This window comes from Psychromonas sp. CD1 (assembly GCF_002239585.1).
Lineage (GTDB): Bacteria > Pseudomonadota > Gammaproteobacteria > Enterobacterales > Psychromonadaceae > Psychromonas.
The window spans coordinates 1-461,373 of the sequence record NZ_NDFH01000003.1; the positions used below are offsets into that span (position 1 = coordinate 1).

Annotated in this window: 410 protein-coding genes, 7 tRNA genes, 1 other RNA gene and 9 pseudogenes (1 of these 427 only partly in view); 270 read left to right on the plus strand and 157 right to left on the minus strand. The window is 36.8% G+C overall.

What is annotated here, in order from left to right:
* Positions 1-316: 316 nt before the first annotated feature.
* The 4 genes from pyrI to arcA (B8W84_RS01445) all read right to left on the minus strand — a co-directional run bounded on the left by pyrI (position 317) and on the right by arcA (B8W84_RS01445) (position 4,134).
* Positions 317-781, minus strand: a complete 465-nt coding sequence (pyrI, locus tag B8W84_RS01430) for an aspartate carbamoyltransferase regulatory subunit (protein ID WP_094751562.1) — start codon at positions 779-781, stop codon at positions 317-319.
* Between the two features lie 10 nt (positions 782-791).
* Positions 792-1,724 (minus strand): aspartate carbamoyltransferase, encoded by a 933-nt coding sequence (gene pyrB, locus B8W84_RS01435; RefSeq protein WP_094751563.1) that lies wholly within the window; start codon positions 1,722-1,724, stop codon positions 792-794.
* A gap of 208 nt (positions 1,725-1,932) precedes the next feature.
* Entirely contained in the window at positions 1,933-2,844 is a 912-nt protein-coding gene (gene arcC / locus B8W84_RS01440) for a carbamate kinase (RefSeq protein WP_094751564.1), read from the minus strand.
* Positions 2,845-2,913: 69 nt separating this feature from the next.
* Positions 2,914-4,134 carry an arginine deiminase gene (gene arcA / locus B8W84_RS01445; protein WP_094751565.1) on the minus strand — a complete coding sequence of 407 codons (1,221 nt, stop codon included), beginning with the start codon at positions 4,132-4,134 and terminating at the stop codon, positions 2,914-2,916.
* A 186-nt stretch (positions 4,135-4,320) separates the two neighbouring features.
* On the opposite strand from arcA (B8W84_RS01445), the gene B8W84_RS01450 reads away from it, so the two are divergent.
* Positions 4,321-5,388: a 3-deoxy-7-phosphoheptulonate synthase gene (locus B8W84_RS01450; RefSeq protein WP_094751566.1), complete on the plus strand. Its 1,068-nt coding sequence runs from the start codon at positions 4,321-4,323 to the stop codon at positions 5,386-5,388.
* Positions 5,389-5,398: 10 nt separating this feature from the next.
* Positions 5,399-6,526 (plus strand): bifunctional chorismate mutase/prephenate dehydrogenase, encoded by a 1,128-nt coding sequence (gene tyrA, locus B8W84_RS01455; RefSeq protein WP_094751567.1) that lies wholly within the window; start codon positions 5,399-5,401, stop codon positions 6,524-6,526.
* 67 nt (positions 6,527-6,593) lie between these two features.
* Here the strand turns inward: tyrA and hpf are convergent, their stop codons facing one another.
* Positions 6,594-7,004 (minus strand): ribosome hibernation-promoting factor, HPF/YfiA family, encoded by a 411-nt coding sequence (gene hpf / locus B8W84_RS01460; RefSeq protein WP_094751568.1) that lies wholly within the window; start codon positions 7,002-7,004, stop codon positions 6,594-6,596.
* Between the two features lie 143 nt (positions 7,005-7,147).
* Between hpf and aspA the strand changes: the two genes are divergently transcribed.
* On the plus strand, positions 7,148-8,608 hold the full coding sequence (aspA, locus tag B8W84_RS01465; RefSeq protein WP_094751569.1) for an aspartate ammonia-lyase: 1,461 nt from the start codon (positions 7,148-7,150) through the stop codon (positions 8,606-8,608).
* 195 nt (positions 8,609-8,803) lie between these two features.
* Here the strand turns inward: aspA and rpoD are convergent, their stop codons facing one another.
* The 4 genes from rpoD to rpsU form a co-directional block, all read right to left on the minus strand.
* Entirely contained in the window at positions 8,804-10,630 is a 1,827-nt protein-coding gene (gene rpoD / locus B8W84_RS01470) for an RNA polymerase sigma factor RpoD (protein ID WP_094751570.1), read from the minus strand.
* Between the two features lie 95 nt (positions 10,631-10,725).
* Positions 10,726-12,471: a DNA primase gene (gene dnaG, locus B8W84_RS01475; protein WP_094751571.1), complete on the minus strand. Its 1,746-nt coding sequence runs from the start codon at positions 12,469-12,471 to the stop codon at positions 10,726-10,728.
* A gap of 80 nt (positions 12,472-12,551) precedes the next feature.
* Positions 12,552-12,995 (minus strand): GatB/YqeY domain-containing protein, encoded by a 444-nt coding sequence (locus tag B8W84_RS01480; RefSeq protein WP_094751572.1) that lies wholly within the window; start codon positions 12,993-12,995, stop codon positions 12,552-12,554.
* Positions 12,996-13,014: 19 nt separating this feature from the next.
* Entirely contained in the window at positions 13,015-13,230 is a 216-nt protein-coding gene (gene rpsU / locus B8W84_RS01485; RefSeq protein WP_015464331.1) for a 30S ribosomal protein S21, read from the minus strand.
* Between the two features lie 248 nt (positions 13,231-13,478).
* On the opposite strand from rpsU, the gene tsaD reads away from it, so the two are divergent.
* Positions 13,479-14,504 (plus strand): tRNA (adenosine(37)-N6)-threonylcarbamoyltransferase complex transferase subunit TsaD, encoded by a 1,026-nt coding sequence (gene tsaD, locus B8W84_RS01490; RefSeq protein WP_094751573.1) that lies wholly within the window; start codon positions 13,479-13,481, stop codon positions 14,502-14,504.
* Between the two features lie 319 nt (positions 14,505-14,823).
* Here the strand turns inward: tsaD and hemB are convergent, their stop codons facing one another.
* From hemB to ubiE, 6 genes are read right to left on the minus strand one after another with little or no spacing between them, the layout of a single operon-like run.
* On the minus strand, positions 14,824-15,834 hold the full coding sequence (gene hemB / locus B8W84_RS01495; protein WP_094751574.1) for a porphobilinogen synthase: 1,011 nt from the start codon (positions 15,832-15,834) through the stop codon (positions 14,824-14,826).
* On the minus strand, positions 15,831-16,637 hold the full coding sequence (locus B8W84_RS01500; RefSeq protein ID WP_094751575.1) for a TatD family hydrolase: 807 nt from the start codon (positions 16,635-16,637) through the stop codon (positions 15,831-15,833). The genes hemB and B8W84_RS01500 overlap by 4 nt, the downstream gene beginning before the upstream one ends.
* A 16-nt stretch (positions 16,638-16,653) precedes the next feature.
* Positions 16,654-17,421, minus strand: coding sequence for a twin-arginine translocase subunit TatC (gene tatC / locus B8W84_RS01505; protein ID WP_094751576.1), 768 nt, complete (start codon positions 17,419-17,421; stop codon positions 16,654-16,656).
* Between the two features lie 31 nt (positions 17,422-17,452).
* Positions 17,453-19,090, minus strand: coding sequence for a ubiquinone biosynthesis regulatory protein kinase UbiB (gene ubiB / locus B8W84_RS01510; RefSeq protein ID WP_094751577.1), 1,638 nt, complete (start codon positions 19,088-19,090; stop codon positions 17,453-17,455).
* Positions 19,091-19,130: 40 nt separating this feature from the next.
* On the minus strand, positions 19,131-19,733 hold the full coding sequence (locus B8W84_RS01515) for a ubiquinone biosynthesis accessory factor UbiJ (protein ID WP_094751578.1): 603 nt from the start codon (positions 19,731-19,733) through the stop codon (positions 19,131-19,133).
* An 11-nt stretch (positions 19,734-19,744) separates the two neighbouring features.
* Positions 19,745-20,500, minus strand: a complete 756-nt coding sequence (gene ubiE, locus B8W84_RS01520) for a bifunctional demethylmenaquinone methyltransferase/2-methoxy-6-polyprenyl-1,4-benzoquinol methylase UbiE (protein WP_094751579.1) — start codon at positions 20,498-20,500, stop codon at positions 19,745-19,747.
* 222 nt (positions 20,501-20,722) lie between these two features.
* Here ubiE and pgi point away from each other — a divergent pair, with 222 nt between their 5' ends.
* Positions 20,723-22,375, plus strand: a complete 1,653-nt coding sequence (gene pgi / locus B8W84_RS01525; protein WP_094751580.1) for a glucose-6-phosphate isomerase — start codon at positions 20,723-20,725, stop codon at positions 22,373-22,375.
* Between the two features lie 355 nt (positions 22,376-22,730).
* Here pgi and B8W84_RS01530 read toward each other — a convergent pair whose 3' ends face one another.
* The 8 genes from B8W84_RS01530 to rfaD all read right to left on the minus strand — a co-directional run bounded on the left by B8W84_RS01530 (position 22,731) and on the right by rfaD (position 30,433).
* A complete protein-coding gene (locus B8W84_RS01530; protein WP_094751581.1) occupies positions 22,731-23,444 on the minus strand; it encodes a 3-deoxy-D-manno-octulosonic acid kinase in 714 nt (237 codons plus the stop codon).
* A complete protein-coding gene (locus B8W84_RS01535) occupies positions 23,441-24,226 on the minus strand; it encodes a glycosyltransferase family 32 protein (protein ID WP_094751582.1) in 786 nt (261 codons plus the stop codon). Before B8W84_RS01535 ends, B8W84_RS01530 begins: the two co-directional genes overlap by 4 nt.
* A gap of 238 nt (positions 24,227-24,464) precedes the next feature.
* The gene (locus B8W84_RS01540) at positions 24,465-25,235 is read right to left on the minus strand and encodes a glycosyltransferase family 2 protein (RefSeq protein ID WP_094751583.1); all 771 of its coding nucleotides are present in this window, start codon (positions 25,233-25,235) and stop codon (positions 24,465-24,467) included.
* 35 nt (positions 25,236-25,270) lie between these two features.
* Positions 25,271-25,996, minus strand: a complete 726-nt coding sequence (locus tag B8W84_RS01545; protein ID WP_094751584.1) for a glycosyltransferase family 9 protein — start codon at positions 25,994-25,996, stop codon at positions 25,271-25,273.
* Positions 25,997-26,043: 47 nt separating this feature from the next.
* Entirely contained in the window at positions 26,044-27,093 is a 1,050-nt protein-coding gene (gene waaF, locus B8W84_RS01550) for a lipopolysaccharide heptosyltransferase II (protein WP_094751585.1), read from the minus strand.
* Entirely contained in the window at positions 27,090-27,647 is a 558-nt protein-coding gene (locus B8W84_RS01555) for an acyltransferase (protein WP_094751586.1), read from the minus strand. Before B8W84_RS01555 ends, waaF begins: the two co-directional genes overlap by 4 nt.
* Positions 27,648-29,420 (minus strand): polysaccharide deacetylase family protein, encoded by a 1,773-nt coding sequence (locus B8W84_RS01560; RefSeq protein ID WP_094751587.1) that lies wholly within the window; start codon positions 29,418-29,420, stop codon positions 27,648-27,650.
* Between the two features lie 62 nt (positions 29,421-29,482).
* On the minus strand, positions 29,483-30,433 hold the full coding sequence (gene rfaD / locus B8W84_RS01565) for an ADP-glyceromanno-heptose 6-epimerase (protein WP_094752712.1): 951 nt from the start codon (positions 30,431-30,433) through the stop codon (positions 29,483-29,485).
* A gap of 165 nt (positions 30,434-30,598) precedes the next feature.
* Between rfaD and tkt the strand changes: the two genes are divergently transcribed.
* From tkt to B8W84_RS01590, 5 genes are all read left to right on the plus strand, one after another.
* Positions 30,599-32,587: a transketolase gene (gene tkt / locus B8W84_RS01570; protein WP_094751588.1), complete on the plus strand. Its 1,989-nt coding sequence runs from the start codon at positions 30,599-30,601 to the stop codon at positions 32,585-32,587.
* A gap of 153 nt (positions 32,588-32,740) precedes the next feature.
* Positions 32,741-35,881 carry a glycoside hydrolase family 2 TIM barrel-domain containing protein gene (locus B8W84_RS01575; RefSeq protein ID WP_094751589.1) on the plus strand — a complete coding sequence of 1,047 codons (3,141 nt, stop codon included), beginning with the start codon at positions 32,741-32,743 and terminating at the stop codon, positions 35,879-35,881.
* Between the two features lie 64 nt (positions 35,882-35,945).
* Entirely contained in the window at positions 35,946-37,445 is a 1,500-nt protein-coding gene (locus tag B8W84_RS01580) for an APC family permease (protein WP_094751590.1), read from the plus strand.
* Between the two features lie 158 nt (positions 37,446-37,603).
* Positions 37,604-38,713: an NAD/NADP octopine/nopaline dehydrogenase family protein gene (locus B8W84_RS01585; protein ID WP_094751591.1), complete on the plus strand. Its 1,110-nt coding sequence runs from the start codon at positions 37,604-37,606 to the stop codon at positions 38,711-38,713.
* Positions 38,714-38,729: 16 nt separating this feature from the next.
* On the plus strand, positions 38,730-40,133 hold the full coding sequence (locus B8W84_RS01590) for a YfcC family protein (RefSeq protein WP_219349756.1): 1,404 nt from the start codon (positions 38,730-38,732) through the stop codon (positions 40,131-40,133).
* Between the two features lie 139 nt (positions 40,134-40,272).
* Here B8W84_RS01590 and B8W84_RS01595 read toward each other — a convergent pair whose 3' ends face one another.
* From B8W84_RS01595 to B8W84_RS01605, 3 genes are read right to left on the minus strand one after another with little or no spacing between them, the layout of a single operon-like run.
* Positions 40,273-43,137, minus strand: a complete 2,865-nt coding sequence (locus B8W84_RS01595; RefSeq protein WP_094751592.1) for a valine--tRNA ligase — start codon at positions 43,135-43,137, stop codon at positions 40,273-40,275.
* Positions 43,137-43,604: a DNA polymerase III subunit chi gene (locus B8W84_RS01600; protein WP_094751593.1), complete on the minus strand. Its 468-nt coding sequence runs from the start codon at positions 43,602-43,604 to the stop codon at positions 43,137-43,139. Before B8W84_RS01600 ends, B8W84_RS01595 begins: the two co-directional genes overlap by 1 nt.
* Complete coding sequence (locus B8W84_RS01605) at positions 43,601-45,103, minus strand: leucyl aminopeptidase (protein WP_094751594.1); 1,503 nt, start codon at positions 45,101-45,103, stop codon at positions 43,601-43,603. The genes B8W84_RS01600 and B8W84_RS01605 overlap by 4 nt, the downstream gene beginning before the upstream one ends.
* Before the next feature lie 176 nt (positions 45,104-45,279).
* On the opposite strand from B8W84_RS01605, the gene lptF reads away from it, so the two are divergent.
* Together lptF and lptG are read left to right on the plus strand one after the other, a co-directional pair.
* Positions 45,280-46,365, plus strand: a complete 1,086-nt coding sequence (gene lptF / locus B8W84_RS01610) for an LPS export ABC transporter permease LptF (RefSeq protein WP_094751595.1) — start codon at positions 45,280-45,282, stop codon at positions 46,363-46,365.
* A gap of 11 nt (positions 46,366-46,376) precedes the next feature.
* On the plus strand, positions 46,377-47,441 hold the full coding sequence (gene lptG, locus B8W84_RS01615; protein ID WP_094751596.1) for an LPS export ABC transporter permease LptG: 1,065 nt from the start codon (positions 46,377-46,379) through the stop codon (positions 47,439-47,441).
* Between the two features lie 139 nt (positions 47,442-47,580).
* On the opposite strand, the gene B8W84_RS01620 is transcribed toward lptG, so the two are convergent.
* The 4 genes from B8W84_RS01620 to B8W84_RS01635 form a co-directional block, all read right to left on the minus strand.
* Positions 47,581-48,630 carry a type II asparaginase gene (locus B8W84_RS01620; protein ID WP_094751597.1) on the minus strand — a complete coding sequence of 350 codons (1,050 nt, stop codon included), beginning with the start codon at positions 48,628-48,630 and terminating at the stop codon, positions 47,581-47,583.
* Between the two features lie 432 nt (positions 48,631-49,062).
* Complete coding sequence (locus B8W84_RS01625; protein WP_094751598.1) at positions 49,063-49,569, minus strand: RDD family protein; 507 nt, start codon at positions 49,567-49,569, stop codon at positions 49,063-49,065.
* A gap of 358 nt (positions 49,570-49,927) precedes the next feature.
* On the minus strand, positions 49,928-51,160 hold the full coding sequence (locus B8W84_RS01630) for a RidA family protein (protein WP_094751599.1): 1,233 nt from the start codon (positions 51,158-51,160) through the stop codon (positions 49,928-49,930).
* A 388-nt stretch (positions 51,161-51,548) separates the two neighbouring features.
* Positions 51,549-52,439, minus strand: a complete 891-nt coding sequence (locus tag B8W84_RS01635; protein WP_094751600.1) for a DMT family transporter — start codon at positions 52,437-52,439, stop codon at positions 51,549-51,551.
* A 320-nt stretch (positions 52,440-52,759) separates the two neighbouring features.
* Here B8W84_RS01635 and B8W84_RS01640 point away from each other — a divergent pair, with 320 nt between their 5' ends.
* Both B8W84_RS01640 and B8W84_RS01645 read left to right on the plus strand, forming a co-directional pair.
* Positions 52,760-53,764 carry an efflux RND transporter periplasmic adaptor subunit gene (locus B8W84_RS01640; RefSeq protein ID WP_094751601.1) on the plus strand — a complete coding sequence of 335 codons (1,005 nt, stop codon included), beginning with the start codon at positions 52,760-52,762 and terminating at the stop codon, positions 53,762-53,764.
* Positions 53,764-56,877 (plus strand): multidrug efflux RND transporter permease subunit, encoded by a 3,114-nt coding sequence (locus B8W84_RS01645; RefSeq protein ID WP_094751602.1) that lies wholly within the window; start codon positions 53,764-53,766, stop codon positions 56,875-56,877. Before B8W84_RS01640 ends, B8W84_RS01645 begins: the two co-directional genes overlap by 1 nt.
* Before the next feature lie 27 nt (positions 56,878-56,904).
* On the opposite strand, the gene rsmD is transcribed toward B8W84_RS01645, so the two are convergent.
* Positions 56,905-57,513, minus strand: coding sequence for a 16S rRNA (guanine(966)-N(2))-methyltransferase RsmD (gene rsmD / locus B8W84_RS01650; protein ID WP_094751603.1), 609 nt, complete (start codon positions 57,511-57,513; stop codon positions 56,905-56,907).
* Positions 57,514-57,605: 92 nt separating this feature from the next.
* On the opposite strand from rsmD, the gene B8W84_RS01655 reads away from it, so the two are divergent.
* From B8W84_RS01655 to B8W84_RS01665, 3 genes are all read left to right on the plus strand, one after another.
* On the plus strand, positions 57,606-57,992 hold the full coding sequence (locus B8W84_RS01655) for a hypothetical protein (protein ID WP_180706015.1): 387 nt from the start codon (positions 57,606-57,608) through the stop codon (positions 57,990-57,992).
* 166 nt (positions 57,993-58,158) lie between these two features.
* The gene (gene rpoH / locus B8W84_RS01660) at positions 58,159-59,007 is read left to right on the plus strand and encodes an RNA polymerase sigma factor RpoH (protein ID WP_094751604.1); all 849 of its coding nucleotides are present in this window, start codon (positions 58,159-58,161) and stop codon (positions 59,005-59,007) included.
* A 57-nt stretch (positions 59,008-59,064) separates the two neighbouring features.
* The gene (locus B8W84_RS01665) at positions 59,065-59,889 is read left to right on the plus strand and encodes a prephenate dehydratase (protein WP_094751605.1); all 825 of its coding nucleotides are present in this window, start codon (positions 59,065-59,067) and stop codon (positions 59,887-59,889) included.
* A 34-nt stretch (positions 59,890-59,923) separates the two neighbouring features.
* Here the strand turns inward: B8W84_RS01665 and B8W84_RS01670 are convergent, their stop codons facing one another.
* Positions 59,924-61,048, minus strand: coding sequence for a M14 family metallopeptidase (locus tag B8W84_RS01670; protein WP_094751606.1), 1,125 nt, complete (start codon positions 61,046-61,048; stop codon positions 59,924-59,926).
* Positions 61,049-61,151: 103 nt separating this feature from the next.
* On the opposite strand from B8W84_RS01670, the gene B8W84_RS08000 reads away from it, so the two are divergent.
* The 3 genes from B8W84_RS08000 to B8W84_RS01680 all read left to right on the plus strand — a co-directional run bounded on the left by B8W84_RS08000 (position 61,152) and on the right by B8W84_RS01680 (position 63,407).
* Entirely contained in the window at positions 61,152-61,310 is a 159-nt protein-coding gene (locus tag B8W84_RS08000; RefSeq protein ID WP_180706016.1) for a hypothetical protein, read from the plus strand.
* A gap of 265 nt (positions 61,311-61,575) precedes the next feature.
* Complete coding sequence (gene murI, locus B8W84_RS01675; protein ID WP_094751607.1) at positions 61,576-62,382, plus strand: glutamate racemase; 807 nt, start codon at positions 61,576-61,578, stop codon at positions 62,380-62,382.
* Between the two features lie 431 nt (positions 62,383-62,813).
* Positions 62,814-63,407, plus strand: a complete 594-nt coding sequence (locus B8W84_RS01680; protein WP_094751608.1) for an HD domain-containing protein — start codon at positions 62,814-62,816, stop codon at positions 63,405-63,407.
* A 174-nt stretch (positions 63,408-63,581) separates the two neighbouring features.
* Here B8W84_RS01680 and ald read toward each other — a convergent pair whose 3' ends face one another.
* Positions 63,582-64,694, minus strand: coding sequence for an alanine dehydrogenase (gene ald, locus B8W84_RS01685; protein WP_094751609.1), 1,113 nt, complete (start codon positions 64,692-64,694; stop codon positions 63,582-63,584).
* Between the two features lie 270 nt (positions 64,695-64,964).
* On the opposite strand from ald, the gene B8W84_RS01690 reads away from it, so the two are divergent.
* A complete protein-coding gene (locus B8W84_RS01690) occupies positions 64,965-67,016 on the plus strand; it encodes a S9 family peptidase (RefSeq protein WP_094751610.1) in 2,052 nt (683 codons plus the stop codon).
* A gap of 393 nt (positions 67,017-67,409) precedes the next feature.
* The gene (locus B8W84_RS01695; RefSeq protein ID WP_094751611.1) at positions 67,410-68,792 is read left to right on the plus strand and encodes an L-cystine transporter; all 1,383 of its coding nucleotides are present in this window, start codon (positions 67,410-67,412) and stop codon (positions 68,790-68,792) included.
* Positions 68,793-68,954: 162 nt separating this feature from the next.
* On the opposite strand, the gene B8W84_RS01700 is transcribed toward B8W84_RS01695, so the two are convergent.
* The gene (locus B8W84_RS01700; RefSeq protein WP_094751612.1) at positions 68,955-69,413 is read right to left on the minus strand and encodes an RNA recognition motif domain-containing protein; all 459 of its coding nucleotides are present in this window, start codon (positions 69,411-69,413) and stop codon (positions 68,955-68,957) included.
* Between the two features lie 399 nt (positions 69,414-69,812).
* Here B8W84_RS01700 and lepA point away from each other — a divergent pair, with 399 nt between their 5' ends.
* The 12 genes from lepA to B8W84_RS01760 all read left to right on the plus strand — a co-directional run bounded on the left by lepA (position 69,813) and on the right by B8W84_RS01760 (position 82,397).
* Positions 69,813-71,609 (plus strand): translation elongation factor 4, encoded by a 1,797-nt coding sequence (gene lepA, locus B8W84_RS01705; protein WP_094751613.1) that lies wholly within the window; start codon positions 69,813-69,815, stop codon positions 71,607-71,609.
* A 51-nt stretch (positions 71,610-71,660) separates the two neighbouring features.
* On the plus strand, positions 71,661-72,581 hold the full coding sequence (gene lepB / locus B8W84_RS01710; protein WP_094751614.1) for a signal peptidase I: 921 nt from the start codon (positions 71,661-71,663) through the stop codon (positions 72,579-72,581).
* Positions 72,582-73,277 carry a ribonuclease III gene (rnc, locus tag B8W84_RS01715; RefSeq protein ID WP_094751615.1) on the plus strand — a complete coding sequence of 232 codons (696 nt, stop codon included), beginning with the start codon at positions 72,582-72,584 and terminating at the stop codon, positions 73,275-73,277.
* Positions 73,274-74,176, plus strand: coding sequence for a GTPase Era (era, locus tag B8W84_RS01720; protein ID WP_094751616.1), 903 nt, complete (start codon positions 73,274-73,276; stop codon positions 74,174-74,176). Before rnc ends, era begins: the two co-directional genes overlap by 4 nt.
* A gap of 105 nt (positions 74,177-74,281) precedes the next feature.
* The gene (recO, locus tag B8W84_RS01725) at positions 74,282-75,004 is read left to right on the plus strand and encodes a DNA repair protein RecO (protein ID WP_094751617.1); all 723 of its coding nucleotides are present in this window, start codon (positions 74,282-74,284) and stop codon (positions 75,002-75,004) included.
* Positions 75,004-75,744 carry a pyridoxine 5'-phosphate synthase gene (pdxJ, locus tag B8W84_RS01730; RefSeq protein ID WP_094751618.1) on the plus strand — a complete coding sequence of 247 codons (741 nt, stop codon included), beginning with the start codon at positions 75,004-75,006 and terminating at the stop codon, positions 75,742-75,744. Before recO ends, pdxJ begins: the two co-directional genes overlap by 1 nt.
* A gap of 98 nt (positions 75,745-75,842) precedes the next feature.
* Positions 75,843-77,069: an aminotransferase class V-fold PLP-dependent enzyme gene (locus B8W84_RS01735; protein ID WP_094752714.1), complete on the plus strand. Its 1,227-nt coding sequence runs from the start codon at positions 75,843-75,845 to the stop codon at positions 77,067-77,069.
* 290 nt (positions 77,070-77,359) lie between these two features.
* Positions 77,360-78,262 (plus strand): TIGR01212 family radical SAM protein, encoded by a 903-nt coding sequence (locus B8W84_RS01740; protein ID WP_094751619.1) that lies wholly within the window; start codon positions 77,360-77,362, stop codon positions 78,260-78,262.
* A 142-nt stretch (positions 78,263-78,404) separates the two neighbouring features.
* Complete coding sequence (locus tag B8W84_RS01745) at positions 78,405-80,033, plus strand: sensor histidine kinase (protein WP_094751620.1); 1,629 nt, start codon at positions 78,405-78,407, stop codon at positions 80,031-80,033.
* A 19-nt stretch (positions 80,034-80,052) separates the two neighbouring features.
* Positions 80,053-81,585, plus strand: coding sequence for an HD domain-containing phosphohydrolase (locus tag B8W84_RS01750; protein ID WP_094751621.1), 1,533 nt, complete (start codon positions 80,053-80,055; stop codon positions 81,583-81,585).
* Positions 81,586-81,739: 154 nt separating this feature from the next.
* A complete protein-coding gene (gene ubiK, locus B8W84_RS01755; protein WP_094751622.1) occupies positions 81,740-82,003 on the plus strand; it encodes a ubiquinone biosynthesis accessory factor UbiK in 264 nt (87 codons plus the stop codon).
* Between the two features lies 1 nt (position 82,004).
* Positions 82,005-82,397 carry a DUF2750 domain-containing protein gene (locus B8W84_RS01760; protein WP_094751623.1) on the plus strand — a complete coding sequence of 131 codons (393 nt, stop codon included), beginning with the start codon at positions 82,005-82,007 and terminating at the stop codon, positions 82,395-82,397.
* A gap of 54 nt (positions 82,398-82,451) precedes the next feature.
* On the opposite strand, the gene rraB is transcribed toward B8W84_RS01760, so the two are convergent.
* The 4 genes from rraB to hemL form a co-directional block, all read right to left on the minus strand.
* Complete coding sequence (rraB, locus tag B8W84_RS01765) at positions 82,452-82,820, minus strand: ribonuclease E inhibitor RraB (RefSeq protein ID WP_094751624.1); 369 nt, start codon at positions 82,818-82,820, stop codon at positions 82,452-82,454.
* Positions 82,821-82,829: 9 nt separating this feature from the next.
* Positions 82,830-83,570: a 1-acylglycerol-3-phosphate O-acyltransferase gene (locus B8W84_RS01770; RefSeq protein ID WP_094751625.1), complete on the minus strand. Its 741-nt coding sequence runs from the start codon at positions 83,568-83,570 to the stop codon at positions 82,830-82,832.
* A gap of 1 nt (position 83,571) precedes the next feature.
* A complete protein-coding gene (gene parC, locus B8W84_RS01775) occupies positions 83,572-85,845 on the minus strand; it encodes a DNA topoisomerase IV subunit A (RefSeq protein ID WP_094751626.1) in 2,274 nt (757 codons plus the stop codon).
* Between the two features lie 146 nt (positions 85,846-85,991).
* On the minus strand, positions 85,992-87,269 hold the full coding sequence (hemL, locus tag B8W84_RS01780; protein ID WP_094751627.1) for a glutamate-1-semialdehyde 2,1-aminomutase: 1,278 nt from the start codon (positions 87,267-87,269) through the stop codon (positions 85,992-85,994).
* 180 nt (positions 87,270-87,449) lie between these two features.
* Here hemL and clcA point away from each other — a divergent pair, with 180 nt between their 5' ends.
* The 3 genes from clcA (at position 87,450) to B8W84_RS01795 (ending at position 90,671) form a co-directional block, all read left to right on the plus strand.
* Positions 87,450-88,862, plus strand: coding sequence for a H(+)/Cl(-) exchange transporter ClcA (clcA, locus tag B8W84_RS01785; RefSeq protein WP_094751628.1), 1,413 nt, complete (start codon positions 87,450-87,452; stop codon positions 88,860-88,862).
* A gap of 614 nt (positions 88,863-89,476) precedes the next feature.
* Positions 89,477-89,824 carry an iron-sulfur cluster insertion protein ErpA gene (gene erpA, locus B8W84_RS01790; protein ID WP_094751629.1) on the plus strand — a complete coding sequence of 116 codons (348 nt, stop codon included), beginning with the start codon at positions 89,477-89,479 and terminating at the stop codon, positions 89,822-89,824.
* Between the two features lie 229 nt (positions 89,825-90,053).
* Positions 90,054-90,671, plus strand: a complete 618-nt coding sequence (locus B8W84_RS01795) for a trimeric intracellular cation channel family protein (protein ID WP_094751630.1) — start codon at positions 90,054-90,056, stop codon at positions 90,669-90,671.
* A gap of 174 nt (positions 90,672-90,845) precedes the next feature.
* Here the strand turns inward: B8W84_RS01795 and fur are convergent, their stop codons facing one another.
* The 5 genes from fur to B8W84_RS01820 all read right to left on the minus strand — a co-directional run bounded on the left by fur (position 90,846) and on the right by B8W84_RS01820 (position 93,242).
* On the minus strand, positions 90,846-91,271 hold the full coding sequence (gene fur / locus B8W84_RS01800; protein WP_094751631.1) for a ferric iron uptake transcriptional regulator: 426 nt from the start codon (positions 91,269-91,271) through the stop codon (positions 90,846-90,848).
* 21 nt (positions 91,272-91,292) lie between these two features.
* Positions 91,293-91,820 (minus strand): flavodoxin FldA, encoded by a 528-nt coding sequence (gene fldA, locus B8W84_RS01805; protein WP_094751632.1) that lies wholly within the window; start codon positions 91,818-91,820, stop codon positions 91,293-91,295.
* A gap of 18 nt (positions 91,821-91,838) precedes the next feature.
* Positions 91,839-92,108, minus strand: coding sequence for a LexA regulated protein (gene ybfE, locus B8W84_RS01810; protein WP_094751633.1), 270 nt, complete (start codon positions 92,106-92,108; stop codon positions 91,839-91,841).
* Between the two features lie 79 nt (positions 92,109-92,187).
* Positions 92,188-92,400 carry a DUF2788 domain-containing protein gene (locus tag B8W84_RS01815; protein ID WP_094751634.1) on the minus strand — a complete coding sequence of 71 codons (213 nt, stop codon included), beginning with the start codon at positions 92,398-92,400 and terminating at the stop codon, positions 92,188-92,190.
* Between the two features lie 44 nt (positions 92,401-92,444).
* On the minus strand, positions 92,445-93,242 hold the full coding sequence (locus tag B8W84_RS01820; protein WP_094752715.1) for an alpha/beta fold hydrolase: 798 nt from the start codon (positions 93,240-93,242) through the stop codon (positions 92,445-92,447).
* Between the two features lie 133 nt (positions 93,243-93,375).
* Here B8W84_RS01820 and B8W84_RS01825 point away from each other — a divergent pair, with 133 nt between their 5' ends.
* From B8W84_RS01825 to B8W84_RS01840, 4 genes are all read left to right on the plus strand, one after another.
* Positions 93,376-94,005: a replication initiation regulator SeqA gene (locus tag B8W84_RS01825; RefSeq protein ID WP_094751635.1), complete on the plus strand. Its 630-nt coding sequence runs from the start codon at positions 93,376-93,378 to the stop codon at positions 94,003-94,005.
* A gap of 51 nt (positions 94,006-94,056) precedes the next feature.
* Positions 94,057-95,718, plus strand: coding sequence for a phosphoglucomutase (alpha-D-glucose-1,6-bisphosphate-dependent) (gene pgm, locus B8W84_RS01830; protein ID WP_094751636.1), 1,662 nt, complete (start codon positions 94,057-94,059; stop codon positions 95,716-95,718).
* 225 nt (positions 95,719-95,943) lie between these two features.
* Complete coding sequence (locus tag B8W84_RS01835) at positions 95,944-96,246, plus strand: DUF406 family protein (protein ID WP_094751637.1); 303 nt, start codon at positions 95,944-95,946, stop codon at positions 96,244-96,246.
* Positions 96,247-96,444: 198 nt separating this feature from the next.
* Complete coding sequence (locus B8W84_RS01840; protein WP_094751638.1) at positions 96,445-97,770, plus strand: DEAD/DEAH box helicase; 1,326 nt, start codon at positions 96,445-96,447, stop codon at positions 97,768-97,770.
* A 292-nt stretch (positions 97,771-98,062) separates the two neighbouring features.
* On the opposite strand, the gene B8W84_RS01845 is transcribed toward B8W84_RS01840, so the two are convergent.
* Positions 98,063-98,326 carry a hypothetical protein gene (locus tag B8W84_RS01845; protein WP_094751639.1) on the minus strand — a complete coding sequence of 88 codons (264 nt, stop codon included), beginning with the start codon at positions 98,324-98,326 and terminating at the stop codon, positions 98,063-98,065.
* Positions 98,327-98,525: 199 nt separating this feature from the next.
* Here B8W84_RS01845 and B8W84_RS01850 point away from each other — a divergent pair, with 199 nt between their 5' ends.
* Positions 98,526-99,011: an LPP20 family lipoprotein gene (locus B8W84_RS01850; RefSeq protein ID WP_094751640.1), complete on the plus strand. Its 486-nt coding sequence runs from the start codon at positions 98,526-98,528 to the stop codon at positions 99,009-99,011.
* Here B8W84_RS01850 and flgN read toward each other — a convergent pair whose 3' ends face one another.
* The 3 genes from flgN to flgA all read right to left on the minus strand — a co-directional run bounded on the left by flgN (position 99,012) and on the right by flgA (position 100,683).
* Positions 99,012-99,431, minus strand: coding sequence for a flagellar export chaperone FlgN (gene flgN, locus B8W84_RS01855; protein ID WP_094751641.1), 420 nt, complete (start codon positions 99,429-99,431; stop codon positions 99,012-99,014). It abuts the gene before it with no gap.
* Between the two features lie 24 nt (positions 99,432-99,455).
* Entirely contained in the window at positions 99,456-99,773 is a 318-nt protein-coding gene (gene flgM / locus B8W84_RS01860) for a flagellar biosynthesis anti-sigma factor FlgM (protein WP_094751642.1), read from the minus strand.
* Between the two features lie 217 nt (positions 99,774-99,990).
* Positions 99,991-100,683: a flagellar basal body P-ring formation chaperone FlgA gene (gene flgA, locus B8W84_RS01865; RefSeq protein WP_094751643.1), complete on the minus strand. Its 693-nt coding sequence runs from the start codon at positions 100,681-100,683 to the stop codon at positions 99,991-99,993.
* Between the two features lie 106 nt (positions 100,684-100,789).
* On the opposite strand from flgA, the gene B8W84_RS01870 reads away from it, so the two are divergent.
* From B8W84_RS01870 to B8W84_RS01910, 9 genes are all read left to right on the plus strand, one after another.
* Positions 100,790-101,713, plus strand: a complete 924-nt coding sequence (locus B8W84_RS01870) for a chemotaxis protein (RefSeq protein WP_094751644.1) — start codon at positions 100,790-100,792, stop codon at positions 101,711-101,713.
* Between the two features lie 35 nt (positions 101,714-101,748).
* Positions 101,749-102,576, plus strand: a complete 828-nt coding sequence (locus B8W84_RS01875) for a CheR family methyltransferase (RefSeq protein ID WP_219349775.1) — start codon at positions 101,749-101,751, stop codon at positions 102,574-102,576.
* A 191-nt stretch (positions 102,577-102,767) separates the two neighbouring features.
* Positions 102,768-103,169, plus strand: a complete 402-nt coding sequence (gene flgB / locus B8W84_RS01880) for a flagellar basal body rod protein FlgB (RefSeq protein WP_094751646.1) — start codon at positions 102,768-102,770, stop codon at positions 103,167-103,169.
* Positions 103,170-103,190: 21 nt separating this feature from the next.
* Positions 103,191-103,610: a flagellar basal body rod protein FlgC gene (gene flgC / locus B8W84_RS01885; RefSeq protein ID WP_094751647.1), complete on the plus strand. Its 420-nt coding sequence runs from the start codon at positions 103,191-103,193 to the stop codon at positions 103,608-103,610.
* A 10-nt stretch (positions 103,611-103,620) separates the two neighbouring features.
* A complete protein-coding gene (locus B8W84_RS01890; protein WP_094751648.1) occupies positions 103,621-104,319 on the plus strand; it encodes a flagellar hook assembly protein FlgD in 699 nt (232 codons plus the stop codon).
* 12 nt (positions 104,320-104,331) lie between these two features.
* The gene (flgE, locus tag B8W84_RS01895; protein WP_094751649.1) at positions 104,332-105,753 is read left to right on the plus strand and encodes a flagellar hook protein FlgE; all 1,422 of its coding nucleotides are present in this window, start codon (positions 104,332-104,334) and stop codon (positions 105,751-105,753) included.
* A gap of 136 nt (positions 105,754-105,889) precedes the next feature.
* A complete protein-coding gene (locus B8W84_RS01900; protein ID WP_094751650.1) occupies positions 105,890-106,636 on the plus strand; it encodes a flagellar basal body rod protein FlgF in 747 nt (248 codons plus the stop codon).
* Between the two features lie 33 nt (positions 106,637-106,669).
* A complete protein-coding gene (gene flgG / locus B8W84_RS01905) occupies positions 106,670-107,458 on the plus strand; it encodes a flagellar basal-body rod protein FlgG (RefSeq protein ID WP_094751651.1) in 789 nt (262 codons plus the stop codon).
* A gap of 341 nt (positions 107,459-107,799) precedes the next feature.
* Positions 107,800-108,900, plus strand: coding sequence for a flagellar basal body P-ring protein FlgI (locus B8W84_RS01910; RefSeq protein WP_094751652.1), 1,101 nt, complete (start codon positions 107,800-107,802; stop codon positions 108,898-108,900).
* Between the two features lie 59 nt (positions 108,901-108,959).
* Here B8W84_RS01910 and B8W84_RS01915 read toward each other — a convergent pair whose 3' ends face one another.
* On the minus strand, positions 108,960-110,294 hold the full coding sequence (locus B8W84_RS01915; protein ID WP_094751653.1) for a Na+/H+ antiporter family protein: 1,335 nt from the start codon (positions 110,292-110,294) through the stop codon (positions 108,960-108,962).
* Between the two features lie 145 nt (positions 110,295-110,439).
* Here B8W84_RS01915 and flgJ point away from each other — a divergent pair, with 145 nt between their 5' ends.
* The 9 genes from flgJ (at position 110,440) to B8W84_RS01960 (ending at position 127,732) form a co-directional block, all read left to right on the plus strand.
* A complete protein-coding gene (gene flgJ, locus B8W84_RS01920; protein ID WP_094751654.1) occupies positions 110,440-111,423 on the plus strand; it encodes a flagellar assembly peptidoglycan hydrolase FlgJ in 984 nt (327 codons plus the stop codon).
* Positions 111,423-113,504, plus strand: coding sequence for a flagellar hook-associated protein FlgK (flgK, locus tag B8W84_RS01925; protein WP_094751655.1), 2,082 nt, complete (start codon positions 111,423-111,425; stop codon positions 113,502-113,504). The genes flgJ and flgK overlap by 1 nt, the downstream gene beginning before the upstream one ends.
* A gap of 74 nt (positions 113,505-113,578) precedes the next feature.
* Positions 113,579-115,072 carry a flagellar hook-associated protein FlgL gene (gene flgL / locus B8W84_RS01930; protein ID WP_094751656.1) on the plus strand — a complete coding sequence of 498 codons (1,494 nt, stop codon included), beginning with the start codon at positions 113,579-113,581 and terminating at the stop codon, positions 115,070-115,072.
* A 1-nt stretch (position 115,073) separates the two neighbouring features.
* A complete protein-coding gene (locus B8W84_RS01935) occupies positions 115,074-116,069 on the plus strand; it encodes a flagellin (RefSeq protein WP_257797883.1) in 996 nt (331 codons plus the stop codon).
* Between the two features lie 136 nt (positions 116,070-116,205).
* Positions 116,206-116,958, plus strand: a complete 753-nt coding sequence (gene pdhR / locus B8W84_RS01940) for a pyruvate dehydrogenase complex transcriptional repressor PdhR (RefSeq protein ID WP_094751657.1) — start codon at positions 116,206-116,208, stop codon at positions 116,956-116,958.
* 113 nt (positions 116,959-117,071) lie between these two features.
* Positions 117,072-119,735, plus strand: a complete 2,664-nt coding sequence (aceE, locus tag B8W84_RS01945; RefSeq protein ID WP_094751658.1) for a pyruvate dehydrogenase (acetyl-transferring), homodimeric type — start codon at positions 117,072-117,074, stop codon at positions 119,733-119,735.
* A gap of 134 nt (positions 119,736-119,869) precedes the next feature.
* Positions 119,870-121,417 (plus strand): dihydrolipoyllysine-residue acetyltransferase, encoded by a 1,548-nt coding sequence (gene aceF / locus B8W84_RS01950; protein WP_094751659.1) that lies wholly within the window; start codon positions 119,870-119,872, stop codon positions 121,415-121,417.
* Positions 121,418-121,745: 328 nt separating this feature from the next.
* Complete coding sequence (gene gltB, locus B8W84_RS01955; RefSeq protein ID WP_094751660.1) at positions 121,746-126,263, plus strand: glutamate synthase large subunit; 4,518 nt, start codon at positions 121,746-121,748, stop codon at positions 126,261-126,263.
* Positions 126,263-127,732, plus strand: coding sequence for a glutamate synthase subunit beta (locus B8W84_RS01960; protein ID WP_094751661.1), 1,470 nt, complete (start codon positions 126,263-126,265; stop codon positions 127,730-127,732). The genes gltB and B8W84_RS01960 overlap by 1 nt, the downstream gene beginning before the upstream one ends.
* A gap of 177 nt (positions 127,733-127,909) precedes the next feature.
* On the opposite strand, the gene queC is transcribed toward B8W84_RS01960, so the two are convergent.
* Positions 127,910-128,572: a 7-cyano-7-deazaguanine synthase QueC gene (gene queC / locus B8W84_RS01965; protein ID WP_094751662.1), complete on the minus strand. Its 663-nt coding sequence runs from the start codon at positions 128,570-128,572 to the stop codon at positions 127,910-127,912.
* A 109-nt stretch (positions 128,573-128,681) separates the two neighbouring features.
* On the opposite strand from queC, the gene queE reads away from it, so the two are divergent.
* Positions 128,682-129,359, plus strand: a complete 678-nt coding sequence (gene queE, locus B8W84_RS01970; protein ID WP_094751663.1) for a 7-carboxy-7-deazaguanine synthase QueE — start codon at positions 128,682-128,684, stop codon at positions 129,357-129,359.
* A gap of 102 nt (positions 129,360-129,461) precedes the next feature.
* Entirely contained in the window at positions 129,462-133,334 is a 3,873-nt protein-coding gene (hrpA, locus tag B8W84_RS01975) for an ATP-dependent RNA helicase HrpA (protein ID WP_094751664.1), read from the plus strand.
* A gap of 3 nt (positions 133,335-133,337) precedes the next feature.
* On the opposite strand, the gene B8W84_RS01980 is transcribed toward hrpA, so the two are convergent.
* Positions 133,338-134,975 (minus strand): response regulator, encoded by a 1,638-nt coding sequence (locus B8W84_RS01980; protein ID WP_257797884.1) that lies wholly within the window; start codon positions 134,973-134,975, stop codon positions 133,338-133,340.
* A 123-nt stretch (positions 134,976-135,098) separates the two neighbouring features.
* Positions 135,099-135,182, minus strand: a tRNA-Tyr gene (locus B8W84_RS01985).
* A gap of 129 nt (positions 135,183-135,311) precedes the next feature.
* Here B8W84_RS01985 and B8W84_RS01990 point away from each other — a divergent pair.
* Entirely contained in the window at positions 135,312-135,854 is a 543-nt protein-coding gene (locus B8W84_RS01990) for a VC2046/SO_2500 family protein (protein ID WP_094751665.1), read from the plus strand.
* Positions 135,855-135,968: 114 nt separating this feature from the next.
* On the opposite strand, the pseudogene asnB reads toward B8W84_RS01990, so the two are convergent.
* From asnB to B8W84_RS02025, 7 genes and pseudogenes are all read right to left on the minus strand, one after another.
* Positions 135,969-137,639: pseudogene (asnB, locus tag B8W84_RS01995) on the minus strand (asparagine synthase B).
* A 109-nt stretch (positions 137,640-137,748) separates the two neighbouring features.
* Entirely contained in the window at positions 137,749-139,395 is a 1,647-nt protein-coding gene (locus B8W84_RS02000; RefSeq protein WP_094751666.1) for a cation:proton antiporter family protein, read from the minus strand.
* A gap of 448 nt (positions 139,396-139,843) precedes the next feature.
* The gene (gene yfaE, locus B8W84_RS02005; RefSeq protein WP_094751667.1) at positions 139,844-140,095 is read right to left on the minus strand and encodes a class I ribonucleotide reductase maintenance protein YfaE; all 252 of its coding nucleotides are present in this window, start codon (positions 140,093-140,095) and stop codon (positions 139,844-139,846) included.
* A gap of 3 nt (positions 140,096-140,098) precedes the next feature.
* Entirely contained in the window at positions 140,099-141,244 is a 1,146-nt protein-coding gene (gene nrdB / locus B8W84_RS02010; protein WP_094751668.1) for a class Ia ribonucleoside-diphosphate reductase subunit beta, read from the minus strand.
* 79 nt (positions 141,245-141,323) lie between these two features.
* A complete protein-coding gene (locus tag B8W84_RS02015) occupies positions 141,324-142,439 on the minus strand; it encodes a hypothetical protein (protein WP_374220143.1) in 1,116 nt (371 codons plus the stop codon).
* Between the two features lie 4 nt (positions 142,440-142,443).
* Positions 142,444-143,283, minus strand: coding sequence for an S-formylglutathione hydrolase (gene fghA / locus B8W84_RS02020; RefSeq protein WP_094751669.1), 840 nt, complete (start codon positions 143,281-143,283; stop codon positions 142,444-142,446).
* Between the two features lie 79 nt (positions 143,284-143,362).
* Positions 143,363-144,493, minus strand: a complete 1,131-nt coding sequence (locus B8W84_RS02025) for an S-(hydroxymethyl)glutathione dehydrogenase/class III alcohol dehydrogenase (protein ID WP_094751670.1) — start codon at positions 144,491-144,493, stop codon at positions 143,363-143,365.
* 126 nt (positions 144,494-144,619) lie between these two features.
* Here B8W84_RS02025 and B8W84_RS02030 point away from each other — a divergent pair, with 126 nt between their 5' ends.
* Both B8W84_RS02030 and B8W84_RS02035 read left to right on the plus strand, forming a co-directional pair.
* Complete coding sequence (locus B8W84_RS02030) at positions 144,620-145,351, plus strand: MFS transporter (protein ID WP_143522277.1); 732 nt, start codon at positions 144,620-144,622, stop codon at positions 145,349-145,351.
* Positions 145,341-147,086 (plus strand): amidohydrolase, encoded by a 1,746-nt coding sequence (locus B8W84_RS02035; protein ID WP_094751672.1) that lies wholly within the window; start codon positions 145,341-145,343, stop codon positions 147,084-147,086. The genes B8W84_RS02030 and B8W84_RS02035 overlap by 11 nt, the downstream gene beginning before the upstream one ends.
* 60 nt (positions 147,087-147,146) lie before the next feature.
* Here B8W84_RS02035 and ubiG read toward each other — a convergent pair whose 3' ends face one another.
* On the minus strand, positions 147,147-147,884 hold the full coding sequence (gene ubiG, locus B8W84_RS02040) for a bifunctional 2-polyprenyl-6-hydroxyphenol methylase/3-demethylubiquinol 3-O-methyltransferase UbiG (protein WP_094751673.1): 738 nt from the start codon (positions 147,882-147,884) through the stop codon (positions 147,147-147,149).
* A 250-nt stretch (positions 147,885-148,134) separates the two neighbouring features.
* Between ubiG and gyrA the strand changes: the two genes are divergently transcribed.
* The 12 genes from gyrA (at position 148,135) to B8W84_RS02100 (ending at position 165,349) form a co-directional block, all read left to right on the plus strand.
* Positions 148,135-150,858, plus strand: a complete 2,724-nt coding sequence (gene gyrA / locus B8W84_RS02045; protein ID WP_094751674.1) for a DNA gyrase subunit A — start codon at positions 148,135-148,137, stop codon at positions 150,856-150,858.
* Positions 150,859-150,971: 113 nt separating this feature from the next.
* Complete coding sequence (serC, locus tag B8W84_RS02050) at positions 150,972-152,060, plus strand: 3-phosphoserine/phosphohydroxythreonine transaminase (protein WP_094751675.1); 1,089 nt, start codon at positions 150,972-150,974, stop codon at positions 152,058-152,060.
* A 43-nt stretch (positions 152,061-152,103) separates the two neighbouring features.
* Positions 152,104-153,207 carry a histidinol-phosphate transaminase gene (gene hisC / locus B8W84_RS02055; protein ID WP_094751676.1) on the plus strand — a complete coding sequence of 368 codons (1,104 nt, stop codon included), beginning with the start codon at positions 152,104-152,106 and terminating at the stop codon, positions 153,205-153,207.
* Positions 153,208-153,211: 4 nt separating this feature from the next.
* Positions 153,212-154,501, plus strand: coding sequence for a 3-phosphoshikimate 1-carboxyvinyltransferase (gene aroA / locus B8W84_RS02060; RefSeq protein WP_094751677.1), 1,290 nt, complete (start codon positions 153,212-153,214; stop codon positions 154,499-154,501).
* Positions 154,502-154,685: 184 nt separating this feature from the next.
* Positions 154,686-155,348 carry a potassium channel family protein gene (locus B8W84_RS02065; protein WP_094751678.1) on the plus strand — a complete coding sequence of 221 codons (663 nt, stop codon included), beginning with the start codon at positions 154,686-154,688 and terminating at the stop codon, positions 155,346-155,348.
* The gene (locus B8W84_RS02070; RefSeq protein ID WP_094751679.1) at positions 155,345-156,694 is read left to right on the plus strand and encodes a TrkH family potassium uptake protein; all 1,350 of its coding nucleotides are present in this window, start codon (positions 155,345-155,347) and stop codon (positions 156,692-156,694) included. Before B8W84_RS02065 ends, B8W84_RS02070 begins: the two co-directional genes overlap by 4 nt.
* A gap of 266 nt (positions 156,695-156,960) precedes the next feature.
* Positions 156,961-158,004, plus strand: a complete 1,044-nt coding sequence (locus B8W84_RS02075; RefSeq protein WP_094751680.1) for a rod shape-determining protein — start codon at positions 156,961-156,963, stop codon at positions 158,002-158,004.
* Positions 158,005-158,083: 79 nt separating this feature from the next.
* Positions 158,084-158,959: a rod shape-determining protein MreC gene (gene mreC / locus B8W84_RS02080; protein WP_094751681.1), complete on the plus strand. Its 876-nt coding sequence runs from the start codon at positions 158,084-158,086 to the stop codon at positions 158,957-158,959.
* Positions 158,946-159,419 (plus strand): rod shape-determining protein MreD, encoded by a 474-nt coding sequence (gene mreD / locus B8W84_RS02085; RefSeq protein WP_094751682.1) that lies wholly within the window; start codon positions 158,946-158,948, stop codon positions 159,417-159,419. The genes mreC and mreD overlap by 14 nt, the downstream gene beginning before the upstream one ends.
* A gap of 2 nt (positions 159,420-159,421) precedes the next feature.
* Positions 159,422-159,997, plus strand: coding sequence for a Maf family protein (locus B8W84_RS02090; RefSeq protein WP_094751683.1), 576 nt, complete (start codon positions 159,422-159,424; stop codon positions 159,995-159,997).
* A complete protein-coding gene (gene rng / locus B8W84_RS02095) occupies positions 159,987-161,459 on the plus strand; it encodes a ribonuclease G (protein ID WP_094751684.1) in 1,473 nt (490 codons plus the stop codon). The genes B8W84_RS02090 and rng overlap by 11 nt, the downstream gene beginning before the upstream one ends.
* Positions 161,460-161,461: 2 nt before the next feature.
* A complete protein-coding gene (locus B8W84_RS02100) occupies positions 161,462-165,349 on the plus strand; it encodes a YhdP family protein (protein WP_094751685.1) in 3,888 nt (1,295 codons plus the stop codon).
* A 95-nt stretch (positions 165,350-165,444) separates the two neighbouring features.
* Here B8W84_RS02100 and punR read toward each other — a convergent pair whose 3' ends face one another.
* Positions 165,445-166,347, minus strand: coding sequence for a DNA-binding transcriptional activator PunR (gene punR / locus B8W84_RS02105; protein WP_094751686.1), 903 nt, complete (start codon positions 166,345-166,347; stop codon positions 165,445-165,447).
* A 106-nt stretch (positions 166,348-166,453) separates the two neighbouring features.
* Here punR and punC point away from each other — a divergent pair, with 106 nt between their 5' ends.
* Entirely contained in the window at positions 166,454-167,677 is a 1,224-nt protein-coding gene (gene punC, locus B8W84_RS02110) for a purine nucleoside transporter PunC (protein ID WP_094751687.1), read from the plus strand.
* 64 nt (positions 167,678-167,741) lie between these two features.
* Here the strand turns inward: punC and yjgA are convergent, their stop codons facing one another.
* Positions 167,742-168,248, minus strand: coding sequence for a ribosome biogenesis factor YjgA (yjgA, locus tag B8W84_RS02115; protein WP_094751688.1), 507 nt, complete (start codon positions 168,246-168,248; stop codon positions 167,742-167,744).
* Positions 168,249-168,345: 97 nt separating this feature from the next.
* On the opposite strand from yjgA, the gene pmbA reads away from it, so the two are divergent.
* Together pmbA and B8W84_RS02125 are read left to right on the plus strand one after the other, a co-directional pair.
* The gene (pmbA, locus tag B8W84_RS02120) at positions 168,346-169,674 is read left to right on the plus strand and encodes a metalloprotease PmbA (RefSeq protein WP_094751689.1); all 1,329 of its coding nucleotides are present in this window, start codon (positions 168,346-168,348) and stop codon (positions 169,672-169,674) included.
* A gap of 231 nt (positions 169,675-169,905) precedes the next feature.
* Positions 169,906-170,688 (plus strand): septal ring lytic transglycosylase RlpA family protein, encoded by a 783-nt coding sequence (locus tag B8W84_RS02125; protein ID WP_094751690.1) that lies wholly within the window; start codon positions 169,906-169,908, stop codon positions 170,686-170,688.
* Positions 170,689-170,787: 99 nt separating this feature from the next.
* Here B8W84_RS02125 and mrdA read toward each other — a convergent pair whose 3' ends face one another.
* Genes mrdA through rsfS form a run of 3 tightly spaced genes read right to left on the minus strand, consistent with a single transcriptional unit; the run spans position 170,788 to position 173,458 of the window.
* A complete protein-coding gene (gene mrdA, locus B8W84_RS02130) occupies positions 170,788-172,659 on the minus strand; it encodes a penicillin-binding protein 2 (RefSeq protein WP_374220139.1) in 1,872 nt (623 codons plus the stop codon).
* A gap of 2 nt (positions 172,660-172,661) precedes the next feature.
* Positions 172,662-173,132: a 23S rRNA (pseudouridine(1915)-N(3))-methyltransferase RlmH gene (gene rlmH / locus B8W84_RS02135; protein ID WP_094751691.1), complete on the minus strand. Its 471-nt coding sequence runs from the start codon at positions 173,130-173,132 to the stop codon at positions 172,662-172,664.
* On the minus strand, positions 173,132-173,458 hold the full coding sequence (gene rsfS, locus B8W84_RS02140; protein ID WP_094751692.1) for a ribosome silencing factor: 327 nt from the start codon (positions 173,456-173,458) through the stop codon (positions 173,132-173,134). Before rsfS ends, rlmH begins: the two co-directional genes overlap by 1 nt.
* A 311-nt stretch (positions 173,459-173,769) precedes the next feature.
* Between rsfS and mraZ the strand changes: the two genes are divergently transcribed.
* The 15 genes from mraZ to lpxC all read left to right on the plus strand — a co-directional run bounded on the left by mraZ (position 173,770) and on the right by lpxC (position 191,476).
* The gene (gene mraZ, locus B8W84_RS02145) at positions 173,770-174,228 is read left to right on the plus strand and encodes a division/cell wall cluster transcriptional repressor MraZ (RefSeq protein ID WP_094751693.1); all 459 of its coding nucleotides are present in this window, start codon (positions 173,770-173,772) and stop codon (positions 174,226-174,228) included.
* Positions 174,228-175,169: a 16S rRNA (cytosine(1402)-N(4))-methyltransferase RsmH gene (gene rsmH / locus B8W84_RS02150; protein WP_094751694.1), complete on the plus strand. Its 942-nt coding sequence runs from the start codon at positions 174,228-174,230 to the stop codon at positions 175,167-175,169. The genes mraZ and rsmH overlap by 1 nt, the downstream gene beginning before the upstream one ends.
* Positions 175,170-175,362: 193 nt before the next feature.
* Positions 175,363-177,072, plus strand: a complete 1,710-nt coding sequence (locus B8W84_RS02155) for a peptidoglycan D,D-transpeptidase FtsI family protein (protein WP_257797886.1) — start codon at positions 175,363-175,365, stop codon at positions 177,070-177,072.
* Positions 177,072-178,547 carry a UDP-N-acetylmuramoyl-L-alanyl-D-glutamate--2,6-diaminopimelate ligase gene (gene murE, locus B8W84_RS02160; protein ID WP_094751696.1) on the plus strand — a complete coding sequence of 492 codons (1,476 nt, stop codon included), beginning with the start codon at positions 177,072-177,074 and terminating at the stop codon, positions 178,545-178,547. The genes B8W84_RS02155 and murE overlap by 1 nt, the downstream gene beginning before the upstream one ends.
* Positions 178,544-179,968, plus strand: a complete 1,425-nt coding sequence (locus B8W84_RS02165) for a UDP-N-acetylmuramoyl-tripeptide--D-alanyl-D-alanine ligase (RefSeq protein ID WP_094751697.1) — start codon at positions 178,544-178,546, stop codon at positions 179,966-179,968. The genes murE and B8W84_RS02165 overlap by 4 nt, the downstream gene beginning before the upstream one ends.
* Positions 179,969-179,987: 19 nt before the next feature.
* Complete coding sequence (gene mraY, locus B8W84_RS02170; RefSeq protein ID WP_094751698.1) at positions 179,988-181,070, plus strand: phospho-N-acetylmuramoyl-pentapeptide-transferase; 1,083 nt, start codon at positions 179,988-179,990, stop codon at positions 181,068-181,070.
* A gap of 1 nt (position 181,071) precedes the next feature.
* Complete coding sequence (gene murD / locus B8W84_RS02175; RefSeq protein WP_094751699.1) at positions 181,072-182,415, plus strand: UDP-N-acetylmuramoyl-L-alanine--D-glutamate ligase; 1,344 nt, start codon at positions 181,072-181,074, stop codon at positions 182,413-182,415.
* A complete protein-coding gene (gene ftsW / locus B8W84_RS02180; protein WP_094751700.1) occupies positions 182,402-183,628 on the plus strand; it encodes a putative lipid II flippase FtsW in 1,227 nt (408 codons plus the stop codon). Before murD ends, ftsW begins: the two co-directional genes overlap by 14 nt.
* Complete coding sequence (gene murG, locus B8W84_RS02185; protein ID WP_094751701.1) at positions 183,621-184,712, plus strand: undecaprenyldiphospho-muramoylpentapeptide beta-N-acetylglucosaminyltransferase; 1,092 nt, start codon at positions 183,621-183,623, stop codon at positions 184,710-184,712. The genes ftsW and murG overlap by 8 nt, the downstream gene beginning before the upstream one ends.
* Complete coding sequence (murC, locus tag B8W84_RS02190) at positions 184,706-186,169, plus strand: UDP-N-acetylmuramate--L-alanine ligase (protein WP_374220144.1); 1,464 nt, start codon at positions 184,706-184,708, stop codon at positions 186,167-186,169. Before murG ends, murC begins: the two co-directional genes overlap by 7 nt.
* Entirely contained in the window at positions 186,169-187,092 is a 924-nt protein-coding gene (locus B8W84_RS02195; protein ID WP_094751703.1) for a D-alanine--D-alanine ligase, read from the plus strand. Before murC ends, B8W84_RS02195 begins: the two co-directional genes overlap by 1 nt.
* A 9-nt stretch (positions 187,093-187,101) precedes the next feature.
* Positions 187,102-187,857, plus strand: a complete 756-nt coding sequence (locus B8W84_RS02200) for a cell division protein FtsQ/DivIB (protein ID WP_257797944.1) — start codon at positions 187,102-187,104, stop codon at positions 187,855-187,857.
* Positions 187,858-187,866: 9 nt separating this feature from the next.
* Positions 187,867-189,111, plus strand: coding sequence for a cell division protein FtsA (ftsA, locus tag B8W84_RS02205; protein WP_094751704.1), 1,245 nt, complete (start codon positions 187,867-187,869; stop codon positions 189,109-189,111).
* Between the two features lie 69 nt (positions 189,112-189,180).
* On the plus strand, positions 189,181-190,383 hold the full coding sequence (gene ftsZ, locus B8W84_RS02210) for a cell division protein FtsZ (protein WP_094751705.1): 1,203 nt from the start codon (positions 189,181-189,183) through the stop codon (positions 190,381-190,383).
* Between the two features lie 166 nt (positions 190,384-190,549).
* Positions 190,550-191,476: a UDP-3-O-acyl-N-acetylglucosamine deacetylase gene (lpxC, locus tag B8W84_RS02215; protein WP_094751706.1), complete on the plus strand. Its 927-nt coding sequence runs from the start codon at positions 190,550-190,552 to the stop codon at positions 191,474-191,476.
* 38 nt (positions 191,477-191,514) lie between these two features.
* Here lpxC and B8W84_RS02220 read toward each other — a convergent pair whose 3' ends face one another.
* The gene (locus B8W84_RS02220; RefSeq protein ID WP_094751707.1) at positions 191,515-191,970 is read right to left on the minus strand and encodes a DciA family protein; all 456 of its coding nucleotides are present in this window, start codon (positions 191,968-191,970) and stop codon (positions 191,515-191,517) included.
* Positions 191,971-191,998: 28 nt separating this feature from the next.
* On the opposite strand from B8W84_RS02220, the gene B8W84_RS02225 reads away from it, so the two are divergent.
* The 3 genes from B8W84_RS02225 (at position 191,999) to mutT (ending at position 195,549) form a co-directional block, all read left to right on the plus strand.
* Positions 191,999-192,313, plus strand: coding sequence for a hypothetical protein (locus B8W84_RS02225; RefSeq protein ID WP_180706017.1), 315 nt, complete (start codon positions 191,999-192,001; stop codon positions 192,311-192,313).
* 63 nt (positions 192,314-192,376) lie between these two features.
* Positions 192,377-195,097: a preprotein translocase subunit SecA gene (gene secA / locus B8W84_RS02230; RefSeq protein ID WP_094751708.1), complete on the plus strand. Its 2,721-nt coding sequence runs from the start codon at positions 192,377-192,379 to the stop codon at positions 195,095-195,097.
* A 59-nt stretch (positions 195,098-195,156) separates the two neighbouring features.
* On the plus strand, positions 195,157-195,549 hold the full coding sequence (mutT, locus tag B8W84_RS02235) for an 8-oxo-dGTP diphosphatase MutT (RefSeq protein ID WP_094752719.1): 393 nt from the start codon (positions 195,157-195,159) through the stop codon (positions 195,547-195,549).
* A gap of 83 nt (positions 195,550-195,632) precedes the next feature.
* Here the strand turns inward: mutT and nadC are convergent, their stop codons facing one another.
* A complete protein-coding gene (nadC, locus tag B8W84_RS02240; protein ID WP_094751709.1) occupies positions 195,633-196,493 on the minus strand; it encodes a carboxylating nicotinate-nucleotide diphosphorylase in 861 nt (286 codons plus the stop codon).
* Positions 196,494-196,592: 99 nt separating this feature from the next.
* Here nadC and coaE point away from each other — a divergent pair, with 99 nt between their 5' ends.
* The 3 genes from coaE to yacG are packed head-to-tail and all read left to right on the plus strand — an operon-like array spanning position 196,593 to position 198,168.
* Entirely contained in the window at positions 196,593-197,189 is a 597-nt protein-coding gene (coaE, locus tag B8W84_RS02245; protein WP_094751710.1) for a dephospho-CoA kinase, read from the plus strand.
* Between the two features lie 58 nt (positions 197,190-197,247).
* Positions 197,248-197,979, plus strand: a complete 732-nt coding sequence (gene zapD, locus B8W84_RS02250; RefSeq protein WP_094751711.1) for a cell division protein ZapD — start codon at positions 197,248-197,250, stop codon at positions 197,977-197,979.
* A gap of 9 nt (positions 197,980-197,988) precedes the next feature.
* A complete protein-coding gene (gene yacG / locus B8W84_RS02255) occupies positions 197,989-198,168 on the plus strand; it encodes a DNA gyrase inhibitor YacG (RefSeq protein ID WP_094751712.1) in 180 nt (59 codons plus the stop codon).
* 58 nt (positions 198,169-198,226) lie between these two features.
* Here the strand turns inward: yacG and yciH are convergent, their stop codons facing one another.
* Complete coding sequence (yciH, locus tag B8W84_RS02260; protein ID WP_094751713.1) at positions 198,227-198,553, minus strand: stress response translation initiation inhibitor YciH; 327 nt, start codon at positions 198,551-198,553, stop codon at positions 198,227-198,229.
* A 252-nt stretch (positions 198,554-198,805) separates the two neighbouring features.
* Between yciH and B8W84_RS02265 the strand changes: the two genes are divergently transcribed.
* From B8W84_RS02265 to der, 11 genes are all read left to right on the plus strand, one after another.
* Positions 198,806-199,036, plus strand: coding sequence for a FeoA family protein (locus B8W84_RS02265; protein ID WP_094751714.1), 231 nt, complete (start codon positions 198,806-198,808; stop codon positions 199,034-199,036).
* Entirely contained in the window at positions 199,033-201,312 is a 2,280-nt protein-coding gene (gene feoB, locus B8W84_RS02270; RefSeq protein WP_094751715.1) for a Fe(2+) transporter permease subunit FeoB, read from the plus strand. The genes B8W84_RS02265 and feoB (B8W84_RS02270) overlap by 4 nt, the downstream gene beginning before the upstream one ends.
* Positions 201,309-201,539 carry a FeoC-like transcriptional regulator gene (locus tag B8W84_RS02275; protein WP_094751716.1) on the plus strand — a complete coding sequence of 77 codons (231 nt, stop codon included), beginning with the start codon at positions 201,309-201,311 and terminating at the stop codon, positions 201,537-201,539. The genes feoB (B8W84_RS02270) and B8W84_RS02275 overlap by 4 nt, the downstream gene beginning before the upstream one ends.
* A gap of 98 nt (positions 201,540-201,637) precedes the next feature.
* Entirely contained in the window at positions 201,638-202,756 is a 1,119-nt protein-coding gene (locus tag B8W84_RS02280) for a bifunctional tRNA (adenosine(37)-C2)-methyltransferase TrmG/ribosomal RNA large subunit methyltransferase RlmN (RefSeq protein WP_094751717.1), read from the plus strand.
* Positions 202,757-202,820: 64 nt separating this feature from the next.
* Positions 202,821-203,144 (plus strand): DUF4115 domain-containing protein, encoded by a 324-nt coding sequence (locus tag B8W84_RS02285; RefSeq protein WP_180706018.1) that lies wholly within the window; start codon positions 202,821-202,823, stop codon positions 203,142-203,144.
* A 45-nt stretch (positions 203,145-203,189) separates the two neighbouring features.
* The gene (gene ispG, locus B8W84_RS02290; RefSeq protein ID WP_094751719.1) at positions 203,190-204,299 is read left to right on the plus strand and encodes a flavodoxin-dependent (E)-4-hydroxy-3-methylbut-2-enyl-diphosphate synthase; all 1,110 of its coding nucleotides are present in this window, start codon (positions 203,190-203,192) and stop codon (positions 204,297-204,299) included.
* Positions 204,300-204,399: 100 nt separating this feature from the next.
* Complete coding sequence (gene hisS, locus B8W84_RS02295; RefSeq protein ID WP_094751720.1) at positions 204,400-205,671, plus strand: histidine--tRNA ligase; 1,272 nt, start codon at positions 204,400-204,402, stop codon at positions 205,669-205,671.
* A gap of 24 nt (positions 205,672-205,695) precedes the next feature.
* Positions 205,696-206,103, plus strand: a complete 408-nt coding sequence (locus B8W84_RS08090) for a YfgM family protein (protein WP_257797887.1) — start codon at positions 205,696-205,698, stop codon at positions 206,101-206,103.
* The gene (locus B8W84_RS08095; RefSeq protein ID WP_257797888.1) at positions 206,087-206,446 is read left to right on the plus strand and encodes a tetratricopeptide repeat protein; all 360 of its coding nucleotides are present in this window, start codon (positions 206,087-206,089) and stop codon (positions 206,444-206,446) included. The genes B8W84_RS08090 and B8W84_RS08095 overlap by 17 nt, the downstream gene beginning before the upstream one ends.
* Before the next feature lie 16 nt (positions 206,447-206,462).
* The gene (bamB, locus tag B8W84_RS02305; protein ID WP_094751721.1) at positions 206,463-207,662 is read left to right on the plus strand and encodes an outer membrane protein assembly factor BamB; all 1,200 of its coding nucleotides are present in this window, start codon (positions 206,463-206,465) and stop codon (positions 207,660-207,662) included.
* A 76-nt stretch (positions 207,663-207,738) separates the two neighbouring features.
* Positions 207,739-209,205, plus strand: a complete 1,467-nt coding sequence (gene der / locus B8W84_RS02310; RefSeq protein ID WP_094751722.1) for a ribosome biogenesis GTPase Der — start codon at positions 207,739-207,741, stop codon at positions 209,203-209,205.
* Between the two features lie 269 nt (positions 209,206-209,474).
* Here the strand turns inward: der and B8W84_RS02315 are convergent, their stop codons facing one another.
* The 4 genes from B8W84_RS02315 to B8W84_RS02330 are packed head-to-tail and all read right to left on the minus strand — an operon-like array spanning position 209,475 to position 212,922.
* Entirely contained in the window at positions 209,475-210,062 is a 588-nt protein-coding gene (locus B8W84_RS02315) for a BON domain-containing protein (RefSeq protein WP_094751723.1), read from the minus strand.
* Positions 210,063-210,066: 4 nt separating this feature from the next.
* Complete coding sequence (locus tag B8W84_RS02320; RefSeq protein WP_374220145.1) at positions 210,067-210,654, minus strand: D-sedoheptulose-7-phosphate isomerase; 588 nt, start codon at positions 210,652-210,654, stop codon at positions 210,067-210,069.
* A 17-nt stretch (positions 210,655-210,671) separates the two neighbouring features.
* Positions 210,672-211,040: a YraN family protein gene (locus B8W84_RS02325; RefSeq protein ID WP_257797889.1), complete on the minus strand. Its 369-nt coding sequence runs from the start codon at positions 211,038-211,040 to the stop codon at positions 210,672-210,674.
* Positions 211,009-212,922, minus strand: coding sequence for a penicillin-binding protein activator (locus B8W84_RS02330; RefSeq protein WP_094751726.1), 1,914 nt, complete (start codon positions 212,920-212,922; stop codon positions 211,009-211,011). Before B8W84_RS02330 ends, B8W84_RS02325 begins: the two co-directional genes overlap by 32 nt.
* Before the next feature lie 141 nt (positions 212,923-213,063).
* Here B8W84_RS02330 and rsmI point away from each other — a divergent pair, with 141 nt between their 5' ends.
* Together rsmI and rnpB are read left to right on the plus strand one after the other, a co-directional pair.
* Entirely contained in the window at positions 213,064-213,924 is an 861-nt protein-coding gene (gene rsmI, locus B8W84_RS02335) for a 16S rRNA (cytidine(1402)-2'-O)-methyltransferase (RefSeq protein ID WP_094751727.1), read from the plus strand.
* 37 nt (positions 213,925-213,961) lie between these two features.
* An RNA gene (gene rnpB, locus B8W84_RS02340) (RNase P RNA component class A) lies at positions 213,962-214,323 on the plus strand.
* A 187-nt stretch (positions 214,324-214,510) separates the two neighbouring features.
* On the opposite strand, the pseudogene B8W84_RS02345 reads toward rnpB, so the two are convergent.
* Positions 214,511-214,756, minus strand: a pseudogene (locus tag B8W84_RS02345) (Putrescine importer PuuP); the annotation flags it as partial.
* A 276-nt stretch (positions 214,757-215,032) separates the two neighbouring features.
* On the opposite strand from B8W84_RS02345, the gene rmuC reads away from it, so the two are divergent.
* Positions 215,033-215,575: a DNA recombination protein RmuC gene (rmuC, locus tag B8W84_RS02350; protein ID WP_257797890.1), complete on the plus strand. Its 543-nt coding sequence runs from the start codon at positions 215,033-215,035 to the stop codon at positions 215,573-215,575.
* Between the two features lie 444 nt (positions 215,576-216,019).
* Here rmuC and B8W84_RS02360 read toward each other — a convergent pair whose 3' ends face one another.
* Entirely contained in the window at positions 216,020-217,072 is a 1,053-nt protein-coding gene (locus B8W84_RS02360; protein ID WP_094751728.1) for a PDC sensor domain-containing protein, read from the minus strand.
* 84 nt (positions 217,073-217,156) lie between these two features.
* Between B8W84_RS02360 and B8W84_RS02365 the strand changes: the two genes are divergently transcribed.
* Complete coding sequence (locus tag B8W84_RS02365; protein ID WP_257797891.1) at positions 217,157-218,203, plus strand: cation:proton antiporter; 1,047 nt, start codon at positions 217,157-217,159, stop codon at positions 218,201-218,203.
* Between the two features lie 85 nt (positions 218,204-218,288).
* Here the strand turns inward: B8W84_RS02365 and B8W84_RS02370 are convergent, their stop codons facing one another.
* The 5 genes from B8W84_RS02370 to leuS form a co-directional block, all read right to left on the minus strand.
* Positions 218,289-219,233 (minus strand): YeiH family protein, encoded by a 945-nt coding sequence (locus B8W84_RS02370; protein WP_094751730.1) that lies wholly within the window; start codon positions 219,231-219,233, stop codon positions 218,289-218,291.
* Between the two features lie 106 nt (positions 219,234-219,339).
* Positions 219,340-220,020: a nicotinate-nucleotide adenylyltransferase gene (nadD, locus tag B8W84_RS02375; RefSeq protein WP_094751731.1), complete on the minus strand. Its 681-nt coding sequence runs from the start codon at positions 220,018-220,020 to the stop codon at positions 219,340-219,342.
* Entirely contained in the window at positions 220,007-221,002 is a 996-nt protein-coding gene (holA, locus tag B8W84_RS02380; protein ID WP_094751732.1) for a DNA polymerase III subunit delta, read from the minus strand. Before holA ends, nadD begins: the two co-directional genes overlap by 14 nt.
* 2 nt (positions 221,003-221,004) lie before the next feature.
* On the minus strand, positions 221,005-221,535 hold the full coding sequence (locus tag B8W84_RS02385) for an LPS-assembly lipoprotein LptE (protein ID WP_094751733.1): 531 nt from the start codon (positions 221,533-221,535) through the stop codon (positions 221,005-221,007).
* 70 nt (positions 221,536-221,605) lie between these two features.
* Complete coding sequence (gene leuS / locus B8W84_RS02390) at positions 221,606-224,185, minus strand: leucine--tRNA ligase (protein WP_094751734.1); 2,580 nt, start codon at positions 224,183-224,185, stop codon at positions 221,606-221,608.
* 205 nt (positions 224,186-224,390) lie between these two features.
* On the opposite strand from leuS, the gene uvrY reads away from it, so the two are divergent.
* From uvrY to ygjK, 4 genes are all read left to right on the plus strand, one after another.
* Positions 224,391-225,035 (plus strand): UvrY/SirA/GacA family response regulator transcription factor, encoded by a 645-nt coding sequence (uvrY, locus tag B8W84_RS02395; protein ID WP_094751735.1) that lies wholly within the window; start codon positions 224,391-224,393, stop codon positions 225,033-225,035.
* Between the two features lie 9 nt (positions 225,036-225,044).
* The gene (uvrC, locus tag B8W84_RS02400; RefSeq protein ID WP_094751736.1) at positions 225,045-226,883 is read left to right on the plus strand and encodes an excinuclease ABC subunit UvrC; all 1,839 of its coding nucleotides are present in this window, start codon (positions 225,045-225,047) and stop codon (positions 226,881-226,883) included.
* A 122-nt stretch (positions 226,884-227,005) separates the two neighbouring features.
* A complete protein-coding gene (gene pgsA, locus B8W84_RS02405; protein ID WP_094751737.1) occupies positions 227,006-227,554 on the plus strand; it encodes a CDP-diacylglycerol--glycerol-3-phosphate 3-phosphatidyltransferase in 549 nt (182 codons plus the stop codon).
* 300 nt (positions 227,555-227,854) lie between these two features.
* Positions 227,855-229,510 (plus strand): alpha-glucosidase, encoded by a 1,656-nt coding sequence (gene ygjK / locus B8W84_RS02410; protein WP_094751738.1) that lies wholly within the window; start codon positions 227,855-227,857, stop codon positions 229,508-229,510.
* 146 nt (positions 229,511-229,656) lie between these two features.
* On the opposite strand, the gene arcA (B8W84_RS02415) is transcribed toward ygjK, so the two are convergent.
* The gene (gene arcA, locus B8W84_RS02415; RefSeq protein ID WP_094751739.1) at positions 229,657-230,379 is read right to left on the minus strand and encodes a two-component system response regulator ArcA; all 723 of its coding nucleotides are present in this window, start codon (positions 230,377-230,379) and stop codon (positions 229,657-229,659) included.
* 943 nt (positions 230,380-231,322) lie between these two features.
* Here arcA (B8W84_RS02415) and thrC point away from each other — a divergent pair.
* Together thrC and ung are read left to right on the plus strand one after the other, a co-directional pair.
* A pseudogene (gene thrC / locus B8W84_RS02420) lies at positions 231,323-232,090 on the plus strand (threonine synthase); the annotation flags it as partial.
* A gap of 22 nt (positions 232,091-232,112) precedes the next feature.
* Positions 232,113-232,814 (plus strand): uracil-DNA glycosylase, encoded by a 702-nt coding sequence (gene ung, locus B8W84_RS02425; RefSeq protein ID WP_094751740.1) that lies wholly within the window; start codon positions 232,113-232,115, stop codon positions 232,812-232,814.
* Between the two features lie 35 nt (positions 232,815-232,849).
* Here the strand turns inward: ung and ruvX are convergent, their stop codons facing one another.
* From ruvX to rsmE, 4 genes are all read right to left on the minus strand, one after another.
* Positions 232,850-233,290 (minus strand): Holliday junction resolvase RuvX, encoded by a 441-nt coding sequence (gene ruvX / locus B8W84_RS02430; RefSeq protein ID WP_094751741.1) that lies wholly within the window; start codon positions 233,288-233,290, stop codon positions 232,850-232,852.
* Positions 233,287-233,910, minus strand: coding sequence for a YqgE/AlgH family protein (locus tag B8W84_RS02435; RefSeq protein WP_094751742.1), 624 nt, complete (start codon positions 233,908-233,910; stop codon positions 233,287-233,289). Before B8W84_RS02435 ends, ruvX begins: the two co-directional genes overlap by 4 nt.
* A gap of 75 nt (positions 233,911-233,985) precedes the next feature.
* Positions 233,986-234,933, minus strand: coding sequence for a glutathione synthase (gene gshB, locus B8W84_RS02440; RefSeq protein WP_094751743.1), 948 nt, complete (start codon positions 234,931-234,933; stop codon positions 233,986-233,988).
* Positions 234,934-234,955: 22 nt separating this feature from the next.
* The gene (gene rsmE / locus B8W84_RS02445; protein ID WP_094751744.1) at positions 234,956-235,684 is read right to left on the minus strand and encodes a 16S rRNA (uracil(1498)-N(3))-methyltransferase; all 729 of its coding nucleotides are present in this window, start codon (positions 235,682-235,684) and stop codon (positions 234,956-234,958) included.
* Between the two features lie 238 nt (positions 235,685-235,922).
* Here rsmE and B8W84_RS02450 point away from each other — a divergent pair, with 238 nt between their 5' ends.
* From B8W84_RS02450 to B8W84_RS02460, 3 genes are read left to right on the plus strand one after another with little or no spacing between them, the layout of a single operon-like run.
* Positions 235,923-236,702 carry a threonine/serine ThrE exporter family protein gene (locus tag B8W84_RS02450; protein ID WP_094751745.1) on the plus strand — a complete coding sequence of 260 codons (780 nt, stop codon included), beginning with the start codon at positions 235,923-235,925 and terminating at the stop codon, positions 236,700-236,702.
* Positions 236,702-237,166, plus strand: coding sequence for a threonine/serine exporter family protein (locus B8W84_RS02455; protein WP_094751746.1), 465 nt, complete (start codon positions 236,702-236,704; stop codon positions 237,164-237,166). The genes B8W84_RS02450 and B8W84_RS02455 overlap by 1 nt, the downstream gene beginning before the upstream one ends.
* Before the next feature lie 31 nt (positions 237,167-237,197).
* Positions 237,198-237,533: a PBPRA1643 family SWIM/SEC-C metal-binding motif protein gene (locus B8W84_RS02460; RefSeq protein ID WP_094751747.1), complete on the plus strand. Its 336-nt coding sequence runs from the start codon at positions 237,198-237,200 to the stop codon at positions 237,531-237,533.
* Positions 237,534-237,884: 351 nt separating this feature from the next.
* Here B8W84_RS02460 and B8W84_RS02465 read toward each other — a convergent pair whose 3' ends face one another.
* Complete coding sequence (locus B8W84_RS02465) at positions 237,885-238,868, minus strand: DUF2333 family protein (protein ID WP_094751748.1); 984 nt, start codon at positions 238,866-238,868, stop codon at positions 237,885-237,887.
* A 116-nt stretch (positions 238,869-238,984) separates the two neighbouring features.
* Between B8W84_RS02465 and folA the strand changes: the two genes are divergently transcribed.
* Positions 238,985-239,476: a type 3 dihydrofolate reductase gene (gene folA / locus B8W84_RS02470; RefSeq protein WP_094751749.1), complete on the plus strand. Its 492-nt coding sequence runs from the start codon at positions 238,985-238,987 to the stop codon at positions 239,474-239,476.
* 24 nt (positions 239,477-239,500) lie between these two features.
* Here the strand turns inward: folA and B8W84_RS02475 are convergent, their stop codons facing one another.
* The 5 genes from B8W84_RS02475 to lptD all read right to left on the minus strand — a co-directional run bounded on the left by B8W84_RS02475 (position 239,501) and on the right by lptD (position 245,891).
* Complete coding sequence (locus tag B8W84_RS02475; protein WP_094751750.1) at positions 239,501-240,319, minus strand: symmetrical bis(5'-nucleosyl)-tetraphosphatase; 819 nt, start codon at positions 240,317-240,319, stop codon at positions 239,501-239,503.
* Positions 240,319-241,137 carry a 16S rRNA (adenine(1518)-N(6)/adenine(1519)-N(6))-dimethyltransferase RsmA gene (rsmA, locus tag B8W84_RS02480; RefSeq protein WP_094751751.1) on the minus strand — a complete coding sequence of 273 codons (819 nt, stop codon included), beginning with the start codon at positions 241,135-241,137 and terminating at the stop codon, positions 240,319-240,321. The genes B8W84_RS02475 and rsmA overlap by 1 nt, the downstream gene beginning before the upstream one ends.
* Before the next feature lie 63 nt (positions 241,138-241,200).
* Positions 241,201-242,211: a 4-hydroxythreonine-4-phosphate dehydrogenase PdxA gene (pdxA, locus tag B8W84_RS02485; protein ID WP_094751752.1), complete on the minus strand. Its 1,011-nt coding sequence runs from the start codon at positions 242,209-242,211 to the stop codon at positions 241,201-241,203.
* Positions 242,189-243,529, minus strand: coding sequence for a peptidylprolyl isomerase (locus B8W84_RS02490; protein ID WP_180706019.1), 1,341 nt, complete (start codon positions 243,527-243,529; stop codon positions 242,189-242,191). Before B8W84_RS02490 ends, pdxA begins: the two co-directional genes overlap by 23 nt.
* A 10-nt stretch (positions 243,530-243,539) precedes the next feature.
* On the minus strand, positions 243,540-245,891 hold the full coding sequence (lptD, locus tag B8W84_RS02495) for an LPS assembly protein LptD (RefSeq protein ID WP_094751754.1): 2,352 nt from the start codon (positions 245,889-245,891) through the stop codon (positions 243,540-243,542).
* A gap of 210 nt (positions 245,892-246,101) precedes the next feature.
* Here lptD and djlA point away from each other — a divergent pair, with 210 nt between their 5' ends.
* Together djlA and dapD are read left to right on the plus strand one after the other, a co-directional pair.
* Positions 246,102-246,908, plus strand: a complete 807-nt coding sequence (gene djlA, locus B8W84_RS02500) for a co-chaperone DjlA (protein ID WP_094751755.1) — start codon at positions 246,102-246,104, stop codon at positions 246,906-246,908.
* A 281-nt stretch (positions 246,909-247,189) separates the two neighbouring features.
* Positions 247,190-248,218 (plus strand): 2,3,4,5-tetrahydropyridine-2,6-dicarboxylate N-succinyltransferase, encoded by a 1,029-nt coding sequence (dapD, locus tag B8W84_RS02505; protein WP_094751756.1) that lies wholly within the window; start codon positions 247,190-247,192, stop codon positions 248,216-248,218.
* A gap of 72 nt (positions 248,219-248,290) precedes the next feature.
* Here dapD and B8W84_RS02510 read toward each other — a convergent pair whose 3' ends face one another.
* The 8 genes from B8W84_RS02510 to B8W84_RS02545 all read right to left on the minus strand — a co-directional run bounded on the left by B8W84_RS02510 (position 248,291) and on the right by B8W84_RS02545 (position 256,054).
* Complete coding sequence (locus B8W84_RS02510; RefSeq protein ID WP_094751757.1) at positions 248,291-248,596, minus strand: YciI family protein; 306 nt, start codon at positions 248,594-248,596, stop codon at positions 248,291-248,293.
* A 2-nt stretch (positions 248,597-248,598) separates the two neighbouring features.
* On the minus strand, positions 248,599-249,171 hold the full coding sequence (locus B8W84_RS02515; protein WP_094751758.1) for a septation protein A: 573 nt from the start codon (positions 249,169-249,171) through the stop codon (positions 248,599-248,601).
* A 242-nt stretch (positions 249,172-249,413) separates the two neighbouring features.
* Positions 249,414-250,223: a tryptophan synthase subunit alpha gene (gene trpA, locus B8W84_RS02520; protein ID WP_094751759.1), complete on the minus strand. Its 810-nt coding sequence runs from the start codon at positions 250,221-250,223 to the stop codon at positions 249,414-249,416.
* Positions 250,223-251,410, minus strand: coding sequence for a tryptophan synthase subunit beta (gene trpB / locus B8W84_RS02525; RefSeq protein ID WP_094751760.1), 1,188 nt, complete (start codon positions 251,408-251,410; stop codon positions 250,223-250,225). Before trpB ends, trpA begins: the two co-directional genes overlap by 1 nt.
* Before the next feature lie 45 nt (positions 251,411-251,455).
* Positions 251,456-252,856: a bifunctional indole-3-glycerol-phosphate synthase TrpC/phosphoribosylanthranilate isomerase TrpF gene (gene trpCF, locus B8W84_RS02530; protein WP_094751761.1), complete on the minus strand. Its 1,401-nt coding sequence runs from the start codon at positions 252,854-252,856 to the stop codon at positions 251,456-251,458.
* Positions 252,850-253,854, minus strand: a complete 1,005-nt coding sequence (gene trpD / locus B8W84_RS02535) for an anthranilate phosphoribosyltransferase (protein WP_094751762.1) — start codon at positions 253,852-253,854, stop codon at positions 252,850-252,852. Before trpD ends, trpCF begins: the two co-directional genes overlap by 7 nt.
* Positions 253,855-254,463 (minus strand): aminodeoxychorismate/anthranilate synthase component II, encoded by a 609-nt coding sequence (locus B8W84_RS02540; RefSeq protein WP_094751763.1) that lies wholly within the window; start codon positions 254,461-254,463, stop codon positions 253,855-253,857.
* Between the two features lie 4 nt (positions 254,464-254,467).
* Positions 254,468-256,054, minus strand: a complete 1,587-nt coding sequence (locus tag B8W84_RS02545) for an anthranilate synthase component 1 (RefSeq protein WP_094751764.1) — start codon at positions 256,052-256,054, stop codon at positions 254,468-254,470.
* Between the two features lie 345 nt (positions 256,055-256,399).
* Between B8W84_RS02545 and rnm the strand changes: the two genes are divergently transcribed.
* From rnm to B8W84_RS02570, 5 genes are all read left to right on the plus strand, one after another.
* Positions 256,400-257,254, plus strand: a complete 855-nt coding sequence (gene rnm, locus B8W84_RS02550) for an RNase RNM (protein ID WP_094751765.1) — start codon at positions 256,400-256,402, stop codon at positions 257,252-257,254.
* 3 nt (positions 257,255-257,257) lie between these two features.
* Complete coding sequence (locus B8W84_RS02555; protein WP_094751766.1) at positions 257,258-257,878, plus strand: L-threonylcarbamoyladenylate synthase; 621 nt, start codon at positions 257,258-257,260, stop codon at positions 257,876-257,878.
* A gap of 136 nt (positions 257,879-258,014) precedes the next feature.
* Positions 258,015-258,902, plus strand: coding sequence for a 23S rRNA pseudouridine(2605) synthase RluB (gene rluB, locus B8W84_RS02560; protein WP_094751767.1), 888 nt, complete (start codon positions 258,015-258,017; stop codon positions 258,900-258,902).
* Positions 258,903-259,194: 292 nt separating this feature from the next.
* Positions 259,195-260,025: a UTP--glucose-1-phosphate uridylyltransferase GalU gene (gene galU, locus B8W84_RS02565; RefSeq protein ID WP_094751768.1), complete on the plus strand. Its 831-nt coding sequence runs from the start codon at positions 259,195-259,197 to the stop codon at positions 260,023-260,025.
* A 42-nt stretch (positions 260,026-260,067) separates the two neighbouring features.
* A complete protein-coding gene (locus B8W84_RS02570) occupies positions 260,068-260,505 on the plus strand; it encodes an LrgB family protein (protein ID WP_257797945.1) in 438 nt (145 codons plus the stop codon).
* 104 nt (positions 260,506-260,609) lie between these two features.
* Here the strand turns inward: B8W84_RS02570 and purN are convergent, their stop codons facing one another.
* Together purN and purM are read right to left on the minus strand one after the other, a co-directional pair.
* On the minus strand, positions 260,610-261,263 hold the full coding sequence (gene purN, locus B8W84_RS02575; protein WP_094751769.1) for a phosphoribosylglycinamide formyltransferase: 654 nt from the start codon (positions 261,261-261,263) through the stop codon (positions 260,610-260,612).
* A 3-nt stretch (positions 261,264-261,266) separates the two neighbouring features.
* Positions 261,267-262,307: a phosphoribosylformylglycinamidine cyclo-ligase gene (purM, locus tag B8W84_RS02580; protein WP_094751770.1), complete on the minus strand. Its 1,041-nt coding sequence runs from the start codon at positions 262,305-262,307 to the stop codon at positions 261,267-261,269.
* A 99-nt stretch (positions 262,308-262,406) separates the two neighbouring features.
* Here purM and B8W84_RS02585 point away from each other — a divergent pair, with 99 nt between their 5' ends.
* Positions 262,407-263,459, plus strand: coding sequence for a DUF2066 domain-containing protein (locus B8W84_RS02585; RefSeq protein WP_094751771.1), 1,053 nt, complete (start codon positions 262,407-262,409; stop codon positions 263,457-263,459).
* 8 nt (positions 263,460-263,467) lie between these two features.
* Entirely contained in the window at positions 263,468-264,196 is a 729-nt protein-coding gene (gene hda / locus B8W84_RS02590; RefSeq protein WP_094751772.1) for a DnaA inactivator Hda, read from the plus strand.
* A 210-nt stretch (positions 264,197-264,406) separates the two neighbouring features.
* On the opposite strand, the gene arsC is transcribed toward hda, so the two are convergent.
* The 4 genes from arsC to B8W84_RS02610 are packed head-to-tail and all read right to left on the minus strand — an operon-like array spanning position 264,407 to position 266,514.
* Positions 264,407-264,757 carry an arsenate reductase (glutaredoxin) gene (gene arsC, locus B8W84_RS02595; RefSeq protein ID WP_094751773.1) on the minus strand — a complete coding sequence of 117 codons (351 nt, stop codon included), beginning with the start codon at positions 264,755-264,757 and terminating at the stop codon, positions 264,407-264,409.
* Positions 264,758-264,768: 11 nt separating this feature from the next.
* Positions 264,769-265,209, minus strand: a complete 441-nt coding sequence (locus B8W84_RS02600) for a YcgN family cysteine cluster protein (protein ID WP_094751774.1) — start codon at positions 265,207-265,209, stop codon at positions 264,769-264,771.
* Between the two features lie 2 nt (positions 265,210-265,211).
* Entirely contained in the window at positions 265,212-266,231 is a 1,020-nt protein-coding gene (locus B8W84_RS02605; protein WP_094751775.1) for a lytic murein transglycosylase, read from the minus strand.
* Between the two features lies 1 nt (position 266,232).
* Complete coding sequence (locus B8W84_RS02610; RefSeq protein WP_094751776.1) at positions 266,233-266,514, minus strand: YcgL domain-containing protein; 282 nt, start codon at positions 266,512-266,514, stop codon at positions 266,233-266,235.
* A 125-nt stretch (positions 266,515-266,639) separates the two neighbouring features.
* Between B8W84_RS02610 and minC the strand changes: the two genes are divergently transcribed.
* The 4 genes from minC to uvrB all read left to right on the plus strand — a co-directional run bounded on the left by minC (position 266,640) and on the right by uvrB (position 271,206).
* Positions 266,640-267,365, plus strand: a complete 726-nt coding sequence (gene minC, locus B8W84_RS02615; RefSeq protein WP_094751777.1) for a septum site-determining protein MinC — start codon at positions 266,640-266,642, stop codon at positions 267,363-267,365.
* A 12-nt stretch (positions 267,366-267,377) separates the two neighbouring features.
* Complete coding sequence (gene minD, locus B8W84_RS02620; protein WP_094751778.1) at positions 267,378-268,190, plus strand: septum site-determining protein MinD; 813 nt, start codon at positions 267,378-267,380, stop codon at positions 268,188-268,190.
* 1 nt (position 268,191) lies between these two features.
* Positions 268,192-268,455: a cell division topological specificity factor MinE gene (gene minE / locus B8W84_RS02625; protein ID WP_094751779.1), complete on the plus strand. Its 264-nt coding sequence runs from the start codon at positions 268,192-268,194 to the stop codon at positions 268,453-268,455.
* A 741-nt stretch (positions 268,456-269,196) separates the two neighbouring features.
* Positions 269,197-271,206, plus strand: coding sequence for an excinuclease ABC subunit UvrB (gene uvrB, locus B8W84_RS02635; protein WP_094751781.1), 2,010 nt, complete (start codon positions 269,197-269,199; stop codon positions 271,204-271,206).
* 46 nt (positions 271,207-271,252) lie between these two features.
* On the opposite strand, the gene B8W84_RS02640 is transcribed toward uvrB, so the two are convergent.
* On the minus strand, positions 271,253-271,831 hold the full coding sequence (locus B8W84_RS02640) for a Maf family protein (RefSeq protein WP_180706020.1): 579 nt from the start codon (positions 271,829-271,831) through the stop codon (positions 271,253-271,255).
* A 125-nt stretch (positions 271,832-271,956) separates the two neighbouring features.
* On the opposite strand from B8W84_RS02640, the gene yceD reads away from it, so the two are divergent.
* From yceD to B8W84_RS02705, 13 genes are all read left to right on the plus strand, one after another.
* A complete protein-coding gene (gene yceD, locus B8W84_RS02645) occupies positions 271,957-272,481 on the plus strand; it encodes a 23S rRNA accumulation protein YceD (protein WP_094751783.1) in 525 nt (174 codons plus the stop codon).
* Positions 272,482-272,498: 17 nt separating this feature from the next.
* Positions 272,499-272,672, plus strand: coding sequence for a 50S ribosomal protein L32 (gene rpmF / locus B8W84_RS02650; protein WP_094751784.1), 174 nt, complete (start codon positions 272,499-272,501; stop codon positions 272,670-272,672).
* 7 nt (positions 272,673-272,679) lie between these two features.
* A complete protein-coding gene (gene plsX / locus B8W84_RS02655) occupies positions 272,680-273,723 on the plus strand; it encodes a phosphate acyltransferase PlsX (protein WP_094751785.1) in 1,044 nt (347 codons plus the stop codon).
* On the plus strand, positions 273,713-274,672 hold the full coding sequence (locus B8W84_RS02660; RefSeq protein WP_094751786.1) for a beta-ketoacyl-ACP synthase III: 960 nt from the start codon (positions 273,713-273,715) through the stop codon (positions 274,670-274,672). The genes plsX and B8W84_RS02660 overlap by 11 nt, the downstream gene beginning before the upstream one ends.
* Positions 274,673-274,735: 63 nt before the next feature.
* A complete protein-coding gene (gene fabD / locus B8W84_RS02665) occupies positions 274,736-275,680 on the plus strand; it encodes an ACP S-malonyltransferase (RefSeq protein WP_094751787.1) in 945 nt (314 codons plus the stop codon).
* Positions 275,680-276,414: a 3-oxoacyl-ACP reductase FabG gene (fabG, locus tag B8W84_RS02670; RefSeq protein ID WP_094751788.1), complete on the plus strand. Its 735-nt coding sequence runs from the start codon at positions 275,680-275,682 to the stop codon at positions 276,412-276,414. Before fabD ends, fabG begins: the two co-directional genes overlap by 1 nt.
* 270 nt (positions 276,415-276,684) lie before the next feature.
* Positions 276,685-276,918: an acyl carrier protein gene (gene acpP / locus B8W84_RS02675; RefSeq protein ID WP_094751789.1), complete on the plus strand. Its 234-nt coding sequence runs from the start codon at positions 276,685-276,687 to the stop codon at positions 276,916-276,918.
* A 123-nt stretch (positions 276,919-277,041) separates the two neighbouring features.
* Positions 277,042-278,283 carry a beta-ketoacyl-ACP synthase II gene (fabF, locus tag B8W84_RS02680; protein ID WP_094751790.1) on the plus strand — a complete coding sequence of 414 codons (1,242 nt, stop codon included), beginning with the start codon at positions 277,042-277,044 and terminating at the stop codon, positions 278,281-278,283.
* Between the two features lie 124 nt (positions 278,284-278,407).
* A complete protein-coding gene (gene pabC / locus B8W84_RS02685) occupies positions 278,408-279,223 on the plus strand; it encodes an aminodeoxychorismate lyase (RefSeq protein WP_094751791.1) in 816 nt (271 codons plus the stop codon).
* Positions 279,224-279,242: 19 nt separating this feature from the next.
* Entirely contained in the window at positions 279,243-280,241 is a 999-nt protein-coding gene (gene mltG / locus B8W84_RS02690) for an endolytic transglycosylase MltG (RefSeq protein WP_094751792.1), read from the plus strand.
* 1 nt (position 280,242) lies between these two features.
* Entirely contained in the window at positions 280,243-280,899 is a 657-nt protein-coding gene (gene tmk / locus B8W84_RS02695; RefSeq protein WP_094751793.1) for a dTMP kinase, read from the plus strand.
* Positions 280,900-281,925, plus strand: coding sequence for a DNA polymerase III subunit delta' (gene holB / locus B8W84_RS02700; protein WP_094751794.1), 1,026 nt, complete (start codon positions 280,900-280,902; stop codon positions 281,923-281,925).
* Complete coding sequence (locus B8W84_RS02705) at positions 281,919-282,695, plus strand: TatD family hydrolase (protein ID WP_094751795.1); 777 nt, start codon at positions 281,919-281,921, stop codon at positions 282,693-282,695. The genes holB and B8W84_RS02705 overlap by 7 nt, the downstream gene beginning before the upstream one ends.
* A gap of 128 nt (positions 282,696-282,823) precedes the next feature.
* Here B8W84_RS02705 and B8W84_RS02710 read toward each other — a convergent pair whose 3' ends face one another.
* Positions 282,824-284,278: an aminoacyl-histidine dipeptidase gene (locus tag B8W84_RS02710; protein ID WP_094751796.1), complete on the minus strand. Its 1,455-nt coding sequence runs from the start codon at positions 284,276-284,278 to the stop codon at positions 282,824-282,826.
* Between the two features lie 276 nt (positions 284,279-284,554).
* Complete coding sequence (locus B8W84_RS02715) at positions 284,555-286,009, minus strand: aminoacyl-histidine dipeptidase (protein ID WP_094751797.1); 1,455 nt, start codon at positions 286,007-286,009, stop codon at positions 284,555-284,557.
* Positions 286,010-286,372: 363 nt separating this feature from the next.
* Here B8W84_RS02715 and B8W84_RS02720 point away from each other — a divergent pair.
* The 15 genes and pseudogenes from B8W84_RS02720 to B8W84_RS02790 all read left to right on the plus strand — a co-directional run.
* Positions 286,373-286,576 (plus strand): annotated as a pseudogene (locus tag B8W84_RS02720) (carbamoyl-phosphate synthase domain-containing protein); the annotation flags it as partial.
* Between the two features lie 78 nt (positions 286,577-286,654).
* Positions 286,655-287,806, plus strand: coding sequence for a glutamine-hydrolyzing carbamoyl-phosphate synthase small subunit (gene carA, locus B8W84_RS02725; RefSeq protein WP_094751798.1), 1,152 nt, complete (start codon positions 286,655-286,657; stop codon positions 287,804-287,806).
* A 16-nt stretch (positions 287,807-287,822) separates the two neighbouring features.
* Complete coding sequence (carB, locus tag B8W84_RS02730; RefSeq protein ID WP_094751799.1) at positions 287,823-291,053, plus strand: carbamoyl-phosphate synthase large subunit; 3,231 nt, start codon at positions 287,823-287,825, stop codon at positions 291,051-291,053.
* Positions 291,054-291,177: 124 nt separating this feature from the next.
* Entirely contained in the window at positions 291,178-292,308 is a 1,131-nt protein-coding gene (locus tag B8W84_RS02735; protein ID WP_094751800.1) for a DNA internalization-related competence protein ComEC/Rec2, read from the plus strand.
* A 19-nt stretch (positions 292,309-292,327) separates the two neighbouring features.
* Complete coding sequence (gene msbA / locus B8W84_RS02740; RefSeq protein ID WP_094751801.1) at positions 292,328-294,079, plus strand: lipid A ABC transporter ATP-binding protein/permease MsbA; 1,752 nt, start codon at positions 292,328-292,330, stop codon at positions 294,077-294,079.
* A complete protein-coding gene (lpxK, locus tag B8W84_RS02745) occupies positions 294,079-295,041 on the plus strand; it encodes a tetraacyldisaccharide 4'-kinase (protein ID WP_094751802.1) in 963 nt (320 codons plus the stop codon). The genes msbA and lpxK overlap by 1 nt, the downstream gene beginning before the upstream one ends.
* Positions 295,038-295,220, plus strand: a complete 183-nt coding sequence (locus B8W84_RS02750; RefSeq protein WP_180706021.1) for a Trm112 family protein — start codon at positions 295,038-295,040, stop codon at positions 295,218-295,220. Before lpxK ends, B8W84_RS02750 begins: the two co-directional genes overlap by 4 nt.
* Positions 295,220-295,990, plus strand: a complete 771-nt coding sequence (gene kdsB, locus B8W84_RS02755; RefSeq protein WP_094751803.1) for a 3-deoxy-manno-octulosonate cytidylyltransferase — start codon at positions 295,220-295,222, stop codon at positions 295,988-295,990. The genes B8W84_RS02750 and kdsB overlap by 1 nt, the downstream gene beginning before the upstream one ends.
* Entirely contained in the window at positions 295,987-296,925 is a 939-nt protein-coding gene (locus tag B8W84_RS02760; RefSeq protein WP_094751804.1) for a hypothetical protein, read from the plus strand. The genes kdsB and B8W84_RS02760 overlap by 4 nt, the downstream gene beginning before the upstream one ends.
* A 9-nt stretch (positions 296,926-296,934) precedes the next feature.
* Positions 296,935-297,834 (plus strand): DUF350 domain-containing protein, encoded by a 900-nt coding sequence (locus tag B8W84_RS02765; RefSeq protein ID WP_094751805.1) that lies wholly within the window; start codon positions 296,935-296,937, stop codon positions 297,832-297,834.
* A gap of 65 nt (positions 297,835-297,899) precedes the next feature.
* Complete coding sequence (locus B8W84_RS02770) at positions 297,900-299,600, plus strand: polyamine aminopropyltransferase (RefSeq protein WP_094751806.1); 1,701 nt, start codon at positions 297,900-297,902, stop codon at positions 299,598-299,600.
* Positions 299,601-299,747: 147 nt separating this feature from the next.
* A complete protein-coding gene (locus B8W84_RS02775; RefSeq protein ID WP_094751807.1) occupies positions 299,748-301,310 on the plus strand; it encodes a SulP family inorganic anion transporter in 1,563 nt (520 codons plus the stop codon).
* 75 nt (positions 301,311-301,385) lie between these two features.
* Positions 301,386-302,348 carry a 6-phosphofructokinase gene (gene pfkA, locus B8W84_RS02780; RefSeq protein ID WP_094751808.1) on the plus strand — a complete coding sequence of 321 codons (963 nt, stop codon included), beginning with the start codon at positions 301,386-301,388 and terminating at the stop codon, positions 302,346-302,348.
* Between the two features lie 70 nt (positions 302,349-302,418).
* Positions 302,419-302,994, plus strand: coding sequence for a UPF0149 family protein (locus B8W84_RS02785; protein ID WP_094751809.1), 576 nt, complete (start codon positions 302,419-302,421; stop codon positions 302,992-302,994).
* The gene (locus B8W84_RS02790; RefSeq protein WP_094751810.1) at positions 302,984-303,682 is read left to right on the plus strand and encodes a TIGR01621 family pseudouridine synthase; all 699 of its coding nucleotides are present in this window, start codon (positions 302,984-302,986) and stop codon (positions 303,680-303,682) included. The genes B8W84_RS02785 and B8W84_RS02790 overlap by 11 nt, the downstream gene beginning before the upstream one ends.
* 44 nt (positions 303,683-303,726) lie before the next feature.
* Here the strand turns inward: B8W84_RS02790 and xthA are convergent, their stop codons facing one another.
* The 3 genes from xthA to suhB all read right to left on the minus strand — a co-directional run bounded on the left by xthA (position 303,727) and on the right by suhB (position 305,847).
* The gene (xthA, locus tag B8W84_RS02795; RefSeq protein ID WP_094751811.1) at positions 303,727-304,536 is read right to left on the minus strand and encodes an exodeoxyribonuclease III; all 810 of its coding nucleotides are present in this window, start codon (positions 304,534-304,536) and stop codon (positions 303,727-303,729) included.
* 66 nt (positions 304,537-304,602) lie between these two features.
* Positions 304,603-304,839 (minus strand): TIGR02647 family protein, encoded by a 237-nt coding sequence (locus B8W84_RS02800; RefSeq protein ID WP_094751812.1) that lies wholly within the window; start codon positions 304,837-304,839, stop codon positions 304,603-304,605.
* Positions 304,840-305,058: 219 nt separating this feature from the next.
* Complete coding sequence (gene suhB / locus B8W84_RS02805) at positions 305,059-305,847, minus strand: inositol-1-monophosphatase (protein ID WP_094751813.1); 789 nt, start codon at positions 305,845-305,847, stop codon at positions 305,059-305,061.
* A 177-nt stretch (positions 305,848-306,024) separates the two neighbouring features.
* Between suhB and trmJ the strand changes: the two genes are divergently transcribed.
* From trmJ to B8W84_RS02870, 13 genes are all read left to right on the plus strand, one after another.
* Positions 306,025-306,771, plus strand: coding sequence for a tRNA (cytosine(32)/uridine(32)-2'-O)-methyltransferase TrmJ (gene trmJ, locus B8W84_RS02810; protein WP_094751814.1), 747 nt, complete (start codon positions 306,025-306,027; stop codon positions 306,769-306,771).
* A gap of 119 nt (positions 306,772-306,890) precedes the next feature.
* Positions 306,891-307,367, plus strand: a complete 477-nt coding sequence (locus B8W84_RS02815) for a Fe-S cluster assembly transcription factor (protein ID WP_094751815.1) — start codon at positions 306,891-306,893, stop codon at positions 307,365-307,367.
* A gap of 27 nt (positions 307,368-307,394) precedes the next feature.
* Complete coding sequence (locus tag B8W84_RS02820) at positions 307,395-308,609, plus strand: IscS subfamily cysteine desulfurase (protein ID WP_094751816.1); 1,215 nt, start codon at positions 307,395-307,397, stop codon at positions 308,607-308,609.
* Positions 308,610-308,715: 106 nt separating this feature from the next.
* Positions 308,716-309,099, plus strand: a complete 384-nt coding sequence (iscU, locus tag B8W84_RS02825; protein ID WP_094751817.1) for a Fe-S cluster assembly scaffold IscU — start codon at positions 308,716-308,718, stop codon at positions 309,097-309,099.
* Between the two features lie 23 nt (positions 309,100-309,122).
* Positions 309,123-309,446: an iron-sulfur cluster assembly protein IscA gene (gene iscA / locus B8W84_RS02830; RefSeq protein WP_094751818.1), complete on the plus strand. Its 324-nt coding sequence runs from the start codon at positions 309,123-309,125 to the stop codon at positions 309,444-309,446.
* A gap of 70 nt (positions 309,447-309,516) precedes the next feature.
* The gene (gene hscB, locus B8W84_RS02835; RefSeq protein WP_094751819.1) at positions 309,517-310,026 is read left to right on the plus strand and encodes a Fe-S protein assembly co-chaperone HscB; all 510 of its coding nucleotides are present in this window, start codon (positions 309,517-309,519) and stop codon (positions 310,024-310,026) included.
* Positions 310,027-310,053: 27 nt separating this feature from the next.
* Positions 310,054-311,910 carry a Fe-S protein assembly chaperone HscA gene (gene hscA / locus B8W84_RS02840; RefSeq protein ID WP_094751820.1) on the plus strand — a complete coding sequence of 619 codons (1,857 nt, stop codon included), beginning with the start codon at positions 310,054-310,056 and terminating at the stop codon, positions 311,908-311,910.
* 14 nt (positions 311,911-311,924) lie between these two features.
* Positions 311,925-312,263, plus strand: coding sequence for an ISC system 2Fe-2S type ferredoxin (gene fdx / locus B8W84_RS02845; RefSeq protein WP_094751821.1), 339 nt, complete (start codon positions 311,925-311,927; stop codon positions 312,261-312,263).
* A gap of 66 nt (positions 312,264-312,329) precedes the next feature.
* The gene (gene iscX, locus B8W84_RS02850; RefSeq protein WP_094751822.1) at positions 312,330-312,527 is read left to right on the plus strand and encodes a Fe-S cluster assembly protein IscX; all 198 of its coding nucleotides are present in this window, start codon (positions 312,330-312,332) and stop codon (positions 312,525-312,527) included.
* A 443-nt stretch (positions 312,528-312,970) separates the two neighbouring features.
* Positions 312,971-313,546: a D-sedoheptulose 7-phosphate isomerase gene (gene lpcA, locus B8W84_RS02855; protein WP_094751823.1), complete on the plus strand. Its 576-nt coding sequence runs from the start codon at positions 312,971-312,973 to the stop codon at positions 313,544-313,546.
* 8 nt (positions 313,547-313,554) lie between these two features.
* Positions 313,555-314,322 carry a class II glutamine amidotransferase gene (locus B8W84_RS02860; protein ID WP_094751824.1) on the plus strand — a complete coding sequence of 256 codons (768 nt, stop codon included), beginning with the start codon at positions 313,555-313,557 and terminating at the stop codon, positions 314,320-314,322.
* A 369-nt stretch (positions 314,323-314,691) separates the two neighbouring features.
* Positions 314,692-315,780: a DNA polymerase IV gene (dinB, locus tag B8W84_RS02865; RefSeq protein ID WP_094751825.1), complete on the plus strand. Its 1,089-nt coding sequence runs from the start codon at positions 314,692-314,694 to the stop codon at positions 315,778-315,780.
* Positions 315,781-316,545 (plus strand): SDR family NAD(P)-dependent oxidoreductase, encoded by a 765-nt coding sequence (locus tag B8W84_RS02870; protein WP_094751826.1) that lies wholly within the window; start codon positions 315,781-315,783, stop codon positions 316,543-316,545.
* Between the two features lie 34 nt (positions 316,546-316,579).
* On the opposite strand, the gene B8W84_RS02875 is transcribed toward B8W84_RS02870, so the two are convergent.
* Positions 316,580-317,176 (minus strand): MarC family protein, encoded by a 597-nt coding sequence (locus tag B8W84_RS02875; protein ID WP_094751827.1) that lies wholly within the window; start codon positions 317,174-317,176, stop codon positions 316,580-316,582.
* 14 nt (positions 317,177-317,190) lie between these two features.
* Positions 317,191-318,540, minus strand: coding sequence for a YjiH family protein (locus B8W84_RS02880; RefSeq protein WP_374220140.1), 1,350 nt, complete (start codon positions 318,538-318,540; stop codon positions 317,191-317,193).
* Positions 318,541-318,694: 154 nt separating this feature from the next.
* Here B8W84_RS02880 and B8W84_RS02885 point away from each other — a divergent pair, with 154 nt between their 5' ends.
* The 9 genes from B8W84_RS02885 (at position 318,695) to ribD (ending at position 327,873) form a co-directional block, all read left to right on the plus strand.
* Entirely contained in the window at positions 318,695-319,327 is a 633-nt protein-coding gene (locus B8W84_RS02885) for a fumarylacetoacetate hydrolase family protein (protein WP_094751829.1), read from the plus strand.
* Between the two features lie 200 nt (positions 319,328-319,527).
* Positions 319,528-320,508, plus strand: coding sequence for a phenylalanine--tRNA ligase subunit alpha (gene pheS / locus B8W84_RS02890; RefSeq protein WP_094751830.1), 981 nt, complete (start codon positions 319,528-319,530; stop codon positions 320,506-320,508).
* A gap of 12 nt (positions 320,509-320,520) precedes the next feature.
* Positions 320,521-322,908: a phenylalanine--tRNA ligase subunit beta gene (pheT, locus tag B8W84_RS02895; protein ID WP_094751831.1), complete on the plus strand. Its 2,388-nt coding sequence runs from the start codon at positions 320,521-320,523 to the stop codon at positions 322,906-322,908.
* A gap of 5 nt (positions 322,909-322,913) precedes the next feature.
* Positions 322,914-323,222, plus strand: coding sequence for an integration host factor subunit alpha (locus tag B8W84_RS02900; protein WP_094751832.1), 309 nt, complete (start codon positions 322,914-322,916; stop codon positions 323,220-323,222).
* Positions 323,223-323,355: 133 nt separating this feature from the next.
* The gene (cobB, locus tag B8W84_RS02905; RefSeq protein WP_094751833.1) at positions 323,356-324,069 is read left to right on the plus strand and encodes a Sir2 family NAD+-dependent deacetylase; all 714 of its coding nucleotides are present in this window, start codon (positions 323,356-323,358) and stop codon (positions 324,067-324,069) included.
* A 69-nt stretch (positions 324,070-324,138) separates the two neighbouring features.
* Positions 324,139-325,029, plus strand: coding sequence for a hypothetical protein (locus B8W84_RS02910; protein ID WP_257797893.1), 891 nt, complete (start codon positions 324,139-324,141; stop codon positions 325,027-325,029).
* On the plus strand, positions 325,022-326,287 hold the full coding sequence (gene glyA, locus B8W84_RS02915; RefSeq protein WP_094751834.1) for a serine hydroxymethyltransferase: 1,266 nt from the start codon (positions 325,022-325,024) through the stop codon (positions 326,285-326,287). The genes B8W84_RS02910 and glyA overlap by 8 nt, the downstream gene beginning before the upstream one ends.
* Before the next feature lie 136 nt (positions 326,288-326,423).
* The gene (gene nrdR / locus B8W84_RS02920) at positions 326,424-326,873 is read left to right on the plus strand and encodes a transcriptional regulator NrdR (RefSeq protein WP_094751835.1); all 450 of its coding nucleotides are present in this window, start codon (positions 326,424-326,426) and stop codon (positions 326,871-326,873) included.
* A gap of 73 nt (positions 326,874-326,946) precedes the next feature.
* Complete coding sequence (gene ribD, locus B8W84_RS02925) at positions 326,947-327,873, plus strand: bifunctional diaminohydroxyphosphoribosylaminopyrimidine deaminase/5-amino-6-(5-phosphoribosylamino)uracil reductase RibD (RefSeq protein ID WP_094751836.1); 927 nt, start codon at positions 326,947-326,949, stop codon at positions 327,871-327,873.
* 47 nt (positions 327,874-327,920) lie between these two features.
* Here the strand turns inward: ribD and B8W84_RS02930 are convergent, their stop codons facing one another.
* The 4 genes from B8W84_RS02930 to gltX all read right to left on the minus strand — a co-directional run bounded on the left by B8W84_RS02930 (position 327,921) and on the right by gltX (position 332,210).
* Positions 327,921-328,616 (minus strand): hypothetical protein, encoded by a 696-nt coding sequence (locus B8W84_RS02930; RefSeq protein WP_094751837.1) that lies wholly within the window; start codon positions 328,614-328,616, stop codon positions 327,921-327,923.
* Between the two features lie 10 nt (positions 328,617-328,626).
* A complete protein-coding gene (locus tag B8W84_RS02935) occupies positions 328,627-329,808 on the minus strand; it encodes a flagellar assembly protein FlgT (protein ID WP_094751838.1) in 1,182 nt (393 codons plus the stop codon).
* A 9-nt stretch (positions 329,809-329,817) separates the two neighbouring features.
* Positions 329,818-330,576 (minus strand): flagellar basal body L-ring protein FlgH, encoded by a 759-nt coding sequence (locus B8W84_RS02940; protein WP_094751839.1) that lies wholly within the window; start codon positions 330,574-330,576, stop codon positions 329,818-329,820.
* A 221-nt stretch (positions 330,577-330,797) separates the two neighbouring features.
* Positions 330,798-332,210: a glutamate--tRNA ligase gene (gltX, locus tag B8W84_RS02945; RefSeq protein ID WP_094751840.1), complete on the minus strand. Its 1,413-nt coding sequence runs from the start codon at positions 332,208-332,210 to the stop codon at positions 330,798-330,800.
* A 90-nt stretch (positions 332,211-332,300) separates the two neighbouring features.
* Between gltX and B8W84_RS02950 the strand changes: the two genes are divergently transcribed.
* From B8W84_RS02950 to B8W84_RS02960, 3 genes are all read left to right on the plus strand, one after another.
* Positions 332,301-333,824 carry an endonuclease/exonuclease/phosphatase family protein gene (locus B8W84_RS02950; RefSeq protein WP_094751841.1) on the plus strand — a complete coding sequence of 508 codons (1,524 nt, stop codon included), beginning with the start codon at positions 332,301-332,303 and terminating at the stop codon, positions 333,822-333,824.
* A gap of 587 nt (positions 333,825-334,411) precedes the next feature.
* The gene (locus B8W84_RS02955) at positions 334,412-334,843 is read left to right on the plus strand and encodes a beta-galactosidase subunit beta (RefSeq protein ID WP_257797894.1); all 432 of its coding nucleotides are present in this window, start codon (positions 334,412-334,414) and stop codon (positions 334,841-334,843) included.
* An 82-nt stretch (positions 334,844-334,925) separates the two neighbouring features.
* Complete coding sequence (locus B8W84_RS02960) at positions 334,926-336,347, plus strand: amino acid permease (protein ID WP_094751843.1); 1,422 nt, start codon at positions 334,926-334,928, stop codon at positions 336,345-336,347.
* Between the two features lie 106 nt (positions 336,348-336,453).
* Here B8W84_RS02960 and B8W84_RS02965 read toward each other — a convergent pair whose 3' ends face one another.
* The 5 genes from B8W84_RS02965 to B8W84_RS02985 form a co-directional block, all read right to left on the minus strand.
* Positions 336,454-337,368: an OmpA family protein gene (locus B8W84_RS02965; RefSeq protein ID WP_094751844.1), complete on the minus strand. Its 915-nt coding sequence runs from the start codon at positions 337,366-337,368 to the stop codon at positions 336,454-336,456.
* Between the two features lie 10 nt (positions 337,369-337,378).
* Positions 337,379-340,912, minus strand: a complete 3,534-nt coding sequence (locus tag B8W84_RS02970) for a hypothetical protein (protein WP_094751845.1) — start codon at positions 340,910-340,912, stop codon at positions 337,379-337,381.
* Positions 340,912-342,531: a DUF11 domain-containing protein gene (locus B8W84_RS02975; RefSeq protein ID WP_257797895.1), complete on the minus strand. Its 1,620-nt coding sequence runs from the start codon at positions 342,529-342,531 to the stop codon at positions 340,912-340,914. Before B8W84_RS02975 ends, B8W84_RS02970 begins: the two co-directional genes overlap by 1 nt.
* Positions 342,532-342,639: 108 nt before the next feature.
* Positions 342,640-343,362 (minus strand): LytR/AlgR family response regulator transcription factor, encoded by a 723-nt coding sequence (locus B8W84_RS02980; protein WP_094751847.1) that lies wholly within the window; start codon positions 343,360-343,362, stop codon positions 342,640-342,642.
* On the minus strand, positions 343,356-344,696 hold the full coding sequence (locus B8W84_RS02985; protein WP_094751848.1) for a sensor histidine kinase: 1,341 nt from the start codon (positions 344,694-344,696) through the stop codon (positions 343,356-343,358). The genes B8W84_RS02980 and B8W84_RS02985 overlap by 7 nt, the downstream gene beginning before the upstream one ends.
* A 32-nt stretch (positions 344,697-344,728) precedes the next feature.
* On the opposite strand from B8W84_RS02985, the pseudogene B8W84_RS02990 reads away from it, so the two are divergent.
* Positions 344,729-345,721 (plus strand): annotated as a pseudogene (locus B8W84_RS02990) (2-hydroxyacid dehydrogenase).
* A 60-nt stretch (positions 345,722-345,781) separates the two neighbouring features.
* Here the strand turns inward: B8W84_RS02990 and B8W84_RS02995 are convergent.
* Together B8W84_RS02995 and metG are read right to left on the minus strand one after the other, a co-directional pair.
* On the minus strand, positions 345,782-346,633 hold the full coding sequence (locus B8W84_RS02995) for a PfkB family carbohydrate kinase (protein WP_094751849.1): 852 nt from the start codon (positions 346,631-346,633) through the stop codon (positions 345,782-345,784).
* Between the two features lie 127 nt (positions 346,634-346,760).
* Positions 346,761-348,803: a methionine--tRNA ligase gene (gene metG / locus B8W84_RS03000; RefSeq protein WP_094751850.1), complete on the minus strand. Its 2,043-nt coding sequence runs from the start codon at positions 348,801-348,803 to the stop codon at positions 346,761-346,763.
* Between the two features lie 203 nt (positions 348,804-349,006).
* Between metG and apbC the strand changes: the two genes are divergently transcribed.
* Positions 349,007-350,041: an iron-sulfur cluster carrier protein ApbC gene (gene apbC / locus B8W84_RS03005; RefSeq protein WP_257797896.1), complete on the plus strand. Its 1,035-nt coding sequence runs from the start codon at positions 349,007-349,009 to the stop codon at positions 350,039-350,041.
* Positions 350,042-350,230: 189 nt separating this feature from the next.
* Positions 350,231-351,277, plus strand: a complete 1,047-nt coding sequence (gene trpS / locus B8W84_RS03010; protein ID WP_094751852.1) for a tryptophan--tRNA ligase — start codon at positions 350,231-350,233, stop codon at positions 351,275-351,277.
* Positions 351,278-351,331: 54 nt separating this feature from the next.
* Here the strand turns inward: trpS and B8W84_RS03015 are convergent, their stop codons facing one another.
* The 4 genes and pseudogenes from B8W84_RS03015 to B8W84_RS03030 all read right to left on the minus strand — a co-directional run bounded on the left by B8W84_RS03015 (position 351,332) and on the right by B8W84_RS03030 (position 354,882).
* A complete protein-coding gene (locus B8W84_RS03015; RefSeq protein WP_094751853.1) occupies positions 351,332-352,480 on the minus strand; it encodes an iron-containing alcohol dehydrogenase in 1,149 nt (382 codons plus the stop codon).
* 34 nt (positions 352,481-352,514) lie between these two features.
* Positions 352,515-353,137, minus strand: a pseudogene (locus tag B8W84_RS03020) (glutathione S-transferase family protein).
* The gene (locus B8W84_RS03025; RefSeq protein ID WP_094751854.1) at positions 353,134-354,192 is read right to left on the minus strand and encodes an NADP-dependent oxidoreductase; all 1,059 of its coding nucleotides are present in this window, start codon (positions 354,190-354,192) and stop codon (positions 353,134-353,136) included. The pseudogene B8W84_RS03020 and the gene B8W84_RS03025 overlap by 4 nt, the downstream one beginning before the upstream one ends.
* Positions 354,193-354,285: 93 nt before the next feature.
* A complete protein-coding gene (locus tag B8W84_RS03030) occupies positions 354,286-354,882 on the minus strand; it encodes a TetR/AcrR family transcriptional regulator (protein WP_094751855.1) in 597 nt (198 codons plus the stop codon).
* 135 nt (positions 354,883-355,017) lie between these two features.
* On the opposite strand from B8W84_RS03030, the gene B8W84_RS03035 reads away from it, so the two are divergent.
* Genes B8W84_RS03035 through rlmM form a run of 4 tightly spaced genes read left to right on the plus strand, consistent with a single transcriptional unit; the run spans position 355,018 to position 358,171 of the window.
* Positions 355,018-355,821 carry a SirB1 family protein gene (locus B8W84_RS03035; RefSeq protein ID WP_094751856.1) on the plus strand — a complete coding sequence of 268 codons (804 nt, stop codon included), beginning with the start codon at positions 355,018-355,020 and terminating at the stop codon, positions 355,819-355,821.
* A 10-nt stretch (positions 355,822-355,831) separates the two neighbouring features.
* On the plus strand, positions 355,832-356,680 hold the full coding sequence (gene kdsA / locus B8W84_RS03040) for a 3-deoxy-8-phosphooctulonate synthase (protein ID WP_094751857.1): 849 nt from the start codon (positions 355,832-355,834) through the stop codon (positions 356,678-356,680).
* The gene (locus B8W84_RS03045) at positions 356,661-357,077 is read left to right on the plus strand and encodes a DUF423 domain-containing protein (RefSeq protein WP_257797897.1); all 417 of its coding nucleotides are present in this window, start codon (positions 356,661-356,663) and stop codon (positions 357,075-357,077) included. The genes kdsA and B8W84_RS03045 overlap by 20 nt, the downstream gene beginning before the upstream one ends.
* On the plus strand, positions 357,071-358,171 hold the full coding sequence (rlmM, locus tag B8W84_RS03050; protein WP_094751858.1) for a 23S rRNA (cytidine(2498)-2'-O)-methyltransferase RlmM: 1,101 nt from the start codon (positions 357,071-357,073) through the stop codon (positions 358,169-358,171). The genes B8W84_RS03045 and rlmM overlap by 7 nt, the downstream gene beginning before the upstream one ends.
* A 153-nt stretch (positions 358,172-358,324) precedes the next feature.
* On the opposite strand, the gene B8W84_RS03055 is transcribed toward rlmM, so the two are convergent.
* Together B8W84_RS03055 and feoB (B8W84_RS03060) are read right to left on the minus strand one after the other, a co-directional pair.
* Complete coding sequence (locus B8W84_RS03055; RefSeq protein WP_094751859.1) at positions 358,325-358,513, minus strand: FeoB-associated Cys-rich membrane protein; 189 nt, start codon at positions 358,511-358,513, stop codon at positions 358,325-358,327.
* Positions 358,514-358,521: 8 nt separating this feature from the next.
* A complete protein-coding gene (gene feoB, locus B8W84_RS03060) occupies positions 358,522-360,525 on the minus strand; it encodes a ferrous iron transport protein B (RefSeq protein ID WP_094751860.1) in 2,004 nt (667 codons plus the stop codon).
* Between the two features lie 145 nt (positions 360,526-360,670).
* Here feoB (B8W84_RS03060) and B8W84_RS03065 point away from each other — a divergent pair, with 145 nt between their 5' ends.
* The 5 genes from B8W84_RS03065 (at position 360,671) to B8W84_RS03085 (ending at position 366,135) form a co-directional block, all read left to right on the plus strand.
* Entirely contained in the window at positions 360,671-362,164 is a 1,494-nt protein-coding gene (locus B8W84_RS03065; RefSeq protein ID WP_257797946.1) for a sulfatase family protein, read from the plus strand.
* Between the two features lie 67 nt (positions 362,165-362,231).
* Positions 362,232-363,452, plus strand: a complete 1,221-nt coding sequence (locus B8W84_RS03070; protein ID WP_219349760.1) for an anaerobic sulfatase maturase — start codon at positions 362,232-362,234, stop codon at positions 363,450-363,452.
* Positions 363,453-363,578: 126 nt separating this feature from the next.
* Positions 363,579-364,121, plus strand: a complete 543-nt coding sequence (locus B8W84_RS03075) for a YaeQ family protein (protein ID WP_094751863.1) — start codon at positions 363,579-363,581, stop codon at positions 364,119-364,121.
* Between the two features lie 69 nt (positions 364,122-364,190).
* Positions 364,191-365,645, plus strand: coding sequence for a tRNA uracil 4-sulfurtransferase ThiI (thiI, locus tag B8W84_RS03080; RefSeq protein ID WP_094751864.1), 1,455 nt, complete (start codon positions 364,191-364,193; stop codon positions 365,643-365,645).
* A gap of 265 nt (positions 365,646-365,910) precedes the next feature.
* Positions 365,911-366,135, plus strand: a complete 225-nt coding sequence (locus B8W84_RS03085; protein ID WP_094751865.1) for a DUF2835 domain-containing protein — start codon at positions 365,911-365,913, stop codon at positions 366,133-366,135.
* A gap of 196 nt (positions 366,136-366,331) precedes the next feature.
* Here B8W84_RS03085 and rsmF read toward each other — a convergent pair whose 3' ends face one another.
* The 4 genes from rsmF to B8W84_RS03105 all read right to left on the minus strand — a co-directional run bounded on the left by rsmF (position 366,332) and on the right by B8W84_RS03105 (position 371,586).
* Positions 366,332-367,777 (minus strand): 16S rRNA (cytosine(1407)-C(5))-methyltransferase RsmF, encoded by a 1,446-nt coding sequence (gene rsmF / locus B8W84_RS03090; protein WP_094751866.1) that lies wholly within the window; start codon positions 367,775-367,777, stop codon positions 366,332-366,334.
* Between the two features lie 66 nt (positions 367,778-367,843).
* Positions 367,844-370,507 (minus strand): PqiB family protein, encoded by a 2,664-nt coding sequence (locus B8W84_RS03095; protein ID WP_094751867.1) that lies wholly within the window; start codon positions 370,505-370,507, stop codon positions 367,844-367,846.
* Positions 370,500-371,129 carry a paraquat-inducible protein A gene (locus B8W84_RS03100; protein WP_094751868.1) on the minus strand — a complete coding sequence of 210 codons (630 nt, stop codon included), beginning with the start codon at positions 371,127-371,129 and terminating at the stop codon, positions 370,500-370,502. The genes B8W84_RS03095 and B8W84_RS03100 overlap by 8 nt, the downstream gene beginning before the upstream one ends.
* A complete protein-coding gene (locus tag B8W84_RS03105) occupies positions 371,122-371,586 on the minus strand; it encodes a paraquat-inducible protein A (RefSeq protein WP_094751869.1) in 465 nt (154 codons plus the stop codon). Before B8W84_RS03105 ends, B8W84_RS03100 begins: the two co-directional genes overlap by 8 nt.
* Before the next feature lie 320 nt (positions 371,587-371,906).
* Between B8W84_RS03105 and B8W84_RS03110 the strand changes: the two genes are divergently transcribed.
* The gene (locus tag B8W84_RS03110; RefSeq protein ID WP_094751870.1) at positions 371,907-373,103 is read left to right on the plus strand and encodes an acetate kinase; all 1,197 of its coding nucleotides are present in this window, start codon (positions 371,907-371,909) and stop codon (positions 373,101-373,103) included.
* Positions 373,104-373,201: 98 nt separating this feature from the next.
* Here the strand turns inward: B8W84_RS03110 and B8W84_RS03115 are convergent, their stop codons facing one another.
* Positions 373,202-373,744, minus strand: coding sequence for a DUF2058 domain-containing protein (locus B8W84_RS03115; protein WP_094751871.1), 543 nt, complete (start codon positions 373,742-373,744; stop codon positions 373,202-373,204).
* 150 nt (positions 373,745-373,894) lie between these two features.
* Between B8W84_RS03115 and B8W84_RS03120 the strand changes: the two genes are divergently transcribed.
* The gene (locus B8W84_RS03120) at positions 373,895-374,299 is read left to right on the plus strand and encodes a CBS domain-containing protein (RefSeq protein WP_094751872.1); all 405 of its coding nucleotides are present in this window, start codon (positions 373,895-373,897) and stop codon (positions 374,297-374,299) included.
* Here the strand turns inward: B8W84_RS03120 and aat are convergent.
* Both aat and B8W84_RS03130 read right to left on the minus strand, forming a co-directional pair.
* The gene (gene aat, locus B8W84_RS03125) at positions 374,285-375,004 is read right to left on the minus strand and encodes a leucyl/phenylalanyl-tRNA--protein transferase (RefSeq protein ID WP_094751873.1); all 720 of its coding nucleotides are present in this window, start codon (positions 375,002-375,004) and stop codon (positions 374,285-374,287) included. The two genes, B8W84_RS03120 and aat, sit on opposite strands and share 15 nt — an antisense overlap.
* 129 nt (positions 375,005-375,133) lie before the next feature.
* Positions 375,134-376,426, minus strand: coding sequence for a citrate synthase (locus B8W84_RS03130; protein ID WP_094751874.1), 1,293 nt, complete (start codon positions 376,424-376,426; stop codon positions 375,134-375,136).
* Between the two features lie 421 nt (positions 376,427-376,847).
* Between B8W84_RS03130 and sdhC the strand changes: the two genes are divergently transcribed.
* The 8 genes from sdhC to sucD all read left to right on the plus strand — a co-directional run bounded on the left by sdhC (position 376,848) and on the right by sucD (position 386,397).
* Positions 376,848-377,222: a succinate dehydrogenase, cytochrome b556 subunit gene (gene sdhC / locus B8W84_RS03135; RefSeq protein WP_094751875.1), complete on the plus strand. Its 375-nt coding sequence runs from the start codon at positions 376,848-376,850 to the stop codon at positions 377,220-377,222.
* The gene (gene sdhD / locus B8W84_RS03140; RefSeq protein WP_094751876.1) at positions 377,216-377,560 is read left to right on the plus strand and encodes a succinate dehydrogenase, hydrophobic membrane anchor protein; all 345 of its coding nucleotides are present in this window, start codon (positions 377,216-377,218) and stop codon (positions 377,558-377,560) included. The genes sdhC and sdhD overlap by 7 nt, the downstream gene beginning before the upstream one ends.
* A gap of 1 nt (position 377,561) precedes the next feature.
* Complete coding sequence (sdhA, locus tag B8W84_RS03145; protein WP_094751877.1) at positions 377,562-379,328, plus strand: succinate dehydrogenase flavoprotein subunit; 1,767 nt, start codon at positions 377,562-377,564, stop codon at positions 379,326-379,328.
* 12 nt (positions 379,329-379,340) lie between these two features.
* Positions 379,341-380,054, plus strand: coding sequence for a succinate dehydrogenase iron-sulfur subunit (locus B8W84_RS03150; RefSeq protein ID WP_094751878.1), 714 nt, complete (start codon positions 379,341-379,343; stop codon positions 380,052-380,054).
* Positions 380,055-380,139: 85 nt separating this feature from the next.
* Positions 380,140-382,947, plus strand: coding sequence for a 2-oxoglutarate dehydrogenase E1 component (locus B8W84_RS03155; protein WP_094751879.1), 2,808 nt, complete (start codon positions 380,140-380,142; stop codon positions 382,945-382,947).
* A 42-nt stretch (positions 382,948-382,989) separates the two neighbouring features.
* Positions 382,990-384,198 carry a 2-oxoglutarate dehydrogenase complex dihydrolipoyllysine-residue succinyltransferase gene (gene odhB, locus B8W84_RS03160; RefSeq protein ID WP_094751880.1) on the plus strand — a complete coding sequence of 403 codons (1,209 nt, stop codon included), beginning with the start codon at positions 382,990-382,992 and terminating at the stop codon, positions 384,196-384,198.
* 127 nt (positions 384,199-384,325) lie between these two features.
* Entirely contained in the window at positions 384,326-385,495 is a 1,170-nt protein-coding gene (gene sucC, locus B8W84_RS03165) for an ADP-forming succinate--CoA ligase subunit beta (protein WP_094751881.1), read from the plus strand.
* Positions 385,492-386,397 carry a succinate--CoA ligase subunit alpha gene (gene sucD / locus B8W84_RS03170; protein ID WP_094751882.1) on the plus strand — a complete coding sequence of 302 codons (906 nt, stop codon included), beginning with the start codon at positions 385,492-385,494 and terminating at the stop codon, positions 386,395-386,397. The genes sucC and sucD overlap by 4 nt, the downstream gene beginning before the upstream one ends.
* Positions 386,398-386,491: 94 nt before the next feature.
* Here sucD and B8W84_RS03175 read toward each other — a convergent pair whose 3' ends face one another.
* The 5 genes from B8W84_RS03175 to B8W84_RS07960 all read right to left on the minus strand — a co-directional run bounded on the left by B8W84_RS03175 (position 386,492) and on the right by B8W84_RS07960 (position 389,410).
* Entirely contained in the window at positions 386,492-387,400 is a 909-nt protein-coding gene (locus tag B8W84_RS03175; RefSeq protein WP_094751883.1) for a hypothetical protein, read from the minus strand.
* 192 nt (positions 387,401-387,592) lie between these two features.
* Positions 387,593-387,943, minus strand: coding sequence for a DUF3622 domain-containing protein (locus tag B8W84_RS03180; RefSeq protein ID WP_094751884.1), 351 nt, complete (start codon positions 387,941-387,943; stop codon positions 387,593-387,595).
* Positions 387,944-387,998: 55 nt separating this feature from the next.
* The gene (locus B8W84_RS03185) at positions 387,999-388,322 is read right to left on the minus strand and encodes a VF530 family DNA-binding protein (RefSeq protein ID WP_094751885.1); all 324 of its coding nucleotides are present in this window, start codon (positions 388,320-388,322) and stop codon (positions 387,999-388,001) included.
* A 240-nt stretch (positions 388,323-388,562) separates the two neighbouring features.
* The gene (locus B8W84_RS03190; protein ID WP_094751886.1) at positions 388,563-389,183 is read right to left on the minus strand and encodes a DUF2057 domain-containing protein; all 621 of its coding nucleotides are present in this window, start codon (positions 389,181-389,183) and stop codon (positions 388,563-388,565) included.
* On the minus strand, positions 389,180-389,410 hold the full coding sequence (locus B8W84_RS07960) for a hypothetical protein (RefSeq protein ID WP_143522278.1): 231 nt from the start codon (positions 389,408-389,410) through the stop codon (positions 389,180-389,182). Before B8W84_RS07960 ends, B8W84_RS03190 begins: the two co-directional genes overlap by 4 nt.
* 115 nt (positions 389,411-389,525) lie before the next feature.
* Here B8W84_RS07960 and B8W84_RS03195 point away from each other — a divergent pair, with 115 nt between their 5' ends.
* The 15 genes and pseudogenes from B8W84_RS03195 to pseI all read left to right on the plus strand — a co-directional run bounded on the left by B8W84_RS03195 (position 389,526) and on the right by pseI (position 404,114).
* Positions 389,526-389,789, plus strand: a complete 264-nt coding sequence (locus tag B8W84_RS03195) for a YebG family protein (protein WP_094751887.1) — start codon at positions 389,526-389,528, stop codon at positions 389,787-389,789.
* A 185-nt stretch (positions 389,790-389,974) separates the two neighbouring features.
* Positions 389,975-391,882, plus strand: coding sequence for a threonine--tRNA ligase (thrS, locus tag B8W84_RS03200; protein WP_094751888.1), 1,908 nt, complete (start codon positions 389,975-389,977; stop codon positions 391,880-391,882).
* A gap of 7 nt (positions 391,883-391,889) precedes the next feature.
* On the plus strand, positions 391,890-392,447 hold the full coding sequence (gene infC / locus B8W84_RS03205) for a translation initiation factor IF-3 (protein ID WP_094752722.1): 558 nt from the start codon (positions 391,890-391,892) through the stop codon (positions 392,445-392,447).
* 68 nt (positions 392,448-392,515) lie between these two features.
* Positions 392,516-392,713 (plus strand): 50S ribosomal protein L35, encoded by a 198-nt coding sequence (gene rpmI / locus B8W84_RS03210; RefSeq protein ID WP_094751889.1) that lies wholly within the window; start codon positions 392,516-392,518, stop codon positions 392,711-392,713.
* Between the two features lie 18 nt (positions 392,714-392,731).
* The gene (gene rplT, locus B8W84_RS03215) at positions 392,732-393,088 is read left to right on the plus strand and encodes a 50S ribosomal protein L20 (protein WP_094751890.1); all 357 of its coding nucleotides are present in this window, start codon (positions 392,732-392,734) and stop codon (positions 393,086-393,088) included.
* A 403-nt stretch (positions 393,089-393,491) separates the two neighbouring features.
* Positions 393,492-394,322, plus strand: a pseudogene (gene tgt, locus B8W84_RS03220) (tRNA guanosine(34) transglycosylase Tgt); the annotation flags it as partial.
* A gap of 5 nt (positions 394,323-394,327) precedes the next feature.
* The gene (yajC, locus tag B8W84_RS03225) at positions 394,328-394,663 is read left to right on the plus strand and encodes a preprotein translocase subunit YajC (protein WP_094751891.1); all 336 of its coding nucleotides are present in this window, start codon (positions 394,328-394,330) and stop codon (positions 394,661-394,663) included.
* Between the two features lie 68 nt (positions 394,664-394,731).
* Positions 394,732-396,594, plus strand: coding sequence for a protein translocase subunit SecD (gene secD / locus B8W84_RS03230; protein ID WP_094751892.1), 1,863 nt, complete (start codon positions 394,732-394,734; stop codon positions 396,592-396,594).
* A gap of 15 nt (positions 396,595-396,609) precedes the next feature.
* Positions 396,610-397,557 carry a protein translocase subunit SecF gene (gene secF / locus B8W84_RS03235; protein ID WP_094751893.1) on the plus strand — a complete coding sequence of 316 codons (948 nt, stop codon included), beginning with the start codon at positions 396,610-396,612 and terminating at the stop codon, positions 397,555-397,557.
* 374 nt (positions 397,558-397,931) lie between these two features.
* On the plus strand, positions 397,932-398,849 hold the full coding sequence (nlpI, locus tag B8W84_RS03240) for a lipoprotein NlpI (RefSeq protein ID WP_094751894.1): 918 nt from the start codon (positions 397,932-397,934) through the stop codon (positions 398,847-398,849).
* 135 nt (positions 398,850-398,984) lie between these two features.
* Entirely contained in the window at positions 398,985-400,001 is a 1,017-nt protein-coding gene (gene pseB, locus B8W84_RS03245) for a UDP-N-acetylglucosamine 4,6-dehydratase (inverting) (RefSeq protein WP_094751895.1), read from the plus strand.
* A complete protein-coding gene (gene pseC / locus B8W84_RS03250) occupies positions 400,001-401,164 on the plus strand; it encodes a UDP-4-amino-4,6-dideoxy-N-acetyl-beta-L-altrosamine transaminase (RefSeq protein WP_094751896.1) in 1,164 nt (387 codons plus the stop codon). Before pseB ends, pseC begins: the two co-directional genes overlap by 1 nt.
* On the plus strand, positions 401,164-401,856 hold the full coding sequence (gene pseF, locus B8W84_RS03255) for a pseudaminic acid cytidylyltransferase (RefSeq protein ID WP_094752723.1): 693 nt from the start codon (positions 401,164-401,166) through the stop codon (positions 401,854-401,856). Before pseC ends, pseF begins: the two co-directional genes overlap by 1 nt.
* Positions 401,856-402,941: a UDP-2,4-diacetamido-2,4,6-trideoxy-beta-L-altropyranose hydrolase gene (gene pseG / locus B8W84_RS03260; protein ID WP_180706023.1), complete on the plus strand. Its 1,086-nt coding sequence runs from the start codon at positions 401,856-401,858 to the stop codon at positions 402,939-402,941. Before pseF ends, pseG begins: the two co-directional genes overlap by 1 nt.
* A gap of 123 nt (positions 402,942-403,064) precedes the next feature.
* Complete coding sequence (gene pseI / locus B8W84_RS03265; protein WP_094751898.1) at positions 403,065-404,114, plus strand: pseudaminic acid synthase; 1,050 nt, start codon at positions 403,065-403,067, stop codon at positions 404,112-404,114.
* A 60-nt stretch (positions 404,115-404,174) separates the two neighbouring features.
* Here pseI and trxB read toward each other — a convergent pair whose 3' ends face one another.
* Together trxB and rne are read right to left on the minus strand one after the other, a co-directional pair.
* A complete protein-coding gene (gene trxB / locus B8W84_RS03270; protein WP_094752724.1) occupies positions 404,175-405,122 on the minus strand; it encodes a thioredoxin-disulfide reductase in 948 nt (315 codons plus the stop codon).
* Positions 405,123-405,293: 171 nt separating this feature from the next.
* Positions 405,294-408,203 carry a ribonuclease E gene (gene rne, locus B8W84_RS03275; RefSeq protein ID WP_094751899.1) on the minus strand — a complete coding sequence of 970 codons (2,910 nt, stop codon included), beginning with the start codon at positions 408,201-408,203 and terminating at the stop codon, positions 405,294-405,296.
* 219 nt (positions 408,204-408,422) lie between these two features.
* Here rne and rluC point away from each other — a divergent pair, with 219 nt between their 5' ends.
* The 4 genes from rluC to B8W84_RS03295 are packed head-to-tail and all read left to right on the plus strand — an operon-like array spanning position 408,423 to position 411,583.
* The gene (rluC, locus tag B8W84_RS03280; RefSeq protein ID WP_094751900.1) at positions 408,423-409,361 is read left to right on the plus strand and encodes a 23S rRNA pseudouridine(955/2504/2580) synthase RluC; all 939 of its coding nucleotides are present in this window, start codon (positions 408,423-408,425) and stop codon (positions 409,359-409,361) included.
* Between the two features lie 54 nt (positions 409,362-409,415).
* On the plus strand, positions 409,416-410,060 hold the full coding sequence (locus B8W84_RS03285) for an HAD family hydrolase (RefSeq protein ID WP_094751901.1): 645 nt from the start codon (positions 409,416-409,418) through the stop codon (positions 410,058-410,060).
* Positions 410,061-411,032, plus strand: coding sequence for a glycosyl transferase family protein (locus tag B8W84_RS03290; RefSeq protein WP_094751902.1), 972 nt, complete (start codon positions 410,061-410,063; stop codon positions 411,030-411,032).
* Entirely contained in the window at positions 411,029-411,583 is a 555-nt protein-coding gene (locus tag B8W84_RS03295; protein WP_094751903.1) for a DUF1415 domain-containing protein, read from the plus strand. Before B8W84_RS03290 ends, B8W84_RS03295 begins: the two co-directional genes overlap by 4 nt.
* Before the next feature lie 60 nt (positions 411,584-411,643).
* Here the strand turns inward: B8W84_RS03295 and B8W84_RS03300 are convergent, their stop codons facing one another.
* The 3 genes from B8W84_RS03300 to B8W84_RS03310 all read right to left on the minus strand — a co-directional run bounded on the left by B8W84_RS03300 (position 411,644) and on the right by B8W84_RS03310 (position 414,586).
* Positions 411,644-412,399 carry an endonuclease gene (locus B8W84_RS03300; protein WP_094751904.1) on the minus strand — a complete coding sequence of 252 codons (756 nt, stop codon included), beginning with the start codon at positions 412,397-412,399 and terminating at the stop codon, positions 411,644-411,646.
* A gap of 141 nt (positions 412,400-412,540) precedes the next feature.
* The gene (gap, locus tag B8W84_RS03305; protein WP_094751905.1) at positions 412,541-413,533 is read right to left on the minus strand and encodes a type I glyceraldehyde-3-phosphate dehydrogenase; all 993 of its coding nucleotides are present in this window, start codon (positions 413,531-413,533) and stop codon (positions 412,541-412,543) included.
* Positions 413,534-413,734: 201 nt separating this feature from the next.
* A complete protein-coding gene (locus tag B8W84_RS03310) occupies positions 413,735-414,586 on the minus strand; it encodes a MurR/RpiR family transcriptional regulator (protein WP_094751906.1) in 852 nt (283 codons plus the stop codon).
* Between the two features lie 240 nt (positions 414,587-414,826).
* On the opposite strand from B8W84_RS03310, the gene B8W84_RS03315 reads away from it, so the two are divergent.
* Both B8W84_RS03315 and B8W84_RS03320 read left to right on the plus strand, forming a co-directional pair.
* Positions 414,827-415,780, plus strand: a complete 954-nt coding sequence (locus B8W84_RS03315) for a glucokinase (RefSeq protein WP_094751907.1) — start codon at positions 414,827-414,829, stop codon at positions 415,778-415,780.
* A gap of 93 nt (positions 415,781-415,873) precedes the next feature.
* A tRNA-Ser gene (locus B8W84_RS03320) sits at positions 415,874-415,961 on the plus strand.
* A gap of 100 nt (positions 415,962-416,061) precedes the next feature.
* Here B8W84_RS03320 and B8W84_RS03325 read toward each other — a convergent pair.
* Complete coding sequence (locus B8W84_RS03325; RefSeq protein WP_094752725.1) at positions 416,062-417,891, minus strand: ABC transporter ATP-binding protein; 1,830 nt, start codon at positions 417,889-417,891, stop codon at positions 416,062-416,064.
* Between the two features lie 653 nt (positions 417,892-418,544).
* On the opposite strand from B8W84_RS03325, the gene B8W84_RS03330 reads away from it, so the two are divergent.
* The 7 genes from B8W84_RS03330 to thiM all read left to right on the plus strand — a co-directional run bounded on the left by B8W84_RS03330 (position 418,545) and on the right by thiM (position 424,071).
* Positions 418,545-418,925 (plus strand): RidA family protein, encoded by a 381-nt coding sequence (locus B8W84_RS03330; protein ID WP_094751908.1) that lies wholly within the window; start codon positions 418,545-418,547, stop codon positions 418,923-418,925.
* A gap of 278 nt (positions 418,926-419,203) precedes the next feature.
* A complete protein-coding gene (thiD, locus tag B8W84_RS03335) occupies positions 419,204-420,052 on the plus strand; it encodes a bifunctional hydroxymethylpyrimidine kinase/phosphomethylpyrimidine kinase (protein ID WP_094751909.1) in 849 nt (282 codons plus the stop codon).
* The gene (locus B8W84_RS03340) at positions 420,052-420,819 is read left to right on the plus strand and encodes an ABC transporter ATP-binding protein (protein WP_094751910.1); all 768 of its coding nucleotides are present in this window, start codon (positions 420,052-420,054) and stop codon (positions 420,817-420,819) included. Before thiD ends, B8W84_RS03340 begins: the two co-directional genes overlap by 1 nt.
* Positions 420,812-421,600 (plus strand): ABC transporter permease, encoded by a 789-nt coding sequence (locus B8W84_RS03345; RefSeq protein WP_094751911.1) that lies wholly within the window; start codon positions 420,812-420,814, stop codon positions 421,598-421,600. The genes B8W84_RS03340 and B8W84_RS03345 overlap by 8 nt, the downstream gene beginning before the upstream one ends.
* Before the next feature lie 42 nt (positions 421,601-421,642).
* On the plus strand, positions 421,643-422,587 hold the full coding sequence (locus tag B8W84_RS03350) for an ABC transporter substrate-binding protein (protein WP_094751912.1): 945 nt from the start codon (positions 421,643-421,645) through the stop codon (positions 422,585-422,587).
* 12 nt (positions 422,588-422,599) lie between these two features.
* Entirely contained in the window at positions 422,600-423,274 is a 675-nt protein-coding gene (locus tag B8W84_RS03355; protein WP_094751913.1) for a TenA family protein, read from the plus strand.
* Positions 423,275-423,276: 2 nt separating this feature from the next.
* On the plus strand, positions 423,277-424,071 hold the full coding sequence (gene thiM, locus B8W84_RS03360) for a hydroxyethylthiazole kinase (protein WP_094751914.1): 795 nt from the start codon (positions 423,277-423,279) through the stop codon (positions 424,069-424,071).
* Between the two features lie 63 nt (positions 424,072-424,134).
* Here thiM and dsbB read toward each other — a convergent pair whose 3' ends face one another.
* Entirely contained in the window at positions 424,135-424,656 is a 522-nt protein-coding gene (gene dsbB, locus B8W84_RS03365; RefSeq protein ID WP_094751915.1) for a disulfide bond formation protein DsbB, read from the minus strand.
* Positions 424,657-424,854: 198 nt separating this feature from the next.
* On the opposite strand from dsbB, the gene fadR reads away from it, so the two are divergent.
* The 7 genes and pseudogenes from fadR to B8W84_RS03400 form a co-directional block, all read left to right on the plus strand.
* Entirely contained in the window at positions 424,855-425,565 is a 711-nt protein-coding gene (gene fadR, locus B8W84_RS03370; RefSeq protein WP_094751916.1) for a fatty acid metabolism transcriptional regulator FadR, read from the plus strand.
* 21 nt (positions 425,566-425,586) lie between these two features.
* Positions 425,587-428,055: a DNA translocase FtsK gene (locus B8W84_RS03375; protein WP_094751917.1), complete on the plus strand. Its 2,469-nt coding sequence runs from the start codon at positions 425,587-425,589 to the stop codon at positions 428,053-428,055.
* Between the two features lie 2 nt (positions 428,056-428,057).
* The gene (lolA, locus tag B8W84_RS03380) at positions 428,058-428,669 is read left to right on the plus strand and encodes an outer membrane lipoprotein chaperone LolA (RefSeq protein ID WP_094751918.1); all 612 of its coding nucleotides are present in this window, start codon (positions 428,058-428,060) and stop codon (positions 428,667-428,669) included.
* Entirely contained in the window at positions 428,669-429,988 is a 1,320-nt protein-coding gene (locus B8W84_RS03385) for a replication-associated recombination protein A (RefSeq protein ID WP_094751919.1), read from the plus strand. Before lolA ends, B8W84_RS03385 begins: the two co-directional genes overlap by 1 nt.
* Complete coding sequence (gene crcB / locus B8W84_RS03390; protein WP_094751920.1) at positions 429,981-430,370, plus strand: fluoride efflux transporter CrcB; 390 nt, start codon at positions 429,981-429,983, stop codon at positions 430,368-430,370. Before B8W84_RS03385 ends, crcB begins: the two co-directional genes overlap by 8 nt.
* Before the next feature lie 9 nt (positions 430,371-430,379).
* On the plus strand, positions 430,380-431,666 hold the full coding sequence (gene serS / locus B8W84_RS03395; protein WP_094751921.1) for a serine--tRNA ligase: 1,287 nt from the start codon (positions 430,380-430,382) through the stop codon (positions 431,664-431,666).
* 75 nt (positions 431,667-431,741) lie between these two features.
* Positions 431,742-432,101: pseudogene (locus B8W84_RS03400) on the plus strand (IS30 family transposase); the annotation flags it as partial.
* 31 nt (positions 432,102-432,132) lie between these two features.
* On the opposite strand, the gene purT reads toward B8W84_RS03400, so the two are convergent.
* Both purT and rdgC read right to left on the minus strand, forming a co-directional pair.
* The gene (gene purT, locus B8W84_RS03405; RefSeq protein ID WP_094752726.1) at positions 432,133-433,311 is read right to left on the minus strand and encodes a formate-dependent phosphoribosylglycinamide formyltransferase; all 1,179 of its coding nucleotides are present in this window, start codon (positions 433,309-433,311) and stop codon (positions 432,133-432,135) included.
* Positions 433,312-433,476: 165 nt separating this feature from the next.
* Positions 433,477-434,385 carry a recombination-associated protein RdgC gene (gene rdgC / locus B8W84_RS03410; RefSeq protein WP_094751923.1) on the minus strand — a complete coding sequence of 303 codons (909 nt, stop codon included), beginning with the start codon at positions 434,383-434,385 and terminating at the stop codon, positions 433,477-433,479.
* 256 nt (positions 434,386-434,641) lie between these two features.
* Here rdgC and B8W84_RS03415 point away from each other — a divergent pair, with 256 nt between their 5' ends.
* The 13 genes from B8W84_RS03415 (at position 434,642) to rbsC (ending at position 444,542) form a co-directional block, all read left to right on the plus strand.
* Positions 434,642-435,397 (plus strand): Nif3-like dinuclear metal center hexameric protein, encoded by a 756-nt coding sequence (locus B8W84_RS03415; protein ID WP_094751924.1) that lies wholly within the window; start codon positions 434,642-434,644, stop codon positions 435,395-435,397.
* Positions 435,398-435,552: 155 nt separating this feature from the next.
* Positions 435,553-436,857, plus strand: a complete 1,305-nt coding sequence (locus B8W84_RS03420) for an inosine/guanosine kinase (RefSeq protein WP_094751925.1) — start codon at positions 435,553-435,555, stop codon at positions 436,855-436,857.
* A gap of 339 nt (positions 436,858-437,196) precedes the next feature.
* Positions 437,197-437,273: transfer RNA gene (locus tag B8W84_RS03425), tRNA-Pro, on the plus strand.
* 44 nt (positions 437,274-437,317) lie between these two features.
* A tRNA-Arg gene (locus B8W84_RS03430) sits at positions 437,318-437,394 on the plus strand.
* Between the two features lie 17 nt (positions 437,395-437,411).
* A tRNA-His gene (locus B8W84_RS03435) sits at positions 437,412-437,487 on the plus strand.
* Positions 437,488-437,521: 34 nt separating this feature from the next.
* Positions 437,522-437,606: transfer RNA gene (locus B8W84_RS03440), tRNA-Leu, on the plus strand.
* A 16-nt stretch (positions 437,607-437,622) separates the two neighbouring features.
* Positions 437,623-437,699 (plus strand) — tRNA-Pro (locus B8W84_RS03445).
* 534 nt (positions 437,700-438,233) lie between these two features.
* Entirely contained in the window at positions 438,234-439,247 is a 1,014-nt protein-coding gene (gene galE / locus B8W84_RS03450) for a UDP-glucose 4-epimerase GalE (protein ID WP_094751926.1), read from the plus strand.
* 150 nt (positions 439,248-439,397) lie between these two features.
* Positions 439,398-440,459 carry a UDP-glucose--hexose-1-phosphate uridylyltransferase gene (locus B8W84_RS03455; RefSeq protein WP_094751927.1) on the plus strand — a complete coding sequence of 354 codons (1,062 nt, stop codon included), beginning with the start codon at positions 439,398-439,400 and terminating at the stop codon, positions 440,457-440,459.
* Between the two features lie 28 nt (positions 440,460-440,487).
* Complete coding sequence (gene galK, locus B8W84_RS03460; RefSeq protein ID WP_180706025.1) at positions 440,488-441,591, plus strand: galactokinase; 1,104 nt, start codon at positions 440,488-440,490, stop codon at positions 441,589-441,591.
* A 38-nt stretch (positions 441,592-441,629) separates the two neighbouring features.
* Positions 441,630-442,034, plus strand: coding sequence for a D-ribose pyranase (rbsD, locus tag B8W84_RS03465; protein ID WP_094751928.1), 405 nt, complete (start codon positions 441,630-441,632; stop codon positions 442,032-442,034).
* Positions 442,035-442,057: 23 nt separating this feature from the next.
* Positions 442,058-443,566, plus strand: a complete 1,509-nt coding sequence (rbsA, locus tag B8W84_RS03470; RefSeq protein ID WP_094751929.1) for a ribose ABC transporter ATP-binding protein RbsA — start codon at positions 442,058-442,060, stop codon at positions 443,564-443,566.
* The gene (gene rbsC, locus B8W84_RS03475) at positions 443,559-444,542 is read left to right on the plus strand and encodes a ribose ABC transporter permease (RefSeq protein WP_094751930.1); all 984 of its coding nucleotides are present in this window, start codon (positions 443,559-443,561) and stop codon (positions 444,540-444,542) included. The genes rbsA and rbsC overlap by 8 nt, the downstream gene beginning before the upstream one ends.
* A gap of 156 nt (positions 444,543-444,698) precedes the next feature.
* Here the strand turns inward: rbsC and B8W84_RS03480 are convergent.
* Positions 444,699-445,445 (minus strand): annotated as a pseudogene (locus B8W84_RS03480) (AAA family ATPase); the annotation flags it as partial.
* Positions 445,446-445,973: 528 nt separating this feature from the next.
* Here B8W84_RS03480 and B8W84_RS03485 point away from each other — a divergent pair.
* The gene (locus B8W84_RS03485; RefSeq protein WP_094751931.1) at positions 445,974-446,195 is read left to right on the plus strand and encodes a hypothetical protein; all 222 of its coding nucleotides are present in this window, start codon (positions 445,974-445,976) and stop codon (positions 446,193-446,195) included.
* Positions 446,196-446,434: 239 nt separating this feature from the next.
* Entirely contained in the window at positions 446,435-446,650 is a 216-nt protein-coding gene (locus B8W84_RS03490) for a hypothetical protein (protein WP_094751932.1), read from the plus strand.
* A 132-nt stretch (positions 446,651-446,782) separates the two neighbouring features.
* On the opposite strand, the gene B8W84_RS03495 is transcribed toward B8W84_RS03490, so the two are convergent.
* On the minus strand, positions 446,783-447,505 hold the full coding sequence (locus tag B8W84_RS03495; protein WP_094751933.1) for a YebC/PmpR family DNA-binding transcriptional regulator: 723 nt from the start codon (positions 447,503-447,505) through the stop codon (positions 446,783-446,785).
* Positions 447,506-447,646: 141 nt separating this feature from the next.
* Between B8W84_RS03495 and B8W84_RS03500 the strand changes: the two genes are divergently transcribed.
* Positions 447,647-448,165, plus strand: a complete 519-nt coding sequence (locus B8W84_RS03500) for a YgjP-like metallopeptidase domain-containing protein (RefSeq protein ID WP_094751934.1) — start codon at positions 447,647-447,649, stop codon at positions 448,163-448,165.
* Between the two features lie 10 nt (positions 448,166-448,175).
* On the opposite strand, the gene B8W84_RS03505 is transcribed toward B8W84_RS03500, so the two are convergent.
* The 5 genes from B8W84_RS03505 to mnmC form a co-directional block, all read right to left on the minus strand.
* Positions 448,176-449,249: an NAD-dependent epimerase/dehydratase family protein gene (locus B8W84_RS03505; protein ID WP_094751935.1), complete on the minus strand. Its 1,074-nt coding sequence runs from the start codon at positions 449,247-449,249 to the stop codon at positions 448,176-448,178.
* A 1-nt stretch (position 449,250) separates the two neighbouring features.
* Positions 449,251-450,930, minus strand: coding sequence for an olefin beta-lactone synthetase (oleC, locus tag B8W84_RS03510; RefSeq protein WP_094751936.1), 1,680 nt, complete (start codon positions 450,928-450,930; stop codon positions 449,251-449,253).
* A gap of 3 nt (positions 450,931-450,933) precedes the next feature.
* Complete coding sequence (locus tag B8W84_RS03515; protein ID WP_094752728.1) at positions 450,934-451,827, minus strand: alpha/beta fold hydrolase; 894 nt, start codon at positions 451,825-451,827, stop codon at positions 450,934-450,936.
* Positions 451,827-452,876, minus strand: coding sequence for a 3-oxoacyl-ACP synthase III (locus B8W84_RS03520; RefSeq protein ID WP_094751937.1), 1,050 nt, complete (start codon positions 452,874-452,876; stop codon positions 451,827-451,829). The genes B8W84_RS03515 and B8W84_RS03520 overlap by 1 nt, the downstream gene beginning before the upstream one ends.
* Before the next feature lie 169 nt (positions 452,877-453,045).
* Positions 453,046-455,055, minus strand: coding sequence for a bifunctional tRNA (5-methylaminomethyl-2-thiouridine)(34)-methyltransferase MnmD/FAD-dependent 5-carboxymethylaminomethyl-2-thiouridine(34) oxidoreductase MnmC (mnmC, locus tag B8W84_RS03525; protein WP_094751938.1), 2,010 nt, complete (start codon positions 455,053-455,055; stop codon positions 453,046-453,048).
* Positions 455,056-455,233: 178 nt separating this feature from the next.
* On the opposite strand from mnmC, the gene fabB reads away from it, so the two are divergent.
* The 5 genes from fabB (at position 455,234) to ycfP (ending at position 460,403) form a co-directional block, all read left to right on the plus strand.
* Positions 455,234-456,451: a beta-ketoacyl-ACP synthase I gene (fabB, locus tag B8W84_RS03530; RefSeq protein WP_094752729.1), complete on the plus strand. Its 1,218-nt coding sequence runs from the start codon at positions 455,234-455,236 to the stop codon at positions 456,449-456,451.
* A gap of 73 nt (positions 456,452-456,524) precedes the next feature.
* The gene (locus tag B8W84_RS03535) at positions 456,525-457,652 is read left to right on the plus strand and encodes a 4-phosphoerythronate dehydrogenase (protein ID WP_094751939.1); all 1,128 of its coding nucleotides are present in this window, start codon (positions 456,525-456,527) and stop codon (positions 457,650-457,652) included.
* Positions 457,653-457,661: 9 nt separating this feature from the next.
* A complete protein-coding gene (locus tag B8W84_RS03540) occupies positions 457,662-458,675 on the plus strand; it encodes an aspartate-semialdehyde dehydrogenase (protein ID WP_094751940.1) in 1,014 nt (337 codons plus the stop codon).
* 138 nt (positions 458,676-458,813) lie between these two features.
* The gene (nagZ, locus tag B8W84_RS03545) at positions 458,814-459,827 is read left to right on the plus strand and encodes a beta-N-acetylhexosaminidase (RefSeq protein WP_374220146.1); all 1,014 of its coding nucleotides are present in this window, start codon (positions 458,814-458,816) and stop codon (positions 459,825-459,827) included.
* A 33-nt stretch (positions 459,828-459,860) separates the two neighbouring features.
* On the plus strand, positions 459,861-460,403 hold the full coding sequence (gene ycfP / locus B8W84_RS03550) for an alpha/beta hydrolase YcfP (protein ID WP_094751942.1): 543 nt from the start codon (positions 459,861-459,863) through the stop codon (positions 460,401-460,403).
* Positions 460,404-460,528: 125 nt separating this feature from the next.
* Here ycfP and B8W84_RS03555 read toward each other — a convergent pair whose 3' ends face one another.
* Positions 460,529-461,373, minus strand: the 3' portion of a protein-coding gene (locus tag B8W84_RS03555) for an NAD(P)/FAD-dependent oxidoreductase (RefSeq protein WP_094751943.1). The gene runs 445 nt beyond the window's last position; only the last 845 of its 1,290 coding nucleotides appear in the window; its start codon lies off the right edge, out of view; the stop codon is at positions 460,529-460,531.

Here is a 461,373-nt window from a genome sequence, read left to right on the forward strand (position 1 = left end):
AAATAATAGACCGAGAAAGAAACTTTTTTTTAAAACGCCACTTCAAATTATGGCAGAACACATAACCGCACTTGCGGCTTAGCGGTTATGCACTTCAAGGTTGAATCTGCCGATATCTGTTTTATTAAATATAGATATTATATTTAATCGTATTTTAATATCGGCTGATAAGTTATAGCGACTATAGAATTAAAAATGTTTATGCTTAACTTAAGGTTGTGTTATATTTTTTTGTAAAAATAAAACTAGAAGATGGTGAACTTAAATCAATTTGGAATTTAAGTTCACCATCTTCTAGAAATTAAACCGATCTAGGTTAGTTACATTCAGCCATTATTTCGCGTGAGAATACTTTTTCACAGTATTTACAGCGCAAGAATAAAATATCATTTTTACAGATAACGTTAAAACTTGTTTCTACAGGCTCATTATGGGTAATGCAGTTGCTGTTGGGGCAACTAAAAACCGCATTAACTTTTTCCGGTAAGGTTAATTGAAATTTTTTCGACACTTCATAATCTTTAATTTGATTGATAGTCGCATTTTGCGTGTAAAGTGCCAATAAATTTGCTTGATCTTTAGTTATCAAAACATTTTCTATTTTTATGATATCTTTTTTACCAAGTGCTGATGATGGTAAATTAAGTCCAATAGTTACACTATGATGTGTTTTATCGATTTGAAATAATTTTAAGACTTTGATACCAAGTGTTGCTGGAATATGATCGATAACCGTGCCATTCTTAATCGCTTCAACTTGTAATTTTGTTTTCTTTATCATGATCTATATCCTAATTCAATTGTTTATTAAGAACGAGTGCAAGTAAGGCTTCGCGTGCATACACACCATTTTCAGCTTGCTGGAAATAGTAAGCATGTTTTGTTTTATCAACATCAATCGTTATTTCATCAACACGAGGTAGTGGATGTAACACTTTCATATTTTCACGAACATTTTCTAGCATCTCGGCTTTTAAAATGAAGGCTGATTTTATATGTGCGTATTCAGATTCATCAAAACGCTCTTTTTGTACGCGCGTCATATATAAAATATCGAGTTTATCAATCACAGTTTCCATCTCTGTATGGATACTATATTCAATATTAGCATCATCTAATTCTTGATAAATATGCTTTGGCATCGCTAATATTTCGGGTGCGATGAAAAAGAACTTTATATTATTAAATTTAGCTAATGCTTGAGTCAAAGAGTGTACTGTGCGGCCATATTTTAAGTCACCTACAAAAGCAATGTTTAAGTTATCAAGTCTACCTTGTGTTTCAAAAATGCTAAAAAGGTCAAGGATGGTTTGTGTTGGATGTTGGTTTGAACCATCACCGCCATTGATAACTGGAACGTTATTGGAGAACTCAGAGGCTAAACGAGCCGCGCCTTCTTGAGGATGGCGCATAACAAAAGCATCGACATAAGATGAAATAACCTGAACCGAATCTGCAAGTGTTTCGCCTTTTTTAGCCAAAGAAGTATTGCCTGCATTGTCAAAACCTATTACCGTGCCACCTAAACGTTGTATCGCAGTTTCAAAAGAGAGGCGAGTACGTGTAGAGGGTTCAAAGAAACAACTTGCAATGACTTTACCTTTCAGTAATGTTGGGTTTGGCGTATGTTTTAATTGCTTTGCAGTATCGACAATAAGCTCTAGCTCTTCTCGACTTAGCTCTGGAATTGAAATAATGTGTTTCTTATATAACGAATTTCTCATTTTTTATTTCCTTTTGCGTACTTTAAAAATACAAGTTGTGGTTGGATCAACAGGCAAAAAAAAAGCCTTCTGAAATAGAAGACTTTTAAAGATGAATAAAGTATGACTAGATATTTTAAATGCATGCTTTTGTTATCCTTTGTATATTCTGCCAGTCACGTTATTAATAAGTGCTGGGTAATGTTATGATTATTTTTTAAGTAAGTGCTTACTCTGCCACGATGTTTGTGCCAGCTTCACCTTTTAGAATGCGTAGGCCTGCATCTAATGTGCCGATGCCAACAAAAGTGCCTCCATTTTTAATAAATTCACACGAAGCTTGAATTTTAGGACCCATAGAGCCTGCATCAAAAGTATATTTATCTAATTCACTTGGTGTTGTTTTACGTAATGCTTTCTGTGTTGGTTTACCCCAATCGAGATAAACGGCATCTGTATCTGTTAAAATTAATAAAGCATCTGCATTAAGTTGTTTAGCTAAGAATGCTGCAGACATGTCTTTATCAATAACGGCTTCAATACCTACTAATTTACCATTAACTTTGGTTACAGGAATGCCACCGCCACCCGTACAAATAACTAAATGGTTTTGGTTTATTAATGTAGTGATTGCATCATTTTCAATAATGCCAATAGGTAAAGGGCTTGGTACAACACGGCGGAAGTATTTACCATCTGGTTTAATCGCCCAATTGTGTTTTTTAGCAAGTTTAGTTGCTTCTTCTTCTGAATAAATAGGGCCAATCGGTTTTGTTGGATCTGCAAAAGCTGGATCATTTTCATCGACGCGCATTTGTGTCAAAATACAAGAAACCTCTATTTCAGGGAGTAAGTTTTTAAGTTCTTGCATTAAGATGTAACCGATCATACCTTGTGTTTCTGAACCTAATACATCTAAAGGATAAGGTTTTACAGCTTTGTACTCTAAGCCTTGCAATGCTAATAAACCAACTTGAGGACCATTACCATGAACTAATACTACATTGTATTCATTGGCAATTTCTGCAATTGATTTAGCTGCGGTTGCGATGTTAGCGCGTTGAATATCCGCTTCTAAAGGTTCACCTCTACGCAGTAGAGCATTGCCACCTAATGCAACAACAACGGTTTTTTTTGTCATAATTTATTCTCTTGGTTGAAGATTGCATTTAACCAAGATTAAATGCAATAGATTATTATTACTTATTTATTAGATGCCATCACGTTCAATTGGGCAACTCATGCAACGCGCACCACCACGACCACGACCAAGTTCATCACCAGGAATAGATAATACAGTGATACCTGCTTTGTCGTATTTTTCATTGGTAAATACATTGCGTTCGTAACCAATAACAACACCAGGTTTAACGGTTAATACATTGTTTGCATCGTTCCATTGCTCACGCTCTGCTTCGTAACTATCACCACCTGTTGTGATAAGATTTAATTTGCCAACACCTAATGCTTTTTCAATAGTGTTAACAAAGTAACCTTCTTTCGTCATGTTGATAGCGCCAGATTCATCACCTGTTAGGCTCCAACATTGGATATCTTTACGAATAACTTCTGGGTATACAGAGAATGTATCTTCATCAAGATGCGTCATAACTGTATCAAGATGCATACATGAACGATGTTTAGGCAGTTGCATAGCAATGACTTGTTTTGCTTGACCTGTTTTAAACAGTTGTGAGGCTAAATGTTCAACACCTTGTGGTGTTGTACGTTCAGACATACCAATTAATACAGAGCCCTTACCAATAATAAGCACATCTCCACCTTCGATGGTTGATTTATCATATTGGCGTTCTTCTTCTCCGTAGAATTTAATAAAATCAGCCCCAGCAAAAGTAGGGTGCCAACGATAAATCGCACGTAAATGGTTAGTTTCTCTTTGACGAGCAACTTTTGCCATAGGGTTGATAGAAACGCCACCATAAATCCAGCATGAAGTATCACGAGTGAAAAGATGATTTGGTAATGGAGTGATAATAAAATCATTAAGTTGATGTAAAGGTTGCATCATAGAATTAGATTTTACTGGGCATTGGCCATAGCTTAAGCCACCAAGAAAAATAGAGGCAAGTTCCAAATTAGGTAAGCCACTTAAGAACCCACGTACGTCGCTAGCAAAAGCCATTCCTAAACGATATCCAGAAACTTGAGAGGTTAATAACCATTCTTTTGCTTCTGCTATCGCTAATGTTTCAGCTAATAGTTCATGTAAAAATAAAACTTCTACACCTTGATCTCGTAGTGTTTTGGTAAAAGCATCATGCTCTTCACCTGCGCGTTTTACAGATAACACATCATCAAATAATAAATCTTGGCAATTTGATGGTGTAAGGTGAGATAAACTACGCTCAGGACGATGTACCATAACACGATGTAATTGACCAATTTCTGAACCAACATATAACTTACTCATACTTCCATTCCTTTATCTAAAATGTTAATTGAATATTGTTAATAAAAAAGACTTACCGTTTGTTTTAAAATTTAATTTAATTTAATTTAATTTAATTTAATTTAACTCCTGTTCTTTTTATATTGGGTCGCGCTGTTTATTTCCTATGTTATGATGCATTTACGATCAACTTTCCTTAAGAATAATATGACAATTCTAGAAAATGAAAATATTTATATTGAATCAGAAACAGTATTAATGACACCTGCACAGCTTAAAAAACAACTCCCTGTCTCAGCTTATGTGAATAAATTCATTAATATCTCACGGAGAAATATTGCAAATATTATTCAGAAAAAAGATCATCGACTTTTGGTGATTTGTGGGCCGTGCTCTATTCATGATATTACGGCAGCAAAGGAGTATGCAACACGTCTTAAAAAGGTACATGAACAATATAAAGATACGTTGTATATTGTGATGCGCGTCTATTTTGAAAAACCCCGTACGACAGTAGGGTGGAAAGGATTAATTAATGATCCTTATATGGATGACTCTTTTGATATTGAAGCAGGCTTAAAAAAGGCAAGAGAGCTTTTATTGTGGATATCTGAATTAGGTTTACCCATCGCAACCGAAGCGTTAGATCCAATAAGCCCACAATATATTGGTGATTTATTTAGTTGGGCCGCTATTGGAGCGCGCACTACTGAATCACAAACACACAGAGAAATGGCGAGTGGTTTATCCATGCCTGTCGGCTTTAAGAATGGAACGGATGGAAGTTTATCTACGGCTGTTAATGCAATGCAATCTGCAGCATCAGGGCACCGCTTTATGGGGATTAATCAAAATGGCCAGAGTGCATTATTACAAACGACAGGTAACAAAAATGGGCATGTTATTTTACGAGGAGGAGGCGGTAAACCAAATTACGATTCATTAAATGTAGCCTTAGCAGAGCAAGCTCTCGATAAAGCTAAAATGGGAAATATTTTAATCGTGGATTGTAGTCATGAAAATTCAAATAAAAATTATCAACTTCAACCCTTAGTTGCTAAAGATGTTTTTCATCAGATATTAAAAGGCAATAAATCTATTATCGGTATTATGCTTGAAAGTAATCTTCATGCTGGCAGTCAAGTAGCCTCTCTTCCTGTCGATGAACTACAGTATGGTGTATCTGTTACCGATGCGTGTATTGATTGGGAAACTACGGAAACACTATTTAAGCAAGCAAGTTGCTTATTAAAAGAGACATTACAATCGAGATGAGATATCCATTATGCCATTAAGTAAATTACGCGACAAAATAGACGGCATTGACAAGCAACTCATTGATTTATTAGCAGAAAGGTTAAATTTAGTTGCTGAGGTTGGCGTGGTAAAAACAAAATATGGTTTACCTATATATGTGCCAGAACGAGAAGCCTCTATGCTTGAATCACGTAGAAAAGAGGCTAAGTTGAAAGGTGTGCCAGAAGATCTAATTGAAGATATATTACGTAGAACGATGCGTGAATCTTATGCAAATGAATATGAAATGGGCTTTAAAACGATTAATCCTCAAATGAAACGTATCGTCATCATTGGAGGGAATGGGTTATTAGGCAAACGTTTTGTTGAAATGTTTGAATTGTCGGGGTATCAAGTTGACATTTTAGGTCGTTCTAACTGGGATCAAGCTGAACAAATTTGTAGTGAAGCGGGATTAGTGATCGTTGGCTCTCCTATTGACGTCACCGTGGAGGTAATAAAAAAGCTTACATATTTACCTTCGGATTGTATATTAGCAGATATTACAAGTGTTAAATGCGCACCCTTACAGGCGATGTTAGATGTACATTCTGGGCCAGTTGTTGGATTGCATCCTATGTTTGGACCAGATATTGCAAGTTTTGCAAAGCAAGTGATTGTATATTGTGATGGTCGTGGAGCAGAAAAATATGCTTGGTTAATTGAACAAATGAAAATTTGGGGGGCTCAGTTATACTCTGTGAGTGCTAAAACACATGATGAATCGATGACACTTATTCAAGCCTTACGGCATTTTACGAGTTTTGTGTATGGTGTACATTTACAAGAAATGAATGCTGATTTAGCACAATTATTAGATCTTAGTTCGCCTATTTATCGTTTAGAACTTGCTATGGTAGGACGTTTATTTGCGCAAGAGCCTGCATTATATGCGGATATTATACTTTCACAAAAAAGTAATTTGGCAATGATAAAACGTTACCATCAACATTTTTCTGTTGCTATTGAACTTTTAGAAACGAAAAATAGAAATGCATTTATCAGTAGATTTGAATCAGTTACTAATTGGATGGGGGATTACTCTTCCTTATTTATGGACGAAAGTCGGGCTGTATTAGAACAAGCTTATGATAAACGTGTCTATGAAAATAAATGAGGATAAAAATAAAGAAGAAAGGAGTACATCATGCACCCCTTTCTTATTTTCTTTGTCTATTTTGATGTTATGAAAGGAATTCGTTATTCATTTTTATTTCCACATCAGATTCTACTTCGATATTTTCATCTTCACTGATTTGTCCTGAAATATCACCTGTACGACATAGGTTTTTACCATTATTTTTAGCGCGACTCGCCTCATCTTTATGTGAATATTTATTTAATTGTCGTTCTATTTTTTGAAATAGTTGACCAATAGCAATATAAAGATCATCGTGTTCGGCATGTGCGAATACCTTACCATTTGATACACCGATCTTTGCTTCTATTTTTACGCCTTGAGGCTCTTTAGTGATAATACAGTGTGGGTTAATTAATGGGACTTGTAACTTCTCTAGCTTTTGAAATCTTTCTTCTATTTTTCTACGCATTGTGTCAGTGATAGTCATTTGCTTGCTAGTAATTTCAATTCTCATATAAGACACCTTTTAGTTATACACATATTGTGCTCATTAATAGATTAGACGTTTTTACACTTTTTAAAAGTGATATAGCCTATGCTATTAATGACTTCATTAATAGCAGGCTCAATATATTTAATATTAATTAAGGCTTTGTTATGTCTAAAAAAAGTTCTCTTGAAAAGCAAGATACAACGTTAAATCTTAAAACACGCACAGAAGAAGATTTACTGGGTAAACGCCAAGTGCCAGTTGATGCTTATTGGGGGATTCATACTCTTCGCGCTATCGAAAATTTTAATATCTCTAACGCTACAATTTCAGATGTTCCTGAATTTATACGAGGAATGATTTTCACTAAAAAAGCGGCAGCTATGGCAAATACAGAATTAGGTGCTATTCCTGCAGAAGTTGGTGAATATATTATTAAAGCTTGTGATTTGATCCTTGATACGGGTAAATGTATGGACCAATTTCCATCTGATGTATACCAAGGTGGCGCAGGTACATCTGTTAATATGAACACAAATGAAGTTATTGCGAATCTAGCACTTGAATTAATGGGTAAAGAAAAAGGTGAATACGACATCATCAACCCTAACGATCATGTTAATAAAAGCCAATCTACCAACGATGCTTATCCAACTGGCTTTCGCATCGCGGTTTATAATAGCTTAATGAACATGATTAAATCTCTTGAGTACCTTAAAGCATCTTTTCATGCTAAAGGCATAGAATTTTCTGATATCTTAAAAATGAGTCGTACCCAACTTCAAGATGCTGTTCCGATGACTGTAGGTCAAGAATTTCATGCATTTGAAATCTCTATCAAAGAAGAAATTAAAAATATTCGTTATACCGCTAATTTATTACTTGAAATTAATTTAGGTGCGACGGCTATTGGGACTGCACTAAATGCTGTTAAAGGTTATCAACTCCTAGCGGTTAAACATCTTGCAGATATCACTGGACTCGCGTGTACACCAGCAGAAGATCTTATTGAAGCAACATCAGATTGTGGTGCGTATGTTATGGTTCATGGAGCACTTAAACGTACAGCGGTTAAACTCTCTAAAATATGTAATGATTTACGTTTACTTTCATCGGGTCCTCGTACTGGATTTAATGAACTTAATTTACCAGAATTGCAAGCCGGCTCATCTATTATGCCTGCTAAAGTAAATCCCGTAATTCCTGAAGTAGTGAACCAAGTTTGCTTTAAAGTCATTGGTAATGACATTACTATTACCTTTGCAGCAGAAGCAGGTCAATTACAACTTAATGTTATGGAGCCTGTTATTGGGCAAGCATTATTTGAATCGATTTCATTGCTTAATAATGCATGCATTAATCTACGAGATAAATGTATTACGGGTATTACGGTCAATAAAGAAGTTTGTGAACATTTCGTATTTAACTCTATCGGTATCGTCACTTATTTAAATCCGCTAATTGGTCATCATGAAGGTGATATCATTGGTAAAATCTGTGCTGAAACAGGTAAAACTGTTCGTGAAGTTGTTCTCGAGCGTAATCTATTAAGCAAAGAAGAATTGGATGAAATTTTCTCAATAGAGAATTTAATGCATCCTAAATATAAAGCAAGACAATATAAATAGATTCGTATATTAAGTGTTCTATCGCGTGGTTTTCGTAATGAAACCGCGCGTTATCCTTCCCGTGTTTTGATCTCATGATCAATTAAAAATTAAAAATAATCTCATAATCTCTATAGCTCAATTATTTTATATAGTTAATAATTCATGTGTTTAAAGTACTAAAAATCTGATTTATCAGGATTTTAGTACTTTAGTTTATTCGTCTAAGAAACTACGTAGTTGTTCACTACGACTTGGATGACGCAGTTTACGCAATGCTTTAGCTTCAATTTGACGAATACGTTCACGTGTGACATCAAATTGTTTACCTACTTCTTCAAGGGTATGGTCGGTATTCATGTCAATACCAAAACGCATACGTAAAACTTTTGCTTCACGAGCAGTAAGGCCTTCTAATACATCATTCGTAGCATTCTTAAGACTTTCACTGGTTGCACAATCAACGGGAAGTGCAATGGTGGTATCTTCAATGAAGTCGCCTAAATGTGAATCTTCATCATCACCAATTGGGGTTTCCATTGAAATTGGCTCTTTAGCAATTTTAAGTACCTTACGAATTTTATCTTCAGGCATCATCATGCGCTCAGCAAGCTCATCTGGTTGAGGTTCTCTTCCCATTTCCTGGAGCATTTGGCGTGAAATACGATTTAATTTATTTATGGTTTCAATCATATGTACAGGAATACGAATAGTTCTTGCTTGATCCGCAATAGAGCGAGTGATCGCTTGACGTATCCACCAAGTCGCATAAGTTGAGAATTTATAACCGCGACGATATTCAAATTTATCAACCGCTTTCATCAAACCAATATTACCTTCTTGGATAAGATCTAAGAATTGTAAGCCACGATTAGTATATTTTTTAGCGATGGAGATAACCAAACGTAAATTTGCTTCGACCATCTCTTTTTTAGCGCGACGAGCTTTGGCTTCTCCAATGCTCATGTTACGAGAAATTTCTTTTAAATTAGCGATAGTTAATGCAGTTTGTGTTTCAACTAACGCCATTTTACGTATACAACGTACTAAATCTTCATCGAATTCTTTAATGCGTTTAGCGTAATCTTTTTCTGTTGCATAAATAGCTTCTAACCAAGTTTTATTGGTTTCATGACCTTTAAATAAACTGATAAAGGATTTTTTCGGCATTTTATTTTGTTCTACACAGATTTTCAAGATTAAACGCTCTTGCGTACGTACCATATTCATGGAAGCACGAATGGATTTAACCATTTTATCAAATTGTTTTGGAATCAATTTAAATTGTTGAAAAAATTCAGCTTGTGCATTAATTGCATTGCGTGTTTTTTTGTTTGCACGACCGTGTTTCGCAATCATTTCTTCAACAATTGTGTTTAAGCGGCGTAGCTCTGTGAATTTTTCAGCTGATTCTTCAGGACAAGGGCCTTTTGGTCCTTCTTCTTCCTCTTCATCATCATCTTTTTGTTGTGCGTCAGTTAACTCGGAGCCTATGTTCGTTGCAGTTGGGGCCTGAGTCATATCATCATTAGGATCAATAAAGCCACTGATCATATCTGTCAGTTTCATTTCTTCGGCTTCGTAACTATCCCAATTATTGAGCAAACCTGTTATCGTTGCAGGATATTCAGATACTGATGTTTGTACCTCTTTTATACCTTCTTCGATACGCTTAGCAATAACAATTTCGCCTTCCCGTGTCAAAAGTTCAACTGTGCCCATCTCGCGCATATACATACGTACAGGATCAGTCGTTCTACCGATTTCAGATTCTACCGTTGCGAGAACTTGGGCTGCCGCTTCAACTGCATCATCATCTGCGGTATCATTACTTTCTTCTCCTAAGCTGATCTCATCTGCATCAGGTGCGGTTTCATAAACTTTTATTCCCATATCACCAATCATTTGGATGATATCTTCGATCTGTTCTGCTTCAAAAATGTCTTGCGGTAAATGATCGTTAACTTCTGCGTAAGTTAGAAATCCTTTTTCTTTACCTTTGATAATAAGCTCTTTGAGCTGTGATTGAGGTGATTGAGCCATAGATCCCGTCCAAAATAAAAAGATGTTATTTGAAAAAATTCAAGCGCTAAATTATACGCCAATTATCTTGTTTTTTCTAGTTCGATTTTAAAATGTTAGCGAGTCAGCAAACTGGTGAGTTGTAATATTTCTGCACTTGTTAACGTTTCACCCTTACGTGACTTCATTTTCAACTGTTCAATTTTTTGATTAATATGAAGAGTTAAAAATTTTTCTAAAATATCTAAAAAAACATCTTCATATTTTCTATCGTCAACATGGTTATTCCACACAGCAAGTTTTTTTAATTGCTGGCTCTCTGGTTTGTCACGCCAGTATTCGAGTAACTGTCCCGTATTAATATGGGGGTTGGTTCTACAAATATCAAGGAGTTGATTCAATAATGATAAACCAGGTAGGTTTATTTCCTTAAATTCAGGGAATAGTGGTAAGTCATAAGCTATCTTGGGGTGTTGTAGTAATAAAGAAATAGCCAAGCGCATAGGTGTCACTTTTTTACTTTGCTTGGAAGGAGACGATATTGACCTTTGTGACATTAATTTTATTAACGCACTTTTTTCTACGCCAAGTAAAGTAATTAGGCGTTCTTCCATCATCTCTTTAAAAACACTTGCTGACATTTGTGTTATAAGAGGGATTGCAAGTTGTGCTAATTTGGCTTTACTGTCTCGATTGCTCATGTCGACTTGCGTGAGCAGATGTTGAAAGAGAAAATCAGATAAAGGCAATGCATCTTTAACTAAAATTTCGAATTTTTGTTTACCATTTTTTTGGATAAAACTATCCGGATCTTCCCCCTCATCTAAAAACATAAAACGTAAAGTTCGCCCATCTTGTAAATAGGGGAGTGCATTTTCAAGTGCTCGCCAAGCAGCTGTTCGACCTGCTTTATCTCCATCAAAACAGCAGATTATTTCACTACTATGTCGGAAAAGAGTATGTATATGATCCGAGGTTGTAGCGGTGCCTAATGATGCAACGGCATAGTCTATGCCAAATTGAGCCAATGCTACGACGTCCATATAACCCTCTACAACTAAAATACGAGGAATATTTTTGTAGGCTTGTTTTACATGGTATAAACCATATAATTCTTTACCTTTATGAAAAATGGGCGTTTCTGGTGAGTTGAGATATTTAGGCTCACTGTTGTCGAGTACGCGCCCTCCAAAACCTACGACGCGACCTCTACGATCATAGATAGGGAACATAAGACGATCTCGAAAACGATCATAGCTCCCTTTTCCTTCCGTTGATTTTTCAATGAGCATTCCTATTTCAATAAGTTGTTTTTCTTGATCTATTGAAATCGCAAAACGTTTACGAATTTCATCCCAACCATCAGGTGCGTAGCCTATTTTAAAATGTTGAACTGTTTTTCCGGATAAACCTCGTCCTTTCAAATAATTGATTACTTTTTGACTGTGTCGGTGCTGACGGAGTTGTTGCTGATAAAAATGGGTAATATCAGCCATTAGTTGGTAAAGGTTTTTTCTGTCGATAGACTGATTCAGGGGATATGTGCCGTTTGTACTCTCTTCGCGTGGGACTTCAATCGACAGTTGGTCGGCTAAAATGTCGATTGCATCAATAAATTCAACACCATCATATTCCATAATGAAAGTGATTATATTGCCACTCGCACCGCAGTTAAAGCAATGATAGAATTGTTTCTCGCTACTAACAGAAAAGGAAGATTTATTGTTTCCATTATGGAAGGGACAGCTCGCTCGATGATCTTTACCTTGTTTTTTAAGTTTTACACGGCTATCTATCACGTCAACAATATCTGTTTGAGCGATAAGATCATCAATAAAATTTTGTGGAATACGTCCCGCCATGAGAGAACCTTTTAAAATAAAAAAGCCTCAAACTTATCTAAATAAGTATGAGGCTTTTAATATATAACAAGAAGAGATGTTTAAATTAAGTTTGCTTTAACAAGCTTACTTACTTCGCCCATATCTGCTCGTCCTTGAATATCTTTTGTCAGTATACCCATCACTTTACCCATATCTTGCATGCCATCAGCTTTAGTTGAAGCAATAGCTTGCTCGATTAAAGCATTTACTTCAGCAGAGCTGAGTGGTTGAGGCAAAAACTCTTGCAAGATAACAAGCTCTGTTTTTTCAATATCAACAAGATCAGTGCGGTTTGCTTTTTCAAATTGTTGGATAGAATCTTTACGTTGTTTAACTGATTTAATAATAACAGCCGTCACTGCATCATTGTCTAGCTCAATACGTTCATCTATTTCAATTTGTTTTATCGCAGCAAGTAACATACGGATAGTACCTAAGCGGACTTTATCCTTCGCTCGCATTGCGAGTATTTGTTGCTCTTTTAACTTTACTTTCAAAGACATATAAAACCTTCAGTTTTATTTAGTAAAGGCGAACGCGACGAGCATTTTCACGAGAAAGTTTTTTCAAGTGACGTTTAACTGCTGCAGCCTTCGCACGTTTACGAACTGTTGTTGGTTTTTCAAAGTATTCACGTTTGCGCGTTTCAGCTAAGATACCCGCTTTTTCACAAGAGCGTTTAAAACGACGTAGTGCTACGTCAAAGGGTTCGTTTTCACGAAGTTTAATTACTGGCATGTGCCTATTACCTTTATAGTTACGGTCGTAAAGCGACCAATGCATTCAAAATGGTGCGAGATTTTAATCTTATTTAGGGGCAAAAGTAAAGGATTACTGAACTTATATTTAATAAGAAAAAATGCTCAATATTCATTTTAGTTTAATTTCGTCAAATTATCGACTAATTTCGTTTTAAGTGGAAAAAAAACAATGCAAAAGGTAAACTATTTCCTTTTATTAAAGGTTCAATTAGGACATTTTCTTTTATGCGTATTTTGGGAATTGAAACATCTTGTGATGAAACGGGTATCGCTATCTATGATGATAAATTAGGCCTGTTGTCTCATCAATTATATAGTCAAGTTGCGTTACATGCGGATTATGGAGGCGTGGTCCCTGAGTTGGCGTCTAGGGATCATGTGCGTAAAACCATCCCGTTAATCAAACAAGCGTTACTTGATGCTAATAGTGGGAAAGATGATATCGATGCGATAGCTTTTACCGCTGGACCCGGTCTTGTCGGTGCATTGTTAGTCGGAGCTTGCATCGGTCGTAGCTTAGCATTTGCATGGGGAAAGCCTGCTATTGCAGTGCATCATATGGAAGGGCACTTGTTGGCTCCAATGTTAGAGAACAATAAGCCTGAGTTTCCATTTTTAGCCTTACTCGTATCGGGTGGACATACTTTAATGGTGCAGGTTGATAACATTGGTGAATATCGCGTGTTAGGTGAAAGTGTTGATGATGCGGCGGGTGAAGCATTTGATAAAACCGCAAAGTTATTAGGGTTAGATTACCCAGGGGGCCCTCGCCTCGCTAAAATGGCTGAAAAGGGTGTGCATGGACGTTTTGTTTTTCCTCGGCCAATGACCAATAAACCAGGGCTTGATTTTAGTTTTAGTGGGCTAAAAACCGCGGCTGCGATTACTATTGCTCGCGAAGGTAAAGATGCACAAACGCAAGCTGATATTGCGCTCGCTTTTCAAGATGCGGTTATCGATACGATTGCGATAAAATGTAAGCGTGCTTTAAAACAAACCGGATTGAAAAGATTAGTTGTCGCAGGGGGAGTTAGCGCTAACTTGGCGTTACGTGAGAAACTTTCCGTTTTAATGCTATCTTTAGGGGGGGAGGCTTTTTATCCGCGCAATGAGTTTTGTACTGATAATGGTGCGATGATAGCTTATGCTGGAATGCAACGTTTAAAAGCCGGACAATTTGTTGGTTTGGCCATTCAAGCTACGCCACGTTGGCCCCTAGAAAACTTAATAAGTGTGCTAAAAAAGAAGTAAATAAATAATATTGTTATATTAGCCATTTGCATCTTATCTACACAAGTTTGAGGAAGCGTATTATTCTGAATTAAAAACTGTCTAGTGAAATGTGGGAAGTCCAATATTTATAAATATGGATAAAGGACTAGTTTCAGTAGAAAGCATTTAAAATTTGTATTATGAGCGATATTATTAAATAGTTCAGAGGCGAGTTATAGGTGTTTTTTATCTTTGTACAGGGCTATTTAAAAAATGTATTTAAGTAGCCCTGTACACATTTGTAGCCGTATTATAACGATTCTTCAATGAGTACATATAGATGAATGGAGTATAGAACTTAAATGTTGTCTTCTTTTAACCAAATAGCTACTCGTTTTGCAAAATAGGTCAATACACCATTTGCACCTGCGCGTTTAAAGCATAATAAAGATTCCATAATACATTCTTTTTCTTTAAGCCATCCATTGTCAATGGCAGCTTGATGCATAGCATATTCGCCACTCACTTGATAAGCAAAGGTCGGCACTTGTAGTTCGTTCTTGATGCGATACACAACATCTAAGTAAGGCATGCCAGGTTTAACCATTACCATGTCAGCGCCTTCACTGATATCAAGAGCTGCTTCGTGTAGGGCTTCATCACTATTTGCAGGATCCATTTGATAAGTTGACTTATTATTATTTTTTAAGTTATTAGTGCTACCGATAGCATCTCTGAAGGGACCGTAATAGTTCGATGCGTATTTAGCGCTGTAAGCCATTATTTGTGTATTAATGAAGCCAGCATTCTCTAATGCTTGGCGAATAGCACCAATACGTCCATCCATCATATCCGAAGGGGCGATAATGTCTGCACCTGCCTGCGCATGTGAGAGTGCTTGCTTTACTAATATTTCCGTAGTGGTGTCATTTAATACGTAGCCATCATTATCAATGATACCATCTTGCCCATGTGTGGTATAAGGATCTAATGCCCCGTCGGTTATCACCCCTAAATTAGGACAAGCCTTTTTAATTTGGCGAACTGCACGTTGTATCAAACCATCAGAATTATATGCTTCTTCTGCCATAAGACTTTTTACGTCGGATGAAATTACGGGGAAAAGAGCAATGGCAGGGATGCCTAATGCTTCGACACTAATACACTCTTTTATGAGTAAATCTATTGATAACCTATCGATGCCAGGCATGGAAGAAATAGCTTCACGGCGGTTTTTCCCTTCTAAAATAAAGATAGGGTAAATTAAGTCATTAACGGATAATTGATTTTCAGCAACAAGACGACGAGAAAAATGATGCTTACGTAAGCGACGTAAGCGACGAGCTGGAAAGTGAGATGAAAGTGTCATTGCAGATCCTTTTTTTGTGCAGCATAAATATTAAAAAACTGTTGGCTATTACGCATCGTTTTTTGTATTAGTTCGATTGTCGACTCACCTCTTGCATCAGCTATCACTTCGGCTATATATGGGAGGTACTTTGGTTCGTTACGACTAGACTTTGGCTTTGGTCGCATTGAACGAGGTAATAAATAAGGGCCATCCGTTTCGATCATTAAACGCTCACTAGGGATCAATTTAAGTAAGTTTAAGAGTGCAACGCCTCGGCGTTCATCGCAAACCCAACCCGTGATACCAATATGTAGACCCAGTGCCAAACATTCCTCTAACTCAATTTCCGATCCAGTAAAACAATGCAAAACGGCTTTAGGTATTTTTTTTATATAGGGCTTTAATAAATCAATGAATCGACGATGTGCATCACGTTGGTGCATAAAAATAGGTAATTGTAGCTCTACTGCAAGAGCAAGCTGTGCTGTAAAGGCCTTTTCTTGTTCATCGGGTGTGGAATAATTACGGTTAAAGTCTAAACCACATTCACCAATGGCTTTGACTTGCGGGTGCTCGGCTAATTGACGTAAAATTACGATGCTGTTATCGTTTAATGTGTTGGCATCATGGGGGTGAATACCGACACTGCAATAAAGAAATTGAGGATCTGTAATACAAAGTGCAATGGCTTTTTTACTTTCTTGGATGTTGGTACCAATAACGATTAATGCTTGTATACCTGCTTTCTTTGCATCTTCTATAACGTTATTGATATCTTTATCAAAGCGTGAATGAGTTAGATTAATACCAATATCTATCATTTATTTCATTACGTCCTTAAGAATTTTCTGTCAGCGTTTCTTTTGGGACATAAAAACGTGTACATAGCAGACCCATTTCAAATAATAAAAGCATAGGAACGGCTAATAATGTTTGCGATATTATATCAGGAGGCGTTAATAGCATGCCAATCACAAAAGCGATCACAATTATATAAGGGCGTTGTTTTTTAAGTTTTTGCGGTGTTGTTGCGCCTGTCCAGCAAAGTAGTACCGTTGCAATCGGTATTTCAAATGCCAAACCAAAAGCAAAAAACAATTTAAGAACAAAGTCTAAATAGTTATTAATATCGGTAGCAATCATGACGCCTTCAGGTGCCGTGTTGGTGAAAAATGAAAATACGATTGGGAAAACAATGAAATAAGCAAAAGCCATACCGAGATAAAAAAGAAAAGCACTGCTTATGACTAAAGGGGCTATTAGTTTACGCTCATGTTTGTAAAGTCCAGGTGCAATAAACGCCCATACTTGGTATAAAATTGCTGGGATAGCAATGAAAATGGATAAAACAATGGTTAACTTAATAGGAGTAAGAAAAGGCGTAGCAACCCCAGTGGCTATCATGCTGGAGCCTTCTGGAAGTTGACTGGTTAAAGGTATTGCTAAATAATGATAAATATCATTTGAAAAAAAGACTAAACTACAGAAGATAACCACCACAATTACGATCACACGTAATAGTCGTTCGCGTAATTCTAGAAGATGTGAAATTAAGGGTAAACCATTTTCATTTTTCCGCCCATAAAACCCTCTCTTTAAATAAATTTAATTGTTTGTTATATATGATAAAAGTATACTAACGATTAATGTGACGCCAAGCAAGGATCCATGCGAAAAATGCGGGAATTGTCGCAAATATCGAAAATTGAATGTCGCCTTGTAAATATGCAAAGGTTGCAACAAGTGTACTCGTTGCACCTATCGCCGCATAAAAAAAACCTTTGCTATTTTTATTCTGTTGTTGATTAAGTGAGTTCATTAATAATAGTTGTTGTTTTTGAATTGATTTCCCATTGGCTAAATTATGGTAAATTAATTCAGGGAGTTCGGGTAGTTTTTCTAATAGAAAAGGAATTTTCTTTTTAAAGGTATTAAATAAATGTTGTGGGCTGATTTGCTCCTTGGCCCAATTCTCTAAAAATGGTTTTGCAGTATCCCATAAATCAAGTTGAGGATATAACTGCCGGCCTAAACCTTCAACATAAAGTAATGTTTTTTGTAATAAAACCAATTGAGGTTGTACTTTCATATTGTAACGGCGTGCGGTGTTAAATAAGTTGACTAATACTGCCGCAAAAGATATTTCTGATAATGGCTTCTCAAAAATAGGCTCACAGACAGTGCGAATGGCAAATTCAAACTCCTCAACGGGGGTATCTTCAGGGACCCAGCCAGAATCAATATGTAATTGTGCGACTTGTCGATAATCACGATGAAAAAATGCGAGAAAGTTTTCGGCTAGATAGCGTTTATCTTCATTGTTTAGCGTGCCTACAATACCGCAGTCAATACCAATCCAAAGGGGATCTTCAGGATGCTCGTAAGAAACAAAAACATTACCCGGATGCATGTCAGCATGAAAGAAGCTATCACGGAAAACTTGGCTAAAAAAGGCCTCTACACCACGCTCAGCAAGTAGTTTTAAATTTGTGCCTTGCGCTTTTAATGCTGCAATATCTGAGACAGGAATGCCGTAAATACGCTCCATGACTAAAACATTTTGAGTACAAAGATCAGAATATATCTCTGGAATATAAAGTAGCTTTGAATTTAAAAAATTACGTCGAAGTTGGATTGCATTGGCTCCTTCACGCATTAAATTTAGTTCATCTAGAATCGTTTTTTCATATTCATGAAGAACTTCCACGGGACGTAAACGATCGGCCTCTTTTAAAAAACGTTGCATTAATTGTGCGATCAATTTCATTAATTGTAGATCGGCTTGAATCGTTTTTTTTATATTGGGCCGAATAACCTTGATAACGACTTCTCTATTGTCTGCAATTAACGTGGCTGTATGTACTTGAGCTATTGAGGCGGAAGCAAGTGCTTTTTTATCAAAATTTAAAAAGAGTTCTTTAATGGGCTTACCTAAAGAGCGCTCTATTTCTTGTGTTGCTAATTCACCACAAAATGCAGGGATACTATCTTGTAAATAGGCTAGTTGATCCGCATAAACCGGGGGAAGTATGTCTCTGCGCGTCGATAACATTTGTCCCAACTTGATATATATTGGGCCGAGTGATTGTAGGCTAAAGCGTAAGCGTTCAGCTAAGCTTAAATGTTTATGTTTTTGACGGATCCAAAAAAAGCAGATACGTATAAAGGAATAGATAATTGGGCGGTGCTCTGTAGGGACAAGCTCAATTAAACCATATTCAATAAATGTTTTATTTAAGGTGTATAGGCGTGCTAGCTCTTTAAATTTTATCATGCATTATCCAGTATTTATACTATTTATCATATGCGTTAACTTAGTGTCGGTGTCTATTAATGCGTGCTTCTAGGTCAAGCAGTTGTTGCTCTATTTCTGTAACTTGATCACAAAAAAAAGCGACTTCTAAGGGAGCTGGGCTAATATTTTTTTCGGCGAGGAGAAGGGATAACTGGTTGTTTTTTTTGTTTTTAAATTTGTTTTTAATATTTTTATTCCCTTTATTGATTAGGTAAAAAAATTTATGTGCCAGTACATCACCTATTTTATCCGCGAGTAATGCTTCCCAGTCAATGTCAATAACCGTTAGTAATTGTGCGAATTGCTGTGCGAGTTGAATATCGCCCACAATATCTAATTGTTCATTTCGAATAAGCTCAGTTAATTTTTGATTGTTTTTTAAATCATTAAGTGCAAAAACACTTAATTGAATAAAGCAGTCTACATGTCCTTCATAAATATTGAGGACATCTATTTGCTGTTCACTGATCACAAAATAAAGTGTTTGATTAAATTCTTTAAATGTTATGCCAATAATGTTTTCTGCTAATTGCTTTCTCTGTACTTTGCTACTTTTATCAAATTGTTGTAGTTTATTTAAGCTTGTTTCTAGCATTGCACAAAATAAATCATTTAGGGACATAAGGATCTCTCTTAATATTTATAACCACGGTGTAAAGCTACAATTCCCGCGCTTAAATTAAAGAACTCTGTATTTTCAAAACCGACTTTATTCATCATCTCTTTTAATGTTTCTTGATCGGGGTGCATACGAATGCTTTCTGCTAGATATTGATAGCTTTTACTATCATTGGCAATTAATTTGCCTAATTTAGGTAAAATATTAAAAGAATAAAAATCGTAAAATTTACTTACAGGTTTATATAAAGGTTTGGAAAACTCTAATATAAGCAAGCGACCACCCGGTTTTAAAACGCGGTAAATAGATGCTAACGCTTTGTCTTTATCGGTCACATTTCGTAATCCAAATGCAATGCTAACCACATCAAAATAGTTGTCTGGAAAAGGCAGTTCTTCCGCGTTGGCTTGTACATATTCCACATTGCCTTCAATGCCTGCATTGCGTAGTTTAGCGCGTCCAACTTTTAACATTGAGTCATTAATATCCGCTAATACTACTTGCCCTGATGGTCCTACTATACGAGAAAATTTAGCGGTTAAATCACCAGTTCCACCTGCTAAATCAAGTGCTTTTTGTCCTTTTCTCAAGCCAGAGCAATTTATTGTGAAACGTTTCCAAAGGCGATGAATTCCCAGAGATAAAACATCGTTCATTAAATCATATCTCGCCGCAACCGAATGAAATACTTCAGCGACAAGCTCTACTTTTTTATCTTCATCAACTGTTTTAAAACCGAAATGTGTGGTGCTTTCAGGTACCTTATTCATTGTCTACTCTACCCGTGATAAATTAACTAATAAGAGTGTAGGATAATACCTGATTGATGCTTATTTGTCATATTGCAAAAGAGTGTTACTTTTTGTTACTGTTTTTGTTTTTTTTTTGATTTAAAATATAAAAAATGCGTTTTTTAGCAGAGCTTCTGTGCGCATAGTTAAAGATCTGTTAATTTTAAAGTGCCATTAGGGCCATTTCTCAGGAATCTATTTATGCTAAAAAATATTAACCCGACTAAAACCATTGCTTGGTCTCAATTACAATCGTTATTTGATAATCATTCAGATATGCAACTTAATGATCTGTTTGCTCAAGATAAAGATCGTTTTAAGAATTTTTCTATAACATTAAATAACGATCTACTGGTTGATTTCTCTAAAAACTTGATAACTAAAGAGATATTTAACACATTAATTCAGCTAGCGGATGAAGTAGATCTTAAAACTGCTATTCAAGCACAATTTTCTGGCGAAATTATTAATGAAACTGAAAATAGAGCTGTTTTACATAGTGCATTACGTAATCGTAGTAATACCCCGGTGTTCGTTGAAGGTGTTGATGTGATGCCTCAAGTGAATAAAGTATTGAAACATATGGAACTTTTCTGTGCTGAAATACATTCTGGAAAGTGGAAAGGTTATACTGGGAAAGTTATTACAGATATCGTCAATATAGGTATTGGAGGCTCTGATTTAGGTCCTTATATGGTGACAGAAGCACTTGCAAATTACCAAGTTAAGGGTATAAAAACTCACTTTGTTTCGAATGTAGATGCTACGCATATTGTGGAAACATTAGCAGAATTAAATGTGGATACGACGTTATTTTTAATTGCATCTAAAACATTTACAACGCAAGAAACCATGACTAATGCTCATAGTGCGCGAGATTGGTTCCTTAAGGTTGCAGGAGATGAGAAACATATTGCGAAGCATTTTGTTGCGTTATCAACTAATATTAGCGCCGTTGTTGAGTTTGGTATCGACGCTGATAATATGTTTGAATTTTGGGATTGGGTAGGAGGGCGTTATTCTATTTGGTCTGCGATAGGTTTGTCTATTGCATTAAGTATTGGTTTTAAAAACTTTGAAAGTTTATTAGAAGGCGCGCATGAAATGGATCAACATTTCGCGCAAGCTGAATTTAAAGAAAACATTCCCGTTATTTTAGCCTTAATAGGTGTTTGGTATAACAATTTTTATGGTGCCACCTCAGAAGCTATTTTACCTTATGATCAATATATGCATCGTTTCCCTGCTTATTTTCAGCAGGGTAATATGGAGTCAAATGGTAAAAATGTTGACCGCAATGGTAATGCTGTGGATTATCAAACGGGCCCTATTATTTGGGGCGAGCCGGGTACGAATGGTCAACATGCATTTTATCAATTGATTCATCAAGGAACAAAACTTATTCCTTGTGATTTTATTGCACCAGCACAAAGTCATAATCCAGTTGGCGATCATCACCAGAAATTATTATCTAATTTTTTTGCACAAACCCAAGCGCTTGCATTTGGCAAAACGGCAGAGCAAGTTGAGGCTGAGTTTGTTCGTGAAGGGAAGAGCACTAAGGAAATAAAACGTTTGTTACCTTTTAAAGTTTTCCCTGGAAATAAACCAACTAATTCTATTTTAGTTAATAAAATAACGCCAAAAACATTAGGTCAATTAGTGGCTATGTATGAACAAAAAATATTTACACAGGGTATTATTTGGAATATTTTTAGTTTTGATCAATGGGGCGTTGAGCTAGGTAAACAATTAGCGGGTAAAATATTGCCTGTTTTGGCTGATTCTGAAAATGTCACTGCTCACGATAGCTCAACAAATGGGCTTATTAACACGTGGAAGGCTTGGAAATAAGCATATTTCATTTAAACAATAAGTGCATAACTAGATTTTTCATTTTAAAATTTTGGTGAAAATAAAAGTGAGAGTGCCTATTATTAGGCCTCTCTTTTCCCTCTAGCTCAAGAGAGCTAAAATCAATAGAACTTAAAGCTTACTATCCTAAATAAGCTCTTATATTAAGATGGAAGATCGATCAAATAGTTGGATGCTTCGCGTTGATAGAAATATGGAAGCTTTCTTTTGAGTATAGTTCCGCTCTTATTTTTTAAACGTTCGAGTTATTAAAACACTTAAATTTTACTTGTCTTATGCTTCCATTTTGAATCAATAGACCGATGAATTAAAGATGAGTATATGGTATGTTATGTTATGTTATAGATGTACACAAGTAAGATTCTTTTAGTTGTCGCCAATCTATTTCTGACCATAAAATATTGCGTTTTTTTTGTTCTTTTAGAAATGAGCGTTTAAGGCGTTTTAAATTGTCGGACTTCCATGCATCACCTTGTTGTTTATGGCATTTGTCAAAATCAATTATCCATACTTTTTGGTTGTTATCGATTAAGATATTATGGATATTAAGGTCACTGTGATTTACTTGTGCTTGGTGCATTTTTGCGATTTCTTCACCTATTTTTTTATAAATATGTGCGTCTAAAGTTGTACCTTCTAAAATAGAAACAAGATCTTGTGCATTGTTTATTTTTTCAGTGATAAGATCTGCTTGATAAGACAATCGTTTTTTTATGGCAATGGCCGCAATTGGGCGAGGCACATTCACACCTTTTTGGAACAGAAAGTGTAATAACGAAAATTCTTGTAGGCTACGAGTTTTAGACCAACCCCAAAAAAAGTAATGATCCTTAATAAGACGGCCAAATAAACCACCGCGTTGATAATGGCGCAAGGCGCCTTGCAATCCATCTAATTGAACAAACCATGTTACACCTCTACCTTTTGCTGATCCGACAATTGCTCTTTTATCTTCCCAATATTTATGGGTAAAGTGCGCTAGAGAGACCTCTGTTATTAAAGTTGGATCATAGGTAATGTGTATGTTGGTGTTATTGGATTGCTTCATTTTTTCTCTTTAAGTAGTTCGGAGTTCTTTTTATGTGTCCATTTAGTGCCTGGTTTATCAAGATATTGAAAATATTCATTAGTAAAACTTCCTTGAATACATGTTTCTCGATGTATACGAGAGATAACATCTTTATTTTTTAAAATCGCATTTAATACACCCGGTCCTGTCATATTATAGACACCGCCATCAATTTTACGGTTCTTAATGTTGCTAATGATAAGGTGGATCATTAATTCAATATTTTTGTTATTCGGTGCGGTTGCGATAAAATAATTAGTAAATTCAGTATTGTTTTTTATTTTTAAATAAACAGCATCTGCATCAATGTTAAGCATCTTCGCGAGTGGCCATACAAAATTAGCATCAATATCTAAATAAACACCGCCTTTATAATATAGGACAATAAGACGCCATAAATCAGCTTGTGCAGCACCATCGATTAGGAGCTTAAAGTTTTGAAAAATTTCGTCTGAGCAATGTTTCTCAATGAAAATTAAGCGTTCTTCTGTGCTGACATAGTGATATTCATAATCAAGAGACATTAATCGATTAAAGAGATAATTAAGATATACAGGTAATGTTGAACGATTTGAATAATTTGTTTGCCATATTATTTTTGGAATTTTATGTTTGTTTTTTATCTTGATTTTTACGTTGGAAAATTCAGGAATAATAAAGCGTTTATTTGGAAATAAAAAATGAAAGGGATAAGCCAATATTTTACAAATATTACCGATGATTTTACTGAGTCTATTGCTAATAAATATAAATGTATTCATCAGGGGTCTCTATTTTAATTAATTATTTAATGCGTCTTAATTTCAAGCGGATACACATTAAATAGACCGAGAAAGAAACTTTTTTTTAAAACGCCACTTCAGATTATGGCAGAACACATAACCGCACTTGCGGCTTAGCGGTTATGCACTTCAAGGTTGAATCTGCCTTATTTAACATTGGGAAAACTCCACATTTAGGCGCTAATCAGTTTATCGAGAATTTTTTGTTGTTTCATTCTTATTTATTATGTCGAGTATCATTTTCTCGGATCCATAAATCGGCATATTTGATAAAGGTAGAATGGGCTGATAACGTTGCAATTATAAAACCTTGTTTGCCATCTAAAAAGCCAACATGTAGTACATACATTTTCAAGAAACAGCCTAATGCATGAACTAATGCTTGAAAAATACTACTTTTTTTACCGCGTTGTTGTTTTCCATCGGCCCATGCTTTGCCATAATTTGCGGACTTAATTAAGTAGTTGGTCATATTGCTATAGGAATAATGTAATAAATCTCCATTTAGTTCTTTTATGTCGACATTTGTAGTCATTACTACTTTTTCATGTATTAGGGCATCATTATAATGCGCTAATGCTTTGGGATAAACGCGAATAATTTTATCTACCCAACCTGAATGTTTTAAAAAACGGCCAAAAACCCACGTTTTACGGGTTATTTTAAATACGCTATTCAGATTAGATTTTGTTATTTTTTGTTGTATAGAAACTTTTAACTCTGTAGAAACGACTTCATCTGCATCAATAGCTAGTATCCATGTATGCGATGCGTAATGTTGTGCAATTTGTTTTTGTTCACCAAAGCCTTGCCAATCAGGATGAGAATAGAATTTAGCCCCATAGCGACACGCTATCTCTTGTGTATTATCTTTACTTCCCGAATCTACAATAATTATTTCATCAACCCAAGCTAATGAATCTAAACAGGTTGGTAAATTACTTTGTTCATTTTTAGTAATGATAATGGCACTGATTTTATTTGGCATATTAATTTCTCTGTGTAGTTCTTAACAGTAATTTTTTAGATTAATTTGAATGTGATTTTATTAAAGAGATCAATCACAGATTTTTCAGGTATTTTTTGCATTGCATGTTTGTTTTTTACACGCGCTCGCCAAGATAATTGCTTAATATTTTTATGTGTTTCTTTGCAAATAAAGTATTCATAAACGCTTACAACATTTTCTTGGGCGTGATAAGGACCTGTGCGCTGAGGGTTATGATGCGCATAAAGGCCAATAACGGGAGTTCCAACCATTGTGGTCATATGTATTGCTCCTGTGTCGGGTGCAAGTATCAAATTACTTTTTTGGATAAGGGCAAGTAATTCGATTAAACTTGTTTTAGCAATCAATGTAATGGCTTTTTTCTGAGTTTTTTGCACAATATAATTGGCAAAATCGTGCTCTATTTCTGTGTTTGCGCCACAAATTAGCACTTGAAACCCCTTTTTTAAAGCATGTTGCGCAAGTGTGCAGTAGCCTTCTCTTGTCCAGTTTTTATAAGTTTTGCTCGTGGCGGGGCAAATGATAAACGTTTTTTTGTTGTTGATTATATTTTGTGTTCTTTCTAGAACCTCGCTAGGAATATTAATTTTCCAACGAGGCTCTATATCTTTAATACCCAATTTTGTTATAAAACTCATAAACCCATCTAAGACATGAGGAGAGCTACTTTGTGCTATTTTTGTATTGGTAAACAACCATTGGCCATCGTTTGCTCGTTCTTTATCAAAGCCGATTTTAATAGGTGCTTATAAAAAGATATAGCATATATTCAACTGATAATTTTAATTTAAGAGCTACATTGCTTTAAAAAAGATTGAACAGCATTCAGTATGCGCTCTGGAGGCAGTTTATTTAAGCATTCTAAATGACTAAAGCGGCACTCTTTTTCAAAGCAAGGTTGGCAACTGATACCGGTTTGTAAAATAGCGACATTCTCTGTAAGTGGAGGTGTATAGCGCGGTGAGCTTGAACCATAAATAGCGACTAAGTTACAGCCGACAGCTGCCGCTATGTGCATGAGTCCCGAATCATTACTGACCACAGTATGGCAACAAGAAAGCAAATCAACAGCTTCATTTAAGCTTGTTTCACCCGCCAAATTTTTAATTAAATGCAGTTTGTTAGTGGGGATCATTTTTGTGATTGCATTGGTTACATTTTTGTCTTTTTCAGAACCAAATAACCAAACTTGTAAATTTTGTTTAACTAAGGCTTTTGCTACACTCGCATAATGCCGTTCGGGCCAACGTTTTGCTGGGCCAAATTCAGCGCCTGGACAGAGCCCAATAATAGTAGGGCTTAGGCTTAATTTAAATTTGTGTAAAATACTATCACATTGTTCTTTTTTAATTTGTAAATGAGGGCGGGGTAATGTATTAATTCTGCCCATACATCCGGTGCCCGTCATTTCATTTTTTGGATAAGCAAGAGCAACATAACGCTCTAACATATATTGAAATATCTTTTTGTTCGGTCGAAGGTCTGTTAATAATCCATAACGCATTTCACCTTTCCACCCTGTACGGATTGGTATTTTTGCAAAAAAAGGAATAAGTGCAGATTTTGCAGAATTAGGCAGAATATACGCAATGTCATAATGTGCTTTACGTAATGTTTTCCCTAATAAATAACGCGTTTTTAAGTCAAATTGTCCGTGGCCTAATGGCATTTTGATTGCATTATTAATTTCAGGCATTTTATCTAAAATAGCTTTACACCAAGCTGGTGCTACAACATCTATCTGTACGTTGGGGTGTAATTTTTTGAGGGTAATATAAAGCCCTTGTGACATGACCATGTCACCGACCCACGCTGGGGATATTATCAATATTTTCATTCTGTCAACTCTTCGCGCCATGTTATGTCTTGCCCGATCATTTTTGCTGGGTTTCCTGCAACAATTGAATTAGCCTTAACATTTTTGGTGACAACCGCGTTAATACCAATAATAGCATTATCTTGAATGTCATTGCCTTTTAATATAACGCAACTATCAGCAAGCCATACTCTGTGGCCAATTGTTATACTTGCATTGGGATTTATTATTTTATTGTTTTTAGTTATATCATGCCCGTCACTGGTCATTAGTTTTACATTTCTTGAAAACATACAATAATTACCAATGCTTAAATGTGTAGATGAGCCTCGGCTAGACAAATAGGTGTTTTCACCTATAATACAATGCTTGCCGATATAGATTAAGCAATTTGAACCCGTAATTTCAATGCAAACGCGTTTGAGATTGACGCCATCAGATAAGATAAGTTTGTTATTATTACCGCGTAAACTAATATCACAATAACGAACTCGAATATTTTCACCTAAAATTATAGTGTTTTTGCCTTTTAATTCGACTTTATTTCTTAATTTTAATTTTAAGAGTTTTAACATTTACTTAGCCTTTTTAAATAAGTAATTGCCACGAATTTTTCGCCACAAAGCGAAGGTGTCAGTACGTGGGAAAATAGCAATACGTCTTATTTGATACCTATCTTGATGCATAAATAAAGAACCTTTATTAGTCGACACTGCAAAAGCATAACCAAGTTTTTCTACTATGGATTTTGAATCTTGATTATATAAACCATAAGGATAGGCGAAAGAAATTAACTTTTTCTGTAAAAGTGTTTCTAGTTGTTTTTTGTTTTCGGCTATTTCATGATATTGCTCAGCATAGCTTAGTTTTTGTAACTTGGGGTGTGAAATAGTATGACCACCAATCTCAATGTAGGGAGATTGACTTAATGTTTTTAATTGTGTTGCAGTCATTAGTTCAACGTATTTTTCGGGATTATCATTACACTCCACATCCCAGCGGTTAAAGGATTCGCCACTGACTGCATAAATAATGGCTTTGAATTGATATTTTTCTAAGAGAGGTAACATTAGTTCAAGATTATCTTTATAGCCATCGTCCGCAGTGATCATAATAAAGCGCTTACCTACTTGTAAACGGTGAATGAACCCTTTTTCTTGTAAGTCTGCAAACGTTAGTGTTTCAAAATTGAGGCGTTTGAGTAATTTAAAATGTTTTTCTAACATTTTAATATCAAGATAGGTTCCATGTACGCCTTTTTCGCTCTCTTTTTGAATAAAGCGATGGTACATAATAATCGGGATCTCTTTTTGTTTTTTTTGAATATAAGAATCTTGATAATATTGTTCGAGTTGGGTCACGATTGTATCGAGATCATAGTTGTTTTTGACAATGTCGATGACATTTTTAGCGCAATAATCTTGTTGTAAGGCACTTTCTATTTCATTTTTTAAAAGGGTAAAATCAATATCTACGCCTTTTTCTTCTGCGTTTATATCGCCAAAATTCGAGGATATTGCTTGCTCTATATTATCAAGTGTTATCTCTCCAATACAATTGGCTTCCCCGATGGCAAAAGTTGGACGACCCGATAAAATAGATTCTATTGCAACTCGGCCCGCACCTATTACTAAATCTGACTCTGCAATTAGCTGTGGTACATTATTACTGTATCCGGTGAACTCTACGCGGTTTTTCAAGTTAATAAAACGTTCTGTTAAGGGTGTGCCACTAATGATACGCACATGGTATTTTTTAAGGTCGATACACTGCGTTAATAAGGCATAACAAACATCTCCTTTATGACTACTTAAACGACCGATAATTGAAATTATTTTTTTGTTGTTTTTAGGTGCGCTAGCAACATTGAAATCTTGAGTGGCAATGCCATTGCGTAATAGGCGTGTATTGTGTTTATGCACGGCTAAATCATTACAAATTTGAGTTTGGATAGCCTCACAAATGCAAATAGTTAAGTCGCCCATCGCATTAAATTTTTTACTTGAAAAATGTACGGGTTGGCGCCCATGCACGGTGACAATGAGTGGGATATTACATATTTTTGCTGCAAAATGACAACTCCAAGCAGATGCTCGAGAATGTGCTTGTATTAACTGAATTTTATGTTTTTTTATTATGCAAATAAGAAAAAAAACATGGAAAAAACGACGAAGGATACTGCGTTTATTAAAGCGTAACTTAAAGAAGTGGCCTTGGTGCTCTTTTGTTAACGTATCAGAAACATAAAATAAATTATGTCCTCGGGCACTTAAATTGTTACCGACGGCAGTGGCATAAACTTCTGCACCCGTCACTTCTAATTGTGATAGAGCCATTAAAATGTTCATAGAATTCTCGTAAAACGAATTAAAAGTAGTAGAGCTACTACTTTTAATATTGCAGGATAAATTTATTGATTTAGTTGCGCCATGTATTCAGCGGTACCTTGAGCGACTGTTTTGAATGAGGCATCATAGCCAGCAGCACGGAGACGTGTTAAATCGGCTTCAGTAAAGCTTTGGTAGCAACCTTTTAAGTGCTCTGGAAATGTAATACGTTCTATTTTCGCGGTGCTTTTCTTAGTTTCTTGATGATATTTTAATACCGCGTTGCCTACTTCTAAAAACGATTCAGCTTGACCTGTACCTAAATTGAAAATGCCTGAAACTTGATTGTCAAAAAACCATAAATTAACTTTACAAACATCTCCTACATATACGAAGTCGCGTTTATGCTCACCTTCAAATAATTTGGCATTTTCACCCGCATTGATTTGATTATTTAGATGAAATGCAACGCTAGACATACTGCCTTTATGCTGTTCACCAGGGCCGTAAACATTAAAATAACGGAAGCCAACAATTTGGGGTAAGACTTCATTATGTTCTTTGGCATCTTCCCAAATACGACGCACATATTGATCAAATTGAAACTTAGAATAACCATATACATTAAGAGGTTTTTCGTGTTGTAGTTCTTCTTTAAACGTATTAGTTCCACCGTATACTGCAGCAGAAGACGCATAAAGAAAAGCTATATCTCTTTCAATACAATAATGTAATAAATCTTTTGAATATTCATAGTTATTTTCCATCATAAATTTACCATTCCACTCTGTCGTCGCTGAACAGGCACCTTCATGGAAAATAGCATCAATATGTCCGAAATCTTGGCCAGAAAGAATTTGTGTAATAAACTCATCTTTATCCATGTAGTCCATGATTTGTAAATTGACTAAGTTAACAAATTTCTTGCCATCTGTGAGGTCATCAACTACGAGAATGTCAGTAATACCTCGTTCATTTAACGATTTAACAATATTACTGCCAATAAACCCTGCACCGCCGGTAACTATGAACATTTGCTCACCTCTGAAATATAATAGAGGAGTAAGTATACGTGGCATTATTAGATATTTATTCCTTTTTTTTAAATTTTCATTTTTATAAATAATTAATTTAATTTTTTTAAAATGTTGCATGGGTATATTTATAATGATCATACTAAACCAAATCAGGAGAGTTTTATGCCTTCTCGTCAAGAGTTAGCTAACGCAATTCGTGCATTAAGCATGGATGCCATTCAGAAATCTAATTCAGGTCACCCCGGGGCGCCTATGGGGATGGCAGATATCGCACAAGTATTATGGACCGACTTTTTAAAACATAATCCTAAAAATCCTCAATGGGTTGATAGGGATCGTTTTATATTGTCCAATGGTCATGGCTCAATGTTGCTTTACTCTCTACTTCATCTTACTGGTTATGATTTAAGTATTGATGATATTAAATCATTCCGTCAATTACACTCTAAAACACCAGGACACCCTGAATTGGGTTATACGCCGGGCGTTGAAACAACAACTGGCCCACTAGGTCAAGGTCTAACAAATGCAGTGGGTATGGCGATTGCAGAGAAGTCATTAGCCGCGCAATTTAACCAAGACGGACATAATATTGTTGATCATCATACATATACCTTTTTAGGTGATGGTTGCTTAATGGAAGGCATCTCGCATGAAGCATGTTCTTTAGCCGGAACCTTAGGTCTTGGTAAATTGATTGCTTTTTGGGATGATAATGGCATTTCAATAGATGGTAATGTAGAAGGTTGGTTTACCGATGATACACCGGCACGTTTTAGAGCATACGGTTGGCATGTTATTTCGCTAGATGGACATGATCCTAAAGCGCTAACAGATGCAATTGTTGCAGCAAAAGCGGAAACTAAAAAACCAACCATTATTTGTTGTAAAACAATTATCGGCTTTGGCTCACCGGCTAAACAAGGTACACATGCTTGCCATGGTGCACCTCTTGGTGCCGATGAGATTATTGCAACACGCAAAGCTTTAGGCTGGAAATATGGTGATTTTGAAATTCCAAAGGATATTTATAGCGCTTGGAATAATCAAGAACAAGGTCAACAAGCAGAGCAAGATTGGAATAAACGTTTCGATGCATATCGCGTTGCTTACCCTGAATTGGCTGCTGAATTTAAACGGCGTACAAATGAGGAACTTCCGGCTAATTGGGAAGAAAAATCAAGTTCATACATTAAACAGTTACAAGATGCTCCAACGCATATAGCGACACGTAAAGCATCACAAAACTGTATTGAAGAATTTGCTAAATTGTTACCTGAAATGCTTGGTGGATCTGCGGATTTAGCGCCGTCAAATTTAACCATGTGGTCGGGTACAAAAGCAATCACAGCTGAAGATGCCTCTGGTAACTATTTACATTATGGTGTGCGTGAATTTGCGATGTCAGCCATTATTAATGGTATTGCACTGCATAAAGGTTTCGTACCTTATGGCGCCACATTTTTAATGTTTATGGAATATGCACGTAATGGTTTACGTATGTCTGCACTTATGAAAAAACGTGCAATTCAAGTATTCACACATGACTCTATTGGACTTGGTGAAGATGGACCAACTCATCAGCCTGTTGAGCAAATGGCAAGTTTACGTTTAACACCAAATATGGATCTATGGCGTCCTTGTGATCCTGTTGAATCTGCGGTGGCATGGAAAAGTGCTATTGAACGAATTGATGGACCTACATCGCTTATTTTTAGTCGTCAAAATTTACAGCAACAACCTCGTAACTCGGTGCAATTAGCCAATGTTGCTAAAGGTGGATACATTTTACTAGATAGTGATAAACCTGCTGAGATAATTTTAATAGCGACAGGCTCTGAAGTGCAATTGGCGGTAGACGCCTATGTACAATTAACGGCGCAAGGTAAGGCTGTTCGTGTAGTATCTATGCCATCAACTGATGTTTTTGAAGTACAAAGTAATGAGTATAAAGAATCTGTTTTACCTTTGAATGTTACAAAACGTGTAGCAATTGAAGCGGGCATTGCAGATTATTGGTACAAATACGTTGGCTTAAACGGTAAAGTTATTGGCATGACAACTTTTGGTGAGTCTGCTCCTGCTGATCAATTATTTAAAATGTTTGGTTTCACAGTCGAAAATGTAGTGGATACTGCTAACGCATTATAATTTATTAAAATAATATAATTTTATTGATTATAGTAAGTGAAAAACCGCGTATATCGCGGTTTTTTTATTTTCAACCTGATGTCTGTAAGTTTATTTTATAAAACGGACTTATCTTGTGTTTGTGATATTTATAATAATTTATGGAGGCTGTTTATGACTGCTGTTGTTTTTGATGAAAAACAGATGAATGATTTATACAAAGAAAAAAATAATGTTCCTAAAGTTTTAGAGAATCATCAGATTAATGGAATTAATAAAGAAAAGCCTCGGCCTTTTGCCTTCCCTTTTTTAAATAGATATCAAGCGATTTCTAATCGCCCCGAAGAGGCTAAAAACTATCTGTCGCTCAATGGTGTTTGGCGATTTCATTGCTCGTTTAATCCAGTCTCCCGGCCTAAAAAATTCTACGAAGATGATTTTGATACTTCGAATTGGGATAGTATTAAAGTTCCTGGGAATTGGGAAGCACAAGGGTTTGATAATGCTATTTATGTAGATGAACGTTATCCGTTTACAACTAATTGGCCTGAAGTTCCTAGAGATTACAATCCTGTAGGCTCATATAAACGTGATTTTTTTCTCAATGATAATTGGCAAGGGCAAGAAATATTTTTGCATTTGGGTGGTGTACGTACCGCTTCGTTTATTTGGATTAATGGGCATCGTGTTGGCTATACTCAAAACGCAAAAAATCCAGCAGAATTTAATATTACACAGTATGTTAAACCCGGTAATAATATAATTTCAGTAGAAGTCTATCGATGGTCGAATGCGAGTTATATTGAAAAACAAGATATGCTCGACATGTCTGGATTTGAACGTGAGGTATTTATTTACGGCACGGGAAAAATAAGAATTTATAATTTTAATTTTAAATATGAACTTAATGCACCGTATTCTCAAGCGTCTTATAATTTATCTGTCGATTTGTCACATTATTCGAATCAGGTGGAAGAAATAAAATTAACCGTTGAATTACTTGATGATACAGATAACTTCAATGCAATCGTTGTTAAAGAAAAAATGATTGATAACGGTAACAATAAAAGTGTTTCTTTCTCTGGCGAAATAATAGCACCACGATTATGGACTGCAGAAACGCCAAATTTATATACGTTGTTATTAACACTCACTAATCAGAAGGGTGAGATAATAGAAGTAACTAGCCATAAAATTGGATTTCGTAACATTGCGATTATTAATGGACGATTAACGATTAATGGTAAAACGATTAAAATAAAAGGCGTTAATCGCCATGAATTACATCCTAAATTAGGACATGTTCCAACAGAAGAAAATATGCTTACGGATATTCGTCTTATGAAAGAGCACAATATCAATGCTGTGCGCACGAGTCATTTTCCGTGTCATTCCCGATGGTATCAGCTTTGTGATCAATATGGATTATATGTTATTGATGAAGCAAATATTGAATCACACCCACTTACATTGAAAGAAGATACTCAGCTTGGCGATACTGAATCTTGGATCCCTGCTCATTTAGACCGGGTACAGGCAATGGTAGAGCGTGATAAAAATCATCCTTGTATTATTATTTGGTCTATGGGTAATGAAGCGGGTACTGGTTGCGTATTTGAAACGCTTTATAAATGGATCAAATCAAAAGATGCAAGTCGACCTGTTCAATATGAGCCTGCTGGAGAGATGCCATATACCGATATTGTCTGTCCTATGTATCCTACATTAGAGCGCCTTGAAGAATTTGCTAAGCAAAAAAATACAAGACCAATGATTATGATTGAATATGCTCATGCGATGGGAAATTCACTTGGTATTCTTGCAGATTATTGGAAAATTATTGATAAAAATGAAAATTTACAAGGTGGATTTATCTGGGAATGGATGGATCACTCGCTTGAGTTAACCAATGATAAAGGTCAAAAATACTGGGGATATGGCAAAGACTATCATCCAACTATGCCTACCGATGGTAATTTCTTAAATGATGGTTTAGTAGATCCAAACCGTGTACCACATCCTCCGATGGCGGAAGTTAAAAAAGTATATGCCCCGGTTAAATTTTCAGTTGTTGATTTACATTCAGGGCGTTTTGCCGTGAAAAATAAATATGATTTTATCAGTTTAAATCATTTAGAAATTCACTATGAAATCACTAAAGCGGGTGTCAGTATCTCTTCGGGATCAATGGGTACATTACTTGTTGAACCGGGCGCAACGGCTGAGATAACTATTCCTTTAGAAGGTGCGTATTTTCATGATGAGGATGAATTTTTAATAACGATAAGTGCGGTGACTAAAAATGACGTAGCAATGGTTGGAAGTGGCTATGAATTGGCATGGGATCAGTTTAGCTTAACGGAGCGTAAGGTTTTCAGTCCTATCAATATTGAAACTTGTCAAAAGTTAAACATTAAAGATGAAGAATGCGAGATATTAATTAAAGGCAACGATTTTGAACTAATATTTTCTCGTAAAACAGGTGATATTATTAAATATTTGCACAAAGGGACAAATATATTTACATCTGCTTTGGTTCCCAATTTTTGGCGAGGATTAACCGATAATGATATTGGAGCTCACGCACATGAATGGGCTTCTTTATGGAAAGATGCGGGATCATTGCGAGAGTTGTCTTCCTTTGTGACAAAGACTATTTCAGAGCATGAATTTTTAGTGACCGTTACATTCAACCTTCCTAATGTTTCAAGTGACATTACCTATGAGTATTTAATCTATGCGACGGGTGATATCCATGTTCAAGTCGATTTTATACCTAGAGATCTAACTCTTCCAATGATGATGCGTTTTGGAACTCAAGTCACCTTAGCGCCTGAATTTAAGTATGTGCAATGGTTTGGTCGAGGCCCAATGGAAACTTATGCCGATAGAAAAGATGCTAAGGCAGGAATTTATGGAGGGACAACTTGGGAGCAATATCATGCCTATCCTCGCCCACAAGAGTCAGGAAATAAAACGGACGTTCGCTGGTTTAGATTAACAAATAAAGAGGGGAATGGATTAGAGATCCTTGCCGATAAGCAACTTTTGAATGCAAGTGCATGGCCTTTTTCGGCAAATGAGCTTGATTTTGTTGCCGATACCGAGTCGGAGAGTGCATCTGGATTAACCGCAATGTCACAAAAACATGGGGTGGATGTTCAGCCGGGGGATGTAACAACTTTAAATATTGATTTAGCACAGATGGGAACCGGTGGGCAAAACTCATGGGGCTCGTTACCTCCTTCTATTTATCAGTTGCCAGTTCAAAAATATCATTATGCATTTTATATGCATCCAATTAGTAAAAAATAATAAATTAACCGATATCTGTTAAGGGTATCGGTTAATTATTTTTAATTAAAAGAGGGTAAGAGACATGTCAGATCAATCTAATACTCGTTATAAAATGTCGTTAATGACGTTTTTGTTTTTCTCCATTGCAGGAGGGGGATTTGTTTTAAAGGGAGTTGTATCTCAATTTACAGAGTGGGGAAATAATTCTTGGTTATTGTATGCCGTTGCATCGCTGGTTTACGCTATTCCATATACATTCATGATTATTGAGCTATCTTCATTGAAAAAGCTCAGAGAATCAGAGAGTGGCTATCAAACGTGGCTTAATTTGATTTTAGGTCGAAAGTTTGGTTTTATTGCTGGTTTTTTCTATTTTTATGTCAACATTTTTTATTTTGTAGATCTTCTACCTAATATTATTACGTATATGTTGTACATGTTTTCAAGTGATATTCAATTTGTAACTAATTTAACAAATCTTGCTTGGTTTAAGCCAGTTGTTAGCATTGCATGTATTGCCTTGTTCTGGCTTGCAACATGGGTTTCAATGCAAGGTCCAAAATGGTTATCTCGATTATTATCATTTGCTGGCTATGCAGGCTTTGCTTTGACGATGGTTTTTATCATCGCCGCTGTTTATAAGATTTCAGCTGCGCCAATCACTTTTAATGGGGATGTTATTGTCCCTGAATATTTGTCTCGTATTGATTTGACCTGGGCGAAAGTTGCATCTATGTCATGGGCGTTACAATCAATGGGGGGTCTTGAAGCTCTCGCTGCATATAAACGTAATATTAAAGGTGGCGAGCGTTCTTTTAAAATAGGTTTGTTGTTAAATGTAACGATATTTTCAGCCATTATTGTAATTTGCTCTTTATTACTAAATATGATTTTACCAGTAGAAGAAGCATCAAAACTTGGGTTAATGTCCGCAATTTATGTTGCGTTCCAACAACTTGGATTCCCTAGTTGGTGGACCAATGTTATTGCTATGTTCCTATTGCTAACAACCTTGTGTGGCTCATTGATGTTATGGACTGCTGCTCCAGTAAAAATGCTATTTGTTGATGCACCAAAAGGCATATTTGGCAAAAGTTTATCTGAAGTTAATCATGAAGGGACACCTGTCAATGCTTTGAAAATGCAAGGAATATTAGTATCCATTATTCTTGTTCTGTTCATGTTAGGCCAATTCAATTCAGGTATGAATGCATTTTTGACCGCCGTTAAGAATTTAGATGGTGGAGCCGCAACCATACCCGTGTTATTCATGTTAGTTGGTTATGTGAAATTGCGTTTGCAACCCAACAATAAAGATTTTGCCCGAGATTTTTATTTTCTTGGTAAAGGAAGAATAATGGCATTAATTGCAGTTGTTCCAATGTTTATTATCTTCTGTGCTGCAACATTTGCAGCGTTGATTCCTGGGCCTGCTAGTTGGGCTGAAAACTTTACAGGCTCTTTGATTCAAGTAATTCTTGGGCCGGTAAGTATTATCGGAGTATTTTTATATTGTGGTTTCTTGTTTAACCGCTGGAAAATTAAAAATCCGAATGATAACTCTTTATTTAACAAAATATAAAAAGGTGGGTTAACTCTCTTTATTATTTGTTCTGTATATTGAGATATATTTAATGGATAGGAAGCGAAAGTTTCCTGTAAACTTTCTGACATTGTTAAAAATAAATCCCTTTTTTATGCTGAGCTTTCTAATCAAATTATCGTAAAAAAGGAATTATTATGTCTACTCGAGTTTCTGTTATTGGAACAGGTAACGCAGGGTTAACCGCCGCTTATCATTTTTCACTAGAAGGTGCACAAGTTTGTTTATACGGTGCCAGTGGTTTTGATCAAGCGCTTAGTGACATAGAAAGTCATGGTGGCATTACTGCATTATCTTCATATAATGGTGTTGATTTGACCTATTCGGGTTTTCAATCTATTCACACCGTCACGCGTAATTTAGCCGAAACCATTGCTTTTTCAAAGTTATTGATTCTACCCGTTCCCTCCTTTGCTCAAGAGCCTCTTTTTATTGAAATGCTACCGTATTTAAAAGATGGACAAATTATAATGTTAATGCCAGGAAATTATGGTTCATTGGTGTTAAATCGTTTGAAAATAGAGCATGGTTATCAACACCTTGATATTACTTTTGTTGATGCGATTTCAATACCGTGGGCAACTCGTATCGTTGCTCCTGCACAAATTGCTATTTTAGGAATGAAAGAATTTTTACCTGTCGCAGCTTTTCCTGCTCATAAAACACAACAAGCGATGGCTCAATTACAAAGCATAATGCCTCTACCCTTAAAACCGCTCGCTAATGTTATTAGTGTCGGGCTTGAAAATATTAATTTTGGAGGGCACCCACTACTAACAACTTTAAGCATGGGATTATTAGAAAATTTTAATGGCAAATTTAATTATTATAAAGATTGTTGTTCAACCTCAACAGCTAAAGCTGCTTCGGTGATGGAAAAAGAGCGTATTCAAATTGGGCAAGCATTAGGTTTATCTTTGGTCCCAGAGTTAGATGCGATGAATGCATTATATGCGATGCAATGTGAAAATGTTTATGAGGTTAATCGAACTTCTGAAACGCATGGAAAGTTAAATAGCGCTCCAGATTCTGCTTCAAATCGTTATATTACCGAAGATGCAGCTTATTTATTAGTTCCTTGTCATGAATTTGGCTTATTAACCAAGACCGCAACACCTATCGTTACGTCCTGCTTACATATTGATAATGCTTATAATAGTACCAATTATTTTGTTACTGGACGCACTTTAAAAAAAATGGGTTTAGCAAATATGTCAGTGACTGAGATCATGCAATTTATTGCTTAATATGAAGGATATAATAATGAAATTTAAATTCCCTTCTGCTTATAGCATCTTATTTTTACTTATCGTTTTAATGGCAAGTTTAACTTGGATGATCCCCGCGGGTAAATATCAAATGGTAATGAATCCCGATTTAGGTAAATCGGTTCCTCTTATCGGTTCATATCATACGGTTGAGCCCAACCATCAGGGGTTCACTGATATTTTAATGGCGCCTATACAAGGTTTTTATGATCCATCATCTTACATGGCTCGAGCGATTGATATTGCTCTGTTTGTATTAATTATTGGTGGCTTTATTGGTGTTGTTACACGTACTGGCGCAATTGATGCGGGTATTGCATCTACCCTGAAGTATCTTAACGGGCGAGAAAAGTGGATGATCCCAATATTAATGGGCTTATTTGCAATGGGAGGTACAATATACGGGATGGCTGAAGAAACATTACCATTTTATACTTTATTGCTTCCGGTGATGATTGCTGCAGGTTATGACAGTATTGTGGGGGTTGCGATTATTATGATTGGTGCTGGTATTGGCTGTTTAGGCTCAACGATTAATCCTTTTGCAACAGTTATTGCTTCAAATGCTGCAAGCATCAACTTTATGGAAGGTTTTTGGCTACGAGTCGTTATTTTATCGCTTGGGTGGCTACTTTGTGTTATTTATGTAATGCGTTATGCAGCTAAAGTTAAACAAGATCCTTCTAAATCACTCGTTGCACATCAAAAAGAAGAAAATGAGAAACATTTTCTACATACAAGAAAACGACAAAATTTAGTACTAACCACTAAACATAAACTGGTGCTAATTCTCTTTGCTTTAGCTTTTTTGATCATGGTTTGGGGCGTTTCTCAGGCTGGCTGGTGGATGGCTGAGCTATCTGCGTTGTTTATTGGTGCGAGTATTATTATTGGTGTCGTGTCTCGATTATCAGAAGAAGACTTAACCAATAGTTTTATTGAGGGTGCAAAAGATTTACTTGGTGTGGCATTGATAATAGCTATTGCCCGTGGGCTGGTTGTTATAATGGATAATGGTAATATTACGCATACCATTTTACATTTTGCAGAAGGGTTACTAAGTGGTTTAAATGATGTTATTTTTATCAATGCAATCTATTGGATTGAGGTGGTATTGTGCTTTATAGTACCTTCATCTTCTGGTTTGGCCGTCTTGAGTATGCCTATTATGGCTCCTCTCGCTGATTTTGCCGGCGTAGGTAGGGAGTTGGTTGTAACGGCTTTTCAATCCGCATCTGGCTTACCTAATATTATCACACCGACTTCAGGTGTTGTGATGGGTGCACTTGCAATAGGGCGAGTCAGTTATGCTTCTTGGCTGAAATTTTCTTTACCATTGGTCGGGATGCTTTCTATTATGATAATGTTATTACTCAGTATATCTGTGATGTTAACATGATAGGAAATAACGAGGATATATTTGCTATTTATATTGAGTCGAAGATTTAATATCTGATATAAATCGTCACATATAAAAGTAGATTAAGTCTAAAAAATAAAAGCCCATATTAGATGTAAAATAAAATGGGCTTTTATTATTATAGAGCTTTTATTGTATTTATTTGTTGTTCTAATTTTTCACAGGTACTTTGTAGCTCTGCTAGTTTTCCTCGTTCTTTGTCAATGACCGCTTGTGGTGCATTACTTACAAAACGTGCATTGTTTAGTTTACCTGATATTTTAGCGAGATCTTTACTCGTCTTTTCAAGTTTTTTATTTAAACGTGTCAGTTCAGCTTTACTATCAATTAAACCTGCCATAGGTATTAATAATTCTAGGTTGCCGACTAACGCTGTTGCGCAAATAGGATTTTTTTCATCATTTTTGAGCATTGTGACGCTTTCAAGTTTTGCAAGAGCACTCAGGAAGTCTGCATTTTCAGTGAAACGACGTGCGTCATCTTTATTTGCATTCTTAACCAATAAATTAAGTGGTATTTTCGGGCTGATATCCATTTCACCGCGAATATTACGAATGGCAACAATGACTTTTTTCAGCCATTCAAGATCTTCAACAGCTTGCTTATCAACGAGATTTGCATTCACTTCAGGGAATGCCTCAAGCATAATAGTATCGCCTCCTTGACCTGTTAGCTCTTTTAAACGTTGCCATATCTCTTCGGTCATAAATGGCATGATAGGATGTGCTAAACGTAGTAAAGTTTCAAGTACCGAAATCAAAGTATGGCGTGTGCCTCGTTGTTCTGCTTCATTGCCTTTAAATAATACCGGTTTAGTCAGCTCTAAATACCAACCACAGAATTGATGCCAGATAAATTCATATAAAATATTAGCCGCTATATCAAAGCGAAAAGTATCTAATGCATGGCGGTATTCTTTGATTGTTGTTTGTAATTGTCCTTGGATCCAACGATCTGCGAGACTCAGTTGTTGCTTATTATCTGCATCGTGATTAAAAGCGCAAGGCATATCAGTGCAACTCATAATAACGTAACGGCTAGCATTCCAAAATTTATTACAGAAGTTACGGTAACCTTCAAGGCGATTCATATCCCAGTTAATATCTCGGCCCGTTGATGCCATTGCCGCTAAAGTAAAACGTAATGCATCGGTGCCATGTGCTTCAATACCACCGGCAAAGGCTTTGCGGGTTTGTTTTTCTATTTTTTTAGCTAATTGTGGTTGCATCATGTTACCACAGCGTTTTGTGACTAAACTTTCTAAATCTATACCATCAATCATATCTAGCGGATCAAGTACATTACCTTTTGATTTAGACATCTTATCGCCATTTTCATCACGGATAAGTCCGGTCATATAAATGGTTTTAAAGGGGACTTGTGGCTTGCCATTTTCATCTTTCATAAAGTGCATCGTCATCATTATCATACGTGCGACCCAGAAAAAGATAATATCAAAACCTGTCACTAATACATCGGTGGAATGGAACGTTTTAAGATCTAGTGTTTTTTCAGGCCAGCCTAATGTTGAGAAAGTCCATAAACCCGAAGAAAACCACGTATCTAATACATCTTCATCTTGAGTTAATTTGACAGTGGTATCTAATTGGTTGTCTTTACGTATTTGTTCTTCATTATGGCCAACATATACTTTCCCATTTTCATCATACCAAGCGGGAATGCGATGCCCCCACCAAAGTTGACGTGAAATACACCAATCTTTAATATCGGTCATCCATGATTTATAAAGGTTTTCATATTGTTGAGGGACAAACTTTATGTCTCCATTTTCAACGGCTTGTGTGGCTGTTTCTGCTAAGGGTGCAACACGAACATACCATTGGTCGGTAAGCATTGGTTCAATAATCACGGCACTGCGATCGCCATAAGGAATAGTGAGAGCATGTGCTTTGATATCTTCAAGTAAACCTAAAGCATCTAACTCGCTAACGACTAATTTACGAGCATCTTCACGGGTTAAGCCTTGAAACTGAATCGGTAAAGCTGCGCTATAAACGTCACTTACTTCACCATTACTATCAAAAACGGTGGCTTCTTTAGCAATCCGGGCATCAAAGGTTAATATATTGAGCATCGGTAATTTATTGCGTTTACCAACTTCATAATCGTTAAAATCATGAGCAGGGGTGATTTTAACGCAACCAGTACCTTTTTCCATATCAGCATGTTCATCAGCGATGATTGGGATCAATCGTTGCGTGAAGGGTAAAACGATGTTTTTCCCAATAAGATGCTTGTAACGAGGATCCTCAGCATTAACCGCAACACCTGTATCTCCCAGCATTGTCTCTGGACGAGTTGTGGCCACAACAATATAGTTTTTCCCCTCTAATGTAGTTGCATTATCGGCGAGTGGATAACGAAAATACCACATAAAACCTTGTTCATCTTTACTTTCTACTTCAAGATCGGAAATGGCAGTATGTAGTTTTGGATCCCAGTTCACTAAGCGTTTACCGCGGTAAATAAGATCATCATTATATAAATCTACAAATACTTTTTTAACCGCTTTAGATAGGCCATCATCCATGGTGAAACGTTCTCTATCCCAATCAACTGACGTGCCTAAACGGCGCATCTGTTTGCAAATCGTGCCGCCAGATTCTTCTTTCCATTCCCAAATCTTATTAATAAAAGTTTCTCGGCCTAATTCTTGGCGTGTTTGTCCTGTTTCTGCAAATAATTTACGCTCCACAACCATTTGAGTTGCAATGCCTGCATGATCTGTTCCGTGTTGCCAGAGTGTATTTTTACCTTGCATACGTTGGTAACGGATAATAGTATCCATAATCGTATCTTGGAAAGCATGACCCATGTGTAAACTACCTGTTACATTAGGAGGGGGGATCATAATACAAAAACTTTCTTTGGAGGTATCTCCATGTGGCTTAAAGTATCCTTTTTTCTCCCAGTTTTGATAGTTTTTTTGCTCAATAGCACTTGGGTTATATGTTTTTTCCATCACTTATCTTCTATTTTATTGATTGAATTTAGACTTTCTACATGTATTGTTGAAAGAGTATGACCTAATTTTTTATAGGTGCTGTAACGTTTGCGAGCAGCCATCTTTAACGTTTCCTCAAAGGGAACAAAATCAATGATCTGTTGAAAATTATTTGCAAACTCAGGTGCTTGTAAACTTAAGTTTATTAATACAGGGCGAACTTGTGTTGTGGGCATCCAGCTAATTTCGACAGGGCTACCAAAACGAGGGCCTTCGCCCATTAAATTGTGTGCAACGAAACTATCTCCATCAAATTGCCATAAATATTCATCTACAAGAAAAGCATCTTCTTGATTTTCTGTATAAATAAATACTTTAGTTTGTTTTTGATAATAGAACGCGACCAAATTACAAGCTTGGATTATTTGCGCAGAGACATTATCTTGTTGATTTTCATTTAAAATATAAAAGGTCACTTGGCTCATGGCTGGTAATCACTACGGTTAATTAAAAATTGTGTTAGTAGGGCAACAGGGCGCCCAGTTGCCCCATTACTCGGGTCGTTTGGAGAGCAAGCTGTGCCGGCTATGTCTAAATGTGCCCATGTATATTTTGCGGTGAAACGAGATAAGAAGCAAGCAGCGGTGATAGTTCCCGCTGCATTACCACCTAAGTTAGTCATATCTGCGCAAGAGCTTTCTAGTAACTTTTGGTATTCATCATCCATGGGTAATTGCCATGCCTTATCTACCGCTTGTTTTGATGCTTTTAATAATTGATGCGCGAGTCCATCATGTGGCGTTAATAATGCGCTGATATTATGTCCTAATGCGCTAATGCAAGCCCCTGTGAGAGTGGCAATATCAATAACACAATCAGGTTTAAAACGCTCAGCATAAGTTAATACGTCACATAAAACTAAACGGCCTTCAGCATCAGTGTCTAAAACTTCAACTGTTTGGCCAGACATGGTTGTTAAAATATCACCAGGACGGTAAGCATTACTCGCTGGCATGTTTTCGGCGCAGGCTAATATTCCAATAACATTAATGGGTAAATTTAATGAAGCAATGGCTTGTAATGTCCCCAAAACTGCCGCTGCACCTGCCATATCATATTTCATCCCAAGCATTGCTGAGCTTCTTTTTAAGGACAGACCACCAGAATCAAAGGTGATACCTTTACCAATTAAAACAATTGGTTTTTGGGTTTTATTAGTACCTTCATAATGTATTAAAGCAAGATAAGCCGAATTGATTGACCCTTGTGCAACGGCTAAGTAGCTGTACATTTTTAGTTCTTTTAATGCTTGATTGTTTAAAATGGTTGTATTGATTTTAGGATATTGGTTTGCTAGTTGTTGTGCTTGCTCGGCTAAATAAAGCGGTGTACAAATATTTGCAGGTAGATTAGCAAGATCTTTACAGGTTTTAATGCCTAAAGATATAGCATTGCCATGCGCAACTGCTAAATTGGCCATTTTTAGTTGCGAGCGGTCGGTTATTATAAATGTCAGTTTACGTAATATTTGTTTTTTATGATTTTTTTTGTTTTTAAACTTATCAAAAACATACAATGTATCTTTTGTTTTTTCAATACCTTGCCGAATAGCCCAATAATTATTTCTTTCTTTAATAGGTAACTCAGATAAAAAGCAAATTGCTTCTAATGTTCCATTCTCATTAAGTGTTTGGATTGTTTTTTTTATGATCTCTTGGTAGGATGCTTCATTAAGCTCATGCTCTTTTCCGCACCCGATTAATAAGACTCGTTTACTCAGTACGCCTTTAATTTGTTGTAAAAAAAGAATTTGGCCTATTTTTCCCTCAATATTACCTTGGTGCAGTAAAGTGCTCAAATAACCATCGCTGACTTTATCAAGTTGCTTTGCGGCGCAGGATAAACGGCGCATTTCATAAACACCAACAACAACACAAGCACAGCGTTGTTTTTCTGGTGAGCCACTTTTGATGAAAAAATCCATGTTTATCCTTGAGTGAGCTGATTATATTGAGATTAACGATGCTATTCTAATTAAAATGTAGTTATTATAGCGTTCTGTGTAATTAAAAAATGAAAACAGTTATGTTACCGTAATTAGTTTCTTAATTCACTACTTTACCCTTTTTCATAAGATCTTATTTTATACTGGAGAGCTAGGTGATACTTCGTCGTTACTTAATGCTGGAAACATTTAAAAGCCAGTTTGGCATTCTTTTTGTTTTACTTCTTATTTTTGTCAGCCAAAAATTCATAAGAATTTTAGAGCAAGCTATCAATGGTGTGATTGCACCGGATTTAGTGATGACTTTGTTATACCTTAATTTGCCAACATTAGGGACGTTAATGTTGCCGATAAGTTTTTATTTGGCAATATTATTTGCTCATGGTCGATTGCACAGCGAAAGTGAAATGGTTGCCATGACGTCATGTGGTTATAGCCCTAACAGTGTTTTAAAGGCAACATTATTATTATCGTTTTTTACCTTTATATTCGCTTCTTTTAATAGTTTATATTTAGCGCCACATGCAGAAGATGAAATGGTTTCTGTTATTGAACAAGCAGAATCGGACGCAGGAGTGGCAACGTTAATAGAGGGGCGTTTTCATAAATCTTCTGAAAATGGAGGAGTTATTTATGTGGAAAAATATCATAAAGGACAAAAATTAGAGAAAATATTTGCCTCTTATTGGCCAAGCGGTAAGAATAAAGCCCCTTCTGTATTAACTGCTTTGCATGGAAGTGTGCAGGAGAAAGAGGATGGTACCTGGCTAACGCTAAATGATGGGCAAAGTTACTCTGGAAATGTTGGTGATTATGAGTTTGATCTTGGCCATTTCTCAAGTTATGAAGTGCATATTGCGAATCGAGAAATTCGGCAACGAACGCGTGGTGTGAGCGCGTTGCCAACGCTGAGTTTACTAAGCCAAACGGATGCAAAAGCACGAGCTGAATTACAGTGGCGAATTGCCATTCCATTATCTATTTTATTATTAACATTTATGGCGGTTCCGTTAGCTAAAGTAAATCCAAGGCAAGGACGTTATGCTAAACTTTTGCCGGCGTTAGCGCTTTATCTTACTTATTTTTTATGTCTTAGCACTTCAAAAAGTTTAATCGAAGAAGAAACATTACCGGTGTTGAGTATTTGGGTAGTACAAATAGTTTTCTTACTCGGGGGGATCTTTTTACATCTAAGAAGTTTAGGTAAATTTGTAAGAAAAACTAAATATATTAAAAAATAACGGAATTCATAATGGGTATTTTAGATCGTTACATTGGAAAAACAGTATTTGCAGCAACGCTTTTAACTTTATTTGTTTTATTAGGCTTAAGTGGCATCATTAAATTTGTTGAGCAGATGAGAAGCGTTGGTCAAGGCTCTTATGATGTGCTTTCTGCTGCGTATTTTGTTCTTTTAAAAATGCCGGTTGAAATGACAGAGTTTTTTCCTATGGCGGCTTTAATCGGCGCGTTAATTGGACTAGGAAGCTTAGCCGGGAGTAGTGAACTCATCGTAATGCAAGCCGCTGGGATATCGAAAGTTCGCATTGCTGGTGCCGTGTTAAAAACCGCTGTTCCTATGGTTATTGCCGTTATGCTCTTAGCTGAATTTGTTGCACCCGTAACAGATAAAGAAGCATATTCAATGCGAGATTTAGCACGTAGTGGCGCAAGTGGTGTCAGTAATAAATATGGTGTTTGGGTAAAAAATGGCGATGCATTTATTAGTATTGGACGCATGAATAGTCAGTCGGAGTTATTTAATGTTAGATTGTATTTTTTTGACTCCGAAATGCAACTTGATCATGCTGTATTAGCGAATAAAGTCTCGTATAAAAATAAAGAGTGGTTACTTGAAAATAGTACATGGACTTGGTTCTCTAAAGAAAAAATTAGAGTTGAGCATAAAGATCAGTCTATTTGGAATACGGATCTTACACCTAAGAAATTGAATGTTATATTAAGCGATCCAAGTAAAATGTCGATGCGTGATATTTATAATTACATTACTTATTTGGAGCATAATAAACAAGACGCAAACCGTTATCTACTTATCTTGTGGCGTAAAGCGGTGCTACCTTTTACTGTCGTGGTGATGATGTTACTTTCGGTCTCGTTTATTTTTGGAGGATTACGCACGGTTACCATGGGTACTCGCTTAATCTTGGGTATTGCAAGTGGCTTTGCTTTTCACGTCTCAGGTGAATTATTTGGTCCTGCAAGTTTAGTTTTTGGTATATCACCATTACTCGGAGCGCTATTACCTAGCATATTAGTTTTATGTCTTGCTATGTATCTTTTAAGACGGCAAAGTTAATATTTTAACGTTAGGTGTGATAATACAGAGTCTTATTTCTGCGACTATATTTGATTATTGTCGTGAAAAGTTAAGGTTGTCGAAATAAATATTATAACGACAACCTTAATAAACAGTATATATCGAGCATATCTTTTGTTTAATATTCAAAAAACATTTGTTGCAATTTTTCTTTATTGTTTGTTTTAGTCAAGCCTAACATTAGTAATATTCTTGCTTTTTGTGGGTTTAAGTTATCAGTTACAATAAATCCATATTTTGTATCATTGACTTCTTCATGTAGATTTGTACGACCAGAACCCACTCGAGATGTCCTGGCAATAATGACGCCATTTTTACTTGCTTTGGCTAATGCTTTTAAGGTTAGAGGATAAATATTTCCATTTCCCATACCCGCATGTATGATGCCTTTTGCACCTGCATTAACGGCAGCTTTCACAAATATGTCTGTGTCTTGTGCGTGAGCATAAATGATATCAACTCTAGGTAAGGAGGTGATATTTTCAATATTAAACTCAGAATTTATGGTATTTCTTTTTGTGGATTGCGTATAATAATTTACTTTCCCATAGTATACCGTTCCTATCCTCCCTGTATTTGGCGATGCAAAGGCATTGACCAACGAAGTATTCATTTTAGCGACTTCGCGTGCACTATGAATTTCATCGTTCATAACGACAAGGACGCCTTTATTGAAAGAATTCTTATTAATGGCAACACTCACTGCGTTATAAATATTTAAAGGACCATCGGCACTTAATGACGATCCAGATCGCATCGCTCCCACAACAACGATAGGTTTATTATTTCTAACGGTTAAATTTAAAAAATAAGCGGTTGATTCTAGTGTGTCAGTGCCATGTGTTATTACAACACCATCAACACTATCTTTTTTTAGCAGGGTATTAACTCGGTTTGCTAATTTGAGCCATATTTTGTCATTGATTGCTTGAGAGCCTATATTTGATATTTGTTCACCTTGTATATTCGCTATTTTATTAATAGCTGGCACTGCATTGATTAATTCATCAACGGTTGCAACACCCGAAGAGTAAGCGCTACTTGTTGAAGATTCTCCAGATGCTGCAATGGTTCCTCCCGTTGCAAGAATGACTATATTTGGCTTAGCCCATGACATAGAGCTACTTAATAGAGTTAAAATTATTAATGTTTTTAAAAAATTATTCATATTTCCCTTCTTTGATAAATTAATAGGCAAAAAGAAGTGCTTCTTATATAAAGAAGTACTTTAGGAATAAGATATTTCAATAATCATAATTAGCTCAAATAAATTCCCAAAACACTTTATTAAAATAAAAAGAATTTCTAGAATCATTAAAATGTGGTTGAATAATGAGTTAGTCGTTCTTGTCGATCGTATATCAGACGTTATAACTTCTGTTAACAGAGTTGGATATGTACTAATAATCACTTTAATCCTGAGTATTAGAGTATGAATAGGATAGACACTTAAAGAAAATGTTGTTGGAATTAAAGCTTTTATTTTGTATCTCGAGGGTAGGATAGCAAACACTGTAAACTTTTTAGATGCTAAGTCGGAAGTATTAATTCAGACCTAAAGTGTAATTTTGTATTGCTTTTATTTCTAATATGTATTTATTTAAATTTTTCTATTGTTAAGTTTCTTGCTTAATACCACTACTTTACATTCTGCCCAAAGATCTTGAAAGGCATTCTTATTAGGAAAAATAGCCATTAAATTACCTAATCCAAAAGCAGAAGTTGCCATGCGGATAAATGATTGCATTTGTGTAATATTCTGACCATTATTATTTTGTACGCGTAAGCGCCATGCTTTCATGCCCAGAGTTTGCCCTGCATGTGTCCAAAAATAACTATAAAAAGTAACGATAACTAAACCTAAATAGAAGGCAAAAAAACTATTGTGTGCTAAGTAGTCGGCAATATCTTGATAGGGGGTAATATCAATAATCCCTACTTTCGTTAAAATGATGATTAAGAGAATCGCAATACCTGTTGCCAGCATTAAAATGGCGCCAATGGCGAATAAATCATAAACAAAAGCAGCCATACGTCGCCATAGGTTGGCGTTAGGGCAACGTTGATATTCTTCGTGTAATGTAGTCGTCGGTGTTTTTTTAGGCATTATCATTCCTCAATAGTGAAGTGATAGTGTAACAAAGGATTTTTAGCTTGGCATCTATTTCGGTAACAGAGTAAAAAAGAGGCGTGCAATAACGCTAATTTCCTCTTTATATTTGTTTTGTTATTAATGAAATCATCTGTGTGGGAAATTGTGATGTGCTGTAGTTTACTGCCGATTAGAAATACCGCTTATTAGCGCAGTAAAATCCAGAAGTATTGATATATTACAAAGGTATTAAGCGTCTATTTTTATTAAAATAGGTAAGAATCTAGAGTTTTTGTAGATTCTTACCTTAATCTCGAGATTAAATAAATTTGATTTTGGTGTTTAAATTAAAATTATCATTATTTAATATCAATTATGCTGGAGTACCTTCACAGTTAGAAACGACTGCGTCAATTTGCACTAAAGCATTCATTGGCATACTAGCAACGCCAATGATTGTTATTGCTGGAAGATCGCCATTGAAGAATGTAGTGTAAACTTCGGTCATGGCATCCATGTCTGTGATATTTTTAAGTTGAACATTGATTTTAACGATATCATCCATAACGTGATCAACACTTTCAATAATCGCTTTGATATTTTTAAGACATTGCTCAGTTTGCTCTTTTGCACCACCCTCGATCATTTTATTCGTTTTTGGATTTAAAGGTAATTGGCCTGAAATATGATTGTAGTGAGAAAAAGCAATGGTATGTGAGAATGAAACTTTTGGTGCATTTTCAGTATTGCTTGCTTCAATTATCAGTAAGCGTGTATCTTCTGGAAGTTGAGGAGGTGTACCATCCCCATGGGCAATAACAGTATCAATTTGTACCAAAGCATCCATCGGTAAAGCGACAACGTTAATGGTTGTACGTGTAGGAGCATTACTTGGGAAGAAAGTCGCACAAACTTCGTTTACAGTTTCAACATCAGAGATGTTTGTAAGAAAAATAGTTGTTTTAACGACATGATCCATAACATGGTCGATACTTTCTAATATTGCTTTAATGTTATTTAAGCATTGTTTAGCCTGCTCTATAACACCACCCGTTACAAGTTTACCTGTTTTTGGATCGATAGGTAATTGAGATGAAAGATTATTGTAATGAGAAAATGCGACGGTCTGAGTCGAAATAGCGCATTTAAGTGCATTGTCAGTGTTTCTTGCATTTTTTATAAGAGCACAAGCTTCTTGTGGAGTCGTACCTTCGCCATTTGAAATAAGCGCTTCAATTTGTACTAAAGCACCTTTCATCGGTAAAGCCGCAACAGCAACAGTTGTTCGTGTAGGCAGGTAGTTTTGGAAGAATGTTTTATAGACTTCGTTTACCGCATCAATATCAGAGATATTGCTAAGGAATATAGTAATTTTAACTACATCGTCCATAACATGATCAATGCTCTCAATAATTGCCTTAATATTTGTTAAACATTGTTGTACTTGTCCTTTAATCCCACCTGTTACAATTTTACCCGTTTTTGGGTCGATAGGTAATTGCGCTGAAATATTATTGTAATGAGAAAAAGCGACAGTTTGTGTAGAGATAGAGCTTTTAGGTGCATTTTTCGTGTTTCTTGAAGCTTTTATAATATTGCCACTCATATGATGTTTTTCCTATTTTATATAGAGACGAATTCAATATTGAGAGCGGAGTATACGTAATAGGAATTAATAATCTTTGAAGCAACTCACAAAATAAATTATAAAAATCATTAAATGGAATTGATTTATAATGTGTTATGGTCGATAATTGCACATTTACTGTTGGTTTTTTAAGTGTGTAGTATGTTTTTTGAGTATAAAGAGATATAAATAAGCACATGTTTTTTGTTGCAATTCACTCATATAATTTTAGATGATATGTATCTGAATTGGGATGATAAATAGCAGTGTTTTCTTTGAGGTAAAAAAAGCAAGGATTAGAATGAGTCTAAGTTAATACTGAGCACTGTAGCAACAGGGTGGATGTGCCACAGTGCATTAAAGTATTTTATGTTTTTCTAAAGTTCAACCGACTAAATTTAGGCCAAGGAATTTGAGCGATAATAACCCCTGTAATGACAAGCATTCCCCCTATAATATGATAATCGTATAAGTTTTCAGACAGTAGTGTTACTGCGAGTGATATTGTTATTACAGGCAATAAATTCATGAACATCGCGCTATTATCTGCACCAATTAATTGAATAGACTTTACCCATAACCAAGGGGCAAGAATAGAAGCTAAGATAGATGCATAAGCAATCAAAGGTAGTGCACTGACAGGAGGGCTTAGGTGTGTACTTGAAAGCCAAAGAGGAGTTAAAAAAATCACTGCGAAAACGACTTGAGTGTAGATAAAAACCCAGTTTGATAACGCCATTTTCCAACGTTTTAGTAAAACACAATAAGCTGCATAAACAACAGATGCGATTAACATTAATGCATCACCTTGGTTAAGGGGGTTGTTGAAAAAATACAGAAGATTTCCTTCACCTAACATATAAGCAAGGCCAATAATCGAAATTAAAGCTGCGAGTATGGTGACTAGTGATAGTTTTTTTGCTAACAACGGGACACTTAAAAATATGGTAATTAAAGGTACGAGAGAAATAATCATCGACATGTTTGATGCGCTTGTCGTCAGACCAGCGTAATAGCCAAGAGATTGATTTAAGACCATGCCTAGCAATGCAAGAAAAGCAATTTTAGCTAAATTAGGTTTTATATTTGACCACTGGCGTATGCTTGCATGCAAACAAAAAGGGGTAAGTAGTAAAAAGGCAAAAAACCAGCGATAAAAACTCATCGCACTCGGCTCGATTACTGAGGCTGCCATTTTATTAATAATGGCATTGCCACCCCAGATCACAACAGTAAAAAAAGGTAATAGATAATTCATTTTCTTTCCAATAAGTAAATATTTTTTATGTGTTTAATTAAACGTGTTATTTGGTGTCGATACCAAAAATATTATAAACTGTTTTTATCTATTATCCTTTTAAAAAAGCATTATGTTAATGTTATTTAAAATCCAATCTGTATGGGATTGGCTGATAAGTCATATATTACAGAGGGTTGCTTTGGAATATATTCATCGTTGATTACAGCAACGTCAGGTTATTTTCGTATGTATTATTTGTCTGTGTTAGAGTTTCTACATAGAATGAACAGGGATGCATTATTGTATTATTAGCGACAGATAATAAAACGTGATTGTGTATGGCAAAGGTAATGCCTCCCACATCATCTAACCCTATTTCTGTTTACACTGAGCGTGTTAATATTCATGAAATATCGCCAACGCTGACATTAATTGGAAAACTTCAAGCCGAAAACTTTGTCAATATTGCTTCAGAAGTGATGGGAAAGGTAAGTAAAATATTAGTCTCTGCGGGTCAAGAAGTAAAAAAAGACGATCTATTATTGACTATCGATGATATGAAAGTACAAGCTGCGTTACTAGAAGCGCAAGCTTATTTTAAAGATGAAAATAGAAAATTAAAAGAATATGCTATTTTGGTTAAAAAATATGCGGTGACTCAAACGCAGATGGATGGACAGGCCGCGCAGGCCGATATTGCTTTTGCACGCTTAAAAAGTGCAAAAGCTGATGTTAGATTTTATTATATTCGTGCACCATTTTCAGGCACCATCGGTTTAATAGATTTTAGTCAAGGTAAAATTGTTTCAGCGGGTAGTGAATTACTCACTTTAGATGCACTTTCTATTATGCATTTAGATCTTAAAATACCAGAACGTTATTTAGCTCAATTAGTCACGGGATTAAACATATTAGCCACTTCGGAAGCTTGGCCTAATCAAGTTTTTTCAGGAAATATAATTGCCATTGATCCGCGTATCAATGCCGATAGCTTGAATCTACGTGTCCGCGTTGAATTTAATAATCCAGATAATAAATTAAAACCAGGTATGTTGATGTCCGCTGAAATTGTTTTCCCTGTTCTGCGGGAAATGATTATTCCGATGCAAGCATTAGAGTATCTGAGTACCAAAAGGTTTGTTTATGTGGTGGACAAAAAAAATAAAGTACATCGTCAAGAGGTGATCTTAGGCGCTCGAATAAAAGATAACGTCGTTATCAAAAGTGGCATTAATATCGGGGATAAAATTGTTGTTAAAGGTGTTGTTAATATGCGAGAGGGACTTGTCATCAAAGATTTAACGACAAACGTAGATGTAAAAAATAAAGCGGTTATTTTATAATGTGGCTTTCCGATACTTCGGTTAAACGACCTGTTGCAGCAATTGTACTGAGCTTACTTTTATGTATTTTTGGAAGCATTTCCTTTAATAAACTAAGCATTCGTGAAATGCCTGATATTGAAAGCCCTACCGTTACGATTATGACGCGTTATGAGGGTGCTTCTGCCTCTATTATGGAAAGTCAGGTAACCTCTATTATTGAAGATAATATTACCGGAATAAGCGGTATTGATGATCTTACTTCTGTCACACGTAACGGAATGTCTAGAATAACTATCACCTTTAAATTGGGCTGGGATGTTACCGAGGGCATTAGTGATATTCGTGATGTTGTTGCACAAGTACAAGATTCGCTACCAGATGAGGCCGATTCACCGATAGTATCTAAAGATAATGGCAGTGGTGAAGCGTCTTTATATCTTAATTTAACATCTAATAGTATGGACAGAACGCAATTAACTGATTATGCGCGGCGCGTTTTAGAAGATCGTTTTAGCTTAATATCTGGGGTGAGTGCCGTTGATATTTCTGGTGGTTTAGACAAAGTTATGTATGTCAAACTGTTCCCCGACTTGATGGCGGGGCGAGGGGTGACGACGGGGGATGTTCGCATTGCATTACAACAAGAAAATGTAGAAAACCCTGCTGGCGAAGTGCGAAATGATACGATGGTTATGTCAGTACGTACGGCGCGATTATATATGACAGTATCAGATTTTGAGTATTTAGTGATTCGTATTGCAAAAGATGGATCGCCGATTTATTTAAAAGATGTTGCTAAAGTATATATTGGCGCTAAAAATGAAAACTCATCTTACAAAAGTAATGGTGTCATTAATGTCAGTCTTGGTGTTATTGCACAATCAGACGCTAATCCATTAGATGTTGCCCAAGCAGTACATGCAGAAGTGCGTAAAATTCAAAAGTTTTTACCTAAGGGTACTGAACTTGTCGTTGATTATGATGCAACAGTATTTATTGATCAATCGATCCAAGAAGTATATAGCACACTGTGGATGACTGCGGGGCTTGTTATCCTTATTTTATATATTTTTATAGGACAAGTGAAAGCAACGATTATTCCTGCTATTACGGTTCCAGTCTCTTTGATTTCATCTTTTATTGTTGCAAATTATATGGGGTATTCAATTAACCTGATTACTTTGATGGCGCTAATTTTAGCCATTGGATTAGTGGTTGATGATGCAATTGTGGTCGTTGAAAATATATTTCATCACATTGAAAAAGGTGAAAAACCATTAGAGGCCGCTTATAAAGGCACGCGTGAAGTGGGTTTTGCGGTGATTGCGACAACACTTGTATTAGTGATGGTATTTTTACCTATTTCATTTATGGATGGAATGGTTGGGTTATTATTTACTGAATTTTCTGTATTATTAGCGACTTCGGTTCTCTTTTCTGCGCTTATAGCATTAACGTTAACGCCCGTATTATGTAGTAAAATATTACGCAGTAAAGAAAAGCCAAATCGTTTTAATGTGCTAAGTAATAAGTTATTCATAAAGTTAGAATCTTTTTACCGAAGAGTTTTAACGCGAGTTATGCGGTTAAAACCGTTTGCTCCCTTGGTTATTGTCGCTTGCTTACTCGGTTGTTATTTTTTGATATCCAAAGTACCTGCTGAGCTTGCTCCCCAAGAAGATCGCGGTGTATTATTTGCAATGATTAAAGGAGCAGAAGCAACGAGCTATAACCGTATGGTTGCTAATATGGACATTATAAGCGAGCGTTTAAGACCGTTATTAGGTAAAGGAACAATAAAATCATTTAGTACGCAAACACCTGCTTTTGGGGGCTCTTCGGGAGATCAAACTGGATTCGTTATCATTATTTTGAATGATTGGAGCACCAGAACGAACAGTGCACAACAAGCATTAAAAATCGTGTCAGATGCTCTGACGAATATTCCCGATGTTAAAATTTTCCCTATGATGCCTGGGTTTAGAGGGGGATCTAGCTCCCCTGTACAATATGTTCTATCCGGAACCGATTATACAGAGCTACAAAAATGGGCGGAAAAGTTACAATCTTTAGCGGATAAAAGTGGCTTAATTGAAGGTTTAGATCTCGATTACACTGAAAAAACACCAGAATTATTAGTTAATGTTGATAAAGATCGCGCTGCCGAACTAGGTATTAGTGTTAGTGAAATATCAAATACATTGGAGATAATGTTAGGGGGGACGAGCGAAACTAGTTATATTGAACGTGGTGAAGAGTACGATGTTTATTTACGTGGTGATGAAAATAGCTTTAATAATGAGGCCGATTTAAGTCAAATTTATTTACGCAGTGCATCGGGAGAGTTAATAACGCTTGATACTTTAGCTCGCGTAGAAGAAGTGGCCTCTGCAAATCGCCTTTCTCATTATAAGAAACAAAAATCGATAACGTTAAGTGGCAATCTTGTAGAAGGGGCAACGTTAGGAGAAGCTTTAGATTTTTTAGATAAACAAGCGATTACTTTATTACCTAAAGATATCACTATTGATTATAGTGGCGAATCAAAAGACTATAAAGATAACCAAAGTAGCATATTGATTATCTTTTCTTTGGCACTATTGGTTGCTTATTTAGTGCTTGCTGCGCAATTTGAAAGCTTTATTAATCCTTTAGTTGTGATGTTTACTGTTCCTATGGGTATTTTCGGTGGTATTTTGGGCTTAATTATAATGGGTCAGGGGTTTAATATATATAGTCAAATTGGCATGATCATGTTGATAGGTATGGTGACAAAAAATGGTATTTTAATCGTGGAGTTTGCCAATCAATTACGCGATAGGGGCCTTGCTCTAGAGCAGGCAATTATTGAAGCCTCAATTCGGCGCTTACGTCCTATTCTCATGACCGCATTTACAACGTTAGCGGGATCTATTCCGCTAATATTATCTACGGGAGCTGGGGCAGAAAGTCGCATCGCTGTCGGCTCGGTTGTTTTTTTTGGAATGGCTTTCTCAACATTAGTCACCTTATTAGTCATCCCTGCAATGTACCGTTTATTATCAGGAAAAACACATTCACCAGGTTATGTTGAAATGATATTAAATGAAGAGCTTCTAGCTTCAGAAAAAAAGGCTAAAAACGTTTCGTGATATGTTCATTTAAAATCTAGTCATGCTTTAATTTGTTTTTTTATAGAGTTGATATATGACCTGGCCTGTTGATTTTTCTTTGATTAATTCCCATGAGGAAGGCGGTGTAAACAGATCAATTTTTTTTTCCATTTCAACATAAATCAATGCATTCTTGGCTAAGTAAGCGTTGTTTTCCAGAGCATCACAACAAGGTTGTAATAAAGATTTGTTAAAAGGGGGATCAATAAAAACAATATTAAAGGGCTGTGTAGATCTTTGTTGTAAATAAGAAATACTATCTGTTTCAATAACGAGTGCATTTTCAATCTTTAAACTTTGTAAATTTAGTTTTAATTGTTGGCAAACTTGTTTATCGCGTTCGAGTAAAGTGACACTTTGCGCCGATCGTGATAGTGCTTCAAAGGCTAAACTTCCACTGCCACTGAAACAATCGAGACAGCGTGCATTGTGAATATCATACATCAGCCAGTTAAAAAGAGTTTCTTTTGTTCGATTTGTTGTAGGGCGCAAACCTTCGATATTAAGCACTGCAAGTTTTTTACCGCGCCACTTTCCTGAAATAAGGCGAATAAACCCGCTTTTTTTTGATTTAATGCTACGATCGTGAGATTTAACTTGATGATTTTTACCCATATAATTTTTAGTCCGCGCAGATAATGGTAATATAATAAAATAATAACTGCTATTTTAGCAGGTCAGATAGGTTGTGAGTAAGGTTTTAATTAATGTCAAAGAATAAAGGTCTATTTTCCTGGTTTGGGAAAAAATTAAAAAAAACGTCTACGCAAATAGCCGATGTAGATGAAAAAGCAAAATTATTTGAAACGCTTAAAAAAGAAGCGTTGCAAAATACGGATGAAAACATTGAAATTGTTTTATTTGATGATCCCGTTGACGTTGCGCGCATTGAAGTTGAGCGTATTGAAGCTGAACGTATTGAAGCTGAACGTATTGAAGCTGAACATATTGAAGCTGAACGTATTGAAGCTGAACGTATTGAAGCTGAACGTATTGAAGCTGAACGTATTGAAGCTGAACGTATTGCTTTAGGCACAGAAATGAATTTGATCCCAGAGGTTGAAGATGTTAAAAATCTTTTTTCATTATTATAAGATATGACTTGATTTTTTTAAATAAATGTTTTCCGGTAATCGTAGAGTGTTTTAGATTTAATTTTTGTTCTGGGCTACTTGTTGCATATTAAATGCGAACAGGTATATAATTATCAACTAATTTTATGGTGTTACTTGTTCGCAAAATTAAGATATAAGGGGTGATATGATTAAAAGCATCGATTCAATGAGTTTAGTTCCTCAAGGGAGCATAGAAGCTTATATTCAGTCGGTAAATAAATTTGCAATGCTTTCTGCCTCAGAAGAAAAAGAATTAGCAGAGCGATTATTTTATGATGGCGACTTAGATGCAGCTAAAAAATTAGTGATGTCACACTTGCGTTTTGTTGCTTATGTAGCCAAAAGTTATGCTGGGTATGGTTTAGCACAAGCTGATCTTATCCAAGAAGGTAATGTTGGTTTGATGAAAGCGGTAAAACGTTTCGACCCAACGGTCGGTGTTCGTTTGGTTTCTTTTGCTGTGCATTGGATCAAAGCTGAAATTCATGAGTATGTTATTCGAAATTGGCGTATGGTTAAAATTGCAACAACCAAAGCGCAACGTAAGCTTTTCTTTAATTTACGTAAAGCTAAAAAACGTTTAGGTTGGTTTAGTAAAGCTGAAGTTGAAAATGTAGCGAATAATTTGAATGTGAGTACTAAAGACGTACTTGAAATGGAATCTCGTTTAAATGGTCACGATTATTCTTTCGATTTAACTGGAGAGGATGATGATGAAAATTGTTATGCGCCAGTACAATATCTTGAAGATAAGAGTGCAGATGTCGCGTTGTTGGTTGAGGTTGAAAATTCTCAATCAAATTATAAGAGTAAATTATATTCTGCGTTATCCCTTTTAGATTTACGTAGTCAAGATATTATTAGTAGTCGTTGGTTAAATGAACCTAAAGCAACATTACATGATTTAGCCTCGCGTTATAGTATCTCTGCTGAGAGAGTTCGGCAACTAGAGGGCAATGCGATTAAAAAGTTACAGGCTAATATGCAACTTTAAATTTAAAAAGGTAAGCTAAGTGCTTACCTTTTTTGATCTTAGATCAGGTGTTATAACATGCCGAAAATAGCAACGTTAGGTCCTCCTAATACATTCTCAGATATTGCGACTCAGAAGTTTATTCGAACACAAGATATAGTGTATGAAATACAATATTTTAAGACTTTGTCCGAAACCTTTCAAGCAATAGGCACCGATTGTGAATTTGGTGTTTTACCCATAGAAAACTTATCTGAAGGTTATGTGCAAGTTGTTTTAGATAACCTACTTGATACCTCGTTAAGTTTGATTGCAGAATATTTATTGCCTATCCAGTTTTCCTGTGTGCGTTATGCAGCAAGTGATGTACAAATAACCGATATTTTTGTACAGTTTGTTGCGTATGGTCAGTGCTCGGAGTTTATTGAGCAGCAGGGTGATGTTTGTGTACATTATGTGCAGAGTAATATGAGCTCTTTAATTGAAGCGCAAAAAAAAGGTAAAGGTGCGGCGGCTATTGTACCTAAGCATGTGCTTAATACAGAGTCGTCGATGTGTTCATTTGTTGAAAATGTGACTAATTATGAAAACAATCAAACTCGATTTATAGTGCTGAGTACTGAGCCACTAGTGTATCAAGCTGGATATTGTTATAAAACGACTTTAGTGATTAAAAATGATAATGATTGCCCTGGTGTATTAGGTAATATTATTAATGCTTTTTCTGCACAAAAAGTGAATCTTACTTCTATCATGTCACGTCCGACCAAATCTCAATTTGGGCAATATCATTTTTTTATTGATATCGATGGACATCAAAAAGATGTGAATATCGCTATTGCGATTTTAAAAATAAAAAAGCAATATGCGATTCATGTTATAGGCTCTTATCGAAAAGCTTAACTTTTGTTAAGTTATATTAAAGTACTTCCGTTAACTAAAGTTTTTGAGTGCTTGTCCAAATGGCACTCAATACATCTTGACCCAAAGCAATACTCCTTTCTGCGGACCAGCCTTGTTTTTTATCTGGATGATTGCGATTATCCTTAAAAGGCATTTCTAAGGTAAAAGATAAGCATTTAAAATGCTCTGCTACCCAGTGTGAAGCAATAGTTAAATTAGCACAGCCGGGTTTGTTTTTAGTGTAACCGTATTTATCTTGAAATTCAGGAGTGATAGTTAGTAAAGCTTGCCGAAATAGATTTTCTGAGTTAGCCATCTTTTTATTATAAGATGGAATACCTTCGTTACCCGCTATAAAATTATAGGCAAGTGTTTCATCACCGTGAATATCTAAATACATATCTACACCGATTTCCATCATTTTCTTGCGTACAAAAAACACTTCGGGTGAAAGTTGCATCGAGGGTGAACCCCATTCACGGTTTAAATCAACGCCAATACTATTGCAACGTAAATGGCCTCTAATACCACCATCAGGGTTCATATTGGGCACAATATATAAAACTGCAACATCAAGTAAGGCATGTGCAACCGTGTCAGTTTGACTTAATAGGCGTAATAATAGCCCCTCGACAAACCATTCTGCCATCGTTTCTCCTGGGTGTTGACGGGCAGTTATCCAAATGTTTTTTTTTGTTTTACTTGGTCTTCCAATGCGTAATAGACTGATATTATTATCATCTAAGGTAAGACCTATAGTTTGTAACTGACAATTTGATTGTGTTTGTGCGTAGTGTAGTAAGTCTTGGTGGCGATCGTATGAATAGGGGGTAAAGTAGGCAAAGTATATAGAGTTATATTTAGGAGCAATGTGAAAACTTAAGGTATCACCATCAAATTTTGTTTTAATACGAAACCATTTTTTACGATCGTAAGAAGCAACAACATCATAATCTTGCCAGCCTTGAGAAAAAGCTGATTTTGCTAGGTCTAATATTTTAAATGAATGTTTTTTTTTAGGCTGACTTTCTAAACGGAAATAAAACCATTGCGATATATCGCTTTGGTTATCGGCAGGGATGCTCAGTTGGATATCATTGGCACATTCTGCGCTAATTATGTTTATATTTGCACTTTCGAAATTACTAAATATTTTCATTTTATACTCATTATTAAGGCATTTCGCCATTTAGTATATATTCAACGTTTTTTATACTTTACTCAAACGTGTTACATTTTCTATAAAATCACTTAGATTGTAATTGGTAAAATTTAAGCGTAAGGCGGAAGGTTTATTCTCTGGATCTGGATTAAATACAGGACAGGGAACAACTGCTATCCAGTGTTTAATTAGTATTTTAGCCAGTAAAAAAGTATTGCAAGGGAGCCGTGATAAACATATCGCCATTAACCGAGTTTAGTCTATAAATTTTTGACAGTTTCTTTTTTAATTCAGAAAATAAGACCTGACAACGTTTTTTATAAAGCGATTGTGTTTTTTTGATATAGTTATTAAAAATAAGGATGTTGCAGTAAGCTAAGCCGTAATATTAGTATACATAATATTGAACTTTATACTGCGAATATTAAAATAGTATTTCAAATGGTATAGAATTTACGTCGTGGAGTGCATCAATTTGCAGTATTATAGGCATATTATAAGTATGTCAGAAAAATAGGTAATGGATGTCAGTTAAACATATTTTAATTTTTGATTCGGGTGTCGGTGGCTTATCAATTTTTGAAGAAATAATAAAAAAAATGGACCAACTCAATTGTTATTATCTTTCTGATAATGCTTATTTTCCTTATGGAGAATTAAAAGAGGATGTCTTGATTCAACGGTTACTTTTATTATTAAGTGATTTTATAAAAAAATATCCAGTAGATTTGATAGTGATCGCATGTAATTCAGCGAGTACGGTGGCTCTACAAGCTTTACGTGAAAATTTTGATATACCTATCGTGGGAGTTGTTCCTGCTATTAAGCCTGCTTGTCAATTAACAAAAAATAATATAATTGGTCTGATAGCGACACCTGCAACGATTGCTCGAGAATATACGTCCTTGTTAATTCATAAATTTGCCTCACAAAAAAAGGTATTAAGCCTTGCATCAACTGCGTTAGTTAAGCTCTCTGAGCGCAAACTAAGTGTTCAATCGATAAATGAGTGCGTATTACAGCAGCAATTGAGGGCTATTTTTAAAGAATGGTTAATATTGCCTGTACGTCCAGATATTTTAGTGCTCGGTTGTACGCATTTTCCACTTTTAAAACAAGAAATTAAAACGTGTTTTGGCGGAAATATTAAATTAGTGGATTCAGGTGAGGCAATTGCAAAAAGGGTGCAGCAGTTGCTGCCGGTGAGTGGTTTAAAAAAAGAATCTCAACATCATGCTTTTTACACAAAAAAAAACAGGCAACAATGCGCGCTTGAGCATGCTTTTAAAATTAGGAAGTTTATTTCTTTTTCTTTATTTATTGCGTCATAGAAATTAATGTGTTTTTTTGTATCTTCTCTTTGAATATATTATTTTTTTATTAACAGAAATAGATGACAATTAAAACGATACCTAAGTAAAAGTTAGATACAGTTTAATTATTGGTGGTAGAAAAAGTAAATGCTGTATTTATTGGTAGTGTCATATAGGAAAATTTTATCGAGGCGTGAGCCTTTTCGACGCTAATAAAATACTTTTCTATCTTCCTGAATTTTTTAGCCTTGATAATCCTTTCGGATGTGTATTTGAGTCGCTGTGCTTAATCGGTTAAACTTAATTCACAAGGTCACATTAATATGTGACAGATGACTGGTGGCATGTAATCTATTGATTTGTAGGGTATTAATTAACGAATCTCATAAAGAAAAATGTAAAACTTATTTATATGTGGTTTATTACAAACTAAAATAAAGGATCCGTGTATGCAAGATCTCGCTCAGCAATTTGAATTTATTCTTGAAATCGATAAATTAAAGGCAATTTATCGTCAAACTTCCGTACAATGTGATAATTCTCGTGCTGAAAATAGTGCTGAGCATAGTTGGCATATTGCGCTCGCAGCACAAATATTAGAAGGGTATGCGGTTGAAAAAATCAATATAGATCGCGTGATCAAAATGTTATTGATCCATGACATTATTGAAATTGATGCCGGAGATCTTTTTGCATTTTCAGTAGCAAACGAGCATAAATTACAAGCTAAAAAAGAGTTGGCTGCTGCGCATCGATTATTTTCATTATTACCCAATGTACAGTATCAAGAGATGAAAAATTTATGGTTAGAATTTGAAGATGCAATCTCTGCGGATGCATGCTTTGCTAAATCAATCGATAGAATCTTACCTGTACTTTTAAACATTGCAGCACAAGGAGGAAGTTGGTTAAAGCATCAAGTTCGTGCAGAGCAAGTATTAGCGCGGAATATTTTATTACAGAAAAGCGCACCTAAATTATGGGCATACGTCAGTGATCAAGTTGCAATTGCAGTAAAAAATGGTTGGTTAATCAGATCTTAATATTTTTTTGTGCTGAGTAGTTATTTTTAGTGGTTATTTTGCATAAAAGTTAGTATTTAAATACATGAAATATTCACGTGTAAGATAGCGTTCTAAATAATATTTATATTAGTATTGGAATAAAAATGTTGCAATAATATTCATTGGTAAGAATTTATTGCAACACCTGTTTATTTAGATCACTAAAGCGGGTTCTTTATGCTCTAATTTATGCGCTTGTGCAACTTCTAAAAGAGTTATTTTACCTTGAAAAACATTAAGACCATTAAGTAAATGTTTATCTTGTCTAAAGGCTTCCCTATAACCGAGATCAGCAAGCTTTAAAACATAAGGTAAAGTTGCATTATTCAGTGCTTGTGTAGATGTACGAGCAACAGCTCCCGGCATATTTGCAACACAATAATGTACAATATCATCAACAATATAAATGGGATTTTCATGTGTGGTTGCATGCGAAGTTTCAAAACATCCGCCTTGATCGATTGCAACATCGACAAGGGCAGAGCCTTTTTTCATTTCTTTTATCATCGCTTTAGACACTAGTTTTGGTGCGGCTGCCCCATGGACTAATACTGCGCCAATAACAAGATCTGCGCTAGTGACATGTCTTTTTAGTGCATCTTTAGTTGAATAAATGGTACGAACTCGTCCATTAAAAAGTTCATCTATGTGTTGTAGTGCTGATATTTTTTTATCTAAGATAACAACATTAGCGCCCATTCCGATTGCCATTTGAGCCGCATTTTGACCAACAATTCCTGCGCCAATAATAACCACTTTAGCAGGTTCAACGCCAGGGACGCCTCCAAGTAATAAACCTGAACCACCATTTGATTTTTGTAGTGCAAAAGCTCCAGCTTGAATAGACATTCGACCTGCAACTTCTGACATTGGTACCAATAATGGTAATTGTCCTGCATCATTAGTGACCGTTTCATAAGCGATACAGATTGCACCACTATTCATTAATGCTTGTGTTTGTTTTAAGTCAGGAGCTAAATGTAGGTAAGTAAATAATATTTGCCCAGGACGCAACATCGCACATTCATTTTCTTGAGGTTCTTTTACCTTAATTATCATTTCGCTTTTCGCAAAAACTTCTGATGCGTTATTTAATATTTTAGCGCCGATATCAATATAATCTTGATCGCTAAAGTTGATACCCATCCCTGCATCTTTTTGTACAAAAACATGATGTCCGTGGCTAATAAGCTCAGCAACACTAGATGGAGTTAAACCCACACGATATTCATTGTTTTTTATTTCTGTAGGTACACCTATATACATATAAACTCCTATAAAATCGTAGACTTCTTTTTTGTTTAACAAGTTCGATTAGAATAAGTCCGCGTTTAAACACAGTCAAAAAGATAAAGATAAAAAGCTAATCAACCGCACACTTTTTGAGCTTTATTTTATTTAAAAGAGGGTTAAAGCAAAATAGACAATATGCATATTATTGACACCTGAAAAAAGGTGTGATCTATTCGTCTCTATTATTGGCAAGAGGAAAAAAATGCTACCATGTAATTATTGTTTTTTTAATGAGTTTTAAATATGGACCCTATTCAAGCACCGAGAGCAAAGAAAAAATCTTACCAGCATAAATGCCATGATCATATTCGCGAAGATGATTATTTTTGGTTACGGGATGATAAAAGAGAAAATTCTGAGGTTATTGCGCATCTCAATGCTGAGAATACTTATACGAACTCGGTAATGGAACCCCTACAAAAATTACAAAGTGAATTATATAATGAAATGGTAGCACGTGAAGAGCCGATGCTTGAATCTGTTCCATATTATAAAAAAGGATTTTGGTATATTTCACGTTTTGATGAAGGTAATGATCAACGCATCTATTGTCGTCGGAAAGAAACAATGGATGCACCCGAGGATGTGTATTTAGATTGTAATGAACGTGCGTTAGGGCATGAATTTTATGAACTAGGGGATTTAACCTTGTCACCTAACTCAATGATGATGGCCTATTCTGAAGATACGCTAAGTCGCCGTCAATATACTTTGCGCTTTAAAAATTTGCAAACCGGTGATGTATTATCGGATGTGATTGAAAATATATCTTCTGTTATTTGGGCAAACGATAACGAGACTGTTTTTTATGTGAAAAAACATGCGCAAACATTATTACCTTATCGTGTTTATCGGCACCGATTAGGTGATGAGGTTAAAAATGATGTACTTGTTTATGAAGAAAAAGATGATACTTTTTATCTCGATATTTATAAAACTCGTTCAGAGAAATATATCGTTATATGCATAGATAGCACGCAGACTTCAGAATGTTTACTATTAGATGCCAATAATAGTACGGGAGATTTTGAGTCTTTTTTACCAAGACAACGAGATCATGAGTATAGTATCGATCATTTTCAAAATAAGTTTTATATTCGCACTAATAGTAGCGGGAAAAATTTTGCATTAAAAACAACACAAACCATATGTAATATAAATACATCATCTTGGCAAACGATTATCGAATCACGTGTTGATATATTACTTGAGGGTTATGAATTAATGCATGAATGGTTAATAGTAGAAGAGCGTAAAGATGGATTACCATCGCTACGTCAAATTAATCATCAAAGCGGAGTCTCAATCACTTTGGAGTTTAAAGATCCGACATATACGGTGTTTAGTCATTATAATCCCGATGCAAATAGTACTAAGTTTCGTTATCAATATACATCGTTTACTACGCCTGCAAGTGTTTATGAATTAGATTTAAATAGCGGGGAAACGATATTATTAAAGCAAAGCAAAGTCATGGGAGATTATAATGCTGCTGATTTACATAGTGAGCGCGTATGGATAACGGTACGCGATGGGGTTAAAGTGCCTGTTTCTTTAGTGTATCGGAAGTCATTATTTGATAATAATAATCCTATTCTTATTTATGCATATGGTTCATACGGTTATAGCTTAGATATTGGCTTTAGTTCTGAAAATTTAAGTTTGTTAGATCGTGGTTTTGTTTATGCTATCGCGCATGTTAGGGGAGGGGAAGAGTTAGGTCGATATTGGTATGAAGAGGGTAAGTTGCTAAAAAAACAAAATACATTTAATGATTTTGTCGATGTATCAAAAGGTTTAGTTGAATTAGGTTACGCACATAAAGATCGCGTTTTTGCCATGGGGGGAAGTGCGGGTGGACTATTAATGGGGGCTGTAATAAATCAAGCGCCTCAACTTTATAAAGGTGTGGTGGCCGTCGTTCCTTTTGTAGATGTACTTTCAACAATGCTCGATGAATCAATACCTTTAACAACAGGAGAATATGATGAATGGGGTGATCCGAATGAGAAAAAATATTATGAATATATGTTGCAATATAGTCCTTATGATCAGGTGCAAGCACAAGATTACCCACATTTATTAGTGACGACAGGGTTACATGATTCTCAAGTTCAATATTGGGAACCTGCAAAGTGGGTTGCTAAATTGCGAGAATTAAAAACAGATAATCATCAATTATTGTTATATACCGATATGGAAGCTGGTCATGGAGGCAAGTCGGGAAGATTTAAACATTTAGAAGATACTGCACGAGAATTTTCTTTTTTAATTAATTTAGCAAATGATTTTTAAAGCGTTTCTTGTTATTTAAATAAGACTTAGATTCAAATAATAAGTGCATAACTTGAATAAGTAGAAAAAGTGGTCAGCTGAATATATGTTAATCACTTTTTCTCCGGCAAGAGATGCAACAATGAAAACATATAAACAACTGACCTATGAATATTTAAAAATCATTGAATATTTAATATTTAATATTTTGATAGAGGCTAAATATTTTTGTAAGGCAATGATTACGTGGTAGGTATTAGGCAATAATGTTCTATTTTACTCCTCATTATCGAGCCAGGTAACATCAATATTTGTTGCGGTTTTCTAAAACAAATTAAAATATAGATTTTGGTTTAAATACAAATTTGAAGCCAATTTAACTTAGGCACTTTAACCCTATAAATAGGACATTACATGGTATTAATGATTAACTTGGCGATATTTTCAGTGCTTCTTTTAATAACTTATTGGCAACAACGACAAAAAAAAACATTATCAAGATTAGTTTTAATTGCATTGATTCTAGGTACTTTATTTGGTCTTACTTTACAGTTCGTCTATGCAGATCAAAAAGAGATGATATTTTCAACATTGCTCTGGGTGAACGTTGTAGGTATTGGGTACGTTAGTTTTTTGAAAATGATAATCATGCCATTGGTCTTTGTTTCCATGCTTTCAGCGGTTGTTAAACTCGATAAATCGGGGGAATTAGGTAAAATTAGTTTTTTGACTATTGCCCTATTGCTATTTACTACGATGATTGCTGCTCTGATTGGGATAATGATAACACAAGGTTTTGGCTTGACCGCTGCGGGATTAACGGAAGGGTCAAGAGAGACCGCTAAAGCATTTGCTTTATCTGTGCGGATGGAGACGGTCAGCGCATTAACTATTCCGGATATGATACTGAGTTTCATACCCCAAAATCCATTTTTAGATTTAACCGGAGTACGCTCCACATCAATTATTGCGATTGTTATTTTTGCTGTATTATTAGGTATATCAGCGCGTAAGGTAAGTTTAGAAAATGAAAGATTAGCAACACCTATCATGCTTTTTGTTGATGCAATTCAAAGCGTCGTCATGCGCTTAGTTAAGATGATTATGACGTTAACACCTTATGGGATTTTAGCTTTGCTCACAAAAGTGGTCGCGAGCTCTAACGGGGCAGATATTTTAAATCTACTAGGTTTTATTATTGCGTCATACGTTGCCATCATATTGATGTTTGTGGTACATGGTGTATTGGTGTCAATATTTGGTATTAATCCCGTGCAATTTTTCAAGAAAATTTGGCCTGTATTAACGTTCGCTTTTAGTTCGCGAAGTAGTGTAGCTTCGATCCCGTTAAATGTAGAAACACAAATTAACCAATTAGGTGTCGCACCTATGATAGCTAATTTATCTGCAACATTTGGATCAACCATTGGGCAAAATGGTTGTGCGGGTATTTACCCTGCAATGCTTGCCGTTATGGTGGCACCAACGATGGGAATAGCGATTGATATCAACTTTATTTTGTCTCTGATTCTTATTGTGATGGTCAGTTCATTTGGCATTGCAGGTATCGGTGGTGGCGCCACGTTTGCAGCTCTAATTGTATTACCTGCAATGGGTTTACCAGTGGAAATCGTTGCATTACTTATTTCAATCGAACCCTTAATTGATATGGCCAGAACGGCGCTCAATGTAAGTGGATCAATGACGACAGGATTACTTGTTCAGCGGGTCATCGGTTGGGAAATTAAGAAACATCAAAGTATTAGCGAAAAGGCTAAGATTAAATGCCAAATGTAAGTCTTGATATATAAATTACTTCTTGAAAACATTAATGAAGGTTAATCAGTGTTTAAAAAACGCTTGTTGGCCTTTTTATTTAGTATTTGTGTGATGGGATAAAAGGCATTTAAAAAAGAATATAAACGTCAAAATAACGCTTATATTCTTGCATTTTTTTACTTAAACGTCAGATCTTGGCGTGCGTTCATTTGCTTCTCTAACTTTTAGTGAGCGCTCTTGAAATTCTTGCTCATTTAACGCGTCGATAGCACTCAGTGCATCTTTCTCTGGCATTTCAACAAAGCCAAAACCACGGCGTTTACCCGTGTGTTTATCTTTCATTAATCGAACTGAAAGTACTTTTCCGTGTTCAGAGAAAAGTGTTCTGATGGCGAGTTCATTCGCACGATAAGGAAGATTTCCTACATAAAGAGTAATCGTGTCAAAATTTACTTCTGCATTTTCATACTCTGTGTCATTTGTTTGAGTTGAACTCATAAGTTTAATAACTAAACCACTTAGTAGAGCGCCTATAGCAAACAATACCGCGCCATCAATAGGCGGAGAGAATTGAGAAATAACGATATAACCTAAAATCGCAACGGCGAGAGAGAGCAACACTGATGTGTTTGATTTCATAATAAAATAACCTCAAAGATAATATAAAATAATGGAAATTTTTTTTGATGCTTTTGACATGTGTCATCAATCATCCTTTAAAAAGTAAACGTATTGTAAGCTAAATTTTGAAAATTCGTTAACCTCTTTCATAAAAAAAGAATATACAGCATAAAGTATATTTTTATTTGTGAAATAGAGCATGCTCTATAAATACAATGATAGTCTTTTTTATCAACTTTGTTTTTTTTAGAAGGGATGAAATGGATACGACTTAGTGACTTTAATGATAGCGATCAAGTGTTAAATTGGGTAGAATGCATACTAAATAATATACCTAAGCTACTTGCTGGAACTGATCTTTTTAGGTGGTTTGGTTATAATATATCGTTTCCGTATTAATAAGGTATCAACCGCTTAATGAAAAATATTCGTAACTTCTCTATTATTGCTCATATCGACCATGGTAAATCAACTCTTTCAGATCGTTTAATTAGCTCTTGTGGTGGTTTAAGTGATCGTGAAATGGAATCACAAGTCCTAGATTCTATGGACATAGAACGTGAGCGAGGGATCACTATCAAAGCACAAAGTGTCACCTTAAATTATAAAGCAAAAGATGGTGAAACTTATCAACTTAATTTTATCGATACTCCTGGACATGTAGATTTTTCATATGAAGTTTCAAGATCATTAGCCGCTTGTGAGGGTGCATTGTTGGTTGTTGATGCGGGTCAAGGGGTTGAAGCGCAAACCTTAGCGAATTGCTATACAGCATTAGAAATGGATTTAGAAGTCGTACCTATTTTAAATAAAATAGATTTACCCGCGGCAGACCCTGAGCGTGTTGCAGAAGAGATCGAAGATATTATTGGCATTGATGCGACAGATGCCGTGCGTTGCTCTGCTAAGACAGGAGTGGGCATTGATTTGGTTTTAGAGGAAATTGTTCGTTGTATCCCCGCTCCAGAGGGCGATGTAAACGCACCACTACAAGCATTGATCATCGATTCTTGGTTTGATAGTTATCAAGGTGTAGTCTCCTTAGTGCGGATTAAAAATGGCCAAATAAAAGTTGGCGATAAAATGAAAGTGATGTCGACCTCAGGTGTACATCAAGTGCATAAAGTTGGCTGTTTTACGCCTAAGCAATTGGAAACGGGTATATTAAAAGCGGGCGAAGTAGGTTATGTGATTGCAGGAATTAAAGAAATACTTGGTGCGCCAGTGGGGGATACTTTAACGACCGTCAATAATCCTGCATTAAAAGCACTTGCTGGATTCAAACGTGTAAAACCGCAAGTGTATGCTGGGCTTTTTCCTGTAAGTTCAGATGATTATGAAAATTTTAGAGATGCATTAACGAAGTTAAGTATTAATGATGCTTCTCTTTTTTATGAGCCAGAAAATTCAACGGCTTTAGGTTTTGGTTTCCGTTGTGGTTTTTTAGGCATGTTACATATGGAGATCATTCAAGAGCGTTTAGAGCGTGAATATGATCTCAATTTAATTACGACTGCTCCGACGGTTGTTTATGAAGTTGAAACTGTCGACGGTAAAATTCACTATGTAGATAGTCCTGCAAAATTACCCGCGGTTAATGATATTCATGAAATTCGTGAGCCCATTGCAGAATGTAATATTTTAGTACCTCAAGAATACTTGGGTAACGTTATTACTTTGTGTATCGGTAAGCGTGGTGTGCAAACGAGTATGATTTACCACGGTAAACAAGTCGCGTTAACCTATCATATTCCGATGGGGGAAGTCGTAATGGACTTTTTTGACCGTTTAAAATCAACTAGTCGAGGTTATGCATCTTTAGAATATAATTTTGTAAAGTTTCAAATAGCCGATATGGTACGTGTTGATGTTTTAATCAATGGCGATCGTGTTGATGCATTGGCTTTGATAACGCATAGAGAAAATGCAGAAAATTATGGACGTCAATTAGTTGATAAAATGAAAGAGTTGATCCCAAGACAAATGTTTGACATTGCCATTCAAGCCGCTATCGGAGTAAAAGTTATTGCGCGAGCAACCGTGAGACAATTACGTAAAAATGTATTGGCAAAATGTTATGGTGGAGATATCTCACGTAAGAAAAAACTGCTTAAAAAGCAAAAAGAGGGTAAGAAACGCATGAAATCTATTGGTAATGTTGATGTACCACAAGAAGCATTTTTAGCTGTCTTACATATCGGTAAAGATAAATAATCATTGTTGTATAGGATGATTTTTAAACGTATAAATGCTTAAGGAATTAATATGGCTAATACATTTGCATTGCTATTAGTAGTTATCACTCTGCTTACTGGTATTGTTTGGGTGATAGATAAATTTAAATGGGGACCGGCTCGTAAAGAAGCCAGACACCTTGCACAACAGCAATCGAGTGTTGAACTGGATGAGAATACATTAGCAGGTATTCATCCAGAAAATATACTGATTGAGAATGCTCGTTCGCTTTTTCCAGTGATTGCAGTGGTATTTATATTGCGCTCATTTTTATATGAACCTTTTCAAATCCCATCGGGATCAATGATGCCAACGTTATTAGTCGGTGATTTTATTCTAGTTGAAAAATTTTCATATGGAGTAAAAGAACCGCTTTGGCAAAATACATTTATACCTGTTGCAGAGCCACAACGTGGTGATGTAGCTGTTTTTAAATATCCAGAAGATCCACGCGTTGATTTTATTAAACGAGTTGTAGGATTACCCGGAGATAAAATAGTTTATAAAGATAAGCAACTTTATATTGTTCCTGCTTGCACTAGTGCTGATTGTGGTTCTTATAAAGCACTGGATATGCAATATATCGGTGATAAAAAATATCATGATGAAGAAATGACGGTGCAAAGATATAATGAAATATTGGGTAGTGTCGCGCATGAGATTTTAATTAATCCATATCGTCGTGATCAAGTGGCATATTATTACAAACAAGATGATGTAAAAACATTTTCCTACGAATGGATAGTGCCTGAAGGGCATTATTTTATGATGGGGGATAATCGCGATAATAGTAAAGATAGCCGTTATTGGGGATTTGTACCAGAACAAAACTTAGTGGGTAAAGCGGTAGCCATTTGGATAAGTTTTGAATTTTATCGTGATCCTAATGACTTATTACCGACATGGATACCAAGTGGTGTTCGTTTTAATCGGATCGGCGGAATTAAATAGATGAGTAATAAAATGAAAGAGGCAGAACTGAGACGTTTAGAAAGACGTATCGGTTATAAATTTAATGATTTTTCGATATTAAAACAGGCGCTTACGCACAGGAGTGCGCTGGGGGCACATAACGAACGCTTAGAGTTTTTAGGCGATTCTATTTTAAGTTTTGTTATATCTACAGACTTATATTTACGCTTCCCTAAAGTCAATGAAGGTGATTTAAGTCGCATGCGTGCGACCTTGGTCTGTGGGAAAATGCTTGCTGAAATAGGACGTGAGTTTGAATTAGGTGATTCACTTATTTTAGGGCCTGGTGAATTAAAAAGTGGAGGTTTCCGTAGGGACTCTATTATTGCGGATGGTGTTGAATCTATTATTGGAGCCGTTTTTATTGATTCTGATATTGATAGTGTGAATCGTTTAGTTTTGGCTTGGTTTAATAGTCGTTTAACCACTATTGAGCCGGGAATTGGGCAAAAAGATCCTAAAACACGTTTACAAGAGCATTTACAATCACGTAAACAAGCTTTGCCTGTATATCAAGTTCTTGAAATTCGTGGTGAAGCGCATAATCAGAGTTTTACTATCAGTTGTATTATTGATGGAATCGAAGCCGTACAAGGGCAAGGCGCTAGTCGTCGGAAAGCAGAGCAAATTGCAGCACGAAAAATGTTAGTTGCATTATTAGGGGATAAAGCATGACTCAAAAATGTGGCTTAGTGGCGATTGTTGGTCGTCCAAATGTAGGTAAGTCTACTCTTATCAATGCATTATTAGGGCAAAAAGTTAGTATCACATCACGAAAAGCACAAACAACTCGGCATCGAATATTAGGTATTGATACGCGAGGCGAATATCAAACTATTTTTGTTGATACGCCGGGATTACATGTTGAGGAAAAACGTGCCATTAACCGCTTAATGAATCGGGCAGCATCAAGCTCGATTAATGATGTGGAAATGGTTATTTTTGTCGTAGAAGGCACTCATTGGAATGCTGATGATGAAATGGTATTAGGTAAATTTAAATATTTAACCTGTCCGGTTATTCTCGCTATTAATAAAATTGATAATGTAGAGGATAAAGAGTTGCTTTTGCCTCATTTAAAGGCACTTGGTGAGCGTTATAACTTTAAACATATATTGCCAATGTCTGCAAAAAAAGGCGATAACATCGAAAAGATTAGGGAGTGGGCACAACAAGCATTACCTGAATCTGAGTTTTATTTCCCTGAGGATTATATCACTGATCGTTCATCTAGATTTATGGCCTCTGAGATTGTTCGTGAAAAGTTAATGCGTTTTTTAGGCGATGAATTACCTTATTCTGTGACGGTTGAAATTGAGCAATTTAAGCAGAAATCGAATGGTATGTTGCATATTAATGCTTTGGTTTTGGTAGAGCGAGAAGGGCAAAAGCGTATGGTTATAGGTAATAAAGGTGAAAAAATAAAAGCCATCGCTACCCAATCACGACTTGATATGGAAGCATTATTTGATGCCAAGGTATATTTAGAAGTTTGGGTGAAAGTGAAATCAGGTTGGGCTGATGACTTACGCGCATTGCATAGCTTAGGCTACGGTGATGATTATAAACAGTAAGTTAAATATGCGATATTAATAGGCCCCTTTTATTTGAAGGGTGGTGCAATAAATTTATAAATGAAACTGATAAACGTTAGTTTGTAATAAGGGAGTAATTCAATTATGTCAATGGAGTGTCATAATGCCTTTATTTTGCACCGTAGAGCATATGGTGAAACTAGCCTTTTATTAGATCTTTTTTGTCAAGATATTGGTAAAGTGAGTTTGATTTATAAAGGTGGGCGCAGTATTTCTCGACTTCGACGAGGATGTGCGCAACCTTTTACGTTATTACAAGCGACCTATTTTGGTCGCTCTAGCCTTAAAACAGTAAAATCAATAGAAGCGCAAACACAAGTTGTCCCATTAGTTGGAGAACGTTTGTATATGGCGATGTATGTTAACGAATTGTTGTATCGTCTATTACAAGCTGAAACCGCTTGTGACGGGTTGTTTTCTTGTTATCAAAAAACATTATTATCGCTTGCAGGAGCTAAAAATAATCATAATGCACAAATAGCATTACGTAACTTTGAACTAACTCTTCTGGATAGTTTGGGTTATGGTGTTGATTTTACTAAAGACATTTACACTGGCAAGCAAGTAGAGTTAGGTTTTGACTATCAATATCAACAACAAATGGGTTTTTTTGCCAAACAAGCGATTTATCAAAAACAGCATGTTTACAGTGGAAAGCAAATTCAGGCTCTTGCCCAAAGAAATTTTACCACGACTGAATTATTGGTCTCCGCAAAACGATTTTGTCGGCAAGCACTCGCTCAATTGTTGGGCAATAAACCATTACATAGTCGGCGCTTATTTAAAGTGACAGAAGGAATGAAATAATGAGTAAATTATTACTTGGCGTCAATATCGATCATGTTGCAACATTACGTAATGTGCGCGGTACATGTTATCCAGAGCCTGCACATTTGGCTGCCATCGCTGAAACATCTGGTGCAGATGGTATTACGATTCATTTGCGTGAAGATAGACGGCATATTTTAGATCGAGATGTGGAAATTTTAATACAAACATTACAAACTCGTATGAATTTAGAAATGGCAATAACAGAAGAAATGATAGCGATTGCCATAAAAACAAAGCCTACATTTGTCTGTCTTGTTCCCGAAAAACGAGCAGAACTTACGACGGAGGGAGGGCTTGATGTTGCAGGAACGCTAGAAAGTACGCGCGTTGCAGTGCAACGTTTAACCAATGCAGGCATTCAAGTGTCTTTATTTATTGATGCTGATAAAAAGCAAATTGACGCAGCACTCGCTAGTGGTGCAACTTATATTGAATTGCATACTGGAAAATATGCAGATGCAGAAAATGATGCCATACAAGCAATAGAATTGCAGAGAATTGCCTCTATGGCGAGTTATGCGCACAAATTGGGACTTCTCGTGAATGCAGGTCATGGTTTAAATTATCATAACGTAAAAGCTATTGCTGCGCTTCCTGAGATAGTCGAACTCAATATTGGCCATGCGATTATTGCACGAGCACTTGCAGATGGACTTTCTCATGCAGTGCAAGAAATGAAACGATTGATGGTAGAAGGACGTACGGCGCATCGTTAACACTTATTTACAGTGTTTTTACGCGGGAAAATTTACATTTTAATTACTCATTTAGTGTGGCGAATAAGTAATAAGTTATGATTTATAATGAAGGATATATGCAAAAAAAACTATTTTTAGTTCATGAATTGCGAGAACACTTCCCGATTCTTGCACAACAAGTTAATGAGCATGAGTTAATTTATTTTGATAATGCAGCCAGCACACAAAAGCCGCGTTGTGTTATCGATGCTATCAGTTATTTTTATACTCATGATAATGCCAATGTGCATCGAGCCGGGCACCAGTTGGCAATGCGTGCGACTCGTTCTTTCGAAAATGCTCGTAGCATTGTACGTGATTTTATTAATGCAAAAAGTAATGCGGAAATCATTTGGACAAAAGGAACTACCGAAGGTTTTAATTTATTAAGCCACGTTATTGGCACTCAATTACAAGCCGGTGATGAAGTGTTGATCTCTGCACTCGAGCATCACGCAAACATAGTGCCGTGGCAAATGCTCGTGGCGGCGAAACAAATAGTATTAAAAATCATCCCATTACAAGATGATTACCAATTAGATCTCGAGGCTTATCGATTATTATTAAATAATAAAACTAAAATCGTATCAGTGACTCATATTTCAAATGCGTTAGGTATTATTAATCCTATTGTTGAGATGATAAAGCTTGCTCATGAAGTGGGAGCGCAAGTTATCGTTGATGGTGCGCAAGCGATTGCACATGTTCCCGTGGATGTACAAGCACTTGATTGTGATTATTATCTGTTTTCAGGGCATAAATTATTTGCTCCGACAGGAACGGGAGTTCTGTTTGGTAAAAAACATTTATTAGAAGCGCTTCCTCCGTGGCAAGGTGGAGGGGAAATGATAAAAAGCGTTTCTTTTTCCACAAGTACTTACAATGAGTTACCCTTTAAATTTGAAGCTGGTACACCTAATATTGCCGGTGTTATAGGGCTTGGATCCGCTATTGAATTTTTAAATAATTATGAGCGTAGCGCCTTGATAGCACATGAAGAAATATTATTGCTGGAAGCAGAAAAAGCCTTACTTGTACTACCAAACCTGCATGTATATTGTGCTGGCATTAAAAAGTCCGGACTGCTTAGTTTTACAGTACAAGGTGAACACCATAGTGATATAGCAATGTTATTGGATGCTCAAGGTATTGCGCTTCGTAGTGGAACTCATTGCGCGATGCCATTAATGTCTTTACTGAATAATAGTGGCACGGTGCGCCTGTCTTTCTCTATTTATAATACACTCGATGAAGTGAAAACGTTTATTAAAGCTCTTAAAAAAGTATTGTTATTATTAAATTGAGAATGTAAAAATTGATGCCTTAGAATAGAGACTATATAGTGAGTGCTTTTGTACCGTAGAGGCGTTTAATTCCGCCAAAACGTAGTTCGTATTGCTCTGTCATTACTGGCTCTTTAAAGAGGTAAAAACAAAGATTATACTGATAAATACGATTAATTATCTATGGAATATAAAGATATATTAAATTAAGTGGGTGTCATAGAGATTAATTACGCTCTTATTGATCAAGAGTAGATCTATTTTGTCATTTTAGGCGGTATAGTTGTTTTTTTATACTCTGAAGTGTGTTTATGCAATTAACGGATTTTGTTAATACAATTGGTCTTGATCTTAAAAAACGTTATGGTGAAAAAATCCATAAGTTAACTTTACATGGCAATTTTAGTTGTCCGAATCGAGATGGAACGATAGGTAAAGGAGGTTGTACATTTTGTAATGTGGCAGCATTCTCCGATGAAACACAAGCTCAGCATAGCATAAAAAAACAATTACAATTACGTAGTGCTGAAGTGCAACATAAAGCAAAAAAGTTTCTTGCTTATTTTCAAGCCTATACCAGTACCTATGCTGAAATAGAACAGTTAGCGAGTCTATATGAGCAAGCTATTGCAGATAGTCGTATTGTGGGGCTGTGTGTCGGTACGCGACCAGATTGTGTTTCGGATGCTGTTTTAAATCTATTAAGTAGCTATCGTATGCGTGGATATGAGGTTTGGTTAGAATTAGGCCTTCAAAGTGCCCATGATGAGACATTAAAACGTATCAATAGAGGTCATGATTTTGCCTCTTATGCAAAAGTTTGTAAAAAAGCACGGTTAAGAGGGATAAAAGTGTGTACGCACCTGATATTGGGATTACCTAAAGAAGGTTGCGCGGAAAACTTAGAGAGCTTGCAGCGCATTATAGGGATAGGTGTGGATGGTCTAAAATTACATCCATTACATATCGTACGCGGTGCAACCATGGCAAAAATATGGGAAAGAGGACGTTTAAAAACGTTATCTTTAGAAGAATATAGTCAAATAGCGGTCAAAATTATTCAACAAACCCCCGCGGAAATAGTTTTCCATCGAATTTCTGCAACCGCTAAAATAAGCGAGTTATTGGCCCCTTTATGGTGTGAGAAACGTTGGCCGGTACAAAATAGAATCTGTCAAATAATGCAACAATCGGGAGGGCAAAATACTGGATAAAATTCAATATTTTTTAATTCAGCCTAAAAATAAATTTATATCTAATTTTTTAAAATATTTATCCTCGCATATTCATACGATTTTTTTTACAAAAGTTTGTTTCTTCATTATATTTAAAGAAATAGTTAATGTTGGAGTTGCTATGAAAAATCTTTTTAATTTTAAAAAAATTGATCTCTCACCTTTGCATTGGGGAGCCATTTGCTGTGTTATCTTACTTGTTTTTTCTTTTTATGCTTCCATTTCAAGTTTAAGTAAACTGCGTTTCACGGAACAGAATCGTCATGTTGTCTATCTTTTTTCAGAACATTTACTTCTTTATAGTGATCAAATGACGATGTTAGCGCGTGCTTATGGAGTGAACGCTAAGCCTCGATATTTGTCTCTTTATAAAAAAACGCTATTTCATTTATGTAAAAATAATATTAAGCATAATGGATCTCAACAAAGTAAACAAAATAATTATACGGCTCGACTCAAGTGGAATAAAAAAACGTCTATGTCAGAAATGGGACAAAATTCATGTGAGTTTAATTATATTTTAAAAGAAGAGGTAAAAACAGAGCAAGAAAACGGGCTATTGATACAGATACAGCAGAGTTTTAAAATACTTGTTGATTTGGAATTAAGTACTTTTGAATCGGTATTGGAGAAAAAAACAAGCGGGACGTCATTTTCCCAAACGTTACTTTATGATGAAATATACCTTAAGAAAAAAGCAGAATTGTTTGGGCAGGTCAATAATCTATTACAATTATCTGAACAACGTAGTGTGGAGCGTCTAAATCTTTTATTAGTGTTGCATAAAAGCAGTAATTATTTAAGTTTGTTTTTATTTTTATTTTTGTTTTTATTCATACTCTATAACTTATATTTAAGCAAAAAAATGAGTGCATTATTTGTGGCATCATTACGAAAAGAAGTCGCGGATCGTACTTTTAATTTATTTGAAAATAGAGAAAATTTAAAATGTTTGATGCATGAAATGGAAGCAACGAAAGATCAACTTGTAGAATCTGAAAAAATGGCGTCGTTAGGTAGTTTAGTGAGTGGTGTCGCCCATGAAGTAAACACACCATTAGGTATAGGGGTTACTATTGCCTCTCATTTACAATGTGAAGCTCAAAAATTATTAGAAAAGGTAAAAGGTAATAAACTTAAGCGTTCTGAATTAGATAATTATTGTCTTGAAAATAATGAAAGTTGCCAGTTATTATTAGCAAATCTAGAGCGAGCAGCTAAACTGATTAGTAGCTTTAAATTGATTGCAGTGGATCAAAGTTGTGATGACGTACGCACATTTAAAATGAGTGAATATCTACAAGAAGTGTTTTTAAGTTTGCGCCACACACTTAAAAATAGTGCTGTCTCGATTGAGATTAAAATTGAAGATCCAGAAAATGAGCCGTTAATTGAAACCATTCCTGGGGCAATTTCACAAATTTCTAATAACTTAGTGATGAATGCTTTTATTCACGCGTTTGTTCAAGGTAAAAAAGAGGGGGAAATAACATTTAATTTGGTTTATGAAAAAAATGTTATTTTACTAACGGTTTCGGATAATGGCCTTGGCATGGAAGAAAAAGTTAGAGCCAAAATATTTGAACCTTTTTATACAACAAAAAGAGGTGAAGGTGGTAGTGGCTTAGGCTTGAGCATTGTATATAATTTAGTGGTCCATCAACTCAAAGGTAGTATTAAGTGTCAATCAACATTGGGAGAAGGCAGTTCATTTTTAGTTCGGCTTCCATTAAAAATAAAACTTAATTAAGGTCGTAAGTGGGAGGAATATGGATTGGTTAGCAGATGAAGACTCGGAAGAAAAAGTGTCGGATGACTATGAATATTATAATATATTAATTGTCGATGATGAGAAAGATATTCATTTAAGTACGATATTGACGATGAAACGCTTTATGTTTGAAGATAAAAAAATGCGTTTTTTCCATGCGTATTCAGCGCAACAAGCTCGTCAGTTGCTATTAAATGATGAATATTATGCGCTTGTTCTCTTAGATGTCGTGATGGAAAATGATCATGCTGGCTTAGAGCTTGCTCGTTTTATCCGTCAAGATCTAAATAATCGTTTTACGAGGATTATTTTACGTACAGGTCAACCTGGGCTTGCCCCAGAACAAAAAGTGATCCGTGATTTTGATATTGATGGTTATAAAAGTAAAACTGAATTACGTGTCGCAGATTTAGAGTCCTTTTTCTATACCTCTTTACGTGCTTATCGTGATATTTGCTTATTACAAAAACATAGGAAAATGTTAGAGCAAGTGATTAATTCTATTGCATATGTATCTGGATTTGATGATTTGTATGACTTTGTGCCGGCTGTTTTTTCACAAATAAAATTAGTATTAAAAGTCAGTTCCATGAAAGATATTATTGAAACTAAAGATATTTTTGCCATTTCAAAGGTTGAAGGTAAGCTGAATGTTTTTTCTGCCAATGCGCATGGGATTGAGCTATTTAGGCATGAAAACATGGATGCTTTAAAAGAAAAAGAGCAATTTTTGTTTGATAAAGCGTTGGCAGTAAAGAAGAGTTTTAATGATGATGATTATTACGTATATTTTCATAAATCGCATAAAAATACAGAAAGTATTTTTTCTTTTGAAGTGAATCATCCTTTAGAAATTACTGCCGTAAATATGATTGATCTTTTCTTGCGTAATGTATTGCTCTGTTATGAAAATCTATTATTACTGAATAAGTTAAAAGAGACCCAAGAGTTAGTCTTTACTATATTGGGTGGTACGATGGAGTCGCACTCAAAAGAGACAGGGAAACATGTAGTACGTGTTGGTTTATATTCAAATCTTTTAGCTAAATTAAATGGCGAAAAAGATAGTTATTGTGAAAACATTCGATTAGCGGCGCAATTACATGATGTCGGTAAAGTAGGTGTTCCGGATAATATATTACATAAAAAAGGGCCTCTCGATAAAGACGAGTGGGAAGAAATGAAATTACATGTGATCAAAGGTTGGGATATCTTGAATATTGGTGATGATACACTGATAACGATGGCTTCACATCTCGCAAGAGACCATCATGAAAAATGGGATGGTAGTGGTTATCCTAATGGTAAAAAATATAAAGAAATAAGCTTAGAAGGGCGTATAACTGCTATCGCAGATGTTTTTGATGCACTTTGTAGTGTTCGTTGCTATAAAAAAGCTTGGACATTATCGGATACAAAAATAGAAATAAAAAAATCTTCAGGTAGTCATTTTGATCCCAAACTATGTGAATTGTTTATTGAAAATTTCACTTTGTTTGCTGATATTTATCAACAAAACATAGATCCATAAAGTTGTTTGAATATTTTCAAATAAAAATAGTCTAGATGGCATATTAAGTCGATAAATTAATTGTTCAACTGCGTGTTTTGTTTTATTTGTAGCGAAAAGTAGTTACTTTTTGTGCGGAAAAAATTACAATAACTTTAAACTTAAGGAGTGATTTATGTTTAACCCGCAAAAGTTAGAAGATGTTGCCAAACAAATTGTAGATGCGATGCCAGCAGGCGTTAAAACGTTTGGTAATGACGTAGATCGTAAAATAAAACAAATTTTACAATCACAATTGGGTAAATTAGACATGGTAAGCCGTGAAGAATTTGATGTCCAAACTCAAGTGTTATTACGCACCCGTGAAAAATTTGCGGAGTTAGAAGCTAAAATGGACGATATAGAGAAAAAAGTTGAATTAGTAAAGGTTAATAAATAATATGAAAGAACAATATTTAAAAAATGCAGAAGCTTTCGTTGATGATGTTTGTGACTCATTGGTGCTATATGGCCTGTTTAATGAAGATAAAGGTTGGGCAAATTGTCACGCACATGATAACAGTGATGCACAAGCTGTGTATCTATTTTGGTCAAATGAAAAACTTGCTAAAAAGTTACTAAATTCAGAATGGGAAGATTATAAGATAACTTCGATTGAACTGAGTGTCTTTTTAGATTCGTGGCTAGATGGGATGCAAAATCAACAAGTATTTGCAGGTCTTAATTGGGATGAAGATTTATACGGTTTAGAAGTTGAAGCGCAAGTTATCAAAAATTCTTTACTAGAAAAAATACAAAATATAAGTAAGAACGAAACTGAAAATATACATTAAAAATAAAATAACGACATAGCTAGAAGGGTTATGTCGTTAGTTTAAAATTGTTAATTATTCTTCTGGGTAAGTGCCCCAACCATCATAATTAATGTTAAAAGATTGAGCTAGATTGAATAATTTTTCAACATCTTCAAAGATATCTTGTTCATCAAGGTGCATTTCAATTATCACATCAAAAGCGAGAATAATACTCCCATCTTCAAGTTCTAATTCGTCCGCATCTGTGACTTCATAGCCCTTTTTAAAGCAGGCTACGGCAGCCTTCTCTAAGTTGTCAAAATCAGCACACGAAAGATGATGCTCAATCATATAAATAGACTCTGGATTACTACCATCGTCGAGTATAGCCTCTACAATGTCTTCAGTTTCTTCTGCTAGTTTTTGTAATTGCTCTATTGAGCTTAAATTTTCTGTCGTCATCTTCAATCCTTAACCGCAACAGTTATTATTGTCTGGGCGTTTTACTTCTTTATTTAATTGCTCATATTTTTTTAACATAAGAGCATGCGAATCATTCATTAAACGACGAATTTCTCGTTTGTTATATTGTGTGATGTCAATTGGATCTAACATTTCAACAATCACTTCCCCATTATCCCAACGATTAAGCTTAACTTGTTGATGGGTACTGGATATTACAGTCGCAATAATATTTACTTTGGCTTGTAATGCAGTGTGAAACGCACCCATTTTAAAGGGTAATAGACCTTTGCCATTACTGCGAGTACCTTCGGGAAATATCCAAACTGAAATTTGTTCGTCATGCATTTTTTGAATGACGTCTTTAATGGTTTTTTTTGATTTTTTTTGATTATCTCTATCAATCAATATATTGCCGGTTAACCAATAAATAAGACCAAACAAAGGGATCCAAACCAGACTTTTTTTGCCAATTGTGACCGACTTAGGTTGTACCGCTCCCGTTGTAATGAGCATGTCATAACTATTTTGATGGTTCGCAATATAAACGGCAGGGCCATATTCCTTTGCTTTTTCAGGGACTCTATAAGTGACTTTTAAGCCTACCATCCAAGACATTTTGCTAAATAAACGTGCAAAATGATAGGTATTTTTAGGGTTTCTAGGGCTTAATGCACAGTAAAAAATAGAATAGATACTCAGCACAATCATAGCCAAAGTAAGCATAATAAAACGAATGATAAATAACATTTTAACTCTCTTCTTTTTCTGGGGTTTTGATAACTTCAATATTGTCTACACGTTGTAAACCTCGTGGCAATTTGTTACCTCGACGGCCTCGTTCACCTCGGTAAGCGATTAAATCACTTTCTTTTAGGGTTAGTTTCCGTTTTCCTGCGTGTAATGTTATTGATCCATGTTTTGGGATGATGCGTAACATAGTAACAAACTCTTCACGTTTAGTCGCTTTTGCACTCATAATGTTGATCATTTTATTACCTTTACCTCGGCTTAAGTTGGGTAAACTATTCACCGGGAATATCAGCATGCGACCCTCATTGCTAATGGTTAAGCATAAATCATCTTCATTATCACTGAGTTTTTGCACCGGAAGTAAATATGCATTTTTACTTAGATTAATAAGCGCTTTACCATTTTTGTTGCGACTATTTATATCACTAAATTGTGCGATAAAACCATAGCCATGGTCGCTACTAATAATATATTGATCGTTGTCATCACCGAGTAAAACGCTGACAAATGCACACTGTTCATTTTGATTAAAGCGACCAGTTAAGGGCTCGCCTTGAGAGCGTGCCGACAGCAAAGAATGTGCGTCAAGTGAATAAGCTCGTCCGCTTGCATCAATAAATATAGCACATTGATTACTGCGCCCTTGAGCACTGATTAGATACTCATCACCCGTTTTATAATTTAGTGCGTGAGCGTCTACATCATGACCTTTTGCCGAGCGGATCCAACCTTGACGCGATAAAATAACACTGATGGGCTCATTAGGCATGAGTTCTCTTTCTGTTAGAGCTTTAGCCTCTAAACGTTCGACTAAAGGCGACCTCCTTGCATCACCATAAGTAAGTGCATCTGCTTTGATTTCTTTTTTAATTAAGGTATTAAAGCGACGTTCTGAATTTAACAAAAGAAGAAGTTTATCTTTTTCTGTATTAAGATTTTGCATTTCTGCGCGTATTTGAATCTCTTCAAGTTTTGCTAGCTGACGTAATTTTATTTCTAAAATCGCATGAGCTTGACGTTCAGAAAGATTGAACCGTATGATTAGCTCCGCTTTTGCATCGTCAAAGTTACGAATTATTTCAATCACTTCATCAATATTTAAATAGGCAATCAATAAGCCTTCTAAAAGGTGCAAGCGTGTATCAATTTTATCTAATCTAAATTGTAAGCGGCGTCTAACCGTGTTTTTTCGATAGCGGAGCCATTCGTTTAAAATTTTAAGCAAGCCTTTAACTTGAGGCCGTTGATCTAAACCGATCATATTTAAATTAACTTTGTGATTGGTTTCTAAATCAGTAGATGCGAATAAATGATGCATTAATGCTTCGGTGTCGACGCGGTTAGAGCGTGGAATAATCACTAATCGTGTTGGGTTATTACGATCGGATTCATCACGTAAGTCTGTAACCATTGGTAATTTTTTATCCATCATTTGTTTGGCGATATCTTTTAATATCTTACCGCCAGAAACTCGATGTGGTAACGCACTGATCACGATGTCGCCATCTTCAATGTGATAAACAGCGCGACTTTTAAAGCTACCTCTTCCTGATGTGTAGATTTTTTTTATCTCATGCAGAGGGGTGATTATTTCTGCCTCTGTAGGGTAATCAGGTCCTTGTATAAATTTTAAAATGTCGTCAAGTGTCGCATTAGGGTTGTCGAGTAAATGTAAACATGCTTCGGCAACTTCACGTAAATTATGCGGTGGTACATCCGTTGCCATACCAACGGCAATACCTGTGATACCATTTAATAAAATATGTGGTAAACGGGCTGGTAATAATTTTGGCTCTTGTAATGTGCCATCAAAGTTAGGTTTCCAATCTGTTGTACCTTGTGCTATTTCAGACAGAAGTAACTCTGAGAATTTAGACAAACGAGATTCAGTGTAACGCATGGCTGCGAATGATTTAGGCTCGTCAGGAGCCCCCCAGTTACCTTGTCCATCAATCAAAGGATATCTGTATGAGAAAGGTTGCGCCATTAATACCATTGCTTCATAACAAGCGCTATCGCCATGAGGGTGATATTTACCTAAAACATCGCCAACAGTACGTGCCGATTTCTTGTGTTTTGACAGTGCGGATAAGCCTAATTCAGACATGGCGAAAATAATACGGCGCTGCACGGGTTTCAAGCCATCACCAATATGGGGTAATGCTCTGTCCATGATCACATACATCGAATAGTTTAGGTAAGCTTCCTCGGTAAATTTAGCTAAAGAAAGTTGTTCAATTCCTTGTAAGCTTAAACTTTGATTGTCACTCATGCTTAATGACCTTGTTTTACGGAGATAAGAGATGCAGTATACTTAATAAATATTTTATTTTGCGATGTTTTAATGAGATATATCCCTAAAGTAAGGTGAAAAAGGCAGTTGTTATTGAAACCACCTTTTTTTAATAAAGCTGTTAATTATAATTGTGCGAAGGCTTTTTTCGCGGCATGTAATGTATTTTCGATATCTTGTTCGGTATGCGCTAAGGATAAAAATCCAGCTTCAAATGCTGAGGGTGCTAAGTATATCCCTGCTTCGAGCATTAAGTGGAAGAATTTCTTGAAGCGCTCAACATCGCATCGACACACTTGCTCAAAGTTACTGACAGTTTCTTGCTCTGTGAAAAAGAAGCCAAACATCCCACCCACATAATTGACGCACAAAGCTATATTTTCTTCTTTTGCGACGCGTTGTAATCCGAGAGCTAGTTTTTTGGTTTTTTGTGCCAATTGTTTGTAATTGGGTGTGTCTAGCGCCGTTAATGCGGCTAAACCTGCGGCCATGGCAATTGGGTTGCCAGAAAGCGTTCCTGCTTGGTAGACTGGCCCAGTAGGAGCAATATGTTGCATGATCTCTTTTTTGCCCCCAAAAGCGCCTACAGGCATTCCTCCACCAATAACTTTACCTAGAGTAGTTATGTCAGGGATCACATCATAATAGGCTTGTGCTCCACCTAAAGAGACTCTAAAACCTGTCATCACTTCATCGAGAATTAATAGTGCACCATATTTATCGCAAATAAGGCGTAAACCTTGTAAAAAATCGGGGTGTGGTAAAATACAGTTCATATTTCCAGCTACAGGCTCAACAATAATGCACGCAATATCATTTGGATATTCATTAAAAAGAGCCTCGACAGATGCTAAATCATTGTAATTGGCAACTAATGTATGTTTGGCAAAATCTGCCGGTATGCCTGGGGAACTCGGTTGTCCTAATGTTAAGGCGCCAGATCCGGCTTTAACTAACAGAGAATCAGCATGTCCATGATAACACCCTTCGAATTTTAGAATTTTATCTCGTGTAGTATAGCCACGAGCTAAACGAATAGCACTCATGGTAGCTTCAGTACCAGAGCTTACCATGCGCAGCTGTTGCATTGATGGTACTAAGCTTCTGACTTTTTCCGCCATAATAATTTCAAGTTCAGTCGGAGCACCAAAGCTTAAACCATTTTCAACCGCATCTAATACGGCTTGCTTAATGGCGGGGTGATTATGTCCTAGGATCATAGGACCCCAAGATCCAACATAATCAATATATTGTTTTTGGTCGGCATCAAAGACATAAGCGCCATCTGCTCGCTTAATAAAAATAGGGTCTCCTCCGACACCATTAAATGCTCGGACAGGTGAATTAACGCCTCCAGGAATAATATCTTGGGCGCGTATAAAGAGTGTTTGGGAGTTACTCATGGAAGATCCTTGTTATCTGACATTAAAAACGTCAATATAACAGATATATTAAGAACATAAAAATCGGAAAACACCACATTTAATGCCCTACATCATATTATTTTTACTTATTTGTTTTATATAATTACCATTTTTTTGTTGCTTCACCTTTTACTTTTTTAAATAAGCTGTCTATCTCCTATGAAACGAAATATTATTCAAATTCTTGTCGACCATTTTAAATTTTTTATCAATCATTTTTTTACCAATAAAAAAAGTGCATTACTACTTTGGCTCTCTGTTTTTATTGGTGTTTTAGCAGGGGCTATTTCTGCTTTTTTCGATAGGTGTATTAATTGGATTGGTATTTTGCGATTCGAATTAATTGAGCAGTATAGTTCATCTGATTTACCTCTTTGGCTTGTGGCTATTCCAATTTCATCCGTGATGGTTGGTTTTGCCTTTTATATTACACATCGGTTTGCACCCGAGGCCGGAGGGAGCGGTATACCTGAAATAGAAGGTGCAATGGAGGGTATGCGTCCCGTACGTTGGAAACGAGTGCTTCCCGTTAAGTTTGTGGGAGGTTTATTTGCCTTAGGCAGTGGCATGGCTTTGGGTAGAGAAGGGCCATCGGTACAGTTAGGTGCAAATATTGGGCGTATGATATCAGATACGTTTAAAATGGATAAATTGGACGCTCAAGCTTTATTAGCTGCTGGGGCTGCTGCGGGTTTGGCGGCTGCTTTTAACGCACCACTTGCGGGTATTATGTTTGTTATTGAAGAGATGCGTTCACAATTTAATTATAGTTTAACATCGACTAAAAGTGTTTTTATTAGTGCCGTAATGGCAACGATAGTGATGCGCTCGATGACCGACCAGCAAGCGGTAGTGACGGTTACTCAATATACTCATCCAGATTTAATGTCATTATGGTTATATCTAGTACTGGGTTTTTGTTTTGGTGCTCTAGGTGTTTTATTTAATAAAATGATTTTGGCAACGCAAGATATGTACCTTTTTATTCATCAGAATCAGCGGTGGCGTTTTGTTCTCATTGGTATGTTTCTCGGTGGTGCATTCGGTGCATTATCGGTGTTGTCGCCGAACATCGCTTTTAGTGGATTGGAGCTTATTCCTAAAGTTGAAGGTGGTGAGTTTTTAGCGGGTGCTTTACTCATTATATTTTTATTCCGAATTCTGGGTACATTACTCAGTTTCGGATCCGGTGCACCAGGTGGTGTTTTTGCTCCAACATTAGCGTTAGGTACCTTATTTGGTATGTTGTTTGGTTTAGGGGCGCATGCATTATTTCCAGAGCTTGTAAGTATGCCTGGAACCTTTGCTATAGCAGGTATGGGTGGTTTATTTGCGGCCACCGTACGGGCGCCGATTACAGGTATATTGTTGGTGATAGAAATGACCAGTAACTATCAAATGATATTACCATTAATTGTGACGTGTTTAGGTGCGACAATGGTCGCTCATACTTTAGGCGGACGACCTATTTATACGCAATTATTAGAGCGGACGATGCGTTTATCTATGCGTCAAAAACGAGCCGTTAAAACGCGTAAAGCAATGTTTCGCTTTAAATCAAAAAACAAATAATAGGTACAAAGAAAGCGCTCAATATACATTGAGCGTTTTTTGATTTTTTCATTCCAATTATGCAATCCATAAAATTTAAATAAATTCTTAGTCTTTTTCAATCTCTATGCGTGTGTAAAAATCATTTAAAATCAGGTGCAATGCTATGTTTATCTTTTTTGCTTTTAATTGATAAAATATGTTTGTTGAATATTCAATGGAGTGCACACTAAATAGCATGGCTATCAGTTAGTATGCAGAAACTATCAAAAAGATCCTTTTATAGGATGTTTTTGTAGGGTAAATTTTAATCAAAATTAGTTAAAGTATCAGCATGTTTTGAGGCGTTTTGTTATTATTTAAATTATTATTAAGTTTGTTTTTTGTGGGCGTATAGACGTTGTCCACTGTTTTATGCGCAGTGAGTGCAATAGATTTCGTAAAGGTGCGGTTAAATAACAAGCTCTAATGTTTAATGTGTGTGAATGAGTAAAAAAAGTCTGTGTATTAGTAAATTTAATTCATTGTGAGTGCAGTGTCGAAGTTCAATAGTGCAGTGTCGAAGTTCAATAGTAGTTGAACTAATTAGTCAGGTATTAGATAATGTGCTCAATTAAACATGTTTAGAGGTTTCCATGAGTTCTGATGTAGAAATGGCATTGCCCATTTATTTTAGTGATAGTGCAGCGAATCAAGTCAAAGGATTAATGATTGATGAAGATCCTTCTATGAAGTTACGCGTATATGTAACAGGAGGGGGATGCTCAGGCTTTCAATATGGCTTTACGTTTGATGATAAAATCAACGAAGGCGATACATTAATTGAAAAAAAAGGTGTGACATTAGTGGTTGATTCCATGAGTCTACAATATCTTGTCGGTGGTACGGTTGATTATACAAGTGGTTTAGACGGCTCACGTTTCTTTGTTGATAACCCCAATGCAACGGCAACATGTGGTTGCGGATCTTCTTTTTCTATCTAAATTCATCAGTGCCATACTTTTGCAGAATAGGTTATTAGACATGCTCAGTTTTAAGTTATAACTGGTTGATATACAACTGCTTTTATTTTCATTATGACCAGAAAAAGGCTTTTATTATCCATTAAACGAAGCCTCTTATTAAAAGATTAAATTTACAGGGTATTACTGTTATTCATGGCGAAAGTCAGTGACGTTATATTGGTTTTTTTATCTAAAGATAGGTTTTGAAATGTTGCAGAATTATATTTATATGTTTGATCTGCTCGGTACTATGAGTTGTGCTGTATCAGGGGTGATAATTGCAACTCGGTTGCGTATGGACCCTTTTGGGATATTAGTGATAGCCGCCGTTACAGCTGTGGGTGGGGGCTCGATGCGTGATATTATGATGGGAGCAACTCCCGTATTTTGGATCCATGATAACAATTATATTTACACTATTTTTCTTAGTGTAGTCGTATCTGTTTTTTTGTTACGTCGCCTGCATAAAGTACCGTCTTATTTATTATTAATGTGGGACGCTTTAGGTTTATCAACGTTTACAATAGTAGGGGCGCAAAAAGCAATGTTGTTAGGTTTTTCTCCGCTTATTGTCATTGCAATGGGGTGTGTAACGGGGGTTGTCGGGGGTATGATTCGAGATATATTAACTGGGCAGGTACCTTTTGTATTACAAAAAGAAATTTATGCGACTGCATCTTTATTTGGTGGGTTACTCTTTGTGAGCTGTACTTATATTGGTTTTGAACCCTTTATTGTTATGATAGTGGCTATGTCAGGTGCATTATCATTGCGTCTAGGTGCTCTGTATTGGCACCTTTCCCTGCCTATTTTTCGCACTAAATAAAGGTAATACTCGCTTTTTTAATTATAGATGCTTCTTATTTAAAGACTAAATGTAGATAGGTTTGTGCATAAAAATCGATATTAGGTTAACATTTTTTGATTGCTTTAGGTAAGAATAAGAATCGCAGAGAGAGTAGAAAAGCCCAAGTAATATATTATTTGGGCTTTTGATTGATTATTTATGGTCACACTTACCATTTAAAGGCTCGCCATAAAGGTAGAGGCTATGATGGGTTAGTTTAATGCCATATTTATCAGCAATGAGTTGTTGTTGCTGCTCTATAATCGGATCGTTGAACTCTATAACATGACCACACTTTAGACATACAAGATGATCATGATGTTCTTGATTTGCTAGCTCAAAAACAGATTTAACACCTTCAAAATGATGACGAGTCACAATACCAGCATCATCAAATTGATTTAATACACGGTAAACAGTTGCGACACCGACTTCATCGCCTTGCTCAAGTAGTTTTTGATATAATTCTTCTGCGCTGAGATGTTGATTTTCAGGTTTTTTTAATAACTTTAAAATTTTCAAGCGAGGAGAAGTTACTTTTAATCCAGCTTCTTTTAATGCTTTATTTTCTAAAGACATAATGTTCCCTTCTTTATTTAATCAATCTGCAAGCTCTGCTAAACACATCTCATCAAAAACCTGTTTTGACCATGCTGTTACACGAGATGCGGTAAGCTCTGGTTGGCGATCTTCATCAATGCCAAGGCCGATAAAGTGCTTATCGTCAATCGAAGCCTTTGATGCATCAAAATTGTAACTTTCTGATGGCCAATGACCAATAATTATAGCACCTTTACTTTCTACTATTTCACCGATTTGTCCCATTGCATCAAGAAAGTATTCTGCGTAATCTTCTTGATCTCCACAGCCAAAAATAGCGACTAATTTATTTGTAAAATCGATTTCAGCAAGATCTGGGAAAAAGTCATCCCAATCACATTGGGCTTCACCGTAGTACCAAGTTGGAATGCCAAAAAGTAATAAACTAAATTCTGAAATTTCTTCTTTGCTACTTTTAGCGATATCTTTAACTTCAACCAAATTTTTACCTAACTCTTTTTGGATCATTTTTGCAACAGCTTCGGTATTACCGGTGTCACTACCAAAAAAAATGCCCACACTAGCCATTTGTGTCTACCTTTTATATTAATTTAATTGTGCGTGTAGCAATTGATTAATCAATTCACCACGGCTGATTTCTTGCTCTCTTGATAGTTGATTAAGAACATCAAATAGTGTGCTATCAACTTTTAACTCAATACGTTTTAAACCTTTTTCTCTATCGCGTAAAATTTGCTGTTGTTTGTTCATTTTAAGCTGAACTTTACGTGAATGAGGGTTGCTTTTAGGTCTACCTGGACGTACCTCATCAGCAAAGAGATCGTGAGTAATACGATCTGATGATTCTTTTGCCATTTTTCTACCTAAAAGTAATTGTGCGATAGCGATTAAGTTATCGTAGGTTACGTTAATTTAATCACTATTTAATTATTATTTATGCGTTGTTCCAAAGGATAGTGATGACTACTTTGAAAATAAAGCCAACACAACCAAAAAGCAATACTGCCCAAACAATATTACGTCCAAATTGAGGTACGTTACTACGTTTTAACACATCTTGAATAGAAAGCCCCATTAATAGAAACAACAGTAGGTAAAACGCATATAAACCAATAGTCTCAATTTGTTCTGTATACTGTTGCAACATAATGTATGCTTCATTCAAAGAGAGGAATATAACATATATGTTTTTTAATTGCCGTGGGTTTTATCGAAAAATTGTCCCACTAAGCGATTAAATGTTTTTGCTTTTTGTATATGTAACCAATGATCACATTGTTGAATAATTTTAACTTGTGCTTGTGGGAATTGTTTTAAAATAGAGGTTCGGTAACTTGCTTTAATATAATCTGAATCGGCACCTTTAATAAAGAGTGTTTTTTTATTAAAAACTTTGTCATGGAAAGGCCAATCTCGGATATTATCATATTGTTGATGTAGCGTTTTCAAATTAAATCGCAAGGTGAAACCTTGCTCATTTTTATGCAGAGATTTGAGTAAAAATCGTCTTATATCGGCGTTGTCAATAAATTGAGAAAGTGCCTTGTCTGCTTCTTGTCGAGTATTATATTTTTGAAAGTCAAACGTGTTTAAAGCGTTAAAAATAGATTGGTGTTTGTCGTCATAGGCAATGGGTGCAATATCTGCAATAACAATACTATCAATACGCTCTGGATTTTTAAAGGCGCAAGCCATTGCAACTTTACCCCCCATAGAGTGACCGACTATTGAAAATGTCATTATTTGTAAGTGATCTGCTAATGCAAAGATATCATCAGCCATTAATGGGTAGCTCATTGTTTCACTTTGTGGGCTTTGCCCATGATTACGTAAATCAATAAGAACAATATTGTGTGTGGTATTGAGATGTTTAGCGAGCAACGTTAAGTTACTTAAGCTGCCAAATAAACCATGTAAGATAAAAATTGTGTCGCTTTTATCGTCTGTATCGTGTTTAAGTGCTGTTTTTATTTGGTAATTTAGTAGCATATGATCTAATTTTAAGTGAAAATAAAAAGACAAGTATTGAAGTTAGGCTCGTAAAGTTTAACATGTTTGTAATGTTTGTATGTTTTTTAATTGTTTTGAAAGTCGAACAAGTACTCTGTAAGATGGTGATAGTATGAAAAAAATTGAAATAGAAGACGACCTATATAAATATATATTGGCGAATATACAGGCATTTGGTGAAACGCCATCCGAAATATTGCGTCGTTTACTCTCTTTACCTGAAATAACGGTGCAAGATGAAAATGTAGTTGTTATAGAAGAAAATTCTCTGCGTGATTTAAAAATTAAAAATACACCTGTAGACCCATCAGATATAAAAGATCCTCGCCAATTAGTTTCCTCTTCACCATCTTCGACGTCTCTTCCCAACGCTTTATCTTTTGGTATTCAAATGTTATTTGAGAATGATGTTTTTAAAAAAGAAACGGTGATAACTAATAAGTTTAAAATGATGTTGACGGCGATGTATTACGAAGATAAAGACTCTTTTATGCAGGCGTCAAAAGAAGCAAAAGGGCGCTCGCGCGATTATTTGGGTCTACATTTAGATCGATTGCTAGCTTCCGAAAATACAGAAGAATTAGCGCAGTTTATTGCGAGTAAACCTCGCCAAATACCTTATACGCCTTTTTGGGTAGTCACAAATGCGAACACAGGACGAAAGCGTATAATATTAACGAAAATGATGGTGTCTATGGGTTACAACAAAAAATTAGTTGAACAGATTCAGTCTGTTATTTAACAAATGTTGTTTTTTGAATATATTACATTGTATATTTAGGGTTAAAATATTATGGCAATACATGCACGAGCAGGGCTTCATGCGACGGTAAAAGATTTAGTGGATATACCAAAGTTAGTGGCTGCATATTATCTCAATTTACCCGATGTTAGTTTAGATTCTGAGCAAGTGAATTTTGGCACCTCAGGGCATCGAGGTTGTGCATTTAATAACTCGTTTACTGAGTTACATATTTTAGCCATTACACAGGCTTTAGCTGAATATCGGCAGGATCAAGGTTATACTGGGCCGATGTTTATCGGTAAAGATACACATGCTTTATCTGAGCCTGCTTTTGCATCTGCAGTGCAAGTCTTAGTTGCAAATGGTATTAAAGTCGTTGTGCAACAGGGGGGAGGTTATACGCCTACACCTGTTATTTCTCATGCTATTTTACAGTATAACGAAACGCACCCTGAAAGCTTAGCGGATGGAATCGTTATCACCCCATCGCATAATCCACCTGAAGATGGGGGGTTTAAATATAATCCTCCTCACGGTGGGCCAGCGGATAGTGACGTTACTCAAATTATTCAAGATCGTGCAAATGCAATTTTAGACGGCAATTATGATGATATTTTACAAAATGATTTTGCGGAAGCAATGAGTTCTGATTTGGTTGAACATTATGATTATATTCAACCTTATGTCGATGATCTTAAAAATGTACTTGATTTAGACGCAATTTCTAAAGCGGGTGTAAAAATAGGTGTGGACGCTTTAGGTGGAGCTGGGCTAGATTATTGGTCGGTTATTGCTAAAACATATAATTTAGATATTAGTGTAATTAATGATCATGTTGATCCTACCTTTTCGTTTATGACACTCGATAAAGATGGACGTATCCGTATGGACTGTTCATCCCCTTATGCGATGGCCGGCTTAATAAAATTAAAAGACAATTTTGATATCGCCATTACTAATGATCCCGATTATGATCGTCATGGAATAGTGACTAAAAGTGCTGGATTATTAGATCCTAATCATTATCTTGTCGTCGCCATCCATTATCTTTTTACGCATCGCAAAGAATGGCCTAAAGATGTCATGGTTGGTAAAACGCTCGTATCAAGTTCAATGATTGATCGCGTGGTAGGCGACCTAGGTATTGAGCTTGCCGAAATGCCAGTAGGGTTCAAATGGTTTGTTGACGGACTACATAGCGGTAAATTTGGTTTTGCGGGTGAAGAAAGTGCGGGCGCCTCATTTTTACGTAAAAATGGTCGCGTTTGGAGTACGGATAAAGACGGTATTATTTTAGCTTTACTTGCTGCCGAAATAGTGGCTGTAACCGGTAGTGATCCCGCTCAATATTATAAGCAATTTACTCAGAAATTTGCATCGCCTCGTTATCAACGTATTGATACGCCTGCGAGTGTCGAACAAAAAGAAGTATTAAAACATTTAAGCGCAGAGCAAGTTGAGGCGAAAACATTAGCCGGAGAAGTGATTCTTTCTAAAATCACGCATGCTTCAGGAAATGGTGCTGCTATTGGTGGGTTAAAAGTAACCACAAAAAATGGTTGGTTTGCTGCGCGTCCTTCTGGTACTGAAAATGTTTATAAACTTTATGCTGAATCTTTTTTAGATGAAGCGCATTTGCATGAAATTCAACAAGAAGCAAGAGAAATAGTGGCACAGGCATTTAGTCATGCAGGGGTGTCATCTATTTAGGTTTTTTAAAGATGATAAAAGATAACCATTTTGCGTATTAAATGTGTTTTTATTGCCTAGGTCAAAGGTGTTAATATTTGATGCATCGCTTAATCTAATACGTTAAGACACATGTGTAAAATTGAAGTTTTGACCCTAGGTGATAAACTGCAAAATTAATTTAATGGTCGCCTTTTGTTTTGGTCACGTTACAATCAATGCATATAATAGATATTAGGAGCCATAATGAGCGAAAATAAAAGTACAGAAACGAATGATGTTTGTGAAGCCTGTGGGAGTTTTGTTGAACTAGGTAGTGTTATTACTGAAGATGATACTATTTTTGTTTTACCGCTTGAGGGTAGTGACCCCGCAGGAGTTAAAAAAATGGCGTTAAAGTATGTTGATGCTGCTAAAAAACGCTTTGCAAGTGTGGTTATCTCTCAAAAAGAGGTGCTTAAAGGTGACATTTTTCATGTTGAGATAACTTTTACATTTGAATGTACGGCTGAAAAGTTAATTTTTGAAATGGGTCTTAGTGCAATTTAACTTTATGTTGTAAAAAGAGTTTATTGTTTAATCCTTTTTTGTGCTCTTTTGTTTTATGTGTATAATTTTCATGCATACGAAGATAAAGAGCACTATTTTTACTGTTTACTTTTAATTATTTACAATCTTCATTTCTTCTTTTATCGCTTAATCGTTATACTACCCCATACTTTATATATTGCTCATTTGGAGAGTCCTTTGCTCATTGCAGATTTACCCGTTGATAATCGTTTAATTATTTCTCTTTCTCACTTAGGATTTACACAAGCAACTCAAATTCAAGCGGAAGCGATACCTCTTGCTGTTGCAGGAAAAGACTTATTAGCATCATCAAAAACAGGATCGGGTAAAACACTGGCTTTTTTATTGCCCGCAATGCAACGTGTATTAAAAACACGTGCGTTAACTAAGCGCGATCCGCGTGTATTGATTTTAACGCCGACTCGTGAACTCGCGAAACAAGTTTATTCTCAATTACGCTTATTAGTTGCTAATACTAAGCTAAAGTCAACATTGGTTTTGGGTGGCGAAAATTTTAATGATCAGGTTAAGCAACTAGACAGGGATCCGCATTTTGTAGTGGGAACCCCTGGACGTATTGTGGATCATCTTAAAAAAGGGTTATTGCATTTACATGGATTAGAATTACTTATTCTAGATGAAGCCGATCGAATGTTAGATTTAGGTTTTGCAGAGCAGTTAAAAGCAATTAATGAAGAAGCTAAGCATCGCTTACGTCAAACATTACTTTTTTCTGCCACATTAGGCCATGCTGAAGTTAATGATTTTGCGGCACAGTTGCTAAAATCACCTGTGCGTATTGCAATTGGTGAAGAAAATCAGCAACACAGTGAAATCACCCAAAGGTTTTATCTCGCGGATAATTTAAAACAAAAAGAAAAATTATTATTTCATTTTGTTAAAACAGAAACGATTAAGCAGCTAATTATTTTTACGGCAACACGTAAAGATACCGAACGTTTAAGTGCATTATTAAATGAGCAAGAAAATAACTCTATCGCTTTGCATGGTAATTTAACGCAAAGTGAGCGTAATAAAATTATGGATACGTTTTCTAAAGGAAGAGTTAAAATATTGGTGACTACCGATATTGCATCAAGAGGTCTTGATTTATTAAATGTTAGTCATGTTATTAATTTTGATATCCCTAAACATGCAGAAGAGTATATACATCGTATAGGACGGACAGGACGCGCGGGAGATACGGGAGATGCCATTTCAATTATTGGCCCCAAAGATTGGCTTAATTTTAAAAAAGTAGAATCTTTTGTGCAGCAAAATGTTTTCTTTTCAACCGTTGCGGGGATAAAGTCAACATTTAAAGGTATCGCGCCGAAGAAGCCTTTGGTGTCTAAACATAAGTTTGTAAAAAAAGCTCAGAAAAATAAAGTGCTTAAAAAAGTTAAAAAACAAAAAGCGAAGCCGGAGAAAATATTTTTTGAGGCAAAAGAAGTTGGTTTTGCACCTATGTTACGCAAGAAAAAAACGGATGAATCATTTTAGTCATACTTTAAAAATGGGATATAATGCCGATTTTGCATTATATCTTGAATTCTAATTATCGGCTAGGTGGTGGCGCGACTGACGAAAGACGCAATCGTAACAATGACGTAGTATTGTGTGTTATATATCCTACTGCGTTTATGGCAATCGTGCATCGTGCATCGTTTATTAATTATTGAGTTTTTTGAATGGGTTTTAAATGGCATCTAAATTGGGTGTGTACACAAAATTAGTGACAGGCTCAAGAGTTAGGGCTTGAGACCATAGTCATTTGTAATTTTTGTTTTACAAATTACAGCATAGGTTTTTCAAAACACATTATTGCTGCTGTATTTGTTTTATTTGAAGTGGTGTACTCAGATACATAAATCATTTTCCAACCATCATACTTCTCTAAAAGGTTATTAGTATCTTCATCATCTCCTGTTGTGTAACTTACGCAACGAGTCATTAAGTTAGACCCCTCAGATCCAGATGCTCGAACTTGAGAGCTAATATTCGCAGCTGCACAACCTGTTAAGAGAAGAACAACCCCCATACTTAATATTAATTTCATTTGGTTTCCTTATTGATATACTTTATAAATTAAACGCTTTTAATCTCGAATTATAGAAGCTTAAAAGAGATATATAACTGGCTATTAGAGCGTATGCTTATTAATATCCATTCAATAATTATTTTATAACACAAGACTACCCTCGCAAACAGTAGGTTAATGTTTATTGTCATTATCGTTTTTAAGCAAGGATTTAATCATGATCATTAGTCGATACTATCCGTCGTTGTTAGTACTGCTTTGTAGTAGTACCTTATTAATATCAGCATGTACCCCGATATCACATACTCTGTCTTTACCAACGCAAGAAGAGTTAAAAGAGCAAACAAACACACATACTTTTACTGCGCTAGGTTATGCGCCAGTTGCGACTCAAAATGGAAAAACATTAGAAGAAAAAATATTAAATGCAATTAAAGCCTCTAAATTAGACGCTTATAAAGAAATGGCAGAGCAAGTTTATGGGGTGTTATTAAGTTCGGAGACCCAACTGTCAGGAGTTCATATACAGAGCTATCGGGTAAAAAGTCAAGTTAAAGGATTAGTTAGAGGGGCGCGTGTGCTAAAGAGTTATCATAAAGGTAAGCTATATATTACGGAGTTGGTGCTAGATATGCAAGGATCACCCTATTCAAATATGTCCAGTGGAAAAACCCCTCAGTATGAAAAACCAATCTATTATTGATTAAGCTTGAATGTTTTTTCCTAAAAGAAGGCCGCCGTGTAACATCCCTTTTTGATCGTAAGTAATACTGTTTTTTCCCGTTGCTTGTTTGATAAGTTGGGTTAAATGTTTATTACTACGCATACCTACCTCAACAAGTTTACCGTTAATGTTATTAATGTATTGGCATTTTTCAAGGATAATTAAAATTTCTTTTTTTATTTTTTTGGCTTCTTCGGAAGTTTCTATTTGTTGCAAAGAAGTTGAATTTGATAAAGCACTGTCTAATTCTGAAATTAAAGTTAATTTTTGTTTTTTTTGTTTTAAAATTTCATTAAGATTAGAAAAGCTTTTTTCTTTGAGGCATGTTGTTTCTTGTTTTAATGTACAGTGTAATTCATTTATTAAAATTAACTGCTGATTTAGCTTTCCGATAGGCATAATTTAAATATCTCTGCTTATAATTTATTTAAGTATGCGACTAAAATCACCTTCAAATTGGCTGATTCGTTGTGCGAGTCGTTGTGTATTTATTTTATATTCACCGTTTGTAATCGCTTTTTTTAACGATTCAAGACGTTGTTTATTCATTTGAGGTTCAATGGAGCTTTGTTGTTGCATTTTATTTATATTCTTGGCCTGTGCGGTTAACTGAACAGAGTCTTTATGCTGTTCATTGTTAATTTGACTTGATTTTTTTAAAGATGATTGTTGTGCCGGAGCTTTATGTTGCTCAACAACAATCTTCTTGGGTGCTGCTTGGCGGTTAATGTTGATGCTCATAATTATATTCCAAAAGTGCCTTGTTTATATTATATCGGCAACGGGACAGATTTCTTTAGATAAAACTAAAAAAACAATTATAATCGATTACTAATATAATTATTTAAATAACAGGTTTTATATAAAAGTAAATTTCATTTTAAAATGCAACTCGCACCTCTTTTTGTGCTAATATAATTATTTAAATAACAGGCTTTATATAAAAGTAAATTTCATTTTAAAATGCAACTCGCACCTCTTTTTGTGCTGAAACTATTCCGACAATAATACGTTGAGAGTGTGAGTTTTTCACTCTAACAGATTCTCCAATGTTAGCATCATTTAAGGCTATTCCTGAAGTTTTAATTACTAATCCTGTTTTTATTGCGCTAATGATCACCTGGTCGTGTTTACACACAAAGCATACATCTCTATTTTTAATTATTTTTTGGGTGCTGATATTGCGCTTTAAGCGGCTACCGAGAAGTTCTGTTTTTTTTGAAAAACTACCCCCACGCAATTGAGATTTATTTAAATAAGCTATTTTTGTATTATTATTATTTAAGGTTTCACCTTTGCGTAGGGCATGTGCACTGATAACACTTGCGAAAAGTCGTTGTGAACGAACGCGTACATACGTTGACCATTCTTCGGTGTCAGGGCAAGTTACTTTAACCGAAACATTATTTTTTAATTTTCCTGAAACAATTTCCCCTAAAAAAGGTGATAAACATTTTTTATATTTTAGTCGTTTATTAAGAGGAACCACGTGAATTGATATTTGTTGTTTATTGTTTTCTGGATATGTTGCCGTATACTTATTTAAAATAAGTGTTGCAGTAAAGTCCTCAATACTTTTACTATAATTAGTTTCAGCAAAAGAAGCAGAACAGCCTAAGCTAAGAATAAGAATAAAAAAACGAATGAACATAAAGATCCTGTTTGCGGATGAATGAGGGCTTAACAAAGTCCCATTAGTTATTAAGCATCATTATAGAATGATTTTTTGATAAATTATAATTGAAAAGGAATATTATATGGCCGGCGTGTTAGATTCAGTGAATCCACGAACTCAACTAGTTGGACAAAATCGCTTAGAATTATTACTTTTTAAATTAGACGGTAAACAGCGTTACGGGATTAATGTATTTAAAGTCAAAGAAGTACTTCAATGTCCACCTTTAACTAGCTTACCAAAATTACATCCCAGCATATGTGGTGTTGCGCATATTCGAGGGAAAACTATTTCTGTTATTGATATGAATATTGCTACGGGTGGGTGTGCTATTGATAATGTACAAAAACGTTTTATTATCATTACAGAATACAACCGTTCAACCCAAGGGTTTCTTGTCGGAGCCGTCGAGCGTATTATTAATATTAATTGGGAAAATATATTACCCCCCCCGAATGGCATTGGGCGTTCCAACTATATGACTGCTGTAACCGAAATTGATGGTGATTTGGTTGAAATATTGGATGTTGAAAAAATATTAGATGAAATTTCACCGTTTAATACTCATGTGAGCGATAGTGTGATTGATAAAACAGTGAAAGATAAAGTGAAGAACAAAAAAATATTGGTTGTGGACGACTCATCCGTTGCTCGAAGACAAATAGATAGAGCAATTTCAGCATTGGGCTTAGAATGTGAAATGGTAAAAGATGGTAAAGAAGCATTAGATTTGCTCAAAGAAAGATCAAAAACCGGATCTATTTTAGATCGTTATGCATTGATGATTTCTGATGTTGAAATGCCAGAAATGGATGGTTACACTCTTACATCTGCCGTTAAATCAGATCCTGCATTAGCGGGCTTGCATATTATTTTACATACATCTTTGAGTGGAATATTTAATGAATCAATGGTCAAAAAAGTGGGCGCTGATGATTTTATAGCGAAGTTTGATCCGGATGAATTGGCAATAGCGGTACAAAAAGTGATTAATTTGGATAGTTAATATAATTAGCATTAAAGGGAGGAGCATCTGTGAGAATGATTTCCGATGATATTTACAAAAAGTTTTCAAGTTTTTTAGAAGTGCAGTGTGGCATTGTATTAGGCAGTAATAAGCAATATTTGGTAAAAAGTCGATTAATCCCTTTGATGGATGTTTTTTCTATTAACACACTTTCAAACTTAATTCATGAAGCGATGAGTTATAAGAATCGTGCTCTAAGAACGGCTGTTATTGACGCGATGACAACCAATGAAACTTTATGGTTTCGAGATGTTTATCCTTTTGAGTTACTTGCAAAAAAAATATTCCCTGAAATATTAAAGTACAAAAAAAACATTAAATTATGGTCGGCCGCCAGTTCTTCAGGACAAGAAGCTTATTCTATTGCTATGGTTGCTTCTGAGTATCAAAAACAAAATGCAGTATTAGGTATGAATGTACAGATTATAGGTACGGATATCTCGAATACAATGCTCGAACAATGTAAAATGGGCGTTTATGATACGCTGGCTTTATCGCGTGGTTTATCAGAAACACGCAAGATACAATTTTTTGATTCGCTCTCTGATGGCTCTAATAAATTAGCAATTAAAGGTGAAGTCAAAAAAATGACGAGTTTCAGAAGTTATAATTTGTTAGATAGTTATGCTCTGTTAGGTAAGTTTGATGTTGTTTTTTGTCGTAATGTTCTTATTTATTTTTCTGCAGATGTTAAATCTAAAATATTAAATCAGTTTGCAGGAGCTTTAAATCCTGGTGGTTATTTGATTTTAGGTGCGTCGGAATCTATCACCGGCTTAACGGACAAATATAATATGGTTCGTTGTAATCCTGGTATTATTTATCAATTAAAAGATAAGTAATGTCGTTGTTGCCTCTTTTGTAAAAAAAAGGGGCAACATTTGCCTCTTTTTTTTGTTTAAACTCTTTCCTTCTTGTTTTTCTTCAATAACTTCTTTTATTTTACTTATATATATAAAAACATTCCCCTTTATCTTTTATCTTTTGTCTTTTTGGCATAGTGGTTGCATAGAATCCTGTATAGGAGAAAATTATGGCGATTAACTTTGATAAAGCACTGGGAATTCATCAATACACGTTAGGTGTACGTTCTCGTCGTGCTGAAATTTTAGCAAGTAATTTAGCAAATGCAGATACGCCAGGTTATAAAGCTAGAGATCTTAATTTTAAAGAAGCACTGTTAAGCGCTAGAACAGGATCCGGTCTTTCCTTAAGCCGTACTGATACGACCCATCGCGTAGGTCATACATTTTCAATGGCTCAATCTAATGAATATTATCGTGTAGCAAATCAGCCAGATACCGGTGATGGGAATAATGTTGATGCAGAAGTTGAACGTAATTTATTTATGAAAAACAGTATTGAGTATCAAGCAAGTCTAGATTTTTTAAATAGTAAAATATCAAGTCTACGTACCGCGATTAAAGGGCAGTAAATACGTTTTTGGAGAGTTATTATGAGTTTATTTCGTATTTTAGATATTTCAGCGACAGGCATGAGCGCGCAATCGGTACGCTTAAATACTACCGCAAGTAATTTGGCGAATGCTAATAGTGTAAGTAGTAGTAGTGGAAAATCGTATCGTGCTCGTCAACCTGTTTTTGCTGCTGAATTAAATAGAGCACAAGGCGCTTTAAGTGGCAGTGTTGGAGTAAGAGTTTTAGGCATAGTGGAGAGCAATGCTCCTTTAACAAAGGAATATGCACCTAATAATCCAAGTTCAGATAAAGATGGTTTTGTTTATCATTCTAATGTGAATGTGATGGAAGAAATGGCAAATATGATAAGTGCTTCTCGTTCGTATCAAACAAATGTACAAATCGCCGATGCAGCGAAACAAATGCTAAGTCGTACATTACAAATGGGCAAAGGTTAGGGAATAAATGATGAGTACAATTAATACTAATAGTTTATTAAAGTTGAATAAACCTTTAACTGCAGAGCAAGTGGCCGCAAATAAAGAGGTGGATAAAAAGCAAGTGCTCGAGCAAGAAGATTTTTTTGCTCTATTGTCCCAACAACTTGCTTACCAAGACCCCTTTAAACCGGTAGATAACTCTGAAATGATTTCGCAAATGGCATCTTTTACGACAGCTGAAGGCATCACTAAAATGGGTAATGAATTTGCGGGTATAAAAAATGTACTGAGTTCAAGCCAAGCATTAGAAGCTTCTTCTTTAGTGGGTAAAAAAGTATTGATTCATAGTAATACTGGATATTTAATGGAAAACAAAGAATTATCGGGCTCATTAAATATTAAATCTGGTGCCTACGCTGTAATGGTCGACGTTGTCGATAAAAGTGGAGCTGTTATGAAAACCCTTAACTTAGGTGATGTAGAGACTGGAAATCAGCGTTTTACTTGGGATGGTTTAAACAGTCAAGGCAAACGTGTTGTACAGGGGAAATATACCTTTAAAGCGCATGGAATGGTTAATGGTAAAGGTGAGGACTTAGTTTCTACGGTGTATGCTCATGTAGAGAGTGTAAGCCTTGGAGGGGGTAAAGCAGGTATTAGTTTAAATTTAAAAGGATTGTCTGGAATTAAACTTGTAGATGCAATTGAAGTTGCAGAAAATAAATAAGAGGAAAATATTATGTCTTTTAATATTGCATTAAGTGGAATAGCCGCTGCACAAACGGACTTAGATTCAACGGCGAATAATATTGCCAACGTGAATACTGTGGGGTTTAAAGAATCTCGAGCTGAATTTGAAAGTGTTTACGCTAGTTCCTTATTTACCAATAGTAAAACCAAAGTGGGTGATGGTGTTTCTACGGCGGCTGTCGCGCAACAGTTTCATCAAGGAAGTTTAAAGTTTACGCAAAATCCACTTGATTTGGCTATTACAGGTAGTGGTTTCTTTGCGACAGCAAGTAACCTTGAAGAGCGAGAATTAAGCTATACACGTTCAGGTACTTTTAAATTAAATAGTGATAATTTTGTTGTCGATAATAGTGGGAATTATTTACAGGCTTTTCCTGTTAATGAAGATGGTACATCTTCATCGGTAAGTTTAAGCACAACAAAGCCGATACAAATTCCAGAAACGGCGGGTACGCCAATATCGACATCAGAAATAAATATTACGTTAAATTTACCTGCGGGAGATAAAGCGATGGATCCTACAAAATTTGATCCTGATGATCCCGACACGTATAACAATGCGACTTCAGTTACTATTTATGATTCTTTAGGTGAGTCGCATATTACGACCACCTATTATGTTAAACCTGAAAATGCATCTTATACAGGAGAGAATCAATGGGTAACATTTGTTACCGTTGATGGTAAAGCGGTCGATGTATGGGATGAAGCGGGTGGTACAGGGCAGGTTGCCGGAACTTATGATATCGATGCAGATAACGATGGTGTTGCAGATGGTACGCCACAAGCCGCCTCTTATGTCGATAAAGATGGTAACACTCATACAGGTGCCGTTTTGAAATTTGATTCGGTGGGCGCATATAAAGGTAGTTCGCCGGTTGTCTTAACGTTCCAATCATTAGGTGTCGATGACCCTAGCTCTGCAGCTGGTGGTGATGGTGCTGGTGTTTTGTCACCTGGTGCGGATGGTGCACAACGTTTCACGTTAACGTATATGGAGCCCACACAGTTCTCTTCTGCATTTGAGGTTACCTCATTAGAACAAAATGGATTAACGGTAGGTCGCTTAACCGGTGTTGAAATAGGTAAAGATGGGCTGGTGAAGGCGACATATAGTAATGGTACTTCGCAACCATTATCTAGAGTGGCTATTGTTCGATTTCGTAATGAGCAAGGTTTGACTCAAACTGGCTCATCATGGATAGCGACACAAAATTCAGGTGAACCGCTTGCAGGAGAAGCTAATTCAGGCTCTTTTGGTGCGGTTAATTCTGCTGCTTTAGAACAATCTAATGTAAATTTAACCACGGAGTTGGTAGATTTGATCACAGCACAACGTAACTTCCAAGCAAACTCACGAGCATTAGAAGTTAATAATACATTGCAACAAACAATACTGCAGATTCGTTAATTTATTGTGATGTTTTTATTTTAGACGCACCTTTTTTTAGGTGCGTTTTTTTGATTGTTATATTTATTACTTAATTAATGAAGAATTTATTTTAAACGAATATTATATTTCGATTTTAATCGATTAAGGAATCAATATGGATCGCCTGCTTTATATCTCCATGTCTGGTGCGAAAGAGAATATGAATGCCTTAGCTATTCATGCGAATAACATGGCAAATGCAAACAAGACTGGATTTAAATCTAGCTTTGAGCAAGCGCGTAGTATGCAAGCTTATGGAGAGGGATTGCCAACGCGTGTTTTTTCGTTAGCAGAAGAGCCCGGGCAAAACTTTGAAAGTGGGATATTACAAATGACTCAGAGAGATTTGGATATTTCAATTAAAGGCTCAGGTTGGTTTGTAGTGGACTCTAAACTCGGTGGTCAAGCTATGACGCGTGCGGGAGGATTAAATATTAATCAACAGGGATTTCTTATTGATACGGTAGGTAATCAGGTGTTAAACCAAAAGGGTGCACCTATTTTTATACCGCTACCTGTTGAAAAATTTAATATTCGTCAAGATGGCGTAGTCGAAATTCGGCCGGCAGGGGCACCAGCCGATGCAATGGAAGAAATAGCACAAATAAAATTAGTAAACCCTAACATTAGAGATATTTTACGTGGAGAAGATGGCCTATATCGGCGTATTGATGGTGTAGATCCGAAAACAGATGCCACTGTTTTAATACAAAGTGGAGCGCTAGAGGCTTCAAATGTGAATATGAGCAGTGAATTAACCAGTTTAATTAGTTTACAAAGACAATTCGAGATGCAAATTAAAATGATGAAAAAAGCAGAAGAGATGGATAAAGCTTCAGAGTCATTATTACGTATTGTATAACTTGATTATTTTAATGTATTAAGGAGTGAGTATATGCATCCTGCATTATGGATAAGTAAAACTGGGCTTGATGCTCAGCAAACAAATGTTGCGACTATTTCAAATAACCTTGCTAATGCAAGTACTATTGGCTTTAAAAAAAGCCGAGCTATTTTTGAAGATTTGCTTTATCAAAATATTAATCAACCAGGAGCAAATGCAACTCAAAACACGAAATTACCGTCGGGGTTAATGATTGGAGCTGGAGCTAAAGTCGCGGCGATACAAAAAAACTTTTCACAAGGTAATGTACTAACGACTAAAAACTCTTTAGATATTATGATTGATGGTAATGGTTTTTTTGAAATAGAAATGCCAGATGGCAGCTCAGGTTATACGCGGAATGGGCAATTTCAGTTGAATGAAGACGGTATTATAGTAACGCCAGGCTCTGGTTATGCTTTAATGCCACAAATTCAAATTCCGAATGATGCGCTGTCTATTAGTGTAGGCTCTGAAGGGGAAGTGTCTGTTCGTCTAGCTGGGCAAATTGAAAATCAGGTGGTTGGACAAATTAATGTCAATGGTTTTGTTAATCCCTCTGGGCTTGAGCCTATGGGTGAAAATTTATACACTGAAACGGGATCAAGTGGTGCTCCGCTACAGGGAGTTCCTGGTGGGGATGGGTTAGGTTTTTTACGGCAAGGGATGTTGGAAACATCGAATGTAAATGTTACCGAAGAGCTAGTTAATTTAATTGAAAGTCAGCGTATTTATGAAATGAACTCAAAAGTTATCTCTGCAGTTGACGAAATGCTCTCTTATGTTAGTCAGCAATTATAAATGTAATGTCGCGTTCGGTTTTCAGGGTAATGCGCTTATGATGTTTTATTTCATACTCGCGTTCAAGTTTCAAATGTTATTGTATTCGTAAAATGAATGATAAAAATAGCTTATACAAAGAGATAAATAGTGTTGTTGCGCATCAATATCTAGAGTTTTAGTGTAAACAAGATATCAATAATAAAGTTATTATCTATAAAATGTGTGCTTGGCTAATGATAAACAATGTAAAGAGATCCTGCATAGACATGTTTAAGGGGGATTTTAAAACATATCGAAATAATGATAGATAAGTCGATGAAAGCCTCTATTGACTGTTGTAACAAATTTAAGGAAATCATATGAAATTTTTGACGCATACGAGTATTGCATTCATATTACTGCTATTTGCAAGTACAAGTTACAGTGCCCGCATTAAAGATATTGCGAGTATACAAGGCGTTCGTAGTAACCAATTAGTGGGTTACGGCTTAGTTGTGGGGTTACCTGGTACTGGAGAAAAAAGTAGTAAGTTTACCGAACAAGCCTTTTCGACGATGTTGCGTAATTTCGGCGTTAATATTCCCATCGGAGAAAAGTTAAAAATAAAAAATGTTGCTCCTGTGGCTGTCACCGCAGAATTAAAAGCCTTTGCTAAACGAGGTCAAAAAATTGACATTACTGTTTCTGCCATTGGTGAGGCTAAAAGCCTGCGAGGTGGAGAGCTATTACAAACCTTTTTAAAAGGGGTTGATGGAAAGATTTATGCGATTGCACAAGGTAGTGTGGTCGTTGGTGGCCTAGGTGCAGAGGGCGCAGATGGTTCAAAAGTAATGATTAACACACCGACGGTGGGTCGTATTGCCAATGGCGCGATGGTAGAAAAAGAAGTTATATCGCCTTTTTCTCAAGGTGACACCATTACCTTTAATTTATATGAGTCTGATTTTACGACTGCTAAAAGAATGGCGGATACGATTAATAACTTAGTCGGCGCCAATACTGCAACCATGTTGGACGCAACTTCTGTGCAAGTACTCGCTCCGCGTAATATATCACAACGTGTTTCTTATTTATCAACGTTAGAGAATCTTGAGTTTGAACCGGCAAGAGGAGCTGCAAAAGTGATTGTTAATTCACGTACCGGTACCATTGTTATTGGTCAAGATGTCAAATTATTGCCGACGGCTATTACGCATGGTGGAATAAGTGTCACCATCAGTGAAAATAAAACGGTGGATCAGCCAAATGCCTTTGCAGGAGGGAAAACTCAAGTTACAAATAATAGTACAATCACTATTACTAATGAAGATAGTCGCATGTTCACTTTTGATACGGGGGTTAGTTTGAATGATTTAGTTCGCGCCGTAAATGAAGTGGGGCTCGCACCTGGCGATTTGATGGCAATCTTAGAGGCATTAAAACAAGCGGGAGCTTTACAAGGTGAGTTGATTATTATTTAACATCATTACGTGTGAAGGTCATATTAAAGGCAAGTCATCGAGACTTGCCTTTTTTGGTTTTATAGGGTCATTGCGGCTATCCAGCCAAAGACAATCAGAGGTAAATTATAATGTAGGAAAGTGGGCACTACGGAGTCCCAAATATGGTCATGCTGTCCATCAATATTTAATCCAGATGTAGGGCCTAAAGTTGAGTCTGAGGCGGGGGAGCCAGCATCGCCAAGAGCTGCTGCTGTACCTACTAATGCAATCGTTGCCATGGGAGAGAATCCAAAAGCAAGAGCCAAAGGTACATAAATAGTGGCCAGAATAGGTATTGTTGAAAAAGAAGAGCCAATACCCATCGTCACTAATAGTCCAATCACTAGCATTAATAAAGCGGCCACCGCTTTATTGTCTCCAATAGTAGTTGAAAGAACTTGCACGAGACTCTCTACCCCTCCGGTTGCTTTCATTACGGCGGCGAAACCTGCAGCTGCAATCATAATAAAGCCTATCATCGCCATCATATGTACACCTTGGGTGAATACGTCATTGGTTTCTTTCCAAGCAATTACACCTCCGAATGTAAAAACGATAAAACCGGCTAATGCGCCAATAATCATCGATCCCGAATAAATCTGTGTGCTCAAAGTTGCTAAAATTGCAACGCAAGCAACAATGAGATGGCGTTTGTTGACCGGTTTTGATTTTGCATCATTTTGATTACTTTGGAGAATAACATCGGTCGAATAGTCTCTGGGCTTTCTGTAGCTAAAAAAAACGGCAATAAGTAGGCCTGTTACCATACCTAACGCGGGTAAAATCATTGCTTGAGGAACTTGGCTTGCAGTGACGTGTAAGCCGTTTTCCGCTAAGTTCTTAAGTAAAATGTTATGTAAAAAAATACCACCAAAACCGATAGGTAACACCATATAAGGCGTGATTAAACCGAAGGTTAAAATACAGGCGACTAAACGTCTATCTATACGGAATTTACTAAAAACAGAAAGTAGAGGCGGAATTAAAATAGGAATAAAAGCAATATGTACAGGAATAACATTTTGAGATGCAATCGCCATAAGCATTATGAGTATTAGCACTGAATATTTAATTGTATTCGAAAGCTTTTTAGAGTCTTGACCGTGAATACGTTTTATCAGTGACTGCGCTAATAAATCGGTTATACCAGATTTTGAGATGGCAACTGCAAATGCACCGAGCATTGCATAACTTAGAGCGATGGTTGCCCCGCCTCCTAAACCACCTTCAAAAGCGGTCACGGTATCGTTGAGAGAAAGACCTGAACTTAAACCACCAATGAGAGCACTTAAGGTTAATGATACGACAACATTAACACGCATTAATGACAGTCCCAGCATTATACATACTGCGAGGACGATGGGATTTAGCATAAAAATTCCTTAATTGTGATGTAAGGGTGCATATTACGTGAGTTATTTTATTAATAAAGAAAATTATAAAATCAATTGTGGCATTATTTTTGCTTAACTACTTAATATATTCGGGGACGTTTTAAAGGTAATAACAGGGCGAATTATGTCGGATAATAGGATAACACCAGCAAGTAATTATTTTGATTTACAAGGACTGGATCAATTACGTAAGAAGGCGCTGAATAATGATAAAGGTGCTATCCGTGATGTTGCGAATCAATTTGAAGCGATGTTTGCTTCGATGCTAATAAAATCAATGCGTAAAGCCAATGAGGCTTTTGAATCGGACAGTCCATTTAATAGTCAACAAACCAAGTTCTATACAGATATGCAAGATAAACAATTGGCGCTTAATATTAGTCGCCATGGTGCTCTTGGCCTTGCTGACTCACTTGTTCGTCAGTTAGATTCGACTTCATCTGTTTCATCTAAACAATCCGTTCCCCTTGATGAATTACAAATGCCTAATCAGCATGAACAACGTTCATATTCTTTGCATAATAAAGCTGTCTTTTTAAATATCAATAATAAAAATACGAATATGAAGTTAAATATAGCAGATAGAACGCCACAATTAGATGCGAAAATGACGGTATTCGAGTTTAAAGATAAGAAATCATTTATTAGTACCTTATTACCTTATGCAAAAAAAGCAGCAAAAGTATTAGGTATTGCGCCAGAGGTTTTAATTGCTCAGTCTGCGTTAGAAACAGGGTGGGGAAAAAAAATTATTAATGGTAAGCATAATAAAAGTAGTTTTAATTTATTTAATATAAAAGCAAGTGCAAATTGGTCAGGTGACCGAGTGGCGAAAGAAAGTATAGAAATAGAAAATGGTATTGCGGTAAAACGAAGTTATAACTTTCGAAGTTATGACAATATTGCACAAAGTTTTAATGATTATGCGCAGTTTATTGGACAGAGTAAGCGTTACCAAGGTGCATTAGCACAAGGGACGAATGCCAATTCATATATTGAACAATTACAACAAGCAGGGTACGCAACAGATCCCTCTTATGCACAAAAAGTGAAAGATATTATGCAAAGTGAGTCCTTTAAAGAGATCTTAAAAGGAGATAAAAACTAATGGCAGATTTACTACAAATTGGCTTGTCGGGGATCACTGCGTCGCAAGCAAGTATTGCGACGACAGGGCATAATATTGCCAATATCAATACTAAAGGTTATTCACGCCAAAGTGTTGAAGTAGTCACTGGAGGAGCTGATCGTTACGGTACAAATTTTATAGGGCGTGGCGCGGTAGTAAGTAGTATTGAACGCGCTTATGATCGTTTTGCTTTTACTGAAAATATAATGAACACATCACAACTTGCGTATAGTAAAGAGGTTTTTACGAAAATGAGTCAAATGGATGCGTTACTTTCAGATAGTAGCACTTCAGTAACAAAGCCAGTTTTAAATGTTTTTAACTCCTTAAATGGCGTTGCTGATCATCCAAACATGTTAGAATCTCGTCAAGTTTTTTTAGAATCTTCCGGTAATATGATTAATCAGTATCATAGATTGTATGACAATCTTGAAATTCAATATACAAATGTCAACAATGAAATCACGAATTCAGCCAAAACATTAACGACCTTAGCTACCAACGTTGCACAATTAAATTCACAAATTTCTGATGTATTAGGCAGCAGTACAGATAGTCGGGCGAATGATTTATTAGATCAGCGTAACCAAGCGATTGCTAAGTTAAGTGAAGTAGTGGATATCTCTGTCGTGCCAGTAAAAAATGGTATGGTCAACGTTTATGTTGGAAGTGGACAAGCTATCGTAATGGGTAGCACTTCATTAGATATTATTTCGGTTAATGGCGACCCTGACCCCTCTCGGCAAGAATTGGCCATGAATGTACGTGGTCATTTAGTGACCTTAGACGGGGAGCGTATGGGTGGGAAAGTATCTGCTTTATTTGAGGTTAGAAATAATGAGATAGAAAAAGCCTTTGATCAATTAGGACAAAATGTCATCGGGTTAACTCATTCCATTAATGAACAGCAAAAAGAAGGTCAAACATTAGAAGGGAAAATTGGCGCCGACATCTTTAATAATATTAATTCTGCGCAGAGTATGAAAAACAGAGTGCTGGCACACAATGATGATTTAGGCTCAGCTCAATTAAGTTTACGTATTGATGATTTAAGCCTGTTATCGCCAGATGAATATACTTTAGTCGTTGATAATTACCAAGTAGCAAGTGCGACGTCAACAGAAACAATATCCTTTACATTGACTAATAATAGAACGGGCGATTCACAGGTTGTCTCAATTGCTGATTTATCTAAAACGCATCGTGTGGACTTGCCTAATACAGGGCTTAGTTTAGGTATTGATGCCATTATTGCAAATGATCCTCCACAAGTCGGCAAAAAGTTTAGTCTGCGTCCCACGCGGTTAGGCGCTCAAGAAGCAACATTACTACATAAAGATCCTAAAAAAATAGCAGCCGCAAGTGCGGAAATAAAAGCACAAGAAAAGAAAGGTAATCAAGGCGATGCACGTTTACGAGTGAGTGTGTTGAACGATCCTTTAGATCCACTTTATATGAAAAAAGATAGTCCTCTTTCTATTGTTATCACTGCAAATACCGGTGGAGTTTTGACTTATGACATTGTCAATAAAGATGGCAATGTAGTTAGTTTACCTTCAGGCTCTGCGAATAATTATGTGCCCCCTAAAGTTGCGGGGGATTTATTAACGGGGTTAACGGTGACACCTGACTTATTAAGTGGAAAAGTAATTTTTGATGTCGCAGGTATTGAAGTTGAAATGTATCAAGGCGCGCCTATTGTGGGAGATCAATTCACCTTAAATTATAATGAAACGGGTGATGGTGATAATAGTAATGTAATGAAAATGGCTGCATTGCAGAGTCAAAAAATCATGAATAACAATAAAGCGACGTTTCAAGATGTTTATAGTGGCATGATATCTGAGATTGGAGCTAAAACTTCAAATGCAGACGTATCAATGCAAGCTGCAACTATTTTACAGCAACAATCTTTCGAGCGAGTTGAAAATGTGAGTGGGGTAAATATGGATGAAGAAGCTGCAAATTTATTGAAGTTTCAGCAACATTACAGCGCGGCTGCGCGTGTTATATCTGTAGCAGGTGAGCTTTTCGATACGATCTTACGAGCCGTTAGATAAATATTGGTGTAAAGTTGGTCTAAATATTGCTTAATGGTAGGTAGGTAATATGTTCATTTTCAAGAGAGGTAAGTATGCGTATTTCTAGCCAAGTTTTTTTCCAGCGTAATACAAAAAACATGCTTACCCATCAAACTCAATTGAGTGAAAAAAATATTCATTTAGCCACTCAAAAAAGAGTTATCAATGCATCGGATGATGCGGTTGCGATTGCGACTATTCAGCGTTTAAAGCAAGATGTGTCGGTTGCAGATCAGTATGTAAAAAATGGAGGAATGGCAGAAACTGCTAATGCATTAGAATCTATTTCATTAGCACAAACCACTAATATTTTACAACGTACCCGCGAATTAATGGTGACATCGGGTAACGAAACTTACAATGAAGAGGGGCGTGAAGCGATAGCTACAGAGCTAGAACATTTACGTGAAGAGCTAGTTGGGGTTGCAAATACTAAAGATGGCAATAGTCAGTATATATTCTCTGGTTTTGAAGTGGATATTGAACCGTTTCAAAAAAATGAATTTGGCACGGTTGAATATCATGGTGATGATGGTAATCGCTCTTATCAAATCGGCTCTGGGGTTGCTATTCAGGGTGGGGATCCGGGCTCTGCCATTTTTATGCAAATACCAGAAGGTAATGGTAGTTTTGTGGCCGAAGCCAATAATCATAATTCAGGATCGGGAGTCTTAGATGTTGCATCTATTATTGATACAAAAGTTGCAGATAAATTTCAAGGCCTAGATTATACGATTTCAATTAGTGATTCAATCCCGAAGGGTACTGAAAAATACTCGGTTTACAGCACAGCTAAAGAAAATGTAACGGGTGATGCTTCAATCAAAATATCTAAAGTAGATCTGACCGATGTAAATATTGCGAGTGTTAACCCTAATAGCGTTTATCCTGATGCGGGGAGTGATGTAGACATTGATTTTGTGGCAACATTAGTACCTGGTGAATTTGAAGTTCGCATCAATAACCAATCATCTTTGCCTAATATATATAATGCTAACAATAATGCACATCAAGAAATAACCATTAATGGAATTTCAATAGAAATATCTGGTATGCCAAACAATGGAGATCAATATAAGATCACAAAATATATTGAGCCGACAACTTATAAAGAAGGGCAATCCATTGAATTCAACGGTATAAAAACAAAATTAAAAGGTGAGGTGAATGAGTTCGATTCCTTTTCACTAAGACAAAGTGGCACTAAAGATATTTTTTCTACAATACAAGATGCCATTGATACATTACGTATTCCTGGAGATGCTGATGGGCCAACAGCGCAACGAGAAATGCGTTTAGATACGGTGCGTCATCAAATTGACAATGCAATGGGAAATATTTCTACCGTGGTGACTTCAGTTGGTGCGAGACGAAGAACAATTGAAAATCAACACGAATCGACAGTAGATTTTCAATTGAGTAATAAAAAAACATTATCTAATTTAGAAGATTTAGATATGGCTTCAGCGATCAGTGAATTCAAACTCCAGATGACAAGCTATCAATATTCAAACCGCAGTAACCGGAGTTACCGCAAAAGGTTATAATGTGGTTGAAGGCAAAGCCTTTGATGGTATAACGGTAACGGGTATTACAAATGGGTTAAGTATTCAAGTAGGTGATGGTGCAAATATTATGTTGGGTGCCACATCTTCAATGGATAATTTAGCAGAAACTATCAATCGTGATGTCAAAGGCGTGACGGCAAGTGTCGGGAAAGATGGGCGCTTAATTTTAAATAATGATACTGGATTTGCTATCACTGTGGGCGGTAATGTTGCAAATTCTGGTTTAGAGGCTGCGACTTTTGAAGGTTACTTAGGTTTAACCAGCCAAGATGGCGGTCCTATTGAAATTGGAGTTGGTAGTAAGGGCACAATCGGAGATAATACTGACACTAAAAAGTTTGGCTTTATGATCACAAATGGAAGCTCAGTATTAACCGATGCACCTAGTACCGGCGCACTGTTAGAGACGGACCGGATCAGTATTAATGGTGTTGAATTAATAGATTCAAGTGCGAGTACTATTGAAGATAAAATGGCTGCAATTAATAAATTAACCGATAAAACCGGTGTAACAGCGAGTGCGAGTCAACCTGTTGGAAAATTAATATTAACGGCTAAAGATGGTAGTGATATTGTTATTTCTAGTAGTGCTGGAACGGAAGCGGATAAAACGTTAGCACTTGCAAAATTAGGCATAAATGATGTTGGAGGCACCGCAGTTACAGAGTTGGGGTTAAGTGTGACAACGTCTAAAAAAGCGTCACAGAGTCTGGGTCGTATCGATATTGCATTGTCAAAAATATCTGAATCTCGTGCGGGATTAGGAGCAATTCAAAATCGATTAGGTTCCACTATTTCTAATTTAGAAAATGTATCGCAAAATTTATCTGCATCAAACTCTCGTATTCAAGATGCTGATTTTGCTGCGGAAACATCGAAATTGAGTAAATCTCAAATTTTGCAACAAGCAGGTACTGCTATGCTTGCTCAAGCAAATGCGAGCACTAAAAGTGTATTACAGCTTTTACAAGGTTAATTATGCAAATTAATTTATAATCGCTAATTTAGGCTTGTAAAATGGGTGAAACTTTCTTTGGTTTTTTAGGGAGTTGTTAATTTACCCGTTACAAGTAAATTGGTCCGACCATTTTGCAAAGAGTAAAAAGGTTGTTATGGCTTATCCAAAAATTAAGAAGCCTAAATTAGCTGATGTTATAGAAGATCGCATCGAAACTATGATTTTAGATGGTACGTTAGTTTTGGGTGAAAAGTTGCTTCCTGAGCGTGAACTCGCTAAACAGTTTTCTGTTTCTCGCCCTTCTTTGCGCGAAGCAATTCAACGACTGGAATGCAAAGGGCTTCTTATGCGTCGGCAAGGTGGTGGCACCTATGTGCAAATGCATTTACATGAGAAATTAGCAGATCCTTTGTTTGAATTGTTGAATTCAAATCCTAGGTCGCAATATGATTTACTGGAGTTTCGTTATGCATTGGAAGGCATCTCCGCTTATTTTGCTGCGCTACGTGGTAGTAGTGAAGATTTAAGTAAAATTAAAGATTGCTTTGATGCGATTGAATCTGCGCAAAAGAACAATGTTCTAGAATTAGAAATTCGTCAGGTTATTCGTTTTCATATCTCGGTTATTGAGGCTTCGCATAATGTTGTTTTTTTACATTTAGCGAGAGGGATTAAACCCTTATTGGAAAAAAACATTTCAGATAATATCAAACAGTTATATCGATTTCCTGAAGTGGCCAATAAAATTCATCATCATAGAGTACAATTATTAGATGCTATATTATCTAAGCGCCCATTGGATGCGCAAAATGCATCAGCACAACATTTAATATACATAGAAAAAACACGTTCGCTTATGTTAGAAGAGAAGGGCGAGTTAGGGTTATTACATTTAGATAAAAAGTAGTCATTTCGATTACTTATTACATGTTAATGCGTGTAGTGAATAATCGAAATAATTACTAAACCACCCACTTAGTCTTCGGATTAAGATTTTCAGTAATAGAGAAGGAATGTGTCATGAGTGACATTTTAAACAGTGATATTGACGCCCAAGAAACTTCAGAATGGCTTGACGCATTAGCGACGATCCTTGAAGATGAAGGCTCTGAGCGTGCACAATTTATACTTGAAAAAGTAATTGAAAAAGCACGTTCAGAAGGTGTTAATTTATCAAAGGGTATTAATACTAATTATATCAATACTATCGCCCTTAGTCAGGAACCTATGTATCCTGGCGACATTAAACTTGAGCAACGCATCCGCGCGATTATTCGTTGGAATGCTATCATGATTGTGATGCGCGCCTCAAAAAAAGAGCTTGATTTAGGTGGGCATATGGCCTCTTATCAATCAGCAGCTGCTTTTTATGAAGTATGTTTTAATCATTTTTTCCGAGCATCAAATGCCATTGATGGTGGTGATTTAGTTTATTATCAAGGGCATATTTCTCCCGGAATTTATGCTCGAGCATTTGTTGAAGGCCGTTTAAGTGCATCCCAATTAGATAATTTTCGTCAGGAGGTTGGTGGTGAGGGTTTGCCATCTTACCCACACCCTAAATTATTGCCTGAATTTTGGCAGTTTCCTACGGTATCGATGGGCCTAGGTCCTATTTCTGCTATCTATCAAGCACGTTTCTTAAAATACTTAGACGGGCGAGGTCTAAAAAAAACCAGTGCGCAGCGTGTTTATGCTTTCTTGGGTGATGGTGAAATGGATGAACCTGAATCAAGAGGTTCATTATCGTTTGCATCACGTGAAAAACTAGATAACTTATGTTTTCTTATTAATTGTAACTTGCAACGTTTAGATGGGCCGGTTATTGGTAACGGGAGTATTATCCAAGAATTAGAGGGTTTATTCACCGGCGCGGGTTGGAATGTTGTTAAAGTGATATGGGGCAGTAATTGGGATGCTCTATTGGCGAAAGATACCTCGGGTAAATTATTACAATTAATGAATGAAACGATTGATGGAGATTATCAAACGTTTAAATCAAAAGATGGTGCGTATGTACGCGAGCATTTCTTTGGTAAATATCCTGAGACAGCAGCCCTTGTTGCGCATATGAGTGATGATGAAGTTTTTTCTCTTAAGCGTGGTGGACATGATGTCTCCAAATTATATGCGGCGTTTAAAAATGCACAAGACACCAAAGGAAAACCTACAGTTATTCTTGCTAAAACAGTTAAAGGTTATGGCATGGGAGAAGCAGCTGAGGGGAAAAACATTGCTCATGGTGTGAAAAAAATGAAGCATGAGACGCTACTAAGCTTGCGCGATCGTTTAGGTTTACAAGATATTTTGAACGATGAAAAGGTTGCGACACTTCCTTATTTAACATTAGAAGAAGGTAGCGCTGAGCATACTTATCTACATGCACGGCGTGCGGAGCTTGAAGGTTATACACCTAAACGGTTAAAGAATTTCACTGAAAAATTAGTGGTGCCAGAATTAGATAAATTTGCACCTCTACTCGGTGAACAAAAACGTGAAATTTCAACCACAATGGCTTATGTTCGTATATTAAATACGCTACTTAAAGATAAAAACATTGGTAAAAACATCGTGCCAATTATTGCGGATGAAGCACGTACTTTTGGCATGGAAGGCCTCTTTCGCCAAGTGGGTATTTATAACCCTCATGGGCAAAAATATACTCCAGAGGATCGTGGTGTTGTTTCATATTATAAAGAAACCACATCAGGACAAGTCTTACAAGAAGGTATTAATGAACTCGGTTCAATGTCGTCATGGGTAGCTGCTGCGACATCATACAGTACCAATGATTTGCCGATGATCCCCTTTTATATTTATTATTCAATGTTTGGTTTTCAACGTATTGGCGATATGGCTTGGCTTGCTGGCGATCAGCAAGCGCGTGGCTTCTTATTAGGCGCAACTGCGGGTCGTACAACACTAAATGGTGAAGGGTTACAACACGAAGATGGACACAGCCATATTCAGGCAAATACTATTCCTAACTGTATTAGTTATGATCCTACTTTTGCTTATGAGTTAGCGGTTATCGTACAAGATGGTATTGCAAGAATGTACGGTGAAAAGCAAGAAAATGTATTTTATTATATCACTGTAATGAATGAAAACTATGCGATGCCAGCGATGCCAGAAGGTGTAGAGGAAGGTATTCGGAAAGGTATTTATAAATTAGAGTCTCATGCTGGAACGGTTAAAGTACAGTTATTAAGCTCCGGCTCTATTATGAATGAAGTGCGTACTGCGGCGAAAATACTAAGTAAAGAATATAATATTGCTTCGGATATTTTCTCTGTCACCTCTTTTAATGAGTTGACTCGTGAAGGGCAAGACATTGAACGTAAGAATATGTTGCATCCTGAAGAAAATGCACTAATACCTTATATCACGCAAGTACTCGGTAACGAAGCAACAATTGCGACTACCGATTATATGAAAAATTATGCAGAGCAAGTGCGTGCATACATTCCGTCAAGTACTTATAAAGTGTTGGGTACCGATGGATTTGGACGTTCTGATAGCCGTGCTAATTTACGTATGCATTTTGAAGTTAATGCCAGCTACGTTGTGGTTGCTGCACTTTCAGAACTTGCTAAACGAGGTGAAATCAAAGCATCTGTTGTAACAGAAGCGATTGCTAAGTTTAATATTGATACAAATAAAATTAATCCTTTATTTGCATAACCATCTTGAAAATACTTAAAGTTAAGTTTGTCGTTAATATGATTAATGTAAATGTAAATGTAAAAAATTGCGGATATTAATACATATTCGACTAACCTTAACTTGAGTATTAGCGTGTTTTTAGGAAAACTATTATGTCTGAATTAAAAGAATTTTTACTCCCTGATATTGGCTCTGATGCTGCTGATGTTACTGAAATATTAGTGTCGGTTGGCGATATGGTCGAAGAAGATCAAGATGTTATATCTCTAGAAGGTGATAAAGCGTCAATGGATGTCCCTGCTGCATTTGCGGGTAAAGTTGTTGAAATTAAAATGAGTGTAGGTGATAGTGTTTCAGAAGGTCAATTAGTGCTTATTATTGACGTTGCAAGCGAAAATACATTAACTGACACCAGTGTTTCCGAGGAAACTAAAATTGATACAACCGTATCAAGTGTAGAAATAGTTGAAATTTGTTTGCCGGATATTGGTGGGGATGAAGTTGAAGTCACTGAAATATTAGTTTCTGTTGGTGATAGTATTGAAGCCGAACAAGATATTTTATCGGTTGAAGGTGATAAAGCGTCAATGGATGTGCCAGCACCTTTTGCAGGTATAGTAAAAGAAATTAAAATTGTGTTGGGAGATAAAGTCTCTGAAGGCACTTTATTATTCATGCTTGAAGTACAAGCAAGTGGTAAGTCGGTTGTCTCTGAGTCTCCGGTTAAAGAGGCGTCTGTTGTTGCGCCTAACGTTGAAGTTGTTGTGCCAGTTGAAGAAAAAATAGGGGGCGAAATTAAAGCGTCTCCATCAGTTCGTCGTCTTGCTCGTGAGTTGGATTTAGAACTTTCGGGTATTGGTGCGACGGGCCGTAAAGGTCGTATCACTAAAGAAGACGTTCAAAATTATGTCAAGCGTCAGCTACAAATTGCTAAGAGTGGTGGAACGGGTAACGGTCTACAAGTATTAGCGTATGCTAATGTTGATTATTCTAAATTTGGCGAAGTGGAAATAATACCACTATCTCGTATCCAGAAAATCTCGGGTCCAACACTACATCGTAATTGGGTTACTATTCCACATGTAACGCAATTTGATGAAGCGGATATCACAGAGTTAGAAGTATTTCGTAAAGAGCAAAATGCGATTGCAGTAAAGCAAGATCTTGGGCTTAAAATTAGTCCGCTTGTCTTTATGATGAAGGCTGTGGCTAAAGCATTACAACAATATCCTAATTTTAATTCAACACTCTCTACCGATGGCGAAAATATTATATTAAAAAAATATTTCAATATTGGTATTGCGGTAGATACACCAAAAGGCTTAGTGGTTCCTGTTGTGCAAGATGTTCTTAATAAAGGTATCTATGAGATTTCTCGTGAATTAGGCGAAATCTCTAAAAAAGCAAGAGCGGGTAAGTTAACGGTTAAAGATATGCAGGGTGGTAGTATGACTATCTCCAGTTTAGGCGGTATTGGTGGTACACAATTTACACCGATCGTCAATGCACCTGAAGTCGCTATTTTAGGTGTTTCTAAATCAGCCATTAAACCTGTTTGGAATGGTAATGAATTTAAACCGCGTTTGATGGTGCCATTAGCATTATCTTATGATCACCGTGTTATAGATGGGGCCGATGGTGCTCGTTTTATTACCGCCATTAATAATTATTTAGCAGATCTACGGACTTTGATCTTATAAACGAATGCTGAGTTTCAATATGTATGTAAGAAGATACATATAGAATACGGGTAATATTTTATAAAGAATGTCATATGATGAAACGGTAGGATGTAGTAATCGTCTCATCTATAAAATTACCGAATAACACATTATTTTGTATCGGTTTGTGGTATTGCGCGCTTTATTTATATAAAAGATCACCTTTTTATTCTGCTAGAAAATAGTCTTACGGACAAAATTCAATGTTGTGTGTCTTTTGTTGTAATCAATAAAAGACACACAACAGAGCGCAAAACATCAACGATTGATATTAAACGTATTTTTTTGTTTTATGAAGGATGTATATATGACTAAAAAAGAGCAGAATGCTCAAGGCCTCTATGTGCCAGAAATGGAACATGATGCCTGTGGTATTGGCTTTATTGCCCATTTAAAAAACAAGAAATCACATGTAATTGTGACGCAAGCATTGGATATGCTTGCCCGTATGGAACATCGAGGGGGTCAAGGTTGTGACCCTTGTAGTGGAGATGGCGCTGGCATTTTATTACAAAAACCCCATGAGTTTTTAGTTAATGAAGCTTTAAAAGTCGGTCTTAAATTACCGAAAACGGATCAATATGGAGTTGGCTCCATTCTTTTTCCTAAAGATATAAATCAACGCTCTCAATGTCGAGACATTTTAGATCGTAGTGCCGCGTATATAGGATTAGAAGTGATTGGCTACCGTGTGTTACCTACCGATAACAGCATGATAGGTGCAGATCCCTTAAGTAGTGAACCTCAATTTGAGCATCTGTTTGTGACCGGTGGCGCGCAAATGTTACCAGCAGAATTAGAGCGTAAGCTATTTGTTTTACGTAATTACTCTACCCGCATTTGTTTAGAGTCTGTTTCAGGTATTGAAGATAATTTTTATATTAATACCTTCTCATATAAAACATTAGTATATAAAGGCCAGCTAACTACAGAGCAAGTTCCGTTGTATTTTTTGGATTTAAAAAATCCAAGTATGGTGACAGCACTCGCTTTAGTTCACTCTCGCTTTTCAACGAATACATTCCCACGTTGGCGTTTAGCCCAGCCCTTTCGTTATATTGCGCATAATGGCGAAATTAATACCGTACGAGGTAATATTAATTGGATGAAAGCCAGAGAGGCTCTTTTAGAGGCTGAGTTTTTTAGCGAATCTGAGCTTGAGATGTTAATGCCCATTTGTACCGAAGGAATGTCTGATTCTGCAAGTTTTGATATGGCGCTTGAATTATTAGTCTTATCGGGGCGCAGTTTGCCACATGCGTTGATGATGATGATCCCCGAAGCATGGCAAGAAAATAAGGACATGGAGGAAAAGCGTCGCGCTTTTTATCAATATCATGCCAATATAATGGAGCCTTGGGATGGGCCTGCGTCGATTTGTTTTACGGATGGGGTGCAAGTTGGGGCTACACTCGACAGAAATGGATTACGTCCGTCGAGATATTGTGTGACTAAAGATGACATTTTGATAATGGCATCTGAAACGGGTGTCGTTGATGTCCCCCCTGAAAATATTAAATTACTGGGCAGGTTACAGCCGGGTCGTATTTTTGTTGCTGATTTAGAGCAAGGTCGGATAATTTCTGATGATGAAATAAAATCTGGCGTAGCAGGGCAACAACCATATGCTAAGTGGTTAACGGACAATTTAGTAAGATTAGAGACACAACCTATACCTATAGAAAAACACCTGCAACCAAATGATGCTCAACTACTGCATCGATTACAAGCCTTTGGAGTAAGCTCTGAAGAGGTTATTGATATCATTTTGCCGATGCTTAGCGATGGAAAAGAGCCCTTAGGTTCAATGGGCGCTGATTGGCCGTTGGCTGTCTTTTCACATCAATCCCAGCATCTTTCTCATTATTTTAAGCAACTTTTTGCACAGGTAACCAACCCGCCCATCGACTCTATTCGTGAGCGAATGGTTATGTCTTTAACAACTTATTTAGGAAAAGATCAAAATTTATTAGCGGAAACGCCTCTGCATTGCCATAAAGTCGAATTGAGCTCTCCGCTTTTAAGTAATGTTGAATTACAAAAAATAAGTGCATTAGATCATAAACATTTACAAGCTAAAACCCTCGACACGCTTTTTTTAGCAACGGGAAAAATAGGCAATTTGAAAAAATCATTAGCGCGTATTTGCCGTTATGCCGAAGATGCAGTGCATGATGGTTATTCTATTATTATTTTATCAGATCGTAATGCAAACTCGGATCATGCCGCGATTCCTGCGATGTTAGTGACGGGGGCTGTGCATCATTATTTAATCCAACGCGGGCTGCGTGCACTCTGTGATTTAGTTGTTGAAACGGGCGATGTTCGTGAAACACATCATTTTGCCACCGTAATTGGCTACGGGGCATCTGCGATTAATCCTTATTTAATAGAAGAGATAATTGTTGATTTACAATCTAAAAATCGATTAGAAAAAGATAAAACAGTAGCAGATATTTTTGTTTCTTATCAGCAAGCGATCGATGCTGGTCTATTAAAAATATTTTCTAAAATGGGCATTTCAACGATTCAATCTTACCAAGGCGCGCAAATATTTGAAGCTTTAGGTATTAGTAAAAGTGTGGTGGATGCTTACTTTAAAGGCACAGTTACGCGCATTGAAGGCTTAAGTATTGACGATATTGCAACGGAAATATTAGTGCGACATCGTTTTGCTTATCCGCTTCGTGAAATACCGTTGCAACGTTTAGATGTGGGGGGAGTTTATCAGTGGAAGCAACACGGCGAAAAGCATTTATTTAACCCAGAGACTATTTCTTTACTACAGCAATCAACACGTAATAAAAACTATGCTCAATTTAAGCAATATGCAGCAGCGGTTGATGCTCAAAGCGAAAATGCAACAACCTTACGCAGTCAATTTGAATTTGTTGTTAACAAAAATGGCCCTATAGACATAGATAAAGTGGAATCTGCACAAAAAATTCTACAGCGGTTTGCAACGGGTGCAATGAGTTTTGGCTCTATTTCTCATGAAGCACATTCGACTCTTGCTATTGCGATGAATCGTATTGGTGCAAAATCTAATTCGGGAGAAGGCGGTGAAGATCCGCAACGTTTTTTTGTAAAAGAAAATGGCGATTGGGAGCGCTCTGCTATTAAGCAAGTGGCATCAGGACGTTTTGGTGTAACCTCTTATTATTTAACTAATGCTGCTGAAATTCAAATTAAAATGGCCCAAGGTGCTAAACCGGGTGAAGGAGGACAGCTTCCCGGACACAAGGTGGATGATTGGATAGGGCGTACGCGTCATTCGACTCCCGGTGTGGGTTTAATCTCTCCGCCTCCACATCATGATATTTACTCAATAGAAGATCTTGCTCAATTGATATTTGATTTAAAAAATGCCAATAGAAAATGTCGAATAAATGTGAAACTAGTTTCAGAAACGGGTGTTGGCACTATTGCTGCGGGTGTTTGTAAAGCAAAAGCAGATGTTGTGTTGATTGCTGGTTTTGATGGTGGTACGGGTGCATCGCCTTTATCCTCGATTCGGCATGCAGGTCTGCCTTGGGAATTGGGCCTAGCGGAAACACATCAGACATTAATGAAAAATGGTTTGCGAAATCGCATTGTGGTACAAGCAGATGGACAGATGAAAACACCTCGGGATTTAACCATTGCCACATTACTCGGTGCGGAAGAGTGGGGGGTGGCAACCGCAGCTTTGATTGTTGAAGGTTGTATAATGATGCGAAAATGTCATTTAAATACTTGCCCGGTAGGTATTGCGACACAAAATAAAACATTACGTGAACGTTTTGATGGACGTGTTGAAGATGTTGTTACTTTATTTCAATATTTAGTGCAGGGTATGCGTGAAAATATGGCAATGTTAGGTTATGCCACGATCAACGAGATGATTGGACAAACACAAAGTTTAAAAGTCCGTGACAATATTAAACATTGGAAATATAAAAATTTAAATTTAAATACCTTACTTTTTAAAGAAAAAGTGCAAGATAATGATGGTTGTTTTAATCAAAAACAACAAGAGCATTATTTAAAAAATGTATTAGATCGGAAATTAATCAAACTCGCCAAATCAGCACTTGAAAAAGGTGACGCTGTAAGGGGTGAGTTCGTCATTACAAATACAGATCGTAGTTGTGGTTCAATGCTCTCAAATGAAATTTGTAAAGTGTACCGAGATAAAGGCTTGCCATTAGCCATGCAAGTTAAATTTATTGGCTCTGCAGGGCAATCTTTTGGTTGTTTTCTGACTAAAGGTGTCGAATTTACGGTGGAAGGCGATGCTAATGATTATTGGGGTAAAGGTCTTTCTGGTGGGCAACTTGTTGTTTATCCGCATCGTAAAGTGAATATTATTGCTCACGATAATATTATTGTAGGCAATGTTTGTTTCTATGGTGCCACCTCTGGTGAATCATATATTAATGGTATGGCTGGAGAACGTTTTTGTGTTCGAAATTCGGGTGCGGAAGTGGTTGTCGAAGGCATTGGCGACCATGGTTGTGAGTATATGACCGGTGGAATAATGATAAATTTAGGTTGTACAGGACGTAATTTTGCCGCAGGAATGAGTGGTGGAATTGCTTATGTTTACGATCTAGACGGTACGTTTGAAGCTAACTGTAATCTCGAATTAGTGGACTTAGAGCCTTTGGAGGAAAGCGATAAAATATTAATCATCTCTAAAATTCGAAAACATTTTACATTGACTAAGTCGGCTCTTGCCGATCATTTTTTGAGTTCTCCTGATGTGAGCCTTGCTCAAATGATTAAGGTTATGCCCCGCGATTATAAAGCCGCATTATTAGCACGTAATAAAGGAGGAGTATAATGGGGAAAGTGACAGGATTTTTAGAATTAGGCCGTGAGTTGCCCAAAAAAATAAGTGTTGCTGAGCGTCTTAAAAACAATAAAGAATTTGTTAAAATGGATGAATTCAGCGATAAAATTATGGGTCAAGCTTCTCGTTGTATGGATTGTGGCGTACCTTTTTGTCATAACGGTTGCCCGATTGGTAATGATATTCCAGAATTTAACGATGCGGTTTATCGAGATAGTTGGGAAGAGGCTTGGCATATATTAAATTCCACCAATAATTTCCCTGAGTTTACTGGTAGAGTTTGCCCTGCACCCTGTGAAACATCCTGTGTTCTTGGTATTAATCAAGATCCTATTACAATTTGTAATCTTGAAAAAATGATAGTAAAAACGGCTTATAAAAATGGTTACGTTAAACCAAAAAGTCCAACGGCTCGTACGGGTAAAAAAATTGCGATTATTGGCTCTGGGCCTGCAGGTCTGGCTGCTGCCGAGCAATTAAATAGTGCTGGACATTTTGTAACGGTTTATGAACGAGACGAAAAAGTGGGAGGGTTATTACGTTTTGGCATCCCTGATTTTAAATTAAGCTCAGATATTATTGATCGTAAAGTTGCGCTACTTGAAGCTGGTGGAATAAAAATGGTAGTTAATGCGCATGTAGGTGTTGCGATTGACGCTTGTGAATTACGCAAGAAATTTGACGTAGTACTTTTGACTGGAGGGGCAACGGTGGCCCGTGATTTACCGATTGATGGACGTGAATTACAAGGTGTACATTTTGCGATGGAATACTTAGCGCAAAATAATCGGCGGGTGAATAATATGGATTTAAAAACACCTGAAATATATGCTAAAGGCGATCATGTGATTGTTATCGGTGGTGGTGATACGGGATCCGACTGTGTTGGTACTGCAAACCGTCACGGTGCAGCCTCTGTATTACAAATTGAAATAATGCCTATTCCTGCTGAAAAACGCACCGTAAACATGCCTTGGCCATCCTATCCAATGATTTTAAAAACAACGTCATCACATGAAGAAGGAGTAGATAGGAAATGGTCTATTCTCACTAAATATTTTAAAGGTGATGCCCAAGGGCGAGTCAAAGAACTTATTATTGCTGATATAGAGTGGCAAAGTGCATTACCAGGTGAGCGCCCTACGTTTAAGGAAGTGGCAGGCTCGGAGCGTAGCGTACCTTGTACGAAAGCCTTTTTAGCGATGGGATTTTTATATCCTGAGCCAAAAGGTATTATAACACAATTAAATATTGAGCTTAATGCGCAGGGTAATGTACAAACCTCAAACTTTCAAACAAGTCAAACGGGGATTTTTGCCGCGGGAGATATGCGTACAGGACAATCTTTGATTGTACGGTGTATTAACGAAGGGAGGGAGTGTGCTCGGGCGATAGATTTTTATCTAATGGGTAATTCAAATTTAGAGTGTATGTCTAGTTCTTTGATTATCTCTGATTAGTGCACTCCATACAATAAGCAAAGGATGGTTATATCTTTTGCTTATTGTATGGAGATGTCTTAAATATTGTATGTCTAGTTCTTTGATTATCTCTGATTAGCGCACTCCATACAATAAGCAAAGGATGGTTATATCTTTTGCTTATTGTATGGAGATGTCTTAAATATTGGGAGATTTTTAAATTTCGTAGGCAAGTGGGTCGCTCAGTGCATTTTTTGCAAAGGCATCTAAACGTTCAATACAACTCGCACAAATACCACAGGATTTTTCTCTGCCATTATAGCAAGTCCAAGTTTTACTATAATCAAGTCCCATACGTAGGCCATCTTTTAAAATACCTATTTTATCGCTATTCAAATAGGGGGAATAGATACTGACTTCTTCATAATTGGCAACGGCGGCCACCGCATTCATTTTTTCAACAAAAATAGGTCTGCAATCTGGATAAATTTCATGATCGCCTGAGTGCGCACCATAATATACTTTTTCCGCGCCAATGGAGACAGCATAACCAATTGCCATGGACAATAATATCATATTGCGATTTGGTACTATCGTATTGATCATATTGTCATTTTCATATTCCCCCGTGCTTACTTCAATTTCCGTATTGGTTAAAGATGAACCGCCGATGAGTTCATTAATGGATGAAATATCAATGATTTTGTGATTAATATTAAGATGCAAGCAAACATCCCGTGCCACATCAATCTCTTTAATATGACGTTGTCCATAATTAAAGGTCAAGGCGAAAGGGATCAAGCCTTCTTCTATTGCTTTATGTAGCACCGTGTATGAGTCCATTCCTCCGGAGTAAATAACAACAACTTTTTTTTTCATTTTTCTTGTATGTCCTCGATGATTCATTTATAAGAAGATCTGTGTCGCAAAAAAGCGCTGGATAGGCTTCTTTGTGAAGATCTTTACTAATTTTTGAGTATACCGTGTAATGAAAAATAATTATAAAGTAAATGAAATATTTCAAACGATTCAAGGTGAGGGAGTGCATAGTGGTTACGCTGCTATTTTTATTCGCTTGCAAGGCTGTGACGTAGGTTGTGCTTGGTGTGATACGAAGCATACTTGGTCGTTAAAGGAAGATGATAGAGCTACTTTAAGCCAAGTGATTGATCAAAGTAATACCTCTTCTCAGTGGGCGGATGCGACAGCTGAGGAAATTTTAATGGCGATTAAAAGTTTGAACTATACCGCTAAGTTAGTGATAATTACAGGCGGAGAGCCGTGTTTTTATGACTTACGTGCACTGACTGCATTATTACATCAAAACAATTTTCAAACGCAAATAGAAACGAGTGGCACTTATCCTATTTTAGTGGATGACAAAAGTTGGGTGACTGTGTCGCCTAAAGTGAATATGCGCGCTAAAAAAGAGGTGCTTTTATCGGCATTAGAGCGTGCGAATGAAATAAAACACCCTGTGGGTACGCAAAAAGATATCGACCAATTAGATAGATTATTAGAATCTTTAGATGATAAACATAATAAAACGATTTGTTTACAGCCCATTTCACAAAAACATAATGCAACAGCGCTTTGTATACGTACTTGTATTACGCGTAATTGGCGTTTATCTGTGCAACTACATAAGTACTTAAAGATTGATTAGTTTATTTCTTTTTGTCGATTTTAATTTCTTATGCTACAAGACATTGCGCTTTGTTTATCTGCTTGCTAGGATCTCTTTTTGCTCTTTTCTTAGGTAATTATTTTGACGCTTTCTGTGCATGCCCTTAAAAAACATCTTACTAAAGTCTTATCAAAAGATAAGTTTAAATTTTCACGTCGGTTAGCGAATAATAGTCAAATCAAAGATGCAGAAAAAGCGTTATTAGGGCTTGCTAAAATAGCGTGCGATATTCAAATATCAATGGATAAATGCCAATATCGTCGTGATAATATGCCTAAGATAACTTTTCCTGATCTGCCAGTAAGTCAGATGAAAGATGAAATTAGTGAGGCGATTAAAAATAATCAAGTGGTTATCATAGCGGGAGCGACAGGATCAGGTAAAACCACACAAATCCCTAAAATATGTATGCAATTAGGACGCGGTGTTAGCGCTATGATTGCACATACTCAGCCTCGAAGGTTGGCAGCCCGCACCGTTGCAAATCGTATAGCAGAAGAGTTAGGCTCTGAACTAGGTGATGCGGTGGGTTATCGGGTACGTTTTACTGATAAAGTGAGTGATAACTCATATATTAAATTGATGACGGATGGTATTTTATTAGCCGAGATACAAAACGATCGTTTTTTAAGCCAATACGATACGATTATTATCGATGAAGCGCATGAGCGTAGCCTCAATATTGATTTTTTATTGGGATATTTAAAACGATTATTACCGCGCCGACCAGATTTAAAAGTAATTATCACCTCGGCGACTATTGATCCACAATGTTTCTCAAAACATTTTAATGATGCGCCTGTAATAGAGGTATCAGGAAGAACTTATCCGGTTGAAACACGTTATCGACCACTTGATGAATATGCTGGTGGCGATCAAATCGAAGGTATTTTTAATGCTGTTGATGAACTGCAACGTTGTGGACCGGGTGATATTCTTATCTTTATGAATGGTGAACGTGAAATTAGAGATACTGCCGAAGCACTAAAAAAACGCAATTTACGTCATACACAAGTATTACCACTTTTTGCGCGTTTGAGTAGCGCAGAGCAAAATCTTATTTTTAAAAGTCATCAAGGGCAACGTATTATTTTAGCCACAAATGTTGCCGAGACATCGTTAACTATTCCTGGTATTAAATATGTCATTGATACCGGAACCGTACGTATTAGCCGCTATAGTTATCGAACTAAAGTGCAACGTTTACCTATTGAAGCGATATCACAAGCCAGTGCGGCACAACGTTTAGGTCGCTGTGGACGTGTTAGTGCTGGGGTTTGTATTCGCCTATATAGCGAAGATGATTTTTTATCTCGTCCCGAATTTACAGATCCTGAAATATTACGTACTAATTTATCGTCAGTGATATTACAAATGCTAGCATTAGGTTTAGGCGAATTAAGTGAATTTCCTTTTGTACAAGCACCCGCAGATAAAAATATTAAAGATGGGTTCAGTTTATTAGAAGAGCTAGGAGCGGTAAATTTAAATACTAAAGATGTGCGTAAAAAATTAACACCTTTGGGACGTCAACTCGCAAAACTACCGGTTGATCCGCGTCTTGCGCGTATGATTTTAGCCGCTAAAAAATATGGTTGTGTGCATGAAGTGATATTAATTAGTGCAGCCCTTAGTATTCAAGATCCTCGCGAGCGTCCTATGGATAGGCAACAAGCTGCGGATGAAAAACATAAGCGTTTTTATGATAAAAACTCAGATTATATCGCGTATATAAACCTTTGGAATTATATTAAAGAGCAACGTCAACTTTTAAGCAGTAATCAGTTTAGAAAAATGTGTCAAAAAGATTTTTTATCTTATATGCGAGTGCGAGAGTGGCAAGATATTTATGCTCAAATAAAGCAAGTAACCGATGAGTTAGATATTAAAGTCAATACGCAAAACGCAGACAATGATGCGATTCATCAAGCTTTATTATCAGGCTTACTTTCTCATATTGGTTTTAAAGATAAAGAACAATATTATTTAGGTGCGCGGAATAGTAATTTTTTTATGTTTCCGGGCTCAAGTTTATTTAAAAAGCAGCCCAAATGGGCTATGTTTGCTGAATTAGTGGAAACATCAAAACTGTTCGGTAGAGTTAGCGCACGTATTCAGCCTGAGTGGATAGAGCAACAAGCCTCACATCTTATCAAACGTAGTTATAGTGAGCCACATTGGCAAAAAAAATCAGGAACAGTTGGCGCGTTTGAAAATCAAACGTTGTTTGGTTTGCCCATTGTAGTGAAACGTAAAATCACGTATACCAATATTGAACCAACACTTTGCCGTGAATTATTTATTCGTTATGCATTAGTGCAAGGAGAATTCATAACACGTCATCAATTTTTTAAAGATAATCAAGAATTACGTGATGATATAGAAGATTTAGAGCATAAATCTCGACGTCGAGATATTTTAGTGGATGATGAAACATTATTTTTATTTTACGATAAACGCATCCCATCAAATATCGCAAGTGCACAACAATTTGATAGCTGGTGGAATAAAGAAAAGCAACAAACACCTGATTTATTAAATTATCAACGTAATGACTTAATGGCACATGATGCCCAAAAAATAACAGCCATTGCTTATCCGGATTTTTGGCAACAGGGCGCTTTAAAACTGAAATTAAGTTATGCCTTTGAGCCAGGTACAAGCCAAGATGGCGTTTGTGTCGATATTCCAGTGAGCTTGCTAAATCAAATTAAAAGTGATGATTTTCAGTGGCAAATACCTGCATTACGTGAAGAGTTATTGATTGCGTTAATTAAGACTTTACCTAAAGTTGTGCGTCGTAATTTTGTGCCAGCACCTAATTATGCCAGTGCGGCGCTAGCTACGATGAGCCCTTTTGAAATGCCTTTATTAGCTTCATTTGAAAAACAGTTGTTACGCATGACGGGCGTTAGAATTCCTGATAAATCATGGGATTTAGATGCGTTACCAAGTCATTTGCGGATTAAATTTAACATTATTGACGACAAGCGTAAAAGCGTTGCTTTAGGCCATGATCTCAGCCAATTACAACATCAACTTGCCAGTGTAATTAAACAGAGTTTATCGAGTGTTTCTAAACAAAGCATTGAAAAGACGCAATTGTTGAGTTGGAATTTTGGTGTGTTACCGAACTCCTTTAAAAAGGATATTGGAGGTTATGAGATCAAAGCGTACCCTGCATTAGTAGATAAGCATAAAAGTGTGGCGATTGAATTATTTGATAATAAAGACGATGCTGCGCGTGTAAATAAACAAGGATTACGACGTTTATTACTTTTAAATGTGCAATCACCTATTAAATATTTACAACAAAGCTTACCGAATAAAGCAAAATTAGGACTTTATTTTAATCCCTTTGGGCAAGTGAAAGATCTTATTAATGATTGTATTGCTTGTGCAGTTGATAGTATTTTAGAGGGCGATGACGTGGTCCGTGATGCTGCAAGTTTTTCTTTGCAAAAGGAACGGGTACGTGCAGAGCTGGCGGATAAAACCTTGCATATTACTTTATTAGTCGAACAAATATTAACGTTGGCGTATGCCATCAATAAAAAATTAAAAGGCAAATTAGATTTAACCATGCTCTTGGCACAAAGTGATATAAAATCACAATTAGAGCGGTTGATATATCCTGGTTTTGTGTGTCAAAGTGGTGCGAATAAACTAGTGGATATTAAACGTTATTTGCAAGCTTTACAAAAACGCTTGCTGAAATTGAGTGTAGATCAAAATCAAGACAGGCTACATACACTTGTATTGCATGAACTAGAAGCGCGTTATTATGATTTAAGCAAACAGATGCGCAGTAACGAAAAAGAAAATCCATTATTAGCTGAAATTTACTGGATGATTGAAGAATTACGAGTGTCTTTATTTGCGCAACAATTAGGCACCGCATATCCTATTTCAGCAAAGCGGGTGAAACTGAAATTAGTGCAGTTAAATGGCTAAAGATTAGAGATTTTTTTCAAGGTTAAATTCTTTTTGTAATTGACTATAACGTTGGCGATGGTCCTGGGATAAATGCGTATTACGTAATAAGTTAAATTTTTCTTGGCAACTTTTAAGTTGTTCATGGCGGTGAAGTGTTGCTTTATTAAGAAGTTGCTTAAGATAAACCTGAATACTATTTAATAGAGCACCTGAATTAAGAGGTTCTAATTGTAGTGCGAGATTGAAAAATTGTATAGATTCTACATAGGCTCTTTTTTTGAATGCTTGAATACCTTTATTATTATGCGTCTTAAATGCTTTGATACGAGTATCTAAATTACGACCTGTATATTTTTCAATATTTTTTTTTGTAGAAACATCTTGAATGTTACGCTTTTTGAGCTCATTTAAATAAGGAAATGCATCATCAAATTCACTAATATCAAGTAATGAGAAGACTGTCTCACATAATGTTGTATTATCAATGTCTTTTATGGGTGTCTCACTATTATGGATACTTTTTAAAATAAGTCGTTTTGCTTTTAACTGCTCATTTAAAGAAAAAAAACATTTTGCTTGGCAAAGTAGATTAAACAGATTAAAGTCAAATTTCTTATTTCTACCCTCTTCAAAGCGACTTTGATAAAGTTTAGATTTTACCAATTTCAAAATCAATATTTTATTGTTGAGTTCTTTTTCAAACTGGGCATGTTCAATAATACTGTGAATATAATTTGCTAAATGACAAGGATCGGGATAAAAAGAATTTCGGCTTAAGACCAATATAGAATGGTAACTATTAATCATTATCTTATATTCATGCATCTCTTTAGCTAAAAGAGCTACTGATTGGTAACGTTCAATACTATGGTTTGTCATATTAGCCGCGAGAGTTAAAATGGCGAGCGCTTTATCGGTGTCGCCATTTTTTTTATGAGCAAGAGCTAACCAGTGATATGCTTTAATCAGTAAAGGTTTATTTGAAATAACATCTTGTAGAATGTCGATGGCTTCGCTGAGTTTATTTTGTAAGTAATAGGTTTCGCCTAAACTGATATTGGTTTTCATCAGGGCGCGTTGACTGATTAATTGCTTTAAAATTTCTTCTGCTTTAGGGTATTGCTTTGTTGTAATATAAATATCTGCGAGCATATTCTTACAAATCGTACTAAATTTAGACTCTTTTTGTATTTTTTCATTGCACAGAAAGATTGCTTGCGTATAGTCTTTTTCATTTAATGCTTTTAGAATATTAATTAAAATGTCTTTTTTATACGAGGCTTTAGCGAGTCTATTGAATAATTGTGTTGGAGAAAAAGGTTTCATTAAATAATCATCAGGGGCTTTTTCTATAGCGCTGAGTACCATTCCTTTAGTGCTATCTCCAGTAATGATAAAGTATAAAGCATTGAGTGAAATAAGATTATTATTGCGTAAATAGTCGAGTAATTGTATACCATTTTGACCAGCACCTAAATTGTAGTCAACAAGATAGATGTCAAAAACATTTAAATAAGCACAGCGGATGGCACTGGCTGCATTATTTACACAAGTAATATTTTTAGCACCCTGATTGGTCAGTATCGTTTTTAGCATTACATGAAATGCTTGCTGATCATCGACGATGAGTATTTTTTTGTTTTTATAACTAAACATCATTTACTTGCTCTCTTATTAAGCAGGATTTGATATTAACAGTAAATAAGACAGGCTCTACATAAAACAGAAATACAATAAAATACGATGAAGGGCACCATATATTATTACTTTTAAATGTGATAATGGTGGAGGGGGGGGGATTTGAACCACCGAAGCTTACGCGGCAGATTTACAATCTGCTCCCTTTGGCCACTCGGGAACCCCTCCTTTCTTACGCAAGGAATAATATCAGATTATCCCTAATTGTGAAGCTTAAATGTGAAATAATTTCAAAAAACATTAAATAAAATCAGATTGTTGCCGATATATCTCATGTGTCTCACAAAGAGTGAATATATGAATATAGAGAAAAGCACATCGGCTTTGTTAATTAATGAATGGCAACTTGGATCGCAATTAAATATTGCTGTTCAAAATGGAACTCGTCATAAATTTAATTTATTATTAAGTTTACTCTCTGCAGATGCACGTGATTTCTCACAATTTAATTTGGCACATAATAAAGATGTTCAATTAAAAAAATTAACCCTACGTGACGCTTTTCATTTAAAAGAGGTACAACCTTTAATTAATGAAGGGATCTCTTTAACAAATGCTAAAGTATTAAATGAAGATTTACAGGCTCGGCGTTTTAGTAGCTTACGATTACGTTATTTACTGACTAATGAAGCCTTATTATCAAGGCAGAAGAAAAATGATATAGAAAGTGATGTTGTAGATAATCTATCATTGTTAGCCCAGCGCCGTTTAGCGGGAGAGGTCTCTTTATCTGGCGACTTAAGTGAGCAATGTATTACAGGAATAAATTATCAGCTAATGACAGATTTACAAGCGATGCAGCTCGAGACAAAACCGATTAAAATGCATAGCCATTATTAATACAGGTCATAAAAATAAAGGAAGAGATTGATATTTTCAATAGACAAGAGTTGATGTTTGGCACTGAGTTTTACCTTCTGCGTTATATAGTGATGTTTAGTATGCATATTCAGGTTATTTTACATTATATGCATCATGGTGAATACCCGATGCTCGTCCTGAGGAATCTGTGTTTTTCTGGAAACTTGCATCCCAAGATAAGGCTTCAACGGTCGAGCAGGCGACAGATTTACCAAAAGGGACACAGCGCGCGGCACTTTCAAGCGGGAAATTATTGTTAAATAGATCGCGATAAAAGTAAGCCTCCTTACTGTCAGGGGTGTTAATAGGAAAGTTGAATTTGGCATTTTCGAGTTGTAGATCACTCACTTGTGTTTCTACATATGCTTTCAAAGTATCAATCCAATTGTAGCCAACTCCATCAGAAAATTGTTCCTTTTGACGCCATAAAATATCTTTAGGTAATTGTCCGGAAAAAGCTTCACGTAAAATATTTTTTTCAATACGCTGACCTTTTATCATTTTAAGTTCTGGATTAGTGCGCATGGCTACATCTAAAAACTCTTTGTCTAAAAAAGGTACCCGAGCTTCAATTCCCTATGCAGCCATTGATTTATTAGCACGTAAACAATCAAAAAGATGTAATTTATTCAGTTTCCGATTTAATTCGTTATGAAACTCTTTTGCATTAGGTGCTTTATGAAAATATAAATACCCCCAAAATATTTCATCAGCGCCCTCACCAGAGAGTACCATTTTAATGCCCATCGCTTTTATTTTTCTTGCCATCAAATACATGGGGGTAGCCGCGCGGATAGTCGTGATATCATAGGTTTCTAAATGATAAATAACTTCTTTTAAAGCATCAATACCATTTTGCACGGTAAAGATAATCGGGTGGTGTATGGTGCCTAAATATTTGGCTACTTTTTCAGCTGCTTTTAGGTCTGGTGAGCCTTCTAGCCCTACAGAAAAAGAGTGTAATTGAGGCCACCACGCTCCCGAGTTATCATTATCTTCAATGCGTTGTTTAGAATATTTTTGCGTAATAGCCGAAATAAGAGACGAATCTAATCCACCTGAGAGTAAAACACCGTATGGTACATCACACATCAGTTGACGTTTTACTGCACTTTCAAGGGCGCAAGCAATGTCTTTCGCACAACCTTGATTATCTTGTACCGCATCATATTGCATCCAATCACGTTGATAGTACTTTGTTGGTACGCCGATTTCACTGTCTAAGTAATGTCCAGCAGGAAACTCTTGCACTTTCACGCAAACGGGCATAAGCGCTTTCATTTCAGAGGCAATATAAAAGTTACCTTCTTCATCCCACCCCATATAAAGGGGAATAATACCCAAATGGTCACGACCAATTAGGTATTTATCCTTTTTCTTATCATAAAGACAAAAGGCAAACATTCCATTGAGATCATCTAAAAAATCCACTCCTTTCTCTGCATATAACGCCAGAATAATTTCACAATCAGATTTGGTTTTAAACGGATAATTTATTTTTAATGCAAGTTTCAGCTGTTGATGATTATAAATTTCGCCGTTAACAGCAAGGATATGTGTTTTATCGTCATTAAAAAGAGGTTGCGCACCTGTTTCGACATCGACAATAGAGAGACGTTCATGTATTAATATTGCTTTATCCGATGCATAGATACCTGACCAGTCTGGGCCTCTGTGGCGTAGCAGTGTTGACATTTCAATCGCTTTTTGACGTAATGTAAGCGCATTGCTTTTTATATCTAGTACACAAAAAATAGAACACATAAAGGTTACCTTTCATCTTTTTTATAAGGATTATTTAATACAAATATAATTTGCATTAAATAATGCATTTTTAGAATAGCATTTTGCCGAGAAAGATTTTTTCTGCATGCTATTTATGTTCAAAATAATCTAAGGGATTTTTATCTGTTTGTAACGCCGAGTCATCTTTTAATACATCGGCGAGCTCCGCCCAGACATGGCGAGCAAATCCAGCTCCTGCTTCTTCATACATATTAAAAACGGGGGATACGCCTAGTTTTTCTAATTCTTGTTCATCATCTTTATAATGTGCGAGGGCCGCCACTTTAAAATTATAATGCTCAATTTTAATTAATTGCTCTGCTGCATAACGATTACCATTATGGTTGGGCATGGCAAGCAATATTAGTTTTATGTTATCGGTTAACTGTAATTTAGTCCAAAAATCGGAATCAAGTGCATCTCCTGTTATCACTCTACGCCCTAATTTTTGATGTCTGAGAGTGGTTTGATGATCATAATCGATGCCGATTACTTTTTTACCATAATATACCTTTAGAGCATCATAAGCCCCAACACCGATGCGACCCATGCCCATGACTAATATTTGAGCATCGCCTACGCGTACAGGGCGATCATCCTTATGTAAGCGAGTGGCTTGGAAGCGTTTTAAAGAGTGTTTGTAGCGACTATAAATAGGGTCAGCATATTTGTTGAGTAAAGCTGAAATAATAAAACTCATAGAAACTGCAATGGCGGTAATAGTTAGCCAATCATAGGATAGCCAACCTTTATAGGTTGCTAAAGATGCAACAATGAGTCCGAATTCACTGTAATTGGCTAAAGTGAATGCCGCAAATAAAGAGGTGCGAGAGCGTAGCTTAAATTTTGATAAAGTAAAAAAATAAAGGGATATTTTACCGATTAAAAGACAAGATAGCAAAGTAGCTATCATTAAATGGTCAATATTAGGTAGGCCTTTAAGACCGATGCTTAAAAAGAAACAAACTAAGAAAATTTCTTTCATATTAAATAAAGCATTGGCCATATCTTTCGCTGTGCGGTGGCTGGCTAATAACATACCAGCAATAAGAGCGCCTAAATCGGCATTTAAACCGAGTGGCTCAAATAAGCCAGTCCCAACACCTAGTGCTAAGAAAATACCATATAAAACTAATAATTCACCATGGCCTGCATTATCGAGTAATTTGAATAAAAGCGGGCGAAAAAGTGGAAGAGTGCAGAGAGATAGAGCCCAAATCGAAGGCAATTCACCGATAGATATGGTTAAAAATAGCACCGCAAAGATATCTTGCATGATTAAAATGCCAATGGCAATTCGGCCATAGAGGGAGTTTGTTTCACTTTTAGCTTCAAGAATTTTAACGGCAAAGACCGTACTTGAAAAGCTAAGTAAAAAGGCGACTAAAATTAAACCTTGAGTATCTAAATGATTAAAAAAGCTTAAACCTAATTGTTTAAAAATGAATAAAAGAAGACTGTAAAATAGAATGCTACAGAGCATATGAATACTTGCACTGCCCCAAACTTCTATTTTAAAAAGAGTACGGATATTAAGTTTTAAGCCAATAGAAAAAAGTAATAAAGTCACGCCTAAATGAGCGAGAGTTTGCAGTGCACTTGTTTCTGAAAAACCCAAATAATTAAGTGAAAAGCCAGCTAATAAAAAACCGACCATAGGGGGGAGGCCGATCAGATTGATCAGCATACCAAAGCTAAAGGCTGTACCAATAAAAAGAAGTAAGCTGTTATCCATAAACTCTCTTAATGGGTTGTTTAATTGATGTATTTTAGAGAATAAGTTAGTTAGTCAAAAAATCTTCTTTAATTCTAGTTCTTTTTCTTTTCTTGGTATTGTTTTTTGTAATAAAGATGTGAATGAAAGAATAAGTTAGTTAGTCAAAAAAATCTTCTTTAATTCTAGTTCTTTTTCTTTTGTTGGTATTGTTTTTTGTAATAAAGATATAAATGAAGGTAATAGAAAGTTAAATCTTCATTGTAAATATTACATATCAATTGATTTTATACGTTTATGTGATTATAGATGGTTGTTTTAATGTGATCCCAATATGATGCGAAATTAGATGTTAATAAATAAATATCCTCTGACGTAGAAGTAATTCGAGAGCTGTATTACTGAAGAGTATAAGGGCATTGTAATAACAAAGAGCACTGGAAAAATTCCAGTGCTCTTTGTTATTTTGTTATTTTGTTTGTATTTCAATGGGATGGGTTGCGCGACTGCAACAGGTTAATATTTCGTTTTTATGTAAATAAACAAGTGGTGGTTGCGTATAGCTAACTTGGCCTTTAAGGAGCAAGCAACGACAAGCCCCACAATAACCATCTCGGCATTGATATTCAGGGTTAAGTGCATGTACTTCTAAGTTTTCAAGTAAGCTTTTATGCTTATCAAAGACATAGTTGTGAGCATCTACAGTGCAAGTAAAAGACATCGTTTAAAGTTCAAAATGGCTTAATTTTTCGCTGTCTACTTTACTATCAATTTGCCCTACAAGGTATGAGCTTATTTCAGTTTCTTGCGGAGCAACTTGTACATTATCGCTAACTAACCAATGAGTTATCCAAGGGATTGGGTTGTTTTTTATATCAAATGGAGCTTCATATCCAATGGCTTTCATACGTTGGTTACTAATATATTCAACGTATTGACATAAAATTTGCTCATTTAAGCCAATCATTGATCCATCTTTAAATAAGTAGGCTGCCCACTCTTTTTCTTGTGAGGCTGCCTTTAAAAAGATATCACGGCCTTGAGCAAAACACTCAATCGCAATTTCAGCCATTTCAGGATCATCTTTTCCATCTGCCCAAATGTTTAATATTTGCTGTGTTGAATTTAAATGTAATGCTTCATCACGGGCAATTAATTTAATGATTTTTGCATTGCCTTCAAGTAGATCTCGTTCAGCAAAAGCAAAGGAGCATGCAAAAGAAACATAAAATCGGATAGACTCCAATGCGTTAACAGAGCATATGCAAAGGTATAGTTTTTTCTTAATACTGCGCAGCGATAACGGCTCTTCTTCGCCTTTAAGGTTAATATATTTTACATTAGATTGCTCTAACCCATGTAACTGCATAAATTGTACTGCATGGATCAAAACATCATAATAGTGTGCAATATCAGAGGCACGTTTCTGGATCTCTTCATTGGTGACAATATCTTCAAAAACTTCACTTGGATCCGTAAATAAATTACGTAAGATATGTGTATAGCTGCGACTGTGAATAGTTTCAGAAAATGACCATGTTTCTATCCACGTTTCAAGTTCGGGTAATGAGACAATTGGAAGAAATGCTATATTTGGGCTACGACCTTGGATTGAATCAAGTAGCGTTTGATATTTTAAATTAGAGATAAAAATATGTTGTTCATGACTAGGTAAATTCATAAAGTCAATACGATCTTGGCTCACATCAATTTCTTCAGGGCGCCAAAAAAAACTAAGTTGTTTTTCAATGAGTTTTTCAAATATCTCAAATTTTTGTTGATCGTAGCGCGCAACATTAACAGAATTACCAAAAAACATGGGCTCTTTCATTGCATCGTTCGGGATTTTTGAAAAAGTACTATAGGCCATGGGGTGCTCCTCAAGTATGTAGATTAAGATCAAGAGAATAAGCGCTGAATATGTGTACGCTTACTCTCTTCAAAAAGGGTTAAATTTTACATGCTCCGCCAGCACAGTCATCACTTTCAGCAATAACATTTTCATCGCTAGCACCATCACGGGTATTATGATAATACAGTGTTTTTAGACCCATTTTATAAGCGTGTAATAAGTCAGTGAGCAGGGTGGTCATGGAGACCTTTTCTCCTGTAAAACGTTTAGGATCATAGTTGGTATTCGCTGAGATTGCTTGGTCGACAAATTTTTGCATTATGCCCACTAAGTTTATATATCCTTGATTATGGGGTATATCCCACAACAATTCATAATTTTGTCGATACTTGTTAAATTCAGGTACCACTTGTTTTAATATCCCATCTTTACTCGCTTTAATACTGATAAACCCTCGTGGGGGTTCAATACCATTTGTCGCATTTGATATCTGGCTCGATGTTTCCGATGGCATTAATGCAGATAGCGTTGAATTACGTAACCCGTGTTTGACGATATCTTTGCGTAGTGTTTCCCAATCTAAATGGTATTTTTCATTGCACACACTGTCTAATGATTTTTTATACGTGTCAATGGGTAAAATGCCTTGTGAATAGCGTGTTTCATTAAACTTAGGACACGCGCCACGCTCTTTTGCTAATTTATTCGAGGCTTTTAGCAAATAATATTGAATGGCTTCAAAAGTCCGATGCGTAAGGTTGTTTGCGCTACCATCTGAATATTTTACACCGTTTTTGGCTAAATAATAAGCATAATTAATGACGCCGATGCCGAGTGTTCTACGCGCCATCGAGCTGTTTTTAGCTGCGATAAGAGGGTAATCTTGATAATCAAGTAGATTGTCTAATGCGCGCACGGCAAGCTCACTAAGAGGCTCTAATTCATCCAGTGATTCAATAGCGCCTAAGTTTAAAGCTGAAAGTGTACACAGCGCGATTTCTCCCTCTTCGTCCATAATATGGCGTAGAGGTTTAGTCGGTAAAGCTATCTCTAAACATAGATTACTTTGGCGAATGGGGGCAACTTTACTATCAAAAGGACCATGCGTATTACAATGATCTACATTTTGAATATAAATTCGGCCAGTATTTTGATTCGGCGTAATCAAAAGGCGAATAACGATAATTAATCTTATCCAAGAGATGTTAATAATGTTTTTAGCTTTTTAAATAAACAGCATGAAAGCGTAAATGTTCTTCAATAAATGAGCTAATAAAATAATAACTATGATCAAAGCCATGTTGCATATTAAAAGTAAGCGGGTAGTTTTTGTTTTTGGCCGCATTAATAAACGTTTCTGGGTTTAATTGTGTACTTAAGAAAGGATCATTATCTCCTTGATCAACAAGTATGGGCAATGTAGATCCACTGTTTTTTATTAATTCACTGGCATTATATTGAGACCAATTGTCGGTATTCTTACCTAAATAAGCGCGCATTGCTTTTATGCCCCATGGACAGTGAAGAGGATCGCAAATAGGGCTAAAAGCACTAGCTGATCGATAGACATTTGGATTGCGCAAAGCAAGTACTAATGCACCATGCCCACCCATTGAGTGGCCACTGATGGCGCGTACGCTATTGACAGGAAAATGTTCCTCAATTAATTTTGGTAACTCATACAAAACATAATCGTACATTTGATAATGAGTATTCCAAGGTGCTTCTGTCGCATTCACATAAAAACCAGCACCCATACCTAAGTCATAGGCTTTATCATCCGGAACGTCGTCACCGCGGGGGCTTGTATCAGGTACAACAATTGCGATGCCTAATTCAGCCGCTATTTTAAGTGCGCCTGCTTTTTGCATAAAATTCTCATCGTTACAGGTCAGGCCTGAGAGCCAATATAGAACGGGCACTTTATTTTCGGGTGTTGCTTGTGGCGGTAAATAAATGGCAAACCGCATCGTACAGTGAAGTAATTTAGAAGGATGTGTATATTGTTTGTGCCAGCCATTAAAAGCTTTATTACTGCTAATGTTTTCAAGAATCATCGCAATTTCTCTCTGTTAAAGGGGCTTTCAGTTTTAAATTACTTTAAAACTGAAAGTGTAGATTATTAAGGATTAAGGATTAAAGATTAAAGTGGATAACACTGCGTATGCTTTCGCCTCGATGCATTAAGTCAAAGGCTTCATTAATTTTATCAAGGCCCATCGTGTGGGTGATAAAATCAGAAAGTTTAAACTCACCTTTTAGGTAGCGTTCGACATAATCGGGTAATTCAGTACGACCTTTTACACCACCAAATGCACTACCACGCCAAACTCGTCCGGTCACTAATTGGAAAGGACGCGTGCTAATTTCTTGACCCGCACCAGCGACTCCAATAATGATTGATTCACCCCAACCTTTATGACAACACTCTAGTGCACTGCGCATAACATCTACATTACCAATACATTCAAAAGAATAATCGACCCCACCATTAGTGAGTTCAACAATGACATCTTGAATCGGTTTTTTATGATCTTTAGGGTTAATAAAATCAGTGGCACCTAATTGTTTAGCCAGTGCAAATTTACTCTCATTAATATCAATGACAATAATTCGACCTGCTTTTGCCATCGTTGCGCCAATCACGGCAGAAAGCCCTATGCCACCCATCCCAAAAATGGCAACGGTCGCTCCTTCTTCTACTTTTGCAGTATTCATGACCGCGCCCATTCCGGTTGTGACGCCACAGCCGAGTAAACAGACTTCTTCTAAGGGAGCTTCAGGATTAACTTTTGCTAAAGAAATTTCGGGTAATACAGTATATTCAGAAAAAGTAGAACAGCCCATATAATGAAAAATGGGTTTTCCATCTTTATAAAAACGTGTTGTGCCATCAGGCATTAAACCTTTGCCTTGTGTCTCTCTAATTTTTTGGCATAGGTTTGTTTTTCCTGAAAGACAGTATTCACATTCACCACATTCTGGAGTATATAGAGGAATAACATGATCGCCGACGGCAACACTTGTTACACCTTCGCCAATTTGCTCTACAATACCGCCCCCTTCATGGCCCAATATTACAGGGAAAACACCTTCAGGATCATCTCCAGATAAAGTAAATGCATCAGTATGACAAACACCAGAGGCAATGATTTTTACTAGTACTTCGCCTTTTTTTGGTAACATGACATCAATTTCTTCAATCGATAAAGGTTGATTCGGACCCCAAGCGATGGCTGCTTTAGATTTTATAAACTGTTCTTTCATTGTATTGTCCTTTTGATAAATAATCATTTATGGATGTGGTTATTGATCTTGTTAATTGATTATAGTCGTTACTTAATAAATTATGTCACCGGGCTCATCTTTGCTCTTTTTAGTGGGGTATTTTTTGTGAATATTTCTTGGATGATACTTGTTGCAGGACAAAGTGGAACCATGACGGGCGTCGTAATGGCTTTTATGGCACTGCCGATGATATTATTTTCTATTGTAGTACCGAAATATTATTGTCAACATTCACCTCGTAAAATTGTATTTATATCGACACTAGTAACAATACCCGGCATATTATTTGTCTTGTTTTCATTACAATTAAATGGTTATCAATTGTTTTTAATGTTGATGGGCCTCGTCTTGCTAGGCTCCGGTCTTGGCGGGCTTGTCTCACAGTCAGCAATGATAGTTTCTTGCACATTGAATTCTCGAGATGCCGCACAGGCTTCGGGTATCCAGTGTTCCGTGCGCAACATATGGCAAGCCACCGCCGTTTCTATCGTCGGCAGTGTTTTATTATTTAGCTCCTCCACTTTATTTAAAAGCGCCATGCTACATGCATCTGTAGCCCCTCAAGCTAAAGAATATATACAAGCCCAGCCTGTTATTGGGTTTATGAGTAATACGGATTTTATTAAAGAGATGCAACAAGCGAATTTTTCGGTTGATGATACGCGAGTATCTCTTTTGCTATATAAAGAAACACGGATGGAATCTGCTCAGTATGCTTTGGGCATATTAATTATATTGGTTTTTTTACATATTCCCGGTTTTTTTGCTATTCCAACCCAAGGTTGGGAAGAAAAATTAATAGTAGAATGTGATGAGGAGAAACAGGATGAATTTTAAAGATTTATCGTTACGCTTGATTGATTATGATGCAGAGGTGACCGTTTTTAAAGCTAAAAAAGTGATCACTATGAACAATAAACATCCTCAGGCTGAAGCGGTTGCGGTTCAAAATGGCATTATTGTCGGAGTGGGTGATTTTTCAAATATCATTCAACTTTTGTATATTAATAAGATTAAAGTTATCTGCAATCAGCAATTCTCTGAGCACATTATTTATCCTGGATTTTCTGAACATCATATGCATCCGCAAATATTGGGATCCTATTTAAAACATTCACATTATATTGGTTATTTAGATAGAGTAGATGAAAAAGGAAATATTTTGCCAGGCATCCAATCAAAAGGTGCTTTATTAGCTCGTTTACAAGTACTTATTAGACAAGATAACGAACGTCTAGAGCAGGGCGATGCACATTGGTTGAACTGTTGGGGACTCGACCCTCTATTACTGGGTAATGTAGATTTAAGTTGCAAAATCTTAGATAAAATCAGTGATAAATATCCAATCTGTTTAGCGCATGCATCCGGTCATGTGATCAATATTAATAGTTATGCTATCGATTTATGTGCATATCAGGTATTGGCAGACGATCCTAATTTAGAGCGTGATATAAAGGGAGTTGTGACTGGGACAATAGCTGAAATGCCGATGATACAGCATGCAATTTTAAAAGGTGCTATGCGTATGGATTACACGATTGAAGGCTTGGTGGATGCGAGTCGTATTGCCACTAAAATAGCAAGAATTAATGGTTGTACTTCTATTACAGATAAAGGAACTAATTTTCCGTTTATCCCTAAAGATAATGCATCTCAAGGCTGGATAGAGGCGAAAGAGCGTGGTTTATTAAGTACACGAGTTAATATGGAGGTATGGTACTCAACGATTGAGCATTGGCGCTACGCAGGAAAAACGGGCTGGCCCGCTATTCACGCTTTAAAAAACAAAAAAGATAATTTTTTAAGTGTGGGTAATCTTAAATTTATAATGGATGGCTCTATTCAAGGTTTTACTGCCAATATGTTGCCGGATCAACCGTATGTAACTGAGCATAAAAAGAATGGGATTTTATTAATGAGCTGTGCTCAAGCCATTGAACAATTAAAAATAAGTGAAACGCATGGTTTTTCTTGCTCTATTCATACCAATGGTAATGGTGCAATAGAGACCGCATTATTAGCGATTGAAAATGTGCGTCAAGCATCGTCTAATATTGGCTTTAGACATTCTTTAGAGCATTGCCAGCTTGCGACTGAAAATCAGTTTTATCGGATGAAAAAATATGATGTAACTCCTAATTTATTTGCAAATCATATTTATTTTTGGGGTGATGTTCACGTTAAGTATACGGTGGGAGAACATATTGCTCGGCGAATGAATGCATGTCGCTCTGCGACGGATCATGGCTTATTACATGGTTTACATTCAGACGATATGGTCACGGAAGTGGCCCCCTTATTTTCTGCTTGGTGCGCGGTTAATAGGCGCACATTATCTGGGCGTGTCTTAGGTGAAGATCAATGTTTAAGTGTGGCTGAAGCAATGCGAGTTATCACTTATAATCATGCTTGGCTTGCACATCAGGATGATGTTAGAGGCAGTATTGAAATCGGGAAATGGGCTGATTTTACAATCTTAGAAGAAGAAGCGACAGAAGATGCCGCTATCTATTTAAAAGATATAAAAATAGTGGCAACGGTAATCAATGGTGATGATATTTTTATTAATTAAATACTTGCCAGCTGTAAAAAATGAGTAGATTAAGCAAAATAGGTTAAAGAGATACTTAGCCTATTTTGCTTTGATACAGTGCAACATATAATTTACGTCAACATTTTTTGTTATGTGGAAATTATTATATAAGGGTCGATATTCAACACCACATAAATCTATACATTGTAGAGATGTGTTATCAATCGCAGCAAGTAATGTGGAAGGGCGAATAAATTTATTATATTCATGGGTACCTTTGGGCACCCATTGTAATAGATACTCTGCGCCTAAAATCATCATTAGATAAGCTTTTGCTGTTTTATTGATGGTTGAGAAATAAACACTGCCACCCGGTTTAAGTAAATCACAACAAGCCCGAATGATGGAGGCAGGATCGGGAACATGCTCCAGCATCTCCATGCAGGTGACCACATCAAATTGTTCTTTATATTGAGTGGCAAAGGCTTCGGCTGTTGTTTTTTTGTAGTCTAATGTACTTGCTGTCTCGAGCGCATGTAGACGCGCAATTTGTAACGATGCATTTGCCATGTCAATGCCAATAACTTGAGCACCTTTTTTTGCCATACTTTCAGCCAAAATTCCGCCACCACAACCGACATCAACAACGCGTTTTGCAAAGAGTCCATCAACGCCTTTTTCGATATACTCAAGACGCATGGGATTTAGCATATGTAAAGGTTTAAAATCACCCTTAGGATCCCACCATTGTGTTGCCATCGCTGAAAACTTTTCAATTTCTTTAGGATCTACATTTTCGAGATTGCTATTTTCACTGAGGGGCACATTTTGCGACATGAACGTGTACTCTATTAATTTAAAGATCAAGATTGTACCTAATATACGTAACTATACAAATGGATTTGTTTAGCGTTGTAAGCTGTTTTGCAAAAAAAATCACAGGTCAAAAATAAATCACTACAAAGCAATGTTGACTTATTTACACCATAGCGTGCGTATAGGCAACTCTAAGGCTAAAAGAAAGAATCATTGAGCAAGGCTTTGTGCTAAACTGATGAACCCTAAAATTTTGAGGATCTTTAGCCATATGAGCGAATTTGCACCCGATGTCTCTCCAATTAACATTGAAGACGAATTAAAAAACTCTTATCTTGAATATGCAATGAGCGTAATTGTTGGACGTGCGTTACCTGATGTCCGTGATGGGCTTAAGCCCGTGCATCGCCGAGTATTATTTGCGATGAGTGTATTACGCAACGACTGGAATAAACCCTACAAAAAATCGGCGCGTGTTGTTGGCGATGTGATTGGTAAATACCATCCACATGGTGATACGGCTGTTTATGATACGATTGTTCGAATGGCACAAGATTTCTCTTTACGTTACATGCTAATTGATGGGCAAGGTAATTTCGGCTCTGTCGATGGAGATAGCGCTGCTGCGATGCGTTATACCGAAATCCGTATGGATAAAATTGCTCATGAATTATTAGCGGATTTAGACAAAGAAACGGTTGATTTTGTTCCTAACTATGATGGTACTGAGCTTATTCCTGAAGTTATGCCTACAAAAATACCTAACCTGCTTATCAATGGCTCATCAGGTATCGCTGTGGGTATGGCCACCAATATTCCGCCACATAATTTAGGTGAAGTGATTGATGGTTGTTTAGCTTTAATCGAAAATCCAGAATTAACCATTGATCAATTAATTGAATATATTCCGGGTCCAGACTTTCCAACAGCTGGGATAATTAATGGCCGGAAAGGTATTGTCGACGGTTATAAAACGGGGCGTGGAAAATTAAAAATTCGGGCAAAAGCGCGAGTTGAAGTAAATGAAAAAACGGGTCGTGAAACGATCATTGTTAATGAATTGCCTTATCAAGTTAATAAAGCACGTTTAATTGAAAAAATTGCTGAATTAGTAAAAGACAAAAAAATTGAAGGGATAAGCGCGCTACGTGATGAGTCTGATAAAGATGGCATGCGTATGGTAATTGAAATCAAACGCGGTGAAGTGGGTGAAGTTATTTTAAATAATCTTTATGCACAAACTCAGATGCAATCTTCATTCGGTATTAATATGGTGGCTTTAGATCACGGCCAACCTAAACTTCTGAACTTAAAAGAGATGTTAAATGCGTTTATTTTGCATCGTCGAGAAGTGGTGACACGCCGTACTGTTTTTGAACTTAAAAAAGCTCGCTCTCGTGCCCATTTGTTAGAAGGTCTCGCTATTTCATTAGCGAATATTGAGCCTATTATTGCGCTTATTCGCCATTCTTCAACACCTGCTGAAGCAAAAAATGGACTACAAGCACAAGGCTGGAAACTTGGTAATGTTGCTTCTATGTTAGAAGCTTCAGGCGTTGATGTTGCGCGCCCAGATGGACTTGCCATTGAATTTGGTATGCGTGATGATTTGTATTTCATGACGGATACACAAGCTCAGGCTATTTTGGATATGCGTTTACATAAGCTAACGGGTCTTGAGCATGAAAAAATATTAAATGAATATAAAGAGTTAATTGATATTATTACGGCTTTATTATTTATTTTAGAAAATCCTACGCGTTTAATGGAAGTTATCATCGAAGAGTTAAATACAATTCGAGCTGATTTTGCTGATCCACGACGTACTGAAATTACGGCATCTGAAACGGATCTTTGTATTGAAGATTTAATAACTGAAGAAGATGTAGTAGTGACCTTGTCACATGAAGGTTATGTTAAGTATCAACCCCTTACCGACTATGAAGCGCAACGCCGTGGTGGTAAAGGTAAATCTGCAACAAAAATGAAAGATGAAGATTTTATTGATAAATTATTAGTGGCAAGTACACACGATACCATTTTGTGCTTCTCTACTCGTGGACGTTTATATTGGTTGAAAGTATTCCAATTACCGCTGGCTTCTCGTCAGGCTCGTGGTCGCCCTATTATTAATATATTACCATTAGAGCAAGGTGAACGGATAACTGCTATTTTACCTGTGCGTAAATACGATGATGATAAATTTGTCTTTATGGCAACGGCAAATGGTACGGTGAAAAAAACAGCATTAAGCGCTTATAGTCGTCCTCGTGCAAGTGGTTTAATTGCGATAAATTTGAATGATGATAATGAATTAATTGGTGCATTAATAACCAATGGTAAAAATGAAATCATGATTTTCTCTGATGCGGGCAAAGTCGTACGCTTTAAAGAAGCCGAAGAAATTTTGGTTGTCGATGAAGAAGGCAATCCAGTATTAGATGAGAATGGTGTACAAGAAATCAAGTTTAAAGGGGTGCGTCCAATGGGACGTACGGCGACAGGCGTTCGTGGTATTAAACTTAAAGAGGGTGAAAAAGCCGTATCTTTAATTGTACCTAATGCAACGGGACACATCTTAACGTGTACGGAAAATGGTTATGGCAAACGTACACCATTGAGCGACTATGCATCGAAGAGTCGTGCGACGCAAGGCGTGATATCAATTAAAGTCAGTGAGCGTAATGGTAAAGTCGTTGGCGCGGTACAAGTTGATGAAAACGATGAAATTATGTTAATTTCAAACCGAGGTACTTTAGTGCGCACGCCGGCACATGGGGTTTCGGTGGTCGGTCGTAACACACAAGGTGTTACACTTATCAAAACGCGTGAGGGTGAAAAAATTGTAGCCTTACAACGTATAGAAGAGGTACAAGAGGCACCTGTTTTTGAAGATGAAGAAGAGGTGGATTTTAATACTAACGCTAAATCAGAAGAGGTACCGGATAAAGATACCCAAATAACAGAAGATCAAGATGAGATGCTTTCTGAATAAGAAAAGCGGATAAAAACAAAATAAGCGACATGAGTCGCTTATTTTATTTTAGGCTTGTACGATGTTAGAGTCTTTGTGACTTTTGTCTCTAATAAATAAGGGAAAAGAATAAAATGAATAATATATTTAACTTTTGTGCCGGACCTGCAATGTTACCTCAAGCAGTTATGCTACAAGCGCAAAAGGAGTTTTGTAATTGGCAAGATAATGGAGTATCTGTCATGGAAATGAGCCATCGTAGCCCTGAATATATGACCATGGCGGCAGAAGCTGAGCAAGATCTTCGCGATTTAATGGATATTCCTGATAATTATAAAGTGCTTTTTTGTCATGGTGGCGGTCGAGGCCAATTTTCAGCTATTCCTCTTAATTTATTAGGTGATAAATTAGATGCAGATTATTTCTTAACGGGTCAATGGTCTCATTCGGCAACACTCGAAGCTAAAAAATATGCACGTATTAATGAAACGAATATATTAACGACAACATCTGAAGGTAAAACAAGTGTTTTGCCTTGCGCACAATGGCCGATTAATGCCGGTGCTGCTTATGTGCATTATTGCCCGAATGAAACCGTTGATGGAATTGAAATTTTTGATGTTCCAGAAACAGGTGTTATACCCTTAGTGGCAGATATCAGTTCAACTATTTTATCTCGGCCGATTGATGTCACAAAATTTGGTCTTCTTTATGCAGGAGCACAAAAAAATATAGGTCCTGCAGGTTTAGCTATTGTGATTGTACGTGAGGATTTAATTGGTCATGCGCGTCGCGCTATCCCATCTATTTTTGATTATGCAATACAAGATAAATTCAATTCTATGTATAACACACCACCGACTTATTCTTGGTATCTCGCAGGCCTTGTTTTTAAATGGTTAAAAACACAAGGTGGTTTAGTTGAAGTTGAAAAAAGAAATATTATGAAAGCAAATTTACTTTATACCTTTATTGATAGTAGTGATTTTTATCAAAACAATATTGATAAATCAGTACGAAGTCGTATGAATATTCCTTTTAGTCTTGTTGATGAAAGTTTCAATAATTCTTTTTTGAGCGCATCTAAAGTCGCTGGTCTATTAAATTTAAAAGGTCATAAATCAGTGGGTGGTATGCGTGCGAGTGTCTATAACGCAATGCCTATTGCTGGTGTTGAAGCTTTAGTTAAGTTTATGCGTGACTTTGCAAATGAAAATATGTAGATAAATAATTTACCTGCAAGAAGGGGACAATAAGGGATGTATCATGAGTACTGATTTTTTAAAACTGGCAAATGTTGGGGTGCAATCATTGCAACCATATCAGCCTGGTAAACCCAGTGATGAGCTTGCACGCGAGCTAGGTATCACAGATATTGTTAAATTGGCCTCGAATGAAAATCCACTCGGCATTAGCGCCAAAGTAAAGCAGATGTTAGTGCAAAGTATCGATGAGATCACTCGTTATCCTGATGCTAATGGCTATTATTTAAAACAAGCTTTAGCGGATAAATATGCATTGCAACCTGTTCAGATAACTCTGGGTAATGGCTCTAATGATTTATTAGAAATGCTTGCCCATGCTTTTTTAAATAAGACGGATGAAGTGATCTTTGCACAGTATTCATTTGTTGTTTATGCGTTATTAACCCAAGCTATGGGAGCGCGTGCGGTACTTGTTCCTGCACGCGAATATGGGCATGATTTAGAGACGATGTTGCAGGCTATCACGGCTCGGACAAAAATTATTTTCATTGCAAATCCAAACAATCCTACAGGTACATTTGTAAATTCTAAAGTATTAAAAGCATTTATAGCGCGCGTGCCAGCACATGTTATTGTTGTTTTAGATGAAGCTTATTTTGAATATGTTAATGATGCTGAAGATAGTAGTAAATGGATAATTGATTTCCCGCATCTAATTGTATTACGCACTTTTTCTAAAGCTTATGGTTTGGCGGGTTTACGTATAGGTTATAGCTTATCGCATGTATCGATTGCAGAAATATTAAACCGGATCCGTCAGCCATTTAATTGTAATTCATTGGCACTTAAAGCAGCCTTAGTCGCATTAAATGATACGGCTTATTTACAGCAAACCGTGACACTAAATAATGCAGGGATGCAAGATTTAAGCGCTTATTTTAATCTGCACAAATTGAGTTTTATTGAATCAAAAGGTAATTTTATTAGTGTTAATGTTCGGTGCTCTGCAGAAGATGTTTATCAAGAATTATTAAAAGAAGGTGTGATAGTGCGGCCTCTAAGTCCTTATGGTTTAAAAAACCATTTACGCGTAAGTATTGGGACTTATGCTCAAAATCAGCGTTTTAAACAGGCATTGATTCATGTCTTAAAATTAGAGAGTTAATAATATGCAACAGCTTCGTTTAGAGCCTATAAGTAAAGTACACGGTACCATCAATCTTCCCGGCTCGAAAAGTCTGTCTAATCGAGCCTTATTGTTAGCGGCTTTGAGTCAAGGCACTACACGGTTAACCAACCTACTAGATAGTGATGATGTAAGCCATATGCTTAATGCCTTACAAAAGTTGGGCGTTAATATAAGTTTATCTGAGAATAAAACGGTATGTACAATTATTGGACTTGGGCGCGCCTTTAACACCCTAGAACTCGGTGAGTTGACTCTATTTTTAGGTAATGCCGGTACTGCTATGCGTCCACTTTGTGCCGCTTTATGTTTAGGTAAAGGGGATTATATATTGAGTGGAGAAGCACGTATGTATGAGCGACCTATTGGCTCTTTAGTCGATGCTTTAAGACAAGCCGGCGCGCAAGTTAGTTATCTAAAAGAGGAAAATTATCCGCCACTACGTATTCATGCTCAAGGTCTTAATGGCGGGATGATAAAAATTGATGGGCGAGTGTCGAGTCAATTTTTAACTGCACTTCTTATGTCAGCGCCAATGGCAGGGGCAGATACACAGATTGAAATTATCGGTGAGCTCGTGTCTAAACCCTATATAAAAATAACGTTACAAATAATGAAAGATTTTGGGATTGATGTAGAGCATAACAATTATCAGACATTTATCATTAAAGGCCAGCAAGTATATCGCTCACCAGGTGATTATCTGGTAGAAGGGGATGCATCTTCGGCCTCTTATTTTTTAGCTGCTGGGGCGATTTCAGGGGGGGATGTTACAGTAACAGGGGTAGGTAGGAAATCGGTTCAAGGTGATATTGCTTTTGCCGATGCATTGCAAGCGATGGGGGCAAAGATTGAATGGGGAGACGATTATATTAAAGTAAGCAAAGGTGAACTTAATGCTATCGATATGGATTTTAATCATATTCCTGATGCCGCAATGACTCTGGCAATCGTTGCATTATTTGCGCAAGGTACAACACATATTAGGAATATTTCTAATTGGCGAGTGAAGGAAACTGATCGCTTATTTGCGATGGCAAAAGAATTGCGTAAAGTCGGTGCAGAGGTGATAGAAGGTGAAGACTACATTAGTATTACGGCACCAAAAATATTTAAAGATGCGTTGATTGATACTTATAATGATCACCGTATAGCGATGTGTTTCTCCTTAATTGCTTTAGCTAAAACGGGTGTGACGATCAATGATCCGCAGTGTACTTCTAAAACCTTTCCGGATTATTTTAAGGCACTCTCTAGTATAAGTTCACATTAAACCTTATAAAACAATGGCTCATGTTGTCTCTCTGGTGTGGAGACGCATTAGAAACTAAAAAATAAAAATATATTAAATAACAAAGAACTAAAAAATAAAAATATATTAAACAATAAAGCGTCTTGCAATTGCAAGGCGCTTTGTTGTTTAATGCATTTGTAATATTAATTGAAGAGAAATAAAAATGAATTTACATAATAAACAGTTTGCTGTTATTGGTTTAGGACGCTTTGGTATGGCTCTTTGTGAAGAGCTTGCCTCGCAAGGCGTACAAGTATTAGCGATTGATATTGTTGAACGTTGTGTGAAGAAAGCTGCTGAATTTGTGAGTCATGCGGTGGTTGCCGACTGTAGTGACGAAGAAGCGGTCGCAGAATTAAAACTTGAAGATTATGATATTGTGATGGTGGCAATTGGTGCTGATCTTAATACTAGTATATTAACGACATTAATACTTAAAGAATGTGGCACTAAAGCTGTATGGGTTAAGGCTAAAAACAAATATCACGCTAAAATTTTAAGAAAAATTGGGGCGGATAAAATTATTAGCCCTGAACGAGACATGGGGATCCGTGTCGCACGTAATATGTTGAATAAACACATTTTTGATTATCTTTCTTTAGGTAGTGGACTCGCTATTACTGAAGTTGTGGTAAATAGCAAACATTTAGGTAGGCCAATGTATCAACACCCTTGTGGACTTTGTGATGAAATGTCGATTTTAGCGTATAAACGTGGGCCCACTATCTATAGTCATCCAGATTTAAATACACTGCTGCAAATGGGAGATATATTAATAATAGCAGGACAAGAAAATAAAATTAAAGAGCAGTTAAGTAAACTATGACTATTTTATTTAACTTAAAAAATATAAAGGATAAAAAACGTTGGTCAGAGCCAAGAGTTATTTTATTTAGTTTTTTAGCCATTTTATTTCCATTGGCTGTGCTTTTAACATTTCCTGTTTTTTCTGTTTCGGGGCTCAGTCTAGTTGACGCGTTATTCACTGCAACCTCTGCGATAAGTGTGACCGGATTGGGCGTTGTTGATGCAGGAACTCATTTTACGCTTGCGGGTAAAGTGTTGTTAATGATCTTGATGCAAATTGGTGGACTTGGACAAATGACGTTGTCTGCTATTTTATTGTACATGTTTGGATTACGTATGAGCTTACGTCAGCAGTCCATCACCAGAGAAGCTTTAGGGCAAAGTAAAAGGGTGAATTTACCACGTTTAATTAAGCATATTATTATTTTCGCATTCCTAACCGAAATACTCGGAGGACTTTTTTTGTCTTTTCGGTTTGTCCCTATTCTTGGGTGGAAAGAAGGAATATTTAGTGCTGTTTTTCATGCTGTTTCAGCTTTTAATAATGCTGGATTTTCATTGTTTAGTAATAATTTAATGGATTTTTCAGGGGATGTAACGGTTAATTTTACTATTGCGGGATTATTTATTTTAGGGGGAATAGGCTTTACTGTTATCTCTGATATATATGTCAATATTTTTCGTGGTTTTCAGCATTTACAATTGCATAGTAAAATAATGATAATAGCGACACCTAGCTTACTTCTAGTGGGTACTGTTCTCATCTGGTTTTTAGAAAAGGATAATGTGCATACATTAGCTTTTTTAAGCTTTGGCGATCAATGGTTAGCTGCCTTCTTTCAATCAGCAACGGCGCGTACAGCGGGCTTTAATACGATACAAATAGATGATTTTACTAATCCAGCATTATTAGTCTTGATGGTGTTAATGCTAATTGGTGCAGGATCGACCTCCACAGGGGGGGGTATAAAAGTATCTACCTTTGTAGTAGCTATGTTATCGACGTTGTCTTTTTTAAGACAAAATGAAAAAGTGGTTATTTTAAAACGCTCTGTGCCTTGGTCTACCGTAACAAAATGTTTAGCAATTATAGTGGTTAGTTTTGTCGTGCTTATCGGCGCAATGTTTGCATTAATGCTCACAGAAGATGCCCCTATTTCTATGGTTATGTTTGAAATAATTTCAGCTTTTGCAACAGTTGGATTGAGTTCGGGATTAAGCGCTGAACTCTCTGAGCCGGGTAAACTTATTATTGTTATTGTGATGATTATTGGCAGGATAGGGCCTTTAACACTTGCATATATGTTGGCCAGACCTAAACCGACCTTATTAAGATATCCAACGGAAGATGTGTTTGCAGGTTGAGAATAATCAAAGCTCTTTTGTAAGAGGCAGATTCTGCGTTAAAGTCTGTCGTTTGGCTTTATTTTTATGTGAACACAATAATAAAGCGAAGTGTTTTTGATTTTCAGCTAAAATGTGTTAAAAGTATACTATTATTTTTGATGCGCATCGTTGTCGATACTAGATAAAAATAACGATATTTTCTGCTATTCACTTTCTTTTCTTGCTGAAGTATGAGGGGATTGGTACAGTGTAGCTCTTAATTTACGCTCTTTTGGAAATCTTTCATGTTTAAAATGTTTCGGGGTATGTTTTCTAATGATTTATCTATTGATTTAGGAACCGCAAATACACTCATTTATGTCAAAAATCAGGGAATTGTTCTCGATGAACCTTCTGTTGTGGCTATCCGTTTAGATAAAAATGGAGCGGGGAAAAGTGTAGCAGCAGTTGGTCATGATGCTAAACAAATGTTAGGTAAAACACCGGGTAATATTCAAGCTATTCGGCCAATGAGAGATGGTGTTATTGCTGACTTTTATATTACTGAAAAAATGTTACAGCATTTTATTAAACAAGTGCATAACAATAGTTTTTTACGTCCAAGTCCGCGAGTTCTAATTTGTGTTCCTTGTGGTTCAACACAAGTAGAGCGACGTGCCATTCGAGAATCTGCACAAGGTGCGGGGGCTCGTGAGGTATTTTTGATTGATGAGCCAATGGCAGCTGCGATTGGCGCGGGTATGCCCGTTTCCGAAGCTATAGGTTCAATGGTTGTCGATATTGGTGGTGGCACGACTGAAGTCGCGGTTATTTCACTAAATGGTATTGTTTACGCATCTTCTGTGCGCCTAGGAGGCGATAAATTTGATGAAGCTATCATTAATTATGTACGTCGAAACTATGGTTGTACAATTGGAGAAATAACGGCGGAGCGCATTAAGAAAACCATTGGAATTGCATATCCTATTAATGAAGTCAAAGAGATAGAAGTTCGGGGCGTGAATGTTGCGGAAGGTGTACCTAGAGCTTTCACCTTGAACAGTAATGAAATATTGGAAGCGATACAAGAGCCACTGAGTGGGATCGTTTCTGCTGTGATGTTAGCCTTAGAAAAAACGCCCCCTGAATTGGCAGCCGATATTGCAGAGCAAGGAATGATACTCACAGGTGGAGGCGCTCTTCTTTGTGAATTAGATCGTTTGTTGTCAGAAGAATCAGGTATTCCGGTTATCGTTGCAGATGATCCCCTAACTTGTGTTGCTCGTGGGGGTGGTATGGCACTTGAAATGATTGATACATATGGTAGAGATTTATTTCAGGTCGATTGATAAAAATGGCAATAGGTAAACTATTGCTATTGCTATTGCTATTGCCATTTTTTTATTTATTAATATTTGATCGGTAACCATGAAACCAATATTTTCTCGCGGACCTTCTTTTTTATTAAGACTATCTGTTATTGTCCTTATTTCTCTTTTTTTATTGCTCGCGGAAAGTAAATTTAATTTGTTTACATCCTATCGATTGTATTTAAACTCGTTAGTGAGCCCAATTCAATACATTGCAGATATCCCCCAATCTTTAGTCACCTCTTTTTCACGTATGATAGTAACTAGAGAAGAATTAAAAATACGTAATTTGCGTCTTGAAAAAGAAAATATGTTTTTAAACGCGGATCGTTTACTGCTAACACAACTTCAGTTAGAAAATAAAAAAATACGGACATTGGTTAATTCAACCCGTAATTTCACTAATCAACGCATGCTTGCTGAAGTAATGAGTTTACGCTCAGACCCTTTTCGTTATCAGTTGTTGATTAATAAAGGAACGCTTGATGGTGTCTATCTAGGGCAACCTGTGATCGATGAAGTTGGTGTCGTTGGACAAATTTCAGAAGTGGGCACTTTAACTAGTCGCGTTCTTTTATTAGTAGATGCAAGCCATGGTATCCCTGTGCGAGTGCAACGTAATGATATGATTGCCATTGTACATGGTGGGGGAGCATGGAATAAATTAGACATGCCTTTTATACAAAACAACGCTGATTTAAAAGAGGGTGATTTACTTGTCACATCAGGACTTGGTGGGAATTTTCCGGCTGGATATCCAGTTGCAACGATAAGCCATATTAGTTATAAAAAGGGTGCATCATATGCCGATGTGGAGGCAACACCGGTTACTAAATTAGGCGAAAGTCATTATTTATTATTGCTTTGCGATAAGAAGAAAGATGTATCGGATGTATTAGAAAAAGAGGCGAAGATTAAAAATGCGCCACTATAGTATAGTATATTTTACATTTTTTGTGGGCTTGTTGTGTGCTATTTTTCCCTTACCAATGTTTTTTAATGGGTTTCGTCCTGAGTGGATGATTCTGCTCATTGCTTATTGGGTGCTCGCATTACCGCTCCGTATTGGGATTGTGCATGCATTTTTCCTTGGCTTAATTTTGGATATATTATTAGGCTCAATGCTAGGTATGCATGCTTTACTGTTTGCTTTGTTTGCCTATTTTATTTGTATGCATTATCAAAGGATTCGTTATTTCTCACTCGTGCAAACGACGCTGTTAGTCGGGCTGTCTGTTTTATGTATTAAATTGGGTTTGTTTTGGATTGCCTCGACTCAGCAAGATATCATATTACATAAAAATTATTTTTGGTCTATTTTTTCGTCGATGCTTATTTGGCCTTGGTTTTTTCTTTTTTTACGTATGATCCGTATTCGTTTTAAGGTGCTGTAATAATGATTTATCTAGCCTCTCGTTCACCTCGTCGAGCTGAACTCTTACAACAAATTAAAGTGCCTTTTTGCTGGGTAAATGCCAAGATAGAAGAGTGCCAAAAAAGCAATGAATTGGCAAAAGATTATGTTTTACGTTTGGCCATTGAAAAAGCCCAAGCGGGTTTCCTTAATAGTGATAAACGCTACCCTGTTTTAGGTGCTGATACCATTGTGGTAATAGATGGTGAAGTGTTAGGTAAGCCTAAAAACGAGTTACATGCGCGTCATATGATGGAAAAATTATCCGCACAAACACATCAAGTGTTCACAGCGGTGGCTTTGTTCGATGGGCAAAAAACCAGCTCGGTTATAGTGGCAACGTCGGTTACGTTTAAAGCATTATGTGCCGATGAAATTGCAGATTATTGGCAAAGTGGAGAGCCTAAAGATAAAGCGGGTGGATATGCAATCCAAGGTTTTGCGAGTAAATTTATAACACACATTAATGGTAGTTATAGTGCGGTAGTAGGTTTACCTTTGTATGAAAGTGATCAATTAATTAAAAAGTTTTTAAGAGGAACGCATCATGTCAGTTGAATTATTAATGAATATTACGCCAACTGAAACTCGCGTGGCAGTGATAGAAGGTGGCGTATTACAAGAGCTACATATTGAGCGACAAGGCACCAAAGGTATCGTTGGGAATGTATATAAAGGTAAAGTTTGTCGAGTTTTGCCTGGAATGCAAGCCGCTTTTGTGGATATTGGATTAGAAAAAGCTGCCTTTTTGCATGCGTCCGATATTGTGCCACATACCGAATGTGTTGCGCAGACCGAAAAAGTGCAATTTAAAGTGGCGGATATTTCGGAATTAGTACGTCAAGGCCAAGATATTATGGTGCAAGTTGTTAAAGATCCTATGGGAACTAAAGGCGCGCGTCTTACAACAGATATCACGGTACCGTCTCGATATTTAGTTTTTATGCCAGGCAGTTCACATGTTGGGGTTTCGCAGCGTATAGACAGCGCCTCTGAACGAGATAGATTAAAAGATATAACACAAAAATGTGTGAATGAATTAGGTGGGTTTATTATTCGCACTGCAGCTGAGGGGGTCTCTGCTGATGAGTTAGTGCACGATGCTGCTTTTTTACAGCGGGTTTGGGCAAAAGTTCTTAAGCGGAAAGCGCGTTTTAAATCTAAAAATAAACTATTGTATCAAGATATAGATTTGGCCTTGCGTATTTTACGTGATTTTGTGGGCTCGAAAATTGATAGAATACGTGTAGATTCAAAGTTGAAATTTACAGATTTACAAAAATTCACACATGAATTTATACCTGAAATCAACGATAAGATTGAATATTATCCTGGTGAGAGTCCTATTTTTGATTTGTTTGATGCTGAAAATGAAGTGCAAAGAGCATTAGAGCGGAAAGTAGAGCTAAAATCGGGTGGATATTTGATTATTGATCAAACCGAGGCAATGACTACCGTGGATATTAATACCGGTGGCTTTGTAGGGCACCGTAATTTAGAAGAGACAATTTTTAATACGAATATTGAGGCAACACAAGCGATTGCACGGCAATTACGCTTACGTAATTTAGGTGGGATCATTATTCTTGATTTTATTGATATGAAGTCTAACGACCATAAACGTCGTGTTTTTACAAGTTTAGAGCAAGCTTTAAGCAAAGATCGAGTTAAAACCCATATTAATGATTTTTCACCGCTTGGCTTAATTGAAATGACACGTAAACGTACTCAAGAAAGCTTAGAGCATATATTTTGTAGTCCATGTGAGCAGTGTAATGGCAGGGGTTATGTGAAAACGGTAGAAACCGTTTGTTATGAAGTATTACGTGAAATATTACGTGTAAATCGTGCTTTTGATGCAGAAACTTTTTCTGTTTATACTTCTCCTGCGGTTGCAGATGCATTACGAGGTGAAGAATCGTATAGTTTAGGTGAATTGATTTTATTTATGTCTAAAGAGGTTACTATTTATACAGAACCTCTGTATGGGCAAGAGCAATTTGATGTGGTCATGATGTAATTTTGAAGCATTTCACCATTAAGTGGTTTAAGCGATTTTCAGCTTTAGTCGCGGTGAAATTGTTTCTTTTTGCTGTGTTATTAACTGCTGCTCGCATTTTTTTTGTGAGCGTTGAAGATTATAAAGGGCAAATTACGGGTTGGTTAGCCGAAGAATATAATATCAATTTTTCCGTAGAGGATGTTTCTGCTAGTATCGATTTTTCAGGATTGGTTGTTACGCTTAATCATTTACAATTACCAGATTCCAAAGGCCTTCCGTTTACGCTTAAAGTAGATTATCTTTTCTTACATTTAAATTTCTGGGATTCTGTTTTTTCACAACGTCTTAATTTTAATCGAATATCTTTAAAAGGAGCCGATTTAACGTTAAAAAAACAGAATGCAAAGAAAAAGACGAAAATGTCACCTTCCTTATCTGCGTTACGATCGTTAGAAAATATTTTTTTAACGCAGCTAAAACGCTTTTCTGTCAATGATAGTCGGTTGCATTTTGAAGATCATTTTGGTGTTAAAAAAACCATTTATATTGATAATTTAAACTGGATAAATTCAGGAGAAAAGCATCAAGGTGTTGGCTTTGCCAAAATGTCCAACTCGCGTAATGATGACTCTTTACGTTTTGTTCTTAATTTAAGTAATAAAGTGAGTAGTAATGCTAACGCATTACAGGGTGAGTTATATGTTGCAGCCAACAACTTAAATATAAGTAATTATTTGGAAGGGAAAGTTAATGGCAATGCAAAGATACTTGATGCGCGTATTGGGTTCCAAGCCTGGCTTAAATTTTCTAATAGTAAAGTTGATAGAGTACAGGTGCGTTTATTGCCTAGTAGGCTAAGTTGGCAACAGTATGATCATACACAAAGTTGGCAATTAAAAGGTGGCTATTTACAGTTAACCAATTCAAAGAAGGGTTGGCGTTTTGATAGTTATGGTATAAAAACAAAGCAAAATAACAATAAATATTCAACCTTACGCTTTAGTGGTGTCGGAGATGATGACAACTTGGCGCTACGCTTTAGTGGTGTAACACTTTCTAAAATTCTTCCCTTTTATTTTCTCTCGCGCTCAGTCTCAACAGAGCAAGCATCAATGCTACGAAATATTGCATTGGATGCAAGTGTAGACATGTTAACACTGCAGAAAAAACCATTACAAAATCGCCAGTTTTCATTGCAATTAAGTGCGTTTAAAACGAAAGCTAAAGGGACTATACCAGGTATAACAAATGCACGGATAGCATTATCTGGCGACCTTAACAAAGGCGTGTTAAGTATCAAACTTACACCGCAAAAAGTTTATTTTGATGGTTTATTTAGCCGACCTATGCCGATTAAATTAGGGGAAATTAACATCCATTGGCAAAGAATGCCCACTGGCTTAAAGCTATTCAGTAAAAAAAGTATATTAAATACCGTTGATATCAAGAGTGAAAGTGAATTTTCTTTATTTATTCCTAATCAAGAGGCGCATAATCAGCAAATATTTTTAAGTTTGTATAGTTACGTATCACTAAATGATACCAGTAAAGCCCAATATTATTATCCTATTAAAGCGATGGGAGAAGGTGTTTTTAAATATTTAGCACCGACACTAAAAAAAGGTCATGTTACAGGAGCAAAAATACTTTGGTATGGAGCTTTATCCGATTATCCGTATAAAAAGAAAGAAGGGATTTTTCAAGCGTGGGTTCCGGTGCGGGATGCGCAATATGACTTTTACAGGAAATGGCCTGGCTTGCATAATTTAGATCTTGATTTGTTATTTGAAAATGAAACATTAACTATGCAGGCAAAACAGGCCTCATTGGGGGAACTTTCGCTTAAAAAACTAACCGGGAGAGTGGATAGTTTATCTCCTAAAGGTACATTAACTATTTGGGCTGAAATTAGAGATGATGCGAAAAAGGTGCAAAACTATTTAAATATATCGCCTTTAAAGTCGAGTGTAGGTAAGGCCCTAGACATTATAAATGTGCAAAAAGAGATATCGGGTAAATTAAAAATTACGGTCCCATTTAATACTGAAAATCGTCAAACGAAAACAGAGGGGGTTGTACAATTAAAGAACAATGATATCACCTTAAAATTAGGTGCGAATATCAGTATTCCTTTGCATAATGTTAATGGTGAGTTTCGTTTTATCAATGCACAATTAGTCGCAGAGAATATTAGTGCATCGTTATATAACGAAAAGTTAAACATAGACTTTTCAACACAACAAAGCGCAACACATTATGCGGTAAAAGCCACTCTAGATGGACGTTGGCAACTCGATGCCTTATCGAAAAAGATACCTTGGTTATCAGCACTTAAAGTGAAGGGGAATTTTGAATGGCAAGGTGATGTAGATTTCTCTTATGCGTACAATGCAGGTTACCAGTACCAGATAAATTTAAATTCCGAGGTACAAGGCGTATATATTTTGTTACCCGCACCTTATCATAAAAACGCATTGCAATCTTGGCCTTCGACATTGACCCTTTCTGGAGATCAAAAAACGGCCAATGTCGTGTTTAATGTCAAAAATAAGCTGGCTTTTTTTGGTGGCCTAAATTATGCAGATGGAACACCAAAAATAACTTATCTTCAGTTAAATCTAGGTGAAGATAATATGCCTCTATTAGAAAAAAACCGACAAGCTATCCACGTACAATTTGATGAACTTAATGCGACACCTTGGTTGCATTATTGGCGTAAATTAAAAGAAGAAAACCCACAATTTTTTGTTAAAAACAATGATGTATCTTTTTTTAATATCAGAAAAATCAGTGCGGAGATAAAGCGCTTTAGTTTTCTTGAGCAGCCCTTATTTTCATTAAAAATAGATGCAAACAAAAAGATGCAAGAGCAACAAAGCATTTGGTCTGCTAAGATATTTTCTGATAATTTACAAGGTAAAGTGGAATATCGAGATGGGTCTCCTATACGTATTAAGGCCGATATAGATAAATTAAATTTACAGTTATTAGATTTGTCGGAGTTTAAGTCGACCCCATCGAGCAAAAATTTAATCTTGGATTATCCTGAAATATTTGTAGAATGTCGTGAGTGTCGTTATAAACAGATGGATCTTTCACCATTATCAATACATATATATCCCAGCGAGAAACTTTTATATATTAATAAAATCAATGTTGGTGAAGGTCAAGAATTAACAAAAATCACAGGTTTTTGGGATCAACATCTTACTGTATTGAGCATAAAAAGTACGGCTAATAGAGGACATAATCTAGTGAAGCGACTTGGATTTAGTAGTCCTATTGTTGCTCATGACGCTTTCTTAGAAGGCTATTTTAATTGGGTCGGTGCACCTTGGCAATTTAATCTTGATTCTTTAAATGGAAAATTTTCGGCGGATTTAAATGATGGCTCTATTACCCAAGTGAGTGATAAAGGGGCGCGATTATTAAGTATTTTAAGTTTAGATGGCATTAGGCGCTCTTTAAATATGGAATTTGGTGATGTGTTTGCGAAAGGCTTTAGTTTCGATGATTTGACATTAACGGCCAAAATAACTAAAGGCATTATAAAAACAGATGACTTTAATTTAAATGGCTCTGCAGGGAAACTCTCTGGCGGAGGGTTTATCGACTTGCCGAATATGGATATCAATTATCATTTAAGTTATAGCCCTGCAATTACTTCAAGTTTACCTTTATTAACTGCATTTGCAATTAATCCTTTAACGGGAGCCGCTGTGTTATTACTGACTAAAATATTAGAGCCTGTTGTGGATGCTATTGTGCGTATTGATTTTGTAGTAAAGGGTGCACTTAATAATCCAGAAGTTCGTATAGTAACGCGGCAAGAAGGGTTGGTTGAATTACAAAATAGTGACGCGTTAGAAGCGATTAACCAGCGACAAGTTAATGATAAACAAAAATAATTCGTAGTTTATTAGTTTAAAGTGCACCTGTAAAATGGTAATTACACAGAATTCTTTACAGGGTCAAAAAAACAGACATAAACCACTCTTTATTTTTACACTAACCATTGCTGATGTAGTTGTTCAGTATCACCTAAATAGTCCAATAACCATTTTACTGCGGGTGTTAAACAATCATTTTTCCAAGCCAGACAACAAGGGCTTTCTTTTGGTGGATCAACAAGATCTTTTTTAATTAATTTACCCGATGCTATCAATACTCTTGCTCGATGCGTCGGCATAATTCCCACGCCTAAACCCGCCATAAAACATTGTTCAGCACTATGCCAATTAGGCACCACTAAACGTCTTTGATTATCTAATAACCAAGTTGTACGCTTAGGCAATGTTCGCGAACTATCATCAAGACAGATACAAGGATATTTTATCAAATCTTTTTCTTTTAGCTTGCCCTCTTTCGAGGCAAGAGGATGCCCTGGTGCGATAACAAAGTCCCATAATAAGGCACCCATTGCACGAAATGATATATTACCACCTATTGGCACCACAGCCGTTGCACCAATAGCAATATCGGCTCGTCCATCCGCCAAAGCATCCCACACGCCATTAAAAACCTCCATAGTAAGTAGTAATTCCACATCTGGAAACTGCTCATAAAAATCTTCAACTAATTTATTAACACTGTCCTCATGTACCACATTATCTAAAGCAATAGAAACACTACTCTGCCAACCATTAGCAACACGCTGAGTTTGAAATTTAATTTCATCCATTTGTTTTAATAATAAACGTGCTTTCTCCACAAAATAAATGCCAGCAGGCGTTAACTCAACTTTCCGATGCGTTCGTTTAAATAAACGCACTGATAATTTATGTTCAACCCATTTAACACGATAACTGATTGCACTCGGAACTTTATGTAGCTCTACAGCGGCCTTTGCAAAGCTACCTCGACGCGCGACCGCGTCAATAACCAACAGATCTTGATAAGAAAACATACAAGTCAAATTTTTTGATGAATGGGGTGAAAATATACCGTTTCACAACACTAAATAGCAAGCTTAAACTATAAAAATATCCTAAAAGAATCAATAAGAGAATAAAATGCACAAAAAAAATAAAACCATTCCATATATATGGCTAGCTGGCTTAAGTATGCTTGGATTTTTAGCCACAGATATGTACCTTCCCGCATTCGATGTCATTCGTCAAGATTTAGGCACAAGCCAACAAATGATCGGTTGGTCCCTAACCATTTTCCTATTTGGAATGGCAGGTGGACAACTTGTTTATGGACCTCTTAGTCAACGTTTTGGGAAAAAACTAATCTTATCCAGTAGTTTACTTGTTTTTAGTTTAGGTAGCATCATTTGTGCCCTTTCAACTCACATTGAATGGTTACTTTTAGGCCGTTTAATACAAGCACTTGGTGCTTGTGGTTCCACCATTATTTGGCAATCTTATGTCATGGAAAAATATGATGCAAAGACATCACAACGTATTTTTGCAACGATTATGCCCTTAGTGGCCCTTTCTCCCGCTTTAGCACCTCTTTTAGGGGCGGTACTTGAAACGCATCTAGGGTGGCAAACCATTTTCTATACATTAATATTAATTGGTTCAATGTTAATGTTGCGCGCAAATTTAATTGATTTTAGTATTCCACAAAAAACAAATGTCGCTAATACAGAAAATAAAAAAGAAAAAAGCGTAATTGAACAATACGTATATATTTTAAAATCAAAAAAATTCACCGGAAACATGCTCATTTATGCGACCTGTTCGGCAGCTTTTTTTGCATGGCTTACAGGCTCTCCTTTTGCGATGACCGCAATGGGATACTCCGGCACAGATATTGGGTTTAGTTACCTACCGCAAACTATCGCATTTATCATTGGTGGTTACACATGTCGTTCGTTCTTAAATAAATATGCATCTCAACAAATTTTACCTTGGCTATTAAAACTCTTTATTGCTAGCGTGATCGTGATGTTTATTGTGGCGACTAAATTTACCAGCAATAGTATTATACCTTTGCTTATTCCAATGTGTTTTATGGCTATGGCCAATGGCGCCATTTATCCCATTGTAGCTAATAGAGCTCTTTCTGATTTTAGCGATAATAGTGCATCGGCTGCAGGTTTAATGAATTTCTTACAAATGATGTTCTGTGTTGTTGCCAGTGGTATTGTTTCTGCATTAAGTGAATACGGTGTTGTAGCGATGACATCGGTGATGCTTGCACAAGCAATACTTGTGATGATAGGTTACAGACTCATTGCAAAAACTAATAAAGCAGAAGTGCTTGAAATGAGTAAAGCGGTATAAATTTAATCGAATAAAAAAGGCGAAGTGAATACTTCGCCTTTTTTATTTTAACGTTTGCAAATTATTATAAGCATATTGGTTTTAAATAAAGAAATAAATCTTTGGCCGCCTTAGCTGGTTTTTCTGCTTTCTTCTCTTTGTTAGCTTGACGTACTAATTGACGTAATTTTTGGCGTTCAAGCTCTGGATATTTACTTATCAATTCATTAATTTTAGGATCTCCTTGTTCAATCAACTCATCGCGTAAAGATTCTAAATGTAGTACCGCATGCGTCAATTGTTGATGCTTATTGCTAAGCTTATCTAACATGAGATTAATAGCATCACAATCTTCATTACGTAACACCTTTCCAATAAATTGGATTTGGCGACGTAAAGCCTCATGTTTGGTGCTAATTTTATGTGCAACTGAAATGGCATGAAACAATAACTCACTTGCTGGAATTTGAGCCAGTTGTTTTTTATTGAGTGCAATCAGAGCATGTCCAATAAGCTTTAGTGATTCCGCTTCGCGTTTTATTTGTGTTTTGCTAATTTCATCATCACTTATGCTTTCAATTTTTTTATTCATAATAGTTTTGCCGTTACGTATTAATAGTGGGAATTATCTACATTATACGTGTATTCTTTATCTTTCTAAATTTAAATTTTTCATTGGCAGATAAAATATGATTGAACAGAAAAAGCAACTTGAAAATGCGGTGCAAGATGCATTAATGATGGCTAAAAAATTAGGTGCAGATCAAGCGGAAGTAGCTCTTGGTAAAAGCTCTGGAATATCGGTAAATACTCGTTTAGGAGAAGTTGAAAACATAGAGTTTAATCTTGATGGCGCAATGGGGATCAGTGTTTATGTGGGGCATTGTAAAGGTAGTGCCTCAACGGCAGATTTAAGTCCTGATGCGATTTTGTCGACGGTAAAAGCGGCCATTAATATTGCTAAATACACGAGTAAAGATACTTTTTCTGGATTGTTAGATCCAGACTTGTTAGAGCGCTCCGTTGAGGACTTAGACTTATATTATCCAAGTCAACTCAATACTGAAGAATTACTTTCCATGGCAAAAGAATGTGAAGAGTTAGCATTAGATAGTGATCCTTTAATTGTCAATTCAGACGGTGCTTCTGTAAATAGCCACTCGAGTTTACGTGTTTATGGGAATAGTAATGATTTTTTAGAAAGTTATGCGAGTAGTCGGCATAGTTTAAGTTGTGTGTTAATCGCACAAAAAGGTGAAGAAATGCAACGCGATCATAGCTATACAAGCGATCGTGATATAAAAGATCTTTATTCTGCACAGTGGGTGGCAGAGGATGCCGTGAAACGTACGGTTGAGCGTTTAGGCGCTGTAAAATTGGCAACCCAAGAAACCCCTGTTATATTTTCACCCGAAGTAGCAAGTAGTTTGTTTGGTCATTTTGTGAGCGCCATTAGTGGCATGAATTTATATCGTAAATCCACATTTTTAGTGGATACTTTAGGTAAACAAATTTTCCCTAGTTGGATGAAAATAGAAGAAAAACCGCATATTAAAAAAGGCATCGCGAGTTCTCCTTTTGATCAAGAAGGGGGGAAAACACAAGATGCTTTAATTGTAGAGCAAGGTGTTTTACAAACATATTTATTAACGGGATATGCGGCGCGAAAATTAAAAATGAAAAGTACCGGGCACTGTGGTGGTATTCATAATTGGTTTATTGCATCGAATTGTCATTTAGATTTGGCGGGGCTTTTTAAGGAAATGGGTACGGGACTGTTTGTTACTGAACTTATGGGGCAAGGAGTGAATATTGTGACGGGCGATTATTCTCGTGGTGCATCTGGTTTTTGGATAGAGAACGGTGTAATTGCTTATCCCGTTCATGAAATTACAATAGCGGGAAATTTACAACATATGTTCAAGAATATTGAAGCGATAGGTTGTGATGTAGATCCACGCAGTAGTTTAAAAACAGGCTCTATTTTAATGGGGAAAATGAAAGTGGCAGGGCTTTAAAAAAAGTTTTTAATGTTGTTTTCTCAAAGAGCGAGCACTGCTGCCAGCTATATTTTTAAGGTATCGCCTAAATTGTTAATTGTTATTCGCCAATGAATAGTTTAAATGAACGAGAAGTTAATTTTTCTATCCGTTCATTTTTTTGGCTGGAAAAGTAAGACTCGCACTAGATAATGAAATTTTAGTAGAATTATTGCTTTTTTGTCACAATAAACGCGTGGGGATATTGATATGAGATTTTTAAATATTTTAATCCTTTGTATTAGCATACTACTACTGAGTGCATGTAGTAGTGGTCGCTATGCTATCAGCGATGATCATGCACCAAGTAATGCATCTATCCCTCCCTTAACGCATATGTCTAATGTATCTCCCCGCTATGAACCCTACTCGCGAGGAGGTAATAGTGATTATACGGTGCGTGGTATTGATTATAAAGTATTAAGGGATATTACTAGCTTTACTGAAAAGGGAAATGCATCTTGGTACGGAAAAAAGTTTCACGGTCACCTCACCTCTAATGGTGAACGTTATGATATGTTTGCTATGAGTGGCGCACATAAAAATCTTCCGATCCCTAGTTATGTCGAAGTTACTAATTTAAAAAACAAGAAAACGATCATTGTCCGTATTAATGATCGTGGGCCTTTTCATCCTGATCGCATCATTGATCTTTCTTATGTGGCAGCGAAAAAACTCGATATGCTTACATCTGGCACAACGCCAGTTGAAATAAAATTATTACATTTCACAAAAAAAAATGACGTTATTAAAACACCAGCATCAAGTACAAAATTCTATATACAGTATCTTGTTACCTCGCAGTATTCTAAAGCAAAAAATATCGATAGTGTATTAAGTGAAAAATATAATGTTGCTTCCTACTTTGATAAAAAAGGAAATAACTACCGATTGCGTTTAGGTCCTCTACAAAATAAAGATAAAACAGAGCAGCTACTGAGTAAAATACAACATCAATATCCCCACGCGTTTATTGTGACAAAAAAGCAATAATTCTACTAAAATTTCATTATCTAGTGCGAGTGATCAATATGACAACGGGTAAAAATGTTTTTACTTGAAGGTATATTAAGCATATTAAAATTTAAACCCTTACAAAGAGATTACTGGAGGTGGATGAGAAAAATATTCATCAAATAATTTACGGATAACAGGTGCCGCTTGGCTACTACCACCTCCCGCATTTTCCAAAACTACGATAGCAACTATTTCTGGTGATTCAAAGGGAGCAAAAGCGATAAAGATAGCATTATCTCTATGTCGCTCTGCTATCTTACTGGCATCATAGCGTTCTTTTTCTTTTATACTTACAATTTGTGCTGTCCCTGATTTTCCTGCAACAGTATACGAAACGCCAGTAAACGCTCGATGTGCGGTACCTATGCGTTTACTGGTAACAGATTGCATTGCATTGAGCACGATATCCCAATATTTTTCATTTTTTAATACAAGAGGCTCTTGTATGTTTTGTATAGTTTTAAACGTACCTGAATCGGATAAAATAGAGCGTAATATCGTTGGTTCAATGACGTTACCGCGACGCGCCAAAATAGCAGTGGCTTTAGCAAGCTGAATTGGTGTTGATGTCCAGTAACCTTGTCCGATACCAATTGAAATAGTATCACCATCATACCAAGGTGCTTTATAGCGTTCTTTTTTCCACTCTCTTGAGGGCATAATAGCTTTGGTTTCTTCACCAATATCTAGGCCACTGTAATCACCGAAGCCAAATTTACGCATAAAGGGAGAAATTCTATCAATACCTAATTTATACGCTGCCTTATAAAAAAATGTATCGCAACTTTGTTCAATGGCTAAATTAACATTGACCATTCCGTGTCCCCATCGATTCCAATCACGAAAACGACGTTTTGAACCCGGTACTATCCACCAACCAGGATCGTAAATTTGACTATGTTCAGTGATCACATTTTCGTTTAAGGCTAATAATGCCATTTCTGGTTTAATAGTAGATGCAGGGGAATAACGTCCTTGGGTTGCCCTGTTAATTAAAGGGCGATCTTTTGACTCCAATAAGGCTTTATATTTTTTATAACTGATACCTTGCACAAAAAGATTGGGATCATAAGTGGGACTTGAGATTAAGCTTAAAACACCACCCGTTTTAGCGTTAAGAATAACGATGCTGCCTCGGTATCCTGTTAATAACTCTTGTGCTTTTAGTTGTAATTTTACGTCTAAATTTAATTTTATATCTTTCCCAGATATAGGGGGGATATAGTTTAATGTGCGGATAACTTTCCCCCAACTATCCACCTCTACTTGACGGCGACCAGGCTTACCATGTAATAAGTCTTCATAATATTTTTCAATGCCTAGTTTGCCAATATAATGTGTACCTCGATAAAGTGAACGTTTACCTTGATTTTTAATACGTTGTATATCTTTACTGTTTATTTTTGCAATGTAACCGAGTACATGTGTAAAAGTATCACCAAAAGGATAGTAGCGTTTAAGGGTTGCGTTAATAGAGAAACCTTGATATTTAAATTGGTTAACGGTGAATAACGCGACTTGTTTTTGGCTGAGCTGATCTTTTATTTCAATACTTTTAAAGGAACGAGAGTAATAATTTTTACTTTTAAATGTTTGTAATTCTTCATCGGTAATGGAAAGTAACTTTTGTAAGTCTTTTAAGTTTTCTTTTAGATTTATGGTGTTTCGGACAATCACCCTGAGGCTATAAATAGGACGATTTTCAGCTAAAATAATACCGTTTCTATCGTAAATGAGTCCTCGAGTTGGGGGGACTATTTGTACACTGATACGATTATCATTCGAGCGAGTCTTATATTTTTTAAAAGAAGTAATTTGTAGATAATAAAGATTGCTAACTAATATGGCGAGTAAAATAACAATACAGATAAAGACTAATATAGAGCGTCGCATAAAAAGAGATGATTCAGCCGAATGGTTTCTGATATTTGCGTGTTTTTTGGGCACGGTTACTCTCGGTGGTAGGGGTGATTAATTGTCAGAGTATAAGCTCGATATAAACTTTCAGCTGTAATAACTCTTACCAGAGGATGAGGCAGAGTCAGAGTTGAAAGTGACCAACGTTGTTCTGCTTTAGCAATACATTCAGGTGCAAGGCCTTCGGGGCCTCCAATCAGTAAACTAATATTACGCCCGTCTAGTTTCCATTTTCGCATTTCAGTTGCCAGTTGCTCTGTTGTCCACGAGTTACCTGTAACCTCTAAGGTAATTATTTTATTCCCTTTAGGGATTGCCGCGAGAGTAAGCTGACCTTCTTTTTTCAAGATGCGCTTTATATCTGCATTTTTACCACGTTTCCCCGGCTGGATCTCAACTAATTCTAGTTGCATCTCCTTAGGGAAACGTCGTGCATATTCTTGATATCCTTTTTCAATCCAGTCTGGCATTTTTGTGCCCACAGCGATCAACTGAATTCTCATTAAGCAGAGTATCCCCAGAGTGTTTCTAAATCATAAAACTGACGCGTTTCATCTTGCATAACATGAATAACAACATTAAATAAGTCTACTAATACCCATTTACTGTCTTCTAAGCCTTCAACACCTAAAGGAGCTTCGCCTTTACGTTTTGCTGCGAGTGCTGTTTGCTCTGCAATAGAACGAACATGACGTTTTGAATTGCCCGTACAAATAATCATTGTATCAGTAACATCAGATGTACCGGATACATCTATTACGATGATATCTTTAGCTTTCATATCTTCAAGTTGTTCAAGTACGAATTCTTTTAATTGTTGGTCTTGCAAAGGATATTCCTTTAAAAATTAGAGTTAAAAATCATATAGCGAATAAGTATAACATGCACAAGGATGAGTAACACGCTAGTTGATAATAAATTCACCTTTTTCATGAGAAATCAAGTGCTATATAGCATAAAAATTAAGTGTAAAATGCCATTTTTACTGGAAGCGTGATGAAAGTCATTAAAATAACAGATACATTACTTGCAAAATAAGCATTATTTATTAAAATTGTCTAAAAAGTGGGGGGAAGTGGTGTAAAGTGGATCTTTTCTCAATGAATGTGTACTTTAACTCATTAGATTGGATTTTAAACGATGTTACGTGGTGCAAGTGCAATTAATATAGATAATAAAGGTCGACTTGCGATCCCTATTCGGTATCGGGATGAATTGATGCAAATGTGCCAAGGTCAATTTGTATGTACCATTGATTTACAATCACCTTGTTTATTATTATACCCCTTAAATGAATGGTTATTAATAGAAAAAAAGCTGAGTGGATTATCAAGTACAGATCCTCAACAGCGACGATTACAGCGTTTGATATTAGGTTATGCAAGTGAAAGTGAATTAGATAAAGGTGGGCGTACATTAATAGCGCCCATTTTACGAGCGCATGCAAAATTAGAAAAAAAAGTAATGTTGGTAGGACAACTTAATAAATTTGAATTGTGGGACGAAGCTTTATGGCAAGAGCAGGTGCAGCAAGATTTATTGTTGGGTCTTCCCACAGGTGATCAATTAACAGAAAGTTTACAAGGGTTTACATTGTAATGGTTGAACATATAACAGTATTGCTAGATGAAGCAGTAAATGGCTTAGCAATAAAAAAAGATGGTATTTATATCGATGCGACCTTTGGTCGAGGCGGACATTCACGCCACATTTTACAACAATTAGGCCCACAAGGCCGTTTGATTGCGATCGATAGAGATCCTCGAGCGATGGCGACTGCTGAGTTGTTAATGCAAGAAGACGCTCGATTCTCGATTATTCGTGGCCCCTTTTCATGTATTGCAGAATACGTTAAAGAATTAGATTTAAACGGGAAAATTGATGGTGTTTTACTCGATTTAGGTGTTTCTTCGCCTCAACTCGATGATGCTGCTCGCGGTTTTAGTTTTATGCGAGATGGTCCTTTGGACATGCGTATGGATCCAACGACAGGCATTAGTGCTGCGCAATGGTTAGCGAAAGCAGATGTCGATGATATCGGTTGGGTGTTGAAAACCTTTGGAGAAGAAAAGTTTGCTTATCGTATTGCACGCGCCATTGTCGCTGATAGAGAAGCAACACCTTTTTTGCGCACGTTAGATCTCGCAAATTTAATTTCACGTTTATGTCCAAAAAGAGAGAAAAAGAAACATCCTGCTACGCGTAGTTTTCAAGCTATTCGTATTTATATAAATAGTGAACTTGAAGAGATCCATAAAGTCTTAGAGGGTGCGTTAGATATTTTAGCTTTGGATGGAAGACTATCAGTGATTAGTTTTCATTCATTAGAAGATCGAATCGTAAAACGCTTTATACGTAAGCAGGAAAAAGGTCGTGAATATCCTGCAGGCTTACCATTAACAGATGCACAGATGCAATCAGGAAAAACAATGAAATCTCAAGGTAAAGCAATAAAACCAAGTGCGGATGAAATAGAAAAAAATAAACGTTCACGTAGTTCTGTATTACGTGTTGCAAAAAAAATAGCCCAACCAGAGTGAATTTACCTGTGGATAAACCACAAACAAGTTTGTTGATGTTGATCCTGGCCGATATGCACCGCTATTTTTTTGTTATTGTGCTAGCGCTGCTAGGCGATTAAAAAACAAAAAACAAGCTCAAAAGAAAAAAGTTTATAATACTTTTTCACCTTGGCGTTATTATTTTGTAGCTACGATAGTGGCGTTAGTTGCCTTGGCTTTAATCTGTCGTCTTGCTTATATTCAAGTGATAGAGAAAGATTACTTAAGTAATGAAGCGGATAAACGTAGTTTACGCATTATTCAATCGATTTCACATCGAGGTAATATTTCAGATCGCAACGGAGAAGAGTTAGCCATTAGTGTGCCCGCTTATGCTATTTGGGTAGACCCTAAAAGAGTAATGAAAACTTATGCTTTTACAGAAAAACAATGGCAGGAAAGTAAAGAAGTAAGTCATCGGAGTGGTAAAGTTACATATAATAAAAAGAAATTTTATAGCTCAAAAAGATGGTCCGCGCTGGCAGAAGTTTTAAATTATGACTTAAAAAAACTTGCGAAAATAGTTAGTAAACCACACGCACGTTTTGTCTACCTTAAACGGCAAGTAAACGATCCTATTGTAAAATACATCAAGAAATTAAAAATCAGTGGCATTGCAAGCCAACTAGAATCTCATCGGTTTTATCCCACCGGTGAAATAAATGCCAATATATTAGGTTTTACTGATCTCGATGCACAAGGAATAGAAGGTCTGGAAAAAACGTATAACAGTTATTTACAAGGGGTAAATGGTAAAAAGCGTGTGCGTAAGGATCGCGATGGTAATGTTATTGCAAATCTTCAAATTATTAGCAAAAAAAAGGAAGCGGGAAATTTACAGTTAAGTATCGATCAACGCATACAAGCATTGGCATATAGTGAGATCAAACGGGCGGTAAAAATGAATGACGCGATGTCAGGCTCTTTGGTTCTTTTAGATGTCAATACAGGAGAAGTCTATGCCATGGTTAATTACCCCTCTTTTAATCCTAATGATCGCAGTCAGTACCAAGCTTATAAATCGAGAAATAGAGCCATAGCAGATACTTTTGAACCGGGTTCATCGGTCAAACCTTTTGTGATAGCGAGCGCACTTATCTATGGAAAAACGACAGTAGATGAAATAATAGATACTTCACCAGGTTGGATGCATATCGGCGGACGTATTGTTCGAGATGGCCATAATATGGGGAAGCTTAATTTAGCGTCAATTTTAAAAAAATCGAGTAATGTTGGTATTAGTAAGTTGGCGTTACGTTTAGGATCAGATAAGTTAGAGCGAACTCTTGCAAAATTTGGTTTTGGTAATGACACCGGTATTTATTTAATTGGTGAAAGTATGGGTAATTTACCCATACGGCACAATTGGTCCGATTTTGAAGTCGCCACGATGTCTTTCGGGTATGGGTTTTCGGCAACGACATTACAACTTGCTAAAGCTTATGCCATTTTAGGCAGTGGAGGAATAAAATATCCCGTTTCTATTTTAAAAAATTCAAATCCAGTGACAGGTGAACGAGTGATCTCGAAGAAACTTGCATACAAACTGGTTGAAATGTTAGAAGGGGTGACTCAAAAGGGAGGCACAGCAACGAAAGCTCACATTGATGGATATCGTGTTGCAGGTAAAACGGGTACATCTCGTAAAGCCGACAGTGGAGGCTATGGAGATGATTATGTTGCTATTTTTGCGGGACTCGCTCCGGTTAGTAACCCTCGATTTGCAATGGTGGTCATGATTAATGATCCTGCTGGCGATCATTATTATGCCGGAGATGTTGCAGCCCCTGTTTTCTCTACAGTGATGAAAAGTGCATTACTGTTGAGCCATATAAGTCCCGATGCCGTAGATTTAAATTATACATTATTGGAGTCTTTATAATGCATTTAGAATTGATAATGCCTTTTCCAATGCCAGCATATTTGGCTCAGTTAAATGTAGCAGGGATGAGTCTAGATAGTCGTAAAATTGAAAAAGATTGGTTGTTCGTTGCGTTACAAGGTGCACAATTAGATGGGCGTTATTTTATTAAAAAAGCAATACAAAATGGCGCCTGTATTATTCTTTCTGAAACTAAAAATAGTGATGAACATGGACAGATTAAAATGCATCAGCAGGTTGCTGAAATTTTAGTGTTTAAATTGTCTTATTTAATTAGTCAAATAGCTTATCAATTTTATTTCCCCCAAAAAAATTTACACAAAGTTATTGGCATAACGGGCACTAATGGGAAAACGACGATTGCCAGCTTGTTAGCAAATGCATTACAGCTTTTAGGGGTGAAGAATGCGCAGATGGGCACGATTGGTAATGGATTATTTGGTCAATTAAAAACTAGTATTAACACTACATTAGATGCCATATCCATATTTACAGAGCTTGCCAAATATCAGCAACAAGGTGTGCAGTATACATTAATGGAAGTATCATCTCATGCTCTTGATTTGGGGCGAGTACAAGCCTTACCTTTTCATAGCGCCATTTTTACGAATTTAACCCATGATCATTTAGATTATCACGGCACAATGCAAAATTATGCTTCGGTCAAAAAGCGTTTATTTACAGAATATAAATTACAGCAACGGATAATAAATGCAGATGATGTTAAGGGACAACAGTGGTTAACAGAGCTCCCCGATGCCATTTCGTATGGGAAAGTAGCAACTCAGAAGAATTATTTATGTGTTAAAAATGTCTTTTATAAAAAACAAGGGATCTGTTTTGATTTTCAATCCTCTTGGGGCAATGGACAAATATCAGCGCCTTTTTTTGGACATTTTAATGTTCAAAATTTAAGCGCTGTTTTATGTCAATTATTAGCAGAAGGTTTTTCTATTGAACGGCTTAAAAAGGTGTTTTTAACATTAAATACTGTTCCAGGTAGAATGGAAAAATATTATTTTGTACAAAAAAAAATAACCTTTGTTGTTGATTATGCACATACTCCCGATGCCTTAGAAAAAGCGTTAGAGGCATTACATCAACATAAGGAAACGGGGGAATTAATCTGTATTTTTGGTTGTGGTGGTGATCGTGATCCCGAAAAACGGCCAAAAATGGGTAAAGTAGCAGAAACATTGGCGAGTCGGGTTATTCTTGTCGATGATAACCCACGTACTGAACTGGCGTCTGTCATTATGCAAGATATTCTTGCTGGCTTTGTAAATAAAGAAAAGGTGCGTTGTATTCATTCTCGAGAAGATGCAATTAAATACGCATTAAAACATGCAAATGCAGGTGATATTATTTTAATTGCAGGTAAAGGGCATGAAGACTATCAAATTATAGGTAAGCAACGTATTCACTATAGCGATCGTGAATTACTGTCGGCATTAAGTCAAAAGGAGCAAGCATGATCTGTCTGACGCTTGATGAAATAGCACAAGCAACTCAAGGTTATTTAGTACGTAAAGAGGATGGTTTATTGCGTATTGATGCGGTGGTGACAGATACTCGGCATATGGTAGAGAAATCTTTATTTATTGCATTAAAAGGTAAACAATTTGACGCGCATTATTTTTTAGATAATGCCATTGCTAGTGGCGCTAAAGCACTGTTAGTTGAAAAGGAAAGTGCACATGATATTCCCATGGTTGTTGTTACTGATACGCGCTTGGCGTTAGGTGCGTTAAGTGCTTATGTTCGACATAAAATGCAGAAGCTTGTATGCATTGCTATCACAGGAAGTAATGGGAAAACCACTTGTAAAGAGTTATTAAGCTCAGTATTACGCATACATTGTAAAAATGAAAATGCATTATTAGCGACAAAAGGTAATTTTAATAATGATATTGGTGTGCCATTGACCTTACTAAGGTTAACGGAAAAAACGCGTTTTGCGGTACTTGAATTAGGGGCGAACCACCCTGGTGAAATAGCGTATACTGCGCAGTTAGTGCAAGCAAAAGTTGCGTTGATTAATAATGTAATGGCTGCGCACTTACAAGGCTTCGGATCGTTAGGTGGGGTTGCTAAGAGTAAAGGTGAAATATGGCGTTATCTGTTGCCTAAAGGTACCGGAGTGGTTAATTTAGATGCTGAATTTTCCGAATGTTATCTTGCTCAATTAAAAGAACAAGGACAATTAATATTAACCTTTTCACAAGTACATTCGCAAGCGAGTTTATATGCGGATGAAATTTGCTTTGATGAGCAAGGTAATGCAAGTTTTATTTTGCATGTTAAGACGCCATCATGCACTGCAAAGCAAGCAATACACTTAAAGGCACCCGGGCATCACAATGTAAGTAATGCTTTAGCGGTGGCAAGTATGGCTATCGCATTAGGTTGTACTTTAGCGGATATAGCGAAGGGATTAGAGACGTTCCAATCTGTTTCAGGACGTGTGGCGCGTATTGCAGTTGATAGATTGATCACGGTGATTGATGACACTTATAACGCGAATTCAGCGTCTGTCATTGCTGCGGTCAATGTTCTTTGTGCAAACGCTTCGGAACATGTTTTGATTTTATCGGATATGGGGGAGTTAGGAAAACATACGGAGTTAGAGCATAAAAAAGTTGGTGAATATGCGGCGAGTCAAAGCGTTAAATTGTTATTGGCAGTGGGCCCGCATAGTATACATACGGTGCAGGCTTTTAATGTGCATTGTTCGAGACAACAAAAAGCACAACATTTTGCTAATAAAGCACAGTTACAAAATTTTATAAAAAAATATTTAGATGAAAACAAACAAATTATTACACTCTTAGTGAAAGGGTCGCGTAGCGCAAAGATGGAAGATATCGTTACTTTCATACAAAAATTTAAAACATAATAATAGATAGGGATCTCCAATGATAGTTTGGCTCGCTGAGTTACTTGCACATCATTTTACTTTTTTAAATGTATTAACGTATTTGTCGGTACGTATGGTTATGGCATTATTAACGGCATTGGCATTTTCATTATGGTTTGGCCCTAAATTGATCTGCTTTTTACAAAGAAAACAAATAGGACAAATCGTGCGGGAGGATGGCCCCGAATCACACTTTAGTAAATCAGGTACGCCAACAATGGGGGGGATTATGATTTTGTTAGCTATCACTCTCTCAACGTTATTATGGGCGCGTTTAGATAATCATTATGTGTGGATTGTTCTCTTTACTATGTTGTCTTTTGGATGCATAGGTTTCGTGGATGATTATTTAAAAGTGGTACGTAAACACCCTGATGGATTAATTGCTCGTCGGAAATATTTTTGGCAATCTGTTTTAGCTCTGCTGGTGGGTGGCGTTATTATGTGGACGTCAACGAGCCAAGCTGAAATGACTTTTGTTATGCCTTTTTTCAAAAACTATATGCCATATTTAGGTTTTTTGTTTATTCCTCTGGTTTATTTTACGATTGTAGGGAGTAGTAATGCGGTTAATTTAACCGATGGCCTAGATGGTTTAGCTATTATGCCGACGGTGATGGTAGGGGGTGCTTTTGCTTTAATTGCCTATTTAACCAGTCATGTTAATTTTGCGCATTATTTATATATTCCGTATATTCCTAAAGCAAGTGAATTGGTGATTATTTGTGGTGCGTTAGTAGGCGCAGGGTTAGGATTTCTTTGGTTTAACACTTACCCAGCACAAATTTTCATGGGTGATGTCGGCTCATTAGCACTTGGTGCATTATTAGCCGTTATTGCTATTTTAGTACGACAAGAAATATTGTTATTTATCATGGGCGGGGTTTTTGTGGTAGAAACACTCTCGGTCATTTTACAAGTGGGCTCTTATAAATTACGTAAACAACGTATTTTCAGAATGGCACCAATTCATCATCATTATGAGAAAAAAGGTTGGCCAGAGCCACGAGTGATTGTGCGTTTTTGGATTATTACAATTGTTTTAGTGTTAATTGGTCTGGTGACTCTAAAGGTGCGTTAATATGTTAAAAAAGCAAGTTGCAGTAATTGGCGCTGGGAAAAGTGGCATATCAAGTGTGAATTTTCTTTTACATGCGGGTTATCAGGTAACTCTTTTTGATTCGCGTGAACATCCTCCCGGTATTGATATGTTAGATACGCGTGTCGAGGTGTTTTTAGGGCCTCTTAATGCGTCTTTCTTAGTTAACTTTAAATTATTGGTGGTTAGTCCTGGCGTTGCTTTATCGAACTCTGCATTGCGTCAAGCAAAAGATGCTGGGTGTGAAATTATTGGTGACATTGAACTCTTTGCTCGAGCACTTAAAGAGCCTCGTTATGCACATGCAAAATTAGTGACTATTACGGGATCAAATGGTAAAACAACAGTAACGAGTTTATTAGGTGAAATGGCCAATGCAACGTCATTAAAAGTGGCGATTGGTGGAAATATAGGTACACCAGCTTTAGATTTATTAGCGCCAGAGATTGACCTCTACATTCTAGAGCTGTCTAGTTTTCAATTAGAAACGACGACATCATTAAATGCAGATATTGCAACTATCCTAAATATCAGTGCTGATCACTTAGATAGATATCGTTCTTATGCACATTATATTAAAACTAAGCATATTATTTATCAGCAATGTAAAAAAGCATTATTTAATGCTGATGATATGCAAACAAAGCCTTTACTGCCAAGGTTAAATAGCCTTAGTTTTGGTAGTGAAAATGCGGATTTTCAGCTTTTACAAAAAAATAATGAAATCTTTCTTAGTATTGATGGTCAAACACGATTCAATGTGAAACATTTAAAAATTAGTGGTCGCCATAATTGGATGAATGCATTAGCCGCGTTAGGACTAGGCACTGCTGTAGGTTTAACTCAAGAGGCTATGTTAAGCGTTTTAAGACGCTATTCGGGATTAGCGCATCGTTGTGAATTTGTGAAAGAAGTAAAGGGAGTACGTTGGATAAATGATTCTAAGGGAACCAATATTGGCGCAACACAGGCCGCATTATCTGGGCTCTCGCAGAGTATTTTAGGAAAGGTTCACGTGATTTTAGGTGGGCAGGGCAAAGGCGCAGACTTCAATGAATTACGCGAAGTTTTTGATGAAATTTCTGGCAGTATTTTTTGTTTCGGTGAAGACGCCTCGTTAATCGCCGCCGTTGATGATCGTATACAGTGTGTTAATGACTTAGCCTGTGCAGTACGTTTAGCTGCACAGGTGTCAAATTCGGGAGATATAGTGATATTTAGTCCAGCTTGTGCAAGCTTAGATATGTATAAAAACTTTATGGTACGTGGCGATCATTTTAAAGAATTAGTGAAAGCTTTGGGTAACGTTCATCATGTTGAATTTTGAAACCCTAAAAGCATGTTTTAAAACAAAGAGAGTCGATACTCGGCCTTATGACCAAGCATTACTCGTGGTTACTTTGTGTCTAATGGCGATTGGGATGGTAATTGTTGCCTCTGCTTCAATTCAAGAAGGTATCAATATCTCCAATGACCCTTTTTATTTTTTAAAGCGTCATCTGTCGTACGTAGTACTTTGTTTCATGACGATAGGCCTTATTGTTAGCATACCCGTGCGGCATTGGTATGAGAAACAAATGCTATTATTAGGGCTCGCTTTTTTAGGTTTATTCGCTGTTTTTTTATTTGGCACGGAAGTCAACGGTGCACATCGCTGGCTGCGCCTAGGCGCTATTAATGTGCAACCTTCAGAGTTTGCTAAATTGGCGATTATTATATTTTTAGCAAGCTATTTAGTACGTCGCCAAGAAGAAGTTATTGATACTATTAAAGGTTTTATTAAACCCTTAATTATTTTATCTGTTTTTTCATTACTATTATTATTACAACCTGATCTAGGCTCGACCGTTGTTATTGTGGTGATAATGATGGGGATGCTCTTTATTGCAGATGCTAAATTAATTTCTTTTATTGGGATAATGATTTCATTATTAGCGGTTATTGTGAGTTTGATTTTGGTATCACCGTACCGGATGGCGCGTGTTTTCGGTTTTATGGATCCGTGGGCTGATCCGTTTGGACGTAGTTATCAACTGACTCAATCATTAATGGCGTTTGGTCGAGGCGGAATATTTGGTGAAGGTTTAGGGAATTCAGTACAAAAATTAGAATATTTACCCGAAGCACATACCGATTTTATTATGGCTATTTTGGCTGAAGAATTAGGCTTTATTGGTGTAACAATTGTCATCGCGTTAGAGTTTTATCTGGTTTATAAGGCTTTTTCTATTGGAAAAAAGGCATTACAGCATAATTTGATTTTTTCTGGTTATGTCGCCATAGGAATTGCAATTTGGTTCTTTTTCCAAATTGCCGTTAATGTGGGGGCCGCATCAGGCATGGTACCAACAAAAGGATTAACATTACCCTTAGTCAGTTATGGTGGCTCCAGTTTATTAACAATTGCGCTTGCAATAGGGTTACTGTTACGGATTGATTTTGAAAGACGTAACAGTGAAAAAAAGGATGTTGAGGTACAAAAAAAAGCGGTGCGCAAAAAAAATGATGCGAAAAAAAAGGAAATTAACTTAGATGTGTAAAAAAACCTTACTCGTGATGGCCGGTGGTACTGGTGGACATGTTTTTCCGGGACTTGCAGTTGCACAGAGAATGCGAGAAAAGGGCTGGAAAGTAAGTTGGCTTGGGACTAAAAACCGAATGGAGGCGCAACTTGTACCCGAATATGGATACGACATCGATTTTATCGATGTTGTCGGAGTGAGAGGCAATGGACTTAAAACATTATTAATGGCGCCAATGCATATATTAAAGTCTTTTTTTAGCGCGCGAAAAATTTTAAAAATGCGTTCTGTTAACTTGGTCATAGGTATGGGAGGGTTTGCTAGTGGCCCAGGAGGGATTGCAGCTTGGAGTTTAGGCATTCCTGTGATATTACATGAACAAAATGCAGTGGCGGGCTTCACCAATCGTATATTGGCTCGATTTTCAAAAAAAATATTAATGGGGTTTTCAGGTACATTTGATTCGAAGAAGGCGGTATTAGTCGGTAACCCTGTTCGCAAAGAGCTTTTACAATTACCCATAAAAAAAATATCGAATTCAAAAGACACATTAAAAATATTGGTGCTTGGTGGTAGTTTGGGCGCGAAAGTTTTAAACGAATTATTACCGGAAGTCGTCGCGGGTTTTAGTGCCGAGCAATTGTCGATTTTACATCAAAGTGGTAAGGGACATTTTGATGCACTACAGCTTGCTTATAAAGAAAAAGGTATTAAGGCGGATGTACGTGAATTTATTAATGATATGGCCAGTGCTTATGATTGGGCTGATGTCATTATTTGCCGAGCGGGAGCGCTAACGGTTGCAGAAGTCGCGGTGGTTGGATTACCTGCTATTTTTGTGCCATTGCCATATGCGGTTGATGATCATCAAACAAAAAATGCACAATCGTTAGTGACGAAAGAAGGTGCTATATTATTAGCGCAAAAGGATCTTAACAAAGATAAATTAAGTAATTATTTATCGGAATTCATTCAAAATAGAGAACTACTGAGTGTTATGTCTAAAAAGAGTAAAGAAAATGCGATTATAGATGCAACCGAGAGGGTTGCCATCATCTGTGAAGAAACCCTTCTAACGAATAAAAAGAATAACTCATTATGAAAAATATAGATCTTGCACAAATCCGTTCTACGATCCCTAGTATGCGTCGCGTTAAACAAATTCATTTTGTTGGTATCGGTGGGGCTGGCATGGGAGGCATTGCTGAAGTATTAGCTTATGAAGGCTATAAAATAACGGGTTCAGATATTGCAGAAAATGCTGTCGTTCGTCGATTACGAGCATTAGGAGTGCAAATATTTATTGGTCATGAGCAAAAAAATATTTATGGGGCTTCAGTGGTGGTGGTTTCGACCGCCATAGATGCGAAAAATCCTGAATTGTTAGGTGCAGAACAAGCGCGAATTCCTGTGGTGCGTCGTGCTGAAATGCTAGCAGAATTAATGCGTTACAGACATGGCATTGCAATATCAGGGACGCATGGGAAAACCACGACCACAAGCTTAATTGCAAGTATTTTTGGTCAGGCAAAACTTGATCCTACCTTTGTTATCGGTGGTTTATTGAACAGTGCAGGGACCAATGCAAAATTAGGTCAAAGTCGTTATTTAATTGCAGAGGCCGATGAGAGTGATGCTTCTTTTTTACATTTGCAGCCGATGATATCTGTAGTCACTAATATAGAAGCCGATCATATGGATACTTATAAAGGGGATTTTGAAGTTTTAAAAGAAACTTTTGTGCGCTTTATTCAAAACTTGCCTTTTTATGGTACTGCCGTTGTGTGTTTAGATGACAGTGTCGTCGAAGAGTTGATCCCTCGTTTTTCTCGTCAGTGTGTGACTTATGGGTTTCATGAGCGTGCGGACATACGGATTTCTAATTTTTCCCAATTGCGTGGACATTGTAAATTTGACTTGCATCGAGTGAATAAAGATGTGCTTAAAGTTAAGCTTAATTTGCCGGGTAAACATAATGCGTTAAATGCAGCTGCGGCTATTGCCGTTGCAATGGAAGAAAGTATTGATGATACATTTATTCTTGAAGCATTAGAAAATTTTGAAGGTATTGGGCGTCGTTTTGAGCAATATGGTGAATTTTCGACGGGTAGAGGTAATGTTTTATTGGTAGATGATTATGGTCATCATCCAACGGAAGTGCAGGCAACGATTAATGCTGTGCGTGCAGGCTGGCCTGAAAAACGGTTGGTCATGGCTTATCAGCCGCATCGTTATACTCGTACTCGTGACCTTTATGACGATTTTGCACATGTTTTAGCTCAGGTTGATCAATTATTATTACTCGATGTTTACAGTGCGGGTGAAATGCCTATTGCAGGTGCTGATAGTCGTTCATTATGTCGTACTATTCGTGTACACAGTAATAAGGAGCCTATTTTCGTGCCATCTCCAGAGGCATTACCCGCGGCGCTTGCGGAGATTATCACTGAGGGAGATATTGTGTTAACCCAAGGTGCTGGCAATATAGGATCTATAGTAAAGACATTAGTGGCATTGAAATTAAACATTGAAAAAATGAAACAAGAGAGTACACAATAATGAGCTTAAATTTTGGTAAGGTTGCGGTGTTATTTGGTGGGACAAGCGCTGAACGAGAAGTTTCTTTACGATCAGGGCAAGCGGTACTCGATGCGTTAGTTAATCAGGGTATCGATGCAAAAGGTATTGATCCCAAAGTATATGATGTAGCACAATTAAAAGCACAAGGCTTTGATCGCGCATTTATAGTGTTACATGGACGTGGCGGTGAAGATGGTACGATTCAAGGTTTGTTAACTTATTTGAAAATTCCTTTTACGGGTAGTAACGTTTTAAGCTCTGCTATCACAATGGATAAATCAATGAGTAAACAAATTTGGAAAAGTGCAGGGTTACCGACCGCTAAATATAAAATAGTTACCAAAAACGACTATAATGCAAAGCAAGCAAAAAACATATTGATGGACTTATCGCATACTGTCATGGTTAAACCTGTAAATGAAGGTTCAAGTATTGGAATGGCGAAAGTCGATAATGCGGACGATTTAAATAAAGCATTATTAGATGCATTTAAATTTGATAGTAAGGTATTACTTGAAACGTGGATTGAGGGTGAAGAATATACCGTTTCGATGCTCGATGGGCATGCATTACCCGCGATAAAAATGTCCACAGATAATGATTTTTATGATTATAACGCAAAATACCAATCAACCAATACGCGTTATTTTTGTCCTTGCGGCTTAGATAAGCAAGAAATGAAAACGCTTAATGCATTAGCAGAAGATGCTTTTGTCTCGATTGGTTGTCAAGGGTGGGGACGTGTTGATTTTATGCGGGATATGAATAAACAGTGGTTTTTATTAGAAATTAATACGGTACCTGGAATGACAGAGACAAGCTTAGTGCCTAAAGCTGCTAAACAAGCAGGATACAGTTTTGAGCAATTAGTGTTAAAAATATTAATGCAAACGTTGGCTTAATAATTGTCTATGTTATTAATGTCGTTTATTGCGCAGAAGATAAAAAAAGTAAATGTTCCTAAGGTGCTTAGTTTAGTTTTTTTTATAGGCCTTATTTATCTAATAGGAAGCAGTTATTTCAAACTTAAAACATGGTTAACGGATGAGCGATCGTTACCCATGACTGAGTTGATTTTAACCGGAGAACAAAAGCACATTTCATTACAAGATGTGCGCAATATATTGATTAGTCAGAAAAGCCGGTTAAATTTTTTTACGCTTGAAATATCAAAAATACAGAGTGAGGTTGAAGCATTACCCTGGGTCTATTCTGCATCAATTCGTAAGAGTTGGCCGACAACGATAAAAATTCATATAGTAGAGCAATCCATTGTCGCTATTTGGAATGATCACGATTTACTTAATCGGTTTGGTGAAATAGTGTATGCATCACCGGAGAACTTAGGCGGTGAATATGTTTCTCTTTATGGGGAAGATAAATATTCGAATGATGTGTTGATAACATATAGAAAAGTAAATAAATTATTAAAAACAGATCATTTTGAAATAGCATCACTAACTAGTGATGTACGTCAAGCGACGCAGGTCGTACTTAAAAATGGTTTTAAATTAAATTTAGGACAAGAGCAAAAGTTAGATCGTATTCAGAGTTTTTTAAACGTTTTTCCATTATTAGGGAAAAAGTATGATACAGATAAAATTGATTATATCGATTTTCGTTACGATACTGGTTTTGCTATTGGCTGGAAACAGAATGAAAAGTGAGCGTTAGATATGGAAAGTAGTTATACCGTCGGCCTTGATATTGGTAGCAATAAAATAGTGTTGATCATTGGAGAGCGTCTTGATAACGGTAACATTAATATTGTTGGCGTTGGTGAATCCCCTGTAAAGGGAGTGGATAAAGGTGCTGTAACCGATTTAGACTCTGTCGTGTTGGCCATTTATCAGGCACTAGCAGAAGCGGAAGAAATGGCTGATTGTAAAGTGACATCGATTAATTTATCGATTTCAGGTTCGCATATCACATCTCTTAATGTTTCTGGTACTTGGGTAATTGAAGATCATGAAGTTAGTGCTTATGATGTTGAAAGTGTATTACATAATGCGCGTTCGATAAAAATCCGTGAAGATCAGCGTTTATTGCATGTTATCCCACAAAGTTACGCCATAGATTCTCAAGTGGGGATCCATAATCCCATTGGCCTTTCTGGCGTAAAATTAAAAGCTGATGTACATCTGATTATTTGTCATAATGATCTGGTTAAAAATTTAGAAAAAGCAGTAGAGCGCTGTGGATTAAGCATCGATCAACTAACCTTTTCGGGGGTGGCATCGAGTTGCGCTATATTAAGTGACGATGAAAAAGATTTGGGTGTGTGTGTGGTAGATATGGGCAGTGGCACAATGGACATATCTGTTTATATTAGTGGAGCATTACAGCATAGTGTTGTTATAGATTATGCTGGAAACTCTGTTACGAGTGATATTGCGATTGCATTTAGCTCACCATTACCATCTGCCGAAAAAGTAAAAATCAAACATGGATGTTTAGTGCTAGATAATAATTGTTTAGGGGAGCTTATTGAATTACCGGGGGTTGGAGGACGTGCGACGAAACAGATCCCACGTAAAGATCTGCTGGCGGTCATTGAACCCCGTTATAGTGAATTGCTTGGTTTAGTGAAAAAAGAGTTGTATAAATTAGAAAGTAGCTTTTTAAGTAAAGGTTTACAACGTCAGCTTGCCGCTGGAGTTGTGATAACGGGAGGCGCTGCGCAAATTGAAGGTTTAGTGAGTGTGGCTGAAACTGTTTTTGATAATATGCAGATTCGAATCGGGAGAGCACAAAATATACAAGGCTTAACAGATAAGGTAGAGTCTCCTGCTTATTCAACAGCATTAGGCTTATTACGTTATAAAAATGATGCACTTTCTGAGATACAAGACGGATTTCAAGAAAATCGTTTTATGCAAATGTTTAATAAATTTAAAATTATGATAAAAAAAGAATTTTAATAAAAATTTAAAAAAAGAATTTTAATAAAAATTTAGTGATATATTTGTCTATCAAAGGTGGTATACATAATGTCTGATGATTTAAATACAGTGGAAAAAGAGCAAATGTTTGAAATAGTAGATGAAGAGCATAGAGAGCAAGCCGTCATTAAAGTGGTCGGTGTAGGTGGTGGTGGCGGAAATGCAATCAATCATATGATAGCGCAAGGATTAAAAGGTGCTGAATTTATCGCGTTGAATACGGATGCACAAGCATTACGTTCATCTAAAGCGGATATTCGGTTACAAATAGGTGCGAGCATCACACATGGATTAGGTGCTGGGGCGAATCCTGAGATTGGTTACAAATCGGCACTTGAAGATAAAGATAAAATCCGCGCGTTACTTGAAGGCGCTGATGTTGTGTTTATTGCTGCGGGTATGGGTGGAGGAACCGGTACAGGAGCGTCGCCAGTTGTCGCTGAAATAGCCAATGAATTGGGCGCGCTTACTATTGGTGTTGTTTCTAAACCCTCATTTTTTGAAGGGAAAAAACGTATTAATTATGCCGATCAAGGTATTGCACGCCTTTCTGAACATATTGATTCTCTTCTTATTATTCCGAATGATAAATTACAAAAATCATTACCTAAGGGCGTGAGTTTCTTAGGTGCATTAGAGGCCGCTAATGGTGTGCTGTATGATGCGGTTTCTGGATTTTCTGCCATCATTAATAACGAAGATAGTCAAATTAATATCGATTTTGCAGATGTACGTACAGTTATGACGGAAGCGGGTACAACGGCCGTCATGGGAATAGGCATCGCAACGGGTGAAGAGCGAGCTGAAGATGCGGTTGAACAAGCAATAGCATGCCCACTGCTAGAAGACGTTGACTTATCCAATGCACGTGGTGTGTTAGTACATATTGTTGCGGGTATGGATTTTACCTGGGATGAATATGAAACGGTGGGTGATGCCTTGCGTGAATTTGCATCCGATGACTCACAAATTATTATCGGTGTTACTGTTGATCCAAGTATTGATAATGCAGAATTACATGTGACGGTAATTGTTACTGGTTTAGGTTTGCGTCGTTCGGAAGTTACTCCTGTAAAATTGATGCCAGTGATAAGCCCGTTGGAGAATAAAATTACAGAAGACAACATCAACACGGTAAAACCGTCTGTTGAAAAAACGGTGAAATCTGATGATAGTATCGCTGAAAACATTAAAAAGCCCGAAGGTAGTTATTTAGATATTCCTGCTTTTTTGCGTAAACAAGCTGATTAATGTATTTATATTTGGTGACTAAATAGATGTAAATTTTTGCGTATATACGGATATATATGTGGAATTTATATTGTATTAGATGTGAAATCATAAATCTCTGATTTGTGATATTAGTCGCAAACTGATATACTGTGCGTGTTTAAAGTAGTAAATGGGAGGTTAAACAATGATCAAACAAAGAACATTAAAAAAAAGTGTTAAATCAACCGGTATCGGTTTACATTCAGGTAAAAAAGTAACGATTGAGTTACACCCTGCTAGTGCGAATACGGGTATCGTTTACCGTCGTATTGATCTTGATCCCATTGTTACGTTTAAAGCGCATGCTCAAGCGGTGCAAGAGACTTTATTATGTACCTGTTTAGTTAATGACCAAGGTCAGAAAATATCAACCATTGAGCATCTTTCTGCTGCGCTTGCTGGATTAGGTATTGATAATATTATTATTGATGTTGATGCGCCAGAAATTCCGGTGATGGATGGTAGCGCTAGTCCTTTTATTTTCTTATTACAAGCAGCGGGTATTGCAGAGCTTAATACGCCCAAAAAATTCATACGAGTCAAGAAAACAATTCGTGTTGAAGATGAAAAAGAAGGTAAGTTTGCAGAATTACAGCCATCAAAGCATGGCTTTAGTTTAGACTTTAAAATTGATTTTGATCATCCCGTGTTCGAAGGGCAGAATCAACATATTAAATCTCAATTTTCAGGTGAATGGTTTGTCAAAGAGATAAGTAGAGCAAGAACCTTTGGTTTTATGAAAGGTATTGAGCAGTTGCAGGCTAATAATCTCGCATTGGGAGCAAGCCTTGATAATGCGATTGGTTTAGATGAGTTCAGAGTGCTAAACCCAGAAGGTTTACGTTATGAAGATGAATTTGTTAAACATAAAGTATTAGATGCAATTGGTGATTTATATTTATCTGGACATACAATCTTAGGGCATTTAAAAGCATTTAAAACAGGGCATGCCTTAAATAATAAATTACTGTGCGCCTTACTTGCAGATGAAGATGCATGGGAAATGGTTACTTTTGAAGACGAAGTGGCCGAATCACCCGTACATTATATTGAACCTGCCTTTTCATTTTAGAAAAAAAACCCGTTAACTTTTATGTTAGCGGGTTTTTTTTATTCTTTTTTTGTATATTTAGCTAAAGACTGTAACGCCCTCTTTAATCCAGGCTCTGCATTTTCTGCTAAAGCTAAAAAAGAATCGGCAACATCGAGCGGCATTCTTGCTGCGGGTTTTATTTTCTTATGCAGTGGGCGTTTCTTTGTTTTTCTTGCAATGTTGAGTGTTGGATTAATACGAAATTTAATACTGACTAATGCTGGATACTGTATACGTAATGCACTAAGGAGTTCATTACGTATAAATTGCAAGCGTTGTTGCCATAGTGCCGAGGGCATTTCTATAAGCAAGCTCCCATTTTTCAATTTTCCTATACGACAACCGTCTATCTTATGTTGTTTTAAGTGATGTTGTAGTAGAATGTTAAGCTGAGTCATGAGTGATGCATCATGTTGTAAGCTGTTTTTTTCCAATAGAGAAAAGATGGGTTTAGGCTGACAGATTCTGGTCATTTATTTTTATCTATAGTGAAAAAGAACTATGAGTATAACGGTTATCTATTCAAGAGAGAAAACAGATCTATTGTTTTCTTTAACAAAGCATAAGTTTTTACTCGTTGGCGTTTTTTTTGGCGCATTCGTGATGGCAACGATTTGGCTTATTCAAGATCATTGTCAAGATCAATTTGATGCTTTTAAAGTGAATGCTCCTCTTAAAAAAGAAGCAGAAAAAGATACTTATCTGCGCTCAATTAAAGTACATACAGAAGAAAAGTTACAACGTTTAAGTAAAAAAATCAGTCTACTTCAAGATCAATTACAGCATTTAAATTCGAGAGAGTTGCTTGCGGCGTAATATTCATGCAAGAACATTTGATAGATAAGATTTTATATATTTTTACACGATGAGATAAATACAATGATCACACAGTTACTAACAAAAATAATCGGCAGTCGTAATGACCGTTACTTAAAAAAACTACGTAAAGTCGTTACTGAAATAAATAATATAGAGCCTCAAATGAAGGCATTAACGGATACTCAGTTAAAGAATAAAACCGTTGAATTTAAAGAGCGCCTTGCGTCGGGTGAAAGTATAGATAGCCTTTTAGTTGAAGCTTTTGCCGTAGTGCGTAGTGCATCGGAACGTGTTTTTTCCATGCGTCATTTTGATGTGCAATTAATTGGTGGTATGGTTTTAAATGAAAATAAAATAGCAGAAATGCGTACGGGTGAGGGTAAAACATTAACTGCAACATTGGCTGCCTATTTGAATGCTTTATCGGGTAAAGGTGTTCATGTTATTACCGTGAACGATTATTTGGCAAAGCGTGATGCACTTTGGAATGCTAAGTTATATGAATTTTTAGGGTTAAGTGTCGGTATTAATTTGTCAGGCATGCAGTCAGAAGAAAAAAAAGAAGCCTATGCGGCAGATATTACTTACGGGACCAATAATGAATTTGGTTTTGATTACTTACGGGATAATATGGCCTTTGATGCATCACAACGTGTTATGCGACCTTTGCATTATGCAATCCTTGATGAAGTTGATTCTATTTTAATCGATGAAGCACGTACACCTCTGATTATATCTGGTCCTACAGATGGTGACTCGAGCTTGTATACTAAGTTAAATACAGTGATCCCTCTTTTAATATTACAAGAAAAAGAAGACACTGAAGAATATATTGGTAAGGGCGACTACACTATCGATGAAAAAAACAAGCAAGTTTTATTGACGGAACGTGGTCAGGAAAAAGTAGAAAACATATTGCACGAAAGAGGTTTGTTGGATGAGAATCAATCATTATATGCAGCCTCAAGTATTACGCTATTACATCACGTGAATGCCGCATTACGGGCACATACTTTATTTGAAAGAGACGTTGAATATATTGTTGATGAACAAAATGAAGTGGTTATTGTTGATGAGCATACTGGGCGAACTATGCCGGGGCGTCGCTGGTCAGAAGGCTTGCATCAAGCGATTGAAGCCAAAGAAAATGTTAAAATTCAAAATGAAAATCAAACATTAGCGTCTATTACATTCCAAAACTTTTTCAGGTTATATGAAAAGTTGTCGGGTATGACTGGTACAGCCGATACGGAAGCTTTTGAATTTCAGTCTATATATGGATTAGAAACTATTGTTATTCCGACCAATAAACCTATGACGCGTATTGATGGTGGCGATCTGGTGTATCTAACAGAAACTGAAAAGTATTCAGCAATTGTAACGGATATTAAAAGTCGTATTGCAAAACGTCAACCGGTTTTGGTAGGTACGGTATCAATAGAAAATTCAGAGTTGTTGTCACAATTAATGAAAAAGTCGGGGATTAAACATAGCGTTTTAAATGCGAAATTCCATGAAAAAGAAGCCGATATTGTTGCTCAAGCTGGTGCGTTAGGCTCTGTTACTATTGCAACAAATATGGCCGGACGTGGAACAGATATCGTTTTGGGCGGAAATTTAGACGTACGTATTGCGAAGCTAGGTGATTGTTCAGAAAGTGAAATCGAAGCCGAAAAACAGGCTTGGAAAGCCGATCATGATAAAGTTATCGAAGTCGGTGGCTTATATATTATCGGCACGGAGCGTCATGAATCTCGACGTATTGATAATCAACTTCGAGGGCGTTCTGGTCGACAAGGTGATGCGGGTGAAAGTCGTTTTTACTTATCAATGGAAGATCCTCTGATGCGTATTTTTGCATCAGAAAAAGTATCTAATATGATGAAAAAATTAGGTATGGAAGATGGAGAAGCCATTGAACATAAATGGGTAACACGTGCAATTGAAAATGCACAGCGCAAAGTTGAAGGGCGTAACTTTGATATGCGTAAATCTCTACTGGACTTTGATGATGTTGCTAATGATCAGCGTAAAGTGGTTTATCAACAACGTAACGGTGTTATGGACAGTGATGAAATCAATGACACTATCGAGCGAATTTGGGATGATGTTTTTAATCGTTGTATCGAAGAATATATCGCGCCGATGTCATTAACGGAGCAGTGGGACTTAGCCGGACTTGAGCGTCGTTTAAAAACGGAGTTTTTAGTTGATCTTCCGATTCAACGTTGGTTAAAAGATGATCCTAACTTACCTGAAGAATCGATTAGAGAAAAGATTTTAACGTTTGCAACCGATGCTTATAAAGCTAAAAAAGAACAAGTAGGTGTGCAAGTATTAAATAATTTTGAAAAGTCGGTGATGTTGCAAACGATTGATACTCTTTGGAAAGAGCATTTATCTGCTATGGATCATCTACGTCAAGGGATTCATTTACGGGGTTATGCACAAAAAGATCCTAAACAAGAATATAAACGTGAATCCTTTGAAATGTTTATCGAAATGTTAGAAAATTTAAAACATGACGTTGTAGGAATATTGTCTAAAGTGCAAGTTCAAAGTCAAGATGAAGTGGATGCGATTGCCGAGCAACGTCGTTTAGCACAGGCGAATGCTAAACTTGAAATGCACCATGGAGATGTCAAGAGTCCTATTGATGCACCTTCAGATGAGCATGGGCAAGACCCCTTTGTTCGAGCAGAACGAAAAGTAGGGCGCAATGAGCATTGTCCATGTGGCTCAGGTAAAAAATACAAACAATGTCATGGGAAATTAAGTTAAATTTTCTTATTATTAATAAAATGACTCTTTGCGAGTCATTTTTTTTGTGTAAATTAAATATGAAAAAAATAGAAATTAGTATTGCGATCGTAAAAAATGAAAAATCTGAATATTTATTGAGTTTACGGGCGCTAAAATCACATCAAGGCGGTAAATGGGAGTTTCCTGGAGGGAAAGTTGAGCAAGGTGAAACGACAGCGGAGGCGATGTGTAGGGAGTTAAAAGAAGAAGTTGGCTTACAAGCGTTAAAGTATATTTTATTTGATTACGTGTGTTTTGATTATTCGGATAGACAGCTTCACTTATATTTTTATTTAGTAGAAAAATATAAGGGCGAGGCATCATCTTGTGAGGGTCAAGTACTGCGTTGGGTGAGTCTGAGTGCATTAAACGAATATGATTTTCCAAAGGGAAATAAAACAATTGTTAAAAAGCTATGTCAAAACGGCTAATACTAAGCAGTTAAATATTTGTATCTAGCATAAAAAACAAGTGCATTAAAGTGAAAGCCTGCCTCAGGGAGGCAGGTTTTCAATTAAGGTGCATCATCGATAAAGCGCATTGAAAGATCAATTGCATGGATATGCTTGGTTAGAGCGCCGACTGAAATATAATCGACCCCTGTTTGAGCAAAGCCGAGAATAGTGTCTAGGTTGACGTTACCTGATACTTCAAGATCTGCTCGTTGCGGATGAGTTTTATTTAATGTGACCGCTTCATGCATCATAGAAATACTGAAATTATCGAGCATTACTCTTTGTGCACCCGCATCTAAAGCCTGTTGTAGTTCATTTAGCGTTTCTACTTCCACTTCCACCCAAAGTTCTGGGTGCTGAGTGTTCGCCATTTGTACTGCTTTTTGGATGCCACCACAGGCTAAAATATGATTTTCTTTGATAAGATAAGCATCAAAAAGGCCAATGCGGTGGTTATGTCCACCCCCACATAAAACCGCATATTTAGAGGCGTTGCGTAAACCTGGTAAAGTTTTACGTGTATCAAGTAACTTACACTTTGTACTGGCAATCAAATCGATATGAGTTTTAACTTGTGTTGCTATTCCGGATAATGTTTGAATAAAGTTTAGAGCTGTGCGCTCTCCGGTAAGCATTGAACGTGCGACGCCTTGTAAGGTGAAAAGAGGGCTATTAGCTTGTACAAAATCACCATCTTTAACGTGCCAAGTGATCTTTACATTATTCCCGAGTTGTTTGAAAACTTCAATCGTCCATGCTTTACCACAAAATACTGCATTGTCACGGGTGATCACAACGGCTTTCGCTTGTTTGTTTTCTGGAATAAGGAGCGCTGTAATATCACCTTCTACACCAGAGGAACCTTTTAAATCTTCATCTAATGCTCGTTTTACGCTTTCTGCTATCTCTTGTTCACGCATATTTTTCCCATCAATAACTAAAAATGCAAATATAACCTTAATAGGTTATAAATAGCAATGATCTCACTATAAAATAGAAGAATAAATGAGGAGAATGTAATGACGGTCATTATAGGGTTAACAGGAGGCGTTGGTAGTGGTAAATCAACAATAGCAAAATTATTTTCAGCTCATCATGTTGTCATCATTGATGCGGACATTGTGGCGAGGATGGTGGTGCAAAAAGGGCAACCGGTACTTGCTGATATTACAGCTTATTTTGGCAGTGAAATTTTAAAAAATGGGCATTTAAATAGAGCTTTATTAAGACGTATTATATTTTCTGACGAACAAAAAAAACAATATTTAAATAGTTTGTTGCATCCTTTGATTCGTGCTGAAATGTTGATGCAATTAGATAAAGCGAGTGGTGATTATGTTATTTTTGAGGCTCCGTTGTTGTTTGAAAATAATCTTGATGTTTTTTGTGATCATTGTGTGGTGGTTGATATTGATGAAAAAATACAATTACATCGAGTATGTCTTCGGGATAAAACAGATGTTATGACGATTAAGTCAATCATTGCGAGTCAAATGGGGCGCGAAGAGCGTTTATCTCGTGCTGATTTTATTATAGAGAACAGCGCCGTAAGTTTATCTACCTTAAAAAAAGAGGTTGCAAAATTAGATCATAAATTTAGATCGTTTAGCATTTAAATTTATGCTTTTTTACTGTACGATTTAGATCTGTTTAAGTTAGAGTTAAAAAGAAAATATGATCACTTTTGAATATCCTCTTAATGAGAAATATCGCAGTTACTTGCGTTTTGAATTTCTTTTTTCACAAATCGAAGAAAGTTTGAAAATTGAAAATAAAAACGATTCAATCGCCTTCTTTAAATGTTTTTTTGATTTGTTGGACATGACAGAGCGTTGTGATATACGCTATGACTTAGTTAAAGATCTACGTATATTAATGGATGAAATGCAAAATTGGTTAAAAGTGGATGATGTTGATCACGATGCAGTTAAGAATTTGTTAGCCGACGTTGATGAGTTAATGAAAGGTGTTGCGTTGATGCCGAAACAATTTCGTTTTTTTAAAACTAATCGTTTTTTAACTTCATTAAAGCAACGTTTTTCAATTCCAGCGGGTATGTGTAACTTTGATCTACCCCAATATCACTTTTGGTGTAATAGCACGTTAGAGAAGCGTCAAAAAGATATACAATATTGGATGGGGCATTTTACTTTTTTAGATAAAGCCCTGAGTTTGTTTTTAAAAATGAAGCGTTCGCAAGGACAAAGTTCCGAACAGACTGCGTTGAATGGGTTTTACCAACAACAGATTGAAAACTGTGGGTTTTTAATCATTGAAATACACAAAGGAGACGCTGTTTATCCCATGATAAGTGGACATAAAGATCGTTATTCGATTCGTTTTATGAGTGCAGAGATAGAAAGTAAGCTCGCTGATTGTATTACATTTAAACAGATATGTTGTTAGGAAATAAAAATGAAAGTAAAATGTCCAACGTGTAAAAAAGATGTTAATTGGGTAGAAAGCAGTAAACATAGGCCTTTTTGTAGTAAACGTTGCCAATTAATCGATTTAGGTGAATGGGCAAATGAAGCGCATACGATAAAAGGTGACTCAACAGAGATATTAGAGAGTCAAAATATTTACTTTGAGTAATATCAGCACGCCCCTTTTGTTAATGGAGAGGCCACTGTGTTGTGACTGTTTGCGCATGTTATCCTCCCGAAAACTTAACTTTGTAACCCTTTTTTTCTAGGAGCTGTTGTATCAGTTCGCGATCGTCTCCTTGAATCTCAATCACAAAGTCTTTTATAGCGCCTCCGGTTGCACAGCGTTTTTTAATCTCTTTTGCGAGTAACTTTAGATCTGCCACATCAAGTTGTAAGCCTTTTATTAAGATAACGCCTTTACCTTTCCTACCTTTGCTTTGTCGATGTAAACGGACAATACCATCGCTTTTAGGGGCGACTTCTTTTTCTTTTTCTTTTTTTATTTTACCCAAATCTGTTGAATAAACGAGATTAAGTTCACTAAAATTCATGTTGTATTCCTTATTTATTATTTTTAGCTTAACATGATTTATTTATTTTTTTGAGAAAAATCATGCATTACGAGGCATTTTAAATTAGTATGCTTTGCCATGGTAATGATTAACAAAATCTAAATATAAAGAAATAATATCGTGCTTATTAAGATAGTAATAATCACACGGGAAAGCGAGCAATCAAATCGCATTATTAAGTGTGATACCCGTTTTATCGATGTAAATGCGTAAGAATATCTGGGGTACAGCATGGTTTTATCTGATTTAAAAGTAGGTGATTCTGCAAATATTATTAATATGCAGAATATGGAACCTTCCATTCGAAAAAAATTACTTAATTTAGGTTTTTTACCTAACGCAAAAGTTAAACTGTTACGTATTGCTCCATTGGGCGACCCTCTGGCAATTCGATGCGCTAATAGTAGTATTGCACTACGCAAAGCATTAGCCCAATTGATTCAAATAGAGATTGAGAAATGAGTTTAACCATTGCAACAATAGGTAATCCAAACTCAGGTAAAACCACACTTTTTAATGCGTTAACCGGATCACATCAGCGTGTGGGTAACTGGAGTGGTGTTACTGTTGATAAAAAAACAGGAACATTTAGATTAAATCATGATCGTCAAGCAACATTAATTGATCTTCCTGGAATTTATAATTTAGATTTCGATGTGCAGGGGAGTTCGGTCGATGAGCGTATCGCCTTTGATTATGTAATGCATAATAAGCCTGATATTATTCTTAATGTAATTGATGCGAGTTGTTTAGAGCGTAGTTTATATTTAACGTTACAGCTTAGAGAGTTAGGTTTACCTGTAGTTGCTATCTTAAATAAAGTCGATGTGGCAAAGAACAAGAAATTATGTATCAATCCACGACGCCTTGCAACACAGTTAGGCTGTCCGTTATTTATGTTATCGGCACATGATAAACGTGCGGTACAACAATTAGTATCTGAATTAGATAAATTTCATACACAGCTAGAAAAATGTACGCCTTTACATCTCCATTATGGCGACAGATTAGAATCTGTTATTGATGAGTTAGAGGATACGCTAGAGAACAACGATAGTGCACTCTGTAAACGCGCTTTAGCTATCAAATTATTAGAAAAAGATAGCTCTCTTAAAAGTCAAATTAAAGACGAAAAACAGCATAGGGTAACGCAGATTCTTTTAGACTTAAATATGGATGTTGATTTGCAAATAGCAGAGACACGTTATAGTTTTATTTATCAGGTGACTCAGCAGTCAGTGCGTATTGAAGGGCATTTGGGGCGCTCAATAACAGACAAAATAGATGCTATTACCCTGAATAAATATTTCGGTATACCTTTTTTTCTTTTTGTTATGTATTTGATGTTTATGTTTTCTATTAATATAGGCAGTGCCTTTATTGATTTTTTTGATATTTTTTCAGGTGCTATTTTTGTTGACGGTTTTGCATTAGTGTTGAGTGCTTTAGCTGCGCCAGATTGGTTGATTAATGTTCTTGCGTTTGGCATGGGTAATGGAATTCAAACGGTATTGACTTTTATACCGATCATCGCCTGCTTGTATCTTTTTTTAGCGATTCTAGAGAGCTCAGGTTATTTAGCACGGGCAGCATTTGTAATCGACCGATTTATGCAATATCTAGGCTTGCCAGGTAAATCATTTGTTCCAATGATTATTGGCTTTGGTTGTACGGTACCTGCGGTTATGGCAACGCGAACTTTGGAAAAAGAGCGAGAACGACTATTAACTGTTGTGATGTCGCCTTTCATGTCTTGTGGAGCACGCTTACCAGTATACGCTTTGTTTTCCAGTGCATTTTTCCCCAAGAATGGGCAAAATGTTGTTTTCGCTTTATATTTTATTGGTATTTTGGTTGCGGTATTAACGGGAATTGTATTAAGTCGGACTGTTTTACCAGGGAAAAACGAAAATATGTTTTTAGAGCTACCTGATTATGAATTTCCTACGCTAAAAAACACTTTAATAAAAACGTGGCATAAATTAAAAGGTTTTTTATTTGGTGCGGGGAAAATAATTGTTTTGGTCGTAACATTATTAAACGTGCTCAATTCGGTGAGTCTAGATGGTAGTTTTGGGCATCAAAATAGTCAAGATTCAGTGTTGAGTAAAGGGGCACAATTCATCACTCCTATATTATCCCCATTAGGTGTACAAATAAATAATTGGCCTGCAACCGTGGGGATAGTTACCGGGCTTTTTGCTAAAGAGGCGGTAGTGGGTACATTAAATAATCTATATTCGACAGCATTTATGCAAAAGGATGTACCTTTTTCATTGTTAGATAAATTTAATGAGGCACTGCAAACGATTCCGAAAAATTTATTTGGCATTAGTATTGCTGACCCTTTAGGTTTAAATATCGGTAACATTGAAAATTTGGATGTCGCAGCAACGGAGCAAGGTGTTGATTTAAGCATTTATAAAAACATTCAAAAAGCATTTGTGACACAAGAGGCGGCGTTTGCTTATCTTTTGTTTATTTTATTGTATGCACCGTGTGCGGCCGCGATGGGGGCTATTGTTCGTGAAGTTGGTGGGAATTGGGCTAAATTTATAGCATTGTGGACGACTCTCAGTGCTTATGTTGTGTCGGTGCTTTATTATCAGATTGCTACGTTTATGCTGCACCCTAAAGTCAGTCTTATTTATATCTCGTGTGCCGTTATTATTGTTTTTAGTGTTTTGTATTTATTAAAGCGCCGAGGTAATATATTGTTTAGAGATGTGTATTTATGATTTTAGAGACAATCCGTCAGTATGTGCAAGATCAAGGGCGGGTTAGTGAATCGTGTTTATTAAAACATTTCCATTTGAGTGCACAAGGACTGGCACCGATGATGGATGTTTTACTACAGCGTGGTAAAATACATAAGACCATACATTTACAAGGTCAGTTATCTATAAAAAAGGTTTTTTATAGGTATTCGGATAAAAAACAGATTCCGATAGTTACCGTGTTATAAATTAAAAAGGCTTTCTTTAAGTAGATAGTCTTTTTGCCTAGCTATCTTCGTTTAACCTTTGTACAATCATTTTTTGAGTTTTTTTGTGTCGAGGCCCCATGAGTATTAAGAAAGTAAACCTATTAGATTTAAACCGAGATGGTTTACGTAAATTTTTTGTTGATATGGGTGAAAAAGCCTTTCGTGCAGAGCAGGTAATGAAATGGATTTATCATTACGGTTGTGACGATTTTGAAAAAATGAGTAATATTAATAAAAAACTGCGTGAAAAATTAGCCTTGCATGCAGAAATTGTTGCGCCAGAAGTTCGTGTTGAGAAACGCAGTAAGGATGGAACTATAAAATGGGTCATGACGGTTGGAGATCAAGATATTGAAACGGTTTATATCCCAGAAAAAGATAGAGCAACATTATGTGTGTCATCACAAGTTGGCTGTGCTTTAGAATGTAACTTTTGCTCTACCGCACAACAAGGATTTAATCGAAACTTAACCGTTTCTGAAATTATAGGCCAGGTTTGGCGTGCGGCTAAAATTGTAGGCGTACAGGGTGAAAGTGGTAAGCGACCAATTACTAATGTTGTCATGATGGGTATGGGCGAGCCTTTACTTAATTTAAATAATGTTATACCTGCAATGGAATTAATGTTAGATGATTTTGGTTATGCTTTATCGAAACGTCGGGTTACACTGTCAACGTCTGGTGTTGTACCTGCATTAGACATTTTAGGCGATCGTATTGATGTTGCTTTAGCCATTTCATTGCACGCTCCAAATGATGAGTTGCGTTCGCAAATGATGCCTATTAATAATAAATATAACATTGCAGATTTTTTGGCTGGCGTTAAACGTTATATGCAAAAATCAAAAGCGAATCGAGGTAAAGTAACGATCGAATATCTTTTATTAGATAATGTTAATGATTCGACAGATCAAGCTCATGAGTTGGCTATTTTATTAAAAGATACTCCATGTAAAATCAATCTTATTCCTTTTAATCCATTTCCTGACAATGATTATAATAAACCCAGTAATAGTCGAGTGGATAGATTTAATAAAGTATTAATGGAATATGGCTATACGGTGATTGTGCGTAAAACTCGTGGTGATGATATTAATGCCGCTTGTGGGCAATTGGTGGGGGACGTTATTGATAGAACCAAACGAACATTAAAAAAACGTCAAAGGGGTGAAAGTATAGACGTTTCAGAACGTTAAAATATAAAGTTTTTTTAAAAATAAATGTTCAGCTATAATAAACAGCAATTGGATTTACTTCTCTGTGTCAGTGAAAAGCGAGCATATTGTCAAAAAAGAAAATGAGCGCAAAAGTAAAATAATACCAGTCTCCTCAACAGAGACTATCGTGGCTTCTCTTTTATTAACCTATTCTGCTGATTGTTGGACTGAAATAAAAGATGCTGAGAATAAACGTGTTGCTTTTGGTTTATATGAAAAAGGGCGTGTTTTAACTTTACAAGGTGTGCCTCCCTTTCAATTGACATTAGGCGATCCTAGTGTTGTTGCAATACAATATCAGCATGAGATTGTTACATATAAGTTTGATGCTGGCAAAAGAGCCGTATTTACCTTACCTATGACTTGATTTTCTCTCACGAACATAAAATCCAATATAAAGAGTAATAAACCAATGAGCCATACTTCTTCTCTCATCCGCCGAGTATCTAAACAGATCATGGTGGGAAATGTTGCCGTTGGTGGTGATGCCCCGATATCAGTCCAATCAATGACTAACACCTTAACGACAGACGTAGATGCAACTATTGCGCAAATCAAGCGTTTAGAAGCCGTTGGGGCTGATCTGGTGCGTATTGCTGTGCCGACGATGAATGCGGCGGAAGCCTTTAAAGAAATAAAAAAACGCACTTCTTTACCTTTGATTGCAGATATTCATTTTGATTATCGTATCGCGTTGAAAGTGGCTGAATATGGTGCGGATTGTTTGCGAATTAATCCTGGGAACATCGGTAATGAACAACGTATACGTAGTGTGGTTGATTGTGCTAGACATTATAATATACCCATTCGAATTGGTGTTAATGGTGGATCCCTAGAAAAAGATATCCAAGAGAAATATGGAGAGCCTACCGCTGCCGCTTTAGTTGAGTCTGCAATGCGCCATGTTGATATTCTACAACGTCTTAATTTTGATGAATTTAAAGTGAGCGTGAAAGCATCCGATGTATTGCTAGCGGTTGAATCGTATCAATTATTGGCGAAAGAGATCCAGCAACCGTTACATTTAGGTATCACTGAAGCGGGAGGCTTGCGCAGTGGTAGTGTAAAATCTGCTGTCGGACTGGGAATGTTACTTGCGCAAGGTATTGGTGATACATTGCGTGTATCGTTGGCCGCTGATCCGGTTGAGGAAATTAAAGTCGGTTTTGATATTTTAAAATCTCTGCGTATTCGTAGCCGAGGCATTAATTTTATTGCTTGCCCCACATGCTCTCGGCAAGAATTTGATGTAATAGCCACCGTAAATGAATTAGAAAAACGTTTAGAAGATGTGCTAATACCGATAGACGTCTCTATTATTGGCTGTATTGTTAACGGACCGGGTGAAGCCCTAGTGTCTGACATTGGAATCACCGGAAGTAAACATAAAAGTGCTTTTTATGAAGATGGCAAACGACAGAAAGAACGCTTTGATAATGATAAAGTGATTGACCAGTTAGAGGCAAAAATTCGCGCACGGATAAGCCGTACAGATCCTAAAAATTTAATTCTGAAAGTTTAATATTATAGAAAAGTTCCTGAAAAGTTCCTTATGTTTACATCTTAGGGGCTTTTTCGGTATAATATTTTTTTATTTTTTACTTATTGCATGAGAAATTATTGTGGCAAAAAAGATCCAAGCTATACGTGGAATGAATGATACCCTTCCTGATCAAACCCCTGTTTGGCAAAAATTAGAATCATTATTACGACAAGTTGTAAGTAGTTATGGTTATTCTGAGATTAGGATGCCGTTAGTAGAAAGCACTGATCTATTTAAACGTTCGATAGGTGAAGTAACTGATATCGTTGAAAAAGAGATGTATACATTTGATGATAATGGCAATAGTTTAACGTTACGCCCTGAAGGCACAGCGTCTTGCGTTCGTGCGGGTAATGAGCATGGTTTATTGTATAATCAAGAACGTCGATTATGGTATACCGGTCCCATGTTTCGTCATGAGCGTCCACAAAAAGGTCGCTATCGACAATTTCACCAATTTGGGGTGGAAACGTTTGGGATGGCAAGTGCGGATATCGATGCAGAAATTATTTTACTTTCGGCTCGCCTATGGAAAAAACTAGGTATTGATAAGCATGTTGAATTACAAATTAACTCTTTGGGTTCAAATGCTGCACGTGCTCATTATAAGGAGGTTTTGGTTGCTTTTTTAGAGAAGCACGAAGCGCAATTAGATGACGACAGTAAACGACGTATGAAAACGAATCCGATGCGTGTATTAGACAGTAAGAATCCTCAAGTACAAGCATTATTAGTGGATGCACCTAAGCTGTCTGAATATTTAGACGACGAATCTATCGAGCATTTTAAGCAGTTACAAAAATATTTAGATGCTGCGGGTATTAAATATGTACTCAATGAACGTCTAGTGCGTGGTTTAGATTATTATAATCGTACGGTTTTTGAATGGGTCACTTCAAGTTTAGGGGCACAAGGTACAATTTGTGCTGGGGGACGTTATGATGGTTTAGTCGAACAATTAGGTGGTAAAGCCACCCCAGCAGTGGGATTTGCGATGGGACTTGAACGTATTGTTTTAATGTTAAATGAACTTGAACTCAATAATGATGTCCCATCTGATGTTGACATTTATAGTGTGCTTGTTGGGGATAAAACAGATCTTGCAGGATTTAAAATGGCTGAGCTTATTCGCACTGAATTACCACATCTTAAAATAATGCATCATTGTGGAGCTGGAAATTTTAAAAAGCAAATGAAACGAGCGGATAAAAGTGGGGCGCGTTTAGCTTTAATTATTGCTGAAGATGAATTACAAGATAACTGTGTCACAATTAAAGATTTATCAGGCAAAACAGATCAAAAAACGATTGAAATGGATAGCCTACTTACTGTATTACCTACTTATTTTTAATAAATAAATTATAGAGGACAGAGCGTGGTTGATATTATTGAAGGGTATGAAACAGAAGAACAACAAGTTGATGCAATAAAAGGATATTGGAAGAAATACGGTAATATCTTGATTATTAGTGCGGTTATTATTTTAGCTGCTTTATGGGGATGGCGTTTTTATCATACGTCTTCAGCGCAATCGCAAGAGGAAGTGTCGCAAGAATATACGGATATGATGATTAAATTTGAAGCGCAAGGTAAAGATAAAGATTTTACGGCGATTAAAGAATTTATCAGTGCTCATAATGATAATAATTATGCATCGTTAGCCCGTCTTTCTTTAACGAAAGAAGCTATCGTGCAAAAAGATTTTAAGTTAGCAAAAAAACAATTACAACAACTCCGCCCGTCTTTCTTTAACGAAAGAAGCTATCGTGCAAAAAGATTTTAAGTTAGCAAAAAAACAATTACAACAACTCCAAGTTAGTGAGCATTATGCGATGTTAAATCCTGTGATCAACATACGTCTGGCACGTGTAGAAGCACAACTTAAAGAATATGACCATGCACTACAAACACTCGCATTAGTCTCTGAAAAAAGTTTTATGGCACAAGTAGAGCAAGTTAAAGGCGCTGTTTATTTGTTAAAAGGTGATTTGGGAAATGCTCGTTTAGCATTTAAACGAGGTATTGAAGCGAGTCAGGGCCATGTAGATCCGTTATTACAGTTACAGTTTAATGACTTAGCAATTGCTGAGCCAGATAGCGCATCCGCGCCTATTCTTAAAAAATAGCACGGGACGGAAATAAATGAAGCATCGCATTAAAAAACTTGTTTGCATTGGAATCAGCGCTTTTTTGCTTAATGGTTGCTCTGTATTTTCAAGTGAAAAAGATGTTGTAGAAATGGCTGAATTGCCTGTTTTCGACGCGACTTATCAACCTAAAATTGCTTGGTCACAAAACATCGGTTCGGGAGTTGAGACATATTTTTCTCAACTACAACCTAATGCGGATGAAAATTCACTATATGTCGCATCGAGAGAGGGGCTGATAAAAGCATTCTCGGTTGATACTGGGAAATTAAAGTGGTCGGTAGATTTATCTAAAATAAAAAATAATCGATTGAATCGCTCCGCTCGTTTTTCTGGTGGTATCACCGTTGCGGATGATATGCTATTGATTGGCACGGAAAACGCGCAAGTATTTTCTTTGGATAAATATACGGGTGATTTGCTTTGGTTGGCTCAGGTACGAGGTGAAGTACTTGCTCAGCCAGCTTATTCGATGGGCATAGTAGTGATACATACAACGCGAGGCGATTTAACTGCGTTAGATAGTCTTACGGGTAAGGAACTGTGGACGTTAAGCAATAAACTTCCAAAATTAACGTTACGTGGCAGTTCAACGCCGGTGATAGAGCAAGGTGCTATTGTCTATGGACGAGCAGATGGATTTATTGCTACAACATTATTGAAAAATGGACAACCCCTTTGGCAACTTCCGGTGGCTCGTCCATTTGGTGCCACCGAGTTAGATCGTATCGTTGATGTTGATGTACAACCCATTATACATAACGGTATTGTTTATACTTTTGCATACAATGGAAATCTATTAGCCATTGATTTATTTAAAGGGCAGCAACTATGGTCTGGAGAATACTCCGGATATAATGATTTAGCCTTATCAGGTAAAACATTATATCTTACTGATCAACGCGGTTATGTTTTTGCCGTGGATAGTGAAACGGGTAAGCAGTTATGGGTCAATAAAAAACTTTCCTACCGCCATTTGACAGGGGTAACGATTGCTAATCAATATATCGTTATTGGTGATGCAGAAGGTTATTTACATTGGTTAGATAGGGAGAATGGGCATTTTGTCGCCCAACAGCTTATCGATGAAGATGGATTATATCGAGCACCTTTTGAAACGAATAATTATCTTTATTTACAAACTCGTAGCGGTAAAATAGTCGCAATAGAAAAGCCATCGTTTAATAAGAAATAGTAATATTGTGCTCAACACGTATAATAGCCCCTCGCCTTGTTTGTCGAGGGGCTTTTTTGTATAGGATTATATCAATATGTTACCAGTGATTGCCTTAGTGGGGCGCCCAAATGTGGGTAAATCAACGTTATTTAATCGTTTAACACGCACCAGAGATGCGCTTGTTGCGGATTTTCCAGGTTTAACGCGAGATCGTAAGTACGGTCAGGCAAAACTTGACGAAGATGAATTTATTGTTATTGATACCGGAGGTATCACTGGTAATGAAGAGGGGATTGATTCCCTGATGGCTGGACAGTCATTACTTGCGATTGATGAGGCTGATGCCGTATTATTTATGGTTGATGCTCGTGTCGGTCTGATGGTAGATGATCACGCGATTGCAGATTATTTGCGCAAGCAAGAGAAAAAAGTATTTTTAGTGGCGAATAAAACCGACGGTATTGATGCAGATAGTGCTTGTGCTGAGTTTTATGCACTTGGACTTGGTGAGGTTTACCATATAGCAGCAGCTCATGGTAAAGGTATCCGTAAAATGATTGATACCGCACTGGATGGTTTTTTTGATCATTCTGAAATCATCGATGCCGATGCGGAATTTGAATTTGAGGCTGAGTTTGTTGATGATGAAGAGAAACTTTTACAAGAGCAACAACGTTTAGCCGCATTACCGATTAAGCTTGCCATCATTGGTAAACCTAATGTTGGGAAATCAACACTGATTAATCGCATTTTAGGTGAAGAGCGCGTGGTTGTTTTTGACCAACCAGGAACGACTCGCGATAGTATTTATATTCCTATGACGCATGGTGATCGTGAATATATTTTAATTGACACAGCGGGTGTGCGCAAACGTAAAAAAGTCAATGAAACGGTTGAAAAGTTTTCAGTGATTAAAACGTTAAAAGCCATTGAAGATTGTAATGTTGTTTTATTGCTCATTGATGCAAAAGATGGTATCGCAGAGCAAGATTTGTGTTTGTTGGGTTATACATTAAATGCCGGGCGTTCTTTAGTTATTGCGGTGAACAAATGGGATGGAATGACGGATTACGATAAAGAGCGTGTTAAAACAGAGCTTGATCGTCGTCTTGGTTTTATTGATTTTGCGAAAATTCATTTTATATCGGCATTACACGGCACAGGTGTAGGACATTTGTATGAATCGGTTGAAGAAGCTTATGACTCGTCAACTAAACGTATTTCTACCTCTATGTTAACACGCATTATGATAATGGCAGTCGGGGATCATAATCCTCCGATGGTACAAAGTCGTCGAGTTAAATTACGTTATGCGCATGCAGGGGGATATAATCCACCATTGATAGTTATCCATGGTAATCAGGTTAAAAAATTACCGGATTCATATAAACGTTATTTAATGAATTATTTCCGTCGCTCCCTGAAAATTATGGGTACACCTATTCGTATAGAATTTAGAGAAGGCTCAAATCCATTTGAAGGGCGTCGCAATAAATTAACACCAAATCAAATGCATAAACGTAAACGCATGATGACGTTTCATAAAAAGAAAAAAAAATAAAGTAGATTTAAATAATGCGATATGAATAAAATCTAATCGCACATTATCCGATATCTAATAGGGCTATAGTTATAACCTTATTAGATATTTTTTTGTTTTAAATAGTCAGTCGCATAAATAATAATACGTATACTTCGGATATTGTTATCTGCATTGTTTGGATACGCACAATAACGTTTTTGTGTTGAAAATATAATTGGCTTAAGATAAAAAAGTTTGTGGCTTGATAATATCAAACCGGTTTAGTGGCTTGATATTATCGGTTTATATTATTTTTTTTCAGTATTATTAAGCTGGAAAACACGATTTACTTTTTTTACACCATCGATATTACGTGTAATATTTGTGGCATATTCAGCCATTTCTTTATTCAGTTTCGCAATCAAAAAGACTTCACCATCCTCTGTGACTACTTTTATTTTTAAAGGATTTATTTTATCATCACTCGTAAATTTACTTTTTACTTTTGTGGTGATCCAAGTGTCTTTACTTTGTTGTGCAAAATCAATGGGGCCTCTGATACGAAGTTGATTATAAACGGATTTTACACCTTTTATTTTTTCTAGCTGAGCGCCGATATTATCTTTGGTTTGTGTGTCACTTACTTGACCCATGACTAATAAATAGCCACTATTAGTAATGAAATTAATGCGTAAATCAGAGCGAGGTATGTCAAGTTTATTGATAGTGTCTAATGCATCACTCGAGAGTTGACCATCATCAAATTGTTCAGTGATGCTACGTTCATCACTGTTAAGGTAGACTGCCGTGCCTGCTACGACAATAAGTGCACCGGCACAGCCTTGTAATTGTATTAGGATTAAAAGAGAGAAAAGTGTTTTTAAATGTATTTTCATAATATTACTCTGTTTTCAAAAAAAGTTGTTGATCGATAAGATCACTTAAACAGTTAATTACCAGAAGATGAACCTCTTCAATACGAGATCGTTTATCACTTGGTGCGCGTATTTCTATATCTTCAGAGCCCAATAAACCCGCTAATTCACCGCCATCCATACCGTTTAAAAGTACAAGTTGCAGGGATTTGCTGAGTGCAGTCTCAACCGCTCGAATCATATTACGGCTATTACCACTATGGCTTATTGCTATGAGTATATCGCCACTTTGGGAAATAGCAGAAAGTTGCTTCGCATATATTTCCTCAAATTGGTTATCTGTAGAGATAGCTGAAATTAATACAGAGTCCGTAGTGATAGCAATAGCAGGTAAAGCAGGTCGATTAGTTTCATATTTATTAACAAGGTGTGATACAAATATTTGTGCTAAGGCTGCTGCGCCTCCATTACCACAAACAAGTATCTTATTGCCACGTAGTAGTGTTTTACTTATGGCGATGGCTGCTTTTTCGATGCTTTCAGGTAAGGCTTCTGCTGCCACGATTTTAGTTTGAATGCTTTCTGCAAAATGTGCTTGTATAGTTTTATTTATCATTGAATTATGCCATATTATACTTGGAAAGCGTCTTGGATCCAAAGAGGTGATGTGACGCTATCATCAATGGCAATTACATCAAAACGACAATTATATTCGTTTTTTTGTTCTGCCAAAAAAAACTCTGCTGTGGCGATTATTTTACGCTGCTTTACTCTATTTATCGAGGCTAAAGCTCCTCCGAAGGTATTATTTTTTCGATAACGAACTTCAATAAATACCAGTGTTTGTTTATCGTGCATGATTAAGTCGATTTCGCCATAGGGACAATAATAATTTCGATGCAGAAGTTGTAAGCCTTGCTTTTGTAAATGAAGCAAGGCTTGTAACTCGGCTTTATCGCCCGTTAAATTACTTGGCTTGCGTCGGCGAAGGTACGTCAAACATAACTCCATTTTCAAATCTAGCCCAAGATAATTTGGCTTGAATTAAATTATTTTCATTAACAGAAAGAGTACCGATAATACCATCATAAGTTGTTTTGGGATCATGTTGTAATAATACTAATTGGCCAATGAGTTGGTAGCTGTCAAAACCTAAAGCAAAAAGACGTAGTGTATTAAAGGAACTATATTTCCATGCTTTTTGAATTGCACTTAAACGCTCTTTATCTTGGGTTAATAAGAAAGGAGAATCGGAAAAGGTTAATTTAGAAAGCTCTTTGTTTTGTTTACTACGATCGAAGCTATTACTGCGTGAATTTGCATAAAGCGGAATACTTTTATCAAAAGGACTCACGGAAACATCGATAAAAGGTTTTAATAAAATAAGCTCATCACGCTTACTAATGATATAAATAGCATCTATGTCTCTACGGCTACGAATTTCAGTTTCTAAGGTGAGCTGAGTGATTATTTTCATTTGTGCAATACGACGTTTACTTGCATCACTTTGTAAAACTTTTTCTACAAAGGTGCCTAATTGGTGTTTATCGGTGAAATAGTAGCGTTCAACGGTTTTTTTATCTGCTGGGTGTAAGGCTTTCCATTTTCGACTAAAAGCCAAACTAACCCGTTTTCCGTAAGAGCCTTTTGGAGCAAGAACCAAAGGATTCTTATGTTGTTGATAGGTGATGAGCTCTGCCGCTTGCTTCGCCTCTTCTTCAGGGGAAAGAGGAAATGCATAATGTAGTTGTACTTCATCAAGCGATGTTGTGTCATTTTTTGACTGCAGTGCATTAAATGCCAGTGTCGGAATATCTTCAATTAAAGGTAGTAGTGTTTGTATGTTTGCTTTTAAGAGTGGTCCAATAACAAAATCAACTTTATCAAGTCTTAGCTGTTTTTCAATATCTTGCATATTTTGACTTTGGCTGTCATAGAAGAAAATCTTAGGACTCGTTTTGTCTTGCAATAAATTGTCTTTCTGTTGCTGTAATTGTTGATAAAAAGCATCTAACAAACCAGCTTGAATCGCACTTCCTTGTCGTTTAAAACGGCCTGACAGAGGTAATATAACTGCTATTTTCCGAGGGCGGTAAGGGCTCAATGTATCTATATTGAGTAATTGTGATGGCAGAAGTGTCGCGGCAGGATGCATCGGATTTTTAGTTTTCCAAGAATCAACTTTACGTAATAATTCATTGGGTTGCAACTTGTAACTTTGGTAAAGCAGAGCTAAGTCATACCATGCTTTTTTGTTTTTATCGATGTCTGTTAGATTACTACTTTGTCGTATTAGTTGATTTAAATGCTCTGAGGTTAAAAGAGAAAGTTGATTAAGCAAATGATCGTGTTGTTCTTGTTTGATTGTTGTTTCACTTAAAAGTGGCAATAAAGAAAAAATATTTTTAGTCGCGTCTAAATGTGCTTCTGCAGTGATATATAAATTAATTTGTAATTGATAAAAATGTATTAGACCAAGATCGGGTAATGTTGTTTTATTGATATAATCGAGTGTGATTTGAGCTTCATTAAAATCATTATCTGCATAAAATTTATCCGCTATTAAAAGTGTCAAAATAGCCTTTTCTTGAGGGGATAATACTGCTTGTTGTAGGTAATCAATAATCGGTTGAGCCAGCATTAATTTTTGTTCTTTGATCAATGCTTGTAAGGTGACAAATTGCCACTGTAAACGTGTCGTATTATTAGCAATTTTGTTTTTTTCAAGGTAATAGCTCGCATTTTCGGGTAAATCAGAAAATACGGCGGGTGGAGAATTATCTTGCATTGAAAGCGAAGTACTACATGCACTCAAAATACAAAGACATAATACGACTCCTAAAAGTCGGTAATTAAGTTTTTTAAAAGTAAAAAAGTTCAAAATATTATCCTTTGATAGACCTCAAAATAAGCAAATAAATTTGGCGGTAGGTAACCCATAAATTTGGCGGTAGGTAACCCTAGCACTATAGTGTAATATTGTGGCTTCGGTTAAACAATATTATTTTATTAAGGTGACCCAATGTCTGAAAACAGTCAGATTTTATCATCATTTCCAGCAAAACTTTATATCATTGCGACACCGATAGGAAATATTAGTGATATTACCTATCGTGCCATTGAAACATTGCAACGGGTCGATATTATCGCGGCGGAAGATACACGCCATAGTGGTAGATTATTAAGTCATTACCAAATAAAAAAACCAATGATAGCATTGCATGATCATAATGAACGTGAACGAAGCAAAATGTTGATAGGAAAAATTAAAAACGGTCAAGCAGTGGCGCTTATCTCGGATGCAGGTACGCCATTAATTAGTGATCCTGGTTATCATTTAGTGAACGAATGTCGAGCCTCAGGTGTTGATGTTGTGCCGATACCTGGACCATCAGCGGTTATCACTGCTTTAAGTTGTGCGGGTCTTGCTACGGACCGCTTTACTTTTGAAGGTTTTTTGCCCGCAAAAGAAAAAGGTAAACAAGATAAATTAAAGGCATTGATTGAAGAAAAACGTACGATGGTATTTTACGAATCGCCCCGACGTATTATTGACACTGTTAAGCAGGTTATCTTGATTTTTGGTGCAGATCGTAAACTGGTAATTGCACGAGAATTAACCAAAGCCTTTGAATCTTTTTATTCATTGACTGCATCAGAGATGCTTATATGGTTAGAGAAAGATACTAATCATTGTCGTGGTGAGTTTGTGTTAATAATTGCAGGGGCAAATCTACAAGAAGACAGTCTTCCGCAAGATGCACTAAATACATTACGATTGTTAAAAGAGCAGCTACCCTTAAAAAAAGCGGCTGCTTTAACCGCACAAATCCATCAGCAAAAGAAAAATGAGCTTTATAAGTGGGGATTAGACCATTTATAACTTTCATCAGTAAAAAGAGTAGGATATAATCCACCTCGGAGTTGGCTAGATCGTCGCCACAATATTACTATTTATAGTTTATAGCGTGGAGGAAAGTCCGGGCTTCATAGGGCAGGGTGCCAGGTAACGCCTGGGTAGCGCAAGCTAACGACAAGTGCAGCAGAGAGGAGACCGCCTACAAATTTATTTTGTCGGTAAGGGTGAAAGGGTGCGGTAAGAGCGCACCGGCTAATGGGTGATCATTAGTGCAAGGTAAACTCCACCTGAAGCAAGACCAAATAGGCTTCCTGAGGTATGGCCCATACTGGAAGCGGGTAGGTTGCTTGAGCCGTTGAGTGATTGGCGGCCTAGATGAATGACGATCCACGACAGAACCCGGCTTATCGGCCGACTCTAACTATTTTTAAACCATCATAAGTGATTATGATGGTTTTTTTTCTTTTAAATCCGAAGGGCATGCTGATACTTACCTACACGTCATACGTAAGTACATATAGACTCTGATGTTAAACTGGCCCCACCTGTTTCCGTCCCAGAAGATTCGATTCGAGCTCGGTCCCGGGGACCTCTAGAGATTTAATATTAAATATATTGAGCCTGCGGTGGGGAACTGGCGGACCAGCTTGCCGTAGCTGATCGCGGTGAACAGCACGCCGGCGAGGGCCAGCAGGTAGGCGGTGGGCACGTGTCCCTGGGAAATCCCGGATACGATGCCGAAGGTGTCGAAGACGGTCATCGGGGTCAGGTAGGCCAACCCGATCATGACGATCTGCCACAGCTTGAGGGACTTGCGAAGCTGGGTTCGTTCTGCGGTGGGGGGAGGATTCGACATGGGTATGCTTGCCTCGATTTCTTCTTTTTCTAATGCACAGCAAAGGAAGGCGGACGGGCGGAAACCGCAGGCTTGCCGCCGTCTACCTTCAGCAAGGGTGGGAACCTCGACGGAAGAACGGGCGAGCTGCATGTGTCATAGGTTTTCACCCTCATCACCGAGACGGGGGGAGACAAAAGGGCCTCGTGATACACCTATTTTTATAGGTTAATGTCATGATAATACTGGTTTCTTAGACCTTCCTGAGGGTTTTGTATGGTGAGGCGTCCAGCTTGCATGCCTGCAGGTCGACGATTTAATATTAAATATATTGAGCCTGCGTTCCTGCTGGCACTCGACAGACAGCCCGAACTGATCACCGAAGCGCTGAAAAATAACATTATGCTGGTCAGCCCCACCACGCTACTGGTGGCGTTACGTACCATTGCCAACCTGTGGCGCTATGAGCACCAAAGCCGTAACGCGCAGCAGATTGCCGATCGCGCCAGCAAGCTGTACGACAAAATGCGGCTGTTTGTGGACGATATGTCCTCGGTGGGGCAAAGCCTGGATCGCGCGCAGGATAACTACCGCCAGGCGATGAAAAAACTCTCCTCCGGGCGTGGCAATTTGCTGGCGCAGGCGGAGGCGTTTCGCAGCCTGGGGGTGGAAGTTAAACGCGAGATTAATCCGGAACTGGTGGAGCAGGCTACCGCTCAGGACGAAGAGTTTCGTCTGCGTGAAGGCGACGGTAAGCAAAATAGCCGCAATGAAGACAACGATTTAGCGGCGAGTTTATCCCCCGAAGCGCAGCCGGCGCGTTTCTTTCACGGTGGTTGAAACGTAGGGCAAATGCGCCCAATCTGTTACACTTCACGAACATTTGACTGATTAGCAGGCTCAATATATTTAATATTAAATCTCTAGAGGATCCCCGGGTACCGAGCTCGAATTCGTAATCATGGTCATAGCTGTTTCCTGTGTGAAATTGTTATCCGCTCACAATTCCACACAACATACGAGCCGGAAGCATAAAGTGTAAAGCCTGGGGTGCCTAATGAGTGAGCTAACTCACATTAATTGCGTTGCGCTCACTGCCCGCTTTCCAGTCGGGAAACCTGTCGTGCCAGCTGCATTAATGAATCGGCCAACGCGCGGGGAGAGGCGGGTTTGCGTATTGGGCGCTCTTCCGCTTCCTTCGCTCACTGACTCGCTGCGCTCGGGTCGTTTCGGCTGCGCGAGCGGTATCAGCTCACTCAAAGGCGTAATACGGTTATCCACAGATCAGGGGATAACGCAGACGAATTGATTGACTGAAATAGCAATATCATCTAAATCATCCTTATTATTTGAGATAACCAGACGACGCGTTAAATCAGCATTACCTTGCCCTAAGGCACCAATAGTTTCTTTTAAAGATAAAATTGGACGATAAAAACGATTCAATAACAGAATTAGTATGCCAATAGAAACCACAATTAAAGCGATAGCGGTAATAATCGATTCGTTTAATGCACTTTTAAGATTAGAAAAAATGATATCTTTATCTGCTGTTATTACAATGACCCAATTAATATCATCACTTAATGAGATTGTTTCAAAATAAGAAATCGCATTCATATTTTGATAAACATACTCTAAGCTTCCCACTTTATTTCTGTCGATTGCCCGCTCAAGAGAATTTAATTCAGGATCGCTATTTAAGTTATATTCGCGGCCATTAGCAGTGGTTGATGCAATCGTGATCCCACTTTGAGCATACAATGCAAGTTCACCCGTTTCAGGTTTACTGCGTTTGAGCATAACATTCACAGCATCTAATTCAATATCAGCTAAAAGTACTCCTTTAAACACACCATTTAAATAAAATGGCTCAGCAATACTCACTAATTTTTTCCCTGTAAATGCATCCGTATAAACATTAGTGACTATTCCTTTTCCTGCTTGTTGCGCTTTTTTATACCAAACTCGAGTGCGCGGATCAACGGCTGAAGCACCTTTCCTACCTAATACTGAACCATCTGTATAAGCCACTATTACACTAGTTGCATGTGACACCAAACTGATTTGCTTAACCATTAAAAGACGACTCTCTTCGCTCCTATCTTCTGCAAATCCAGGAGCGCTTTTCTGCAATGCATATTTAAACGTCGATATCCACGTTTTAACCTTTTGTGCGGACTCTTTAACCAGTAATGACATGGCATCATTATTTTGTATATACATTTCATTTGATAACTTTTGATTTTCTAAAAAATTAGATACGCCTAAACTTACCGCAACTAATAGTGCCGAAGAAAAAATTATTCTCCCTTTAAAACTTCTTAAAAAACCCATAAATCACCCCCCAAACACATCAACGCACAATTAACCGGACTTAATTTCGAAAGTTTTCTATTAAAAGGTATCTTAGGATTTCTCTTGTTTGCCGGAGGCTTAGGTATCAAGCTTGATCATATGAAAGATCAAAAATGGGAAATAACGATACTGGCATTAGGTGGCACGCTCTTCTCAACCGCCTTTGTAGGGATTGTGCTTTGGTGGGTTTGTCAACTTATTGGTTTGTCTTTTGATTTTATTTATTGTTTACTTTTTGGGGCGCTTATTTCTCCTACCGATCCCATTGCAGTCTTGGCGATTGTTAAAAAATTAAAAGCACCTAAACGAATTGCAATCCAAATAGAAGGTGAGTCTCTGTTTAATGATGGCTTTGGCTTGATTATTTTTATTACTATATTTAGTATTGCTTTTGCAACAGGCGAGCCAACGGCGGCCTCCGTGAGTATGTTATTTTTACATGAAGCTATCGGTGGCATTTTATATGGCTTACTGCTTGGCTTATTTTTCCATTATTTAATCAGTGCGACAGATGATAGTTCGATGGAGCTATTACTTACAATCGGAATACCAACAGGGGGATATGTTTTTGCTAATGCCCTTGGTGTGTCAGGCCCGCTGGCAATGGTCGTTACCGGTATAATGATTGGTAATTGGACGCGGTTAAAAGGGTTTTCTCAAGAAAGTAAAGAAAAACTAGATCATTTTTGGGTGTTGGTCGATGAATTTTTAAATGGTGTTTTATTTTTACTGATTGGGCTAACAATGTTGCAGTTTGTATTTCATTTAGAAGATGCGGTAGTGGTACTTATCGCAATCCCTATTGTTTTAACTGCTCGCTATTTAAGTGTTAAGCTTTCATATATTGGCTTTAACCGCTTTAGATCATATAACCCATATTCTGTTGCTATTTTAACGTGGGGAGGGCTTCGTGGAGGTTTAGCACTTGCAATGGCAATGTCAATTCCAAGTGGCATAATGGTGTTACCTGAAAAAAATATTGATGTACGGGAGATAATATTGGTCATGACTTATGGTGTTGTCTTCTTTTCTATATTGGTACAAGGTTCAACGATTATACCCATAATTAATAAAGCTAAAATATGGCAAAAGAAAAATCAAGAAAGTTAAAAGTTTTAGTTTGAACTTATTCAGGTAAAAAACGCGAGTTATAAAATAACCCGCGTTTTTTTTGAGTAGAAAATAGAGGTGTGGACTACAAAAATATTTGAATATAAATAAGAGCGCAGATACTCACCATTAACCACAAAGATATCCCCAGCAGCAAAGGTTTATAGCCTGCCTCTTTAAATTGTTGCAGACTAATACTTGCACCGATTAAAAACAAGCATAATACTAAAGTATGTTTTGATATATTAAAAATAAGTGAGTAAATATCTGCACCCTGTGGAAAGTAACTACTTACTAAAATAGCTAAGCAGTAAAAAACAATAAAAAATGGAATACGTATCTTTTGACTGCCTTCTTTAAATGCAAGGGCGCTGATTAATGCGAGTGGCACTATCCATAGTGCCCGTGAAAGCTTTAAAGTGGTTGCAATGCGTAATGCTTCATCTCCATAAGCGGAGGCGGCTCCCACTACAGAAGACGTATCATGTATGGCTATGGCGCACCAGGTACCAAATGCATGTTGGCTCATGTGTAGTAAATGCCCCACATACGGAAAAACAAAAAGTGCAATGGAGTTTAAAATAAATATAACGGCAAGAGCATGTGATATTTGGTGATTTTTAGCTTTAATGGCAGGAGCAACGGCAGCGATGGCACTCCCACCACAAATTGCGGTGCCAGAGGCGATTAAGTGCCCCATTTTAGCATCTATTTTTAACCATTTAGTCAGCAGAGTGCCGATGATTAAAACTCCGAAAATAGAGGTGCAGATAAGTCCTATTGCATTTTTACTTATTTCGATAGCTTGATCTAAATTGATGCCAAAACCGAGACCAATAATGGAATAAGCTAATAATTTTTTGGTTATCGTCCCAGTATTTACCTTTTCAGGTATAAGACCGAAACTGAGTAACATAAAGCCGAGTATTAAAGCGACGGGAGAGTTAACGAAAGGGCTTAGGCATAAGAGAGCACAACTAAAAAAAATCAGGTCCCTTGATTTGTAGCATTTTTTAGAGGGGTGTTGCATAATAAATCCTGTATTTAAAGATATTGCGAAATATTTTTCCCGCACGGAAATAGAGGGGAATATTAAATATTATATTTAATATTCACTACATAACCGCACCTATTACTTATCCGCTCGATGGGTTTTTATAAAGTTTATGTATCTGTATATAATCTTTTACCGCATTTGGGAGCAAATAATCAATACTTTTTTTCTGCAGAAGAGCCTGACGTATTTGTGAAGATGAAATCGCAAGTTGGGAAGTACTTTGAAAGTATATTTTACCTGATAGATAGCGGTGTAAATCTTCTTTATGCAGGGTGATACATGTTTCAACTAAGGTTTTTATATTGTCATTAAAATTGCATTTCCATCCGGGGCGATGGCTAATAATAAGATGGCAGTAATTAAGAATATCTTGCCATTGATGCCAGTTATCAAAACCTAATAAAGAGTCCATTCCTAAAATAAAGCAGATCGGGGTATCAGGGTAGTCGCGCTTGATCTCTTTAAGTGTATCAATACTATAACTTGCTTGTGGGCGATTTAACTCTCGTGTATCAATATGCAATTTTTCTTGTTTTTCGATGGCGAGGCGCACCATTGAGCAACGTTGCACTGCGCTGCACTGCATGGATGTTTTATGGGGTGCGATATGATTAGGTAATAAGAAAAGTTGTTTTAGGTCTAGTGCTTCAGAAATTTCTAAAGCGGTGCGAAGATGCCCAAAATGAATGGGATCAAAACTACCGCCAAGAAATCCAATGGCTTGTTGTGTTAAAGGGGCGTGATGTTCAGATAAATGCATGGCATATTCGCTCTAATAAAAGCCAACTTTGTGGACTGTTTTCTACTTTAATTGCAATTTCAAGCTCTGCTGACATATGCACTAATTGTTCAAATTGGCGTGTATTCAAGCGGGTTAATGCTTTTCTTAGCATTTGTTTTTTTGCGGGCCAAAGCTTAGGTTGTTGTTGTTCTAATAACTGCTCCAATGCGATATTATTTTTTTTGTAACTAATCTTAAGCAATTTTTGTATTTCATTACTTAGTGTGGCACTTAATAATAAAATCTCAGTGTCTTCATTTCTTAGTTGTTTCAAAATACGTAATGAGCGCCCTTGTTGGCCATTTAAAAGGCTATCAACCCACTGGAAAAGTGAGAAATGGCAATGGGTTGTAATATTGCTCTCTACTTGTTGTAACGTTAACTTTTGCTGTGGGTAAATCAGGGCTAATTTTTCAAATTCTTGTTGAGCACCTAATAAGTTACCTTCAAAGTGCAAACAAAGGTATTCAATGACATCATGACTTACTTCGAGTTGTAAGGTTTTTAATCGTTGAGATATCCATGCTGGGAAACGTTGCTGATTCGGGGTGAGTGTCGGCACGAACACCCCCAGAGCCTCTAATTTTTTAAACCAAACACTGCTGAGTTGTTGGTTATTAAGTTTGGGTCCTTGTATGACTAATAGTATATCTTCATTCATTAAAGGGGTTATTTCGCGAATAAATGCGGTGTTTTCTTTACTTGTTTTAGTGAGGGTTAATATAATTATTTTTTTATCACTAAATAATGAGCGACTTGAAAAGTGGTTGAATATCTCATCGGCAGCAAAATTTGCATCCATATTAAATTGGAATGTTTCTAGATATCCTTGTTGCTTCGCGCTTTGTTTTATCTGTTGTAGAGCTTCTAATGAGAACAACATTTCATCACCAAAGATTAAGATACAGGCGGGGATCTGTTGCTTTAAAGAGGAGAGTAATTGTTCAGGGTAAATACGCATGTTTAAGGCTCGTTAGGACTTGTTGGAGTGCTTTTTAGAGAGAGCATTGTATTGATAATACGATCAGCCGCTATCATGTCAAGCTCTTTGGTAAGCAGCTCAGACTCGCGCGATTTGGCTAATGCTTGTGCAGGATCATCTAAAAAATCGCGATATAAGCTTATCTTAAACCGTTGGGTGACTTGCTCAGGACGAGTTATCGAGTATTCAAGATTGTACCCGAGTTCTTGCTCTGCATTTTGGGCATTGCTGTAGAGTGAAATAGTACGCTCACTGCGCAGCGTTGCAGAAATTTCAAGTGTTGCTATATCTTCGCTTGGGCTTTCTACAATCTCTATACCAGCACCACGTAAGCGAATTAAGACAAAGCGGGTTAGGTCGCTATTTGGGGTGCTTCGGAGGTAAATTTTTGGGTATTTATCGACTAAGCCATCACTGCTCTTTATATGGAAACCACATCCGCTCAATAAAAAAAACAAAGAAAATAGAACAAACATTTTAATGTGGAAATAGGAACGTGTATTGTTGAACATAAGAAGCCTTTAATGAATAATAATAAGAAAAAAGGCAACAAGGGTAAAAATTGTTGCCTTTTTTAGAGTATTAACTTGCAACAATATTTAGCAATTTGCCTGGTACAAATATAATTTTACGAATACTTTTACCTTCAGTAAATTTAACGATGTTTTCATGTGCTAAGGCAAGTGTTTCCACACTCGTCTGCGTTGCATGTGCGCTGACGGTTAATTTAGCGCGCAATTTACCATTAACTTGTACAATGATAAGCGTAGAGTCTTCAACTAAAGCACTTTCATCAACGCAAGGCCAAGGCGCTGTTAAAATATCATTACCTTCGCCTAATAGCGCGAACAACTCAGCACAAATATGCGGAGTGATGGGAGATAATAGTTTTACAACGGCAATAAGTGCTTCTTGTAAAATAGCACGATCCTGGGTGTCTTTTGCTGGTGCTTTCATTAACTTATTCATCAGTTCCATCACAGATGCGATAGCGGTGTTGAACGTTTGACGACGACCAATATCATCGGTGACTTTTTTGATTGTTTTGTGTAATTCACGGCGTAATGTTTTTTGATTCTCATTGTGAGATTTAATGTCGAGTGGAGCAACATTACCTAATGCAATATGATCATTACTTAGTTTCCACAAACGCTTTAAGAAACGTAATGAGCCCTCTAATGCTGAATCAGACCACTCTAGCGTTTGCTCTGCTGGGGCAGCAAACATCATAAATAAACGTACGCTATCCGCACCATACTTATCAATCATCACTTGCGGGTCGATACCGTTATTTTTAGATTTAGACATTTTACACATGCCATCAAAAATAACCGGCTGTCCGTTTTCAAGTTTGGCACTGATGATTTTACCTTTCTCATCGGTTTCAGTTATAACATCATTCGGAGATATCCATACTTTACCGCCTTTATCATCCTCATAATAAAAAGCGTCGGCTAAGACCATACCTTGTGTCAATAATTTTTTGAAAGGTTCATCACAGTTGACTAAACCAAAATCACGTAATAACTTATGGAAAAAACGCGAATACAATAAGTGTAAAATAGCATGTTCGATACCACCTATGTATTGATCCACAGGAAGCCAATAATTGGCCTTTTCAGGATCTAACATTTGCGTGTCACTTTGAGGTGAGCAATAACGGGCATAATACCAACTCGATTCCATAAACGTATCAAAGGTGTCTGTTTCATGGAAAGCTATTTGACCTTCGTAAGTTGTTTTTGCCCATTCACGATCGGCTTTAATCGGAGATGTAATACCATTCATGGTGACATCTTCAGGTAAAATAACCGGTAATCTATCTTCAGGAACCGCAACAATACTACCGTCTTCTAAGGTTAACGTTGGGATTGGAGTTCCCCAATAGCGTTGACGAGATACGCCCCAATCACGGAGACGGAAGTTAACTTTACGTTTACCTTTTTGCTCGCTCATAAGTCTGGCTTCGACGGCCGTGAAGGCATCCTTAAAATTCAAGCCATCAAATTCAGCTGAATTAAAGCAAACCCCTTTTTCTGTGTAAGCGTGCTCGCTAACATCGACATCACTGTCTGGTGCTTTTATTACGGCTTTAATTTCAAGTCCGTATTGTTTTGCAAACTCATAGTCGCGCTGATCGTGTGCGGGTACAGACATTACCGCGCCAGAGCCATAACCCATCAAAACAAAATTAGCAGTCCAAATTGGCACTTCTTTACCAGTGATAGGATGAATGGCTTTTAGGCCGGTATCAACACCTTCTTTTGGCATCGTAGCAAGATCTGCTTCGGCTAATTTTACATTTTTACATCTGTCGCAAAAAGCGTTGAGCGTAGGGTTGTTTTTTGCAGCTTGTTGTGCCAGCGGGTGTTGTGCTGCAACAGCCAAATAAGTAACGCCCATAAGGGTATCTGGTCGAGTGGTGTACACTGAAAGTTTTTGTTTACTACCGACAACTTCAAAGTCCATTTCAATGCCTTCAGAGCGTCCTATCCAATTGCGTTGCATAGTACGGACTTGTTCAGGCCATTCATCGAGTTGGTCTAAATCATCGAGTAATTCTTGTGCATATGCAGTGATTCTAATGAACCATTGCGGGATTTCTTTTTGCTCTACGAGCGCGCCAGAACGCCATCCACGGCCATTAATTACTTGCTCATTAGCAAGAACAGTTTGGTCTACAGGGTCCCAATTTACAGTTGCCATTTTTTTGTATACTAAATCTTTTTCAAGTAATTTAGTAAAAAACCATTGTTCCCAGCGATAATATTCGGGTTTGCATGTTGCAATTTCACGCGTCCAATCATAACCGAAACCTAATTGCTTAAGTTGTTTTTTCATATAAGCAATATTTTCGTAGGTCCAGCTCGCAGGAGCGGTATTATTTTTTATTGCTGCATTTTCGGCAGGCAAACCAAAAGCATCCCAACCCATAGGTTGCATGACATTTTTGCCTTGCATGCGTTGATAACGAGATACTACGTCACCAATCGTATAATTACGAACGTGGCCCATATGTAGTTTGCCACTTGGGTAAGGAAACATGGACAGACAGTAATATTTTTCTTTTGTGGGATCTTCAACGGCTTTAAAAGATTCTTTTTCTTCCCAATATTTTTGAAATTTAGCTTCAATTTCTTTTGGATCATATGACTTTTGCATTGTAATTCTGCCCGACGATGTAAATGAATAAAAGTAAGCTGTTAGGATACAGCAGCAATTGCTAAGCATGTCGTTTGGACATGTTTTATTATCTGTTTTTATCTCCAATAGTAGTCATGACATATCAATATATAATACGCGGTATTCTCGCCCCTTAATTTAATGCAAATAAACTCTATATCATACTGATATTAAAGGAGAAATTTTGATAGATGTTCTTTTGGTTGATGATCATGTCTTAATTCGTACGGGTATGAGGCGTATTATTGATGATGTACGCGGTATGCGGGTGATTGGTGATGTGAATAGTGGAGAAGAAGCGGTAAAATGGTGTCGTAATAACGTGGTCGATGTTATTTTAATGGATATTAATATGCCGGGCATTGGTGGGTTGGAGGCAATGAATAAAATTTTACGTTTTAACGCGAGTATAAACGTTATTATGCTAACCATGCATACGGAAAATCCTTTTCCGACCAAAGTTATGCAAGCAGGGGCCGCTGGTTATTTAAGTAAAGCCGCACCGCCAGAAGAAGTTTTAAATGCAATTCGTATTGTACATTCAGGACAGCGTTATTTGTCACCTGAAATTGCGCAACAAATGGCGCTATCCCAAATATCCGATTCTGCAGATGAGCCACTTAGTAAGCTTTCTGAGCGAGAATTACAAATTATGATCATGATAACCAAAGGGTTGCGTGTGGTAGACATCTCGGAGCAGTTAAATTTAAACCCTAAAACCATTAATAGTTATCGGTATCGTTTATTTGATAAGTTAGGTATTAAAGGCGATGTTGAATTAACACATTTAGCCATTCGTTATGGCATGCTTGATGCTGATATGCTCTGAGTCAGTTAGATGCGTTTATTTGATGCAAGTGATTTTTTAAAGACATTAACCTCGGCGCCAGGTGTGTATCGTATGTTTGATGCTTTGGATGTGGTTATTTATGTGGGTAAAGCAAAAAATTTAAAGAAACGCTTAAATCATTATTTTAGTTTAACGCAAAAACACCCCAAGACATTAGCATTAGTGACACATATTGCGCATATTGAGGTGACGGTTACTCATACAGAAACCGAAGCATTGATTTTAGAGCATAACTTTATAAAGCAATATAAACCGAAATATAATATATTGTTACGAGACGATAAATCCTACCCTTACCTTTTTTTAAGTGCGCATAAACACCCACAATTAAGTTTAGTACGGCATAAGAATAAAAAACGTAAAGGTACTTATTTTGGGCCATATCCCAGTGGAAGTGCGGTGCGCAGTTCATTAAATTTAATGCAAAAATTATTTCCTATTCGCCAATGCTCAGATAGTTATTATGCAAATCGTTCTCGCCCTTGTTTACAATACCAGTTGAAGCGTTGCTTAGCGCCTTGTGTAAAAACTAATGTGCAAGAGGAGTATGCGCATCAAGTGACATTAGCGAGTGATTTTTTACAAGGTAAGAGTCAACAGGTCATTGAGAAGTTAATTGTTGAGATGCAATCGGCAAGTCTGCAGTTAGCATTTGAAAAAGCAGCATTGAGGCGAGATCAGATCCAATCTTTAAAAAAAGTGCAAGAACAACAATGGGTCAGTGGTGACATTGAGCAAATTGATGTATTAGGTCTTGCTTATGAGCAAGGTGTTGCAAGTTTTCATTTGCTTTTTATTCGGCAAGGACGCATCTTAGGTAGTCGCAATTATTTTCCGAAAGTGCCTGAGCATTCATCAAAAGATGAACTGTTACGCGCATTTTTAAGCCAGTTTTATTTGTCAGCTCAAAATGGGCGTGCTATCCCTAAGGAAATATTAATCAGTGATGATTTTGCTGAGCGCCATTCTTTTATGGCGTTGCTCAGTGAGTATTGTGCATATAAAGTACATCTAAAAACAGATGTGCGAGGGCAACGTGCCAAATTTTTAGCCTTGGCTAAAACGAATGCGAAAAGTGCATTAAGCAGTTATTTAAGTAAAAAAAGTAGTTTGAGTAAACGTTATCTTTTACTTGAAAAGCTTTTGTGTTTAAAAGCGCCAATACAGCGCATGGAATGTTATGATATTTCCCATATGATGGGTGAAAAAACAGTGGCATCTTGTGTTGTCTTTGATGTTAATGGCGCGAAAAAATCAGCCTATAGGCACTTTAATATTCAGGGCATCACTCCTGGCGACGATTATGCGGCGATGGCACAAGTATTATCCCGACGCTTTAGAGAGAAGCAACCTCTTGAAAATATTCCGGATGTTGTTTTTCTTGATGGAGGGTTAGGGCAGCTAACTCAAGCAGAGCAAGTTCTAAATAACTTAAAAGAGAACCTTGCTTTGAAATGGCCCTTGTTAGTGGGAATAGCCAAAGGGGTCGCACGTAAGGCTGGAGAAGAGACTCTTATTCTAGCGGACACCCATCAGATTTTAGATGTTGATAGCGATTCACCTGCTTTACATCTTATTCAGCAGATACGTGATGAATCACATCGTTTTGCTATTTTGGGGCATCGCGGTCAACGTGATAAAAAACGTAGAACCAGTACGTTGGAGAACATTTTGGGTGTTGGTGTGAAAAAACGTCAGCAATTACTCAACCATTTCGGCGGTCTGCAGGGGATTAAAGTCGCAACGGTTGATGAACTTTCTAAAATATCGGGTATTAGTGTGTGCTTGGCAAATCGGATATATGAACAATTACATGGACATAATTAAATAACTGTTTGCATTTTCAATGTATAAAATGCAAGAATAGTATCCTCTTTATAGGCACTGCCAATTTTCACTTTTCATTGCACTTTGGCATTAAAATCAGTATGTAAAATATAAGGCACTTAATGTTAAACATTCCTAATATATTAACCGGTTTTCGTCTCTTTTTAATTCCTGTTTTTGTTGTCTTATTTTATTTACCCATTGAATGGTCAGCCTTTGCCGCTGCATTTGTTTTTTGGTTGGCGGGAATTACGGATATATTAGATGGTTATTTAGCTCGTCGTTTAAATCAAACTACTCCTTTTGGTGCCTTTTTAGATCCCGTTGCGGATAAAATTATGGTAGCGGTCTCTTTAGTTATGATAGTTGATCACTATGCGGTTATTTGGATAACGCTTCCTGCGATGATTATGATTTGTAGAGAAATAATGATATCTGCATTGCGAGAATGGATGGCAGAGGTCGGTCAACGTGCAAGCATTGCGGTTTCATGGGTGGGAAAAATAAAGACAGCCATGCAAATGACTGCTTTGTTTTTATTAATTTGGCAATATAACGTTGCGATGGAGTGGGTTGGGTTTACTTTCTTATACATAGCCACGGCATTAACATTATGGTCCATGGTTGCTTATTTAAAAGTAGCTTGGCCTGCATTAAATCAGTCTAGATAAAACGTATATCTATTTAATTGTGCACGTTGATGCGTGCATGATGTGTTTGACTTAAGTGTTTTAAAGATAGATATCTCATTATTTTCTGATGTTTTCCTCTTCTTTTTAAAAAGCGATTTTATCGCATCCTTTTTTTTACGTTTCCCTCTTTGTATTTCTTCATTGTTTGAGATAGATAACGCCGTTACAATTTGTTACATGGGAGAACAAGAAATTCAATGTTAATCAAATTGTTACAGTTGATGTTTTAGATTTAAAAGTTAGAATGCATTGAACTTTAATTCTAACTAGGGATCTATCATGAAGTTCAAAAAGAAGTTGTTGGCAGTTGTTATCGCCTCATCTTTTATATTATTTGTTTGTAAGCAAAGTAACCCCACACTGGCTCCTGGACCCCAAGCAAGCGATTATAAAAATGTGATAGATAGAACGGGAGATCCGCAATATTTATTTGATTACGATGGCAAGGAAAATAACTTAAGATTTAATGCCTTGCTCGATAACGGTGCTTGGCATGGACATCTATTGCCTAAAGATAAAAATGGTTATGGCTCATTTGGTGGGATAATGCAAGTTTCACAAGAGTATGCCAATTATATGTCAGGGCAAACCTTTGATAAACTTGAACTGCGAGATGCAGACACGGGAACATTTTTTGATTTATCAACGGCAGAAGCCAACATATACAGCATGCCGGGTGCATTAGTACAAATTTTGACTACCGATGACGTTAGTGTGCAAATGATTTTACGCTTTGTTACGGGCCGCACCTCGTTATTAGAAACCACGATTACGAATTTAAGCGATAAAGATATTAATTTTGCATTAACTTGGAGTGGCGATTTAGTACAAGGTTACAAGAAAGAAGACACTGAGATAAGTACTAAAACTATTAATGATGTTTTTCCTGATTATAATCGTCGCATGGAGGCAATTGATAATGGAATAAGTATTAAATTTGGCGATATGAAAGACAATTATGCAATTCGTAATGATGCCGATGCAGAATTTATTATTGAACGTTCCATTGCTAACAAAAATATTATAGATGGAACGCATTTTGATGCGAGCGCCAAGAAAATGATCGCAAGTAAACAGAGTCTAGTTATTTATACGACCTACTCGAATTTACTGAATGCACAGGAAGTTAGTCAAGAAAAGACAAAAATAACGGAAATATTTAAAGATCCGCGCTCCTCTATGGATGCGTCTAAAAAACGTTGGGAGGGTTATTTAGCACATGGGCTGAGTAACACAAACGCGACGAATGCGCAGCAACGTGTAGCGGTGAAAGCGATGATGACCCTGAATGGAAATTGGCGCTCAAAAGCGGGAGATATTCACCAAGCAACCGTTACCCCATCAGTCACAGCTCGTTGGTTCTCTGGTGCGAATACTTGGCCGTGGGACACATGGAAGCAAGCCTTTGCGATGGCGCACTTTAATCCAGACGTTGCGATGGATAATATCCGTACGGTATTCCAAAATCAGATTAAACCTGACGATGTTATCCGGCCACAAGATGCAGGTTATTTGGTCGATGTGGTGACTTATACTTTATCGGATGAACGTGGTGGGGCTGGATCTGAAAACGCAAATGAGCGTAATACAAAACCTTCTTTAGCTGCTTGGTCGGTAATGGAAGTCTATCATGCACTGATTAATGAGTTTTCTCGCCCAGAAGATGCTCAAAAATGGATTGATGAAATGTACCCTAAACTGGTGGCATATCATGATTGGTGGCTTCGAAATCGCGACCATAACCATAACGGTGTGCCTGAATTTGGGGCTGCGGTTGATCTTGCTCACAATACCGATGATGGTGAGATATATGTCTGGGTTGAAATGACACCTGAAGATTCACAAGAATATGGCACTGATGTGCTTGAGCATAAAGTGGAGAAGAATTCAGATGATGTAAACTTTTTTTGTTTAAAATTTGAGGTTGGCATATAACATAATTTTAAAGTGTTTGTTATTAATAGATAGAAGGGAGCTTATTCGTGTAGGTTTGTATCAATATTGTCTTGATTTAAACTATGTACGGAGGGGCAAGAAAGGCCATGTTAGTGCGTCAAATGACCTTTTCTAGTGCTGAGACCTTATGCTTGTTCTAACTCGCCACAAAACCGGTAACCTTCACCGTGGATAGTGGAAATTATCTCTTTTCCATTAACAATACTTTCAAAGTGTTTGCGGATACGTCGAATGGTGACATCAACAGTTCTGTCGTGTGCTTTTAATTCTCGACCTGTCATTTTCATTAATAACTCTGCACGAGTTTGAATCTTTCCTGGGTTTTCGATAAAATGTAAAATTGCACGAAACTCGCTACGCGGTAATTTAAAGCTTTCACCAGTAGGGCTTAGTAATGAACGGCTGTCAATTTCGAGTGTCCAGCCATTAAACTTATAGCTTTCTACTTTTTGGCGAACTTTATCAAAATAAATATTTTCTTGCATGGTACGGGTTAGTAAATTACGTGTGCGGATAGTAAGCTCTCGCGGATTAAACGGTTTTGTTATGTAATCATCCGCTCCAATTTCAAGGCCTAATATTTTATCAACTTCATTATCGCGTCCCGTTAAAAATATCAATGCTATATTTTTATTTTCGCGCAATTCTCTGGCTAGTAATAAGCCATTTTTTCCCGGAAGATTAATATCCATAATGATCAAGTCAATATTGTTTTCTTTAATGATTTGGTGCATTTCATCACCATCATTAGCTTCTAACACGTTATAACCTTCTGCTTTAAAAACACTTTTTAAAGTGTTACGTGTCACTAATTCATCTTCAACTATAAGTATATTGGCCGTTGACATGGGGAACTCCTGTATTTAATCCGTCTTGTGGATCTAAAAGTGGTCAAAGTATCGCGATTTAATGCGAATACTGTTTTAAAGAATCCTTTACTTGTGTAGATTTTATTTTGACTTTTAGAGTGGAATTAGGACAAATAAAGCTTAACACATAGTTCTTCTTCTTTATTGTGTTAGAACTATAAATACTTAACATTAAGATAACAACTAAATTGGTAGCAAATGATTATAAATATAAACATAAATTTGATGTATATCAATGTAATAGTCTACATGTTTGTTATTTTTTTTATATCCTATGTTAAATCCTAATAAAAAAGAGAAAAACAATCTGTTATTCTTTTTTTTTCTGTAGAGGAGTAAATCGCGGGTTTGCATACAAATCAATAATGATATTATTTTGGCTTTAATTTGATTGCAGGTGTGTGCGTGATATTATACATAAGTACATACCGATTTATTTAATCTATGCGTGGTGCCATATCAATTGTAATGGCATCATTTTAAGCATATTGGGGTGCTTTTATCCTTATATGCAGGAGAAACAATGCGAGTATTAAAATTTGGCGGAACATCATTAGCAGATGCAAAATGTTTTGAAAAAGTAGCTGATATTGTTATTACATAGCAAAAAAAGCAACCACAGGTGTAACTAATCATGTGTTTTCTCTCGTGGATAAAATGAGTCAAGGTGCCTCCGCTCAGCATAGCTTCTTTGATGTTCATAGGTTTTTTCTTTGTTACTTAAAGAGTTAAAACCAAAAAAACTAATTTTGATGAGCTAGCTGTGAAAAAATATTTACACTCGAGTTACAGTTGTACTTGGACGTAATGGCTCCGATTATTCTGCTGTGGTTTTAGCTGTTTGTTTAAAAGCACAAGGTTGTGAAATTTGGACTATGTAGATGGTATTTATAATTGCGACCCTCATGCGGTAGAAGACGCAAATATTTTAACCGCCATATCAGGAGATATGGCGGTTGCACATGAATTTTTTGGAATGGAAAATATTAATGTCGTGATATTGTACCCAAAGGGTAAAATCAGCCCTTTACAAGAAAAATTATTTGGGGGGATATTACGACGCTAGCAATCGACGGCTCTTTGGATGATTGTCAGTCTATTGTAAAGCAAGCGTTTGATGATAAAGTGTTACGTAATGCAATCGGATTAAATTCTGCAAATTCAATTAATATTAATCGATTATTAGCACAAATATGTTATTACTTTGAAGCGGTTGCACAATTAAACATATGTCAGAGAGAAAACTTGGTGATCTCTGTGCCGTGCGGTAATTTTGGTAACTTAACGGCAGGCTTACTTGCCAATGCACTAGGTTTGCCCATTAAGCCTTTTATAGTGGCAACGAATGCGAACGATACGGTACCTCGCTATTTAAAGACTAAATATTGGACACCGAAACAAACAAATAGCAACGTATCTAATTCTATGGATGTTAGCATTCCAAATAACTGGTTGTGTATTGAATACTTATTTAAAGTATAAGGATGGTCTCTTAACCGTTTAGGTTGTGGTGTTACAACGACGCAAGAGGCACTGCGCGAGTTATATCTATTAGGCTACTTATGCGAGCACTCATGGTGCGATTGCCTATGCCGAATTAATAAAACAGTTGCAACCTGGAGAGACAGGTTTATTCTTATGCACGGCGCATCCTGCAAAATTTAAAGAAAGTGTTGAAAATATTTTAGGAAATGAAAAAATAGAATTTAAAAATGTGTCATTTTATTTTTAAGGCAAGTAAAAAAGATAAAGAGGAAACAAAGATGAATTGGGATAATTTTATTCGTCAACAAAAGAGTTTAGTTTATTATCAAGATTTACAAGTGTTTTTAGATAAGCAAGAAGCACTTGGTAAATGTATATTACCACTTAAAAGTTTACGTTTTAATGCGTTGACCTTAACTCCGTTGCATAAAACTCGAGTCGTTATTTTAGGACAAGATCCTTATCATGGCGCAGGGCAAGCTCATGGGTTAAGTTTCTCGGTACCAGAGGGAATTAAAGTTCCTCCATCGTTACGTAATATCTATACAGAGCTAAAAGCAAGTATTAGTGATTTTAAAATTCCGTTATCAGGTGATCTTACGCATTGGGCAAAGCAAGGTGTGTTATTACTCAATGCGGTATTAAGTGTTGAAAAAACTAAAGCAGGTAGCCATGCAAAAAAAGGTTGGGAAGTTTTTACAGATAATATTATTCGTGAAATAAACGATTCACAGCAGGGGGTTATTTTTCTGTTATGGGGTAAGTACGCATATAAAAAAATCTCATTAATAGATGCTCAAAAGCATCATATTTTAACTTCATCCCATCCCTCTCCATTATCTGCTTATCGGGGTTTTTTAGGTTGCGCACATTTTAAAAAAGTGAATGAAATATTAAGTGCACAAGATCAATCGATAATTCATTGGTAAGCTCTCTATATTATTGAAGAGAGCTATCTGAGGTGTCAGAGATGTTTATAGAGACTCATCCAGCTCTCTAGTATTAAGGCTGCGGAGACACTGTCTACTTTTCCTTTATCTAAGGCTTTATATCCACCAGATTCGAAAATAAATTCTTTGGCACTCGCGGTGGTTAAACGTTCGTCTTGTAAAGCAATTTGAATGCCAAAGCGACCCTGCAGACGATTGGCAAATTTTTTGGCGCGTTGTGTAATACTTTGCTCTGTGCCATCCATGTTTAAAGGTAGGCCGATGATCAACATATCGGGTTGCCATTCCTTAATTAGCCGGCCTAAGTTTTCCCAATTAGGAATACCATTCTGGGCTTTGATAGCCAGTAGAGGTTGTGCGGTCATTGTTATCATTTGTCCCGTTGCAATGCCAATACTTTTACTTCCAAAATCAAAGCCTAAGAGTCTTTGCGGTGTTTTGTTTTTTTCTGTCATGCGTGTCCTGTCGTTAGGCTTAATTGCTCTGGTGTTATCCCTAAGCGGCGCAAGGATTCAGTCCAGCGTTGTTTTACGGGTATATTAAATATTATTTCACTTTCACTTTTCATCGTAAGCCAGTGATTATCTTGCATCTCTTGTTCTAATTGCCCTGGGCTCCAACTGGAATATCCGAGTGTGACTATGTATTTTTCAGGTGCAAGGTTGGTGCCTAAAAGGGACAAAACCGCATTGGAATTAGACATCAGTAATTCATTATTTAATTTTGTACTTTGTGAGTTATCTTCGATAGGGCTATGTAATACAAAGCCTCTTTCGAGTTCAAGAGGGCCACCTAAATATACTGAGTCCGTTAAAGGTGGCATAGGTTGATGATCAATGCTTTCAATGTTTTTTAGTAAGTCTTGTATGGTTAATTTTACCTGGAAGTTAATAATGAAGCCCATCGCGCCATGCTCATCGTGTTCACAAAGGTACACGACAGAGTGCTTAAAATAAGGATCTGTTAATGAGGGCATTGCAATTAAAAAATGATCTTTAAGTGTATTTAAAATCGTTGTTTGAGCACTGCTAACATGCAAATCCATATCGTTGTTGTGAGTATTCTTTTTTTTCATATAAGCCCCTTATTAGGTGCAACATGACAATGAGTCTTTTGTGCGTCAATGCTAAGTCTGGCAAAAAACATGAATTTATCGCACACGTTTTTCAATAGCATCCATTAATTTACCCGCAATATTTGTACCATAAGCATTATCTATCTCTTGGATACAAGTAGGGCTCGTGACATTTATTTCGGTTATTTTATCGCCAATGACATCTAACCCAACAAAAAGAAGTCCTTTCTCTTTAAGTTTAGGCGCAATAGATCGAGCAATATGCCAGTCAGATTCAGATAACGGTTGTGCAACACCGCGTCCGCCAGCCGCTAAGTTTCCACGTGTTTCACCTTTCGCAGGAATACGTGCAAGTGCATAAGGCATAGGTTCACCATCAACAATTAAAATACGTTTATCACCTTGGGTTATGGCAGGAATAAAAGCTTGTGCCATACAATAACGACTCTCATGTTCAGTAAGTGTTTCAATAATCACGCCTAAATTTACATCTTTTTCTTGAATACGGAAAATAGATGCACCTCCCATACCATCAAGCGGTTTCAATATTATATCATGATGTTTTTGGTGAAATTCTCGGATTTTTGTGGCGTTGCGTGTGACTAATGTGTCAGGTGTGAATTCACTAAACCAAGCTGTAAATAATTTTTCATTAGCATCACGTAAACTTTGAGGCTTATTTACAATGAGGCAACCTTCTTGTTCTGCTCTTTCAAGTAAGTAAGTTGCATAGATATATTCGGTATCAAACGGGGGATCTTTACGCATTAATAGGGCATCTAAATCTGCAAGAGGATGATCTATAGGAGCCTCTAATTGATAAAAATCATTATCTTTACGTTGTACTGTTAGTTTTTTACTTTGTACAAAACAGCGTCCATTTTCTAAATAAAGATCTTTCATCGTGATATAGTAAAGTTCCCAGCCACGTGATTGAGCTTCTAAAAGCATGGCGAAACTTGAATCTTTATGAATGTTTATATTCTCGATGGGATCCATCAAAATACCAATTTTAATGTTCATGTTGTTTCCTATTATGTCAAATTCAGGCTAAATCGCCAAAACGAAATTGTAACGTGCTAATGGCACTCAGTGTAGCGGTTTCGGTGCGCAATATACGAGGACCTAATAAAATTTCGGTAAAATCAAGGTTTTTTGTTACAGTGATTTCTGTGTCACTTAAACCCCCTTCTGGGCCAATAAGTAGTCGAACATTATTAATGTTATCGGGTAATGTTTTAATACTTAACTTGGCTTTTGGGTGCAAAGTGAGTGCTACTGCATTGGATTTTTCTGCGCACCAATCTTGCATCTGTTGAGGACGATGGATAATCGGAATAATATTACGTCCTGATTGTTCGCAAGCTGCTATGGCTATTTTTTGCCATTGTAGATGTTTTTTACACATGCGTTCTACATTTACTTTAACACCACATCGCTCGCTAAGGAGAGGTGTTATTTCATTAACGCCAAGCTCAACAGACTTTTGAATAATAAACTCCATTCTGTCACCTCGCGATATCACTTGTCCTAAATGTAAGTGCAGAGGACTTTCATTTTCTGTTTTTGTAAAGGTATTAATTTTAACTGTACAGGAACGTTTTTGAACATCGATTAATGTTGCTGTAAATTGCCCCCCCTTACCGTTAAAAAGGATAATATTAAGACCGGCTTTAAGACGTAAAACACGTATATGTTGGGTAGCATCATCTGCAAGTTCATACTCTTTATCGAGACAAAAGTGTTGTGGATCATAAAATCGAGGATAGCGCATAATTGAATGTCTATTTATTAGCTAAAAGGATTATTATAAATGATAATGTAAGATAATTTCCTTTTATTTAAAATATTTAACAATTAAGTGAATAATGGATAAACGAAATGCTCTGTGTGTATTTTTTAGATTAAAAGTATGTGTCTATAAAACCTAGAGGGTGTAAAACAACTGATTTTTTGAATATTACAGTCAGTAAATAAACTTTCACTGTGCGTTAAAATAGGGGGTTTAATTAATGGGATTAAGTCATAAAAAACAAATAAAACTAACGCGAATTACTATTAAAGCGGGACAAATATTACTACAACATGGTGCTGAAAGTCAGTTGGTTGAACAAACGACACAACGTATTGGTATTGCATTAGGTGCGTCGAGTATTGAACTTTCAGTTAGTTTGGACGCGATCGTACTCACCAGTATATTTGGGAGTGATTGTGTAACAACGACACGTCGTTGTTATGATCGGGGTATTAATATGCAGATGGTGTGCGATGTGCAACGAATTTGTGTCATGTTAGAAAAAAAATTGTTAGATACAGATCAAGTAAGCGATCGCTTAAATCGTTTAGAGCCCTATTATTATAATCGATACTTAGTGGCATTAATGATAGGTTTGTCCTGTTCCAGTTTTAGCCATTTCTTTGGTGGTGATTGGCCCGTCTATATCACTTCTTTTTTTGCGTCTTGTAGTGCCATGATATTACGTCAAGAGTTGGCGGCCAGACAACATAATCCCTTTGTTATTTTTGCTTTATCTGCTTTTTTAGCTACATCGATTGCAAGTCTCGGAGTCATTTACGACTTTGGCGAAAAACCACAAATTGCGATAGCGGCATCTGTTTTACTTTTAGTGCCTGGATTTCCATTTATTAATGCTATTTCAGATGTTCTTAAAGGGCATATTAGTACGGGTATCGCCCGCTGGGTATTTGCGACACTATTAACAATCAGTGTGTCTTTTGGAATAATAACGTCACTTGCATTAATTAACGTATCATTAGGGTGGATTATTTAATGCATTTATTTACTTTATTTTTAATTGATGCCTGGTTTGCATGGATACCAGCCGTGGGTTTTGCAATGGTATTTAATGTTCCTCGCAATATGCTAATTTATTGTGCTCTCGGTGGATCTTTCGCGCATAGCTTACGTTTTTTATTAATGACAATGGGTATCCCGATTGAGGGGGCTACATTTATCGCATCAGGTGCGATGGGCTTTCTGGGCGTCTATTGGTCACGTAAGCACCTTGTTCCGCGCCCTGTGTTTACGGTTGCTGCCGTTATCCCCATGATACCGGGTAGTTTGGCCTTTTCGACTATTCTTGGTTTGATGGAGCTAAACTCATCCGGTTACAGTGTTAAGTTAATGGCTATTATTACTGAAAATGGACTAAGTACACTGTTTACATTAAGTGCTTTAAGCTTTGGTTTAGCACTACCTTCCATTTTGATTTACCGAGGCAGGCCAATAGTATAAACTGCGCTTCATTAATAGTGAGGATACCAATATGTCAGATAAATTTTTCTTTAAAGGAAGAAAAGAGAAAAAACCTAAGCACAGCAGTTATGGTTTTAATACTAAACGTGTGCTTAAATCCGGTAGTGAAGATGCACCACTGCAATTGAGTGTACAAACACAAGTACGTAAAGAAGAAATATTGTTACTTCTAAAAGAGCATGCGTTATTTGCTTGTATTGAAATAAATGCTGATATTGATGAAAATATTTTACAATTACAGGGTTTTTTAAATAAACCTCAAACGGTAAGTGTGTCATCTAAACCGAAACGTAACGATCTTTGCCCTTGTGAGAGTGGTAAAAAATATAAAAAGTGTTGTGCGTAATATTTTAATGTGTTGTTGATTTACTCGATGATGAGTTAAGCCATATTTAATTATTTAAAATAATACAAAGTTATAATACTAAAAAGAGATAATTCATGAGCTGTTATCTCTTTTTTTTTTAATTTAAATACAAACTTACAATTGAATGAGATGGTAATGTAAAGTGAACTCTGCTCTTTATGTAGATTATTTACGATGAAGCGAGCCTTTAAATGTAAAGGGTCATTTGATGCTAATAAAAAGTAAAAATATGTCTTATCATCTAAAAAGCATATGTTTGGCCAATTAATGGCGAACATATGCTTTTTAGTATTTATATTGTGAGTAATATAATATAGGCGAAAAAGTAGGCTAGCCTTGTTCGAGTAGACTACGTAAATCTATGAGAGCAGCATTGGCACGTGATACATAATTTGCCATGACTAAAGAGTGGTTGGCTAAAAGACCAAAACCATCGCCATTAAGTACCATCGGACTCCAAAGTGTTTCTTGGGTGCCTTCAAGATCTCGAATAATTTGTTTTAAGCTCACTTGAGCATTTTTCTTTTTCAGAACATTTGAAAAATCGATTTCAGCCGCTTTTAAAAATTGTAAAATAGCCCAAGTGGCACCTTTACTTTCATAAAACACATCATCAATTTTTAGCCAATCCGTTTTTATTTGTATATTTTCTGCGGTTTGGGTTGATTGCATAGCATTTGGATCGCCAGCCAATGCCGTATTGTATTGATCTTGGCCAACACTTGCACTTAAATGTTGGGAAATAGAGCCTAAACGTTTTTCAACTTTACGTAACCAGTCAGCGAGATTATCTGCTCGGGTATAAAATTGTGCATTGGGCGCATCATGTGTCGCCAGGTCAGATCGGTAGCGTTCTAATGCTAGAATAGCTTTTTGATATTCACTTTCTGCACTGGGAAAAATCCAACTTTTATGTGAAATGTTCAATTTACTTTGTGCTATCTCTAAATCTTTATTAACACTAGACTGTGACTGTGAACGACTAAAGTCTAAGCGCATTACCAGTGCTAAATCGCGAACTTGTTCTAAAACACCATATTCAAACGCTGGCATATTATCCATAAATATGCTTGGTGGAGTAATATCATTACTTAAAAATCCACCGGGTTTATCGAGTAACCATTGTGTAACATCAATTAAGGTGGAGACAGTTGTGTAACCGACCACGATTTTTTCTTGTTCTTGTTGTGCGGTTTGTTTTGTTTTTTCGAATACATTATAGGCAGAAGGCATTTTCCCCCACCAAATAGAGACGGTAAAAAAAATAAGTACAATAATGACAGAGACACTTATGATTGTTTTTTTTCCTAGCATAACTTTCATTCGCCGTGTTAATCAAATAATGTTACTAAGCATAACAAAAGCTTGAAATATTGTGCATCAATTAAGTCAATATTTTGTTAATCTGAGCGAAATATATAAGGAATAAGATGAAAATATCAATGATAGCAGCGATGGCAGAAGATAGAGTGATTGGTTTAGATAATAAAATGCCTTGGCATTTGCCTGCAGATCTTGCCTTCTTTAAAAAAGTCACATTAGGAAAACCCGTTATAATGGGTCGAAAAACACATCAGTCGATAGGATTCCCATTACCGGGAAGACAAAATATAGTGCTGAGTCGCGATCCTACACTGCAAATAGAAGGTGTTATGTGTGTGCAAAATATGACGCAAGCCTTAAAAATCGTACAGGATGCTAGTGAGGTGATGATCATCGGTGGTGCGAGTCTTTATGAAAAATATTTGGCACAAGTGGATTGTTTATATTTAACCTTTATTGACCTTAAAACCCGAGGTGACACTTATTTTCCTGATTATGAAAAATCAGCCAATTGGCAGGAGATTACGCGTGAAGAGCATTTTAAAGACAATAAAAACGCTTATAATTATCAATTTGTAACATTAAAGCGTATACCATAAAGCCGTATCGATTATGTGTATTGTTTATGGTTGTATTGAGCTTGGGCATGTAAAGAGTTTTTTATCTTGCCAACGTAGCATACTTAAAGTCCCGCCCCAAACGCAACCTGTATCTAATGCATAAAGATTAGGTTGTTTGACTTGGCCTTGTAAAGCTGCCCAGTGACCAAATAAAATACTAGGAAGCTTAGTCTCTCGAGTAAATTCATACCAAGGCTTAATTGTGTTTAGATTTGTATTTATCACGCTAAGTTTATTCTCAAAATTAAGGCTCCCATCAAGATAACAATAACGCATGCGTGTAAACGCATTGATAATAAAGCGTATTCTAGCATCTCCTTGTAAGGTTTCTGACCATTGATTAGGTTTATTACTGTACATTGTTTTTAGTACGTTTTTAAAATCATTTGCACTGAGAGCTTGTTGCGCTTCTTGAGCAAGTTTTTCTGCATCTTTGATTTTCCATTGAGGCAGAATACCGGCGTGTACCATAATGTAATTAAAATCAGGGTGGCGTAACAGCAGTGGCTGGTGGCGTAACCAATGTAATAAATCATCACAATCGGGTGCATTTAAAATAGCGTCTAATTTATCTTGTGGTTGTGCTTTGTGTATTCCTTGCCAAATAGCAAGTAAATGTAGATCATGATTTCCTAGTATCATTTTTGCGGCGTTGCCGAGATTTTTTACAAAGCGTAAAGTCGTGAGTGAGTGGGGGCCTCTGGCAACAATATCGCCAGTTAACCATAATTCATCTTGCTTGGGATTAAAATTAACCCATGCCAAAAGTTGTTTTAATTCGCTAAAACAGCCATGCACATCACCCACGATATAAGTTGTCATTATTTATTTAATTGCTCTTTACGATCAAAAACATAGTTCGCAAGACGCACATATTCTTCAACACTAATATTTTCTGCACGTTTAGTATGATCGACATTTAATTGTTGTAATTCTTCGACTGTTAGTAGCTCTCGAAGGCCATTACGGATAGTTTTACGGCGTTGATTAAATGCCATTGAACAAACTTGATTCAGAGCTTTTAAACTTTTAGCCAAGAAAGGTGGCACATCATAGGGCTCTAAACGTACAAATGCAGAGTCAACTTTAGGCGCAGGAATAAATGAACTTGGTGGAACTTCAAGTACAGGAATAACTTTACAATAATATTGTGCCATTACGGTTAATCTACCATAAGCTTTACAGTTAGGCCCTGCACAAAGACGATTGACCACTTCTTTTTGAAGCATAAAATGCATGTCTTTAATTTTATCTGCGTATTCAAAAAGGTGGAACATTAAAGGTGTTGATATATTGTAAGGTAAGTTACCAAAAACACGCAATTGATTTTCTTTACTTGCAAGCAAGCTAAAATCAAATTGTAAAGCATCCGCTTGAGTAATCTTTAATTTCCCAATAAACTCAGGCTGTATTGCTAGACGTTCTGCGAGATCTCTATCTAATTCAATAACATTTAGCATTTTGACTTGTGCTGAAACGGGCTTGGTTAATGCGCCCAAACCAGGGCCAATTTCAACGATATTATCTTCAAATTGAGGGCAAATAGCCGCTACAATTGAGTCTATAATATAATCATCATGTAAAAAGTTTTGTCCAAAACGCTTACGTGCGGTATGACCTAAATGGGTTTTATTATTCATGTTTTACTCTTGTTACTTTATTTTATGCGTTCTAGGATAAACCTAAATAGCGACGTTATATATTTAATTGTGTTGTTGTATTTGTACCATTCTGATAGCTTCATTGAGCGCACAGAATAAACTATTTGAATTAGCCATACCAGTACCCGCGATATCTAAGGCGGTGCCATGGTCGACTGAAGTTCGTATATAAGGTAACCCAAGGGTAATATTAATTGCTTTACCAAAACCTTTATATTTTAAAACAGGTAAACCTTGATCATGATACATCGCTAATACTACATCTGCATCTTGTAGGTATTTTTCTTGAAATAATGTATCAGCGGGTAATGGGCCGATTAAATCAATCCCATCTTCACGTAATTCATGCAGAGTAGGTTCGATAATTTCAATTTCTTCTCTGCCCATATGGCCACTCTCACCTGCATGAGGGTTTAACCCACAAACATAAATACGCGGTTTTTTTATGCCATATTTCATTTGTAATTCACGTTGTAAAATCGTAATTATCTGGCTTAGATGTGGTTTTGTAATGGCGTCGGCAAGTTCTCTAATTGGTAGGTGAGTTGTGACTAATGCAACGCGTAACCCTTCTGTTGCCAACATCATAACGACCATATCAGTATTTGATTGCTGTGCAAAAAATTCAGTATGTCCACTAAAGTGAATGCCGGCATCATTAATAATACCTTTGTGTACCGGCCCCGTTACTAATGCTGAAAATTGGCCAGATAAGCATCCATCATTGGCTAAAGATAGCATATTAATGACATATTGAGCATTGTCTTTGTCAGGCTTGCCGATGCTTACGTCTTTTACTAAAGGCACATGTACCACATATAGTTGTCCGATTTGTTGTGCGGGTTGTTCTACGGCTGAACTATAATCAAGAAGTATAATCTGATTGTTTAATTTTTTGATACGCGTACGCAATAAATTTTTATCACAGCAAATTACGATAGGTATAGGCCATTGTTGTGTTGCGAGTGCTTGTACAATATCCATACCTATGCCACTCGGCTCACCAGCTGTAATAATAATCGGTGCGACGTTATTCTGTGATTTTTTTAGCATTGTCTAAGACCTTAGAATGTTGTGGCGTAATAATTTTAATATAAGCTTCTTGGCGAATTTCATTCATCCATGCATAAGCTTCGGCTGGAAAGCGTTGCTTATATAAAATAGAGTAGGCTTTTTGTTGTGTTGCTTTTTGAGTGCTATCTGATTTACGTTTACCTAATATTTCGAGAATGTGCCATCCATGCATCGTGTGGAAAGGTTTACTTATCTCGCCTACGGCTAATGTGTTGGCTTTATCTCTAAATTCGGGTACATATAGATTTGGATCTGCCCAACCTAAATTACCACCTTTGACTGCAGAGCCCGGATCTTGTGAGTGAGCGCGCGCGATTTCAGAAAAAGTTTTCTTGCCTTCTAAAATTTCGTTGCGATAGGTATTAAGTAACGACTGTGCTTTGTTATCACTTAATATAATATTAGATTTAATTAAGATATGACGTGCATTGACTTCGAGAGTCGTGATATTTTCAAATCCTTTTTTATCGACAATTTGAATAATACTTAAACCTAATCTGGTTTTAAAAGGACCGATAATATCCCCTTTTTTAGTTTTTAATTCATCGAACATATCGACAAATAAACTCGGAATTTCATCTATTGTTCGCCAACCCCAATCTCCACCATCTAATGCTTTAGGGCCTAATGAAAACTGTCTTGCTAAATTACTCGCATCCTCACCTTTTTGTAAACGTTGTATTATTTTTAGTGCTTGTTGTTTTACTTTTAATTTTTCAGCTGAGGAATTTGGATTATCTGTTTTTAATAATATATGTATAAAATGGAACTGTGTATTTTTCTTATTATTTTTATTTAAGCGCTCCACCATTAATTTTACTTCTTGTTCAGAGATATTAATGCGTTGACGCACTTGCACTTGGCGTACTTCATTAATAGTAAGCTCATTACGAATGGTGTCTACAAAGGCTTGGTAACTTTCGCCTTTCTGGGCTAATTCTTGTTGGTATTGAACAATGCTTTTGCCTTCTTTTTTTAATATTTGGCGAATAGTTTGATCGATTTGCACATCATCAAGACGTAAACCCATGCGTTCGGCAACTTGCAGCTGTAAGCGATCATTGATTAATTTATCAATGATCTGCTCGTGTAATATATCTTTAGATGGGAGCGTCTTTTGCATTTTCAGATAACGTACTTGTATATCTTTAAGCATACGTTGTACATCGCTATTTAATATAACATCTTGATTTACGACCACTTCAATTTTGTCTAAGTATTGAGTTTTTGCAAAAAGTGGTGCGCAAAATAGTGTAGAAAATAGTATCGTCACTAATAGGGCTTGTATTGATCTCATCTTATATCCATTATTGTAAGTAAAAAGGGCGACCGTAATCAAAAAGGCTTTCGTCGCCAGCTGAGAATCCGACGCCTCCGAGTCCCATTAGTTCAAAAGTTAATTTAAAATTTTGCTCTGTTTGATAGTTCTCATTGACCGATGAAATAGGTCCATAGTAGGGAGACATATGCTCTTCATAGCTCAAGCCTATTGCCCAACAACAGGATTGGTATTTTAATCCCATAATACTTTCAAAAGGGGTGTTATATTCTAGATCATAATAGTAGCTAGCAAAAGTGGTCCATTGAGCATTGATGGACCAATTCAGCTTGCTCCCAATTTGGTTGACTTGTAATTCACTATTTTCATCCGGTGCCATATAACGATAATTAAGTTGTACATAAGTGTTATGCAACCAACGTTTTTCAAGGGTAGTGTTAGCACGGTTAATTATGTTATTTTCATTATCCCATTCTAACCCGCTATGTAAAAAATATTTACTTGAAAAGTTGATGTCAAATTCACCAATAATAGAAGAACTACTACTGGTCGTTTCCGTATTATTTTCCGAATAATCATTAGAGGGTATTTGTACTCGTGCATTTCGGAAATAGTAATTTTGACCAATGGCAAAACGCATTTTTTCTTGCCCTTGTGCATTAAGAAAACTTGATGCTATGCCTAATGTTAATTGATTGGCATCTGCAATACGATCATAGCCAGAAAATTTATTATCGCGAAAAAGCCCATAATAATCTTGTTGCATAAGCGTCGTATCATAAAGACCGATAGCAGATTGGTCTTTATAAGGGACATATAAATATTGTATTTGTGGTACGAGTGTTTGTTGATAATCACTGTTTAAAAAAGTTAAATCTCGCTCAAAATTTATTCCTGAGTTGATTTTTAAGGACGGAATTGAACGTGTAACATGACTTTTAAGATCTTTATACCAAGTATACTTTGGCGATTCGGTAGGGATATCTTGCTCATAAAAACTGAGCATGTATTTGAGCTCTGTATTAATAAACATTGAGTCATAATATAATGGTAGTGATAATTTGGGGGCGATATGAATACGTGTTCCAGTGTAAACGTTTTTATCATCGTGGGTAAATCGTGTGATTTCAGAATATAAGTCAAATTGTAGACTTTTCCAGTCTAAAGGTTCATAGAGACTGAAAGACAGTTTAGGTAACACTTTATGTGGGCTGTCGCTATTGCCTAATATTTGAAAGTTACGCACTTCAATTTCGCCACTCCAATTATTTTCACGGTAACTTAAGTCTGCAGTTTGTAATAGTTGATTATCACTACGCTCACCATAAGGGGTATCAATATCACTGAAATAATAATCATCACTTACGCTCGAGTAAGTGGCGTTAAAATTCCAATTCTTGGCGAAATTTACGTTGTGATCCCAGTGATATAAGTAGCGTTTTTCCTTACGGATTTTATCATCGGGTAAATACTCTGCTTGAAATTTCCCCGCACCAAAATCAAATAAATAGCGATATTCTGCAGAAACTAAAGTTCCCCGTTTTTGCATGTTTTTAGCGGTGATCGTTGCATCCATATTAGGTGCAATATTTATATATAGTGGCTGGGTGATAGTAAAGCCATTATTACTTGAGAGCTCAAATGAAGGGAAAAGTAAGCCTGTTTTACGTTTATCACTCGTAGGGTATGTAATATATGGAAAATAAAACACAGGGAAATCTTTGATCCGTAATACGGCATTGTAAGCACTGCCTACATCTGTTTTATTATCTATATATAATGTTGTTGAGCTTAATGACCACGTGTTATCTTGTGGAGGACACGCGCTATATGTTGAGCTCTTCAGCTCATAAAGGTCTTTACCATTATCAAAAATGCTGGATGCCTGACCTCGGCCTTTGCGACCATGAAATTGGTATTTACTTTGATAAAATGACGTTTTATTGGTTATCATCTCGGTGGTAATACGTTCTGCATGTAGGGTTAATTGGCCATTAACAAATTTAACATCACCTTCGGCAAGGGCTCTTTTTTCTTTTACAAAATAGGTTAATTTATTTGACGATAAATATTTATCGTCATGAGTGAGTTCAACATTATCTTGGTAAATGAGCGTGTCATTTAAAGAAAACAAATTAAAAGCGCTGATATTTACCGGCATTTGATTGGCCGGTTTGGTGGATGTTTTAGGTATAATCATTGGCACGTTTTTGTAGCACTGATTAAAGAAGTCATTAGTCGATTTAGGTATTGTATCGACGGATGATTGCGTTTGTTTTGTTTGATTGTTATTGATGGTTGATGGTGTGGTGTCTAAAGGCTCTGCACTCAGTGTAAAAATAGGAAAAAAAACAAGAAATAAAGGAAAACATTTAAACATTAAGTACTCACTGAGGTGCAGAAAAAGAAAACATTAAGCTTTAAAATAAGAAAACAGAAAGACCTATCATAAAGCAAACACTCGAGTGCTCCAATCATTGTTCGTCAAATTTAGATTAAATTTCGGTAATTGAAGTAAAAAATTGGTAAAAAGGCAAATAGTTAGTCAATATACGTTTAATTAATATTAGAAGAGAAGGTTTTTAGCATTATGCGAATTTGGGGAAAAATACTTGGCGGTTTTTTTGGCTTTATGTTTGGCCATATATTGGGGATGTTTTTAGGTATTTGGTTAGGGCACCGTTTTGACCGCGCCACTGCGTTGAATTTTGATATTCAAAATGGCCTATTTTCCAATACAAGCAATAGCAGGGCAAGGCAAAAAATATTTTTTGATACTACATTTTCAGTAATGGGGCATATTGCAAAATCAAAAGGCCAAGTCACTGCCATTGATATTCAATTTGCCAATGCATATATGGATCAAATGCATTTGCAAGGTGAAATGCGTGCGCAAGCACAAGCATCTTTTTCTTTTGGTAAAAAGAATGATTTTCCACTGGAGGATATTTTATCTGAATTTGTTCAAATGGTACGTGGTGATCGCAATGTTTTACAAATGTTCTTGGGTATACAGATCCAAGTGGCTTTTTCAGATGGAACCATTGATGGAAGTGAAAAATCTATTTTGTATATTATTGCTGAACAGTTAGGGTTTTCTCGTTTTGAATTAGATCGTTTACTACAAATGTTCGAAGGGCAACAACATTATCATCAAGGTCAGCGTCAGCAACAGAAACAAGAAAGTAGTAGTGATGCTTATAAAATATTGGGTGTGGAGCCTAGTGTCAGTGATACAGAGCTTAAACGTGCATACCGTAAACTCATGAGTCAAAACCATCCTGATAAATTAGCATCAAAAGGATTACCTGAAGAAATGATGAATCTGGCGAAAGAAAAAACACAGGATATTCAACGATCTTATGAATTATTGCGTAAAAAGCGTCAGCTAAAATAAAGAAAAACTATTTGTTGTAACAGAGTGTTATTTGCTAATTTCATTTTTTATTGAGTCGAACTTATCGTGTGTAATGCGGAGGGAAAAGGTATTTAAAATAAGAGTTTTCAGGGTGAATTATTTGTATCGTGTAAGATTTAGATGAAAAATGAAATTAATTTAAAGCTGTTTTGTATATATCGCTTTAAATATGCAAGGCGCTTCTTTATGATGTGTAACAGTTTTAATATTGGCATTCTTAATATTAATGTTTTTTAGACTTTTTATATCGGAGCTTATTCATGTCTACATTTGCACTTGCTTTTGGTACGGCTACAAAAAACCGTCAGCAAAAAATTATAGAAGTATTTTATCCTTATCCTTTACTTTCCCCTAGTGCGGACTTAGTCGCGGTATTAGGCGCTATTGTCGGTTATCAAGGTGGTAATGAAACGTTAGAAATAAGCCCACAGGTTGCAGAGCAACTTGGCGCTGCATTTAATGGTGCGGATGAAATTAATAATGCTGATTTTGCTGTTGCAGCTACGAAGTCAACACAAAGTTTAGTGTTGACTATCTTAGCGACTGATGAAGCACCACAAAATGTTGCTCAAGGTTTTTTAAAGTTACAGCTTATCTCACACCGTTTAGTACAACCACATGGTTTGATTTTAGATGGTATTTTTTCTGTTCTACATAATATCGCATGGACGAATAAAGGGCCTATTGATCTACCTGAGCTTGCTGAAAGGCAAATTGAAGCTCGTTTAAAAGGTGAAGTGATAAGCGTGGATTGTGTTGATAAATTCCCTAAAATGGTTGATTACATTGTACCTGAAGGAGTACGTATAGCGGACACTTCACGGGTACGCTTAGGTGCGTATGTGGGTAAAGGTACAACGGTAATGCACGAAGGATTCATTAACTTTAACGCAGGAACAATCGGTGTAAGCATGGTTGAAGGGCGTATTTCTTCAGGTGTTATGGTTGGTGAAGGTTCGGACATTGGTGGTGGAGCATCTATCATGGGGACACTAAGTGGCGGTGGTAAAGTGGTCGTTACAATTGGAGAAAATAGCTTGCTAGGTGCGAATTCAGGGCTTGGTTTTCCATTAGGTAATCGCTGTACTATTGAGTCTGGTTTATATGTAACGGCGGGCTCTAAGGTTAAATTATTAGATAAATCAGGTGCGCAAATAGAAATAGTAAAAGCGCGCGATCTTGCTAATCAAAACGATTTGTTATTCCGTCGGAATTCAATAACAGGCCAAATAGAATGCTTAGCAAATAAGAGTGCGGTTGAATTAAATACGATGTTGCATTCAAATTAAGATACGAAAATGAAAGAAAATAAAAAAGGCGATAATATCGCCTTTTTTATTTTTAAAAGTACAAGAATACGATTAAGTTAAAGGTAATACTTGTTTAAACGGTTTAATGCGCACCGAAGCATAAACCCCTGCTTTTTGATACGGATCAGCATCTGCCCAAGATTGAGCCTCCTCTAAAGAGTTAAATTCTGCTATTACCGTTGACCCAGTAAAACCCGCCTCGCCGGGATCATTGTTATCGATAGCTGGGTTAGGTCCTGCAACAACGAGTCGATTTTGCTCGAGTAGTGTTTGTAAGCGTGCAAGATGTGCGTCACGTGTTGTTATGCGTAATGCCAAGCTGTTTTTGATATCTTCAGAAAAAATAATATATAACATATTCACTCCTTGGGTTTATTAATGCTTGAATCTTTATTTGCTTTGTCTTGTGGAATATATTGATAAATATAGAAGCCACTTAATACGGTAAAGAGAAGAGTTGCACCGAGTAAACCAAATACTTTAAAGTTCACCCATGTTTCTTGAGAGAAGTTAAATGCGACATAAATATTGAGCACTGCAAGAGCAATAAAAAACAGCATCCATGCACTATTTAAGGTGTTCCAAACGTTATTTGGTAACGTTAGTTCTTTACCTAACATTTGCTTTAGAGCTGGTTTTTTTAAGATAAATTGAGTGACAAAAAGAGCTATTGCAAAAAGGCTATATATGGCGGTAACTTTCCATTTAATAAAAACATCATCATGTAGTCCGATGGTTAATGACCCAAAGACTAGCACCATGACGAGAGTAATTATTTGCATTTTATCGGTTTGTTTACCATTTTGAAAATAACTGAAAATAAAACTGAGTGTCATGGTTATCATTAATGCGGCGGTTGCCATATAGATATCTACCATCTTATAAACAATAAAAAAGATGATTAGGGGAATAAATTCTCTGAATAGTTTCATTTTTTTCTCTTTAGTTTAAGAATATAGCTTGGTTGCATTATTACTGACAGTTTAAATTGACGACTACTTCTCTTTATACGCGAGAGAGACGCTTTGTTATTGCCTTATATTATTCTTATAGTAATTATTGTCTTGCATTATTCGTCAATAAATGGACCCGTCTATGAATAAAGTTCATCGAAAATAAAGTCCTAAATACCAGCCAAATTAATGGCTGAGTGTAAGTGAGTTGATTTTTTTGGTTAATAATGGGTGGCAGCTTTCATTGCTTTTATAAATTTGTGCATATCCTTGAGTAAATTTTGTTGGTTTTGTTGGTTCCCCTCAATAATACGGACGACTGCAGAGCCTGAAATTGCGCCCGCCGCACCCGACTTTATCGCTTCTTTTACTTGCGAAGGTGTTGAAATACCAAAGCCAAGAAGCGCGGGAGGTGCATTATATTGTTGTAATGTACGGATCATGTTTATAACGGGCATTTCTGCTTTAGTTTCACTGCCCGTAACACCTGCTCTGCTTAATAAGTAGGTATAACCTTGGCTATGTTGGGCGACCTTTTTAAGTGTCTCTGCATCCCCGTTTGGGGGGGCGATGAATATTTGTTGTAGGTTGTATTTTAGGGCTGCGGCGCGATATGGTGCACTTTCATGCAAAGGTACGTCTGCAATTAAGATAGAATCGACACCCGCCTCTTTACAACGCTCGTAAAAGTTTTCGATACCATTACGATAAACTAAATTTACATATAAGAGTAAACCAATCGGAATAGTTGGATGTAAGATGCGGATCTCTTTAATAATTGCTAAACAGCTATCCGGCGTTGCACCAGCCTCTAAAGCGCGAATTGAGGCTTTTTGGATAGTGGGGCCATCTGCAACGGGATCTGAAAATGGGATGCCGAGTTCAAGTGCGTCAGCTCCTGCTTTGACTAAAGTATCAATAATTTCTAAAGAGCGTGCTTTATCGGGGTCTCCAATGGTTACAAAAGGAACAAAGGCACCTTGTTTTGTTGCGGTGAGGCGCTTAAACAGATCGTCATAACGGTTATTCATTACAATATTCCTTTTTGTTCAAAAATATTAGCGACAGTAAAAATATCTTTATCGCCTCGACCAGATAAATTAACAATAATAATCTGCTCTTTATCATCTTCTTTAATGATTTTTAAAGCATGTGCTAAAGCATGTGAGGATTCAAGTGCACCAATAATCCCCTCTTGTTTAGCGAGTGCATGAAATGCGGATAAAGCTTCATCGTCTGTGACGTTAACATAACTTGCTCTACCTGTTTCTGCTAAATGCGCATGTTGTGGTCCGACAGCCGGAAAGTCTAAGCCTGCAGAAATAGAGTAAGACTCTTGTATTTGTCCATGTTTGTCTTGCATCATTAACGTGTGCATACCAAAAAATATACCTTTAGAGCCTTCTGAGATAGTGCATCCATGTTTCCCCGTTTCGACACCAAGCCCGCCGGGTTCAACACCGATAAGCTCAACACTTTCATCGGCAATGAAATCATTAAAAATACCAATAGCATTTGATCCTCCACCGACACAAGCAATGACTTTATGTGGCAAAATACCTTCTTTCTTTAGGCATTGTTGTCTAGCTTCTTCTCCAATTATCTTTTGAAACTCGCGTACAATAGTGGGAAAAGGGTGCGGACCCGCAGCTGTTCCTAAAAGGTAATGTGTATCACTAAAGCTACCGGCCCAATCTCGTAAAGCTTCGTTACAGGCATCTTTTAATGTACCAGCTCCACAGCTTACCGATATTACTTCTGCCCCCATTAAACGCATCCGAAATACATTGGGCTCTTGACGTTTCATATCGACCTCACCCATATAAATTTTACATTCAAGATTTAATAATGCACAGGCTAATGCGGTCGCAACTCCGTGTTGTCCTGCTCCTGTTTCTGCAATAATTTTATGTTTTCCCATACGTTTGGCTAATAATGCTTGGCCAAGCACTTGGTTGGTTTTATGTGCACCACCGTGTAATAAATCTTCACGTTTTAAATACAGTTTTGTTTTTTTTCCTTTGGTTAAATTACGGCATAGTGTAAGTGGAGTAGGTCTGCCTGCATACTCGGTTAATAATTCGGATAGTTGTGCAATAAAGTCAGGATCATTTTGGGCTTTTATAAATTCATTTTCTAACTGTTGTAAGGCGGGAACTAAAATTTGGGGAACATACATACCACCAAATTGACCAAAATAGGGATTTAATTTTTGCATTGTTATTACCTTACTAGTAGTGGAAAGTTCACTTGGTTATTTTGACTATTTGTATTTTTTGAGTTGAGAAAAAGCTTTAGCGAGTAACTGCGGGTCTTTTATTCCGATGCACGTTTCAACGCCAGAGTTAAAATCAAGTCCTGAAAATCCTAATTTGGCCGCTTCGCTAGCGTTTTCTGGTGTAAGGCCACCGGCTAAAATGCATTGGCTTTTATCGATAGGCAGTGTTTTTAATAAATCCCAATTAAAGGTTTTACCACAACCTCCTTGCTGTTCACCTACGCGTGTATCTAATAGGTGCTTATCAACATTTAAGACTTGAAATTCAGGTAATATTGCACCGATCCCATGCGCCTTCCAAATTTGGCAGTCTTTTGGTAATTGATGGCGTAGTGAATCGATATAGGTTGCATTTTCATTACCATGGAGTTGTATTACGCGAAGGTGTAATTGTTTGGCGATAGATATAATTTCTTTTATTTCTTCATTTTGAAATACGCCAACATAAGTGAGTGGGGCGCCGAGCATCACTAAGCGAGCTTGGTGTACATTGATATAACGCGGTGACTGTGTAACAAAAATCAAGCCACCGTAAATCGCTCCCACTCTATAAGCATCTGCCGCATGTTGAGCATGAGTGAGTCCACAGACTTTATTTTCACCAAAAATAAGTTTGCGACAAGCAAAATCAATATTTGATTGTTGCATTAATGTACTACCAATAAGAAACCCTTGTACACGTTGGCTAAGCTCTACAATCTGGGAGTGATTTTGTATACCAGATTCACTGATCACAATGGTATTTTTAGGTAGGTCGATAGCGAGGTTTTTGGTACGCTGCAGATCAATACTCATATCACGTAAATTTCGATTATTAATGCCAATGACTTTTGCATTAAGATTTATTGCGCGTTGGCGCTCTACCTCATTACTTATTTCAGTTAGCACTCCCATATTTAAACGGTGCGCAGTATTGCTAAGTAATTGATAGGTTTCGTCATCAAGCACTGAAAGCATTAATAAAACAGCGTCAGCTTGATAATGTCGCGCTAAATATATTTGATAAACATTTATAATAAAATCTTTACACAACACAGGTTGACTGAGTACATCACGCACTGTTTTTATATATTCAAGGCTACCTTGGAAATATTTCTCATCGCATAAAACGGAAATGACATTCGCATAGGGAGCGTATTGTAAGGCGATTTTTTCTACATCAAAATCTGCACGCAGTAAGCCTTTTGATGGCGATGCTTTTTTACATTCTAGGATGAAAACGCATTCGCTTTGAGTTAATGCTTGATAAAAATCACGGTCGCTGGCAATAAGTTTATCTTTAAAACTTTGTAAAGGTTGTTTGATTTGACGATGTTTAACCCATGTTATTTTATCAGTAATAATATCGTCTAATATGGTTTTAGATAAGAGGCTTTTATCTAGCATTGACTCATCTCCGCTAATTGTTGAAGTAAGTGTAAAGGTTTGCCCGTTTGCATCATGTTTAATGCCATTTTTGTACCCGTTTTAAAGTTATCTGCAAGGCCATTAACAACTAATAATGCGGAGGTATTAATTGCAACGGCCGCTTGTTGTGGTGCACTGCCTTTTCCTTCTAAAATGAGGCTGATAATAATTTTATTTTCATTAGGAGTGCCCCCTAATAACGTTTGGATAGGATAAGTTTGCATGCCAAAATCTTGTGCTGATAATGTATACTCTATTATTTCACCGTCGATAAGCTCTGCAACGTGTGTTTTATCATGTAATGCGATTTCGTCAAGACCACTACCAAAAACCACCATCACGCGTTGCATGCCAAGTCTTCGTTGTACTTTTGCCATCGGCACAAGTAATTCGGCTGCATAAACACCCATTAACATTGTTTTGGGACGAGCTGGATTGATAAGAGGGCCTAATAAGTTAAAAATAGAACGTGTTGCAAGTGCTTTACGTACTGGCGCTGCAAAACGCATTCCTGCATGATAGGCGGGAGCAAATAAAAAACAGATGTTGAGTTTATCTAAACATTGACGTGCACGGTGACTGGGCATATTAACATTTATACCAAAAGCACTTAACAAATCTGAGGATCCCGATAGACTTGAGACGCTACGACTACCATGTTTACATACTTTTAAACCGCACGCGGCTGCGACAAAGGCGCTTGCGGTTGAAATATTAATGGTGCCTAGGCCATCTCCTCCAGTACCTACAATGTCTGTAAAAGGATACTCAGGGCTTGGAAATGTTTTGGCATTAGCAATAAGAGCAAGGGCTGCTCCACTGATTTCATCAATACTTTCACCTTTTATTTTTAATGCCGTTAAAGCCGATGCTAATATGATGGGATCAATGTCACCTTTTACTACTTGGCTAAAAAAATCAATGCTTTGTTTGTGGGTTAAGGATGTCCCCTGATATAAACTTTCTAGAATTTGCATTTAAAACGCTCCTTCTGGCAATAAAAAATGTAAGCTATTTTGTAATAACTGTGCGCCATCACAGGTTAGAATGGATTCTGGGTGAAATTGAAATCCTAATACGCGATCTTTAGGGTGATAAATCGCCATGCAGACACCCTCTAAATCAGCAACCACTTCAAGTTCATCGGGAATGTCCGTGCCCACTAAAGAATGATAACGAGCGACTTTAAGGGGGAGTGGTAAATTTTCAAACATACGATTAGCACAATGTTGAATTAAAGACGATTTACCATGTACGATTTCTTTACTTTTAATAATCTTTCCCCCATATTGCTCAATTAAAGCTTGATGGCCTAAACATATACCGAGCATGGCGGTATTACCCCTGCACAGTTTAATTAGTTCCATCAAGCATCCAGCGTCGCGTGGTCTACCAGGGCCTGGTGACAAAACGAGCAGTACATTTCCTAAGCAGTCATCCATTTGTTTTTTTATTTTAAGAGCACTTTGATTATTCCTAAAAATCTTAACGGGGTAGCCTAGGGTTTTAAATTGGTCAACTAAGTTGTACGTAAAAGAGTCAAAGTTGTCGAGGAAAAACAAGGTATTTTCGTGTGTATTATGCATAGTATTACACCTCTACATCGTTAAGAGTGACACCATGGGCTTGCGCAATGGCATTTAATACAGCGGCTGCTTTATGTCTGGTTTCATCTGCTTCTTGTGCTGGAACAGAGTCAAAAACGATACCGGCCCCTGCTTGTGCTTGAGCAATATTGTTTTTTACAAAAGCGGATCGAATCACAATACACGTATCCATATCACCTTGCCCATTGAGATAGCCAACGGCTCCCCCATAACTGCCCCGACGTTTTTTTTCTACGCTACGCACGAGATCAGACGCTCGAATTTTAGGCGCTCCAACTAAAGTGCCCATATTCATACTGGCTTGATATGCGTGTAAGGCATCTAAATCTGCACGTAACTTACCAACGACACGGGAGACAAGATGCATAACGTGGCTATACCTATCGACTTTTAATAGTTCTGCTACATGGCGAGTGCCTGGGATACTGATACGTGCAATATCATTACGCGCCAGATCAACCAGCATTAAGTGTTCAGATGTTTCTTTTTTATCTAAGCGTAAATCTAATTCTAAACGGCTATCTAAATCGTGATTAATCGTTCCATCTTTATTTAGCCCTCGTTTTCGTGTCCCCGCAATAGGGTATATTTCGACATCATTGCTCTTTTTTGTATATTTTAAGGCGCTCTCAGGCGATGCACCAAAAAGTATAAAATCACTGTCTTTTAGATAAAACATATAGGGGCTAGGATTTGTTTCTTTTAATTTTGCGTAAGCACCCATTGGATTAGGGCAATGTAAATAAAAACTTCGAGAGGGAACGACTTGGAAAATGTCACCTTTTAAAATATGTTGTTTAAGTTGTATGACAATATCTTTGTATTGCTTATCACTCACATCTGTCACTATTTTACCCTGCAAAGGGATTAGGGGCATTTCTGGTGTGGTGAAATTTTCACAAATATCCTGTAATTCGTTTAAGCGTGTATGAATGCGAATTACATTTGCATCGCTATATATTCCGCCAAAAACAGATCCTAGAATTTCACAGGTTTTATTTTGATGATCTTGAATCAGGAGAGTTTCGGCAACATAAAAAACAAAATCAGGGCAACTATTTTCACTTTCAGGTACTTCAATTAATTGTTCAAAGGTGGCAATAAAATCATAAGCAAAAATACCACCGAGAAAAAGTGCTTGGGGATGTTTAGAATGTATGTTTATTTTTTTTAGTAGACTACGTAGTGCATCCATAGGCGATGCACTTTTTAAGCGTTGCTCTTCATCAATGTCTGAGCCGGCTTTCGGAAACGAGACACAGAGTTTAGTCGTGCTTTGTTTTTCGATGTATTGGATAGAAAACTGTGGCGTAATAAAAATGAGTAAATCTTTACCGTTATCGGTTAATGTTTCAAAAGTAACTTGTAGGCCATGACACGTTATTTTCAAACACGCATCAAGAAGCATAATACTTTTTAGATGCGCTTTTGTTGAGATCTCAGCAGAATCAAACAGCAAATTATTTGTTTTATTTTGAGTTAGCTTTTGAAAAAGAGGTAATGATTTTTGTATATAACGGCTCTCAACGTGAAAGCTTTTTAAAACACCTATAGGGTGTAATGTGTTCATTTTGTTATCCTTTAAATTTGCGTTTTATAATAAATATAGTCTTAAAATGTGGGCTATTTATTATCGCCAATATTGGAAAAGGATTAGATTGTTTATATTCATGTTTACTTCTCATTTACTTTTTAAACTGCAAATACAAAAAAAGCCCGCAATTTGCGAGCTTTTAAATTTGGTTTAAGAAAATTATATATACAAAAACCTCATTGCTCGCGAAGGGAGAATAAGTGCCACCAATAAAGAGTAAGAGTAATTGTATTAAAAATCATATATCATGCATTCCATAAAATCATGTCTACTATCCTTTGTGATAAGTACATTAATGTCAAGATTATTTTTAGGAAATTTATGTTAATTGATTTACATTCGCATAGCACCGCATCCGATGGTCAATTAACACCGCAAGAATTAATAATCCGAGCGGATAATAGACAAGTGAGTATATTAGCGCTGACTGATCACGATACAACCGATGGTCTAGGTGCTGCGCATCAAACTATCACAGAGCTAGATTTAAAAATAAAATTAATAGATGGCATTGAAATAACAACCAATTGGCTAAATCATGAGATACATGTTCTGGGTGTTAATATCGATGTGCAGCATGCAGGTTTGGTTGATCTTATCTTATTACAAAAAGAAAAACGTGAAATTCGGGCGCTGGAAATGGGTCGTCGATTGGAAAAAGCTAATATTGACGGTGTCTATGAAGGAGCGAAAGCGTTAGCCGGAGAGGGTGCAATAACGCGGGCGCATTTTGCTCGTTATTTGGTGGAACAAGGGGTTGCACCTACCTTTGCTAAAGTTTTTGATAAGTATTTAAGCAGAGGTAATATCGGCTATGTCCCACATAATTGGATAGATATGCATCTTGCTATCCAAGTTATCCATAATGCTGGTGGACAAGCAATTTTAGCTCATCCGGATAATTATAAATTATCCAATAAATGGATGCGTCGTTTATTTACAGAATTTAAAGATGCCGATGGCGATGCCATGGAAGTGGCAAGAGGGCAACAATCCCTGCAAATACGTTTACAATTAGCGATGTGGAGTAAAGAATATGAATTACTTGCCTCCCAAGGTAGTGACTTTCACTTCATAGGTCGATGGCGAGATCTTGGCAAGGGACTACATTTACCTGATATAGCGACACCAATTTGGAAAGATTGGGCCATATTTAATGCGTTAAAAGAGAAATAATTAATGAGTCAATTTTTATACGTGCATTCTGAAAATCCACAAGTTCGTTTTTTAACGAAAGCAGTAGATATATTAAAAAATAATGGTGTCATTATTTATCCAACTGATTCGGGTTATGCGTTAGGCTGTTTAATGGATAATAAGCAAGGTTTGGAGCGTATTTGTCATATACGCGATCTGGATAAAAAACATAACTTCACATTATTATGTCGAGATCTTTCTGAAATATCGACCTTCGCGCGCATTGATAATCAAGCGTATCGTATGTTAAAAAAGAACACGCCGGGGGCTTATACGTTTATTTTCAAATCAACGAAAGAGTTACCTAAACGGTTAATGAACCCAAGTAAACGCACGATTGGCATTCGAATTCCAGATAATATTATCGCGCTCGCCTTATTGGAAATGTTAGGTGAGCCATTGATGACCACCAGTTTGATTCTGCCCGGTAATGTGAGTACAGAATACGATCCTGAAGAAATACGAGATCAATTAGAAAATCAAGTTGATTTGATTCTAAATGGCGGTTATTTAGGGGAGTCTCCGACAACAGTGATTGATTTTTCGGAAGATAGCCTCTCTATTTTAAGAGAAGGTGCGGGAGATTTAAGCCCTTTTCAATAAAATTTAAGCATGATTGTGCATGTTATGCACAAAAGAGTATAACGGGAATAAGTGATTAGTATTCCAAACAAACAATGATACAAGCTATATGAGCGAGTATCTGTTGGCATAATGAGAATTACCCAAGGAGATAATTATGAGTGAAAAGTTACAAAAAGTATTAGCACGATCGGGTCTTGGATCTCGTCGAAAAATGGAGACGGTTATCCAAGAGGGACGTGTTAGCGTGGACGGACAAGTTGTTGGTCTAGGTACGCGAGTTACCGAAGGGCAAATTTTACGGGTTGATGGGCACTCGGTGAAATATATTACGCAGGAAGCGACAGTTTGTCGGATATTATCCTATAACAAACCAGAAGGTGAAGTGTGTACGCGTAGCGATGAAGAAGGGCGGAAAACGGTATTTGAGCGTTTACCTCGTTTAAATGGGGCGCGTTGGATCTCTATTGGGCGTCTAGATATTAACACCTCGGGATTATTATTATTTACGACCGATGGTGAATTTGCAAACCGTATGATGCATCCGAGCCACGAAGTTGAACGTGAATATGCGGTGCGTATATTTGGTGAAGTTGATGAAGCAATGCTTAATCGACTCCGTATGGGTGTGAAATTAGAAGATGGCGAAGCTAAGTTTTTATCTATTAAAGAGTCAGGAAAAGATGCAGGCGGAGAAGGTATTAATCGCTGGTATCATGTTGTTTTAACAGAAGGTCGTACACGTGAAGTACGGCGTTTATGGGAAAGCCAAGGTGTACAAGTAAGCCGTTTAATGCGTGTACGTTATGGACATCTGCACTTAGATAAACAGCTTCCACAAGGTGGTTGGGTCGAATTAAATTTAAAAGAAGTGAATTATTTTAGAAAACTGGTAGATTTACCAAAAGAGACCGAGACAAAAGTACGTGTAGATGATAATAAAACGAAAAATGCCCAAGCGCGTATTCGACGCGCGGTAAAAAAACATAATCAACATCGTAAAGCGGGAGGACGCCGCCGTAGCACGGCACGAACTCGCCATTAAAAAAACGAGTAAAATTGTTTGATGTATTAGAAAAAAAGCAAAGCCCTTGGCTTTGCTTTTTTTGCATTAAAAACAAAGAGATTTTTTAATACCACGATTTTTTTGTGATTTTTGGAATATTAAATGATATTTATGATCAAAAGCATATAAGTACATAAACAATATCATTTTCATTTCTTGTTTTATAAATAAATGTTAAATATAAGTACATAAACAATATCATTTTCATTTCTTGTTTTATAAATAAATGTTAAATTCACCAGTAGATCCCATTAACTTTGAGTAAAAACTTATGATCAAAAAATGTTTATTTCCCGCCGCTGGATATGGCACTCGTTTTTTACCTGCGACTAAATCTATGCCTAAAGAGATGATGCCGATAGTGAATAAACCTTTGATTGAATTTGGTGTTGATGAGGCTCTCGAGGCGGGAATGAGCGACATCTGTATTGTCACAGGACGTGGTAAACACTCATTAATGGATCATTTTGATATTAATTATGAACTTGAGCATCAAATAAGTGGCACGGTAAAAGAAAAGAAATTAAAAGATATTCGCTTGATCATGGACAAAGCGAGTTTTACTTTCATTCGTCAACGTGAAATGAAAGGTCTGGGCCATGCAATTTTAACGGGAGAAAAATTAATTGGAGATGAGGCTTTTGCGGTAGTTCTTGCCGATGATTTATGTGTCAAAGATGGTGCAGAACAAGGCGTTTTATCTCAAATGGTAGCGTTATACGATAAGTATAAATGCTCAATTGTGGCTGTAGAATCAGTTCCTGAAAATGAGACGCATAAATATGGAATTGTTCAAGGAACAAGAATCGATGATAACTTATACCGTGTAGAAAATATGGTAGAAAAACCAGAGCCAGGAACAGCCCCTAGTAACATGGCTATTATTGGACGCTATATATTAACACCGGATATTTTTGAAATATTAAAAAACACGCAGCCAGGAAAAGCGGGTGAGATTCAAATTACAGATGCATTATTAGAACAAGCTAAAAAGGGTCGTGTTTTAGCTTATAAGTTTAAAGGGAAGCGTTTTGATTGTGGGAGTATCCCCGGATTTATTGAGGCGACAAATTATGTTTATGAAAACGTATATCAGGAATAAATTAAGATCACCTTTAAAAAAAGAGAAAATATTACTGAAACTATAGACAATGATTATCCGTGGGGTCTATTAAGTTGCTTAATGGCAGTTTTTATCGGCTTTATTTTTGCTTTTTATCTGTTGCCTTTATTAGGCAGTGGCGCCGAATTATCCGGCACACTTGCGCCTCAATCTATTACTACACCTATCGCGGTGCAAGTGAGTCAAAGTTTACATGGTATTGTTTCATTAACGGCAGCCATTGTCGTTTTTGTCGGTTTACTTGGTGCAACATTTGGTTTTAGTTTGCTTAAGCTAGTAGGAGTAAAAAATAAACAGGCGGTGGGGCTTGCTATCGGCTGTGCATCACATGTTTTAGGCACGGCAAAAGCATTAGAAAACGATCAAGAAATCGGAGCATTCTCATCGTTAGCATTAATTGTTTGTGCGATTTTAACCGCCATATTGATGCCGATTTTATTTCATTTTTTGATTGTTTAAAGAGCTCGCGGATTTCAGTCGCTAGTGCGACACATTGAATTTTTCATCGGATTTCATCATTACCTAAAAAGTAATAAGCTTATATTAACGGTAAAGTATTAAACTTAATCCGGTGCATAACCATCCTTCGCTAAACATTTCCCATCGAGCTCTGCGTTACCCGCATTTAGCTTTAAACGGCCTGATAAAAACCATTGTGCACTCAATGGATAAATTAAATGCTCTTGTGTGTGTACTCTAGCACTTAATTCTGCCACATTATCATCGTCAAAGATGGGTACTTTTGCTTGTAATACAACCGGACCATTATCAATTTCAGGGGTAACAAAATGAACGCTTGCCCCATGTTCCTTTTCCGCATTATCAATCGCTCGTTGATGCGTATTAATACCTTGATACTTTGGTAGTAAGGAGGGATGAATATTAAGCATTTTATGTCCATATTGGCGCACAAAGGGTTTGCCGAGTATGCGCATAAACCCTGCTAATAATATAAGATCTGGTTGCAATTTTTCAATTTGAACCGTCAATAACGCATCGTACTCTAACGGAGAGATATCTGTATCACTACTGATAACAAGGTGTTTAATCTGTGCATCTTTTGCTCGAGTTAAGCCATAAGCGTCGGCATTATTACTAATCACCAATACAATTTCAGAAGCCCCGATATTTTCTTTTGGGAGGTGTAGTTTTTCAATTAAAGCTTGTAAATTACTACCGTCACCAGAGATAAGTACGATGATTTTTTTTGTTTGCATAGTTTATTTTATCTCAACTTGTGCACTATCATCTGTAGCATCTGCAATGTAGCCTAATAACCAAGCCTTTTCACCGTGCTCGTTTAATATATCGATGGCTTTTTGTTTTTCACTATCTGGCACTACAATGACAAGTCCAACACCACAGTTAAATGTGCGATACATCTCATTTTCAGTGACGTTGCCATTTTTTTGTAACCAAGTAAATATTTCTGGCCATTGCCAGCTTGCACCATCAATAACGGCTTTATTTCCCTGGGGTAGTACGCGAGGAATGTTTTCCCAGAATCCGCCACCAGTAATATGTGATATGGCATGTACTGAGCAGTTTTTAATTAATTTTAGTGTTGATTTTACATAAATTTTAGTTGGGGTTAATAATGTATCACCTAATGTTGAATTCCCAAAAGGAGCATCAGTATCTGCATTAGACACTTCTAAAATTTTGCGGATAAGAGAGTAACCGTTAGAGTGTGGTCCGCTTGATGCAACAGCGATAAGCGCATCGCCACTAGTGACTTTAGTACCATCTATAACTTCAGACTTTTCAACAATACCGACACAAAACCCTGCAATGTCATAATCATCTTTCGCGTACATACCCGGCATTTCTGCTGTTTCACCGCCAATTAAAGAACAATTAGATTGTAAACAACCTTCACCAATCCCTGTAATCACGGATGCTGCAACATCTACATCTAATTTTCCCGTAGCATAATAATCGAGGAAGAAAAGAGGCTCTGCACCTTGTACAATTAAATCATTGACACACATAGCGACTAAATCAATACCGACACTATCGTGTTTTTTAAGGTCAATAGCTAAACGTAGTTTAGTACCTACACCGTCAGTCCCTGCTACTAACAAAGGTTCTTTATAACCGGCTGGAATTTGGCATAAAGCTCCAAACCCACCGAGACCACCCATTACTTCTGGGCGTTTAGTTCGTTTTGCCACACCTTTAATTCGTTCAACTAATGCTGTACCGGCGTCAATATCTACACCCGCGTCTTTATAGCTTAAAGAGGTTTTTTCGTTGCTCACTTGCAATCCTCGCAAAATTAAGTGAAAAGCGCTTATCGCTTTTATTTGAGTTGTAAAACTAAACGCATTTTAACAGTCTATTATCTTATAGGGGGCAGAATGACGTCATTCTCAGTAAAACAATTATTTTTTATATTGATGATAGTGACTTTTTGTGGGTCAACTATTGCATTACAATCTATGGATCCTTATCAAGGTAAAATAGTTGCTCAATCAGGAAAAAAAGAGTCCGCGTTAAAAATGTTAGCTTTTAAGCAAGTATTTGTAAAAGTTTCTGGCAATAAGGAAGTGAATCATTTGCCTGGAAGTCAACTTTCATTAAATGAAATAAATTCATTCATTGAACAGTTTTCGTATCAAAAAGGGGCTGTACATACTTATTTTATAGCAAGCTTTGATGCACAAAAAATTAATAAAGCGCTTCACGATTTACAACAACCAATTTGGGGAGAAACACGACCAACCACATTGATTTGGCTAGTTAAAAGTGATCAACTTGGGCGTGATATCGTGTCAGATAGTTATTTGCAACGTCGCGCAGATAAAGTGTTGTCGGAATCTATCGTGCAGCAACAATTTGCACGAGGTATCCCGTTGCAATTCCCCTTAATGGATTTAGATGATAGTTTGGCCGTATCGGTTACTGATATTTCAGGACGTTTTTATAGAGTATTGACCAGTGCATCTAAACGTTACCATGTGGCTAATTTTGTGAGCGCCGAGTTGTTACAAATTAATGCGCAGCAATGGGAATTATCTTGGCAATTACTGACTAACACTACACAGAATCAAGTTTTACTCTCTGGTATGCAACGCGGGGAAAAATCACAAGTAATCGAACAGATGCTAGATGCTATAAGTGATTATTATGCGCATCAATACGCCATTTTAGAACAAACGGGTGGGAAGTTTTCTCAAATCATTCATATAAATGGCATTGACTCGTTAACGCGTATGACCCAATTACATCAGCTACTATCTAAAATGGAATCTGTTGCTTCTTATCAGATTTTAAATGTAGATCAAAATGTAGTTAATATTAACGTTAATATTAAAGGAGGATTACAAAGTTTTGCAAATGCTTTCGAAATACAGCCACATTTGCGGGCAGTGTCATCAGAAAGTGAACCTTTTTCCTTTAATTGGCAGTAAGGAGAGTTATGCCTCAAGATGAATTACGTTTTCAATATCCATTACTTGCATTAAAATTCCCGGATGATGAAACTTTTGCTAGTTTTTATCCGGGACAAAATGCAAGTTTATTGACGCAGTTAAAAAATAGTGCGGTTGGTTTAGGAGAATCTGTTCTTTATATGTGGGGCGATGCGGGTAGTGGTCGGTCTCACTTATTACATGCTCTATGTAGTGAGGTGGATGAAAGAGGTGAAAGTGTTTCATATATTCCATTGCACCATTATCAAAGTATGAGTTTAGATATTTTTGAAAATATGGAATCTGTTACGTTAGTCTGTATTGATAACATAGATGCGATAGCGGGGAATATTGAATGGGAAAAAGCACTGTTTAATTTTTATAATCGCTGGTTAGATAATAAAGATAATCGTTCGGTCGGGGCAAGTTTGGTGCTGAGCGCAATGCATTTACCTAAACAACTTGGAATTCAATTAAAAGATCTTGTTTCACGTTTTGAATGGGGAGCCTGTTATCATTTGGAGTCTCTCAACGATGAAGAAAAATTAGGGGCGTTGCAATTGCGCGCGCAATTAAAAGGGATGAAACTACCTGTTGATGTGGGACGTTTTTTATTAAATAGACTCTCTCGAGAGATGGATACGCTATTAGATACTCTTGATCGTTTAGATAATGCATCATTAGAAGCAAAACGGAAATTAACGATCCCTTTTGTAAAAGAAGTGCTGGATTTATAACAAATTTCTATAAGGGGTGTTATTTTTGACCTGTGCGAGCATTAAAGCTCTGTTTAGTATTTTTGAGTAATAAGAGAAAGGTTACTTTAAAGTCGCTATAGCACATTTAAGAAGAGATAAAACTATCTAAAATTTTAATAGTCTCTTAAATAATAACAAACAATGGGTTTGTTATTATTTAAATTAATTATTCTTATTTTGTTTGATCTGTTAAATGATTTCTAATACCGATTCCGGCGGACGTCCAATACGTGCTTTATTATTTGCCAGCACAATGGGCCGTTCAATCAACATTGGGTTGTTGAGCATTGCATTAAGCAATGTGTTTTCATCCATAGTAGGTGTTAATGCCAGCGCTTTGTAAATATCTTCTTTAGTACGAATTAATTGATGTGCAGAGTTATAGCCAAGTAAACCTATAATTTGCTGTAATTGTTTTTTTGTAGGGGGAGATTTTAAATATTCAATGACCGTAACATTATTTTTTTGGATGTTAATTAGGGATAATGTAGCACGACTTTTGGTGCAATGCGGATTGTGGAAAATAGTGATATCAGTCATTTTAACTCCTTTTATAGTGCAGGCCATGTGGCGATATACTCATCTAAGTAATGAATGTTAATTTCTGTTTCGGAGACCGTTTTACCTCGAATAGAAAATCCACCTTTATGCATGGCGGATTGATTGCCTGTGAGCAACGGGTGCCAGTGTGGTAATGGTTGGCCTTTAATCAAAAGGAGGTAAGCACAGTTTTTGGGTAACCAGTGAAATTGTTCAATATCATCTAGAGAAACTTTGACACAGCTTTTAACGTATTTAAAGCGTTGCTCGTAGTGACGGCATTGGCATGATTTTGTGTGTAGTAGTTTACAAGCTACATTAGTAAAATGCAGCTCTTCGGTTGCATCATCAATGATTTTATGTAAACAACATTTTCCGCAACCATCACAAAGAGATTCCCATTCTTCTTTAGTCATTTGTGCTAAGGTTTTTTCTTTCCAAAAATGGCTCATTACTAATTATTACTCGTTGTTGGGGGATTAATGCGTGGATGATTAATGCGTTCTGCAAGATAACTTACCGCACTAGCAAAATAATAAGATCGATTCCAATGCATCAGCACTTCGTAATTGTTATAAACAAGAAGAACACGACTTCCGTTTTCATCAGGTTTAATGATCGAAGCTTGTATATCTACTTTAGGTAATACGCCTCCTTCAAAACGACGAATACCTACATCTTGCCATTGTTGTAAACTTTTCTTGATTTTTAAACCGAGCAGTTTGTTATCAAAGTTTTTCGGCAGTGTGACTTGTCGTCCCCATGTTTCAGAGTCGTCCCAACCTTCTGTTTTTAAATAATTGGCGGCGGATGCAAAGACATCACCAAGATTTGACCAAATATCTTTTTTCCCATCGCCATCATAGTCCACGGCATAATTAAGGTAAGACGTTGGCATAAATTGTATTTGGCCCATTGCGCCAGCCCATGAGCCGAGGAATGCTTTTTTATCAATATAGCCAGCATCTAAAATAGATAGAGCAGCAAACAATTGTTTTTTAAATAAAGCTTCACGACGACCTTCATAAGCCATGGTGCTTAGTGAGGAAATGACGTTATATTTACCCGTTAATCGGCCAAAATTACTTTCAATGCCCCATAGTGCGACAATAAAACGTGGTTGTACGCCGTATTTTTGGCCTACATCATGGAGTAGATTGTAATTGTCATGATAAGCTTTGCGTGCACGTTCTACTTTCCATTCGGGTACTGCACGTTTTAAATAGTCGTCGAGTGTTAATTTAAACTGAGGTTGTTGTTTGTCGGAACTGACACTACGTTGTAAAAATTTAACATTTTCAAAGGCATTATTAACCATATCCGAGCTGAAACCTTTTGTGATAGCTTCACTTTTTAAGTTGTTAATATAGTCATTAAAGGGTAACTTTTCTGCATAGGCAATATTATTGGCTAAAATAGCGGTGACGAAGATATTAAGTATGCAGCGAAGGTTTTTTTTGTGCATTAATGCCATGTTACGTTCCTTTTAGGTCAATCCATTCTTTGTGTTGTTTCAAATGGTCAATGGGAGGCGGAGGCAGTTGCAAATAATAGCCATGTGTTTGTATTGCATGGATAATATTATCTGCATTAATCCTTGCGAGTTGGCGGCCTTTTTTTAAATTCATCATTGAAATTAATTGAGGCGGGCCAAACATTTCGAGTAAAGTCTTTGGAATATCAGTGAAATCATCTCTTTTTGATACAAAAATATAAGTTTGTGATTTTCTAAAGCTTTTGTATACTGCACATAACATAATACGAATGTAACCCTTTACTTGCCTAATTAGAGTGCAAACTATAACATGTATTCAAGTTTAATTTTTATAGAAACTCACTGATTTTTAAGTCACTTCAATAATAGGTTAAAAATAGGATAGTTATGGCATTAAAATCATTAAATTTCGCGTTATTGGTGGTCAATGTTAAATGTGCAGATCTGATTGATTTAGCCAATGAATTGAATAAAAAACGCATAATGGCGCCTGAATTTTTTAGCTATGCTCCCGTAGTCGTAGCGCTAGATAATAATAGTTTAGAGATTGATTTTTTAGAATTAAAAAAAGTAGTTTCAGCGCAACAATTTATTTTAATTGGGATATCAGGTGAATTGAGTGAAACACAAAAACGGCAGGCTCAAGAGCAAGGCGTGGCTATATTAAGAAACACTATACATTCTCTTAAGAAAAAAGAAAGAACACAGCGAGATGAAGTAAAAAACACAAAATTGAGCATGTATACAGATGAGTCGGAGCCATTCAATGGTGAAGTCAAAACTATAATACATCATGGACGAGTACGCTCTGGGCAACAAATTTATGCAAAAGAGTGTGATCTGGTTATCAATGGTGATGTTGGTGCAGGGGCAGAAGTAATTGCGGATGGTAATATTCATATATATGGTGCTTTACGAGGTAAGGCCTTAGCCGGAGCGATGGGGGAAAAAACAGTATCTATTTTTTGTCAAATATTCACTCCTGAACTAGTATCTATTGCTGGTGTGTATAAATTAAGTGATGCTCTACCAATTGAATTTTCAGGGAAAAGTTGTGTTGTCTCGATGCAAGACGAACAACTTGTATTGGCCAGTTTAAATAAAGTTAATTAGTAAGGAATAATAATGGCAAAGGTAATTGTCGTCACCTCGGGAAAAGGTGGCGTAGGTAAAACCACGAGTAGTGCAGCAATAGGAACGGGGCTTGCAATGTCGGGAGCCAAAACAGTGATCATAGATTTTGATATTGGTTTACGTAATTTAGATTTGATTATGGGCTGTGAGCGTCGAGTTGTTTATGATTTAATTAATGTTATTAATGGAGAGTCTAATTTACAACAAGCATTGGTCAAAGATAAACGTACGGAAAACCTATTTATATTACCTGCTTCACAAACGCGCAATAAAGATGCATTAAATAAAGAAGGGGTTGAAAAAGTAATTCAGGCGCTAAAAGCGGATGGTTTTGAATATATTATTTGTGATTCACCAGCGGGGATTGAACAAGGCGCTATGATGGCTCTTTATTTTGCGGATGAGGCTATTGTTACGACTAATCCTGAAGTTTCTTCTGTGCGTGATTCCGATCGTATTACAGGAATGTTATCCAGTAAATCTCGCCGTTCAGAGTTGGAGCTAAGCCCAGTTAAAGTACACTTACTTATTACGCGGTATTGTCCGGAACGTGTAGAAAAAGAAGAAATGCTAAGTATTGAAGATATTAATGATATCTTAGGCATAGATTTATTAGGTGTGATTCCTGAATCTCAAGATGTACTTAATGCATCTAATTTAGGTGAGCCGGTTATTTTAAATCAAAGCTGTGATGCTGGTAAAGCTTACCAAGATGCAGTGGATCGATTGTTAGGTAAAGAGCGAGAATTGCGTTTTGTTACTTATACAAAAAAAGGCTTTTTAAGCCGTTTATTTGGAGCTTAATATGGGATTGCTCAGTTATTTTCGACAAGAAAAGCCTAAAAAAAGTAGTGCTAGAAAAGCAAAAGACCGTTTGCAAATTATAGTTGCTCACGAGCATTCCAACTCAATTTCTCCTGATTATTTACCTGCTTTACAAAAGGAAATTGTTGATGTTATTCGTAAATATATGGATATTTCATCGGAAGATGTAAAATGTGAATTTAGCAATAAAGGTGATGATATTTCTGTGTTAGAAGTTAACATTTCAATGCCTAAGAATCATTAGTTAACTGAGTTATAGACGGAAATTAAATTGTTCATCTTTTTTATTAATGAGCAGAAGTCTCGATACTAAATGAGTGTCAAAGCAAGGTAACCTGAATTTGGGATAATAACTCCGATTAAATTGTAATTTAATTGTTTAATTTCAAACGAGTAGTGCAACTCAGGATAAGTAAATCGATACAAAGTCACTGTTTTTTCTTGTTTCTGCGTTAAAAATTAGCCTGAGATTGCTACGCTTATTTATCTTGAACTATACAATGCTAACAATACTGTATGATTTAACTTTATGATTTTTAAATAAATTTGACTCTCATCATCCTGATTTAAAGTTAGTTGATTTTTTCTTATCCAGAACTCAGGTAAGGTAACAAATTCATTTGTTTTTGTTGTGGTTTATAAGCAGAAGATATTCCGAATATTTTTTATTAGGATGGCTGTTAAGTAATATCTCATTGAGATATTACTTAAATCGTATCTATTGAGAATAATGCTCTTCTAAAAATATCTTTGCTCTTTTTTGGAAATAATATTGTTCCGAATTATCCGATGTATATTTACTTTAAAAGGATAAATAGAGCAATAGAGTTTGTTATTGTACATGTAAAGAGTATTAAATGTTGTATCTCTGAATTAGGTTATTGTCGTATTATTGTACGTAGCAAAGAAATAAATAACTTATTTTTAATACTTGAATATAAAAATATGGATAGATTACTTTTTTATAAAACATTCTGGAGTTTATATGCAAAAAAAGTTCCAATTAAAAGCTAAATTTTCACCAGCCGGTGATCAGCCTCAAGCGATTAAAGCGTTAGTTTCTGGAGTTGAAGCGGGAGTTGCTTTTCAAACGTTATTAGGTGTCACTGGCTCAGGTAAAACCTTTACATTAGCGAACACGATTGCTCAATTAAATCGTCCTACATTAATTTTAGCTCCCAATAAAACATTAGCAGCTCAACTCTATGGTGAAATGAAAGCCTTTTTTCCACATAACGCGGTAGAGTATTTTGTGTCTTACTATGATTATTATCAACCAGAAGCTTATGTTCCGAGTACCGATTCTTTTATTGAAAAGGATGCTGCAATTAATGCGCATATAGAACAGATGCGTCTCTCTGCTACCAAAGCATTACTAGAACGTAAAGATGTTGTGTTAGTGGCATCTGTCTCAGCTATTTATGGTTTGGGCGATCCACAAGCTTATTTGAAAATGATGTTACATCTGTCGGTGGGAGAATTTATCTCTAGTAGAGAAATTTTACAGCGTTTAGTTGATTTGCAATATTCTCGTAATGAAAGTGAACTAAACCGGGGATCCTTTCGTGTTCGAGGTGAAGTTATTGATATTTTTCCTGCCGATTCTGAAATAGAAGCAATACGTATTGAGCTGTTTGATGACGAAGTTGAAAATATTAGCGTGTTTGATCCTTTAACGGGGCAAACGTTAGATAAATTAGCCCGTATTACGATATACCCTAAAACACACTATGTGACACCTCGAAAGCAGATTATAAAAGCGATTGAGAGTATAAAAGAAGAGTTAAAAGAGCGTAAAAAATATTTTTTAAAAGAGCATAAATTAATTGAAGAGCAGCGTATATCAGAGCGCACCTTATTTGATATTGAAATGATGAATGAATTGGGATACTGCTCGGGCATTGAAAATTATTCACGTTATTTATCGGGACGAGAACAAGGGGCTGCTCCCCCTACACTTTTTGATTATTTACCCGCTCAGAGTTTGCTTATTATTGATGAAAGCCATGTTACCGTGCCACAAATTGGTGCGATGTATAAAGGTGATCGTAGCCGTAAAGAAAATTTAGTGAATTATGGCTTTCGTTTGCCCTCTGCACTTGATAATCGTCCTTTAAAATTTAGTGAATTTGAGCAACTTGCGCCACAAACCATTTATGTTTCGGCAACGCCTGCAGACTATGAAATTGAAAAATCACAAGGTGATATTGTACGTCAAGTTATCCGTCCAACAGGATTATTAGATCCTGTCATTGAAGTGCGGGACGTGCATACTCAGGTGGATGATTTACTGTCAGAAATTAATTTACGTGTTCCATTACATGAGCGCGTTTTAGTGACCACGCTAACAAAGCGTATGGCAGAAGATTTAACTGATTACTTAACCGAGCATGGTGTAAAAGTACGTTATTTGCATTCGGATGTGGATACTGTTGAGCGCGTTGAAATTATTCGAGATCTGCGTTTGGGAATTTTTGATGTATTGATTGGTATTAATTTATTGCGTGAAGGCTTAGATATTCCTGAGGTCTCCTTAGTGGCGATTTTAGATGCTGATAAAGAAGGTTTTTTGCGCTCTGAAAGGTCGTTAATTCAAACGATGGGCAGAGCCGCTCGGCATTTAAAAGGCAAGGCTATATTATATGCGGATAAAGTGACTAATTCTATGCAAAAAGCGATAGATGTCACCACTAAAAGACGTGCTTTACAACATCAATTTAATATCGCGAACAAAATAATACCGCAAGGTTTAAATAAAGGCGTGGATGATATATTACAATTAGGTAAACGAGTGCCTAAAAAATCGCGTAATAACGACCGATTTTCAGAGAAAAAAGAAACGTTGGAGCGCATTAATGAAAAGACCCTTTTACAGAAAATTGTTCGATTAGAAAAGCAGATGTTTGCTTATGCTAAAGCGTTGGAGTTTGAAAAAGCCGCGCAATTACGAGATGAGGTCAGTGAGTTACAAATGTTGTTGATTTCAATATCATAGTGCGCTTATATGCAAATATTTAATTTTTATTTGTGAAAAGATAAAATCAAAGAATTTTCACGCCTTCATTTTCTAGCATCGTAATGAGAGATATTAGTGGTAGGCCAATCAAAGTATTGGGATCTCTACCTTCTAACCGTTGAAAAAGAGTTATCCCATAGCCTTCACTTTTAAAGCTACCTGCACATTGGTAAGGTTGCTCTTTGTGTAAATAATTTTTTATCATCTCATCGCTTAATTCGCGAAAGTGGACAATAAAGGTCTCGACTAAAGATTGTGTTTTTTGTGTTTGTGTATTGAGCAGTGTGAGGCCGGTATAAAAGGTAATTTTCTTTGTGCTGGCCGCTTTTAATTGTTGAAATGCATTTTCAAAGTTACCCGGCTTACCTAAAATTTTCCCATTATTAACACACACCTGATCTGAGCCAATAATTAATGCATTTTTAAAATTTTTGGCACATTCTTTTGCTTTTTCAATGGATAATCTGTGTACTAGGTGCTCTGCAGTTTCATTATCTAATGGACTTTCATTAATATTGGGCTTTGCGCAGACGAAAGGGCAATGTAATTTTTCAAATAATTGTTTACGAAAAGGAGAAGTGGAAGCTAAAACAATTTGATGCATAATTAGGTACTCGTTAGGGATTAGTATTATTATATTATGGGTAAAAAAAAAATAATACTAATCTAATTGATAAAATTACTTCTTTTTCTTTGACTATCGACTTACCAATCTATATTATTCGCCTTATGCAAAAGGTTAAACTACCGATTAGCGTTGATCCTGTTAAAGCGGCTCAAAAAGGTTTGCATTTAGAATCTCTATTGCCAAAATCTTTAATGAAACGTTTAGTAGAATCAACAATCAGTATTCAATCTGATATCAACACGGAATTTTCATTTGATATTGATCGACAAAAGTTGAGAATATTTCATGGGAAAGTAAGTGTTGCAGTAGAGCTTCTTTGTCAACGGTGCAATGAACCTATGCTTTATCAATGCGAAGCTGAATTTACGTATTGTCCAGTTCATAATGAAGAGCAGGAAAATAATTTACCAGACGTGTATGAACCCATTTATTATGATCAAAATGGGGAGGTAAATCTTCATGATATAGTTGAAGATGAACTGATATTGAGTCTTCCTCAAATTGCGAAACATGCAATAGAAGATTGTAATCAAAGTAAACTTGTTGTTAGCTTTGGTGAGATTGAAGAAGAAGAAACACAACGTCCCAACCCATTTGATGCTCTAGCTCAACTAAAGCGCAAATAACAAGTAGGAATTTTAAAATGGCAGTACAAAAAAGTCGTAAAACTCGTTCAAAACGTGGTATGCGTCGCTCTCATGATGCACTTAGTGCACCCGCTCAATTAACAGTTGATTCAACATCTGGTGAAACTCATCGTCGTCATCATATGACTGCTGATGGTTTCTATAAAGGCAAAAAAGTAATCGAACTATAAGTCAGTTTTGCGTAAACTTCATGTTGCGCTAGATGCCATGGGGGGCGACATCGGCCCCCATATTTCTCTTTTTGCTGCGGTTAAAGCATTACAATCTCATCCAAAACTTTTATTAACATTAGTTGGTCATCGTACCATTCTCCTTCCTCTTTTAGAAAAACACCATTTATTGAAGCATGAGCGTTTGTTTTTTTTGCACGCTGAACATACGATATCCATGTCTGACGATCCTATTTATGTGTTACGGCATAAACGTAATACTTCTATGCATGTGGCCTTAGAGTTAGTTGCAAAGGGACAAGCGGATGCCTGTGTGAGTGCTGGGAATACCGGTGCATTAATGCTATTAGCGAAACAATCTTTAAAAATGTTAAAAGGTATCCATCGACCTGCATTAGTAACAGGTTTACCTAGAAATGGGCGAGGGCACACATATTTATTAGATTTAGGTGCTACATTACAGTGTGATAGCGATACATTAGTTAATTTTGCTATTATGGGTAGTGTATTGTGCGCGCAAATTGAGCAGATAAAAAAACCTAAGGTCGCTTTATTGAATGTTGGAAGAGAAAAAAATAAAGGTAGCGATATTATCAAGCGTGCCGCGCTCATTTTAGAGCAAACAGAGCATATTAACTATATTGGTTTTATTGAAGCGAATGAAATTTTTTCTGGGCCTGCAGATGTCGTCGTCACAGATGGCTTTAGCGGGAACATAGCCTTGAAAAGTTATGAAGGAATGAGTGTTGTTTTTTCGCATCAATTAAAAGAAGCGGTAAATTCTAATCTATATAGTAAGTTATTAGGTAAATTATTTAACCCTATTTTAAAAAAGCATTTTAAACATTTGCATCCAGATATGTATAATGGTGCTAGTTTAATTGGCCTGCGTGGTATTGTTGTAAAAAGCCATGGTAGTGCAAATGAAGTTGCATGGCGTTATGCGATTGAACAAGCTATCAATGAGGTTCAATGGCAGATCCCCGCTAAGATAGCGAATAAATTAGAAACGATTTTATTAGAGCGAGATTTTTTATCACATGAACAGTAAAATTACAGGCACAGGTAGCTATTTACCAAGCGCTATCCGTAGTAATAGTGACTTAGAAAAGATGGTAGAAACTAGTGATGAGTGGATCCTTACGCGCACGGGCATAAAAGAACGCCGTATTGCGAATAAAGATGAAACAATTGCTTTTATGGGCAAAGAAGCGGGTTTAAAAGCCTTACAGGCTGCGCAAATAGATGCCAGTGATTTAGATTTAATTATCGTAGCGACAACAAGTAATCATAATGCATTCCCATCTGCAGCGTGTGAAGTTCAGAATTTTTTAGGGATTCATAATATACCTGCTTTTGATGTGGCAGCTGCATGTGCAGGTTTTACTTATGCGTTAAGTATTGCGGATAATTTCATTAAATCGGGTAGTGCGCGCCATGTTTTGGTGATTGGGGCGGATACTTTAGCTGCTACGTGCGATCCCACAGATAGAAGTACCATTATATTATTTGGTGATGGCGCCGGGGCAGTGATTGTTAGTGCAAGTACAGAAAAAGGCATTATATCTACCCATATCAATGCAGATGGGCGCTTTGGAGAGTTATTAAAACTCCCTAACGTTTCTCGAAATTCAGAAAAGTCAGATGCAAATGCTTATTTAAGCATGGCGGGTAATGAAGTCTTTAAGGTGGCTGTCAAAAAATTAAGCCAAGTTGTTGTCGAAACATTAGCCGCTAATAATATTGCGAAAGAAGAGCTAGATTGGCTCGTGCCACATCAAGCGAATAAACGCATTATCAGTGCAACGGCTAAAAAGTTAGGTATGTCTATGGATCAAGTTATTTTGACCTTAGAGTTGCACGGTAATACTTCTGCCGCATCCGTACCACTTGCCTTTGATCACGGTGTGCGAACGGGGAAAATCAAACCCGGTCAGTTGGTCTTATTAGAAGCATTTGGTGGTGGTTTTACATGGGGCAGTGCACTTATTCGTATGTGATCTCTCTTTTGAAGTTTTTAAAACAGGAATTTATTCCTGTTTTTTATTTTAAGGAATAAATTTATGACAAACTTTACATTTACGTTTCCAGGTCAAGGATCTCAAAGTTTGGGCATGCTTAGCGAACTCGCCGCAAAGTATCCATCTATTCTTGCTACATATCAAGAAGCAACAGACGTTCTGGGTTATGATTTATGGCAGTTAGTGCAACAAGGTCCGGTTGAAGTCTTGAATCAAACAGATAAAACACAGCCTGCATTGCTTGCTGCATCTGTGGCTATTTGGCGAGTATGGGCCGAGCAAGGTGGTCTCTTACCTGAGGTTATTGCTGGACATAGTTTAGGCGAGTATTCTGCGCTTGTTTGTGCCGGAGTGATGGATTTTAAAGATGCTATCAAATTAGTTGAATTGCGTGGAAAGTTAATGCAACAAGCTGTCCCTGTTGGCGTGGGTGCTATGTCTGCCATCATTGGGCTAGACGATGATAAAGTTGCTTTGGCGTGTAAGGATGCGGCGGGTGATGACGTTGTCGCCCCGGTTAATTTTAATTCACCAGGACAAGTGGTTATTGCGGGTAATAAAGCCGCCGTTGAGCGCGCGGGAGATTTATGTAAGAAAGCAGGCGCAAAGCGGGTGTTGCCATTACCAATTTCGGTGCCATCACATTGTGCTTTAATGAAACCTGCAGCGGATAAACTGGCTATCGAATTAAAAAATATTGCATTTAAAACACCAAAAATAGCGGTAATTAATAATGTTGATGTCGCGATTGAAACCGATGCAGATAAAATTAAAGATGCTTTGGTACGTCAATTATATTGCCCAGTACGTTGGACCGGTATTATTAAAAAAATGGCAGAAAGAGGCATTAACATGCAAATTGAAGCTGGGCCCGGTAAAGTATTAAGTGGCTTAGTACGACGTATAGATAAAAGTTTTACTGCGCAATTTATTAACGATGTAAACTCATTAGAAAAAACATTAAGCCTAGTCCAAGGAGAAGAATAATGACAATGCAAGATAAAGTGGTATTAGTGACCGGAGCAAGTCGTGGCATAGGTCGTGCTATTGCAGAAAAATTCGTATCGTTAGGTGCAACGGTATTAGGCACTGCAACCACTGAAAAAGGTGCGGCTGCTATCAGCGATTATTTAGGTGATGCAGGTAAAGGTTTAGTTTTAAATGTGACGGATAATGACTCTATCGCAACGCTTTTTAGTACAATTAAAAAAGATCATGGAGGTGTTGATATTTTAGTGAATAATGCTGGCATTACACGTGATAATTTATTGATGCGTATGAAAGATGATGAATGGAATGATATTATTGAGACTAATTTAACACCAATATTTAAAATGAGTAAAGCAGTGATGCGCCCTATGATGAAAAAACGTGCGGGACGTATTATTAATATTGGCTCGGTCGTTGGGACTATGGGTAATGCTGGGCAAGCGAATTATGCAGCGGCTAAAGCGGGTGTGATTGGTTTTACAAAATCACTTGCTCGGGAGATTGCGAGCCGTGGTATTACTGTTAATACTGTTTCACCAGGTTTTATTGAAACTGATATGACTAAGGCATTAAGTGATGATCAACGCGCATCAACGCTTGCTAATGTTCCCGTTGGACGCTTAGGTTATGCCAGTGAAATTGCTGAAACAGTTGCTTTTTTAGCGTCGGATGGGGCTGCCTACATAACGGGTGAAACTATCCATGTAAATGGTGGCATGTACATGGTTTAATTGGTAAATAGGTAAAGTGTTTTGAGGGTTAAAAAAGTTTAAATTAGACAATATTCCCTATATTAGTCTCATCTAATATGTTGAGATAGCTTTTCTTTATAGAGAAAAGGCGTTAAACTTCATTATTATAAAAAAAAACTTGAGTTGCATCTGTTACGGATTAAGATAAGAGTATAATTGATCTAATTAGTGATAGAACACTTGAATATTAAGTGTGATAGAATAAACTATCGCAATTAGCGCATTAGCGTATTACAAAGGAAAATAAAAATGAGCAATATCGAAGAACGCGTAAAAAACATCATCGTAGAGCAACTGGGTGTACAACTAGATGAAGTTGTTAATTCAGCATCTTTCGTTGACGACTTAGGTGCCGATTCTTTAGATACGGTTGAATTAGTAATGGCTCTTGAAGAAGAGTTCGATACTGAAATCCCAGATGATGAAGCTGAGAAAATTACAACGGTTCAATCAGCTATCGATTACGTTCAAAAAAGCGCTTAAGCGTTACTTGTACGATATTAATTTTTAAAGGCGGTCTTTGACCGTCTTTTCTGTTTATCTAGATAATCATTTTATTAGGTATAAGATAATTATCTAGATAAATCGTATTGTAGGAGATGTAAAGTGACAAAACGTAGAGTGGTGATCACTGGTTTAGGTTTATTAACACCAGTTGGTAATTCAGTTGAAGAATCTTGGGATGCCATTAAAGCGGGAAAAAGTGGTATTGCAAATATTGAGCACTTTGACACAGAAAAGTATGCTTGTAAGTTTGCGGGCCTAGTCAAAAACTTTAATGTTGAAGATTATATGAGTAAAAAAGATGCTCGTAAAATGGATACATTTATTCAGTATGGCGTAGTGGCTGCCGCACAAGCGATTGAAGACTCGGGTCTTATTGTGAATGCGAATAATGCAGATCGCATTGGTGTTGCTATCGGCTCTGGAATTGGTGGTATTTCAACAATTGAAACTAATGTGCGTAATATTGACAAAAGTGGTCCGCGTAAAATTAGCCCATTTTTTATTCCTGCAACAATTATTAATATGATTTCTGGGCATGTTTCCATTAATCATGGTCTAAAGGGACCAAATATTGCGATCACCACCGCTTGTACTACAGGTACGCATAGTATTGGTATGGGAGCCCGTATTATCCAATATGGGGATGCGGATGTGATGGTAGTAGGAGGTGCAGAAAAAGCATCAAGTGAGTTAGGTATGGGTGGATTCGCGGCTGCTCGTGCATTGTCCACGCGTAATGATTCACCTGAAACGGCCAGTCGTCCTTGGGATAAATCGCGTGATGGTTTTGTTTTAGGCGATGGAGCAGGCGTACTTGTGCTAGAAGAATATGAGCATGCAGTGGCACGTGGCGCTAAAATTTATGCGGAATTTGTTGGTTTTGGTATGAGTGCCGATGCTTTTCATATGACATCACCACCAGAAAGTGGTGAAGGTGCTGCACTTTCAATGAAAAATGCATTAAAAGATGCACATATTGAAGCAAGTCAAATTCAGTACATCAATGCCCATGGAACATCTACACCGGCTGGCGATATTGCTGAAACGCAAGCGGTTAAAAGTATATGGGGTGCAGATGCCAAAAATCTTATGGTGAGCTCTACAAAATCCATGACGGGGCATTTATTAGGTGCTGCGGGAGCTATCGAAGCTATTTTTTGTATTCTTGCTCTACGCGATCAACTAGCACCTCCGACGATTAATCTCGTTAATCCAAGTGAAGGTTGTGATCTTGATTATGTCACGGATGGTAAAGCGCGTCCTGCACATATTGAATATACACTTTCAAATTCTTTTGGATTTGGAGGCACTAACGGTTCATTAATTTTCAAACGTATCTAAATTCTTAATCGACGACCCGTATCAAAGTGATTATTTATCTCTAAATGATGCGTTCGGTTATAAAAAAGGGTGCTTTAAAACCCGATTTAATATCGGGTTTTTTTATCGCTAAAGAAAATATTATATGTTAATTAACGGTATTAAGACTGAGCAAATCAGTGCGTTAGATCGTGGCCTTGCATATGCAGATGGATTGTTTACAACGATAAAAGTCCAGAAGGGACAATTGCTTTTATGGGAGTTGCATTTACAACGTTTGCAATTAGGTGCCAAAAAACTGTTTTTCCCTCGTGTAGATTGGCAAGCATTAAAAGCGGATGTTGATTTAGTTGCTCTGTCGATACAACATAAAGAACAATCTGTCATTAAAATCATATTAACTCGAGGCAATACTCAGCGAGGTTATAGTACTGAGTATTGTACTGATGTATTACGTATTGTAAGTAACACCTCTTTCCCTGCCTATTATGAACAGTGGGCAAAGCAAGGTATCCGTTTAATCCAATGTAAAACACCTTTAAGCCGTCACAAATTATTAGCCGGGCTTAAAACATTAAATAGATTAGAGCAAGTATTAATCAAACATGAATTGGATTGTAAAGGTGCATTAGAAGGTCTTGTTTGTGATGAGTTTGAAAATGTTATTGAAGCGTGTAGTGCTAATATATTTTTATATTTAGATAATCATTGGGTGACACCTCGGTTAGATTATTGTGGTGTAGCAGGTGTTCAACGTCGTCAAATAATGCAATCAGCTAAAGATAAAGGGATTTGCATTATAGAAAAAGACGTGAGTATTAACGATATTTATTGCGCCCAAGCGCTCTGTTTAAGCAATGCTTTAATGGGTGTTGTTCCTGTGACGCATTACGTAGATCATTGCTATGATTCTATGCATTTTAAATTAAGTGCACAACTGCAAGCATTTATTGATTATTAGTCCGAATGAGGCATACAGAATGTTTTTAAAGAAAACTTATATAACGATCAGTATTGTTATTATATTAACACTCGGTACTCTTACCTATATAGAAGCACAAATGAAGGATTATTTAAATATTCCTTTGATTGATAAAACGCAACTTTTTGTGGTGGAATCAGGAAGTAATTTTTCACTTTTAGGTAAGCAACTTTTTGCAGATGGGATTGTTGCCCATTTAGGGTGGTGGCATCTACTTGCTAAACGTTATCCAGATTTAACGGCTATTAAGTCGGGTACCTACGAGTTACGCGAGGGTTCAAATTTATTAGATATTCTTACTGTGATTAGTAAAGGAAAAGAATATCAATATAAAATTACATTTGTTGAAGGTAGTACTTATAAAGATTGGCTACTTATTTTAGAAAAACAATCCGCTTTGCTCTCTCTGCAAAAAACGGAAACTGAGATAATAAAAGCCTTGAATATTCCACATGAGAAGTTAGAGGGTCTGCTTTTTCCTGAAACATATCATTATAATGCTAATACGAGTGCTTATAAAATTATAAAAAAGGCATATTTTCACCAGAAAGGGATTTTGGCGAAATTATGGAAAGCACGTGCTAAAGATTTACCTTATAAGAACTCTTATGATGCTTTGATCATTGCATCTATTATTGAAAAAGAGAGTGGTTCTTCGGCAGATAGAAATAAAATAGCTTCAGTTTTTGTTAATCGTTTACGTTTAGGTATGCGTTTACAAACAGATCCTACGGTTATTTATGGCATGGGTGATCGTTATAAAGGACATTTATATCGTAAAAATTTACAGGAAAAAACAATTTATAATACATATATTATTAAAGGTCTCCCCCCCACACCGATAGCAATGCCAAGTGAAGCAGCTTTATATGCAGCCTTACAGCCGGCGGAAACGAAGTATCTTTATTTTGTGAGTAAAGGCGATGGTACTTCTTACTTTTCGGAAAACTTAAAAGAGCATGAACGTGCGGTTCGGAAATATATATTAGGAAAGTAACATGTCGACCAAAAAAAAATTAGCCAATAAATTTATCGTGATAGAAGGATTAGAGGGAGCGGGTAAAACGACAGCGATGCAATATGTTGGTAAATGGTTAGCGTCGCAAGGGATCCCTGCGCATAAAATAACTTATACCCGTGAGCCAGGAGGTACAAAACTGGGCGAGTATATGCGTGACATTATTAAAATGGATATTGAAGATGAAAGTCTCGATGATAAAGCCGAATTATTATTGATGTATGCATCACGAGTGCAATTGGTTGAAACAGTGATCAAACCCGCTTTAGCACAAGGCAACATTGTGATTGGTGATAGACATAATTATTCTTCACTTGCTTATCAAGGAGGGGGGCGGGGCTTAGATATGCATTTTATTCATTCATTGAAACAGTTATCATTAGGCGATTTTAAGGCGGATTTTACTATTTATTTAGATATTGAACCAAGCTTAGGTTTGCAACGCGCACGCGGAAGAGGTGAGTTAGATAGAATCGAAAGGCTTGCGCTTGATTTTTTTGAACGGACACGAGAGGTTTTCTTAAGTTTAGTAAAACAAGATCCTAATGCGGTTAGTATCGATGCTGCGCAAACGCCAGAGCAGGTAGAAAAAGCAATGTTTAAAAAATTAGAATGTTGGGTAGCGAGTTTAACATAAATGCAAAATAAAGAGGTTTTGACCCCGTGGCTTAGTCCTATATTTGAAAAGTTATTAAAAACCTATCAGCAAGGTCGTTTAGCACATGCATTGTTATTTACGGGCAATGAAGGCTTGGGGAAATTTAAATTAGCATCACAATGTGCAGCTTATCTTTTATGCTCAAATAAGCAATATATAGGTGCCTGTGGACACTGTCATGCTTGTCAGTTATTTAGTGTGGGTAATCATTTAGACTTCCACATATTAAAAAGTGAAAATAAGAAAGCAATCGGTATTGATGAAGTCCGTGCTGTGATTAATATGCTAAATGAGCGTCCCCATTTAGGTGATAATAAAGTGGTGCTTATTAAAGACACTTCGTTATTAAGTAAGGCTGCTGCGAATGCATTATTAAAAACATTAGAAGAGCCTCAAGGCAATAGTTATATAATTTTATTAGCGGACACACATCATCAATTAATGCCTACATTATTAAGTCGAGTTTTACACCAACAGATTCATACACCAGATGATCAGCAACTATTACATTGGTTGGATGAGCAAAATGTGCAGGTGAGCGATCTTGGTGTGTTACGTCAATTTCAAAATTGTCCGCTTAGTTTATTAACTTATTTACAAGCTTTACAAGCTTTACAATCTGGACTGCTGAGCGATGAGCGCCGAGATTGTGTAGAAGGGCTTTTTAATATGCTGGGAAATCCATCATCTCTTTTTGATTTCAGTGCTTTTATTAGTAAAGAGCCAAGCATGCGCTTACAGCTTTTATTTTTCATTTTACATGAATTGCAAAAATTAAAATTAAATTCTAAAGGTTGTTACGAAGATGCAATTTATGCTTTTGCTCGACCACAATTTGATATTTGGTGTACACACATAAGCGCAAGTAGTTTGCGTTACTTATGCCGTAAATTATTGAAAACAAGAAGTTTATTGCGGGAGCAAAAGGCATTAAAGAGTGAGTTATTGATCTCCTCATTATTAATTGAAATAAAAAATGAATTTAAAGGAAATAGAGCATGTTAGTCGATTCACACTGCCATTTAGATCGCTTAGATTACACCCATCAACATAAAAATTTAAGTGAGGTACTTGAAAAAGCAAAAGCACAAGGCGTGGTTTATTTTTTGAGTGTATGTGTGACATTACAAGATTATCCGAATATGGAAAAATTAATCCAAGGTCAGCATAATGTTTTTAGCTCCTGTGGAGTACATCCCCTATATCCGGGAGAAATGCTGGATGAAGCACTTTTATTGCGTTATGCAAGTGCGAAAAAGGTGGTTGCTATAGGTGAAACAGGCTTAGATTTTTTTTATTCTCCTGAAACAAAAAAGTGGCAAATCGATGCGTTCCGTAAGCAAATAAGGGTAGCAATTAAGTTAAATAAACCTTTAATTATTCATACTAGAGATGCAAGACAAGAAACCTTATCTATTTTAAAAGAAGAGGGCGCCGAGCAAGTGGGAGGGGTTCTACATTGTTTTACCGAGTCATTACTCATGGCCGAAGAGGCGATTAAGATGGGTTTTTATATTTCGGTTTCAGGTATTGTAACGTTTAAAAATGCAAAGGTATTACAAGATGTTATACGTGCTGTTCCACTCAATAGATTATTAGTGGAAACTGACTCTCCTTATTTGGCACCTGTGCCACATAGAGGTAAACAGAATGAGCCGGCTTACACGCGTGATGTCGCGCAGTTTGTTGCTAACTTGAAACACATATCACTTGAGGAATTAGCAAGGGTCACGACGGAAAACTTTTTTTGTTTGTTTAAAGGCGCGCAGAAATAATTGAGAGTAGATACTGTTTTAGTCGGCTCATCAAAGTGATGTGACGACTAAAACAGCTGTAGAGTAGATACTGTTTTAGTCGCCTCATCAAAGTGATGTGACGACTAAAACAGCTGTGTTATTTTGGACTAAGCAATCGCTTTGAGTGTTTCGGTTAATAATTTCCAATATTTATCAACACTGCCAATATGGACTTTTTCATCAGGGCTATGTGGATATTTTATGGTTGGTCCAAAAGATATCATATCTAGATGAGGATATTTTTTACTAAATAGGCCACATTCCAGTCCAGCATGAATAACCATCGTTTTGGGTTTTGTTTCAAAAAGTTCAATATACTTTTCTTCCATGATTTTGTATATTTTTGAATCTATATTGGGTTTCCATCCTGGGTAATTACCATCTTTACGTACAGTCCCCAAATGAGCTTGAAAATGTTGGCTTATCCGCTCTGCTATTTGTTGTTTTTCTTCTTCAATTTGGGAGCGAACTAATACTTGTATCTCAAAACGAAGACTTTTTCTATTTTGTACTAACACGCCGAGGTTACTCGAAGATTGCACAACGTTAGAAAAATTATTGTCCATAGAAACAATACCATTTTCACATTTAAGTAAGCAGTCTAATAAGTTTTTCTGGCTTGTGTTGGTTAAGATTGCGCAGGGTAACGATCTGCTCGTGATTTGCAGTAATAGACTATCTTCAATATTTTTATATTTCTTAAGTAATTGTTGATTCAATGTGCCGATGAGTGTTTCTATACTATTTTGGTGAATTTTATCACAAACTATAATCGCACTAGCTTCTCGAGGAATAGCATTACGTAAACTGCCACCTTGTAGTGATGCTAAATGAAAGGGGATACTTTCTAAATTATTGAGTACTGAAATAAGCTCTTTTATTGCATTGGCTCTGCCTAAATTAATATCACAACCAGAGTGACCACCTTTTAAGCCGGTTAATAATATTTCATAAGCATTATGTGAAGGCTCTGCTTCCATTTTTTCATAGTTAATATTAACATTTACATTAATACCGCCAGCACAGCCGACATATAATTCACCTTCTTGTTCAGAATCAGTATTAATTAAAATAGTGCCTTGTAGCGCATCCTTTTTCAAACCGAAAGCACCTGTCATACCGGTTTCTTCATCGGTTGTTAATAATATTTCTAAAGGGCCATGCTCCAATGTGTTATCCGCTAAAATCGCTAAACATGATGCCATGCCAATGCCGTTATCAGCACCTAATGTTGTGTTATTCGCATGTAGCCATTCACCTTTAATAATTGGTTGGATAGGATCAATTAAAAAATCATGTTGGGTTAGATTGTTTTTTTGAGGAACCATATCTAAATGTGCTTGTAAGATAACTGGTGTTTTATGTTCAGATCCTATACTTGCTGATTTCTTTAAAATCAAATTACCGACTTCATCTTCGACACAATTAATATCTCTTTTTTTTGCCCAATTGATTATCCACTGTTTTAATTTCTCTTCATGTTTGGATGGATGCGGAATGGCACAGATACTGGAAAAATAAGACCAAATTTCAGATGCGTTTCTAGATTGTAATGTTTGCATAAAAGAACCCTTTGATAAAACTGCAATGGTATCGTTTCGGTTACGTCGACACCATTCAGAAATTAATATTCAGATACATACTCTGAAAGAGGTTGGTTATTGAGGGTTAACCTCTTTCAGTAGATATTAGTTTATCTTCTTAAGTAGTATATGAATGTTGATTTTAATACCCTTTAAATAGATTGATTGTGGACAAATTTGTTAAAATAGTCCATTGGTATTTTTATTAAATGGCTATATTACACCATGTAATAGATTGTGTGTGCTGTGTTTTTATTATTCAATCGCTTCAAGCGTACTTACAAGTAATTGCCAATATTTATCGACACTGGCAATATTTACTTTTTCATCGGGACTGTGTGGAAATTTGATGGTTGGCCCGAAAGATATCATATCTAATTTTGGATATTTTTCACTAAATAACCCGCATTCTAGACCTGCATGAATGATTTTTATCTTGGGCTCTACATTAAAAAGTTTAATGTATTGTGCTTTCATTAAGCGATAGATATCAGAATCTACATTAGGGGTCCAACCAGGATAATATTCATCTTTACAGGCATTCGCATCGAGTTTTTGGAAATGCATTAAAATGATGTCGGCGAGTTTTTGTTTTTCGCTTTCAACTTGAGATCTAATGGATACTTCAATTTCAAAATATTGTTGCTGATTATGTTGTTTTAAGACTCCGAAATTACTTGAAGTCTGAACAACGTCCGTGAAATTTTTATCCATACTAAAGATGCCATCGCGACAAAAGACAATCGCATCTAAGATATTTTTTTTACTTGTAGCTTCTAGTGCTAGTTGAGGTAATGCAACACTTGTCATTGTAATATTGATATTGCTTTCGCTATGTTTGAATTGTTTTATCAATTCTAGTTGAGTATTTTGAATATATTGTTCTAAATAGGCTTTATCATCTGGATGACAAATAATAATAGCATGAGCGTCGCGGGCAATTGCATTGCACAGACTACCACCTTCTAATGTTGAAAGTTGCCAAGATATATTATTTAAATCATTGAGTATATTTGCTAACACTTTGATTGCATTGGCACGTTTAAGGTGAATGTCACAACCAGAGTGTCCTCCCTTGAGTCCTTCAATTTGGATATTAAAAGCCAGTGCTTTTGTGTCAGTATGATGCGTGGTGTAAGCTAAGCTGACATTCACATTAACCCCACCTGCACAGCCAACATATAATTCACCTTCTTGTTCAGAGTCCGTATTGAGTAGAATTGTCCCTTGTAATATTCCTTCTTTTAAACCAAAAGCGCCTGCCATACTGGTTTCTTCATCTACAGTGAGTAATATTTCTAAGGGGCCATGTTGTAATGAATTATGGGCTAATACTGCTAAACAAGAAGCTAATCCAATACCGTTATCAGCACCTAATGTTGTGTTATCTGCATGTAACCAGTCACCTTTTATGAATGGCTGAATGGCATCGACTAAAAAATCATGATCTATATGTGTGTTTTTTTGAGGTACCATATCTAAATGTGCTTGTAATATTACGGGGGTTCTATTTTCATATCCCATACTTGCAGGTTTTTTTAAAATTAAATTACCCACTTCATCTTCGCTACAGTCAATATTTAATTTTTTAGCCCAGTCTATGATCCATACTTTTAATTTTTTTTCATGTCGAGAAGGATGAGGAATAGAGCAAATGATTGAAAAATAAGACCAAATGTCGGCAGCTAATGTTGTTTGTAAACGTTGCATTATAAAAACCTTATATAAAGAAAGGATGAAGTTTCATCATATCAAAGAGATGGTTAGGGTGTTAATTTAGGATCTCAGAAACGATTTATATCGTATTTATTCTTTAATAAAAGAGAGTATGCGTATTTTAGCTATCCTTAATTGGGAGAATATTATAAAAAAATAATTTTTCTCCATTAAATATATTAACAAAAAGCAAAATAATGTTAGGTAATTGTGAAGAAGATCTATAAACTGTCGCGAATTTGCCAAAATTTATGATGTTTGGCGGGGGGGGATTCTTCCGCTAAGCACTGTAAACTTTATTTTTGTTGTTTGCTTTTTAAACAGTTTCAATGTTAGTTGAAATGTTTAAATCTATTTATGGAGGTTATCTTGAGTCATTCGGCTGTTTTGATATTAGAAGATGGGACTATTTTTAAAGGCGTGGCTATTGGCGCTACTGGATATTCAGTTGGAGAAGTTGTTTTTAATACTTCGATGACAGGTTATCAGGAAATTCTTACTGATCCTTCTTATTCTCGCCAAATTGTAACATTAACTTACCCTCATGTTGGTAATACAGGTAAACTTTATTTTTGTTGTTTGCTTTTTAAACAGTTTCAATGTTAGTTGAAATGTTTAAATCTATTTACGGAGGTTATCTTGAGTCATTCGGCTGTTTTGATATTAGAAGATGGGACTATTTTTAAAGGCGTGGCTATTGGCGCTACTGGATATTCGGTTGGAGAAGTTGTTTTTAATACTTCGATGACAGGTTATCAGGAAATTCTTACTGATCCTTCTTATTCTCGCCAAATTGTAACATTAACTTACCCTCATGTTGGTAATACAGGTATCAACGATGAAGATCAAGAATCTGAGGCTATTCATGCTTGTGGATTAGTCATTCGAAATTTACCTTTAGTCGTCAGTAATTTTCGGAGCAAAATGTGTTTAAGTACTTATCTTAAAAAGCATAATATTATTGGTATTGCGGAAATAGACACCCGAAAACTTACTCGTATATTAGCCTCTAAAGGGGCTTTGTCCGGATGTATTGTTGCTGGAAGTAACATCGATATCGAGGATGCATTAATAAAAGCACAGCAGTTCCCAGGTCTTAAAGGGATGGATCTTGCGCAACACGTTAGTACTAAACAAAATTATCAATGGCGCCAAGGAAGCTGGACATTAACACAAGGTTTACCTAACGATACCAAAGAAAGTTCTTATCATGTTGTTGCTTTTGATTACGGTATTAAACGTAATATTTTACGCATGTTAGTGGATAGAGATTGTAGAGTTACAGTGGTACCCGCGAAAACATCTGCCAGTGCGGTTTTAGCGTTAAAGCCTGATGGTGTGTTTTTATCAAATGGACCTGGAGATCCTGCGCCTTGTGATTATGCTATCCGTGCTATATCTGAAATATTAGAAACAAATATCCCTGTTTTTGGAATTTGTTTGGGGCATCAATTACTCGCATTAGCGAGTGGTGCAAAAACGGTTAAAATGAAATTTGGACATCATGGGGCGAATCATCCTGTACAAGACTTAAACACCAAAAAAGTGATGATCACCAGTCAAAATCATGGTTTTGCGGTAGATGGAAAAAGCTTGCCAGAAAATATGCGTGCCACACATGTTTCTTTATTTGATGGCTCCTTACAGGGAATAATGCGTACCGATAAACCCGCTTTTGGTTTTCAAGGTCATCCCGAAGCCAGCCCAGGTCCTAATGATGCTGCGCCGTTATTTGATCATTTTATTAGCCTAATCAAACAATATAAAAACAACAATAAAAAATTCCAATAAAAGGGTACAAATAGCTATGCCAAAACGTAATGATTTAAAAAGTGTTTTAATTATCGGCGCAGGCCCCATTATCATAGGTCAAGCTTGCGAATTTGATTATTCTGGTGCTCAAGCGTGTAAAGCGTTAAAAGAAGAGGGTTATCGGGTTATTTTAGTTAATTCTAATCCAGCAACGATCATGACGGATCCCGAACTTGCAGATGCAACCTATATTGAGCCTATTCATTGGAAAGTGATCGAGAAAATTATTGCCAAAGAGCGACCTTGCGCTATTTTACCGACGATGGGCGGGCAAACGGCTTTAAACTGTGCCTTAGAGCTTGAACAAAAAGGTGTATTGAAAAAATATAATGTAGAAATGATCGGTGCAACGGCAGATGCTATTGATAAAGCAGAAGATCGGAGCCGTTTTGATGCTGCGATGAAAAAAATTGGTCTAGAGTGTCCACGTGCAGGTATCGCGCATAATATGGACGAAGCTTATGGTGTTTTAGATATGGTCGGATTTCCTTGTATTATTCGACCTTCTTTTACCATGGGCGGTACGGGAGGGGGCATTGCTTATAATAAAGAAGAGTTTGAAGATATTTGTAGTAATGGACTATCTCTTTCTCCTACACATGAATTACTTATCGATGAGTCATTAATTGGTTGGAAAGAATATGAGATGGAAGTGGTACGCGATAAAAATGATAATTGTATCATTGTGTGCTGTATCGAAAATATCGATCCTATGGGTATTCATACTGGCGATTCAATAACGGTTGCTCCCGCACAAACATTAACTGATAAAGAATATCAAATAATGCGTAATGCCTCTTTGGCTGTTTTACGCGAAATTGGTGTTGAAACGGGTGGCTCAAACGTACAGTTTGGTATTAATCCTGAAGATGGACGTATGGTTTTAATTGAGATGAACCCTCGTGTATCAAGGTCATCAGCCTTAGCGTCGAAAGCGACTGGATTTCCAATCGCTAAAATAGCCGCTAAATTAGCAATTGGTTATACCCTTGATGAATTACAAAATGATATTACGGGAGGCAAAACGCCAGCCTCATTTGAGCCTACGATTGATTATGTAGTGACAAAAATACCGCGTTTTAATTTTGAAAAATTTGCTAATGCGAATGATCGTTTAAGTACGCAAATGAAATCAGTGGGTGAGGTAATGTCTATTGGACGTAACCTACAAGAATCACTACAAAAAGCATTACGTGGTTTAGAAGTTGGTGCGGATGGTTTCACGCCTATTGTTGATTTAAATGATCCTTGTGCACAAGAAAAAGTGATTTATGAATTACGTGAAGCGGGCGCGGAGCGTATTTGGTATATTGGCGATGCATTCCGTTTGGGCATGAGCGTTGAGGATATTTATCGTTTAACAATGATCGATAAATGGTTCTTAATGCAGATTGAAGATCTTATTTTAGAAGAACAAAAAGTATTGGAAAAAGGCATAAAAGCACTGGATAAAACCTACCTGAGAGCATTAAAACGTAAGGGGTTTTCTGACAGTCGTTTAGCTACTATTTTAAGCGTTAATGAAGCTGATATTCGTCAATTAAGAGAATCTTTTAATTTACACCCTGTTTATAAGCGTGTGGATACTTGTGCTGCTGAATTTTCATCTGACACTGCTTATATGTATTCAACCTATGATGAAGAATGTGAAGCGAAGCCGACAAATAACAAGAAAATCATGATTTTAGGTGGTGGACCGAATCGTATTGGGCAAGGTATTGAATTTGATTACTGTTGTGTGCATGCTGCGATGGCATTACGTGAAGATGGTTTTGAAACCATCATGGTCAATTGTAATCCTGAAACAGTGTCTACTGATTATGATATATCGGATCGTTTATATTTTGAGTCAATTACCTTAGAAGATGTCCTCGAAATTGTACGGATTGAAAAACCACTCGGCGTAATTGTTCAATATGGAGGACAAACACCTCTTAAGCTTGCGCGTGAACTCGAAGCGCAAGGTGTTCCTATCATTGGGACATCACCAGATGCTATTGATTGTGCTGAAGATCGAGAACGGTTTAAAAAAATAGTACAACGTTTAGGCATAAAGCAGCCTGATAATGATACGGTTCTTTCGATTAAAGAAGCAATTTCTGTTGCACAGCGTATAGGTTATCCGTTGGTAGTACGTCCATCTTATGTTTTAGGCGGACGTGCGATGGAGATTGTTTATGATGATGTTGATTTAACTCGTTATTTCTCAGAGGTTGTCAGTCCATCTAATCAATCACCTATTTTATTAGACCGTTTTTTAGATGACGCGATTGAAGTGGATATTGATGCGATTTGTGATGGCACAGATGTTGTCATTGGTGGGATAATGGAGCATATTGAACAAGCAGGTGTTCATTCGGGTGATTCTGCATGTTCCTTACCGGCATATACTCTAAGTCAAGAGATTCAAGATAAAATGCGTGCTAACATTAAGGCTTTAGCGTTAGAGTTGGGTGTTATTGGTTTAATGAATACGCAACTTGCTGTCAAAGATAATGAAATCTATATGATTGAAGTTAATCCTCGTGCAGCTCGGACCGTGCCTTTTGTTTCTAAAGCAACGGGGGTTCCGATAGCTAAAATAGCGGCGCGTGTCATGACGGGTAAAAGTTTGCGGGAGTTAGGTGTTTTTAAAGAAGTTATCCCTGCGTATTATTCAGTAAAAGAAGTGGTTTTACCTTTTAATAAATTTCCAGGATCCGATCCGATATTAGGTCCTGAAATGCATTCAACGGGTGAAGTTATGGGGGTGGGTGACACATTTAGTGAAGCTTATTCTAAAGCTGAGTTAGCTTCTAAAAAAGCATTGCCACGTATAGGTAGAGCACTATTATCCGTACGTAATAGTGATAAAAATAGAGTGGCAAAACTTGCAAAGAAACTCATAGAATTAGGCTATTGTCTTGATGCAACGCATGGCACTATGATTGTATTACAAGAGGCTGGTATTAATGCTCGTTTAGTGAATAAAGTGCATGAAGGGCGTCCGCATATCCTAGATCACATTAAAAATGGCGAATATACCTATTTGGTCAATACGACAGAAGGGCGTCTTGCGATTGAGGATTCACGTCAATTACGTCGTGCAGCTTTACGTTATCAGGTAGATTATACGACCACTTTAAAAGGTGCAATGGCGACTTGTTTAGCGCATGATTATGATCCGACAGCTGAAAGTTCAACGGTTATTTCTGTGCAAGAACTACATAAACGATTACTCAATTAATTTGTTTTTTTATTAATTAAGTGTTAAAACCTGCGTGTGTTGCAGGTTTTTTTATGTCTAAATTATCCGTTGTCTGGAATTTTTCCATTCATGCAAAAAAACTGCGATAGCACAATAGTCACTCATGGTTATGCGTCTTATTTTGTTGACCATTTTTGGTCCATTATTTGAATTTAATATCCCTCTTATATTAATCGCGTTATTGTGTAGTTTAATTTTTATGCCTATTGCAAGTATATTAGTGCATGGCATTGATACATTATTAACTTATTTTTTTATGTTTTTAAAAAGTATGCCCGCTTGCTATATATATTTTTCGCATCAACAAGCACTTATTATTTTACAAGTTTTCACGTTTTTTCTTATCGCATGGCTCATAACATGGCATGGACGGAAGTACATGACATATCGTTTTATTGTATGCAGTTTCTTGATAATGATTACTTCTTATTATGTGCAGGAAAAAGAAGATGAACAGACTTGGTATGTTGATGTCATAGATGTAGGGCAAGGATTATCAGTGTTAGTAAGAACCCAAGATCAAAGTCTTTTATATGATACAGGTGCGCGCTATGCATCAGGGTTTAGCATGGCGCAAAGTGAAATATTACCTTATTTACGTTATATTGGAATTGCTTCGTTGGAGTATTTAGTGATAAGCCATAGTGATAATGATCATGCTGGTGGGGCGAGTTTGATAGAAAAGGCGATGCATCCCAGACGTATAAAATTAGGGGAGCCATTACGTAAGCAAGTACTTGCCAATAGTTCATTTTGTGATGTTGGGGAACGGTGGGCTCTGGGGAAACTAAGCGTCACCGTCTTATCGCCTTTTAAACGTCTTAAAAATAGTAATAACAATTCCTGTGTTTTACGGATATCCGATGGACAGCACGCAGTTTTACTCAGTGGAGATATTAATAAAAAACAAGAAGCACTGATTGTTTCACAATTTTCTTCGCAATTAGCAAGCCAGATATTAATTGCACCACATCATGGAAGTAAATATTCATCAAGTAAATTATGGATATCTGTGGTTAAACCTAAATGGGTAGTTTTTAGTGTCAGCGCAATGAATCGTTGGGGATTTCCTGTACAAGAGGTCGTTGAACGTTATAAAAAACAGTCAGTTATTAGGGTTAGTAGTGGTACAAGTGGATTTATTCGCTTTAAAATTGATAGTCATGGTATTAAATTGCAAACAATTAGAGAAGATCTTGCCGCTTATTGGTATCATCGTTCTTTTTTTCTATAATAAATTTTTTGGTGTCTGCATGGATAATAATTTAGATAGTGGTTGGCCAGTCATTAAACGTCTGATGAGTTACGTAACAAGTTTTAAATTAGCACTTTTTGTCGCAATCATAGGAATGGTAGGCTATGCAGCGGTGGACACCGCTCTTATTTGGTCATTGCAACCCTTATTAGATAATGGATTTACAGGTCAAAATCCTAGTATTTTAAAATGGATGCCTTATTTTGTGGTCATTATCATTGCTTTTCGTGGTATTTTTGCTTTTATAAGTTCTTATTGTATGGCGTGGGTCGGTAATAATGTGGTGATGACATTACAACGTCAATTATTTAATCAATTAATGGCATTACCCATAAGTTTTTTTGATAAAACGAATACCGGCGATTTGATCTCTAAAATTACTTATGATGCGAATCAAGTGTCTAATGCTGCCAGTAATGCATTGGTTAAAATTTTCCGAGAAGGCGCTTTATTAATCGGTCTTATCGTTATGATGTTTTATCAAAGTTGGCAATTATCGTTAGTTTTTTTTGTAATTGCTCCTGTTGTTGGAATCGCCATTACTATTGTAAGTAAACGGTTTCGTAAAATTGGTCGTGGTATTCAAGATGCGATGGGCTTAATCACTACTTCTTCAGAGCAGATGCTAAAAGGCCATAAAGAAGTGTTGATGTTTGGTGGGCAAAAGGTTGAAGCGGTTAAGTTTGAAAAAGTGAGTAATATTGTACGTCAACAAAACATGAAAATGGTAAGTGCAAACGCCATTAGTGTTCCTGTTATTCAAACTATAGCTTCTTTTGCATTAGCTTTCGTGCTTTTTTTAGCCACCTATCCTGAGATTATGAACTCGTTGTCTGCGGGTAAATTTGTGGTGATCATTAGCGCAATGTTGGGATTAATGAAACCGATAAAAAATATAACCCAAGTTAATAATGAAATTCAACGTGGGATTGCCGCCAGTCGTAGTTTATTTACTCTATTAGATACAACGCAAGCTAAAGATGAAGGTAAAAAAGTAATGGAGCGTGCTAAAGGTGATATTGAACTGAAGAATGTCATCTTTACTTATCCAAGCGCAGAAAAACCTGCATTAAAAGGGATCTCTTTTAAATTAAAAGCTGGGCAAACATTTGCGTTAGTGGGGCGGTCGGGATCGGGTAAATCGACAATCGCAAACTTACTGACACGTTTTTATGATGTGGATAGCGGTAATATATACATAGATGCTGACAATATAGAGAATTACACCTTAGAATCATTACGTAATCAGGTGGCGGTTGTTTCACAAAGTGTGCATCTGTTTAATGATACTATCGCTAATAATATCGCTTATGCTGTCGTTGATAAATACAGTCGAGAGGATATTATTCAAGCAGCTAAAACAGCAAATGCGATGGAATTTATTAATGATTTTGCCGATGGACTAGATACTATCGTGGGTGAAAATGGAGCCTTATTATCGGGAGGTCAACGTCAACGTATTGCCATTGCTCGCGCTTTATTACGTGATGCCCCTATTTTGATTTTAGATGAAGCAACCTCTGCATTAGATACCGAATCTGAGCGTCATATTCAAAGCGCGTTAGAGAACTTACAAAAAAATAGAACCTCCATTGTGATAGCACATCGATTATCTACCATCGAAAAAGCAGATAAAATATTAGTAATTGATAATGGTGAAATTGTTGAGTCGGGAACGCATCAACAATTATTAGATAAAAAATCTATTTATTATACGCTCAGTACATTACAGTCGTCGGGTGCACTTTAATGTATTTTTGGTACCAATCTGTAAAACTGTGGCTTTGGATTTTATATCCATTTTCGTTGTTATTACGCTTTATCAGTCATATTAGACGCGTCTTATATCGACATGATATTTTAAAAAGCACACAAATATCTTTGCCAGTTATCGTCGTGGGTAATATTTCTGTGGGCGGTAATGGGAAAACACCCTTTGTAATTTGGCTTTGTGAATTATTGCTCAAAGAGGGTTACAAACCCGGTATTATTAGTCGGGGTTATGGGGGACGAAGTGCACATTATCCTTTGCTACTTGGACCCGATACATTAGGGGCTGAATCTGGAGATGAGCCTTTGATGCTTTATAAGCGATTAGGCCTGCCGATTGTGGTGGACCCTTCTCGTGTGCAAGCCGCGACTTATTTGCAACGTAATACGGATGTTGATATTATTATTACTGATGATGGCTTACAACATTATGCATTAAAACGTGACATCGAAATTGTGATTGTAGATGGAAAACGGCGTTTTGGTAATCGACATATTCTCCCTATGGGCCCATTAAGAGAACCATTGTCACGCTTAGCAAGCGTTGATTTTGTTATTAATAATGGCGCAGAACATGAAGGTGAAATTAGTATGTATTTAGTGCCATCTGCATGTAAAACTGTAGATGGGAGAGACGCTCAACTCATTCCTGATGGCGAGATAAATGCTTGTGCTGCGATTGGCTATCCACAGCGTTTTTTTGATACATTAGAAGCGCAGAACTTTAAGCTTAATCAAGTGCAACATTTCAATGATCATCATTCCTATAAATTAAAAGATTTCGCTCAATTTGAGACAGATATTCCTCTACTAATGACAGAAAAAGATGCTGTGAAATGTACGGGATTTGCTCAAAAAAACTGGTGGTATTTACCGATATCTGCAAAGTTACCGCAGCCCTTTGAAAAACAATTATTAAAAAAAATTAAGGCGTTAAAATGATTGATATAAAATTATTAGATATTATTGCATGTCCTATCTGTAAGGGAAAACTCTCTTTTAAAAAAGAAACTCATGAATTGATTTGTAAATTTGATCATCTAGCGTTTCCTGTTATAGAGGGGATCCCAGCGTTACTACGGAGTAAAGCTCGTGTTATTACTGCTGATGAGGAATTATAATGTCTTTTATTGTGGTGATCCCCGCGCGCTATCATTCCACACGTTTACCGGGTAAACCGTTAGCAGATATTTTGGGTAAAAGTATGATTGTCCGCGTCGCTGAGCAAGCGTTAAAAAGTGGAGCCACACGGGTAATTGTTGCAACAGATGATAAGCGTATTGTGCAGGCACTCAAAGAGGTTACTAATGTTGAAGTGTGTATGACGTCGAGAGAGCACCACTCGGGTACGGATAGGCTTGCTGAAGTGTGTGCTATTTATCAATTTTCAGATGATGATATTATTGTTAATGTGCAAGGGGATGAGCCGTTGATCCCTCCTTGTGTCATTGAACAAGTTGCACGTAATTTACAACACAATAAAGAAGCAAGTGTGGCAACATTAAGTGCGCCAATTTGTGATAAAGCGGATGTTTTTAATCATAATGCAGTCAAAGTGGTTGTGGATAAATTAGGTATGGCACTTTATTTTAGTCGTGCGACGATACCTTGGGACAGAGATAATTTTAGTAGCGGAGAAAATATTTTATCTGTTCCATCACTACAACGTCATATTGGCATCTATGCTTATCGGGTGGCTTTTTTAAAACAGTACGCAGAGCTTAGCATTTCGCCTTTAGAAATCTTAGAAAAACTTGAACAGTTACGTGTGTTATGGCATGGATTTAAAATTCATGTTCAAGAAGCCGATATTATTCCTCCTGCCGGTGTCGATACAGCTGAAGATTTGCAGCAGGTTATTAATTATCTACGTCAGCAAGGTGAAAAATGAAAATTAAACTATTATTGATATTTTTCTTAAGCTTTGTGCTTGGTGCGTGTACAGATGGGCGCCAAGAAAGATTATCAACTAATATTCAAAGTTCTGAATATTTATTGCAAGTATTAAGCAGTGATTTAGAGAATAATCATATCCGAAATGCACTATTATTACGTGAATATGCAAATATTTTAGCGCAAAAACGGCCGGAATTAAAATCGTTGTTAACCCAATTGAGTCAAGATTCGACTACGCGAGGAACATTATATTCAGGACTTGTGCAACGTCTTAAAACGTTAAAAGAGCAACCTACGGCCATTGGTGATATTGAAGCGCAGTTATTCGAAAGTGAAAGTTTAATGGCAGCAAGTGATCCTAATCTTTTTAACGATGCTCTTTCTGATCCAGTCAATGTGATAGCCGATATGTCAGAGGGCACATTAGCACGCGTTAATGCCGTTAGTCAGTCCTTAAGTTTACAAGCAAATCAAGCAGAGGATAATGGTGCAGGTAGTCAATTGGTGGGTAATCCCGGTTATGGTCAATGGCAAACAAATAGTAGCGGGATGTCATTTTGGCAGTGGTATGGCATGTATGCGATGTTTTCAGCGCTTGCTCCTAATCCTATTCGCTATGATCGTTGGTCATCACGGCGTGATTATAGTTACTATAATGATGTTGGTCGAAACCGTTATACATCACCTAATAATGTTAAAAAGCAAGATAATTTAGCGAAGAAAACTCAGAAACAGTTTTCGGGACAAGGGCGCTTTAAAAGTCCTTATGCAAAATCGAGGATGGGAGCAAGTAGTATGTCATCTTCGAGTCAAACCGCTCAGCGAACCAGATCTTTTTCGGGTAAATCAAGTTATTCGAAAGCAAAAGCTTCCAGTAGTTTTAGGAATAGTCTGTCAACGACTTCACGTGGAATTCGTCGTGGTAAATAAGGTTTAAATATGAATGAATTAATATTAACATTAGAGCATAGTAGTAATCTGGCTATTTATTTGTTGATTGATATGGTAGTGGCCATCATATTATTAGCGGGTATTCGTTTTACAATGGGGCTGATAAGTCATGTTGATACGAAAGATGAGCTGGCTAAAAAAGATAACTTTGCTTATGGGATAAGTATGGCAGGAGGGGTCGCAGCAATGGGGATAGCTTTGAGTGGGGCTATTACGGGCGAGCTTGCAGGGTCTTATTCTATTGAGTTTATCGGCATGTTTTGTTATGGATTGATGGCGCTTATTTTGATTAAGGCCGGCCGTTTCATTCATGATAAATTTGCTTTGCCGGATTTAAATAAACAAACGTTGATTTTAAATCGCAATATATCAGTCTCTATTGTTGATGCGGCGTCTGTTATTGCTACTGCGATTGTAGTACGTGCATCACTTATTTGGGTTGATGGACTAAATCTTAAAACGTTGATTGCAATTTTAGTGGCTTGGATAGTCTCCCAAGTGATGTTGGTTTTGATAACTCGTATTTTTGAATGGCAATTTAGTCGTCATAATGGCGTGACTTTTCAAGCGAGCTTAGAAGCCGGACAAATAGCCTTAGCTATTCGTTATGCGGGTTATCTTATTTCAACGGCTATGTCTGTAACTGCAGCAAGTTATTTTATTGATTTTGATTTTATTAACTTATGGAATGGAATTATTCAATGGACAGTGATGAGCATCATTTTAATGATTTGTTTAACTATCCTGACTAGTATTGCAAAATTTATTGTGCTTTGGGGCATTGATCGCCGTGTTGAAGTTGAAGTTCAAGAAAACATAGGTATTGCTATCATTGAGTTGGCTATATCTTTTGCCATTGCATTGTTGTTGATGTCGTTAATGAGTTAAGTAATTTAAATTTGAAAAAAAGGCGATCTTTATTGGTCGCCTTTTTTATAGAGAATAGAATATAGATGTTAAATACTAAAAAAATCAAGTTATTAATTGATGATTGTTTACTCATTTTGATAATGGCTACATTGGCTTGTTGTGGTCTTATTTATGAATATCTGTTATCGCATTATTCGGCGCGTGTTTTAGGCAGTGTTGAAACTGTTATCTATGCCATCATTGGTATTATGATTGTGTCGATGGGATTTGGAGCTTTTGCCGCCAAAAAAGTAAAAGATGCCTTTCAAGGCTTCGTTATTTTAGAGATTTTAGTGGCTTTTATTGGTTGCAGTGCCACATTATTTATTGCTTCAATTATTGGTTTCACACAAACATTACCGCAATTGGTCTCTGAGACATACCAAATTCCTATTGATATATTACCTCAAGGTGGCTGGTTAGCGCGTATTAGTTGGTTAAGTATCCAACTCCCTTATGTTTTTGCTTTTATTTTAGGTTTTCTCATTGGCATGGAGATACCGCTCATTGCGCGTATTCGCGAGCGTATTTATGGGCAACATTTAGCGCATAATACGGGGACGATTTATGGTGCGGATTATATCGGTGCGGGGGTGGGTGCTGCCATTTGGGTTTTATTTATGCTCAAAATTGAAATCAGCCAAGCAGCCGCGCTTACGGCAAGTCTTAATCTTATTGCTGGATTTATTTTTTTAGTGCGTTTTAGACGCTATCTGAAGCATATAAAATATATATTATTGGCTAATTTTACCTTATTATTATTAGTGATAGCTGTCTTTGAGTTTGGAGGGGGGTGGCAAAAGCAGATGCAGGATCTGTTATACCTTGATAAAGTTGTTTATCAAACGCAGACTCCTTATCAAAATTTGGTCTTTACTGAGCGTAAACTTGGCGGTGGTTTAGAGCCGATATATAACTTTTATATTAATGGTCGCTTACAATTTTCGAGTCTAGATGAAAAAATATATCATGATTTTTTAGTACATCCTGCGATGCAAGCATCCAATAAGCATGATAATATTTTGATCATTGGTGGTGGAGATGGGCTTGCGCTACGCGAAGTATTAAAGTGGCAACCTAAAACTGTTACGTTAGTTGATCTTGACCCGAATTTGGTGGCGTTATTTAAATCACCAGAAAATAAACTACCGCCTTATTTGACAAAAAAAATCAAAAGATTAACACAAAATAGTTTTAATGATCCTCGAGTAAACGTGCGTCATGAAGATGCCTTTATTGGTATAGATAAGTTATTACAAGAAAATAAAATATTTGATACTATTATTGTGGATCTTCCTGATCCCAGTCATCCTGATTTAAATAAACTATACAGCGTTAATTTTTATTACCGTCTCAACCATTTACTTAATGCAGATGGAGTAATGGTTGTACAATCAACATCACCTTTCCATGCTAAAAATGCATTTGTTTCAATCGCTAAAACGGTTAAAAAGGCTAATTTTAGATTTGTGGAACAATACCATGAAAACATACCCTCCTTTGGCGAATGGGGTTGGACGATAGCCACAAAGCAAGGTAAGTCCGTCAGTTCTCGATTAAAGAATTTAGTGAAGCTAGATGTGGAGACGACATGGTTGACGCCACGTTTATTACAAAGCTCTTTTGTCTTTAATAAAGACTTTTATAAAAACACACAAAAGGTAAAAATTAATTACTTGGGGTCTAATCAATTGTACCTCTATCATCAAACTGCTTGGGAACGTGAAACTGAACTTTCATATTAAAGTGTTTAAAATAGATAAGCGTAATTCAGACTTTGTTTTCTGTGTTGCGCTTTTTAATATGTATTTTTAAGTTCATCTATTAATGATTGATAAAGTCAGCTATAATTTTTGGCCAATAAATTAAGAGCTTAAAAGGAATTATAACTCGTGTTTGAATTTCCAACATTCAGTAAAAATAGTGTTAAAAATGACCTTTTATCCGGAATCACTGTCGCTTTAGCACTGGTTCCGGAAGCGGTTGCGTTTGCTTTTGTTGCTGGTGTAGACCCTATTGTTGGCTTATACGCAGCTTTTATGGTTGGTATAGTAACGGCTATTTTTGGGGGGCGACCAGGAATGATTTCGGGGGCAACTGGCGCAATGGCGGTTGTCATGGTATCGCTTGTTGCTGAGCATGGCGTACAATATCTTTTTGCAGCCGTTTTTATTGCCGGGATATTTCAGGTTTTATTTGGTATTTGCCGATTTGGTAAATTCATTCGTATGGTCCCTCATTCTGTAATGATAGGTTTTGTGAACGGTCTGGCGATTGTTATCTTTTTAGCGCAACTTGGGCAATTTAAAATTAAAAACTCAATCGGTGAGCTAGAGTGGCTTCAAGGTGATGCGCTTTATATTATGCTCAGTTTGGTATTGTTGACGATGGCGATTATCTATTTATTACCTAAATTTACGACGGCTGTACCTTCGACTCTGGTTGCTATTCTTGTCGTTACATTACTGGTTCACTTTGTGCCGGCTTTTGATACGCGTACGGTCGTTGACTTTTTACGTACGATGACGGGAAATGAAAATGCGACAATTGCGGGGAATTTACCTGTCTTTGCATTACCATCCGTGCCATTTTCTTGGGAAACGTTATATATTATTTTACCTTATTCATGCATATTAGCCGCCGTTGGATTAATTGAATCATTATTAACGTTAACCGTGGTTGATGAAATGACAGGAACTCGTGGTCGTGCAAATAAAGAGAGTATTGCACAAGGCGCCTCAAATATGTTAAACGGTGTTTTTGGTGGTATGGGCGGTTGCGCTATGATAGGGCAATCAATGATCAATATTAATTCTGGTGGACGTGGACGTTTATCTGGGATCACTGCGGCGGGTGTGTTACTCGCTTTTATTTTATTTGCTTCTGCATTAATTGAAATGGTGCCTTTAGCCGCTTTAGTTGGTGTGATGTTTATTGTGGTATTAGGTACGTTTGAATGGGCCTCTTTTAAAATGATGCGTAATGTGCCCAAAAAAGATGCTTTTGTTATTGTATTAGTCAGTGTGGTAACGGTATTTACAGATTTAGCCATCGCTGTTTTTATCGGTGTTATTGTTTCTGCTCTGGTTTTTGCTTGGGAACATGCGCGTCATATTCATGCGTCAAGTGTTCAAAATTCCGAAGGAACAGAAAAAGTATATTCTGTAAGAGGGCCTTTATTTTTTGGCTCTGTGAGTAATTTTTTAGAGCTATTTGATATACAAAACGATCCTCGGCATATAGTGGTTGATTTTGCTCAGTCACATGTTTTTGATCATTCGGCGATTGAAGCTATTAGTGTTTTGACGAGCCGTTATATACGAGAAGGAAAAAAAGTACACATACGTCATCTGAGTAAAGATTGCCGTAAATTGTTACACAAAGCTGGTGTACTGGTGGAGATAAATATCATTGAAGATCCTTCGTATAAAGTGGCATCGGATAGATTGGCATAAAAAAATATAAAAATTGTCAGTAACATAAAAAATTTAATAATATATATCCATTCCTTTTATTGGTTGAGGTAAAAAATGATTAAGAAAATTGGTATTTTAACAAGTGGTGGCGATGCACCCGGAATGAATCCTGCTATTCGAGCAGTGGTACGCACTTGTTTAACTAATGGTATTGAAGCTTTTGGTATTTCTGATGGTTATGCTGGGTTATATGCAAATAAAATCAATAAATTAGAGCGTCATAGTGTCTCTGACATTATTAATCGCGGAGGCACTTTTTTAGGTAGCGCACGTTTTCCTGAATTTAAAGATATTAATGTACGTACCAAAGCACTGAAAAATTTAGAAGCTCATGGCATTGATGCATTAGTTGTTATTGGTGGTGATGGCTCTTATATGGGAGCTAAAAAAATCAGTGAGATGGGTTTTCCTTGTATTGCGCTACCAGGGACAATAGATAACGATATTGCAGGAACAGACTATACAATTGGTTTTATGACTTGTCTAAATACAATTATGGATGCAGTGGATAGATTACGTGATACATCATCATCACATAATCGTATTTCTATTGTTGAGATAATGGGACGTTATTGTGGAGATTTAACGCTTTGGGCCGCGATTGCGGGAGGCAGTGAATACGTTATTGTACCTGAAAAAGGTTTTGACGAAGATGAGCTATTAGCACAAATTGCTCTAGGTGAAGCGAAAGGTAAAAAACATGCCATTATTGCCATCACTGAACATATTACGGATGTTGATAAATTGGCAAAACGTATTGAAGCGCAAACAGGGCGGGAAACTCGTGCAACTATACTTGGCCATATTCAACGTGGTGGTTCACCGACTGCATTTGATAGAATTCTAGCAAGCCGTATGGGAGCTTTTTCTGTTGAGTTATTACTTCAAGGTGAAAGCGCACGGTGTGTCGGTATTCAAAATGGAAAAATGGTACATCATGATATCATTGAATGTTTAGAACAAATGAAACGTCCTTTTCGTCAAGATTTATTTGATTTATCACATTCACTTTTTTAAAAATAATATTTAAATGAATAAAAAAGCCTGCCTTTGGTGGGTTTTTTATTATCTAAAATAGAGATAAAAAATGCGTAGCAATTATCAAAGATTAGAACAATTTTACACTTGTGATGAGATACAAATGCTTTGTGTCGATAAAGATTTTATGTTTGCTTTTATTACTGCAATGGCATCAATGAAGCAAGAAATAGAATTACAACAATGGTTCAAACTATTGTGTAAAAATCAATCTGATCCGGTTTTTTCGAGTACACAATTAGCAGCAGATTTTGCAGAAATTGTTTTGGCTATTTTTGCGCAAGCTCGGCAGTGTTTTGCTAAAAAAATATTATTACCATTAACATTAACAATGTCGCAATGGATGGATGATAAAAAACAATTAAAAACAAGTGCGATTCAATTCTCATTAGGTTATATACAGGGTTTGGAGTATATAAATACATATGTTAGCGATAGTGATATCGATGAAAGTACGGCTAATTTAAAGCAAACGTGTTTTTTACTGTTAAGTAAATTAGCTTATTCGGCTAGTGAAGATCTTGCCGTACAATCATTATTTCTGGAGTTACCGAAATATGATGAAATATTGCGTTGTTTACCTAAATTATTAACAACTTATGGGGCTCAGTGTCATGAATCATAATTTCAGTCAGTATTTCACTTTAGTTTATGAAAATGCAGAATTTGTAGTGATTAATAAAAAAGAAAACATTAATTTTCATAGTGAAAATGGAGAAATAGGCCTAGTAGTTGCCGTTGAAAAAGCGCTCGATAAAAAACTTTATAGTGTGCACCGTTTAGATAAAATGACCTCTGGTTTGTTATTGCTTGCAAAATCATCTCATATTGCACGATTATTATCTGCATTGTTTAAAACGCATCAAATACAAAAATATTATATTGCGATAGCAGATAAAAAACCTAAAAAAAAGCAAGGTATGATCCAAGGGGGTATGCAAAAATCACGTCGTTCGATGTGGAAATTAACAACAGATAAAAATAATTTAGCGATCACTCAATTTTTTAGTTTTTCTATGGGCGAAGGTAAACGTTTATTTGTGCTTAAACCAAAAACAGGGAAAACACATCAAATACGTGTTGCTTTGAAAAGTTTAGGCAGTGCGATATGCGGCGATCTTCTCTATGGAGATAAAAAAAATCAATATGATAGAGGCTATTTACATGCTTATCAAATTGAATTTACGTTATTAAATAAAGATTATTTTTTTCAAGTTGATCCTTGTTCTGGATATTTATTTAGAGAAAAAGGTTACCTTGATATATTAAGTAAAAATAGGAATATGGCATCATTATGTTGGCCTAAAAGTTAGCCCAGCAGTATTTAAATATCTGTGGGCTTTTATTCTAGTAACGATTATTCTGCAAATTCTGTCCAGATAGGCGCATGATCAGAAGGTTTTTCTATACCTCTTAAAGCGTAATCAATACCGCTGTTCAGCGTGTTATCTGCGAGTTTTGGAGTGGCAAGAATAACATCAATACGTAAACCTCTGTTATCATCGAAACCCCGTGAACGATAATCAAACCAGCTAAATTGATCATTAACCTCAGGGTGTAATAAACGGAAGGTATCTATCAATCCAAAATCCATGAGTTTTTTTAACCACTCACGTTCTTCGGGTAAGAAACTACATTTTTTACTTTTTAACCAACGTTTGGCATTAATGTCACCAATGCCGATATCTAGATCAAGAGGAGATATATTGATATCACCCATAATGATCACGTTATCCTCTGCGGTATAATTTTTTTCAAGGTAGGCATTGAGATCTTGATAAAACTGGCGTTTATAAGGATATTTTATGGCATGGGTTTGGCTTTCACCTTGAGGGAAATAACCGTTTAATATCGTTATTTTTTCACCTTTCTCGTTTTCTGTCGTAACCATGATCATGCGTTTTTGATGCTCATCATTGTCACTTGGGAACCCATATTGTACACTGATGGGCTTTTTTTTACACAGCATAGCAACACCGTAATGTGCTTTTTGACCATGATAATAAACGTGATAACCCATTTTTTCAACCGCTTCAAGAGGAAACATATCATTATGAACTTTTATCTCTTGTAGGCCGATAATATCTGGCTGGTGTTTATCTATAATGGCTTGTAATTGATGTAAACGAGCGCGTAGCCCATTAATATTGAATGAAATAACTTTCATAAAAAGCCTTAATTAATAAAAACAATTAAGGCTGAATGTAACTTGCTCGCTTTAATAATTCAAGGACTAACTTAGTGTTGCAATAATACATTGTAAATGATCAGCAATTTCGATGCCACTGTCGGTTAGATAACCGCCATCATGTTGTGAAATTAGGCCTTTATCAAAGAGAGATTGTGCTGCTTTAATGATATTAGAATCGGCATCTTGGTGGATTTTAATGCCTTTTAATTGAGATAGAGTTGGGAATTTTGCGAGAAGTTTCATCTCTTCAAACAGAGCATCAGAGTAATTTTTAATCATGTGATCTCACTTATATTAATCAGAGGAGATCTTATCATAATTATTTATATCAAGATTGCAACATAATCAGCGAAGAAGGGGAGTTAGATCAACATAGTTTATTAAGAAAAAATTCTTGTGACTTAACGAGGCTTTTTTTCATAATGCGTATAACGAAGAGTTATTACGCATTATGAGTTAGCATTTATCTCAGCATCTATTTAAGATAGCAGTATGCCTTTAAATATGATGTTTACGAATAACGTTTAACATTTCTCTTAGTAGTTTAGGATTTGCAGCGACAACATTACCGGATTTCATGTGATCATTGCCACCGTTAAAGTCAGTCATCATAGCGCCTGATTCTTTTAGCAATAATTCTCCAGCAGCTATATCCCAAGGTTTCAAACCAAATTCCCAGAAGCCGTCCATGCGACCGGCCGCGACATAAGCAAGATCAAGAGCAGGGCTACCACTACGACGCATATCTGAAGCAATCATGAAGAAATCTTTAAAAATGTTAAGATATGTTTCAGTATGATGTTTTTGTTTAAAGGGAAAACCGGTTGCAAGAAGTGTACCCGTGAGGTTTTTTACGAGGCTGGTACGTGTGCGGTAGCCATTAATTTGTGAGCTTTGACCTTTTACAGCAGAAAACAATTCGTTACGAATTGGATCAAAGACAACAGCAACTTCAGTGCGCCCTTTTACTTTTAAAGCGATGGATACACAAAAATGAGGAATACTATGAATAAAGTTTGTTGTGCCATCTAATGGATCAATAATCCATTGGTGATCTTTATCTTTTCCGACAATAATACCCGACTCTTCACAAAGGAAGCTATGATCGGGATAAGATTTTTGTAGGGTTCCAATAATTGCAACTTCTGCTTCTTTATCAACGCTACTTACGTAGTCATATAACGATTTTTCTTCAACTTCAACAGACTCTAGATTTTCGTAGCCTTTTACAATTACTTTACCTGCATTACGGGCAGCACGGATCGCAATATTTAACATTGGATGCATTGGGGATCACCATTAGATTAGATTTTAAAAGAACGTGAAGGATAAAACCTTCGGCGCAAAATTATACACAGTTCATATAATTGTGCAAATTTATCTTGTACAAGATCTGTTTTTTTTGTGTGTTGAACTCTGTTAAACTACTGTTATTAATTTAATTCAATATAGCAAGGAATATTCATGTTAGATAATGTTCGCATCATCCTTATTGGTACCTCTCATCCTGGTAATATAGGGAGTGTTGCTCGCGCCATGAAAACAATGGGTTTATCTAATTTAGTACTGGTTTCACCTGAATGTGAGGTGGATGGAAAGTCAATTGCACTGTCTGCAGGTGCAAGTGATGTATTAAAAAATCATCAACGTTTTGCGACTTTAGATGAAGCGATTGCCGATTGTGGTTTAGTGATTGGTGCGAGTGCTCGTCCTCGTACTTTAGACTGGCCGATGTTAGATCCTCGTGAAATGGGTAAAAAAGTAGTGATTGAGGGTGCTAAATATCCCGTTGCATTAGTGTTTGGTCGTGAAAATAGTGGTTTAACGAATGATGAATTATATAAATGCCATTTTCATGTTTTTATACCTGCGAACCCTGCATATAGTTCACTAAATCTTGCTATGGCGGTGCAAACACTCTGTTATGAGGTCCGTATGTCATTTTTGGACAGTAACTCTGACGTTGAGTTACAAGAAGAGTATCCTTTAGCGCATGAATTAGAAGGGATGTTTAAGCATTTAGAAGAAACATTAGTTGATACGCGTTTTATTGTACCAGCTCATCCTGGATTAGTGATGACAAAATTACGTCGTTTCTTTAATCGAGCTCGCCCTGAAGAAGCTGAGTTACGCATGTGGCGCGGTGTTTTTAGTAGTATTCAAAAATCATTAATTAGTGCAAAAGCGACAAGTACGAAGGATAAAAAATAAAACTCATGGTTACGGTGGGTTTTAGTTGACTAATTTAGTAGGGTATTTATACTTAATAATATAAAATCAGCTAAATGAAGGTAATAAAGTTACTTTTTTAACTTACATAAGTGAAGTCTATGAAATTAACCTCAAAAGGCCGTTATGCGGTAACGGCAATGTTAGATGTTGCATTGAAAGAGCATAATGGACCCGTACCGCTTGCGGATATCTCGATGCGTCAAGGAATATCCCTTTCTTATTTAGAGCAATTGTTTTCTAAGCTACGAAAAAACGAACTAGTATGTAGTGTGCGAGGGCCTGGCGGTGGATATAAACTGGGTAAATCACGATCTGAAATATCAGTGGGTATGATTATCGCAGCGGTTAATGAATCGGTAGATGTCCGTAAATGTAGCGGTAAAGAAAGTTGCCAAGAGCATGGTGTTAAATGCTTAACACATTCACTTTGGGAACAGTTGAGTTTACGTATTAGTACTTTTTTAGACGGTATTACATTAGAAGAATTAATGAGTTCAGAGCATGTGAAACTCGTTTCTGATATTCAAAATGATAAATTTAAACATACTGCAAAGTTACAAATGAAAAATTATTGATTTGTATTTTTCGCAGTGGAGAAAAAAATGAAATTACCTATTTATTTGGATTATGCTGCTACAACTCCTGTAGATCCTCGTGTTGCAAAAGTTATGATGAAATATCTAACAATGGATGGCGATTTTGGCAATCCTGCTTCTCGGTCGCATCGATTTGGTTGGCAAGCAGAAGAAGCAATTGATATTGCAAGAGGGCAAGTTGCGGATTTAATCAATGCAGACCCGCGTGAAATTGTATTTACGTCAGGAGCCACAGAGTCTGACAATCTTGCGATAAAAGGCGCTGCTCATTTTTATGTAAAAAAAGGTAAGCATATAATTACCTCAAAAACAGAGCATAAAGCGGTACTTGATCCTTGTCGTCAACTCGAACGTGAAGGTTATGAAGTCACATATTTAGAGCCGGGTAGTGATGGAATTATTACTCCTGAACAATTACAAAATGCGCTTCGTGAAGATACGGTTTTGGTGAGTTTAATGCATGTTAATAATGAAATTGGCGTGATTCAAGATATTGCTGCATTTGGTGAGCTCTGTCGGGCGAATAAAACGATTTTACATGTCGATGCGGCGCAAAGTGCGGGTAAAATTAATATCGATGTCGTTGCAATGAAAATTGATCTTATTTCTTTTTCGGCGCATAAAGTGTATGGCCCAAAAGGCATTGGCGCTCTTTACGTATCACGTAAACCACGTGTTCGTATAGAGGCACAAATGCATGGTGGTGGACATGAGCGTGGTATGCGCAGTGGCACACTGGCAACACATCAAATTGCGGCGATGGGTGAAGCTTTCCGTATTGCAAAAGAAGAAATGATTGAAGAAAGTAAACGTTTATTAGCATTACGTACGCAGTTATTAGATGGTGTTAAAGATCTTGAAGAAGTGTATATCAATGGATCAATGACACATCGTGTCGCCGGTAATATCAATATTAGTTTTAATTATGTAGAAGGTGAGTCATTGATAATGGCTTTAAAAGATTTAGCGGTATCATCGGGCAGTGCGTGTACCTCCGCGAGCCTCGAACCTTCTTATGTCTTGCGTGCTATTGGTCGCGATGATGAACTTGCACATAGCTCTATTCGGTTTAGTATGGGTCGTTTTACGACCACAGAAGACATTGATTATGCTATAAGAATAATTCGTGAAAATATTGGTAAACTTCGCGAAATGTCTCCGTTGTGGGATATGTACAAAGAAGGTATCGACATTAAAAGCATTGAGTGGTCTCACCACTAACGTATTATCTTAATCGTCAATGTATTTGAGAAGATTAGATACATAAGAGGGTTATGGAAATGCAAGAAAGAGAAAAGCGTAAAAATAAATAGAGAAGGAGAATATCATGGCTTATAGCGAAAAAGTAATAGATCATTATGAAAACCCACGTAATGTTGGTTCTTTTGATAAGGACGATAAAAGTATCGCTACGGGAATGGTAGGCGCCCCCGCGTGTGGCGATGTGATGAAATTACAGCTTAAAATTAATAAAGATGGTGTTATAGAAGATGCCAAATTTAAAACTTATGGCTGTGGTAGTGCAATCGCATCGAGTTCATTAGTGACGGAATGGGTGAAAGGAAAAACAATAGAAGAAGCGGCTCGTATTACTAATACAGAAATCACAGCTGAGTTAGCCTTGCCACCGGTAAAAATACATTGTTCAATACTTGCAGAAGATGCAATTAAAGCTGCGATTGCTGATTATAAAAGCAAAAATAATACATAAGAGCATTTAGTAAGGAGTTTATTTTGGCGATTACAATAACTGAGCCGGCCGCCCAACATGTTGCCAATTTTTTAGCTAATCGAGGTAAGGGAATTGGCTTACGTTTAGGAGTCAAAACATCTGGTTGCTCGGGTATGGCTTATGTTCTCGAGTTTGTTGATATACTTAATGATGATGATGAAGTTTTTGTGGATAAGGGTATTTCAATTATTGTTGATAAAAAAAGTCTCGTCTACTTAAATGGTACAGAGCTTGATTTTGTAAAAAATGGGTTGAATGAAGGTTTTGAATTTCATAATCCCAATACCAATGCAGAATGTGGTTGTGGCGAAAGTTTTAGCGTTTAAAACGTGATAAACCGATAAGAAGCATGTATGTAATGCTTCTTTTTTTTGTTTTATTTTATAGGAATCAACTTTGAATTACTTCGAAATTTTTTCATTAGTACCTAGCTTCTCAATTGATCTCGTATTACTCGGCAATACCTATCGAAATTTACAAAAACAGTATCATCCTGATAAATATGTAATGTCTTGTGCTTCGAAGCGATTAGTTGCGATGCAAAAAAGCACGGAAATAAATGACGCTTATCAAACTTTGAAAAATAATTGTTTACGTGCACAATATTTATTACTTTTATCTGGTATGGATATTGAATTAGAGCAACGTACATTACAAGATACTGATTTTTTAATACAACAAATGCTTTGGCGTGAAAAAGTTGAACAATTTCGTGTGGAAGATGAAGATGAGATCACTGATTTTTCGACAATGATAGTGCAACAAATCGCTAATTTAGAAAATGAATTTGAGATGAAACGTCAACAAAATGCATTAGAAGAAAGTGCTGAGTGCGTTCGAAAATTAAAATTTATGCTTAAATTACAAATTGAATTAGACCAATTAGAAGAAAAACTCTTCGATTGACTGACAGAAATAAAGGTAAGATTGCTTATGGCATTACTTCACATTGCAGAGCCAGATAAATCTGTGGCTCCTCACCAACATAAACGTGCTGCTGGCATTGACTTAGGTACAACAAATTCGTTAGTTGCGAGTGTGCGCAGCGGTTCAGCGGGAATATTACTCGATCAAAACGGGCAAGATATGCTGCCTTCCATTGTTCATTATGCAGAGCATGGACAAGTGCTTGTGGGGCGAGATGCTCAACCCTTCCTTGATACTGATCCTTTAAATACTTTAGTCTCCGTTAAGAGATTAATGGGTAAAGCATTCGATGATTTAAAGAACGCTTCTCTTCCTTATGAATTAAGTGCACATGAAAGTGGTCTCGTTCAAATTAAAACACGCATTGGTTCCGTGAATGCGGTACAAGCTTCAAGTGAAATTTTAAAAAAATTGAAAGCTCGGGCGTTTGACTCTTTAGGAGGTGAATTATCAGGTGTTGTTATCACTGTACCTGCGTATTTTGATGATGCGCAACGGCAAGGAACTAAAGATGCGGCTCGTATAGCGGGATTACATGTTTTGCGTTTACTTAATGAACCGACAGCCGCTGCAATTGCATATGGGTTAGATTCAGGAAAAAAAGGACTAATAGCGGTTTACGATTTAGGTGGTGGTACCTTTGATATATCTATATTGCGTTTGCAAAAAGGTGTTTTTGAGGTGTTAGCAACCGGAGGGAATGCTGCGCTTGGAGGGGATGATTTTGATGCTGTCATTGTGCAATGGATAATAGAGCAGAGCGGAATAACACATACTTTAAGTTTTGTTGAGCAGCAACAATTACGCCAAATTGCATGTTTAGCAAAACAAAAATTGAGTGGACAGAAAACGGCTAACATTGTGCATCAAGGTTTGAAAATCACTTTAAATTTAAGCCGTGAAATTTTGAATGAGTTGATTTCAGTATTAATTGGAAAAACGCTTCGGGCTTGTAAACGAGCGGTTAAAGATGCTCAGATTAATCTTCTTGATATTGTGGAAGTGGTTATGGTAGGTGGCTCAACTCGTATTCCTTTAGTGCGTGATAAAGTCAGTGCTTATTTCCAACAAGAAGTATTAACATCTATTGATCCTGATAAAGTGGTGGCTATTGGTGCTGCAATTCAAGCCGATATTTTAGTGGGTAATAAGCCCGATTCTGAAATGTTATTACTCGATGTTTTACCGTTATCTTTAGGGCTAGAGACGATGGGGGGATTAGTTGAAAAAGTGATACCTCGGAATTCAACGATTCCAGTTGCTCGAGCTCAAGAATTTACAACGTTTAAAGATGGTCAAACGGCTATGCTTATTCATGTATTACAAGGTGAGCGAGAACAGGTCAAGGACTGTCGTTCTTTAGCGCGTTTTGAACTTACTAATATCCCTCCTATGGCTGCGGGTGCCGCTCATATTCGTGTAACATTTCAAGTCGATGCAGATGGATTATTAAGTGTGACCGCAATGGAGAAGTCTTCTTCTGTACAAGCTAAAATAGAAGTTAAGCCTTCTTATGGTTTAAGTGATAATGAAGTGATGCAAATGCTGCAAGCTTCACAAACCTTTGCAGAGCAAGATATGGCGACGCGTATGTTGGTTGAACAACAGGTTGAAGTGCGCCGTGTCCTTGAAAATTTAAATGCGGCATTACAAAAAGATGGTGTGAAATTATTAAGTGAGAAGGCATATGATGCGATTAAGATTAGCATGAAAAACCTCTCGAATATTGCATTAAAGAATGATGTTAAGGCCATTAAAAATGCATTAAAAAGCATTGATAAGTTAACTGAACATTACGCATCATTACGTATGGACGCATCAATAAAACAAGCTTTAACAGGGAAATCTGTTGATGAAATATAGGAAAAGGGGCAATTATGCCAAAAGTTATTTTTTTACCTCATGAAGAGTTATGCCCAGATGGGTTAGTGATAGATGCGCAACCCGGTGAGAGTATTTTAGATATTGCCTTAGAAAATAATATCGATATTGAACATGCATGTGAAAAGTCATGTGCTTGTACAACATGTCATATTATTGTTCGAGAGGGTTTTGATTCATTACAAGAAAGTGATGAATTGGAAGATGATATGTTAGATAAAGCTTGGGGACTTGAGCCGGAATCTCGTTTAGGTTGTCAAGCATGTGTTCAAGAGGAAGATTTGGTTGTTGAGATCCCCAAATATACGGTTAATATTGTATCGGAAAATAATTGATAGTGACTTTATTTATTGAATTATAAATAAGTTAGACTACAGTTAGCCTGATCAGAGGAGGTCAATATGGGTTTAAAATGGATAGATTCTTTAGCAATTACGTTAGCTTTAATTGAACAACATCCGCAACAAGATCCATGTACGCTTCATTTTGTTGAATTACGCGAATGGATATTAGCATTGTCTGATTTTGATGATGATATTGATCATTGTAGTGAGCGTATATTAGAGGCTGTGCAGCAATGCTGGATTGATGAAATATAAAAATAGGTGAAAAAAAACGTAAGCTTTTTCTTACGTTTTTTTTGATGAAAAATTCCTCGTAAAAAGTAACTCGTGTTTTTAAGGAAGCTAATGATTAAATAATAGATCTTATTTTGTTTAGCTTTAGGCTCAAATAATAAGTGTATAGTTGAAGTAGGTCGACAAAATTGGGGTGTCAATATAATCGTTCATTTTTATTTGTGAAACATGCAGATAGGAAGCGTAAGTGTCTTCACCGGGTAGTATGTGAAGGTAGATATCATGCGGTTATGTTGTTTTTAGAATCTTAATGTTTTCAATAAATATTATGTTATTAGATAGCTATCTATCGTATAAATATATCTGTTAAATTTGATATTGAATAATAAGACACATCCACTATGAACAGGCACCAAATTATGTAAAAATGCTTAACGTGATTTTTAAAGTTTAGGTGGCATATGATGGATCTTAGTATTATAAAAAAAGAGTTCTTAGAAGCGGAAAAAGTATTAAAATCTTTTTTGGCGGATAATGAAAATCTACAAAACATTGAAAAGGCAGCAACCTTATTAGCGAATTCTTTTAAAGCAGAAGGTAAAGTTCTTGCTTGTGGCAACGGCGGTTCTCATTGTGACGCAATGCATTTTTCTGAAGAATTAACGGGTCGTTATCGAGAGCATCGTCCCTCGTATCCTGCGATTGCAATTTCGGATGCAAGTCATATTTCTTGCGTTGGTAATGATTATGGTTTTGAATATATATTTTCTCGCTATCTCGAAGGTGTAGGTCGTAAAGGCGATGTGCTTTTTTGTTTATCAACCAGTGGGAATTCTGCCAACATATTAAAAGCGATAGAAGTTGCTAAAAATAAAGGAATGAAAGTCATTGCATTAACCGGTAAAGACGGTGGAAAAATGGCTGGCCTTGCAGATGTAGAAATTAGAGTGCCACATTTTGGTTTCGCAGATAGAATTCAAGAAGTACATATTAAGATAATACATATTTTAATTTTGTTAATTGAACAGAAAATGGTTTAATTTCTATTATGTGTGAATTACTTGGTATGAGTGCCAATGTTCCTACTGATATTTGCTTTAGCTTTAGTGGGTTACTTAAGCGAGGAGGCGAAACTGGGCCACATAAAGATGGTTGGGGAATTACCTTTTATGAAGGTAAAGGTTGTCGCAGTTTTAAAGATCCACAAGCAAGTAGTCGTTCACGTATCGCGCAATTGGTTAAAAATTACCCGATCAAAAGTACAATGGTGATAAGTCATATTCGTCAGGCAAATAGTGGAGGGGTAAGCTTAGAGAATACGCATCCCTTTACTCGGCAGCTCTGGGGACAAAATTGGACTTATGCACATAATGGACAACTTAAAAATTATGCCGATTTATCTTTAGGGCGAATGCTTCCTATCGGTCAAACGGATAGTGAATATGTTTTTTGTTGGATAATAGAACAATTATATCAATCGTATAATCATCCTCCGGCTAATATGCATTTAGTGTTTCAAAAAATAGCCTCGTACGCACATACATTGCGTCAATTAGGTGTGTTTAATATGTTGCTGACTAATGGTGAGTATATGATGTGTTACTGCACTACTCATTTATATTGGATAACGCGCAGTGCACCGTTTGGTCCAGCACAACTTATTGATGCGGACATGAAAGTTGATTTTCAAAAAGAAACAACAAATGAAGATGTGGTAACGTTGATTGCTACACAGCCATTAACCTCAAATGAAAAGTGGCATAAAATGCAGTCTGGTGAGTTTTGTGTCTTTCATTTAGGCCAACGCATTTTATAAGTTTTAAGTTGGTCTTTTCGATAAAGAAGGTTATGTAGGGGACTACACTCTCTGATGGCCTGTTTTTTCTTGTGCAGAGCTGATTATTTAGGGGCTACTTTCTTCAGCGTATCAATCTAACATCATGCTCATAGGTCAGTTTTATCGTAGGGATAACAAGCGATAAGCAGATATCCATCAGATCACTTTATATGAAGTTATACACCGATTATTTGAATCTAGTATAAGTTTTTATAATTTCAAAACAAACCACTTGATAACTATTCACTTTTTATGCATTATTATTCAATTATAAGTTAAATAGCAAGGTCTTGCGTTATCGTTTATTCCATCAATAATAAAGCAGATAATTAAAAGGACATTAGGCCATTGGCTGAATATGAAAGGCAACAGAGGAAAATAATTCATATTGATATGGATTGTTTTTATGCAGCAGTTGAAATGCGTGATAATCCCCAATATAGAGACGTTGCACTTGCAATAGGGGGAAGAGTTGATAAACGCAGTGTGCTATCTACGTGTAATTATTTGGCGCGCCGTTTTGGCATACATTCTGCTATGCCAAGTTTTAAGGCAAAACAGCTGTGTCCGGATTTAGTCATTATTCCTGGTCGGATGGCTGTTTATACTCAAGTATCTAAGCAGATCCGTGATATTTTTTATCGTTATACTGATTTAGTTGAACCATTATCGTTAGATGAAGCTTTTTTAGATGTTACTGAATGTCAATTATTTAAAGGCTCTGCAACATATATCGCCATGGATATTCGCCGTGCTATTTTTGAAGAGTTACAGCTAACTGCATCAGCAGGGGTTGCTCCTGTAAAATTTCTGGCAAAAATCGCATCAGATGAAAATAAACCAGATGGACTATGTGTGATCACGCCTCAACAAATCCCTACTTTTATTAAAACATTAGCACTAAAGAAAATACCCGGAGTCGGACGTGTCGCACAACAAAAGTTAGCACGTAGAGGACTTTTTAATTGTGCAGATATACAAAAATATTCAGCACAAGAGTTGCGCTCTGTATTTGGTAAGCTGGGGCAAGACTTACTTAATTATTGTTATGGCATTGATGTGCGTCCAGTGCGTCCGAATAGGCAAAGAAAATCGCTAGCGGTGGAGCATACCTTTACATATGATGTACGGGCAGAGATAGTTCGTGATGAAAAACTGCCACTATTTTATGCAGAGTTAAAAGCACGATTAATACCTGTATTAAAAGAGCATGTAATAACGAAAGTCGGGGTTAAGATTAAATACATGGATTTTACCATAAGAAATATAGAGCGAAAGTCGACACAAATATCATTAACATTATTGGAAGATATATTAAATTATTTATTAACTCAGAATATGGATAAACCTATTCGTTTATTAGGTATTTCAGTTGCGATTGAAAAGCGCACCGAGAGGGATAATCAAGAGCAACAACTCAGTTTACTTGGAGTATAAATGAGCAATATAGTCGTGATCACCGGAGCGAGTTCAGGTTTAGGCCAAGAATTTGCTTATCAACTAGCAAAACAAGGCCAATCGCTATTATTAATTGCACGGCGAGAGGAAAACTTACAAAAAATAGCTCATAACTTAAACAAAAAATATACTCATATTCGAGTGTATATTTTAGTTTTAGATTTAAGTCTTGAAGATGCATCACTACAGGTATTAGATTATATAAGTACACATCATTTGTCTTTACAAGGGCTGATTAACAATGCTGGATTTGGTGCTCGGGGCTATTTTGAAAACTTAGATATTGCTTTACAACAACGTATGTTACAGGTAAATATAAATATATTAATGAGTCTAACATATCGTTTAATACCTCTATTAAAACAGCAAAAAAAGTCTTTTATTATTAATGTGGCATCGACAGCCGCGTTTCAAGCTGGACCTAATTTGGCCGTGTATTATGCAAGTAAAGCTTTTGTCTTATCTTTTTCTCAAGCATTATATGAAGAATTAAAAGGTAACATTATGGTAAGCGCCTTATGCCCAGGGGCGACGCACACAGAGTTTGCAGAAGTAGCAGGGATGTCTAAACTACTACTTTTTAAATTACGTGTTATGCAAAAAGAAGATGTTGTTGCTTACGCGCTTAAGTATCGACATAAAGCGATTGTTGTTCCAGGATTAATGAATAAGATAGGAGTGATACTCGTGAAACTTTTGCCATCATTTTTGGTGCGGAAAATTGTTTTTCAAATACAAAAGTAATACTTAAGGAAAGAGCATTACTTTTGCCTATGATTTAGCTTGTTAAGTTGTTGATACCGTCATAAATAAATTGGATGGCAAGTGCCGCTAAAATGACGCCAAAAAAACGTTTTAATATTTCATCCCCCGTTCTGCCAATTATTTTCTTCAAAAACTTAGAACATAACATCAGTACTAAAGTGAGGCCAAGTATGGAGATTATTGCTAATGTAACGGCAATGCTCGACTCTATTTGCGTACTGTGCGAAAAGAGTAATAAGGACAGTGTTAATGCACCAGGGCCTGCTAATAGGGGGATGGTCATCGGAAAGACTGAAATGTCTTCGAGTGTTCCACTATTGGTCGTTTTGGTGTTTTGTGTGATCATTTGAAAAGAGGTATGAAAAAGTAGTAAACCACCGGCTACGCGTAGTGAATTAATATTAATCGTTAAATGAGAGAAGAGTACTTCACCATAATTTCCAAATAGAATTAAGATAGAAGCACTAATAAGTATCGATTTTACGGCCATAATCGTACGCATTCTCGGTTCATGCATGGTACTTAAAGAATTAAAAATTAACGAGCTTCCAATCGGGTCGATAATAATAAAAAGAGCCGTTAACGCATGTAGATAAACCGAAGTGTCCATAATATCCTCAAAAATCAGAAAAGAAGGTGGGCAATGCCAGCAATGACAGGTAACGTCACTAATGTACGTAGTATAAACACAATGAAGAGCTCTGCAATGTTAATTGGAATTTTACTGCCTAACAAAAGAGCGCCTATCTCACTCATATAGATAAGTTGTGTGACTGACATTGCTGCAATAACAAACCGTGTCATATCCGAATGAATCGCAGAGGCCAATATAGAAGGGAGAAACATATCGGCAAAACCCACTACAATAGTTTTTGATGCTAATTCTGCTTCTGGAATATGTAATAATTTTAAAAATGGAATAAACGGGTAACCTAAATAATCAAAAAGAGGTGTATATTCTGCTAAAACCAATGCGACAGTGCCAATTGCCATGACCACAGGTAATACACCAAAAATCATATCAATCGCATTTTTAAGACCGTCTATTAATGTCTTTTTTACGCTAGGTGCATGTGCTGCTTTATAGAGTGCTTGTTCAATTCCCCAAGAAAAAAGAGAATGTCCGACAGGTGTTAATTCATTGTCTGTATTAGGTGTTGAACCATCAATATAAATATCTTTTTTCCAGCATAAAGGCGGTAATTTAGGAACGATGATAGCAGCCACTAAGCCTGCTAAGCAAACAGTTAAATAAAATTGTACAAAAAGATGCTCTAAGCCGACTTGCGCGATAACAACGAGTGAAAATGTAATTGAAACGGCTGAAAACGTCGTACCGATAATGGCTGCTTCACGTTGCGTATAAAATTTGTCTTCGTATTGTTTATTGGTTAATAAAATGCCAACACTACCATCACCGAGCCAAGAGGCTAAACAGTCAATAGCACTACGCCCAGGTAGATTAAAGATAGGGCGCATAATTTTAGTAAATAATGTTCCAAATAACTCTAATAATCCAAAATTAAGTAACAAGGGTAAAAGCATCCCTGCAAAGAAGAACACACAAAAAAGAACGGGAAGTAAATCATGTAATACAAGCCCACCTGTATGAGATGAATAAATAGCTTCTGGTCCAAGAGTAAATAAAGTCAGCAAAATGAAAACTGCGCCTAATATACGAATAACAAACCAAACGGGAGTAATATTAAAAAGTGTGTGTAAAAAAGGACTATTTTGGATAACAGGAATTTTGAAAAAACGGCATATAATGCTTATAACCGCACTTGAAACAATGACAGACATAATAATGTAGATTAAATAATCAGACAATAAGGATTGTAATGCTTTAGATATGACGGCAATCGGAATGGTGAGTGAACCTTGAGAATGTATAGGTGTTATAAAAAGTAATAAGCCTAATAGTGAGGGAATAATAAAAGTGAGCCGTGTTTTTATATTATATTTGTTAAGCACGTTAATAACCTTAAATATTTCTTTTATGATAATGGGATGATTACTTTGTGTTGCGAATGAAATAATGAATGAAAAATTAAAGTTGAAAAGATAAATAAGTGTTAATAAACCAGAGAGTATATACGCAGCGTTTATTATGTGGAGAGGGTAAATAATGATAAAAAATATAATCTTAAATGATAGGGCGATATCACCTACAAAAGTTGTTTGTATTGGTCGTAATTATTATGCACATATTGAAGAATTAAATAATGAAATTCCTGCAGAAATGGTCATTTTCTTAAAACCTAATTCAGCGATCAGTGACAGTATTTCTTGTGTTGGAGAAGATGAAATCCATTATGAAGCAGAATTAGCTTTTTTGATTAAAGATGGAAAAATTCAAGCACTTGCTTTTGGGTTAGATTTGACAAAACGTGAGATACAAAATCAACTTAAAGCGAAAGGTTTACCTTGGGAGCGTGCAAAAGCATTCGATGGATCGGCTGTTTTTAGTCATTTTATTGAATTTGATGGGGACGTTGATGAATTATCTTTAATACTGAGTATAAATAAGCAACAAATACAGCAAGGATGTGTATCGACGATGATTTATAAACCGGTTCAAATCTTAGATGAAGTTAGCCGATTTATGTCGTGGGTAGATGGCGATATTTTAATGACTGGGACACCACAAGGTGTGGGCAAAATAACGCCCGGAGACTTTTTTGAAGGAGCGGTTTTTTATGGAGATAAATGTTTAATTAATGTGCATTGGCAAGTCCCGAAGGATGATTTTAAAAAGTAAATGTTTTAATAAACGTTACATATCTATTGTCTTATTTTGATTAGAGAGGGGGAAAACAGTAAATATTTAGTTTGTTATTTTGTGTCTATACTGCAACAGTACTAGCCTTATCCGTCTGATTTAAGTAATATCTTGCATATTCTTTTTTTTGTAGCCAATTAATACTTATTATTGCTTACTTCACAGATGAGATGAAACTAATGCAACCCCTTGATGAAATCGTTGCTAATGCGCAACAACAAATAGAAAATGCCATAGACGGCAATCAATTAGAAGAGATCCGCTTACAATATTTAGGTAAGAAGGGTCTTATGACTGAGCAAATGAAAGGCTTAGGTCAGTTACCCGCAGAAGAGAAACCTATAGCTGGACAAAAAATAAATAAAGCGAAAAAAGCTATCCAAGCCGTTTTAGTTGCACGTAAACAATTTTTTGATACTGCAGTTTTAAATGCAAAATTAGAGCAAGAAACGATTGATGTGACATTACCTGGTCGTGGTGCACTATTGGGCAATATTCATCCGGTTACACGGACGACTGAGCGTATTGTTGAGTTTTTTAGTGAACTTGGATTTGAAGTTAAAAATGGTCCTGAAGTTGAAGATGTTTACCATAACTTTGATGCATTAAACATTCATGAACATCATCCGGCTAGGGCTGATCACGATACTTTTTATTTTAGCCCTGATTTAGTGTTACGTACACAAACATCTGGCGTACAAATCCGTACGATGGAAAAACAAGAGCCACCCGTGCGCATTATTTCTCCGGGACGTGTATATCGTAATGATTATGATCAAACACATACGCCAATGTTTCATCAAGTTGAAGGCTTAATGATTGCTGAAAATGTAAGTTTTGCGCAATTAAAAGGCATTCTAAATGATTTCTTACATAACTTTTTTGAAGAAGATTTAGAAATTCGTTTTCGTCCATCATACTTTCCTTTTACCGAGCCATCTGCTGAGGTTGATGTGAAAGGTAAAAATGGTTGGTTAGAAGTTTTAGGCTGTGGCATGGTGCATCCGAGTGTATTAACCTCAATGGGTATAGATCCCGAAAAATATTCAGGATTCGCTTTCGGTATGGGTATTGAACGCTTAACGATGCTTCGTTATGGCGTGAATGATTTACGTTCTTTCTTTGAAAACGATCTTCGTTTCCTCAAGCAATTCAAATAAGGGTTAAAAACAATGAAATTTAGTGAAGCTTGGTTACGCGAGTGGGTTAACCCCGAAATTAGTTCTGCAGAATTACAACATCAAATAACAATGGCTGGTTTGGAAGTTGATGGGGTTGAAGATGTCGCGGGTCAATTTACGGATGTCTACGTTGGAGAAGTGGTTGAGTGTGGAGCACATCCCGATGCGGATAAGCTACAAGTTACTAAAATCAATATCGGTGCAGATGCATTAATTGATATTGTTTGTGGTGCAAAAAATTGTCGTTTAGGTATTAAAGTTGCGGTTGCGGTTGTGGGTGCTATTTTACCCGGCAATTTCGAAATTAAAGTTGCAAAATTACGTGGGCAGCCATCATTGGGTATGCTTTGTAGCGCCTCAGAATTAGGTATGTCAGATAATTCCGAAGGGATCTTAGAATTACCTTTAGATGCACCTGTTGGAAAAAATGTACGTGATTACTTAAATCTAGATGATGTTACGATAGATGTTGATTTAACCGCAAATAGGGCTGATTGTTTAGGTATTTCAGGACTTGCGAGAGAAGTTGGTGTTTTAAATAGTCTTTCAGTTACCACGCCTATATGGAACGATGTAGCGGTTACTTTAAGTGATAAAATAAGTGTTAATTTACAAGCTAAAGATGCTTGTCCGCGTTATCTGACACGTGTCATTAAAGGTATTAATGCTAAAGTAGCGACTCCATTTTGGATGGTTGAAAAGTTGCGTCGATGTGGCGTACGTAGTGTAGATGCTGTCGTAGATATCACGCAATTTGTTTTATTGGAGCTGGGCCAGCCCATGCATGCTTTCGATTTAGATAAAATCGATACTAGTATTGAAGTGCGTTTAGCAAGACAAGATGAAAAGTTAACCTTGTTAGATGGCAAAGAAGTGATATTAAATCGTGATACGTTAGTGATTGCAGATCAATCTAAAGTATTAGCGATGGCAGGTATTTTTGGTGGGAAAGATTCTGGCGTACAAGCAAGTAGTACGGATATTTTATTAGAAAGTGCCTTTTTTGCACCCCTTGCGATTGCGGGTCGTGCTCGTAGTTATGGTCTACATACTGATGCATCTCATCGTTATGAGCGTGGGGTTGATCCTGTTCTACAATATACGGCAATGCAACGTGCTACACAGTTATTAATTGATATTTGTGGTGGCGAAGTAGGGCCAATAAAAGAAGCGCTAAGCTGTGATGATATACCCGTTCAAGCTAAAATAATATTACGTCGAACAAAGCTAGATAGTTTAATTGGACATGTTATCGAGACGCACCGAGTGACTGATATTCTAACGCGTTTAGGTTGTGATGTGCATTATAATGAAGATGTATGGAATGTGGTTGCACCAACGTATCGTTTTGATATGGAAATCGAAGAAGATTTAATTGAAGAAGTTGTACGTGTTTATGGATATGATAATATCCCTAATATCGCGCCACAAGCCGCGCTAGTGATGTCTTCTCATAATGAATCTCATTTGGTCTTATCAAAAATTCGTAATGTATTAATTGGTCGAGAATTTAATGAAGCGATTACTTATAGTTTTGTCGACCCAGAAAAACAGCTTGTTTTACATACTGATGCAGATGCTTTAATTTTACCAAATCCTATTTCAAAAGATATGTCCGCAATGCGCGTCAGTTTATGGACAGGTTTATTAGAAAGCGTGTCTAAAAATCAAAAGCGTCAGCAATCTAGAATTCGACTTTTTGAAACAGGTCTACGTTTTATCAAAGACGAAAATGCAGAAAATGGTATTGCTCAGCAAGCAATGTTATCGGCGGTTATCGTTGGTAATGCCAATGAGCCACATTGGGATATTGCGTCACGTAATGTCGATTTCTTCGATTTAAAAGCAGATTTAGAAGCTTTATTATCTCTTTGTGCAGATGATGCGAATTTTGAGTTTAGAGCAGAAGAACATAGTGCTTTGCATCCGGGTCAATCGGCGGGTATTTATCGTAACGGTAAAAATATAGGTTATATTGGAGCGTTACACCCGAATCATGTGAAAACATTTGCTATCAAAGGTAGCGCTATTCTCTTTGAAGTTGAATTAGAAGCCATTAGTCTGCGTCAAATCCCTGAGTCTGGTAACCTGTCTAAATTCCCTGCTAATCATCGTGATTTAGCTTTTGTTGTGGATGATAAATTAAATGCGGGTAAGGTCTTAAAATTTATAGAAAAAATTGGCGGAACTCATTTAGTTGGCTTAAACTTATTTGATGTATACCAAGGACAAGGCGTTGCAGAAGGTAAGAAAAGTTTAGCGATTGGCTTGGTTTTACAAGATACGACTCGTACGTTAGAAGAAGCGGAAATTGCTGATCTTGTTTATAATATTGTTGACGCAGTTTCTTTAGAATTTAATGCATCTTTGAGAGATTAAATAATATGGCACTGACTAAAGCAGAAATATCAATTCATCTATCTGAAAAAATTGGTTTAAGTAAACGTGAAGCAAAAGAGTTTGTTGAATCTTTTTTTGAAGAAATAAAAGCAACACTTGAAAGTGGCGAAGCGGTGAAAATCTCAGGTTTTGGTGGTTTTGAACTTAAAGATAAGGGTGAGCGCCCAGGTCGAAACCCTAAAACAGGAGAAGACATTCCGATTGCTGCGCGTCGAGTGGTGACTTTTAGAGCGGGTCAAAAGTTAAAAGAGTTAGTTGAAACCAGCTTACCCAAGACAGATGAAAAACTTTAGTCTTTGGTGTTGAAAAAAGTCGCTTAGCGACTTTTTTTTTGTCTTTTTTTAATGTTTAAAGTCGTTAGACAACCGATGAATAAAAGTATTAATATGGGTTATTTGAAATTGCATAATTAAGGATGCTTTAGAGATGAAATGCTATCGAAAAATAGTTGTGTTAACGGGGGCGGGCATTTCGGCTGAATCAGGCATTCGAACTTTTAGGGCGAGTGATGGGCTTTGGGAAGAGCATAAAATTGAGGATGTTGCGACATTAGAGGGATATATTAAAAATCCCAAACTGGTGCTTGATTTTTATAATCAGCGTAGAGAGCAATGTTGTTTGAGTGATATTAAACCTAATTTGGCTCATTATGCATTGGCTAAATTAGAGCGTGAATTTTCAGGTGATTTTTTGTTAGTGACTCAAAACATTGATAATTTACATGAGGTGGCGGGCTCTAAAAATGTTATTCATATGCATGGAGAATTACTACGCGCTCGTTGCAGTCATTGTGCGCAGGTGTTTTCGTGGTCAACAAAAGAGATGTCTATACATGATGTATGTGAACATTGTAAACGTCAAGGAGGCATACGTCCGAATATTGTTTGGTTTGGAGAAATACCCTTTGCATTGGATATTATTTATGATGCACTTTTTGATGCAGATCTTTTTATTGCGATTGGTACATCGGGTCATGTTTACCCTGCAGCTGGATTTGTGGATGAAGCAACCAGTGCGGGAGCATATACTATCGAACTCAATCTGGCTTCCGGAGCACAAAAAAGCAATTTTGATGAGATGATTCTTGCCAAAGCAAGTATATCGGTTCCTCAGTTAGTGACTAAGTTACTTGCGAAATAAACTTGAAAAGCTAATGGAACAACTTACAATAGTGCGCTCAATAGTATCAATTAGGATCTTTAGTTTCTTATGAAGAAAAAATATTTTGTCCTTGGTGGTGATCTTAAAAAATCATTAACGCAAGGTTATGAACTTGATTTAAAACCGTTATTTAAAGATGCGTTTATGCTTACTCGCAAACATTATTTACCTTTACTGATTGCTTGTATTTTTACTTTTATTATTGTTGGACTCGCTTATGTGTTGTTATATAAGTATTCTGAGAGTGAAGAAAGTGGTTTGATAATTATCAATTATATTATTACGTTATTAATTGCCCCTCCATTAGTAACGGGCTTGCAAATGATGGGAGTGAATCATTCTATTGGTTTAAAAAGTAAAATGACGGATGTTTTTAATTTTTTCACGTTACTTTTTAAGTTGTCGCTTGCTACGATGATTATTAGTGTATTGAGTAACGGCATTAGCTTAGTATTGGGTCAAGTTATGGGCTCTTTAGGGTTACAATTTTCTGTTATCGTATTGTTGTATTTAAATATGGCATTTAGTTTGGTTTATCCACTGATTGCAGAAAAGAAAATAGCACCACAATTAGCATTAAAAATATCTTTTAAGCTAGTGCATAAAAATCTACGCCAATTTACATTTATGTTTATTTTATTAAGTGTTCTCTTTGTGCTCGCCTTACTTCCTTCGGGGCTGGGTTTACTCTTTTTCATTCCTTTTTACTTTAATTTAATGGGTCTTGTTTATCGTAAAGTGTGTGGTGTTGGAGTTATCGCTGTTGATGAATCAGGAGATGACGGGGAAGGTGATAGAGAAAACGAATTTGGACCGACAAAAAATATTGAACAAACACAGAACATTGATGCAACAGAGAAAAGAGTGGGTAACATGCACTCTCTAACTTTAAGTTGCTTTGTGAAAACTCACCCCTTTATAGGAGATGCACATGTTTAACCGCGATATGAATATTGCTGATTATGATCCCGAATTATGGCTTGCAATGGCAGGTGAAGTTCGTCGTCAAGAAGAACACATCGAATTAATAGCTTCAGAAAATTATACAAGTCCCCGAGTTATGCAAGCCCAAGGCAGTCAATTGACGAATAAATATGCCGAAGGTTACCCTGGTAAACGTTATTATGGTGGGTGTGAGTATGTTGACGTTGCTGAAACATTGGCGATTGAACGAGCGAAAGCGCTCTTTGGCGCTGATTATGCAAATGTACAACCCCATGCAGGTTCTCAAGCAAACAGTGCTGTGTATGCCGCATTGTGTGATGTAGGTGATACGATATTAGGCATGAGTTTAGCTGATGGCGGTCATTTAACTCATGGTTCATCTGTTAGCTTTTCAGGTAAAATATACCATGCAGTGCAGTATGGTATTAACCCAGAAACGGGCATTTTAGATTATGAGCAGGTAGAGCGCTTAGCCCTTGAACATAAGCCAAAAGTTATTGTTGCAGGTTTTTCTGCTTATTCAGGTATTGTGGATTGGGCAAAGTTTCGAGAAATCGCTGACAAAGTAGGTGCATACTTGTTTGTTGATATGGCACATGTCGCAGGTTTAGTTGCGACAGGTTTGTATCCAAATCCTGTACCTTTTGCAGATGTTGTTACAACGACAACGCATAAAACATTGGGTGGGCCACGTGGTGGCTTAATTCTGGCTAAAGCGAATCCTGCCATTGAAAAAAAATTAAATTCGGCTGTTTTTCCTGGAGGTCAAGGTGGACCGCTTATGCATATTATAGCCGCTAAAGCGGTGTCATTTAAAGAATGTGCAGAGCCTGAATTTAAAATTTATCAACAAAAAATATTAGATAATGCGCAAGCTATGGTAAAAGAATTCCAACAACGTGGATATAAGATCGTTTCTAATGGTACGGAAAATCACCTTTTCTTAATTGATTTGATTGATCATAATGTGACAGGAAAAGAAGCGGATGCTGCACTTGGAAATGCACATATTACCGTGAATAAAAATTCAGTACCTAATGATCCGCGTTCTCCTTTTGTAACGTCAGGTTTACGTCTTGGTACACCTGCACTGACTCGTCGTGGTGCTACGGTTGCCGACGCAAGTGCATTGGCAAACTGGATTTGTGACATTCTTGATGTACTTCAAGATGAAACAAAATTGGCTCAAACCATCTTAGATGTGAGAGCTAAAGTCGCTATTTTTTGTAAGGCGAATCCTGTTTATCAATAATATTGATGAAATAGGTGTCAGCATAGTCGGCATATATATGTTGGCGTGAACATAAAAACATGAAATGAAAAACTACACTATGGTGTGGTTTTTTATTTTTTGGGTATTTATTTTTGTAAATGCAAGGAATGAAAACATGTATTGTCCTTTTTGTAGTGCGCAAGATACTAAAGTCATTGATTCTCGTCTCGTTGCAGATGGTGCTCAAGTGCGTCGGCGCAGAGTTTGTAATGAGTGTCATGAGCGGTTTACTACCTTTGAAACCGCTGAATTAGTGATGCCTCATTTAATTAAGTCAGATGGACGTCGTGAGCCTTTTAATGAAGAAAAATTGTTAATAGGTATTCACCGTGCCTTACAAAAAAGGCCGGTTAGTATTGAAGATATCGAAGTGAGTTTAACTAAGTTAAAATCGACATTACGTGCAACAGGAGAGCGTGAAGTCACCTCAAAAATGGTCGGCGAGCTGGTGATGGACTTACTTAAAGGACTTGACAAGATTGCATATATTCGTTTTGCTTCAGTATATCGTTCCTTTGAAGATGTAAAAGAATTCGGTGAAGAGATCGCCAAACTTGAAAAATAAAACCAATCAAAAACATCTAATTAGATGTCTATATATTCCGTTCATTTCTAAATAACGAAGATTAAAGGTATCAATGACAGTCGAATATTTTTCAGAGCAAGATAAAAAGTATATGTATCAAGCCATCGAATTGGCAAAAAAAGGGCGCTTCACGAGTGCACCGAATCCTAATGTCGGCTGTATTATTGTGTTAAATGATGAGATTGTTGGGAGCGGTTTTCATTTCAAAGCGGGGCAAGGGCATGCAGAAGTTCACGCTTTAGCAATGGCGGGTAATAAAGCGCTAAAAAGTACTTGTTATGTCACGCTAGAGCCTTGTTCACATTTTGGGCGAACGCCTCCATGTGCCATTGCCTTGATAAAGGCTGGAGTAAAACGTGTTTGCATTGGTATGCTTGATCCTAATCCACAAGTATCCGGTCAGGGTGTTAAATTTTTACAAGATGCAGGCATCGATGTTAACGTCGGCTTATTAGAAAAACAAACGAAGCAGTTAAATTTAGGCTTTATTAAACGAATGTTGCATCGACGCGCGCGTATCAGTGTAAAACTCGGTGCCAGTCTAGATGGGAAAACGGCACTTAGAAATGGACTGAGTCAATGGATAACAGGCACACAAGCCCGCATAGATGTTCAATATTTTCGTGCGCAGCAATGTGCAATATTAAGTTCATCTTCGACAGTATTAGCCGATGATCCTAGTTTAAATGTTCGCTTTGATGAGTTTAAAAAATCAAATAATTTTAAAAATGAAATTAATAAAGAGCAACTTCGTCAACCCATACGTATTATTTTAGATAGAAAAAACAAATTAACGCTTAAGGAAAAAATATTCACATTACCCGGTAAAATTATTTTGGTAACCTTAAAAGGGCGAAATGATGTAAAAACAATGAAAAATGTAGCGCAAGTGGAGCAACTCATTTGTCCCCAAGATAAATTTGGAGGTATTGATTTACATATTTTGCTTAAATTGTTGAATAAGTATGAGTTGAATTAAATACGCTTGTTTATAAAAACAAGTCTTACGGCTCTTGATTTTTAGTCTCATTTTCTATCATCTTCATCTTTATCTTTTAATAATGATGAATTTTCAAGTATTTGTTGCATTTTATTACGTGGATCTAGGTTAAGTTTATTTTGTATACCGTTCTGTGTATCTTTGTTATTTTGTAATGTATTACGCATATCGTTTATATTGTTATTACTTGCCATAAGTTGCGTTTTATCTTGTTCGCTATTAGACAGTGCACCAAATAAAGAGGGTTCTGGCGATTTTCCAACGTTTTTGGCCGCTGCAAGTTCGGCTTCTGCAACTAAACGCTCTTCTTTGGTGGGAGCAACGTAAGTGGCGCTATCTTGACCCGCTATACCCGCCATAAGTGCCATTGAAATTTCACCACCTAATGCACTAAATTGTTTCTGCATCGCATCTTTCATTGATCCTTGCAGTACATTTTGAGGTGAAAGGCCGGACTCAATTATACTTTTAGGTGAGAAATCAAAAGCAATATCCATTCCTTTATCGCTGACGATATCGCCAATCTTCAATGTTTTTTCGGGTATGTTGTTATTGGGTCGATTCATCAACTCATTTTTTTGTCCAGTGTCTAGCACATCATTGATAACACTTTTTAACCTATCTTTAAATGAAGATTTTGTTTCTACTTTATCAGTAGCAGAAGCGCTATTTGATTTATTTACTTGGTTGTGAACCATTTTAATCGCACTTAATATAGCCATATTATTACCTTTAAAAGTCGTCTTTAATGATAGGTGTGACAATGTCTCGAATTTGAATATTTGCTAGATCGGATGCTTTTTCAGTATTTAAAATAGCGCGATCAGATTGTACGGATATCACATTAAAAGTGATTTTTTCTCTATTTAATAAAGGCCCTTGCGATAAGCCATCTTGATGAAATATATAGCGTTGTCTAATTAATTGAAATTTATCACCCCGACGTACGCCATTTTTTCCTCCAATATTAATCACTATATTATTGTCGTAAGTGGCGACAATTGAGGCAAGAGTTGCTTCGCAGTACAGTGCATCGTTAACATCTCGTATGATTTTTTGTGAAATATCATTAATTTTTTCACCGTATTCAGAAGACCAAAAAGTGTTACTTTGAATATCAAATTGACGAGTAAAATCAAATTTCCATGGCGCATCGGTGGCATAACTTCTGCGGAATACCGTTTCTTTATTAATGGCATCAATAACGTAAATTTGTATTCGATAGTTACGCATATTTATGCTTGTTGTTTCAATCCCTAATATAGAATCACTTTTGGTATAAGAAGACATATCTTCAATACGGCCAAATAAAATATATTGTACATCAAATTGAGCGGCTAAATCTCGGGATAAATTCAGCATTTTATTTTCTATATTATAATAACTGTTTGTATTTGAGGTTAAGGGTCGGGTCATCAAATAACGAGCATCTATTTTTGATGTATTAGCATGGAAACTGTTAAATAGACGTTTGCTTATCTCTTCATCTATATTATATAAGCCTCCCAGTTGTGCTTGTTCGCGGTTTTCTAATTGAATAGGGCCAACAAAAAGGGTTTTTGCATAACCGTCTCTTTGACAATTTTGAAGTGAGTAAATGTCCGCGGTGATCGTGACACTTATTTTTTTGTTTTTAATGGTTTCAGCCAGTAAATGCATTTCATGTATTTCTCCATTGGTACGAATACTCAATTGTTGCGCTTCAAACACACCAGATTGAACAATTTGTAATGAACGGATACTGGCACCACCTTGGTACATTAAAGAGAGCAAAGCATCTTGTACCGCGAGTTTACGTGCTTGTTCAACATCGCCTTTATAGATAGGTGCATTACCTTCCCCCTCAAACCAGATGGCGTGTGCTGAGCATGAAAATAGAATTAACAAACAAAATATTTTCATTGAATTAAACATATCTTCCCCTTAAATTGGCCATAAGCTACTGTTAAATAATGAAGATAACCAACCTTGGGTTTGCGTGTCTGCATGATCACCCGTGCCACTAAATTCAATACGGCTATTCGCTACTTTATAAGATTCTACTGAATTATTTTCGTTAATATCAGAAGGGCGAATAATACCCGTCACTCGGATATATTCTTTACCATTATTGATAACTAGCCATTTTTCCCCACGGACTTTTAAATTACCATTATTGAGAATTTCGACCACTGATACGGTAATTCTAGCAATAAGGCTATGGCTTTGTTTACTATCAGCTGCGCCATCAAAATCTTGATTTTGTGCTATTCCAAGTTTTACAATTTTACCGTTTACGGTCAGAGGCCCTCCAGGTACTTGTATAGGATCTAATTTATAATTTGTAGTATTTGCCAGAGTAGATGTTGCCGATTTAGTTGCTACCGCATTTTCTTTTAATAAAATAGTGATTGAATCGCCGAGTTCAAAAGGGGTTTCATAATTATACAAGTCATGTGCTGTTTCACTGTTAAATAATGAGCCGGTGATAAGTATCGATTCTGCTGCGTGACCCGGATTAATCGGCGCATAGTAAGGATCATTAGGTGTTGGCGAATTATCATTGGTACTGTTAGTGACTTGACGCTCTGTTTTATCTTCTTTTTGTTGTACTTTTTGAGTGACGCTTCTTATAGGCGCCATCAAAGAGGTACAACCAAACATAAGTAAGATACTTAGACTAATAACAAGTTTTTTTATCATTTTCTATTCCAAAGTTTGTCACTAATAGGAGATATAGGCCGTATTTACATGTGCTCATCCGCTTATGAATATTATGCAAATAATATGCCATTGTTTTTTTTAGATTGAGGTATGGGCAATGCTTAATAAAAATAGAGAGAATAATAAATAGAGGGTCGATACGTAGGGTGAGTAAACCCACAAGAACGAGGTACGCTTTGTGGGTTTAGATTAGAGTCTTTTTATTGAGCCGCTTCCCTTGTTGCAATAAATGCTAATGCGCGAGATATACGCGTAAGGCAACGCTCTTTACCAATTAAACGTAAAGTAACATCTAAGGATGGAGATTGACCCGCACCGGTGATAGCGACACGTAATGGCATACCAACCTTACCCATATTGACTTCAAGTTCATCTGCACATTCTTGTATCAGAGCTTGTAATATTTCATCCGTCCAAGTTGTACAAGCTTGTAATTTTTGTTGTACTAATTCTAAGGCTGCTTTAGCAACGGGACGGAGATGTTTTTTAGCTGCTTTTGCATCAAATTCTTTGTATTCTTCAAAAAAGTAACGGCTTGAACTTGCAAGATCAACTAATGTTTTTGCGCGTTCAGCTAATGCACTGACTACGGCACTTAATTGAGGACCATTTGTAGTGTCAATATTTTGTGTTTGCATGTGCCATTTTAGGTGATCGGCAACATAATCGGGATCTAAGGTTTTCATATAATGTTGGTTTAGCCAAATTAACTTTTCATTATTGAATGCAGAAGGTGCCTTATTAATTTTATCTAAGCTAAAAAGTTCAATCATTTCTGCTTCAGAAAATATCTCTTGGTCGCCATGGGACCAACCTAAGCGCACTAAATAGTTTTTAAGTGCCTCAGGTAAATAACCATCATTACGGAACTGCATAACCGATACTGCGCCATGACGCTTTGATAATTTGGCGCCGTCATCTCCTAAAATCATAGCTACATGAGCATATTCAGGGATAGGAGCACCTAATGCGTGCAAAATATTAATTTGACGGGGTGTGTTATTAATATGATCTTCGCCACGTATGACATGAGTAATTTGCATATCCCAATCGTCAACTACGACACAAAAGTTATACGTCGGAGTACCGTCTGTTCGTTGGATAATTAAATCGTCGAGTTCAGTATTAGAAAATTCAATATTATTGCGCACGTGATCATCAAAACTAACACTACCTAGTTTTGGATTTTTAAAACGGACGACAAAAGGAGCGTTGCTTTCTTGATCTATTAAATCGCGACATTTCCCATCATAGCGAGGGGCTTCTCCTGCAGATTCTTGTAGATTGCGGAGCTGATTAACTCGCTCTTTAGAGCAATAACATTTGTATGCTTTTTTCTCATCTAAAAGTTTTAAAATTAATTCTTTATAACGATCAAAACGTTTGGTTTGATAAAAAGGGCCTTCATCCCACGTTAATCCCATCCATGTCATGCCTTCTAAAATGGCATCAACTGCTTCTTGTGTTGAGCGCTCAACATCGGTGTCTTCAATACGCAGTACAAATTTTCCGCCTTTGCTTTTGGTGTATAGCCAAGAAAAAAGGGCGGTACGAGCTCCACCAACATGTAAAAATCCAGTGGGGCTGGGGGCAAAACGAGTTTTAACGGTCATACTGAAATATCCTTTAATATAAGGAGGAAGATAATAAACATATTTTAACGAATAGTTTTGTAATTACATTAATTATTTTGTGTATCAAAGATGAAACATAAATTTATTATGACCCTTGTGATATCAATATTAATCGCAGGCTGTGACAACTCCATTGACACTAATGAAAGTCCCAATATAAACAAAACCCAATTAACCGTGCTTACTGCAAATGTTTGGAATGAACTAAAACATGATAATAACGACCCAACAGATAACCCAGGGGGAAAAATAGCTTATCTATTGGCAATTGATGAAATGAGAGCGGCTAAAGCTGATGTCATACTGCTCCAAGAATCGGGAGGAACAAGTGCGCGTTTAGCAGAAGATTTAGATATGTATCTATGGCAAGGCTCTGATTTAATACCCGACACTGCTATTCTCTCTAAATATCCTATTAGTGCTGTCTTTGATGCGGATGAAAAAAGTACAACAAAGGATAATAGAGCGAATGTAGGAGTACAGCTGAATGTGAATGGTAGAAATGTTATCGTTTGGGCCAATCACCTAGATTATACTCACTATATAAATTATGATGCGCGCGGTGGTAATGGTGTAACTTGGAACGCGAATCCCGGTTGCATACAAGTAACCGACTCTGATGAGCTTTACCGTAAAGATATGAAATCTAAACGCCCAACTCAAATTCAACATGTTATTGATCATATAAAACCCTTTATCCCTTCTAACACTTTAATTATTATTGGTGGGGATTTTAATGAAGCATCCGGATTAGATTGGACATCAGCAACCGCAAGTATGTTTGATCATAAAGGTGTTCAATTTAACTACGAAACACATAAACGTTTATTAGACGCTGGATTAACAGACAGCTATCGTGAAATTTATCCTGATCCTGTTACTTATCCAGGTATTACTTGGCCTTATACAAATGACGATAGTTGGACAAATAAACAGAGTTACCTTCAAGAATGTGGTCGCGCTCTTGATGATAGGGATCGTATCGATTTTATTTATTTTAATGCGCAAATAGAAGGTGTCTCTCTTGCTCATGTTGCTGTGGTTGGACCATATAGTAGAGAATTTTTTAAACCTGTTGATTCTAATGATTATAGTCAATTACAAGATATTCATGATGGACTTTACATAAATGAAAATGGTCAATCTAGTTATACAAAACGTCAATGGCCTTCCGATCACTTGTGGTATAAAGCTGTTTTCATTCTTGATACTAATGAAAATGAAACAACTAAACCTCAGTATTTCACCCCTCAATTTGATAATGTGGAATATACAAAAGAAGACGATGATATTCAAATATCGTTCAATTTAACCAATCTTCACTTATGGGATAACGATATAAATTATGTTTTAGAAATAACCGACCGCTATCAGCATGCGACAATAGGTCACTATTTACAACGACAATCACTAGATAAAAAACCTTTAGCTACAGATACTATTAATATCCTTGTTACTGCCGACACGTTAAATCATTTAATAATGAAAAATGAAGACTTGCAGATCCGTTATACCTCATCAGCAAGAGCAGATGGATATCATAAAATTTATGCGGTAAAAACAATCCCGTTATCAGTATTAACAACATTATAGAAAATAATTGTTTTTAACGCTTAATTAAACACCTAACTTGATATATTTTATTCTTGATTTATGTAGTGGTTAGAATATCTGACCACTTTTCCTACCTATTCAAGTTATGCACTTATTATTTGAATCTAAGAGATATTTTAAATGTACCATCCGATTGGATTTTTTATACACGACCTAAATTAAAAGTAATTGCCCTTCGTTTTTTACGATCAGTCCTCTGTATCCCTTTATGCACATTTCCCCAAAGTCTATTAATTAGTTGTATTCACGCCGTTAAATGAATTTTAATTTATATAACGTTGATCACAAACCTTCACTCCTTATGTGCGCAAGTTAAAAAAAAACGAGCCCTAGTATTTATTTTACTAAAAGTTTAGTTAAAATACAAAGTGTCAGATGAATACTTGGAAACATTTATTTCGTTCAAAAGAAAGAAAATTGCAATTCCAAACGAGATACAAATGCTACAACATGATTTATGGTCACTTTATCCACGACAAAAAAACTCTATTTTAGGTGTTCACAGCTCATGATTAACGGAGATTACAGCCCTTTAATGACTTTACCACCCTTTACAGCAGGTGAATATGATGATTATTTTAGAAAGTTTAGATCAGTTTAAGTTGTTATATTGCAATGAGCATAAATGGGATCGTAGTTTCGAGGCCATTGAGAATCTTAAGCACCTAAAAACCAACATCATGTACTGTATCGACAATTCAATTATGTATATGTCTCAAAGTGGTATCACGAAAAAAACTAAAAACTTTGAGGGACATCGTCATTATATCGAGATGCATTATTACTTAGACGGGCAAGAAAAAATTGACGTCGCAGATAAATCCAAATTGCAAGCCTCGACACCTTACTCGGACAAAACTGATAAAGAGTATTTTAGTGGTACAGGTCAAACCCTAGAGCTTTATAAAGGGCAAGTAATTATTTTTTGTAATGATAAAGCTTACCGTTTTCATGGCGATAATCATGTTAAAAAAGTCATTATAAAAGTCACAACATAAAGGACTGTTTTAAAACAAAATATACTCAGGATTTTGAACTTTCGTCAACATCCTCCTAAAAAAGTACTCCACGAGGTATTTCATGTCTCTATCCAAAAGAAAAAGCACGATTGGAAAGTTTGCTTTACTGTCAATGACCTTTGCCGCAGTGTTTAGTTTTAATAATATTATTATGAATAATATTGAAATTGGTATCTCTGCTGCTCCTATGTTTTTTATTGCGACTATCTTTTATTTTATTCCTTTTTGTTTGATTGTTGCTGAGTTTGTATCCCTCAATAAAACATCTGAGGCAGGGGTTTACGCATGGGTTAAAAGCTCATTAGGTGGCAGATGGGCCTTTATGAGCGCTTATACTTATTGGTTTGTTAACCTGTTCTTTTTCACCTCCCTTTTGCCTAAAGTTATTGCCTATGCCTCTTATGCTTTTCTTGGCTACGAATATATGTTTACGCCTCTCACCACCGCTTTTTTTAGTACAATACTTTTTGCTCTTGCGACCTATATTTCCACAAATGGCGCCAAATTACTGGGCCCGATTATATCCTTAACCTCATCACTTATGCTTTTACTCACTTTATCTTATATTGTTTTGGCAGGAGGTGCATTATGGGGTGGAATTCAACCTGCAAATCCCATTACGATTGAAGCCATGACACCTACGTTCAACTGGACATTTTTAGGTATTATTACATGGATATTTATGGCTGCCGGAGGTGCAGAATCTGTAGCTGTTTATGTTAATGACATAAAAGGAGGCCATAAATCCTTCGTTAAAGTGATTATCGTCGCGGGTATTTTTATTGGCGTGCTTTATTCCGTGGGCTCTTTATTAGCAAATGTATTTGTCTCTCGTGAGGCGTTAAAATTTACGGGTGGATCAGTACAAGTTTTTGAAGGTCTAGCTAAACATTATGGATGGTCAGTCATCTTTATGAACCGTTTTGTTGGTATTGTATCTTTTACTGCTATGTTAGGCTCCTTACTAATGTGGACTGCAACCCCAGTTAAAATATTTTTTGCTGAAATCCCAAAGGGTATTTTTGGAGAAAAAACGGTTAAATTAAATAAACACGGGGTACCCGCTCGGGCGGCTTGGATCCAATTTCTGATTGTTATTCCACTCATGTTTATTCCAACTTTGGGCTCTGATACTGTACAAGAATTAATGAGTACCATTATAAATATGACCGCGGCGGCTTCAATGCTACCCCCTTTATTTATTATGATTGCATATTTAAACTTACGTCTAAAATTAGATCACCTACCTCGCGACTTTAGAATGGGCTCTCGATGGATGGGGATTTGTACTGTTTCTCTTCTTATTGTTATTTTTACCATCGGTTTCTTTGCTTCCACTTTCCCAACAGGCGCAAATATTCTCACCATTATATTTTATAATGTGGGGGGTATTGTTCTGTTCCTTGGCTACGCATGGTGGAAATATAGTCAATATGAAAAAAAACTTAAATTACAACAAGTGACTGAAGTATTAACCCCATAACGGCTATGTCATTAAACATCAATACTGCATGCTCTACAAAGATATTTTTAAGGTAGACAGTATCACCCATAAAAAGATTTATTTTTATGGGTGATAGAACAAAGTGTTATTTACTGAGTACTTGTATTTTTTTATTGTTTATATTGCCTTCTTTAAAAACAACAAATGTACGTCTATTTGATGCGTTGGCGATAGCATTATGTTTTAAGTCAATAGGCTTGCTTTCACCAAAAGATTTGATGTCCCAAATATATTGGCTTGCATCGAGTTTTTCTTTTAAATATTTTTCTATGGAGCGGGCACGCAATGTGGCTAATGTTTGATTGTAAGATGATGGACCTTGTGTGTCGGTATATCCTGAAATTAATATTCGACCGGTTAATCCCGTTAATTTTTCTGTAAAATTATTTAGCCTTTGTTTATCTTTTTCCTCCAACATCGATTTATCGAACTTAAAATGCGACGCGATAGTGGCATATATTTTACGTTTCGTATCAAAGATAGCACAAGCGGGGTTATCATCTTTATTAACAACTTCTTCAAAAATCAAATATGAGCGTCGATTGGCTGCATTAGCTTTTAATGTTTTTTTAGTGCTAAGAGGCTTTGTTTCGCCGTAATATTTAATCTCCCAATCATACTTACTTACATCTAATTGTTTACTTAAATAATTTTTTATTGATAGTGCTCGTTGCGCGGAAAGATGTTCATTATATTTCAGAGATCCTTGATAATCAGTATGTCCCACAATGGCTACACGCCCATTCAAATCTTTGATGCCCTGAATAAAATGATCTAAAGATGTATAATCAGACGTTTGCACAGCATAACTATCAAATTTAAAGTGTTCAATGGTCGCCATTTGGACAATTCTATCGGGTAATAAACATTCACTGATCAAAAACTTTTGGACTTCGTTATCATATTTATGCACATTTTCTTGGCTAACATAAGTATTAGTACTGCAGGAAAAAACAGTCAATAGAGCGCTCGCCAGTAGTGTATATTTTTTTTTATTCATGAGTGACCTCTTATATTTTACCAATTAGATTAATAAATACACCTTGTGCATCATAATCGTCATCATTGGTTAAATTATCATCAAAGGCGGAGAAGTTATATCCTACACCGATTTTAAAGTTAGCTGAGATATATTTATTAAACGAAACGAGAGCGCCTTGCTCTAATTCATTGTTGATAGTATCAACTTTCCAATGATACTCACCGCTAACATCCCAGTCTTTCATGATACGATAAGAGGCACTTAAACCAACTAAATAAATGTGGCTATTAACATCAACGGTGCTAGAAGACTCGCGTTGATAAGCTTCATATTTGTCTTTATAAGCATATTTTGTTCCGAGATCCCAATTGGCATCCCAAGAATAAATCGCTTCTGTTTCAATAATATGACTTTTTTCATCACTATAATCAACGTCTCGATATAAGTTATCAAAGTCAACCAGATACGTGTAATGGGCGAGTAAGTTTAATTTATCATTGTAAATAGGGCGGTAAGCAAAACCAACGCTGGACTCAATAAAACGCTCTAAGAGTACATCTTTAATATTATTAACCGCTTTAGAGTAATTAAATTTAGCAAATAACGTATATTCTTCGGTTAAATGTTGAGTATAACTATTGGTCGTTACCCATTGTTTTATTTTTTCATTACTGGATTGTTTATCATCTAAACGGTATTCAATTTTATTTTTAAGTGTGATGGTGTCTAAATCCATGCTGATATTAAAGCTAATTGCTTGGCGATAAACTTGCCCAGTGATAGTGTTTAGTGGGTCATCATTATATTCAATATTGCCCTCTTGATAAGCAATACCGATTGCAACATCATCATTAAAATCATAATCAAATCCAAAAGAGCTGAGTTCACCTTTGCCATTACGCTCGCGTGTAAACTGGTTCTCTTGGTAAAAATCAAGGGTTTGCGTTAATGTCACTCGTTGACCAAAAGTAATATTGTTTTGTTGCTCATAACTGTCATTGACATAGCTAACGTAGGTTGCATAATCACGGGTGATATCGTAGGTGAGGCTTGCATCGGTCGCATCGCCTCGGTCGCCATCGGTATAAGCGCCGGATAAACTTAAATCATCCCATATTTGCACTTCAGCGCCGAGCGTTAAACTATCGTTTTGTGCATAATATTTATTACTGTGTAATGTTTTTTGACCTTTAAGATAAAGGCTATTTTCATCGTCCCAAAGATACTCTATTTTTGCGCCGGCAAGACTGCCGTTACCCGATTTTTTTTGTGGATTAAGCTCTTTGATGTTTTTGCCTGCAATGGACAATTGAATATGTTCATTGACCATCCAAGCACTTTCTAGTTCCGCGCTTGTTGTATCGGTTGTTAATCTGCCGTCTAATTCATTTTCTTGTAATTTGGTTATTCGAGTGGAGAGTTGTATATTGTCACTCACTTGTAAACGCAGTTGCGCACCATAAGATTCTTGCTCTAGATTGTCGTTTTGACTGGCTGAGGAATATCCGCCATCTTTGCTTTTATACCAAGCTTTAATGTCATTACCTATGGCGCCAAAAAAATCAGAATTTAAGTCGTAAAGGTTACCCACAGCAACGACTTGAAATGTATTACCCGAGCGAAGTTGAGGGGTTTTTGTGCCCACGTGTGTAAAGCTAAGTCCGCCATCAAAAGAGACAAAATTACTGTCTGTTTGCGTACCTTCGGAGTGTGCAAATTCAGCTTTTAAGTAACTGCCTTCGGTCGCACGTAAGGTAAGGTCGGTACTGTATAGTTTATGATCTTGGTTATCTTTTTCTTCACTAATATAACTGGCACCGATGCCAATATTCTCGGTTAACCAACCCTTAACACGTCCCCCATAGGTGAAATTATCTATGGCATCACTGCCTTTAGGTACATATTCGTAATCAATGCTTAAATAATTTACATAACCATCACGGGGAGCATCATCAATAATGGAGGAAAAATCTTCACTTACAATATCAGAAAGGGGCTTAGTTAAAATAATACGGCCTTGGTATTCATCAATTTCATAATCTCTTCCCGATTGCAGAGTCACTTCTTTTTCTACGATACCGGTGTCGTTGTTCATGATTTTAATGCTGACTTTATCACTGCCGGTCACGACTTCACCGTGTTTTAAAAAGTAAAGTGAACCACCGGTGCCTAAAAACTCTTCATGAGAATAAAGGGTATCTGAATTTGCCGCAAAGCCCACAATGTTTAATCGATCTGCTCCGAATTCCGTGGTTTCTCGAGTGCGATAGTCTGCTTTAAAACCATATAAACTGCGGTTATAATCGGCGTTATCGGAGCCGGTGATACCGGTATTATAGTTACCCCAAATATATTCTGATTTATCGTACTGTACGTTTAAGTATAATTTTCCGTTACTATTAACCAGTTTTTGGATATTTGCATTGTCACCATAATTGCCGTACATCATTTCATCATCACCATCGACAATATCAAAAACACTGCGATTATCTTGGGATGAAAAAAGGCCATTAAACATATCTTTTATATTGCTCTCTTCGGTATCGATATGGGTAATAATTCGTAATTTATCGCCAAACTTTCCGAGGCCAAAGTAAGCTAAACGACCCTGATTATAGATGTTATCGGTATATTGACTGTCTACGCTTAATGCACTTTTCTCGCTACTGACAAAGTTTTTCCCGATATATAAATCCGCAAGACCCGCTTGAACATAATAGGTATCGGGAATGCGCGCATAAAGCGAAAAGTGGCGCTCTTTTCCATCATCAAAAATAACCGTTGTGGGAAATAGATAGCTATCGGTGGGTAAAAATAACTCAGCATAGAATTTATTGTCTTCGACCGTAAATTCATCCTCACCAATACGGACGCTATCTACACCTTTTAATCCCGAACCGATAAATTTTATCAAACCTGAAGAGGTCGGAATATTATGCAATTTAAGCTCGGCTTTACCGTAATGCTGACCAATATCATCACCATCGTTCGTATTTTTATTAAGACTAATTTTTTTATCGACATTCACTAAATCAATGACACCTAAAGTGGTGACGTCCATATTGTTATCTTTATCCCAAACTTTTAGGCGAAATAAAAGTTGCTCACCACGTTTTAACGCTGCATTTTCTACTTTAGACTGGCCATCCCATTCAATATTGCGACTGTTTGCCAGTGTCGAGCCTTTAATAATGGTCAAAGGTTGGCTAAGGTGTCTGTCGTTTCCGCGGTATATTTCGAGCTGCCATCGAGTAATGTAGTAACTAAAGTTAGTATCGAGGCTAAAGCTTAAAGGGTTTATTAATATCCCATTCTGTACATCGACTTCATCACTAACACTTAAATTTAATACGGGATCAAAGCGAGTAATATCGCGACTTGCCCAAATTGCTCCTTCTTTTAAATAGATACGGGAATGATCTTTTTTTTTGTGTATTTCATTGCTAAGTGCAAGACTTGATGTTGTTAATTTTTTTAAAATACGGGTATCTTCAGCCATCACCGTAAAGGATAATAGATAAAGCATAAAAGGAAAGAGCGTTTTATTATGTAAAATACTCATTATTTTTCTAGTCCCCTATTTATTTTCAGGTGCACACTAAAATTGAATTTAGTCAGTTTATACGGAGAGATACGTAGTACTTTAGGGTTCTCACTAATAACGTGCATTCCTGCAGGTAAGGAGTCGGAATCGAGTTTAATTAATGTTTGTTTGCCTTTTTTATTCAGTACCCATTGATCTGGAAGGTGGTAACGGCCATATTCATCGGTTTCAATAATAATTCCGTCCACGGTTAATAATTTAATACCGGGGATGCCATCTTCATATATGCCGATATTTTCAACCACAATTTCCCAGAGGTAAGTTTGTCCATCTTGATAGAGCGTGCGCGTTACATTTAGTCTTTCTGCAGAGAGTCCTTTTACTTTTTTACCACGATGAGCCACCTTTATTTGATTATCTTTACTAAAAGATATATGACTTCCTGCATCGGTAGTGATAGTAAAAGCAAAGCTTTGTAACGTAAGGGATGAAAATTTTAATATAGCTTTATTGGACTCAAGGAGAGTTCGATTAAGAGATAGCCCCATTAATTTTTTTATTTTTATCCCATCAAGAATCGAATTGCTTTTACGTTCTTGATTATTATGAGTGATCGTTGTGGAGCCTTGAATATAAATGCTAGGCATTAAATCAACATGTATGCGAATGTTGGTGGCAGTGGCATCGGCTTGATAGCCATCTTGGTTATGATCTTCAAATACTTTACCGATGATAGATGCAGTATCAAAAAATTTATCTGCGGTGATGCTGACAGTTGCACTGCTAAGATTCGATACTATTTGTCGTGTTCCGCTGGATCTGGTCGGAAGGAAGGCCAAAGCATAAGCTGTATTGATATATTTGCCAAAGGTGGTTCCTAGCGAGGCGCGTAGCAGATAACGTATACGTATTTTTTCATGTACGTTTTTATCTTGATAATTATTAATTAAGAGATCACCAATCTTAAACGAGAGAACATTGCTAACACTAGGCTCGGCAGAGGTAATGGTGTCATCATGAGTATCAAAAGTACCATCGCTACCGCTGTGGGTCATTTCAACTGAATCTGGAACATATTTGAATCCTGCAGGATAGCGATCTTCAAGTATTATATTCCTGAATTCAGATTCATTGTGATTTTCAATGATCACTTCATATTCCACCACCTCACCGACTTTAATTGAATTTTTTAGGGCTCGTTTATAAACTAAAAGTTGACCTTCATTATCCGTGTATTTTTTGACATGGATACGGACACTTGTACTTGATTTTTCGCCATTAGGAGTGCGCGCAGTAAAGATATTAGTAATATCATTATCTAACCCTTTAGCAATGGTTCCGACGATGGTTATCACAAAGGAATTTTCAGCATAGGCTTTTAATGTTTGTGTTGAACTTAAATCGCTATTTTTTTGCGTAGCAATAATAACCCCACTTGGCATCTCTTTAATGGTACTTATCCAATCGGTAAATAAAGGTTTACCGTGAGAGCCTTGTAGTTGCGTTATTTTGTCTTCGAATAAAACGTTGTCAACATCACTAGAACCTCGGTTATAAACCTTTAATGTATAGATAACTTGAGTATCGTCATTTGTGTATGCTTTTTTATCTGCTGTTTTTGCAACGGAAAGGATCACCGGTGACGCTTTAAGTTCAGCACTTTTTATTGTTTTTTTGCCATAGAGGGGAAAAACAATAAAATGAAGTGCATTATGTAGGGTTGAATTGCACTATAGAAGGATGAATTACAAATCCATTAAGATGCGAAAGCTTTTTAAGTTCCCTCGGCTAACGGGTATTTGTATTGTAATGGAATGTAATTTGAGCAGATAAGTGCTATTTACCCATGGAATGATTTCTTGTATTTTCTGTAAATTGACACAATAAGTACGGTGCGTGCGGAAAAATTGATTGGTAGGTAATCGAGTCATTAATTCGTTGAGTGTAAAAGGGACCGTAAAAGAGTCTGTTTGAGTGAAAACGTGGGTCGTTTTATCATTGGCGAGCGCATAATAGATATCCTCAACAGGAGTAATGTGAACACGGTTTTTTTTGTATAAATTCAGCGTCTGTTTTGGTGCTGAAATAGGCAAATAAGATGTTTTTTTATGTATTTTCTCTAATTTATGCAGTAGACCCATCACTCGTAGTTCATTTAAGGGTTTTAAAATATAGTCAAAAGCTTCTAAGGTAAATGCATCTACGGCAAATTCTTTGTAAGCGGTGGTGAATACAATGTGTGGCTTTTGTGGAAATTGATGAATGTTTTTTGCCAATAAAATACCATCAATAGAGGGAATGTTAATATCTAAAAAGACAATATCAACATGTTGATGCTGTAAATATTTTAGTGCTTTTAGGCCATCGTCAAAGGTCGCTATTATTTGTATTTTACTGTGTTTTTCGATTAAATAAGTCAGTTCTTCTTGAGCAAGATATTCATCTTCAACGATCAAAGCGGTTAACATAGCGTTTCTTTATTTAAGTAAAACATCATTTCTGTACCAGGATTCAAGCGTGTGATATGTAGACCTTCACCGTATAATAATAACAATCGTTGATGTACATTAGTTAAACCAATGTGCTGTGTTTCAATTTTGCCTTTGTACAGTTTGTCGATGGTAGATTGTTGAATGCCGATACCGTTATCGCTAATCGTGACTTTAATTTTTGCACCTTCTTTTTTGATTGAAATTTTTAATTTAACGGGGACCGATGACGGTTGGATTCCATGTAATATCGCATTTTCAACCAACGGTTGTAGTAAAAGGCAAGGTACCATAAAATGCACATCATCGATATCAAAGGTCACATTGAGCTTGTTTCCAAAACGTGCTTTTTCAATGGCGATATAACTACGTACTTGTTGTAATGCTTTTTGAATATCAATAAGATCGGTATTTTGATCTAAGTTATACCGCATGAAATCGGCTAATTCAGCGATCAACAACCGAGCTTGTTCAGGGCGAATTCGAATTAAGGTTGAGATTGCATTAAGAGCATTAAATAAAAAATGTGGGTTTATTTTACTTTGTAAAGCAGAAAATTCAGCTTGAGCTGCCATTGCTTTCAACTCTTCAATTCGCGAAATTTCCATTTGTGTGGAGATAAGTTGTGATAGACCGATAGCCATTTCGCGTAGCGCTGGTTGAATACGATAAGCCTTACGATAAAATATTTTTAATGTGCCACTTACTTTTCCGTTTTCCCATAGAGGGATGATCAATAAAGAGTGAAAATTTTGGGTATTTAAATTGTTATTAATAATTTGTTTGCCGGTATCGAAAGCTTGTTGAGTCATATCGACGAAATTACTTTGGGTTGTGTCTAAGTAATGCGCATCATTAGCGTTAAGTTTTATTTCTGTTTTTTTAAGGACTGGATGATTAATTTTTAATTTCTGACGAATAAAACGACATAACGAGAAGTCTGCGTCTTGCCCATGCAAACTGTTTTGTATAATTTGCTCACCGGTATCCACTGCTTGTTGTGTCATGCGCCCAATTTTATGCTCGATATTAAAGTAATGTTCTGCACCGATTCCAGTATAGGCAAGTACGCCTTGTGTATCCGTGATAGCAACCACGTCGGCATTTGTTTCTTCTCGAATAATATTACATACGTTAGTCAATGCTTCTCGTGTGTTTTTTCTAAAATAAGGCAGTGTTTTATTTGCAATCTTTAAGGCTAACTTCGCTTGTTTAGCAGCAACTAAATTTGTGTCTTCGTCTAAATATTGTACTAGTTTAATGATGATCCCAATGGAAAGAGATCCAATGATCAAAAATAACATCTTAAACATACATATCACACATCACATTGGAGTTCTTTGACATGAAAATAGCCATGTTCAGTACACAGAGTTATGATATTAAGTATTTTGATCTTTCATTGAAGGAGGAAAAAGAAATTTCGTTTGAGTATTTTGACACGTAACTTAATGTGCAAACTGCACAGTTAGCAGAGGGTGCTGATGCCGTTTGTGTTTTTGTGAACGATGATTTATCGGCGCCAGTGCTTAAAAAACTTTGTGAATTAGGAATTAAAATTATTGCATTGCGCTGTGCTGGATTTAATAACGTCGATATTTACACTGCAAAAGAAAAGAACATGATTGTTTTGCGAGTCCCAGCTTATTCTCCTGAGGCTGTTGCAGAGCATAGCATTGCGTTAATGATGACACTTAATCGGCGTATTCATAAGGCTTATCAACGCACGCGGGATGCTAATTTTTCATTGGAGGGTTTAGTCGGGTTTAATTTGTTTGGTAAAATAGTGGGTGTTATAGGCACAGGTAAAATAGGCCTTGCTTTAATTAAAATTTTAAAAGGATTTGGTTGCCATGTTTTAGCTTATGATCCATACCCCTCTGAGTATGCGAAACAGATTGGTGCGAATTATGTCGAGCTTGATGAACTATTTAAACGTAGTGATGTCATCAGTTTACATTGCCCGTTAACGGAGACAAATCATCATCTAATGAATAGTGCATCATTTGCAAAAATGAAAGACGGAGTAATGCTTATCAATACAAGTCGGGGTGGGTTATTAAATGCGACTGATGCAATTCAAGCACTTAAAGTTGGGCGTATTGGCTCTTTAGGCTTAGATGTTTATGAAGAAGAAGAAGTACTCTTTTTTGGTGATCATTCAAATGAAATTATTACCGATGATATATTTCGTCGTTTGTCTGCTTGCCATAATGTTATCTTTACGGGGCATCAAGCCTTCCTTACCCGAGAGGCGTTAAGTAAGATTGCAGAGGTGACGATTATGAATTTATTACAGGCATATCAAGGTACGCAAAGTGCCAATGAAGTTTTATAGTTAACATTGTGAAGCGTTTGATTTTTAAACGCTTCGATTCGCTTTTATTATTAGGGTATTTTACTTCATTTTTTTAATATAACGGCGTAAAAGCCCTCCAGGTATTGAGCTCTTTGTTGACACCGCAATAGCCGCCCACTGTGCGCCTTGTTGTATGGCGTGTGAAATATCAAGTCTATTTAATAAGGCATCAATAACACCTGCTGCAAAGGTGTCGCCAGCGCCTGTTGTATCAAGTACTTTAGTTTTTATTGCAGCAATATATATGGGTGCCGTTTTACTGTAAACATGTGCGCCATTTGCACCATCTGTGACAATAAAATAACGTAACTGAGGGCCCGAAATTTTTTGTGAATAGGCCCATATAGACAGTTTATTGCGCGGATGTTTATTTAAATCGGTTAAGGATGTAATTAAAACATGGCAAGGTCGCGTACTGGCATCTTTGGGGAGTTGTGCGACCACTAAGCAATCATTTAATGCTTCTTTTGCCCAAAGGTCGACGTTCTGCGCCGATGAATTAATATAAAGTGCTTGCCACTGTTTAAAATCTGGCGCATTAGTCAGTTTAAACGGCGGGCGTTTTGGCCGAATAATGGTTCTTTCTGCATCGGGTGTCATGAGTAATAAAAGTTCGGGTGTATCAAAGGTATTGCGTTGTAATAAATGACAATCTAAACCTTGTAAACTTGCCTCTGCCAGTAACCAATCAGCGGTTTCATCATTGCTTATTTGGCTGACTAATGCGACTCGGTGGCCGGCAAAAATCAATGCTATTCCAGTATTGGCCCCACCCCCCCCTAAGCGTCTGCCCATATCTTGGTAGTGGTGACGTCCACCTTTGATAAGGCAACTATCAAGTTGTAGAATACGATCGCAGTTTAAATTTGCAATAAGTAAAATGTTAGGCAGAATAAAACTCCTATTTTAAAATATAAAGTTTTGCATATGAGTAACAGATGCCTCTTTTTTAAAAGAGGGGCCAGTCTCTGTAGGTGATAAGGCTGACCACTCTTTCATAACAACTGTTTATTCTACATTATATAATGCGTTGTCCTGGTTTTGCACCATCGTCGGGTGTTAATAAGTAAATATCTTTACCGCCAGGACCTGCCGCAAGTACCATCCCTTCGGATAAACCAAATTTCATTTGTCTGGGTTTTAAGTTGGCCACCATGACGGTGAGTTTCCCTTCTAAATCTTCAGGTTTGCAAGCAGATTTTATACCAGAAAAGACAGTGCGAGTCTCATCACCTAAATCTAAGGTGAGTTTGAGTAATTTGTTGGCTTTAGGTACGTGTTCCGCTTTGATGATACGTGCTACTCGTAAATCTACTTTAGAAAAAGTATCAAAATCAATTTCAGCACATAAGGGCTCTTTATCTAGCTCTGATTGCTCAGTTGTTGTGCTGGTGGAAGCTTTTATGACCTCAATATTTTCTTTTGAGGCATCTATCATTGCATCTACCTTTTTCGTGTCAATACGTTGAAAAAGAGCTTTGAACTTATTGATTTTATGAGAAGAAAGAGGTGTTTTAATAATGTCCCAATCGAGCGTTTCAGCTAAAAAGTCTTCACTGCGAGCAGTTAATTTGGGCATGATAGGTTTTAAATATGTCATTAATATACGGAATAAGTTAATGCCCATAGAGCAAATCTCTTGTACCTCGACACTTTTATCTGCCTCTTTTACGAGTGCCCAAGGTGCTTTATCATCAATATATTTATTGGCTTTGTCAGCTAAGGCCATAATTTCACGAATAGCACGCGCAAATTCACGTTTTTCAAAGAGAGCTGCAATGGACTCGCCTGCATCAATAAAGTCTTGATAGAGAGCGGGCTCTGCAATGTTCTTGGAGAGTTCACCATTGTATCTTTTGGTTATGAAACCTGCGGTGCGAGATGCTAAGTTAACTAATTTATTGACAACATCAGAGTTTACTCTTTGGGTGAAATCCTCTAAATTCAAGTCTAAGTCATCAATTTTACTGGTTAATTTAGCCGCATAATAATAGCGTAGGCATTCTGGATCTAAATGTTCAATGTAGGTGCTGGCTTTGATAAATGTACCTTTAGATTTCGACATCTTCGCACCATTTACCATGACATAACCATGAACATTGACCGCTGTAGGTTTACGGAATCCAGCACCATCTAAAACGGCTGGCCAAAATAGGCTATGAAAATTAACAATATCTTTACCAATAAAGTGATATAACTCGGTGCGACTGTCTTTAGCCCAATATTCATTAAAATCAAGGTCATCGCTACGATCACAAAGATTTTTAAAGCTACTCATGTAACCAATCGGGGCATCTAACCAAACATAAAAATATTTACCAGGTGCATTAGGTATCTCAAAGCCAAAGTACGGCGCATCTCGGGTGATATCCCATTGTTTTAAGCCAGGTTCAAACCATTCGGCGACTTTATTGGCCATTTCAGTTTGTAGTGCACCTGAGCGGATCCATTTTTTCAACATATCTTCAAATTGAGGCAAATCGAAGAAAAAATGTTCAGTTTCTTTCATGATAGGCGTAGCCCCTGAAATAGCTGACTTAGGGTTGATCATTTCGGTAGGGTTGTATGTAGCGCCACAATTATCACAATTATCGCCGTATTGATCTTCGGATTTACATTTTGGGCAAGTACCTTTAACAAAACGGTCCGGTAAAAACATTTCTTTTTCTGGATCAAAAAGCTGAGCGATAGTGTTCTTTTTTATGAAACCATTTTCGAATAATGTATTATAAATATGAGTGGAAAGCGTTTTATTTTCTTCACTGTGTGTGGAATGATAATTATCAAAACTTATATCAAAATCATTAAAATCTTTAATGTGTGAGACTTTTATATCGCTGATCATTTTCTCAGGAGTAATGCCAAGTGCATTCGCCTTAAGCATAATAGGTGTGCCATGAGCATCATCGGCACAGATAAAGTGTACTTTGTTACCACGTAATCGTTGAAAACGAACCCAGATATCTGCTTGAATGTGCTCTAACATATGCCCTAAATGAATGGGGCCATTCGCGTAGGGGAGGGCGCAGGTCACAAGGATTTTACGATCTTGACTTTGCATGTTATATATAATTCCTTAGCAGTTATCTAAAATTTTTAAAGTATAATTCTACCCAATTAATGCTTGAAATCCCACTCTTTAATTAAGGGTGAAAGGATAAGTGAGTTTGTTACACTTATAGTATCTATTTTTTATTGTTTGGAGCGATCATGTTTTGCAAAAAAAAGAATAATTTTTACAATGTTATTAAGGTCTTAAGTGAGGTGTCAGCATATCCAGTGATACAAAAGTTAGCCGAAGAAAAGCGTATTTCATTTGATGAAAAAAGTCATAAATTAAGTTTAAATTTGCCTTTTTATGCACCGCAATGGTTAAAGAAATTACAACAAGATTCATTTGGACCTTTTAAACAGTTATTTGAGGAAGATGTTCAATGGCAGGTAACAGAGCAAGTGTTAGCGGTTCAAAAAACACAGGATAAAAGATGTTTAGCAAATATAAAAAATATTATAGTCGTTGCATCAGGAAAAGGAGGGGTTGGTAAATCAACGGTTAGTGTTAATCTTGCTTTGGCATTGTTAAAAAATGGGGCAAAAGTGGGTATGCTCGATGCAGATATTTATGGGCCTTCTCTTCCCACTTTATTAGGCGTTAAAAACGCACAACCAAGTAGTTGTGATGGGAAGCTGATGCGTCCTATTCATGCACATGGTTTAGTGTGTAATAGTATTGGTTTTCTAGTTAAAGATGCCGAGGCGATGATTTGGCGCGGGCCTATGGCAAGTAAAGCACTACAACAGGTATTAAATGAAACAGATTGGCCAGAATTGGATTATTTGATCGTGGATATGCCACCAGGAACAGGAGATATTCAGTTAACCATGTCGCAAAATGTGCCGGTGAGCAGCGCGGTTATCGTAACGACCGCGCAAGATGTTGCTCTGATTGATGCGCAAAAGGGCGTCACTATGTTTAACAAAGTGGATGTTCATATTTCGGGTATTATTGAAAATATGAGCATGCATACTTGCACTAAATGCGGACATAAGGAAGCTATCTTTGGTAGTGGTGGCGGAGAAAAACTTGCAGAGCAATTTTCATTGCCATTTTTAGGGGTTTTACCTTTAGATATTAATTATAGAATTGATAGTGATGCTGGAATACCTACAGTTGTTAAAAATGAACGAACAGATCTTGTACAGCCTTATTTTAATTTGGCCGAAAAATTAGTGATACGTCTTTATTGTGATTTGCTACCTGCTAGTCAAAATATTTCTATTATGCAAGTAAAGTCATAAAACGATGCGCGACGAGTGGTTAAAAACATCGAGATGTCTGGGCTATTATATAAAGATTTCTTTTAGGGCTCGGACATCTCTTTTAAAATAGAGCCTCTTCGTGGTGCGTAGTGTAGATATTTAAAGTGTTTTCGTAGGCAAATAAGTTTGTAGAGATATGTGTATGTCTCCGATAGGTAAACATTAAGGATTCATACTTTGGAAAATAAAACGACTTGTACAATCGCAGCACCAATCTCTGGCGATAAAATTCTTACGGGTGATAGAGCAACTGGACCACTACATATAGGTCATTATGTTGGCTCATTACAACAACGCGTTATATTACAAGACAAATACCAACAAACGATTCTCGTCGCGGACATGCAAGGCTTAACCGATAACGGTTATCATCCAGAAAAGGTCTCTTCTAATATATTAAATGTCGTAGCAGATTATCTATGTGTTGGCATTGATCCCGCAAAAACGACTATTTGTTTACAATCTTCTATACCGGCACTTGCAGAGTTAACGATGTATTATGCTAATTTAGTGAGCGTGGCAAGGCTACAAAGAAACCCTACGGTTAAAAGTGAGATAGCTAATAAATCTTTTGGTAAATCGATTCCGGCTGGTTTTTTAACTTATCCTATCAGTCAAGCCGCAGATATTACCGCCTTTAACGGCACACTGATCCCTGTAGGAGAAGATCAATTACCTTTACTTGAGCAAACAAATGAAATCGTTCGTAAAATAAATGCGATTGCCGGAGAAGAAATTTTAGTCGAATGTCGTGCTTTACTCAGTAAAGTTCCACGTTTACCGGGTGCGGATGGTAAAAATAAAATGTCTAAATCAATGTCGAACAGTTTATTGCTGAGTGCAAGTGAACAAGATATTAAACGTGTGGTGAAATCCATGTATACCGATCCTAAACATCTGAATATTAATGATCCAGGACAAATTGAAGGCAATGTAGTGTTTACTTATTTAGATGCTTTTCATAGTGATAGCAAATATATTGAGACACTTAAAAGGCAGTATCAAGAAGGGGGCCTTGGCGATGGGCATACTAAAAAAATACTCGAAGAATGTTTACAAGATTTTCTTAGACCTATTCGCTTGCGCCGTGAAATGTTGATGAATGATAAAGCACAGTTGTTAAGCATATTAAAAGAAGGTACGGAGCGTTCTCAAGATGAGGCTAATCAAGTGTTGAGACGCGTCAAAAATGCATTTGGTTTAAATTTATTTTAAAAAAGATAAATAAAAAAGGCTTCTTTGTACAGAAGCCTTTTTTGATTTTGTTATTTATAATACATGTTCAAGAATAGCGCGCGATTGTGTTAGATTAATAGTACCATGCTCACCTAATGCGCTCATTTCATGTGCATCAAGAGCACTTAAAATAGTTTCAACAGAGGCCGCATCTAAAGATACGTCTGCAAGTGAAGTCGGTACGTTCATACTTTTAAAGAAATCGATAGTTTTACTAATTGCTAAATCAATACGCTCTTGTGTACTACCACTATTAATGGAAAAAATACGCGATGCATATTGTAATAATTTTGCTTCTTTGTTGTGGCGTTGATTGTGCATGACAGAGGGTAAAATAATACTTAAACTACGCGCATGATCAATACCAAAATTACCGGTTAATTCATGGCCTATCATATGAGACGCCCAATCTTGTGGTACACCGACGCCTAAAATACCGCTAAGGGCTTGTGTAGCTGTCCACATGATATTAGAGCGCACCTCTAAATCATTAGGCGTTGCGAGCACTTTAGGGCCTTCTTCGATTAAATTAAGTAATAAACCTTCTGCAAAGCGATCTTGTACTTTGGCGTTAACAGGATAAGTGAGGTACTGCTCCATGACATGTACAAAGGCATCAACGACACCGTTAGCACTTTGACGTGGTGATAGGCTTAGTGTGGTAGTTGGATCTAATACCGCAAAAAGTGGACGAACAAGAGGGCTGCCAAATGACAGTTTATTATGCTCACGAGTCACTACCGCACCACAATTACTCTCTGAGCCAGTAGCGGGAAGTGTTAAGACACAAGCGAGTGGCAGGGCGCTTACAACGGGGGCTTTTTTAGATAAAATATCCCAAGGATCATCTCCTTCAAAGCACGCAGCTGCAGCCATAAATTTAGTGCCATCAACGACAGATCCACCACCAACCGCAAGTAAATAATCAAATTTTTGCTCTTTTATTTTAGCAACACCTTTCATTAGAGTTGCGTATTTAGGATTGGCTTCGATACCTGAAAATTCATCCCAGTTATGCCCTTTTAAGGCGTCTTTAACTTGTGCATACACGCCGTTTTTTTTGATGGAGCCTCCTCCATAAGTGACTAATATTTTTTTATCTTTAGGAATGTTGGCAACAGCACTGATTTGCCCTTTACCAAAATAGATACAGGTAGTGTTATGGTAAGTAAAATTGTTCATTAGAATCCTCTCTGTACGGTACATAAAAATAGAATTAAACGTTGTTATATTGTGCTTCTAATAAATCTGCTTTATTAAAGGCTTCATGTGTTTTTAATAGTGCATCGTAGCGTTTTAGATGTTTAAAGTTATCTAACGTGAGGCTGTTTTTTAGGATCTCGACAATAAATGACATCATAATATCAGCACCACTTAAGCGTTCACCGACAAGGTAAGTTTTACCTTGTAATGACGCATTAAAGTAAAAGACAATCTTTTCTATTTCATTGTCGATATATGTATTAAGGTAACGTGTTTTACACCCATCTTTTTGTAAAAACATTTTCATTAGTAAAGGTAATATGGCTGAGCTCTCGGCGAAATGTAGCCACTGTATGTATTCAATATACTCTTTTGTATCGCGTTTAGGGGCTAATTTTTCGGCACCATAACGAGTAATTAAGTATTCTGTGATCGCACCTGATTCTACAATTATTTGTCCATTATCTTCAAGTACTGGAGATTTACCAAGAGCATGAATTTTTTTAATTTTTCAGGTGCTAGAAAAGTGTCTTTATCTCTTTTATAAGCAATAATTTGATACTTAACTTGCAACTCTTCTAAAAGCCAAATAATACGTTTTGAACGTGATTTATTCAGATGGTGTAAAGTAATCATTTATGATCCTCCGTATTTAAAGAAGGGTTAGGTTGATTTACTTGGATGACCAATTTGCCAAAGTTTTTACCTTCTAATAAGCCAATAAATGCTTGTGGAGCATTTTCTAAGCCTTGTATAAGATGTTCACGATAATGTATTTTCCCGGCCTTTAACCATTGTGTCATTTGCTGTGCAAATTCATCATAACGGTGTGCGTAATCATCAAAAATAATAAAGCCTTGCATTTTAATGCGTTTCACTAAAAGAGTACCCATCAATAATGACAGACGATCCGGACCTGAATTTAATGTGGTTGCATTATATTGTGAAATTAAGCCACAAATGGGTACTCGTGCACCAGTATTTAGCAAAGGAAGCACTGCATCAAATACTTTTCCACCTACATTTTCATAATAAATATCAATGCCTTCATGACAAACTTGCGCTAATTGTTGAGAGAAATTTGCATCTTTATGGTCGAGGCAGTCATCAAAACCCAATACATTTTTCACATACTCACATTTCTCGCTACCGCCTGCGATACCGATAACACGACACCCTTTTATTTTACCAATTTGCCCTACCGTTGCACCGACTGCGCCACTGGCAGCTGCCACGACCAAAGTATCCCCTGATTTAGGTTGACCAATATCGAGCAACCCCATATAAGCGGTAAAGCCGGGCATGCCCATAATGCCAAGGGCATGTGAAGGATTTTGTGGGGATTGCCCTAAATGCACTAATCCAACACCATTAGAAATGCTAAAATCTTGCCAACCGCCATAAGCGAGTACCCAATCACCGGGTTTAAATTGGCTATTTTTAGATATTTCAACTTGGCAAACCGTTGCTCCGAGTATCACATCTTTCAATGCAAGGGGGGGGGCATATGATGCTACATCACTCATTCGGCCTCGCATATATGGGTCGAGAGATAAATAGATGCTACGCAATAAAACCTCTCCGTCTTTTGGCGTTGGTTTAGTCGTTGATTGTAGATTAAAATCGCTTAATTTAGGTGCGCCAATAGGGCGTGCGTTTAAAATAACTTGCCTGTTTTGAATATTACTCATGGGTAACCCTTTGATTAAATAAAACCACAATTAGACTGGTCGTCTAGTTGTTTGTTGTAAAAAAAATCATGCAATTAAAGCATGATTTTGCGTTTAAAAATGTACATCATTTTTTAGAATAGCTTTTGTTATAGTCATAGTTTGATCTAAACCTTGGCTATTTTTACTGAGTTTACACAGTAAACTTGAACCAATCCATAGATTGTAGAGAAGCTCTGCACTGTTATAGGCTTCTCTGATAGGAATAGACCCATCTTTTATGCCCGCTTCAATACATAAACTAAGGCTGGCAATGATATTTTTGGCACCACTGAGTAATGCCAGTCGCATAGACTCAGAAAGATCAGAAACTTCAGCACTTAATTTAACAACAAGGCAGGTATGTACAACCCCTTGTGTATTTTGAGCATCAATCCAGCGTTGCCAATAAGTAATTAATTTATCATAAGCATTGATATGTGGTGCATTAAAAAGTGTTTCTAGTTCAATTTGATAATGAGTAAAATAATCTTGGATAAGGGCTTCGCCAAATAATTCTTTCGATTTAAAGTAATGATAAAAAGAGCCCTTGGGTACTTGTGCATGTTTTAATATTTGCGCAAGGCCAACATTTGAAAAGCCTTGTCTTGCTATCAATTGATAACCACAGTTTAAAATATGTTGACGTGTTGTATTGTTTTCTATTTTCATAAGACACAGCTTAAAATAAAATAGACCAGTCGTCTAGCTATTTTTGAGTGAAAAGTAATAAAAATGAAGATTTTATTTTAAGTAGTACAAAGAGATAAAGTAAGCCGTTTAGTAACTCAAGGAAACAGTTAAAAAATGATGGATGAAGAATTTGATTTTGATGCTCACTCATTGTTAAATGCAGCACTTAAGATTGAAGCAGAGATAACAGGGTTAGATATAGAAGAATTTCAAGCAAGCTTGCGCTTACAAAAAATTGTTATAAATTCTAAATTAAAAGATTTTAAACAGGAAGATAAACCTAAATTGTTGTTTTTACTGGACATAATCTACAAGCAGTTAGGTTTTGCCGGTGATTGGAAAGCCTTCTATAAAGTAGAAAATGCCTTACTGTCACAAGTTTTAAAACTGCGCAAAGGGATCCCAATTAGTTTAGGTATTCTTCTTTTAGATATTCTAGATTCGTGCTCTTTTAAAGCCCAGGGGATATGCTTCCCAAGTGGATTTATGATTGTGATACATATTGACGATGAGCGCCTTTATTTAGATCCCTTTACGGGAGAATTACTAAACAGAAACAAATTAGAACTAAAAGTGCGTGGGGAGTTAGGAAACCATGCTCGTTTACATTCAAATATGTTAAAACACGACAGTAATGAAAGTATAATTAAACGTTATATTCATGTTTTAAAGGCCGCTTATGTTCAAGCCGAAAGTATCGAGTTGGCGTTAATTTGTACCGAGATTATATTAAGGCTCGGTCCGGATGATGCGTATGAAGTTCGCGATCGCGGGTTTTTATTCCAACAATTAAATTGTTTAAGTTTGGCATGTGATGATTTTGAGTTTTTTATAAAAAAGCATCCGCAAGATCCTTTAGTGACAATATTAAAGAAACAGATTCAAAGTATGAGTTTTAAACCTCAAGTTATTCATTAGAGAGAGTAATATGACACAACAAAAAATAATTAAAGTTGGCAATATTGACATTGGTAACGATCTACCTTTTGTTTTATTTGGTGGTATGAATGTTTTAGAGTCTCGTGACTTAGCCATGCGCATGGTAGAAAAATATGTTGAAGTGACCAGTGCTCTAAAAATTCCTTATGTTTTTAAAGCATCCTTTGATAAAGCTAACCGTTCTTCTATTCATAGTTATCGAGGTCCTGGGCTTGAAGAAGGTTTGCGTATTTTTGAAGAGATTAAAAAGACATTTAACGTGCCAATTATTACTGATGTACATGAGCCTCATCAAGCCGCCGCGGTAGCTGAAGTGGTTGATGTTATTCAATTGCCTGCTTTTTTAAGTCGCCAGACAGATCTTGTGCAAGCAATGGCATCGACTAATGCTGTTATTAATGTTAAAAAAGCACAATTTTTGGCAGCCCATGAAATGGCGCATATCATCACTAAATTTAAAGAAGCGGGTAATGATAAAATTATTTTATGCGAGCGAGGAAGCTGCTTTGGATATAATAATTTAATCGTAGATATGTTGGGATTTAACATTATGAAAGAGACAGGGCATCCTGTGATTTTTGATGTAACTCATGCATTACAAAAACCAGGTGCACGCAGTGATAGTGCAGATGGGCGTCGTAGCCAAGTGGTGCAATTGGGGCTTGCTGGTATGTCTCAAGGTATTGCAGGATTATTTTTAGAATCTCATCCTGATCCAAGTAATGCGAAATGTGATGGTCCTTGTGCCTTAGCATTAGATAAATTAAAACCATTTTTGACGCAAATGCAACAAATGGATGAACTGGTGAAAAGTTTTGATGTTATCGATACCGAATAAATTACTCATGACTAAGTCGAATCGTTTTTTTCTTTTGATGGCAAGTTTGCTGGGAGCGACGGGTGTCGCGCTTGGCGCTTATGCGAGTCATGGATTGTCCTCTTGGGGCAGTGCACAACAAGTTGAGTATTTTCAATTAGCCGTTAACTACCAGCTATTACATGCCATTGTACTTTTAATCATATCTGTCATAAATTTATTGATGCCGAATCGTTATTTATTATTGAGTCAAATATCTTTATTGCTCGGCGTTTGTTTTTTTAGTGGTAGTTTGTATTTATATGTTTTAATGGGAACAAAAATCATTGTCTGGATAACCCCTGTCGGTGGGTTATTATTGATATTGGCGTGGCTATTTGCTGCGTTATCTTTTATTACAAAGAGTAGAAAATGTTAGGGATTTTATTATATTGTCGTCCGGGTTTTGAAAATGATTGTGCCAATGAAATTCAAGATAAGGCGGGTGCGTTAAATGTTTTTGGCTTTATAAAAACACAACGTCAAAGTGGTTATGTGTTTTATCAATGTTATAACCCAGAAGATGTCTTAGAGCTTGCTAAAGGTATTGATTACTCGCAACTGATTTTTGCACGGCAAATGATAGCTGTAAAAACGTTTTTAAAAGCATTACCGTTGCAAGATCGTATCACGCCTATTTTAGATGCGATGCGCGATCTACCAATGGGTGGTGATTTATATGTTGAAACGCCAGAAGGCGATGAAACTAAACCATTACTGACTTTTTGTCGGAAATTTACAGTGCCATTGCGCCAAGCATTAAAGAAACAAAATATTTTAACTGCAAAAGAAAATCGTAAAAAAATATGTTACCACTTATGTTTTTTGGATAATCAATCCACTTATATTGGGTATTCTTTACCGCAAAATCGTAATGAACAATATATGGGAATTATGCGTTTGCGTTTTCCAAGTGAAGCGCCGAGTCGTTCAACGCTGAAACTCGAAGAAGCATTACATACGTTTTTAACGGCAGAAGAGCGCGAGGAGCGTTTTAAATCAGGGATGCATGCAGTTGATTTAGGAGCATGTCCGGGCGGTTGGACTTATCAATTAGTACGTCAAGGTATGTTTGTTAGTTGTGTTGATAATGGTGCAATGGCACAAAGCTTAATGGACAGTGGTCAAGTAAAGCATTTTATGGAAGATGGTTTTAAATTTGAACCAGAGCGTAAAAATATTGATTGGTTAGTCTGTGATATGATAGAAAAGCCGAAACGCGTAGCGCAATTAATGGCTAAATGGCTTGTTGAAGGTTGGTGTAAAGAAACGATATTCAATCTGAAGCTTCCCATGAAAAAGCGTTACCAAGAAGCTCAACAAGATATTAAAATAATCACGGATATACTGGAAGATGCGGGTATTAAATATCAATTACAAGCAAAACAGTTATATCATGATAGAGAAGAGATAAGTGTGCATATTAGTTTGCTGGGTAATGTTTGGGGTAAACAAATAGGGCATGATCAATAAATATTTCTGATTATAAATAGAATAAAAAAAACCAGTGTAAATCACTGGTTTTTTATTTTTGTTATCGGAAATGATAAGATATTTTTTCGTTGGCAACCTTAAAAGGTTAAACGAAAGGAGTATCAAGAATTTAGTTTTTACATCACTTATTATTTACTCAATGTGTTTTATGTTTATTTGTTGCATTGTTTTATTATCCTTAAAAGTAGAGGATACTTTACTGCAGTTATCACTGAGAGAGCAACCAACACAGGCGATACCTTTGCGTTTGTCCGATATTATTTTTCCTATGGCCATTGCAAAAATTAATAAAATAACAAATAAAACAATAATATTGAGCATATATGATCCTAGTTTTTCATTGTTTTTAAAGTAACGACTGTTTGCTTATCGCCTTTTTTCATTAAGTAAAAAAGATAGCTAACTAATAATAAGCAAATTATAAAGCCATAAATAAAGCCATCACCTAATGTTCCCGTGGTAATTAACGTGCCGATTTGGTAGGTAATAAATGCCATGAAATACCCCATACCAAATTGAAAAGCAACCCCTCCCCATAACCATTTTTTATCTTCCATTTCAGCATTCATTGCACCAATCGCAGCAAAACAAGGAGGCGTAAATAGATTAAAGATTAAGTAAGATAAGGCTGCAACAGATGAGAGTCCCATAATACTTGCTACTTGAGAGCCACCAGAAACTAATGCCAATTCATCGGTGTTGATAAAGTTAGTAATGCTGTAAACGACGGCTAGAGTACCGACTACATTTTCTTTTGCAATAAAGCCTGTAATGGCGGCAGCTGCCAATTGCCATACACCAAATCCAAGAGGAATTAAGAAGAACGCAAACGGAGATGAGACACTTGCTAAAATACTGCTACTTTGTTCCCCTGCAGCTACAACATCAAATTGCCAAGTAAAGGTTTGCATTATTTGTACGGCAGCGTTACATAAAAGAATAATTGTTCCGGCTTTAACAATAAAAGCTTTTGCTCTTGAAAGGGTGGATGTAATGGCTCGTTGAATACTCGGGAAGCGATATTCGGGTAATTCCATGATAAAAAAGGAGCGAGAATTCTTTTCTCCGGTGATACGCATAACCACTAAAGCACCTAAAATGATAATGGCTATCCCCATAAAGTACATTAAAGTGCCAACCCATGCTGCATCATTAAAGAAAACACCAGCAAATAAAGCAATCACGGGTAATTTAGCGCCGCATGGCATAAAAGGAGTGAGCATCGCGGTTGTTCTACGTTGTCGTTCATTTTTAATGGTGCGGGTGGCCATTATTCCGGGGATAGAGCAACCGGTACCGATGATGATAGGAATAATAGATTTACCAGATAAGCCTACACGTTTGAAGTAACGATCCATTACAACGGCAACACGGGCCATATAGCCACAATCTTCTAAGATAGCGAGGAGAAAGAAAAGCACCATGATAAGAGGTAAAAAGCCTACAACAGCACCAACACCACCGATAATACCATCAAGTAATAATGAGCTTAAAACGGGGGATACATCATTTCCGAGTAAATTTTGCACAAAAACATAAAAAATCTCAATCCATCCGCCAAGTATTTCCGCTAAAATAGGACCTAAATAGGTTTGTGAAATAGAAAATACGGTCCACATGATAAAGGCAAAAATAGGTAATCCCAGCCATTTATGGGCGACAACACGATCAACACTATCTTGTATTGTTTGTTGATTGCTTTTGTTTTGTCTCATCTCGACGCTTTGAACCAGTTGTTCTACAAATTGAAAGCGCTTTATATCAACTTCTTTTACTGCCTTTTTGTTGTTTAAATCGACATTGTCTATTTTAAAGGGGGCACGTTGAGAGTGCTCTGTCACTGAAAGCACTTTTTCTATAAGTGCATCTAAACCATTACCTCTATTTTTAACCGCCACGATTTCAACAACCGGACAACTTAACATTTTACTTAAAGCCGCAACATCAATGATTGTTTTTTTCTTTTGGGTTAGATCTGTTTTATTGAGCGCAATAACAACGGGAATGCCAAGTTCAAGTAATTGAGTACTTAAAAACAAACTACGGCTTAAATTCGTGGCATCAACAATATTAATGATCACTTCTGGCTGTTGATTTTTAACAAAATCGCGGGTGATAGCCTCTTCTGATGTAAAAGGAGAGAGAGAATATGCACCGGGTAAATCAACCGCAGTAATGGAGGTATTGGTTTGGTTAAATATTTTTTTTATTAACGCTTCTTTTTTATTGACGGTAACTCCAGCCCAATTTCCTACGTGTGCCGTTTTACCGGTTAACGCGTTAAATAAAGTTGTTTTCCCACTATTGGGATTACCCGCTAATGCAATTTTCAAAAAAATCTCCTAATGCTGTGATAGGTTTACATATATGTAATGGATGTTAAGTGTATTAATATGGTTCTAAATATCTACCGAGACAAATGTTGCATTTTCTAATATTGAATTTAAAACATATACTACGACGGATAAACCTAATATTATTTTAGTGTCACTCGATGATCTTGGTTATGGTCAAATGAATTTTGATAAAAGATCTTTTGATCCTAAAACAATGGAAAATAGAAAAACAGTTGAAACATATACCATTTCTATCGCGAAGGCGATTGAGGCCGCAAAAAAATCAACACCGACATTAAATAAATTAATGAGTGAAGGTGTTAAGTTAACGAATGGTTATGTGGCTCATGGCGTGTCAGGACCATCTCGAGCCGCGATAATGACCGGGCGCTCACCTGCTCGTTACGGTGTTTATTCAAATATTGATGCAGAAGAGGGTATTTCTTTATCTGAAACATTCTTGCCAGAGCTTTTTCAAAATCATGGTTATTATACGGCAGCGATTGGTAAGTGGCACATGTCTAAAATTTCGAGTATTAAAGCCCCTAAAAATGGACGCTCTCGAGATTATCACGATAATTATATTCAATTTTCTTCAGAAGAAACCCAACCTCAAAATAGAGGGTTTGATTATTTTATGGGCTTCCATAATCATGGTGCAGCTTATTATAATTCACCCGCATTATTTAAAAATCGGGAACAAATTAAAGCGGTAGGTTATATTTCAGATCAGTTTACAACGGAGTCCATCGGTGTTGTAAACAGAGCTAAGATGTTAGAGCAACCTTTTCTGCTGTATTTAGCCTTTAATGCGCCTCATTTGCCAAATGATGCACCCGCTCCAATTCAATATCAATCTAAATTTAATACGGGAAGCCCAACGGCCGATAACTTCTATGCGTCAATTTATGCAGCAGATCAAGGTTTAAATCGTATTTTAGAACAGATGAAAAAAAATGGTCAATATGATAATACGATGATTTTATTTACTTCAGATAATGGCGCGGTTATTGATGGACCTTTGCCTCTAAATGGCGCCCAAAAGGGTTATAAAGGTCAAACGACGACAGGGGGAACACATACTCCTATGTTTATCTGGTATGGCGGTCGTTTACATCAGGGCTCTGATTACAATAAACTTGTCTCTGCCATGGATTTATTTCCTACTGCATTAGATGTAGCAGGTATTGCTGTGCCAAATAATTTAGATGGGGTTTCTTTACTTCCATATCTTCAAGGTGATAAAAAAGGTAATCCACATCAAAACCTCTATTGGATGACCTCATATCCTCATCATTTTGATGAAGGTAATATTGCATTTTGGAATGGTTATCATAAATTTATTCGTTATGAATCAGACGATTACCCTTTCAATCCGAATACAGAAGCATTAAGTGAATTTTCATGGACCATTCGTAATAATGACTTCATGTTAATGTATCTTGAAGAATCGGGTGAATATGGCATGTATAAATTGAATGATTTACGTCAAGAGCATAATTTAATTAAGATGAATCCTAAAACATTTGTGCAAATGAAAGAAGATATGAAAAAATTCATCGCTTCTACGAAAAAACCTAACAATCCAATTACTCTTCCTAAATATGAACGAATTAAACGATCATCCCTTAAATAGATAAACGTATTATTTATTTCGAGGTGTATATAAAATATACACCTTATGTACTTATGGAGATGTGCTTTTGAGCACTTATATTAATATGCATATAACCGCAAAACCTACTAGCTTCCAGTGTAATTTAAATTGTGATTATTGTTTTTATTTAGAAAAAGAATTTTCTTTGCCAGCAAAACTAACGCAAACAATGACATATCCAGTGTTAGAACAATATATTAAGCACTATATTGAAGCTGCGGGAGAAAATGTTTATTTTACTTGGCAAGGAGGAGAGCCAACTTTAGCTGGATTACCCTTTTATGAACAGGCTGTTAAATATCAAAAAACATATGCAAAGAATAAAAAGATTTACAATGCATTTCAAACTAATGGTATTTTAATCAATGTTAAATGGTGTGATTTTTTCTTAAAAAATGATTTCTTAGTGGGGATATCTATAGATGGACCAGAAACAATACATAATAAATATCGGGTAACTAAATCTAACAAAGGCACTTTTAAACAGGTGATGAGAGCCATTGAATTATTTAATGAGCATGCGGTTAAATTTAATACATTGACGGTAGTCAATAATTTAAATGTACAGTATCCGATTGAAACATATAATTTTTTAAAATCTATTGGAGCAAAGCATTTACAATTTATAGAGCTTGTTGAAACCCAAGAGTTGAACGAAAATCATATCCCTATTTGGTTTGGCGATGAGCCACAGAGTGTGACATTATGTCCGTTTTCGGTACCAGCGGAGCAATACGGGAAATTTATGGTGGAAATATTTAAACAATGGGTGTCCCAAGATGTCGGGAAAATTTTTGTTCGACAATTTGAGAGTCTAATTAGTTGTTTCATGGGCAATGGACATTCAAGTTGTATCTTTCAAAATGCTTGCGGTGATAATCTTGTCATTGAAGCTGATGGTAGTATTTATGAGTGTGATCATTTTGTTTACGATGGTTATTTATTGGGTAATATTTCTGATATTAAATTATCGAATGCGTTTGGGCATAACGTTAATACACAAAAGAAAACGCTATCTGAGCAATGCGAGCAATGCGCTTATATTGAAATATGTAATGGAGGGTGCCCTAAACATCGATTCATAAAAAGTAAAATAGACAATTTGAACGTTTCATATTTTTGTGCAGGCTATAAACTCATGTTCCGTGAAATGACGCCTTATTTGAATGCAATGCGAGAATTATTGAACTCCGGTCTCCCTGCGTATCATATTATGGATTTAGTCGATATTATTCGAGAAAATCAAGGCGCTAAAATAACTTTTTAGTCAAATTCATGTTAAAGACAAACATGAGCCGTTATGATAGCGATCTTACAATCGCTTCTTTATTCTCACATATTCTTTTGGGATAATAGAATATGATTTAAATGATACTTTACAACAGGTAATAAAATGGCTTTAAAACCAACTATTTATAAGATGAGCATTAATCGCTCTGATTTCAACAATGATATTTATGATGCATTTAATTTTACACTTGCTCAGCATCCTTCTGAAAATTTAGAACGAATGATGGCACGTGTCGTTGCATATTGTTTACAATATCAAGAGTTTTTAGCGTTCAGTAAGGGGTTATTTAGTGTTGATGATCCAGATATTTGGGCAAAAAACTTGTCGGATGAGCTATTGGTTTGGATTGATATGGGAGAGCCTGCGTTTGAGCGTATTAAAAAAGCGAGTCGTAGAGCAAAATCTGTTTATATTTATACTTTTAATAGCAAATCGGATGTGTGGTGGCAGCAAGGAAAAAAGGACTTTTCGAAATTAAAAAATGTTGAAGTTTATCAATTTGAGTTTGCTCAAATTCAAGAATTAGCATTGTTAGTGCAACGCTCTATGGAAATTTCAATGACTATGTCTGGGCAAACCTGCTACATAGCGACTCAAAAAGGGGAATGTGAAATTAATTATGTTACCTTGCAAAGTGCGCAATAAGATGAAAGTCTCTGTGTTTTTTGCTATGCTCTTGCACCTTATTTTATTAACCAAAAACAGTGATATAACATGAAATTTATTGTCAAATTTTTCCCTGAAATTATGATGAAAAGTAAGCCTGTTCGAAAACGCTTTAGTAAAATGTTACAAGGTAACATTCGCAATGTCTTATGTAATGTTGATGTTGATGTAAAAGTGATTTTAGAATGGGATAAAATCATTGTGCGTACGGAGAATGAAAGTGCGCAAAACAAAGAAAACATTATCTTCCGTTTGGCGAGTACTCCTGGTATTGCACATTTTTTAGAAGTCAGAGAAACGCAATTTACGGAATTACACGATGCTTATGAACAAACGAAAGAACACCTAGGTGATTCATTAACCGGCAAAACATTTTGTGTGCGTGTGAAACGCGTTGGTAAGCATGATTTTTCTTCCATTGAAGCGGAGCGCTATATTGGAGGGGGTTTAAATCAATTTACAGACGCGGCAGGGGTCAAATTAAAAAATCCTGATATCACCGTAAGATTAGAAATTAATAATGATAAGCTTTTCTTTATTGATAAGCGCCATCCTGGGTTAGGAGGGTTTCCTTTAGGAACACAAGAATCTGTACTATCTTTGATTTCAGGTGGGTTTGATTCTGGCGTATCAAGCTATCAATTTATTAAACGTGGCTCACGTGTGCATTATTGTTTCTTTAATTTAGGTGGTGCGGCGCATGAAATTGGAGTGAAACAGGTTGCGTATCGTTTATGGGAGCGTTTTGGCTCTTCACATAAAGTTAAATTTATTTCGATTCCTTTTGAACCGGTAGTTGCCGAAATATTAGAGAAAGTGGATAACGGTCAGATGGGTGTGGTGCTAAAACGTATGATGATGCGTGCGGGAACATTAGTTGCTGAGCGTTTAAATATTGAATCTTTGGTGACTGGAGAGGCATTAGGTCAGGTTTCAAGCCAAACATTACGTAATTTATCGGTGATCGATAAAGTCACAGATATGCTTATCTTGCGTCCGTTAATTGTGACGGATAAACAAGATATTATTGATTGTGCTCGCTTAATTGGTACGGCTGAGATTTCTGAGACTATCCCTGAATATTGTGGTGTGATTTCACAGCGCCCGACGGTTAAAGCCGTAATGAGTAAAATTGAAAAAGAAGAAGCTAAATTTGATCTCTCTTTGATTCAAGCTGTGGTTGAAAAAGCAAAAGTTATCGATATTCGTGATATTGCGAAAGCTGCTCATAAGGACGTAGTCGAAGTTGAATCTGTTTCTGCTTTTAATACTAATGAAGTGATTATAGATATTCGTTCGGCAGAAGAACAAGAAATGGCGCCTTTATCGATTAAAGATGTACATATTGAATATTTACCCTTCTTTAAATTGGCATCACAATTTGGGGAATTAGCACAAGATAAAACATATCTTCTATATTGTGATCGTGGCGTAATGAGTCAATTACAAGCATTATATTTAAAAGAAGCTGGATTTGATAATGTGAAAGTTTATCGCCCTTAGTAAGTGTTCAGATAAAAATGGTGCAAGGTCTAGGGTGCCATTTTGTATATGTAGGGGTTAAATAAATTGCCGGGGTAACACGTGTTTTAGTTTAATTTTCACTATACCTCGGTATGTTTCGTTTCATGGTATCATTCTGTATTTATCCAACATTTAAAAGATGATTTTTTTGAAAGACCTTTCCTAAATCATTCTCGTGAAATATCCTTTGGCACGGTGGTGTATTGTGTGGACAGAATCTTCATTCGACGATTGAGGTGATATTGTGAATATTTTTTGTTTTCGTTTAAATATTTCTTATCAAGCATTTGAGCAATTATATCGTTCGCCAAATACAGTGATTAAAGTTCGTGATGATACAGGGCGCATGTTACAAATTCCTGCGATGCGTTTTGTGCCTTTTTTTTCGCAGTTAGGGGTGAGAGGATACTTTCAACTAACCCTTTCTGAGAAAAATAAATTTGAAAAGCTAGTGTTATTAGAGCAATAAAGAAAAAAAGCCTAGGAAAAAAGGGGATACCTAGGCAACTAAAGGCATAAACACAACATAAAAATATTGTGACTAATGAGATGAGATTTTCTGCGTATTAAACGCAGATCTAATAAATATAAATGTCTCACTTAAAAGCAATACTTCTTAAGTAAAGAATAACCGACATTCCTAAAATTAAAAGTTTATTTGAAAGTTATTTGTCAAATAAATTAGAATCACGAATCAATTCTCTGGGAAGATTATTTTTAATCCGATTATTTAGTACCTTTCCAAAACCGATTATAATATTACGATAGCTAAGTAAAACCTCACCCGTTTCGAATTTATGATTTAAGTCGCGAATATCACGGCCTTGATAAAAAGCCTGTGCTTGTTGAGCATTAAGAGATAAAACGTTTTTAGTGGCGTGCGCGCCAAATAAAGTTAAAAACTCATGCGTACTTTTAAAGCCACTTCTTCGACCTTTACCAAATTCTTCTGCAATCTTAATGCCTAAGCGAGAGAAACGGATCTTTGGAATCAATGCTTTGATAGGATCGGGGAATAGCCAAAAGTCTTGATCGCGTTGATATAACATCCCACTAATGTTTGCTATGCCGAATTTCTGTTCAAAATAAGCATATAACTCAGCTTCTTTTTGTCTTGTAGGACGAATAAAAGGAAACTTACCTAAACGCTTTTTAACTTCGGGAGGAGTTGTAGGGCCAATTTTACGTAATGCGGCGACAAAAAAACCTTCACTATCATAAATGTGAGGCCATACGTGTAAGAAGCCATCTTCCGTGCATGACTTCGATGCGCCTGGAAATAAAGACGCCAGATTTAAAAACTCAACACTGTCGGTAAAATGTTCTTTGAGAAAATGACAAACTTCTTGATTTTCTTCATGGCTTAAGGTGCAAGTTGAATAGATTAAAACGCCTTGCTCTTTTAGTGCGTAAAAAGCACTTTTAATCAGTTCTTTTTGGGTTAAAGCGATATTTTCAATGGCGTTTTGATTCCAGTTTTTCATCGCATTTTTATCTTTACGTATCGTTCCTTCACACGAGCAAGGAGCATCAAGTAAAATTGCATCAAAGCTGTTCGGTAGCCATGCACCAAATACATTGCCATTAAAATGAGTTAAGGCTACATTTTTAATACCACAACGTTGCATATTAGCATGCAAAATTTTAACGCGGCTGGCGGAGAAGTCATTGGCAATAAGTAAGCCTTGATTGTTCATCTTAGCCGCTATTTGAGTTGTCTTTGAACCCGGGGCTGCGGATAGATCAAGTAAAACAGATTGCTCGTTACTTTTAAAGAAATGGAAGAGTGCACTGACAGGAAGCATGGAGCTGGCTTCTTGTAAATAACAAAGTCCGGCAAGATGTTCAAAACTATTACCCAAAGGCGTTATCTGTGTACTTGTTTTTATCCAAAAACCCTCTGTGCACCAAGGAATGGGAGTTAATTCCCATTGATGTTCCGCCGCTAGGCATTTAAAATCAGCAATGCTAATTTTTAAGGTGTTTACTCGAATAGCGGGTCGAAGAGGGCGCTGACACGCATCCAGAAAATCTTGAAAAGAAAGTTTCTCCGGAAAGATCCCGGACATTTTATTAATAAAAGCGGCCGGAAGAAGAGTATTGTTATCCATTAAAAATCCTAAATAAAACACACACAAAAAAGTGTGTGTTTTATACCATACTCTACCTTAAAAAAGCTATGTTTTTGGGATGGATAATTGCCAATTAAACCATTTGTCTTGTACATCTAATTGTAAGGTGAAATGTGCATTTGATTCTGCAGGGGCCTGTAATTTATATCGGTCGTTGGTGCTCATATTTATGCCTCCTTTCACTAAGGAGGTTAGAGATGTGGTTTTTAGGGTGGCGCCACTAATACCTACATCGAGATTAAAGCCTGATGCGGGCCAAAAGATAGAGTTTTGGCGAATGATGGTGGTGTACTTCGGATAAATGTTTAAGGTTATTTCAACGCCACTGGCATCATTATTTAATTGTTTTGCAATCACTTCACCAATTTGAATTTGACGATGGTAAACGGGACTGCCTATATTGGTTGAGCCAGCGTTGTTTGCCAATAAAATGATGGTTAAGCCTTGTTTGTTTTTGGGTAATAAGGGCTCGTTTAACTCGCCCTTAAAAATACTCGTCAACTGACCATTTCCAGGGCTAACATTAATGTAATCACCACTGATTAAGGTAGATAAGTTTTTGGCGCCCGAAAGTGAAATATGACTACTTACAACCCAAAAACGGCTGTTTTTGTGCAGTACTTGCTTAATAAAAGGTGCTTTTATATTTGCAATGACTTGGATTTTGTTATTTTCATCTAAACTTAAGTTTTTTACCTCGCCAATAACAAGTCCATTTGATTTTAGTTTATTGCCCACTTTTAAGTTGTTAGCGTTTTCAAAAATGATGGTGATAGATTTTTCGGGATTGGCCGCTTCTTGGTAACTGGCGAAAAGTTTATAAGCTCCATTTTTAAAACGGTTATTGATATTAGCATTACCTTGTTCTACCGCAATACCTCCGCTAGTGATGGCAAGTAATGATTCCGCCTGCATTTTTATACCTTGTAGATCTGCTGAAAGTTTAAAACCACTCACATTCCAAAAAACACTTTCGGCATTAATAAGATGTTTATACGAACCTTTTATGATTAATGTGGTACGTATGAGACCAGAATCATCAAAATTAAACGAGCTTATTTCACCAATGGGGAACTTATGGTAATAAACTGGAGAGCCTACATTTAAAGCCGGTAGTTTTGTGCTTAATATATTAACCGTTAAGGGGCTAGTGAAAATGTCTTTCCCTTCTTTTGCTATCGCTCTCGATGCGTATAAGCGGAATATTTGATGTTTAGATAAGGTGCTAACAGGGGTGTTTCTTGGGATCGGAATTTGATTATATAAACCGATTCCCCCACTGATAATATTTTCGAGGGGGCTTGATTGTAATTTAATACCAGTGAATGACATTTGTAAATTAACACCACTTAATAAATAAAATTTACTTTGTTTATTAATCAGGTATCGATATTTGGTGTTTATTTGCATCATCACTTCAATAAACTTGCCGGAATTAGAGATGTGCAAACGGCTTATTTCACCTATTTTTATACCTTGGAATTGGATAGGATCGTTTTTATTTAAACCCGTCGCATCTTCGGTTAATAGGTGTAGAGTTAAATCAGGTTTTAAAGGGAGCTGTTCAAGATTTACATTAAATTGTTTCTTTGGTGTGGCATTAGATTTAATAGAGGGAGCAAAAGCAATATAGTTGCCTCTCACAATATTACTGACATTACTTATTTTAGTAAAAGAAATCGATGTTTTTTCGAGCCAAAATTGTGCATTTTGGGTCATTAGATCACTAAATTCAGGCGTTATAGTGGCTTTAGCTATAAAATATTTTTTGTTTTTAACATATTTTATCTCCGTTAAATGGCCTATGTTGTGTCCTTTAAAGCGAATGTCTGCTCCATTAGATAAGTTTTCCGTGGATTTTAAAATCAGTGTAATTGTTACGCCATGCTGACTCTCTTTAAAGTCGTTATAAAGGGTAAATATTTTTTGTGTGCTTAATTTCGGGCTATTATCGGGTGAGCTAAACGTTATTCCGCCTGCAATTAATGCACTGATACTTGCAATTTTTAAATCAAACCCATTACTCGAAATATTGGCATTTAATCCACTTATATTCCAAAACTTACTATTAGCATGGAGTAAATAGCTATATTTTTTATCGATAAATGCACTGATATCTACATTTCTTGTATCTTTCGCTAATTGTATTTTAATGACTTCACCGACTTTTATCTTTTTATAGAACAAAGGCGTTGCAATACCAATAGAATCAGCTTGTTTACTTTTCAAATTAACCAGTAATGCACCTTTTGGTATATAAACGGGAGGTTCTGAAACGGCTTCAAAATTGTTTCTCGTATCGCCGTTTCCAGGGTGTAAATTAATGTAACTTCCAGAAAAAAGAGTGTCTAGTCCAGAGATGGCGGTTAAAGATGCTTGTGGAGAAACCAACCAAAATTGCGTATTTTCACGTAACATCGATGTTGCGTGTGATTCAATGGTTGCGGTGATGTTGATACCGCTCCGGCTGTCTAATTCGATTTTTTTTACGGTACCGACAATCACACCTTTATAACGTATACGTGTTTTATCGACAATAATGCCTTCAGCATTGGTAAAATGGATAGAGATACTTTCATTGGCATTGGTAATATTGGTGAGTAAGAGCCATCCACCTAAAATTGCGGCAAGCAAAGGTAAAAACCAAATGGGAGAAAATACGCGTTTTTTTGCGAGAGTGGCTTGGTTTCTTGATTTTACATCAGTCATTATTTTGTGCATCCCAAATTAAACGAGTATCGAAGTTGTTGGCGGCAAAAAGAGTACAAAGCACAACCAAAGTAAAAGAGGATGCCGCAATACCAGGGTAAACAGAAAGTAAATTTCCTTTATCAAAGACAGCAACCATGATGGAGATCACAAAAAGGTCTAAAACGGACCATTTCCCTATCCATGCAATAAAAGCGAAGGCTAAAAATTGTGTTTTAGCATTGAGTTTATATTTAAAATGTACGGCGAGTGTGATGATAGTTAAGCCGACGATTTTTAAAATAGGAACAACAATAGAAGCAATAAAAACAATGCCTGCAATGATCTTCATATTACTATCCATTAAACTTAAGATGCCTGAAAAAATCGTATCTGGATAGAGTATTGAATTTTTTAGTAAATAAGTAATTGGATAAATATTGGCCGGGATCAAAAAGACAATGGCGGTTATCAAAAGAGCCGATGTTTTTTGCAAACTATTTTTTTTGCGTAATGAAATTCGATTTAAACAGTGAGGACAAATATCAGGATGTTGTGTTTGTTTGCTTGTTTTACAACAAACACAACAAAGTTGTAAACCTTGTTGTCGGCCAGAGAGGCCCGCTTTTGCTATTTCATTCATTATAATACTTTTCCCAGCTATGATGGTCACTGTAATTGCTTAGAATAAGCATATTTATCCACAAAAGAGCGATAAAGAAGTAAAAACCAAGGCCAAAATAAAGATCGGCGTAGGCGATTAATTTGAAAATGGCGACAATTAAACTTACTAAATAAACTTCAAGCATTGACCAATGCGACAGTATGCGGGTGACTTTTAATATTTGAGGTAAAAAAACAAAACGAAGATTAAAAGTAAAACACGTACTACTAATGACAATGCTAATAATCAATAGTGTTGGGGCAACTACGGCACAAAACAAAACCATAAAGGCAACTAGAGGCGCACTATTAAGCATCATCAATGCGCCGTGCAATAGATTGGTATCTTCGGTTAGGCCCAGTATATGTATAGAAAAAAGAGGGAGAGTAAATGCTGGGAAAAGTAAGAGTAAGGCGCAGATACTGAGTGCTAACATCCAAGAGCAACGTTATTTTTATCAGTTAGATATTTTAAATAAAGGATAAAATGTTGGCTGTTAAACTCTTTTATTCCGCTCATTTAGAATTTTTAGTTAATGATTATTAGGCACCAAAAAAGTATAACAAGAGTTAGATAGATGTTTAAACGCGTAGAAAGAACGAAATAGAGCGGGAAAAGTAATGTTTGTTTGGCAACTTATAAAATATGTTATTTCTAACATTGTTATCTTTGCTTTTCCCCTGTAACCTAGCTTTTTTTTAGGTTTAATATTTAACGAACCTAGTTATATTTTTCTATATAAAGGATATTCTGGATATGAGCAATAAGCTGATCCTCGTACTGAACTGTGGTAGTTCTTCTTTGAAATTTGCGATTATTGATACAATCAGTGGTGATGAAAAACTATCGGGTCTTGCTGAGTGCCTACATTTAGAGAATGCTTCGATTAAGTGGAAATTAAAGGGCGTTAAGGGCCGTGCTGAATTAGGCAATGGCAGTGCGCATAAAGAAGCTTTAGATTTTATTGTAAACGAAATATTGGGCTCTGAAACTGAATTAAAAGCAAGTTTACATGGTATTGGTCATCGTGTTGTACATGGTGGTGAAAAATTCACTTCATCAATGTTGATCTGTGAGAAAGTTCTTCGTGGTATTGATGAATGCAAAGCACTTGCTCCATTGCATAATCCTGCGCATCTTGTTGGGATTGAAGCTGCTCAACAAGCATTTCCATTGCTACCTAATGTGGCTGTTTTTGATACTGCATTCCATCAAACAATGCCAGAAGAAGCTTATTTATATGCTCTACCTTATAAACTATACCAACAAAATGGTATTCGTCGTTATGGTATGCATGGAACAAGTCATTATTTCATCAGTGTCGAAATGGCAAAGAAATTAAACAAACCATTGAATGAACTAAATATTATTAGCTGTCATTTAGGTAATGGAGGCTCTGTTTGTGCGATAAAGAATGGGAAATCTGTGGATACTTCAATGGGTATGACGCCACTTGAAGGTTTAGTTATGGGTACGCGTTGTGGTGATATTGATCCTGCTATAATTTTCCATCTTCATGATGAATTAGGCTATAGCCTAGATGAAATTAATACGATGTTAACCAAAGAGTCTGGTTTACTAGGTTTAACGGAAACTAGCAGTGATTGTCGTTTTGTTGAAGATAATTATGCAACTGATAAAGGTGCGAAGCGTGCGATGGATCTTTATTGCTATCGTCTAGCGAAATACATTGCAAGCTACACGGCAGCATTAGATGGCCGTTTAGATGCAGTTGTCTTTACTGGAGGCATTGGTGAAAACTCTGCACCAATTCGCGCCATGACTTTAGAGCGTTTAAGTTTGCTTGGCTTTAAAATTGACAATGAAGCTAATCTTAAATGTTGTTTTGGTAAAGAAGGCGTTATCAGTGCGCAAGATAGTACGCTTGCAATGGTGATCTCTACAAATGAAGAATGGGTTATTGCCGAAGATACTTTAGCTTTAACTAGCTAATCAATGCTTATTAGTATAAAAAACCAATGAGAGTTGGTTTTTTATACTGTACAAAAATATAACGCGTATTTTTTAATAAATAGCGTTTTTTCAACTTCCTACCAAATAAGATCATCCGGTACGGCAAATTCCGCATAGGGATCATCGTCATCAATCTCTGATTTTTCTACTTTTTCATGTAAAGAAACTAAAACAGAAGCATCAATGGCACTGAGTTTTTCTGCCGCTTCTTTATGAATTAGATAAAATTCATCATTAAGTACACAAATTGCAAGCATACCATTGATAAGCGCTTGTTGTGTTTGGTTGTTAATTGCGATACGTTTCACTTTATTTTGATAGGTAAAATGATAATCAATTTCACCTTGGTAATACTTCTCACAATGTTGAGCTATCATTTGTATCAATTTACCATGTGCAGAGCGCGCATCTAGATCTGCTTGTTGTTGGCGATTTTTGTCTAAATCTTGATTTTTTTGTTGTTCTTTTTGTTGATGCAGTGATAACTGTAATTCAGATACTTCGTGAGTTCCTTTTTTCTTCTTCTGTTTTGCTTTACGTCGTTTTTCTGTTTGTGCTTGTTTTGCTTTTTGTTTATTAATCAAACCAGATTTCATCAATTGTTCTTGTAGGGATGCCATATGTGACCTTTACTCAAGATAAAAAATCTATTTTACCGATAAAGAGATTTTAAGGATATAGTATTTAATGTAAGACGACTTATTTTCCCATAAAAATCGACAAATACTTAAAATTGATTACGCTTTAATATATGCAAACAGGAAATGTCTATGACTAATTTACAAATTAAAGAATATATGATTGGCAAAAGCCTATCTTTTAAAAAAGAGATGACCATCGCTAATGCTGTTGAAATCCTATTGTCTAATCCTCAATTTGGTGGGCCGGTCCTCGATGACGTAGGGCATGTGATTGGTTGGTTATCAGAGCAAGATTGCTTAGCTAAAATGTTAGAAGCTAGTTATCATTGTGAGCTGGTGGCTTTAGTGGAAGATGTGATGTTTAAAGATGTTTTGATTTTAAAATCAGATATGAATGTTGTTGATTTAGCCCAAATAATGTTGCAAAACAAGCCTAAAATGTATCCAATTGTTGATGAGAATAATCTGTATATTGGTTTAATATCACGTAAGCATGTTTTAAGGGCAATAACTCGGCAATTAGAAAACTGTTGATAGGATTAATTCTTGTGCTTGCCAACAATCAGATTTAAGGGGCTTCTTGTTATATAAGTTGAGCTGTTTTATAAAATCAGCTCTAGGAGTTTCCTTTACTCCTAAGCTTTCTAAGTGTGTGGTCAGTATTTGACAGTCTATAAGTTGACCGTTATAAGATTGAAAGTGTTGATGTAGAGCAATAAACGCAAGTTTGGAACTGTTCGGCATCACACTAAACATGGATTCACCACAAAATATTTGTCCAATCACAATACCGTAGAGACCTCCGACTAATTTTCCTAAATAAAAGACTTCAATAGAGTGTGCCCAACCTAGTTGATGTAATCGAATATAGGCTTGGCTTATCTCTTTGGTTATCCATGTCTCATTTTGGGCTGCGCGAGGCTTAGCGCAAGCATGTATTACTTTATCAAAGTGTTTGTTGACACTAATCGTGTATGGATTGTTTTTAATCAGGCGGCGCATGCTTTTACTAATATGTACGTTACCCGCCCGAATAGTTGCTCGATTTGTTGGGCTCCACCAGAGAAGAGGATCGTTTGCACTATACCAAGGGAATATGCCTTGTTGATAGGCGCTAATAATTCGTAGAGGGCTTAAATCTCCCCCGATGGCTAATAAGCCATCGGGGGAGATTAGTGCTCGGTTAACATTTGGAAAATGTGTAGGATCTTGATTCAAAGTAATTAAATAATTTTTCATTTTATTATTTTACAATAAAAAGCCAGTATAAATACTGGCTTTTTAAGTTTTAAATTAAATAATTTTTCATTTTATTATTTTACAATAAAAAGCCAGTATAAATACTGGCTTTTTAAGTTTTAATTTAGACTACTTGCATCGGTCGGTTACACATTGGAAATCTAAGTTTCGCTTACCGGTGTAAAGTTGACGAGGGCGACCTATTTTTTGTCCTGGCTGATCTAGCATCTCCTTCCAATGTGAGATCCAGCCAATCGTCCGAGAGATAGCAAAGATCACGGTAAACATTGAGCTTGGGATCCCAATCGCACGTAAAACGATTCCAGAATAAAAATCGACATTTGGATAAAGTTTTTTCTCAATAAAGTATGGATCTTCAAGGGCGATACGTTCAAGTTCCATTGCAACATCGAGTAAAGGATCGTTGATGTTAAGATCTTTTAATACGTCATGGCAGGTTTTACGCATAACTGTTGCTCGTGGATCATGACTTTTATAAACTCGATGACCAAAGCCCATTAAACGGAAAGGATCATCTTTGTCTTTAGCGCGCGCTACAAATTCAGGAATGCGTTCGACAGTTCCTATTTCTTCTAGCATATCGAGGCAAGCTTCATTCGCACCACCATGAGCAGGTCCCCAAAGTGAAGCGATGCCTGCGGCGATACAGGCAAAAGGGTTAGCGCCAGATGAGCCTGCTAAGCGAACGGTTGATGTCGATGCGTTTTGTTCATGATCCGCATGTAAAATAAATATTTTGTCCATGGCTCGTTCAAGTACAGGATTCACGATATATTCTTCACAAGGCACTGCAAACATCATTTTTAAAAAATTACCGGCATAAGATAGAGAGTTATCAGGATAAATGAAGGGTTGCCCGAGTGAGTATTTATAGCTCATTGCCGCCAATGTTGGCATTTTTGAGATTAAACGATAAGCTGCAATTTCACGGTGTGATTCATTGTTTATATCTAGTGAATCGTGATAAAAAGCGGAAAGGGCACCGACCACCCCCACCATTAATGCCATGGGATGCGAGTCTCGACGAAATCCTGAATAGAGTTTTACTAATTGTTCATGCAACATGGTATGCGTTAGTACCGTGTGATGAAAATCATCAAATTGTTTTTTATTGGGAAGCTCTCCATTTAATAGAAGATAACAAACTTCCAAATAATCAGATTTTTCAGCGAGTTGTTCAATCGGATAACCCCGATATTCTAAAATCCCGGCCTCACCATCAATAAATGTAATGCTCGAACGACACGAAGCAGTCGCTAGAAAACCGGGGTCGTATGTAAAATATCCTGTTTTCCCTAAAGTGCGAATATCGATAACATCATGACCAGCAGTGCCTTTGATGATCGGAAGCTCAATCGGCTCTTGGCCGGGTAAGTGTAGAATTGCTTTTAGATCGGACATTTAATGCTCCCTTGCGAGTTCAAATATAAAATTATAAATGCGATATGTATAACCGCATGGAATGTATAATTCTGTTAAATTTAGTGTTCTATCTCTACAGCCTTAAAAAGCTACAGCCTTAAAAACCTACAGCCTTAAAAGCGTTGTGTCAATGATATCACCGTACTATGAACTATCCTGTTTATACTTCTTGCTACTTTAAGGATTTGTTACTATATAAATAACGGTATCACACGTATATATACAGTAGCTTCAGAGAGAAAGTTTGTATAATTAAAATTGCACACTTCATCACAAATTTGATTTTATATATTATCTACATCACAAATACCATTTAGATTTGTCACATAAAATTAACATTTAACATAGTATATTAAATAATAGAATCCTTCCTTATCCATTAACTATAAAGAGAAAAATCGTGCATAAAGAAAGACCTAAAAATTTAGATCTTGCCACAGTAAAATTTCCTGTCACTGCGACAGCTTCAATACTGCATCGCGTATCGGGTATTATTGTTTTTATTAGTTTAGCGATATTTATGATCCTTTTGAATCTTTCACTTAGCAGTCCCGTTGGATTTAATCGGGTTATGGGTTATTTTGACCTTTTATTTGTTGAGTTTATTATTTGGGTTATTTTAACAGGTCTTGCTTACCATCTGGTGTTTGGTGTTCGTCATCTTTTGCAAGACTTAGGTTTTTGGGAAGAGATGACAAGTGCATCATGGAGTGCGTATTGTGGGTTTGTATTAACGCTAATCTTATCAATATTTGCAGGAGTATTAGTATGGTAAAAGTAGCGGGAACGTTTGGACGAAGTGGTGTTCACGATTATATTTTGTTACGAGCAAGTGCGCTGGTTTTACTTGCTTACGTGTTATATCTTGTTGGTTTTATAGCGTTTAATGATATAAATTATTATATGTGGCGAAACTTTTTTACGTTGCTAAGCACCCAAGTCTTTAGCATGTTTGCATTAATGTCTCTCTTAGTGCATGCATGGATTGGTATCTGGCAAATATTAACTGATTATATTAAAGGTACACGTTTGCGTGGCACGTTACAGTTTCTTTTAACATGCGTCGCATTTATTTATGTCTTTTCTGGTGTTGTAATATTGTGGAGTATTTAAGGTGACATTACCAATCCGAGAGTTTGATGCAATTATAATTGGTGCGGGTGGCGCAGGTATGCGTACCGCACTTTCTATCTCTGAGCAAGGCAAAAGCTGTGCTTTAATCAGTAAAGTATTTCCTACACGTTCACATACCGTGTCAGCCCAAGGCGGGATAACGGTCGCATTAGGTAATGCGCATAAGGATGATTGGCAGTGGCATATGTACGATACGGTTAAGGGCTCCGATTATATTGGCGACCAAGACGCGATTGAATACATGTGTAAAAATGGTCCTGAAGTGGTGCGTGAATTAGAGCATATGGGTTTGCCTTTTTCTCGTTTTGAAGATGGCAGTGTTTATCAGCGGCCTTTTGGTGGACAATCAATAGAATTTGGTGGCGAGCAAGCTGCGCGTACTGCGGCGGCTGCCGATAGGACAGGGCATGCTCTTTTACATACGCTTTATCAGCAGAACATTAAAAATAAAACCATCGTGTTTTCCGAATGGTATGCACTTGATTTAGTTAAAAATGATGATGGGGTGGTGATGGGCTGTACCGCATTAGATATTGAGTCTGGCGATATTGTGTTTTTTAAAGCGAAGGCAACAGTATTTGCGACAGGCGGCGCAGGACGCATTTATGCTTCAACGACAAATGCACATATTAATACTGGAGATGGTATTGGTATGGCTCTGCGTGCGGGCGTACCTGTGCAAGATATGGAAATGTGGCAATTTCATCCGACCGGGATTGCAGGTGCAGGGGTACTTGTGACCGAAGGTTGTCGTGGTGAAGGAGGCTATCTTTTAAATAAAGATGGCGAACGTTTTATGGAACGCTATGCACCCAATGCTAAAGATTTAGCGGGACGTGATGTAGTTGCTCGCTCAATCATGATAGAAATTCGCGAAGGAAGAGGCTGTGATGGGCCTTGGGGTCTACATGTAAAATTAAAATTAGATCATTTAGGCGAAGAGGTATTAGAGTCTAAGTTGCCTGGAATTTGTGAATTATCGCGTACTTTTGCACATGTTGATCCGGTTAAAGAGCCTATTCCGGTTATTCCAACCTGCCATTATATGATGGGGGGGCTACCAACGACAATAAAGGGACAAGTGCTTAGAGTCGATGCAGAGGGTAAAGATGTTGAAGTGCAAGGGCTATTTGCTGTTGGCGAAATTGCTTGTGTGTCAGTACACGGTGCCAATCGTTTAGGGGGAAACTCACTATTGGATCTTATCGTATTTGGGCGCGCTACAGGGCAACACCTTGGTGAAATTCTAGGGGCTGAAAATAAGGTCAAAGAGGTAACACAAGAAAATATTGATCAGGCAATGGCACGTTTAAATCATTGGGAAAAAGGTGAAGGTGATGAGTGTCCTGATGAAATCCGCAAAGATTTACAGCAATGCATGCAAAATAATTTTTCGGTTTTCCGTGAAGGTAAAGCGATGGCTGAGGGTTTAGAAGAGCTTAAGGTCTTACGTAAACGTTTGAAAAACGCCCAATTAAAGGATCATAGTAAAGAATTTAACACTTCTCGAATTGAATGCTTAGAGCTCGATAATTTAATGGAAACCGCTTATGCAACGGCAGTTGCCGCTAATTTTCGAACAGAGAGTCGCGGTGCTCATAGTCGTTTTGATTTTCCAGATAGGGATGATAAAGTTTGGTTATGCCATAGCTTATATGATCCTATACATGAGAAAATGAGTAAACGCGCGGTTAATATGGCGCCTGTATTACGAGAAGCATTTCCCCCTAAAGCACGTGTCTACTAGAAGGCTTTTATCATGAATGTCAAATTTTCAATTTATCGTTATAATCCAGATGTTGATAATGCGCCGTATATGCAAGATCTTTTCTTAGAAATTGCACAAGGAAGCGATATGATGGTGCTAGATGCACTTATCTTACTGAAAGAAAAAGATACCTCATTAAGTTTTAGGCGTTCTTGTCGAGAAGGTGTTTGTGGTTCGGACGGTTTAAATATTAATGGTAAAAATGCATTGGCTTGTATTACACCACTCTCCGATTTAGTTAATAAAGGTAAGATTATTATTCGTCCTTTGCCAGGGCTACCTGTGATCCGAGATTTGATTATTGATATGACACAATTTTATACACAGTATGAAAAAGTGAAACCCTATTTAATCACAGATGGTCATTTACCACCGGCGGGAGAATTTAAACAATCACCTGAGCAGCGTAAAGAACTCGATGGTTTATATGAATGCATATTGTGTGCGTGTTGTTCAACATCTTGCCCGTCGTTTTGGTGGAATCCTGATAAATTTATCGGTCCTGCTGGACTACTGGCAGCTTATAGATTCCTGATGGATAGTCGAGATACGGCTACGGAGTCACGTCTTGCTGATTTAGATGACGCTTTTAGTGTATTTCGGTGTCATGGGATCATGAATTGTGTCAGTGTTTGCCCTAAAAGATTGAATCCTACCAAAGCCATTGGTAAAATTAAATCTATGTTATTACAACGCGCTATTTGAAAAATTAGTTACTTAGGTGTATTTATAGACTAAGTAACAATTTCATTTATTAAAAAATATTTGACGGCTATATTAAGGAACGTTAATGGCACAAAATGTGATGCAAGACTGGTTAGCTTCTTCGCATCTTTATGGGGCAAATTCGACCTATATTGAAGCAATTTATGAATCTTATTTAGAAAACCCTACCGATGTTGATGAAAATTGGCGATTAGTATTTGAAGCCTTACCGAAAGTCAACGATTTACCTGAAGAAATACATTCTAAAATCCGCAAACAAATGCAAAAGGCGGCTAAACAGCCTAAATTTATATCGCCGTCAGTACAAGTAAAATATAATGATATTAAACAAGTTAAAGTCTTACAGTTAATTGAGGCCTATCGAATTAGAGGGCACGAAAATGCACAACTAGACCCCTTAGAGTTAATAGAGAATCAAAATGTGCAAGATTTAGATCCCTTCTATCATGATTTAGAAGGTGTTGATTTAGAAACCGATTTTAATGTGGGCTCATATGCAGGTGGCACTGAGAGGATGATATTAAAAGACCTATTATCCTCATTAAAATCGACCTATTGTGGCACATTAGCTGTTGAGTACATGCATATCACCGATAGTGTCGAAAAGCGTTGGATACAAAAAAGAATTGAGTCTAGTGGTAACAAACCTTCTTTTAGCGACTCTTCTAAAAATCGTTTTTTAGAAGAGTTAACGGCGGCGGAAGGCTTAGAGCGCTATATCGGTTCTAAGTATCCTGGCTCTAAACGATTTTCACTCGAAGGTGGCGATACGTTTATCCCCATGCTTAAAGAGCTTATTCGTCGAGGTGGTGAGTTGGGTGCCCAAGAAGTAGTGTTGGGTATGGCACATCGTGGACGCTTAAATGTATTAGTGAATGTTTTAGGTAAAAAACCCAGTGAATTATTTGATGAATTTGCGGGTGTTAAGAGTCAATTTGACGGCTCTAGTGATGTTAAATATCATCAAGGTTTTAGCTGTGAGTTTAAAACTGCAAAAGGCAAAGTACATTTATCTCTTGCGTTTAATCCCTCGCATTTAGAGATTGTTAGTCCTGTTGTACTTGGCTCTGTACGCGCGCGTCAAGAACGCTTAAAGAGCTCTGGTGAAAGTGTATTGCCGATCACGGTGCATGGTGATACTGCGTTTTCGGGCCAAGGCGTCGTGCAAGAAACATTTAATATGTCACAAACTAGAGCTTTTAAAGTGGGTGGCACCATCCGTATAATTATCAATAATCAAATCGGTTTCACGACATCAAATCAAGAAGATATACGCTCTACTCGTTATTGCACCGATATCGCAAAAATGGTGCAGGCACCTATCTTTCATGTTAATTCAGATGATCCTGAAAGTGTAATTTTAGCCGCACAAATCGCATTAGATTTTCGTCATACATTTAAACGCGATGTTGTTATTGATCTCGTGTGTTATCGTCGCCATGGTCATAATGAAGCCGATGAACCCAATGCAACGCAGCCCTTAATGTATCAGAAGATAAAAAATCATATTACGCCGAGAGAGATATACGCTCGAAAACTTGAAAAAGAAGGCGTTATCAAAAGTGGTTATGCTAAACAGTTAGTGATTGATTATCGCGATGCATTAGATAATGGAGAATGTGTCGTTAAAGAATGGGAAAAAACAGAAAAAGTAAATATGCATTGGGCCAAATATCTTAAACATGATTGGGATGAGCCTTACGTAGCAAAGTTTTCAAAAAAACGTTTAATCGAACTTGCGAAGTCAATTTGTGCTTATCCTGAAAATCATGAAGCTCAGGGGCGCGTAAAAAAAATATATACGGGTCGCCAATTAATGGCAAAAGGTGAAAAACCATGTGATTGGGGATTTGCAGAAAATCTTGCATATGCAACGCTACTCGATGATGATTTTAATATTCGTTTAGTGGGGCAAGATTCGGCGCGCGGGACGTTTTTCCATAGACATGCTGTTATCCATGAGCAAAAAAAAGGGACTACATATACACCTTTACAAAACATTTCTGAAAATCAGGGGACTTTTGATATTTATGACTCTGTGTTGTCAGAGGTGGCAGTGCTGGCTTTTGAATATGGCTATTCAATCAGCACACCAAAAGGACTTTGTATTTGGGAAGCTCAATTTGGTGATTTTGCTAATGCTGCCCAAGTGGTTTTTGATCAATTTCTATCGTCGGGAGAGCAGAAATGGGGGCGCATGTGTGGTCTTACTTTATTGTTGCCACATGGATATGAAGGTCAAGGTCCTGAACATTCATCGGCAAGGTTAGAGCGCTATTTACAACTCTGTGCAGAGAACAACATGCAAGTTTGTATTCCATCAACACCGGCGCAAGTTTACCATATGTTACGCCGCCAAGCGATACGACCAATGCGTAGGCCTTTGATTGTGATGTCACCTAAATCTTTGTTACGTCATCATTTGGCAATTTCAACTTTAGATGAATTAGCGAACGGAACGTTTCAAAATGCGATTGGAGAAATTGATCCTATCAATGCCAATAATGTTACGCGAGTCGTGCTTTGTAGTGGCAAAGTTTATTATGAATTACTGGAACAGCGTCGCGCTCAAAAGTTAGATCATGTTGCCATCATACGTATTGAACAACTGTACCCGTTCCCCACACAGGAGGTCAATGCAATATTAGATGATTATCGGCATATAAAAACGTTTATATGGTGTCAAGAAGAGCCGAAGAATCAAGGTGCATGGTATTGCTGTCAACATGAATTTCGAAATGTTTTACCACCTGGTGCAACTCTTTTTTATGCCGGGCGAAAGGCATCTGCTTCCACTGCTGTGGGGTATATGTCATTACATATTAAGCAACAAACGCAATTAGTAGATGATGCATTAAACTTAACGCAATAACTCTTTTAATAAGTATAAAATGATGACTGTAGGGTGTGAATTATGATTGATATTTTAGTACCAGAATTACCAGAATCGGTTGAAGATGCAAGTGTTGCAACATGGTTAAAAGCGGTGGGTGATTTTGTTGAACGAGATGACGTATTAGTGGAGATAGAAACGGATAAAGTTGTCCTAGAAGTTCCCGCAACGGCATCTGGCATTTTAAAAAACATTGTAGAAAAAGTAGGGGCAACGGTTTTATCAAAGCAGATTTTAGGTCACCTCGAAGAAGGAAGTGCACCAACGGTTACGCATACTCAAAGTGTAGATAAAACAGTGCAACCTGTACTTGAAAGTCGTCCTAATAGTGTCGATAAAGACGTTGATTTAGTGATTGATGCAAGTCCTTCTGTACGTCGTTTAGTGCATGACAAGGGTATTGATCCTCGTTGCATAAAAGGGAGTGGTAAGGGGGGAATGATAGTCCGTTGTGATGTTGAACGGTACAACAGTGTAGATGCGGTAGTGGGTACATCAAAAAGTGACGATGTTATTAGTACTATTGCAGCTCGCGGTAATAAAAGAGTGGCGATGACCCGTTTGCGTAAACGTGTTGCAGAACGCTTATTGGAAGCGAAAAATAGTACGGCTATGCTAACGACTTTTAACGAAGTAAATATGCAACCTATCATGGCATTACGTAAGCAGTACCAAGAAGCATTTGAAAAGAAAAATGGAGTGCGTTTAGGCTTTATGTCTTTTTATATTAAAGCGGTTACGGAAGCCTTAAAACGTTATCCTGAAGTAAATGCTGCGATTGACGGTGAGGATATTGTTTACCATAACTTTTTTGATATTAGCATTGCGGTCTCGACACCTCGAGGTCTGGTGACGCCCGTTTTGCGCGATACGGATACACTCGGATTTGCAGACATTGAAAAAGGGATCAAAGCTTTAGCGATAAAAGGTCGCGATGGAAAACTCACCGTAGATGAAATGACGGGTGGAAACTTTACTATCACTAATGGTGGTGTATTTGGATCTCTACTTTCAACTCCTATCATTAACCCGCCACAAGCTGCCATATTAGGTATGCATAAAATTGAAGATCGTCCGATGGCTGTAAATGGGGAAGTGAAAATATTGCCTATGATGTATTTAGCACTGTCGTATGATCATCGGTTAATTGATGGTAAAGAATCAGTGGGTTTTTTAGTTACGATTAAAGAATTATTAGAAGATCCAACGCGTTTATTATTGGATATATAAATAATATCTGTATTCTTTTTCGTGCAGGAATATATTATTTTCTCTGCGCGAATTATGTTATGCAGTATGGTTTTACCCAGTAGTCAAAACAAGGCTATTAATTTAACTTAATAAATGGAAACGAATCATGAATTTGCATGAATATCAGGCAAAGCAACTGTTTACAGAATATGGTCTTCCTGTTCCTAAGGGAATTGCATGTGATAGTGCGGAGCAAGCCGCGAATGCTGCAGCAACATTAGGTGGAGATAAATGGGTTATAAAATGTCAAGTCCATGCAGGTGGACGTGGTAAAGCCGGAGGGGTTAAATTAGTTAAAAATAAAGAAGAGTTACGTGATTTTGCACAGCTCTGGTTAGGAAAAAAGTTGATCACTTATCAAACTGATGAGCAAGGCCAGCCAGTTAATAAGCTATTGGTTGAATGTTGTAGTGATATTGCCAAGGAGTTTTATCTAGGAGCGGTAATCGATAGAGCATCGCAACGTGTTACATTTATGGCCTCAACAGAAGGAGGTGTTGAAATTGAGAGTGTTGCAGAGCAAACTCCAGAGCTTATCCATACTGTTACTATAGATCCTCTAGTTGGGGCACAAGCCTACCAAGGTAGAGAGCTTGCTTTTAAACTCGGTCTTTCAGGTAAACAAATAGGTCAATTTACGAAGATTTTTTTAGGTCTTTCTCGTATGTTTCATGAAAAAGATCTTGCCTTACTTGAAATAAATCCATTAGTCGTTACGACGGATGATAATTTGATCTGTTTAGACGGTAAAGTGTCGATTGACTCTAATGCGATGTATCGTCAAAAAGCATTGTTTGCCATCAACGACCTTTCGCAAGAAGATGAGCGTGAAACACATGCTGCAAAATGGGAATTAAATTATGTAGCATTAGATGGCAATATTGGATGTATGGTCAATGGTGCAGGCTTGGCGATGGGGACCATGGATATCGTGCAACTACATGGTGGTAAACCAGCTAATTTCTTGGACGTAGGCGGCGGTGCAACAAAAGAGCGTGTGACGGAAGCATTTAAAATTATTTTAAGTGATACAAAAGTAGAAGCTGTTTTAGTGAATATTTTTGGCGGTATTGTACGTTGTGATTTGATTGCGGATGGAGTTATAGGCGCAGTGCAAGAAGTTGGAGTCTCTGTTCCTGTCATAGTTCGCCTCGAGGGAAATAATGCTGAACTTGGTCGTAAAATATTAGCGGAGTCTGATCTTAATATTATCGCAGCAACGTCATTAACCGATGCCGCAGAGCAAGCAGTCAAAGCCGTAGGTGGACAATTATGAGCATTTTAATCAATAAAGATACAAAAGTAATTTGTCAGGGTTTTACTGGCGGACAGGGCACTTTTCATTCGGAGCAAGCGATAGATTATGGTACTCAAATGGTGGGTGGCGTTTCTCCTGGGAAAGGTGGGCAAGTGCATCTTGGTTTACCTGTTTTTAATACGGTGCGTGAGGCGGTAAAAGCAACGGGCGCTACGGCCTCGGTTATTTATGTACCCGCTCCTTTTTGTAAAGATGCGATTTTAGAAGCTATTGATGCGGGTATATCATTGATAGTGACGATTACGGAAGGCATACCTACACTGGATATGCTAGAAGTTAAAGTGAAATTAGATCAATCTGGTGTCGTGATGATTGGTCCAAATTGCCCTGGGATCATCACCCCCGATGAGTGTAAAATAGGTATTATGCCAGGACATATTCACAAAAAAGGTAAAGTGGGTATTGTGTCTCGCTCTGGTACGCTAACCTATGAAGCGGTGAAGCAAACAACCGATGAAGGTTTTGGTCAATCGACTTGTGTGGGCATTGGGGGAGATCCAATACCTGGCGCTAGTTTTATTGATATATTAGCGTTATTTGAAGCAGATCCCGAAACGGAAGCGATTGTAATGATTGGTGAAATTGGTGGGACTGCCGAAGAAGAGGCCGCAGCTTATATTAAAGAGCATGTTAGCAAGCCAGTTGTGTCGTATATTGCAGGTGTAACTGCGCCAGCAGGTAAGCGTATGGGTCATGCGGGTGCGATTATTGCTGGAGGTAAAGGCACCGCAGAAGATAAATTTAAAGCATTAGAAGATGCGGGTGTGAAAACCACAAAATCATTGGCAGAAATAGGCAAAGCATTACGCGAGGTGACCGGTTGGAAGGCGTTATCGTCAAAATCGGAACTGGTATTATAAAGCAGATATTTTCTGCTTAGTCTATTTTTTTAAAAGATAAAAAGTCTTGCTCTTGTAGTGAGGCTTTTTTTTGAGTATTTATCTATAACAAAGACTATATATTGCTAAATAAAACTTCTAAACGGAGCGTAATAGAGGCATCTTTAAGGGGGGAGATAGGATCTTCTGTCTGCCATGTTAATGTTGGTGTTAGAGTATAAAAAAACCATTTTCGTAGTATGTTATGCCGATAACTCATACTGAGATAACGTTCAATGATGCGATGTTCCGGCTGTGTTTGGCTGTTAATATGTGCATGATAATTGATAGCTTGAGTATCTGAAATATATTGATATAGCGTCAATCCACTGATAAGTTTTACGCCTTGCATATTCTTTTTTATGTTTACTTCATTAGACCAACGTAGTAAAAAAATAGGGTCAATAGAAAAATCAATATCAAATTGACTACTGGCAGCATTTGTTTTTTTTCGTTGTTGAACTTTTTGAGTAAAAGTCAGTACAACCCTTTCATTTAGAGGGTAGTTATAACGATAGCGAAATGCAATGCTAGGGCGGATAGTGACTTTTACGTTAAAACTTGTTTGTTCTTTAGCTATCCAATCATAGCGTAAAGCAAGGTTGTTATACTCTGTTTTGGCATCAATTTTAGTTGTGTTAAAGTCAGCACTGCTTGTTCCAATAACGAGTTTTAGTTTATGGCTTAGATTCGGTAAATGTAAGCGTGCATTTAATTTCATTTTATGTTTGAAGGCGCCAGTGTTACTTAGCCACATATCATTATACCAACGTATAATCGTTCCTGCTCTACTATCTTCAAGACTGCGTTGATCGGTAAAAAAATCATCAAACCAAACGGCTGGCTGACAAAATTTAATATTTAAATAATGATACGTTGAGTCAATCAGCGAGGTATTTATCTTGTGTTGTGCACAGGGATTATGCTCGGCAAAAAGCAGAGTATAAGGGGCAAATAGAAGCATAAATAACAAAGTTTGGCGCATTGAGGCCTCGCTTGCGTTTTGTTGGATAAGTTTAGTTTAGTTTAGTTTAAGTACAGGAAGTGACATTTTAGGTAAAAGATAGCTTTTTTAATGGAATGTTGAGAAGGTTATTTGAGAGGATAAAAAAGTATTGAGACAAGCCCGCTATAAAAAAATTATATTGAGGCTCGTACATCTAAAAAGTAAAATTATTTATTCAGTGTCTGTTTCTTCTGTTTCTTCTGCTGCATCTAGTGTCGCTAAGTGTGCTTTACGTTTTTCTAAATATGCAAGGGCCGCAGCTTCTTTTTCTGCTTGTGCTTTTTCGGCTAATTCATTACGTAAAGTACGTTTTTCTGCTTTACGTTTATTACCTTCTTGCAGACTTTCTAAAAATTGCGTTAAAGTTTTTTCTGCCCATTCGGTGGCGAGAGCTTCGCTTGCAAAACCCTTCTTTTGTTTAGATATGCTGGTTCTGCGGGCGGTAACGCGACGTATGATACTTGCATTCCAATTTTCACCATCTTGTTTTACTTGGAATTCGAATTTGTTATTTTGTGCCATTGTTGTTATATCCTAATGATTCATTCTTGTTAAATTTTAGCACGAATGATGCTAATTATTTGTTTTTTAAGTTTGACCAGTTAAAAGCGTTTGTTGCCACTGTTTTCTGGGGTGAATTAGTTTTCTTTTGTTCAATTAAATTGCGGATCAGTTTTTTAGTTGCTGGGTGATCGGCATGGAATGTTTTTAGGTATAAAATTTCAACTTTAGTACGTGCCCAAGGTGTTTTACGTAAAAACGTTAGGCTTGATTTTAAACGTGGATGATTAATAAAACAATTAATATTTAATGTCTCTCCCATTATTTTCCAACCCAATTTTTTTTCTAATAAGGTTAAAATTTCAGTGAGTTTGACGCCATGTAAGGGATCGTGGTGCATTTTACGGCCTTTATATTGATAATGGACCATTGTAGCAAAGTTTAGTTACATATTGAAAAAATAAAATATCAGAGACTTAATTCCAATGTTTGTAACGCGTTTTTCGTCAGTGCTAGCGACGATGATTCATATAGAGCCAAGAGGTAATAATATAGTATTTTATCTTCATTGTATTTAGAGGGGAATAAAGTGCAGTAACTTCTGTGTCTGATTCATAACACACAGAAGTTTAATAAAGGATTACTTCATTTCTTGTTCGAGTAACCATATACGGAATGCTTTACGTTCTTTTTGGGTTGCTTGATTATAAATATCCATTAATAATTTTGTTTTATTTTTCGTCATTAAATTTGAGCTATTTGGTGGAACGTTTGGATTGTTTAACATTGTTTTTTTTGATATTAAGTTGATGGTATCATTGTTATAAGCTGCAATTAATTTTTCAATCTTAAGATAAGGTAAAAATCCTATTCCTTGTAAAATATCTGAATGTTGAATAGTTACCTCGCCAAGGTTATTAATGATTACCCATTTTAAACCATCTTTAATCGCCATTTTCGATTTGTAAGAAGTATTTAAACCCTTTAATGTGATTTCAGTGTCTCCTTGGACATTAATATTAAAGATGTAGGGTTTACTTTCTATAATGTCCTCTTTGTCGTTAGGTAGATGGTTGGCCGTATATCGAACAACAATTTGATGCTCACCATTGTCGAGGGACATTTTTTTATCAGAAAAGAAGTTGTTTTTAATTTTATTACCATCAATAGCTAAAATACTCACACCCCGTGTACCCGTTAATTGCACTGCTTGGCTGCATGGGATCATAGCGAGGGATAAGAGAAGAATTAATGCTTTCATTTTTTTTCCTTAATAAGTACAAAATTAATAAAGAAAAAATACAGAAAAGAGATCATATATTCAAGTAAGAGTAAGGCGCAGATACTGAGTGCTAACATCGAAGAAGAGGTATAATAGGTTTGCTTGCAGATCACTTGATGGCAACGACTACATTGTGCAACCTGTTCCGCTCGCATAGTCGGGATCTCTGATGTCATATCGCAATGTGGGCAGATAATGGTTCGCATAGAAGCAATCGCTTAAAAATAATTTGTACTATAATAGCAAAAATAAACTAAAGTTGCATTTTTGCAAAAAAACAATATACTGTATATAAAACCATGAATGTGAAAAGAGGCCAACGTGGCAGTTATCATTAAATATATAGTTGAAAGAAAAGGTGTTGAAAAAATGACCTTTAGCAGTAAAAAAGAAGCGGATGCTTACGATAAAATGCTTGATAGTGCAGATCAGTTAGCTGCTTTTTTAGCGCAAAGTTCTGTAACATTAGATGAACTACAACTCGAAGAATTGGGTTTATATTTGGCCAGCAATAAAGAGGTTGTACAAAGTTTATTTAAAGGCAACGATTTCCAAGCTCAGAGTAAAGAACAAGAATCAGAGTAGGCGAATAATAAATAAGATTTTAATTCTGACTACATATTGCAAAGCTATGCTATTACTTTAAAATACCCTTTCGTTTTATTCAAATTATCGTGAAAGTATCGCGATACATCTCTTAATGTGCTTTGAATATATAAATTTATGCATATGCTTCTTGGTTTGAAGCATCACTGTGAAGGATATAATACATGCCAATAATAACGCTTCCCGACGGTAATCAACGTCAATATGATAATTCAACGTCTATTTTAGAAATCGCTGCCGATATTGGACCTGGTCTTGCTAAAGCATGTATAGCAGGGCGGGTTAACGGAGCCTTAGTTGATGCTTGTGATCGCATAGATACCGACGCAAATATTTCAATTATCACTGCAAAAGATGATGCGGGTTTAGAAATCTTACGGCATTCTTGTGCACATTTGTTGGGGCATGCCATCAAGCAACTTTATCCAAATGCTAAAATGGCAATAGGACCGACTATCGATAATGGTTTTTATTATGATATTGATGTCAACGTTGCGATTAATGATGAAGAATTAGCCAAAATTGAAAAACGCATGAATCTATTGGTTAAAACAAATTATAAAGTTGTTAAGAAAAACGTGTCGGTAGCTGATGCGATTGCGCTATTTAAAGAGCGTAATGAGCCTTACAAATTAGAAATTCTTGATGGGATTCATCCGGACGATCGTCCTGGGCTTTATTATCATGAAGAATATGTAGATATGTGTCGTGGTCCACATGTGCCGATGATGAAGTTTAGCCAGTATTTTAAACTCATGAAAGTGGCGGGAGCATATTGGCGCGGAAATTCTGACAATAAAATGTTACAGCGTATTTATGGTACTGCATGGGCAGATAAAAAACAGCTAAAAGCTTATTTAAAACGTTTAGAAGAGGCTGCAAAACGCGACCACCGTAAAATAGGTAAACAGTTAGATCTTTACCATATGCAAGAAGAAGCTCCGGGTATGGTTTTTTGGCATGCTAATGGTTGGACCATCTTCCGTGAATTAGAAAAATATATAAGAGAACAAACAGAGGCTTATGGTTATCAAGAAGTCAAAGCCCCACAGATTCTAGATCGCTCTTTATGGGAAAAATCAGGACACTGGGGAAAATATAAAGATAATATGTTTTGCACTTGTTCTGAAAATCGTGATTATGCGATCAAGCCAATGAATTGTCCTGGGCATGTGCAGATATTTAATCATGGTTTAAAATCTTATCGTGATTTACCTCTGCGTATGTCTGAATTTGGCTCTTGCCATCGTAATGAACCCTCTGGGTCGTTACACGGTTTAATGCGTGTCCGTGCTTTTACACAAGATGATGCACATATTTTCTGTACAGAAGCACAAATATTCGATGAAGTATCGTCGTGTATTAAAATGGTGTTTGAATGTTATAAAACATTTGGTTTTGAAAATATTGCCGTGAAGTTGTCAACCCGCCCAGATCAACGTGTGGGTGATGATGCGACTTGGGACAAAGCAGAAGCTGCTTTAGCGAATGCTTTGACTAAAAATGACGTTGATTTTTCATGGTTACCGGGTGAAGGCGCTTTTTATGGCCCAAAAATTGAATTTACATTGCATGATTGTTTGGGTAGAGCTTGGCAGTGTGGTACTATCCAATTAGATTTCTCCATGCCTGGTCGTTTAGGCGCTACATTTGTTGGCGAAGATAACGAACGACATACTCCTGTTATGATACATCGTGCGATTTTAGGTTCATTAGAACGCTGGATTGGTATTTTAACAGAAGAATATGCGGGCATTTTTCCGACGTGGTTATCACCTCAACAAGTTGTAGTGATGAATATTACGGATAAACAGTCCAAATATGTGGTTGAAGTTGTAAATAAATTGAAAAAATCGGGTGTTCGTGTCATTTCTGACTTGAGAAATGAGAAGATAGGCTTTAAAATCCGTGAACATACTTTAAAACGTGTTCCATATTTACTGGTTGTCGGTGATAAAGAAGTTGAAGCTAATGAACTCTCGATTAGAACACGTAAAGGTGATGATTTAGGTAAGTTTAAAGTGGAAGACTTTATTACTTACATTAAAGAAGAAATTGTCACTCGTCGATAAATTTTTTTTGGAGGAAGTTGTTATAAAAGGTGCAAGAAAATCCCCACAGCAGGGTAATAAACATCGTTTGAATGAAGAGATCACTGGTCACGAAGTTCGTTTATCAGACTCAGAAGGCAAACCATTAGGTGTTGTTTCGCTTGAAGAAGCTAAAAATTTAGCATTTGATCAAAATTTGGATCTCGTGGAGATCAGTCCAAATGCTGAGCCACCAGTTTGTCGGATCATGAATTATGGCAAGTTTCTCTATGAGAAAAGTAAATCCGCTAAAGAACAGCGGAAGAAACAGGTTCAAGTCCAGCTGAAGGAAATAAAATTCCGTCCTGGAACTGATGAAGGCGATTATCAGGTAAAACTACGCAACCTGACTCGCTTTTTAACTGAGGGAAACAAGGCTAAAGTAACGCTACGCTATCGTGGTCGTGAAATGGCGCATCAATCACTTGGATTAGTTTTACTAAACCGTATCAAAGCGGATTTAGCTGAAATATCTAATGTCGAATCTTTCCCTAAAATGGAAGGTCGTCAAATGGTGATGATACTTGGCCCTAAACGTGCTAGCTAAGGCTTAAAGTAGTGGTTCGCCACTCGCCTTACTGGTTAATATTAACTTAGAACAATGCGGAGTTCGCAATGCCTAAAATGAAAACAAATAAAGGGGCTGCAAAGCGCTTTAAAAAGACTGCTTCTGGTGGTTTTAAGCGTAAGCAATCACACTTACGTCATATCCTTACTAAGAAGTCTACTAAACGTAAACGCCACCTGCGTGCTCAAAGCATGGTCGCAAAAGTAGACGTTGCAAGTGTAATCAGAATGTTACCATTCGCTTAAGTAAGTAAGGAATAAAAAATGCCAAGAGTAAAACGTGGTGTACAAGCGCGTGCACGTCATAAGAAAGTCTTAAAACAAGCTAAAGGTTATTACGGTGCTCGTTCACGTGTTTATCGCGTAGCAGTACAAGCAGTAACTAAAGCAGGTCAATACGCTTACCGTGACCGTCGTCAACGTAAACGTGTTTTCCGTCAACTATGGATCGCACGTATTAATGCGGCGTCTCGTATTAGTGGTTTATCTTATAGTCGTTTCATCAATGGTCTTAAAAAGGCTTCTGTTGAAATAGATCGTAAGATCCTTGCTGATATCGCTGTATTTGATAAAGGAACTTTCGCACATTTAGTGGAAGTTGCTAAAAAAGCACTTGTTTAAGTTTTAATAACTAAACAAACTAATAAAAGAGACTTTATGTCTCTTTTATTAGTTATAAAAGGCCCGAAGAAAGTTCTACTGATAGATATCTATTTCTTTGTGTTAAATTTAAGTGAAAAACTGAGATATCCTAGCCTAAAGACCTCATCATATATGTGCCTATCATCTTATTTTAAGATCTAAAGGAGGTAATAAAGTTAAATTCTTTATGAATGAGTATAAAATCACTTTAATATTTCGTATTTAAGTTTTATTTATCAAGCGATGTGTAAATATACTTTTTTATTATAAATAAACCTTCCGATGGAACTAAAATTGCAATCTAAAAAGTGTTTAAATAAGCGTATAGCAACAAACATTAAGTCGGACTGTTTTTCTGACGAGGAATAAAATAAAAATGAAAATGAAGTATGAACTATTAGGAACGGATGGGCGCGCGCGCCGAGGTCGTTTAACTTTTGCCCGTGGTAGTGTTGAGACACCTGCTTTTATGCCAGTTGGCACATATGGCACGGTAAAGAGCATGACGCCGGAAGAGGTCGATGCAACGGGAGCTGAAATTTTATTGGGTAATACTTTTCATTTATGGTTGCGCCCTGGACAAAAAGTGATTAAAGCGCACGGTGACTTACACGACTTTATGAATTGGAAAGGCCCGATTTTAACCGATTCAGGTGGTTTTCAAGTATTTAGTTTAGGTAAAATGCGTAAGATCAAAGAGGAAGGTGTATATTTCCGCAATCCTGTTAATGGCGATAAAGTGTTTTTATCACCGGAAGTATCAATGGATATACAATATGATCTTGGCTCTGATATAGTGATGATCTTTGATGAATGTACCGCATATCCCGCAACAGAAAATGAAGCGGATGTCTCGATGCAATTATCTCTGCGTTGGGCACAACGTAGTCGTCAACGTTTTAATGAGTTAGAAAATGGCAATGCATTATTTGGTATTATTCAAGGTGGTTGCTATGAACATTTACGTGATATTTCGTTAAGTGGTCTGGAAAAAATAGGTTTTGATGGTTATGCCGTGGGAGGCCTTGCTGTGGGTGAACCTAAAGAAGATATGCATCGTATTTTAGAGCATATTACACCACAGATACCTAGTGATAAACCTCGTTATTTAATGGGGGTTGGTAAACCTGAAGATTTGGTTGAAGGCGTGCGACGTGGCATCGATATGTTTGATTGTGTTATGCCAACGCGCAATGCGCGTAATGGTCATCTTAAACAATGAGTTTATTTATATCGCAAGCCAATGCTGCAGCCGAAGGCGTACCTGCCCAAGGTGGATTTTCTTTTATTTTTATGATGGTGATTTTTGCTGCTATTTTTTACTTTATGATTTATCGCCCGCAAGCGAAACGTACAAAGCAACACAAAAATTTAATGGAGAGTCTAAGTAAAGGTGACGAGGTGTTAACACAAGGTGGTTTGATTGGTCGTGTTACAAAAGTCAATATAGAAAGTGGTTACCTAAAGTTAGAATTAAATGAAAATAATGTTATCTCTATAAAAAGAGATTTTATTAGTGCAGTTTTACCTAAGGGTACGCTTAAATCTATTTAAGTGTCATATGGCGAAGTTGAAAAACTTCGTCTTTATTTTCCTTTGAGCCATTATTAAAGGACGTTATTGTGTTAAATAAATTCCCTCTGTGGAAATATATACTTCTCTGTTTTGTTGTCGTAGTCAGTTTTCTCTATGCGGCTCCTAATCTTTATGGTGAAGATCCTGCTGTTCAAATTTCTGCGACACGTGGTGCAAAAATTGATCAACAGACATTTGAAAAAATCAATGCATTATTAAAAGATAATAATATTGCAGTTAAAAATAGTAAACTTGACAATGGACAAATATTAGTCCGCCTTTCCTCTGGTCAAGATCAATTAATAGCACGCGATGTGATAAAAAAAGAACTTAAAGATGGTTTTATTACCGCTTTAAATTTAGCACCTGCGACGCCTGCATGGTTATCTGCAATTGGAGCTTCGCCTATTAAATTAGGTCTCGATTTGCGGGGTGGGGTACACTTCTTAATGGAAGTGGATATGGATGAGGCGATTAAGAAATCACAAGTGCAAATGGTACAAGATTTACGTGCTGATCTTCGTGAACAAAAAATTCGTTTCCGCGGTATTCGCGAATCAAAGAAAACAAATGGTGTTATTTTACGTTTCGTTAGTGAAGAGATGCTGGATAAAGCGGAGGAATATTTAAAGCCTCTTAATCCTGGTTATTTATTTTCAAATGAGCAGAAAAACAATGAATTTGTTTTAAAAATTAATATAACAGAAAAAAAACTACACTCAATTAAAGAGAACGCATTACAACAAAATTTAGGTATTTTACGTAATCGAGTTAATGAGTTGGGTGTTGCAGAGCCATTAGTACAACGCCAAGGTAGTGATCGTATTGTGGTTGAACTACCGGGTATTCAAGACACTGCGCGTGCGAAAGAGATATTAGGTGCAACCGCAACGCTTGAATTTCATGCTGTGGATACAAAAACGGATATTAATGATGCACTTTCAGGACGGTTACCGGCTTCGTCGATAATACAAAAAACACGAGAAGGGCGACCTGTTGTTATCCAAAAAAGGATAATATTAATGGGTAATCATATTGTTGATGCCCGCTCAAGTACGGATGAATACGGACGCGCTCAAGTGAGTATCTCTTTGGACTCTCAAGGTGGCAGTAAAATGTCTCGTTTTACCAAAAGAAATATTGGTAAACCGATGGCGACATTATTCATTGAATATTTACCGAGTGGTAAGAAAAAAGCGAATGGCAAAGCGATTATTGAGAAGCGTTATGAAATTGCGAATGTGGCGACAATTCAAGCGCAATTAGGCCGTAGTTTCCGGATCACTGGACTTGATAATCCTGCTGAAGCACATAATTTAGCTTTATTACTTCGTGCAGGAGCGTTGATAGCGCCGATTCAAATCGTAGAAGAACGTACAATTGGGCCAAGTTTGGGTGCACAAAATATTAAAGATGGTCTAAAAGCAATGGCTTATGGTTTATTTGCCGTGTGTTTGTTTATGGCTATTTATTATCGTAAGTTTGGTTTGATAGCAAACTGTGTATTACTCTTTAATATTATTATGCTTGTGGCTGTAATGTCTATGATTCCGGGGGCGACATTAACACTGCCGGGTATTGCCGGGATTGTGTTAACGGTAGGAATGGCCGTCGATGCAAATGTATTGATCTTTGAGCGTATTCGAGATGAATTACGAGCAGGCAAATCTGTTCAGCGAGCGATAAATGAAGGTTATGCTAACGCATTTTCAACTATTGCAGATGCAAATGTTACAACATTTATTACCGCTGTTATTCTCTTTGCTGTGGGTACAGGGTCAATTAAAGGTTTTGCTGTGACACTTATGCTTGGGATTGCGACATCGATGTTTACTTCTATTGTCGGTACTCGTGCGATTGTTAATGCCCTTTGGGGTGGTCGTAATGATATTAAAAAGCTATCAATATAAGCTTAAGGATTAATTATGTTACAGATATTTCAGCCTAAAAATACGCTTCCATTTATGCAGTATTCTAAGGTCACCACTTTGCTCTCAATCGTACTGATGATCGTATCGACGGTAGCTTTATGCTTTAATGGGCTAAACTTAGGGCTTGATTTTACCGGTGGAACGCTTATTGAAGTAGGCTTTGAACAATCCGTTGATTTACCCGAAGTGCGCACCGTATTAATCGATGCTGATTTTCCCGGTGCCATTGTCCAATATTTTGGTACGAGTCATGATGTTTTAATACGATTAGCGGTTGATGAAAGTGTAAAAGGCTCAGTGATTGGATCAAAAATATTGAGCGCATTACAAAGTGGGGATTTTGGTCAAGTTGATATGCATCGCATTGAATTTGTGGGTCCTAGTGTGGGGGCTGAGCTTGCTGTGAATGGGGCTCTTGCAATGATTATTGCATTACTTTGTATTTTAGCTTACGTTAGTTTACGTTTTGAATGGCGGCTAGCAACGGGAGCGGTATTATCCTTAGTACATGATATTATTATTACCTTGGGTATCTATTCCGTTTTTCAGTTGGAATTTGATTTAACGGTATTAGCTGCGTTATTGGCAATTATCGGCTACTCTCTGAATGATACTATTGTTGTTTTTGATAGGATCCGTGAAAACTTCCGTCGTTTAGTAACGACTGCGCCAAGAGATGTAGTGGATATTTCTATCACACAGACTCTAAGTCGTACATTGATATCATCGGCAACAACGCTACTGACACTCACATCATTGTTCTTTTTGGGTGGTGAGTTGATACATGGATTTGCAACTACGTTACTTATTGGTATTGTAGTGGGTACTTATTCTTCCATCTATGTTGCCAGTGCATTAGCCATAAAATTTGGGATATCTCGTGCTGACATGCTCCCAGTTGTGGTAGAAAAAGAAGGAGCAAATCAAAGACCGTTAATGTAAAAATTTGGAATATAAGGTTAAGTACGAAACAGATAGTAATTAGCCTTATAAAAAATAAAAACGCGATGCTGAAAAGTAGCGCGTTTTTTTATAAGATATTTTGTAGTGGCGTTGTCAGCTTGAGACATTTAGAGATAGACATAATTTAAAGCATTCTTACGTATGCTTAAGGGTGATTTTAGGATTAATATGCTTAGTTTATTTAAGCCTTAAAAGTGTTGTTAACGGGAATATTAGGTTAAAAGTGCTCTTTAATAATGTATAAATCTGGTACTGTGATTAAAGGTGGAGCTATTTATAGCTTCGACTTTACTTTGTACTGGTTATAGTACACTCTGATGTTTCTCAAGTTGCTTATATTCTTAGGTTTATTTATGAAAAAAACATTTTTTACATTAAGTTATCTTTTCTTTTGTCTTTTATTAAGTGCTTGTCAAACTTTGTCTTTTGAAAAAAAAGACTCTCGAGATATATATTCCGCATTTGCTTTTCCGATGGCGACTGCAGTGCAGGTTAGTTACCAAGATGAAGTAACACTATTACGTATTAATCAATTACTCACAGAGAAAAAAACATTTTCCAATGCTAAACGCGCAGTCTTATTTTATGAGCGTGGTTTGCTCTATGATAAAATGGGTTTAAGTGCACATAGTCGTTATGATTTTACACAAGCTATTAATAGTGATCCTACCTTTGCACCGGCTTATAATTCACTGGGCTTATATTTGTTACTTGCCCAGTCTTATGATGAAGCCTTTGAAGCATTTGATAGTGCGCTTGAACTGTCTAATCAAACCCTTTCGTATAGTTATTTACACCGCGCGATCGCCTTATATGAAGTACATCGTTATCACTTAGCAAGTCAAGATATTGAGACTTTCTATAAGTTAGATAAAACTGATCCTTATCGTATTTTGTGGCGTTATATTATTAACAGTGCACTGGATAAAGAAAAAGCATTACAAGCATTAAAATCTGCGTCATTAGAGCATAGCGATGATCGCTATATTTGGAATATACTGGATGTTATAGCACAAAGAAAAACAGAAGAAGAGTTATTAGTTAATGTTTTTCAAGGAGTAAAGAGTAATAATGAATTAGCGGAGCGTTTATGTGAAATTTATTTTTATCTTGCACATTGGTATAAAAGCAATGCACAAATTGATAAGGCTATTTATTATTTTAAATTGAGCACTGCCACGAATATTCATGAATTCATTGAATATAAATATGCATTAATAGAATTATCTGCGATTCAAACTCAAGTTAAAATATTACGTCAGCAAAAATAAAAATCATGATGAGAGTATGTTTAAGTATTTAATTTTAAATGAGAAAAAAGAAGTTTTTTGAATCTGTGTTATATTTGTAGGTCATAAGTAAAGAGCGTATCTGGCAAGCTCTTTTATCTCGATTAAGGTCATAAGATGTTAAATAATAAAACAGTTTTGATCACGGGTGGAACGGGATCTTTTGGTCAACGTTTTATCGCTACCATTTTAAAGCGATATACTAACGTAAAAAAAATAATTATTTATTCGCGAGATGAATTAAAACAATCCATTATTCAGCAATATTATCCACGTAATCAATACCCTCAATTACGTTTTTTTATCGGAGATGTACGCGACCGTGAGCGTTTAGTACAAGCTTGTGAAGGGGTTGACGTGATTATTCATGCAGCTGCCATGAAGCAAGTCGACACCGCAGAATATAACCCGAGTGAGTGTATTCGGACAAATGTTGATGGCGCCGAGAATGTTATTTATGCTGCATTACAGTGCCGAGTTAAAGATGTGATTGCACTTTCAACGGATAAAGCATGTGCACCGATTAGTTTATATGGCGCAACGAAATTAACCTCCGATAAATTATTTGCGGCCGCTAATAATATTCGTGGGACAAAAGATATTCGTTTTAGTATTGTGCGTTATGGCAATGTAATGGGCTCTAGAGGGTCGGTCATTCCCTTTTTTATTCAGCAACGCAGTACTGGAACTCTACCCATTACGCATAAAGAAATGACCCGTTTTAATATCTCCTTACAAGCGGGTGTTGATCTCGTAATGTTTGCCATCAAGCATCATTTAGGAGGTGAAATATTTGTTCCTAAAATACCTTCTTACAAAATCATGGATATGGCAACCGCTATCGCACCTGATTGTGTATTGAAAATGGTCGGTATTCGCCCTGGGGAAAAGTTGCATGAAGAAATGATCACCGCATCAGATGCGCTGCATACTATTGATATTGGTGATTATTACGCCATTTTACCTTCTGTTTCTTATATGTATACGATGGATGACTATATACATCATCATCACGGGACGCCGGTACCTTTTGGTTTTTCGTATAATTCGGGAGACAATAGTCAATATGAAACGATAGCATCATTACGAGATTTAATTGTGCAGCATGTTGATGCTGATTTTAAAGTCATATGATGATCCCATACGGAAAGCAAGACATCAATGCAGAGGATATTGAGGCAGTTCTTAATGTTTTGCAATCAGAGTTTTTAACTCAAGGTCCACAGATACCTCATTTTGAAAATAGTATAAAAAAGGCGGTAAAGGCGCAATATGCGATTGCTGTTAATTCGGCTACGTCTGCATTACATATTGCTTGTTTAGCTTTGGGCGTCGGTAAGGGCGATGTGGTTTGGACAACGCCGATAAGCTTCGTTGCATCGGCAAATTGTGCATTATATTGTGGTGCGAGCATTGATTTTGTAGATATAGATGCAGACACTTACAATTTAAGTGTCTTTCATTTACAAAAAAAATTGCAACATGCCCGTTTAAATCATTTATCCCTGCCTAAAGTCGTCATTCCTGTACATCTTTGTGGTCAATCTTGTGCCATGCAAGAAATTTATCAATTAAGTCAAGAATACGATTTTTCTATTATTGAAGATGCCTCGCACTCAATAGGTGGACGTTATCTTGATAGAAGTATTGGCGGTTGCCAGTACAGTGATATTAGCATTTTTAGTTTTCATCCAGTAAAAATAGTCACCACTGCAGAGGGAGGCGTTGCGACGACAAACAATGCATCATTAGCTCAAAAAATGACGTTATTACGCAGTCATGGTATTACGCGAGATCCGCTGTTAATGAGTACGACAAAAGAGGGTGATTGTTATTATGAACAGGTATGCTTAGGCTTTAACTATCGCATGACGGAAATGCAGGCTGCGTTAGGAGTGAGTCAAATGCGTCGATTAGCGAGCTTTGTTACATTACGTAACAAACTAGCTAAACGTTATGATCATGCGCTACAAGATTTACCCGTGCAACTTCCACAACAAATGCAAGGAACGTATTCAAGTCGGCATCTATATATTATTCGCTTGCAATTGGATAAAATTCAGATAACACAAAAAGAAGTATTTTCATTGCTTCGAGAAAAAGGTATCGGTGTTAATTTACATTATATTCCCATTCACTTACAACCTTATTACCAACGTTTAGGTTTTCTATCAGGGCAATTTCCACACGCTGAGTCGTATTATAAAAATGCGCTGAGTTTACCTTTATATCATGGTATGACAAAAGCGCAGCAAGATGTAGTGATAGTGACGTTAAAAGAGGTGCTGTTATCATGATGCGCGTTGCAATTATTCCCGCAAGAGGTGCGAGTAAAAGAATACCGAGAAAAAATATTAAACATTTTGATGGTAAACCCATCATTGCTTACTCTATCGAAGCCGCACTTAATGCAAACTGTTTTGAGCGCGTGATTGTGTCAACCGATGATGCAGAGATAGCTGAAATTGCGATGGCTTATGGTGCTGAAGTACCTTTTATGCGTCCGGCGAGCATTGCAGATGATCATGCGACAACCATCGAAGTTGTGCAACATGCCATACAATATTTACAGACACAAGGCGTGGATCCTGAGTATATTTGTTGTATTTATGCAACGGCTCCTTTCATTCAGAGTGTTAATCTTGAACGTGCATATTTGTTACTAGAGAAAAAAAAATGTAATTATGTATACAGTGTCACTCAGTTTTCTTTTCCTATTCAAAGAGCGATTAAAATCAATAAACAGGGTGCGAGTATTATGTTTACGCCCGAAAGTTTTTATACACGTTCGCAAGATTTAGAGGAGGCCTTCCATGATGCAGGGCAATTTTATTGGGGTGTAACACAAGCTTTTATTCAAGGTGAAAACATGTTTTCAAGTCATGCTTTTACTTTTAAATTACCCCGAGAAGAAGTACTCGATATTGATACCTTAGACGATTGGTCATATGCTGAATCTATGTTTGAAATATTAAAGAAAAAAACATAGTGCAGGTTGTTTTTCGCGTTGATTCTAGTCATGTAATAGGTACTGGCCATGTAATGCGTTGTATTACACTCGCCAAAAAAATAGCACGAGATCCTCAAGTGCGTTGTTTATTTATTTGTCGTGAGCATTTGGGCAATATAGCATCTGTCATTGAGGATGCAGGTTTTACTGTTGGCTTTTTAAAAAGTAAGCCGAGCATAAAACAACATCCTTTATATTCAAACTGGTTGGGGAGCACACAAAAAGATGATGCATTACAAACATTCGCCCTTTTAAATGCATTGAAAATAAAACGTATAGCACTTTTGGTGGTGGATAACTATGCATTAGATATTACTTGGGAAGCGCAGTTTAAAAAGAGCGTCAAACAACTTTTAGTGATTGATGATTTGGCGGATAGAAAGCATCAATGTGATGCTCTCCTAGATCAAAATATGGCGCCATCATACCGTACTCGTTATCAACATTTACTGCCTAAAGGTTGCCAAACATTCCTTGGATCTCATTATTCTTTATTGCGTGATGATTTTTATATTTGTCGAAATAAAGTACAAGTCCGAACACAACTCCGTCGCCTTTTTATTTTTTTCGGAGGTGTAGATAAACAGAATATGACGTTAAAATGTTTACAAAAAATATCTGTTCAATTGCCTTTATTACAAGAAATACAGGTTGTTGTGGGACGTGCTAATCGACATAAAAAAAGTGTGCAAGATTTTTGTAATCAGCATAAAAATTGTATCTATCATGAGCAAATATCGAATATGGCGGAATTAATGCTAAATTCTGATCTTGCTATTGGTGCAGGTGGAACAACAAATGCAGAGCGAATGTTTCTTGGTTTACCTAGTTTGGTGTTTTCGATTGCGGATAATCAATATATAATTTCTCAATATTTAGGGAACTTAGGCTGGATTGATTTTATGGGTTCAATGCAAAATTCGACTCTGGATAAATTACCGAGTACATTATGGCGTTATTTGTTGAATCCTGTTTTAATTGAACGTAAATCTGCGCAATTGTTAGCGGATAATATGAATAATATGGATGATTTTATCAAGCAGATATGGCCATTTTATACTTAGATGTAAACACGCTGCAAGTAGACAGGAGGTAAATGCTTATAGAAAAGTTTTATGCCAGTCTTTTATATTTAAAGTAGGATTGCTTGATCAGTATCGAAATAAAACAGTGGAAAGGGAGCAAAAATGCAACCGTATGTGAGTATTGACGGTATAAAAATTGGGTCGCAGTATCCACCTTATATTATTGCAGAGTTATCGGCGAATCATAATGGTGATATACAGCGTGCGTTTAAAATTTTAGACATGGCTAAAGCCTGTGGTGTTAATGCGTTAAAAATACAAACCTATACGGCAGACACTATTACCATTGATTGTGATCGGCATGAGTTTATGATCAACGATGGGTTATGGAAAGGTAGAACACTCTATGACTTATACACTCAAGCACATATGCCTTGGGAGTGGCATGCTGCGTTATTTGCTCGAGCAAAGCAATTAGGCCTCACTATTTTTAGCTCTCCTTTTGATTTTAGCGCGGTAGATTTTCTTGAAAAATTGGGTGCGCCGGCTTATAAAATTGCTTCATTTGAGGCCATTGATTTACCTTTAATTCGTTATGTTGCCAAAACAGGGAAACCGTTGATTATTTCAACAGGTATGGCTAATAAACAAGAAATACAAGAGGCTGTTGATGCTGCTCGTGAAGCGGGTTGTAAAGAGTTAGTGTTACTGCATTGTGTGAGTGCTTATCCTACTCCTGCGCAAGATCAACATTTAAAAACACTATCGGATATGAGTCGGCGTTATGATGCATTAGTAGGGCTCTCTGATCATAGCGTGGATAATATTACAGCGATAATGAGTGTGGCTTTAGGCGCGTGTATTATTGAAAAGCATGTTACATTAGATAGGCGCGCAGGAGGACCCGATGATAGTTTTTCGCTACAAGAGGAAGAGTTAAGGGCGCTTTGTCAAGACACTAAAGTCGCGTGGCATGCATTAGGAAAGGTTAATTATGCTTGTAAAGACAGTGAAAAAAATAATAAGATATTTAGACGCTCTTTATATGTTGTTAAAGACATAGCACAAGGAGCATTATTTACCGAGGAAAACGTTAAAAGTATTCGCCCCGGATATGGTATTTCACCTAAATATCTACCTAATGTTTTAGGAAAAACCGCTAAATTAAAACTAGAGAAAGGCACTGCATTTTCAATGGATTTTATTGTTTAGTTTGCCCAAAAAGCAGAAGGGCCACGTATTAAGCGCCCTTATTTTACAACTTGGTTTTATTTATTCTTCATCAAGAAAACGTTCGGCATCTAACGCTGCCATGCAACCCGTTCCAGCCGAAGTAATTGCTTGACGGTAGATATGATCGCTCACATCGCCAGCGGCAAAAATACCTTTAATATTTGTTTGTGTTGCATTACCATTACTACCCGTTTGTACTTTTAGGTAGCCATGGTTCATGTCCAATTGATCGGCAAACATATCGGTATTAGGTTTATGGCCAATAGCGATAAAAACGCCCATCACACTTAAGACTTCTGTGTTACCAGAAATAGTATCTTTAAGGCGTAAACCTGTGACGCCCATATCATCACCGAGAACTTCATCGAGTGTTCTATCTGTATGTAAAATAATATTACCGTTAGCCACTTTAGCATTAAGGCGATCTAATAATATCTTCTCAGATCTGAATCCTGTACGACGATGAATAAGATGTACCTCAGAAGCGATATTAGATAAATATAGAGCTTCTTCAACCGCAGTATTACCACCTCCTACAACAGCAACCTTTTGATTACGATAAAAAAAGCCATCACAAGTTGCACAAGCTGAAACGCCTTTACCTTTAAATACTTCTTCAGAGTCTAAACCTAAGTAACGGGCAGATGCGCCAGTTGCAATAATCAATGCGTCGCACGTATAGGTTTTTTCACCTTTGAGAGTAAAAGGGCGTTTACTTAATTGTACTTCATTAATATGGTCGGTAATGATTTGAGTATCAAAACGTAGGGCATGTTCTTTCATACTTTCCATTAAACCAGGGCCTGTCATATCATGCTTACCGCCCGGCCAATTTTCAACTTCCATTGTGGTGGTTAATTGTCCACCGGGTTGCATGCCAGTGATCATAACGGGTTTAAGATTTGCACGCGCAGCATAAACAGCTGCGGTATAACCTGCTGGGCCAGATCCTAGAATAATTAGTTTGTGATGTTGAACTTCGCTCATAGGGTTACCTTGAAAAATCATTACATAAAGAACCATGATAAACCGAGATAGAAGAAATAGCAGTATAAAAAAACGGATATTCAAATGGAATATCCGTTTTGTTTGATAGTTAAAAACGATTGATAAGTATAATCACTCTTTAATCAAAGAACATATGATTTTTATACTTATTTATAATACCGCTTTAACTGTACCACTACTTGATTTTGATGTTGCAAATTGACTGCCGGCTTGTTGCGTTGATTTAACAATCGTCACACGTGTTGTTGCCGCTTCAATTTTAAGTGGTGCGCTAAGGTTTAATGCACTGCTTACAGTTTTTGTCATCTGTGCGCTTGCACTTTGTATGACACTACTTGTTGTACCTATTCGCTTGTTATTTTGTGTTTCGGGACCATTTGTAATGTCAGAGCTTACCACTTCAGGTGTATTTACCACTTCAGGAGTATTTACTACTTCAGGTGTATTTACTACTTCAGGAGTATTTACTACTTCAGGAGTATTTACTACTTCAGGAGTATTTACTACTTCAGGAGTATTTACTACTTCAGGAGTATTTACTACTTCAGGAGTATTTACTACTTCAGGTGTATTTATCACTTCAGGTGTATTTACTACTTCAGGTGTATTTACTACTTCAGGTGTACTTGTTACTTCGGGTAATATTTGAGTTGCTTCTTTTACTCTGTTACTTGAATGGATGTTTTTCAAATCTTGGGTCATATTTACATGAGCATCAAGTGTTGAAATTTCAGTTGCAACAGGTGCTTGTACATTAAATGCTGAATCTTTTTTATTGTCTTCAGGATAACGACTAATAACCGGATCTGTATTTATTGGCATTTTTTCATCGTTCATTTCTGTACTGATAGTATCGCTGATGTCACGCTTTTTACGCTGTCCATTATTACGTAGATAACGAGAACGACGATTTGGCATTTTTACGTTTGTTTGCTCCGTATTTTCTAGATCGGCACGTGTATCATTATCGTGCTGTGTGGCCATTTGTTTTGGCTGTGTTTGTTGATTCGTTTTGTTTTCAACTGATATTGGTGCTGACGTTTCAATATCAGTGACAATAACTTGCTCTTGTTGAATACGTATTTTTTTACGTAAAGTACGACGTTTACGACGTACTGCCACCACTTCTTCGTGATCTTGTGCTGGAATTTTACGCGGTATTTTTTTATTTTGTTCTTTATCACTAGAATGATCTACATTCTGTTTGTTGCTCTTCTCTGGGGTGGTTCTTTGCTCCGGTTTATCGTATTTATTTTCATATTTATTACGTGATTGTGTATTACGATTACGATTACGATTACGATTGTTATTATTCCGAGGGCGTGCCTTTATTTCTGTTTCTTGTTCCGCAGGCTGTATTTCTTGTGTTGTCGTTGAGCTGAAAAATTTTGTGATCGCCACAAATATTTTAGAAAATAGGCAACTTTGTTTTTTTGTGCTCGGTATGTTGGCTTGTGTCGGGGTGTTTTTGGGACGAGAGAAGCCACTTAAAATAGGCTCTTCTTCTTTTTCCTGTTCACTTTTGACAACATTAGGTACATAGACTTGATGTTGTTTTTGTAATGCATCGTAGTTGATTTCATCTAGGCTATCATTACGCGTACGTTTGATTTCAAAGTGCGGAGTAAGAAAGTTTGCATTTGGAATGATGAAAATTTTACAGTTATGGCGTTTTTCTATTTTAAAGATAGCACTGCGTTTTTCATTAAGTAAATAGGCGGCGACAGCAACCGGCACTGTTGCTTGAATGTGTACGGTATTTTCTTTTAAACCTTCTTCTTCAATCAGCCGTAAAATAGCTAATGCTAAAGATTCATTATCTCGGATAGTGCCTTGGCCATGACAACGAGGACAAACACGTGATGCTGACTCACCTAATGATGGGCGAATACGTTGGCGAGACATTTCCATTAAACCAAAACGTGAAATACGTCCGAGTTGGATACGCGCTCTATCTTGACGTACAGATTCACGCATACGATTTTCAACTTCACGTTGATGGCGAGCAGGAGTCATATCGATAAAATCGATAACCACAAGGCCACCTAAGTCTCGTAAACGTAATTGTCGCGCTATTTCTTCTGCTGCTTCTAAATTGGTATTAAAAGCGGTTTCTTCGATATCACTGCCACGGGTAGCACGTGCAGAGTTAATATCAATAGAAGTGAGAGCTTCAGTTGGGTCAATAACAATAGAGCCACCGGAAGGTAGGCGTACTTCACGCTGAAAAGCTGATTCAATTTGGCTTTCAACTTGATAATGCGTAAAAAGAGGGATTTCACCTTGGTATAATTTTAGGCGATCAACATAATCAGGACGAACCATTTCGATATGTTTTTTTGCTTGTTCAAATGTTTTGGCGTGATCAATCACTATCTCACCAATATCACGACGTAAATAATCACGAATAGAACGAACAATGACATTACTTTCACGATGAATTAAAAAAGGAGCCACTTTTTCTCGGGATGCTTCATCGATGGCGCGCCAGTGGTTAACCAACACATTAAGATCCCACTCTAACTCTTCGGCCGTTTTACCAACCCCTGCTGTACGGACAATTAAACCCATACCCGGTGGTAGTTTAAGATGGCTAAGCGCTTGCTTTAAAAGCGTTCGTTCATCGCCTTCAATGCGACGAGATATGCCGCCTGCACGAGGATTATTCGGCATTAAAACAAGATAACTGCCAGCGAGGCTAATAAATGTGGTTAATGCGGCGCCTTTATTACCACGCTCTTCTTTTTCTATTTGTATAATGACTTCTTGGCCTTCTTTGATCACCTCTTTAATATTTGGGCGACCTTTGAAGGAGTACCCGTTAGGGAAGTAGGTCCGAGATATTTCTTTTAAGGGTAAGAAACCATGGCGATCTGCGCCATAGTCAACAAAAGCAGCTTCTAAGCTGGGTTCTACTCTTGTTATTATTCCTTTATAAATATTGGCTTTTTTCTGTTCATGACCAGGACTTTCAATATCAAGATCGTAGAGTTGTTGTCCATCAACAAGGGCAACGCGCAACTCTTCTGCTTGAGTTGCATTAATTAACATTCTTTTCATTTTTATTAACTCTTATATTTTATTTTTATGTTGGTTCATTGGTGTACTTGACCTCGGGTCTGGTGACACAATCTTTCATTATTTTATGTGTTTCAACGACGATTATGAACTTATAGCTTCATAAAGGGGTCGGAATCATTTTAATTATCTCATTAATCACGCTAAAGTCGCAATATAAATTTTTACATATATTAACGTTAGTCGTGATAAACTCATTAAATGGAACAAATAAATCACTCAGTACGCATGCTTGAGATATCTCAAGAGAATGCAAAGCAACGCATCGATAATTTTTTACGCCTACACCTTAAAGGTGTACCTAAAAGTTTGATCTATCGGATCGTACGTAAGGGCGAAGTGCGTATTAATAAAAAACGGATTAAACCGGATTATAAACTTCAAACAGGAGATATTGTGCGCATTCCGCCGGTGCGAGTCTCGGTAGGCAACGCTTTACCTTCACCAAAGTTAAATGCGATAGCGCAACTTGAATCTCGAATTGTATATGAAGATGACGCTTTACTCATTTTAAACAAACCTTCAGGTATTGCAGTACATGGCGGAAGTGGGCTTAGTTTTGGCGCAATAGAAGGATTACGAGCATTACGCCCCGATGCTCGTTTTTTAGAATTAGTGCATCGTTTAGATAAAGCAACATCAGGTTGCTTACTTATTGCGAAAAAACGCAGTATGTTGCGTGCATTGCATGAGCAATTGCGTAATAAGACGATGCATAAACAGTATTTGGCATTAGTGAAAGGCGCTTGGGATAAAAAAGATCGAAGCGTGAAAGAGCCATTACTTAAAGATTCTCAAAATTCAATTGTTAAAGTAAGCGCATTAGGCAAACAAGCTGAAACCCGTTTTAAAATAATGCAACGTTATAAAGGTGCAACGTTGATAGAGGCAAGTCCTGTGACAGGACGGACGCATCAAATACGGGTGCATAGTGCATGTAAAGGGCATAATATTGCGGGAGATGATCGATATGGCTCTCTTGAATTTAGCAAATCAATGCAAAAGTTGGGGTTAGAACGTTTATTTTTGCATGCTGCGCATATTACTTTTTATCATCCTATATTAGATAAACAAATGACCATAAGTGCTCCTCTTTGTGATTCCTTAGCCAAAGTGCTTGAAAAATTACAGCGTAGCTAATTATATTTACAGTTAGTGCGTAGATGTTTATCTTATAGTCTCGGGGCGGAGTGTATGCAGTATAAACTTATTATTTTCGATTGGGATGGTACGTTAATGGACTCAATCGATAAAATAGTATGTTGTATGCAAATCGCCGCAAAGTACGCGCAATTAAGCGTGCCGTCAAAAAAGATATTACGTAATACAATCGGTTTAAGTTTAGAGCATACCTTTTTGACTTTGTTTTCTGAGGGAACCCAAACGCAGCAATCTATTTTTATCAAAGTGTATCGTGAACAGTACACCCAAAAAAATAAAATGCAGACGCCTTTGTACCCTGGGATAAAAGCTTATTTACATACTTTGCATGCGCAAGGATATCAACTTGCTATTGCGACAGGTAAAAGTCGACAGGGTTTAGAATATCAACTTGAATCACTTCAAATAAAAAATCTTTTTAAGTGTGTTTATTGCGCGGAAGATAGCGCATCAAAACCAGATCCACTTATGCTTAACAATATATTAAAGGATCTTAACTGCGACGTTTCACAAGCATTAATGATTGGAGATGCGAGTTTTGATTTGCAAATGGCTCATAATGCCGGTATGGATTGTCTTGCGGTAAGTTATGGTGCACAACAAACAGAGACGTTGATGAAATTTAAACCCCTGACTATTTTGAATTCTTTACCCAAACAATTAGGAAAATATATTTAAGTGTTTAGTCAGTATATAAAATTAACGGGCCGAGGCGAAAGAGGGCGTCGGGCGTTAACTAAAACTGAAGCATATGATGCCCTGTCATCATATTTGCGCGGTGACGCTGAACTTTTACAACTTGCGGTGTTATTGATGTTACAACGCGTACGAGGTGAAACACCCGAAGAGGTCGCAGGTTACGTAGATGCCTTACGTGAAAAAATAGATATCCACTGGAAACAACTAAATGTGGATTTAGATTGGCCTTGTTATGCAGGGAAAAAAAACCAACCCCCTTGGTTGTTATTAGCGGCTAAAGTGCTAGCACAGCAAGGTATCCGCATTCTTTTACATGGTTTTAACGGTATCAATAGTTTAAAATTTCAAATAGAGGATGCTTGTCCATTATTAAATATTCCTATCGTGCAGACAGTTAAACAAGCAGAAAAAGCATTACAAGATCATGCCATTTGTTATGTACCTTTATCAGCTTATTGTGCAGAGCTTATCCCGCTTTTAGCCTTGCGTAAAAAAGTAGGTTTGCGTACACCTTTAAATACAGTCGCTAGAGCTCTTAATCCAGCGAATGCATCCTTTTCTATTCGTGGTGTTTTTCATAAAGGCTATGACAAACTCCATGCATCAGCTGGGTTATTAACCGGCGAACTTAATATATTTTCATTTAAGGGTGAAGGCGGAGAAAGTGAAGTTAATCCTCGCGTAAGTTTTAGGGTTTGTGGAGTGCAAAATAAGCATTATATTGAGCATGAATGGCCGACCTACTTACCACAAGTACGAGGCACTGATGTGGCACAAATATCTGCATGTTCTTTGCAAAACGTATGGTTTGGGGATGTTATTGACCAGTATGCGAATAGCGCAATTATTTGTACAATAGCTTTAATTTTACAACAAAGATCGCCGAATAACACACAAGAAGAGAGCCTGATTTTTGCAAAAAAAATGTGGCAAAATAGAGACCGAATATGAATCATCAAAGTGAAATAATTAAGCATACTGAAAATTGGGTTGCAAATGTGATTGTAAAATATAACATTTGCCCCTTTGCTCGCCGTGAAGTAGAGCGAGGCACTATTCGTTATATTGAAATTAAAGCAAGTAAGCAAAAAGAAATATTAAAAAAACTGATTGATGAATGTTTGTTTCTCGATACGAATTGTTCGGTAGAAACAACCTTATTTATCATTCCTCAAGGTTTATTACTCTTTTATGATTTTTTAGATCTGGTTGAATTGAGCAATGATTTATTGTTCGAACAAGGATATGAAGGGATTTATCAGTTGGCAAGTTTCCATCCGGATTATTGTTTCTCTGATGTTGATCCTGAAGATGCCTCTAATTATACAAATCGGTCTCCTTATCCTACTTTGCATATTATTCGAGAAAGTAGTATGCAAAAGGCATTAGAAAATCATCCAGATCCCGACGCCATACCCCTTCGCAATGTGGAGTTTGTACGTAAAAAAGGATCTGTGTTTTTTGCTGATTTATTAGCAAGTTGTTGTACTCACATGCCTTAATGGTATCTTTTTAGACTGAGAGGTATTTAGTTTTCTCTTGTAAATTTTTAAGAGTGCGCGCTAAAGCATTGCACAGCGATTTTCTAATACTATATTGCGACTGCCTTGTAAACGCTTTATGATTGCGCTTCGTTGACACTCCCAAGCATTTACGGGGTAAGTGTTATCCCATGCTTGCATCAGTTTTTTTTGTGCCTTACTCATCGTGTAATGTGTGTACGTTGCATCCATATATAAATATGTACGCGCAATCGTGCCACGTGCTTGAATCGGTGGCTCAGCTTTATGGTGACTTATTTTCATTTGGCAACTTCCAAACATACTTTTTTCGGCGCCTAACATTTTAAAATTATAATTACTGCGCATTGCATTTACAGCGCCAATAGCTGGATATAAATTATACATATCGGCTTGCATATAACGATACTGTAAATCTACTTTATTTGCACATCTTCGGCCTTTATAAGCTTTACCTTGGAGGCTAATACATTTGTTATATCCATTACGCCAAGCACTAAAAGTGCGTCCGAAGTTTTCTGCGGGTACGACATGCTCCCATTCAATACGTTTCGTACGGTTAAGATATTTAGTGGTGTGGAAACCTTTGGGTAAAGTAATATTTTTTTGCGCGTCAAAATCAGCTTGGCAATAAATAGTAGTGCGATGCTGGGCATATATTTTTTTTTCTAATATGTTTTTTGCTTTAGAAAAAGAAGAAATACGTTCATTGGCACAATATACACTTAAAGGTAGTAAGTTTAAAAGGAGTATTATAATTAGTTTAGATAGGTTATTCAAAAGGTAATGTGAGGGCATACAATTCTCAAAATCTAGAATTACCTGCTTGCATTTTTAAAAATATTACCACAATAAAGTGATGTTTTTGATGCAAAGTAGATATAAAAAAGCCTGTACAAGTACAGGCTTCGACAAAGTTAAATTAAGAGATCTTATTTCTTATTTAGAGATAAGAGCAACTAGATCAAGAACTTTGTTTGAGTAACCGATTTCATTATCGTACCAAGATACAACTTTTAAGAACTTATCAGTTAATGCAAGACCCGCTTTAGCATCAAACACTGAAGTTTGAACTTCACCGATGAAATCTTGAGAAACAACAGCATCTTCAGTGTAACCAAGAACACCTGCATATTCATTTTCAGAAGCACGTTTCATTTCAGCACAAACTTCTTCGTATGTTGCCGCAGTTTTAAGGTTGACAGTAAGATCAACAACAGAAACGTTAGCAGTTGGTACGCGGAAAGCCATACCAGTTAGAAGACCGTTAAGAGCAGGGATTACTTTACCTACTGCTTTTGCTGCGCCTGTTGAAGATGGAATGATGTTTTGAGACGCACCACGGCCACCACGCCAATCTTTCATAGAAGGACCATCAACTGTTTTTTGAGTTGCAGTTGTTGCATGAACCGTTGTCATAAGACCTGATTCAATTCCCCATTTGTCGTTAAGTATTTTAGCGATAGGAGCAAGACAGTTAGTGGTACAAGAAGCATTAGAAACGATATCTTGGCCAGCATATTCTGAAGCATTAACACCCATAACGAACATTGGAACATCGCCAGAAGGACCTGTAAGAACAACTTTTTTTGCACCTGCAGTGATATGTTTACGTGCTTTTTCGTCTGTTAGGAAAAGACCAGTTGCTTCAGCAACAACTTCAACGCCTGCTTCTGCCCATTTTAAATCTTCAGGGTTACGTTCAGCAGTAACACGAACTGTTTTTCCGTTTACAACTAAATTACCATCTTTAACTTCAACTGTACCGTTAAAACGACCATGAGTTGAGTCATATTTAAGCATGTAAGCCATGTATTCAACGTCGATTAAATCATTGATTGCAACAACTTCCACATCAGAACGCTCACAAGCCGCGCGAAATACGAAACGTCCGATACGACCAAAGCCGTTGATACCGATTTTAATTGTCATTATTTTATCCTTTTGGATGGTTTGATTTTAAAAGTTATGATCATTATAGGAGCCAAAATCTCCTATAACTTGATATTGGTCAAGTTAATTGTTTTGTTTTTGTTTCCTGTCTTTTCAGGATTTTCTTTTATAGGTTGCAACCTCATATAAGAAGCTAGAATTTAAAAATGGCTTGATATATGATTTTATATTTATGTAAATTTATAAATCGCAAAGATCAAAACGGGAGTCCGTGATCCCTTTTTTGACACGTTTTAAATTTTCTCTAAACTTAGATCCCCGTCGCAATGTAAATCCTGTTGCTAAGACATCGATTAAAACGAGTTGCGCAATACGTGATGCCATGGGCATATAAATATCGGTGTCTTCAGGAACACTCATAGAAAGTACCAAGTTACTTTCTTTAGCTAGAGGTGAATTTAAGGCGGTTAATGCGATCACGAAAGCATTGTTTTCACGTGCGATACGAGCGACTTCTACCAAAGCTTTAGTGCGACCAGTATGAGAAATAAACACCACTACATCACCTTCACTACTATTAATACAGCTCATTTTTTGCATTAATATATCATCAAAACAACAGATGGGAATATTAAAACGGAAAAACTTATTCAGTGCATCGTGAGCAACAGAAGAAGAGGCGCCTAAGCCAAAAAAAGAGATTTTTTTTGCTTGCGTTAAAACATCGACCGCACGATTAACTAAAGTTGTGTCTAAGGTGTTTTTGGCACCATTTAAACACGCCATTGTAGATTCAAAAATTTTGGCTGTGTAAGCTTCTGCACCATCATGTTCATCCACATTACGATTTACATAAGGCGTACCTTTTACTAAACTCTGCGCTAAGTGTAACTTAAAGTCGGGAAATCCTTTGGTATCTAAACGACGACAAAAACGATTTACTGTTGGTTCACTGACTTCAGCCATTTTTGCAAGTGTTGCGATGCTAGAGCGAATAGAAATTTGTGGGGATGCAATGATGACTTCGGCCACTTTTCTTTCAGATTTACTGAAAGCATTTAAATTTTTTTGAATGAGCTCTAAAGTATTCATTGCTTTTCACTGTAATTAATAAATATAAGTTAAACTGAGATGAATTAGGTATAAAAGTGCCAAATAAATATGTGGCATTAAATTACAATAAAACATGATAGATGACAGGTTAGTATAAAGAAAACGGAGAATTCTGTCATTTTATTACAGGTAAAAGCTGTTTAAGATCAAGTTTAATGTAACTTTATTACACGAACGATACTTTTAATCTATTCATGTTAAAAATTAAAGGGAAATTTTATGCTTGCAGTCGTGGGAGATATCGGAGGAACAAATATTCGTTTAGCGGTTTGTAATATTAAAAATGGTGAATTAAGTCAATTGCGAGAATATTCATGCGCGCAGTTTATAACGCTTGATGCTGTTCTTGTTCAATACTTTTCAACATTAAGAGACACAGTCAAGTATTTGTGTTTGGGAATTGCTTGCCCTGTTGAAGATGATGCTGTGATCATGACGAATTTTAGTTGGCAATTTTCAAAAAAAGCATTAAAAGAAAAGTTACAACTTAATGCGTTATATTTAATCAATGATTATACGGCAATATCACTTGCGGTGCCTTTTTTAAAAGAAAATGAACAATTACAAATTGGTGGCGGTGCGATCAAAGAAGGGGCTCCGAAAGCTGTTTTTGGGCCAGGTACGGGATTGGGTGTCGCACATCTAATTCAGATTAAAAATAAGTGGTTAAGTTTAAAAGGTGAGGGTGGGCATGCAAGTTTATCGGTAAACAATCGAGAGCAAGCGGATATATTATTGTTATTACAAGATCAATATGGACATGTATCTACAGAGCGTGTTTTATCTGGGCAAGGTTTTGTTAATATCTACCACAGCTTATGTCGTTTATCGGGTAAGTCACCAGAGTTTTATGAACCACAACAAGTAACAACTGCCGCATTTAGTCAGAAGTGTCCGTTAGCTTTGCATAGTATCGAGGTTTTTTGTCAAATAATGGGTGCTTTTGCGGGGGATTTGGCGCTTAATTTAGCTTGCTTTGGCGGAGTATATATCGCGGGGGGGATTGTACCTCGTTTTAGTGAGTTTTTTATCAAAAGTGATTTTAGACAGTGCTTTGAGAATAAAGGGCGTTTTAAACCTTATCTTCGTGCGATCCCAACATTTTTGATAATACATGAAAACCCAGGGTTATTAGGTGCAAGTGTCTATTTACGGCAAGAAACATTAGAATAACAACCAAAAAACATATTAGTAGTTGATTTTAGAGGGAGAGTTCATTATGATGCGCCTCGCTCTAGCAGTTATTGTTATGAGTTTATAAATAAAGGTGACGTGTCCGAGTGGCTTAAGGAGCACGCCTGGAAAGTGTGTGTACGGTAACGTACCGAGAGTTCGAATCTCTCCGTCACCGCCATATTCACAATTAATGAATATAAATAGAGACTAATAATTTAATGGTTTAAATTAAAAAGTCACTATTTTATGCTGGTTTTGGTATTTGCTCTTTTAGGTTATTAATTTATGCCAAGAAAACCGCCGGTTTGATGCTTCCATAATTGAGCATAAATACCATCTTCATTGAGTAGTTCTTGATGAGATCCTTGTTCAATAATCTTGCCTTTATCAAGGACAATTAATCTATCCATTGCCGCAATAGTGGACAGTCGATGTGCAATTGCAATGACTGTTTTACCGTGCATTAATTTATATAAACTTTCTTGAATTGCCATTTCAACTTCACTGTCGAGTGCTGATGTTGCTTCGTCTAAAATTAAAATAGGTGCATCTTTAAGGATCACTCGAGCAATGGCAATGCGCTGGCGTTGGCCTCCTGAAAGCTTAACACCACGTTCACCCACTTGCGCATCGTAACCTTTGTTACCTTCATTATCGCTTAAATTTTCAATAAATTGAGCAGCTTGTGCCTGTTGACAAGCTAAAATCATTTCATCCTCGCTTGCATCGGGACGGCCATAAAGAATGTTTTCACGAATTGAGCGGTGTAATAAAGAGGTGTCTTGTGTGACCATTCCTATTTGTAAGCGTAAACTTTCTTGTTGTACTTTTTTTATGTCTTGACCATCAATCAAAATTTGACCCTGTTCGACATCATAAAAACGTAATAACAAATTAACTAATGTCGATTTACCCGCTCCAGATCTACCTACTAAACCGATTTTTTCGCCCGCTTTTATTTTGAGATCGAAGTGACTAATGACACCACTTTTTTCACCATAATGAAAACTGATATTTTTAAAATGAATATTGCCCTGTTCGATAAGTAGAGCTTTGGCTTCTTTTTCATCTTCAATCACATTCGGTTTAGAAAGTGTAGCCATACCATCGGTTACTGTGCCTATATTCTCAAAGAGGTGACTGACTTCCCACATTATCCATTGTGCCATTCCATTTAAACGAAGTGTAAGGCTGATAGCAAGGGCAATGGAGCCAATGCTAATGGCTGATTGTATCCATAAACTAATGGATAATGCAGCAATGGCAAAGACAAGCACGTAATTACTAATTTGTACGCTCACGCTGATACAGGTTACTAAGCGCATTTGTTTATATACGGTTTTTAAAAAGTATTGCATGCCTTGCTTGGCGTATGCAAATTCGGCATCAGTATGTGCAAATAATTTAATGGTAGAAATATTCGTGTAACTATCGACAATACGGCCCGTCATCGTTGAGCGTGCATCCGCTTGTTGAGTTGAAATTTTCTTTAGTTTAGGAACAAAATAAAGTTGTAATGAAATATAAATAACTAACCAAACTAACATGGGAATCGCTAAGCGGTAATCGGCTTGTGCAACCATAATTATCATGGCAAAAAAGTAAACTGTGACGTATACCATCACATCAAGTAATTTCATAACGGTTTCGCGTATGGCTAAAGATGTTTGCATTACCTTCGTTGCAATACGTCCGGCAAAGTCGTCTTGGTAAAAAGAGAAACTTTGCTTTAAAAGGTAGCGATGTGCAAACCAACGAATAGACATTGGGTAATTACCGAGTAACACTTGGTGCACCACTAAAGCATGTAGCGCCGTTAATAATGGTATTAATATCAGTATCATCGCGCTCATGAGAATTAAGGTTGAAGATTCTTCGTGTAAAAATGTTTCGGGGTTTTTAGTTATCAACCAATCTACTAATTTGCCCATAAAGCCAAAAAGAGAAACTTCTAAAAGGGCTAATAAAGCGGTTAATATTGCCATGGCTAATAATGCGACAACATAGCCTTTTGTATAATGTAGGCAAAAAGCGAATAATGTTTTCGGGGGCTGAGTTGGCTCAACATCATTCAATGCGGGTACGAGTTGTTCAAAATATTTAAATATATTAAGCATTACATTACCTGTGTTATCGCTATGGGCTTTGACTGTTAAATATGTGGCGAATCACTATTTAAAATTTATTTTTGTGCGTGTTGTCACCTGTGTTTTGAAATGACAGACAAGATTTTTTTTGTATTTAAAAAAAAGACTGCATTATCATATATATACTTAAGCATAATAATGTAATCAAAAAGAAAAAGGGTATTAAATATGAAGTATCATGTGGTTTCTGTCAAGAATGCTACGTTTTAAATCTATTCACCTGTTAATAGATTTAAAAAAGGTACCGCATAGAAACTGTGCATCTATATAAATGGTTACAGTGCTTGTCCAGCGTTGAGATAATAGATTTTATCGTATAAAAGTTGAGTTAGGGTCTTATCTAAAATAATTAATTATCAAAGTGTAGCCGAATGATTTTAACTTTATCTTTGTTTTTTGACTGAGGTCATAATAATAAAATGGCTCGTTGTGTAAATTAAGCGCATCTAAGAAGAGGCTACAAATAAAGATGAAATCAAAGCCTCTGTTTTTGATGGTTAGTCCGTAACAATATGCTTTCGTATAACGTTTCACAATAACACGTGAGTTGGTAGTAGATGCTCACTATAAGTGTTAAGTGAAGAATACTATAACTAATTAGAGCGTAAAATAAAATGATAATAGAAACAAATAAAGCTCCAAAAGCAATTGGCCCATATTCTCAAGCGGTTAAAGCGGGTGAATATGTTTATGTATCCGGTTGTGTTCCCTTTAGCCCTAAAGATGGATCGGTTGTTGGAGAAAATATTAAAGATCAAACAAGGCAGGTGATGGAAAACTTGAAATCTGTTGTCGAGGCGTCGGGTAAAACAATGCTAGATGTTGTTAAGACAACTTGTTTTATTAGCGACTTAGAAAATTTTGTTGAATTTAATGCAATTTATGCTGAATATTTCACTGCAGGGGCTTTTCCCGCGCGTTCATGTGTTGAAGTTGCAAGATTACCTAAAGATGTTTTGATTGAAGTTGAAGCTATTATTTATCTCAATAAATAATAGAATTCTTGATATAAGAGCCGAAGAATATACCTGTGGTTTTTATATCGAGTAAAGGTGTTAATCTGAATAAAATTAAGTTTGTTCATTAGCTAAGAAAAAGTGCTTTTTAAATGCAAAAGATTTACTTTTTAAAAGGGGCAGATTCAACCTTGAAGTGCATAACCGCTAAGCCGCAAGTGCGGTTATGTGTTCTGCCATAATCTGAAGTGGCGTTTTAAAAAAAAGTTTCTTTCTCGGTCTATTATTTAGCTGTATTAGCCAGCCTAGGAGCTTTTATGGCAAATGCAATACCTTATCGTAAACATTCACATATTCCCATCGTCCTCACTATTGCTGGCTCTGACAGTGGTGGTGGTGCAGGTATTCAAGCTGATATTAAAAGTATTTCTGCAACCGGCAGTTATGCATGCTCTGTGATAACCGCAATTACTGCTCAAAATACGTTAGGTGTGCAGGCTATTTTTCCTATCCCTTTAATACATATTGAACAGCAACTAGATGCTGTTTTTAGTGATTTAAATATTATTGCTGTCAAAGTGGGAATGTTGGCTGATAGTGACATTATTGAGCTGGTAGCGCGTAAAATAAAGCAATACAAACCGGCTTTTGTTGTTGTAGATCCCGTTATGGTGTCGAGCAGTGGTGATTTATTATTAAAAAAAGCGGCGATTCAAACACTTAAAACACAGTTATTACCCCTTGCCAATGTGATAACCCCGAATTTACCAGAAGCTGCAGCCTTACTTAACATTCCATGTGTCGACACTTATGAGGCAATGTTAGAAATGATCCCTGCACTACGGCAATTAGACACCGCTGCTGTTTTATTGAAAGGTGGGCACTTAGTTAAAAATGCATCAAGCAATGATATATTGATCCTAAAAAAAGAGAATAAAACTTTTTGTGCGCCACGGCATAATACGCAAAATACACATGGTACGGGTTGCACGTTGTCTTCTGCAATAGCGTCATATCTTGCTCAAGGCGACAGTTTAGAAAAAGCCTTACAACGCGCTAAACATTATATATCATTGGCGATTTTTCATGCGGATGAATTAGATATTGGCAAAGGTGCAGGCCCGGTACATCATTTTTTTAATCTGCCAACAGCAGAGGCTGAATAATGGGAATGCAGGGAGTCATTAGCAAACCTATTAGTTTGATAATTAAAGACGGATATTTGCGTTATTACAGCAGTAATAATGTCATCTTATCGGGATTAAATATGCAGATACCTGCGCAATCGTGGACGTGTCTGTTAGGTAAAAGTGGATGTGGTAAAAGCTCTTTATTACGTCATATCGCGGGGTTATTACAAAGAAAAGCGGATTGGCAAGGTGAATTGAAAACTCAACCTGTGTGCCAATTAGAGAATGAGATAGCCTACATGGCGCAGCAAGATCTTTTGATGCCTTGGTTATCGGTATTAGATAACGTGATGTTAAGTTCTCGATTTTTGAAAACGCCAATTTCTGAACAAAAGAAACGCGCATTATCATTATTAGAAAGTGTTGATTTGGCGCATAAGGAACAATGTTTCCCGCAACAATTATCGGGAGGTATGCGTCAACGCGTCGCACTTGCTCGAACCTTAATGCAAGATAAGTCTATTGTTCTAATGGATGAGCCTTTTTCATCACTTGATGCGGTAACACGTTATCGATTACAAAATTTGGCGATAAAATTACTAAAAGATAAAACAGTGTTATTGATAACTCATGATCCGCAAGAAGCGATTCGTTTGGCGGATAAACTCTACATTATGCAAGGTAACCCGGCTTTTATAACAGAATTAGAGATACCAACATCAGCAACGCCTCGTCAGTTTGATGCGCAAGGTGCGCGTTTGCAGCAACAGATAATGACCTGTTTAGAGAACGATCATGAATAAATCAGGTGGTTGCTCTCAATTCGTTGAAAAATCAAAAAAATTATTTGTCGTAAGCGGGCGTTTTTTAATAAGCATATGTGTGCTCATATTATTATGGCAGGCAATAGTGCTTTATTTTGCCTTACCTCATTTTATTTTTCCCAGCCCATATGCCGTATTACAACGTCTATTTTTACGACATGAAATTTTATTTAAACACGCAAGTGTTACCTTTATAGAAATAGTTTTAGGGTTAGGTTTAGGTTTATCAATGGGCATGTTATTTGCACTGCAAATGTTATTGTTTAAACCGCTTAAACGTTGGCTTATGCCTATTTTGATAGCCAGTCAAGCCTTCCCGGTGTTTGCTATTGCTCCTGTTTTGATGCTTTGGTTAGGTTATGGCATTGCTTCTAAAGTGGTGATGGCCGCATTAATTATATTCTTTCCGGTCTGTACCTGTTGTTATGACGGATTACGTAATACACCCAGAGGTTACTTAGATTTAGTACAAACGATGGGAGCCAGTAAATGGCAAGTGTTACGTTATATTCAGTTGCCGGCGTCATTGCCGACACTTGCATCGGGTATTCGCGTTGCGGTGGTAATTGCGCCAATTGGAGCAGTAGCGGGTGAGTGGGTAGGCTCAAGTGAAGGCTTAGGTTATTTAATGTTGCAAGCTAATGCACGTATGCAAATTGATGAAATGTTTGCCGCATTGTTTATTTTGTCGGCGTTATCTGTGGGGCTTTATTTTTTAACGGATATGTTTTTGAAAAAATTTATCCATTGGCAAGATTAATTGTAGTGCACACATTCGGGTGTTTTTTTAAAAGGAAGTAAAATGAAAGGTATAATAAAAGGGAGCTGTTTGATATTACTTATGACATTGTTCTCACTTAATAGCTATGCGCAAAAACTAACTTTAATGTTGGACTGGTTTGTTAATCCAAACCATGCACCGATTATTATTGCGCAACAACATGGTTTTTTTAAAGCACAGGGGTTGAGCGTTGATATTCAAGAGCCTGGAGATCCTTCCTTAGCGCCTAAATTAGTGGCCGCTAATAAAATTGATTTAGCGATATCTTATCAGCCCAATTTAATTATTGATGTTGCAGCGGGTTTGCCATTGATCCGTAGTGCAACGTTAATTGCGACGCCGTTAAATTGTTTGATTTTTTTAGATAATAATAAAATTAATACATTAGCAGACTTAAAAGGTAAAAAAATTGGCGTTTCAATTACGGGCAGTGAAGATGCAAGTATTAAAGAGATGCTTAAGCAACAGGGATTAACATATAGCGATGTACAGATTATTAATGTAGGTTGGGCGCTTTCCGCTTCGCTTGCTTCGGGTAAAGTTGACGCGATTTGGGGAGGGCTCCGTAATTTTGAAATGAATCAATTAATGCTTGAAGGTTTTGCTAATAAAGCTTTTTACCCCGAAGAGAATGGAGTGCCAATTTATGATGAACTTATTTTCGTTGCGAATGCCAAAACATATGATAAGCATAAAATTCGATCTTTTAATAAGGCTTTAGAGCAAGCGACAACTTATATACTTAATCACCCGGACGATGCATGGCAAGAATTTATTGCATATGCCCCGGACACTTTAGATACGGCGCTTAATAAACTTGCTTGGCAGGCAACGTTAAGCCGTTTTTCGTTAAGTCCGGCTGCGATTGATTTCGGTCGTTATGATGACTATGCAAAATTTATGTATGCGCATAACGTCATAAAAACATTACCTAAAGCTAAAGATTATTTGCCTAATTTTCAATAGAGAGAGCATATTATGGATCATCAAGATTTAATTAAAGCCTGTACGCAGGAATGGGATGCTTATACAAAACATGAATTTGTATGCCTTTTAGCAACAGGGAAACTGGCTCAACCATGTTATTTGCATTATCTAAAACAAGATTTTTTGTTTTTGAAGCAATATGCAAGAGCTTATGCGTTGGCCATCTATAAAGCGCGTACTTTAGCTGAAATGCGTCATTTTTTACCCAGTGTGCAAGCCCTTTTACAATCTGAAATTTCTCATCATGTCGCGTACTGTAATGATTGGGGACTGAGCGAATTAGATTTAGAAGTTCAAGATGAAGAGGTGGGCACTATCGCTTATACGCGCTATGTATTAGATATCGGTATGAGTGGGGATGTCGTGCAGTTATATACGGCATTAGCCCCTTGCTTCATTGGCTATGCAGAAATAGGGCGTTTGCTATTAAAAGATGAAAACACGATACTCGAAGGTAATCCTTATGCGAGCTGGATAACATTATATTCCGGTGATGAATTACAACAATCTACCCTTGAAAATTTGCAATATTTGGATATGCTATTAGCCGATATTGATTTACATAGTCAGCAAGGGCAAAAACTTTTAGATGTATTTCGTAGTGCAACACGTATGGAAGTGGCTTTTTGGGAACAAAGTTTAAATATAAAGACGAATAAGGATTAGCAATGTTGAGTGTAAAAATAGATGAAATAGTGCAATCACTTGCTTTAATTCGGCAGAAAAAACCAATAGTACTTAATGTTTCTAATTACGTTGTGATGAATAATACGGCAAATGCATTACTTGCAATCGGAGCCTCTCCTATCATGGCGCATTCGCGTGCGGAAATGGTGGAGATGGTTGCGTTATCCGATGCCTTAGTTATTAATATTGGTACTTTAGATGAAATATGGCTTGCTCGGATGTTATTTGCTGTGCAACAAGCTAATATCAAAAATAAATGGGTGGTATTAGATCCCGTTGGCTGTGGTGCGAGTATATTTCGGCTGCAGAGTGCTCGTCAGATAGCGGACTTAGCGAATAAGCTTATTATTCGCGCGAATGCTTCTGAAATCATTGCGCTAGCGGGTCATCAAGTTACCTGCCATGGTCTTGATGCGATACATGTAAGTGAAGATGCCCTGTTCTCAGGTAGAGAGCTAAGCCTTCGTTATGCATGTAGCGTCGTTATATCGGGGACGGTTGATTGTATTATTTGTGCAACGGGAGAAATACAACTACACAATGGTGCGAGAATGATGGCATCAGTAACCGGAATGGGTTGTACATTATCGGCTTTAACGGGGGCTTTTGCTGCGGTGGGTGATACGACAGGTCTTGCGGCGACAGCTATTTTAGGTGTCGCTGGTGAAATTGCTGCTACGCAGTCACAGGGACCGGGAAGCTTACAAGTTAATTTACTTGATGTGCTATATCATTTAGATGCGGCAGACTTACGCTCATATTTAAAGATAAGCTAATATATTATGCATCTAAGCGCATCAAACAGTGAGTTTTCAGATGCGCTTGAGAATAAAAGGGTGTTATTGGAAGCACTTTTTCGGTAATAGTGCACTTCCAGCAATTATCACAAATAGAGCTAAGTAGATAACAAAGCTAACAATTAACCATTGTGGCATGGTATAGCCGAGAAATTGCCAAATCATATCGGCACAATCACCCGTTGGGTTAAATAACCAAGGTAACCATTGGTGTAAAGGTGCCCATGTTGGAAAATTAGGCAAAAAAGAACAAACGGCGAAAGGTGATGGATTTAATTGAAAATTAGTATGCTCTAATGCTAATTGTAGGCCCCAAAAACCACTAATAAGCCAGCTTGCAAAGGCAAGTAAACGCACAAACAAAAGATGAGGTGATACGGCACCGATGAGTCCTGATAAAATAATGCCGAACATAGCAAGGCGCTCATAAACACACATAACACAGGGTTCTAATTTCATAACATGTTGGAAGTATAGAGCACATAATTCGAGTAATAATGCACTACCGGCGAGTAATAACCAAGGCCAGCGTTTTTTTGATAAGTTTTTTAAAATAAAAAGCACAATTTTTCCTTATGCGGGATATGAAATAAAAGATATAACATGGACAGGCATGAGATCACAAATTTAATTTATATCTTGCACTTGTTTTATTTTTAAGAAAAGAACGTATTATATTTTTTAATCTATTTTATTGTTTAGATTAAAGATCGAGAGTATAAAATAGTATTGTTAATAAATATGCATATAGCGAAGAATAAAATGATAATGAAAGCAAAAGGGCCTGCAGATGTCGCAGAGCAATACCTTATTGAGTCAATTTGGAACGGCTCTATTGCAATTAATTCAGTTTTGCCCGCAGAGCGTTTACTGGCGGATAAAATAGGCGTCACCCGTACGACTTTGCGCGAAGTGTTACAACGTTTAGCAAAAGATGGTTGGATAACTATCCACCATGGGAAACCGACGAAGGTAAATGATTTTTGGGAAACATCTGGGTTAAATATACTCAGTACGTTAACCCGTTTAGATGTAAATCGACGCAGTGATTTGATTGATCAATTAATGTCTGTGCGGACGAATATTAGTACTATCATATTGCGTATGGCAGCTAAAAATAATAGTAAGAGTGTGCTCGCTTATTTAGATAATGTGCCGTCGATTGATGCGAGTAGTGAAGAATTTACCGAGTTTGATTATCGATTTTATCATCATGTGGCGGTATCTTCGAATAATATGATCTACGTTTTGATCTTAAATGGTTTACAAGATCTGTATCGAAAAGTGGGCGTTTTTTATTTTTCAAATACGGAAGCTCGTTCTATCGCCCTAACCTATTACGCGGATATAAAATCTGTCTTAGAGAAAGGTGAATTACAGTCCATAATGCAAATAGTACGAGATTCAGCATTCGCAAGTGGTAAAATATGGTTACGTTTGCGCCATCAATTACCTATTGATTTCTTAGATTGACTTAAAATACAAGGTATTGTTTTGTTTAAAAAAAATATAATTAATCGTCTTTCCGGTATTCAGAAGCTCTTTGAAGTGGGTATTATACTGACTTTTTTTGTGGCGATCTTTATAACACTTTCTCTTATCACTTTTTCTCCTGCAGATCCTAGTTGGTCGCAACAACATTGGGCCGCTTCAATTGGAAATAGCTGTGGCCCCGCGGGAGCGTGGACTGCAGATATATTATTTTATACTTTTGGTCTATTAGCGTACTTGTTGCCGATAATGATAATGTTATTGGCTTGGGCGATATTGTGGAAACCTAAATTCACATTGGATGTTGATTTTTTAAATGCAGGTCTGCGAATTATAGGGTTTATTTTCACTGTTTTCAGTTTATCTGCACTCGCCTCGTTAAATTTTAATGATTTTAGTTATTATCCATCAGGTGGCTTAATTGGCGATATTATCGCGCAGAGTATGCTTGGTTTTTTTAGTCTATTGGCGGTTAATCTTATTTTATTAACGCTACTTATTTCTGGCTCTACTTTATTGTTTGGTTTTTCATGGCTTACCCTTGTTGAAGCACTGGGTGCCAGTGCTATCACGTTCGTTTCATTTCTATTAACCTTACCTGGCCGTTGGCGTTGTTATTTAGAAATACGAGATAATGCGCAACCCACTGCAAAAAAAGAGAAGAAAAAACCAAGTAAGTTATTTAACGATAAAAAAATATTATTTAAAAAAACAATTTCGAAGGAAAAAACCAATAAAGATGATGAACATAGCGCACCAAAGAGACAAGAGCCTGCTTTTATAACGCCAGTTCCGGATTTTTTAACTCTTGCGAAAGAAAGTGAAGTGAATATTCCTAACGTTGAAAAAGAAAGCCTTTCAACGGAGGAAGAAGTGATGATTGACTTTAGTGAAGCTACGGTGGATAAAACGCCTGATTTCTCACATCTACCTGAGCATGCTAAACCTTTTATTGCACATAAAAAAGATTTGTCTATTGGTGATTTTCCTAGTATTGATTTATTAGATAAAGTGGCTCAAAAAGAGCATCCTATCTCACAACAAGAGTTGGACAGCGCTGCGCGTTTAGTGGAAGAAAAACTGCTTGAATTTAAGATTAAAGCTAAAGTGGTTAATGTGCTTCCTGGGCCGGTGATCACGCGTTTTGAATTAGCGCTTTCACCGGGTATGAAAGTAAGTGCAGTGACTGCGTTAGAAAAAGATTTAGCGCGCGCACTTTCGGCGATGAGCGTTCGAGTGGTGGATCAAATTCCGGGTAAATCGGTGATAGCCTTAGAATTGCCTAATAAATACCGTGAAATTGTTTATGCATCGCAAGTGTTAGGTAGTGATGCTTTTAAAGAAGCAAAATCGCCATTAAGTATTGTGTTGGGGGTCGATATTTCGGGTGAGCCTGTAGTTGTAGATTTGGCTAAAATGCCACATCTATTGGTGGCTGGGACAACCGGCTCAGGGAAATCGGTTGGTGTAAACTGCATGTTAGTGAGCCTGTTGTACAAATCAGGACCGGAAGATGTACGCCTTATATTAATAGATCCGAAGATGCTTGAACTCAGTGTTTATGAGGGGATCCCACATCTTTTAACCGAAGTTGTAACGGATATGAAAGATGCGGCTAATGCTTTACGCTGGTGTGTTGGTGAAATGGAACGCCGTTATCGTCTGCTTTCAGCGGTTGGTGTTAGAACGTTGGCTAGCTATAATAATCGCGTTTTAGATGCAATTGAAAAAGGGGAACCGATGTTAGATCCTCTCTGGAAGCCTGGTGATAGCATGGATGAAACGGCTCCTGCATTAGAAAAACTACCAAATATTGTTGTTGTCGTTGATGAGTTTGCGGATATGATGATGATTGTAGGCAAAAAATGCGAAGAGTTAATCACGCGTATCGCTCAAAAAGCAAGGGCTGCGGGTATTCATCTTATTTTGGCGACACAACGTCCATCTGTTGATGTTATCACGGGGTTGATCAAAGCCAATATACCCACGCGTATCGCATTTCAAGTTTCAAGTAAAATTGATTCACGTACCATTTTAGGTATGCAAGGAGCTGAAACATTATTGGGTCATGGTGATATGTTATATCTTCCGCCGGGTACGGGTGTTGCAACTCGTGTACACGGTGCTTTTGTTGATGATCATGAAGTGCATAAAGTCGTTGCCGATTGGAAAAAGCGTGGCGCACCAAATTATGTTAGCGATATTTTAGAAGGTGAGATGACGCTCGATTCAATGTTGCCGGGTGAGGAGGGAGATGCGGAAAATGAAATTGATGCATTGTTTGATGAGGTTGTAGCTTTTATTAGTGAAATTCGTAAAGTGTCTATATCAAGTATTCAACGTAAATTTAGAATTGGTTATAATCGCTCAGCACGCATTGTGGATCAATTACAAGCACAAGGTGTGATCACCGCACCGTCAGGGGCAAATAGTAGTCGTGAAGTGTTGGCCGCTCCCCCAATAAAGGATTAAGAATGAAAAAAGTTATTTTAATGTTATTGACATTATTATTTTTAAATGTCGCTCAAGCTCAAGAAAATGACAGCCAAATATTACAAGACAAATTGGCCAAATTAAAAGTCATCAACGCAAACTTTTCACAAGTTGTCCGTAATGCACAGGGTGATATTCTTAATAAGAGTATCGGAACTTTAACCGTTTCTCGCCCTGGAAAATTTATTTGGCATGTGACGTCACCAGATGAGCAGATGATAGTATCGAATGGCACAACGATGTGGATTTATGATCCCTTTATTGAGCAAGTTACATTATTAAATTTTAATGATACGATCACGGACACGCCTTTTGTATTGTTGACAGGTAATGCTAAAAAGCAGTGGAAACATTATAAAGTGAGCCAAAAAAACAATCAATTTACACTTATTTCTACACGTGAGTTAGACAGTAAAGGGCGTTTTATTTTTGAATTTTCAGATCAAGGTGATATGAGCAAATTTATTATTATTGATGAGCAAGGGCAGCGTAGTGAATTTACGCTTACATCGTTTGCTCTTAGAGCGCCTTTAAACGATAAAATGTTTGAGTTTATTATCCCTGATAACGTAGAAGTGGATGATCAACGTTGATGCAGGATCTTTTTGATAATAATGAAGAGTTTCAACCACTGGCCGCGCGCATGCGTCCGAAAACTTTTAATCAATACATTGGTCAAGAACATATAATTGGAGAGGGTAAACCTCTGCGTAAAGCTTTAGAGGCTGGCGCCGCTCACTCCATGATTTTATGGGGACCCCCAGGAACAGGTAAAACGACCTTAGCTGAACTCATCGCCCATTATTGTGATGCGCATGTTGAGCGCCTTTCTGCCGTGACAGCAGGAATTAAAGATATTCGCCTCGCTATTGAGATTGGCAAAAAGAATAAAAAAATGGGTATACGCACCTTACTTTTTGTTGATGAAGTACATCGTTTTAATAAAACTCAGCAAGATGCTTTTTTACCTTTTATTGAAGATGGAACATTACTTTTTATTGGTGCGACAACGGAGAATCCTTCGTTTGAATTAAATAATGCCTTACTTTCGCGTGCACGCGTGTATTTACTTAAAAAGTTGACCGTAGATGAAATTGTTGCAGTTATTGATCAAGCGTGTCAGTCTCAAGATGGGCTTGTATCGCATCAGCTCCATTTTTCTCCAGGAGTAAAAGAAAAACTGGCTATATTAGTGCAAGGAGATGCACGTAAAGCACTTAATTATTTAGAGTTGCTTTGTGATATGGCTATTGAGGGCGAAATAAGTTTAGATTTACTAATGCAAATAGCGGGACGAGAAGGTGTGGCTTTTGATAAAAAAGGCGATCTCTTTTATGATTTGATCTCTGCTTTTCATAAGTCGGTACGAGGCTCTGATGTTGATGGAGCATTATATTGGTACGCGAGAATGCTTGCGGGTGGGTGTGATCCCTTATATGTTGCACGACGTTTACTTGCCATTGCCTCTGAAGATATCGGTAATGCTGATCCACGAGCCATGCAAATTGCGATTAATGCTTGGGATTGCTTTACTCGTGTTGGTCCGTATGAAGGTGAAAGAGCGATAGCACAAGCGATTGTATATTGTGCTAGTGCCGCAAAAAGTAATGCTGTTTATGTGGCTTTTTCAAAAGCTAAACAGTATGTTAATGACCATCCTGATTTTGATGTGCCTCTGCATTTACGTAATGCGCCGACACAATTAATGCGAGATTTAGGACATAACCAAGGTTATCGATATGCTCATGATGAAATCGGTGCTTTTGCAGCGGGCGAAGTTTATCTACCTATGCAGTTACAAGGTACACGTTTTTATGTGCCTAGCGATCGAGGCTTTGAAAAACAGATCCGTCAAAAATTAGATTATCTACAACAATTAAATCAAAAGAGTACTCAAAAGCGTTATGAATAATATGTTATCTAATATTGCACTTGTTGCTTGTGGAGGGGCTTTTGGTGCCACTTTGCGCTATTTAATTGGTTTTGTGATGCTAAGCCTCTTTGGAAAAGGTTTTCCATTTGCTACACTCACCGTTAATATACTCGGTTCGCTAAGCATGGGGTATATCTTTATGTTTATGCATCAAAACAACTCGATAATGTCATCCTCTTGGTGGCCTTTAATTGGAGTCGGATTTTTGGGGGCTTTGACCACATTTTCAACATTCTCAATGGATAGTTTATTGTTATTACAACAAGGAGCATTAATCAAAGCCATGCTAAATGTTGTTTTAAATGTTGTTGTGTGTATTTTAGCCGCTTATGTCGGTACGCTATTAGTTTTAAAAAGTTAGGGAAATAAAATGCTAGATTCAAAATTGTTACGTAATAATATTGAGGAAACTGCGCAGTTATTAGTTGGCCGTGGTTTTATCTTAGACGTTGATTTAATGAAAGAATTAGAAGAGAAGCGTAAAGCATTACAGATTAAAACTGAGAATTTACAAGCTGAGCGTAATAGTCGTTCTAAAGAGATTGGATTAGCGGCCAAGCGCGGTGAAGATATCACTTTATTACGTGCAGAGATGGTTGAATTTGGCGTGCAACTTGATACAACAAAAGAAACATTTAATCAACTTGTCACTCAAATTCAAGATATTGCTTATACTATCCCTAATTTACCTCATTCTTCTGTGCCCGTAGGTAAAGATGAAGATGATAATGTAGAAATTTCAACTTGGGGAACCCCTAAAAAGTTTTCTTTTTTAGTTAAAGATCATGTTGATTTAGGAGAAGCTCTGGGTGGTCTAGATTTTAAATCAGCGGTTAAAATCAGTGGCTCGCGTTTTATTGTTATGCAAGGACAAATTGCAAAATTACATCGTGCACTTGGGCAATATATGCTTAACTTGCACACTAATGAGCACGGTTACACGGAAACGTATGTGCCTCTTTTAGTGAATAGAGCAAGCTTATATGCGACGACACAGTTGCCTAAATTTGGTGCGGATCTGTTTAATACCAAACCTGCAACAGAAGAAGGCGTTGGTATGTCTTTGATCCCATCGGCCGAAGTACCTCTTACAAATTTAAGCCGTGACATTATTTTTGATGAAAGTGAGTTACCGATTAAAATCACCGCTCAGACCGCTTGTTTTCGCAGTGAAGCGGGCTCTTATGGACGTGATACACGTGGACTTATTCGCCAGCATCAATTTGAAAAAGTAGAATTAGTACAATTTGTACACCCCGACAAAAGTGCGCAGGCATTAGAAGAATTAACGGCTCATGCTGAGCAAGTACTTAGAAATTTAGAGCTTCCTTATCGCAAAGTTATTTTATGTACGGGAGATATGGGTTTTAGTGCTACAAAAACATACGATTTAGAAGTATGGCTTCCTGCGCAAAATACTTATCGGGAAATTTCATCTTGTTCGAATGTGGGGGATTTCCAAGCTCGGCGTCTACAAGCGCGTTTTCGTCCAATAGGTAAGAAGAAAGCAGAGTTGATTCATACTTTAAATGGTTCAGGTCTTGCAGTAGGGCGAACATTAGTTGCTGTGCTTGAAAACTACCAATTAGAAGATGGGCGTATTGAAATACCCACTGTATTACAACATTATATGGGCGGATTAACGCATATTGGTTAACCCTGCAATCGCGTGACAATAAAAAAGGAGCGATAGTCTCCTTTTTTATTGTCTTCATAATATCTAAGTGTTCTTGATAAATCGGCACGAACAGTCACCGATGCAACCATTGAATTGTTGAGACCATTTAAAGACTGTATATTAACCATCACAGCAGATAATGGTAAAGAGTTTGCTTACCACAAAGAGGTCTCCAAATCGCTTGGTTGTAGCTATTATTTTGCCGATCCTTATTGTTCTTGGCAACGAGGATTGAATGAGAATACCAATGGACTTTTACGTCAATATTGGCCAAAATTAACCGACTTTAAATGGGTCAGTGATGAGGATGTAAGGGTGAATTTAATACAGCTAAATAATAGACCGAGAAAGAAACTTTTTTTTAAAACGCCACTTCAAATTATGGCAGAACACATAACCGCACTTGCTGCTTAGCGGTTATGCACTTCAAGGTTGAATCTGCCTTTTAATATAAAATCTTTATTTTATTTACCACTGCCTGCGCATCTAAAACGGCTTGCTCTGTTGTTTCTGCTCGAGTAATAGCGACCCCTAAACGTCTAGTACCATTAATTTCTGGTTTTGCAAAAAGACGAATTTGTGCATGAGGAACTGTACATAATGCTTCTTTAAGATGTGCAAACCGAATATCTTGTGATTTCCCATTTCCTAAAATCACGCAAGATGCACTCGGCCCATATTGTACTATTTTTCCAATGGGTAAACCTAAAATAGCACGAACGTGTAAAGCGAATTCAGAATTATCTTGTGAAAATAAGGTGACTAAGCCCGTATCATGAGGTCGTGGAGAAACCTCATTAAAGTAAACATTATCGCCTTTAATAAAAAACTCCATACCAAATAAACCGTAGCCACCGAGTTCAATAACGATCTTTGTTGCTATTTCTTGAGCTTTTTTAAGTGACTTTTCGGACATGGCTTGGGGTTGCCAAGATTCTCTATAATCTCCATTTTCTTGGCGGTGGCCGATAGGCGCACAAAAATGTATACCGTCAACGGCTTGAATCGTTAACAAGGTTATTTCATAATCAAAATCAATAAAGCTTTCCAGAATCACTTTTCCTGCACCACTGCGTCCTGCATTTTGAGAGTGTTGCCATGCCTTATCAATATCTTCTTTTGAGCGGATAACGGTCTGTCCTTTACCAGAACTGCTCATTATCGGCTTAATGACACAAGGGATGCCTATTTTATCGATGGCATCTATATATTGTGCTTTATTATCAGTAAAAATATAAGGCGTTGTAGGAATCGAAAGTTTTTCGGCGACCAAACGTCGGATGCCTTCTCTATCCATTGTGAGTTTAGTGGCGCGTGCGGAGGGGACGATATTAAAGCCTTGTTGTTCTAATTCTAAGAGAGTGTCGGTCGCAATCGCTTCTATTTCAGGGATAATAAAATCGGGTTTTTCAAGACGGATTATCTCTTCTAATTTTTGTCCATCTAGCATGGATAAAATATGATGGTGATGTGCAACTTGCATCGCGGGGGCATTTTCGTAACTGTCTGCTGCAATGACTTCAATACCTAAACGCTGTAGTTCAATCGCTATCTCTTTACCTAGTTCACCAGATCCTAGTAATAAGGCTTTTGTTGCACTGTTCGACTTGGCACTACCAAAAATAGAAACACTCATATTATTCAACTCTTCATGATTACAAAGGGGGATCTTAGGTTGATAATAACAGATAAAAGAGGCCTAAAAAATAGGCCAGTCTTGATAGTATTTGTTTTTTTGTAATTTAAAACTCGAAATAAGGGATTAATATCCGTTATTTTAACGAGAATTTTATAGGTTTAATTCACCACCGAAAGCGTCAATGATATCAGGTACAAGTTGTTTTATCTCACCGGTCATTAAGGCAAAGTCAGCATCAAAACGTGCCGCGAAATCATCCTTATCAATATCTTCATTTTGTTCTTGTAGTACATCTGAAAATTTAAGACGTTTTAGGGCGAACTCTTCTCCAATAAGAAAAGAAATACTATCGGCCCAGTTTAAAGCAAGTTTCGTTACGAATTTATCAGCGAGTAGATGGTTTTTGATTTCATCGCAGAGTAAATCTTGTTGTTTACAACGAATAATGCCACCGCCTTCAAGTGCGGAGCATAATTCAGCTTCATTTTCTAAGCTAAAGTTTTTAGGGATATTACCTTCATTTAACCAATCCGTCATGATCACATCCGCTTGATTTTTTAATTGGATGGGCACCACGGGTAAGCTGCCTAAGGTTTTTCGTAATAAAGAGATCAGCTCTTCGGCTTTACGCGTACTCGATGCATCTACATAAAACATATTCGCTTCTGGATCTATCCATGCAAATGTTTGTGACGTACGACTAAAAGCACGAGGTAAAAGTTGCATAATAATATCTTCTTTTAAACTGTCTTTTTCTTTTTTCTTGAGCGCTCTGCCTTGCTCATTTTCAATCGCCTCTACACGCTCATTGAGTTGATCTTTAATAACACCTGCGGGTAGCATTTTTTCTTCTTTTTTAAGGCATATTAAAATTTGTTTATTGGCCAAGTGAGTGAACATCGAACCGGATTTACCCATAGGAAAAACCCAACCAAGCTTAGACACGTCTTGACTAGAGCAGGATTTGAATTTAAATTCTTCTAAATTACGCTCTAGCGCGTCATTATCTAGTTCCATGGGACGAGTAAAACGATAAACCTGTAGGTTTTTGAAAAACATAAAAATACACCTTTAATATAAAACAGAGGTTGGAGTTTAAAGGAAATGAAAAAAAGTGTTTAGCTCTTTTTAAATAAATACGTATTTATGTCGATGTAAAGTCTATTTTAGCATTTATCTTATGCTTGATCATTGTAAATTGTGTAAGTTAAAGGAAGTCTTTATCATATAAAAATAGGTGCGTGCTTAAGGGAACAGAATTTACTCCTCAGCATTAGACAGGATAAAAGTAAGCATGAATAATAAGGTATAATTAATGAAAAACACAAAACTTGCAAATAAATTAGATCAACTTTTAGAAATACATCAATTTAAAGATTATTGTCCTAATGGCTTACAGATAGAAGGGCGACAAGAGGTACAAAAAATAATTTTAGGCGTCACGGCGAATCAAGCTTTAATTGATATTGCTGTTATTCAAAAAGCGGATGCTATTTTGGTGCATCATGGTTTTTTTTGGAAAGGCGAAACTGAAAATATTGTTGGGATGAAGTATAAACGTATTAAAGCCTTGATAGAAAATGGCATTAACTTATACGCTTATCATTTACCGTTGGATGTGCATACTCAATTTGGTAATAATACGCACTTGGCAAAATTATTAGGGATCATAGATCGTCGGCCGTTAGAGCCTTGGAATAAGCGCAGTGTTGGACGTGTAGGTAAATTTTCAGAGGCACTCACCAGTACACAATTAAGTGCGCGAATAGAAAAAGTGTTACAGCGTAAACCCTTACATATTGATGGAGGTAAAAGTGAAATTAAAAGCGTTGCATGGTGTACGGGCGGAGGGCAAGATTTAATTAATATCGCAGCAGAACAAGGTATTGATGCTTTTATCAGTGGTGAAATATCTGAGCGAACAGTGCATATAGCACGTGAGATGGGCATCCATTATTATGCGGCAGGACATCATGCAACTGAGCGTTACGGGGTGCAAGCATTAGGAGAATGGTTACAGAGTGAATGTGCATTAGAGGTTTCTTTTATTGATATAGACAATCCCGTGTAGTAATGCCTGCTCTTATTCCCATGTGCGATGAGATATTGATTATTATTTAACTTTACATTGATGTAAAAAAGGGGTTTTACTCTGCCTTAGTTTTAGTGTCTATGCTAGGATCTCGCTTTATTATTAAAATAATTCAATGAGCGAGCTGTAAAAAGATGAAGTTTCCCGGACAACGTAAATCCAAGCATTATTTTCCCGTTAATAGTAGAGATCCTCTTCTTGCCCAACTTCATCCTAGGCCGAAACATGGTGCCACATATATTGCAGGCATTGATCAAATTTTAGTGGATATTGAAGCGAAAGTAAGTAATGAACTTTTACAACGTTATGCATTAGCAGAGGGTAATTCGATACTGATTGATGATGCTCGTGCGCATAAATTATATACAGAGTTGCAAGAGCGCAAATTAATCAGTGATGAATTTGCAGGTGGGACTATCGGTAATACTTTGCATAATTATTCGGTGTTAGCCGATGATAAGTCGGTTTTATTTGGTGCAATGAGTAAAAACATTGAAGTGGGAAGTTATTCTTATCGGTATCTTTGCGATACATCTTCAAAAGTGGATTTAAACTATTTACAACCGGTAATGGGGGCGGTTGGTCGCTGTTTTACATTAATATCTGAAAGTGGTGAACGTACATTTGCGATTAGTAAAGGGGTAATGGATCAACTGAGTACGGCATATATTAATAAAGAGGTCATACAAGGGGCTTCTGCGTTAATATTAACGGCTTATTTAATGCGTACCAATGACGGTGATACAATTACCGAGGCCACATTACAAGCCATTGAATATGCCAAAGAAGCGAATGTACCGGTTGTATTAACGCTTGGAACACGTTTTTTAATTGAGCAAGATCCACAATGGTGGAAAAACTTTATTCAAGAAAATGTAACGATACTTGCAATGAATGAAGATGAGGGAAAAGCACTGACTGGACATTCAGATCCATTGTTAGCATCTGAAGCTGCTCTTGATCTTTGTGATATGGTGTTAACAACAGCAGGGCCGTTAGGTTTATATACTGCAGGTTATACCGAAGAGAGTCAAAAACGAGAAACAACACATCCTTTATTACCAGGACAAATTCCGGAGTTTAACCGTTATGAATTTTCACGCCCCAAACTTAAAAATACGTGTGAGAGCCCTTTAAAAGTTTACGCGCATATTTCGCCTTATATGGGAGGTCCTGAAAAAATAAGTAATACAAATGGAGCAGGAGATGCTGCCCTCGCCGCACTATTACATGATTTAGCCTCGAATAGTTTTCATAAGCAAAACGTTCCAGGCTCGAGCAAACATCGCAATAATGGTATTTGTTATTCTTCATTTTCACAAATTTGTAAATATGCAAATCGTGTCGCATATGAAGTTTTAGTACAACATAGCCCGCGTTTATCGCGAGGATTACCGGAACGTGAAGATAGTTTAGAAGAGTCTTACTGGGAAAGATAAATATACGAAAAAGAATTTAAAAGAATATTTTAAATTCAAACAATTAGAGTCGATTCAAAATTGTTGAATAAATGCTTTATGCAAGATATAGGTTGGTAATTAGTTGAATCTGACGATAATCTTAATCATAAATGCAACAATATATCTCAGTAATGAAGTTTAAATAAGCAAAGCGTTTATTAATTGTGCATACAGTGCGATAAGTGCAAATAAGATTTGACGTGCAGGGTTCAACTCAGTAATATTCGCTTCGTTGGCACAGCAACGAAGTTTAATAAATAAGTAAATACCAATATCTTATTTATTTGTTGCAAGAAGTGTTAGACAAAGAATAAATTTCGGTGATTAGCGCAGCTTGGTAGCGCATCTGGTTTGGGACCAGAGGGTCAGAGGTTCGAATCCTCTATCACCGACCAAATTGATAACGGCACATTTAATTATGTGCCATTATCCAGGTTATGCGCCCTTAGCTCAGCTGGATAGAGCAACGGCCTTCTAAGCCGTAGGCCACAGGTTCGAATCCTGTAGGGCGTACCATTATTTAAGATATTATGGCGGATGTAGCTCAGTTGGTAGAGCCCCGGATTGTGATTCCGGTTGTCGCGAGTTCAAGCCTCGTCATTCGCCCCATCTTTTTTAATATTGTTTAAAAGTTTAAATTGATGCGGAAGTGGCGGAATTGGTAGACGCGCTAGATTTAGGTTCTAGTATCGTAAGATGTGAGAGTTCAAGTCTCTCTTTCCGCACCATTTAAACAAGAATATTCGGTGATTAGCGCAGCTTGGTAGCGCATCTGGTTTGGGACCAGAGGGTCAGAGGTTCGAATCCTCTATCACCGACCACATTAAAAACCGACCAACAAATTTGTTGGTCGGTTTTTTTATGCCCCTGATAAAATATAATTCCATTGACGTTGTATCCTGTTTTTTATTTAAACCAAATGTCTATATTCTTATTTATTCGGCTCTGTCGGTAATAGTTCCTGATCAGTTTAATTTTAATAGCGCGTTTTCTGCACAGATCTAGTAACTAAATGAGATTAATCATTGTCTATAGATAATATTCATTTTCGTACAATTCTCTTTTCTTGTATTTAAATATAGATGTGCTCGTTGTGACCCCCCCATCGTATTATTTGGATGAATCGCTTTATTTAATATCTTTTTCGCATGTGGAGAGGCGAATACAACGATGCTTAATGCGAATAAACACTAAAAGTCATTCTATTTTTAAAAAAATGTATTTATTGTTAACTAAGTAGAATTTTTTTTTTGTGTATAGCATATACTGCTTCAAAATGTAAACGTTTACATTTTGTAAAGGTGTCGTATTTATATTAATTATCAGTGTTTAATAAAAATAAAAAGAGAGGGCTTATGCAAATACTCGTTACGGGTGGATTGGGTTATATTGGTAGCTTGACATGTATTGAGTTAATCGAAGCTGGTTTTGAACCTATTATTATTGATAATTTAAGCAATAGTAAGTTACAGGTATTAAACCGTATTGAAGCACTTACGGATGTGCGTCCTGTTTTTTATCAAGGAGATATTTGTGATAGTGCTTTTATGCAAAGTGTTTTTAGCGCTCAGAAAATAGAGTCAGTAATTCATTTCGCAGGCTTGAAATCGGTTGCTGAATCAGTAAGTCATCCGCTTGAATATTATGCTAATAATGTAAATGGAACTTTAGTTTTGTTGCATGCAATGCGTAAGGCGAATGTAAAAAGTCTGCTTTTTAGCTCTTCTGCAACGGTGTATGGCGATCCCAAAGTTGTACCCATTACTGAAAAGACCCCAACGGGAGCAACAACGAATCCATATGGGCGCAGTAAGTATATTATTGAATGTATGTTAAGTGACTTATTTCAAGCACAATCAGATTGGAGTATTACGATTTTGCGCTACTTTAATCCGGTTGGAGCACATCCATCTGGAACGATGGGAGAAGATCCTCAAGGTATCCCTAATAATTTAATGCCATATATCGCACAAGTTGCTGTTGGTCGCCGTGATGTTTTATCTGTTTTTGGTGATGATTATGCGACAGAAGATGGAACGGGAGTGCGTGATTATATTCATGTGATGGACTTAGTAGAAGGGCACCTAGCGGCTCTTAAAACAGTTTCTAAAAAGTCAGGTTTACATATTTATAATTTAGGTACAGGTCAAGGCAGTAGTGTTTTACAAATGATCGCTGCTTTTTCACAAGCGAGTAAGAAGAAAATCAATTATAAAATTTGTCCGCGTCGACCTGGAGATATTGCACAATGTTGGGCAAATACTGATAAAGCTGCGCGGGAATTAAATTGGAAAGCCACAAGAACTTTATTAGATATGGCGACAGATACATGGCATTGGCAAGAAAAAAATCCACAAGGCTATGTTTAATCTTAATATTTTAGATTAATTATCATTTTAGATTAATTATAGAGAATAATAATGAACAACATTAATTTTGATCCAACAGAGCATGCGTCATTTTAGATTAATTATCATTTTAGATTAATTATCATTTTAGATTAATTATAGAGAATAATAATGAACAACATTAATTTTGATCCAACAGAGCATGCGCATCGTCGTTATAATCCCTTAACTGGGCAGTGGATTTTAGTTTCACCGCATCGTTCAAAACGGCCTTGGAGTGGGCAAAATGAAGCGCCTACTCAAGTAATATTACCGACTTACGTTAAAGATTGTTTTTTGTGTCCAACCAATGCTCGTATTTCGGGAGAAAAGAATCCTGATTATAAAAACACATACATATTTACTAATGATTTTGGCGCATTGATGCCCACTTCACCGGATGCACCTAAATCGGATGATATTTTATTTCAATGTCAGGGCGTACGTGGTTTAAGTCGGGTGATTTGTTATTCACCGGATCACAGTAAAACGCTTCCTGAGCTTTCACTTAACAGTATTGGGGTTTTGGTGAATACTTGGAATGAGCAAATAGAAACATTAGGGAAAGATTACTTGTGGGTTCAAGCATTTGAAAATAAAGGAATAACAATGGGGTGTTCGCAACCCCATCCACATGGACAAATATGGGCAAATAATTTCTTACCAAATGAGATAGAGCGAAAAGATAAGTTATTACAATCCTATTATGATGCACAAGGTACGTGTCTTTTAGTCGATTATGTCAATGCAGAGTTAAAAAATAAAACACGTATAGTCGTTGAAACGGAGCATTGGGTTGCGTTGGTACCTTATTGGGCCGCTTGGCCATTTGAAACGATGCTATTACCTAAAATGCATATTCGACGTATGAATGATCTATCTGCGATACAACGTGATGATCTGGCGTTGGCACTTAAAAAATTAACCTGTCGTTACGATAATTTATTTCAATGTTCATTTCCCTACTCAATGGGTTGGCATTACGCGCCATTTTTTGAGCAAGGTAAAGACATTGAACATTGGCAGTTACATGCTTTATTTTATCCTCCTTTATTACGCTCTGCGAGTGTTCGTAAATTTATGGTGGGTTATGAAATGTTGGCGGAAAGTCAACGGGATCTTACTGCTGAGCAAGCCGCTCAAAAACTACGAGATGTCAGTGATATTCACTATAAAGACACATCAAATCAATGATCTTTTTCTTTATATATAGGTAAAAAACATGAATACATTAATTGAGAAAGCAAACAATCCATTAATTGAACAAGTTAAGACTTCATTAATGGATCAGGTTAAAAATGCATTTAATAATTTATTTCATTATGCGCCGAGTCATATTGTCCAAGCACCGGGACGCGTAAATATCATTGGAGAGCACACCGATTACAACGATGGTTTTGTCTTACCTTGTGCGATTGATTTTAAAACGGTTGTCGCCGCATCTAAGCGTGATGACAATATTGTAAGAGTGATTGCGCTTAATTATGATGCTCAAGAAGATCAATTTTCATTAGAAGAAGAAATTGTTTTTAATTCTGAATGTATGTGGCCAAACTATATACGTGGTGTACTTAAATGTTTACAAAATCGAGCTTATAAGTTTCAAGGCGCAGATATTGTTGTGTGTGGTGATGTGCCTCAAGGTGCAGGATTAAGCTCTTCTGCCGCATTGGAAGTAGTGATTGGTGAAACGTTTAATCAATTATACGATTTAAATATAAGCTCTGCGGAAATTGCTTTAAATGGGCAGCAAGCTGAAAATGAGTTTGTAGGCTGTAATTGTGGGATCATGGATCAATTAATTTCGGCGCAAGGAAAAGCAGACAATGCGTTATTAATTGATTGTCGTTCGTTACAAACAACGGCTGTTTCTATGCCACAAAATATATCAATCATCATCATTAATAGCAACAAAACACGGGGCTTAGTGGACAGTGAATATAATACACGGCGTCTGCAATGTGAACAGGCAGCATCATTTTTTGGCGTGAAAGCATTGCGCGATGTGACGATGGAGCAATTTAACCAACGCGCAGATGGGCTCGATGACGTCGTTGCAAAACGTGCTCGTCATGTTATTAGTGAGAATGCTCGTACCTTAGAAGCGGCACAGGCATTAATTGATGGCGATTTGTCTTTGTTAGGGCGATTAATGGCAGAATCACATATCTCTATGCGAGATGATTTCGAGATCACAGTTAAAGAAATTGATAAAATAGTGGATATTGTTAAAGCTAAAATTGGAGATCAAGGCGGAGTACGCATGACTGGTGGTGGCTTCGGTGGATCGAAACGTTTGCGCAAACGTTTCGATGGTGGTTCGTAAGCTATTTCAGAAAAAAATGATGAATTAAGGTGATTAATATGAAAAAAACAGCGCTTTTAAATCCAGAGTTATCATATCTGGTGGCTTCTCTTGGTCATTTTGATGAAGTGACAGTGTGTGATGCAGGATTACCTATTCCAAGTACAACACAACGCATTGATTTAGCGCTCACTCATGGAGTCCCTAGTTTTATAACGACCGTTCAGGTTTTATTGAGTGAAATGCAGATAACGGGAATTATCTTGGCAAGTGAATTTAAAATTTCCAGTCCACAATTACATCAAGCATTCGTTGATCTATTGGTTCCTTATACGGATATCCGCATACATTATATAAATCATGACGCCTTTAAATTACGTACAGGTAAGAGTAAAGCAATTATTCGCACGGGAGAATGCACGGCTTATGCAAATGTGATTTTTCAATCAGGTGTTGTTTTTTAACGATTAGGTAATGGGGCATAACAATGAGACAAGCAATACTTGCATTAGATAATATTTATAAATCATTTCCGGGTGTCAAAGCGCTTGATAATGCATGTTTAAAGGTCTATCCAGGAAAAGTTATGGCTTTGTTAGGCGAAAATGGGGCGGGAAAATCTACGTTAATGAAAGTATTAACGGGAATTTATCATCTTGATAGTGGGCAGATTAATTATGAAGGTAAAAATGTTAGTTTTTCTGGACCTAGAGACTCGCAACAAGCAGGAATAAGCATTATACACCAAGAGTTAAACTTGATTGCAGAGCTCAGCATTGCTGAAAACATTTTTCTGGGTAGAGAAATAACACATGCGTGGGGAGGCATTAATTGGAAAGGAATGTATGCACAGGCAGATCTGTTATTACAGCGTTTAAATATTAATTATTCCTCCGCAACTTTACTCGGCGATTTAAGTTTAGGCGAGCAACAAATGGTTGAAATTGCCAAAGCGTTATCCTTTAAAGCGAAAGTGATTATTATGGATGAACCTACCGATGCATTAACGGATACAGAAACGCAATCGTTATTTAAAGTGATTAATGAGTTACGTGATGAGGGTTACGGTATTGTTTATATTTCGCATCGTTTAAAAGAGATATTTGAAATTTGTGATGATATTACCATTTTACGAGATGGTAAATTTATAGCTCAAGAAAAAGTCTCTGACATTGATGAAGATAGACTGATTGAATTAATGGTGGGACGTAAATTAAACGATCAGTACCCACGTATAGCCGTGCAACATGATGCGGTATGTCTAGATGTTAAAAATATTTCAGGTGACGGAATTTATGATATTAGTTTTATTTTAAAAGAAGGCGAAATCCTTGGGATCTCAGGACTCATGGGGGCGGGGCGCACTGAATTAATGAAAATGATCTACGGTGCGTTAAAACGCCAACATGGAGATATTTTTTTACAGGGGCAAAAAATAGATCCCAAAACACCCGCTCAAGCGTTAGCGTTAGGAATTGCTTACATTTCAGAAGATCGTAAAGCCGAAGGTTTAATCCTTGGATTATCTGTTCAAGAAAATATGTCGCTGTGTGCACTAAAGCATTTTTCAAAGGGGTGGCAATTAGATCATGCAGCCGAAGCCATGGCCGTCGATGACTTTATTAAATTATTTAATATAAAAACACCAACTCGTCAGCAAATAATCGGTAATTTGTCGGGTGGAAACCAGCAGAAAGTCGCTATCGCGAAAGGCCTTTTAACTAAGCCTAAAGTATTGATTTTAGATGAGCCAACGCGTGGTGTAGATGTAGGGGCAAAAAAAGAGATCTATCAATTAATCAATAAATTTAAAGCGCAAGGAATGAGTATTATTTTAGTTTCATCAGAAATGTCTGAGGTCCTCGGTATGAGTGATCGTATTTTAGTGATGCATCAAGGCAAAATTAGTGGTGAATTTAGCGCCCAAGACGCTGATCAAGAGAAGCTAATGGCTTGCGCTATTGGTAAAAACAGGGAGAAACAAGCGAATGAATGAGCAACAGTTAGGCACTCAAATGAAGCACAAAAAAAAACAGGGTATGAGTAAAACGTGGTTAATCGAACAAAAAGCATTAATTGCTTTAATTTTACTCATTGTAGTTGTTTCTTTTTTAAATGAATATTTTTTTACATTAAATAATATTTTAAATATTTTACGGCAAACCTCTGTCATTGCTATTTTGGCGGCGGGTATGACGTTAGTTATTCTAACCGCTGGCATAGATTTAAGTGTTGGTTCCATTTTAGCGTTATGTGGCGCATTTTCTGCCACGATGATAGGTCTTAATATATCCGTCTTTATTGCGGTTCCTGTGTCTCTTTTTGCCGGTTTAGTTTTAGGCTCTATGACAGGGATAATTATCGCAAAAGGCAAGGTACAAGCCTTCATTGCCACCTTAGTCACCATGACCTTATTACGTGGTGTTACCATGGTTTATACGGATGGACGGCCTATTTCAACAGGATTTAGTGATGTATCTGATGCATTTTCATTATTTGGAACAGGTTATTTTTTGTCCGTACCGATTCCTGTTTGGCTAATGTTTTTGGTGTTTATAAGTATTTGGTATTTGTTAAATCATACTCGTTTTGGGCGTTATATTTATGCGTTAGGGGGGAATGAAGTCGCCACACAATTATCCGGCATTAATGTTGATAAAATCAAAATAGGTGTATATGCCATATGTGGTTTATTGTCTGCATTAGCGGGGATTATTATTACTTCTCGACTTTCATCGGCACAACCTACGGCGGGTGTGGGTTATGAATTAGATGCGATTGCAGCTGTTGTACTTGGCGGTACCAGCTTGGCGGGAGGTAAAGGGCGCATCATGGGTACGTTAGTTGGGGCACTTATCATTGGTGTTTTAAATAATGCACTCAATTTGCTCGATGTTTCTTCATATTACCAAATGATTGTCAAAGCGGTGGTTATTTTATTAGCCGTTTTGGTTGATAAGAAAGATAAATAAGAGATGTATAAAGGAGATCAGATGCGTCCTTTAAAATGGTGAGGCGTCCAGCTTGCATGCCTGCAGGTCGACGATTTAATATTAAATATATTGAGCCTGCTGCTGCGAAGCGGCTGCACGCTGCTGCTCACGTATCAGTTCGTCGTTACGCGTAAGCCACTGAAAATCTTTCTGTTGGCTTTGCTGCTGTGCCAGCAGGACTTTTTCTTCGTCAGTAAGTGCCTGCAAACTTTGCTGCAAGTGCTGCTGCTGTTCCTCGCTCAGCAGCACAACCCCTGCGGCCTGCGCTTCGCACATCTCCAGCGCGTTACGTGCCGCTTTGTGTTTTTCAAAAACCATGGCGGAAATCTGGCCGTAAATTTCCGTGCCGGTCAGTTCTTCCAACAGCTCTGCGCGATCGCTCGGTTTAGCATTCAGGAAGGCGGCAAACTGCCCCTGAGAGAGCAACATCGAGCGGGTAAAGCGACCATAGTCCAGCCCGGTAAGCGCGGCGGTTTGTTCCAGCTTATCCGTGACTTTGTCGGCCAGAATTTTGCCGTCTTCGCAGCGGGCCAGCTCAACGCGCGGTGCCTGTAAGTTCCCGTCCGGCTGGTTGCGGGCGCGGTTCTGGCTCCAGAAAGCGCGATAAGCAACGCCTTTGACCTCAAATTCCACTTCTGCCAGGCATTCGGCGGTATCGCGCGTCATCAGGTCGTTTTGCGCCTGAGAGACCTTATTAAGACGCGGCGTTTCGTGATAAAGCGCCAGGCAGATGGCATCCAGCAGCGTGGTTTTACCCGCGCCGGTTGCGCCGGTGATGGCAAACAGTCCGTTGCTGGCGAACGGCTCCGCGGTGAAATCAATTTTCCACTCACCCTTTAGCGAATTCAGATTTTTCAGGCGCAGGCTCAATATATTTAATATTAATCTCTAGAGGATCCCCGGGTACCGAGCTCGAATTCGTAATCATGGTCATAGCTGTTTCCTGTGTGAAATTGTTATCCGCTCACAATTCCACACAACATACGAGCCCGGAAGCATAAAGTGTAAAGCCTGGGGGGTGCCTAATGAGTGGAGCTACTCACATTAATTGCGTGCGCCTCACTGCCCGCTTCCAGTCGGAAGCTGTCGTGCAGCTGCATATGAATCACACGCCCCGGGGAAAGGCGATTGGCGAATTGGGGGCGCCTCTTTCCGGCTAAGAAGTTTTTTTGAGATATTATATACGTTCATTAAAGCTCGCTATCAATACCCCTTCACACCGTACCTCTCTATAGATGTTCAAAAGACAAGTCATTCATAGAGAGTTTAAAATAATTTTCCTGGTTTTGTAATCTAAAGATTAATTTTTATATAATTACGCATCTTAAATCAGAAAATAAGGAGATAAATTGGTCTGAAAATTGCTTACTAAACAGAGATAGTTAGATTTTTCTTTGAAAGGCAAAGCAAATGACTACAAATATAATGAATACACTTTCTTCTCCTTTAAAAAACACATTAAGTCATGATGTGAAATCAAAAACTGCTCCTCTGGTAGATATCCATAATACAGACCCCAAGATGCTAAAGCTTGATAAAAAGGCGGTAAATAAAGAGGCTGATGTTGTTTTTTCCGATCGATCTCTCAAAATGCAGGCTATCTCTAAAGATTTTTTTCAACAGGGGGGTTAGCACTAAGTGATGTTCCAAAATATATACAACGTTTACAAAAAGATGGTTTTATAAGTGCACAACAATCACAAAAACTTTGTGATTCAAATATCGGTAAAGCGGAAAAATTAAGCCGTAGTACGGCAAAAATCGTTAACTTTTTAAGTGATTTCAAAGTAAAAGTCGTAGCGCAAGATAAACAAGATCCGTTAATAGATATTTTATCTCAAGCATCAAAAATTGTTGAAAATTTAGGCGAGATGAACGGGAAAACAAGCGCAGAAACGGTGAAAGGCACTTTGTTTAAATTACAAGCTTATTTAGACAGCTCCGACGCTTCGAAATGGAGTAAAGCATCATTAAGATCTTTAAATGATGTAAAAAGTATTCTATCGGTGACGGACAAGTTAGCGTTAAATCCAAGCAACTCAAAGGCTACAAATCGTTATTTACAAGTATCAAAGGGAACTATTTAAGCGTAGTACTATGTATTTTATATGTATTTTATATGTGTTTATCTTGCACTACATTACTGCGCCGTTTTCAGCGTATTGTTTAAAGCTTTGAAAGCACGCCCATAAAATGTTATGGACGTGTTTTAGAGATAGTTATTCCGGTAACACCGCATTATGATATATATTTTGTACATCATCACAATCGTGGAGCATTGCCATAAACTTTTCAAATTTCTCTACATGTTCCTGGTCAATATCAATATCAGTTTGAGCCACAAAAGTAATTTCTTCAATTTCTAATTCGAGATCGGGGTAACTTTCATGTAAAGCACTTTTTGCTTTGAAAAATTCTGTATGAGGACAAAATACGGTGATCATTCCGTTTTCACCTTCAACATCGGTGACATCAACATCTGCCATCATTAATTCTTCTAAAACGGCTTCATCATCAGCGCCTTTAAAAACAAAAACAGCTTGATGTTCAAATAAATGTGCCACGGTACCCGGCGAGCCAATTTTTGCACCGGTTTTAACGAAACAGGTGCGAACATCAGTCCAAGTCCGTTTATTATTATCTGTTAAACAATCGACAATAACGGAACATCCACCAGGGCCAAATCCTTCGTAGGTTGCACGTTCATAATCTTCACCCGCGCCACTTTGTGCTTTTTCAAGGGCGCGATCAATAACATGGCTAGGTACTTGGTCTTTTTTTGCACTGTCAATTAAACGGCGTAAACTTAAATTACCTTCGGGATCAAATCCACCATTTTTAGCGCAGACATAGAGTTCTTTTGAATATTTAGAATAAATTTTTGTTTTTGCGCCAGCCGTTTTTGCCATTGATTCTTTACGGTTTTGATATGCTCTTCCCATGGATCGGACTCTTTATTGTTAGTTATTTACAAATAATGGCAATAATATTACTCCTATGTAACAGATTAGGCTAGTCAAGGAAGGTAAAATCTCGGCAGGTAAAATTAATGTAAATTAAGCGATAAAGAAAATAGTAAAGCCATGTTCGATTGTCAATATTTAGAGTTAAAATATCTTGCTGCTTATTCACCCTCTATTCTCGATAAAGTGCGTGAAATGCTTCAAAAAAAGACGTTATCTTCTTTTTTATTAGAAAAACATCCGAAGAAGCACTCTATTAATAATGATAGGCACTTACGTGAATACGTGATGGCATTAAAAAATAACTACTTAAAAAAATCAGCCCCCCTCAGTAAAATAATTTATGATCCTAAAATTCATGTCATTCATAATGCGCTGGGTTTGCATACCGTTATTTCAAGAGTACAAGGTAATAAATTAAAACGTAAAAATGAGATCCGTATCTGTGATGTTTTTAAAAATTGTCCGGAATCTTTTTTAAAAATGATTGTGGTACATGAATTAAGTCATTTGAAATATAGAGAGCATGATAAGGCTTTTTATCATTTATGCGAACATATGTTACCGGATTATCATCAATTGGAATTTGAAATGCGCGTGTATTTAACTCAAATCGAATTGCTAGGTAATATCTATTAAAGGTGACTATCTACTTTTCACTCAAAATGAGTTTTAAGCGATGCATACCTTCATTAATATCAATCAAGGGTAAATAACCAAGATCGTTTTTGGCTGCACTAATATTGAAATAATGGCTGGTAGAAAGTTGCTTGGCAACAAAACGAGTAATAATGGGTTCGTGTTGTTTACGGAGGCAAAAATAAAATCCTTCAAGTATCGCTCCGAGTAAATAAGCCATGGATGCAGGCACTCTTTTACTTACTTTAGGTAAATTTTGGCAAGCCAGTATTTTATTTAGCATATCTGCCATTAAAATAGGCTGATCGTCACTGATAAAATATGCTTTCCCCGCACATTTCGAGTGCGAATTATGCAACTCAGCAGCGCCGAGAAGGTGTGCATAGACTGCATTATCAATATAAGTGGTATCGACTAATTTATCTGTTTTTCCAAGTAGTTTAAGACGACCTGTTTTCGCTCGAGAAAGTACTCGCGGTATTAAATGTCTATCTCCTGGGCCCCAGATAAGGTGGGGGCGCAACGCTACAGTTTTTAATTGAGTTTGATTGCAATCTAATATTTTTTTTTCTGCAATGGATTTAGATAATGCATAATAATTTAAAAAATTCTTGGCGTAGGGGGTTGACTCGTCAATGCCATCTTCGTCAACACCAGAGAAGGTCACACTCGGTGTGCTGGTATAAATAAGCTTATTAATGAGATGTGTTTGACAAGCCGTAATAACATTTTCAGTACCGAGCACATTACTTTGAAAATAACTTTTTTTACTTCCCCAAACTCCTGCTTTAGAGGCGATATGAAATACAATGTCACATCCAGACATTGCTTTTAATAAAGCGTTAGCGTCATTCAAATCGCCTTGATACATTGTTACACCCAGAGCTTCTAGCTCTGGGTAGTAAGTTCGAGCAAAGCCTACTACCGGGATATTCGCTAAGCGCAAATGCTCGCATAAAGCCTTACCTAAAAAACCGCCAGCACCGGTGACGAACGCACATTTAATTTGTCGCTTTAGCTTAAGAAGAATTGTTTGTTGTAGGGCTGGTAAGTGTTCAAAAGCTAAAATGCCATGCTCGGTCATCTTAATTGTCCTGATGTTGTTTTGAATATTTTAATTGGGCCCAGAGTGCTAATTTTTCTCTAAATATTTTTGCATTGTGACGAATATCCATCGGGAAGTCTTTATGGATCAAAAAATGATAGATCCCTTGTGTTGTTTGGTGTTGCTCTGCAATTGCACTTAATTCATTGAACAGACGCAGTGTATCTTTACATTTTGGATGTTTCAGCTCTACACAGAGAAGCGCTTTTGTTTTACCCCGCACATTAATCGAGACTAATGCACTGCGTTTAATATCTTTATGAGTATTAAATATTCTCTCGCAAGGAATTGAAAAATAACATTTATTTTGATTGTTGTAGTCACTTTTAACGCGATGCGCTTTACGACCACACATCCATAAATTACCCTGATTATCGAGATAACCTAAATCTCCCATACGGTGACGAATATCACCATTGTCTTCTATTTTAGCCAATAAAGTTGCTTCCGGCCGTTGATAATAAGCTTGGCTTACTTGTGTACCTTTAACGACAATTTCACCGATACTATAAGGAGCTAAGCATAGATTATCCTGCCAGTCTTTAATGGGTTTTTCTGTGATTTTAATAATAGACAGTGTAGTATTTTTAATTGGAAAGCCGACGCAGATACCACTGCCATTTTGGGTGTGTTTTTCTGTTTGTAATAATTTAGCGCTGCTTATTTTTGTGATGGGTAAAGACTCTGTTGCACCATAAGAGCTGATAATTTCAGTTCCTTTATTAAGTATGCGAGAAAATTGTTGTAATGAGTCAACGCTTGCCGGCGCCCCAGCAGAGATAACACGGCGCAAACTGTCTAATACAATATTTTGCATACAGCCAGCTTTACCTAAGCGCTCTATTAATGCAGGATTAGCAAATAAATTAGTACATTGATATTTTTCAATAGCGGCAAATAAATTATTGGGGTTGGCTTTAATAGGTTTACTTGCATCCATCAGAGGAATAATTGATGCCATGCCTAATGCAGGCCCAAATAAAGAAAATAGAGGAAAAGTCGCGAGATCACGCTCACCATGTTGAATGTGGTAATCATTGCGTAAGATATCTATTTGCGTTTCAAACATGGCATGGCTATATATAACGCCTTTGGGATTACCAGTACTACCACTGGTAAATAGGATTGCCGCCATCGCATGTTTGTTTAATTTTTCCATTTTAAAGGGGTGTTGTAGAATATTTTTTTTCAATAAAGAGGGGATACTTTGAATGCCAAATAAATCAAAAGGCGCCACACTAAAATAATATTTCAGCGTGTCTTTTCCCCAATCATATAAAATGCGGGCAACATGAGCTTTGTTAATGCCAATAAACGCAGTTGGTTGCGCTTCAATAAAACATTGTTTAAGGTTTTTAATACCCATACCGGGATCAACTAAAATAGGGATGATGCCGGCTTTAAATAAAGCAAAAGTAATACTAAAAAAATCTAAACTTGGGGTGATCATTAAAACTGCTTTATCGCCAGCCTTTAAACCTTGCTTAGTTAAAACATAAGCAATATGGTCACTGCGTTGGTCTAACGCTTTAAAGGTTAATTCTTTGTATACTAGTTTGTTAAAACTTTTTTGCTGTACTGCCACAGCAAGATCATTGGGAAAGTTCTGTGCCGCTACAGAGAGGTGACGACAAAGATTTGCTTCTTTATTTTTACTCATAAATTATAAGTTTTGTTTCAAGAATTTTGTTATTAAAGGGATGACCTGAGCACTTGCATCTTCTAAAATATAGTGCCCACAATCAGCAAATTCATTAATCTGTGCATGTGGCATTTTTTCTTTCCACAAGGTCAAAAAATGTTTGTCAAACACGAAATCTTGCATACCCCAGCAAATAAGAGTCGGTGTGTTTTTAAATTGTGTCACACTTTCACTAATTTTAGAGACTAAGGAATAACTTTTATCATTTTGGTGTAGTGGAATATCCTGAATAAAACGTAACGTGGAAATCCGATTTCGCCATGAATTAAAGGGCATAACATAAGCGGCTCGAATATTCTTAGGCATGGGTTTACGTTTAACACCAATATACGAGGCGACAGAAGAAAAAGCATTTAAACCCCGAACTAATAATGTGCCTATGTACATATTTCTACAAATAAATAGGGCTAGTGGTAATTTTTTGCTAGCCGGAAGATGAAATGCGCTCGTATTTAATATCACTAAGCGTTTAATTCTATCTGGGTGACGCTGAGCATAGCCCATTCCTATCATTCCACCCCAATCATGTACAATAAGGGTAATGTTTTTGTGAATATTAAGCGAATCAAGTAAGGCTTCTAGGTCGTCAATACGACTTTTTAAGCAATAATTGTAATTTTTATCGCTGGGTTTTGAAGAGAAACCACAACCGATATGATCCGGTACAATGCATTGATATTCGTTACGTAATGCTTTTACTAAATTTCGATAATAAAAAGACCAACTAGGATTACCGTGGAGCATAATGACAGGTTCACCCTGACCTTCATTCAAGTAATGGTATGTATGCCCATTACGTTTTAAATAATTACGCTGAAAAGGAAATAAGGTCTCTATATTTTTATGTGTGTTCATTACCATTTTAATCCTAGCATCATACAATTAAGGCCACTGCCTATTCCTAAAAAACTGACGTTATCGCCTTTTTTCAAAAAACCTTGTTCATTTGCGATAGCGGCTGTAATAGGTAATGAGACTGTACCCATATTGCCTAGGTAAGCGAAAGTGGGGAATTCTTTACTTTCTGGGATCTGTAACGCACTTAATACTTGTTTCTGATTAGAAGAGCCGACTTGATGGCAAATGACCTTGTCGACATCTTCTACTAACCATCCGCGTTTTTGTAAAAAATGTTGCCATGTTTCATAGGCGAGTTTAACCCCTTCTCTGAGCAAAGGCACCGCATTGGTGCGCATAAACTCTTGTTGTAATTTGACACCGACTTTGCGCACTCCCCATTGACAAAGATCATAGTATTCAGGAGCACTTAGGTGGCTGGCACCGAGTAACTGATGTTGGCAATTATTATTTAATTGAAAGCTGCCATCGGTTAATAGAACTGCCGTTGCACCCGATCCCCCGGTTAAGGTGGCTAAAGACTGTGCAAAATTTTGAATCGTTGGATTTTGGAGCATATTATCAATGGTGAGATTTACAATATGTCGAGCGGATTCACAAGAAACGACTAATCCCGCTTTAATCTGTCCTAATTCAATACGGTTAGCGATATCTAATATTCCAGATAAAACCCCCAAACAAGCATTGCTTATATCATAGATAGCAGTGCTACTATTGACGCCTAGCACAGATGCAATGCGACAAGCTGTTGCGGGCTCATGTTGGTCACGACATACTCCGGTATATACGACTGCGCCAATATCATCGATATCAATGCCCGTTTCTGCCATGCTTTTTTTAGCAGCCTGAATCGCTCCGTCGGATAAACGGTGGTTTTCTGGCCACCAACGTCGTTCTTGAATACCCGTTAATGCTGCCAATTGTCCCATGGGAATATGTAACTTTTTATACAATGGGGCAAGGCGTGATTCTAGTTCATTACTGCTAATAACGGTTGGTGCTAACTCATAAGCTAGGCTATTGATAAAAACGCGGGAATATTTCATTAAGCAATTCTGTTTCTCATCTAGTACACATTAAAAGAGCAAACGTTAATCGTTTGCCTTAAATCGAACGCGTAGATTAACGCAATTATCTATTTTAAAAAAGTGCTAAGCGAAAAGAATACGCTTTTTGCAGAGCAATTGCATATAAACTCTATTAATTGATTGTATTTTACTCGTTTTTTAAGGGCTTTCCCTTTTTTAAATAGCTTAACCATTGTCGGTCAATTTGCATCGATTCTAATATCTGTTGGCTTAAAGGTAAAGGCTCTGCATTAATTTGACTGGCTAATAGTTCGGCTAACAAAGGCGAACTAACTAAGCCTCGTGAGCCTAAGCCACTTAGAATAAATAAGTTTTTATGAGGGGGAACACTACTTATAGCTTGTTTATTATCTCTATTTTCATTTTTTATACGTGTTAATGAATAATCAGCTAAGGCACCAACATACGGGAAATGATCGCGAGTTGTGCAACGAATACCGATATGTGCATCTTGATGTTTTATATCGATAGCTTTTATCCAAGGTTGTGTTGGTAGCGATCGTTCTAATTTTTTTTTGTTTTCTTGTTGTTCTAAAGCAATAAACTCATCATTAGTTTGATGACGTTTAAAAGTGGCGCCCATGCAATGCTTTTGTTGATTGGCGGGTGTTAAATAGCCGGCATGGCAAAGAGGAACGCGTAGTTTTTTTAAACCCTCGGTTGATTTTATATGGGTGACTTGTCCGCGCGCCGCGGAAAAGGGCAGTGCGAAGCATTGTTTAAAATCAAGTGTGTGCATTGAGCAAGCTAAAATAAGTATCGGATGTGTACATGTTTTATTTGCAAAATGTAATTGCCACTGATTTTTGGTTTGTGTAAAATATTGTAATTTATGTTGTAGTTTAATTGTTACTTTACCTGTTAAACAAGCTTGTTTAAAAATAGCATTAACCAACTGTTTGGGACTAAGCCAGCCACCTAAAGGGTAAAATAAAGCTGCTTGATCAATACTCATTTGGGAGATTACATTAGTGGTGCTTGCTTTGACGTATTGTACTAGCTGTTCGGGTAAATTAACCTGCCGTATTTTATCGAGTCTTATGCTTGTTTCCTTATTGTAATAAAGCTGTAGTAAGCCCTTAAATTCATGATCGATAGGGGTATTTTGATGGATGTCTTTAATATAATTACGCGCATATAAAAATGCATTGGCAAATAACTGACTGAGAGGGTTATGATTGTGAGTCAGTAAGGGATAAAGTGTTCCTTGCTCGTTACCTGAAGCTCCTGAGCTTAAAGTGTCATCTTTGCAATAGAGTGTTACATCATAACCCCTTCGTACTAAGGCAAGTGTTAAACAAGCACTACTAATACCACCCCCTATAATAGCGATTTCTTTTTTCTCTTGTTTTGCATTTGTATGCCAAAGCGCTAATGTACTGTGTGGGGGGGATATGCGATGTAATTGTCCAATGAGCATTTCGCGTTTTTTAGCATAACCTTTACGTTTGTTTATTAAAAAACCAGCATCTTGCAGTGCTCGTCGAACAAATCCTGCTGCGGTAAAAGTCGCTAAAGTTGCTTTATCTTTGCATGTATTTGCGATGAGTTTAAACAGTTCAATGTTCCACATCTCAGGATTTTTATTCGGAGAAAAACCATCCAAATACCAACAATCAAAAAGACCTGAAGGAGGGATGCAAAGAGTCGGTAATTGCGTCTTTACATCCCCCAGCCAGAGATCTAGAGTTACATTTTGTAAGTGAATACGATGACAGCCACTTAAATTAAGTGGATATTGTTCAATTAAAGGCTCAATAAAAGCAGATAATGTTGGCCAACGGCGTAATGCTTGCGTAAGATCTTCTTTATTTAGTGGATATTTTTCAAAACTGCTAAAAAAAAGATGTTTTAGTGGTGATTGAGGGTGTTTTTTTAAAAAATCTTGAAAATAAAGGCAAGTGGTAAGAAAGTTTAAACCGCTTCCAAAGCCTGTCTCAGCAATACAAAAATGCATTTCTGTTGATGTTTCCCAGCGAGGCGTAAGATTATTACCCTGTAAAAAAACATAAGTAGATTCCTCAATGCCTTGATCCGTGTTAAAATAAACATCATTATAATGGGTCGAAAAGGGTTCTTGCTGATCAGACCAGTGAATATGTGCATGTTTAATTAGTATGTTTTTGTCTTCAGACAAGATATATTTCCTATTATATGCGATTATATTTTTATATTTTAAATCAATGAGATTGAATAGAATTAATTATTCTCATTGTATGACTACTTCCCCAAGCAATAAAGGTTTAATGATGAAAAGAGCAGTAATAACAGGTATGGGCATTATGGCTACTTCCCCAAGCAATAAAGGTTTAATGATGAAAAGAGCAGTAATAACAGGTATTGGCATTGTTTCTAGTATTGGTATCAATAAAGAAGAGGTTCTAGCTTCCCTTAAAAGTGGTCAATCCGGCATTACATTTTCTGAGCAATTTGCGGAAATGAAAATGCGTAGTCAAGTTTGGGGGGCTGTTGATATTGTGCCTAAAGAGCATATCGATCGTAAAGCTCTGCGTTTTATGGGTGATGCTGCCGCATATACATATATTGCGATGCAACAAGCAATAGACGATGCGGGCTTAGCCGATGATCAAGTTTCTAATGAACGTACTGGCATTGTTGCGGGCTCAGGTGGCGCTTCGTCGTTAAATCAAGTAGCGGCGGCTGAAATAATGAAAACCAAAGGCGTGCGCCGTGTAGGTCCTTATATGGTTCCTAGAACAATGGCGAGTACTACATCTGCATGTTTAGCGACACCTTTTAAAATAAAAGGTATTAACTATTCAATGAGCAGTGCGTGTGCAACAAGTGCACATTGTATTGGCCATGCATGGGAACAGATTCAACTTGGCAAACAAGATATTGTTTTTGCGGGTGGAGGTGAAGAATTAGATTGGACAATGGCCTGTGAATTTGACGCAATGGGCGCGCTGTCAAGTAAATATAATGAGACCCCTGAAAAGGCATCACGTACTTATGATGTGGCACGAGATGGTTTTGTTATTGCAGGGGGTGGCGGAATGGTTGTTGTTGAAGAATTAGAACATGCGCTTGCTCGCGGTGCAAAAATTTACGCTGAAATAGTTGGTTATGGTGCAACATCAGATGGCTATGACATGGTTGCACCATCGGGTGAAGGAGCTGTGCGTTGTATGCGTCAGGCTCTTGCAACCGTTGACGGTAAAGTTGATTACTTAAATACACATGGAACATCTACTCCGATTGGTGATACAAAAGAGTTAGGCGCCATTAATGAAGTTTTTGGTTTAAATGCACCTAAGATTAGTGCGACTAAATCTCAAACGGGCCATGCACTCGGTGCGGCTGGAGTACATGAAGCGATTTACAGTCTTATTATGATGGAAAATAATTTTATATCACCATCAATAAATATTGATGAATTAGATGAATTAGCTGTAAATTTGCCGATTGTAGCCAATAAATCCATTGAGGCAAAATTAAATATCGTGATGTCTAATAGTTTTGGTTTTGGTGGTACAAATGCAACGCTCGTATTTAAACGTTTTACAAAATAAAGGCGTATGTTACAAAGAATGAAAGAAGGAGCTTCGGCTCCTTTTTTGATTTTATTGTCGTGGAGTACATGTAGTGAAGATTTATATTGATGAAAATATTCCTTATGCCCGTGAATTTTTTGCAGAGCATGGAGAGTTATATTTTTTTTCTGGCCGAACAGTTTGTGCTGAACAGTTAAGGGATGCAGATATTTTATTAGTGCGTTCTATAACACAAGTTAATGAAGCTCTATTACATTTGAATACTTGTTTAAAGTTTGTTGGCACTGCAACCATTGGTACCGATCATATCGATTTAGACTATTTAAAATCAAAACAGGTAAGTTTTAGTAGTGCCCCTGGATGTAATAAAGTATCGGTTGCAGAATATATACTTAGTAGCTTACTTGTTTTAGCTGAAAGACAGCAGTTTAAGCTAAAAGATAAAAGTGTGGCGATTGTAGGGGCTGGAAATACAGGAAGTGCTCTTCATCAACGGTTAAATGCACTCGGAGTTCGTTGTAAATTATACGATCCACCCTTACAATTAAGTGCTGATCCTCGCCAATTTTGCAGTTTTGATGAAGTTTTAAATTCTGATATCATAAGTTTACATGTACCTAAAATTATTCAAGGTGAGTATCCAACCTGGCATTTGTTTGATAGGAGCACTCTACAAAAGTTAAATAACAAACAAATTTTATTAAATGCGTCACGTGGTGAAATAATTGATAATAACGCGCTGTTATCTCTAGCAAAAAAAGGATTAACCCCCACTTTAGTGCTTGATGTCTGGGAAAATGAACCACATATTAATCGTGAGTTATTAGATTATGTCGACATTACGACTCCCCATATCGCGGGTTATAGCTTAGAGGGTAAAGCGCGCGGAACAGAAATATTATATCAAGATTTTTGTCAGCATTTGTCATTAGAAAAGCAGTATAATGTAATAAATTTCATGCCTGCGCCGTTGATTAATAAAGTATCTATTAATGGCATATTGGATGAAAGCTTATTTAAAGTGTTAATGCATATGATTTATGACGTACGTAGAGACGATGCATTATTTAGACAAAGGATTGATCAAACAGATGGTTTTGATACCATGCGCAGAAATTATCAGGAACGTCGAGAATTATCTACGTTACAAATAGACTCAGTTATTGAGCAAGAACAATTATTACAAGCATTGGGCTTACAGCGTGATGTTAATCAATAGAGGAAAAAAATGAAATCAGAATATAATATTGCGCTAATTGGAGATTTAAATGGTGCGATTGAAGCAACGCTAGAGTTATTAGCACAACGTAATTTCCCCGTGGCGAAAATATTTCCATTGTATGAGGGTGAAACAGAAAAAACATCGGTTATGTTCTCTGGGAAACCGGTTGATATCATTGACATTCAAGATTTTGATTGGCAAAAAATAGATATAGCGTTCTTTTTTACAGATATTGAAAGCACTAAAAAATGGGCAGATATAGCGAGTAAACATTGTATCGTTATCGATAATAGTGGCGCTTTTTTAAGTGATGAAAATGTTCCGTTAATACAAGTGGATGTAAATGAAACAGGTTTTGCCGATTTTACGCAGAATAATAAAATTAGTATTCCAAGTAGCGAAGCTGCACAGTTAAGTTTAACCCTTAAAAAGTTACATCAAGAAATAGGATTAGTACGTATTAGCGTTTCTAGTTATCAATCGGTTTCGGTTGCAGGGAAAGTCGGTGTTACAACACTTGCAGGAGAGACCGCGCGATTATTAAATGCTAAAAGTATTGAACATGAATTGTTTCCACAACAAACGGCATTTAATGTTTTCCCTCAAGTTGGACAATTTAATGATGATGGGCACAGTTTCAGTGAAGTACGTTTAGTCAATGAGGTGCGTCGATTATTAAACGATCCCGCTATTATGGTTGCAAGTACACAGGTTGTTGTACCAATGTTTTATGGTTGTGCTCAATCCGTACATGTACAAACACATTATCCTGTTGACTTAGAAGAAGTGGCACAATCATTGCGTGATAGTGCAGGACTAACATTAGTTGAATCAGTTTGTGATTATCCTAATATAATAACCGATGTTGTCGGTAATGATAGCGTTCAAATCGGGCGCTTACGTCAAGATCTTTGTGACCCAAGTGGGTTAAATTTATGGATCTGCGCGGATAACGTATATTTTGGAGTTGCTTGTAATGCAATAAAAGTAGCTGAAAAACTGATAAAAAATTATATATAGGCTACTTTATATAATTAACTGGTTGATTATAAGGGGCTAGATCTCAATTCTAGCCTTACATTTTAGGATATTTTAATAATGTATTTATTGATTTAATGTAAGAAAACAATATGACTGGTTTGTGTAGGAGATAAAATGATAAGACCGCTCATACTCGATGTAAAGGGTTGTGAATTAGAAATACAAGATAGAGAAATACTCGCTCATCCTATGATAGCTGGCGTTATTTTATTCACTCGAAACTTTTATGACATTAAACAATTAAAATCATTAGTTCAACAGATCCGTTTAGCCGCTAGCAATGATATTTTAATTGTAGTCGATCATGAAGGTGGGCGAGTACAACGTTTTAAACATCAATTTACGCTACTACCATCTGTTGGGTCGTTACAAAAGTTAAATACACCAAATAAAGCAATAGAGTTGGCTCTTAGTTGTGGTTATATTATGGCTCGAGAATTAATTGCTTGTGATATTGATTTAAGCTTTGCCCCCGTATTAGATTTAAATGGTATTTCAGATATTATTGGTCAGCGTGCTTTTTCTGCTTCCCCACTCGAGGTAATTACACTGGCACGTGCTTATATTCAAGGGATGAAACAAGCTGGGATGGCGTGTACGGGCAAGCACTTTCCTGGACATGGTAGTGTGAAAGCTGATTCTCATATTTCACTACCTATGGATAATCGCACATCAGAAGACATTTTCAAATCTGATATAGTGCCTTTTAAGGTCTTAATCGAAGAAGGCTTTTTAGATGCTATGATGCCTTCTCATGTCGTTTATAAACAGTGCGATTCAATGCCAGCAAGTTTTTCTAAGTATTGGTTACAAACTATTTTACGCCAGAAGTTAAATTTCAAAGGTGTGATAATTAGTGATGATCTCTCTATGCATGGAGCAAGTTTTATGGGTGATCATGTGGATAGAGCACGCAGTGCTATTGACGCTGGCTGTAATTTGATTTTGGCGTGTAATGATATTGATGCTGCAGTTTCTATTTTAGATAATTTACAAGTCTCTTCGCAAAAAGATACCTTTGCGGTAAAATACTTGTCTTATTCAAAAGGCAATGGAAGGTGTGCATTACAACATGATCCTTTATGGCAAAAACATCAGTATAATATACAGTTATTTAATGAACGACTTTAATGATCCTTCTAATAAAATGATAGGACAATCCAAATGATTATTTATTTGCATGGTTTTGATGCGACAAGTCCCGGTAATCATGAAAAAATAATGCAATTGAAGTTTATCGATACAGAGGTACGTTTAGTTCACTATAGTACCGTGCATCCAAAATATGATATGAGTCATATTCTCGGAGAAGTACATAAACATATACAAAGTAGTGATGATAAAGCACCGTTAATTTGTGGTGTTGGTTTAGGTGGATTTTGGAGTGAACGAATAGGATTCTTGTGTGGTATAAAACAAGTTATTTTTGATCCTAATTTATTTCCCGAAGATAATATGGTTGGCAAAATAGAATGGCCAGAAGAATATCTAGATATTAAAAGTAAATGTGTGCTAGATTTTCGGAAAATGAACCAAAAAAAATGTTTATGTATTTTATCTTCGTTAGAGGACTCGTATACGATGAATTGTATTAAAAAGGCGTTATTACCTTATTATCCTATAATATTAGATGCTCAACAAGGGCATAAATTTAAAGATATCGCACATCATTTACAAAGGATTAAAGCATTTAAACTCGCACCGTAGTATATGAGAAGTATAGTTTATTCAAAATAAAAAGATTAAATTATTTATGTGATTTTGTAATATAAGATAAGCCATATAACAAGGTTTACCTTAATCGTTACCTAAAAAACATAGTGTGTTTAGTTTTAATGCAATTTTAACCTTGGTCGTAATACACGATTAATACGCCCTACTATCGTGATCAATACAGTACGAAAATAACCATGTAATGCAACTTGATGCATTCGATATAACGAAATATAAACGAGACGTGCCATACGCCCTTCGACTTTCATTGAGCCTTTCATTAAGTTACCCATTAAGCTTCCGACCGTACTGTAATGACTCAACGACACTAATGAACCATAATCGGTATATTTATAATCAACAAGTGTTTTGGATGCTAAAGATGCGATGATATTCTTAGCAACAAGTGAAGCCATCTGATGTGCAGATTGAGCACGAGGCGGTACAAAACCACCTTTTTCTAACGCACAGCTAGCACAATCACCAATCGCATATATTGAATCATCTAAAGAAGTTTGTAATGTAGGTTTAACCACTAATTGATTAATTCTATTTGTTTCTAATCCCGCAATATTTTTTAAAAAATCAGGCGCTTTTATTCCGGCGGACCAAACGATAAGATCTGCCTCAATGAACTCTCCTGATTTAGTTAATAAGCCTTTCTCCGTTGCTTCGACAACCATTGTTGAAGTACGTACATCCACACCTAATTTTGATAATTCTTTATGAGCGGATTTAGAAATCCGTTCAGGTAAAGCGGGTAATATTTTATTGCCCGCTTCAATGAGACTTACTTTTAATCCCTTAGCATCAATATGTTCAAAGCCATAACTTGAAACTTGCTCTAAAGCATTAAATAGCTCAGCAGAGAGTTCAACACCCGTTGCACCTGCACCAATAATTGCTACGTTAACTTGCTTTGTTTCTTGCACGCACAATTGTAAATATTTATTCAACATTCGAT

Excerpts from the sequence above, each read along its gene's own strand:
- B8W84_RS02220 (WP_094751707.1), bottom strand. The coding sequence starts at position 191,970 with ATGACCAGAATCTGTCAGCCTAAACCCATCTTTTCTCTATTGGAAAAA.
- folA (WP_094751749.1), top strand. The coding sequence starts at position 238,985 with ATGAAAATATCAATGATAGCAGCGATGGCAGAAGATAGAGTGATTGGT.
- B8W84_RS02460 (WP_094751747.1), top strand. The coding sequence starts at position 237,198 with ATGTCAGATAAATTTTTCTTTAAAGGAAGAAAAGAGAAAAAACCTAAG.
- metG (WP_094751850.1), bottom strand. The coding sequence starts at position 348,803 with ATGCAAAGTCAAGATCGTAAAATCCTTGTGACCTGCGCCCTCCCCTAC.
- B8W84_RS02435 (WP_094751742.1), bottom strand. The coding sequence starts at position 233,910 with ATGAAAAAAAAGAATACTCACAACAACGATATGGATTTGCATGTTAGC.
- B8W84_RS02600 (WP_094751774.1), bottom strand. The coding sequence starts at position 265,209 with ATGAGCCATTTTTGGAAAGAAAAAACCTTAGCACAAATGACTAAAGAA.
- odhB (WP_094751880.1), top strand. The coding sequence starts at position 382,990 with ATGATTGATATTTTAGTACCAGAATTACCAGAATCGGTTGAAGATGCA.
- B8W84_RS01990 (WP_094751665.1), top strand. The coding sequence starts at position 135,312 with ATGAATATAGAGAAAAGCACATCGGCTTTGTTAATTAATGAATGGCAA.
- B8W84_RS02090 (WP_094751683.1), top strand. The coding sequence starts at position 159,422 with ATGATTTATCTAGCCTCTCGTTCACCTCGTCGAGCTGAACTCTTACAA.
- B8W84_RS01500 (WP_094751575.1), bottom strand. The coding sequence starts at position 16,637 with ATGATAGATATTGGTATTAATCTAACTCATTCACGCTTTGATAAAGAT.
- mutT (WP_094752719.1), top strand. The coding sequence starts at position 195,157 with ATGAAAAAAATAGAAATTAGTATTGCGATCGTAAAAAATGAAAAATCT.
- B8W84_RS03025 (WP_094751854.1), bottom strand. The coding sequence starts at position 354,192 with ATGAGTAATATTCAAAACAGGCAAGTTATTTTAAACGCACGCCCTATT.
- ubiB (WP_094751577.1), bottom strand. The coding sequence starts at position 19,090 with ATGATAAAATTTAAAGAGCTAGCACGCCTATACACCTTAAATAAAACA.
- ubiG (WP_094751673.1), bottom strand. The coding sequence starts at position 147,884 with ATGTCGCAAAATGTGCCCCTCAGTGAAAATAGCAATCTCGAAAATGTA.
- B8W84_RS02705 (WP_094751795.1), top strand. The coding sequence starts at position 281,919 with ATGTTAGTCGATTCACACTGCCATTTAGATCGCTTAGATTACACCCAT.
- rmuC (WP_257797890.1), top strand. The coding sequence starts at position 215,033 with ATGCCTGCAGGTCGACGATTTAATATTAAATATATTGAGCCTGCGTTC.
- B8W84_RS02710 (WP_094751796.1), bottom strand. The coding sequence starts at position 284,278 with ATGCAAACATTACAATCTAGAAACGCATCTGAAATTTGGTCTTATTTT.
- B8W84_RS01450 (WP_094751566.1), top strand. The coding sequence starts at position 4,321 with ATGACAATTCTAGAAAATGAAAATATTTATATTGAATCAGAAACAGTA.
- lolA (WP_094751918.1), top strand. The coding sequence starts at position 428,058 with ATGAAAAAAGTTATTTTAATGTTATTGACATTATTATTTTTAAATGTC.
- secF (WP_094751893.1), top strand. The coding sequence starts at position 396,610 with ATGTTACAGATATTTCAGCCTAAAAATACGCTTCCATTTATGCAGTAT.
- mreC (WP_094751681.1), top strand. The coding sequence starts at position 158,084 with ATGAAACCAATATTTTCTCGCGGACCTTCTTTTTTATTAAGACTATCT.
- djlA (WP_094751755.1), top strand. The coding sequence starts at position 246,102 with ATGCGAATTTGGGGAAAAATACTTGGCGGTTTTTTTGGCTTTATGTTT.
- recO (WP_094751617.1), top strand. The coding sequence starts at position 74,282 with ATGTCAATGGAGTGTCATAATGCCTTTATTTTGCACCGTAGAGCATAT.
- B8W84_RS02515 (WP_094751758.1), bottom strand. The coding sequence starts at position 249,171 with ATGAAACTATTCAGAGAATTTATTCCCCTAATCATCTTTTTTATTGTT.
- trpD (WP_094751762.1), bottom strand. The coding sequence starts at position 253,854 with ATGCAAATTCTAGAAAGTTTATATCAGGGGACATCCTTAACCCACAAA.
- B8W84_RS02790 (WP_094751810.1), top strand. The coding sequence starts at position 302,984 with ATGAATCATAATTTCAGTCAGTATTTCACTTTAGTTTATGAAAATGCA.
- B8W84_RS01680 (WP_094751608.1), top strand. The coding sequence starts at position 62,814 with ATGCAAGATCTCGCTCAGCAATTTGAATTTATTCTTGAAATCGATAAA.
- B8W84_RS01850 (WP_094751640.1), top strand. The coding sequence starts at position 98,526 with ATGATCATTAGTCGATACTATCCGTCGTTGTTAGTACTGCTTTGTAGT.
- B8W84_RS02985 (WP_094751848.1), bottom strand. The coding sequence starts at position 344,696 with ATGTTTAAGATGTTATTTTTGATCATTGGATCTCTTTCCATTGGGATC.
- B8W84_RS01760 (WP_094751623.1), top strand. The coding sequence starts at position 82,005 with ATGAAAGAACAATATTTAAAAAATGCAGAAGCTTTCGTTGATGATGTT.
- flgC (WP_094751647.1), top strand. The coding sequence starts at position 103,191 with ATGAGTTTATTTCGTATTTTAGATATTTCAGCGACAGGCATGAGCGCG.
- yacG (WP_094751712.1), top strand. The coding sequence starts at position 197,989 with ATGAAAGTAAAATGTCCAACGTGTAAAAAAGATGTTAATTGGGTAGAA.
- B8W84_RS02585 (WP_094751771.1), top strand. The coding sequence starts at position 262,407 with ATGACGTCATTCTCAGTAAAACAATTATTTTTTATATTGATGATAGTG.
- B8W84_RS02450 (WP_094751745.1), top strand. The coding sequence starts at position 235,923 with ATGGGATTAAGTCATAAAAAACAAATAAAACTAACGCGAATTACTATT.
- lpcA (WP_094751823.1), top strand. The coding sequence starts at position 312,971 with ATGGATCTTAGTATTATAAAAAAAGAGTTCTTAGAAGCGGAAAAAGTA.
- pgi (WP_094751580.1), top strand. The coding sequence starts at position 20,723 with ATGCTAAAAAATATTAACCCGACTAAAACCATTGCTTGGTCTCAATTA.
- B8W84_RS01575 (WP_094751589.1), top strand. The coding sequence starts at position 32,741 with ATGACTGCTGTTGTTTTTGATGAAAAACAGATGAATGATTTATACAAA.
- queC (WP_094751662.1), bottom strand. The coding sequence starts at position 128,572 with ATGAAAAAAAAAGTTGTTGTTATTTACTCCGGAGGAATGGACTCATAC.
- B8W84_RS01825 (WP_094751635.1), top strand. The coding sequence starts at position 93,376 with ATGAAAAAAATTGAAATAGAAGACGACCTATATAAATATATATTGGCG.
- tyrA (WP_094751567.1), top strand. The coding sequence starts at position 5,399 with ATGCCATTAAGTAAATTACGCGACAAAATAGACGGCATTGACAAGCAA.
- thiM (WP_094751914.1), top strand. The coding sequence starts at position 423,277 with ATGTTGAGTGTAAAAATAGATGAAATAGTGCAATCACTTGCTTTAATT.
- rpoD (WP_094751570.1), bottom strand. The coding sequence starts at position 10,630 with ATGGCTCAATCACCTCAATCACAGCTCAAAGAGCTTATTATCAAAGGT.
- B8W84_RS02475 (WP_094751750.1), bottom strand. The coding sequence starts at position 240,319 with ATGACAACTTATATCGTGGGTGATGTGCATGGCTGTTTTAGCGAATTA.
- rlmM (WP_094751858.1), top strand. The coding sequence starts at position 357,071 with ATGTTAGGGATTTTATTATATTGTCGTCCGGGTTTTGAAAATGATTGT.
- B8W84_RS02930 (WP_094751837.1), bottom strand. The coding sequence starts at position 328,616 with ATGGCTATATTAAGTGCGATTAAAATGGTTCACAACCAAGTAAATAAA.
- B8W84_RS02555 (WP_094751766.1), top strand. The coding sequence starts at position 257,258 with ATGAGTCAATTTTTATACGTGCATTCTGAAAATCCACAAGTTCGTTTT.
- B8W84_RS03110 (WP_094751870.1), top strand. The coding sequence starts at position 371,907 with ATGAGCAATAAGCTGATCCTCGTACTGAACTGTGGTAGTTCTTCTTTG.
- rluB (WP_094751767.1), top strand. The coding sequence starts at position 258,015 with ATGAGTGAAAAGTTACAAAAAGTATTAGCACGATCGGGTCTTGGATCT.
- B8W84_RS01845 (WP_094751639.1), bottom strand. The coding sequence starts at position 98,326 with ATGAAATTAATATTAAGTATGGGGGTTGTTCTTCTCTTAACAGGTTGT.
- galU (WP_094751768.1), top strand. The coding sequence starts at position 259,195 with ATGATCAAAAAATGTTTATTTCCCGCCGCTGGATATGGCACTCGTTTT.
- B8W84_RS01635 (WP_094751600.1), bottom strand. The coding sequence starts at position 52,439 with ATGAATTATCTATTACCTTTTTTTACTGTTGTGATCTGGGGTGGCAAT.
- secA (WP_094751708.1), top strand. The coding sequence starts at position 192,377 with ATGATCACACAGTTACTAACAAAAATAATCGGCAGTCGTAATGACCGT.
- rpmI (WP_094751889.1), top strand. The coding sequence starts at position 392,516 with ATGCCTAAAATGAAAACAAATAAAGGGGCTGCAAAGCGCTTTAAAAAG.
- tkt (WP_094751588.1), top strand. The coding sequence starts at position 30,599 with ATGCCTTCTCGTCAAGAGTTAGCTAACGCAATTCGTGCATTAAGCATG.
- pseC (WP_094751896.1), top strand. The coding sequence starts at position 400,001 with ATGATCCCATACGGAAAGCAAGACATCAATGCAGAGGATATTGAGGCA.
- rsmF (WP_094751866.1), bottom strand. The coding sequence starts at position 367,777 with ATGGATAACAATACTCTTCTTCCGGCCGCTTTTATTAATAAAATGTCC.
- ygjK (WP_094751738.1), top strand. The coding sequence starts at position 227,855 with ATGAAGTTCAAAAAGAAGTTGTTGGCAGTTGTTATCGCCTCATCTTTT.
- hemB (WP_094751574.1), bottom strand. The coding sequence starts at position 15,834 with ATGACACTTTCATCTCACTTTCCAGCTCGTCGCTTACGTCGCTTACGT.
- punR (WP_094751686.1), bottom strand. The coding sequence starts at position 166,347 with ATGTTTTCTTATCAAGATCTGTTGGTTATTGACGCGGTCGCGCGTCGA.
- rnm (WP_094751765.1), top strand. The coding sequence starts at position 256,400 with ATGTTAATTGATTTACATTCGCATAGCACCGCATCCGATGGTCAATTA.
- B8W84_RS01580 (WP_094751590.1), top strand. The coding sequence starts at position 35,946 with ATGTCAGATCAATCTAATACTCGTTATAAAATGTCGTTAATGACGTTT.
- B8W84_RS02970 (WP_094751845.1), bottom strand. The coding sequence starts at position 340,912 with ATGAGTATTTTACATAATAAAACGCTCTTTCCTTTTATGCTTTATCTA.
- serC (WP_094751675.1), top strand. The coding sequence starts at position 150,972 with ATGAATAATATATTTAACTTTTGTGCCGGACCTGCAATGTTACCTCAA.
- B8W84_RS03495 (WP_094751933.1), bottom strand. The coding sequence starts at position 447,505 with ATGGGAAGAGCATATCAAAACCGTAAAGAATCAATGGCAAAAACGGCT.
- B8W84_RS02965 (WP_094751844.1), bottom strand. The coding sequence starts at position 337,368 with ATGAATAAAAAAAAATATACACTACTGGCGAGCGCTCTATTGACTGTT.
- B8W84_RS01530 (WP_094751581.1), bottom strand. The coding sequence starts at position 23,444 with ATGAAGCAATCCAATAACACCAACATACACATTACCTATGATCCAACT.
- kdsA (WP_094751857.1), top strand. The coding sequence starts at position 355,832 with ATGACACAACAAAAAATAATTAAAGTTGGCAATATTGACATTGGTAAC.
- fghA (WP_094751669.1), bottom strand. The coding sequence starts at position 143,283 with ATGATTCTTGAAAACATTAGCAGTAATAAAGCTTTTAATGGCTGGCAC.
- minC (WP_094751777.1), top strand. The coding sequence starts at position 266,640 with ATGGCATTAAAATCATTAAATTTCGCGTTATTGGTGGTCAATGTTAAA.
- nadC (WP_094751709.1), bottom strand. The coding sequence starts at position 196,493 with ATGCGTGAACAAGAGATAGCAGAAAGCGTAAAACGAGCATTAGATGAA.
- nlpI (WP_094751894.1), top strand. The coding sequence starts at position 397,932 with ATGAAAAAAACATTTTTTACATTAAGTTATCTTTTCTTTTGTCTTTTA.
- B8W84_RS03500 (WP_094751934.1), top strand. The coding sequence starts at position 447,647 with ATGTTCGATTGTCAATATTTAGAGTTAAAATATCTTGCTGCTTATTCA.
- B8W84_RS01750 (WP_094751621.1), top strand. The coding sequence starts at position 80,053 with ATGGATTGGTTAGCAGATGAAGACTCGGAAGAAAAAGTGTCGGATGAC.
- zapD (WP_094751711.1), top strand. The coding sequence starts at position 197,248 with ATGATCACTTTTGAATATCCTCTTAATGAGAAATATCGCAGTTACTTG.
- rpsU (WP_015464331.1), bottom strand. The coding sequence starts at position 13,230 with ATGCCAGTAATTAAACTTCGTGAAAACGAACCCTTTGACGTAGCACTA.
- leuS (WP_094751734.1), bottom strand. The coding sequence starts at position 224,185 with ATGCAAAAGTCATATGATCCAAAAGAAATTGAAGCTAAATTTCAAAAA.
- B8W84_RS02820 (WP_094751816.1), top strand. The coding sequence starts at position 307,395 with ATGAAATTACCTATTTATTTGGATTATGCTGCTACAACTCCTGTAGAT.
- gltB (WP_094751660.1), top strand. The coding sequence starts at position 121,746 with ATGACTAAAAAAGAGCAGAATGCTCAAGGCCTCTATGTGCCAGAAATG.
- B8W84_RS01735 (WP_094752714.1), top strand. The coding sequence starts at position 75,843 with ATGCAAAAAAAACTATTTTTAGTTCATGAATTGCGAGAACACTTCCCG.
- flgJ (WP_094751654.1), top strand. The coding sequence starts at position 110,440 with ATGTCGGATAATAGGATAACACCAGCAAGTAATTATTTTGATTTACAA.
- B8W84_RS03100 (WP_094751868.1), bottom strand. The coding sequence starts at position 371,129 with ATGAATGAAATAGCAAAAGCGGGCCTCTCTGGCCGACAACAAGGTTTA.
- B8W84_RS03055 (WP_094751859.1), bottom strand. The coding sequence starts at position 358,513 with ATGCTCAATATTATTGTTTTATTTGTTATTTTATTAATTTTTGCAATG.
- B8W84_RS02070 (WP_094751679.1), top strand. The coding sequence starts at position 155,345 with ATGACTATTTTATTTAACTTAAAAAATATAAAGGATAAAAAACGTTGG.
- feoB (WP_094751715.1), top strand. The coding sequence starts at position 199,033 with ATGAGTTTAACCATTGCAACAATAGGTAATCCAAACTCAGGTAAAACC.
- yjgA (WP_094751688.1), bottom strand. The coding sequence starts at position 168,248 with ATGAATAAAAAAATTGAAAGCATAAGTGATGATGAAATTAGCAAAACA.
- carB (WP_094751799.1), top strand. The coding sequence starts at position 287,823 with ATGCCAAAACGTAATGATTTAAAAAGTGTTTTAATTATCGGCGCAGGC.
- lptD (WP_094751754.1), bottom strand. The coding sequence starts at position 245,891 with ATGTTTAAATGTTTTCCTTTATTTCTTGTTTTTTTTCCTATTTTTACA.
- B8W84_RS03300 (WP_094751904.1), bottom strand. The coding sequence starts at position 412,399 with ATGCCCTCACATTACCTTTTGAATAACCTATCTAAACTAATTATAATA.
- B8W84_RS02455 (WP_094751746.1), top strand. The coding sequence starts at position 236,702 with ATGCATTTATTTACTTTATTTTTAATTGATGCCTGGTTTGCATGGATA.
- B8W84_RS02510 (WP_094751757.1), bottom strand. The coding sequence starts at position 248,596 with ATGTTATATATTATTTTTTCTGAAGATATCAAAAACAGCTTGGCATTA.
- flgK (WP_094751655.1), top strand. The coding sequence starts at position 111,423 with ATGGCAGATTTACTACAAATTGGCTTGTCGGGGATCACTGCGTCGCAA.
- B8W84_RS03505 (WP_094751935.1), bottom strand. The coding sequence starts at position 449,249 with ATGACCGAGCATGGCATTTTAGCTTTTGAACACTTACCAGCCCTACAA.
- B8W84_RS02385 (WP_094751733.1), bottom strand. The coding sequence starts at position 221,535 with ATGTTCAACAATACACGTTCCTATTTCCACATTAAAATGTTTGTTCTA.
- flgA (WP_094751643.1), bottom strand. The coding sequence starts at position 100,683 with ATGTTCATTCGTTTTTTTATTCTTATTCTTAGCTTAGGCTGTTCTGCT.
- rsmD (WP_094751603.1), bottom strand. The coding sequence starts at position 57,513 with ATGGGTAAAAATCATCAAGTTAAATCTCACGATCGTAGCATTAAATCA.
- pgsA (WP_094751737.1), top strand. The coding sequence starts at position 227,006 with ATGTTAAACATTCCTAATATATTAACCGGTTTTCGTCTCTTTTTAATT.
- aat (WP_094751873.1), bottom strand. The coding sequence starts at position 375,004 with ATGAAAAATTATTTAATTACTTTGAATCAAGATCCTACACATTTTCCA.
- xthA (WP_094751811.1), bottom strand. The coding sequence starts at position 304,536 with ATGAAAGTTATTTCATTCAATATTAATGGGCTACGCGCTCGTTTACAT.
- B8W84_RS03485 (WP_094751931.1), top strand. The coding sequence starts at position 445,974 with ATGACTACAAATATAATGAATACACTTTCTTCTCCTTTAAAAAACACA.
- rsmH (WP_094751694.1), top strand. The coding sequence starts at position 174,228 with ATGGTTGAACATATAACAGTATTGCTAGATGAAGCAGTAAATGGCTTA.
- lepA (WP_094751613.1), top strand. The coding sequence starts at position 69,813 with ATGAAAAATATTCGTAACTTCTCTATTATTGCTCATATCGACCATGGT.
- B8W84_RS03385 (WP_094751919.1), top strand. The coding sequence starts at position 428,669 with ATGCAGGATCTTTTTGATAATAATGAAGAGTTTCAACCACTGGCCGCG.
- murI (WP_094751607.1), top strand. The coding sequence starts at position 61,576 with ATGTCAGTTAAACATATTTTAATTTTTGATTCGGGTGTCGGTGGCTTA.
- rplT (WP_094751890.1), top strand. The coding sequence starts at position 392,732 with ATGCCAAGAGTAAAACGTGGTGTACAAGCGCGTGCACGTCATAAGAAA.
- ung (WP_094751740.1), top strand. The coding sequence starts at position 232,113 with ATGTGTCATTTTATTTTTAAGGCAAGTAAAAAAGATAAAGAGGAAACA.
- era (WP_094751616.1), top strand. The coding sequence starts at position 73,274 with ATGACTCAAAAATGTGGCTTAGTGGCGATTGTTGGTCGTCCAAATGTA.
- B8W84_RS01980 (WP_257797884.1), bottom strand. The coding sequence starts at position 134,975 with ATGATGTTTAGTTATAAAAACAAAAAAATACTCATCGTCGATGATCAG.
- B8W84_RS01700 (WP_094751612.1), bottom strand. The coding sequence starts at position 69,413 with ATGAAATCAAACACATCAGTGTTGCTCTCTCTCGCCGTTGCGATTTTA.
- B8W84_RS02770 (WP_094751806.1), top strand. The coding sequence starts at position 297,900 with ATGTTAAATACTAAAAAAATCAAGTTATTAATTGATGATTGTTTACTC.
- B8W84_RS02950 (WP_094751841.1), top strand. The coding sequence starts at position 332,301 with ATGAAACATAAATTTATTATGACCCTTGTGATATCAATATTAATCGCA.
- yciH (WP_094751713.1), bottom strand. The coding sequence starts at position 198,553 with ATGAATTTTAGTGAACTTAATCTCGTTTATTCAACAGATTTGGGTAAA.
- B8W84_RS03520 (WP_094751937.1), bottom strand. The coding sequence starts at position 452,876 with ATGAAATATTCCCGCGTTTTTATCAATAGCCTAGCTTATGAGTTAGCA.
- uvrB (WP_094751781.1), top strand. The coding sequence starts at position 269,197 with ATGCAAAAAAAGTTCCAATTAAAAGCTAAATTTTCACCAGCCGGTGAT.
- lptG (WP_094751596.1), top strand. The coding sequence starts at position 46,377 with ATGGGTATTTTAGATCGTTACATTGGAAAAACAGTATTTGCAGCAACG.
- iscX (WP_094751822.1), top strand. The coding sequence starts at position 312,330 with ATGGGTTTAAAATGGATAGATTCTTTAGCAATTACGTTAGCTTTAATT.
- B8W84_RS01835 (WP_094751637.1), top strand. The coding sequence starts at position 95,944 with ATGAGCGAAAATAAAAGTACAGAAACGAATGATGTTTGTGAAGCCTGT.
- B8W84_RS03175 (WP_094751883.1), bottom strand. The coding sequence starts at position 387,400 with ATGCGCCAAACTTTGTTATTTATGCTTCTATTTGCCCCTTATACTCTG.
- B8W84_RS01515 (WP_094751578.1), bottom strand. The coding sequence starts at position 19,733 with ATGTCCCTAAATGATTTATTTTGTGCAATGCTAGAAACAAGCTTAAAT.
- B8W84_RS02610 (WP_094751776.1), bottom strand. The coding sequence starts at position 266,514 with ATGTTATGTGCAGTATACAAAAGCTTTAGAAAATCACAAACTTATATT.
- B8W84_RS03030 (WP_094751855.1), bottom strand. The coding sequence starts at position 354,882 with ATGAAAATAGAAAACAATACAACACGTCAACATATTTTAAACTGTGGT.
- flgL (WP_094751656.1), top strand. The coding sequence starts at position 113,579 with ATGCGTATTTCTAGCCAAGTTTTTTTCCAGCGTAATACAAAAAACATG.
- B8W84_RS01535 (WP_094751582.1), bottom strand. The coding sequence starts at position 24,226 with ATGAATACATTTATATTTATTAGCAATAGACTCAGTAAAATCATCGGT.
- B8W84_RS01745 (WP_094751620.1), top strand. The coding sequence starts at position 78,405 with ATGAAAAATCTTTTTAATTTTAAAAAAATTGATCTCTCACCTTTGCAT.
- glyA (WP_094751834.1), top strand. The coding sequence starts at position 325,022 with ATGTTTAACCGCGATATGAATATTGCTGATTATGATCCCGAATTATGG.
- oleC (WP_094751936.1), bottom strand. The coding sequence starts at position 450,930 with ATGAGTAAAAATAAAGAAGCAAATCTTTGTCGTCACCTCTCTGTAGCG.
- rng (WP_094751684.1), top strand. The coding sequence starts at position 159,987 with ATGTCAGTTGAATTATTAATGAATATTACGCCAACTGAAACTCGCGTG.
- trxB (WP_094752724.1), bottom strand. The coding sequence starts at position 405,122 with ATGAGCGAAGTTCAACATCACAAACTAATTATTCTAGGATCTGGCCCA.
- rsmA (WP_094751751.1), bottom strand. The coding sequence starts at position 241,137 with ATGAATAATAAAACCCATTTAGGTCATACCGCACGTAAGCGTTTTGGA.
- B8W84_RS03185 (WP_094751885.1), bottom strand. The coding sequence starts at position 388,322 with ATGCACCACGATCCCTTACATGGCGTCAAACTCACTGAAATTTTAACC.
- rbsC (WP_094751930.1), top strand. The coding sequence starts at position 443,559 with ATGAATGAGCAACAGTTAGGCACTCAAATGAAGCACAAAAAAAAACAG.
- B8W84_RS02035 (WP_094751672.1), top strand. The coding sequence starts at position 145,341 with ATGAATTTTAAAGATTTATCGTTACGCTTGATTGATTATGATGCAGAG.
- B8W84_RS02025 (WP_094751670.1), bottom strand. The coding sequence starts at position 144,493 with ATGAAAGAACAGTTTATAAAATCTAAAGCAGCCATCGCTTGGGGTCCG.
- B8W84_RS01690 (WP_094751610.1), top strand. The coding sequence starts at position 64,965 with ATGGACCCTATTCAAGCACCGAGAGCAAAGAAAAAATCTTACCAGCAT.
- B8W84_RS03285 (WP_094751901.1), top strand. The coding sequence starts at position 409,416 with ATGCAGTATAAACTTATTATTTTCGATTGGGATGGTACGTTAATGGAC.
- pfkA (WP_094751808.1), top strand. The coding sequence starts at position 301,386 with ATGATTAAGAAAATTGGTATTTTAACAAGTGGTGGCGATGCACCCGGA.
- ubiE (WP_094751579.1), bottom strand. The coding sequence starts at position 20,500 with ATGAATAAGGTACCTGAAAGCACCACACATTTCGGTTTTAAAACAGTT.
- B8W84_RS03105 (WP_094751869.1), bottom strand. The coding sequence starts at position 371,586 with ATGTTAGCACTCAGTATCTGCGCCTTACTCTTACTTTTCCCAGCATTT.
- B8W84_RS03155 (WP_094751879.1), top strand. The coding sequence starts at position 380,140 with ATGGCACAAAATGTGATGCAAGACTGGTTAGCTTCTTCGCATCTTTAT.
- rlmH (WP_094751691.1), bottom strand. The coding sequence starts at position 173,132 with ATGAGAATTCAGTTGATCGCTGTGGGCACAAAAATGCCAGACTGGATT.
- B8W84_RS03120 (WP_094751872.1), top strand. The coding sequence starts at position 373,895 with ATGACTAATTTACAAATTAAAGAATATATGATTGGCAAAAGCCTATCT.
- cobB (WP_094751833.1), top strand. The coding sequence starts at position 323,356 with ATGAAATGCTATCGAAAAATAGTTGTGTTAACGGGGGCGGGCATTTCG.
- hpf (WP_094751568.1), bottom strand. The coding sequence starts at position 7,004 with ATGAGAATTGAAATTACTAGCAAGCAAATGACTATCACTGACACAATG.
- B8W84_RS03350 (WP_094751912.1), top strand. The coding sequence starts at position 421,643 with ATGAAAGGTATAATAAAAGGGAGCTGTTTGATATTACTTATGACATTG.
- serS (WP_094751921.1), top strand. The coding sequence starts at position 430,380 with ATGCTAGATTCAAAATTGTTACGTAATAATATTGAGGAAACTGCGCAG.
- yfaE (WP_094751667.1), bottom strand. The coding sequence starts at position 140,095 with ATGTCTTTTACTTGCACTGTAGATGCTCACAACTATGTCTTTGATAAG.
- flgB (WP_094751646.1), top strand. The coding sequence starts at position 102,768 with ATGGCGATTAACTTTGATAAAGCACTGGGAATTCATCAATACACGTTA.
- thiI (WP_094751864.1), top strand. The coding sequence starts at position 364,191 with ATGAAATTTATTGTCAAATTTTTCCCTGAAATTATGATGAAAAGTAAG.
- B8W84_RS02265 (WP_094751714.1), top strand. The coding sequence starts at position 198,806 with ATGGTTTTATCTGATTTAAAAGTAGGTGATTCTGCAAATATTATTAAT.
- B8W84_RS03515 (WP_094752728.1), bottom strand. The coding sequence starts at position 451,827 with ATGAACACACATAAAAATATAGAGACCTTATTTCCTTTTCAGCGTAAT.
- B8W84_RS01480 (WP_094751572.1), bottom strand. The coding sequence starts at position 12,995 with ATGTCTTTGAAAGTAAAGTTAAAAGAGCAACAAATACTCGCAATGCGA.
- trpB (WP_094751760.1), bottom strand. The coding sequence starts at position 251,410 with ATGCAAAAATTAAATCCCTATTTTGGTCAATTTGGTGGTATGTATGTT.
- B8W84_RS02750 (WP_180706021.1), top strand. The coding sequence starts at position 295,038 with ATGATTGATATAAAATTATTAGATATTATTGCATGTCCTATCTGTAAG.
- B8W84_RS02200 (WP_257797944.1), top strand. The coding sequence starts at position 187,102 with ATGTTATTAATGTCGTTTATTGCGCAGAAGATAAAAAAAGTAAATGTT.
- pyrI (WP_094751562.1), bottom strand. The coding sequence starts at position 781 with ATGATAAAGAAAACAAAATTACAAGTTGAAGCGATTAAGAATGGCACG.
- B8W84_RS01620 (WP_094751597.1), bottom strand. The coding sequence starts at position 48,630 with ATGAATAATTTTTTAAAAACATTAATAATTTTAACTCTATTAAGTAGC.
- dapD (WP_094751756.1), top strand. The coding sequence starts at position 247,190 with ATGTCTACATTTGCACTTGCTTTTGGTACGGCTACAAAAAACCGTCAG.
- B8W84_RS01655 (WP_180706015.1), top strand. The coding sequence starts at position 57,606 with ATGTCAAAGAATAAAGGTCTATTTTCCTGGTTTGGGAAAAAATTAAAA.
- erpA (WP_094751629.1), top strand. The coding sequence starts at position 89,477 with ATGAGTTCTGATGTAGAAATGGCATTGCCCATTTATTTTAGTGATAGT.
- arcA (WP_094751739.1), bottom strand. The coding sequence starts at position 230,379 with ATGTCAACGGCCAATATACTTATAGTTGAAGATGAATTAGTGACACGT.
- aroA (WP_094751677.1), top strand. The coding sequence starts at position 153,212 with ATGCAACAGCTTCGTTTAGAGCCTATAAGTAAAGTACACGGTACCATC.
- B8W84_RS03095 (WP_094751867.1), bottom strand. The coding sequence starts at position 370,507 with ATGACTGATGTAAAATCAAGAAACCAAGCCACTCTCGCAAAAAAACGC.
- B8W84_RS01590 (WP_219349756.1), top strand. The coding sequence starts at position 38,730 with ATGAAATTTAAATTCCCTTCTGCTTATAGCATCTTATTTTTACTTATC.
- B8W84_RS02065 (WP_094751678.1), top strand. The coding sequence starts at position 154,686 with ATGAATTTACATAATAAACAGTTTGCTGTTATTGGTTTAGGACGCTTT.
- B8W84_RS02900 (WP_094751832.1), top strand. The coding sequence starts at position 322,914 with ATGGCACTGACTAAAGCAGAAATATCAATTCATCTATCTGAAAAAATT.
- murD (WP_094751699.1), top strand. The coding sequence starts at position 181,072 with ATGTTAAAAAAGCAAGTTGCAGTAATTGGCGCTGGGAAAAGTGGCATA.
- murE (WP_094751696.1), top strand. The coding sequence starts at position 177,072 with ATGCATTTAGAATTGATAATGCCTTTTCCAATGCCAGCATATTTGGCT.
- fabD (WP_094751787.1), top strand. The coding sequence starts at position 274,736 with ATGACAAACTTTACATTTACGTTTCCAGGTCAAGGATCTCAAAGTTTG.
- arsC (WP_094751773.1), bottom strand. The coding sequence starts at position 264,757 with ATGACTGATATCACTATTTTCCACAATCCGCATTGCACCAAAAGTCGT.
- B8W84_RS03130 (WP_094751874.1), bottom strand. The coding sequence starts at position 376,426 with ATGTCCGATCTAAAAGCAATTCTACACTTACCCGGCCAAGAGCCGATT.
- sucC (WP_094751881.1), top strand. The coding sequence starts at position 384,326 with ATGAATTTGCATGAATATCAGGCAAAGCAACTGTTTACAGAATATGGT.
- acpP (WP_094751789.1), top strand. The coding sequence starts at position 276,685 with ATGAGCAATATCGAAGAACGCGTAAAAAACATCATCGTAGAGCAACTG.
- gltX (WP_094751840.1), bottom strand. The coding sequence starts at position 332,210 with ATGACCGTTAAAACTCGTTTTGCCCCCAGCCCCACTGGATTTTTACAT.
- B8W84_RS01770 (WP_094751625.1), bottom strand. The coding sequence starts at position 83,570 with ATGTTATTTATCATTCGTTTTATTATGCTTACTTTGGCTATGATTGTG.
- suhB (WP_094751813.1), bottom strand. The coding sequence starts at position 305,847 with ATGCATCCAATGTTAAATATTGCGATCCGTGCTGCCCGTAATGCAGGT.
- tsaD (WP_094751573.1), top strand. The coding sequence starts at position 13,479 with ATGCGTATTTTGGGAATTGAAACATCTTGTGATGAAACGGGTATCGCT.
- hda (WP_094751772.1), top strand. The coding sequence starts at position 263,468 with ATGCCTCAAGATGAATTACGTTTTCAATATCCATTACTTGCATTAAAA.
- ybfE (WP_094751633.1), bottom strand. The coding sequence starts at position 92,108 with ATGGCAAAAGAATCATCAGATCGTATTACTCACGATCTCTTTGCTGAT.
- crcB (WP_094751920.1), top strand. The coding sequence starts at position 429,981 with ATGAATAATATGTTATCTAATATTGCACTTGTTGCTTGTGGAGGGGCT.
- B8W84_RS02360 (WP_094751728.1), bottom strand. The coding sequence starts at position 217,072 with ATGGGTTTTTTAAGAAGTTTTAAAGGGAGAATAATTTTTTCTTCGGCA.
- pabC (WP_094751791.1), top strand. The coding sequence starts at position 278,408 with ATGTTAATTAACGGTATTAAGACTGAGCAAATCAGTGCGTTAGATCGT.
- pheT (WP_094751831.1), top strand. The coding sequence starts at position 320,521 with ATGAAATTTAGTGAAGCTTGGTTACGCGAGTGGGTTAACCCCGAAATT.
- B8W84_RS02875 (WP_094751827.1), bottom strand. The coding sequence starts at position 317,176 with ATGGACACTTCGGTTTATCTACATGCGTTAACGGCTCTTTTTATTATT.
- B8W84_RS03295 (WP_094751903.1), top strand. The coding sequence starts at position 411,029 with ATGAATCATCAAAGTGAAATAATTAAGCATACTGAAAATTGGGTTGCA.
- galK (WP_180706025.1), top strand. The coding sequence starts at position 440,488 with ATGAATACATTAATTGAGAAAGCAAACAATCCATTAATTGAACAAGTT.
- coaE (WP_094751710.1), top strand. The coding sequence starts at position 196,593 with ATGACGGTCATTATAGGGTTAACAGGAGGCGTTGGTAGTGGTAAATCA.
- B8W84_RS02800 (WP_094751812.1), bottom strand. The coding sequence starts at position 304,839 with ATGATTAAAAATTACTCTGATGCTCTGTTTGAAGAGATGAAACTTCTC.
- B8W84_RS01585 (WP_094751591.1), top strand. The coding sequence starts at position 37,604 with ATGTCTACTCGAGTTTCTGTTATTGGAACAGGTAACGCAGGGTTAACC.
- B8W84_RS01670 (WP_094751606.1), bottom strand. The coding sequence starts at position 61,048 with ATGAAAATATTTAGTAATTTCGAAAGTGCAAATATAAACATAATTAGC.
- holA (WP_094751732.1), bottom strand. The coding sequence starts at position 221,002 with ATGCGTATTTACCCTGAACAATTACTCTCCTCTTTAAAGCAACAGATC.
- gap (WP_094751905.1), bottom strand. The coding sequence starts at position 413,533 with ATGACAATTAAAATCGGTATCAACGGCTTTGGTCGTATCGGACGTTTC.
- B8W84_RS02885 (WP_094751829.1), top strand. The coding sequence starts at position 318,695 with ATGATAAAAAATATAATCTTAAATGATAGGGCGATATCACCTACAAAA.
- fabG (WP_094751788.1), top strand. The coding sequence starts at position 275,680 with ATGACAATGCAAGATAAAGTGGTATTAGTGACCGGAGCAAGTCGTGGC.
- B8W84_RS02225 (WP_180706017.1), top strand. The coding sequence starts at position 191,999 with ATGAGTATAACGGTTATCTATTCAAGAGAGAAAACAGATCTATTGTTT.
- pheS (WP_094751830.1), top strand. The coding sequence starts at position 319,528 with ATGCAACCCCTTGATGAAATCGTTGCTAATGCGCAACAACAAATAGAA.
- B8W84_RS03180 (WP_094751884.1), bottom strand. The coding sequence starts at position 387,943 with ATGGCACAAAATAACAAATTCGAATTCCAAGTAAAACAAGATGGTGAA.
- fur (WP_094751631.1), bottom strand. The coding sequence starts at position 91,271 with ATGTCTTTAGAAAATAAAGCATTAAAAGAAGCTGGATTAAAAGTAACT.
- B8W84_RS01625 (WP_094751598.1), bottom strand. The coding sequence starts at position 49,569 with ATGCCTAAAAAAACACCGACGACTACATTACACGAAGAATATCAACGT.
- fadR (WP_094751916.1), top strand. The coding sequence starts at position 424,855 with ATGATAATGAAAGCAAAAGGGCCTGCAGATGTCGCAGAGCAATACCTT.
- ribD (WP_094751836.1), top strand. The coding sequence starts at position 326,947 with ATGACAGTCGAATATTTTTCAGAGCAAGATAAAAAGTATATGTATCAA.
- clcA (WP_094751628.1), top strand. The coding sequence starts at position 87,450 with ATGAAACGAAATATTATTCAAATTCTTGTCGACCATTTTAAATTTTTT.
- pgm (WP_094751636.1), top strand. The coding sequence starts at position 94,057 with ATGGCAATACATGCACGAGCAGGGCTTCATGCGACGGTAAAAGATTTA.
- B8W84_RS02910 (WP_257797893.1), top strand. The coding sequence starts at position 324,139 with ATGAAGAAAAAATATTTTGTCCTTGGTGGTGATCTTAAAAAATCATTA.
- B8W84_RS02490 (WP_180706019.1), bottom strand. The coding sequence starts at position 243,529 with ATGAGATCAATACAAGCCCTATTAGTGACGATACTATTTTCTACACTA.
- hisC (WP_094751676.1), top strand. The coding sequence starts at position 152,104 with ATGAGTACTGATTTTTTAAAACTGGCAAATGTTGGGGTGCAATCATTG.
- B8W84_RS03540 (WP_094751940.1), top strand. The coding sequence starts at position 457,662 with ATGAAATCAGAATATAATATTGCGCTAATTGGAGATTTAAATGGTGCG.
- thrS (WP_094751888.1), top strand. The coding sequence starts at position 389,975 with ATGCCAATAATAACGCTTCCCGACGGTAATCAACGTCAATATGATAAT.
- B8W84_RS03075 (WP_094751863.1), top strand. The coding sequence starts at position 363,579 with ATGGCTTTAAAACCAACTATTTATAAGATGAGCATTAATCGCTCTGAT.
- B8W84_RS01665 (WP_094751605.1), top strand. The coding sequence starts at position 59,065 with ATGCCGAAAATAGCAACGTTAGGTCCTCCTAATACATTCTCAGATATT.
- thiD (WP_094751909.1), top strand. The coding sequence starts at position 419,204 with ATGGCAAATGCAATACCTTATCGTAAACATTCACATATTCCCATCGTC.
- B8W84_RS02605 (WP_094751775.1), bottom strand. The coding sequence starts at position 266,231 with ATGGCATTAATGCACAAAAAAAACCTTCGCTGCATACTTAATATCTTC.
- ubiK (WP_094751622.1), top strand. The coding sequence starts at position 81,740 with ATGTTTAACCCGCAAAAGTTAGAAGATGTTGCCAAACAAATTGTAGAT.
- B8W84_RS02870 (WP_094751826.1), top strand. The coding sequence starts at position 315,781 with ATGAGCAATATAGTCGTGATCACCGGAGCGAGTTCAGGTTTAGGCCAA.
- pseI (WP_094751898.1), top strand. The coding sequence starts at position 403,065 with ATGCAACCGTATGTGAGTATTGACGGTATAAAAATTGGGTCGCAGTAT.
- B8W84_RS03190 (WP_094751886.1), bottom strand. The coding sequence starts at position 389,183 with ATGAAAGCATTAATTCTTCTCTTATCCCTCGCTATGATCCCATGCAGC.
- mltG (WP_094751792.1), top strand. The coding sequence starts at position 279,243 with ATGTTTTTAAAGAAAACTTATATAACGATCAGTATTGTTATTATATTA.
- fdx (WP_094751821.1), top strand. The coding sequence starts at position 311,925 with ATGCCAAAAGTTATTTTTTTACCTCATGAAGAGTTATGCCCAGATGGG.
- flgE (WP_094751649.1), top strand. The coding sequence starts at position 104,332 with ATGTCTTTTAATATTGCATTAAGTGGAATAGCCGCTGCACAAACGGAC.
- B8W84_RS01540 (WP_094751583.1), bottom strand. The coding sequence starts at position 25,235 with ATGCCAAATAAAATCAGTGCCATTATCATTACTAAAAATGAACAAAGT.
- B8W84_RS03150 (WP_094751878.1), top strand. The coding sequence starts at position 379,341 with ATGAATGTCAAATTTTCAATTTATCGTTATAATCCAGATGTTGATAAT.
- uvrC (WP_094751736.1), top strand. The coding sequence starts at position 225,045 with ATGCGTTTATTTGATGCAAGTGATTTTTTAAAGACATTAACCTCGGCG.
- msbA (WP_094751801.1), top strand. The coding sequence starts at position 292,328 with ATGGATAATAATTTAGATAGTGGTTGGCCAGTCATTAAACGTCTGATG.
- yajC (WP_094751891.1), top strand. The coding sequence starts at position 394,328 with ATGAGTTTATTTATATCGCAAGCCAATGCTGCAGCCGAAGGCGTACCT.
- minD (WP_094751778.1), top strand. The coding sequence starts at position 267,378 with ATGGCAAAGGTAATTGTCGTCACCTCGGGAAAAGGTGGCGTAGGTAAA.
- purN (WP_094751769.1), bottom strand. The coding sequence starts at position 261,263 with ATGCAAACAAAAAAAATCATCGTACTTATCTCTGGTGACGGTAGTAAT.
- flgN (WP_094751641.1), bottom strand. The coding sequence starts at position 99,431 with ATGCCTATCGGAAAGCTAAATCAGCAGTTAATTTTAATAAATGAATTA.
- B8W84_RS01960 (WP_094751661.1), top strand. The coding sequence starts at position 126,263 with ATGGGGAAAGTGACAGGATTTTTAGAATTAGGCCGTGAGTTGCCCAAA.
- B8W84_RS03345 (WP_094751911.1), top strand. The coding sequence starts at position 420,812 with ATGAATAAATCAGGTGGTTGCTCTCAATTCGTTGAAAAATCAAAAAAA.
- B8W84_RS02940 (WP_094751839.1), bottom strand. The coding sequence starts at position 330,576 with ATGATAAAAAAACTTGTTATTAGTCTAAGTATCTTACTTATGTTTGGT.
- B8W84_RS03355 (WP_094751913.1), top strand. The coding sequence starts at position 422,600 with ATGGATCATCAAGATTTAATTAAAGCCTGTACGCAGGAATGGGATGCT.
- B8W84_RS01630 (WP_094751599.1), bottom strand. The coding sequence starts at position 51,160 with ATGAGTGGCAATATTATAAAAGCTTCAAGAAACACGAAAAATGCACCT.
- rsmE (WP_094751744.1), bottom strand. The coding sequence starts at position 235,684 with ATGCGCTATCCTCGATTTTATGATCCACAACACTTTTGTCTCGATAAA.
- ftsA (WP_094751704.1), top strand. The coding sequence starts at position 187,867 with ATGGAAAGTAGTTATACCGTCGGCCTTGATATTGGTAGCAATAAAATA.
- B8W84_RS02955 (WP_257797894.1), top strand. The coding sequence starts at position 334,412 with ATGATGATTATTTTAGAAAGTTTAGATCAGTTTAAGTTGTTATATTGC.
- B8W84_RS02760 (WP_094751804.1), top strand. The coding sequence starts at position 295,987 with ATGAAAATTAAACTATTATTGATATTTTTCTTAAGCTTTGTGCTTGGT.
- pmbA (WP_094751689.1), top strand. The coding sequence starts at position 168,346 with ATGATTGAACAGAAAAAGCAACTTGAAAATGCGGTGCAAGATGCATTA.
- B8W84_RS01605 (WP_094751594.1), bottom strand. The coding sequence starts at position 45,103 with ATGGATTTTTTCATCAAAAGTGGCTCACCAGAAAAACAACGCTGTGCT.
- B8W84_RS02785 (WP_094751809.1), top strand. The coding sequence starts at position 302,419 with ATGCGTAGCAATTATCAAAGATTAGAACAATTTTACACTTGTGATGAG.
- B8W84_RS02860 (WP_094751824.1), top strand. The coding sequence starts at position 313,555 with ATGTGTGAATTACTTGGTATGAGTGCCAATGTTCCTACTGATATTTGC.
- rraB (WP_094751624.1), bottom strand. The coding sequence starts at position 82,820 with ATGACGACAGAAAATTTAAGCTCAATAGAGCAATTACAAAAACTAGCA.
- B8W84_RS01910 (WP_094751652.1), top strand. The coding sequence starts at position 107,800 with ATGAAATTTTTGACGCATACGAGTATTGCATTCATATTACTGCTATTT.
- nrdB (WP_094751668.1), bottom strand. The coding sequence starts at position 141,244 with ATGGCCTATAGTACTTTTTCAAAAATCCCGAACGATGCAATGAAAGAG.
- arcC (WP_094751564.1), bottom strand. The coding sequence starts at position 2,844 with ATGACAAAAAAAACCGTTGTTGTTGCATTAGGTGGCAATGCTCTACTG.
- B8W84_RS02545 (WP_094751764.1), bottom strand. The coding sequence starts at position 256,054 with ATGAACACATTACACCCTATAGGTGTTTTAAAAAGCTTTCACGTTGAG.
- B8W84_RS03015 (WP_094751853.1), bottom strand. The coding sequence starts at position 352,480 with ATGAACAATTTTACTTACCATAACACTACCTGTATCTATTTTGGTAAA.
- B8W84_RS02715 (WP_094751797.1), bottom strand. The coding sequence starts at position 286,009 with ATGCAACGTTTACAAACAACATTAGCTGCCGACATTTGGTCTTATTTT.
- murG (WP_094751701.1), top strand. The coding sequence starts at position 183,621 with ATGTGTAAAAAAACCTTACTCGTGATGGCCGGTGGTACTGGTGGACAT.
- ruvX (WP_094751741.1), bottom strand. The coding sequence starts at position 233,290 with ATGACAGAAAAAAACAAAACACCGCAAAGACTCTTAGGCTTTGATTTT.
- B8W84_RS02540 (WP_094751763.1), bottom strand. The coding sequence starts at position 254,463 with ATGCATAATACACACGAAAATACCTTGTTTTTCCTCGACAACTTTGAC.
- B8W84_RS03455 (WP_094751927.1), top strand. The coding sequence starts at position 439,398 with ATGAACAACATTAATTTTGATCCAACAGAGCATGCGCATCGTCGTTAT.
- pdxA (WP_094751752.1), bottom strand. The coding sequence starts at position 242,211 with ATGCTAAAAAAATCACAGAATAACGTCGCACCGATTATTATTACAGCT.
- rbsA (WP_094751929.1), top strand. The coding sequence starts at position 442,058 with ATGAGACAAGCAATACTTGCATTAGATAATATTTATAAATCATTTCCG.
- bamB (WP_094751721.1), top strand. The coding sequence starts at position 206,463 with ATGAAGCATCGCATTAAAAAACTTGTTTGCATTGGAATCAGCGCTTTT.
- B8W84_RS02165 (WP_094751697.1), top strand. The coding sequence starts at position 178,544 with ATGATCTGTCTGACGCTTGATGAAATAGCACAAGCAACTCAAGGTTAT.
- B8W84_RS03045 (WP_257797897.1), top strand. The coding sequence starts at position 356,661 with ATGTTATCGATACCGAATAAATTACTCATGACTAAGTCGAATCGTTTT.
- B8W84_RS02275 (WP_094751716.1), top strand. The coding sequence starts at position 201,309 with ATGATTTTAGAGACAATCCGTCAGTATGTGCAAGATCAAGGGCGGGTT.
- rsmI (WP_094751727.1), top strand. The coding sequence starts at position 213,064 with ATGTCTGAAAACAGTCAGATTTTATCATCATTTCCAGCAAAACTTTAT.
- queE (WP_094751663.1), top strand. The coding sequence starts at position 128,682 with ATGAAAAATAATTATAAAGTAAATGAAATATTTCAAACGATTCAAGGT.
- trpCF (WP_094751761.1), bottom strand. The coding sequence starts at position 252,856 with ATGCTAGATAAAAGCCTCTTATCTAAAACCATATTAGACGATATTATT.
- B8W84_RS01555 (WP_094751586.1), bottom strand. The coding sequence starts at position 27,647 with ATGTTAAAACTCTTAAAATTAAAATTAAGAAATAAAGTCGAATTAAAA.
- gshB (WP_094751743.1), bottom strand. The coding sequence starts at position 234,933 with ATGAACATTAAAATTGGTATTTTGATGGATCCCATCGAGAATATAAAC.
- B8W84_RS02125 (WP_094751690.1), top strand. The coding sequence starts at position 169,906 with ATGAGATTTTTAAATATTTTAATCCTTTGTATTAGCATACTACTACTG.
- dnaG (WP_094751571.1), bottom strand. The coding sequence starts at position 12,471 with ATGGCGGGACGTATTCCACAAAATTTTATTGATGATCTTATCGCTCAA.
- aspA (WP_094751569.1), top strand. The coding sequence starts at position 7,148 with ATGTCTAAAAAAAGTTCTCTTGAAAAGCAAGATACAACGTTAAATCTT.
- mraZ (WP_094751693.1), top strand. The coding sequence starts at position 173,770 with ATGTTACGTGGTGCAAGTGCAATTAATATAGATAATAAAGGTCGACTT.
- hscA (WP_094751820.1), top strand. The coding sequence starts at position 310,054 with ATGGCATTACTTCACATTGCAGAGCCAGATAAATCTGTGGCTCCTCAC.
- B8W84_RS01740 (WP_094751619.1), top strand. The coding sequence starts at position 77,360 with ATGCAATTAACGGATTTTGTTAATACAATTGGTCTTGATCTTAAAAAA.
- rdgC (WP_094751923.1), bottom strand. The coding sequence starts at position 434,385 with ATGTTTTTCAAAAACCTACAGGTTTATCGTTTTACTCGTCCCATGGAA.
- minE (WP_094751779.1), top strand. The coding sequence starts at position 268,192 with ATGGGATTGCTCAGTTATTTTCGACAAGAAAAGCCTAAAAAAAGTAGT.
- pseF (WP_094752723.1), top strand. The coding sequence starts at position 401,164 with ATGCGCGTTGCAATTATTCCCGCAAGAGGTGCGAGTAAAAGAATACCG.
- trmJ (WP_094751814.1), top strand. The coding sequence starts at position 306,025 with ATGTTAGATAATGTTCGCATCATCCTTATTGGTACCTCTCATCCTGGT.
- B8W84_RS02980 (WP_094751847.1), bottom strand. The coding sequence starts at position 343,362 with ATGTTAACCGCTTTGATCGTTGAAGATGAATATCTTGCTCAAGAAGAA.
- B8W84_RS01560 (WP_094751587.1), bottom strand. The coding sequence starts at position 29,420 with ATGAACATTTTAATGGCTCTATCACAATTAGAAGTGACGGGTGCAGAA.
- rpmF (WP_094751784.1), top strand. The coding sequence starts at position 272,499 with ATGGCAGTACAAAAAAGTCGTAAAACTCGTTCAAAACGTGGTATGCGT.
- B8W84_RS02075 (WP_094751680.1), top strand. The coding sequence starts at position 156,961 with ATGTTTAAAATGTTTCGGGGTATGTTTTCTAATGATTTATCTATTGAT.
- B8W84_RS02640 (WP_180706020.1), bottom strand. The coding sequence starts at position 271,831 with ATGCATCAAATTGTTTTAGCTTCCACTTCTCCTTTTCGTAAACAATTA.
- B8W84_RS01900 (WP_094751650.1), top strand. The coding sequence starts at position 105,890 with ATGGATCGCCTGCTTTATATCTCCATGTCTGGTGCGAAAGAGAATATG.
- lpxC (WP_094751706.1), top strand. The coding sequence starts at position 190,550 with ATGATCAAACAAAGAACATTAAAAAAAAGTGTTAAATCAACCGGTATC.
- rluC (WP_094751900.1), top strand. The coding sequence starts at position 408,423 with ATGGAACAAATAAATCACTCAGTACGCATGCTTGAGATATCTCAAGAG.
- parC (WP_094751626.1), bottom strand. The coding sequence starts at position 85,845 with ATGAGTGACAATCAAAGTTTAAGCTTACAAGGAATTGAACAACTTTCT.
- hemL (WP_094751627.1), bottom strand. The coding sequence starts at position 87,269 with ATGAGTAACTCCCAAACACTCTTTATACGCGCCCAAGATATTATTCCT.
- nadD (WP_094751731.1), bottom strand. The coding sequence starts at position 220,020 with ATGCATTTATCTGAACATCACGCCCCTTTAACACAACAAGCCATTGGA.
- B8W84_RS01695 (WP_094751611.1), top strand. The coding sequence starts at position 67,410 with ATGGTATTAATGATTAACTTGGCGATATTTTCAGTGCTTCTTTTAATA.
- B8W84_RS02960 (WP_094751843.1), top strand. The coding sequence starts at position 334,926 with ATGTCTCTATCCAAAAGAAAAAGCACGATTGGAAAGTTTGCTTTACTG.
- B8W84_RS03310 (WP_094751906.1), bottom strand. The coding sequence starts at position 414,586 with ATGAATACTTTAGAGCTCATTCAAAAAAATTTAAATGCTTTCAGTAAA.
- B8W84_RS02195 (WP_094751703.1), top strand. The coding sequence starts at position 186,169 with ATGAGCTTAAATTTTGGTAAGGTTGCGGTGTTATTTGGTGGGACAAGC.
- rnc (WP_094751615.1), top strand. The coding sequence starts at position 72,582 with ATGAGTAATAAAATGAAAGAGGCAGAACTGAGACGTTTAGAAAGACGT.
- B8W84_RS01640 (WP_094751601.1), top strand. The coding sequence starts at position 52,760 with ATGGCAAAGGTAATGCCTCCCACATCATCTAACCCTATTTCTGTTTAC.
- fabB (WP_094752729.1), top strand. The coding sequence starts at position 455,234 with ATGAAAAGAGCAGTAATAACAGGTATTGGCATTGTTTCTAGTATTGGT.
- flgM (WP_094751642.1), bottom strand. The coding sequence starts at position 99,773 with ATGAGCATCAACATTAACCGCCAAGCAGCACCCAAGAAGATTGTTGTT.
- B8W84_RS02370 (WP_094751730.1), bottom strand. The coding sequence starts at position 219,233 with ATGCAACACCCCTCTAAAAAATGCTACAAATCAAGGGACCTGATTTTT.
- B8W84_RS02765 (WP_094751805.1), top strand. The coding sequence starts at position 296,935 with ATGAATGAATTAATATTAACATTAGAGCATAGTAGTAATCTGGCTATT.
- waaF (WP_094751585.1), bottom strand. The coding sequence starts at position 27,093 with ATGAAAATATTGATAATATCCCCAGCGTGGGTCGGTGACATGGTCATG.
- galE (WP_094751926.1), top strand. The coding sequence starts at position 438,234 with ATGCAAATACTCGTTACGGGTGGATTGGGTTATATTGGTAGCTTGACA.
- pyrB (WP_094751563.1), bottom strand. The coding sequence starts at position 1,724 with ATGAGAAATTCGTTATATAAGAAACACATTATTTCAATTCCAGAGCTA.
- rne (WP_094751899.1), bottom strand. The coding sequence starts at position 408,203 with ATGAAAAGAATGTTAATTAATGCAACTCAAGCAGAAGAGTTGCGCGTT.
- B8W84_RS01600 (WP_094751593.1), bottom strand. The coding sequence starts at position 43,604 with ATGAGCCAAGTGACCTTTTATATTTTAAATGAAAATCAACAAGATAAT.
- aceF (WP_094751659.1), top strand. The coding sequence starts at position 119,870 with ATGTCTGAATTAAAAGAATTTTTACTCCCTGATATTGGCTCTGATGCT.
- lepB (WP_094751614.1), top strand. The coding sequence starts at position 71,661 with ATGGCTAATACATTTGCATTGCTATTAGTAGTTATCACTCTGCTTACT.
- holB (WP_094751794.1), top strand. The coding sequence starts at position 280,900 with ATGCAAAATAAAGAGGTTTTGACCCCGTGGCTTAGTCCTATATTTGAA.
- lpxK (WP_094751802.1), top strand. The coding sequence starts at position 294,079 with ATGTATTTTTGGTACCAATCTGTAAAACTGTGGCTTTGGATTTTATAT.
- aceE (WP_094751658.1), top strand. The coding sequence starts at position 117,072 with ATGAGTGACATTTTAAACAGTGATATTGACGCCCAAGAAACTTCAGAA.
- B8W84_RS01595 (WP_094751592.1), bottom strand. The coding sequence starts at position 43,137 with ATGGAAAAAACATATAACCCAAGTGCTATTGAGCAAAAAAACTATCAA.
- B8W84_RS01820 (WP_094752715.1), bottom strand. The coding sequence starts at position 93,242 with ATGCTACTAAATTACCAAATAAAAACAGCACTTAAACACGATACAGAC.
- B8W84_RS01645 (WP_094751602.1), top strand. The coding sequence starts at position 53,764 with ATGTGGCTTTCCGATACTTCGGTTAAACGACCTGTTGCAGCAATTGTA.
- B8W84_RS02660 (WP_094751786.1), top strand. The coding sequence starts at position 273,713 with ATGAACAGTAAAATTACAGGCACAGGTAGCTATTTACCAAGCGCTATC.
- ald (WP_094751609.1), bottom strand. The coding sequence starts at position 64,694 with ATGTATATAGGTGTACCTACAGAAATAAAAAACAATGAATATCGTGTG.
- yceD (WP_094751783.1), top strand. The coding sequence starts at position 271,957 with ATGCAAAAGGTTAAACTACCGATTAGCGTTGATCCTGTTAAAGCGGCT.
- B8W84_RS02280 (WP_094751717.1), top strand. The coding sequence starts at position 201,638 with ATGAGTATTAAGAAAGTAAACCTATTAGATTTAAACCGAGATGGTTTA.
- B8W84_RS02315 (WP_094751723.1), bottom strand. The coding sequence starts at position 210,062 with ATGAAAATACATTTAAAAACACTTTTCTCTCTTTTAATCCTAATACAA.
- iscU (WP_094751817.1), top strand. The coding sequence starts at position 308,716 with ATGGCTTATAGCGAAAAAGTAATAGATCATTATGAAAACCCACGTAAT.
- sdhD (WP_094751876.1), top strand. The coding sequence starts at position 377,216 with ATGGTAAAAGTAGCGGGAACGTTTGGACGAAGTGGTGTTCACGATTAT.
- arcA (WP_094751565.1), bottom strand. The coding sequence starts at position 4,134 with ATGAGTAAGTTATATGTTGGTTCAGAAATTGGTCAATTACATCGTGTT.
- B8W84_RS02735 (WP_094751800.1), top strand. The coding sequence starts at position 291,178 with ATGGTTATGCGTCTTATTTTGTTGACCATTTTTGGTCCATTATTTGAA.
- B8W84_RS02000 (WP_094751666.1), bottom strand. The coding sequence starts at position 139,395 with ATGGATAACAGCTTACTTCTTTTTATTGGTACAGCCTTTAGCTTTGGT.
- B8W84_RS01915 (WP_094751653.1), bottom strand. The coding sequence starts at position 110,294 with ATGCTAAATCCCATCGTCCTCGCAGTATGTATAATGCTGGGACTGTCA.
- B8W84_RS03420 (WP_094751925.1), top strand. The coding sequence starts at position 435,553 with ATGAAGTTTCCCGGACAACGTAAATCCAAGCATTATTTTCCCGTTAAT.
- B8W84_RS03315 (WP_094751907.1), top strand. The coding sequence starts at position 414,827 with ATGCTTGCAGTCGTGGGAGATATCGGAGGAACAAATATTCGTTTAGCG.
- B8W84_RS03415 (WP_094751924.1), top strand. The coding sequence starts at position 434,642 with ATGAAAAACACAAAACTTGCAAATAAATTAGATCAACTTTTAGAAATA.
- fldA (WP_094751632.1), bottom strand. The coding sequence starts at position 91,820 with ATGGCTAGTGTGGGCATTTTTTTTGGTAGTGACACCGGTAATACCGAA.
- rbsD (WP_094751928.1), top strand. The coding sequence starts at position 441,630 with ATGAAAAAAACAGCGCTTTTAAATCCAGAGTTATCATATCTGGTGGCT.
- B8W84_RS03340 (WP_094751910.1), top strand. The coding sequence starts at position 420,052 with ATGGGAATGCAGGGAGTCATTAGCAAACCTATTAGTTTGATAATTAAA.
- ycfP (WP_094751942.1), top strand. The coding sequence starts at position 459,861 with ATGATTATTTATTTGCATGGTTTTGATGCGACAAGTCCCGGTAATCAT.
- pdxJ (WP_094751618.1), top strand. The coding sequence starts at position 75,004 with ATGAGTAAATTATTACTTGGCGTCAATATCGATCATGTTGCAACATTA.
- trpA (WP_094751759.1), bottom strand. The coding sequence starts at position 250,223 with ATGAATAACCGTTATGACGATCTGTTTAAGCGCCTCACCGCAACAAAA.
- B8W84_RS01870 (WP_094751644.1), top strand. The coding sequence starts at position 100,790 with ATGGCCGGCGTGTTAGATTCAGTGAATCCACGAACTCAACTAGTTGGA.
- B8W84_RS02935 (WP_094751838.1), bottom strand. The coding sequence starts at position 329,808 with ATGTTTAATTCAATGAAAATATTTTGTTTGTTAATTCTATTTTCATGC.
- mreD (WP_094751682.1), top strand. The coding sequence starts at position 158,946 with ATGCGCCACTATAGTATAGTATATTTTACATTTTTTGTGGGCTTGTTG.
- ftsW (WP_094751700.1), top strand. The coding sequence starts at position 182,402 with ATGTTGAATTTTGAAACCCTAAAAGCATGTTTTAAAACAAAGAGAGTC.
- B8W84_RS02815 (WP_094751815.1), top strand. The coding sequence starts at position 306,891 with ATGAAATTAACCTCAAAAGGCCGTTATGCGGTAACGGCAATGTTAGAT.
- B8W84_RS03035 (WP_094751856.1), top strand. The coding sequence starts at position 355,018 with ATGATGGATGAAGAATTTGATTTTGATGCTCACTCATTGTTAAATGCA.
- sucD (WP_094751882.1), top strand. The coding sequence starts at position 385,492 with ATGAGCATTTTAATCAATAAAGATACAAAAGTAATTTGTCAGGGTTTT.
- B8W84_RS01890 (WP_094751648.1), top strand. The coding sequence starts at position 103,621 with ATGAGTACAATTAATACTAATAGTTTATTAAAGTTGAATAAACCTTTA.
- gyrA (WP_094751674.1), top strand. The coding sequence starts at position 148,135 with ATGAGCGAATTTGCACCCGATGTCTCTCCAATTAACATTGAAGACGAA.
- ispG (WP_094751719.1), top strand. The coding sequence starts at position 203,190 with ATGAGCCATACTTCTTCTCTCATCCGCCGAGTATCTAAACAGATCATG.
- flgG (WP_094751651.1), top strand. The coding sequence starts at position 106,670 with ATGCATCCTGCATTATGGATAAGTAAAACTGGGCTTGATGCTCAGCAA.
- rfaD (WP_094752712.1), bottom strand. The coding sequence starts at position 30,433 with ATGTTCATAGTTACCGGCGGTGCAGGGTTTATTGGCAGTAATATTGTT.
- pdhR (WP_094751657.1), top strand. The coding sequence starts at position 116,206 with ATGGCTTATCCAAAAATTAAGAAGCCTAAATTAGCTGATGTTATAGAA.
- pseB (WP_094751895.1), top strand. The coding sequence starts at position 398,985 with ATGTTAAATAATAAAACAGTTTTGATCACGGGTGGAACGGGATCTTTT.
- B8W84_RS03115 (WP_094751871.1), bottom strand. The coding sequence starts at position 373,744 with ATGGCATCCCTACAAGAACAATTGATGAAATCTGGTTTGATTAATAAA.
- B8W84_RS01815 (WP_094751634.1), bottom strand. The coding sequence starts at position 92,400 with ATGTTGCAACAGTATACAGAACAAATTGAGACTATTGGTTTATATGCG.
- B8W84_RS02465 (WP_094751748.1), bottom strand. The coding sequence starts at position 238,868 with ATGCTAGGAAAAAAAACAATCATAAGTGTCTCTGTCATTATTGTACTT.
- B8W84_RS07960 (WP_143522278.1), bottom strand. The coding sequence starts at position 389,410 with ATGCGAACCATTATCTGCCCACATTGCGATATGACATCAGAGATCCCG.
- mraY (WP_094751698.1), top strand. The coding sequence starts at position 179,988 with ATGATAGTTTGGCTCGCTGAGTTACTTGCACATCATTTTACTTTTTTA.
- ftsZ (WP_094751705.1), top strand. The coding sequence starts at position 189,181 with ATGTCTGATGATTTAAATACAGTGGAAAAAGAGCAAATGTTTGAAATA.
- B8W84_RS03330 (WP_094751908.1), top strand. The coding sequence starts at position 418,545 with ATGATAATAGAAACAAATAAAGCTCCAAAAGCAATTGGCCCATATTCT.
- kdsB (WP_094751803.1), top strand. The coding sequence starts at position 295,220 with ATGTCTTTTATTGTGGTGATCCCCGCGCGCTATCATTCCACACGTTTA.
- nrdR (WP_094751835.1), top strand. The coding sequence starts at position 326,424 with ATGTATTGTCCTTTTTGTAGTGCGCAAGATACTAAAGTCATTGATTCT.
- B8W84_RS03490 (WP_094751932.1), top strand. The coding sequence starts at position 446,435 with ATGAACGGGAAAACAAGCGCAGAAACGGTGAAAGGCACTTTGTTTAAA.
- rpoH (WP_094751604.1), top strand. The coding sequence starts at position 58,159 with ATGATTAAAAGCATCGATTCAATGAGTTTAGTTCCTCAAGGGAGCATA.
- der (WP_094751722.1), top strand. The coding sequence starts at position 207,739 with ATGTTACCAGTGATTGCCTTAGTGGGGCGCCCAAATGTGGGTAAATCA.
- punC (WP_094751687.1), top strand. The coding sequence starts at position 166,454 with ATGCACAAAAAAAATAAAACCATTCCATATATATGGCTAGCTGGCTTA.
- B8W84_RS01795 (WP_094751630.1), top strand. The coding sequence starts at position 90,054 with ATGTTGCAGAATTATATTTATATGTTTGATCTGCTCGGTACTATGAGT.
- tmk (WP_094751793.1), top strand. The coding sequence starts at position 280,243 with ATGTCGACCAAAAAAAAATTAGCCAATAAATTTATCGTGATAGAAGGA.
- B8W84_RS01875 (WP_219349775.1), top strand. The coding sequence starts at position 101,749 with ATGATTTCCGATGATATTTACAAAAAGTTTTCAAGTTTTTTAGAAGTG.